The sequence below is a fragment of the Polaromonas sp. P1_F4 genome, assembly GCF_056405675.1.
On record NZ_JBFUBP010000001.1, the window covers coordinates 221,832 to 668,242 of the forward strand.

Sequence of the window (446,411 nt, forward strand, 5' to 3'; positions counted from 1 at the left end):
GCAGCAAGGACTACGGCAACATCCTGGAAACCTTCCGCCCTGGCCATGCCGACTACACCTACCTGCACAAATACGGCCGGCGCGACCCGCGTGGCGGTGGCCGTGCTTCCGCCCGCCTGACGGCGCCAATGGTGGCCGCCGGCGCGGTGGCCAAGAAGTGGCTGGTTGAAAAATACGGCACCACCTTTCGCGGCTGCATGACGCAGATTGGCGACATCGCGATTCCGTTTGAATCGTGGGAACACGTGCCGGGCAATCCGTTCTTCGCGCCGGTGGCTGACGTTTCGAAACTGGAAGACTACATGGACGCGCTGCGCAAGGCCGGCGACTCCTGCGGCGCGCGCATTCGTGTCACGGCGTCCAAAGTGCCGGTGGGCCTGGGTGATCCGCTCTTTGACAAGCTGGATGCCGACATTGCTTTTGCCATGATGGGCATCAACGCCGTCAAGGGCGTTGAAATCGGCGCCGGCTTTGCCAGCGTCACGCAGCGCGGTACCACGCACGGCGACGGTCTGTCGCCAGAGGGCTTTCAGTCGAACAACGCCGGCGGTGTGCTGGGCGGCATCAGCACGGGGCAAGATCTGGAAGTCTCTATCGCCATCAAACCGACGAGCTCGATCATCACGCCGCGCCAGTCGATCGACACCGCGGGCAACCCCTCCGAAGTGGTGACGAAGGGCCGGCATGACCCTTGTGTCGGCATTCGCGCCACGCCGATTGCCGAGGCCATGCTGGCCCTGGTGGTGATGGAGCATGCGCTGCGCCAGCGTGCGCAGAATGCGGATGTGGTGGTCGCCACGCCCAACATCATGCAAAGCCGCAAATAAATCTACTGCGCAGCCCGATCTCGCATCTGCGGTCCTCACCGTACGGGTGTACGGTTCCGGTCCTCGACGCGACATCGGGTCGCTCGCTACGATTTCTTTACGGCTTCGCGCTGGTGCGTGCCTTAAGCTTTATGGCTCAGGTGGCGCAGCCCGAAACGGGTTAAAGCCCGTGATCAGCGCGGTGGCCGACAGCACCAGCACGCAACCGGGCAACATGCTGATCGTCACCGGCTCCCCCAGAAACAGCCCGCCCCAGGTCACGCCGAACAGCGGAATCATGAAGGCCGCCGACGTGGTGGCGCTGGCCGGAATCTCGCGCATCAGCCGCATGCTGATCCAGTACATAAACCCGGAGGTAAACGTGCCCAGCACCGTAACGGCAGCCACGGCGCCCGGCGTCAGGACAGCCGAGGGTGCGGCGATCCCGCCCGGTATGAGCAGGATCAGGGCCGCGGCCACATGCACCACCGCTGACGAAGGCAGCGGCGAATAGGCCATGGTGGCGCGTTTCATGAGGATGGCACCGAAGCCGTAGCTGGCCGACGCGGCCACACAGGCCAACGCCGCCAGCACGACCCGGGGCCTGACGGCGACGGGCCCCAGTTGCACCAGCAGCGCGACGCCGGCAAAGCCGACTGCGCAGCCGAGCAGGCGGAGGCGGGTGAGTTTTTCCTCGCCGGCCAGTGCGGCGGCCATCACGCCGAAGAGCGGCACCGTGGCATTGAGCACCGCCGAATAGCCCGACGGGATGACCAGCGCGGCCCAGTTGTACAGCACAAAGGGAACCACCACCGACAGCATGCTCAGCAGCGCCAGCCGGGGCCACGCCTCGCGCGGCGGCCATTGGCCGCGCAGCCTGCTCATCAGCAGGCCCAGCACGATCGAGGCCAGGACGCAGCGGGTGGCCGCTACCACCCACGGCCCCAGGGCGGGGCTAGCGATACGCAGCAGGGGAAATGATGCGCCCCAGAGGGCGGACATCGCGATGAGCTGGAGGAAGTGTCGGGTTTGCATCAAACGCCGCTCGGGCGGCAACAAAAGCGGCAATGGAAAAGATGGCTGCCTTGATTGTGCAAGATTCGGCCCGACGCTGCAGCGGCCCGCAAGGCATGGCCGGGGTGAAGGCGCGGATTTTTCCTACACCGCGCCAGGTGCGGGCCGCTCGTCATCAAGGACTTCGGCAGGAAGACCGACATGAGGCGGCCGGCGCAACCTGAGGAGTTGTCGCCTGCTTATGTATTTTTGGCTTCTCCTGTTTGTTCCAGTTATGTCACGGGGATTGTTTTACCGGTGACGGGGAGTGTTGGGGCGGTTTGATTTTTTCGTAAAAAAAGGCTTTTGACTAATGGGAGTGGGCGCGAGCAGCTATTGAATTGATAGCGCCTCTTTGAGGCCGGATGTTGCTCCGGCTATGCGCCTTCTTCTGAGATCTGCTGGCCGGGGGTAGCCCGGCGGCTACTCACTTTTCTTTTGGCGAAGCAAAAGAAAGTTACTTGCATGCCGGGCAACCCCCGGCCAGCCACCCTCAGCAAAGCGCGCATCGCCAGAGCAAGAACCGCCCTGGCAGATGCACTCAAATCAGGTTTCTCATCGCCTGCGCCGTCTCCCGCAACACCGACAGAACCCGTCCCCCCGCCTCCTCACTCGACTCATGCCCCATGGGCATGGTCACGCTGAGCGCGCCCGCCACTTCCCCGTGCCGGTCCCGCAGCGGTACGGCAATACCGCGGTAATTGAGTTCCAGCTGCTGCTCGGAAATCGCCCATCCTTGCGCCCGCACGCGCGCCAGTTCAATCCGCAGGCGGTCCTTGCTGGCGATCGTGTACGAGGTGTAGGCCTTGAGTTCGTGGTTGGCCAGCCAGGTTTCCAGCCAGGCGGGGTCGCGCATCGACAGCATTAAAAGGCCCGCTGCCGTGACCTGGGCCTGCACGCGTGAACCCAGCACGTAGCCGGTGTTCATGGCGCGGCTGGAGCCGTTGCGGGCGATATAGACGATGTCGTCGCCGTCCATCACGCTGACGTACGCGCTCTCCTGGGTGCCGGCGGTCACGCGCTGCAAAAAGGGTTGCACGATGCGCGGCAGGCGCGCCGACTCCAGGTAGGACTGGCCCAGGCGAAGCACCCGCGGTGTCAGCCAGAAGAGCTTGCCGTCGCTGGCGACGTACCCCAGGTGCTCCAGTGTCAGCAAATAGCGGCGGGCGGCCGTGCGTGTCATGCCGCAGCGCGCGCCGGCCTGGCTGGCGGTCAGGCGTGGGTTGGCATCGTCAAAACATTCGATGATGGACAGGCCTTTTTCCAGCCCGGCAATCCAGTCGCGCTTGTCCAGCGTGGAAGGGGTGGGGGCCTGCAATGTAGAGGGTGAAATGGGGAGTTTGGCCGCGGTCATTTGCTGAAGTATTCACAACACGGTGTCAACGCAGGCGTAGGTCAAACCCTTGTTTCGTTCGATCATCGATCTTTATTGAGCGATTAACGATCAATTTGGTGATAAACCTGTTGGGATTCCTGAGGCTAGCTACTAAAGTTCACACCAAATCTGGCAGTTTCAATCGATTATCGAACGTTTCAGGCAATCCAGCATGTTTTCCACCATTCAGGGCAATACCGACGTGTATTTGATCCCCGGCGATCCGGTCGGGCAGGTGCGTGCGCCGGAGGTGTTCAACCTGATCTTCAAGACGCTGGGTATTGATGCTGTCCTTGTCCCGGTACATGTGGCCGCCGGGGACATCCAGGCTTTTGTAAAGGCCGCTTTCCTGGCCAGGAACGTCAAAGGCATGCTGTTGACCATCCCGCACAAGGCCGAAGTGATGAGCCTGCTTTCGCATTGCAATGACGCGGGCCGGGTAGCCGGCGCGGTGAACGGCATTCGCCGTAACGCAGCCGGTGAACTGGAAGGCGCCTTGTTTGACGGCAAAGGTTTTGTCCTGTCGCTGGACTATTTCGGTGTGGCCTACGCCGGCAAGCGCGTGTTGATACTGGGCGCAGGCGGCGCGGCTGCCGCGATTACCGCTTCACTCGCAATGGCGGGCAGCCAGGCGCCAGCCGCCATTTCGCTCTATGACCCGGCGCCCGGCAAGGCGCAGGTGCTGGCCGACCAGATTGCCGCCGCTATGCCGCTGTCCAACGCAAGCATCGCGGCTGTGAGCAGCGGTGACCCGTCGGGCCATGACGTGGTGGTGAATGCCTCACCGCTGGGGCTCCGGGCCGATGATCCCCTTCCGTGCGATGTGTCCCGTATGGCGCCGCATGCGGCCGTCATGGACATCCTCATGAAGAACCAGCCGACGCCGCTGGTCCGGGCTGCCCGCGAGCGCGGTCTGACCGCACAGCCCGGATTTGAGATGCTGATCCAGCAGGTGCCGGACTACCTGGATTTTTTTGGGCATGCCGCAGCGGCGCAGGCCGTTCGCCGCGATGCCACCTTTATCCGGGGGCATTTGTACCCCGCCACGATGGCCGGTGAAATCAGGCGCCCCTTCCAGACCACACCATCTGACAGTGTTCCCATCCCAGGAGTCGGGGAAGCACGACTCGCATCACCTTGATTTTTTAACCCCCCAGAGGAGACAACCATGAAAAAACGATTCGCTCTCAAATTGATAGCCGCTTGCGCTCTCGCAGTAAGCGCTAGCGCTGGTTTTGCGCAAGACGTCATCAAGATCGCCAACATTGTCGAGCTGTCCGGCGGCGGCGCCACGGCAGGCACCAACTTCAAGAACGGCGTTGAGCTGGCCGTCAGGGAAATCAATGCCAACGGCGGCATCCTGGGGAAGAAAATCCAGACAACCACCGCTGATACGCAAAGCAATGCAGGCGTGGCCAAGGGGCTGACGCAAAAAGCCATCGATGACGACGTGTTTGCCATCTTCGGTCCGGTGTTCTCCGGCTCCATCATGGTCAGCATGGCCGAATCACGGCGCGCCGAGGTGCCCAACTTCACCGGGGGCGAGGCAGCCGGCATCACCGAGCAGGGCAACCCTTACGTGTTTCGCACCAGCTTCACGCAAGCCACTGCCATGCCCAAGGTGGCACGCTACATCAGTGATCAGGCCAAGCTCAAAAGCATTGCCGTCATTTATGTGAACAACGATTTCGGCAAAGGCGGGATGGACTCGATCAGGAAGGCCCTCGCCAATTCGCCGACCAAAATCCTGAGCGAGATCTCCACCGAACCCGGCCAGGTCGACTTCTCTGCCGCGGTGCTGCGTGCCAAGCAAAGCAATGCAGACGGCGTGTTCGCTTATTCAAACGAAGAAGAGTCGGCACGCTTGCTGCGTGAGCTGCGCAAGCAGGGCTGGAACAAGCCCATCATCGGCGAAACCACCCTGACAGGCCAGAAAGTCATTGAGCTGGCCGGTGAGGCTGCCAACGGCGCGATTGCCCACGTGGGCTTGACGGTGGATGCGCCGGTGCCTGCCATCCGCGCCTTCAAGGCCAAGTTCGAGAAGGACTACAAGTACATCTCCGACCACAACGGCATGAAGGGCTACTCCGGTGTTTACGTGCTCAAGGCTGCCATTGAAAAAGCCGGCAAGCTGGACCGCAAAGCCGTGGCTGCGGCCATGAAGGGCCTGAAGGTCAACACCGACAAATACCCCGGCGCGCTGATGTACACCGAGTTTGACAACAAGGGCGACCTCGACCGCATGAGCTTCATGGTGGAAGTCAAAAACGGCAAGCAGGAAGTCATTGACATGGTTCCCCCGCTTGGCCTGGCCACCCGGGACGTGAGCAAGACCCTTCCTTTGGCGCCTGCTGCGGCCAAGCCGGCCGCGAAGAAATAACTGAGTAACTGCAACCTCGGCCGGCCATGCGGGGCCGGCCGCTCATGGGGCAGGGCGCAAGCCCTTCCCATTGAGAACTCCGCTGAATACAACCGACTTTCTCCATCGGACCTTCCCATGACAGACTTTCTCCAACTCTTTTTCTCGGGCCTGGCCACCGGCAGCATTTATGCGCTGGCAGCCCTGGGCTTTACCTTGCTGTGGCAGGCCTCGGGAACGATCAACTTTGCGCAGGGTGAATTTGTCATGCTGCCGGCCTTCATGATGCTGGCCTTCATTTCGCTGGGCGCACCCATGCTGGTGAGCTTTGTGCTGGCGGTGCTGCTGGCCGTGCTGCTGCTGGGCTGGGTCTTCAAGCGGGGGGTGGTGGATCCACTCTTCAAGTACGGCATGATGCCCATCGTCGTGGCGACCATCGGGCTTTCCATTGCCCTGCGCAACGGCGTGCGCGCCGGCTACAGCGCCGAAGCCCATCCTTTTCCGAGCCTCTTTGCCGACAAGCTGTTCAATATCGCCGGCGTCACGATAACGCTTCAGGACATCGGCACTTTTGCGCTGGCCCTGATCATCGTGATGGCGACGCAGGCCTTCCTGGCCAAAACCGTCACGGGACGTGCCATGCAGGCCGTGGCACAAAACACCGAAAGCGCTTCGGTACTGGGCATTAATGTGCCGCGCATGATTTTCTACACCTTCGCCATCAATGCCGTGCTGGCGGTGGCGGCGGCCCTGCTCGTTACGCCCACTTACCTCGCCAAGTTCGACATGGGCGAAGGCCTGGGTACCAAGGCATTTTTTGCCGCCATCATCGGCGGTTTCAACAACTCGCGCGGCGCCTTGCTGGGCGGGCTGATTGTGGGGGTGTGCGAGAACCTGGCCGCTGCCTATATTTCACCGGCCTACAAGGACGCCGTGGCGCTGGTTATTTTCATGGTGGTGATTCTCTTCAAGCCACAAGGCCTGCTGGGTAAAAAAGAGGAGCGCAAGGTATGAAGCTCGCCAACAACAAATTTGCCCTGGTATTGACGGTTCTGGCCGCTTTGCTGGTACTGGCAGTGCCGCAGTTCCTGAAGAGCTACGGCATCTACCTGCTGACCTACTGGCTGGTTTTTATCATTGCCACCATGGGACTGAACCTGACCATTGGCTACGCGGGCCAGAAATCGCTGGGCCACGCGGCTTTCTTCGGTATTGGCGCCTACACCGTCGCCATCCTGATGAAGGCGGGTGTCAGCTTCTGGCTTGGTTTGCCGGCTGCCGCATTGATCTGTTTTGCCGTCGGGCTGATCCTGGGTTTCCCGGCGCTGCGCGTGCAGGCCATTTACCTGGCATTCGCCACGCTGGGTTTTAACACCGCCATCTGGCTGGTGATGCGCAATGAGGAATGGCTCACCGGGGGAACCTTCGGCATCAACAACATTGCACGGCCGTCCCTCTTCGGTTATTCGCTCGAAGGCAACCTGCCTTACTACTACTTTGTACTGGCCGTGACGGTCATTCTTTCGGGCCTGCTGTGGGGCCTGCTGCGCTCGCCCTGGGGCAAGGCCTTCACGGCCCTGCGCGACAACCCGATACGTGCCGAGAGCCTGGGGGTAGACATCCGCAACTACACGTTGCTGAGTTTTGCCATTGGCGCGGCGTATGCCGGTATCGCCGGTGCGTTGTTCGCATCGCTGGTGCAGTTCATTGAGCCGGGGCCGTTTACGGTGGCGGCATCCATCATGATGTATTTGATGGTGGTGGTCGGTGGCGCAGGTTATTTTCTGGGCCCGATCGTGGGCGCCGCCGTGGGTGTGGTGCTGCCGGAATGGCTGCGCGATGTGCCGCTGGTGTCCAACTGGTATTTGCCGATGTTCGGCGCTGCGGTGGTGCTGTTGATGGTGTGGCTGCCCGATGGGTTGCTCAGCATTCCTGACCGTATACGGGCCAAGCGCGCAGCGCGTGAGGCGTCCCAGGCACGTGCGGCTGCGGCCAGCCGGATCGGAGCGGCATCATGAGCAATGCATTGTTAAAAGTCGCCGGGCTCAAGAAGGCTTACGGCGCCATCCAGGCCGTGGGTGGAGTTTCCTTCGAAGTCATGCCGGGTGAAATTTTCGGTGTCATCGGCCCCAATGGTTCGGGTAAAACCACCATGTTCAACAGCGTGTTGGGCCAGATCACTCCCGACGCCGGTTCAATCGAGCTCAATGGAAAAACCATCACCGGCCTGTCACCGCTGGAGCTCAGCCGCCGCGGCGTGGGCCGCACCTTCCAGACGCTGCAGGTGTTTGGAAAGATGACGGTGCGCGACAACCTGATCGTGGCGGCCCAGGAGCACAAGGGCAGCCTGCTCGGCCGCATGTTTGCACCCGGTGACTCGGGGCTGGGCGACAAGGCCGATGCGCTCATCGACCAGTTCCGCATCCGCCATGTGGCCGACAAGCTCGCCGGTACCTTGAGCTACGGCCAGCAAAAGCTGGTGGACATCGCCATGGCTTTCATGGCCGAACCGGATCTGGTGCTGCTCGACGAGCCGTGCGCGGGCGTCAATCCTAGCCTGGTGGGCGGCATCTCGTCGCTGCTCCGGGATCTGAACCAGAACCCCAAATTTGGCCGCAAGGCCTCGTTTGTGGTGATCGAGCACAACATGGATTTTGTGATGGGCCTGTGCCACCGCATCATGGTGATGGTCGAAGGCAAGGTGCTGGCCATCGGTACGCCGGCGGAAATTCGGGCCAATAAAGAGGTATTGGACGCATATTTAGGGAATTAGCCTCCTGTCTCGGCTCACTTCGTGTAGCCGAAAAACGGGCAGTTAAGCCCCTCAGGGGGACAACCGCTGCGGCCCGGCGGAGCCGGTTCCGCGCCGTTGCTTGGAAAGAGGTCGATTGAGGCCATGGAGATTGATATGACAAGTGATATCTGTATCGAATTTGACGATGTGGTGGCGGGTTACAAGGACTTCATGATCCTGAACAACCTGTCGTTCAAGGTGCGTACGGGTTCCATCACGCTGCTGCTGGGCCCCAATGGTGCGGGCAAGTCCACGGTTTTGAAAGCGCTGTTTGGCTTGCTCAAGCCGCGGCAGGGCCGCATCCTGTTGAATGGTGAGGACATTTCGGGCGCCAGCCAGAAAGAATTGCTGGCCAAAGGAATTGTGTTTGTGCCCCAGGGGCGCAACCTGTTTGGCCAGCTTACTGTTTGGCAGAACCTGGAGCTGGGCGGCATCACGCTGGGTACGAAAACCACACACGAGCGTATTCCCGAGGTGCTGGAGTTTTTCCCGCGTGTCAAGGAACGCCTGCATTCCCAGGCCTCAGCGCTTTCGGGTGGTGAGCAGAAGCAACTTGAAATCGGCCGGGCCTTGCTGCTGCGCCCCAAGGTCATCCTGATTGACGAACCCTCAATCGGGTTGTCACCCATGGTGGTGCAGGACGTGTTCAAGCTGTTGCAGAAACTGGCGGCGCAGGGCACGACAGTATTGATGGTTGAGCAAAACGTCAAAAGCGCGCTGAAAATTTCCGATGACGCCATCGCGCTTGAGTCGGGGCAACTGGTGCTGCACAAGCCGGCGGCGGAGCTGCTGGCAGACCCCAACATCGAACGCCTCTTCCTCGGCGGCGGCCATGTGCCGGGCGCAACCGTGGCGCCCGCCGTGGCAACTTCCTGAATCTGCTGCAACCTCTCACCGGAGACATCACCATGAGCACCTTTGCACCAGCGCCAGCCGCCGACCGGGAGGCCATCCCCGAAGTCGCCAACCCCCTGGGGCTGGACGGCATTGAGTTCATTGAATACACCACCGCCAAGCCGCAGGCGCTGGGCCAGGTGCTGGAAACAATGGGCTTCCGTCCGGTCGCCCGCCACCGCTCGCGCGAGGTATTGCTGTACCGGCAAGGCAGCATGAACGTGATTGTCAATGCCCACATTCCCGCCATGCCGGATGGCGCCGCGCCGACCGACAAGCCGGTGATTGCCGCTGTGGCCTTGCGCGTGCGGGACGCGGCAGACGCCTATCACCGTGCGCTGGAGCGGGGCGCGTGGGCCGTGCCGTCGCGCGTCGAGGTGATGGAGCTGAACATCCCGGCCATCCATGGCGTGGGAAAGAGCCGCATTTATTTTGTAGACCGTTACGACAAGTTTTCGATCTATGACGTGGACTTTGTGCCGATTCCCACGGTGGATCAGCATCCGCCTGCCGTGGCGGGGTTGCACTTCTTTGGTGTCGTGCAATACATCGGCAATGACCGCACTGAAGACTGGGCCGAGTTTTACCGCGAGCTGTTTGGCTTTACCGACCTGCCCGACGAACAGCGCTTCGGCATCCTGCCCAAGGGACGCATCCTTCGCAGCCCGTGCCCGCCTTCGTCGCGCTTTTACCTTCAGCTGATCGAGCCTGAAGCCAGCGTGCTCGACGTGGAAGGGGACGAAAGCCTGCAGCGCATTGGCCTGGGCAGCGCAGACGTGCTGGCCACTGTCGGCGAGTTGCGCAAGCGCGGCGTGGAATTCCTCGAGTCACCCGGGGTCCATACCGAGGACCGCGGCGCGCTGACCAAGAGCTGGATGGGCAGCGTGAGTTTTGAGCTGGTCCATGACGTACGCTAAACAGGCGCCAGGCATGAGCCACTACAGCGGCAACATCGACGATTTCGGGATGGACACCATCTCGCTGGCAGGCCCGCTGGAGGCCAAGCTCAAGGCCGTGCGCGAAGCCGGCTTCACCCAGATCATGCTGGCCGCCAAGGACCTGGTAGGCCACCCCGACGGCATGGAAGCCGCCGTCGCTGCGGTGCGTGCAAGCGGTTTGCGCGTCACCGGGTTCCAGGTTTTGCGTGATTTTGAGGGGTTGTCCGGGCACCTGCACGACTACAAGATGGACATCGCCAAATCGATGCTGGAAATGTGCCATGCGCTGGGCTGCCGCCTGCTGCTGATCTGTTCGTCAACCTCGGTGCACGCCACGGGTGAAACCCGGGCGCTGGTCAGGGACTTGCGCAAGCTGGCCATGCTGGCGATTCCGATGAATATCAAGATCGCCTACGAAGCCTTGTCGTGGGGCCGCACCGTCAATGAGTTCCCGCAGGCCTGGGACATTATTTGTGAAGCCGACATGCCCAACCTGGGTTTGGGCTTTGACTCCTTTCATATGTTTGCGACAAAGACCTCGCTGGATGAGCTGGACATACTGGATCCGGACAAAATTTTTCTGGTGCAGCTGGCCGACTTCATGTGGACGGAAATCAAGTCGGTCGAGGAGCGCATTGCCACCGCCCGGCATTTCCGCGTGTTTCCAGGCGAGGGCGTGCACAGCGAAGCGCTTGCCACGCTGGTGACCAAGCTGCATGGTCTGGGCTACCGCGGCGACTACAGCTTTGAGGTGTTCAACGATGACTACCAGCAGATGCCATTGCCCACTGTGGCCCAGCGGGCATGGCGCTCTGCACTGTGGCTGGGGGAGGATGTGCTGCGGCGATCCGTTCCGTTGCCTAACCAGATACGGTTGAAAAAATGAAGCTCCCAAGCTCGTCACTTCGCCTGGTTTGCTGCCAGCTCGAAGGGCGCGCTTTTTTTCATGAAGTGGTCCGGCGAAAAGACATGGGCCATTGTTTTTTGAGAGTCATGGCATGAGCAGCATTTTTGAAGGTTTTTTGTCCACGCCGGAAATCCTGGAGGCCTTCAGTGAGCGTAACTTCCTGGATGCCATGTTGCGTTTTGAGGCTTCGCTGGCACAGGCGCAGGCCGAGGCGGGCCTCATTCCTGAGGCGGCGGCCCGTTCCATCGCCGGCACCTGCAAGGTCGAGTTGTTTGATGTGGCCAAGATCGTTCGCGAAAGCGGGCGCGCCGGCAGCATTGCCATTCCACTGGTCAAGGCCCTGAAGGAAACCGTAGGGCTCTTCAACAAGGAAGCTGCCGGTTTTGTCCATTTCGGTTCGACCTCCCAGGACGTGATCGATACCGCGCTGTCGCTGGTGACCCGCAATGCGCTGGACCTGATTGAGGTCGACATCCGCAAGGCCGTGGCAGCGTTGCTGGTGTTGGCCCGTCGCCATGCCGCTGACCCCGTGCTGGCCCGCACGCTGATGCAACCGGCATCCGTCACCAGCTTTGGGTTCAAATGCGCGGGTTGGGCCGCGCCGCTGGCGCGCAGCCTGCAACGCCTGCAGGTGGCCGGCCACAATGCGCTGGCCGTGCAACTGGGCGGGGCCGTGGGAACACTGGCGCAGATGAACGGCAAGGGCCCGCAAATCATGGCGCATATGGCGGCCGACCTGAAGCTCAAACCTTCTGCATTTGCCTGGCATACCCAGCGTGACGAGTGGGTGGCGCTGGGCTGCGAGCTGGCACTGCTGGTGGGCAGCCTCGGGAAGATCGCCAAAGACATTTCGCTGATGGGCCAGTACGAAGTGGGCGAACTGGCGGAGCCGATCGAGCCGGGGCGCGGCGGTTCATCCGCCATGCCGCACAAACGCAATCCGGTCGCCTGCATGGTGGCACTGGCTGCGGCGCAGCGCGCGCCGCAGCGCGTGGCCGCCCTGTTGGCCACGATGGCGCAGGAGCATGAGCGCGCCCTGGGGAACTGGCAGGCCGAATTGGCCGAGTGGCCGGGGTTGCTGATGTCGGCGCACGGATCCGTTCGTGCCATGGCCCAGGCCCTGCCGGGTCTGCAGGTGGACACGCAGCGCATGAGCGCCAATCTGGATGCGTTGCGTTCCGTGCTGCCCGCCGATGCCGCAGACGAATGGTTTAATCCGGCGCTGGCGCGGCACGCCTCAGCGCTGGCGCATGCCCAGGCCGACGCAGTTGAAGCACTGCTGGGGAAAACGCACACTGACAACCATCGCACAAAGACTGCAAAAAGGTAAAACCATGAACGACCATGACAAGGGAATGATTAACCGCCGGCGGGTGCTCGGTGATGCCTGGGTGGATCGTTCCATCGCCAAAAGCAATGCCTTCAACGGCGAGTTCCAGGACTTGATCACGCGCTATGCGTGGAATGAGGTCTGGGGCCGGCCGGCGTTCGGTGACAAGACGCGCCGCCTGATGGTGCTGTCGACCATGATTGCGCTCAAGGCGTACGAAGAATTTGCCATGCATGTCCGCGCGGCACTCGACGGCCCGCCGGAGTCGCGGCTCACGCCGGACGATATCAAGGAAGTGATTCTGCAGGCCGCCATTTACTGTGGTGTTCCCGCCGCCAACCATGCGTTCTCTGTGGCGGGCGACATCCTTCGCGAAAAAGGCCTGCTCGCTGACTGACAGGGCTGCATTCTCGGTTCCTCAACCACTACATCATTTGATAACGCATGAAAAAACCTCATCTGCACTGGATCAGTGAAGGCCAGGGGCCTGTCGTGGTGCTTAGCCATGCATTGGGCTGTGACCTCACGATGTGGGACGGCGTGACAGCCATCCTGAAGAACCGCTACACCGTGCTGCGCCATGACCACCGCGGCCACGGCCAATCGGAAGCGGTGCCGGGCCCTTACACGCTCGACTTCCTGGCCGATGATGTGGCGGGCCTTATCAAAGGGCAGGGCGGTGGCCCGGTGCATTTTGTCGGGCTCAGCATGGGCGGCATGACGGCGCAGGCGCTGGCGGCGCGGCATCCGCAGCTGCTCAAAAGCATCGTCGTTGCCAACGCCGCCCTGTTTTACGACGATGCGGCGCGTGCCATGTGGCAGGCGCGCGTTCACACCGTACAGGCCCAGGGCGTGGCGGCGATATCAGACGGTGCGATGCAGCGCTGGTTTACCCCGGAATTCAGGGCGGATGAGGTGGGCGGCGGTGCGCGCAAGGTCGCGGCGCTGCGCAAGGTGCTTGAGACCACCGATGCCGCCGCCTATGCGGCCAGCTGCGAAGCGGTTTCCCGCATTGACTTTCGCACCAGCAACGGCGCGATCCAGTGCCCGGCCCTTGTGATTGCCGGCACGCGTGACGAGGCAACGCCCTTGGCCATGTCTGAAGCCATTTGCGCCAGCATCAAGGGCGCGCAATTGCGCACCTTGCCAGCGGCTCATTTGAGCGCGGTGGAGCAACCAGATGCGTTTGCCGACTGGCTGGAACGCTTTTTCGGAAGCCTGCGCTAGGGTGCTGCCGGCGGGTTGATCAGGCAGGTGCGGGAGCGGGGGACAGGGTGCTTCGGTGATGGGGTGGCGGCGGCAGCGTCGATAATCGGGCCCAGGCTAATAGCCAAACCCCACCCACCCGAACATCCGGAAAGCCCCGCTTCATGCAAACAGTTCTTGTCCTGAATGGCCCCAACCTCAATCTGCTGGGAACGCGTGAGCCGGCTGTGTATGGCTCGCAAACCCTGGCCGATGTAGAGGCGCTGTGCACGAAAGCCTGCGCAACCCACGGTTTCAAGCTCGACTTTCGCCAGAGCAATCATGAAGGCGTGATGATTGACGCGATTCATGAAGCCGGCCGCGCCCAGGCCGCGGGCACGCTGGCAGGCATCGTGCTGAATGCCGGCGCTTACACCCACACCAGCGTGGCCTTGCACGATGCCATCAAGGGCGCGGGCGTCACGGTGATCGAGCTGCACATCAGCAATGTGCATGCCCGCGAGGCTTTCCGCCATCATTCTTATATTTCGCCGGCTGCCAGGGCCGTAATGGCCGGGTTCGGCGTCAGGGGCTACGCACTCGCCATCGCGGGCCTGGCCGAATTGGCAGCCTGACCCGCTGCGGCGCTGACCATGGCTGCGCCACCGAAATTTCCCGTTGACGAACGCGAGGTGGAGTTCAGCGCCATACGCGCGCAGGGCGCTGGCGGGCAAAATGTCAACAAGGTGTCGAGCGCCATTCACCTGCGGTTTGACATTGCTGCCTCGTCGCTGCCCGACGCCATCAAGGAGCGGCTGCTGGCGACCAGTGACAACCGCATCACGCAGGAGGGCGTTCTGGTGCTCAAGGCGCAGCAGCACCGCACCCAGGAGATGAACCGCAGCGACGCCATGGCACGCCTGCAGGAGATTGTTGACAGCGTCTCCACACCGCCCCGGGCGCGGCGCGCCACCAAACCCACCTACGGTTCGAAGCAGCGCCGCCTGGCCGGCAAAAGCCAGCGTTCGGAAATCAAGTCTTCGCGGGGCAAGGTGGGCGGCGGCGACTGAGTTCAGGTCACCGTGTAGCGCCCGGGTTTGTGGTTGACCCAGAGGAAAAGACTCATCAGCACGGCAGCCATGATGGAATATGCCACGCGCTCGGAGGGCACGACCGCCAGCGCCATCAAGACCACAACCGAATCAATGGCCATCTGTATCTTGCCGGCGCGCCAGCCGTGCTTTTCCTGCAGGTAGAGCGTCACGATGGTGGCGCCGCCCAGGCTGGCCCTGTGCCGGGCCAGGAAGAGGCAACCGGTCCCCAGCAGCAGGCCGCCCACCAGCGCGGCGTACAGCGGGTGGATGTCTGCGATGTCGAGCACCCGGGGCGACCAGTCCGCCAGCAGTGATAGCAATGCAATGGACAGGAAGGTCTTGATGGTGAACTCGCGGCCCATGCGGGTCCAGGAGAACCAGTAAAAGGGCAGGTTGACCAGAAAGAACAGTTTGCCGAAACTCACGCCGGTGGCGTAGTGCAGCACAAAGGCCACGCCGGCCGTACCGCCCGTCAACAAGCCTGCCTGGTTGAAGATCACCATCGCCAGCGACACAAACAGCGTGCCCGTGAAGATGCCCTGCGCATCGTCAAAAAGGGTGTGGCGTTCGGGTGATGTAACTGGGGGCATGGGAAGCTGGCGTGTTGCCCGCGGGCGGGTGCTTCAGCTTTGCATGATCTGTGCCAATGGGCACGTTTGCATTTCAGTGACTACGGTTTGGCCTGCGGCGCTCACATGACGAAATTCAAGCATTTTAAGGCTCTAGCCCAATAAAGACGAGCGCAAGCAGCTATCAAAACAATAGCGCTATGCGCGGCACTGGCGTTCTTCCTGCAGCCTGTCCCGCACTTGTGCAGTGATTTCCAGGGAGCGCCGGGCGATGGCGGGGTCGTAAATGTGAGTGGTCACCATCAGTTCATCGGCCTGCGTGTCCTCGATGAAGCGCTGAAGCTGGTTTTCAACCGTTGCAGCCGACCCCGCGACGGCATAACGCAGCATGCGCTGGGCGCCGGCTTTCTCGGCCGGGGACCAGTAGCTTTCGATGTCGTCGATCGGCGGCGGCATTGGTCCCGGGGTGCCGCGCAACAGGTTGGTCATGGCCTGCTGCACCGATGTGAGCTGGTAGCGCGCCGCTTCGTCCGTTTCGGCCGCGACGACATTGGCCACCACCATGGCGTAAGGTTTGGCGAGCTGCGCGGAAGGCCTGAAGCCGCTGCGGTACAGGTCCAGCGCCTGCATCAACATGTCGGGCGCGAAGTGCGATGCGAAAGCAAAGGGCAGACCCAGCATGGCAGCGAGCTGGGCACCGAAGAGGCTGGAGCCCAGCAGCCACAGCGGCACCTTGAGGCCAGCGCCCGGGACCGCCCTGATTTTCTGGCCGGGCTCTGCCGGTTCAAAGTAGGCCTGCAGTTCCTCCACGTCCTGCGGAAAGGTGTCGGCATTGTTCTGGTGGTCACGCCGCAGCGCGCGTGCGGTGAACTGGTCGGTGCCCGGTGCGCGTCCCAGTCCGAGGTCGATACGGTCAGGGTACAGCGAAGCCAGCGTGCCGAACTGCTCGGCGATCACCAGCGGCGAGTGGTTGGGCAGCATCACGCCGCCGGATCCCACGCGGATGGTTTGCGTGCCGCCCGCCACATGGCCGATGACCACCGCGGTGGCGGCGCTGGCAATGCCCGGGTTGTTGTGGTGCTCGGCCAGCCAGAAGCGCTTGAAGCCCAGCTGTTCGGCATGCCGGGCCAGGGCCAGGGTGTTGCGAAAGGCATCGGCGGCAGTGGCGCCCGTGACGATGGGGGACAGGTCGAGGACTGAAAAGGGGATCATGTTTTTGCGCCCTCTCCCCGGAGGAGTGGGAGTGAAGAGGAAGCGAGCTGGCCTGAATTCATGGATGTTGTTGTAAGGGTGCCGGGCCAGTTTAGGAGCTTGGCAATGGCCGCATGAGGGACAGGGTATAAGAACCTGTTTACGGTCTAAACGAGGCCGCGCAAGCCCCTTCTCGGGATGGGATGCAAGGCGCGGTGCGACGCCCATAGCACAGCTATGGGTTAGCATCGCAACGCTGCAAACCGCCCGAGAAGGGGCTTGCCCTTCGGGTTGGGGTGACGCAAACGCGGTCGCGTTTGCATCCCCATTGGGGCAGCTGCACGACGCCCAGCCGGCCGGCTGGGCGGTCGGGCGATTGAGCCACCCAGGCCCTTGCATGGGCATTAGCCCATGCGGCGGTCCCGGTCGGCCCACTCATCCCGATTGCACCCCAACGCGGCTCCGTTTAGACCGTAAATAGGTTCTATCTCCCATGACAGATTCGGCAAACATTGAGCGGCCCTCCGAAGCGCTTGCGATGCTGCGCACGGCCAGCCGTTTTGAAACCCCTTGCGGCGACGGCACCATGGTCTGGCACACGTGGGGCCAGGCCACGCGCCGGCCCGGGCTCGCGCCCCTGGTGCTGCTGCACGGCGGCAGCGGCAGCTGGATGCACTGGCTGCGCAACATCCCCGCGCTGGCCGCGTCGGGCCGCTGGGTGCTGGTGCCCGACCTTCCCGGTTTTGGCGATTCGGCCGCGCCTTTACGGGGCACCGATGCCGACGTGCTGCCCGAACCGGTCGAGCAAGGGCTGGCCCTGCTGGCGGGCGAGGCGGCCTGCGACCTCGTGGGATTTTCCTTTGGCGGCATGGTGGCCGGCTTTGTGGCGGAGCGCTTCCCCGCCCGGGCGGCGCGTGTGGTGCTGGTGGGTGCGCCCGGCCTGGGTGTCGCGCCCGAAAAAGCCATACGCCTGCGCGCATGGCGGCATATCACCGATGCGGGCCAGCGCGATGAGATCCATCGCCACAACCTCGCGGCGCTGATGCTGTACCGCGCGGACGCGATCAACGAACTGGCCTTGCGCCTGCACATCGCCAACGTGCTGCGCGACCGCATGAAGGGCCGCAGCCTGGCGCGCACCGGCGCGCTGGCGCAGTCACTGGCGCGGCTGCGCTGCCCGGTGTGGGCGATTTACGGGGAAGAGGATGCGCTGTACCGCGGCAAGCTTGATGGGCTGCGGGCAGCCCTGGAGCGAGCTGCGGATTTCAGGGGCCTGGCCCTGGTCGAAGGCGCCGGCCACTGGCTGCAGTTCGAGCGCGCGCAGGCCTTTGACAAAGCCCTCCTCACGACGCTCGAAGCGCCTCTTTAGCTTTTACTTTTCAATCGCGAGCAGTTCGATGTCGAAGGTCAGCGTGGCATTGGGCGGCACCACGCCGCCGGCGCCGCGGTCGCCATAGGCCGTGGCGGGTGGGCAGGTCAGTGTGGCCTTGCCGCCGACCTTGATCTTCTGCACGCCTTCGGTCCAGCAGGGCACCACGCGGTTCAGCGGGAAGGTGGCGGGCGCGCCGCGCTTGTAAGAGCTGTCAAATTCCTTGCCGTCGGCCAGCGTGCCGCGGTAGTGCACCTTGACGGTGTCCGTCGCCTTGGGCTGCGGGCCGGTGCCGTCGGTGCTGTGCACGATCTTCACGCCGCTGGGCAGGGTTTCGGCCGGGGCGGCGGCAAGGGCGGTGGTGGACAGGGCAATGGAGGCCAGGGCGATGAGCGCGGCGGTCAATGTCTTCATGGGGGTCATGCTTTCATGGCTAAGGGGAATCGGAACGTGTGGCCTTGATTATCGTCCCGGCTCTCGCCTTGCCTCAGTGGCGCCGGCTCGCCTATCTCAGGTTGTCAGGTCGCTGAGCTGGATCATGAGCGGGGCGGAAGGTATGAGTGGTACGCCAGCCAATCAAAATTGGCTCCAAAATTAAGTAACGTCAGCGTGAAAAATTTTGCATTGGCCTTACCAGTTCGAACCATAACCCCATAGCAAAAACCGCCGTCGCATAAACTGCACTTCACGCGGAGGACTCATGCTGGACCAACTCAAACAGGTCGACAACCGTCGGCTCTATCAACAAATTGCCGAGCAGATTCGCGCCTTCATTGACAAGGGCAACTACACCGCGGGTGCGCGGTTGCCGCCGGAGCGCGATCTGGCCCTGCAGTTGGGCGTCTCACGCCCCTCGGTGCGCGAGGCGCTGATTGCACTGGAAATTGAGGGCAGCGTGGAAGTGCGCATGGGCGCTGGCGTGTACGTCTGCAGCGCGGCCCAGCGCAAGCCGCAGTCCCTGGCCGCCATGGGCGAAAGCCCGATCGAACTTATGCAGGCACGCGCCGCCCTTGAGGGCACCATCGTGCTGCAGGCCTGCGCCAGGGCCACGCCCGAGGCGCTGTTGGCGCTGCGCCAGATTCTGGACAACATGCTGTCCGCCATGGCACAAAACCGCTCGCCCCTGGCCTTTGACCGGCAGTTTCACCAAACGATTGCGGCCATGACCGGCAACTCCGTGCTGGAGCGGCTGGTGGGAGAGCTGTTTGACGAGCGCCACAGCCCGATTGCCGCGCGCCTGAGCGCGCATTCCGAATCGGGCCAAAGCTGGGCGATTGCGCTGCAGGAGCATGAGGCCATCTTGCGCGCCCTGGAGAACCGGGACGTACTGGCCGCACAGAACGCCATGCGAATGCATCTGCAAGCCTCCGAACAGCGCTGGGTCGAGAACCGCCGCGAATGGTCATGAGCTCCGTCAACCTTTACTCCCGTGCCCGTAGTCAGGCCTGTGCAATTGCGCAGGCTTTTTCCCGTTTTTTTCACCCCCGATTTTTGATCCCGGATCACGGGTAAGCACCAATACACACGCACTTCCCGGTAAGGCCAAATACGGCACATCGTGTCAGGTGGCCTTACCAATTTGCAAAACAGCAGATTCATCCCTCCCGGTCCCCTGACCCACCAAGAGGAGTTCGCATTGCTGTCTTCCGTGTCCGATCCCGTCCGTCCCGATGCGCCCAGCCCCGCCGAGGCTGGCGTACTGTTGCGCCTGGAAGGGATTACCAAACGCTTCCCGGGGGTGCTGGCACTGGATGGTGTGAGCTTTGAGGTGCGAAGTGGCGAGGTCCACGCGGTGTGCGGCGAAAACGGCGCCGGCAAATCGACGCTGATGAAGGTCATCAGCGGCCAGTACCAGCCCGATGCGGGGGCCCTGTACTACCGCGGCGAAGCCTGCCAGTTCCAATCCACCGCCGAATCCCAGGCTGTCGGCATTGCCATCATTCACCAGGAGTTGAACCTGGCTCCGCACCTCACGGTGGCTGAAAACATTTACCTGGCCCGCGAGCCACGCAAAGGCTGGCTGATTGACCGGGCGGCACTGCGTCGCCAGGCACAGCAATGCCTGGACCGGTTGGGGCAGGACATTGCACCGGACGCTCTGGTCAAAACCCTGTCGGTAGCCCAGCAGCAGATGGTGGAAATTGCCAAGGCGCTGTCGCTCAACGCCCAGGTGCTCATCATGGACGAACCCACCTCGTCCCTCACAGAGTCGGAGACCGAGAAGCTCTTTGCCATCATCCATGAGCTCAAGCGTACGGGGGTGGGCATTGTCTACATCTCCCACCGCCTCGACGAACTGGCGCTCATCGTGGACCGGGTCACCGTCTTGCGCGACGGACGCTACGTGTCCACCGAACGCCTGGCTGATACCAGTGTGGAAGAGATCGTGGCAAGGATGGTGGGGCGCTCGCTGGACGATGTATTCCCCAAAAGAACGTCCGTGCCCACTACCGACGTGTTGTTGCGCGTGCAAGGCCTGACACGCCAGGGTGTGTTTCACGACGTGAACTTTGAACTGCGCCGTGGCGAAATCCTGGGTTTTTCGGGGCTCATGGGGGCTGGCCGCACCGAGGTCGCTCGCGCCATTTTTGGTGCCGACCCCATCGACGCCGGCGAGGTGTTTCTGGCCGGGCAGCGTCTCACCATTCACTCGCCACGGGATGCCGTGCGCCAGGGACTGGCCTATCTGTCAGAGGACCGCAAGCACGACGGGCTGGCACTGAAGATGAATGTGGCACAGAACATCACACTGGCCAACATGGAAGCCGTGTCCAATCGTGCGGGCATGATCCAGTTTGCCAAGGAGCAGGATGCCGCACGCCACTACATCGGCGCACTCGACATCCGCACGCCCAGCAGCAGCCAGATCGTGCGCCTGCTCTCGGGCGGCAACCAGCAAAAACTCGTGATCAGCAAATGGCTGTTCCGTCAATCACGCGTGCTGTTCTTTGACGAGCCCACGCGCGGCATCGATGTGGGCGCCAAGTATGCGATCTACCAGTTGCTCGACCAGCTCGCAGGGCAGGGCATCGGCGTCGTGATGATCAGCTCCGAGCTGCCCGAAATCATGGGGATGACCGACCGTGTCGCGGTCTTCCATGAAGGCCGCCTGGTCACCATCCTCCCGACCCGCGAGACCCACCAGGAGGAGGTCATGCACTACGCCTCCGGCCGCAGCGTGCCGCCTCTGCCCGCCGACCAGCTGACCCACTGAACCCTTCAAGACTTCTTTCCCGAACCACATCATGACCGAACAACAACAAGACCTGTTTCAGAAATTTGCCGCGCTGGCCAGCCTGCTGGGACTCATCGCCATCTTCTCGTTCACCAGCAACGCCTTCTTCAGCGTGGGCAATGGCATGACCGTGGCGCTCCAGGTGACCTCCATTGCCTACCTCGGCATCGCAGCGACCTGCGTGATCATCACCGGCGGTATCGACCTCTCGGTAGGTGCCATCCTGGCACTGTCCGGCGTCGTGGCCGCCATGCTGGTCAAGGCGGGCGCGCCCGTGCCGCTGGGCATGTTTGCTGGCCTGCTGGTCGGTGCACTGTGCGGGCTGATCAACGGCCTGTGCGTGACGGTGCTCAAACTGCCGCCCTTTATTGCCACCCTGGGAATGATGCTGGTGGCACGCGGCGTGGCCTTGCAGCTGACCGATGCCCGCGCCATCAGCGGCCTGGGCGACAGCTTTGCGGAACTGGGCAACGGAGCCTTGTTCCGCATCGTCAATATCGGTGCGGACGGCTTCCCCGATGTGGTGTTCGTCGGCATCCCTTACCCCGTGGTGCTCATGATCGTGCTGGCGCTGGCCGTCTCCATCCTGCTTAACCGTGCCACGTTGGGCCGCCATCTGTACGCCATCGGCTCCAACCTGGAAGCCGCCCGGCTCTCGGGCGTGAATGTTAATGGCGTGACGCTGTTTGCCTATGTGCTTTCCGGCCTGCTGGCCGGGCTGACCGGCTGCGTGCTGATGTCACGCCTGGTCACGGCCCAGCCCAGTGAAGGCCTGATGTACGAACTTGATGCCATTGCCGCCGCGGTGATAGGCGGCACCTCGCTCACGGGTGGTGTGGGCACGGTGTCGGGCACCGTCATCGGTGCGTTCGTGATTGGCATCCTGCGCAACGGTTTGAACATGAGCGGCGTGTCCGCTTTCACCCAACAAATTCTGATTGGCGTCGTCATCCTGCTGGCCGTATGGATCGACCAGATGCGCCATCGCAAGTGATCCCTACCGGCAGGGCTTACCGGGACTTCGAGAGACAACCTCCACAACCACTACCCATGAGGAAAGAAATGAAAAAATTTGTCCACACACTGATCGCAGCCGCTCTGGTGGCTGCGTCGTCGATGGCTATGGCCGCCGACAAGGAAATTGCCGTCATCGTGAAGACCGCCAACTCGGATTTCTGGCAAAACGTGAAGAAGGGTGCCAACGCTGCCGTGGGAAATCTCAAGGGCTACACCGCCACCTTCCAGGGCGCAGCATCCGACACCGACCTGGCCGGGCAGGTGGCCTTGGTGGAAAACGCCGTGAACCGCAAGGTCGCCGGCATCGTGCTGGCCCCGTCGGATCCGGATGCCTTGATCCCCGCCATGAAAAAAGCCTGGGAAGCCAAGATTCCTGTGGTGTTGATTGACTCTGCCGCATCGGATTCCGGCAAGGCTTACTACCAGTCCTTCCTGGCCACCGACAACAAGACTGCCGGAGAAATGTCCGCCAAGACGCTGATCGAGAAAGTCGGTACCACCGGCAAAATTGCCGTCATGTCCTACACCGCGGGCTCGGGCTCCGAAATCGGCCGCGTGGGAGGTTTCACCGACTACATCAAGAAGCATTCCAAGCTGCAGATCGTGGGCCCCTTCTACTCCAACTCGCAGATGGGTACCGCACTGAACCAGACCACCGACGTGCTGGCCGCCAACCCCGACCTCAAGGGCATCTTCGGCGCTAACGAACCCACCGCTATCGGCATGGGCCGCGCACTGGTTCAGTCGGGCAAAGCCGGCAAGGTGGTCGCCATTGGCTTTGACGGAAACTCCGACCTGCAAGGCTTTGTGAAAGACGGCACCATCGAGGCGATTGCCGTGCAAAGCGCCTTTGAGATGGGCAACCTCGGCGTAAAGACGGTGGCGGAAATCGTGGCAGGCAAGAAAGTGCCCGCCTTCCGCGATACCGGTGTGTTGATGGTGACCAAGAAAAACATCGACACGCCCGCAGCCAAGAACGTTCTCTACTAAACCGTTCCAACCCAAGGACCCTCCGGCACCGGCTGCCGGAGGATGGGCATATGCACACCACGGATCTGAAACTCCTTCCCCGCGTGGACCTGCGGCTGACAGCCCTGGGCCTGGGCTGTTCGCAAATGGGGGGCCTGTACCGTGCCACCAGCGCCCGCGAGGTAGAGGAGGTCTTTGCGAACGCCTGGGCGGCCGGCGTGCGCTATTTCGACACGGCACCCTACTACGGCTACACCCGCTCCGAGCACCGCCTGGGCGCCCAGCTGGCCGACTGCCCCCGGCACGAATATGTAGTCAGCACCAAAGTGGGCCGCCTGCTGCGTCCTGATGCCAGTGTGACTGCTGGCGATGGCGGATGGGCCAACCCCTACCCGTTTCGCCCGCAGTATGACTACAGCTACAGCGGCGTGATGCGCTCATTCGAGGACAGCCAGCAACGGTTGGGTCTGGCCCACATCGACATCCTGTACGTACACGACATCGGCCGCGACACCCACGGCGAACAGCATGCGCATTACTGGCAACAATTGACCACGGGGGGCGGCTTCCGCGCGCTGGACGAATTGCGCGCAAGCGGTGCCACCAAGGCAGTGGGCCTGGGCGTGAACGAATGGCAGGTGGTGATGGACAGCATGCAGGAGTTCGACCTGGACTGCACCATGCTGGCCGGGCGCTACACCCTGCTGGAGCAGGACTGCATCACCCCCTTTCTGGGCGACTGCATGCGCCGCGGCAACGCCATCGTGGTGGCCGCGCCGTTCAACTCCGGCGTCCTGGCGGGCAACACCAAATTCAATTATGCGGAAGCCCCGCCCGCCGTGGTGGCGCGCGTGCAAGCCTTGGCGTTGGCTTGCGAGGAATTCGGCGTGCCCTTGCAGGCCGCCGCACTGCAGTTTCCACTGGCGCACCCTGCGGTGGTGAGTTGCGTCACCGGCACCCGCACCGCAACCCAGCTGCAACAGAACGTCGCCTGGCTGGAGACGCCCATTCCCGCCACGCTGTGGCAGGCCCTGCGCAGCCGCGACCTGCTGCATCCCGATGCGCCGGTACCAGTCTGAGGAAGACCCCATGCTGATCGACGCACACCCGCATTTCTGGAATCTGGCAAACCGCACTGGCCACTGGCCGCCATCTTTGGCGGCAATGCGCGCCGCCTGTACCACCTTGGCCAACATATAGACGGAAATTGACATGCAACGAATGGGATGGGTCATTGGTATCGACCCCCGACACATCGCCGAATACAAGCGCCTGCACGCGGCCGTCTGGCCCGCTGTGCTGCAGCGCATTCACCAATCGCAGGTGCGCAACTACAGCATTTTTCTGCGAGAGCCGGAAAACCTGCTGTTCGGCTACTGGGAATACCACGGCCGGGACTTTGACGCGGACATGGCCGCTATCGCCGCTGATGCCGAGACGCAGCGTTGGTGGACCCTCTGCGGCCCCTGCCAACGCCCCCTTCAAACCCGCAGCCCAGGCGAGCACTGGGCCGCCATGGAATCCGTATTCCACATTGACTAACCACTTCCACCCAAGGATATCTATGCTGACAGTCATTTGCGAAACTCCCGGCGTGCTGCGCACGGTCGAAGGGGCCATGCCTATCCGCAATGAAGGCGATGTGCTGCTGCGCATCCGCCGCGTGGGGGTGTGCGGCACCGATCTGCACATCTTCACCGGCAAACAACCCTTCCTGGCCTATCCACGCGTCATGGGCCACGAAATCGCGGGTACCGTAGAGGAAGCTCCAGCGGACAGCCCCCTCCAGGCCGGCGACAGCGTCTTCGTCATGCCTTACCTGTCATGCGGCCGGTGTGTAGCCTGCCGCCAGGGCAAGACCAACTGCTGCGTCCACATCCAGGTACTGGGCGTGCACCGCGACGGCGCCTTCACCGAGTATCTCAACGTACCCGCGCAGTTTGTGCGCAAGGCAGAGGGTGTTTCACTGGACCAGGCCGCCATGCTGGAATTTCTGGCTATTGGTGCCCACGCCGTACGTCGCGCCGACGTACAGCCCGGCCAGCGTGTACTGGTGGTAGGGACGGGTCCCATCGGCATGGCTGCCTTGCTATTCGCCGGCCTGCGTGGTGGCCAGGTCACAGCGCTGGACACGCGAAAGGAGCGGGTGGAATTCTGCAAACAACACCTGGGGGCGCATGCGGGTGTTGTGATAGGTGACAAGGACCTGGACGAGCTGCGCGCACTGACCAACGGAGATTTTTACGATGTCGTTTTTGACGCCACGGGCAACGCAAGGGCCATGGAGCGCGGCTTCCAGTTCATTGCCCATGGCGGCAAGTATGTGTTGGTGTCGATAGTGCTGGACAATATTACGTTCGCCGATCCGGAGTTTCATAAACGCGAGGCGACGCTGCTGGGCAGCCGCAATGCCACCATGGAAGACTTCGAAACGGTGCTTGAGGCGATGCGGGGCGGCAAAATCCCCACCGCGGCACTCAACACCCATCGCATGGCCCTGGCCGATGTACCTGCCCAGTTCGCCACCCTGCTAGACCCCACGCAGGGCGTGGTCAAGGCGCTGATCGAATGCTGACCGGGGCCTGCACGTGAGCACGCCCATCCTCCAGTTCGGCACCGGGCGCTTTCTGCAGGCGCATGCAGACCTGTTTGTGTCCGAGGCCCTGGCCCAGGGCCAGGCGCTGGGCGGCATAACTGTGGTGCAGAGCACAGACAGCCCGCAGAGCAGCGCGCGCGCCGCGGCACTGGCACATGGCTACCGTGTCGAATTGCGCGGCATGCAACATGGCCGGCGTATCGAGGAAACCGTGCAAGTGAACGCAGTCCAGGCCGTCTGGCATGCCCGCCGCGACTGGACACTGTTGCGCGATGCCATGGCTACCACCGTGCAGGTCATCATCTCCAACACCGCGGACATGGGCTATGTGCTGGACGACTCCGACACCGCGGCGCTGCTGCGTAGCCCGACGACGACGACGCCGCCGCGCAGCTACCCGGCCAAGCTGGTGGCGCTTCTGCACCACCGCTGGCAGCAGCAGCCGGAGGCTCCCCTGACGCTGTACCCCTGCGAACTGGTCAGCCGCAACGGTGACACACTGCGCGACCTGGTATCCACGCTGGCACAGAGCTGGAGCGTTACGCCGGCCTTCCTTCGCTATGTGCGGGAGCACTGCGTTTGGGTCAATTCACTGGTGGACCGCATCGTGTCGTCTCCGCTGGAACCCGCCGGTGCGGTGGCCGAGCCCTACGCGCTGTGGGCCATCGAACACCAGCCGCGCATGGTGCTTCCTTGCAGCCACCCGGCCATGGTGGTGACGGATGCACTGGCCCCATTCGAGCAACGCAAGCTCTGGCTGCTGAATCTGGGCCACACCATATTGGCCGAACGCTGGCGGCTGCTGGGCGGTGCTGCGGACATGACCGTGGTGCAGGCCATGCACACCCCGGCACTGCGCACCCCGCTGGAGGCGGTGTGGGCCGACGAGGTGCTGCCGGTATTTGACGCCGAGGGCACAGGTGCCGAAGCCCGCGCCTACCTGGTGGAATTGCGCGACCGTCTGCTTAACCCGTTTCTGGAACACCGTCTGGCCGACATTGCCAAGGACCACGCGCAGAAAAAGCTGCGCCGCCTGGCACTCGTGGTGGAGCGCGCCGCGGCGCTGCAAGTGCCCATCGCACAGACCCAGCTGCGCAATGCGTTAGCTGAAACCGGAAGCACCCTGGGCACTGGTGCCTGAATCGCCGGCTGGTCACCTGCGTTTGATGACATGCTGCGGCGCAACATCCGACGTCGCGAGCCCTCATGCCTGCCTTCTCCGGAGGAAGAAGGGGCCAGTCCGTCAGCGCCCGGGTGTGGAACGGAAATTCGCCGCAATTGCGCCTCCGGGGTTACGATGCGTAAACCATTCACTCCGTCGGTGGTTTCATGGTGGCACTTGCCGCACAATTCGATTCGCCCCGCCGGCTGCATCAAAGAGCCAGCGACCGGCCGCAGGACTGGCTTGGCACAACGCCCCTGCTGGACCTGGACGACACCAAGCTGCGCCTGAAGGCTCGCTCGATTGTCCAGCTGTGCCGCACCGACCGGGACAAGGCACTGGCTATCTATCGCTTCGTCAAGCGACTGCCTTATACCAAGCGGATCAAGCTGCAGTACCCGACCGCCCGCGACGTACTCGAGGCGCGCGCGGGCGACGGTGACGACAAGGTGACGCTGCTGATTGCGCTGATGCGCTCCGCCGGCATCCCGGCTCGTGTGCGCTACATGGAGATGCGGGGCGAGATGCTGCGCGGCCTGATTCCCCGGGCCACGCCGGCGGCGCGGCCGCTGGCGGAGTTCTGGCTGGGCCGTTGGGTGCGTACCGACACCTACATCTTCGATGCCGAATACGTGGCTGCCGCCCTGGAACGCCTGAAAGCGAACGGCTGGGAGTGCGGCTGGGGTATCCACATCAATGCCCAGCTTCTGTGGGACGGAAAGAACGACGCCTTCCTCGGCGGTGTGCCTACCGAGCAGGACCCCATGCTCACGCGGCTTCTGTGCGTGGTGAGCGATCCCCTGGAACTGGTGTCGGCTTCCCTGCGCGCCAACGGGCTGCGTTACCGCCGATCGTTGCGGGCGTTGCAATGGAATGCGCTGGCTCCGACCATGATTCGGGCCATTCGTGAGTTGCGGGCCGGCTCGCGTTTTTATTGAAACGCGCTGCTTGGAAAATCGGCTTTCGCCTACCCGATCCGCTGTAACAAGCCCGGCACGGAGGACGCCAGCATCGCCAGGCCCGAGCAGGTCAGCAGGCTCAGCACCAGCCTGCGAAAAGCCAGGTCACTGATGCCTGTGTACACCCGTCCACCCAGCCAGGCGGGAATGAGAGCGGCGGGCGCGACGATGGCCAGCATGGGGAGCGTCTCGCGGGTGACCAGTCCGGCGGCGCCGTAGCTGGCCATGGTGACGGTCAGCACGGCCAGGTTGAAGCTCTGGATGACGGCGCGCTGGGCAGCTTTCTCATAGCCCCGCAGCGTGCACCATAGCGTCGGAATCACGCCACTGAAACCGCCCAATGCCCCCATGAAGCCACCGGCGACGCCGACCGTACCGTCGGCGACACGGCCTCCGTGGTGAATGCGCGGAAGCTTGCCCGAAAAAAGCATGGCCGGGCACCATAGCGCCAGCAGTGCGCCGAGAAACAGCTTGAACAGCTGGACATCGAGCTGCGGCAACAACAGCAAACCCAGCGGAAGCCCGAGCAGGCCGCCGGCCAGAAACGGCAGCAGGCGCTTCCAGTCAGTCACGCGGCTGACCGTGAAGGCCGCCATGACCTGGCCGGTCAGGCCGCCGAACACCGCCATGACAGCGGCCAGCTTCGGGTCTATGGCCCAGGCCCAGAAGGACATGGCGACAAGGCTGAAGCCAAAGCCCGACAGGCCCTGGACAAACCCCGCCGCCGCCGCGCCCGCGACGATGAGGATGATGTGAGCGTCAGTACCTGCCAACACAGTGTTGACAGGTCCTAGGCGTAGTCACTCACGGGCACGCAACTGCAAAAAAGGTTGCGGTCGCCGTAAACGTTGTCGACGCGGCCAACCGGCGGCCAGTATTTGACCTGCTTGAGCGAGGCCAATGGGAAGGCGCCGATTTCGCGGGAGTAGGGGCGGTCCCAGTCAGCGCCCATCAGGCTGGCCGCGGTGTGCGGCGCATGCTTGAGCGGGTTGTTGTCTTGCGGCCATTGGCCAGCTTCGATTTTTCGGATCTCTTCGCGGATGGCGATCATCGCGTCGATGAAACGGTCCAGCTCGGCCAGGGTTTCGCTTTCGGTCGGCTCGACCATCAGGGTGCCGGGCACAGGGAAGCTCAATGTGGGCGCGTGAAAGCCGTAGTCCATCAGGCGCTTGGCCACGTCTTCGGCGGTGACGCCGCTGGTTTCCTTGAGCGGGCGCAGATCGAGAATGCATTCATGCGCGACATGGCCGTTCTCGCTGGCGTAGAGCGTCGGGAAGTGGTCCTTCAGGCGCGAGCTGATGTAGTTCGCGCTCAGGATGGCGACTTCGGTCGCTTGCGTCAGACCTTCCGGGCCCATCATGCGGCAATACATCCAGCTGATGGGCAGCACCGCGGCATTGCCCAGCGGCGCAGCCGAGACAGCGCCGACGCCGTTGACGGGAATCCCTGCAGTGGCATGGCCGGGCAGGTAAGGCACCAGGTCAGCCACCACGCACACCGGGCCAACACCGGGGCCGCCGCCGCCGTGCGGGATGCAAAAGGTTTTGTGCAGGTTCAGGTGGCTCACGTCGCCACCGAACTCGCCTGGCGCGGCCACGCCCACCAGTGCGTTCATGTTGGCGCCGTCCACGTAAACGCGTCCGCCATGGCTGTGCACCATGGCGCAGAGCTCTTTCACCTGGGTTTCAAACACGCCATGTGTGCTGGGGTAGGTAATCATCACGCAGGCGAGGTTGGCGCTGTGCTGTTCGCACTTGGCCTTGAGGTCGGCCATATCGACATTGCCCTGCGCGTCACAAGCAGTGACGACGACGGTCATGCCCACCATCTGTGCACTGGCCGGGTTGGTGCCGTGGGCCGACGATGGAATCAGGCAGATGTTGCGGTGGCCCTGGCCTTTGGCCTCGTGGAAAGCTTTGATGACCAGCAGGCCCGCGTATTCACCTTGCGAACCGGCATTGGGCTGCAGGCTGATGCCCGCGTAGCCGGTGGCCTGGCACAGCCAGTCGCGCAGCTGCTTGTCGAGTTCTGCGTAGCCTTGCAGTTGATCGGCAGGGGCAAACGGGTGGATGTTGGCGAACTCCGGCCAGGTGATGGGAATCATCTCGCTGGTCGCGTTGAGCTTCATGGTGCAGCTACCCAGCGGGATCATGCTGCGGTCCAGCGCGAGGTCTTTGTCGCTGAGCATGCGGATGTAGCGCAGCATGCCGGTTTCGGAGTGGTGGGTGTTGAACACCGGGTGCGACAGGAAGGCGCTGGTGCGACGCAGCTCGGAAGGAATCAGCGATTCAATGCCTTTTTCAAACGCACTGACCACGGGCACGGTCTGGCCGGGTTTGGCGAAGAAGGACCAGAGCAGTTCGATGTCCTTGCGGCTGGTGGTTTCGTCCAGCGACACGCCCAGATGGTTATTCAGGCGAAAACGCAGGTTGGCGCCCGTCGAACGTGCGCGGTCAGCTATCAAATTGGTAGCGTCACCTGTCTTCACCGTGACGGAGTCGAAGGCGCCCGTGTTGGTGATTTCATAGCCCAGCTCTTTGAGGCCCTGCACGAAGATGGCCGTGTAGGCCGCCACACGCTCGGCGATGCGCTTGAGGCCTTGCGGGCCGTGGTAGACCGCGTACATGCTGGCGATGACGGCCGGCAACACCTGCGCGGTGCAAATGTTGGAAGTGGCTTTCTCGCGGCGGATGTGTTGCTCGCGGGTTTGCAGCGCGAGGCGGTAGGTCGGGTTGCCGTGGCTGTCGATGGTCACGCCGACCAGGCGGCCGGGCAGCGAGCGCTTGAATTCGTCGCGGCAGGCAAGGTAAGCGGCATGCGGCCCGCCGTTTCCCATGGGCATGCCGAAGCGCTGGGTGTTGCCGAGCGCAATGTCGGCATCCCATTCACCGGGCGGGGCCAGCAGCGTGAGCGCCAGCAGGTCGGCCGCAACGCAGAGGGCTGCGCCATCGACATGCGCCTGGCCGGCCAGCGGGCGCAGGTCATGGATGCTGCCTGTGGTGGCGGGGTATTGCGCCAGCACGCCGAAGTAATTGCCTTCGGCCATCAGTTGCGGCACCGTGACGGCTGCCGTGCTGACCTTTACTTCGATGCCCAAGGGCTTGGCGCGGGTCTGGATCACCTCAATTGTTTGCGGGTGGCAGTCGCCTGCGACGATGAAGACATTGCTTTTGCTTTTCACGCTACGCTTGGCCAGGGTCATGGCTTCGGCGGCGGCGGTGGCTTCGTCGAGCATGGAGGCGTTGGCGATCGGCATGCCGGTCAGGTCGCAGACCATGGTCTGGAAGTTGATCAGCGCTTCCATGCGGCCCTGCGAAATCTCGGCCTGGTAGGGTGTGTAGGCCGTGTACCAGGCGGGGTTCTCCAGGATATTGCGCAGGATCACGCCGGGCGTGCAGGTGCCGTAGTAACCCTGGCCGATGAAGTTCTTGAACACCTGGTTCTTGGCCGCGATGGCCTTGAGCTGCTTGAGTGCTGCTGCCTCCGTCACAGGAGCCGGGATGGCCATGGCCGTGCTGCGTGCAATCGAGCGCGGAACGATGCCTTCCACCAACGCGCGCCGCGAAGCCGAGCCCACGATGCTGAGCATGTGGACTTCGTCGGCGTCGTCAATGCCGATATGGCGGGCAATGAATTCGGAAGGATTTTCAAGATCGCCCAAGGGCTTGGCGGATTGCATCAACATGTCGGGTCCCGTGTCAGGCTTGGCAGCCAGGAATCAAAAAAAGTCGGTCAGAAAATCAGGCGGCGAAGGCTGTGTAACGGGTCTCGTCCATCAGCGCGTCAAGCTGTGAAGGGTCAGATAACTTGACCTTGAAGAACCAGCCGGCGCCCATCGGGTCGCTGTTGGCAAGCGATGGGTCGTTTTTCAGGGCTTCGTTGATTTCGGTCACTTCGCCGCTCAAGGGCATATACACGTCGGCCGCAGCCTTGACGGATTCGACAACACCGGCGGTTTCTTTCTGGGCGAAAGTGGTGCCGACAGCCGGCAGGTCCACAAACACCACGTCGCCCAACGCGTCCTGCGCATGCACGGTGATGCCAACGGTGGCAACGTTGCCTTCAATCTTGACCCATTCGTGGTCTTCGGTGTATTTGACGGTCATGAGGTTCTCCGGGGTTGAGTGGTGGGGTGAAAAAAATGAAGTGACAGCTTCAGGGTCTAGCCGCGGTAATAGCGGGCGGGAACAAAAGGCATGGCGGCGACTTCCATGGGTACGGCCTTGCCGCGCACCATCGCGTTCACGCGTGTGCCCAGCGCGGCGAATTCAGGTTTGACATAGCCCATGGCCACCGGCTGGTTGATCGTGGGGCCCAACAGGCCGCTGGTGATCTCGCCGATGACTGCGCCATCGGTGCTTTGCAACTCCGTGTGGTCGCGCACCGGAACGCGCTCCAGCGCAATGAAACCGACGCGCTTGCGTGTCAGCAGGGAAGGGTCGGCCAGCTGTGCCAGGATTTTCTCCGCACCGGGAAATCCACCGGCACGTGCACCGCCAGTGCGGCGAATTTTCTGCATGGCCCAGTTGAGGTTGGCCTCCACCGGCGTGGTGGTGGTGTCAATGTCGTTGCCATAGAGGCACAGGCCCGCTTCCAGCCGCAGCGAATTGCGCGCGCCCAGGCCGATGGGTTTGACTTCAGGTTGCGCGAGCAGTTCGCGTGCGAGTGTGTCGGCTTGCGAAACCGGCACGGAGATTTCAAAGCCGTCTTCGCCGGTGTAGCCGCTGCGGGTGATGAAGCAATCGCAGCCGGCCACGTCGAATCGTCCGCCGGTCATGAACACCAGTTTCTCGACACCCGGGGCCAGCCGCTGCAGGGCAGTGACGGCTTGCGGGCCCTGTAGCGCCATGAGCGCCATCTCCGGCATGGGAATGACTTCGCAGCGCGAGCCGATTTTGGCCTGTATGTGCGCGATGTCACCCACCTTGCACGCGCCATTGACGATGACAAACAGGTCGCCGCCGTTCGCATAGTCACGGTTGAAAAACATCAGGTCGTCGATGATGCCGCCCTCGTCGTTCAGCAGCAGGCCGTAGCGCTGCTTGCCGGCGGGCAGGTCTATGACGTCGACGGGTATTAGGGATTCAAGGGCGGCTGCAGCATCAGCACCCACCAGGCGTAGCTGGCCCATGTGAGAGACATCAAAAAGGCCTGCCGCCTGACGCGTGTGGTGGTGCTCGGCCATCAGGCCCGCAGGGTATTGCACCGGCATGGAATAGCCCGCAAAAGGGACCATGCGTGCGCCAAGCTCTAAATGCAGGTCGTGCAAAGGCGTTTTAAGCAGGGTTTCGGGGGCGGCAGAAGAGGTGGACGAATCGGACAAGGCATTCTCCAGGGGGCAAACAGGTAAAACCATGAGTTGCCCCTGCTGTCCACTTTACCTGAGAGATTCACCCGGCGATGCAGGCTTGCTCCTTCGGTGGGCTGCCCGTGAAAGGCGGCCTCTCTCCAGTAGGGAACGCCTTGCCGCGTGGTGCGCCGCAGGGCGGTTGCCAGTCCTTTTGCCTGAGCGTTCAGTGCGGCCCAAGGGGTGCCCTTGGGTGTACGTGCGCCTTCGGCGGTTTTCGCTAAGGAAAACTCTCTCCTGACCCGGCAAGTGTAACGGAACCGGCTGTGCGGTCGGTCAGTTTGATCAGGCGGCCAGATGCTGGGGCAGCAGCATGGCGATCCGCTCGCTGATGGAGTCGGCACGCTCATGGCCCGCGATTTTTTCGATTTCCTCGATCATTTCGCGCGAGGCGCTGAGCATGGTCTCGCGGTCCTTGGCATTGCGCAGCGCTTCGCGAAAGCGCTCGGCCATCTCCGGGTTGCGCCGGGCGAACATACGCTCGCAGATGTCGAACAGGAACATCCGGGTTGTGGCAAGCGAGCGCTTGCCTTCAAATTGATCGGCAGAGACCTGAATGGCCTGGGTGGTTTCGGGGCTGGGAAAGTTCTGTAACTGCGCCGGCGTGAGTGTTTGGGCGGGTGCAGGCGCAGGGTTTTTTGCCGATGCGGACGTCTTGCCGGGATGGGCTTCCAGAAAGCCGTCGCGCAAAAGGCGCAGGGCAATGGCTTCGCCGTCGCCCTCAAACAGCGGTCGGAAGTCCTGGGCAGACTTGCTGCCGTCGGCCATCAGCAGAAGGGTGCGCTCGCGCTGGCCTAGCGTTCTCACGCCGGGCTTGAGCTCGGCGCGGGCACGGTCGGTTTTATGGAGCTGCATGGATTTCATCCTCAAATGAAAGTAAGGGCCTGTTAACGCTATTTATGCAAATGCGAATGGGGTGAGAAAGCCGCCAATCAAGGCGCGTGACGACGCCCAGACTTCTGTCTGGGCTAGGAGAGCAACGCCGAGTGGCGGCTTTCTCACCCCATTCCCTCCGGGTTGCGATCAAAAAGGCCCTGCGCGGCGTTGCAAAGCCTTGACGGGGTTCACCCCGCCTGCGTTTTGCGCCTTGCTCATGGCTTTTTTGACTCGCAACGCATCTTGCATAAATAGCGTTAACAGGCCCTAAAGCATCGCCTGCGTAGATGACAAGGGCGTGAAACCCCGTCCGAAAAAATAGCTATTTGGCGTAGACCAGATCGCGCAGGCCAAGGGACAGCTGCGGTACGTAAGTGATCACCATCAGGCAAGCCAGTATCACCAGTACAAACGGGAGCAGGTGGGTCACGATGCGGTCCAGCGATATCCTGGCGACGGTGCAGGCTGCAAACAGGTTCACACCGAATGGCGGCGTGATCATGCCCAGCGCAAGGTTGACCACCATCACCAGCCCGAAGTGCACCGGGTCAATGCCGAAATGCACGGCCACTGGCGCCAGGATGGGCGCCAGCACGATGATGGCGGCGCTGGTTTCAATGAACATGCCGATGATGAACAGCGCCGCGTTGACGCCCAACAGGAAGAGGGCGGGCGACTGCAGCACGGCTTCCAGCCAGTGGCCTATGGCGTCCGGCACGCCGGCCCGCGTGATCAGGAAGGCGAACAACCCGGCATTGGCGATGATGAACATGATCACGGCACTGGACAGCACCGATTTGCGCAGAATGACGTACAGGTCGGCCGGCTTGATCTCGCGGTAGATCACGATGCCCACGACCAGCGCATAAAACACCGCCACGGCAGAGGCTTCGGTCGGCGTGAAAATTCCGCCGTAAATCCCGCCCAGAATGATCACCGGCATCAGCAGCGCCCAACCTGCCTGCCAGGTCGCCTTGCCAAAGCTCAGGCGGCCGTCGCCGTCCTGTTTGCCCCAGCCTTTCCAGCGGCAATACAGGTGGACGAAGAGCATCAACGCACCACCGATCAGCAGCCCCGGGCCGAAGCCGGCAATGAAGAGTTCGCCGATCGAAACCTCGGCGCTTACGCCGTAAAGAATCATGGGGATGGAAGGCGGAATGATCACGCCCAACTCGGCGCTGGTGGCCTGCAGCGCTGCGGCGTAGGCGGTGGGGTAGCCGTGCTTGATGAGCGCCGGGATCAGGATGGCGCCAATCGCGAAGGTGGTGGCCACGGAGGAGCCGGACACCGCGGCGAAGATCATGCAGGTCAACACACAGGTCATGGGCAGGCCGCCCTGGACGCCGCCCACAATGCTTTTGGCGAACTCGACAAGCCGCCGCGAGATGCCGCCGGTTTCCATCAGGTTGCCGGCCAGGATGAAGAAGGGGATCGCGGCCAGCGGAAACTTGTTGATCGAGGAGAACATCTCCTTGACGGAGATCAGCATGTTGGCGTTGGATGCCTGGATACCGAAGATGGATGCCAGCCCGATGGACACGGCGACCGATACGGTGAGTGCAAAACACAACACCATGGTGGAAATCATTACCGCGGTCATACTTGGCCCCCACGCTTTTCACTTCGTGTAATGCGCTGCCCCCCGAGGGGGCCGCTGCGCCTGCGGCCCGGCAAAGCCGGTTCCGCGGCCCCTGCTTGAACGGGGTGAAATCCATCTTGGGTTTTCATTGAGCTGTCTCCAGTTCATTGCGCTGTGGGTCGATCAGGTTGCCGATGATGCCCATCACGCAGAACATGCCGCCGACAGGCATGGCCACATAGCCCCAAAACATGGAAATGGATTCAAGGCCGGCCATGGACTGCACACGCCCGCGAAGGGAATAGTCCCAGCCCCACCAGACGATGACTGCGACGAGGAGCAGGGCGGCGAGGCAGACCAGCCAGTCCAGCACCCGCCGGATGCGGGGTGGGCTCCAGCGATAGAGCACGTCCACGCTGACCATGGCGCCCTGGCGGAAAGCCATGGGAATTCCCATAAAGACCATCCAGATCAGGCTGAGGCGGATCAGGATTTCACTCCACTCTGCAGGCTGCTCGAAGACAAAACGCGTCAGGATCTGGAACACGCCGAGCCCCGATGCGATGACCAGCATCAGGCAGGCCACCAGCATGGAGAAACCGGTGGTCCACCGTTCAAGTTGAAGAAAGGCTTGTTTCATGGCGGCACCAATACGTGAGAGGATTTTCAATGAAAACGCCCGCAGACCAATGGTGGCGGGCGCGAGCAGCTACAAATAATGTAGCAAATAGTTGCGGAACGGTTTACTTGTAGTTCCTGATCGCGTCGATGTTGGCTTTGCCGAATTGCTTTTCAAATTCAGCATTGACCGGCGCCAGGGTTGCCACGAACTTCGCCTTGTCAACGTTTTCGATCACGGTCATGCCCTTGCTGCGCAGCTCGGCTACACCGTTGGCATCGTCCTGGTCCACGCGGGCCCGGTTCGCCTTGGTCGCTTCCTTGGCAGCGTCAATGAATGCCGTCCTGTCGCCGGCGCTGAGCTTGTCGAAAGCTGCCTTGTTCATGACAAAAATACAGGGTGAATAAACGTGACCGGTCAGTGAAAGGTGCTTTTGCACCTGGTCGAACTTGGCGGACATGATCACAGACAGGGGATTTTCCTGGCCGTCGACCGTGCCTTGCTGCAGCGCCGTGAACACTTCGGGAAAGGCCATGGGCGTGGTGATGATGCCCAGGCCTTTGTAGGCGGCGATGTGCACCGGATTTTCCATGGTACGCATCTTCAGTCCCTTCAGGTCCTCCGGAACTTTCACGTCCCGCTTGCTGTTGGTCATGTGGCGAAAGCCGTTCTCGGCCCAGGCCAGCGCCTTAAAGCCCTTGGCATCGAATTTGGTCAGTAGATTCTGGCCGATGGGGCCGTCCAGCACGGCGCGTGCGTGCGCCTTGTCCCGGAACAGGAAGGGAACGTCGAGGATCTTGGTCTCGGGGACAAAGTTGGGCACGGGGCCGGTGGAGGAGAAGGCCAGCTCCTGGGTGCCCAGCTGCACGGCCTCGATGGATTCGCGTTCGCCGCCCAGGGCGCCGTTATAGAAGGTCTGGACTTTGTAGCGGCCTGCTGTTCGTTTCTCGACTTCTTTGGCAAAGGTGTCGATGGCAATGCCCTGATGCGAATTCTGGGCCGTGGAAATGCTGATTTTCATGGTGGTCTGTGCATTTGCAGACGCCATGAATCCCGCTGCGAGCGTCATGCCGATAATCAGTTTTGAAAGCTTCATGTTGTTTGTCTCCGTTGGGTGATCGGACCGGAAATCCTGTGGACGACTGGGGCCGGTCCTGCATCAGGATTTTTCGACCATAAGCACACGCATTATTGCCGCGATGCATCAGCGGTCATGCGCGGGTTTTCGCTTAAATACGCCGCGATGATGCTTTCAAAATCACTGTCAGGCAGCAGGCCCAGCGACCGCGCGCGTGCTGCGTCGATATCGGCAGGCCAGTTGCCCACGATTCTTGCGATGACAGGGTCGTACACCCAGTCGATCAAATCCGCCGCGTCCTTTCCTGCCACCCGTGCCAGGGCTTGCGCCATTTCGCCGACCGTGGTCTTGAGGGCCGGCAGATTGACGGCTGTGCGGGCACCCCATTCGATGTCGCTGGCTTGCGCAGCGCGAATCAATCCCTCAACCGTCCGGCCGGGTGACGCAAGAGCCACGGCCGTTTCGGGAGGGACAGGGCACTGCGCCCTCGTTCCCGCCAAGGGTTCCCGGATCATGCCGCTGAGAAAGCTTGATGCCGCACCGTTGGGTTTTCCGGGCCGCACGCTCACGGTCATCAGGCGTACGTTGCGGCCGCGCATGAAACCCTTGCGCGCGTAATCAGCCACCAGTTGTTCACCGATGAATTTCTGGATGCCGTAGCTGTTCTGCGGTGTGGGCAGCGTTCTGTCGTCAATGACCGCCGGGAGTGGTTGCTCGGGTGAATTCCCAAACACTGCGAGCGAGCTGGCGAATACGACGGTGGGCGATGTTTTCAGGGCACGACACGCCTGCAGCAGTGCACGCGTAGCGTCGACATTGCTGCGCATGCCAAGGTCGAAGTCCGCTTCGCATTCACCGCTGACTGCCGCCGCCAGATGAAATACGAGAGCGTCCTTTTCCGTTACCACGAGGACCTGCGGGTCGCTTTTTTCCAGCAGCTGGTTCAGATCGCCGATGACGGCTCGAACGCGCTTGTCCGCTAAAAGCGTTGCCGGCGGCGCGACCCTGTCAACCAGTGTCAATTTCTGGATGGTTTGCGGCGTGCTCCCCGCGAGGGTCAGTTGGCCGATATCCAAAAGCTGTTGAGCCAACCTGGCCCCGAGAAATCCGGCGCCGCCGGTAATGACGATATTCATGGATATGTTGTCTCTCTGTCTTTTGCGGGTTGTCCGCCCGCATGCCCGCACCGATCCGTTTGCCGGTTTGCTTTTGGTGCGTCAGGCAGTTTAGTTCGAACGAAGGGCCGCCAGCCAGGCGTGCGTTGAACAAGCCTTTCCGGTCAGCAGGCAGATCGGCTGGGTTGCAAGAGGCGTGACAGGGTGCTGATGTGCTGCCGTCAAAGATGAGCTGGCGCCAGAAAGGAATAGGCCTTGGCCCGCGCCCGATATGTCAGGCCACTACTGTCTTTGGGTTGGTTTTCGGTTTACCAGGCACAGTTCCCAGGAGCCACAGGTTCAGGCCTGCGTGCCGGCTGATGAGCAGCGCGGATGCGACGGGGCCGGCAATTCCGGCGGCGAGTCCCAGTGTCATCAGGACATACGTGTCCGTGATACCCAGCTTCCTGAAGGCGATACGGCTCGCAGCCGTAAAAAAAACATGCAGCAGGTAAATTGCAAATGAGAAGGATCCAATGTAGGCCAGGGGCGCGAAACTCCAGCCACTCCGCAAAAGAAGAAAGGCGCTTGAGACGCCGAGCGCCAGTGCGGCGACAGAACTTCCCTGCTCGGAAAATTGCGGAAAAAGCATGGCCCCGGTAGCGGCGCAAATAAATACTGCCGCTGCCACAAGCCGGGCCTTTGGCGTCCCGATGTCAAATCGTTTGCAGGCAAGCCCGGCCAGGAAAAAAGGCAAAAGGTAAACGGCGCCGCGGGCTGCGAAATAGTTGGGTGGGCTGAAGTAGTCAAACAGCACCGCGCTGAGTGCCCAGGCCACCGCAAATCCGGCCGCAGTAGAAAGCGCGTTGAAGTGTTCTAGCAACAGAACGACCAGGAAGACAATAAAAAGCGCTTCAAGAAACCAGAAGTGCCCCACGGGTTCAATGTGCAGCAGCCACCACTGACTGACCGATGAGTTGGCGCCTGGCGTGAAGGCCTGCACGACGGCAAAAATAGTTCCCACCGTAATCAGGGGAAGCAGCAGCCGCCGGACCTTGCCTTTAATGAACTCAGCAGCATTGCCTTCATAGGGGCGAAATGCATACACATAGCCTGAGATAAAAGAAAAGAGCGGCATGCGGATATAGGCCAACCCTTCATTGAACATCTGCAGCCAGTGCCCCTCCGGAACCTTCAGGCCCACTGAGGGCGTATCCCCTACTACATGAAACAGAACCAGCAAGATGCAGGCGATGCCTCTTACCGTATCCACTTCCATGCTGCGCTTCATTTTCTTACCTGTCATCGGCCTTGCGTTCCTCTTCTTGCTTCTTTGCTGTCTTGCTCACCGCAACTGCGTGCACAAATTATGTGCGCAGCGTAGTCAATAGCAGCCACGGCCGTGCGCCAAAAGAAAGCAAACTGTTGCAAGCCGTATCGTTTTGCGAAGCAACTGCCATCAAGCGCACAGCTGTTACGTAGTTGCAACCAATACGCGCGGGTCTGACATCTCAATTGCATGCCTGCCACCCTACACTGAGTCGTCTTGTTCCTACATCAACTGTGCCGTCTTTGGTATTGCGACTTATACCAAGCTAGACGATTCTCAGTGGGCCCCTTCTGCCACGCCTGCACACGCAGGCAGGGGGCAGAACAAAACACAGGAAGTGATATCAAGGCATGAAATCTCACGCTCCGCTTTTTAGCGAAGATCCTGCGCACTATACGGCGCTGATAACGCAGGCTACGGCCATCACCCGGCACGCCGACTTGCTCGAATGGTTGCGCGGTGACGTCCAATATTTCCTTCCACATGACATCCTGATGGTGGGCTGGGGCGACTTTCAGGAAGGTGTTATCCAGCACGACATTCTTTCCGAACTGCCTGGCGTGCGTTCCTATGCTGACGGTACCGACGGCGTGCCCTTTTTGCTTGGCCGGCTTCATGACCACTGGGTGGCGGCCGGCGGGCAACCCTGCCTCCTCAACTTCAGCCAGTTCGAATATTTGCTGGGCAATGCGAGCCTGCCGGGTTCGTTCACCCATACCCTGGCGGACATGCGTTCGGTGCTCGTTCACGCAATGCATGACGAAAGGGCGCGCCAGGACTGCCTGTATGCGTTTTTCCGTGCAGATGAGATTCCCAGGGAGTCTGGGCTGAAGGCCATGAGGATGCTGATGCCTGCCATTGATAACGCGCTGCGGCAGATGGCGCTGTTGCCACAGCAGCACCCGCAAGCTGTCGTTACGGTGCGCAACGGAGCCGACGACGCGTCCGGTCTGAGCGAACGTGAAACGCAAATCATGGCCTGGGTCGCCATGGGCAAAACCAATGCCGAGATCGGAACCATCCTCAACATCAGTGGCTACACGGTGAAGAATCACATGCAGCGCATATTCCAGAAGCTCAACGTATTTAACCGGGCCCAGGCTGTCTCCAGGATTACGCGGGTGAGCTTGCATGGATGACGTCAACCCGCTCAATTCAGCCTCGGCATGGCTTAACCGGCGCGAACCCCGCTCCATGGGGTTGGGTCGAAGTCATCTTTTCACCGCAGTGGAGGCCGCGCTGGACCCTCTGGTTCTGGTGTTCTCGCTCTGGGGACTGGCTTTGTACTTTGAGGGGTCGGTGCGTCCTGCATATTTGATTTTGTCGGTCATCGTGTTTTCGCTGACGTTTCCCGGTACCTCCCAATTGCGTTTGCCCGTGTGGAAGGTGTTCTCGAAGATTGCATTTCACTGGATATGGATTGCCGGCTTGTTGCTGCTGACAGGTTTTGCCACCGAATATTTCTACAAATTTTCCATGACGGTACTGGTTAACTGGCTATGGGTCGCGCCGGTTGCCCAGGCGGGTGCGCATGTGGCCCTGCGTGCTGCCGCTCCGCAGTTGCTGAAGTTGCAGGGGGCGGTTCGGGGTGCTGTCATCGTCGGCATGAACGAGCAGGGCGTTTCTCTGGCCCGGCACATCACGGGCTCGGCGTATTCGGGCATTGATTTGAAGGGTTTTTTCGATGACCGCGGGGAAGACCGCAGGGAATCGCAGGATGACTACCAACTGGTGGGGAAAATTGAGGACCTTCCGGCTTACGTCAAGCAGCACCGTATCCAGTTTATTTATCTGTCCTTGCCCATGGCATCACGGCCGCGCATCCTGCAGGTGCTTGATGGCCTGAAGGACACCACAGCGTCGATCTATTTTGTCCCCGACATGTTCATTACCGACCTGATACAGGGCCGCAGCGATTCGGTCTGCGGGGTCACGGTGATATCTGTCTGTGATACGCCGTTCCGGGGTGTCAGCGGCGTGCTGAAGCGGGCCAGTGACATCGTGCTGTCGCTGCTGATCCTGTTGCTGATTTTTCCGGTCATGCTGGTGATCGGGATCATGGTCAAGCTTGACTCTCCCGGGCCGGTAATTTTCAAGCAGCGGCGCTATGGCCTGGACGGCGAACAGATTCTGGTCTACAAGTTCCGGTCCATGGCTGTTACCGAAGACGGTGGCACGATTCAACAGGCCCGCAAGAATGACATGCGGATCACCCGCCTGGGTGCTTTCCTGCGCAAAACCTCACTCGACGAATTACCGCAATTCATCAACGTATTGCAAGGGCGCATGAGCATCGTCGGCCCGCGCCCGCACGCCGTGGCACACAACGAGATGTACCGCTCGCTCATCAAGGGCTACATGGTTCGCCACAAGGTCAGGCCCGGCATTACCGGCTGGGCTCAGGTGAATGGGCAGCGCGGCGAAACCGACACGCTCGACAAGATGCAGTCGCGTATCGATTGCGACCTGGATTACCTGCGCAACTGGTCGCTGCAGCTCGATTTTTTCATCATTCTGAAAACGATCCGCCTGGTCTTCAAGGACAGCGCGGCTTACTAAAAGCAAAAAAGGACAGCTGATGCCTCACCGCGACCTCCTTCCCATTCCGCTCCTGCTGTTGAGCCTGTTTCCGTTGGCGGTGCATGCCGATGAGCTTGACACCCTTCAGTTCAAGGCCGGGCAATCCGTCACGCACGACAGCAATGTCTTCCGGTTGTCCGATACAGCGAATGCCCAGGCATTGATAGGAACCACGGACCGCGCGGACACAGTTTCGGTGACGACAGCAGGTTTTAAGATAAACAAGCCTTTCGGGCTTCAGAGATTTGAGCTCGACGCTGGGGTCGAAGACCATCATTACAGCCGCTTTTCCAATCTCGATTTCACCGCGGTGAATTACGCCGCCGCCTGGCGCTGGAGTTTTACGCCGGCCTTGCACGGCAACCTGACCTCCGACCGGCGGGAATTTGTCGACAACACGGCCGACGTCCAGAACTCAGGTCAACTCAATCGCCGGACCAACCGCTCGACCGTGTTTGATGCGGAATACGAGCTCGATGGTGCGTGGCGGCTGGTTGGCGGACTTTTCGAACGCACCAGCACCAGCAGCCAGCCCTTCACCTTTGAAGGCGACTCACGAATTCGGGGAGCCGAGGGCGGCGTACGCTATGTCTTCCCCTCGAACACTTCCATGGCTTATCGCTACAAGCGGGGCAACGGCGACTATCCGGGCCGGGTACCGTCGCCAACGTTTGCGGGGAGCTTTACGGATACCGAACACGAGTTCCGGCTGGACTGGGCGCCGACCGGAAAAACCACCCTGCGGGCACGCTTGTCCCACCTCGACCGCAAGCACGATGGATTGGCTGCGCGGGATTTTTCGGGTTTTACCGGCCAGCTTGATGCGACCTGGAACATCACGGCAAAGACAAGCCTTGCCGGAGGCCTGGTGCGGGAACTGGGCAGCTATCAGACTTCTACAGCCAGCTATTACGAAGGCTATCGCTTCTTTATCGCGCCGACCTGGAAACCCAGCGAGAAGACGGCAGTTCGCCTGCGCTACGACCACGGCGCACGCGACTTCCGGGGGCCTTTGCCGGGCTTTGCCGCAACGGACCGCCACGACACCAGCAATCTGGTTTCCCTGGCACTTGAGTGGCAGGCGCTGCGTGCCCTCAAGTTGATAGCTTCAGTGCAGCGTGACAGGCGCAAATCCACTGAGCCGGGTTTTGACTACACCAGCAATGCCTTTGGTCTTTCAGCGCAAGCGAGCTTTTGATGGAATCCTTCAACCAACCCCGCTTTCAGGTGCCGGCGTGGCCCCAGCCTGCGGCGCCCTTTACAGACATTTTGCTTTCCGAAAAGGCGACAACAAGATGAAATTCATGATTCGTAACTTTCCTCCGGTCTTATTGGCCTTGCTTCTGGCGATGACGGTTCCCGCGTTCGCCCAGCCGGCCGCACCAAGTCAGTCTGCTGCAGTGACGGCTCCGGTTGCGCCTGTGGCCCCGGCTGCAGCCGGAGCGGCGGCTGTGCCGACCAACCAGGACTATCGCCTCGGCGCCGGCGATGCCATTGGCGTGCAGGTGTACCAGAGTCCGGACCTCTCGGTCGACGCACGGGTATCTGAAAGCGGCGTGATCAGCTATCCCCTGATTGGCAGCGTTCAACTGGGCGGCCTGACGATTGGAGAGGCCGAGAAGAAGATTGCAGATGCCTTGCGCACCGGCGGTTTCGTCAAGGTACCGCAGGTCAACATCGTCTTGCGGCAGGTACGGGGCAATCAGGTCGCCGTGCTGGGGCAGGTAAGCCGCCCGGGCCGTTTCCCCCTGGAAACATTCAACACCCGTGTCAGCGACATGCTGGCTGCTGCCGGCGGTGTGACCCCTACGGGTGACGATGTACTGATCCTGACCGGCCAGCGTGAGGGTAAGCCGTTTCGGAAAGTGATTGATATCCCGGCACTCTTTCTGAACGAGAAATCAGATGAAGACATTGTGCTGGCGGGCGGAGACACGCTGTATGTCAACAAGGCGCCGATGTTTTATATCTACGGCGAGGCACAGCGCCCCGGACCGTATCGCATTGAGCGGGGCATGACCGTGATGCAAGCGCTTGCCCAGGGCGGCGGACCCACGGTGCGCGGCAGCGAAAACCGGCTGCGCCTGCATCGCCGCGACGCGGCGGGGAAGGTCGTGGAAACAACCCCCCGGCTCACCGACCCCGTTCGCGCCGAGGATGTGATTTATGTTCGTGAAAGCCTCTTTTAAATCATGACACTCCATCAATTCCTGCTGATCCTGCGGGCACGTTATCGGGTTGTTGTGCTCGTCATGCTGGTGGCCATATTGGCAGCGCTGGCCGTCAGCCTAGCGCTTCCGCGCAAGTACACCGCCCAGGCCGCCGTACTGGTTGACGTGCGCTCCCCTGATCCGGTTGCCGGCGGCGCGGCCTTGCCCGGCCTGGTTGCACCCAGCTATATGGCGACCCAGGTGGACATCATCGGTGGTGACCGTGTGGCCCAGCGCGTGGTGAAAATGCTCAAGCTGGATGAAGACCCACGCACCAAAGCCCGTTGGCTTGAGGCCACCGACGGACGCGGGTCGCTTGAGAGCTGGCTGGCCGAGTCCCTGCAGAAGGGCCTGGATGTGCGGCCCGCGCGCGAAAGCAACGTGATCAACATCACCTACAAGGGCAGCGATCCGGATGTCGCCGCCACTACGGCCAATACTTTTGCCCAGGCCTATCTCGATACCAACCTGTCGCTAAAGACGGAACCTGCCAAGATCTACGCCGAATGGTTTGATGACCAGACCAAGGCATCTCGCGCGAAACTTGAGGAGGCTCAGGCGCGCCTGTCGGAGTACCAGCAGAAGGCCGGTATTGTCAGCAGTGACGAGCGTGTGGACTACGAGACTGCGAAGCTGGGGGAAATTTCTTCCCAGCTCACGACTGTGCAGGGCGAGACTACCGACAGCCAGAGCAAACGCAGCTCCCGCGGAGATACCGTCGCTGAAGTCATGCAGAGTCCCCTGATCAATGGCCTGAAGGCCGATCTTTCGCGGCTGGAGGCCAAGGTACAGGAAATCAGTGTGCGCCTCGGGGCTAATCACCCTGAGCGGCAACGCGCTGAATCCGAACTGGCCGCTGTGAAAAGCCGGCTGGCAACCGAAACTGCACGCATCACAGCATCCATCGAAACAACCTACCGCGTGGGCAAAGACCGGGAGCGTGAACTGCAGGCCGCGGTGGGTGCACAGAAAGCGCGTGTCCTCGAACTGAACAAGCAGCGGGACGAGCTCAATGTATATCGCCGCGATGTCGAGTCGGCCCAGCGCGCTTTTGAGGCTGTCAGCCAGAGTGCATCGCAGACACGCCTCCAGAGCCTGAGCAACCAGACCAATGTTGTGCGGCTGAACATGGCAACGCCTCCTGTCAACCCTTCGAGCCCGAAACTGCTGGTGAATCTGCTGGTCGCTGCTTTTGGCGGGACGTTGCTCGGCATTGCATGCGGATTGCTGCTGGAACTGGCCAACCGCCGCGTGCGCTCTGCCGAAGACCTTGTGCAGATATTGGGCCTGCCTGTGTTGGCAAGCATTTCTTCGGATGGAGGAAGCGGCAGGCTTCCCGGGTCGCGCCGCCTGATGCTAGGCAATGGAGGGACAGCATGAATAGAAACAACGCTCCGACGATACGATCAGTTCCCCTGACAGTTCCCAGCAAACCGGCCACGGGTGCCGGCCGCTCCATGGGGACAATCCTGGTGGACGCAGGTCGGCTGTCGCCGCCGGATGCCGAACGTATTCTCCATTTTCAACGGGACCGTGGCTTGCGCTTTGGCGATTCCGGCAAAGCCCTGGGCCTGCTGAGTGACGACGATGTGCGTTTTGCCCTCTCGGTCCAGTTTGACTACCCCTACCTTGCGAATGAAACCAAGCTCAGCCGGGAGCTGGTGGCGGCGTACCAGCCGGGCAGCCAGCCGGTAGAACAGTTGCGCGCGCTGCGAAGCCAGTTGATGTTGCGCTGGTTTGACACCGGGGCCGAGCGCCGGGGGTTGGCGATTGTCAGCGCCGGAGCGAAAGAAGGGCGCAGCTATATCGCAGCTAACCTGGCCATTGTGTTTTCACAGCTCGGGGAGCGTACTTTGCTGGTCGACGCGGATATGCGGACGCCACGGCAGCACCAGCTTTTTAACCTTGGGGCGACTGCGGGCCTGTCTGACATGCTCGCTGGCCGCGCCGGGCCGGAAGCGGTCATCAGCATACCGGCCTTGCAGGATCTGTCGGTGCTGCCTGCGGGGGTCATTCCGCCTAATCCACAGGAGCTGCTTGGACGGCAGGAGTTTTCCAAACTGTTGCAATCATTGGGCGAAGACTTTGACGTCATCATCATCGACACACCGCCTGCCAGCGAATGTGCCGATGCGCACACGGTGGCCGTCCGCGCAGGGGCTGCTCTGGTTGTGGCGAGGCAGAACATGAGTTCCATGCCGCAAATGACCCGTTTCACCCACAGTCTGCGGGAGTTCGGCGTGGCTCTGGTGGGCTCCGTGCTTAACGATGCTTGAAGAAGCGGCCAGCCCCCAGCCGGTAGGCGGCCTCAAGCGTGGCGGCTCCCAGAAATCCGCCTGCGGCGTCCGCTGCCAGGTCAGACCAGCTGGCTGCCCGGCCCGGCAGGAAAGCCTGATGCAACTCATCCATGGCACCCACCATGACGGCGCTCGCTACGCAGCAAAGCGCCACACGCCAGCCGCGCGTGCCGCTTGCAATACCGGCAGCCGCGCCCACCATGCCAAAGACAAGCAGGTGCGCCAATTTGTCCCAGGGCGAAGGGAACAGCCCAACGGCGACAGGCTGCGCGCCAAGTATGTAAAGCGCTGTGGCCGTCAGGACGACGGTGATTCCCGCCAGGATGCGAAGGGTGCGCAGGGGATTGCCGGGGGTTGCGGTGTTCGACATGACTACGATTTTGTCATGCCGCAGACCGGATGGGTGACGCCATGCTGAGTTCTTCTTCCTTTGATAGCCCTGCTGACTGGCGCCAGCGCTGGTCGCTGTTGGTGGAAAAGATTGAACGGGTGCAAAGCCCTGTCGACAGCCAGGCGCTGCTGGCATCCCTTAGCCATCCTGCAAGGCCGCAGGTACTGGCTTTCGCCAATGCTCATGCGATGAATTCCATGGTGGCATCGGTTCCTTTTTTTGAGGCAATGCGTTCGGCCGACCTGGTGCTCAGGGATGGCTCCGGCATGGCAACGCTGTTTAAATTGCTGCGGATGCAGCCCGGCCTTAATCTCAATGGAACGGACTTCATTCCGCAATTGATCCGGGCGTTTGACGGCCGCCGCATTGCGTTGTTCGGTACGCGTGACCCCTATCTGGCCAAGGGCCGGCTGCGTGTGCAGCAAGAACTGGCTCCCCACAGCCAGCTCATTGCAGCCGATGGCTTCCTGGATGTAGAGGCATACGCCCTGCTGGCAGTTCAACATCAACCGGCGCTGATCGTGCTCGGCATGGGAATGCCCCGGCAGGAGGAAGTGGCGGCCAGGCTGCGCGCCTTGCTGGATTTCCCCTGCCTGATCGTTTGTGGCGGAGCCATCATTGACTTTCTGGGCGGAAAAACACCGCGCGCACCGATTTGGATGCAGCGAGCCGGTCTGGAGTGGTTGTTTCGCCTGGCGCTGGAGCCGCGCCGGTTGTTTCAGCGCTACGTGATAGGCAATCCGCTATTCTTAACGCGGGCCTTGCGCCTGGCCTCGCTGAACCGACGCTGATCCGGCATTCACTGCGAGCGATTGACGTTGCGGCCGCAAGTGCCGGTTTTCTTCGTCCACGGATGTCGGTACGTAGCGGTTATCCACATCCGGTGTGCAGTTGGTTTTAACAATCTGCCCGGGATTGCCCATCACTACGCTGTAGGGGGGAACGTTCTCAAAGACATACGCTCCGCCGGCAATCCTGCTGCCTTTCCCCACGGTCACACCGCCCACCACAATCGCATGCGGGCCGATCCACACATCGTCTTCAATGACCGGGTAAACGGTGTTCCGCTGGCCCTGGCTGTCAATGTAATCCCGCTGCCCGATCGTTACGCCATGAAACAGCGTGACGTTGCTGCCGATACGTGCATTCACGTTGACGACGATGCCGCGGCCATGGGTGAGGGCAAGACCGGGCGCAATGGCGGTTCGCCAGGGTATTTCGATCCCCGCCAGCTGGCTTGTCAGTCGGTACAGCAGCTGTGCAGGAACCATCGCGAACCAGCGCCATGCAGGCGACAGTTGCTGGGCTGCCTGGCAAAGACGCAAGGTGACCACCACACGAAATGCCGGATCCAGAAGGGCGCCTTTCAATGCCAGGTGCCCGTCGGATCGTCCAAATTTCCGGTGAATATCGGCTTTCAGGGAAGGCATACTATTTTTTCCATGGTTTGGCCGCTGGTTGATGCCCCGGTACGGAACCACCGGGCCGAGCCATGCACACCGGTGCGATAAGGTGTCCACGCCAATCCCAATTGTTCCGTTGCTGCCTGCGAGTCGAGTTGAATGTGCTGAGACCACAAACGGAGCAATCCCGGTGGCAACGCATCGGGAAGCCGCCGGCCGGTGATGCCAAGAAATTTCAAGGCCCGCTGAGCTGCCTTGAGTGGCGGGCCACCTACCCAGGAGTCCACGCTCAGCTGGCGCCGGCCGATGCGTTTCACCGGCGTTGCCTTGATTTCGATAGCCAGGTCGACAAAGTAGTCGTTCCAGCGAGGACTGTCCGGCGCAGCCAGATTGAAAGCCGGCAACTCGCCTGGAGCCACCGGCAGCTGCAGTGCAACCAGCAGAGCCTGGCAAACGTCGTCCACGTGGACAAGATTGGACCAACCATCGCCTGCGATGCCAAGGTCGCCAAGACGCCCGGACTGAAGCCATCGGCCGATGCGTCCGACCCAGAGTTCACTGCCAGGACCAAAAACACAGCCTGGCCGCAGCATCACGGCTGTACCGCCGCGACGAGCAAATTCCTCCAGACTGGTTTCCGCTTCGCACTTGGCACGGCCGTACCAACCCAGGCTGGGATCATGTGGCGCACCCTCACGGATAAGGCCTTCTGCAGGGCCATAAACCGACATGGTGCTCAAATGAACAATGCGCGGACAGTTTGCCTTGAGCGCGGCGTCGACCAGGACGTGCATGCCTTCAGAAATCGACGCTGCATCGCCCGCCACGCAGTTAACAACCGCATCGAAGTTTTTTAGTGCCACCGCAAGTTGCCCGGCGTCTCGGGTGTCCAGTTCCAGCCATTCGGCCTGCAACTTTTTTGCGCCTTCCGAAGTTTTTTTTCGCCTGGATGCGCCGGTGGGGGTTGCCCACGAAGTGCTGTGCAGCATTTCCAGCAGGCGCCTGCCGATGTGGCCTGAACCTCCCAATACCAGCACCTTCATGCGGCCTCCTTCAACTGGACCGGTGCTCGCTCTGCACGCAAGCGATGCGACAGCGTGTCGCCCAGTCGGAGCGACATGGCAATCAGGGTCAAAGTCGGATTGGCCTGGCTTGACGTAGGGAAAACGGCGCTTCCGGCTACAAACAGGTTGTGCACTGAGTGAACCTGGCAGTCGGCATTGACCACGCTGGTGCGCACGTCATCGCCCATGCGCGCGGTGCCGATGTGATGCCCTCCGTAGGCGCCGAAGCGCACGAGGTCGTCCTCAAGGGTCTGGCGGTTGTAGTCGAAGTGGGCCTTTCCACTGCGCGCGAATTCTTCAGCCATCACGTCCAGGGTTTTGCGGACGGAGTCGATGTCCGCCTGGCTGTAGCGCCAATCCACCTTCAGGCGAGGCATGCCCAGCGCATCGACAGTGCCGGCAAGTGTGACCCGGCTGTGGGCCTGGGGTATTTGCTCACCATGAACTTCAAGGCTGAAGCGGTTGGTGCGGTTGCGCAGAATCACCGACGGGAATTTGCGTTCAGCGAAGGAGCGCCTGGCCAGCCAATGGGCCAGGAAAGCCGTGGTGTCCAGTGGGTCGGCCACCACATTGAGGAGGTGGCGGGCGTAAGTCCCTGCCGTGGGGGCATGGCCATCGTTGAGCCGCTTTCCATATTCGTAGCTGATCAGTTTGCGGGCCAGGAACAGCCCCGACAACACCCCGTTGCGATGCACCGGATCGGTGATGCGCGGGAAGTGCAGGCGGGCGACTGCATTGGCAAGGCCCAGGCGCCTTTGCTCGTGGGCGGCCACAGACAGCCTGCGCCTGCAATAGATGCCTTCCGGGGAAATTTCATAGCCGTGCCGCACATTGCTGACGGGCCCATGAACGGTCAGGGTGCCGACATTCCCGGCGATGTGGCACATGTAGTAGCGCCCCACCACATCATGCTGGTTGCCGACACCTTGCGGAACGACATCCCGCGACGCCAGTAACAAACGCGCCGTTTCGAGTCCGCCCATGGCCAGTACCGTGGTATTCGGAGTCACCCAAAAGTGTGTTCCTGCCAGGGTGCGTACCTCGAGTTCCCGGACGGCCCTTCCGTCGGCGTGCAGCCGCACTGCAGTGCAGTTGGCTCCCAGCAGTACCTGGATATTGGGCGCCAGCTCAAGCCGCCGTGCATAGCGATTGCCGAAATGCGTGGGACAGGAAAACCGCTCCAGCCCATTGGTCAGCACGCGCGAACTGTCGAACCCTGCAATCATCGGACCGATCTCCGGCTCCAGGGCGTTACCCGCGTCATAAATGAACCGCCCGGCTTCCGCGAGGGCATTGGCACGCGGGTAGTAGGGGAGCAGATCTTCGTAAGACAGTGGCCAACCGCTGTGCGGGATGTAGCTACGGGTCTCGAAGTCAATCGGGTCGAAGGGCATGCAGCGTCCGCCCCAGATCGCGGTGGATCCCCCAAGACGCCGCTGGCGATATTTGCCGGGCGGACTGTGCAGCCGCTCATCCGCGACCTCTCCTTCGCAGAGCGACTGGGTGGGAGCGTGCGCCTGCACCTGCCCCGACTCCAGCAGAAGCACGGAATGCCCTTGCTCCGACAAGGTGAGCGCCAATGCAATGCCCGCGGGGCCGCCACCCACTACGCAGACGTCCGCCTGAAGGCGGCTGCCGGCCTGAATGTCATTGGCCTGCGTGATCATAGGTGGGTGTCCGGGACAAATTTGGCGGTGGTGCGCAGCGGTTGGGCTGCTACGCCGAAATTGCGCTGGTGGATACGTGCAACGCTGGCAAAGAAACGGGTAAGGGAAAAATTCTGTTCATAAAGTGCCCGGCCGTTGCGCTCCAGTGACGTCCTCAGCGCAGGCTCGTTCAGCACCCGCTGCAGGCTCCTGGCAATACCGGCCGCGTCACCGGCCTGCACGAAGCAGGCATTGACGCCATCGGTCAACACGGAAGGTATTTCGCCTACCGGGCTGCAGACCACCGCAACGCCGTTGGCCATGGCCTCCAGGATGACCAGCGGCAAACCCTCGTCGTAAGAAGGCAATACCAGGACATCGGCGCGAGCCATCAGGCGTGCGACCTGCTGCTGGTCGGACCAGCCGGCAAAATCAAGCAGTGCTTCGATGCCCAGTTGCTTTGCCTTTATCCGGTAGGCTTCGATATCGCCGCCGCCGGCCAGAATCACTTCGGTTCGTGAGGCATCAAATCCCGGGAGTGTCAGCGCCTGCAAAAGATCCGATACCCCCTTGCGCTCCGACAGGTTTCCCAAAAAGAGCACGCGCTGCACGATTTGTTCCGAGGCTATGCGCCGTGCATGGGTAGGTTCGGGAACACCGTTGATAACGATCTCCACGCGATTGGCCGGCACGCCGAGTTCTTCGACCACAAAACGTCGTGCGGATGATCCCAGCACCACGCAACTGGCCGGCAGTGAAAATACCCAGCGCGTCAGCATCTGCAGCGGACGGGGTAACGACCGGTAGAAATGATGCAGCTGCGCAGCGTGCAAATGAAGCACCACCGGAATACCGAGGGCGCGGCAGACAATGATGATCACGCTCTTGCGAAAGAGGCTCAACCGCTCGGCCATGTTCACATGGACACCCGCCAGCCGGCCGTTGAGTTTTCCGCGCATTATTCTGGCCATGGCAGTTGCCAGCACCCAAAGTGAATACAGCGCGTTGGCGCCGCCGCGGGTGTCAAGCGGACGGAGTTCCGCCGCATCCGCAGGGGCGGAAAACGCCTGGGCCTGAATCAGGTAGTCCGCGACCTTGAACATGCCGCCGCCTTTGGGCGTCCAGGGACACGCAAGGTAGATATAGCGCCCCTCGCGTTCTCGTGCGGCTGAATGCGGCAGCGATTCACTTCTCATAATTACTTTCCTGTACCTTGATAAGAAAGACCGGGCTTCCTAAAGAGTGCGCGCTTGAAGAAGGTGGTCATGGGACGTTCCAGCCACACGTATGAGATGCAGCCTGCAACCACCACGGCCGTGCCCACGGCAAGCACGATGGTCAGGCTGTCCTGCACGCCCAGTTTTTTCAGTGCCAGCACACCGGCCGGTACCACGAAGGTGTGCGAGAGATAGATGGAATAGGAAGCGTCACCCAGGAAGGACAGGCGGGAAGCCAGTGGCGCGCGCAAGGTCCATGGTTCGAGCCAGATTGACCCGAGGACGACCAGCGCAGCACCGCAGCCCCATGTTGCGAAACGGTCGGCCGAGTGCCCCCAGTCAGGGATAAACATGAACACTACACCAGCGGCCATGACGATCAGGCCGACTCCTGGCGATGCATGCCGAAAATGCAAAAAAGCATAGGCAATGCAGACCCCAAGAATGAACTCAAAAACAATGGTCTGGGCGTAGAAACCCAGCACCACCGAGTCCGGTGCATGCCGCCCAGCCGTGAAAATAAGCAGAAAAACCAGCAAACAAAACCGGATGCGTGGTGCGCCCAGCGCAATGGCTGCCGCAAAAACCGCATAAAAAAGCATTTCAAAATTCAATGTCCAGCCGACGGGCAGCGCGGGCAATACGAGGCCCCACGGGCTCACGGCAGGGATGAACAAAAGGGAGGCGGTCAGATGACCGGGCTCAACGGACGCGCGGGATGCGAGGGTCGGCACGGCCAGCAACAGGGCAACCTTCAGCAAGGTATAGAACCAGTAAAGTGGTGCGATCCTCAGCAAGCGCCTTCGCATGAACACCCAGGCGGCATTGACCCGCGACGTTGCGTCGGAAGGCAGTGCCGACGTTGACATGGCCATGACAAAACCGCTGATGACAAAAAAGATGTCCACGCCTGCGGAGCCGTCTGCCCAATAGCGGGTTGGGCCGGTTCCGCCGATGTGGATGGAGATGGCCTGGGTAATGTGCATGACCACGACAAGCATGGCCGCGGCAAATCTCAGAATCTGTACGCCCGTGAATTGCTGTGTCGCCTGCTGCTTCTGCGGGCTTCCATTGGGGCCGGTCAATGGGCGCTCCCCTGAATTGCCTGGCGGGGCGCCATGGCGAAGTCCTTGAGTACCCGGCTCGCGATGGCCTCGCCAGCCGGGCGCTGCCGGCGAAGCAGGCCGCGTACGAGGCCCGCGGCGTTGAAGCACCATGAGACCACCGAATAGAGCGCCTTGGTGACAGACCGCTTTCGCCAAGTCATCAGCAACACCGGCGCCGTGACGATGATGCAAAAGAATGCCATGCGCAGGGGCGCCGACACCGGCCAGAATACCAGGCTGGCCATGACCGCCCACCAGCCCAGGACGGCCAGGTACAGGCGCAGTTCCCGCAGGCCCTGCAGCGCCAGATGCAGGCGGGGCTGGCCGGCGGCAGCGCGGACCAGTTCGCCCAGCCCGCAGATATAGCGGGTGCTCCAGCGCCGCATCAACAAGCGATAGGGCGGTGCATCGTGGCCAAAGTGGTTGACGGCATCCACCGGCAGGCGCCACAGATGCCAGCCGAGAGCGCGCAGCCTGATGGCCAGGTCAAATTCTTCATAGCTGTGCAGGTTACGGTCGGAAAGATAGCCTGCGGCCTCAATGGCGGTGCGACGGTAAAGCCCACCGCCGTCGAGCCGGTCGACCTTGCCGGGCAGCAAGTGCGGCGAGGCGCGTTCTCCACGCGCCAGGTATTCCAGGCTCTCGGTGTTTTGCTCCACCACGCGGCCACCAACGCCTGCGACATCCTCGTGGGTATCCAGAAAATCGAGTGCCTTCTCAAGAAAGCCTTCCTGCATCTGCATGTCGCCATCGAGGATATAGATGAAGTCGCCATGCGAATGCTGGTAGCCCAGTTGCGGACCTACGCCGCAGCAGCGCTCGTTGGGATTGGCCAGCTGGACGATACGGATGGGGTAAGTGCATGCCAGCTCCACTGTGTTGTCGGTCGAGCAGGAGTCGGCAAGAATGACCTCTCCGCCCACGGCGGAAACAGCGCGCAGCGCACTCTCGATGGTCGCCCGGATGCGTTTTTCCTCATTCAGTGCCTTGATGACCACGGAGACCCGGCAGGAATGCCAGAGGGGGGTAATTTTGCGGAGTGATTTGGGGTTCATTTTTTATCCTGCTTCGGCCGGGCTGCCGGTGTGAACGGTCCGGCGCGTGCGCCAAAGCTGCCAGTTTTTCACCACCTGGCCCGGCATGAAAAGCATGGCCGCCGTCAGCCACCACCGTCTTCCGGTAGCCGCGCGGTGCGCGCGCACCAGCCAGTCGAAGCCCTCACGGCGGCTTCCGGATGCAAGTGCCTGCCGTGCCAGCGTCAACTCGTGTTGCGCCACAAGCCACAGTGCAGACCGGCGTTGTATGGTGGTCATGGTCCCTGAAAGTGCACGTGCCCGCATGCGTTCCAGAAACGGTGGCATGGCCAGGTCGGGGTGATATGTCGTCAGGCCGCCTTCCACGGCCAGCCGATACGCCATCAAGGGCGACCGGACCAGCGCAACGGGGGTTTTCTCTGCCAGGCGAAACCATAGATCCAGGTCTTCGCCGTGCGACTCTCCCGAAGGAAAGCATGGCTGCATTTGCCGCAAGCGCGCGCTTCGCACGGACACCGCGCTGGTGCACAGCGACGGCGCGCTCATCCAGCGCCGTGGCAGATCGGTGATGAGTTCCACTTCCGGCTGATCTGCCAGCATTGGCCAGTTCGGCGGCCACATGGTGTGGGTATCGGGAACCGGCAGGAAGTCGGTGGCCACCGTGTCGACCTGCGGGTAACGCGCCTGCGTCCACAGAAGGGTTGCCAGGTACTGGGGATGGTGCCAGTCATCGGCGTCGAGAAAGGAAACCCATTCGCCTTTTGCCAGCGAGATTCCCAGGTTCCGGGCGGCGGAAACGCCGGCATTGGCCTGGCGCACCAGGCGCAATCGCGGGTCAGGTATGAACGTTACCAGTTCCGCACCGCCGTCGGTAGAACCGTCGTCCACCACAATGACCTCGAAGTCCGAAAAGGATTGCGCCAGCACCGACGCGATGGTGTCGTTGATGTACGGTGCCTTGTTGTAAAGCGGAATGACAATCGAAAATTTCATGGTTGGGCCCGAGAGGTGGCCGGGGACGGATGGAAGTTCCCGGCGAAGCGGGGCACGGCGCCTTCCGGCAAGCTTGCCGGCTGCGCTCTGCGGGCATAGGCTTCGCGCGCTGCAGCGGCCAGCGTCATCAGCAAAAGCACGTGGGTAGTGAGCTCGGGGCCGTAACCAAAGAGCAGCAGCGGCACTTCACTGATGGCGCGCAGTGCCAGCGCCACGAACAACGCCAGTGAAAGGCCGCCGCTGGCCCGTGCATAGCGGATGGACAGGACCAGCAGCACCAATGCGTACAACACCAGTGCAGCGGCACCCACCGTGCCGGAGCGCGACAGCGTGTCCATAAACTGGTTGTGCGCGTGGGTCGCATTGGGCATGCCGATGCTTTCACGGAAACTGACATCCCACAGGGTGGGTCCGTAGCCGAACACAGGGTTGCGTTGCCATTCGTCATAGGCAATTGCCCAGATCTGATCACGGCCGGTCATGGACGCGAGTTGCGCGCCCTGGGCGCTGTCAAAGAAGCTGGACAGACGCGCATCGACATCGCCAAACATCAGTACCAGCGTGACACCAGTCACCGCAACCATGAACCCCACCAAGGAGACGATGCCGAATTCCGGCCGCACCGGGTCGCTGGCGCGGCGCAGAAACGCGGGCCCCTGGCGTACAGCAAGAATGCAGGCGGAGCACAGGGTGAAAGAAATCCAGGCTGTTTTGGATTGAGCGAGAAAAAGGACAAGAAGCCCCATTCCCCACGCCAGGCGATTAAGCCAGACGCTCTGCAGAGGGCGCGCGAGGAGACACAGCAAGCCCAACTGAGCCAGCATGCCGAGTGACACAGCATGTGCGGCCAGCCCTGCCATCCGCGGTACACCCGGCAGCAGACCCTGCGTATAGGAGAGATCCAGCACCAGCGTTGGCTTGAAGGGGATTAGCAGCAAGCCCGCTGCCATAAAGAGCAGCAAGGCGTTGCGAGCTGCCTTGAACGCAAGATCTCTTTCGATGCTGGTGGCAAGCACTGCCGCGATGCCGATGAGCAGCGGGTACACGTAGTCGTGTGACACATGCGGATGCAGGCCAAAAAGGGCCGGTGCGGCCACCGTGCCTGCCCAGAAAAGAATAAAGGTGATCAGCATCACCGGGGGCGCCTGCACCGTCTTGTCGCGTTGAAGCCAGTGCGTGATGATGCGCTCCCCCGCTAGCGTGAGCAGCAAGAGGGAAACCAGCGGCTGCGCCAAAGCCACCAGTGGGTGGCGCACCACCACTGCAACTTCGTCCAATTTAAACGCACTGCTGGAGAGGTCGCGCCCCGAGAGGAAATTGTTCAGGGCCACCATTGCCAGGATGGCGTAAAAAATGACATGCATGTATCCGTGCGCACGGCGTGACGTGACATGAACGGCACCCGCCATGCCCAGCGTCGCCAAAAGTGCCGCCAAAATGGCGCCGGCAACCAGAACAGAAATAACGACGGTTTGTTCCAGGATAGCTCCTTAGAGTGGCTGCTCAAGGGAATTGGAAAGATCGGTACGTGGTGCCGAAACACCGCGGCGCAAAAACTTCGCCAGTCCGGGGACAAACCGGATGACCATTTCGGATGTTTCCCGTCCCAGCATTTGCGGCCTCAGGGCAAGCAGCAATGCCGGCAGGACTGCTGCGGACAGGCTTCCGGCAAGCAGCGAGAGCAGGGGAATATCAAACCGTGCAACCGCGTGCTGACCTGCCATCACACCTAAAACGCAAGCGGCACAAAGAAGAAACCCGCGCAGGGCATCCGGCAGCAGGGACATCCAGCCAAGCTCCAGTGCACGGAATGCAGCCGTAGCCGTAACGGCTGCGCGCAGTACCAGCAACAGACCTGCCACGACTGCAGCCATGTGGATTCCCTGGCCTGCAAACAGGTAAAAACCGAGGATGCCCAAAACGATCAGCGGGAGCTGCAGCGCAAATTCGTAGTACTTGCGTCCGGTGTTCCACAGCACGGGTGTCGACAGTCCCCAAATGACGTACGCCGGCATGCAGAGGAACAAAATTCCCAGCACCCAGGCTGCCCCACTCCATGCGGGCCCATAAAGCACACGCACGATGTCGGGCGACAGAAAGGCAAGCGTCGCAAAGGCGGGGAGTCCCAACACCACAATGGTGGCCAGCATCTGCAGATAAGCGCGGCCCAGTCGTGGCCGGTCGTTTTGCAGGCGTGCGCCCGCCGCCAGGAACGCGGGCTGAAGTGCGCCCAGCAGCAAGGTGTTGGGCATCGTGGCCAGGTTGTAAGCCACGTTATAGAGACCCAGCGATTGCGCGTTGAGCAACCGGCCTATCAATACCCGGTCAAGGTTGTTGAGTACCCAGTTGACGATATTGGTCAAAAAGACCGTGTGTCCCGTACCGACAGCGGACTTTGCATCGGCATACCAGAACAGCGGGCGAAGCGCATGCGGCTTGAGGGCATAACTGGCAACAAACACAACAGCCGCCTGAACCAGCCAGGCCGCTACCAGCGAAGCCTCACCCTGGCCAAGCAGTGCCATCGGCACCCCAACAGCCACATACCCAGCGGCATAGCTGCCGACCTGGATCAATCCCACTGCCCGGAAATTCAAGTCACGCTGCAGCAGGTAGGTAGCCGGTGCTGCCGCAGCACCCAACAGGCACGCCACCGATAACCATTCAATGACGAATTGCGCGCGCGGCTCCCGGAAATAAGCCGACAGCAGCGGCGCCAGAAAATAGAGGGCAAGCATGGTGGCAATACCCACGATCAGTTGCCATGTCCAGGCAAACCGGACGTCTTCGTCACTCAGTGTGGTGCGTTGCAACAGGCTCCAGCTGAAGCCAAAACCGGAGACGAATGTGGCGAATGTCAGTACCACCATGCCGATGGCAAAAACACCAAAAATCTCCGGCCCCAAGGTGCGGGCCAGAATCACCTGGGCCGCCAGCTGCAGCCCAAAGCGTGCCGCTGTGGAAACGGCGCTCCATTTGACCGCTGCAACACCCGGACGGCCGAGGCCACTCATGCTCAAGACCTCTCTGCTTTATGGCGGCGAACGGCAATCACGCCCATCAACGCCAATGTGGCCAGCAGCGTGCCGTAAGGGTGCCATCCGGATTCGTCCGTATCTGCCTCGCCCGCCGCCGCCGTGACACCCAAGCCGGATTGGCCATTGCGCACCGTGTTCACACCGTGGACTGTGTTGACCTTGACGGGCTCAGTGCCGGGCTGGAGTTTCATACGTGTCGCTTTGGCGGTAGCTCCCGTTGGCGTCACCGCTGCGGGCGCTGCAGGCGGGTTGGTAGACGCCGTTGCTGAAGCAATCCAGGTGGCCAAAATGGCGGTAAACAGGGTTCGAAACATAGGGTTTTCCTTCTGTCAAAGCAGGAAAAGAGTTTGTTGTGCAGTGCAGCAATTGACAATAGTCCGAATGGCTCATGGCGCGCTTTATGCTATTTATTGAGTTCAAAAAAGCGTGGCGCATTCTTGGGGCAAGGCTTGAATTGCTCACATGCTGACCGCCGGCTGGATGAGTCCGTTCGGGCTATTGCGCATGGGCTCAGATGCAGATACGTCCATACCGGTTTCAGAGGTGTTCCTGTAGCCTTCGGGATTGCGCTGCTGCCAGTGCCAGGAGTCGCGGCACATGTCGTCGATCGTGCATGTGGCGCGCCAGCCCAGCAGGCTGCCGGCCAGGGAAACATCTGCAAAGTACTGTGCGACATCCCCGGCTCGCCGAGGTGCGAATTCATAAGGAATTGGCCGTCCGCTTGCCCGCTCAAACGCCTGGACCACACCGAGAACACTGGTGCCCTCGCCGGTGCCCAGATTGACCGTAAAGCTCCTGCCGCTTGCCAGCAAAGCATCGACTGCGGCCACATGGCCTGCCGCGAGGTCGGTGACGTGCAGGTAGTCGCGCACCCCGGTGCCGTCGGGTGTGGGGTAGTCATTGCCGAACACATTGAGCGTGGCCCGTTTGCCCACGGCCACCTGGGTGACGTACGGCATCAGGTTGTTGGGGATTCCATTAGGGTCTTCGCCGATCAGTCCACTGGGGTGCGCGCCCACCGGGTTGAAGTAGCGCAGCACCCCGACCCGCCACGCCGCGTCTGAAATGCGCAGGGATGCCAGGATGTTTTCACACATCAGTTTGGTGTGGGCGTACGGGCTCTCCGGCATGCATGGAAACTGCTCATTGATGGGCACGGTGGCGGGATCCCCATAGACCGTGGCGCTTGAAGAGAAGACTACGGCCCGGCAGTCCGTCGTTTCCATCGCCCGCAACAAACTCAGGAGGCCGCCAACATTGTTCTGGTAGTACATGAGAGGGCGCTGCACGCTTTCCCCTACGGCCTTGAACCCGGCAAAGTGGATGGCCGCAACGCAGTGGTAGCGTTGCAGGACTCCTGCCACAAAATCGGTGTCCAGTACGTTGCCGCGTTCGCAGGGTGCGGGCTGATCCGTCAGCTGCTGCAGCCGGTGCAGCACGGCAGGATGGCTGTTGGAAAAGTCGTCGAGGATGACAGGCTGGTAGCCGGCATTCACCAGCGCCACAAAAGTATGGCTTCCGATGTATCCGGCTCCACCGGTTAATAGCACACTGGGTTTGTTCAGGGTCATTGCAAAAGGCTGCATGGCAGCGGGTTGATTTGATACGGGTCACGGCGCCGGCGTAACACTGCTGAAACATGTTCGCGTGAGGGATTGCATGGACAGGCAGCATCCAGACATCACCAGACCATTCCCTTTCAGGGGCTAGTTACGAGTGTCTTTGACGCGTGGAGAAAGGATGTCAGCGTAAGCCGCATATGTGCGTGGGAAGCTGTCACGCTGGCCTCAAAGCGTTTCGAATCGTTCGGTAAGCACTTGTGAATGACGGTTGCAAATCGCCGGCTGGCGGGGAGCTGAACTGTTCGTTAGCAGTTGGCATCCCAACGGCAAACGACAAAAAGTCACAAAGATCAGGGGCTGCTGCGACTGCTCGCACAGTGCGCTGAATTCCCGGGAATTAACCCGGCGTAGCAAATCGCATGAAAAAAGCCCGGGGGAGGCCGGGCTTTCGTTGATGGAGATGCTTTGCTTACATGCCGCTGTAGTTGGGTCCGCCACCGCCTTCGGGCGTGACCCACACGATGTTTTGTGTTGGGTCTTTGATGTCACAGGTTTTGCAGTGCACGCAGTTCTGCGCGTTGATCTGCAGGCGGTCGGTATTGTCGGGGTTCTTTACGAACTCGTAGACACCGGCCGGGCAGTAGCGGCTTTCGGGGCCGGCGTACTTGACCAGGTTGATGCTCACCGGCACGCTCGCGTCCTTGAGCGTCAGGTGCGCGGGCTGGTGCTCTTCGTGGTTGGTGTTGGAGACGAAAACCGAACTAAGGCGGTCGAAGGTGATCTTGTTGTCGGGCTTGGGATACACGATGGGCGTGCACTCGGCCGCCGGCTTGAGCTTGGCGTAGTCCGGAATGCTGTTGTGGATGGTCCAGGGCGGCGACTTGAAGCCCAGCTTGGGCAACAGCCAGTGCTCGATGCCGGTCATGAAGGCGCCGACGTAGAGGCCTTTCTTGAACCAGGACTTGAAATTGCGCGACTGGTTGAGCTCCTGCGCGAGCCAGCTCTTGGCATAGGCTTCAGGGTAGGCGGCCAGCTCGTCGTGCTGGCGGCCGGCGGTGACAGCCCCATAGGCGGCCTCAGCGGCCAGCATGCCGCTCTTGATGGCCGCGTGGCTGCCCTTGATGCGGGCGGCATTGAGGTAACCGGCTTCGCAGCCGATCAGCGCGCCACCGGGGAACACGGTTTTGGGCAGGCTCAATGCGCCGCCGGCGGTGATGGCACGCGCGCCATAGCTGATGCGCTTGCCGCCCTCAAGGTATTGCTTGATGCTGGGGTGAGTCTTCCAGCGCTGCATCTCTTCAAACGGGCTGAGGTAGGGGTTGCTGTAGTCCAGGCCGGTGACCATGCCCAGCGTGACCTTGTTGTCCTCCAGGTGGTACATGAAACCGCCACCGTAGGTCTGGCTGTCCATTGGCCAGCCGGCAGTGTGGATCACAAGGCCCGGCTTGTGTTTGGCCGGGTCGATTTCCCAGAGTTCTTTCACCCCCAGCGCGTAGCCTTGCGGGTCGCGGCCTTCGTCGAGTTTGAAGCGGTTGATCAGCTGGCGGCCCAGGTGGCCGCGCGCGCCTTCGGCAAACACGGTGTATTTGCCGTGCAGCTCCATGCCGAGCTGGAAGTTGTCGGTCGGCTGACCGTCCTTGCCGATGCCGAGATTGCCGGTGGCCACGCCCTTGACGGAGCCGTCGTCGTTGTAGAGCACTTCGGCTGCCGCGAAGCCGGGGAAGATTTCAACGCCCAGGCCCTCTGCCTGCTGCGCCAGCCAGCGCACCACATTGCCCAGGCTGATGACGTAATTGCCTTCGTTGTGAAAGCAGTCCGGCACAAAAAAGGCCGGTGTCTTGATCGCGCTCTTTTCGCTCAGGAAAAGCACTTCGTCAGCGGTAACGGGCTGGTTCAACGGGGCGCCCCGGGCTTTCCAGTCGGGCAGCAGTTCGGTCAGCGCCTTCGGATCCATCACTGCGCCCGAGAGAATGTGCGCGCCGGGCTCGGAACCTTTTTCAAGCACCACCACGGAAACATCTGTGCCCTTTTCAGCGGCGAGTTGTTTGAGCCGGATGGCGGTGGCCAGGCCGCCCGGGCCTCCGCCCACCACGACCACGTCATATTCCATTGCTTCGCGCGGGCCGAACTGGGCCAGAATTTCTTGGGTATTCATCGGGGACTCGCTGATAATGATTTTCAGGAAGGATTGTCGGTCTCGCGTTGGATTTTATGTCGCGAATGCGGCGATGCGAACGGTCGTTCTCTTTTGTACGGTTTAAATTGAGAGAGGAGCCTCTAATGGCTTACAGCATTGATCTGTCGGGGCGTGTCGCTCTCGTGACCGGTGCATCCGGCGGGCTGGGTGCGCAGTTCGCCAAAACACTGAGCCGTGCCGGCGCGGCCGTGGTGCTGGCCAGCCGCAGGCTCGACAAGCTCAAGGACCTGCGCGCGCAGATTGAGGCTGCGGGTGGCGATGCGCATGTGGTTGAGCTCGACGTGACCGACCACGCCAGCATCAAGGCCGGCGTGGCCCATGCTGAAACGGAAGTCGGGCCCATCGACATTCTGGTCAACAACTCCGGCGTGAGCACCACACAGCGCATCCAGGACGTCGGCGAGGAAGACTACGACTTCATCTTCAACACCAATGTGAAGGGCGCCTTCTTCGTGGCGCAGGAAGTCGGCAAGCGCATGCTGGCCCGTTCGCGCGGTGCCGGGCCCGGCAACTATGCCGGCGGCCGCATCATCAACATCGCCTCCATGGCCGGCTTGCGCGTACTGCCGCAGATCGGCGTGTACTGCATGAGCAAGGCCGCCGTGGTGCAGATGACCAAAGCCATGGCGCTGGAGTGGGGCAAGTTCGGCATCAACGTCAACGCCATCTGCCCCGGCTATATTGACACCGAGATCAACCACCACCATTGGGAAACCGAGCAGGGCAAGAGGCTGGTGCAGATGTTGCCGCGCAAGCGCATCGGCAAACCGCAAGACCTGGATGCACTGCTGGTGATGCTGGCCAGTGGCGAGAGCCATTTCGTCAATGGTGCAGTGATTGCAGCCGACGACGGGTTTGGCGTTTGATCGATCGGCATAACAAAGATTAATTTTCGGAGAAGAACATGATGGATTCCGTAGTGCCCTACCTCGGCCCGATAGGCCTGATCTTCCTGGCCTTGCTGGCGGGCGTGGTCAGCCCGGGCCCCAGTTTTGTGCAGGTTGCGCGCATCGCGGTTTCGCGTTCACGCGCTGACGGCCTGGCTGCCGCGGTGGGTATGGGCCTGGGGGCGCTGGTGTTTGCCGCGTTGGCGCTGGCCGGGCTGCAGGCCCTGCTGGCCGCCTTGCCTGGTGTCTACATGGCGCTCAAGGTCGTGGGCGGCCTGTACCTGATGTGGATCGCCTTTAATATCTGGCGCGGCGCGCGCCAGCCGCTGGAAATGGGCGGCGGTGACACGGGCGCTTCGCGCCGCACGGTGCTGCAATCGTTTCGCCAGGGGCTGGTGACGCAGCTGAGCAACCCGAAGATCGTGGTGGTTTACAGCAGCGTGTTCGCGGCACTGTTGCCCGCACAGTTTCCCTTGCCCGCAGCCCTGCTGGTGCTTGTGGGCGTGCTCGTGATGGAAATCGGCTGGTATGCCGTGGTGGCGGTGGTTTTGTCTTCCGCTGTACCGCGCGCAGCCTACCTGCGCAGCAAGGCTGCGGTAGACCGCACCGCCGCCGGTGCGATGGGGCTGCTAGGTTTGCGCCTGGTAGCCACTGCGCACACTGCCTGACGGATGCTGACGGGCATTCTGGCCGGGCTCGCGGCGGGCGCGCTGTGGGGCCTGGTGTTTGTGGCGCCGCGCATGCTCGACATGGGCGTGGGTGGCTATTCGTCCATTGACCTGACGGCCGGGCGCTTTGCGGTGTACGGCGTGGTGGCTGTGCTGGTGATGCTGGCGGGATGGCGCACTCGCCGCCTGCCCACGGTGCGGCAGGCGTGGGCCGCTCTGGTCATGAGCATTCTCGGGTTCAGCGGCTACTACCTGCTGTTGGTGCTGGCCATACGCGACGCCGGCACCGAAGTGCCTTCGCTGGTAATCGGCACCATTCCCATTTGGGTCATGTTGCTGGGCAAGCCGCAAGGCCTGCGTTGGGCTTCCCTGCTGCCCGGCCTGGCGCTCACCCTGGCGGGGCTGGCGCTCATGATGGGTTCCACCCACGAGGCCGGTCAGGGAACAGCCACGAATTTCTGGCGTGGCATGCTGTTTGTGTCGGCCTCACTGGTGTGCTGGACGGCGTTTGCGATCCTGAATTCTGCCTGGCTCAAGCGGCACCCTGAAGTCAACGCCACCGACTGGGCTAACTGGTTGGGCGTGGCAACCGGCCTCGGGGCGTTGCTGATGTGGCTACTTGCGGGTTCGGGCGCAAGTGTGCTGGCCAGCCGCGAAGACCGCGGTGTGTTCGTGCTGCTTTGTGTTCTGGCCGGTCTGGGTTCCACCTGGCTGGCGACAATTTTGTGGAACATGGCCAGCCAGCGGCTCAGCGCCAGCCTGTGCGGGCAGCTCATCGTGAGCGAAACCATTTTTGCGCTGCTGTATTCGTTTGCCTGGGATGGCCACTGGCCCACGCTGGTACAACTGTCTGCCTGCGTGTTGTTCACGCTGGGGATTCTGGCTTCCATCAGGGCCCATCGATAAAGGCAATTGGCATCATGAAAATTGAAATTCCCGAAAAGAAAAAGCTCGTCCACGAAATGCATATTCCCATCCGTTGGGGTGATATGGACGCGATGGGCCACCTCAACAACGGCACTTACTTCCGTTATCTCGAAACTATCCGCATCGACTGGATGTATGGCATTGGCTGCAAGCCCGACCCGAAAGGCGAAGGGCCGGTGATCGTTAACGCTTTTTGCAATTTCTACAAGCAGCTGGAATATCCGGGTGACGTTCTGATGAAGATGTACGTAAGCGACCCGGGGCGCACCACGTTTGAAAGCTGGGCCACGATGGAGCGCGCTGATACGCCGGGCGTGATCTGCGCTGCGGGCGGTGCCACCACCATCTGGGTGGACTTTCCGGCGCAAAAGTCGAGACCGCTGCCGGACTGGATGCGCAAAATAATCGAGGAGTAGAGCGCCTCAACGCACCACGCGAAAGCTCTCCGCGTGTTCTTTAAGCCAGCGCTGGGCCAGGGTCCGTGTCTGCTGCCCGGGCTCCGCAAACGCTTCCTGGTCCGGGTGGAAGCTGCGCCTGAAGTAGGACAGCAGCGGCATCGTGCAGTGCCACATGGCACCGTTGCGGCCCCAGAAGAATTTGAGTGCGCTCCACCAGGTGCCGGGTTTGAACAGCGTGCCGTCGTGCCACAGGTTGAGCACGGTCTGCCGCCCTGAATCGAAGGTGAACAGCAGCACCGCATAGATGTACCAGCGTATGCGCCAGCCGTAGCTGCCCTGCAGCGCCTGGTAAAGGTCGTAGGCCACGGCGCGGTGCTCGGTTTCCTCGGCCGCGTGCCAGCGCCAGAGGATTTGCATTCTCGGGTCGGCACTGTCCAGCGTGTCGTTGTGGCGCAGCAGGTAGTCGGCCAGCACCGCGGTGAGGTGCTCATACGCGGCCGTCACCGCCAGGAAATGGCGCGACGCGATGCCTCTTTTCTTCGCATAGTCGATGCGCGCCGTAGCCCAGTGCTGCCAGTGGTTGACCAGGCCCTGCGTTTCCAGGTGCGTGTTGTAGAGCGCGTGGATATGGCGGTGCGTGGCCTCCTGGCCCATGAACTGCGCCATGGCTTCGTGCAGCAGGGCATGCTCGGGCGTCGGGGGCAGCAGCTTCGCGCAGTCGCGCACCGCATCGATGAAGGATTGCTCACCGACCGGAAAGCTCATCGACAAGGCATTGTGGTACTGGCTCAGGAAGGCGTCGCCGCCATACCAGTGGCGGTTAAAGCCCTGGCCCAGATCGATCTCGAGCTTGCGCACGGACAGGCCGGAGGGGTTGGCCGATGCGGGGTTGGGCGCGGCCGGGGCGACGGGGGAAGCGGTGGCGGTCGAAGTCATGAAATCCTGTTCCAAATCAAGCCAAACACAAACGCGGAGCCATGCGCATTATTCAGCGTTGCCGGGCACCGTACAACCCAGAACCAGCTCTCAGGTGGGCCTGGGCGGTTTGGGCACACGGCCCATCAGGTAGAACTCCGGGTTGGGCTGCATGTTGCTGAAGCTCGCCATGCGGTTGGAGAGCCCAAAAAAAGCTGTGATGGCCGCGATATCCCAGGCGTCTTCATCGTCAAAGCCGTGGCCGTACAGCGCTTCAAAGTCGCTGTCTTCAATCTGGTCCGCCTGCAGGCATACCTTCATCGCAAAGTCGAGCATGGCGCGCTGGCGCGGTGTGATGTCGGCCTTGCGGTAGTTCACCGCCACCTGGTCGGCCACCAGCGGCTTTTTTTCGTAAATGCGCAGGATGGCTCCGTGCGCCACCACGCAATACAGGCAATTGTTGGCCGCGCTCGTCGTGGTGACGATCATCTCGCGCTCGCCCTTGGTCAGGCTGCCGTTGGGGTTGGAACCCTCTTCCTTGAGCATCAGGGCATCGTGATAGGCGAAGAAGGCACGCCATTCGGCAGGGCGGCGCGCCAGCGCCAGGAATACGTTGGGCACGAAGCCGGCTTTTTCCTGCACCTCCAGGACTTTGGCTTTGATGTCTTCCGGCAGGTCCTTCAGTTCGGGAGCAGGGTACCGGGGTGCTGTGCCGGCGGTTTTGGGGCTGGTCATGAGGGCTTCCTTCAAAGGCTTTATAAGAGTGACTCGATAAGTGACTTGGGTCCAAGCGTAACTGCAAGACTACCCGCCAGGTCGCGCTGAGGGTTGAAGTCAAAATACATGTAATTGATAAAAACTATTAACTAAATATGTTTAATTGCCTTTGATTATTTTGCGGCGAAACCTAGACTGTGTTTCACAGGCCATCCGTCTGGCAAGCCCCTCAAAGGAGACTCCATCCGCAGCCCCAAAACACGGCCTTGACCAAAGCGTCCTGGCTGTCCCGCAGTGCAAATCCATGCCGTCATTCGGCACCACTTAATCATCAAAGGTAACTCATCATGGCTGATCACAACACGCAAAACGAAGGCACTTGCCCATTCTCGGGCGGCGCCCGCAAACACGCCCTGGCTGGTGCCGCAACGAACGCCGATTGGTGGCCCAACCAGCTGAACCTCAAGATCCTTCACCAGAACTCATCGCTGTCCGATCCCATGGGCGAGGCGTTCAACTATGCCGAAGAATTCAAGACCCTGGACCTGCATGCCGTGGTGAAAGACCTCCATGAGCTGATGACGGATTCGCAGGACTGGTGGCCTGCGGACTACGGCCACTACGGCCCATTCTTCGTTCGCATGGCGTGGCACAGCGCAGGCACCTACCGGATCGCCGACGGGCGCGGCGGCGCTGGCTCCGGCACACAGCGATTTGCGCCGCTCAACAGCTGGCCGGACAACGGAAACCTTGACAAGGCACGCCGCCTGCTGTGGCCGATCAAGCAGAAGTACGGCAGGAAAATCTCCTGGGCCGACCTGATGGTTCTGGCCGGCACCGTGGCCATGGACTCCATGGGATTCAAGACCTTCGGCTTTGCCGGCGGGCGCCCGGACGTCTGGGAGCCGGAAGAGATTTACTGGGGCCCTGAAGCCGAGTGGATGGGCGACAAACGCTACACCGGCGACCGCGAACTCGAGAGCCCGCTCGGTGCCGTGCAGATGGGCCTGATCTATGTGAACCCCGAGGGCCCGAACGGCAAACCGGACCCGCTGGGTTCGGCGCGGGACATCCGCGAGACATTCGCCCGCATGGCGATGAACGACGAAGAAACTGTTGCGCTCACCGCCGGCGGGCACACCTTCGGAAAGGCCCACGGCGCAGCCGATCCGGGCCAATACGTGGGGCCCGAGCCTGAGGGCGGCACCATTGAAGACCAGGGGTTTGGCTGGATCAACAAGTTCGGCGGCGGCCACGGCGTGCACACCGTCACCAGCGGCATCGAAGGCGCCTGGACCAAGAACCCCACCAAGTGGGACAACGGCTACTTCGAAAACCTGTTCGGCTACGAGTGGGAGCTGACGAAGAGCCCCGCCGGCGCCCACCAGTGGAAGCCCAAAGACCCTGCCGCAGCGACCACCGTGCCGGATGCCCATGATCCCGCGCTGCGCCATGCCCCGATGATGACGACCGCCGATATGGCCATGCGCATGGATCCGGCTTACGAGAAGATCTCGCGGCGCTTCATGGCGAATCCGCAGGAGTTTGCGGACGCCTTCGCCCGGGCCTGGTACAAGCTGACGCACCGTGACATGGGACCGGCTGCGCGCTACCTCGGCCCGCTGGTGCCGAAGGAGGCTCTGATTTGGCAGGATCCGGTTCCCGCTGTCGATCATCCACTGATCAATGAGCAGGATATTGAAGGCCTCAAGGCCAAGGTCCTCGCCTCCGGGCTCTCCATCTCCCAGCTCGTCACAACGGCCTGGGCGTCTGCTTCCACCTTCCGTGGCAGCGACAAGCGCGGTGGCGCAAACGGTGCGCGCATCCGCCTCGCACCGCAAAAGGATTGGGAAGCCAATCAGCCGGCCGAGCTGGCAAAAGTCCTGAAAGTGCTGGAGGCCATCCAGGGCGAGTTCAATAGCGCGCAGTCTGGACGCAAGAAGGTTTCGCTGGCCGACCTGATCGTTCTCGGTGGCTGCGCGGCCGTCGAGGCGGCTGCACGGAAAGCCGGCCACGACGTGAAGGTGCCCTTTTCACCGGGCCGCACGGACGCTTCACAAGCGCAAACCGATGTGGCGTCGTTTGCCGTGCTGGAACCGGCCGCAGACGGTTTCCGAAACTACACCCGCAAGGGGCAGGCGCAGCGGGCAGCCGAGCAGCTGGTGGATCGCGCGAACCTGATGACGCTGAGCGCTCCCGAGATGACGGTTCTGGTCGGCGGCATGCGCGCCCTGAATGCCAACGTCGGGCAGGCTCAGCACGGTGTTTTCACCAAGCGGCCCGGAACCTTGAGCAACGACTTCTTTGTGAACCTGCTCGACATGCGTACGAAGTGGCAGAAATCTGCCGCCGCTGAAGATGTGCTGGAGGGACGCGACCGCACGACGGGCGAACTCAAATGGACGGGTACGGTGATCGACCTCGTCTTCGGTTCGAACTCGCAGCTGCGGGCCATTGCGGAGGTCTATGCGTGCAGCGATTCGCAGCAGGTCTTCGTGCGTGACTTTGTGGCAGCCTGGAACAAGGTGATGAACCTGGACCGCTACGACCTTGCCTGATTGAGCAGACCATCATAGGCGCTGATTGAGGCCAAGCCCGCCCTGGTGAAGACCGGAGCGGGCTTTTTTGCTTTCCATTACGCTTCGTCTTTTAGGAGCCTTCATGACGCAGCCCGCAGACAAGGATTTCGACAAGGGCCTCGCCACCCGCAAGCAGGTGATGGGCGAGGATTTTGTGGCCAATGCTTTCGACAAGGCCACCGGTTTTTCCCTGCCGATCCAGCACTTCGTGACCCGCAATGCCTGGGGTGATGTGTGGCAGCGGCCGGGGCTGGACCTCAAAACACGCAGCCTGATTACCGTAGCCATGCTGACGGCACTGGGCAAACAGCATGAACTCAAAGGGCATGTGCGCGGCGCGCTCAACAACGGCGTGACGCCGGAGCAGCTTCAGGAAGTGCTGCTGCACGCGAGCATTTATTGCGGCCTGCCCGCCGCGGTCGAGGCATTTCGCACGGCGGCCGAGGTTGTTGATGCGCCTCCAAAGGCTTGAGGTTTGTAAGCGATTTGAGGTTGTAGCCCTTCCAATACGTGGATGTATAGCTATTAAAAAGATAGGAAATAACTTTTATCCTTATCCGCCATGACTGAACCCATGCCCTTGATCCGCCGCTGCACCGAGGCCGACTGGCCCGCCGTTTGGCCGCTGCTGCGCGCCACCTTTGAAGCAGGCGACACCTATGCCTTTTCGCCCGACAGCACAGAAGCTGAAATACACGCGGTGTGGATGGACGCGCCCCGGGCGACGTATGTAGTGCGTGAGGGGAACAGCGACGACGGCCGACTGCTAGGCACCTACTTCATCAAACCCAACCAGCCGGGGCTGGGTGCGCATGTCTGCAACTGCGGCTATGTGGTCGCGCCCGAAGCGCAGGGCAAAGGCCTGGCGTCGGCGATGTGCGAGCACTCCCAGCAGGAAGCGCTGGCCATGGGTTTTCTGGCGATGCAGTTCAACCTGGTGGTGTCGACGAATGAGCGTGCTGTTCGGTTATGGCAAAGATTGGGATTTGAGATTGTGGGGACCTTGCCGGGGGCTTTTCGGCATGTGAGGTTGGGGTTGGTGGATGCGTTTGTGATGTTCAAGACTTTGCGGCGTTAAGGCCGGAACAAGCCCCGGCCTCAACAAGAAAACTCAAACCCACCCTTCAAGCACAACCTTCCCCCGCGCCTTTCCAGACTCCACCAACTCATGCGCCCGCCGCAAGTTGGCGGCATTGATCGCACCAAACGTTTCCGTCAGCGTCGTGCGGATCAAGCCGGAATCGACAAGTTGGGCGACCTCATTGAGCAGGCGGTGCTGCGCCACCATGTCGGGTGTGCCGAAGAGGGGGCGGGTGAACATCAGTTCCCAGTGGATGGATGCGCTCTTGCGTTTGAACAGCGTGATGTCGAACTTCACCGGGTCGTCAATCAGGCCGAACTTGCCTTGTGGTGCGATGGCTTCGGCGATTTGTGCCAGGTGGCTGTCGGTTTGCGTGAGGCCCACGATGTAGTCCACCGCGGGGATGCCGATACGCTTGAGCTCTTCGGCAATCGGCCGGCTGTGGTCGATGACATGATGGGCGCCGAGTTCCTTCACCCAGGCTTGGGTTTCGGGCCGTGACGCGGTGCCTATCACGGTGAGCGAGGTCAGGCGCGTGGCCAGCTGCGTCATGATCGAGCCCACGCCGCCCGAGGCGCCGATGATGAGCAGTGTTTTGTTGTTGGGTGTTTTGCCCGGCACGATGCCGAGACGGTCGAACAGCATTTCCCAGGCGGTGATGCTGGTCAGCGGCAGGGCGGCCGCTTCGGCAAACCCCAGCGTTTGCGGCATGCGGCCGACGATGCGTTCATCGACCAGGTGGAGTTCGCTGTTGGTGCCGGGCCGGGCGATGGACCCCGCATACCAGACCTTGTCACCGGCCTTGAACAGTGTGACCTCGGGGCCGACGGCGCGCACGATGCCGCTGGCGTCATAGCCCAACACCTTGTAATCCGAGCCAGCGCTGCGCGCCGCGCTGGCGCGTACTTTGGTGTCCACCGGGTTCACTGACACGGCTTTCACCTCGACCAGCAGGTCGTGGCCGGCGGGCGTTGGGTCGGGCAGGGTGATGTCGCTCAAACCGGTTTGGCCGGTCTGGTTGAGTGCATGGGCGTGTGTGTAGCCGATGGCTTTCATGGTGATTTCCTTTGCGTGTGATGTTGCGTGGTGTTGTGTGGCGTGATCAGTCGTGCTCAAAACTGATGCCTGAACTGTATTGGGTTTGAAAATGAAGATAAATAGGCTTTCAATTGAAGCTATTTACAAATAAAATTTGTAAATGAAAGCCCTGCAAGACTTGGAAATCTTTGTTCGCACCGTTGACACCGGCAGCCTGTCTGCCACCGCCCGCGGTCTGGATCTGACGCCCGCTGCCGCCAGTGCCGCGCTCAAGCGGCTGGAGGAGGAACTGCAGGCGCCGCTCTTTGTGCGCTCGACCCGCAGCCTGCGCCTCACGCGCGAGGGCGAGGTGTTTCTGGCGCATTGCCGGCCCGCGCTGGCGGCATTGCGCGATGCCCAGCTGGAGCTCGCCAGCGGCCGGCAGCAGGTGCGCGGTGTGCTGCAGCTGGCCGCGCCATCAGACTTCGGCCGCAATGTGCTGCTGCCTTGGCTGGAAGCGTTTCAGCTGTTGCATCCCGGCATTCAATACCGGCTGCACCTGTCGGATCGCGTGACCAATGTCTACAGCGACCTGGTGGACGCGGCTTTTCGGCAAGGCGAGCCGCCCGATTCCAGCATGCTGGCGTTGCCGGTGGATTTGACGAATCGGCGCGTGCTGTGTGCATCACCTGCCTACCTCGCGTTGCACGGTACGCCTGACACGCCGCAGGCACTGGCAAAGCATATTTGCCTGTGCTTCATGCTGGGTGAAGACGTGTATGACCGCTGGAAGTTCTGGAGAAATGGCGAAGAGCTCACGGTGCGTGCCACTGGCGGCAATGTTGCCAACGATGGCGACGCGGTTCGCCGGTGGGCCCTGGCCGGCCGCGGCATCACTTACAAATCGCGGCTGGATGTGGCGGACGACCTGGCTGCGGGGCGGCTGGTCGCCCTGTGCACAGAATGGCAAACCGAGGCAGTGCCGCTGTACATGGTGTTACCGGGGCGGCGGCAACTGACGCCCGGCCTGCGCCTGCTCAGGGAATTTATCGGTGCACGCTGCCTGGCGCTTTCTGAAGCCCCGTGAAGCACTCACCCCATGAGGAAACCGTAAGTCCGTGTGCGGTGTGGAAAACCACCCTTACTTCAGGGTGAGGATCAGGACTACACGCTCGCAGCCGTGCAGGGCGCACAATGAATTTTCCAGTTGCCTTCCCGGCAACTGCAAGACAGCCCGGCCGGCAGGCCTCTTCGCTGTAACCGTCCTGAAAGGAAAACAATACCCATGCAAGTTCAAGTCAATTCCAATCACACCATGCATACCGGCGAATCGTTCGAGCGCTGGGCCAGCACCGAACTCAACACCTCACTGAGCCGCTTCAAGGGTGACATCACGCGCATTGAGGTTCATATGAGTGATGAAAACAGCGACAAGATCAGCCCGGACCAGAAACGTTGCGTGATGGAGGCGCGGCTGGCGCATCATGAACCACTGGCCGTCAACCACCACGCGCCCAGCCAGGACGAAGCCTTTCGCGGCGCAAGCGACAAGCTCAAACGGGTGCTTGACCACACACTGGGGAAATTGCGCGACCACCACCGCACGCGTGAAACCATCCGGCACGAGCCCGACGCCATCTGAACCGTTGACTAAGCCTTGTCGCCCAGGGTGATGGCCTTGGCCATCGCAAAGCGGCGAAGCATGGCCCCACGCCGTTCAACGCATTGCTCTTGCCTCACCGCGAATCCCTGGCGCTCAAAAAATGGCCGGCTCACCAGGCTGGCTTCGGTAAAAAGCGCCACGATGCCGAGACCGCGCAGCGCAGTTTCGGCATGGCCATAAAGCTGCGAAGCCACACCGCGGCGCGCGGCAGCGGGCGACGTAAACAGGAGGTCGATATGGCCATTTTTTTCGTAGCCAATAAAGCCCAGCAGACCGTCGCCTTCCGTGTCTTGCGCCAGCAAAATTTGTAATGGCCCGAGCCGCGTTTTCCATGGGCCCAGATCGGGTGGGCGCGGCGCCCAGGCCTCGCGCTGCACGGCGTCGTAGTGGCTTCCCGCCAGGCCATGAACCGCATCGGTGAACAGCTGGGCGACTGCGGCGAGGTCTGAATCCTGGTAAGGGCGGATGTGCATGACGGGATCAACGGCGATAAAGCAGGCGAGGATAAAGGTAATTTTGGTCTGCAACCCAGTCAGGGCGAGCGCAAGCAGCTATGAATTTAATAGCGTTATGACAATCACCATCTTACCGGCCAGCGCATGGCAGCGGCGCTGACGAGGCGCAAAAACAGCCACGAATCCCCCCTTTTACGGCAAACTGTGCTGTCCTGTTCGCAAATGGCAGGATTGGCAGGGCTGGCTGCCTGAAACTGCCAGCCGTGAAATAAAACTGCGCCTCACCTTATGAAAATAGCCCTGCTGTCCGATGTGCATGCCAACCTGCGTGCACTGGAGGCCTGCCTTGCCCACGCCGCAGAGCAGGGCGCCGGCCGACTGGCCATACTGGGAGACCTGGTGGGCTATGGCGCGCAGCCGGCCGAGGTGGTGCAACGGATTCGCGACCTGGCGGGCGAGGGCGCCGTCGTGCTCAGAGGCAACCATGATCAACACACGGTAACACCGCCCGCACAGGCTCGCTCGGTCGATCAAAGCGGCGCCGCCTGGACGCACGACCGGTTGGATAAGGATGCGCTGGATTTTCTGGAAGCCCTGCCGCTGACGGCGACTGTCGGCACTGCGCTGCTGGTGCATGCCAGCGCCGACTCTCCGGGACGATGGCACTATGTGGACAACGAGCGCCGCGCCGAGGCCAGCCTTGACGCTGCATCGCTCGACCCGGACGTACGCTATGTGTTTTGCGGCCACGTACACCAGCAGACGCTGTATTTCCACGGCGCGGGACAGGGGCTGATGCGCTTTCATCCAACCCCGGGTGTGCTCATTCCGGTGCCGGCGCACCGCTACTGGCTCGCCACCGTGGGTTCGGTGGGCCAGCCGCGCGACGGCAATACCAAAGCCATGTATGCACTGTTTGACCCGGAGCTGGCCGAGCTGACTTTCCACCGCGTGGCTTATGACCACCTGGCTGCCGCAGCCGACGTGCGCGCGGCGGGTCTGCCCGCATACTTTGCGCAGCGGCTGGAGGCGGGCCTGTGAGGTTGATGGCACCCGGGACCGTGGTAGATGGATTTGTGGTTGGCGAATGCCTGCATGCCGGCGGCATGGCGCACATCTACCAGGTGGGGTATGCCGACGCAACGCACGCCGTGCCTTTTCCGTTGGTGATGAAGGTCCCGCGCATGACGCCCGGCGACGGCGCGGAAAACATTGTGGGCTTTGAGGTCGAGCTGCAGCTGCTTTCCGTGCTGAGCGGGCCGCATGTGCCGCGGCTGGTGGCTGCGGGAGACCTCGAAAAACTGCCCTACCTGGTGATGGAATACATCCCCGGCCGCACCCTGCAACAACTGCTGGACGAGGCCGCAGCGCCGCTGCCTGCCGAAGAAATTGCCCAGCTGGGTGTGGCAGTGGCCCAGGCGGTGCACAGCCTGCATCTGCAGGATGCCTGCCACCTGGACCTGAAACCGGCGAACGTGCTGATACGCCCCGATGGCCGTGCCGTGCTGCTCGACTTCGGGTTGTCCTGCCATGCGCATTACCCGGACCTGCTGGCTGAAGAGCTGCGCCCCGCCGTCGGCTCCCCGACCTGGATGGCGCCCGAACAGGTGGTGGGCGTGCGGGGCGACCCGCGCAGCGACATCTTTGCCATCGGCGTGATGCTGTACGAACTGGCCACACGGGCGCTGCCTTTTGGCAACCCGCAGACCCGCGGCGGCCTGCGGCAGCGCCTGTGGATGGACCCGGCGCCGCCGCGCGCGCTGCGGCCAGACTTGCCCGAATGGCTGCAGGAAGTGATCCTGCACTGCCTGCAGAACGAGGCTGACCGGCGTTATGCGTCGGCTGCACACCTGGCGCTGGATCTCTCTGACCCAGCGCAGATCGCCGTGACGAGGCTGGGCCAGCGCCTGCAACCCACGGGCTTCTGGATGCATTTCAAGCGGTGGTTGCGCGCAGCGGGCAAAGATTACCAACCCAGCCCGCTGCCTTCCCGGCAAATTGATGCGGCGCCCATCGTCATGGTGGCCGTGCCTTACCTGGACGTGAGCGACGTCACGCTGTATTCACTGCGGCGCGCTGTGATGCGGGTGCTGGGCACGACACCACGCGCGCGGCTGGCCTGCGTGACGGTGCTTGATCCGGCGGCAACCCCGGGCCACGACACACAGACGAGCGAAACCACCGTGCACCGGCGCTACCTGGGCATGCTTCGCCAGTGGGCTCAGCCTTTGCACCTGAGCAGCCAGATGGTGTCTTTTCACGTCATCGAATCGGGCGATGTTGCGCAGGCACTGCTGCACTATGCCCAGGGCAATCACGTCAGCATGATCGTGATGGGCGCTGCGACGCATGGCCTGCAGATGCAGCGCCTGCTGGCGACGGTGCCGATCAAGGTCGCCATGGCGGCGCCCTGTACGGTGATTCTGGTGAAGCAGGAATTGCCGTTTGACCGGCTGGCGAGTGAAGCGGTTAATCCACCGGAGCTGGTCAGCACCCATGCGTCACTGGTTTAAGAAAAAAAGCCCTGCAACCCTTTATGAACGGGCGCAAGGCGCTATCTAAAATGTAGCAAAAATGATCGATTCGTCAGGACCCGGCCATCAGCCTGTGCACCAGGTCGGCCGTGGTGGACGCCTTGTACTTGCGCATCAGGCGGGCGCGGTAGATTTCGACGGTGCGGTGGCTGATCACCAGCGCGCGGCCGATTTCCTTGGAGGTCATGCCGTCCATCAGGTGGGCGGCCACTTCGCGTTCACGCGCGGTGAGCTCGGCCGTGACGGGGCGGCGCGAACTCAGGTCCTCGAAAGTCCAGATGCCAGCCTCGTGCGGTGCGCTTCGGTTAAGCGCCCGCCCCGTGACGTGGCACCAGAAGGTCTCACCTTTGTTGCGGCCATCCACGCGCTTCATGATGCGGTCGTCGGAATACAGACCCTTGGCGTTCAGAATGGGAATCATGCGTGCGCCTATGCGCTCGTACTCGTCCGCGCTGGGATAAAGGATCATGAACGACTGGCCGGCGAGCTGTTCACGCGTGGCGCCGAACATCTCGCACAAATGCTGGTTGCAGTCCACAATGGAGCGGTTGCGGGACAGCACCAGCCCCACCGGTGCCAGATCGAATGCGAGCTGGTAATCGACTTCCACAGTACTTACCTTTACGGAAAACTACCTAACTTGATAAGTAGTATCGTAATGGATTGCTGATGGCACCTGCCAGCGTCACGACTCAAGGAGACTATTTGTGAAAAAACTTTTCCCTTCCGCCGAAGAAGCCCTCAAGGGCGTCGTCAAGGACGGCCAGTTGATGGCCGTCGGCGGTTTCGGCCTGTGCGGCATTCCTGAGGCGCTGATCGAAGCCTTGCGCGACAGCCAGGTGAAGAACCTCACCGTGATTTCCAACAACGCCGGTGTTGACGGCTTCGGCCTGGGCAAGCTGCTGGAAACGCGGCAGATCAAAAAAATGATTTCGAGCTATGTCGGCGAGAACAAGGAGTTTGAGCGCCAGTACCTGGCGGGCGAGCTGGAGCTGGACTTCACGCCGCAGGGCACGCTGGCCGAAAAGCTGCGTGCAGGCGGTGCCGGCATTCCGGCCTTCTTCACCAAGACCGGCGTGGGCACGCAAGTGGCCGACGGCAAGGAGCTGCGCGAGTTTGACGGCGAAACTTATGTGATGGAACGTTCACTGGTGCCCGATGTAGCGTTGGTGAAGGCGCACGTGGCCGACAAGTCCGGCAACCTGCGCTTTAACCTCACGGCCCGCAATTTCAATCCGGCCGCCGCAATGGCCGGCAAGATTTGCATCGTTGAAGTGGAGAAAGTCGTTGAGGTCGGCGAGCTCGCCCCCGATGACATCCACCTGCCAGGGATCTATGTGCATCGGATCGTGCTCAATGCAAATCCCGAGAAACGTATTGAGAAGCGAACCATTACCGAGAAAGCGGGAGCCTAATATGAGCCCCCACGTTTGCGGCTTTGCCGCTTCACTGCCCCCCGAGGGGGCGCAAATCGCCCTTGGGGCGGCCCTACGGGAGATTTGACATGCCTTGGACCCAAGACCAGATGGCGGCACGTGCCGCCCAGGAACTCGAAGACGGTTTCTATGTGAACCTCGGCATCGGCATCCCGACGCTGGTGGCCAACTTCACGGGTGACAAGGAAGTGTGGCTGCAGTCGGAAAACGGCATGCTGGGCATTGGCCCGTTTCCGACCGAAGACGAAGTGGACGCCGACGTGATCAACGCAGGCAAACAAACCGTGACCACCATCAAGGGCTCATCCATTTTCGGCAGCCATGAAAGCTTTGCGATGATTCGCGGCGGCAAGATCAATTTGTCGATTCTGGGCGCCATGCAGGTCAGCGAAAAAGGCGACCTTGCCAACTGGATGATCCCGGGCAAGATGGTCAAAGGCATGGGCGGGGCCATGGACCTGGTGGCCGGCGTCAAGCGCGTGATCGTCCTGATGGAGCACGTTGCCAAAAAGAAGGACGGCAGCGAAGACATGAAGATCCTGCCGAAGTGCACCCTGCCGCTGACGGGCGTGGGCGTGGTCGACCGCATCATCACAGACCTCGCCGTGATGGACGTGGTGCCCGAAGGCCTCAAGCTGGTGGAGCTTGCACCCGGCGTCACCCGCGAGGTCTTGCAGGCCAAGACGGGTGTCCAGCTGATTTGATCTGCAGCCGGGCGGTGGTTTTGCACTGCCGCCCGGCAACTTTCAGCGTGCGGCTAACGGCTGCACAGGGTTGCGGAAGACCTGCACCAGGCCCAGCAGGATCGCCAGCATGCCCGCCAGGCTCCAGGGCGCCAGGCGGTTGCCCAGCACCAGGTAGTCGAGGGCAGCCGTGCCTGCAGGCACCAGATAGAACAGGCTGGTGACGTTGACCAGATTGCCCGCGTGAATCAGGCGGTACAGCAGCAGTGTGGCTACCACCGACATGACAACCCCCATCCACACCAGTGCCACCCAGAAGCCGGTGCTCAGATCAACAGACATCGGCTGAAACGGCGCGAAGAGCAGGCACAGCAACAGGCTGCAGGCCAGCTGCAGCGGCAGCACTTCGCGCGGCGCTTGCTTGACAGACTTCTGCAAAATGGCGCCCAGTGTCATGCAAGCCAATGCGCCGAAAGCAAACAGCATTCCGGTGGCGGTGAAGTGCGCACGCGCAATGCTTTCATACACCACCAGCACCAGTCCGCCCAGGGCCAGGCCGAGGCCCGCCAGGCGCCGCCGCGAGAAGGCCTGCCGCTCCGTTAATGCCAGCGTCAGGATGGGCTGCACGCCCAGCACGGTGGCCAGCACGCCGGGCGTGAGGCCGTGGTCCAGCGCCAGCAAATGGCAGATGGAATAGCTGCCGATCATCAGAAGGCCCGTCACCGCGACGCGTATGCGCGTGCCGGGGGCCGGCAGCCAGCGGCGGCCAACCAGCCCGAGTGCCAGCAGAATGCCGAGCGCGAGGGCAAACCGTAAACCCAGGAAAGCAAATGGGCTGGCATGCTGCAGCCCGAGTTTGGAGAAAAGCGCGCCGCTGCTCCAGATCAGGACGAAAAGGGAAGTCGGGCCGAAGGTGGCCCAGGCCGTGTTTTTTGAAATCATGAAAATTACCTGCCGAAAAAAGGACAAGCTCCAGCGAGCGCACGTGGCGCGGCTGCGCCAGTGGCTGAATCAAACGAGGGCTGGAGAGCTGGACCGGCTGGGACTCAGCCGGGAACGTGCGCGGCCGGCGGGTAAGCGCCGGAAGCGACCACGTTGCGCGGAGGTGCGGCAGGTGGGGGAGCAGTGAAGCCGCCTGTCAGGCGCATGTCATCGGCCAGCAGGGCTGGCGCAGTGGCATGGCTTGAAAAAGGCGTGTACATGGGCAGACTATACCCTGCGAAACGGGTACGGGAGCGATGGCTTCATGAAGGGACGCCGCGCGGGGTTCAGGACGCGGCTTTTTTGCCACGCTTGCTGCGCGTGGCCGAGGGTGACTGCGTGGCCTGGGCGGCCGGTTTTGCGGCAGCCTTGCGCTTCGTTGCGGGTGGTGTTTGCAGCAGCTCGTCTTTTGCGAGGTTTTCAATCATGGCCAGCAGTACCGCGCGCGTGGTTTTGATGTCTTCGGGTGCAATGCCTTCAATGCTGACGTTGTTGGTATCTTCGGCCAAAGGAACCAGCAGCTTCTTGAGCGCCCGGCCCTTGTCGCTCAGGTGCACGTACATGTTTTTCTTGTTGGTGGGCAGCTGCTTGCGCACGATGTAGCCCAGCGACTCCATGGCCTTCATCGCAATGAACGTCGTGGGTTCCATCACGCCTGCGCGCGCGCTGAGCTCCTTTTGCGTCAGCCCGTCCGACTCCCAGAGAATGCGCAGGAAGGTCCAGTGGCCAAAGGGAACACCATGCTCTGCCAGGCGCACCTGCAGCGCGCGGTGAAAGGCGCGTGAGGCATCGCGGATCAGGTGCGCGAGGCGGTCATTGGGAACGGCTTCACGCCAGTGCCGGATGATGTTTTGGGTGTCGTTGGTCATGAACCGGCATTGTGACGCACTTGATACCCCGGCTGGCAATCCCGCCCGGTGCGGGCCGACTCCAGCAGTGCCAGGCACACCGCCGTGGTGGCCCGGGCCCATTCACCGCTATGCACCGGTGAGTCGCCGTTCACCACCGCGGCAAAGAGCTCGTCGATCACTTCCCGGCGCGGGACTGTCGGGGCAGGAAGGGGTTGGAAGGTTTTTTCGCCGTCAGCGTATATGGTGATTCCGGCCGGGCCGGGGCGAAGATCAGCTTTTTCGCAGCTGACGATGAACTGGCCAAAGTGCTGGTGCTGCAGGCCTTGCGGCAGGGCGTTGCCGGCCATGTACAGGCTGCCGCCGTAGTTGCGCGCTGCTTTCAGCGCGGCTTCTTCAGCCGGGGTGGACGCAACCTGCAGCCGTTTGCGGGCGGCGCTATAGTCATTCGGGTTTTTGGCCTGGCCCATTTCGCCAACGTTGTCCAGCAACTCGTCCGAGTCGTAGTGGCCGTAGCCGCTGTAGGTGGCCGATGCGAACGCACCGCCTTCAAATTCGACCAGTGCGCTGTAGGCACCTTCGGTGGGGCGGGCGGCGTCCCAGGCGCCGGTGTGGGCACGCACGCTGCGCACCAGCCCGCCGCCCAGCAACCGGACGATGTCCATCTGGTGCGTGGCCTGGCTATGGATCACGCCACCACCGGCTGCCGTGTCGAGTTCCTCCGGCCGGCGCGGGCGATAGAGGAAGTCGGTGTAGTTCATGGCGTGAATCATCTTCACCGCGCCGTAGCGGCCGCTGTCGATGAGTTCGCACGTGCGCCGTATCGGCATGTTGAAGCTGTGACTGTGGCCGACGATGAGGTGAACGCCTGCGCTGCGGGCCGCTTCAATCATGCTGGTGCATTCGTCAACCGTCAGGGCCATCGGCTTTTCCACCAGCACATGTTTACCGAAGGAGGCGGCGAGGCGCACGTGCTCCGCATGGAACTGGTGGGGCGATGCGATGTAGAGCACTTCCACGGCCGGATTGGCGCACAGCGCTTCGATAGATTCGTAGCTGGGCGCGCCGAAATCTTTTTCAAACTGCGCGCGGGCCTGGGCAATCGGGTCGGTCGCGCCCACCAGCGTGACGCGGCTGTCATGCACAAAGGTGGGCAGCATCAGCGTGAACGCCCGCCCCAGGCCCACCACGCCCATCTTTAGTGTGCGGTTTGTCATAAGTCCAGTACCAGTTCTGTCGATTTTGCGCGTGAGACGCAGACCATGATGTGGTCGGCCTTTTCCTCGTCGGTCAGCACCATGTCGCGGTGCTCGGCCTGGCCTGCCAGCAGGCGGGTCTTGCAGGTGCCGCAGGTGCCGCTCTCGCAAGAGCTGGCCACGCGCAGGCCCGTGGCGCGCAAGGCCTCCAGAATGGTTTGCCCTGCGCTGATTTCAACGGTTTTTCCGCTCTTTTGAAGGCGCACGGTGAAAGGCGTGTTTTCAGCGTACACCTTGGCGTCGACGCCGAAGCTTTCAAAATGCACCGAGCCCGAAGGCCAGTGGCCCAACATGTCGGCCACGCTGTCCATCAGGCCTTTGGGGCCGCAGCAGTAAATGTGCGCGGCGGTGGGTTTTTCAAACACCGGCCACAGGTCCAGCGCCTGGTCGATGTCGCCGTTGTCGTGGTGAATCTGCACCTGGCCCGCAAACTCCGATTGCAGCTCGTGGATGAACGCCGTGCTGCCCGCATCGCGCGTGCAGTAGTAGAGCTTGAAGCCGGCGTTCGTGCGCTTGAGGTGGCGCATCATCGACAGCACCGGCGTGATGCCGATACCGCCCGCCACGAAGATCGACTCGGCGGCGTGGCTTGCCAATTCGAAGTTGTTGCGCGGCGCGCTGACCGACAGCATCTGCCCCTCCTGTACGTCATCCGCCATGCTGACGGAGCCGCCACGGCCGCGCTCATCACGCTTGACGGCGATCTGCCATGCGCCGTTGTCGGCCGGGTCGCTGCACAGGGAATAGTTGCGCCGCACGCCGCTCGGCACTGCAACCGTCAGGTGCGAGCCGGGCGTGAAGGCGGGCAGGGGCGCGCCGTCCGGATGACGCAACTCGAACAGGTAAATGCCTTGTGCAACCGCTTCCTTCCTGACCACCCGCAGTTTAAAAAAATCCGGCTCAATGGCGGCCGCGGCGGGGCTGCCTGCTGCGACGCTAGGGTTAACGCTCATCGTTGTCTCCGTATGGTGATTGACAAATGTCAAAAGTCCGATATTCTTAGTGTGCTAAGAATAATCTGCTTGCCCCGGATTTGCAAGCTGCTTTTGATTTCATGCCGAGCCCATGAATTTGCAACCGATGTGAAGGATATTTGCGATGTTGACCGCCGAAGAAAATGACCTGTTGTGTCGTGTGGAGGGCCTGGCCCCCATGGGCCAGTTGATGCGCCGCCACTGGACGCCGGTATGCCTGATCGAAGAAGTCAGCGAGCCTGACGGCGCGCCTGTCAAGGCACGGGTGTTTGGGGAAGACCTGGTGGTGTTTCGCGACACCAAAGGCCGCGTGGGTGTGATGGACGAATACTGCCCGCACCGGCGCGTGTCGCTGGTGTTTGGCCGGAATGAAGACTGCGGCCTGCGTTGCCTCTATCACGGCTGGAAGATGGACGTGGAGGGTAATGTGCTGGAGATGGTTTCAGAACCCGCCGCCAGCGGCATGGCGCAAAAGGTCAAGCACCTGGCTTATCCGGTGAAGGAGTGGGGCGGTTTTGTCTGGGCTTACATGGGGCCGAAAGAGACGCAACCTGATTTCGTGCCACCGGCCTGGGCCCCCACCGCCGACACGAAGGTGACGATTGCCAAAGCCTTGATTCCCTGCAACTGGGCACAAATCCTGGAAGGCGCGATCGACTCGGCCCACAGCTCCAGCCTGCATTCTTCAGACATGGTGCCGGCGCGCGTGGAAGGCGCCGAGGCCACGGATACCAACTGGCTGCGGCCCTCTACCGACAAGGCGCCGCGCATGCAGGTGGAGCGCGGCGGCTACGGTTTTCGTTATGCGGCCATACGCCGACCCATCAAAAACGCGGCGGCCAACGACTACATCCGTTCGACCGTGTTTGTGGCACCTGCCACCGCACTGATCCCGCCCAACAACCTCTACAACGTCGCTAACATCAACGTGCCGATGGACGATACCAACACCGCGTTCTATTTCATCGCCTGGGGCCATCCGTCGCAGACGCCCGACACCGGCACCTGGCGCAAATTCCTTGGCCAGCAGCTGGGCCCCGATCTGGACGAAAAATACCAGCCGCTGCGCAACCGTGCTAACCACTTCTGGCAGGACCGCGAAGCCATGAAGGCCGGCAACTTCACCGGCATTACCGGTTTCCCCAACCAGGACATCGCCATGTGGGTGACCATGGGCCCCATTGCCGACAGAACGCACGAACGTCTGGGCGCCAGCGACATGGCGGTGGTGGAGTTCCGCAAGCAGATGCTGGAGGCGGTGAGCGCGTTCCAGGCGGGGGAAGCCGCCATCGGCACAGGCGAGCTCCGTATTCCGCCCAGCGTGGTCGCTTTTCAGGCTATTGTTCCGAAAACGACGGACTGGCGTGCCTACCAGGCGTCCTATGTGTGGGATTCCCGCGAGCCAGCGCTGGAGCCGTCTTATTCCACATAGGGCTACATAGGGCATTTTTTCTGCCTCTGTGCTTCTTTTCCGCCATGACACTTTAAAAAATCATCAGGAGACATTTCATGAAACAGCGCCGTCATCTTCTTCATCTTCTAGGGGCCAGCGCCACGCTGGCAGCCGGCACCCTGCTGCCGATGTTCGCAGCCGCCCAGGGCGCCTACCCCAATCGCCCCATCAAGTTTGTGGTGCCCTACGCGGCCGGCGGCCTGCCCGATACCGTGGCCCGAATTTTTGCGCAGCGGCTGGGCGACAGGCTCGGCCAGTCGGTGGTGGTCGACAACCGGCCGGGCGCCAACGGTGTGGTGGCCGCGCAGGCGCTGGCCACCGCCCCGAAAGACGGCTACACCTTCCTGGTGACGGACGGCTCGATGTTCTCCATCAACCCAGCCATCTACAAAAGCCTGGGTTACGACTTCAAACGCGATTTCATGCCCGTGTCGCTCGCGGCTCGCGCGCCGCTGTACCTGGCGGTTCACCCCAAAGTACAGGTCAATACATTTCAGGAGTTCATCGCGCTCGCCAAGGCCAAACCGGGAACCTTGAACTACGGCTCTTCGGGCATTGGCAGCACGCACCACCTGACCATGGAGGCGCTGAAGGCATCGCTCGGCCTGCAAATCACCCATGTGCCGTTCAAGGGCACGGGTCAGTCGGTTCCGGCGCTGATCGGTGGGCAGGTCGACGTGCTGTTCTCCGCACTGCCGTCCCTGTCCGGTTTTGTGAAAGGCGGGCAGGTGAAGCTGCTGGCCAACAATGCGGCACAGCGCTCCAGCCAGGAACCCAATGTGCCGGCGATTGCTGAAACCATCCCGGGCTTTGACTTCGCGCCCATCGTGGGCGTGCTGGCTGCCACGGGCACGCCGGCGAGTGCGATAGAGCGCATCAGCGCCGAGATGGCGCAGATCGCCAGGATGCCGGAAGTCATCAGCACGCTGAACAACGCCGGCATCGAGCCCATCGGCAGCAGCCCTGCCGACTACAACAAGGCCATCCTTGGTGAAAACGAGCGCCTGGCCAAAGCCATTGTGGCGTCGGGCATCAAGCCGGAATAACTCTCAGGAACACACTGCGACATGTCAAAACTGAAACTGACCTTCGGCTGCTGGAACTATGACCGCACCCGCGCCTTGATGGACGGGAGCTTGCAACCCGATGGCATTGACCTGAACTACCTCAACATGCCGGTGGAAGAAACCTTCTTTCGCATGCTGCGGCACAAGGAGTTTGATGCGGCTGAAATGTCGCTGTCGTCGTACACCGTCTCGATGTTCAATGAGTCGCGGCCGTTTGTGGCGATCCCGGTGTTTCCCTCGCGCTTCTTCCGCCATTCCTGCATCTATGTGAATGCCAACTCCGGTATTCGCGAGGCGAAGGATTTGATTGGCAAGCGCGTCGGCAATCCCGAATACCAGATGACGGCACCGGTGTGGATACGCGGCATCCTGTCCGACCACTACGGCGTCCCTGTTGACAGCGTGACCTACTTCACCGGCGGCGAGGAGGAACCCGGCCGCTCTGAAAAGATCAAACTGGATTTGCCGCCCAACATCAAGGTCGAGCGCATCGGCCCCGGGCAGACACTGGCGCAGATGCTGCTCGACGGCGAGATCGATGCCCTCTACACCGCGCGTATGCCTTCGAGCTTTTTGAAAGGTGGAGGCAAAGTCAAACGCCTCTTTGAAGACTACGAACAGGTCGAGCGCAACTATTTCCAGGAAACGAAAATTTTCCCCATCATGCACACGGTGGCAATTCGCCGTGACGTGTATGAAGCCAACCGCTGGGTGGCGCGCTCGCTGATGAAAGCGTTGGAGGAGTCGCAGCGGCGCACTTACGAAGACCTGTACGAAACAGCGGCACTCAAAGTCATGCTGCCCTGGCTGACTTCGCACGTCGAGCAGGTCAAGCGTGAGATGGGCGAAGACTTCTGGCCTTACGGGTTTGAGAAGAATGAAGCCACGCTGCAGACCTTCTTGCGGTACTCGTTTGAGCAGGGCCTTTCAAAGCGGTTGCTCACGCCGCAGGAGCTCTTTGCCCCCGAGTCACTGGAAGCTTTCAAGATCTGACATCGTGATGAATGCTCCTGTTTTGATAGCTGGTTGCGCACGTCTTATAAGGGCTGAATGCCGATTTGATGCTTGATCTGGATGTCTGATACCTTTCTGGGTTACCTGCTGGCCAGCGTTGCGCTGCTGCTTTTCACGGTCTCCATTCTGGTCACCAAGGTGGCATCCAGCCGCCTGGAGCTTGGCCTGGGCTTTCTCATCGCAGCTTCCTCCAATGTGGCGTTTTCTGCGTTGGCCACGCTGGTGCAGATGGGCCTGCGCACGGATGGCTTGCATTGGAATGCGCAGGCGTTCTGGCTTTTTGCCGCTGCCGGTGCGTTTGCCACCTACCTGGGGCGCTGGTTTTTTTACGAGTCCGTGGTGCGTTTCGGACCGGCCAAAGCCAGCGTTTTCCAGATCAGCAGCCCGCTGTTCACCGCACTGATGGCCTGGCTGCTGCTGGGAGAGCGTCTGAGTTTGCTGGTGGCGCTGGGCATGGTCATGACGATAGGTGGCCTGATGCTGGTCAGCTACAAGCCCGGTTTTTTTTCGCGCCGCGCTTCCACGGCAGCACTGGCGCCCGACGGAGGCCCCGCACCTGCGCCTGTGCAATCCACCGCGCTTCAGCGGGCGCTGCAATCGGCCTTTTTGCTGGGCATGGGCAGCTCGCTGGCGTATGCGATAGGCAATGTGCTCAGGGGGTCAGCTGTGCGCAGCTGGAATGAGCCCGTTGTGGGCGCGCTGATAGGCGCCGCCAGCGGCCTGGCCCTGCTTCTGGTTTTCAGCGCCGACAAGGGTGCGATGGCGGCCCGCCTGCGCTCCGCCAGCCGCAGTGGCATGGCGCTCTACGCCCTGATCGGTGTGACCACCATTTCAGCCCAGATGTGCGTGATCGGCGCCATGCGCTACATACCGCTGTCCGTTGCCACGCTGGTGACGCTGTGTACGCCGGTCCTGGTTTTCCCGCTCAGCCATCTTCTGTTCAAAGACCAGGACGCCATCAAGGCCACCACGCTGGCGGGCAGTGGCTTGACCTTGCTCGGCATCGTGATCATCGTGATGCGTTGACGCACCGACCCGGAAACTCAATACTGCGCTGCCAAAAAAAGGCACCCAACCGGCACAACCCCGATGATGGTGTTACGCGGTTACGAAGGAACTCAACGCACAAATATCCTGGAAGGTTCCAAAGTAGTTCTGCCGGTCCCTGAGGCAGGCCCCATGTGCGCCGGTAATCAGCGGGCTTCAAGGCCTTCAAAGCACGTGCTCAGCACCAGGGCGACGATTTCATCGTCGGTGTGCAGCTCCCCCATTTTCAAAAACTCCAGCACGGGATCGCAGGCGCGGGCATACAGGGTATACAGCACCGCAATGGGCGGGAGCTTGGGGTTGAGGGCGCCTTGTGCCTGTGCCGCCTCAATCCAGGCGCCCAGCCGGTCACTCACGTCCATGAGCCCGTCCATGTAGTCCTTGTTGGCCATCAGCGCGGTGCGCAGGCTGGAGTTCTGGCTGGGCAGCGAGGGCATTTCACCCGCCAGCTTCAGGCCCATGGTCCACGCCACCACTTTACGCAGCTTGTCCACGGCGGACAGCTCGGTGGGCAATGTGTCCAGAAAGGCCTGCGCCCGGCGCATGACCGACACCATGGCCGCCGCCGCCAGGTCTTCTTTGCTCGGGAAGTGCTTATACAGGCTGGCTTTGGCAATACCCACCGCAGCAGCCACCTCGTCCACTGTCATGGCTTCAAAGCCTTTTTCCGCCAGCAGACGGTTCACCGACTGGATGATGGCGTCTTCACGCGCCAGCAGCATTTGCGCCTTGAAGGAAACCTTGGGAGGGAGGGTGCTAAGGGTCATATGGCCTGATTTTAGCCAATTTAGTTTGAAAAAAGAATTCAAAGGAAATATTAATACTAATTGGTTTTAATAAATACTGATTGGTATAGAATTGACCCAAGCAATTCAAGGAGTGCGTGTGTCGATCAAAGTGGCCATCGTGGGTTCGGGTATTTCAGGCTTGGCGGCCACCCATGCCCTCAGGGGCAAGGCGGACATCACGCTGCTGGAGGCGGGTGCCTGGTTTGGCGGGCATACCCACACCGTCGACGTGACGCTTCCCACACCGCGCGGTGACGTCACCCACGGGGTGGATACAGGATTTCTGGTTCTTAACGAGTGGACTTACCCGCAACTGATCAAGCTTCTGGCGGAGCTGGACGTGGCGCGCGTCAAGTCAGAGATGTCGTTTTCGGTGCGGACTCACGATTTTGCCAACGGCCGCGCCATGGAATGGAGCGGCTCCAGCCTGAACACCGTGTTTGCGCAACGCGGCAATCTGGCCAACCCGCGCTTTTGGGGCATGCTGGGCGACCTGCTGCGCTTTAACGCCCTGACCAGTCGCATGGCCCAAAGCGGAACCGATGCGCAACTGGGCCAACCCCTCGGAAAGTTCCTGGACGAGCACGGCTTCGGTGCCGCGTTTTGCGACTGGTACTTCCTGCCCATGATGGCCTGCATCTGGAGCTGCCCCACCGCGCAGATGCTGCAGTTCCCGGTGTCAACCATGGTGCGCTTTTGCCACAACCACGGCTTGCTGCAAATCACCAACCGCCCCCAGTGGTGGACCGTGCAGGGCGGTGCCAGGCGCTATGTCGAAAAAATCATCGAGGGCATTGCGGACAAGCGGCTGAACACCCCAGTGCGCCGCGTGGAACACGTTGGCAACACGCCGGACGGCCAAGGCGGCGTGCGCATCCACACCGACGCGGGCGCCGAGCTGTTTGACAAGGTCATCATCGCCACCCATCCCGACCAGGCCCTGCGCATGCTGACCGCGCCGACGGCGCAGGAGCGTGAAACCCTGGGAGCCATTCACTACCAGTCCAACAAGGCCGTGCTGCACACGGATGCCTCCGCCCTGCCGACGCGCAGGGCCGCATGGGCGGCCTGGAACTACGAGCGCGCGGGCGGAGCCGGGCAGGAGGGCGCGCGGGTGTGCCTGCACTACCTGATCAATCGCCTGCAGCCCTTGCCCTGGGAGCAGCCGGTAGTCGTGTCCCTGAACCCGGTGCGCCCCATCGCACAGGAAAAAATCATCGGCGAGTACGACTACGCCCACCCGGTGTTCGACCTAGCCGCCGTGGCGGCGCAGACCCGCATGCCGGCGCTGCAGGGCAAAAACCATCGCTACTTTGCGGGCGCGTGGATGGGCTACGGTTTTCATGAAGACGGCCTCAAGGCCGGGCTGGCTGCCGCCGCGCAGCTGTTGGCGGACGCATGAGCCAGCCCGTGCCGCTCATCGGTTTCGGCCAGGTGCGCCACACCCGCCTGCGCCCGCGGCGCCACGCGTTTGTTTACCCCACGTACTTCCTGATGCTGCCGCTGCGCAGCCTGCAAAAGCAGGCGCCGCAACCGGGCCAGTGGCGCATCAATCGCGGGGGCGCGCTGAGCTTTTTCGAGGCCGACCACGGCGACGGGCGCGCGCCGGAGCAGGGCGGCGCCATCGCCTGGCTGGACGAAGTGTTGCGGCGCGAGGGCATCCATGACGCGACCGGCGAGGCCTGGCTGCACACCTATCCGCGCGTGCTGGGCTACACCTTCAAGCCGGTGAGCTTCTGGTATTGCCACCGCGCGGCGGGCGACCACGAGGGCGGTCTGCGTGCCATCGTGGTGGAAGTCAACAACACCTTCGGCGAGCGTCACTGCTATGTGCTGGACGCCCCGCGCTATGGCGTGGAGCAGCGCGCGGACAAGGTGTTTCACGTCTCCCCCTTCAACCCGGTGCAGGGCCACTACCGCTTTCGCTTCATGCGCAGCGAACACGGCGAACAGGACGGACAGGCGCGTACGGTGGCCCGCGTGGATTTCTACGACGAAGTCGTCGCCGACGCCGCCGTGCTGCAGACCAGCGTGAGCGGCACGCTGCAGGCCATCACGCCCGCCGTCCTGCGCGGCGCCCTGTGGCGCTATCCCGCGATGACGCTGGGCGTGGTGCTGCACATCCACGTCCAGGCGTTGCGCCTGTGGCTGAAAAAAGTGCCTTTCTTTCGCAAACCCTCGCCGCCGCAAAGCCTTGTCTCGCGCTAGAGGCGCACGCGCAATGCATAAGCCCCATTCCAGGAGTCCGACATGAACGCCGTTACCCGCACCGTCCAAGGCCTTGCGTTTCCAAATGATGCGCCGGCCGCCGCCCGAAGCGCGCTGCGCCTGCTGCAAAACCTGCGCCACGGCGCGCTGACCCTGCACCTGCCCGACGGCTCGCAGCGCCGCTTTGGCGAGCACCCACAGCAGCATGACATGCATATGCCCGGACACCCCAGCGCCAGCATCACGTTGCACAACTGGAAGGTGTTCGGTGCCGCGCTCAAGTCCGGCGACATCGGCTTTGCCGAGAGCTACATCGCCGGGGACTGGAGTACGCCCGACCTGACCGAACTGCTCAAGCTGTTCTCCGCCAACCGCCGGGAGGTCGACGCCATGATCTTCGGCACATGGTTCGGGCGGCTGCTGTACCGCGTCAAGCACCTGCTGCACCACAACAGCCGCGCGAACAGCCGCAAGAACATCCATGCCCACTACGATCTGGGCAACCCGTTTTACCGCTTGTGGCTGGATGAGACCATGAACTACTCCGGCGCCTGGTTTGACGGCGATCTTTCGCGCCCCTTGCCCGAGGCGCAGAACGCCAAGGTGCGCCGCGCGCTGGACATGGCCGGCGTGAAGCCCGGCGACCGCGTGCTCGAAATCGGCTGCGGCTGGGGCGCGCTTGCCGAGCAGGCCGCCGTCGAACGCGGCGCGGCCGTGGTGGGCGTGACGCTGAGCACCGAGCAACTGGCCTATGCCAATGCCCGCATGCAGCGCCTGGGCGCCGGCACCGGCGCGGGCGGGCGGGCCGACCTGCGCCTGCAGGACTACCGCGACATCCCGGACGCGCCGTTTGATGCGATCTGCTCCATCGAGATGGTGGAGGCTGTGGGCCAGGCCTATTGGCCCACGTACTTTGCCGCCATGAGCCGCCTGCTCAAACCCGGCGGGCGGGCCTGCGTGCAAAGCATCGTGATCAACGACGCGCTGTTCGACCGCTATGTCGGGTCGACCGACTTCATCCAGCAGTACATCTTTCCCGGCGGCTGCCTGCCGTGCCCGCGGGAATTCCGCCGCCAGGCCCAGGCGGTGGGGCTGGAGGTGGTGGACGAATTCGCCTTCGGCGCGGACTACGCCGAGACGCTGCGCCGCTGGCGCGACGCCTTCATCGCCCGCAAGGCCGAGGTGGCGGCGCTCGGCTTTGACGAACGGTTTATGCGCATCTGGGAGTTTTACCTGGGCTACTGCGAGGCTGCCTTTGACACGGGTGATATCAACCTGATGCAGTACACCTTGCGAAAACCTGAAGCGCTTTCGATATGAAAAACGCATCTGCTTGCGCGATATTGGCGGTCATTGGGTGCTTGTCTTGCTTGCAAGTTCAGGCTCAGCCTCTGCCGCAAGAGCTACGCTCCGCCTTGCCTGTAGCCATCCTGTCGGGTCAGGCTAATTTGAAATTCTGGGGCCTTGAGGTTTACCGGGCGACCCTCTGGGTCGCACCAGGATTCGACGGGCCAGCCTATGAAAAAAGCCCGTTTGCGCTGGAGCTGGCTTACCTGCGTGACTTCAAAGGGGCCGACATTGCCCGGCGATCCATTGCGGAGATGCGCCGCCAGGCGGCCATCACCCCGGCGCAGGAAGCCGCCTGGGAAAATCAGATGCGTGCGCTGTTCCCGGATGTCGGCGCCGGCGATCGCATCACCGGCGTGCACCAGCCCGCCACGGGCGCGGTGTTCTGGAGCAACGGCCGCCTGCTCGGTGAAGTGCGCGACCCGCTGTTTGCCAAACTCTTCTTCGGCATCTGGCTGTCACCGCAAACCTCCGAGCCGCAAATGCGCCGCGCGCTGCTGGCGCAGGAGAAATCCCCGGCCCCGGTGGGTGCCGCACCATGAATCCCTCTATGGCCGCGCGCATCGAAGCGGAGCCCCGGGTTCTGGGTCTGAGCGGCGGGGCGCGCTACGGCCTGCTGGGGTTGCCCCTGGCGTTTTGCGCCCTGCCGCTTTATGTCTTGATGCCCAATCTGTACACGCGCCATTGGGGCGTCTCGCTCGCGGCTTTGGGCGCCGTGCTCCTGGGCGCACGTCTGCTCGATGCGGTCATCGATCCGTTGTTGGGCCGCTTGTGCGATCGACTCTATGTCGTATCGCTTCGCGCCGTGCTGGTGATGGGCGCATTGGCCGGAGCCGTTCTCGCCGTGGGATTTTCTTTTTTGTTTGTGCCGTTGGTGAGTGATCCCACCGCACTGCTCTGGTGGGCGGGGTTCTGGCTGGTCGTGACCTACGCGGCCTACAGCGCTTTGTCTATTGCGCACCAGTCCTGGGGCGCCATGCTGGGCGGCGACGCGCTGTATCGCAGCCGCGTGGTGGCCTGGCGCGAAGGGCTGGGCCTGGTGGGCGTGCTGCTCGCGTCGGTCACGCCCGCGCTGCTGGGCGTGCCCGTCATGCTGGCCCTGCTGGTCGCCGGCCTGGCAGTCGGCTGGTGGGCCTGGCGTGCGGCGCCCCGGCCTGGGCGCCGCCATGCGGCGACAACCGCTGCAGACACAACGGCCGGCGTGCTCCGGCATCCGTGGCGCAATCCCGACTTTCGCCGCCTCCTGGGCGTCTACCTGCTCAACGGCATCGCCAGCGCCATCCCTGCCACGCTGGTGCTGTTTTTTCTGCAAGACCGTTTGTTGGCCAGCGAGGCCATGCAGTCCGCCGCGCTGGCCGTGTACTTTGTGTGCGGCGCGCTGTCCATGCCGCTGTGGCTGCGCGGGGTCAAGCGCTGGGGGCTGGTGCACAGCTGGCGCTTTGGCATGCTGCTGTCCATTGCGGTTTTTCTGGGCGCGAGCCGGCTGGGCGCGGGCGACGCATCCTGGTTTTTGCTGGTGTGCGCCTTGTCGGGCGCGGCTTTGGGCAGCGACCTGGTCCTTCCCGGCGCGCTGCTGGCCGGCGTCATCGCCAGGGCCGGTGACCGCGGTCGCGCCGAAGGGGCTTACTTCGGCTGGTGGAACTTCGCCACCAAGCTCAATCTCGCGCTGGCCGCCGGCCTGGCCCTGCCTTTGCTGGGCTGGCTCGGTTATGTGCCCGGCGTGCGGGATGCCAACGCGTCCGCCCTGCTCACCGCCGCCTACTGCCTCCTGCCCTGCGCGCTCAAAGCCCTGGCGGCCGGTGCGCTCCATTTTTTCATCCTCCCAACCACGGCCCAGCCGCACACCCCATGACACAACGCACTTTTTTCCACCGCTCACGCCTTCTCGCCGTCGTGGTGTGCGCCGCCTTGCTGGGCGCATGCAGCACGCCGCAAGTGCAGGACTACGCCAAGGAGGCCCCGGTGCTGGAGTTGAGAGACTACTTCAACGGCACGCTCGACGCCTACGGCATCTTCACCGACCGCTCCGGCAAGGTCGTCAAGCGTTTTAGCGTGGTGATGACCTGCACCTGGAAAGGCGACGCCGGCGTGCTCGACGAAGCCTTCAGCTATTCCGACGGCACGACCCAGCGGCGCATCTGGCGCCTCACGCGCCACGCCGACGGCCGCTACACCGGCCAGGCCGACGACGTCGTGGGCACCGCCGAGGGCCGGCAAAGCGGCAACGCCTTCAACTGGGCCTACACCCTGGCCTTGCCGGTGGACGGCCGGGTCATCAACGTGCAGTTTGACGACTGGATGTACCTCATGAACGACAAAGTCATGCTCAACAAGGCCGCCATGCGCAAGTGGGGTGTGGGCCTGGGCGAAGTGACGCTGTCCTTCATCAAGCGATAGATCAGCATGGCACTGAACTCTCGCATCGCGGACTGGCGCGGCCGCACGGTCTGGCTGGTAGGCGCATCCACCGGCATAGGACGGGCCACCGCTTCGGCGCTGCACGCCCGGGGCGCGAAGGTGGTGGTTTCGGCCCGCGGCGTGGATGCGCTCAACGCCTTCGTCGACGCCCACCCCGGCGCCCTGGCCCTGCCGCTGGACGTCACCGACGCGAGCGAAGTGAAGGCCGTGGCCTCAACTCTGGCCGCGCAGGATGCGTTGGACTGCGTCGTCTACTGCGCGGGCCACTACCACGCCATGGACGCCACCCACATGGACCTGGGTGACCTGCTACGCCACAACGAAGTCAATTACCTCGGCGCGCTCTACTTGCTGGACGCCGTGGTGCCGCAGCTGCTGGCGCGGCCGCCGAACCCGCGCAACGGCCAGCGCGGCCACATCAGCCTCATGGGCAGCGTCGCCGGCTACCGCGGCCTGCCCAACAGCCTGGCCTACGGCCCCACCAAGGCCGCGCTCATCAACCTCGCCGAGACCTTGTACCTGGACCTGCAACCCCGGGGTGTGGGTGTTGCGCTGATCAACCCCGGCTTTGTCAACACGCCGCTCACGCAACAGAACCAGTTCAAAATGCCCGCCTTGATCAGCCCCGAACAGGCGGCCCAGGAAATACTCAAGGGCTGGGCACGCGGAGAATTTGAAATCCACTTCCCCAAACGCTTTACCCTCTGGATGAAAGCCCTGCGGCTTTTGCCCTATTTCCTATTTTTCGCGGCGACCCGCCGCCTCAGGCAGGCCTAGAAATCCATGAACTTCGCCAACTACGCTGTCGACCGCATTGCCGACACCTTCCAGACCCTCACCCCCGCGGGCGTGGAAAAGCTGGGCGCCATCTACGCTCCCGATGCACGTTTTAAAGATCCGTTCAACGATGTGCATGGCTTGCCCGCGATCCAGCAGATCTACAGCCACATGTATGAGACCCTGGAGAACCCGCGCTTCGTCATCACCGGGCGCATCGTGCAAGGCACGCAATGCTTTCTGACCTGGGAGTTCCACTTTGCCTTCAAACGTTTTCAGCGGGGAAGGGCGCAGTGCATCCTGGGCGGCTCGCACCTGGTGCTGGACGGCGAAGGCCGCATCACGCTGCATCGCGATTACTGGGACGCGGCGGAAGAGCTGTATGAAAAGCTGCCTGTGGTCGGTGGCTTGATGAGATGGTTGAAGCGGCGCAGCAGTTCGTGAGGCGGGCAGGCGCGGCGGCTCCTAGTTATGTCAGTGGGTCAATACGCACGTTGGTGCGTCGACCGTTACAGATGCGAATAGATTGCCGCAAAGACACTCTCGCCGTTGGCAGTAAAAGCAGCAATTGGCCTAGCACTGAAGAAGAGGACCAAACTGACTAAGCGAGGCTGACTTCTATCGATTCAAATCCGCAAAGGGTGTGCATTGAGGATGCATCGCCAAGCAAGAGGCTCGAACACCAAAATTAGTTGAATTGTCACCATTCGTGTCAGAATCGCCTGCAAAAGTAGCGGGGAGACTCAATGGTTGCGGTCGCAGAGGTTGACTTGGGTTTGCTAGGGGTACGCCTTCCGCGCGGGGAGGTTGCTATGGTCATCGCGCAACCCCACCTAGTTCTCCTACCGCAGGAGCCCTTTACGTGGACTCTCGCAGAACGACAGCGGGGTCTGCAGTGCATAGATGAAACTCTGGCGGTCTCTCGGAGTTGCGCGCACGGCTTAGAAAAAACTCACTTCACCATCTTTCCCGAATGTACGATTCCAGGACTGGATGGCGTGAATCGCATTACGGCGGTCATGGAAGCTGCCGAGTGGCCAATGGAAACGCTCGTCATCGGCGGAGTGGATGGACTGACTAAAGATCAGTTTGTTGAACTGGTTCAAAAGCCGAATACGACGTATGACATCGTCGAAAACCGACTTGACCGGATACAGGCGCATCAATGGGTGAATTGCGTGGTCACCTGGGCGAAACTGCCGAACGGTGAAGTTCACAGTTGGGTACAGCCGAAGCTCTCCCCTGCTTGGGTTGAACTAGACGTCAATTACATGTCGATGTACCAAGGCCGTTCAATCTACGTGTTTAAAGGCGTCCACTCGAACGCCGATGCCCCGTACCAGTTCGCCACCCTGCTTTGCTTCGATTGGATCGGGTCAACGGATGCGAAGCGAATGTGGGAGTGGCTACTCGATGGGATTGCCACACGGGCTGGCCAGTTAGGCGGCATGCTTCCTCTGACTTGGTTGTTCGTAGCGCAATGCAACCCTGCGCCGTCTCATGCTTCCTTCATGAGCCAGGTGGGGCCATTCTTTGATCCCGCTCAATATCCGAGAGTCACTCGCGACGAGACCTGCTTGGTAATGGCAAACGTCGCCGGTAAGGAGACGCCCGGCAAAGCTGAGAAGTTCGGCCAGTCCGCAGTCATCGTTACACAGAGCCGCTTCTCGCGCCCAAAGTGCATGCCGACATACGGCAACGGAGGTACGCCGCAGCGAGGAGGGGAAATACTAGAGAACTTTCGAGACGCTGTTTTTCGCGAGCGCGGAGCCTGTATTCACTCGTTCTTGGTCATTCATCCGTCAACGCTGCCTCCGGGATCGGCAGGGCGCCGATTCGCGCTACGTGAACCTACCGTACACCCGTTTCATGGCGTGGATGATCCCAGGGCACCCGGAGGCGCTGTACCTGCGGTTGTCAAGTGGATGAACGATGAACTTGATGAGCCTTCAAAGTCATTGGCCACTGCGCACGCACACCTGCCATTGACCGCAGCGGCTGGTGTCGCACACCGGCGGGCGGTCGGTGAGCTACGTAAGCTGAAAGCAGGTGCTCTCGGTTCCACCGTGAACTTTGCGAGTCTCACAGCTTGCAAAGGCACGCCGGACGAATGGACGGGCGGCGAAAGCCATGCTGTGAAGCACCTTCTACACACCTTCTCGATTCTCGACTTGGCTCATTACCCGGCAACATTCCATGGAAACGGGGCTCATGCGACCATCATGAAGGACGATAGCAGTCTGGAGGTTATTGCCGTGATGGGAGCCAGCCATGAGGACTGCGATAGGCACGTGCTCAACTGCTTGCCTGAGCACAGGGGGCAATTGGTGGTTGTCAGCCGAGACGAGGACAACACCCCATGGGACCCGCGTTTCAAGTCCATCTACGATCAAGTCCAAGATGAGCCATCTACCGAAGCGAAATTCACTCAACCAACCAGCGCGATCATTCGCGTTGGTTACCACGATGTGCTTGGCGCGTATCGGAATGCGGCGAACCAAGACAAGTTGAAGGAGGCACTCGATGCAAAGCTCTCCTGAGACTTTGAGCCTACCGGCAGAACTGAGGGCCACTTTGGCGGACCTCATGGGGGGAGCGACGTTCTCTGAAGAGGTCCTCCGGGACGGCTGCCTGCCCGTCGTGATGATGTTGCGCCAACATTCGTTGGCCGCCTTCGCCGTCGGCGACCAAGACGATTATTTGCCGCTGTATGAAGCCTTCAAGAAGCACTACTTGAAGAATAGTGCGCAGTGGTCAACGAAGGACGTGGCCTTCGTGTACTGCCTTCCGGCGGAAGTCACTGTGGACGCAAACTTCTGTTCGCGTGTGGAGGTCGACGTGTACTTCTGCAGGAAATACGTCGTTCGTCTTGACGGTGCCCTGGCCAATAGCTTGGCCAGGTTGCCCTTTCTTCCTCTTTCGCCCATTACTCCAGGCACCCAGACGAGGCCGCCGTCAGCGCAGACACTGCTTCGTCAGCGCAATCTCAAGGCGGACCTTGCTAAGGCGCTCGTGGTGCCGTCGACGAGTAGCGCATCGACAATCCTGCACGGCTGTCTTGCTGGCATCTATGGCCCCTCCGAAGCACTGCAGTCGGTAGCAGGTCCCAGTGCGATTACTGAGACCGGGGAAGACCGGGCTCAAGCCACCCTGAAGTTCATCTCTATCGAGAACTTTCGAGCCTATCGGACGAAGAAGGTGTTCGAACTCGGATCGGCAGTGACCATCCTCTACGGTCCCAATGGCTTCGGAAAGACATCGTTCTTCGATGCCATCGATTTCGCTGTCACTGGTGGTGTCGGTCGCCTCGCCAAGGCACCTGGCGGGCTAACCCGGATCGCAAAGCACCTGGACAGCGGGAGCGACCCCACAGAGGTCTCACTTACGCTGGAGCGGGAAGGCAAGACACATGTCATCACGCGTAATCTTGCTGATTACAACAACGCCTTGGTTGACGGCAAGGTCACACCACGTAAAGAAGTTCTTAGTCTGCTGACCGGCGGAACGACCCCGGGTGCCGATCGAGTAGACAGCCTAGTGGACCTTTTCCGAGCAACGCACCTGTTCAGCCAAGAGAACCAAGAACTCACGCAAGACGTGGCGTCGAAGTGCGAGCTATCGTCAGAGTTGGTCTCGCGGATGCTCGCCTTCGAGGACTACGCGAACGGTCTCAAGAAGGCCGAGGAAGTGCTGAAGCTCGCAGCGCAGGAACACAGCAAGGCAACTAGCGACATAGGCGACACCAAACAGGCCATCGCGCTTGAGCGCAAAGAGCTAGAACGTCTGGAGGGACTTGCTGCCTCGGATACCTCCTCAGAAGCGCTGGACGCCCGCTTCGCTGGTTTGGAGGAAGCTATCTCGGCCGCCGGCTTCGACATCTCCGGGATTGCGTCACGCGACACTAGAGGCTTGAGGGCCATGCTAGACGCTGCGGCGACTGAGACAGTCGCTCAGCGGGCGATGTTGTCGCGGGCTATAGATCACGTCGGGAAGCTCGGCGTTCTTCGCGAGCAACTTGAGCCGATGAGAGTTCAGTTGACTGAGCGGCAGGTCCAACTGCAGCATGCTGAAGCGCAAGAGAAGGAGGCGTCAGAACATCTCGGCACCGTGTCTAGCCAGTTAGCGCAGCTAAAGATGCAGGAACAGGGCTTTCAACTTCGACGGGACTGGTTGAACTGGGCCGTGTCGGTCCAACCCGAGTATGAACAGTTGACAAACCAAGCTCAAAGTCTGGCGGCAGGGCTAAGCGCACTTTCCTCGCGTGTGAGTCAACAACGTGCGAGCTTAGAGCAAGCGCAAGCGGCTCAACTCGAAGCCGTGGCGTTGGTCCAATGGGCCGAGACCGCATTTAAAGCCGCATCGGAGAAGCGAGCTCATTTCCAATCGGTCAGAGAAGTCGCCGCAGCGTGGGAACAAGCTGCGCCAACCCTCGTTAATCTTCTGAGCGCTGAGGCTCAACTACAGGCCTCAATCGAGGAACTTCGCAGGCAACTCAGAGATGTTCGGTTGGACGAACACTCGCAGGAGCTTTCAGTTGCACAGGCCGAGCGGGAGCTTGCAGAGGCCAGCAGCAGCGATTCGAGGCTCAAGGAGCTTATTTCGGAACTTCGCGGCCATGTGGATGGGCCAAATTGTCAACTGTGCGGGCACGACCATGGAAGCACGGAAGGCCTATTGGCAGCCATCGACCGGCGAATGCAGCACGGTGACCGTATCGTCCAGCTTAGCAATATTGCCGTGACACAGCGGGCAGCGCTCTATATGCTTGTAAGCCAAGGTCAAGCACTCGCCGAACGAGTGAAGCAGGAGGAGTTGCAGCTCACGCATGCGCAGACCCAACGGTCGCAATTGGAGCAACAGCGCGCGAACTTCGAGGCGTCGCTGAGCTCAATTGGGATTCCTTTAACCAGCGAGACGTCGCAGCAGACGCAAATCCTCAGTATCAAGGTTCATGAGGATGAGGTGAACGCCGCGGCGGCCATTGGCTCAGCGAGACAATCGCTTGAAACAGCCGAAGCCGTGCTCACAGCTGCCCATGCAGCCGATCAAGCGCTCGGCCAGCAGCGGCAGGCCGCTGAATCAGCGCTGAGCGTTGCACAGAAGCGCTTGACCGAGTTGCTCAATGAAGCCAATCGAGGCTCCATCAATCTGGCAAGCGGCCTCCAGGCTCTGACAGACGCGGAGCGCGCCACCGAAGAACAAAGGATCTTGACAAGCGCGGCCGCCCAATCAGCGAATGAGCACGTCGACCGTCAGAAGGCAACCCAGGCGGCGGCAAAGGCGGCCGTTACTGCCGCTCGAATTAGCCACCAGCAGGCGAATCAAGCTTGGACAGGGCATCAATCCGGCGTTCAGTCGATCTTGTCGGAGCTGGCAGCTGCAAAGTTCGACAGTGCGATTTCGCTGGAGGAGCTCCGTCAGCAAGGGGAAGTCGCCGCAGCACGCGAAGCCTCAGCGTTAGGGTTGCGAGACCGCGTTGCGGAATTGGAGGTGGCCGTTGACACCGCCGCCACTTCCGCCGCATTCGAGAACATCCGCCAGCGCATTCTTGCGAATGAGACAGTGGTTCAGGAAGCTACCGCTCGCGCGCAGCAAGTCCAGCCTTGGGTCGGGTATTTCACTGAGGTCAAGAAACTTCTCAGCACGCAGCAAGCCTTCGCGACCGACCACTTCATCGCCGAGTACGGGCCAAGGACCGCTGTTATTCAACAGCGGCTTCGTCCGGTCTACGGCTTTGGCGAAATTGAGGTGTCCAGCAAGGACGCTGCCATCAGCATCCGTGTCCATCGCAAGGGAGAGACGTTGAGGCCGACGGACTTCTTCAGTCAGTCGCAGGTGCAGACATTGGTCTTGGGTCTGTTTCTCACCGCTTGCAGTTCGCAGACCTGGTCGGGTTTTTCGTCCATCATGATGGACGATCCGGTAACTCACTTCGATGACCTGAACACGTATGCCTTACTCGACCTGATTCTTGGCCTGCAGAGTTCTCCGGAAGGCGAGCGGCAGTTCGTCATCTCTACCTGCGACGAGAAGCTATTGCAGCTAGCTCGCCACAAATTCCGTCATATGGGGACATCTGCGAAGTTTTATCGGTTCCAAGCCATTGGCTCAGAGGGCCCAATGGTGTCCGAAATTTCCGCGTAGCAGTTGCTATTGGAGATTTAAGGGCGTCGTGAAGCTTTTTGCAGCGGCTTCACGCAACGAATGTGAGATTGCTATGTAAATCTTGCTAAATCAAGGACTTACAAGGGTTTGGAGYGGGTGAAGGGAATCGAACCCTCGTATGAAGCTTGGGAAGCTGCCGTTCTGCCATTGAACTACACCCGCGACTCTGTCGATTATAGAAGCGGTCGCCCAGCGGAGCCAGCCAAGCCTGAGCTGTCGATCACGGCCGCAGGTACGCCCAGCCTTCATGCTGCTTCTTCATGATTTCGGTGACGCCGGCGGGCACATAGCTGATGCCGGCGAGCATGTCGTCTTTCGTCAACTTCTGGCCGCGCATGGTGTTTTCGCAGGCGGTGACCTTGATGCCGGCTTTGGCGGCGTCGCCGACGCGCGCGCCGGTGGGAGACTCCAGCTTGAGCATGCCGATGCCGGGCCCGTAGGCGACGATTTCAATGTCGACGTTGGTGGCGCCCACGTCGTCCTGCAGGTTTTTGGCGTTGTTCAGTGCCAGGTTCCACTTGGCTGGGTCGTTGTCGCTGATCTGGATCACAATTCCCGGACGTTTTGTGCCTGTGGCGCCCGCTGGTTGTGCGCGAGCAGCTATCAAAAAAGGAGCGGCAAGGGCTAGCGAGCCGACGGCCCCGGCCTGGATGAAGAGTCTGCGGTTCATGTTGGTGTGTCTCCTGAAGGGGAGGGCTCATTTCAACACAACGGCCGCATGAAACAAGCCCCAAGCTCGTGAGAGGCTTGGGGGCTTTCAGGGTCGGGGGAGAACCGGCGGGCTCTACCGCCTTTGCCTCGCGTCGACCTCATTTACCGCCGGTTGCGGGTAGCGGTACGGCGGGCGCATTGCCGTCCGAGTGGATGTGATGGTCGGGCGCCTTGATCAGCTTGCGGACAAACACCACGACCTGCCACACGACCAGCGTTCCGATCATGGCCAGCAAGGTTCCGCTGATGGGTCTGTTGACGAAGACGCTAAAACTCCCCCGGCTGAGAAGCATGGCGCGGCGGAAATTTTCCTCCAGCATGGGTCCCAGAATGAAACCCAGCAGGAGTGGCGCGGCTTCCATCTCCAGGCGCAAAAACAAATAACCCACCAGGCCGAACACGGCTGTGATGTAGATGTCGTCCAGGCTGTTGTTGATGCTGAAGGTGCCGATGCAGCAGAAAAAGAGAATCGCCGGAAACAGCACGGTGTAGGGAATCTTGAAGACCGACAGCCAGTAGCGCACCAGGGGCACGTTGAGGATGACCAGGAAGCAATTACCCACCCACATACTGGCTACCAGACCCCAGAACAAATCGGGGTGGCTGGCGATCATATTGGGGCCGGGCTGGATCCCCTTGATGACGAAGGCGGCCATCATCAGGGCCATGACGGCATTTTCGGGAATGCCGATGGCCATGAGCGGGATAAAGCTGGTGCGTGCGGCGGCCTCGTCGGCGGCGGCCTGCCCGGCCACGCCTTCGATGCAGCCGGTGCCGATCTCATGCTTGTACTTGCTGAACTTCTTGTCGGCGGCGTAGGCGGCGAACTGGGCAATCGTGGGGCCGCCGCCGGGCAGTATGCCCAGGACCGAGCCGATGATGCTGCCGCGCAGGGCGCTGGGGATGATGCGCTTGAACTCGGGCCAGGTCGGCATGAGCTTGATCTCGCCGTTGAACGGGGTGAGCACGTTTTTGTTGTCGAGATTTTTCACCACCTCTGCAATGCCGAAGCAGCCCAGGGCGATGCTGATCAGGCCAATCCCGTCCATCAGGAACGGCAGGTCCATGGTGTAGCGCGCAGTGCCGCTGTTCACATCGGTGCCGACCATCCCAAGCAGGACGCCAACCATGGCCATGGCCAGGCCGTTGAGCAGGCTGCCGCTGCTGACAAAGCTCACGCAGAAAAACCCCAGCAGCATGAGGGCGCAGTAGTCAGCCGGCCCAAACAGGAAGCCCACTTCACCCAGTGGTTGAGCCAGGGTCGAAAGCACCACAATGGCCACGGTGCCGCCAATGAAGCTGGAAATGCCCGCGGTGAACAGGGCCAGGCCGGTCTTTCCCTTGAGCGTCATCTGGTAGCCGTCTATACAGGCGACGATGCTGCTGGCATGCGGGATCTTCATCGTGATGGCGCTCACGCTGTCGCCATATTGGGCCCCGTAGTAAATGCCGGCCAGCATGATGAGTGCGCCGCCGGTGGGAATGGAATAAGTCAGGGGCAGCAACAGGCTGATGGTCGACAAAGGGCCCAATCCCGGCAGCAGTCCGATGAGTGTGCCCACCGTGCAGCCAAGGGCGCAATAAAGAAGGTTTTGCCAGGTCAGCGCATGCTCGAAACCCAGCGAGAGGTTATGCAGGATGTCCATCAGTAGAGGGGCAGGCTAAGGCCGAGAAAGTTTTTGAAGGCAAAGGCAACCAGGATCAGGCCCACCGAGATCTTGATGTTGCGCACCACGGAGTACGACGTACCTGCAAGCGTGGAACAAAACACCAGAAAGATGATGGCCAGGATCATGTTGATGTAGTGGGAGATCACTGCAAACCCGACGAGGCTCAGCAGAATGAGGGCGATATTTTTGACGCCGTAATCCAGGGGGACGGGGTCATAGAAGTGCGAGCGCACCACCGTGAGAACGCCAATCACAAACAGCAGGGAGCTCACGATCAAGGGGAACATGCCGGGTCCGGACCGGCTTAATTCGCCTACTGTGTAATTCAGCGACACTCCGCCAAAGAGCAGGGCGATCGCCATGAGGCAGAGGCCCCGCACGAAGTTGCGGTTCTTCATGTTCATAGGGGTTTGCTCCATGGCTGCGCCGCTGCGGGCGTTGTCACAAACGGGGGGTGATTCATCCGTGTCTCCTTGATGGTGGCCCTGCCTTTGGCTGGTGCACAAGTTGCAACCGGCTGGGGCGTTTGGGATGGAGCGGATGTTAGGAAGCGAGGCTTCCAATCGGCTTTCGTTTTACGCAGCCGAACTCAAAATACGTGTTATCACTAACAGGGCCGGTGGCGCCTGCGGCACTGCCGGCCACGGCTCAGCCGTGTGCTTCAACCCTGGGGATCGGACGCCAGCGGCAGCCGCAGGATGGCGCGCAAGCCGGAGCCGAGGCCAGCTTCGGCCAGCTCGATGTCGCCACCGTTGCGCCTGGCATAGGCGCGTGCGATGGCCATACCGAGCCCGGCGCCGCGCGCGCCTTTTTCCGTGGGGCCGGCCGAATGAAAACGTTCAAACACTTCTGCGTGCCGCGCTTTGGCTATGCCCGGGCCGTCGTCGCGCACCTCGGCGAGCGCCGCGCCATCGCCGGTGCTCACCTTCACGGTGATGTGCCCGCCCGGCGGGGTGTAGACAATGGCGTTGTGCACCAGGTTGGACAGCGCCTCGTGCAGTTCGGCGCCGCGAGCCAGTACCGGGGCTGCAGGGTTTTTGTGCAGCGCGTCGGGCACCGGTGCATCTTCAGCCGCGTCCAGGCCCAGGTCCTGGTTTTTCTCATGGGCCAGTGTCAGGTGCTGCAGCACCACGTCCCGCGCGATGCTGTTGAGGTCCACGACGGCGGGCGCGTCTTCGGATGGTGCACCGTCGCTCGCATGGGCCAGCGACAGCAGTTGCTCGCACAGGCGCCGGCTGCGCGAGATCTGCACGACCATGGCGCGCAAGGTCGTGTGAAGCAGTTCAGGGTCTTTTTCGCGCAGCGCGACGCCGGCCTGCGTCAGCATGATGGCCAGCGGTGTGCGCAGCTGGTGCGATGCGTCGGCCAGGAACTGCGATTGCTGCTCAAGCAAATCGCGGTAGCTGGCCAGGTGCTGGTTGACGGCGTCGACCAGCGGCGCCACTTCATGCGGCACGTTGGCCGTGTCCAGCGGCTTGAGGTCACGCCCCTTGTTTTGCAGCACGGTTTTTCGCAGGCGCTCCAGCGGCCGCAGGGACCAGGTCACACCCAGCCAGACCAGCAGAATCATCACCAGCACCATGCGGGTGTCGCGTATCAACTCCTGCCGCAGCGTGGCCGCCTGCGCCCGGTCGCGTGGTTCGGTGCTTTCTGCCACCTGGATCAGCAGGTCAAAGGCCTGGCCACGCTCGTCAAGCACTTTGCTTTGAAGCGCCACCACACGCACTGCATGGTCCCGGTAGTCGCTGTCGTACCAGACCACGGGGGAGGCGATGGAAGAGGGCGAGGGGGCCTGCTGCGCAGGCGGTGCAGGCAGGTCGGTTGCGCCTAGCAAGGTCACCTCACTTGTAGAGTCCACCCCTTGCGGCGTCAATCCGATATGCAGGTACTTTTGCAGCGGGCCGGCGGCATCGACCACCGCCTGTACCACCAATGGCGCGTTCAGGTGCAGCAAGCCGTCCGGACCCACCGACAGACTGCCGCGCAGTACATGGACGGATTCGAGCATGGCCTGGTCGTAAGCGTCCTGCACCTGGTTGCGCAAGGCTCGGTAGTCGTTCCAGCTGTCCAGGGCCAGCAGGCCCAGGATGGCCGGGAGCAGCAGCGTCAGCAGGCGCGCGCGTATGCCGAAGCGGTCAGGGTCAGTCCGCAGCGTCTTCATGCGCTTCACGTGCGGTAGCCTCCAGCATGTAGCCCAGGCCGCGCACGGTGACGATGCGCACGTCGCCGCCGTCGAGCTTGCGGCGCAGCCGGTGCAGCACCAGTTCGATGGCGTCAGGGCCGGCATTGCTGTCGGCCGGAAAGACTTTGGCCGAGAGCTGTGACTTCTCCACTGGCGAGCCGCTGCGCGCCAGCAGCACTGACAACGCGGCGCTTTCGCGCGGCGTGAGTTGCAGCAGCGTGCCGGCCAACGTGAAGGCGCGGCTGTCGTGGGCGCATGAGAGCGAACCGCACTGCAGCGGCGCGTGCGAGCGCCCCCGGCTGCGTCGCACCAGCGCGGCGATGCGGGCCTCGAGTTCTTCAATCGCAAAGGGTTTGGTCAGGAAGTCGTCGGCTCCGACGTTCAGGCCTTTGACCCGGTCTTGAAGCGAGCCCTGCGCGGTCAGCACCAGCACGGGCGTGCGGTTGCCTGCCTTGCGAATGTCGGCCAGCAGGTTCAACCCGTGTTTGTCGGGCAGCCGCAGGTCGAGCACGATCGCGTCGTAGTCATTGCCGGCCAGCAGCGACTCGGCGGTGCCGGCGTCCGGCGCATGGTCGGGCACAAAGCCGCTTTGCTTGAAAGCGCGCACCAGCCAGGCCGCCATCTCGGCTTCGTCTTCCACAAGCAGCAGGCGCATGGCGGGGTGGCGGGGTAGGGTGCAGGTTTAAGGTTAAGGCGCGGGGAACGGTTTCAGCGCTGGATGTCGCCCAGGCACAGGTACTTCATCTCCAGGTACTCTTCCATGCCGTGGCGCGAGCCTTCGCGGCCCAGGCCCGACTGCTTCACACCGCCAAAGGGCACATGTTCAGTGGCGATGACACCGGCATTGATGCCGACCATGCCGTACTCCAGCGCCTCGGCCACGCGGTAGATGCGGCCGATGTCGCGGCTGTAAAAATAGCTGGCCAGGCCGAACTCAGTGTTGTTGGCGGCGTCAATCGCCTCTTGCTCTTTGTGGAAGCGGAAGACCGGAGCGAAAGGGCCGAAGGTTTCTTCGCGGGCGCAGAGCATGTCGGCTGTGGCTTCAGAGATCACGGTCGGCTCAAAGAACTGGCCCTTGATTTTGTGGCCACCCGCAAGCAGTTTTCCGCCTTTGGCCATCGCGTCATCCACATGGCGCTGCACCTTGTCGACGGCGGCATCCTCGATCAGCGGACCTTGCACCACGCCGTCCTCAAAGCCGTTTCCGACTTTCAGCAGCTTGACCTTGGCGGCGAATTTCTCGACAAACTGGTCGTACACGCCGTCCTGGACATAAATGCGGTTAGCGCAGACGCAGGTCTGGCCGGCGTTGCGGTATTTGCTGGCCATCGCGCCTTCCACGGCCGAATCCACGTCGGCGTCGTCGAACACGATGAAGGGCGCATTGCCGCCCAGTTCCAGTGCCAGTTTCTTGATCGAAGGTGCGCTCTGGGCCATCAGGATGCGGCCGACTTCGGTGGAGCCGGTGAAGCTGATGTGGCGCACCACGTCGCTGGCGCAGAACACCTTGCCCACGGCAATGCTGTTGGCGCTGTCGGCTGTCAGCACGTTGAGCACGCCGGCCGGAATACCGGCGCGAATGGCCAGCTCGGCGGCGGCCAGGGCCGTCAGCGGTGTGAGCTCGGCCGGCTTGATGACCACGGGGCAGCCGGCTGCGAGAGCCGGGGCGACCTTGCGCGTGATCATGGCGAGCGGGAAGTTCCAGGGGGTGATGGCCGCGCACACGCCGATCGGTTGCTTGATGACCATCAGGCGGCGGTTGTTGTCGAACTGGGGCAGGGTCTCACCGTTGACGCGCTTGGCTTCCTCGGCAAACCACTCGACAAAACTCGCACCGTAGGCGATTTCGCCCTTGGCCTCCGCAAAGGGCTTGCCCTGCTCGGCGGTCATGATGCGGCCCAGGTCTTCCTGGTTGGCCATCAGCAGCTGGTACCACTTGAGCAGGATGGCGTGGCGCTCCTTGCCGGTCTTGCTGCGCCATGCGGGCCAGGCCGCGTTGGCCGCGGCAATGGCGGCTTCGGCATCCTGGGCGCCCAGGTTGGCCACATCGGCCAGCTTCAGGCCGGTGGCCGGGTCATTGACATCAAAGCGGGATGAACCGGCGACCCACTGGCCATTGATCAGTGCGTCGGTCTTGAAAATGCTGGGGTCTTTGAGAAGGGAAATAGGGGAAGTTTTCATGTCCATGGAGATGTCCTGAAAAGGAGGGTGTGTTTGGGGGTATCTGGGCAATGGGGCTGATTTTGACTGCTTTCGGGACGGGGTGCTTTGGCGCCGCTCGTTCCCCCGGTGCCAATGAGGGGCGGACGCCGTCACCCGCAGCTGGCGGTCCTGCAAGGGCATGGCATCACAAATGCCTTGTCAGCCCCGGCGCCCGCGTAACCACTCGAGGAACAGCAAAAGCGCCGTGGTGAACAGGATCAGCAGTGTGGCAACAGCGGCGATCGTGGGGGAGATGTTTTCCCGGATGCCGGTGAACATCTGCCTCGGCAGGGTGGCCTGGTCCGCGCCCGCCAGGAACAGCGTGACCACCACTTCGTCAAACGAGGTGGCAAATGCAAACAGCGCGCCCGAGATGACACCCGGGGCGATGACCGGCAGGGTGATCCTGAAAAACGTCCGCAACGGGGTCTCGCCAAGGCTGAGCGACGCGCGCACCAGGTTGTGGTTAAAGCCCGCAAGCGTTGCGAGTACGGTGGTCAGCACAAAAGGCGCACCCAGCGCGGCATGCACCACGATCAACCCGAAGTAGCTGTCGGCAAGGCCCAGCGGGGCGAAATACAGGTAGGTGGCCACGCCGACAACGACGATGGGGACCACCATGGGCGCGATGAGGATGCCCATGAGCAGGCTCTTGAACCGGAAGTTGGTTCTGGACAGGCCGACAGCTGCCAAAGTGCCCAGCGCGGTGGCGATCAGTGTTGCTGCGGGGGCCACGATGAAGCTGTTTTTTGCGGCCCTTGCCCATTCCGGTGAATCCAGCAGGTTCTGGTACCACTTCAGCGACCAGCCTGGAATGGGGTAGGTCAGGAACGAGCTTTCTGAAAAAGACAGCGGCACCATGACCAGGATGGGCGCCAGCAGAAAAACCAGAATGGCGACGCATGCGGCGCGCATCAGCCACCAGCCGGCCTTGTCTGCCAGGGTGGCATAGCGGGGAAAGGCGGGCCCTTTGATTTTGAACATGGTGAATTGGCGTCTGGGTCTGAAAAGGAAGGATGTCAACCGATGCTGAGCTCGGCCTTGCCGATGCGCCGGTAAACGCTGTAAAGAACCATGGTGGCCGTCAGCAACACCGCGCCCAGCGCACAGGCCATGCCCCAATTGACTTCGACGTTGGTGTAGCGGGCGATGTAGTAGCTCAGCATCTGGTCATCCGCACCGCCAAGCAGGGCGGGGGTGACGTAATAGCCGATCGACAGGATGAACACCAGCAGCGCGCCTGCGCTGATGCCAGGATAGGTCTGCGGCACATACACCCGAAAGAAGGCAGACAGCGGTGCGCTGCCCAGCGACACGGCGGCCCGCACGTAGGTTGCCGGTACATTCTTCATCACGCTGTAAAGCGGCAGGATCATGAAGGGCAGCAGGATGTGCACCATGGCAATTACCACGCCTGCGCGGTTGAACAGCAGCGCCAGGGGGCTGTCTATGAGGCCGATACCCATCAGCCCGCGATTGACCAGGCCTTCCGATTGCAGCAGGACGATCCAGGCCGCCACGCGCACCAGAATCGATGTCCAGAAAGGCACCAGCACCAGGATCATCAGCAGGTTGGCCTTGCGCGCCGGCAACGAGGCCAGCCACCAGGCCAGGGGGTAGCCCAGCGCCAGGCAAAAAACGGTGACCAGAAAACTGATCTGAAAAGTTCGCAGCAAAATGGCGCCAAACGCGCGCTGGTCCGGCGGCATGCGCTCCACCTCGCCCTTGCTGTCTCGCCGCAAGTCCACCGATGCCAGCAGATAGTCGGGTGTCCAGCGGGAACTGTTTTTGGCAATCGCTTGCCAGAAGAGGGGTTCCGCCCAGCGTGGGTCGAGCTGGAGCAGCCTGGCCTGTATTTCTTCAGGCGAGCCCGTGACAGGCAGCGCGCGATAGGTCCCCATGACAAGGGAGCGCGCACCCGGCACTTCGGAGTTGAGGCGACGTGCCAGTGCACCGGCATCAGAACTGTCAGAAAGATGGCCCAGGTCTTCCACCAATGCTGCGTAACTTGCAGGGCCGGGGGGCGTCTGGGCGTTCCAGTCCTTGAGGCTTTTCGCCGTCCGGGGCAGCGCCCGCGCCACCTCCGGATTTTCAACGGCGCGTTGCAACAGGGCCGCAATCGGCACCAGCAAGGTCAGCAGCAAAAACACCAGCAAGGGCACTGTGAGTGCAAAGGCGCGCCATTTTCGACGAGCGTCTGCGCGCGACAGCGCCTGACGCAATGTGACGGCGTCATTGCCCTGAAGGGCGCCCTGGCTGGTGATGCTGCTCATGGGGTACTTGTTCCGCCGGTTTATTGCGTGGCCCAGGCGGCAAAGCGTTTTTCAAGCGCCTCGCCCTGGTCGGCCCAGAAACCAACATTCATCTGGATGGCTTCTTTCGCGTTGGCCGGAGAGGTCGGCAGATCGTCCAGCACCTTCTTGTCGAGCTTGGCCAAAGCCTGGTTGTTGACGGGGCCGTAGGCAATGTTCTGGGCATAGACGGCCTGGGTGGCGGGCTGGCTGGCAAAGGCGATGAATTTCATCGACGCGTCCTTGTTGGGTGCGCCTTTGGGGATGACCCAGTAATCCAGGTCGTAAATGCCGCCGGGCCAGTAGATCTTCAGGTTGCGGCCTTCACGGTTGGCGGCGTCGATGCGGCCGTTGTAGACGGTGCTGAGGGCGACGTCACCGGCCACGAGGAACTGGGCAGGCTGGGCGCCGGCTTCCCACCACTGGATGCTGGGCTTGAGCTCTGTCAGCTTGCGAAACGCGCGGTCAGCGCCGTCCTTGGTGGCCAGGACCTTGTAGACGTCGGCAGGCTTGACACCGTCAGCCAGCAGTGCAAATTCCAGGTTGTAGCGGGCGCCCTTGCGCATGCCGCGCTTGCCGGGGATCTTCTTGACGTCCCAGAAATCGGCCCAGCTTGTGGGGGCTGTCTTGACCTTGTCGGCGTTCCAGGCCATCACGGTGGACCACACAAAAACGCCCACACCGCATTCCTTGACCGCCGCGGGCAGAAAGTCTGCCTTGGGGCCGATTTTGCTGAAGTCGATTTTTTCAAATAATCCTTCATCGCAACCGCGCTGCACATCGGGTGCTTCGACCTCGACCACATCCCAGGTGACTTTTTTCGTCTCGACCATGGCTTTGATCTTGGCCTGCTCGCCGTTGTATTCCACGGCAACAACTTTGGTGCCTGCTTTTTCGAAGGGCTCGTAGTAGGCCTTTTTCTGCGCATTGGCATTGGCGCCGCCGAAGTTCACGACGGTGATCTGCTGCTGCGCGAACGCGGGTACGGCCAGGCACGAAGCCATGGCAAGGGCGATGATGTTTTTCTTCATGGTGCTATTTCCTCGGTGGTTGATAAAGGCGGAAGGGAACGTTGAAAACGGTGAAAAGAGAAAGCGGTTACACCGCATAAATCCGCGTAAATTCGGGCGGAAATTCGAGGTGCACCGCTTCGCCCGGTTGCGGCGGCGGCTGACCGTTCAACAGGGTGAGCGGCAGCTTGACTGTCGCTTCCGGCTGGCCGGCGCCGATGTCGCACAACAGCCGCAGGTGGTCGCCGAAATAGATGATGCGGGCCACGTGCGCGGGCAAAGCACTGGCAGGCGATGCCGGCACCTGGCGATGCAACACAATGCGCTCCGGCCGGATGTAGGCTTCGACCTGCGCGCCAGCCGTCGCCTGATTCACGTTGGTGCCGCCCAGAGCGCGGCCATCCGGCAATTCGATGCCTGTGGCATTTCCCTTGCCTTTGAGTACCGTGCTGTCTCCGACGAAACTGGCAACAAAACGGTTGGAGGGCGTTTCATACAGGGCTTCCACCGGCGCCAGCTGCTGGATCGCGCCGTCGTTGAAAACCGCCACCCGGTCGCTCATCGTCAAGGCTTCCCCCTGGTCGTGCGTGACATAGACAAACGTGACGCCCAGCTGCTTGTGCAGTTCCTTCAGTTCGATCTGCATGTGCTCGCGCAGCTGCTTGTCGAGTGCGCCCAGCGGTTCGTCCATCAGCACCAGCTGGGGCTCGAACACCAGGGCCCGCGCCAGGGCAACGCGCTGCTGCTGGCCACCCGACAGCTGCCCGGGCAGGCGGTCCGACATGCCCGACAGGCGAACCATGTCGAGCGCACGCTTGACGCGGCTGGCCTGCTCGCTTTTTGACACCTTGCGCACCGTGAGCGGATAGGCCACGTTCTGGCCCACCGTGAGATGCGGGAAGAGGGCGTAATTCTGGAACACCATGCCGAAGTTGCGTTTGTGCGGCGGTGTGCCGGTGATCTGCGAACCGTTGAGGAAAATTTCCCCGGCAGTCGGCGACTCAAAGCCGGCAAGCATCATCAGTGTGGTGGTTTTCCCCGAGCCGGAGGGGCCGAGCAGGCTCAGGAATTCCCCGCGATGAATGTCGAGGTCGAGCTGCTGCACGACAAGCTGTTCGCCGTCATAGGTTTTCTGCACGCCAGAAAAGCGCGCAAGGACATCGTTATCAGTCATCGTTTTTCCTGAACGGGGCCACGTAGGTCAACGTGATGCGGTGAAGCTGTCTGCCAGGATTTGCAGGCCTTCGTCCAGCAAGGCGTCTTCGGCCGTGAGGGGAACCAGAATCCTGATCACATTACCGTAGGTGCCGCATGAGAGCAATATCAATCCGCGCCGGGCGGCTTCGGCCACCACGCGTTTGGTCAGCGCCGCATCGGGACGGGCTGGGTTGCCGTTTTCAAAAAGCTCTATGGCCACCATGGCGCCAAGGCCCCGCACGTCGCCGATAGAGGTTTCTTTTTTTGCAATGGCGTGCAGGCCTTTGACCAGATGAGCACCCAGCGTTTTGCTGCGCGCCAGGAGTTTTTCTTGCTCAAAGGCCTTGAGGACGGCCAGTGCTGCCGCACAACCGATGGGGCTGCCTGCGTAGGTGCCGCCCAGGCCCCCGGGGCCCGGCGCGTCCATGACCTCGGCCCGGCCAACCAGGCCGGAGATCGGGAAGCCACCCGCCATGGATTTGGCAATGGCGATCAGGTCGGGCGCCACGGGCCACTGTTCGCTGGCATACCAGGTGCCTGTGCGTCCGGCGCCGGTCTGGACTTCATCGGCGATCAGCAGGATGCCGTGCTTGTCGGCCAGCTCTTTCAGGCGGCTGATGAACTCCGGGGGGGCGATATAAAAGCCTCCTTCGCCCTGCACCGGCTCAATGATGAAGGCCGCCACGCGCTCGGGTTCGACGTCGTTTTTGAGAATCTGTTCAACCGAGTGCAGTGCCTGATCGATGCTCACGCCGTGCAGCGCGTTGGGGTATTCGGCATGGAACACTTCGCCGGGAAAGGGGCCGAACCCCAGCTTGTAGGGTGCCACCTTGCCGGTCATGCCCAGTGTCATGTTGGTCCGGCCGTGGTAGCCGCCCGTGAAGGCGATGATGCCGGGGCGCTTGGTGTAAGACCGCGCCACCTTGACCGCGTTCTCAACCGCTTCGGCGCCGGTGGTCAGCAGCAGGGTCTTTTTGGCGAAATTTCCGGGTGCCAGGGCATTGAGCTTCTCGGCCAGTTCAACGTAGGGCTCATAAGCGACCACCTGAAAGCAGGTGTGCGTGTAGAGGTCGAGCTGGGCCTTGACGGCGGCAATGACTTCGGTGTGCAGGTGCCCGGTGTTCAGGACGGCGATGCCACCGGCGAAGTCGATGTAGCGGCGGCCTTCCACATCCCACAGTTCGGCGTTTTTGGCCCGGCTGACAAAAATCTCGTGGGCCTGGCCTACGCCGCGTGTCACGGCGGCTTGGCGGCGCGCCATCAAGGCGGCGTTGCTGGAAGTCTGGTTTGGCTGCATGGTGAAGGTGATTTCCGGAATTTCTGGGTTGACTGGGTGGACTGGGTGGACTGGGTTGAGGAAGGAGATGGGTGGACTTTAGAAGTCGGGGCAAGGCCCGTCCATGTACACCGCCGCGCTGTTTTCGACACACTGTGCGGGTCTAGAATCCTGTACATGGATTCCCCAACCCGGTGCATGGGCATTGCGATGCACAATCTGCCCTTTTTGGTTTTTTGATGCTCACACTTCGCCCGGAACTGCAGACCCCCCTGGTGAGCCAGATCGTTGACGGCCTGCGCGGGATGATTGCCGGGCAAGCGCTGAAACCGGGCGTCAAGCTGCCGTCCATCCGCGGTTTTGCCGCCATGCACGGCGTCAGCGTCTTCACGGTGGTAGAGGCGTACGACCGCCTTGTGGCCCAGGGGTGGCTTGTTTCCCGGGCCAATGCCGGGTTTTTCGTCAAGCGCAGGGGCGATGATGGTGCATCGGGTGTGCCGTACGCGCAGCCCCCGCAGCCTAAATTTGACGCCCGCTGGTACCTCAAGCAGATTTTTGAGAACCGCAACCTGCCGATGAAGCCCGGTTGTGGCTGGTTGCCGCACGATTTCCTGTTCGGGGACGCGCTCCGCCGCAGCATGCGGCACCTGTCGGTGGACGGTTCCTCTCTTGAGGGTTACGGCCTGCCTTATGGGCATATGGCCCTGCGTATGGTCATTGCGGAGGCGTTGGCTGAAAACCAGATATCGGTCGAGGTGGACCAGGTGCTGCTGACGCAAGGCTCCAGCCAGGCGCTGGACCTGGTGGCCCGGCAACTGGTCAAACCGGGAGACACCGTGCTGGTCGATAGCCCCGGTTACCCCAACCTGATGTTCATGCTGCGTTTTCTGGGCGCCAACCTTGTGGGGGTGCCGCGCACCCCTACGGGTTACGACCTGGCTGCGCTGGAGGCGCTGCTGGCCGAGCACAAGCCCAAGGCCTTCTTCACCCAACCCCGTCTGCAAAGCCCGACGTGTTCGATTGCGTCCGCGGCCCATCTGCACCGCTTGCTGCAACTGGCCGAGACGCACGGCTTCACGCTGGTGGAAAACGATATTTACGCCGACATGGACCCGGTCTCGCGGTCTACGCTGGCAAGCCTGGACCAGCTGCAGCGTGTGGTCTACATCGGCAGCTATTCCAAAACAATTTCCCCTAATTTGCGCGTGGGCTACCTGCTGGCACGAGGCGAGCTGATCGAGGACCTGGCACAGCTCAAGATGATTTCGGGCCTCACCTCGTCCGATATCGCCGAACGGCTGACTTTCGGGGTGGTCACCGACGGCCGCTGGCGCAAGCACCTCAAGTCGCTTCGCGAGAAGCTGGCTGCAGCGCACCGCAAGACCGAAAAGAACCTGACCGGCCTGGGGTTTGAGCTTTTCCATGAGCCAGGGGCCGGCATGTACCTGTGGGCCCGGCACCCGGACCTTCCCGATGGGGCCGTCCTGTCCAAAGAGGCTACGCCTGAGGGCATCATGCTGGGTCCGGGCCAATTGTTTCTGCTGGAGCCCCATCCGACGGGTTGGCTCCGCTTTAACGTGGCTTTCAGCGACGATGAGCGCATATGGCGCTTTTTGTCCCACCGCATTGATCTGGGCCGGCAGACAGCCCAATAAAGCGGGGGCATCCCCCTCAAACCTATAATCAAAGGCTTAGCCAAAGCGGGTGAGCCCGAGGGGCGCCGCCTTGCCAAAACCACTATTGCAGACCATGAGCCATCCCACCTCCACGACAGCCTCCACGTCAGCTTCAACGCCCGTATTCACCGTCTCGGACATTCGCAAGACATTTCTTGATTTCTTTGCGTCCAAGGGCCACACCGTGGTGCCCTCCAGTTCGCTGGTGCCGGGCAATGACCCGACGCTGATGTTCACCAACTCTGGCATGGTGCAGTTCAAGGATGTGTTCCTGGGCACTGACAAGCGCCCCTACGTGCGCGCAGCTTCGGTACAGGCCTGCCTGCGCGCCGGCGGCAAACACAACGACCTGGAAAACGTGGGCTACACCGCGCGCCACCACACCTTTTTCGAGATGCTGGGCAACTGGAGTTTTGGCGACTACTTCAAGCGCGAATCGCTCAAATGGGCCTGGGAATTGTTGACCGAGGTCTATAAGCTGCCGCCCGAACGCCTGCTGGCCACGGTGTATGAAGAAGACGATGAGGCCTACAACATCTGGACGAAAGAAATCGGCTTGCCGCCTGAGCGCGTGATCCGCATCGGCGACAACAAGGGCGGCCGCTACAAGTCCGACAACTTCTGGATGATGGCCGACACCGGCCCCTGCGGTCCATGTTCCGAGATCTTTTACGACCACGGCGACCACATCCCCGGCGGCCCACCCGGCAGCCCGGATGAAGACGGCGACCGCTTCATCGAAATCTGGAACAACGTGTTCATGCAGTTCGACATGGCCGCCGACGGCAGCGTCACCAAATTGCCAGCGCCTTGCGTGGATACCGGCATGGGTCTGGAGCGCCTGGCCGCCATCTTGCAGCACGTGCACAGCAACTACGAAATCGACATCTTTGCCGAGCTGATCAAGGCGGCGTCGCGCGAAACCGGCGAAAAAGACCTGGGCAACAAGAGCCTGTTTGTCATTGCCGACCACATTCGTGCCACCGCGTTTCTGGTGAGCGACGGCGTCAACCCGTCCAACGAAGGCCGGGGCTATGTGCAGCGCCGCATCATCCGCCGCGCGATCCGCCACGGCTACAAGCTGGGCAAGAAGACACCGTTCTTCCACAAGCTGGTGGCTGACCTGGCCCGCCTGATGGGCGATGCCTATCCCAAGCTCAAGGCCGACGAAGCCCGCATCACATCCGTGCTGAAAGCCGAAGAAGAGCGCTTCTTCGAAACGCTGGAAATCGGCATGACCATCCTGGACACCGCCCTGGCGGGTGGCGCCAAGGTGCTGCCGGGCGACGTCGCCTTCAAGTTGCACGACACCTACGGCTTTCCGCTGGACTTGTCGGCCGACGTGTGCCGCGAGCGCGGCGTCGAGGTTGATGAAGCCGGCTTCAAGGCCGCCATGGACAAGCAAAAGAACCAGGCACGCGCCGCCGGCAAGTTCAAGATGGACCGTGCGCTGGAATATTCCGGCGAAGGCCACGCTTTCACCGGCTACGAATTGCTCGAAGAGCCCGCCAAAGTTGTCGCGCTGTATGCCGACGGCGTGGCCGTGCAGGCACTCAATGCAGGCCAAAGCGGCGTGGTAGTGCTGAGCACGACACCGTTCTACGCCGAAAGCGGCGGCCAGGTCGGTGACCAGGGCCGGCTCACGGCCGCCGGTTCTACCTTCACGGTAGACGACACGCTCAAGATCAAGGCTGATGTGTTCGGCCACCATGGCACGCAGGAAGAGGGTACGCTGAAAGTCGGCGACACCGTGACCGCGCAGGTCAACACCGCGCTGCGCGCCGCGACCGTGCGCAACCACAGCGCCACCCACCTGATGCACAAGGCCTTGCGTGAAGTGCTGGGCGATCACGTGCAGCAAAAGGGTAGCCTGGTGAATGCCGAGCGCACGCGCTTTGACTTTGCACACAACGCGCCCGTCACTGACGCGCAGATCCGTGAGATCGAAGCACGCGTCAATGCCGAAATTTTGTCCAACGTGGCAACCGATGCCAGCGTGATGGCCATGGAAGATGCGCAGAAGTCCGGCGCGATGATGCTCTTCGGCGAAAAGTACGGGGAGACCGTGCGCGTGCTGACGATCGGCTCCAGCAAGGAGCTCTGTGGTGGCGTTCACGTCAAACGCACCGGTGATATTGGCCTGTTCAAGATCGTGGCTGAAAGCGGTGTGGCCGCAGGTGTGCGGCGCGTGGAAGCCGTCACCGGCGAAAACGCGCTGGCCTATTTGCAGTCGCTCGAGTCCACGGTGGAAGCCGCGGCAGGCTCGCTCAAGGCCAGCCCGTCCGAACTGCAAGGCCGCATCAGCCAGGTGCTGGACCAGGTCAAATCGCTGGAGAAAGAAATCGCTGCGCTCAAGGGCAAGCTGGCTTCTTCACAAGGCGACGAGCTGGTCACGCAGGCTGTTGACGTCAAGGGCCTCAAGGTGCTGGCCGCGAAGCTCGAAGGCGCCGACGCCAAGACGCTGCGCGACACCATGGACAAGCTGAAGGACAAACTCAAAACCGCCGTCATCGTGCTGGCTGCCGTCGATGGCGACAAGGTGCAGATCGCCGCGGGCGTGACTGCCGACAGCGTGGGCAAGGTCAAGGCCGGTGAACTGGTGAACTTTGTGGCCCAGCAGGTGGGCGGCAAGGGCGGCGGCAAGGCCGACATGGCCATGGCCGGCGGCACCGATGCGTCCAAGCTCGGTGATGCACTGAAGTCGGTGCAGGCCTGGGTGACCGAGCGCGCCTGAGGCGGTCCGTCAAAGCGCTATTAATTTGATAGCTGCTCGCGCCCGTTGGTAAAGGGCTGGAGGCCAATTTCGTTCAAGAAATTGGCCTTTTTTCATTCTTTTCTCACTCAACGGCGGCCCAGAACACTGCAAACCAGCTTTGCGGGTCGGTCCAGTAGCGAACCTGCCCGAATCCGGCTTGCCGTAGCAGCGCCGTCATGCTTTCCACGGTGTACTTGTATGAGCATTCGGTGTGGATGCGTTCGCCGGCGCCAAAGCGCCGCGCATGCCCGGGCCAGCGCACCGTGAGGTCCGACAAGGCTTCCAGGTGCATTTCGATGCGCGACTCCGCGGTATTGAAGAGCGCCACGTGGCGCCACTGACGAACATCAAAATCCGCGTGCAGGAGTTCGTTGACGTTGAGCAGCGCGTTTTTGTTGAAGGCAGCGGTCACGCCCAGCGCATCGTCGTAAGCCGCTTCCAGCCGTGCGGTGTCCTTCACCAGGTCAATGCCCAGCAGCAGGCCGCGCGCCTTGCCTTGCGCCGGGTCGGCGATGTGCTGCAAGAACCGCAGGGCCTCTGCCGGATGAAAGTTACCCAGGCTGGAGCCGGGGTAGAAAAACACCCGTTCCTGGCTTTGCACTTCGCGGGGCAACACCAGTCCGGACGAAAAATCCATGCCCAGGCCGACGATGTCGAGCGCGGGAAAACTGTTTTGCACCTGCGCGGCGGCATCGCGCAAAAATTCCACCGAGATGTCGACCGGCACATATTGCCGCGGCTGGAGATGCGGAATGAGCGCTGCGGCCTTGGCGCAATTGCCGGCGCCCAGGTCGATCAGGCAGGCGTTGTGAACGCCGCTCGCGCTCAGCGTGGCGGCGATCTGCGGGTAAGACGCCGCAAATATGGCGGCCTCGGTCCGTGTCGGGTAGTACTCCTCCAGGCCCGTAATGGCCTCGAAAAGTTTAGAGCCCAGCTCGTTGTAAAAGAATTTGGGGCTGATGGTGGCCGTGGGCTCAAGCAAATCCTCTTCCAGCTCCTGCGCCACATTTTGGGTCTGGTCCGATTGCGATGCGTTGTAGAGGTTGATGAACTGCGGCGATGCCGTTGGCAGGGCCTCAGCGAGGCCGGGAAATTTGAGGGGCAGGTTCACGTTGGATCAGCCAGTTAAGTGATATCGACAGATTTAAAAGCAGATAGCGAAACGCCTTTGTAGGACTGAACCGCTTTGGGCGCAAGCGGTGCCGGCCAAATGCTGTCCTATATAGGGTTCTTTTGGACCGTCCGCTGGGCTGGGCGCGGCTTTCACCGCCATCTGCATTTCCTGTGTCACTTGGTCGCTGAATGCTGCCATTTCTTACAAAAAGCCGGGCCGCACCGATATTGCGCGAGTGGCTCAGGGCGTTGGCTGAACCTGGCTTGTGTCCCCCTGCGCGAAGTGCTGCAATGTGTCACCGGCCATGCGGTAGCGCACCCATTCAGCTTGCGGCTTGGCGCCCAGCGACTGGTAAAACTGGATGGCCGGCTCGTTCCAGTCCAGCACGCTCCATTCGAGCCGCCCGCAGCCGCTGTCAAAAGCCAGCCGGGCCAGGTGGCGCAACAGCCGCTTGCCGGCGCCGCTACCCCGGTGTTGGGGCGATACGTACAAATCCTCCAGATACATGCCTTTGCGTCCCAGCCAGGTGGAGTAGCTGAGGAAGTACACCGCAAAGCCCACAGGCTTGCCGTCTATCTCGCAGATGAGAGCGCGGGCAGGCGTCCCGGCCTCAAACAGGCTGCGCTCGATGTCTGCGACGCTCGCAATGACCTCGTGCTCCGCTTTTTCATAGATGGCCAGTTCGACGATGAAGGCGTGAATCACTGCGGCGTCGCCGGTTTGGGCATTCCGGATATGGATGTTCATGAAGGTTCCTGTGATTTGTGTGAAGGCGCCGGCTGGCGCATGCAGCGGATGCTATACGGTCCCTAAAATGCAGTCAGTGCCTGTTCTTGCAGCGATAGAAGTCGTCCACCCCATTTACCCCTCAACCTGCGTACCAACACCAGGGCCCATGCCGACCTCGTTTCCGACCCCGTTTATCTCCCGCCGCCATTTCCTGCTGCAGACAGCCGCCGCCGGCTCAGGTGTCGCCGCGCTTCCCGCAATGTCGCAGGGGCTGACCGGCCCGGCTTATGAAGTGTCTCCCTGGTCCGGTCCATTGGCAGCGTTCTCGCTGGTGGACACCACCGGCAAGACCTGGCGCCCGGCCGATTTGCGCGGCCGTGCCGTGCTGTTGAATTTCTGGGCCAGCTGGTGCGAGCCCTGCCGCGCTGAAATGCCGACGCTGCAGCAGATTGCCGACCTCTACGGCGACGACAAACTGCTGGTGCTGGCCATCAACTTCAAGGAGCCGGCGGTGCGTGCGCTGCAGTTCGCCAAGACCACCGGGGTAACACTGCCGGTGCTGCTGGACCTGGATGGCAAAGTTGCCCGGGGCTGGGGCGTGAAGGTTTTTCCGACAACCTTGATGATCGACCGCACAGGCCGGCCGCGCCAGCGCGTGACAGGCGAGGTCGACTGGACCAGCCCCGCCGCCGAAAAGCTGATTGCCGGCTTGCTCAAGCCCTGAATTTGTCTCGGCACGGCACCGGCGATAATCCAAGGCCAGCCCTTGCGCTGCCTTTTGCGGGCCGTGTGGGCTGCCAGACATCCCGGAGCATCTTTACCTGCCCCGGTGCACGTCGCCCTCACACCCACCCGGAGATACCTTTCATGTCGACCGTACGCCGCACTTTCCTGAAGAACACCGCAGCTGCCACCGTGGCCGCTGCATTGCCCGCCATCAACTTTGCCCAGACGCCTGCCGCCGCGCCCAGCCGCAGCAACTTCGCACCCCAAAGCGGCGCCTGGCGAACTTTCGACGTGACCACGCGCGTTGACATCCTCAAACCGCAAGGCGTGACCAAGGTGTGGCTGCCGATCCCCTCGGTCAACAGCGACTACCAGCACTCGCTGGAAAATGGTTTCTCCAGCAACGGCACCGCCAAGCTCATGCAGGACGGCCAGGACGGCGCGAAGATGCTGTATGTGGAGTTCGCGGCGAGCGAGCCAAAGCCCTATGTGGAGCTGACCAGCCGCGTGCAGACACAAGGCCGTGCGATGGACTGGGCGCAGAAAACCGCCCCCGCCGAAAGCGCCGACACGCTGCGTTACTTCACGCGCCCCACGGCGCTGATCCCGACCGACGGCATTGTGCGCAAGACCGCAGTGGCCGCCACCCAGGGTGCCAAGACGGATGTGGAAAAGGCGCAAAAACTCTACGACTGGATTGTGGCCAACACCTACCGCGAACCCAAGGTGCGCGGCTGCGGCGAAGGCGACATCAAGACCATGCTGGAAACCGGCAACCTGGGCGGCAAATGCGCCGACTTGAATGCGCTGTTCGTGGGCCTGTGCCGCTCGGTGGGCCTGCCTGCCCGCGACGTGTATGGCATTCGCCTGGTGCCTTCAGCCTTTGGCTACAAGGAGCTCTCGGGCAACCCCGCCAGCCTGAAGGGCGCGCAGCATTGCCGCTCCGAGGTTTACCTCAAGGGCTACGGCTGGGTGGCGATGGATCCGGCCGACGTGGCCAAGGTCATGCGCCTGGAAACGGCCGAGTGGATCAAGACCACCGCCAACCCGGTGGTCGCGCCTGTGAACAAGGCGCTGTTTGGCGGCTGGGAAGGCAACTGGATGGCCTACAACACAGCGCATGATGTCGCGCTGCCCAAGGCCAGCGGCGAGAAGCTCGGCTTCTTCATGTACCCCGTAGCTGAAAACGCCGCCGGCCGTTTTGACTCCTATGCGCCGGATGATTTCAAGTATCAGATCACTGCAAAAGAGGTCAAGGCCTGAGCATCACGTGGCGTGCAGCCTGACAAGAGCTGGTGATGCAGGAAACAATGAGACAGCGATTGGAGCCGGTGTTGTCAGGACGTTCTTGCTGTAAAGCGCTTCATTGTTTGGATCAGCATTGTCAGCTTGCCCAACGCCAAAAGCTGTGTAAAACTGGACTGAAAATTTGCGGGGTTTCACGGAATTTTTATAACTGTATAAATTTACCGTGTATGGGCTTGAGGCCCAGCATGCAAGCGGCTTACAGGAGTTTTAGATGCCCAGATTAGATTGCAAGCGCCAGGTTATACCGCAGGTTTTGCGGCATACATTACGTTAGCCCGCATGAACAACAGTCGTCTTCGTCGCGCCGCAGCGTTGTGGATTGTTTTCTCGATCAGCCAGGCGCTGCTCGTTGCAACTGTTTGGGGTTTACTCAACTACGTGCAGTCGCAGCTCAAAGTGGCTTCAACCGAATTGGAGCTCGCTGCTGCAAATCTACTCAGTGGTCTGCATGCAGTTCTTTCATGGCCCGTCAGCCTGCTTATGTTCTCCGATGCTCCTGAGAGCATATTCGTTGGAGCCGCTGTACTTCATTTCGCGCTTTGGGGCGCGGTTTGGCTCACAGTATGGCGTTTCGTTCGTCGCGTGCAACTGAGGAGCGCGCATGAGGGCTAACTGGTCGGCCCACTCGGACGTGCAACATCAGAAGGCCGCTTCGCGGCGTGTATTGCGCGCCGGTGGCCTTCAACGTTAGACCTCATGGACTCCATCGCACATCGACTCACGAAGCTATCGCTCTGGGGCTTGCCGCTTTTATGGCTTGCTCTAGCCGTGTTTGTATGGCTTCGTCACTCATGGCTTGCTGGTGCTTGCTTCGCCATAGCTGGCCTCAGCGGTTTGCTCTGGAACTTATTCTTTTTGCCGATTGGCGTTGGTCGTCCCGCTGAAATCTGGCGCGCAATGGTCTTCGTCGAATATGACGAAGCTCCTTTGGGTCACGTTCTTTCGGTATACCTCCCGCTGCTTTCAAAGCTGTCTCTTGTGGCCGCAGTTTCCATGCTTGCTTTCAAGCGTGCTGTTTAATCCATCATTCCAGCGGACCGCCATTGGCGGCCGCTGAATTCAAACGTCAGGTCGCATAAGAGTAGCCACCCATGTCCAAGGCCATTCATTTCATTGGCGCGCTCTTCGCGATGGGGCTTGTCTGGTTTTTTACCCTCGTGGGCTTGGTCGAGTGGCTAGCGCCGGGCATCGTGTCGGGTTTTGGCTTTGTCGCAATGCTCGCCACTTGCCTGCCACTTGCCGGATACCCCGCATGGAGGCTCTTTGTCCAGCGACGTCCTTAGCAGGGTTCTGCGGTCTAACAGGTCGCTCGATACGGAAAACGTCGCGGCGCATTGCCACTGCGTGCCGGCCAACTCCAATGTCAGGTTTCATTAAATTTTTAAACGCTATGCCCACGACATGATTCACTTAACTCGAACAACCATCGCACTATTCTTTATCTCGATTCTTCCATTGCAATTATGTGCGGCAGAGGCGATTTTGACTCCCGGTGAAAGAGTTATCGCCGTAGCCTCCGTTCAGCCGGTAGAGAAGTTTTCAATTGAAAATGCGCCAAACGGCCTGGATATCATCTTTCCCGGCCCGGCCTTCTTCGTGAAGAAGGGGGTTGAAAAGAATCGAATCAACGAACTTAAGGCGGCGCTGGCAAAGCAGGCCTTCGACGTACAAGAGGAACTTGCATCTGCCACCTTGAGTGCTTTGAAGGAGGCCAACCAAAGCGCCGTACCGGGAGATGGAATCAAATATGAAAAGGACGACCCGACGTCGATTGACTACAAAAATAGCGCAATCGCCGCGGACAGCATACTGACGGTGACCATATCGAATATGGGACTTTATTCCAGTCGGCTAAAGACGACGTTCGCACCCAGGTTGAATGTCTCGTTTGAACTCGTAGACATAAAGACAGAGAATTCGATCTATTCGCAATCCATCAGTTATGGCGCAGACGCCAACAAGAATTCGGATGACGAGATCACCGCCAACGCGAATTACACCTTCGCATCGTTCGAGGATGCCCTCAGTAGAGCGGCGGAGCTGGTTGAGGCGTATCGAGATGGAATCAAGAGGACGGCGCAACTCGCTGCTCAACAAATCAAAGGCGCGCGTTAGGCGGAACGACCGACGGATGCAAGTCAATTGCACTTTTCGCACGCCCATGAAAAACTTACCCCATCATTCCAGCGGACTGCCTGCGGCAACCGCTCACCTCAAACGTTAGGAATCAAGGAACACATGCTCCACGACCCATGGCTTGGCCGATGGCTTCCGATGCTCCAGGAGTCAGCCGACTCACTGCCGGTGCTTGAGATCGGCTGTGGAACAGGCGCAGACACGTCCACCTTGGTCGGTGCCGGCCTTTCCGTTCTCGCCTTCGATCTTTCGGCCACCTCTGTCGCCGCTGCGAGGCTCCGGGCACCTCAGGCACGCATCTCATGCCAGGACATCAGAGATCCGTTTCCCCTCCGCCCTGGCGAAGCTGGTGCCGTTGTGGCAAGCCTTACCCTGCACTACTTTCCATGGCAAGAAACCCTGGAACTTGTGAGCCGCATCAGGCAGACGCTCAAGCCGGGTGGGCTGCTCTTGTGCCGGCTGAACTCGGTTCAGGACAAAAACTTTGGAGCCACTGGGCATCCTGCCATTGAGCCCAACTACTACCTTGTGGACGGCCAGGCCAAGAGGTTCTTTGATGAGCAGGGCGTCGACGAACTGTTCGCAACCGGATGGAAGGTCTTGTCCAGGGAACACCAGACGACCAACAAGTACGTTCGCAAGAAAGCGCTGTGGGAGGTCGTGGTCCAACGCGGCACCTGACCCATCGTTCCAGCAGACCCCCTTCGGCTTGGCGCTATGGGTGACCTGTACCAAGGGTCAAGCCCTGATCAGCGCTACAGATTCCGCAGCGCCAGCCGGCTTTCAAAGCGTCGCTGCTCGCCTGTTACCGGGTCCATGAATGCAATGGATTTGGCCAGCAGCTGCAGCGGGTAGCGGTAGTCGTCTTCCGGTGTGTGCTCTACCGGCGGGTACATGCGGTCATTCAGCAGCGGCAGGCCAAGCGCATTCATGTGCACGCGCAGCTGGTGCTTCTTGCCTGTGACGGGGCTGAGGGCATACAGGGCCTGGTCGCCGCGCACTTCGAGCACATCGATCAGCGTTTCGCTGTTGGGCTGGCCCTCTATTTCACGCTGCCGGAAAAAAGGCTCGTCTTCGACGATGCGGCTTTTGCGCGTGATGGGAAAGCCAATATCGGCGCGCCATGGCGCCACGGCTTCGTAGTGCTTGGTGACTTCATGCCGGCGAAACAGTGACTGGTAGGCATCGCGTTCAGCCGGGTTGACTGAGAACAGCACCAGGCCCGCCGTTTCGCGGTCGATGCGGTGGATGGGTACGAGGCCGTCGATGCCGAGCTGGTTTTTCAGGCGCACCAGCAGGGTCTCCTGCAGATAGTGGCCGGAGGGCGTCACAGGTAAAAAATGCGGCTTGTCGGCCACGACAAGGTGTTTGTCCTGGAACAGCACGGTCTCTTCAAAGGGAATGCGGGGCTCTTCGTCCAGCGCGCGGTAGTAGTACACGCGCATGTGGCCGCGGTAGGGCCGTTCGGCGGTGACGGCTTCGCCGAATTCATCGACCACCAGTCCGTCGTGCATGCGTTGCAGCCACACCTGGCGCGAGATGGCCGGGAAGCGGGCCACCAGGAAATCAGTGATGCTCGGCCAGTTGCCGGCCGGCAGGCCGACGCAGCTGGGGCTGATACCTGCCCGCGTGGTCAAGCCATGCAGCCCGAGCTTGGGTGTTTTACTCACACCCGCGCAGCCGCAAGATCAGGCACGCACAAACACGACGTCCCAGACGCCGTGCCCCAGCTTGATACCGCGGTTTTCAAATTTGGTCAGTGGGCGGTAGGCTGGCTTGGGCGCATAGCCGCCGGCGCTGCTGTCCGCGGTGTTTTTCAGCAGCGGTTCAGCGCTCAGTACTTCCAGGATTTGCTCGGCATAAGGCTGCCAGTCGGTGGCGCAATGCAGGTAACCACCGGGTTTGAGGCGGGCCGCCAGTTTGGTGATCAGCGGTGGCTGGATCAGCCGGCGCTTGTTGTGTTTTTTCTTGTGCCAGGGGTCCGGGAAAAAGATGTGCGCGCCGTCGAGGCTGGCGCGGGGGAGCATGTCGTCAATCACTTCGACCGCGTCATGCTGCAGGATGCGGATGTTGGACAGCTTCTGTTCGTCGATACGCTTGAGCAGGGCGCCCACGCCGGGCGTGTGCACTTCGCAGCAAATGAAATTCTTCTCGGGCATCAGCGCGGCAATGTGCGCCGTGGCCTCGCCCATGCCAAACCCTATTTCGAGGATGGTGGGGGCGCTACGCCCAAAGGCTTTTTCGAAATCAAGCGGCGCATCGGCATAGGGCAGCAAAAACTTCGGGCCCACATCGGCAAAGGCCTTGGCCTGGCCCGCAGTGGTGCGGCCGGTGCGGCGCACGAAGCTGCGGATGTTGTGGGGCGGGTGGGTGTCGGCGGGCGCACCTGCGGGCGAGGCAGGCGGCTCAGGGGGAAGGGTTTCAATCACTTGCCGATTTTAGTCGCCCAGAGTGGGATGGCCTGCTGAAGCCATTCTGCGGGCGTCCGCGCGTTGACTATACGCTCGACTTCCAGCCCCAGCGTTTGGCCCGCCTGGGCCAACAGTGTCAGCGGTTGGGAGGTGTCCAGCGGCTGGGCACCGTTCTGCTTGGACAGCTTTTCGCCATTGGCGCCCAGCACCAGCGGCGTGTGCAGGTAGCGCGGCAGCGGCAAGCCGAGTGCGCGCTGCAGCAGGATTTGCCGCGCGGTATTGTCGGCAAGGTCCTCACCGCGCACGATGTCGGTGATGCCCTGGGCTGCATCGTCCACCACCACGGCGAGCTGGTAGGCCCAGAGGCCGTCCGCCCGTTTCAGGACAAAGTCGCCCACCTCACGGCCGACGTTTTGCATCTGTGTGCCCAGGCGGCGGTCGTTCCAGCGGACTTCGGCTTGTGCGGCAGCTGGTGGCGTGGCATCGATTGCTATTAAATCTATAGCTGCTTGCGCCCGTCCTGATTGGTCAAGGCCACTATTTGGCACATAATTCTGTGTCAAAAACCGCCACGCACGTGCAGCACGGCCATGCAGCCCATTGCGGCAGGTGCCGGGGTACACCAGTTCGCCATGGCGTTCGCGTGGCTGCCCGGAAGCCGCCAGCGCCTGCGCAATGTCCTGCCGCGTGCAGGCGCAGGGGTAGGCCAGTCCCCGGGTGACCAGTGAATCCAGGGCGTTCTGGTACTGGGCGCCGCGTTGTGACTGGTAAACCGGCACTTCATCGGGTACCAGGCCGCAACAGGCGAGCTGTTCAAGAATGACGCGGTCTGCGCCAGGTACGCAGCGCGGGGTATCGACATCTTCGATGCGTACCAGCCAGCGGCCATGGTGTGCCCGGGCATCCAGCCAGCTGGCCAGGGCCGCTACCAGCGAGCCCGCGTGGAGCGGGCCTGTGGGGGATGGGGCAAACCGGCCCCGGTAGGCCGTGTTCAGATGACGGAGAGGGCCATCTCAAGGCCCGAGACAAAGCCGTCTTCTACCCGGTGACCCAGGCACCAGTCGCCGCAGGCGCCAATGCGCGATTTGGCATCCCAGGCGTGTGTTTTGCCCAGTGGCTGCTGCGTCTGGGCATGGCGCCAGCGGTGCACCGCCGCATGTGGCGGCTGGGCGCGGATGCCTGTCACTTCTGTGAAGGCCTTCAGCAGCTTGGCCTTGACGCGCTCGGCGTCGTCTTCGAGGTGGCGTTCCGACCATTCCGGGCTGGCCTGCACGGTCCAGCGTTCGATCGGGCTGCGTCCGGGCTTGGACGATTCCCGCGCCAGCCAGGCAATGCGGTGGTGCGTGCTGCGCGCTGCATTCCAGTGGGGGCCCAGGTGCGCCATGGTGGGCTGCATCGCTTGCGGAAAAGCCAGCATCAGCGTCCAGCAGGGCGCCACGCTGACCTCGGCCAGCTCGGCCACCAGGGGCTTGGCCTGTTGCGAGCTGAGCAACAGGGCCTGCGCCTGCGAAGACGGCACCGCCAGAATGACGGTGTCAAAACCCGAATGGACGCGGCTGTCTGCGCCGGGTCCTTCGGTTTGCAGTTGCCACTGGCTGGCGTGCAGCTTGTCGGGTTCTATCCGCATGACTTCGGTTTCCAGCGCGAGTTGGCCGGCGGCATCCAGGGGCTGGGCCCACAGCCGCACCAGTGCGTTCATGCCGGGTGAGGCGACCCAGTGAGCTTCCTTGGGCGGCAGCGCCGAGGCCACGACACGGCCGAGTTCATCGAGGATGCGCACGGTGTTGGCGCTCCAGGGCCGGACCAGCCCGGTAGCGGTGGCCAGGGCTTTTTCAAAGCGCGCGTCCCGCACGGTGAAATATTGCGTGCCGTGGTCAAAACCGCCGAATTCGCTTTCGCGTGTGGCCATCCGGCCGCCGGCGCCCCGGCTTTTTTCAAACACCGTGACGCGGTGCCCGGCCTGCACCAGGGTACGGGCGCAGGCAATGCCCGCAATGCCTGCGCCTATGACGGCAATGCGGCGCGGAGCCGCGGATTCAGGGGAGCGGATGGATTTTTTTGTCATGTCTTTGTACTTTTGTGCGGTTTGACGAATGGGCGTGCTGCGGATCGTTCAAGCGATTTGCGGCGTCCCGGCGTATGTCATCACATCTCAACCATAAACGAAAACTTTAAGAACCTGTTTCAAGCACACTCTACACGCAGCCGCAGCGCATGCGCAGATATTGCGTGCCACTACGGGTTTTCATGCAGACTGATCACGCTCCAACAGGGCTTTTCGCGTGGCGGGATTTTCCAGTTGCTTGAGCCACCATTGCAGCGCCCGCCCGCCATGACCGTCCACGGCGCGCAGCCACGCATAACTCATGGGCACCAGGCGCGGGGCTCGTTGCATTTTTTTCTCGACCAGCCTGCCGGTGGCGACATGGGGACGCGCAAGGTATTCAGGCAAAAAGCCGCCACCCAGGCCCCGCAGCTGGGCCTGTAGTTTTTCCTGCATGCCGGGCACCGTAAAAATGTCCTGGCCACCGAGCAGGCCCACGGTGATGCCGCTGCCACGCTGCACGGAATCCGCCACGGCCACGGCCCGGTGGGGCATCAGCATCGCATCCGTTATCGGTTCAGCAGCTTTTGCCAGCGGATGGTGCGGCGCCACTGCGTAGATGAAATGAATGCTGCCCAGTGTCTTGTGCTGCACCGACGTATTGACGGACGGTTCCATGGCCACCCCGATGGCCAGGTCTGCCTGGCCGGACGTGAGGGCTTCCAGCGTGCCCGACAGCGCTTCTTCGCGAATCCGCAGGCGTGTGGGCGGGTTCAGGGCAAAAAAAGCTTCGCACAGCTCCATCACGGTGGTGCGCGAGATCACACTGTCCACGGCCAGCGTGAGCTGCGGTTCCCAGCCGGTGGCAACGCGCTTGACGCGGTTGGCCACGGCGTCGAGTTCGGCCAGCAGGCGGTTGCCTTCACGCAGCAGTTCCTTGCCGGCCTCGGTCAGTTTGGCCTGACGTGATGACCGGTCAAACAGCAGTACGTCCAGGGCGTCTTCCACCTGGCGGATGCGGTAGGTGAGGGCGCTGGGAACCAGGCCCAGCTCGCGCGCCGCAGCCGCCATGCTGCCGGCCCGGTGCACGGCGCCAATCAGGCTGATGCTCTCCGGGGTCAGGGCGTCGCGAATCCGGTTATTGCTCATTGGGGGAAATAACATTCAAATAATTTGAATGATGCCATCAAAACGCAGCAATGAAAAGCGGGCTGCGGGCGCCTACATTGGAGTCATTGCAACGCAGTTCAACGCACCTTGAAAGGAGCACCTCATGATGACTTTAAGAACATCCGGCGAACGCGGTTACGCCGACCACGGCTGGCTCAAATCTTTTCATTCGTTTTCGTTCGCCGGCTATTACGACCCGGCCCACATGGGTTTTGGCAATCTGCGCGTCATTAACGAAGACCGCATTGCCGCCGGCCGCGGCTTCGGTACCCATGGCCACAAGGACATGGAAATCATCAGCTATGTGCTGAGCGGTGAGCTTGCGCACAAGGACAGCATCGGCAACATCAAGGGCATCCCGCCCGGTGATGTGCAGCGCATGAGCGCGGGCACCGGTGTGCAGCACAGCGAGTTCAACCACGCAGACGGCCAGACCACGCATTTCCTGCAGATCTGGATTGAACCCAACGTGACCGGCATTCCGCCTAGCTACGAACAAAAGACGTTTGCCGATGCTGAAAAGCGCGGCGCGTTGCGGCTGGTGGCTTCGCCCGACGGCAGCAAGGGCTCGGTGCTGATCCATGCTGATGCCAGGCTCTATGCAGGCCTCTTCAACGGCGCGGAAACCGCCACGTTGCCGCTCGACGCGAAGCGCAAGACCTATGTGTTCCTGATTCGCGGACAGCTTGAAGTCAACGGCCAGGTACTGAAGGCCGGCGATGCCGCTGCGCTGCAGGCAGAAGGCACACTGCAACTGGCGCACGGCCAGGACGCAGAGGTGCTGGTGTTTGACCTGGCACCGTAACGCCCGGTCACATGCTGTAACCCATCACCCAGGTCAGGTGCCGAATGCGTACAGCCGCATGGCGCTTGCCCAGAGTGTTTTTTTCCTCCATCATTTCCCCGTTTACTATTTATAAGGACTCATCATGCTCAATTCCCTGCAAAACCCTCTGTCCCTGATCGGCCGCCTGCTGCTGGCCCTGCTGTTTGTGCCTGCCGGCTTCAGCAAGATCGCCGGCTTTGCCGGAACGGTTGGCTACATCGCCTCCAAAGGCGTGCCGCTGCCTGAAGTCGCTGCCGCCATTGCCATCGTGGTAGAGCTCGGCCTGGGCATCCTTTTGGCCGTGGGCTTCCAGACGCGCTGGGCCGCGCTGGCCATTGGCGTCTTCACGGTCGTCATCACCTGCGTCTTTCACGCGTTCTGGGTTGACCCTGCACAACAGATGGCGTTCTTCAAGAACATGGCCATCGTCGGCGGCCTGTTCACCGTCGCGGCTTTTGGTGGCGGCGCCTGGAGCGTAGACGGCAAGACCAAAGGCTGATCCATCAACAGGGCTGCAGCTTTGGGCATGAAGCCCTGCTGCAGCCTTTTTGTTTGCCTGCTTTAGATTTCAACTCTCTGCCGCGAAAGACACCGAATGTCCAAAGTTGTCGTGATTTACCACTCCGGCTACGGCCATACCCAACGCATGGCGCAATCAGTGGCCGAGGGCGCGGGCGCTGAACTGGTGGCTATTGATGCCGAGGGCAACCTGCCCGAAGGCGGCTGGGAAACCCTCGATGCCGCTACAGCCATCATCATGGGATCACCCACCTACATGGGCAGCGTCAGCTGGCAGTTCAAGAAGTTTGCCGATGCTTCCTCTAAACCCTGGTACACCCAGGCGTGGAAGGACAAGCTGTTTGCCGGCTTCACAAACAGCGCAGCCATGAGCGGTGACAAGATGTCGACGCTGAATTACCTCTTTACTTTGGCCATGCAGCATGGTGGCATCTGGGTCAGTCAGGGCGTACTGCCAAGCAACAGCAAGGCGGCAGGGCGCAGCGACGCCAACTACCTTGGCTCTTACAGTGGCGCTGTCGCACAATCGGCATCGGATGCAGGTGCCGGCGAAATGAACGCAGGCGACCTGGACAACGCCCGCAACTTCGGGCAGCGTGTGGCCGGTATCGCCGCGAGATTCGCTCCCTGAATCAGCTTTCTAAACCAGCTTTCTTTTTACAGGAATTGTCATGACCGTTGAACTCAGGCGCAACCCTCCGGCGGAGCTGGCCCAACATCTGCAAATTCGCAGCCACGAGCTGATTACCGATGCGTCACTGGCAGAAGGCGGTGACGATGCCGGCCCCTCGCCCCATGACCTGTATGACGCGGCGCTGGGCGCGTGCAAGGCCGTGACGGTGATGTGGTACGCCCGCAAGAAGGGCATTCCCGTCGACGAGATAAAAACGCGGGTTGAGCGGGACGACTCTCAGGAGCGCGCCGGCGTTTACAAGCTTGCCACCAAACTCCAGATCAAGGGCGCCCTGACGGATGCCCAGTTGCAGGAATTGCACACCGTTGCCCAGAAATGCCCGGTGCACAAGCTCATGAGCACCGTCACGACGGAAATCACGACGGACGTGGAACGGCTGACATGAGCGCTGCACTGAAACTGACCGGGCATCACAAGGACCTGGGCGGCGGCTTCATGGTGCGCCGCCTTCTGCCTTCTGCGCAGCAGCAGTCTGTCGGCCCTTTCATCTTCTTTGACCACTTTGGCCCGGTGACCGAACAACCCGGTACCAACCATGACGTGCGGCCGCATCCGCATATCGGCCTGGCCACCGTGACCTATCTGTTCGAAGGCGCCATGATGCACCGCGACAGCATCGGCTCTGCCCAGCGCATAGAACCCGGTGCCATCAACTGGATGACGGCTGGGCGGGGCATTGTGCATTCGGAGCGCGCGCCCGACGACCTGCGTGACACCCCATATGTGAACCACGGCCTGCAGCTTTGGGCTGCCTTGCCAGCAGAGTTTGAAGAAACAGCGCCCGGTTTTTCACACACGCCTGCGGACAGCATTCCCGAGGTATCCGTGGACGGTGCGGTGGTGCGAGTGCTGGTCGGTGAGGCATTCGGAAAAGTCTCGCCCGTCAAGACCTTCTCCAAAACGCTTTACCTGGATGTGGCGCTCGCGGCAGGCACGCCTTTCACGTTGCCGCCGCTGGCAGCGCAGATGGCGCTGTATGCGGTGGACGCCGACCTGCTGCTGGATGGCGAGCCGCTGGCAATGCACACCCTCGCGACCCTCTCGCCCGACACAGCGGTGCAGCTCAGCGCAAACACCCCGACGCGCCTGGTGGTGATCGGTGGCGATGCGCTGGATACGCACCGCTTCATGTGGTGGAACTTTGTTTCCAGCCGCAAGGAACGCATCGTGCAGGCCGGCGAGGATTGGGCCGCCCAGGCCATGGGGCAGGTGCCCGGGGAAACCGAATTCATCCCGTTGCCTGAACGGAAATTCACTGCGGGCTGAGGCGCGGTCAAAGCCTTTTCAGGGAAAGCGCAGCGTTTAAGATCACGCGATGCAAATTTTCAGCCTGCTTCCCTGGTCCGACTGGATGGCCATTGTCTGGTTTTTTGGCGGCTGGATGGGCTATGCATGGTTCGCCCGGCACTATGGGGTCAAACGGCCTTCGCTGCTGCGTACCACCAACCGTTACCGGCACCATTGGCTGATACAGGCCACGTCGCGCGACCCGCGCGTGATCGACGGCATCATCACGCAGAATCTTTCCAGCACACCGGCTTTTTTCTCTTCAACCACGATCATCATCATCGGTGGGCTGTTCGCGCTGCTGGGCACCACCGACAAGGCGGCCGAGCTGGTGCGCGAAATCCCCTTTGCCGTGCGCACCTCGGTGCTGATTTTTGACCTCAAGGTACTGCTGATGGTGGCGGTGTTTGTCTACGCATTTTTCCGCTTCAGCTGGTCCATGCGCCAATACACCTTTGTCGCCCTGCTGATTGGCTCCATGCCGTCGCCGCAGGAGTTTGAGGTGGGGAAGTTCGACCGTGAAGCGTTTGCCACGCGCGCCAGTCGCATGGTGAGCCTGGCGGCTGAAACCTTTAACGACGGGCTCCGGGCCTACTACTTCAGCTTCGGCATCATGGCCTGGTTTTTTTCCACCTTTGCGTTTGCGCTGGCCACTGCCGTGGTGGTGCTGATTTTGTACAACCGCGAATTCAACTCGGATGTGCTGGACGTGTTGCGCGAATAGCCTGACTGTGCTTTTCAGGGCCGGCCGTCCGGCAGGTCACGTGCCAGCCGCACCCCGCTGAATTGCCAGCGCGCATCGGGTGGGAAAAAATTCCGGTAGCTGGCGCGTATGTGGCTTTGGGAAGTGGCGCACGAGCCGCCGCGCAGCACAAACTGGTTGCACATGAACTTGCCGTTGTATTCACCCACCAGCCCTTCCCAGGGCTTGTAGCCGGGGTAGGGGTTGTAATTGGACTGTGTCCATTCCCAGACGTCGCCGTACATTTGGGCCGGCAGGCCGTGGCTTTCCTCCTGCTGCGGCAGGGGGTGGTATGCCGATTTTTCTACAAAATTGCCTTGCGGCGCAGGGCTGGCCGCCACACTGCGTGCTGCCAGCTCCCACTCAAATTCTGTCGGCAGGCGCGCACCGCTCCAGCGCGCAAAGGCATCGGCTTCGAAGTAGCTGAGGTGGCAGGCCGGCGTGTTCGGGTCTACATCAATCAGCCCTTGCAGCGTGAAGTGCTGGTAGTGCCCTCCGGAGCCCTGCCAGTAGAAGGGCAGGTTGACGTGATTTTCAATCGCCCAGTCCCAGCCCATGGAAAGCCACAATTCCGGACGCTGGTAGCCCTTGTCGGCGATGAAGGCCATGATCTCGCCGTTGGTCACCGGCCGGCTGGCCAGTTCGAAGGGCGCGACATAGACCTTGTGACGCGGCGTTTCATTGTCGAAGACGAATTCGCCGTCGCGCGCCGCGTCAAAACCGTGTTCCACCAGGCCGGCCTCATGGCGCAGCCAGTCCACCGGTTGCGGATGTATGCCGGCAAGCGGCCAGCGGCTGGCGTAGGCCGGGCGCGCGGGATTGAAGGACAGCGCGTGTTTGATGTCTGTCAGCAGCAGTTCCTGATGCTGTTGCTCATGGTGCAGGCCAAGCGTGACCAGGCTGGCCAGCTCTTTTTTTTGCGCGGTGTTGGCGTCGGCCTCTATCTGCGCAATCACCTCCAGCATGCGCTGGTCGACCTGTGCACGGTAAGCCAGCACTTCGTCGAGGGAAGGCCGGCTGATCAGCCCGCGTTTGGGCCGTGGGTACTTGTCGCCTACGCCGTTGTAGTAGCTGTTGAACAGCACCCTGAAACCTGGATCAAACGGCTTGAAGCTGGATTCAAAGCGCTCGAGGATGAAAGTCTCGAAGAACCAGGTCAGGTGAGCCAGGTGCCATTTGGCGGGGCTGGCATCCGGCATGGACTGGAGCTGGCAGTCCTCGGGGCTCAGGGGCTCGATCAGGGCTTCGGTCTGCGCCCTGATGGCCATAAAGCGCACGGCCAGCGGAGACTGCCGCGCCGGGAGGGTGTGGGAGCGGGAGAGTGATGGTTCTGTAGGCATGATGGCTATCGTATGGATGGGCGCGACAGGGGGCTGACCCATGACCTGCACAAAAGGGAAACGGTGAAGTTCGGTGTGATAGCAATGACCGGCTTAAAAGCTTTGCACGGCACCAGGCCTTCAGCTGTCAGACAAGGCCTCGAATGCAGTGGGGATGGTCGGGGGAACGGGCCTTGAAAGCGGCTTGGCCACGGGATTGACCTGAGGTTTCAGTTCAGGGTCCAGGGCGCGCCGCTCGTCAAACACAAAACATTCACCGTCAAAATGCGCGCGTCCGCTTTCCTCAAAATACTTGAGGATGCCGCCATCGAGCTGCCAGACGTTTTCCACCCCGGCTTCGCGCATGAGGATGGCTGCCTTTTCGCAGCGAATGCCGCCGGTGCAAAAACTCACGACGGTTTTGCCCGCAAGCTCTTGCCGGTGTGCCAGCAGGGCCTGGGGAAATTCGGTGAACTTGCTGATGCGCCAGTCGATGGCATTTTTGAAGGTGCCGACATCGGCCTCAAAGTCATTGCGGGTGTCCAGCGTCACCACCGGGCGGCCGGTATCATCGCAGCCCGCGTCAAGCCAGCGCTTGAGCGTGGCTGCGTCCACCGCCGGAGCGCGACCTGTGGCTGGCTGGATGGCGGGGTGGTTCATGCGGATGATTTCCGGCTTGACCTTGACGAGCAGCTTGCGAAACGGCTGGGCGCCTGACCAGCTTTCCTTGGCCTGCAGGTCGCTAAAACGGGCATCTTCTTTCAACCATGCCAAAAAATCATGAATATCCTGCGCCGGGCCTGCAAGGAAGAGGTTGATGCCTTCTTCTGCCAGCAGTACGGTGCCCTTGATGGCGCGCTGCTGCAGGGCCTCGGCAATGCTGGTTTGCAGCACCGCAGGCTGCGCCAGCGTGACAAACTTGTAGGCTGCAATGTTCAGGATTTGCATGATGCGGTCGATTGTAGGCAGGCACGCAGGGCCTTGCACTGCGTCACGGCGCCTCAGCGGACAGCCTCGGCCCTAAAATGACCTTTATGTTTGTTCATTTGCGCCTTCACACCGAATTTTCAGTCGTCGACGGCACCAACCGCATCGATGAAATCGTCGCTGCCGCCGCTGCCGACCACCAGCCGGCCCTGGCCATCACAGACCTCAGCAATCTGTTCGGAACCGTCAAGTTTTACAAGGAAACCCGGGGCGCAGGCGTCAAGCCGATCATTGGGGCCGATGTATGGGTGCAGGTGCCAGGCAAGGAAGCCGGAGCGCCCGCCGCGCGCCTTCTGCTGCTGGTGCAAAACCGCCAGGGGTACCTGAACCTCTCCGAGATCCTGACGCGGGCCTGGACCAAAAACGTGGTGCGCGACCAGGCGGTGGTCAAGCTCGAATGGCTGCAGGAACTAAATGAAGGCCTGATTGCGCTGTCGGGCGCGCAGGGCGGGGCCGTGGGCCAGGCGCTGCTGCAGGGCGACAGCGCGCGCGCCGTCGAATGTGCGCTGTACTTTGCGGGCCTCTTCCCGCACCGCTTTTACCTGGAGCTGCAACGTGCCCAGCGCCCCGATGACGAACGCCACGTGGCGGCCGCCGTCCAGCTGGCCGCGCGGCTCAAGCTGCCGGTGGTAGCCACCCATCCGGTGCAGTTCCTGACCTACGACGATTACGAGGCACATGAGGCCCGTGTGTGTATTTCGGAAGGCGAAATCCTGGGCAACACGCGCCGCGTGCGTAAGTTCACGCGGGAGCAGTATTTCAAGTCGGCCGGACAAATGGCGGCGCTTTTTGCCGATGTGCCCACCGCGCTGGCCAATACCGTGGAAATTGCCCGGCGCTGCAACCTCACGCTGGAGCTGGGAAAACCCATGCTGCCCGACTATCCCACGCCGGAAGTCAATGGTGTGCGCATGCCGATCAACGAATACTTCCGCCACGCGTCGTTTGAAGGGCTGGAAGAGCGCCTGGCACACCTGTACCGCGACGTGGCCGTGCGCGACCAGAAGCGGCCCGAGTATGTGAAGCGCCTGGAGTTCGAGATCAACACCATCCTCAAGATGGGTTTCCCGGGCTACTTCCTGATCGTGGGTGACTTCATTAACTGGGCCAAGAACAACGGCTGCCCGGTGGGGCCGGGCCGGGGCTCGGGCGCGGGCTCGCTGGTGGCGTATTCACTCAAGATCACCGACCTGGACCCGCTGCAGTACAACCTGCTGTTCGAGCGCTTCCTGAATCCGGAACGGGTTTCCATGCCCGACTTCGACATCGACTTTTGCCAGAGCAACCGCGACCGAGTGATTGACTACGTGAAAGACAAATACGGCAAGGAAGCCGTGAGCCAGATCGTGACCTTCGGCACCATGGCCGCGCGCGCCGCCATCCGCGACGTGGGCCGCGTGCTCGACTTTCCGTATGGTTTTTGCGACGGCATTTCCAAGCTGATTCCGAACAAGCCGGGCCAGCACATCACGATTGAACAGGCAAAGGAGCAGGAGCCCATCCTGGCCGAGCGCGAGCGCAAGGAAGAGGACGTACAAACATTGCTGGCGCTCGCACAAAAGCTCGAGGGCCTGACCCGCAACGTCGGCATGCACGCCGGGGGCGTGCTGATCGCGCCCAGCAAGCTGACCGATTTTTGCCCGCTTTATGCCCAGCCTGGCAGCGACTCCGCCGTGAGCCAGTTCGACAAGGACGACGTGGAGGCCATAGGCCTGGTCAAGTTCGACTTCTTGGGCCTGGCCACTCTGACCATCCTGGAAATCGCCCGGGAGTTCATCATCGCGCGCCACCCGGCGCAAAAAGACTTCAAGTTCGAGGACTTGCCGCTCAACGACCGCAAGGTCTACGAGCTTTTCGGCCGGGGGCAGACCGAAGCCGTGTTCCAGTTTGAAAGTATCGGCATGCAGCGCATGCTGAAAGACGCCAAGCCGGACCGCCTGGAAGACCTGATCGCGATGAATGCCTTGTATCGCCCGGGACCGATGGAGCTGATCCCGACCTACATCGCGCGCAAGCAGGGCAAGGAAGTGCCCGAATACCCGGACCCACGCGTCAAGGCCATCCTCGAAGAGACCTACGGCATCATGGTCTACCAGGAGCAGGTGATGCAAACCGCGCAGATCCTGGGCGGCTACTCGCTGGGCGGCGCCGACTTGCTGCGCCGCGCGATGGGCAAGAAGAAAAAAGAGGAGATGGACGCCCAGCGCGAGATCTTCCGCAAGGGCGCGGGCGAGGGTGGCCTGAGCGAGGAGAAGGCCGACGAGGTTTTCGACCTGATGGAGAAATTCGCGGGCTACGGCTTCAACAAGTCGCACTCCGCCGCCTATGCGCTGCTGGCGTACCACACAGCCTGGCTCAAGGTGCACTACACCGCCGAATTCTTCGCCGCCAACATGACGGTGGAAATGGACGACACCGACAAGCTCAAGATCCTGTTCGGTGATGCGCAGAAGATGGGCATCCAGTTCGAATCGCCCGACATCAATCGCGGCGACTACCGGTTCGAGCCGATCAGTGCCACATCGGTGCGTTACGGCCTGGGCGCCGTCAAGGGCACGGGCCAGCAGGCGATTGCCGCCATCGTGGCGGCGCGCAAGGAAGGCGGCCCCTTTACCTCGCTGTATGACTTTTGCGTGCGCGTGGACCGCAGCCGGCTCAACAAGCGCACGGTGGAAGCCCTCATCAAGGGCGGTGCCTTCGACAACCTGCAACTCAACCGTGCGTCGCTGCTGGCGTCGGTGGACCGCGCCTTTGAATTCGCCGCCGCAACCGAAGCCAATGCCAACCAGGGCGGGCTGTTCGACATGTCCGACTCGCACGCGGCCAGCACCCAGGAGCCGGCGCTGGTCGAGGCCATGCCTTTTGGTGTGAAGGCGCGGCTGGTACTGGAAAAAACGGCGATCGGGTTTTATCTCTCGGGCCACCTCTTTGACGAGGTGGAAACTGAAGTGCGCCAGTTTGCCAAGCGCAAGATTGAGGACCTGATCGATTCGCGCGAGCCGCAGCTGCTGGCCGCCATTTTGAGCGACCTGCGCGTCATCAACGGCAACCGCGGCAAGCTGATCATTTTCAAGCTCGACGACAAGACCGACGTGCTTGAAGCCTCGGTGGACGAAACGACCTTCAACGCCAACCGCAACCTGCTCAAGGACGACGAACTGGTGATCGTGCAAGGTACGCTGCAGGGTGCGTCGGAGCGCTTCGGCCGCCGCTTCAAGGTCACGCAGGTCTGGGACCTGGAAACTGCCCGCTGCAAATTCGGCAAGTACCTGCGGGTGGCGGTCAACGGTACCGCACCGGATATCTCCCGGCTGGTCAGGGACTTCCCGCCACGCCGCGAGATGTCAGACCAGGGAGAGCTCAGCCGCGGCTTGCCGGTGCGCTTGAGCCTCAGGCGGCAAGGCGAGGCCGGCGGCGTGACAGCGGAGCTTCATCTAGGGGAAGCGGCCAAATTCTTCCCCACCGATGCCGCGCTGGCCAGCTGGATGGCGCAAGCCGACAAAGGGTTGGTGCAGATTGTTTATGAGTGAAATAGGCCTTCAGCCTAATAAGGCCGGGCGCAAGCAGCTATTGAATTGATAGCGAAGTGTTTGCGGTCAAGCCTAGTCCTTAGGCCTGAACTCCAGGATCATGGGCGTCGGGACACGTCCATCCACGTCGCGCGGCATGGTGCCCGTGCGGATGATGGCCTTGATCACCGCGTCGTCCCATGCCTTGTTGCCGCTGGATTTGACCAGGCGCTGGCTGATGACGGTGCCGTCCAGCGTGGTGCGCACTTCTACTTCGGCAGTCGGGTTGCCGGCAATGTCTTCGGTAAACACAATGTTGGGCACAACCTTGGCCCTGACCTTGCCGCCATAACTCGCTGAGGGCCCACCGGCTTTTTGCGCCGTGCCTTTGGCCTCGGCGCCACCAGTGGCACCGGCCTGGCCCATCATCCGTTTGAGGTTCTCGTCGCGCAGCTTCTTCGCTGCAGCATCGGCCAGTTTTTGCTTCTCGTCGTCTTTCGCGTCCTGCTTCTTCGCTTCGGCCTTTTTGGCGTCTTCAGCGGCTTTGCGTTTGGCCTGCTCTTCCTTGGCCTTCAGTTCTTTTTCCTTTTTTGCGAGCTGCTCGGCCTTGAGCTTTTCCTGCTTCTGGTTCTCGGCCTCTTTTTGCTGCTGCAGCAGCTTGCGTTTTTTCTCCTGCTCCAGGGCGATGTCGACATTGGGCGCTGGCGGCGGTGTCTTCACTTCCGGCGTGGGGCGTGCGGGTGGAGGCGGCGGTGGGGTGGGGGCTTCCACCAGTTTGGGCGCTGCCGCCTGCGGCACGCTGGACCAGATTTCGGCGTCAAACGACACGGCCTTGTCGCTGTGCTTCCAGTTGATGCCCCAGGTCAGCGCGGCCATCAGCAGGATGTGGGCAAGCAGGGCCAGCCCGAATGCGCGCAACGACCCGCTGTCGCGGGGCGGTCCGAATTCGAGGCGGTCTGCGGCGCTGGGCATGGTGGGTTGTGGGTGGCTACTTGTTGCCGGTTTGCACCGAAAGGCCCACGCGCGACACCCCGGCTTTTTGCAGGTTGTCCATGACCTGGACCACGGTTTCGTACTTGATCGATTTGTCGGCGCTGATGACCACGGGCACAGCTTCGGCGCCGGCGGCTTTCACGGCCGGCTCCAGCCGGGCGATGTCACCTGCGACGTTGCGCACGTTGCTGGGCACGCTGTCGGTCTTGATCTTGATCTGCACGGTTTCATCCTTACTGATCAGGATCTGCACTGGGTTCTGCGGCTGGCTGGGCGCCTTGCCGACCTTGGGCAGGGCGATCATGCTGGGCGTGATGAGCGGCGCCGTCACCATGAAGATGATGAGCAACACCAGCATGACGTCGATGAACGGCACCATGTTGATCTCGCTGATGGTGCGCCGGTTGCGGCCGCGGCGGGAATTGACTGCTGGCATGGCGGTCTCCTTACAGCTCTAGTGTCCCGAAGGAGATTGGGCGCCCAGGTTGCGCTGCAGGATGTTGGAAAACTCTTCGATGAAGGTTTCGAGCCGGTTGGCAACGCGGTCGATGTCGTGCGAGAAGCGGTTGTAGGCCACCACGGCCGGAATGGCCGCGAACAGGCCGATGGCGGTGGCTACCAGTGCCTCGGCAATGCCCGGTGCTACTGTGGCCAGCGTGACCTGCTCCAGGGCGGCCAGGCCGGTGAAGGCGTGCATGATGCCCCAGACCGTGCCGAAGAGGCCGACGTAAGGCGAGACGGAGCCAACGGTGGCAAGGAAGGAGAGATTGGCTTCGATCGCATCCACCTCACGCTGGTAGCTTGCGCGCATGGCGCGGCGTGCACCGTCCAGCAGGGTGCCGGCGTCGGTGATGCGGCGCTCGCGCAGCTTCTGGTATTCGCGCATGCCGCTGGCAAAAATGCGTTCCATGGGGCCGGAGTGTTTGGCGTTTTGCGCAGCGCCGGCGAACAGGTCGTTGAGGCTCGTACCCGACCAGAACTCGCGGTCGAATTCGTCATTGAGCTTCTGCACTTTTTTCAGGGCAATGATTTTCCTGAAGATGGCGGCCCAACTGGCAATGGACACGCCCACCAGCAGCGCCACCACGGCCTGAACGACCCAGCTGGCATTGAGGATGAGGCTGACGATGGAGAGGTCTTGATTCATGTTGAAGCTTTGCTCAAGTTTTTAGGCTGTCAAGAATGGCAGCAGGAATCCGCCTGGGCTGCAGGCTGGCGGCGTCGACCCAGCCGATCCTGATACTTCCTTCACAGAGCAAGATGGGTGCTTGTCCCTCTTCCTGCTCTGTTTTTTGCTCTGTTTTTAATAGCACCTGCTGCCCAATTATCATGGACGCGCGGCCTGCTTCGACCAGGCTTGCCGTAACAATGAGTTCATCGTCCAGGCGGGCAGAGCGATGGTAGCGGATGCTGGTTTCTGCCACCACAAATATGCCACCGGTACTTTCCCTCAGGCGCTGCTGTTCAACACCGAGTGATCTGAGCCATTCGGTGCGCGAACGTTCAAAAAATTTCAGGTAGTTCGCGTAAAAAACAATGCCGCCAGCGTCGGTGTCTTCCCAATACACCCTTACCGGCCAACTAAAAACGCGCGCAGCCGGCTTCATACCAGCACCGCCTTGAGCCGGGCCACAGCTTCCTTCAATTGATCCATGGAGTTGGCCGTGGAAAACCGTACGAACTGTTCAGGCGCCGCATGCCCGAAGTCACGGCCCGGCGTGACGGCCAGGTGGGCGCGCTTCATGAGCTCGAAGGCGAAGTCCCAGCTGCCGCTGACGCCCAGTCGGGCGGCCGCGGCGGTGCAGTCGGCGTAGGCATAAAACGCGCCGTCCGGCATCACCGGAACCGTGAGTCCCAGGCGGTTGAGCTCGGGGATGAAGTAGTCGCGGCGCGCCTTGAATTCGGCGCGGCGGCGCTCGTACTCTTGCAGACTCTCAGGCTCGAAGCAGGCCAGGGCGGCATGCTGGGCGACCGTACTGGCGCAGATAAAGAGGTTTTGTGCGATGCGCTCGATCACCGGCGCCAGCGCTTCGGGCACCACCAGCCAGCCCAGGCGCCAGCCGGTCATGTTGAAGTATTTGCTGAAGCTGTTGATGCTGATCACGTTTTGGCCCAGCTCACCGGGCATGGCCAGCGCCGAATGGCCGAAGTGTTCTTCGTAGCTCAGGCCCAGGTAGATCTCGTCGATCAGCGTGATGCCGCCGCGGTTGTGCACAAACTCATGAATACGCTGCAGCTCTTCCGGTGCAATCGAGGTGCCCGTGGGATTGGACGGGGAAGCCAGCAGCACGCCGCGTGTTTTGGGGTTCCATGCCGCTTCCACCTTTTCGCGGGTCAGCTGAAAGCGTTCTTCGTCGGTGGTGGGGACCAGCACCGCATTGCCTTCTGCCGCACTGACGAAATGCCGGTTGCAGGGGTAGCTGGGGTCGGGCATCAGGATTTCGTCCCCCGCCTCAATCAGGGCCAGGCAGGCCAGCTGCAAGGCAGCGGATGCGCCCGCCGTGATGATGATGCGGCCGGGTGCCACCTGCGCCCCGAAGCGGGAGGCATACCAGCCGCTGATGCGTTCACGCAGTGCCGGCAAGCCGGTAGCCTGGGTGTACTGCGTGGTGCCGTGTTCAATGGCGCGGGTTGCGGCCTGTTGCACCAGGGGCGGCGCCGTGAAGTCGGGTTCGCCGATGTTCAGGAAGATCATGGGCGATGCGCTGTGCGCAAATTCCTGCGCTAGTGCAGAGGCCGCTTTGGCAACCTCCATGACATAGAAGGGCTCAATCCGCTGAGCCCGCTGGGCGATTTTCAAGGCTGGCCTTTCACGGGGCGAGCCCCTATCGGGATTTGTCGGCGGCGACTTCAGCGGCGCGCAGCGAGGGCGCCATTTTGTTCAGGACCCCGTTGACGTACTTGTGGCCGTCAGTGCCGCCAAAGGCTTTGGCAAGCTCGATGCACTCGTTGATCACAACGCGCCAGGGCACATCGAGGCAGTGGGTGAACTCATAGGCGCCTATCCACAGCACGGCATGCTCCACCGGCGATATTTCGGCCATGGGCCGGTCCAGCAGGGGCGTGATGCCCGCATCGAGCGTCGCCGCGCCTTCGATGCAGCCGTGCAAAAGCGCGTCGTAGTGGGCGGAGTCGGCTTTGTGAAAACCCACGAGGTCGCGGGTAAACGCGTCAATCGAATCCGCTTCGTTTCGGCCTACCAGGTGCTGGTAGAGCGCCTGCAGCGCGAACTCGCGTGCGCGGGTGCGGGCGGATTTGTCCGCAGCCTTTTTGACGCCGGTGTCGGTCAGGCCGGTGCGGGTTTGGGGCGGGCGTTTGGGTTTGGTGATGGGGTCTGCCATGAAGTGCCAGTCAGGTTAAGGGATGCAGGAGCAGGCGCTCAGGCAATTTCATTGATCAGGTTGGCCATTTCGACGGCAACGCGGGCGGCGTCGCGCCCTTTGTCGACCTGCCGGGCTTCCGCCTGTGGGACGTTTTCCGTCGTGAGTATGGCATTGGCAATAGGCAGCTGGTAGTCAAGCGCCAGGCGCGTGACGGCGGCGCCGCTCTCATTGGCCACCAGTTCGAAATGGTAGGTCTCACCGCGGATGATGCAACCCAGCGCGATCAACGCGTCGTATTTGTTGCTTTCGGCCAGGGCCTGCAGTGCAACGGGGACTTCCAGTGCGCCGGGCACCTTGACGTGTTTGATGTTGTCCTCTTGCACGCCCAGCGCGGACAGCTCGTGTTTGCAGGCTTCTGCGAGCGCATTGGTAATGCTTTCATTGAAGCGCGCCTGCACGATGCCGATGGAAAGTTTTTTGCCGTCAAGCTTGTCGCCTGAACCTTTTTCTGCTCCAAACACGGTGTATCCCTTTGATTGATTTTTGTTTAACGAAGTGACTAGTCTTTGGTGGTGTAGCCGACTATTTCGAGGCCATAACCTGTCATGCTGGGCATGCGGCGCGGGTTGCCCATGAGGTTCATCCGGTGCACGCCGCATTCACGCAAAATCTGCGCACCCACACCGTAGGTGCGCAAGTCCATGCGGCCGCGCTCAGGTGCCTGGCTGGCGCGTGCGGTGCCTTCAAACTGGGCCAGCAATTGCGCCGCGCTTTCACCGCAATTGAGCAGCACGGCAACGCCCCTGCCTTGTTCTGCGATGTATTTGAGGCTCTGGTCAAGACTCCACGAATGCATGGGGCGGCCTGTCTCAAGAACGTCCAGCACCGACAGCGGCTCATGCACCCGCGCAGACACCACGTCATCGGCAGACCACGCACCCTTGACCAGGGCCAGGTGCAGGCTTTGGCTGGGCTTGTCCCGGAAGGCATGGGCGGTGAATTCGCCAAAGGCGGTTTGCAGTGTGCGGCTGCCGATTTTTTCCACCAGCGAATCGTTGCGGCTGCGGTGTTCGATCAGGTCGGCGATGGTGCCGATTTTCAGGCCGTGCTCCGCCGCAAACAGCAGCAGGTCAGGAAGCCGGGCCATGGTGCCGTCGTCCTTCATGATTTCGCAAATGACGGCTGCAGGCGAGCAGCCGGCCATGCCGGCCAGGTCGCAGCCGGCTTCGGTGTGGCCCGCGCGCATCAGCACGCCGCCGTCAACCGCCTGCAGCGGGAAGATGTGGCCGGGCTGGACGAGGTCAGTGACCTTGGCATCTTTGGCGACGGCAGCCTGTACGGTGCGTGCACGGTCGGCGGCCGAAATGCCGGTGGTCACGCCTTCGGCGGCTTCAATCGACACGGTGAAGGCGGTGGAGTGCTTGGTGCCGTTGCGTGTGGCCATGGGCGGCAGTTGCAGCAGCTCGCAGCGCTCACGGGTCAAGGTCAGGCAGATCAGCCCGCGGCCGAAACGCGCCATGAAGTTGATGGCTTCCGCTGTAACGTGGTCTGCCGCCAGTACCAGGTCGCCTTCGTTTTCGCGGTCTTCTTCATCGATCAGGATGACCATACGGCCGGCGCGCATGTCGGCAACGATGTCTTCAACAGGGGAAATGGCAGTGGTCATGGTTCAGGGCTTTTTTGGGATGTTGTTATGGGTGTCGCCCAGCATGCGTTCGACATAGCGCGCAATCAGGTCGATCTCGAGATTGACGTCGGAGCCTGCTGCCAACCGGCCCAGCGCGGTGTTCTGCACGGTGTGGGGAATGAGGTTGATGCTGATTTCCGTGCCGCCCGCACCACCCGTTGCATCGGCCAGGTCGGTGACGCGGTTGACAGTCAGGCTCACGCCGTTGACGGTGATGGAGCCCTTGTAGGCCAGGTACTTGCCGAGCTCGCGCGGGGCGCGAATGCGCAGCTCCCAGCTTTCGCCCACCTGGGCGAAATGCGTCACGCTGCCAATGCCGTCGACATGGCCTGAAACGATGTGGCCGCCAAGGCGGTCATGCGCACGGAGGGCTTTTTCGAGGTTGATGGGGCCGGTTTCCGCCAGGCCGGTGGTTTTGGCCAGGGATTCGGCGGAAATGTCGATGGTGAAGCGATTGAGGGGAAGGTCCAGTGTTGTGGCCGTCATGCATGCGCCGTTGAGGGCGATGCTGTCGCCCAGGCCCACGTCATCAAGGTAACCCGCAGGCGCCTCGATGGTGAGGCGCTTGCCGTGGTCTGAAGAGCTGCCCAGGCTTTGGATGGCGACGATGCGCCCCAAGCCGGTAATGATTCCGGTAAACATGGTGCCATTTTCGCAGGGAATCCGGGCGCGGCGGCGCAGACAGCGCCAAAGGCCCGGAAAAGAGGGCGTTCAGCCGTGATTCACAGGGCTTGCGCGGCATCCGCGGGCCGGTTTAACCGTCTTTGTTTAAAGAAAAATGGCTGTATCCCAATACTGACGGGCGCAAGCAGCTATTATTTTAATAGCAAACGTGCGGCGTTTCGTGTTTGTTCGCCGGGCAGGCCAGTATCTGCCATCGCGCTAAAAAGTGTCCCGGCCCGCTACACGGGCGACGATACGGAGGTCGGGCCCAATCCTTTCGGTAGACACAAACTGCAGTTCCAGCCCGTTGGAAAGTGCTTGCAAGGGTTCCAGGGCAGCCATGCCCTGGCCCGGCCCAAGCAGCTTTGGCGCGAGGTAAACCAGGAATTCATCCACCAGTCCGCCGCGAATCAGCGATGCGTTGAGCTTGCTGCCGGCTTCGACGTGCACTTCGTTGATCTCGCGCTGCGCCAGGTCTTTCATCATGGCCGCCAGATCCACTTTTCCCCGGGCGTCGGGCAGGCAGGTGACCGTCGCACCCTTGGCGACCAGCGCGGCTTCCTGTGGCGAGCCTCGTGTGGCGGTGTAAATCCACACCGGGCCGCCCGACTGGAATATCTTCGCGCCTGGCGGCGTTTGCAACAGGCTGTCGACAATCACACGATAGGGTTGCACCGGCGTTTCCACCAGCCGCACGTCCAGCTGAGGGTCGTCCTCCAGCAGGGTGCCGATGCCGGTCAGTACGGCGGAGGCGCGGGCCCGCCAGGCATGCCCGTCGGTTCGCGCTTCGGGCGAGGTGATCCACTGGCTCTGTCCATTGGCCAGCGCCGTGGTGCCGTCCAGCGAAGCGGCAACTTTCAGGCGGACCCAGGGGGTTTTGCGGACCATCCGGCTGAAAAAGCCGATATTCAGTTCCCTGGACTCCCCGGCGCCCGGCCCGACCTCCACCTCCACACCGGCGGCCCGAAGGCGCTCAAATCCCTGGCCGGCCACCAGCGGATTGGGGTCCGCTATTGAGGCAACCACCTTTTTGATGCCGGCAGCAACCAGCGCATCGCAGCAAGGGCCTGTTCGTCCATGGTGGGAGCAGGGCTCGAGGGTGACGTAGGCGGTGGCGCCATTGACCGAATGGCCTTTATTCGCTGCATCGCGCAGGGCCATGATTTCGGCGTGGGGGCCGCCTGCCTGCTGGGTATGGCCCTTTCCCAGCACCTTGAATGCTTCGTCGGCAATGATGCAACCCACCGCAGGATTGGGTGAACTCAGTCCTGATGCCTGTACTGCCAGTTGGTGAAGCGCCGCCAATAGACTGGTTCGAACTTTGTCGGTCATTTGAATAGATGGTAGTTCCGTTGGAACACTCTGGTAACCCGCATTTAAAGACCAAATGTTGGCAGTGGGGCTATGTGAACTGAAATATGTTTTCGACTCGAAACCGGTAGTCCATCTTTGATGGCCGGCTTGAAACGAAGTCCCAGCAATTGTTGAAGGCCATCGGAAGAGTCCTGGCAATTATCCTGGTCAAGACATTGCACGAGCACCGCAGTCCCTGTTTGGTCAATCCAGATTTCCAGTTCTATGGCTTCCAGGCCATAGGGTAAAGACTGCTTCAGGACTTCGTCAAAATGCTCTTCGGGCAAGGCAGTTTCGTCAACGGCCTCCGCTGTCAGAAAGCTCTCGGCATCCAGGGTGACGCCTCGATCCATCGTACTGGGCGGCTCATTGGGTGGAGGGGATTGCCGCAACGACTCGAGCGACTCTAGCGGGGCGACGCGGTGGGTCTTTGCTGGCTCGAACTTGCTTTGTCGGACGTCCCCAGCACTCAAGGCGGGTATTGCGTATGCGGTTATCGAACGCGTGGACGCACGTCGAACTCCATCCGCTGGAGATAAGCGGTGTTTTGAGTCAAAGGCAAAAAGTACAAAAAAATGAACTGTGCACACCAATACCAGAAGTGCACACTTCCACCGCCAGGACATTTATTTCACTTTAGACATTTCGGAGTGTCACTGGCGCTCGCACTTGGTACGGTGATCGAGCCAAAGTTCGTTTTCACGTATGAGCCGCATTTGTCGCCGGACATCGAATTTATGGGTGCGGCAGTCACTGTATAGGCTGCAGCCGTTACGGCGAGGGTCACTGAGTAATTGGCCCCGCCTGTACTGGGTATTACTGAAAATCGCGCGATGAAACCCGCATTCGTATTGTTGGTTGGCGGATTGCTGGCGTAGTTGTTATTTTCGGTATAAAACCGCTCCATCCACCCCTCCGCCTTTAATACCTCCGCTCGCGCCTCCGCGCGCTTGCCGCGTTTGACGTATTCCGAATACGAAGGAATAGCTACGGCCGCAAGAACTCCGACGATGGCCACCGTGATCATTAATTCTATGAGCGTGAATCCGCGCTGGTTCTGGTTTTTCATAAATAGCTTCCTCATTGCTCGGTTAGCGATTGCGCAGGATTTCGCGCCAGGTCAGGCGCCCGTCGCTACAACTGCCAGTGCGAAATGTCGCATCCAAGCCACCTGAGCCTTTTGCAGACAGATTGCGGAATACGCATTGATTGGGATCTTTGGGTTTCCATTTCGGGTTGCATGTCGCGGGGTCTGGGCACAACACGCACTCGGTGGGAGCAGCCGGGTTACAGACACAATTGGCGCTTCCTGCGGTGCAAGCAGTATCGCTGATGGGGGGCGTGGGTACCCGGTAAACGCCGCCTCTGGCGATCTCAAAGCTGTTACTCGAAGATCCGCCTGCAACCACAAAACCGGGGATGGCCGGTACCCCATCCAATATGCCGGCGGGAGGAGTTCCAGAAATGGGATCCAGGGTGTAATCCTTGCTGATACTGTCAACACGGCATCCGTCTGAGGTTCCCTCTGGCGCCAGCGATTTCAGTAGGACCCGATTGGAATCGAGCGCCAGCATATTGAATACCAGGCCGTCAGATGGCAAGGGCAGATTCATGTACCAGCCTTTTTTGGTGATGTAACTCACCGGATTGTTCGATACCATGGGTTCGCCGGTCACCGCAAAAGTGACTGATTTCTGCACAAGATCGGTGAGTCCTACCGTCAGAGTGGTGGTGTTGCCGGGGCGGTCGTAAATGCCATAGACGGTGTTGGAAAAGGACACTGACATCGGGTAGTCGGTGCTTTCAAGGGATTTACCCGTTCCAAACACAATTTGGTAACCGCCGTCCGGATGAGGGAAGGGTTGAACCACCGTGGTAATCGGTTGAACCACGACGGTTGTACTGCCAGTGATTGTCGTGCTGGCCTGGTAAAGCGGCACGTTGCTGGTAGTCGCAACTTTCCAGAGTGCCGGGTTGGTATTGCTCACATCAAACTTCCAGACATTCCCCTTCAGGTCGCCGGCATAGACCACGTCGATCACGCCATCATTGTTGGTGTCGATGGCGGTCGCCATCGCGAGCCCGTTGTTGGGTCCGTCGCCTGCAGTTCCTGTAGGAATTTTGATGTAGTGGGTCCCCGCAGTCCAGGTGGTCGTGCCCGCGCTGGCTGGACCATCGGCAAAGAGAATGAACAGCGCTGCTTTGCCACTGGTGCTGTTGTAGCCGTTGCCATAAATGGCGGCCCATTTTCCGTTGGCCATATAACCCGTCTGGAATGGTTGCCCATTAGACCTTGTGGAAGGGCGGCCCACGATGTAACCCATATCAGGGTCGCCGGTCGCTTCACTGAATTCCCATTTGGCCACCGAGGTGGAGGCTTCCGTCACATTTTGCGGTTTGGTGACGTCCAGGGCGTAGACCCCCTTGCCGCCTCGACCGAATGTTCCAAAGAGATAGGTGGCCCAGGTTCCTCCGACTTTCATGTCGGCAGCCATCAAGCTTCCGTCCATATTGACGCTGCTGGTTCCCGAAGCGAGGGCGAAGTTCTTGTCGGTGATTGCCGACAGCTTGGAATACGGCGCGGTTCCAGATGTGGAATAAAGCGCGCGCGGAACATAGGCAAACAACTCGTCCCCGTTTGCGACATTGATGGCATGCAACATCCCGTCATTGGCCGCTACAAAAACCGCATTGGTAGCCGTATTCGTTGTTCTGAATGTGCTGTAACCGCCTCCATAAGCCGTATTGGTATAGCCGGCAGAGGGTGGCCCCACGTACCACGGCGTGGAGTTGACGATTGCTCCGAGTTTGGTGGTAGGCCTTTTACGTAAACCACCTGTCGTGGTTTCATTGGTATTGTCGCCCCGAAGCCAGGTCAGGCGGTTTTGCCCTATTGCCACCGTATCGACTGCCCCGGTTTGGGGATTGGTTCGCAATGCCGTTTGCTGTGCTGTGTTCAGGTTGGCCCATCTGAAGGGAATGGTTCCTGTACCGGTCAAGGAGAGTATTTTTCGTCCCGTATCCCAGTTCTGGATGGTTAGTCTTGCGCCGGCATCCCAATCTGCCGTGGTCGAAGGATTCCCGTCGCTCTGGAAGCTATACCGGAAAAACTGGCCGCTGGCGTCAGCGTCAGTGCTTGCGTTGGCGGCCTTGATGCTGTGAGTCGCCTGGAAGGCATAACCGCCTGCATCGGTTCGCGCTGGTGTGGCGGTTGGAGCAGAGCCACCGGCCTTCAGGATGGTAGCAAAGACCTGGTCCAGCGATTTTTCCAGCTGCGCCGGATCAACGGCGTAGAAGAAGTTGTCGGGGGTGCCGTCGGCGCCCGTCGATCCATCGGCTTTTTTATTGTCCCAGTGGTCGGCCGGGAGAATGGCGCCAAGGGTGTATGTCGTCGTTTTATCGCGATCAAAACCGCCGTATTTGGCGGCGTACCACAGCGGATCTTGAAGCTCTTCCCCACTGACGCCCACCATGGTGTACGACGCCGTGGTTGCGGTCTGTGCGACCCCGCAATTGTTGCAACCGCCACTGGCATTCATGTTGGCATTCCCGGGGAACCCTGGTGTGACGGTGATATTTTTCGGATCGGTGTAATCGAAACTTTCAATGCCGGAATGAAAATGGACGCCGTCTTTGCCGCTGGTGCCGCTGATGGCGTAACCAAAGCCTTGGGCGTTAACCGTTGCTTCAGCGGCAACATAAGTCTTCACGCTGATGGTTGTGCCAACGACGGAATATTCAAGAATGCCCAGAACGTCCTGGTCATAGTCGCCGCCCTGTTCGGAGTCCTCCCAGTTGATGAGGTATTTGCCGGCCGTTGGGGTCTGGGTAACGACCTTGAAATCGACCAGTGTTCCCCCGCCCTCACCATTGGTAGGGTGAATCATGCGATACGCCGGCGAGATGAAGACGAACTTTCCAGCTTGGCCTGGCACGGGGATTTTGATGCGGGGGTTGCCGGTCGCAAGGGCCACGCTGTAGGTGTCTACCCTGAAGGCACGCCTGTTGTTGGCCGGGATGGTGAAGTCGCTTCGGATAGGATTTACGTGTGCGTAGAGCGCAGCGCCGGCCATTTTGTAGCCCCCGAACTGGGTGGGTGCTTCGGGGCAGATGCCCGTTGCATTGGCGAGGGATGTGGCGCCTGAGAAAGTCAGCGCCTTGTCGCTGCAATAGCCGTTGTTGTCCGTACCATTTCGCCCAATCGGCCACATTTTCCCGGCAGCAAACAGACCTTCTGCCGCGCCGATCTGGTTGGTATAGGTGTCCACCGTGGTGGTAGACATGCCCGAAACGCTTGGTGCGCCTGTCCATTGGTCGTTGTCAAACGAAGTCACGCTCGCGTTGAAGTTCACAATATTGCTTCTGCGGCACAACCTGTCACCAAAGGCCGCTACCGTTGAAGTCGCAAAAGGGTCCGACCAGGCGGTAATGGTCAAGCCCAGGCTGTTGTCCCTGGTTGCCGGGGAAGCCACGTAGGCGGCGGTGGCCGACGCCCCCGCAAGGTACCTGAGTGACTCCAGGTACATCTCACCCAAAGGGTTGCCCCAGCTTGAGCATTGCCCGTCTATCAAGCCGGTCTGCTGGAAATTACATTTGCCGACGGTACTTTCATACGTACCGTCGGCGTAGCTGTATCCGTAAATCTTGAGCTTGTTGAGCGTGGTGACAATGCCGTTGAAGTTCTTGAACTGGCCATCGTCAATATCGACTTCATCGGTAAACGACGCCACATTTTTGCGCAGCACGCCACCCGATATGTTTTTGTCGTAACTTCCGGTCATCAACCCAAAAGCGGCCTCATTTCTTTCGCCGTATTTCTGGAGCAGGCCAACAGGTTTGTAATTTCCCAGTGGATAAAGTTTGCAGCGTGCATCTTCGTCGGAGGTGAATCCGCCGGTCAAGCCGGTTTTGCAAACTTCCACCCTGGCGGTATAGCTGCCTGCTGCATACCCGGTCCCCAGCGCCTTTGTAGCTTGGGGCGGGCTATCGCTTTGTGCATTCAGCCCTGTTAAGGCCGGGTCGTTTCCGTTCTTGCCCTTGGTGCCATCGTTTGTTGGCAACGCTTCTTTCCAGTAACACTGCCAGCGTTCGTTGGCGTTCCACAGCGAATAATTGCCATCCGCAACAAGAATGGACGGTGCAGCAGTATTGCTGAAGGAGGCATTGCACAGCGTGATTTCGGCCTTCGTAAAAGGCGTCAGTTTGTTGATGTCTGCACCCACATAGTATTTCGCGAACGCATGGGCATCTGTCGGCAAATGGGCACGCTCCAGCACCGTCAATGACGTGCCTGAAACGATCGAATCATCCGTGCTTCTGAACCCGCCGTAGAGAATCCGGCGGACCACGTCCATGCGGGTCATGGTTGCCCAGTTCATGAAATTGCCGCTCCATTCCGAGCTTCCGCCGGTGTAGTTGCAATAGCCGTCGCTGGCCACCTGCCGGGTTGGAAAAAATCGGTTGTTGGTGGTGCTGTACTGGTAGCAGCGCTGGTTGTCAAAGTAACCGTAGTACTTGTAAGCGTGTTTGTATTGGGTCTCTGGAGCACCGTCGCCGTCAAGGTCGGAATATTCGTTGTAAGCCTTGTAGAAAAGCTGATGGTCGCGCGACATGTTGAGCATGACCATGGGCGCGCCTTTTATCTCTGAAAGAAAAGGCGGCAAAGGCGTGAAGTTCACCGCATGCGTTTGCAATGCCAGCAAAGCGCTGCCCAGCAGCAGTACGAGTTTGAAACGCTCCCTGAGCCAGGTATAAACGGTTTGTTTTTTAAACCAAGATATTCCGTGAGTAGTAGTCATATAGGGAGTGCCTTAACTGCGGACTGAAGCATGATCTGGGTGGACGTGTTTGCGCCAAAACCGACGGCCGTGACGCGATAGACGGTGGAGTCGCCCAGGGGAAAGTATTCAAGTAAATAGCGCGGCTGTTGTGCCACCACAGGAAGTGCCACCGCACCCGTGTAGGTGCCGTAAGCGACGCTTGCACCGCCGGTGGCCCACTTGGTGGTGTCTTCCCACACCGGGGTCACCATGGCTTTGGAGTCACATCTGCCTAAAGGGCAAGTCGTGTCGAAGCCGTCGCCGCGGTTAATCAGTTCGGGCCGGCAGCCGGCAGCGGATGCTACGCACGCCGAGCCATCGACGCGCGTGTTTTTAATATCCAGTTCCGCGTCACGCAAAGCCGCTTCGGCTGCCTGAAAGGCCAAATTACGATCAGACTCGTTTCCTGCGATCCGCGCTGAGAAGGTCGAGCTTTGCATCGCGGTAACTCCGAGAGCGCTCAGAATTAGCAGAAAGATCATGACAATGACCAGCGATATCCCCCGTTGACTCGAGGTGCGTGGCGGCATGTCCCAACGAAAATGATGAGTGCTCTTCATGCTGATGGTGTCCTGTTTCGCAAGTTCACAATGCTTGTAAACCGTCGAAAACTCTGTGAGGGTGGAGGTGTAAAACTGTTTCCATAGCAATCAGTAACTTGCGTCGCTGTGTCGTTGCCCGACGCCTGGATGGATTTGGTCAGTACGCACACCTCTACAGCCACCACACCCTTCCAGTTATCTGCGGTGTCGAGGGCGGCGGCTGTGTTGCCGGTTTGCGCCGCATTTTTATCTATGTCGGATGCCGTCAGGTACGTTACGGCCATCTGGTGGACACCGGGGATGAGTGGCTGTGCCTGGAATGTCGCGGTGGCTCCCGCCGCCGTTGTTGGGTCCGTGACGCAGCTCAACTGTCCCATGGTGGTGGTTCCATAGGGCGTCTGGGCCGTCGTGGTGGAAATAAAGAAATACGACCTCACCTCGTAAGTCGGACTGCCACCTGCGGGAACACTTGCAACGGTGACCGGTGCATTTCCCAGGCAATCGAAACCCTGAAATTTCGCACCGGAGGTGTTGTTCGCGTCGGTATCGTAGAAGACACCAATGGAGGCGGATCGTGTGGTGCCTACCGGGGTAGAACTCAAACACGCCAGGTCTGCGGCCGATGTTGCTGCTTTAGGATTGGCCATCCCAAAATCACAGCCACGGATTTTTAAATCGCTCGGGCCTTGTGGCCCATTGGCGTTGGGGTCAATGGAAACGTATCCGGCGCTTTGAATATTTCTCGCGAGCAGGTTCAGCGCAAATCGGCCGCTTTCCTCCATTTGCGAGTTTTCGGTGACTGCGTTGAAGGCCTGCTTGGAATACAGATAGGTTGACGAGGCAACGATGGCCAGGACAAGTCCGATGACCAGACCAACCATCAACTCGATCAATGTCAAGCCCGAGTTTTGTCTCGGCCGGGAGCTCCGTAAAGCTTGAATGGGGCGCATGGTCGTGCTCATGGAATGATGTCGGTTCTAAAGCACCGGACCCCTGCAGGCACTGCTGCCGCTGCCGGGCAACAATTTCGCCAGGCGATGCCGCTGGTTGTGCTGGTACAAGCGGTGGACGATTGAAGGACGCCTGAGGCGTTAACAAACTCCTTGTCCATGTACATGGCTGTAACGATAAAGCCGGTATTGCTGGCACCCTCAAGATTGACGGCGCCTCCGGGAAGGGCTGCTTGCGCTTTTGCCAGCCACGATGCCAAGTCGTCACCGGCAATCTGCGCTGTTGTGCAGGCAGCGCCCGAGGTGCGGCAGTTATTGCTGGTGATGTTCGCCGCCTTGGCGGTTGTGTAGTTGGCCGTGTAGGTGTAGTAGTTATTGGTGGCGCCAAGAGGGTTCGCCCTGATGCGCTCGGCGATGTCGCCGGTCAGCTCGGCAATTCGGTGTATTGCCCAGGAGGATTTTTGGTAGGCCAGCGCATTCGCCTGCAAACTGGCCATACCTAACAAGCCCAGCGACAAGACCAGAATCGAGACGAGGGCCTCAATCAGTGTGGCGCCGCGCTCGTGACGATGGAATAACTGGATTTTTTGTTTCTGTTTCATGGTGAGGTCATGGTCAAAATGCATCACATTGGTTGGCGGAAAATGGGATAACCCGGACGCGTCCTGGCTTGCTTATGCAAACAGATCTTCCATACTTGAATTCGTATTCGGTGTCTGATGCCGCCACGGCGTGGATATCGAAACGGTGAGCAGTTTGCGACATACCCACCGCGCCAAACTTGATGTTTCCAACACCTGCGGGCCTGACGAAAGCAGTTTCGATCCCATTTACATCCATCGCAGGTACGGTTTTGAGCAGGATGTCACCGGCGTTTCGGGTATCGCTACCATCTACGTCCACGAACACCTGGATTTCGTATTCATTCCAGAGTTGGGAAGAGGCACAGGTATTGGCGCCGTTACTTTTTGGGCAAATGATCACCGATTGATTCCGTACAAGGGCTTCACTGCGAGCGTAGTTAATCAGCCCTACAAATCCGTTGACGTTGGAGGACAGCCGGTTGCTAACAATGAACGACCTCAGGTTTGGCAGCGCCACGGCCATTAAAACGCCCAGAACGGTCACGGTGATCAATAGTTCGATCAACGTGAAACCCTTTTGAAGGCGATCAGTGCGCAATGTGTGAAGACTCATTTACGCAGTGTAAGCAAGCCCTACACAAAGAACGCTGCCGCCCATCGCGACCAGTGCGCCACCTGTCGGCGCCAGGGTTTTCCCTTAGCGCCGGACCTCGTCCACCAGCGTCTTGAACTCGTCAATATCCTCAAAGCTGCGGTAGACGCTCGCAAAGCGGACATAGGCGACCTTGTCGAGCTTGCGGAGTTCACGCATGACGAGCTCGCCGATGCGGTTGGACGGCACTTCGCGCAGCCCCAGGCTCAGGAGCTTTTCCTCGATGCGTTCAACCGCCGAATCGACCTGCTCGGTGCTGACGGGCCGCTTGCGCAGCGCCAGGTTCAGGGACGCCAGGACTTTGCTGCGCTTGTACTCGATGCGCCTGCCGTCCTTCTTGACGATAGACGGGAAGGTGACATCGGGCCGCTCATAGGTTGTGAAGCGCTTTTCACACGCACCGCACTGGCGGCGGCGGCGTATGAATTCGGCGTCTTCGCCCACCCGCGTTTCCACGACCTGGGTTTCAAGGTGGCCGCAGAACGGGCATTTCATGAGAGGTAGCCCGAATTTGAAGGTATAAATTGGCCTCCAGCCCAATCAGGACGAGCGCAAGCAGCTATCAAAATCATAGTGCCTGCGCTGTCCGTCATGATCAGCGGTAGACCGGGAAACGGCTGGTCAGGGCGTGGACCTTGGCTCGCACCGCTTCAATGTTGGCCGCGTCGCGCGGGTTGTCGAGCACGTCGGCGATCAGGTTGGCCGTGGCGCGGGCTTCTTCGTCCTTGAAGCCGCGGGTCGTCATGGCCGGGGTGCCGATGCGCACGCCGCTGGTGACCATCGGCTTTTCCGGATCGTTCGGGATGGCGTTCTTGTTGATCGTCATGTGGGCGCTGCCCAGCACGGCTTCGGCTTCCTTGCCTGTGATGCCCTTGGCGCGCAGGTCGACCAGCATGACGTGGCTCTCGGTGCGGCCGCTGACGATGCGCAGGCCGCGCTGGGTCAGGGTGTCGGCCACAATCTGCGCGTTCTTCACGACCTGCTGCTGGTAGGCCTTGAACTCGGGCGCCATGGCTTCCTTGAAGGCCACGGCCTTGGCGGCGATCACGTGCATCAGCGGGCCGCCCTGCAGGCCGGGGAAGATGGCGCTGTTGATGGCTTTTTCGTGCTCGGCCTTCATCAGGATGATGCCGCCGCGCGGGCCGCGCAGGCTCTTGTGTGTAGTCGACGTCACGATGTCGGCATGCGGCACCGGGTTGGGGTACACGCCCGCAGCCACCAGGCCGGCGTAGTGGGCGATGTCGACCATGAAGATCGCGCCAACGGCCTTGGCCACCTTGGCGAAGCGCTCAAAATCAATGCGCAGGCTGTAAGCGGAAGCGCCTGCGATGATCAGCTTGGGCTTGGTCTCGTGGGCCTTGCGCTCCATCGCGTCGTAGTCGATCTCTTCCTTGTCGTTGAGGCCGTAAGAGACGACGTTGAACCACTTGCCGCTCATATTCAGGGCCATGCCGTGCGTCAGGTGGCCGCCTTCGGCCAGGCTCATGCCCATGATGGTGTCGCCGGGCTTGAGGAAAGCCAGAAACACGGCCTCATTGGCTGAAGCACCGCAATGCGGCTGCACGTTGGCGGCCTCGGCGCCGAAGATGGTTTTGATGCGGTCGATGGCCAGCTGCTCCGCCACGTCAACGTGCTCGCAGCCGCCGTAGTAGCGGCGGCCGGGGTAGCCTTCGGCGTATTTGTTGGTGAGCTGCGAGCCCTGCGCGGCCATGACGGCGGGCGAGGCGTAGTTTTCGCTGGCAATCAGCTCGATGTGGTGCTCTTGCCGGGCGTTTTCAGCCTGGATGGCGGCGAAGATTTCGGGATCGGTTTGTTCGACCAGGATGTTGCGGTGGTACATGGCAGTCCTTAAAGACGTGGTCCCTGCTATTGAAACAAGGGCTGCCCAGGCGAACGGCTGAACGCTTCGGCCCAACGGCTTTCAGCGGTGCGCTTCCCAGTGGTGTCCCACGTCAGCTCCAATGGTTGCGAAAACCTTGAGCCTATCGCCAGTCGCGCACCTCGCTAGTGTAACTGAGCGCGACCAAAACCTGCCGCCTCCGGGGTTCTTCACCTGCAGCCCGAAAAGCAAAAAGCCGGGGCGCTGGCAGCGGCCCGGCTTTTTGGCAGTGCATGGGGTGAAAAGGCCCCCACAAAGCGGCCGAATCAGGACTGGTTCAGCAGCGCCACCTTGTCAGGCGTCTTGCCTTCAGCGTCGGGTGTGGCCGGCAGGGAGGCCGGTACCGGGCGCGACGTGCCACCGGGTGTGGTAAAGAAAGGCGAGGGCGCACCGCGCTTGGAGGCAGACGCCACCACGGCCAGCAGGCGGGCATGTTCGCCCATCACCTTGCCGGCGTAACCGCCGTCGTCGTCCATGTTGGCTGCGCCCACATAGTATTTGAGGCCGCCCTCGACAGAGCCGGCGCGGGCGATGCATTCCTGCAGCACCTTGACGCCTACGCGCAGGTTGGTCACCGGGTCAAACGCCGCCAGCTTGCCGCCGAAGTTGTCGTACTTGTCGTGGTGCACCTTGGTCATGACCTGCATCAGGCCCTGGGCGCCGACCGGGCTCTGCGCGAACGGGTTGAAACCGGACTCGATCGCCATGATGGCCAGGATCAGGGTGGGGTCGAGCTTGGCTTTCTGCCCGATCTCGAAGGCCTCGGCCACCAGCACGCTCAGCGGCTCGGGCGCGACGCCGTACTTCTTGCTCAGCCAATAGGCCACTGCCGCCTGTTGGGCTGGCAGGTCTTTCGGGTTGGATGCCGTGGCGCGCTCAATGGCGGCCGGCTCGGTAAAACCGATGGCAGCCTCCTGGCGCTGCTGCAGCCAGGTCATGAGCTTGAATTCACCGGCCTGACGCAAGTCGGGGCGGGCAGTCAGGGTGATCACCGCAAACACGACCGCCAGGCCCAGAAGGGCGAAACTGTTGTGGGTAATCTCGAAAAAGCCTTGGGAGATGTCGTCAACAATGTTTGAAACACTGCTTCGCACATTCTTCATGTGTGCGTTGACATTCAGGTTAAGGCCGAATTGTCCTAGCGCTGTCATAGCACTCCTTTCTACGCTTGCAGGCCCTTTGGGGGCCAGGCAGGCTTTGATTGGGTCGCCATCAAACCAAGGCAAGCCTTGTGGGTGTTGACCCTTGTTTGACGTTGCCGGCTTCTTTGAGGAATTGGGCAGCGGGTTCGGGTTGTCCCTAGGATTCGTGGGACTGGCGGGATTCTATGGGGTTGGTTAATAACCTGTCAATAATAACAAATCAATTCTTTATATCAAAAAGTCAAATAAAAACCTTGATTTCCGGCAAAACCGGCCTGAATCAAGGTGTTTACGGGCTTTATTTGAGATGGAGCTCTAAGTTAAGTTTTGCCTCTAAAAAGCGCGATCAGCCTTTCGCGGCTGCGGTTGTAGGCCGTTTTCCATGTTGCATGTAGTCGCCGGATCGGCGCCTGCGGCCGGCCTGGGTTGCCTGGGAGCACACAAAAAGGCAGCGGCAATCACATCCTGCGCTGTGATTGAAAAGATGGTCTTGCTTGCGGGACGGCAGGGGTTTAACCTGCAATTGCGTGTTCACTCACGCATCAACCGGGTAACCAACCCCGGAAAATCTGGAAGCAATCACTTGCTTTCATCGCACTGGAGACGATAACTCTCTTCTTTGCGGAACCCCGACGGCATGAGCATAAACGCCCGCCGTCAACCCCGGTCGGTCTAACTGCCCGGGGTTTTTTCTTTTGGGGGCGCGCTTTTCACAGGCCTCAATGCCCTTCGGTTGACCGTCTTTTTCAAATAAATCATTGACCTGGCGGCCCCGGCGCTAAAAACTCGACGCCTATGGCAATCAAAGATTTGAAGAACAAATGGCAGGAATTCAACTGGCGCGAGACCAATTGGCGGGAAATCGGAAAAACACTGCCGGCCAGGGCTGCCGCCGTGGGCCGGTCGCAGCTCTGGCAGCGCCGCGCGGCCTGGGCGGTGGGCAGTTTGCTGGTGTTGTGGGCGCTGGCTTATGCGGCTGTACCGCCCCTCCTCAAATCGCAACTGGAGAAGATTGCTTCTGAAAAGCTGGGCCGCCAGGTCACCGTGGGCGAGGTCGACTTCAAGCCCTGGTCGCTCGAACTGACTCTTCGCGACCTGGCCATCGCCCGTGCTGGCCCTGTGGGTGGCGCTTCGGCAGCTTCTCCCCAGGCAACGCCCCAGTTTTCCGTCAAGCGCCTATATATAGATGCAGAGCTGGAGTCCCTGCTTCGCCTCGCCCCAGTGGCCGACGCTGTTCAGGTGGACGAACCCATCGCGTTTCTTACCCATCAAGGTGAGGGCCGTTACGACATCGACGACATCCTGGAGCGCTTCAAAACACCCGCAGATGCCCCTGCCGGCGACCCGCCGAAGTTCGCGGTCTACAACATCGTCGTCAGCGGCGGGCGCATGGACTTCACCGACCAGTCCGTCGGCAAGACCCATGAACTGCGGGAGCTGGGCCTGTCGGTTCCGTTCCTGAGCAACCTCAAATCGCAGCGTGAGGTCAAAACCTCGCCGCACCTGGCCTTCAAGCTCAATGGCAGCAGCTTTGACACCGCTGCCGAAGGCACGCCCTTTGCCCAGACCCACAAAACCGACGCCACCTTCACGCTGCGCGGTTTTGACCTGAACCCTTACCTGGCCTACTGGCCGGCGAGCCTGCCCGTCAGGCTGCAAAGCGCGGTGCTGCATGCCGACGCCAAAGTCGCGTTTGAGCAGACACCCGCCACGGTGGTGCGAATTTCCGGAACCGTGACGGCGGAAAAGGTTCGTGTGCTGGCTGCGCAAACGGTCGGGCAGTCGCCGGCTGTGGCGCCGGCGCGGGCTGCAAAACCCGGTGCATCCGGCAAGCGCGCTGCAGACGGCGAAGCCCAGCCACCGGCCCGCGCCGACTTGCTGGCCTTTGAGCGCCTGCAGATCACGATGGACGACGTGCGCCCGCTGGAGCAGTTCGTCAAACTGTCTGCGGTGGAGCTCACGGCCCCCACGTTGTCCCTCGCCCGGGACCGGGCAGGGCGGCTGAATCTGCTGTCGCCTGCGCCGGATGCTATTAAAAAAGGAGCTGGTGGCGCACAGCCAGAAAGGGCTACAGGCCAAAACTCTTCCGATATTCAAGCCCAGGCACCTGCCGGTGCAGCTTCAGCTGGTGCCCCGGCGTCTGCGGCGTCTGCGGCGTCTGCACCTTCAACTAAAACCACGCCTTCGTCCGCACCCTGGAAAGTGCAGGTGGCCCGCGTGGCGGTGCGTGCCGGGCGTGTGAACTGGCTGGACGAATCACTGGCCTCACCCGCTGACATCCGCCTGGCTGGGCTGACGCTCGATGCCTCCGGCATCGCCATGCCTTTTGCGGCTAACGCGCCCCTGCGGTTCAATGGTTCGCTGGGACTGGAGCCAGCAGCCATAGCGCCGGCACCCGCGCCGGCAAAAACCGGCGCCAAACAACCGGCCAAAACATCGGCCTCATCTGCGGCATCCACTGCGCAAGCGATTGCAACACCGGCGCTGCTCACCTTTAGCGGCACAGCCACCGACCAGGCCGCCCAGGCTACGGCCACCGTGGCCGCCTGGCCGCTGGGCATGGCTGCCAAATACGTCGGCCAGTTCCTGTTGCCGGCATTGAACGGGCAGCTCGACGCCCAGCTCGGCGTGAACTGGCAGGCGCCCAGCGGTGACAAGCCGCAGCAACTGCAGGTCACGGCCCCGCAGCTGGCTGTCAGCGACATCCTGCTGGCGCAGGGCAAGGTGTCGCTGGTGTCCGTCAAGCGTGTCGAGCTTGCGCAGGTTGACATCGACGTGACAGGCCAGTCCTTCAAGGCCGCCAAAATGCAGCTGGACCAGCCCAAAGCCAAAGTCGACCGCGACACCGACAAGCGCTGGATGTACCAGCGCTGGATGGCGAGCCCGGGCACCGCAACGCCGGCGCCGCCCCCTACCGACGCCGCAACACGCGCGGCGGCGCCTTCATGGGCCGTCGCCATTGCCGATGTGCAGCTCGACGGCGGCGCGATGTCGTTTTCCGACCAGTCGGGCAGCAAGCCGGTGGTGTTTGAAGTGACAGCCGCCAAAGCCCAGCTGGGCGGGCTGGTGCTGGACGACAGGCCGGACGCCAAAGCGCAAGCTGCCAAACCCATGCCGCTGACCGCCTCGCTGCGCCTGGCCACCGGCCGGTTTGAACCCGGCAAGGTCGACTTCAACGGCAATCTCGGCTTGAGTCCGGTGCAGGCGCAGGGCCGGCTGGTGGTCGACAGGCTGCCGGTACAGGCCTTCGAGCCCTACCTTGCCGATGTGCTCAACATCGAACTGCTGCGCGCAGATGCCAGCTTCAAGGGGCGCGTGGCTTACCGGCAGACACCGGCCGGCCCGCAGGCGCAGGTGGCCGGTGATGTGTCGCTGGAAGAGTTCCGCGCCAACACGCTGGCGCCCAGCGAAGACCTGCTGGCGTGGAAGGCCCTGAACCTGCGCGGCCTGAATGTGGCACTGGACCCGGCCAAGTCGACCCGGGTGGATGTGCGGGAAACCGTGCTCACCGACTTCTTTGCGCGCGTGATCATCCTGCCCGATGGCCGCATCAATTTGCAGAACCTGGTGAAGCCGGGCAAGGACGCCGTGGCCGCCAGTGCAGCTGGCGGAACGGCCACCCTGGCCCTTTCGCCATCATCGGCGCCATCTTCACCGCAAGCTTCATCTGCTACAGAAACGATAGCTGCTGGCGCACAGCCATTGAGCTCCAGCAGCTCAAAAGGCTCAAAATTCGTGTCGGCAGCACCGGTCAGCCCCGTGGCGCCTGCAGCCGCGGCTGGGTCGCCGCCGCCTATCGTCAACTTCGGCCCGATCAGCCTCATCAACGGCAAGGTGTTGTTCTCCGACCGCTTCGTCAAACCCAACTATTCGGCCGACCTGAGCGACCTGACCGGCAAGCTCAGCGCCTTTTCATCGGTGGCGCCCACGGTGCCGGGTACCACGGCCACCGTGCCCAACATGGCCGACCTGGAGCTGCGCGGACGCGCCGAAGGCACGGCTTCGCTCGAAATCCTGGGCAAGCTCAACCCGCTGGCCAAGCCGCTGGCGCTCGACATCAAGGGCAAGGTGCGCGACCTCGAGCTGCCGCCGCTGTCGCCGTATTCGGTCAAGTACTCGGGTTACGGCATCAACCGCGGCAAGCTCAGTGTCGACGTGGGTTATGTGGTGCAACCCGACGGGCGGCTTACCGCCACCAACAAGGTCATCCTGAACCAGCTCAGCTTTGGCGACAAGGTGGAAGGCTCCACCGCCAGCCTGCCGGTCAAGCTGGCCGTGGCATTGCTGGCCGACCGCAACGGTGTGATCGACATCGACCTGCCCATCAGCGGTTCGCTCAATGACCCGCAATTCAGCCTCGGGCCCATCATCGTCAAGGTCATCCTCAACGTGATCGTCAAGGCCATCACCGCGCCTTTCAGCCTGCTGGCCAATGCGCTGGGCGGCGGCGGGGAAGAGCTCAGCACCGTGGGTTTTCAGGCCGGCAGCGCAGAGCTGGGCCCGGAAGCCAAAGCCGGCCTCGACAAAGTGGCCAAGGCGCTGGCCGACCGGCCATCGCTCAGGCTCACCGTGGTGGGCACCAGCAGCGTCGACGCCGAACGCGACGGTTTCAAGCGCGAGCGGCTTGACGCCCTGGTGCGCGCTGAAAAGCGCCGCGCCACGGCCAAAGAGGGCGGCACCGCCACAGCGGCGGTGAGCATCAGCCCGGCCGAATACCCGGCCTTGCTCAAGGAAGTCTATAAACGCGCCGACATGCCCAAGCCGCGCAACCTGGTCGGCCTGGCCAAAGACCTGCCCGTGCCCGAAATGGAAAAGCTGCTGCTGGCCGACATTAAAGTGAACGACGATGCCATGCGCGAACTCGCCGTGCAGCGCGGCGTGGCGGTGAAAGACTACCTGGCTTCGCGCGATTTACCGCCTGAAAGGCTCTTTCTGGGGGCAGCCAAAGCCGTGCCGCCGGAGGCCAAATGGACACCGCGCGCGGAGCTGAATTTGGCGATGCCGTAAAAACAGCGAAAATAGCGTCAGTGCTTTATTGATAAAGCTTTTATGGGCTTCAGGGCTCACGCGCGCAACAGGGGTTGCGCGGCGCGGCCCCCCATCCACTCCAACACCTGCCGTCACCCTGCAAAGCCCTCCATTCCCGAGGGCACCTTGTGCTTGGCGGCACCTTTTTTTTTGACCTTGCGTTCCCATGTTTAAATCTTCCAAACCTGAAACCCCCGCCGTGAAAACGCCCACCACCAAGCAGGCTGAAGCCCATCCGCTGGACGGCCTGACCGGCGGCGCTTTTTCCGCGCCCACATCCGGTGAACGCACGGCGCGCATCCGCACCTGGCTGGCCACCGAGCCCACCGCCGAGCAGATGGCCGAGGTCTACAAGGATCTGGCCAACCGCGACAAGGGCGCCGCCAAACCGCTGAAAGAAAAGCTCGACGAACTCAAGCGCAGCAAGGGCCAGGAAGCCGTGGCCGCCGAATGGGCCGAAAAAGCCCAGGCGCTGCTGGCCGTGCCCAAGCTCAACCTGGCCGACGCCCTGGCCTGGCAGCGTGACGCCGCCAAGGCCGGTGCGCCGCTGTCCAAAGAACCGCTGGCCGGTTTGAAAGTGCAGCTCGCCGACCGCGTCAAGACGATTGAAGACCTGCAGCACCGCACCCAGGTGCAGCGCGAAGCCGCCGTGCTGCTGGCCCAGCGCACCGAAGTGCTGTCGCTCAAGCCCTGGCGTGATGCCGAAGCCGCCCTCGAATCCCTGCGCGGCGACGTCACGCACTGGCAGTCGCAGGCCGATGACATCACGCATGACGCCAACTGGGCCAGCGTGGACGCCAAATTCCCGCCGCTGCTCGACGCATCTCGCGCGCAGTTACTGGCCGTGTGGGAGGCCTTTCAAGGTGCGCTCGCGCAGGCCCAGAAGGCTGCTGTAGACACGGCAGCGCCGCTGCCCGCCGTGCCGGTGTGGGCCGACGAGCTGCGCGCCGCGCGTGGCCTGCCCCCTGCAGCGGGTGAGCAGCCTGCACGTGCACCCAAAGCCAAAATCGATCCGGCCGTGCTCAAAGACATGCGCGAAAAATCTTCCGCCATCGTGCAGGAAGCGCTGAAACGGCTTGAGCATGAAGTCGGTGAAGGCCATGGCAAGTCCACCCCCAAGGTAGCGGCCGACCTGCGCCATGCGCTCAAGGAACATATCCGCAACATCGACAGCAAGCTCGAAGCCGCCGCGCACGCCGCATTGACGGCCGCCGGCGAACTCGAAGGCTGGCAGCGCTGGCGCGCCGACCAGATCCGCGAGGAGCTCGTCGTGAAAGCAGAAGCCCTGGTGGCCAAGCCGCTGGGCGGGCGCAAGCAGCAGGAAGCCCTGCGCGCCATGCGCGAACAGTGGAAGACCAGTGACCAGGGCGGCACACCCAACCACGCGCTGTGGAAGCGTTTTGACGACGCTTGCAACGAAGCACACAAGGTTGTTGAAGCCTGGCTCGAGAAGGTGAAAGAACAAAGCGAAACCGTCAAGGCCGAACGCAAGCTGCTGATTGATGAAGTGCTGGCATGGGCCGAAGCCAACAAGGACAATACCGACTGGAAGCACCACATTCGCAGCCTGAACGGCTTTGTTGAAAAATGGCGTGAGGCCGGTCATCTGGGTGAAAAGGCGTTTGCCGAAATCCAGCCGCAGTGGAAAGCCGCGATGGATGCCGCAGACGCTCCGCTGACCGCTGCGCGCCACGACAGCATTGCACGCCGCAAGGCCATGATTGAAGAAGCCAATGTGCTGGGCGCCGAGCCGATGCTGCGCATCGATGCCGTCAAGTCGCTGCAACAGCGCTGGCAGCATGAAGCGCAGGCCGTGCCGATCGAGCGCAAGCAAGAGCAGAAGATGTGGGACGCTTTCCGCAAACCCATCGACGACGCCTTCCAGCGCAAGACCGCCGAACGCGAAAAAGCCGCCGCGGCGCTGGGCGAATACGACCGCATGGTGCTGGACGCCTCCAAGGCCGTTGAAGCCGCCACCGCCAGTGGCGACGTGCAGAAAATCCACGCGGCCGCCAAGGCGCTGGAAGCCATCGTGCGCGGGCAAGTGCCTGTGCCCGCACCGGCGTCAGCACCTGTTGCCGCCCCGGCAGCGCCGTCGGTTGAAGCTGCACTGGCTGACACCAACGCTACCCCCGTTGCAAAGGAAAATGAGGCTGCAGCCCAAGCAGAACCTGCGCAGGCAGCTACAGAAAACGTAGCAGATGCGCCCGCTGCCACGGAAGCTGCCGCAGAAGCAGCGGCCACCGAATTTGCCGAAGCAGGTGAGCCGGCCAGCCCGCCCGCCGAGCCGCCACCCGCACCCAAGCCTGCGCCCAAACCGGTGGTGGCGCGGCGCGGCGACGACCGCCCGGGCATGAAGAAGCCCGAGCCGGCAGCCGCAGGGCGCGGCGGAAAGTTTGGCGACCGCAAGGACTCGCGCCCGGGCAGCAAGCCCGGCGGCCCGCGCCAAAGCACTGACAACAAGTTTGAGCCTTACCGCGAAGGCCGTGACGACCGTGGCTCGCGCGGTAATGATCGGGGAGACCGTGGGGACCGCAACGCACGCCCCGCCTTCGAAGAGCGCGGCCCACGCCTGGGCGATGCCGCTTTCCGTGCCCAGCGCGAAGCCTTTGAGGCCGCCAACCAGGCGCTCAAGAAACTCGCGATGCAGGCGCACGGTGAAGTGCTGACGCACTTGCTCACTGCTTGGGAAAAGCGCGACCCCGCGCAACTGCCGAGCGCGCAGGACCTCGGCAAAGCCGTGGCGCCGGCCGTGCGCAACCGCTGGGTGCAGGCCGTCAGCACACCGTCGGGCAAAGACGCATCCGAAGCGCTGCTGCGCCTGGAAATCGCCGCCGAGCTGCCCACGCCTGCCGAGCACATCAGTGCGCGCCGCATGCTGCAGCTGCAGCTGCTGACCAAACGCAATGCGCCCGCGCCGGCTGAAACCTGGGGTGAAGACACCGCCCAGGTGCTGGCCGCCGACTTTGACGCCGGCAACGCCAGGCGTGTGCAGAACGTGCTGAAGGCATTGCTCAAACGATGACCACAGCCGCCGCTGTGGCGTTGCCGCAAGACCGGCAACAGACGCTGGGCGAGGAAATCGCCAACAGCGTGAGCCACGGTCTCGCGCTGCTCGCTGCGCTGGTGTCGGCGCCTTTCCTGGTCATCGCCAGTGCGCGCGACGGTGATGCGCTCGATGTGGCGGCGGTCTGCGTTTTTGCCGCCACCATGGTGGTGCTGTATTTCACCTCGATGCTGTACCACGCCTTGCCCGCCATCCGGGCGATGCGTGCCAAGCGGGTGTTCCAGGTCCTGGACCATGGCGCCATCTACCTGCTGATTGCCGGCACCTACACGCCGTTCACGCTCGGCGTGTTGCGCGGGCCCTGGGGCTGGACGCTGTTCGGCCTGGTCTGGGCCATGGCGCTGGCTGGTGTGGCGGTCAAGGCCTTCGCGGGCGTGCGCTGGCCACGGCTGTCCACCATCCTCTACCTCGCCATGGGATGGATCGCCGTGATCGCCATCAAGCCGATGCTGGAGCTCATTCCGGGCTGGGGACTTTTCTGGCTGGTGGCCGGTGGGCTTTTTTACACGCTCGGTGTCGGCTTCTTCGCCACCGATTCACGGCTGCGCTACGGCCACTTTGTGTGGCATCTGTTTGTCGCGGCCGGTACCGCTTGCCATTTTGTGGCGGTGCTGTATTACGCCGGCTGAAATTTCCAGCCTGTAGCTGCTATTGAATACATAGCTGCTTGCGCCCGCCAGTACTGGGCTGGAAGTCGATCTGCTTTGTAAGTCCGCGGCGCAGTGCCGCTCCGGCGCTCAGGAAGCCGCTTCAATCAGGTGGGCAATCCCGTCAAAGCCCAGCCGCCGCGCGTGCTGCAGGGCGTTGAGCCCTTCCTGATCCACCAGCGCCGGGTTGGCCCCGGCTGCCAGCAGGCGCTGAACCACGGCGGTGTGGCCTTGCATGACGGCCAGGATCAGCGGCGTGCGGCCAGCCGTATCGGCTGCGTTGACGGGGGCTCCTTGCTGGAGCAGGCGTTCCAGCAGCTCCAGGCGTCCTGCACGGGCAGCGTCCTGCAGAGCCCCGGCCAGACGGTTGGGCCCGGCACCCGTTTCTGCACGCGGTGCGCGGTATTGCAGGGCGCCTTCCTGTTTTTGCAGTGGCGTTACGGCGCGTGCTGCAGGCGCGGCAGGCGCAGCTGCGGCAGCAGCAGCGGGCGCGGGTGCCTGACGCGCAGCCGGCGCCGCGGCTAACATGTCGGCCTGCGATGGTGTTGCCGACGGAGATCCGCTCCCTATGCCCGCCATGTGCGGCGCCTGCCCGGGCCAAGGCTGCGCATTTTCCTGGATGGGGGCGACAGGTGCAGGAGCGGGCATGGCAGCGGGCGCTGGTATGGCAAACGGCGCAGTTGAGGGCGCTGTGGTGTCCATTGGCGCCCTGGTTTCTTTTTTCCGCGTGGCTGGCTCATTCGCTGCGGGTGAGGCCACTGCTTTGTCCTGCGCCGAAGATGCCGGCGATTTCAACGCCGGCTTGGCAGTTTCGGCAGACCGCTTCCGGGCATCGGGTTCCGGTGCAGGCGTTTGCGGCGCTACAGGATCGGGAGTCGCGGCCATCGGTGGCGAAACCGGTGGTGCTGTTCCTGTTGCTGCCGAAGGCGCAGCTGCCGGCGACGACTGCGCCGCAGGACTGGGCTGGCCAAACGCCAGTTCTTTTTCCTCGTCGGTGCCGCGGTCAAATTGCAGCACCAGCAACCCGGTCAGGCCGGCCAGCGCAAAGCCCGCCAGCGCGGAGATTTTCCAGCGCGACTGGTTGGCTGCCGGGCGCTGCGCTGCATCGGTGTTGGCGACAGCTTGCGACGCACCGGCCTGCTTGCCGGCTTCGATCACCATCTGCGCGTGGGCGCGCACGGCGTCACGCACATGCGCGCCGGGGCGGCGTGTGTCGTCTGCGCTGGCCTCCCGGTAGCGCTGCAACAGCTCGTCGCCGTGCTGGCTGTGTTCAGGCTCTGTCATGCAAACTCCTGTAGCTGCTGGCGCAGGCTGTTGCGGGCGTAGCGCAGGCGGCTCTTGGCGGTTTCAAAGCTGACGCCGGTCGCGGTGGCGATGTCTTCCACGCTCATGCCGGCTTCGGCTTGCAGCAGGAAGGCTTCGCGCTGTTCGTGGGGCAAGCGTTCGACCGCGGCAATCAGCGCGGCTGCCTGCTCGCGCGACTGCAGTTGCCGCACCGGGCCGAAGCCCGAGTCGGCCGCCAGCGTATCGCCAAGGCCCAGGCCTTCCTCATCGTCGCCGCGTCCATCGATGCTGACGTGCTGCTTTGCCGTGCGGAAGTAATCGACCATCCGGTTGTGCGCCATGGTGAACAGCCACGTTTTGAACTTCGCCGTCACCGTATAGGTGGCGGCGCTGCGCGCCACGGCAAACCAGACATCCTGCAGCAGGTCATCGGCCACCGCCTGCACCCGCACGCTGCGGAACACATAGCGCCACACCCCCAGTTCATGCCGCGCATACAGCACGTCAAAAGCCGCCATGTCGCCGGCCGCATAACGCAGCATCAGCGATTCGTCGCTGTCTTCGGCTGCATGGTCGGTCGGCGTGGCGCTGGGCATGTACCAGATTATCACGGCGCAACGCGCGATCTTTCTCACGACAACAGACCACCGCGCAGGGGCTCTCCAGACCAGCAGGGGCCGCGGAACCGGCTTTGCCGGGCCGCAGGCGCAGCGCCCCCTCGGGGGGCAGAGAGTTACACGAAGTGAACGACCGTGGGGGCTCAATACCGTGGAGGGTCAGGTACATAAGACGGGTTTCCTGACTGCGGGAACGGATCCGGGATGGGGTTGCGCGCCACGGGTTCGCGGATCACGCCGCTGGCGATCAGGTTCTCGCGGCTGTCGTAGCGGATGCGGATGACCTCGTTGGGCTGTGTTTGCAGGCGCGCGAAGGTGGTCTGTGACACCAGTGAGTTTTCCCGTGCGCCGTGGCCCGTGCCGAGCCTGGCGGCAGGCAGGGGTGTAGACGGCAGCCTTCTAACCCGGTCTTCGGACAAGGCAGAAGCTTCCACGCCACCGCTGGCGCGGTCGGCCAGCGCGGATTTTCCGGCGGTGGATGATTCCGCCAAAGGTGCCGGTGAGGCTGATGAAGGCGAGGGGGCGTTTCGCAGGCCCAGCGATGCGTCGGCCTCGCGCTCCTTACGGCTGGAATAGGCGGGCGCCTGGGCGACCGGCTCGGGAGCTTGCTCCCTGAAGAGCGCCACACCGATCACGCCGACGTTGCCGGGCCTGCCGGTGCGGCCGGCGTACGAATCCCCGAGTGCGGAAAATTCAAATGCGGCGATCTCGCTGCTGCTTTTGCGCCAGCCGGTGACCTGGTACTGCTGCCAGGGCGAAAACACATAACCGGTCTGGTCCCAGGCGGCGGTTTCGCCGCTCAGCACGTTCACGCCGTCGACGGCGGTCACGGCCAGCACCCGTTCACCGAGCTTGTTGCGCACGGCGATGGCGTATTTGGCGCCGCATTGGCCGGCCACCCAGTATTCGCCGCGGTGGTGGTACAGCGGCAGCGTGGCGCCGGTGTTGCGGTCAATCACGGTCACATCGGCCAGCCGGCCGACGGCCTGCGCGGGCAGGGCGGCCATGGTGAGGATGGCCAGCAGGATGGAAGAGGCAAGAAGGGGGGTTTTCACGTGAGCTCCAGAAAGTGGTGGAGCCCATTGAAACGAAGGGGCGGGGAAAATGGGGTTAAGCCGGCCTGAAAAGAGGCAAACCGGGCCGGCCTGTTGCTATGTATTTGATAGCTGCTTGCGCCCGTTCAGATTGGGTTAAGGGGCGATTTGCCTCTCGAAAATTGTCAGCGTGGCGCCGGAAAGCCGCTGTAGGCTCATTTCGGCATAAAAAACTTGTCGAACAGCACGGTCAGGGGCGCGAAGTCCTGTGTGAAGCGTGTGCGGTTCACAAAATAGGCTTCGCACGCCACGGCAAAAAATTCGGCCGGTGACCGGGCCCCATAGCTGTCCAGCCATGGCGGCTCGGCGCCGAAACGTGTGGCCATGGCGACTTTTTCGCAGAACCCGTCGTAAGCCGGCTGCATGACCGCATGCCACGAGGTGAGGGCACTGCGCGTGGGCAAGGGCGGGCAGCCGTCGGCGGCGCCATCGCGCATGTCGATCTTGTGGATGAATTCGTGAATTACCACGTTGTGGCCGTGCTCGGCCGAGTCGCCCGCGCCGGCCACGTCCTGCCAGCTCAGTGTGACGGGGCCGCCCTGCATGGCTTCGCCCAGCAGCTCTTCGCTGTAGTGGTGCACCACGCCGGCCTGGTCGGTGACCTGGCGGCGCGCCAGCATGGCGCCGGGGTGAACCACGATGCCCTTGAAGTCGTCGTACCAGCGCAGGCCCAGGTGCAACACCGGCAGGCAGGCTTGTGCGGCAATCGCGACCGCCATTTCATCGGTGACCTTCAGGCCGTGCGCACCGGTAAATTCCTTTTGCTTGAGGAATTTTTCTGTCAGGGTGTTCAGCTGTTGAAGCTCCGCAACCGGCCGCCGGCCCAGGAAAGGAAACCGCAGCAGGGTGTCTACCCACAGGGTTTCGGGGATGGTTTTTTCAGGGGCCTTGGCGCCGCCAAGTGTTCGTAACCAGTTCAGCATAAGGTGGAGGTGGTGGTTAAACGAAATGAAACAAGGGTCAGCACAGCGTAATCCGTTGCAGCCCGCCGGCCGTCAGGCGCAGCACTTCCGCGCGCGGCACCGGGGCGCCCAGGTCCCAGTCGCTGAGCACCACGCGCGACAGGCCGCCGCCCAGGTCATGCACGGCGGGCTTGTGCGTGTGGCCATGAATCAGCGTGCGGGAATTGGCCGCTTGCAGCCATTGGCGAGCGGCCTGGGTGTCGACGTCGGCATATTGTGCGCCGGACTGCTTGCGCGCTTCGCTTTGCTCGCGCAGCCCGCGCGCAATCGCCTGGCGTTCAGCCAGCGGCCTGGCCAGGAAGGTGCGCTGCCATTCGGGGCTGCGGACCTGGCTGCGAAAGTTCATGTAGTCGACATCGTCCAGGCACAAGGCGTCACCATGCGACAGCAACCAGCGCCGCCCGGTGCCGGCGGGAAAAACCAGCACGGTCGGGTCTGCCAGCAGAGTGGCGTTGCACAGGTCCATCAGGGCCTGGCCCACCAGAAAGTCACGGTTGCCGTGCATGAAAAACAGGGCCAGCCGGCCGGCAGCATTGCCCATGGCCTGCACGCAGCGCGCGTCAAAGCCGGCGGCAGGGTCCAGCAGGTCGCCTTCCACGGCGTCATCACCGACCCAGACCTCAAACAGGTCGCCCAGGATGAAGACCGCGTCTGCGGGCGTGGTTTCAAGGTAGTGCTGCCAGGCCGCAAACGTAGCCGGCTCCGAGGCCTGCAAATGCAGGTCGGAAATGAAATCGACCGTGCGCCACACGGGCGGGGCCGGCAGCTCCGCCATGGGGGGCACGGCCTGGGGGTTGTTCACCGGCTGGATTTCGGCAAGCGCGGCCCGAAAGGGCACTCAGGCCACTGCTACGGCTTTTTGGATGATCACGTCTTCCATCGGAACGTCGTCATGGAAGCCCTTGCGGCCGGTCTTGACGGCCTTGATCTTGTCGACGACGTCGGTGCCGGCCACTACCTTGCCGAACACGGCATAACCCCAGCCCGATGCATTCGGTGCGGTGTGGTTCAGGAAGCCGTTGTCGGCCACGTTGATGAAGAACTGCGAGCTGGCCGAGTGCGGTGCATTGGTACGCGCCATGGCCACGGTGTAGTTGTTGTTCTTCAGGCCGTTGTTGGCTTCGTTCTCGATTTCGCCGTCGGTAGGCTTTTGTTTCATGCCCGGCTCAAAGCCGCCGCCCTGCACCATGAAGCCCGGGATGACGCGGTGAAACACCGTGTTGGCGTAATGGCCCTTGTTGACGTAGTTCAGGAAGTTGGCAACGGTCTTGGGTGCCTTGGCGGCGTCGAGCTCCAGCGTGATGACGCCGTATTCGGCAATGTGGAGGTCTACTTTGGGATTGCTCATGATGGTGTCCTGTAGGGCTGTGTCAATTAATTGACGAGGGTTGCTGATTTGATGAGGACGGGTGTCTTGGGAACGTCCGTCGGGAAGGGGCCGCCGGCGCCGGTGGGCACGGTCTTGATCTTGTTCACGACGTCCATGCCGCTGACCACCTTGCCGAACACGGTGTAGCCAAAGAGCTGGGGTGCGTTGACGAGCTGGGCTCGCGGGGTGTTTTCATAGACGCGGCCCTGGTATTCAAACTTCGGAACCGGGTCTCCGGGGGGAATCACCGTGGGGTTCAGGAAGTCGTTGTCCTTCACGTTGATGAAGAACTGCGACGACGCGGAATTGGGGTCGTTGGTGCGCGCCATGGCCAGCGTGCCGACCACGTTTTTGGGGCCGCCCTTGGCGAGCGCCTCGCGGCCTTCATGGGGCACCGGCGGGCGCGTTTTCTTTTCGGCGTAGGTGGCGTCGTAGCCGCCGCCCTGCACCATGAAGTTGGGGATCACGCGGTGGAAAATCGTGCCGTCATAGTGTTTGTCCTTGACGTATTGCAGGAAATTTTCAACGGTCTTGGGCGCCTTGTCGGGATAGACCTCGACCACGAAGTCGCCTTCGCTGGTGACGAACTTGACTTTGGGTGCGCTTTGCGCGAGCGCCGGGCCGGCCAGAAGGGCCAGACTCGCCGCGGCTACCGTTGCGAATGCGGCGCGGCGCAAGGGAGAAAACACCGCGAGTGCGGCAAGCGTCCTGTGAACTGCCATCAAATGGTTCCTTCGAAAAATATCTTCCACTGGCTACCCTGGCGGATCCAGTACTGGCGTTTGGTGCGGCCGGTTTTGGCGCCCTTGACCAGTTCGCCAAAGGTTACCACCATCGTATCGGTGCTGTCGGTCCAGCGCAGGTAAGACACGTCCTTGAGCAGGATGTCGCGCCCACCGAGTTGCTTGAGCTCACTTTGCAGCAGCGGCGTCCATTCAGCCAGCGTCTTGCCGTAACTTGTGAAATCGGGTGTGTACCAGCTTGTAAGTTTGGCCATGTCGCCGCTGGACTTGGCGTGGTGCCAGCTTTGCAGTGCGGTTTCGAACGACCGGGTGTCGGCCGCCAGCGATTGCGGCGCCACCCATTTGAGGCTGTGGGCAATCACGACGGGCGTGCTGCGCACTTCGACTGTGCGGATGATGCGCTCCAGGTCGGGGTTGGCCAGCACGACGCATCCGTCGGTGGACAGCGGTGCCCGGGAAAACTGCGTCGGTGGCGTGCCGTGCAGCCAGATGCCGCCGCCGGTCTTGCCGCGTTTGACGTCGAGCTGGTTGGGGTAGTTGATGGGCAACGCGCCCGAGCCGTAAAAGTCGCGCAGCGATTTGGGGTTCAGGTTGCTGGTGATGTAGTAGACGCCGACCGGCGTGCGCAGGTCACCTTCGACGGATTTTTCAATGCCGGATTTGCCGACCGAGATGTAGTAGTCCGCCACGAGTTTGAGACCCGCGCTGGTGTTTTCAAACAGGTAAAGGCGTGACCTGGACGCATCGACGGCAATGGCGTGTTTGTTACGCGATGACAGCACCAGGAATTGCGACGGCACCAGGCCGGGGGCGGGCCGCTCGCGCAGCGCGCGCAGGCGCAGCAGCGACTCCTGCCGCAACTCGGCCAGCAGGGCTGCCGCAGTCTTGGCAGCGGCATCCGGAACGTCGCCTGGCGTGCGCACAGGGCGTGTAAAGCCGGCCAGCAAGTCGCCGTAAACCAGTTGGGCCAGCTGGAAGTTGGGGTGGTCCTTCACGAGGCCTTCGGCCTTGCGCAGGGCTTCGCGCGAATTCGCCTGGCCGATCAGTTTGTAGATTTCAATCAGCCGGGCTTCCGCTTCGCCGCCGCGCGCCTCATGCGGGGCGGAGGCTTTTGCCGGGGCGGGCCGCTTGGTTGTGTGCGCGCGGGTTTCAGCCCGCGCAGGCGAAAAGGCCAGCACCAGGCACGGTGCGATGAAGAGAAGCGTTGCGGCCGCTTTTTTCATGCGGGCTTCCACGAAAGTTTGCCGGCCAACACAGACGGACAGGAACAGGCTGAACAATGCACTTGGGTCAGGCCGGCCGCCAGCGATCAGCCGCCTGTGGATTCCTTGACGATGACCCAGCGATCACCGGCCTTGGCCATCTCCAGCGTCTTGCGGCTGGAAATATTGATGGAGTCGGCGCTGTAGTCCTGCTTGAACCTGGCCGTGGCCTTGGCGCCTTGTACGGCGACGGCCAGGTCGGAGAGCTTGACGCTGATGCGCGACTTGCCGACGATGCGCGCGCGGCGGTCTTCTTCCCAGGCCTTGCGTGCCTGTTTGCCGGGAGGCGCAAAGTTCTGGCCGTAGCTGCTGAGGTAGCCGTTCATGTCCTTGTCGGACCAGGCCTGGGCCCAGCTGCGCACGGCTGCTTCGACTTCTTTTTCGGCGCCCGCGGTAGCGGCGGGTGCTGCGGGTGTTGCCGGCGCGGCAGGAGCAGGCGCTGCGGCCACCGGGGCTGCCGGCGCTGGCTTGGCAGCCGCCGCGGGAGCCGCAGGGAGTGTTGTAGCCGGGCCGGACGTCGGCGCGCCGGCAGCCGGCTTGGTGGGGTTTTTGGATTCGGCGGAGAACAGGGTGCGGATCAGTGCCAGCTTGGGTGGAACGGCAGCGTTGCCGCCGTCGAGCTGCAGGGCCTTGCTATAGGCCTGGCTGGCGAGCCTGGCGTAGACATCGCCCAGGTTTTCATGTGCGGTGGCGTAGCTGGGGTTGGTCCGGATCGCCATTTCAAGCGCCGCCCGGGCCTTGTCGAACTGGCTCTGGCCGGCATACAGCACGGCCATGTTGTTGTAGGGCTCAGGCAGCTCGGGGTAGTCTTCGGTGATTTTGGTGAAGGTCGCGATCGCGTCGTTGGTCTTGCCGGTCTCGGTCTGGATCACGCCCTTGAAGAAACGCATTTGCGGGTCGCGTGGCTTGCTGGCGAGGTATTGGTCAACCTTGGCCTGCGCCTCGGCATACTGGCCGGCACGCATCAGGCGGCTGACGTCGGCGTAGTCGTCGGCATGGGCAACGGACACCGACAGGGTGACCGCCACGGCCAGCATGCGCAGGGCGGCGGACAGCGGATTGCGTGTAAGGAAGTTTGGCGTGGGCATGGCACTCTCGCGATTTGTTTTAAAGCCCCCGGTGCTGTTTTGGCAGCCGTTGGGCGGAAAGTCAACATAAACAGCCAGGCTTTTCAGGGCGCCCCGGGAGCCGCTGAACGTTGTCGGACGGGCTGGATATACTGGGCGATTGTAACTGAGGGGGGTATAGTTCATGGCCCCCAGAATTGCGTACTTTCCGTTTTTATCGCACGTTTTCGCGTGTACGCCGAATGGCCCTTGCCCGCCTGCGGCGTCCGTGAGATAAAGCTTCTTTCCTTTGCCTGACCACCGGCTGCTTCCGGCCGATGCCAGGCCCCGCAGCATAATTTTCATGAGCCTTCGCATTTACAACACGCTGTCGCGTGCCGTGGAAGAATTTTCCCCGCTTGATCCCGGCCATGTGCGCATGTATGTGTGCGGAATGACGATTTACGACCTCTGCCACATCGGCCATGCGCGCATGATGATGGCGTTCGACGTGGTGCAACGCTGGCTCAAGGCAAGCGGCCTGAAGGTTACGTATGTGCGCAACATCACCGACATCGACGACAAGATCATCAAGCGGGCGGTTGAGCGCGGCATCACCATCCGCCAGCTGACCGACGAGATGATCGCGGCCATGCACCAGGACATCGGCGCGCTGGGTATAGAGCCTCCATCGCTGGAACCCCGTGCGACTGAGTACGTGCCGCAGATGCTGGGCATGATCGCCACGCTGGAGGAAAAAGGCCTGGCCTACAAGGGCTCCACCGGTGACATGAATTACGCGGTGCGCAAGTTTCCCGGCTACGGCAAGCTCTCGGGCAAGTCACTCGACGAGCTGCGCGCTGGCGAGCGCGTCGCTGTGCTCGACGGCAAGGAAGACCCGCTGGACTTTGTGCTCTGGAAAAGCGCCAAACCCACCGAGCCCGACGACGCCAGGTGGGAGAGCGCCTATGGCCCCGGCCGTCCCGGCTGGCATATCGAGTGCTCGGCCATGTGCCGCGGCACGCTGGGCGAGACCTTCGACATTCACGGCGGCGGTGCCGATTTGCAGTTCCCGCACCACGAAAACGAGATCGCCCAGAGCGAGGCGGCCAACGGGAAGCCGCTGGCCCGCTTCTGGGTGCACAACGGTTTTGTGCGCGTTGACAACGAGAAGATGTCCAAGTCGCTTGGCAACTTCTTCACCATCCGCGAAGTACTGGCCAAATACGATGCCGAAACCGTACGGTTTTTCATTGTTCGCGCCCACTACCGCAGCGCCCTGAATTACAGCGACGCCCATCTGGACGATGCGCGCAACTCGCTCAAGCGGCTTTACACATCGCTCGATCTGGTCAAGCCGGCAGCGCTGCCGACCGACTGGGCCCATCCGTTTGCGCAGCGCTTCAAGGCGGCCATGGACGAAGACTTCGGAACGCCGGAGGCCGTGGCTGTGTTGTTTGAGCTGGCCGGTGAAGTCAACCGGACCGGCTCTGCCGAACTCGCAGGGCTGCTGAAAAACCTGGGTGGCTGCCTGGGCCTGCTGCAAGGTTCGCCCGGCGCCTACCTCCAGGCCGGCGCCGGCCTTGACGACGCCAGCGTCCAGCAACTGATCGCGCAGCGGGCAGCCGCGAAGCTGGCAAAAGATTTCGCCGAAGCCGACCGCATCCGCAAGGACCTGCTGGCCAAAGGCATTGTGTTGAAGGATTCGCCCGCCGGCACCACCTGGGAGGTGCAATCATGAGGTTCTGGACGGCTCTTTTACCCTGTTTTTCATGCCATTTCGGCCCGCAGACCAATAAGGGCGGGCGCAAGCAGCTATGAAAAAGATAGTAAAAAGCGGCCCGGCCAGCGCTGAGCTGGCCGACGTTGCCGAGCCGGCCACCACGGTGCCCGAGTATTGGGCCGATGCCTGCAAACACCTGGTGAAAAAAGACCGCGTGATGAAGCGGCTGATTCCCTTGTTCGGCGACGCCTGCTTGCAAACCCGCGGCGATGCTTTTGGCACCCTGGCGCGCAGCATCGTGGGCCAGCAAATTTCGGTCAAGGCGGCGCAAAGCGTCTGGGCCAAATTTTCTGCGTTGCCGAAAAAAGTGACGCCTGCCAACGTGCTGCGCCTCAAAGTTGACGACATGCGCGCGGCCGGCCTGAGCGCCCGCAAAGTCGAATACCTGGTGGACCTGGCGATCCACTTCGACGCAGGCACCGTCCACGTCAAGGATTGGGCAGCGATGGACGATGAGGCCATCATTGCGGAGCTGGTTGCCATTCGCGGCATCGGCCGCTGGACGGCCGAGATGTTTTTGATTTTTTACCTGATGCGACCGAATGTCCTGCCGCTGGACGATGTGGGGCTGATCACCGGCATCAGCCAGAATTACTTTTCGGGTGAATCCGTCAGCCGAAGCGACGCGCGAGAGGTGGCTGCCGCCTGGTCGCCATACTGCAGCGTGGCAACTTGGTATATTTGGCGCTCTCTGGACCCATTACCGGTTCTGGGTACCCCCACGGGTACCGAGCAAATTTAAGTTTCATGAAGCCCTGAGGAGCAGCACATGGCGAAGAAGACCTTCCTCGATTTCGAGCAACCGATTGCGGAGCTTGAAGGAAAAATTGAAGAACTGCGCTACGTACAGACCGAGTCGGCTGTCGATATCTCTGAAGAAATCGACCAGCTGGCCAAAAAGAGCCAGCAGCTCACCAAAGACATCTACAGCGACCTCACGCCCTGGCAGATCACCAAGATCGCCCGCCACGCGGAACGTCCCTACACCCTGGATTACGTCAACGAAATCTTCACGGATTTTGTTGAGTTGCACGGCGACCGGCATTTTGCCGACGACCTGTCCATCGTGGGCGGCCTGGCGCGCTTCAACGGCACCGCCTGCATGGTGCTGGGCCACCAGAAGGGCCGCGACACCAAGGAACGCGGCCTGCGCAACTTCGGCATGAGCAAGCCCGAGGGCTACCGCAAGGCCCTGCGCCTGATGAAGACCGCCGAGAAGTTCAAGCTGCCGGTGTTCACCTTTGTCGACACGCCCGGCGCTTACCCCGGCATTGACGCCGAAGAGCGCGGCCAGTCCGAGGCCATCGGCCGCAACATCTTTGAGATGGCGCAGCTCGAAGTGCCCATCATCACCACCATCATCGGCGAAGGCGGCTCCGGCGGCGCGCTGGCCATCTCGGTGGCCGACCAGGTGGTCATGCTGCAGTATTCAATCTACTCTGTCATCAGCCCTGAAGGCTGCGCGTCCATCCTCTGGAAAACCTCCGACAAGGCGCAGGAAGCCGCCGAGGCGCTGGGCATCACGGCGCACCGGCTCAAGGCCCTGGGCGTGATCGACAAGATCGTGAACGAACCCGTGGGCGGCGCCCACCGCGACCACAAGCAAATGGCCGCTTTCCTGAAACGTGCGCTCAACGACGCCTTCCGCCAGGTCAGTGACCTGAAGGTCAAGGAGCTGCTCGACCGCCGCTACGAGCGCCTGCAAAGCTACGGCCGCTTCACCGACACCAAGGCCGACGCCGGCAAGTAAGCCGCCCCGGCACAAGCTGGAGCGACAAGACGATGGCCCGCCACCATGCGAAACCCCATGGTGCTGAGGCCGAGAGTGACAGCGCCGCGATCGCTGTCGCCGCAGCGATTTCCCGATTTCAACCTTCTTTCCCATTGGCCGTTGCGCTCAGCGGCGGCGCAGATTCTGTCGCCTTGCTGGTAGCCTGCGCCGAGAATTGGCCAGGGCAGGTGCATGCCATCCATATCCATCACGGCCTGCAGGCGGCGGCGGATGAGTTTGAGCGGCACTGCGTTGACCTGTGTGCGCAGTTCAAAGTCCCGCTCACTGTCCGGCGCGTGGATGCCCGCCACGCCTCCGGTGAGAGCCCGGAAGACGCGGCACGCAAGGCGCGTTATGCGGCGTTTAGGGCTGCAGCCCAGGAAGGATATGCGCAAGCAGCTATTAAAAGCATAGCAATTGCCCAGCACGCCGATGACCAGGTGGAAACCATGCTGTTGGCGTTATCACGCGGAGCGGGGCTGCCCGGGCTGGCCGCCATGCCGGCGCAATGGGAGCGTGACGGCATGACCTATTACCGTCCGCTGCTGACGGTGCCCGGGGCATTGCTGCGCGATTGGCTGGTGACGCGCGGCATCACCTGGGTGGAAGACCCGACCAACACCGACGAGCAGTTCACGCGCAACCGCATCCGGGCCCGCCTGCTGCCCGCGTTGGCGCAAACCTTTCCGCAGTTTCGTGAAACCTTTGCACGCAGCGCGCGCCACGCGGCCCAGGCGCACGGGTTGCTGGTCGAGGTGGCACAGCAAGACCTGGCTGCCGTGGGAACCCCCCCGGTGATCAAATCCCTGCAATCCCTGTCACAGCCGCGGCAGGCCAATGTGCTGCGCTATTGGCTGACGCTGCAGCAAGCCACACCCAGTGCAGCGCAGCTCGACCAACTGCTCCTGCAAATCGCCGCCTGCACCACGCGCGGGCACCAGATCCACCTCAAGGTGGCTACCGGGCATGTCACGCGCGCTGGTGCGGTGCTGAACTATGCGGCTGCGGGGGATAAGGCGAGCTAACCAGGTAGTAGTCCCTAGGTATAATTGAAGGCTTTGCTGGCGGAGCGCACCTTTTTGAGCCTCTTTGATGTGCGTAGGGCGTTCTAGAAATCCAGCTTTTCGGGATGAAGTGCGAGGCGCCCGGAGCGCAGCAACCGGAATGTACTTCGGTACATGAGGATTGCGAGCACCGCGCAACGACGCAATTCGCCCGAAAAATGGATTTATAAACGCCCGGGCCTGAAACCAAACACCTCTGAGTGACCCTGAAAATGGCATTGATCGTTCATAAATACGGCGGCACGTCGATGGGCTCCACCGAGCGCATCCGCAATGTCGCCAAGCGCGTGGCCAAATGGGCGCGGGCCGGCCACCAGATGGTGGTCGTTCCCAGTGCCATGAGCGGCGAAACCAACCGTTTGCTCGGCCTGGCCAAAGAACTGGCACCCGCCAGGACAAGCGACGCTTATGGTCGCGAGCTTGATGCGCTGGCCGCTACCGGCGAGCAGGCCTCCAGCGCACTGCTGGCCATTGCGCTGCAGGCCGAAGGCATGCCGGCTGTGAGCTACGCCGGCTGGCAGGTCACCATCAAGACCAATAACGCCTACACCAAGGCCCGCATCGAGTCGATCGACGACGAGCGTGTGCGTGCAGACCTGGACGCCGGCAAGGTCGTCATCATCACCGGCTTCCAGGGCGTGGACGAGGCCGGCAACGTCACCACGCTGGGCCGCGGTGGTTCCGACACTTCGGCCGTGGCCATCGCCGCAGCGCTCAAGGCGCACGAATGCCTGATTTACACCGACGTCGACGGCGTTTACACCACCGACCCGCGCGTGGTGCCTGAGGCACGCCGCCTGCACACCGTGAGCTTTGAAGAGATGCTGGAGATGGCCTCCATGGGCTCCAAGGTGCTGCAGATCCGCTCGGTCGAATTTGCCGGCAAATACAAGGTGCCGCTGCGCGTGCTGTCCAGCTTCACCGAATGGGACATCGACATCAACGAAGAAGCCAAGTCAGGCACTTTGATCAGCTTTGAGGAAGACGAAAACATGGAACAAGCCATCGTATCGGGCATCGCTTTCAACCGCGATGAAGCCAAAATCTCCGTGCTCGGCGTACCCGACACCCCTGGTATCGCGTACCAGATCCTGGGCGCCGTGGCCGATGCCAACATCGAAGTCGACGTGATCATCCAGAACGTCAGCAAGGACGGCAAGACCGACTTCAGTTTCACGGTTCACCGCAACGATTACTCCAAAGCCATCGACCTGCTGAAAACCCAGGTGGTGCCCAAGCTGGGCGCGCAGGAAGTCACCGGCGACGCCAAGATCTGCAAGGTCAGCATCGTCGGCATCGGCATGCGCAGTCACGTCGGCATCGCCAGCAAGATGTTCCGCGTGTTGAGCGAAGAGGGCATCAACATCCAGATGATTTCCACCAGCGAAATCAAGACCTCGGTCGTCATCGACGAGAAATACATGGAACTCGCCGTGCGGGCCCTGCACAAGGCTTTTGACCTGGACCAGCCCGCCACCTGAAAATGGCCGGGAAGTCGTGAGATAATCGATTTATTGGAAACGTGACCGAGTGGCCGAAGGTGCTCCCCTGCTAAGGGAGTATGGGGTGTAGAGCCTCATCAAGGGTTCGAATCCCTTCGTTTCCGCCAAGATGACCCCTGTGAGCTTTTCGCTTGCAGGGGTTTTTCTTTTGGCGCTGGCAATTCATCTGTCTCGGGTGGAAATGCATCAAGCATTGCGCGGATTGTGGCTTTTGCTTGAGCCTCATATTCGTTACCGGCGTCTAGCGTGTCGTCGAAGTATTCGAAGATTGTTCGCAAGCTGTCTGCACCGGCGATCTGCGCTATCGCTAAGCGCTTTTTCAAGCCGCATATTCGCGTCCCTTTTTTAAATTCGCTGATGTGACCCTGCGTTTCGCCGATTAGTTCGGCCAGGTGCTTTTGGCTCCCCGCTGCGCAGATTGCTTGTTCCACCGTCGACTTAAATGACATGCGTGGCTCCTCGTAGTTGAAATATTCCATTTAATGGTATATATTGTCTATATACCAATTATTGGTATAGACCATTAATTGGTAATTATCGACTACTGGAAGGCACTCCATGGACTCTCAACCGCATTGCTTTGCAACCTTTCCGGGTTGCCCTTGCCCCGTTTGCACTCCCCCTGCTGAAAACGATGAGGCCCGCCGGGTGCCTCCGGCCGCTGATTCCGGGCAGGGGGTGTGCATCCCTCAGGATGGGTCTTTGCGCTCAAACCAAGGCTTCTCTTCCTCTTCCTTGGCCCCCTTGCGGACCAGTTTGATTTCCCAGCCGCATAGCCAGAGCACAAACCAGCCTCCGGCGCCTACGAAGCCTCCGATCAGTGCGGTTAGCCAGATTGGTGTGGATGGGCAAACAAGTATCTGCATCGATAGTTCCTCCTCGTTGTGCGGAGATGGTAGCCCTTCCATCCCTCGGTACAGCCTGAGCTACATCGATGTTCCCGGCCTGCATGGCCAGCCCGGTGCCGATGTGGTCGAAACCGGCTTTGATGCCTTGGACTCGGTGGTGTTGCTCCGTTCGCTTTTTGTCTACGGCGTCAAGTCCGTGACGGTGGCGGTTCTCCCATGACCGCCCCCAAGCGCTCCAACCTCGATAGCACGCGCCGTGCTGCTGTCAAAAAGGGTTGTGTTGTCGAGTTTCCCGGTGGTGCTACTGCACGCGTGTCGCGGGTTCGCCTCGGCTGGTTTTGGACGTACATGACCGCGCAGCGCGATTACTTCGCGTGCTCAGAGGTCAAGGTGTTGAGCGATTGAACCCAGCCTCAAGCCTTCGCGTAAGGGCTTCGGGCCGGGTTCCGGCGCTACATCAACTCATAGGAATTTCATCATGACCGTTTTTTCATCCACCGTTCGTATCCTTACCGTCGAAAGCGAAGAGCGCACCACCGCTAAGGGCAACAAGTTCCCGCACTTCGCCGCACGCTCCATCCTGTTGGGCGATGACGGCGAAACCGTGATTACTGTTGGCGCTCTGCGCACCCGCGATGAGGCGCTGCAGAAAAAGTGTGTGCCTGGCACGTTCCGCGCCACCTTCGCCCTGCAGGTGCCGGACTGGGGCGACAACAAAGGCGACATCTGCGCCGTGCTGACCGACCTCACGCCGCTGCCTGCCAACGCTGTGCGTCGTTCCACACCAGCAGCCTAACCATGGCTGACCCCATCACCATCTCCTGCCCCAGCGCGTGCACCGTCACGCTCGATATGCAGGTCTCGCTCATCCCTTTCAGCATGTCCGTCCAGGACGGCGCTTTGCTCTCAGGGTTGATCGTTTCGGTGTGGGTGTCAGCCCTCGTATTCCGCTATTTCATCCGCATGGTCCGCAACCCGGGGGAGCCGGACTAAAGAACTCCAGCGGTGAGGGTGCCAGCGTTGTGAAACGTCGTGCCCTCATCGGTGTAGTTGGGGATTCACCCCGCCACCTTTTGAAAGAAAACCATGTTCAACAAAATCAAACTGATGGTCCTGTCTGTTCTCGCAATGCTGTTTGGTCTGATGCAGTCGGCCCATGCCGCGCTGGATACCGTGGTCTCCACGGAACTGGCAACGGCCAAGACCGACATCATCACTTTGGGCGGCATCGTCTTCGGCATTGCCGTTGCGATCGTGCTCTACAAGTGGTTCAAACGCGCCCTGTAAGCGCTGTTTGATTCGTGCGCCTGGACAACCTCCGGGCGCACCTGTCAGGCCGTTTAACAGGGGGAAACCGTATGGAAGCTACTGCAGGTATATGGGTCATGGTCGCGATATTGGGGGGCGCATGGCTTTTCTTTACCGCCTAGGTGCTGCCGTCCTGTTCGCCCTCACGCTGGCGATGGTCTGGACCCCTGCACGCGCCGACTTCCCGCCTCCTCCGGGTGGCATGGAGTACATGTACTCCAGCCAGAATGATCAAGGCGAGTGGGTAGGTTCGCAGATGGGTGCCTGTGCAAGCTGGGCTGCAGTTTTCAATGGCCATCATTCGTCGCAAGTGTCCGTTTCGCCTATTTCGATCAATAGCGAAGGTCAGTGTGTGTATTCCTACCAATACACAGCCGCTGGTGGTGGCACCAGTGGCACCGGTACCGTCGGTGGGGGTTCCCGCGTCACGCCGGCCACTTGCCCGGCAAACAGCACCGGCACGACTTCATGTGTTTGCAATGCTGGCTTTGTTGAAAATCCCGCGCATAACGGCTGCGTGCTGCCTCAGCAAACCTGCGGCGAGTTGGGCACTCCTGTTGCCGGCAGTTCTTCCAGTAGCCAATACACCGGGTCCGGCAATTACACCGGTGGCGTCCTATGCCGTGGAGGCTGCAAGGTCTATCCGGGCTCATCGTGGAAAGGCGTCGATGGCAAGTGGTATGCCAGTGGTCCGCTGATCAATATCGGGGCCACCTGTAGCACTGGCGATGGGGGTGCCGGTGGTGGCAACGATACGCCCACGGCTGGTACGCCTCCGGTGCAGTGTTCAACTGGCAAGTGTCCCGGCCAGGTCAACGGCGTGGATGTGTGCTTGCCTTGCAGCACCGGCATCACGGAAAGCACGACGGCCACCACGACCACCATTGCAGGTACAGGCACAGCAGGACCGGGTTCGGGCGCTGGAACTGGCGCCGGTGAGGGGGCAGGCACTACCGGCACCCAAGGCACCTCAAAGACCGAATGCAGCGGTGACAGGTGCACCACCACGATCACCAGCACGAAAACTAACCCGGATGGATCTACCGGTACAGCGGTGACTACCAAGCAGGAGCCGAAGGACGACTTCTGTACCAAGAATCCGCGTTCGCCTTTGTGCGTCAACAGCAGCTGGAGCGGGAACTGTACGGGTGGCTTTACGGGCGAAGGTGATGCTCTCGTTGTTGCGACTGCTCAGGCAACCAGCAAGACGCATTGCCTGCTTGACCCGGGGACTGCACTAGACAGCGTGAAAGAGGCGTTGGCCAATGGCACTTTTGGGCCAATGCTGGAGACGACAAACAAGACCGTTTCGCAGTTCAACCAGTCCAACCCGTTAGGCGATACCTGTCCTTCTGACGTGCAGGTCAATCTTGTTTTTGCCTCGGTCACTATCCCGCTCTCTGCGATGTGCACTTACCTGCGCGCTCTCGGCTACATCGCTGTTGCCTTCACGTTGATCTATTCCACGTTGTTCGTGGTGAAAGGCCTGTAATGCCGCTTCCTCTTGCTGCCGTCCTTGGCACCGGCCTCGGTGCGGCCATCGTTGCCGGCATTGCCTCCGGTGCTACACAGATGGTGCTGCGTGTTTTGGCCACGCTGGGCTTCGGTTACCTGACCTATACCGGCGTGGACCTGCTGGTGACCCAGAACGAAGCCCAGGTGTTCACGCTGATCGCATCCCTTCCACCATTGGCGCAACAGCTGCTCGGCGTCCTCAAGATCGGCGTGTGCATCAAGATCATTTTTTCAGCGCTGGTGCTGCGCCTGACGGTGATGGGCCTCAATGAGGGCGTGATCAAGCGCATGAAGGTGGTCTGATGCTGAACCTGCACACAGGCCTGCCCGGCAACGGCAAGACGCTCTACACGCTGTCCACCGTCGAGAAACGCCGTATCGCTGAGAACCGCGCCGTGTACTACACGGGCATCAAGGATCTGCAGCTCGATTGGATCCTGATGGACAAGCCGGCAGAGTGGTACAACCTGCCCTCGGGTGCCATCATCGTCATTGACGAATGCCAGCAGCTCTTTACGCCACGTGCGAACGGCGCGCCCATCCCTAAAGCGGAGTCGGAGCTGGAGACGCACCGGCACAAGGGCTTTGATATCTATCTGATCACGCAGGACCCGACGTTCATCCCGTCGCACGCCCGCAAGCTGTGCAATGTGCATCGGCACATGATGCGTAAATTTGGCTCCAAATGGGTCACGGTCCACCAGTGGGAAGGCGTTCGCGACAACTGCGCCAAGAGCCGTAAGGACTCTATCGAGTCCCAATGGATTGACGATGTCGGCATGTACGGAAAGTACAAAAGCGCTGACGTTATTACCCAGAAATTCCGGGTGCCCTTCAAGCTCATCTTGGCCGGTCTGCTCCCCATTGCCGTGATCGCTGCGGCTTACTACTTCTATCAACGCCGGGTGGCAACGCCTGCGCCGGCCGCGCCACCTGCAGCCTCGCCCGCAAGCGCTCCAGGCACACATCAGCCGGCACCAGCTCCCAAGCGTGTGTTTGATCCTGCGTCGTTTGAGCCGCGCATTGCTGGGTTGCCGTTCACTGCGCCTCGCTATGACGAGTTGACAGCGCCTGTGCGTGTCCCGGCTATCGCTGGCTGCGTGTGGTTTGAGCAGACCGCTCGGGGCCATTGCTACACGCAGCAAGGCACACAGGTTTTTCCTCCGGTGTCGTTCATCAAGCAATTCATTGAACGCGGCATGTTTGAAGACTTTGAACGCGGTCCCGCTGTCGGTGAGGTTGCCGGCGGCGGTCAGCGTCCCCCTGACAACTCCAGGCCACTTACACGCCCGCCACCGGTCCTCCCTGCCTCCATAGGCTCCCAGCACGTCGAGATGGGCACCAGTGCGGTCCTGCCGCCGCCTGATACCCGGAGCACGGTCCAGCGTGACGGTGAGGTGCTGGCGTTCATGCGCAAGCGTGAATACATCAAGTGACCTGCGCAAACCACCTTTTGGAAGACAAACAGCAGGGGAGCCCTTTAGGGGGCGGCACGCCCGGGGTATGGGGTGCAACCCCATGTAGCGAAGCGCGACCACGTGGAAAACCCGCCAGCGCTGGGCCAGGCCGCGAAGGGGCAAGCCGCAGGCGCACCGAGCGGCGCGCAGCGCCGCTTAATTTATCTATTAGGGATAAGTGAACCAAGGGTTCTCTCGGAAATAAAAAAGCCCGGCACTGCGTCAACAGTCCGGGCCAGATCAGCAAAAAGAAATGAGGCTTGCCGATGGAAAGTATCGTAAATCACAAAGGGTATTGGTGCAAGGTCGAGCAATTCGGCTGGAAGGTTCGCACATGGAGCTCAGCGGCGACCGGCCAGACCGAAACCATCGTGTATCCCCGGAAAATCTATGTGCCCATGGTGGACATTGATGACCCTTCGTGTGTGGTGTACGAGGTTGACCAGTCCGGCACCGTTCTCGATGAGGAACGTAAAGAGCGTGCCCGGGTGGCGAATCGTTCCCGTGAACGCTCCAGGGCAAAAACCAAGTGCCGCCACCGCATCAAAAGCCATGACTTGTCGCAGATGCTCACCGGCACGTACAAAGAAAACATGACTGACTTCGATAGGGTGCACAAAGACTTTAAAGCGTGGTCCCGGCTCATGTCGAAGTACATCAGGAATTTCCGCGCCGTGTGGGCTTTCGAAGAGCAGGACAGGGGTGCGTGGCACTGGCATGCCGCGATAGACAAGCTACCCCCTTACATCCGTGTTGGCGGCCATCCTGTGCGCTCCTATGCATTCGTGCGGCAAATGTGGCTACGCGTGGTCGGGGAGTTTGAAGGTAAGCCGAACGGCACAGTTAATGTCGATGGTCACAACAAAACCAAGGTTGGAACGCCGGCCAAGTGGACTAAAAAGCAGAGCCTCGCGCAGATTGCGGCGTATGTCTCGAAGTACCTCACCAAGGATCACGGTGAAGGCATGTCAGGCCGCAACATGTGGGGTTCATCTCAGCACCTCGATGGCGACAAGCCAGTTACGGTCGTAATTCCCGATAACGTGCCGCTGTATCAAGTGATGGACCTATGCCTTGCTACCGGTATCCCCGACGGTCACAGGATCGTGAATCACCGCCTCGGGCGTTTTGGTGATTTTTGGCTCTTGTACACAGAGCCAATTCCTATTTAGATTTTTCTCTCAACAACAGGGGGAAATATTAAATGCTGATTGGATATGCGCGTGTCTCGACAAAGGATCAAGAGACCGACCTGCAACTTGATGCGCTTAAGCGCGCTGGTGTGACGCAGATTTTTGAGGAGAAGGCTAGCTCTGTGGGAACACGGCCTCAGTTGCGTCGCTGTCTGGCGGCACTGCGCCCAGGTGACGTATTCGTAATCTATAAGCTTGATCGGGTAGCACGTTCATTGCCTGACCTGCTTTCCATCTTGGCGGATATAAGGGCCGCTGGAGCCCTTGTGAAAAGCCTGACTGAGCCGTTAGATACGACTACCGCTATGGGGTCGTTTGTCATTCAGATTCTGGGTGCCGTCGCTGAGCTGGAGCGAGGCATCATCCGTGAGCGCTCCATTGCGGGACAGCGTGCGGCGCGTGACCGTGGTGTCCTTCCGGGTCGTCCTCGGTCCCTGCCGCCCGATGACGAGATTGAAGTGGTCCGGCTTTACCAAACGGGGCAGTACACCATTGCGGGATTGGCAAAGCGGTACGGAGTATCTGACTCTGCGGTAAAGCGCGCCCTGTATCGCGTCAAAAAACCGGGGCACTCAAGTTTGAAATAGCTAAGCCCAACTAGCCTTGGGTTGCGTCCCGAGGCTCGACAGGTGCTATCGGGTTCAACCATACATCCGCGGCCTCATGCGGCGACAGCACACGGTACTCAGTGCGCTTCCAGAGGTCCATGGCGACCTCTTCCAGCACGGCCTGGTCGATAGTCTTCCAACGCTCATGTAGGCGGTCGGCAAATTGCGCAATCCATTGGGTAGGTAATAACGTTTCCATGTGGAAATCGTATCAGAAACACTGTATGCTTGTACAGTATGAATGCTACGACACTTCCGGCATATGAACGCCTAAGGACACTGACACGGTCTCCGCAAAACGGCTACTTGCTCTACGTGCCAGGGGGCATCATTGCTGCAGGCTCTTTGAGCTTGCCAGCACCGACGGCAAATGAGGCGTTCAAGCCCGAGAGAGCGGTGGAGGTTGACGTCCCAGATCTGGGCGGAAAGATGCGCATCACCTTTATGCTCAAAAATTATCGCCACCACAAAACCAGCACTTGGGCGTGGACGGCGGTTCGGGCGGATGTTGTATAGCTTCTAAGTGCCGCGGGATGGCGCCGCATGAGTTCGTTTTGCTAACTGTCAAAAAAACTACCCCGGTAACAAATACCCATATTGTTGGAGGTCCGATGGAAACAAATCTCACAAAACGTGACGTGGCTAGGCGCCAGTTGACTACCGCAATTAGCTTATTTTTTGACGATAAAGACCTCGTCTCAATACACTCACTTGCGACAAATGCCTGGGAAGTCATTGACGTTCTCTGCAATGAAGCGGGCGTTACAAGTTTCTCCAACCAAACACGAGCGAATATTCCTGTAGGTAGGGATCTGAAGGTGAACTACATCAATGTTCCCTACAGGAACTTCTTTAAACATGCGGACCGTGATCCGAGCGCAGTCCTTGCTGAATTTGACCCCAAGGCAGTTGAAGCCGTGATGTTTTTGGCCGTTGAAGACTACATCAGACTATTTAAAAAATCTCCGATCCAGCTCCAAACATTTCAAGTTTGGTATCTCGCAACAAATGATGGAAAAATTGACGCGCTCCATAGGGATCGAGTCCTGTTAGCGACAAACCATTTGTTCCCAGACATTAGCACCGCTACTYGAGCTGAGCAGCTAAGAATGGGCCGATCTGTATTGGAGACAGCGCTATTAGACCCCGAGCTACTCAAAGACGAGAGGACGGAGTAAGGTTCCTTGCTTCGGTAATAGTTACCACGCAAGGCACGGGTTAATCAGACGATGTGTTGCTGGCGGCGTCTTAACATCTCCAATGCCAATGTTGGCGAGTGGAGGATTTATGGCAAATTTTCAAGCTGGTAGTTTGGTGAAGTTGAAAAGTGGCGGGCCGGAGATGACTGTGCTTCTGGAAGATTCCATGGGACAGTTGTACTGTGCTTGGTTTCCGTCGTGGACTGAGGCCCCCATGTATGCGTCTTTCCCCGCTGCGGCTCTGAAACCGTCTGAGGCGGCATGAAAAAACCGGCTATTGCCGGTTCCGATTAGGTGTCGCGTCTGATGGGGTCTGCAGTAAGTTGCGCATCGAGGGATCGAATCCCTTCGTTTCCGCCAAGACACAGAGCCGCCTTCGGGTGGCTTTTGTGTTTCTGGCTGGCTCAAAACCGTCCGTTTCCGCCAAGACTACCGACTCTCTCCCGCATGGGGCAGAGTCGGTTTTTTTGCGCCGGATTTCTGCGATTGTTTCAAGAATGGGTAACCTTGCTTTCAACGCGAAGCGTCCGTCGCGCTGTTACCTTGCCACGCTCTTGGACTCAAGCTTTTCCAGGTCAGATACCGGCACGGGCATGAAAATCAATCAACGACCACGCAAATATGGCCGTCCATTTTTCTTTGCTACGGCACGGGAGGACTGCTGTCCGCCAGCTCGACTTCCACGTCATAGATTTCAGTGATTTTCCAGTGCGAACCGTCATGGCTTGCCTGGCCGAGTACTTTTACAAGGAATGAACTGCGCTGCTTCTCCGTCTGCAGTGTGATTTCGCAGATGAAGTCGAGCTTTTCGGGACCGTCGGGAAGCGCCCCAAGGAGTTGATAACCAGCCCGGCTGGACCTGCCCTCTTTTCTTCGCTGCCGTAATTTTTCAATCTCAGGCGTGTGAAGAACGAGGGCAGTGAGGTGGTCGATAAGTTCATCGATCACTACCTGCGGGTTTATTTTCATGTTGTATGTGAACTCTTCTAGGAATCTCCTGATTATCGATCTTTAGTATTACATTTTTCTATCTCTGTTGTAACCAATCTCTAGTTAATACGGCATTTCGTTTTCAATAATTTCATCAATTGCAATAGAAAATTCGTCGGAACCAACGTTTTTGTTAAGCGCCAAACCCCGGCAATAGACTGCAGGCTCTCATGCCCGACCTCTTTACCTTGGTGACAGCGTTGCCGTTTGAGAATGTGTTTCCCCGCAACGCAAAAAAGTCGCCCGGAGCGGCCAACTATGTTGTCTCGTGTTCTCAAGCTGGCGTGGCCAAAGAAGCCGCCAATTGACCGGCCTTTGCCACGATGGCCTCGCGTTCCTCCAGGGGCTTTGGGCTCCCGGTCAAATACACTGTGATCACCACAGGCGCGCATCCCGCAGGCCACAAAACGCCGATGTCGTTGGTGGTGCCATGGGCGCCTGTACCCGTCTTGTCGCCAACCAGGCAGTCCCTCGGCAGCAGGGCGCGCAATCGCCGGTCGGATGTCTTGCTGGTGATCAGCCACTGGCGCATCTGCTGGCGCGAGGTGTCTGACAGCGCATTGCCCAGCACGATTTTTTGCACGGTGCCCAGCATGGCGGCCGGCGTGGTGGTGTCGCGTGGATCGCCGGGCGTGGCTTCATTCAGCGCGGTTTCAATGCGATCCAGTCGTGTCATGCGGTCACCGAGCGAGCGCGCGTAGTCGGTCAGGCCCTTGGGCCCGCCGAAGCTGGCCAGCATCAGGTTGGCGGCCGTGTTGTCGCTGACGGTGATAGTGGCTTCGCACAACTCCGCGAGCGACATGCTGCCACCGGCTCTTGGCCCGGTGACCGGTGAATGGGAAACCAGTGCCGCGCCGTCAACAGGCAGCAGGCGGTCCAGCCGTTCCTTTCCGATGTCTACCCGGTGCAGCACCAGCGCAGCGGCCAGCAGCTTGAAGGTGCTGCACATGGGGAAGCGTTCCGCAGTGCGGTGTCCATGCTGCACGCCGGTACCGGTGTTGAGGATGGCAACACCGAGCCGGCCGCCGCTTTCCCGCTCAAGGGCTTTGAGCCGCCCGATGACCGAACTTGAATCAGCGGCTTGCGGTGCGCCGCTCATGCCCCATAAATTCTGGGCGTGAGCTGAAACCGAGCCCGCCGCCATGAAGCTTCCCAGTGCGCCGGTAAATTGTCGTCTCTGCATCATTTTTACTCTTGGGTTGGTATGAAAACGGTAACGATATTGAAGGGCTGCAATTCCGGCAAACGGCAATAATCAAGGGAACTCATAAGTAAATCTTGGGCTTGAACCATGCACCTTCCCCTGAATGCTTTGCGCGCCTTTGAGGTGTCCGCGCGCCACCTGAGCTTTACGCGGGCGGCCGACGAGCTGAACGTCACGCAAACCGCGATCAGCCAGCACGTTAAAAACCTGGAAGAGCGCATGGGCGTTCCGCTGTTTCGGCGGCTTCCGCGCGGCCTGGCCCTGACGGATGAAGGCCTGGCGTTACTGCCTGCCCTGTCGGAATCGTTCGGCCGCATCGGCGCGTTGCTGGAGCAATTCCGCGATGGCCGTTTTCGGGAAGTGCTGAGCGTCGGGGCTGTCGGTACTTTTGCCGTGGGCTGGCTGATCCCCCGTTTGGCGGCGTTCCAGCAGGCCCACCCTTTCGTTGATTTCCGGTTGTTCACCAACAACAACCGCGTGGACTTGGCCGGTGAGGGCCTGGACTACGCCATACGCTTTGGCGACGGCGCATGGCACGGCACCGAAGCCGACCTGCTTTTTCCCTCGCCGCTGTCGCCCGTCTGCTCACCTGCAACGGCTTCCCGCCTGCGAGAACCTGCTGACCTGGCTGGTGAGGTGCTGCTGCGCTCTTACCGGTCCGATGAATGGGTGAGCTGGTTTGCCCTGGCCGGTGTGGACTGCCCAGTGGTCAGGGGGGCGGTGTTTGATTCGTCCCTGACCATGGCGGAAGCTGCCGTGCAGGGCGCTGGCGTTGCCTTGCTCCCGGTGAACCTGTTTGCGCGAGAGCTGCGCGAAGGGCGACTGGCAAGGCCGTTTCCACTGGAAATTGAAAACGGCAGTTACTGGCTGACCCGGCTCAAATCCCGGCGCGTGACGGGGGCCATGGGCGTTTTCCGTGACTGGATCACCCGCACATGCTGCGCACGATAATTGCTGTGCTGAGCCTGCACCATCCCGCCTGAACACGCACCACGGAACCACCCATGCGCCTGCGCCACATCGAAGTTTTCAACGCGGTCATGCTCACCGGTAGCGTCAGCGGGGCGGCCCGCCTGATCAATGTCACCCAGCCCGCTGTCAGCCGCATCCTGCAGCATGCCGAGTTGCAGCTGGGTTTTGCCCTCTTCCAGCGCAGCAAGGGACGGCTGACGCCGACCTCCGAAGCGTTGACGCTGTACCCGCACATCGAGCGGCTGTTTGCCCAGCTCGATGAAGTGCAGCGCCTCGCGGCCAACTTGAAGACTGGCGAAAGCGCCAGGGAACTCCGCATCCTGACGGTGCTGGCACTCAGCTACGAAATCCTGCCCCACGCGATCAAGCTCTTTCGGATCAAGCATGCTGACGTGGCGATTACCGTGCGGGCGTTGCATTCGCCGCAAATTATTTCTGCGCTGGCGCTGCAGGAGGGGGATGTTGGTTTCCTTTTCAGCCCGGCAGCGCATTCGGCGCTGGCACAGGAACACCTGGCCGACGGCCGCATGGTGTGTGTTGCGCCCAAGGGCATGCTGCCTGCGCGCCTCGTCAAGCGTGGCAGTGTCACGCTTGAGGACCTCACCAAGGTACCGGTCGTCGGGCTTGATGTGATGGACCCGGTGGGCCGCAGCCTCAACCAGGCCTGCCGCGAGGCGGGGGTGGGCCTCGAATTCCATATCACCGTGCAGACCTACCATTCCGCGCTGGCGCTGGCTCACCACGGGCTGGGCATTGCGGTGATTGACACGTGCACAGCGGCGTCCGCCGACCTGACGCGTGTGGACCTGCTGGAACTGGAACCCTTGATCCCGGTGCCCATCAATGCGCTGTTGCCCGCAGGCAAGCCTGGCTCGGTCATCGTGCGGTCTTTTGTGAAATGCTTCCAGCAAGCCCTGACGCAGCGCGCTTCAGCGCCTGCGTCGCGCAAGGCCTGAAGGTCAGCGCTCCAGCATGCGGCTGATGCGCTGCGCAGAGCCGAACGCCAGGGTGAAGCCCAGGGCGCCATGGCCGGTGTTGAACAACAGGTTGGCCGGGCCTTTCGCGTGCGTGCCAATGACCGGCAAACCGGTGGGCGTGGCGGGGCGCATGCCGGCCCAGGGGCTGAGGGTCTCAAAGCTGCTGCAACCGGGAAAAACCGTTTGGGTCGACGCTTTCAGCGAAGCAATCTGTGCCGGGTCGACGGCGGTGTCGTAACCCGAAAGCTCGGCCATGCCTGCCACGCGCAGGCGCGAACCGATGCGCGCGAACACCACCTTGCGGGCGCTGTCGGTCACGCTCACCTGTGGTGCTGCGCGATCACCAGGTGCGACGTCCACCGTGATGCTGTAACCCTTCAGCGGGTACACCGGAAGGTGCACACCCAAGGTGCGCGCCATGCGCGCAGACCCGGCGCCCATCGCCATCACATAACGGTCGGCTTCGAGATGGCCTTGCGGCGTCGCGACAGCTGCAACCAGGTTGCCGCGCACCACGAGCTGTTCCACGGGCGTGTCCAACAGGAAGCGCACGCCTTCGCGGCGCAGCACGGTGAACAGGCCATCGCAGGTTTTCTGGCAGTCGGCAGCACACTCGCCCGGCGTGTAAATGGCGCCGGCGATGTGCCCGTGGCGGTTTTTCAGCGCGGGCTCGATCTCCACGCAGCGGTCGGCGCTGACGGCCTCCTGGCTGCTGCCCAGTTCACGTTGCAGCAACATCTGCCGGCGCGCTGCAGCGAACGCAGCATCGCCGGCGTACAGCACCAGCTTGCCCGTGGCCGAGAAGTCGCAATCCAGTTTTTCTTCGGCCATCATCGCGTCGAAAGACTGGCGGCTGAGCGCCGCCAGCGACAGCAAATGGCTGGTGGTGTTGCGTGAGGTCTTGCCGTTGCAGGCCGCCAGAAACTGCGCACCCCACAACCACTGGCGCACATCCAGGCGAGGCCGCAGCTTTAACGGGGAGGAGGGCGACAGCAGCAGCTTGGGAAGCTGCCGCCAGATGGCGGGATCTGCCAGCGGCTGCACGTAGGAGTAGCTCAGTTGTGCGCCGTTGCCGCCGCTGGCACCGCTGCCGGGGCTGGCGCGGTCCACCACTGTCACCTCGTGGCCGGCCCGCCGCAAGCTGTAGGCGGTTGCCAGTCCCACGATTCCTGCACCGAGCACACACACATGCATAGAAGCCTCTTTGTTCCCTGAAAGAGCGCCACTTTACGCAGTGGGTGCAGATTTGAACAATGCTGAATGCGCGAGGGTTATGACGTGTGGTTATGCCCTCCTGCGAAGGGGGCAGAAGGGATTCTGGGTAAACCATGAGTTTTGGTCATGGGTTTGCCGCGAAAATGAATGACACGCAACGCGCTGCTGTTCCTACACTAGCGATGCCAGTTTCCCGAAACTACCAACCCACCGCCCCCCGAAAGGACAAGCATGAAATTCACTATCCTCATGACCGCCGTGCTGCTGACAGCCGGCCTGGCCACCACCGCCGGCGCGCAAACGGTGCCGACGCTGAAAAAGATCGCCGACAGCAACAAGATCACCGTGTCCTATCGCGAAGCTTCGGTGCCTTTCAGCTACCTGATTGGGTCCAAAACCTCGGTGGGTTTTTCGGCAGAACTGACAGAAGCCATCATTGACGACATTCGCAAGAAGGTGAAAAAGCCGAATCTCGAAGTCGCCTACATGCCCGTGACTTCGCAAAACCGCATCCCCTTGCTGGTCAACGGCACCTACGACCTCGAGTGCGGCTCAACCACCAACAACACTGCACGCGGCAAGGATGTGGCATTTGCCATCAATCACTTCTATACCGGCACCCGCCTGCTGGTCAAAAAGTCATCCGGCATCAAGAACTACGCCGACCTGGCCAAAAAGACGGTGGCCAGCACGACCGGCACCACCAACGCGCAGGTGATCCGCAAGTACAGCGCCGACAAAAAGCTCGACATGCAGCTCATCCTGGGCAAGGACCATGACGATTCGCTGCTGCTGGTTGAAAATGACCGCGCCCTGGCCTTCGCCATGGACGACATCCTGCTGTTCGGCCTGATGGCCAACTCCAAGAATCCGGCGTCGCTGGAAGTCGTGGGTGATTCGCTGCAGGTGGAGCCCTATGCCTGCATGCTGCGCAAGGACGACCCTGAGTTCAAGAAGCTGGTGGACGGCACGATCATCCGCCTGATCAAGTCCGGCGACTTTGCCAAGATGTACGCCAAGTGGTTCACCTCACCCATCCCGCCAAAGGGCGTGAACCTGAACCTGCCGATGAGCGAAGAGCTGAAGGCCAACCTCAAGGCGCTGAGCGACAAGCCGGCCATGTAAGCACCAGACGGGGAGCGCCTGCGCGCCGCTCCCCCGTCCTGCTTTCACAGCTGCCGCGCCCGATCGGGTCCGCAGCTTCTTTTCCCCCAGAAATCCCCAAGCCGGAGCCTTTGGCACCAGTGGGTGGGTGCGCGCCTTGAATTTTGTTTTGGAGTTTGAGCCATGAGCGGCACTGAAAGACAGGTCCTGCACAGAGCGCGTGTGGTCGGCATTCTGGGCGGCATGGGCCCGGCGGCCGGCGCGGACTTTGCGCGGATGTTTGTCCAGGCCTGCGCGGATCACATGCGGTCGCTGCAGATTCCCGTGTCTGACCAGGCATTTCCCGAGCACTGGCTGGCGCAGGTACCGGTGCCGGACCGCAGCAACGCGCTGGGTTCACCGGGGCCGGGCGGCCATCAGCCCCTGGATCCCATGTTGCAAGCAATGGGGAAACTCGCCGCATTAGGTGCCACCACCGTCGCGGTGGCGTGCAACACGGCCCATGCGTGGCACGCCGAATTGCAGGAGCGCTTTCCCCAGCTTGAAGTGCTGCACGTGGCGCGTGAGGTCGCGCAAAACCTGGCTGGCCGCGGGGTGGGGCAAGTAGGTTTGCTGGCGACCGACGGTACGTACCGGGCGGGCCTCTACGACCAGGCCTTGCGCCAGGCGGGGCTGCAATGCCACATTCCTTCCGTTGAAGAGCGCGAGCGCCTGATGCGCGGCATCTATGAGGGCGTGAAAGCCGGCAACATGGCTTTGGCGCGTGAGTGTTTTGCGGGCGTGGCCAGCGCGCTTGCCGGGCGGCACGGCCTTTCAGTGCTGGTTCTGGGCTGCACCGAGATTCCGCTGGCACTCAGCGCGGTGCCTGGCATGGATTCACTTGAGCTGGTGGACCCGGCGGCCCTGCTGGCGCGGGCGCTGGCGCAGCGAGCGTATGCCTGAGCGTCCATCACCATCCTGCATGGCTCAAAACAGCCAATTTTTGAATAAAATAGGCCTCTGACCCAATGGGAATGGGCGCGAGTAGCTACAAAAATGATAGCGAAAACGGGGTGACTCCCCAGTCCCTCAATCGGCTGATGCGCTCCAGCGGTTGTCCCAAGCCTTGTCGAGCGTGCGCCGGTCGCGTTTGGTGGGGCGTCCATGTTCCTGGCTGCCGGCCGGATCGGCTGCCACCCGGCGCTGCTCGGCGGCCTCGGCTTTTAGGCGCAGGCTTTCTTCGGTTTCTTCGTAGAGCTGCTGGGCCACCGGGGCCGCGCCCCGCTGCTTGCTGATGCCGCGCACCATCAGGGTACGGGTGTAGGGGCCTTGCCGCAGCGTCACGGTGTCACCTGGTTTGACTTCACGCGCGGGCTTGACTTCGATGCCGTTGACGCGTACGCGGCCTTTGTCAATTTCTTCCACGGCCAGGGAACGGGTCTTGTAAAAGCGGGCGGCCCACAGCCACTTGTCGATTCGCAATTTGTCCATTGGGCGCTATTCTGTACCAAGGCATGGGGCGCTGTGTAGGATGGCGCCGCGTTTGGATCGTGAACAGGGTCTCACGTCGTGGGCAGGCGTACCGTGGCGTCCAGGCCCGTCACACGGCCGTGCACGACGCGGTTTTCCAGCGAAATGCTGCCATGCATGGTTTCGGTGATCTCGCGGCAAATGGCCAGGCCCAGGCCGGAGCCGTGGCGCACGTTGCCTGCGGAAAAGGGTTGGTAGAGCCGCGCCGACAACTCCGCCGACACCCCCGGCCCGCTGTCGCTGATGGTCATGGCGACAACGCGGGCGTCGCACACGATGCGCACCACCAGCGTGCCGCCAGCCGGCGTGTGCTTGATGGCGTTGTGCAGCAGGTTGCGCGTGAGTTCGCCCAGCATCCATTCATGCGATGTGACGCGCGCCGGCACGGTTTCTATCTCGAAATCGATGTCCTTCTCGGCAATCAGGGGCGAGAGGTCCAGCGCCACAGAGCGCACCACCTGCGCCAGGTCGATGGCCTGCAGGTCAGCCTGCTGGCGCAATTGCTCCACCTTGGCCAGCGCCAGCATCTGGTTGGCCAGGACGGTGGCGCGGTCCACCGTCTGGTTGATTTCCGCCAGCGCGTCACGGGCATCCATGTCGCCGCGCAGTGCGGATTGCACCTGTACCTTGAGCACCGCCAGCGGTGTGCGCAGCTGGTGGGCCGCATCCCGGACAAAGCGCTTCTGGTTGTCCAGCAGGTGCTGCAGCCGGCCCATAACCTCGTTGGTGGCATCCACCAGCGGCAGAAGTTCGCGGGGCGCATCGGGCGCGGTAATTGCCGTCAGGTCGCCTTCGGGACGGGCCTGCAGCTCGGCGCTGAGGCGCCGTACGGGCCGGGTGGCACGCTGCACCACGACGACCGCCACCAGGGCGATCACCGCCAGCAGCAGGGCCTGGCGCCATAGTGTGTCGAACAGGATTTTGCGGGCCAGTGTTTTGCGCAGTTCCAGGGTTTCTGCTACCTGGATTACCGCCATGGCGCGGCCTTTTGCGCTGGACACAGGCTGGAGCAGAACCGCGACCCGCACATCGTCGCCCATGAAGACGTCATCATAAAAATCCACCAGCGCCGAATAGGGGGGCCGTGCCGGGATGCGCCCGTGCCAGAACGGCAACTCCGAAAAACCAGACACCATGCTGCCGCCGAGGCTGGAGACCCGGTAAAAAAGCCGGCTCTGGTTGTCAGCTTCAAAAGCTTCCAGCGCCGCGTAGGGCACTGTGACGCGCAGCTCGGACTGCTCGTCGTAGCCCGTAACATCGAGCTGCTCGCCGATGGATTTGGCAGAAGCCAGCAGCGTACGGTCATAAGCCGTGTTCACCGCGCCCAATGCCTGCTGGTACAGGCTGAAGGTGTTGGCCACTACCAGCAGGCCCACCGGCAAAAGAATGCCGATGAGCAGGTATCTGCGCAGGGAGATGGCGCTTGCGCCGGGTTTTGTTTCGGGTGCTGCGGGGGGAACTGCCTGAACGTCCTGTCGCGGCTGTGGGGAGCTCATGCATCCACTTTCAGCAAATAGCCCAGGCCGCGCAGCGTGACCAGCGTGACGCCGGTTTGCGCCAGTTTCTTGCGCAGGCGGTACACCACCACTTCCACCGCCTCGTATTGCACGTCCGCCTCGCCGGGAAACACCAGCTCGAACAAGCGCTCTTTTGACACTGCATGGCCGGGTTTGGCGATCAGGGCCTGCAGCAGTGCCAGTTCGCGGGGAGTCAGCTCCAGCACCTGGTCGCGGTGGTAGATGGCCCCGCTGTCTTTTTCATAGCGCAACTCGCCCACGATCTGTGCGCCGGCGTCGTTTTCCGCGGGAAGAGCGGTTGCCGCGCGCCGGCGGCTCAGGGCGCGCAGACGTGCTTCCAGTTCGTCCAGGTCGAAAGGTTTGGGCAGGTAGTCGTCGGCCCCGGTATTCAGCCCCATGATGCGGTCGCCTACCGTGCCGCGAGCGGTCAGGATCAGCACCGGTGTGGCAAGGCCCTTGAGACGCGCCTGTTCGAGCACCTGCAAGCCGTCCAGGCCGGGAAGGCTGAGGTCCAGCACCACCACATCGGGCTGGGTGTCCGTCCATTGCGCCAGCGCCAGGCGCCCGTCGGTGCAGCTGAAAACCTCCATGCCGCGGCGGCCCAGTGTCCGCTGCAGCGCGGCCTGCATCGAGGCATCGTCTTCGATCAGTAACAATTTCATGGGGGGCAACATGTTAGGGCCTGTTAACACTATGTTTGCAAATGCGAATGGGGTGAGAAAGCCGCCAATCAAGGCGCGTGACGACGCCCAGACCTTCGTCTGGGCTAGGAGCGCAACGCCGAGTGGCGCCTTTCTCACCCCATTCCCTCCGGGTTGCGATCAAAAAGGCCTTGCGCGGCGTTGCAAAGCCTTGACGGGGTTCACCCCGTCTGCGTTTTGCGCCTTGCTCAAGGCCTTTTTGACTCGCAACGCATCTTGCAAACATAGTGTTAACAGGCCCTAGACATTAGCACTTTCCCCAATGCTTCCGGACAGCCGTTTGACAGAAACGAAGCGCATGATAAGCCCGTGATCGGCTGGATGCCTTCGCCAGCCCGGCAAGCTCAACAATTTCACAATCCTATTTTCAAGGAGACATTCATGCGTCGCGATACCTTTCTCAAATCCCTGGCAGCCATGGCGGCTGCAGGCGCCTTGCCCCTGCCGGCTTTTGCCGCCGCCAACGTCAAGATGATGATTCCCGCCAATCCCGGCGGCGGATGGGACACCACGGGCCGTGCCCTGGGCAAGGCCCTGACGGACTCCAAGGCCGCCGATACCGTGACCTATGACAACAAGGGTGGCGCCGCTGGCGCACTGGGCCTGGCCCAGTTCGTCAACGGATCCAAGGGCGACCCCAACGCACTGATGGTGATGGGCGCCGTCATGCTGGGCGGACTGATCACCGGCAAACCGCCGGTCAGCCTGTCGCAAGCCACCCCGATTGCACGCCTGTCCAGCGAATACAACGTGTTTGTGCTGCCCGCCAACTCGCCATTCAAGTCCATGAAGGACGTGGTCGAGCAGCTCAAGAAAGACCCCGGCAGTGTGAAGTGGGGCGGCGGTTCGCGCGGGTCTACCGAGCACATTGCAGCGGCCATGATCGCGCAGAAGGTCGGTGCCGATCCCTCGAAGATCAACTATGTGGCTTTCCGCGGCGGTGGTGAAGCCACGGCAGCCATCCTGGGCGGCAACGTCACGGTGGGCGGCAGCGGCTACAGCGAATTTGCCGAGTACATCAAGGCCGGCAAGATGAAGGCCATTGCGGTGACCTCGGGCAAGCGCCTGCCCGGTGTGGATGTGCCGACACTCAAGGAGCAGGGCATTGACGTCGAAATCGGCAACTGGCGCGGCGTCTATGGCGCGCCCGGCATCACGGACGCGCAGCGCAAGGCCCTGACCGACATGGTGCTGGCCGCGCTCAAGTCGCCCGCCTGGGCTGAGGCCGTCAAGAAGAACGACTGGACTCCCGCAGTCCTGACAGGCGAGGCATTTGCCAAGTTTGTGGACGACGACTTTGCGGCGCTGCGCGCCACGATGGTCAAGTCCGGCATGGTCTGATCCTCAGCGTTACGTCTCCCACGTTTTCGCGTATCAGCGGCGCGCGGCCCCGTCGAATCTGATGAAGATTTGACGAAATGCCCGCGTGCCCCCAGACTGCTCATGTCTGGCCAACCTTCCCCGCCTTTCGGGAACTATAACGATGACAACTTCAGATCCCTCGGCCGTCTGGCCGCAAACTCTGGTCGGTGCCGGTGTGCTGCTGACCGGCCTGGCGCTGGCCTTTGGTGCGATCAGCATTTCTTCCGAGGCAGGTTATGGCGGTGTAGGCCCCAATTTCCTGCCCTGGGTGGTGTCGGTGGGCCTCGCCATTTGTGGCGCCTTCATCATCTGGGAAGCGCAGAGTGGCGGCTTCCGGGACATGGACCTGCCTTCCGGTGCGGCACAGGCCTGCTGGCCGGGTTTTGTATGGGTCTCGGCGGGCTTGTTGCTTAATGCCGCCCTCATCACCACCATCGGTTTTATCCTGAGCTGCACGCTGTGTTATTTGCTGGCTGTGCAAGGCCTGCGCCGTGCGGGTGGCCAGGCAAGCGTCAATGCGCCGCTGACCTGGGTCACCGATTTTGGGGTGGGTTTCGCGATTTCTGCGCCGGTGTTCTGGATGTTCACGAAATTCCTGGCGATTAATTTGCCAGGCCTGACCAGCACGGGGTGGATCTGATGGATATCTTCAATGCCCTGATGGCGGGTTTCGCGACAGCGATCACGCCGGTGAATTTGCTCTGGTGCCTGGTGGGTTGCGCCCTTGGCACGGCCGTGGGTGTTTTGCCCGGCATCGGCCCTGCGGTGGCAGTGGCCATGCTGCTGCCCATCACCGCCAAGGTCGACATCACCGCTTCGATGATTTTTTTCTCGGGGATTTACTACGGCGCGATGTACGGCGGCTCGACCACGTCCATCCTGCTGAACACGCCCGGCGAAACCGCCAGCATGGTCACCGCCATGGAGGGCAACAAGATGGCCAAGAGCGGGCGCGCGGGCGCGGCACTGGCCACAGCTGCTATCGGCTCGTTTGTGGCGGGCACGATTGCCACCGTCATCGTCACGCTGTTTGCGCCTTTTGTGGCCGAGTTCGCAGTCAAGCTGGGTCCGCCGGAATACTTCCTCTTGATGCTGCTGGCCTTCACCACGGTGAGTGCGGTGCTCGGCAAAAGCACCTTGCGCGGCATGACAGCGCTGCTGGTCGGCCTGGCCGCCGGCTGCGTGGGACTCGACCAGATATCCGGCCAGGGCCGCTATACCGGCGGCATCCCGGAGCTGCTGGACGGCATTGAAATCGTGCTGGTGGCGGTGGGCCTCTTTGCGGTTGCCGAAGTGCTCTATGCGGTGCTGTATGAAGGCCGCATGGTGGAAGAGCAGAACAAGCTCAGCCGCGTGCACATGACCAAGGCGGACTGGAAGCGGTCGATCCCCGCCTGGTTGCGTGGTACGGCCATCGGCACGCCCTTCGGGTGCATCCCGGCGGGTGGCACCGAGATCCCTACTTTCCTGAGTTATGCAACGGAAAAGAAGCTGGCCCAAAACCAGCCGCACAGTGCGGAGTTCGGCACCAAGGGCGCCATCGAAGGCGTGGCCGGCCCCGAGGCTGCCAACAATGCGACCGTGACGGCTGCGCTGATCCCGCTGCTCACATTGGGCATCCCGACCTCGAACACCACCGCCATCTTGCTGGGTGCGTTTCAGAACTATGGCATACAGCCCGGCCCGCAACTGTTCACCACGTCAGCGGCCCTGGTGTGGGCACTGATCGCTTCGCTTTACATCGGCAACGTGATGCTGCTGGTGTTGAATCTGCCCATGGTGGGCCTGTGGGTCAAGCTGCTGAAAATTCCCAAACCGCAGTTGTACGCAGGCATCCTGATTTTTGCGACGGTGGGCGCATACGGCATGCGGCAAAGTGCCTTCGACCTCTTTTTGCTGTACGCCATCGGCCTGCTCGGTGTCCTGATGCGCCGCTTTGACTTTCCGACTGCCCCTGTGGTGGTGGGCATGATCCTTGGCCCGCTCGCTGAGGCTCAATTGCGCAATGCCATGTCGATTGGCGAGGGCAGCCCCGCCGTGTTTTTCCAGCGCCCCATGTCGATCACGCTGGTCGTGATTGTGGTTGCGGCGCTGGTGCTTCCGCGTATGGCTAAATTCTGGAAAGCGAAAAAACCTGCAGGTTGATATTTACTACAAAGGAGACGACATGCTGAACATCAAACGACGCACCGCACTGGGTGGGCTCGCCGGGTTGGGCCTGACCACATTGGGCAGTACATTCCCCGCATTGGCGCAATCCGCCAAGGCACCGGCAGCTGTCGCTTCTCCAAAAGGCAAGGCCGCCAAACTAACTTCGAAACTGCGCATCGTGATACCGGCCAACGCCGGCGGGGGCTGGGACCAGACCGGCCGTGCGCTGGGTACGGCCTTGCTGGGTGTCGGCGCCGCTGACGAGATCGAATACGAAAACAAGGGTGGGAAGGGCGGCACCATCGGCTTGGCTTACTACGCCGAGAAGTACGGCAACGATCCCAACACCCTGTTGATGGGCGGTATGGTCATGGTGGGTGCGGTTGCCTTGCAAAAACCCGCGGTCGACATGACTCGCATCCAACCGATAGCCCGCCTGACCAGCGACTACCTTGTGGTGGTGGTAGCTGCCAGTTCGCCGATCCGTACCGTTGCCGATCTTGCCAGCCGGCTGCGCACTAACCCCAAAGACGTGCCGATCGCCGGCGGGTCGGCCGGTGGTGTGGACCATGTGTTTGCAGGGGTGCTGACCCGAGCCTCGCAAAGCAAACCGGAAGAACTGGTGTATTTGCCTTTCGCCGGCGGTGCCGAGGTGGTGCAGGCCGTGCTGGGTGGCAAGGCAGTGGCCGGCATATCGGGCTATAGCGAGTTCAGCGACGAACTCGCAAGCGGGAAATTGCGTGCCATTGGCGTGTCGTCCAAGCGCACGGTTTTTGGCATTCCCTCGATTCGCGAGCAGGGGCTCGATGTGGACATGGCCAACTGGCGTGGCGTGTTTACCGGCCAAAACGTGGCACCCGCCCGCCAGGCCGAAATGGTCGAAGCGGTGAAAGCCGCCGCAGGGTATGAGTCCTGGCAAAAAACACTGAAGCAGAACCACTGGGACTCTTCGCTGCTCTCGGGGCCCGGTTTTGCCAGCTTCATTGACTTTGACCTGACGACCTCGCGAGTTATGGTGCACCTGCTCAAGCTCAAAGCCTGACGCTCTGCGGCAGGGTTTTCGAAAGGGGCGACCGCGTGGGTCACCCCTTTTTTCTCCGACGTCCATCTGATGGATGGCATGGAAAGTGCTGTACCTGTTGGGGGAACCGGCGCATGCCGGCCTGCTGCCTGATACATGCCACACCGCTGGAGAATCTCATGCCGACTGTTCGACGACGTATTTTTCTCGGGGGGCTCACGTGCCTGGGCGCAGCTGCCGCCGGCGTTGTCCCTGCACCCTTGTGGGCACAGGCTGCCGTGAAGGGCAAGCTTGCGCCCAGATTGCGCATCGTCATACCAGCCGCCTCGCGCAGCACGCTGGACGAAGCGGGCCGTGCCCTCGGCGATGCCCTGGTCGGCCTGGGCCTGAGCGACGAGATTGAATACGAAAACAAGGAGGGGCACGGCGGCACCACAGGGCTGGCCTGGTATGCCGGCAAGTACGGCTCCGATCCCAATGCGCTTTTCATGGGCGACAGCAACCTGGTCGGCGCAGTGGCTTTGCAAAAACCAGCCGTGGACCTGACCCGGCTCCGCCCGGTGGCCCGCCTGACCAGCGACTACCTGGTGGTGGTGGTCGCCGGCAACTCGCCCATCAAGACCGTCAACGAACTGGCTGAGCGCCTGCGCACCAGCCCCAGGTTGACGCCCATGGCGATTGGTTCTGTTGGAGGTGCGGACCACGTGTTCGCCGGCCTGCTGGCCAAGTCGGCCGGTAGCCGCCCTGAAGATCCGGTGTACCTGCCCTTTGCCCGCAATTTTGAATTGGTGGATGCGGTATTGACTGGCAAGGCGGTGGCCGGCGTTTCCGGATACGGAACTTTCAGCGCAGAACTGACCAGCGGCAAGCTGCGCGCCGTGGGTGTGTCATCCAAGAAAACAAGCTACGGTGTGCGGTCCGTGCGGGAGCAGGGGCTGGATCTGGACATGGCGAACTGGCGGGCTGTCTTCACCGGTCAGGGCGTCACGCCCGCGCGCCAGTCGGAGATGGTTGAAGGCGTCAAGGCGTCGCTGGCCTATGAGCTGTGGAAAAAAACGCTCAAGGAAAGTTACTGGGAGCAGTCCTGGCTGTCCGGGGCTGACCTCACCAACTTTATCGACTTTGATACCAAGACCACACAGCTGATGATGCAGCTGCTCAAGCTCAAGGCTTGATAGCCACCGCAAGGAATATGGCTTATTGGGTGGCGCCCAGGGCCCGCGCGCGCTGGCGTGTGCTGGCCAATTCCGCGGTGTCTGCACCGGCCGCCGGCCAGCCTGAAAGATGCTGCTGCGCCAGCTCGGCAAGCCCCGCAATCCATTCATGGCTGTCGTTCAGGCAAGGGATGTAGTTGAATTCCTTGCCGCCCGCATGCAGGAAAGCCTCGCGGGCTTCCATGTTGATTTCCTCCAGCGTTTCGAGGCAGTCGCCGGTAAAGCCGGGGCAGATCACATCGACCCGCCCGATACCTGCCTTTGCCAGGGCCACCAGTGTGGGCTCGGTATACGGCTCAAGCCATTTGGCCTTGCCAAAGCGCGACTGGAAGGTCACCTTGTACTGCGCAGGCTGCAGGCTCAGTTTGGTGGCCAGCAGCCGGGCGGTTTTATGGCATTCACAGTGATACGGGTCGCCCAGCTTCAACGTGCGTTCGGGCACCCCGTGAAAGCTCATGACCAGCTGTTCGCCGCGGCCGGCAGTGCGCCAGTGTTCGCGCACGCGTGCCGCCAGCGCGCTGATATAGCCCGGATGATCGTGGTAGTGGTTGACAAAGCGGAACTCGGGGATGCGGCGTATGCGCGCGGCCCAGGCGTAGACCGCATCAAAAACGCTGGCCGTGGTGGTGCCGCTGTATTGCGGATAGGCCGGCAGGATGAGAACGCGCGTGACGCCGTCGGCCTTGAGCTGGTCAAGCTGCGAGGCGATGGATGGATGGCCGTAACGCATGGCGTAACGCACCTCGACGGGCAGTCCGCGCACTGCCAGGTAACCGCGCAGCATGACAGCCTGCTTTTGCGTCCACACCCGCAGCGGCGAGCCTTCCTTCATCCAGATGCTGGCGTACTTGGCCGCAGACTTTTTGGGCCGCACGCGCAGGATGATTCCGTGCAGGATCAGCCACCAGAGCGCTCTGGGGATCTCAACCACGCGCGGGTCGCTTAAAAACTCCGCGAGGTAGCGGCGCAATGCCGGTGCCGTCGCCTCATCGGGCGTACCCAGGTTGCAGAGCAGGACAGCCGTGCCGCAGGCCGTGGGCGTGGCCGGCGCTGCACCGTGCGTGAAGGGGGGCTCGGGGTTGAAAGGTGTGAGGATGCGCGAGCGAAAAGACATGGGTTATTCTCGCCTATCCCATTGACGCTGCCTATGCTTGACCTGTCCACCATAAAAGCCATCACACTTGACCTCGATGACACCCTGTGGCCCATCTGGCCTGCCATTGAAAGGGCCGAGAAAGCACTGGACGACTGGCTCAGCCAGCATGCACCGATGACCGCGGCGTTGTTTTCCAATCCGGCGGCGCGCCATGAGATCCGGGAGCACGTCACACGCTCGCGCCCGGAGCTCAAATACAACCTGAGCGCAATACGCCGGGAGGCGATACGGGTGGCGCTGTACCGCTCCGGCGAAGACCCGTTGCTGGCGGAAGCCGCGTTCAACGTCTTCTTTGAAGAGCGCAACAGGGTCACCTTGTTTGAAGACGCGGTGCTGGCGCTGGAATTCCTGTCCGGGCGTTACCCGCTGGTGGCGGTTTCCAACGGCAACGCGGACGTTGAACGAATCGGTATAGGCCGGTATTTCAGGGCGGCCATCAGCGCCCAGCAGTTCGGTGTGGGCAAGCCCGACCCGCGCATTTTTCATGCGGCAGCTGGGGCGGTGGAGGTGCAGCCCCAAGAAGTATTGCATGTGGGTGACGACGCCACGCTGGACGTGCTGGGCGCGCTTAATTGCGGCATGCAGACGGTGTGGGTGAATCGCTCCGACCAGATGTGGGCACACCCCGCGGTGCCGCACGAAACGGTGACCACGCTGACCGAGCTGTGCGATTTGTTCCCGCAGTGAACGGTTGACTTTCAAGAGGGCGCTTGCGATGACACTCAAAATCTACGGCACAGCCGCTTCGCGCGCAGCGCGTCCCCTGTGGACGGCACAGGAAATGGGCCTGGCCTATGAGCACATTGCGCTGCCGTATGTGGGTGGCGCCACGCGCACGCCGGAGTTTCTCGCCATCAACCCGAACGGCCGGATCCCCGTGGTGGATGACGATGGGGTCCTGGTCTGGGAGTCCATGGCCTGCGTGCTTTACCTGGCCGAGCGATTCAAAAAAACCAATGCGCCAGGCCTTGCTGCGCAGAACCCCGCGGAGCAGGCAGACATCCTGCGCTGGAGCTTCTGGGTGGTGACCGAGTGCGAAAAAGACGCCCTGGCGTTCCTGATGCATCGCATCATGATGCCGGCAGAGCGCCGCAAGCCCCAGTTGGCCGAGGATGCCGAGCGGCATCTGCTGGGCCCGCTGCGGGTGCTCGAACAGCATTTGCAGTCGCGCAGCTACCTGGCGGGTGAACGCTTTACGGCGGCCGATATCTGCGTGGCTTCCGTGCTGGCGTGGATTCAGGGTGCTGCCAGTCTGATGGCGCAATGCCCGGCAGTGGACGAGTGGCTCAAGCGCTGTCTTGCGCGTCCGGCGTACCGTGCGGTGAGATTGATGGCGAAAAGTGCCTGAAACCAATTATGGCTGTGCGCAAGCAGCTATTTAATTGATAGCAATACGGGTGGCGTGACTGCAATGACCGCGAACCGCGGATGTGCCGGGACAGATCAATGCAGGCGCTGCGCCGCTTCCAGCCCCGAGCGCACGGCGCCTTCCAGTGTGGCTGGATACGGCCCGGCGATGTAGTCGCCACAGGCATAAAGACCTGGTGCTACGTCGATTGCCGGGCGCAGCAGGCCCGGCGTGCAGGCAAAAGTCGCGCGCTTTTCCACGATGGTTTGCACCACCTGCAAGGTGTCCAGGCCCAGCTGCTGTGCCGCCTGCGCCAGCACCTGTGCAGCCAGCGTCGCGCCATCGCCTGTGCTGGCGCTGATCACAAAAGCCAGCAGGCCGGTGGGCCCGCCCAGTTGCCCACGGTCGAACACAAATTGCGCGGGTGCGGTCGCATCAGCGGGTAAGGCCAGCATGGGCTGCTGAAGGCGAACGCCTGCCGCCCAGGCGTAGACCGTGGTCAGCGCTTCGTGTTGAAGGCCTTTCACCTGCGCCAGCCAGTCGCCGGGTTGCAGGCCGCTGCCTTCCACAAGCCGCGCCGCTTCATGGGGCGGGCAGGCCAGCACCACGCAGTCGAAGGCTGCGCTGATGTCGGTACTGACCACCCAGCTCGAACCAAGAGGCGCAATGGATTGCACGCGGGCGCCCAGCCGCACGATGCTGCCCTGGGCCGCCAGCCAGCGCAGGGCGGCGTCGGGCAGCAGCGCGCTGAGGTCGGCGCGCGGCAGCAAGAGGTTGGAGCCGCCGCTTTCCGAAAACAGCGAGTCGTGCATCACGCGCAGGAAAACCTGGCCGCTGGCGCGTTCAGCGGGCGTGTTCAGCGCCGAGACGCAGAGGGGCTCGATCAATGAGGCCATGGCACCGGGTGACAGGCCGCGGCACAGGTCGGCCACGGACACGCCGGGATCGCACTTGAATTTAGCGAGCTGCCAGCCGACGGCGACCTTGAACATCGAGAGTTTGTCGGCCCAGGACCAGCCGCGCGCCAGGACGATGCCGGCCAGCGCATCGAGTGGGGCCGGCAGTTGCGGAAGCTTCAGGCCGCTGCCGTCCGGAAACCGCAGCGTCAGCGGCAGCCGCAGCAAGGAAGCGGCTGCGTCGACACCCACCTCCTTCATCAGGCGCAGCGTTTCGGCATAAGCGCCAATCAGGATGTGCTGGCCGTTGTCGAGCACCACCGGCTCGCCTGCCAACGTGCCGCCCACGCGGCGCGCACGTCCGCCGGCGACGCGGGTGGCCTCAAACAACGTGACCTGGTAACCCAGCCGCGTGGCCTCGACAGCCGCAGCGCATCCGGCCCAGCCGGCGCCGATCACGGCGACTCTCATGATGGGCACGGTTGCGTGCAGGTGATCGTGTGAGTTCCATACCAGCCGGGGCCGCGGAACTGGCTTTGCCAGGCCGCAGGCGCAGCGCCCCCGCGGGGGGTAGCGAACCACACGAAGTGGGGAGCGTGGGGGCTCATTGGATTTTGCCGAAGGCCTGGGTCTTCCACGCCAGCCAGAATTTGCGCAGCGGTGTGAGGCTGACGCGCTGGTGCAGCACCTGGTAGCCGTCGGCGGCGATTTCCCGCAGCAGCGTGCGGTAAATGCTGGCCATCATGAGGCCGGGTTTCTGGGCGCGGCGGTCGGCTTCGGGCAGCATGGCCAGCGCTTCGTCGTAAAGTGCCAGCGCGCGGTCGGTCTGGAATTTCATCAGCGCGCTGAAGCGGTCGGAGTACTGGCGCTTGAGGACCTCATGCGCCTTTACGTCAAATTGCTGCAGCTCGTTGACGGGCAGGTAGATGCGGCCGCGCATCGCGTCTTCGCCGACGTCCCGGATGATATTGGTGAGCTGGAATGCCAGGCCGAGCTTGTGCGCGTAGGCGGTGGTCGCTTCGTCGGTCTGGCCGAAGATGCGCGCCGCCACTTCGCCCACGATGCCGGCAACCAGGTGGCAATACTGCCGCAGGCCGGGAAAGTCCAGGTAGCGGTTTTGCTCCAGGTCCATCTGGCAGCCGTCGATGACAGCCTGCAGGTGGCGCGCTTCAATGCGGTAGGTTGGGGCGTGCGGCATCAGCGCTTTCATCACCGGATGCGTCGGGTTGCCGGCATAGGCATTGAGCACCTCGCCTTGCCACCAGGCGAGCTTGGTACGCGCTACGCCGGGGTCGGTGATTTCGTCGACCACGTCGTCGATCTCGCGGCAAAAGGCGTAGAACGCGGTGATGGCGGCGCGTCGTTCCTTGGGTAAAAACAGGAAGGCGTAATAGAAACTGCTGCCGGATGCGGCGGCTTTTTGCTGGACATATTGCTCAGGCGTCATGCGGTAATTGTCACATGGGACTTGTTGGCCGGATTGGTATCAGGATGCCTTGGGGGCAGTGCGTTCGGCGAAGTAAAGCTTCAGCGCAAGCACCACGGCAATCAGGACGACCCAGACGATCAACACATCGCCGAATTGCCAGAAGAGCCAGAACGGGGAGCCTAATTGACCCAGCAAGGGCAGCAGGAACGGCTGCAGCCGGGGTGTCCAGAAACCGGGGCTGGACATGCAGGCCGATACCAGGGGATCAAAGCTGCCGGGGTTGCATCCGAGGGCCTGCAGTATTTCGCGCGATACATACGTGCTCAGGAAGGGCGTGCCGAAGGCGATGCAAAACGCGATCAACCCCAGCAGCAAAATCCAGAAGCTGACTTGCAAAAACTGGTGCAACCTTCGTTGCGGTGACATTGCCGTGGCGGCAGGTGCATGCCGGGCGGTGATGGCCTTGCGGGGGTTTTGGTACGCATGGCGGCTCCAGCCGATCACGGCCAACCAGGCCAGGATGAGCCACCAGAAGTTGCGCAACAGGATAAAGGGGTAATCCAGCGGAGTCTGCGCAGACAGAAAAGGTGTGAGCCTTGAGGCCAACGCGTTCTGGAAGAAGGAACACGTTCCGGCTCGCGGGTCTGCATGGAATTGGCAATTGAGAGCGGCCAGGGCCTGCTCTGCGATGACGCCGCCGATCAGCGCGAAGCTGATGCAAAAGAGGAAGAGGCCCCACACCAGCGCGCGATGGAGGCCCGAAGGCGGCAGTTTTGCCTGTGGCATTGCCATGTGGCTTCCTGTTGGTGTGTTGATTGATCTGTCCGTCCCTGGTGCGATCCGGCTGGTTGGCTACATGAACAGCGCACGCCAGCCCATCACCAGCACATCCCGGGGGCCCAGCTTGGGGCGCCGCTGCAGGGTATTGAATCCTTGGGACTCGATCTTCTCAAGGATGCGTAGCCCGCCTTGCACCACCAGGCGCAGCTCCCAGCCGCCGCGGCCCGGTATTTTTTTTGTGAGTGGCAAGCCTTTTAGCATCGTAGCCCTTGCAGAGCGTGCGCAAGCAGCTATCAAATTGATAGTAGAGGGGTTGGCATCCAGCGCCAGCAGCTGCGCTTCGTCAACGCCGTGGCGGGTCCAGGCATCGGCCGGCAGGTAAATACGCCCGCGCGGAATGTCCACGCTGAGGTCTTGCCAGAAGTTGATGAGCTGCAGGGCGGTGCAAATGCAGTCGCTCATGTGCAGCGAGGCGGCGTCATGGATGCCGTACAGGTGCAGTAGCAGCCGGCCCACGGGATTGGCCGAGCGGTTGCAGTAATGGAGCAGCTCGGCCTCATCGGCATAACGCTGTTTGACGACGTCCTGCTCAAAAGCGCTGAGTAAATCGGCCAGCAGGTTTACCGGCAACTGGAATTCCGCCATCATGGGCGTCAGCTGGGCAAACACCGGCGCCCAGCGAGGCGAGGGCGCCAGGCCTGTGGAGGCCGCCACCAGGTCGGCGCGGTAGGCGGCGAGGTCGGCCAGGCGTGCCGCCGGTGGGGCATCGCCTTCATCGGCGATGTCATCCGCCGTGCGGGCAAACCAGTAGATCGCCGCGATGGGCGGGCGCAGACGCGGCGGGCACAGCAGCGACGCTACCGGGAAGTTTTCATAGTGCGCCACACCCTGCAGAGACGGCGTCAGGGTGGCTGGCGATTGGGAGCCTTGGGTCATGCGGGCGATTGTCGCTTGACAAGCCTCGGCAATTATCCTAGATTACTAACCGGTCAGTCAGTAGCAGTTCCCTGACTCTTTATTTGCCCTGCTATCCATGCGGGTTTCACCCCGAACCAGATCATGAACAAAACCGTTTTCTCCCTGGTGGGCGCCGCCGTCCTGCTGGCAGCCTGTTCCAAACCCGCCCCGCCAGAAGAGCCGGTCCGCGCCGTCAAGGTGATCACTGTCGGGACCAACGCCTTTTCATCGAGCCACGAATATGCCGGCGAGGTCCGCGCCCAGGTGGAGTCGAGACTCGGCTTTCGGGTTGCGGGGAAGATCATCAAGCGGCAGGCTGAACTGGGCCAGCGCGTCAAGGCCGGGCAAGTGCTTGCCAACCTGGACCCTCAGGATTACAAGCTCGCGGCCGATGCAGCCCGTGCGCAGGTCGCCGCCGCCGCCACCAACCGCGACCTTGCTGCCGCTGATTTCAAGCGCTACAGGGAGCTGAAAGAGCAGAATTTCATCAGCGGTGCCGAGCTTGAGCGCCGCGAAACCACGCTGAAGGCGGCCCAGGCGCAACTGGAGCAAGCCCAGTCCCAGCTGGCTGTGCAGGGCAACCAGGCCAACTACGCGGCGCTGGTCGCGGATGTGTCGGGGGTTGTCACCGCCATCGAGGCCGAGCCGGGCCAGGTCGTGACGGCCGGCGCGCCAGTGGTGCGGATTGCCGCGGATGGTGTGCGTGATGTGGTGTTCTCTGTGCCCGAAGACAAGGTGGCGGCGATCAAGGTTGGCTCGCCGGTCAGTATCCGTGTGTGGTCCCAGACCGCTGAATTGACCGGAAAAGTGCGCGAAGTGGCGGCCAGCAACGACCCCGTTACGCGGACCTACACCGTCAAGGTTTCCGTTGACGCAAAAGAACCGCCGCCGCTAGGCGCCACGGTGTATGTGGTGCCGCAGGCCGGCAGCGTGGTGGGTGCGCCGGTCATCAAGCTGCCGACAACAGCGCTGCGCCAGGAAGGCAAGGCCACGGCGGTATGGGTGGTTGACAAGGCCACCATGACCGTCAAGCCGCAACTCATTCAGGTTGCCACGGCAGACGGCAACGACGTGGTGGTGGCTTCCGGGCTGCAACCCGGGATGCTGGTGGTCAGCGCCGGCGTGCATGTGCTCTCGCCGGGCCAGAAAGTCAGTATTTATCAGCCGAGTGTGGCTGTAGCCGGCGCCAGTCCGGCGCAAACGGCTATCAATTCTGTAGCGACACCTGTGGCGGCACCGGCTGCCGCTTCCGCTGCTTCTGCCGCGAAGTGAGAACGGCATGACGCAACCCCACCCAGACAGCAGCGGTGCTGCCGGCGAACTGGCTTCGCCCTCGACCCGTTTCAACCTTTCCAAATGGGCGCTGGACCACCCTGCACTCACGCGTTATCTCCTGCTGGTGCTGATGATTCTGGGCTTTGCCGCCTACTTCCAGCTCGGGCAGGACGAAGACCCGCCTTTTACCTTTCGCGCCATGGTGGTGCGCACCTACTGGCCGGGCGCCACGGCGCAGCAGGTGGCCGAGCAGGTGACCGACAAGCTGGAGCGCACGCTGCAGGAGGCGCCTTATGCCGACAGGATTCGCAGCTACTCCAAGCCCGGTGAATCGCAGATCATTTTTCAGATCAAGGACTCGTCCAAACCCGGTGATGTCGCCAATGTCTGGTATTCGGTGCGCAAGAAAATCGGCGACATGCGCGGGACGCTGCCGGGCGGCATCCAGGGCCCGTTCTTCAACGACGAATTCGGCGATGTGTATGGCGTGATCTACGCGCTGGAAGCTGACGGTTTTAATTACGCCGAACTCAAGACCTTTGCCGACGATGTGCGCCAGCAACTGCTGCGTGTGCCGGACGTGAGCAAGGTGGAGCTGTTTGGTGTGCAGGACGAAAAAGTCTACATTGAGATTTCGCAAAAACGCCTGGCGCAACTGGGGCTGGACCTGAACCAGGTGCTGGCGCAACTGGGCCAGCAAAACGCGGTGGAATCTGCTGGTGCGGTACAGACGCCGCTGGATGTGGTGCAGGTGCGCGTGGCGGGCCAGTTCGAGGCGATTGAACAATTGCGCATCATGCCGATTCGCGGCAGCTCCGGCAACCAGCTGCAGCTGGGCGACATCGCCGAGATCAAGCGTGGCTATGTGGACCCGCCATCCGTCAAGGTGCATTACCAGGGCAAAGAGGTGATTGCGCTCGGCGTTTCGATGGCCAAGGGCGGCGACATCATCGCACTGGGCAAGTCGCTCACGACCCTCTCGGACCGCATCGAGAAATCCCTGCCGGCCGGCATCAAGCTGGTGAATGTGCAGAACCAGCCCAAGGCGGTAGCTACCTCGGTGAATGAGTTTGTGCGTGTGCTGATCGAGGCCGTGGTGATTGTGCTGGCGGTCAGCTTCATCAGCCTGGGGTTCCACAAGCGCCCGCACAACGGCCCCGGCCAGTTGCCGTTGTGGAAGCGCTATTACATCGACATGCGGCCCGGCCTGGTGGTGGGCATCACCATCCCCCTGGTGCTGAGCCTGACCTTTCTGGCCATGTGGTACTACGGTATCGGGCTGCACAAGATTTCGCTGGGCTCGCTGATCATCGCGCTCGGCCTGCTGGTGGACGACGCCATCATTGCCGTGGAGATGATGGTGCGCAAGATGGAGGAGGGCTATGACAAGGTGCGCGCCGCCACCTTCGCCTACGAGATCACCGCCATGCCCATGCTGACGGGTACCCTGATTACCGCCGCGGGCTTTTTGCCCATCGGCCTGGCCAAGTCCACTACTGGTGAATACACCTTCGCGATTTTTGCGGTGACTGTGATCGCGCTGGTGCTCAGCTGGATTGTCTCGGTGTATTTCGTGCCTTACCTGGGCACCTTGCTGCTCAAGGTGCCGCCGCACGTGCAGGAAGTGGCCGCCGGCCAGGACAGCCCGCACGAGATGTTCGACAGCGCGTTCTACAACACCTTTCGCAAAACGGTGAACTGGTGCGTGGAGCACCGCTGGATCACCATCGGCTCGACGGTGCTGATTTTTGCGCTGGGCATTGTCGGCATGGGCAAGGTACAGCAGCAGTTCTTCCCTGATTCGAGCCGGCCCGAGATCATGGTCGATATCTGGTTCCCTGAAGGCACTTCCTTTGCCGCCAATGAGGCGACCGCCAGGCGGGTGGAGCAGCGCCTGATGCGAGAGGAGGGCGTGAGCTCGGTCAGTACCTGGCTGGGCTCGGGCGTTCCACGCTTTTATTTGCCGCTGGACCAGGTCTTTCCGCAAACCAACGTCTCGCAAATGATTGTGCTGCCCAAGGACTTGAAGGTGCGCGAGTCGCTGCGCATCAAGCTGCCGGCCCTGCTGGCCACCGAATTCCCCGAAGTGCGCGGCCGGGTCAAGCTGCTGCCGAACGGCCCGCCCGTGCCTTACCCGGTGCAGTTCCGCGTGGTCGGCATTGACCCGCTGGTGCTGCGTGACCGCGCTGACGAGGTCAAGGCGGTGATGCGCGAGAGCGGCAACACCCGCGGTGTGAACGACAACTGGAACGAGTCGGTGAAAGTGCTGCGGCTGGAAGTGGACCAGGCCAAGGCGCGCGCGCTGGGCGTGACCAGCCAGTCGATTGCTCAGGCTTCACGTACCATCCTGGCGGGCACCTCGGTTGGCCAGTTCCGTGAAGGTGACAAGCTGATCGACATCGTGCTGCGCCAGCCGCTGGACGAACGCAACGCGATCACCGACATCGGCAACGCTTACCTGCCCACGGCTTCGGGCAAGTCGATTCCGCTGACGCAGATTGCCAAGCCGGTGTTCACCTGGGAGCCGGGCGTGATGTGGCGCGAGAACCGCGACTACGCCATCACGGTGCAAAGTGACATCGTCGAAGGCCTGCAGGGTGCCACGGTGACGCAGGAGTTGATGCCCAAACTCAAGGCGCTGGAAGCCAAATGGCTGGACAAGGGCATGGCGGGCTACCGTATCCAGGTGGCTGGCGCGGTGGAGGAAAGCAGCAAGGGTTCGTCGTCGATCGTTGCCGGCTTGCCCATCGCGGGCTTCCTGATACTGACCCTGTTGATGCTTCAATTGCAAAGCTTCAGCCGGACCATGCTGGTCTTCGTGACGGGTCCATTGGGCATTGCCGGTGTGGCCGCGGCGTTGCTGCTGCTGGGGCGGCCGTTTGGTTTCGTCGCTTTGCTGGGTGTGATTGCGCTGATGGGCATGATCCAGCGCAATTCCGTGATCCTGATTGACCAGATCGAACAGGACCGCGCGCGTGGCGTGCCGGCCTGGGACGCGATTGTCGAATCAGCCGTGCGCAGGCTTCGGCCCATCGTGTTGACTGCCGCCGCTGCGGTGCTGGCCATGATCCCGCTGTCGCGCAGCGTGTTCTGGGGGCCTATGGCGGTTGCCATTATGGGCGGCCTGGTGGTGGCGACGGTGCTGACCTTGCTGGCCCTGCCTGCCATGTATGCAGCGTGGTTCCGTGTCAAACGGGAAGATAAGCTGAAAGTTAAGCCACACATGGGCGAAAAGCCACAGCCGGCCTGATTCTCTCCAGCCGTCGGTTCCGGACGAAAAACCGGGCCCGATAACGGCTAAAATAGAGAGTTGACCGATTTCAAGCGGGGATTCGGAGGTTTTTCGGATTCCCGTTTTTATTTCAGGCGCGCGGGTGGCGAAATTGGTAGACGCACCAGGTTTAGGTCCTGACGTCCGCAAGGATGTGCGGGTTCGAGTCCCGCCCCGCGCACCACCCTGAGGCTTGTGGGCGGCCCTGTTGCCCCTCCTTGCTTTCAGTCGTTGCGGCAAACCCCGCAACATGCCAGGTGAAAACCTGTTTTGACTATTTTTGATCTTAGGAACCATCATGGCCGTGACTGTTGAAACCCTTGAAAAGCTCGAGCGCAAAATGACGCTCTCGCTGCCCGTCAACACCATTCAGTCGGAAGTTGACACCCGTCTGAAGAAGCTGGCCCGTACGGTCAAGATGGACGGCTTCCGTCCGGGCAAAGTCCCCATGAACGTGGTGGCCCAGCGTTACGGCTATTCGGTGCACTACGAAGTCATGAACGACAAGGTCGGTGAAGCTTTTGCGGTGGCCGCCAATGAAGCCAAGCTGCGCGTTGCCGGTCAGCCCCGCATCAGCGAAAAAGAAGGTGCGCCTGAGGGCGAACTGGTGTTTGACGCGGTGTTTGAGGTTTACCCTGAAGTCAAGATCGCCGACCTGTCGGGCGCCGAAGTCGAAAAGGTCAGCGCTGAAGTCAGCGACGCCGCCATCGACAAGACCCTGGATATTCTGCGCAAGCAGCGCCGTACCTTTGCCCAGCGCGCAGCCGATGCGCCGGCGCAAGACGGTGACCGCGCCACCATCGACTTCGAAGGCAAGATCGACGGCGAGCCTTTCGCAGGCGGCAAGGCCGAGGACTACCAGTTCCTGATCGGCGACGGGCAGATGCTCAAGGAATTCGAAGACGCCGTGCGCGGCATGAAAAGCGGTGAAAGCAAGACTTTCCCCCTGAACTTCCCCGCCGACTACCACGGTAAAGATGTGGCCGGAAAACAGGCCGATTTCCTCGTGACGGTCAAAAAGATCGAAGCAGCTCACCTGCCCGAAGTCAATGAAGCACTGGCCAAGTCCTTGGGCATCGCTGACGCCACGGTCGAAGGCCTGCGCACCGACATCAAGAAAAACCTCGAGCGCGAAGTCAAGTTCCGCCTGCTGGCCCGTAACAAGAACGCAGTGATGGACGCGCTGGTCGCCAACGCCGAACTCGACCTGCCCAAGTCCAGCGTGCAGGCCGAGCTGGACCGCATGATCGAAGGCGCCCGCGCTGACTTGAAGCAGCGCGGCATCAAGGACGCCGACAAGGCGCCGATTCCCGAAGAAATCTTCCGTCCCCAAGCCGAAAAGCGCGTGCGCCTGGGCCTGGTGGTGGCTGAATTGGTGCGCAGCAGCGACCTGCAGGCCAAGCCCGAGCAGCTCAAGGCGCACATCGAAGAGCTGGCCGCCAGCTACGAGAAGCCGCAAGACGTGGTGCGCTGGTACCTGAGCGACAACCGCCGCATGGCCGAAGTCGAGGCTGTTGTGATTGAAAACAACGTGACCGACTTCGTGCTGGGCAAGGCCAAAGTCAGCGAAAAAACCATCTCCTTCGACGAGCTGATGGGCCAGAACTGATTCTTCAGCGCCTTTGCTGACATTGGGGCTTGTGCTTTGCGGCACAGGCCCCAATTTCTTTGAGCTACGGCACAACAGCTCGCGAATCTGTTGTCAGCCATCGCCGAAACTCCCTGGGGGAGTTTTTGGGTACAGTACAAACATCTCTGGAGAAAACATGATGGTCCGAAACAGTATTTACGGCGGCGCTTATACGGCCCCGCAAGCCGGCGCGCAGGATGCACAAGGCCTGGGCATGGTGCCCATGGTCATCGAGCAATCCGGCCGCGGCGAGCGCTCTTACGACATTTATTCGCGCCTGCTCAAGGAACGCGTGATTTTCCTGGTGGGGCCGGTCAATGACCAGACGGCCAACCTGGTGGTGGCCCAGCTTCTCTTCCTGGAAAGCGAAAACCCGGACAAGGACATTTCCTTCTACATCAACTCCCCCGGCGGTTCCGTGACGGCCGGCATGGCGATTTACGACACCATGCAATTCATCAAGCCCGACGTTTCCACCCTGTGCGTGGGCATGGCGGCCAGCATGGGTGCTTTCCTGCTGTCGGCCGGCACCAAAGGCAAGCGCTTTTCGCTGCCCAACTCGCGTGTCATGATTCACCAGCCATCCGGTGGTGCGCAAGGCCAGGCGTCGGACATTGAAATCCATGCCCGCGACATTCTCAAGACGCGGGACCAGCTCAATCGCATCCTGGCGGCCAATACCGGCCAGCCTATCGAAAAGATCGAGCGCGACACCGAGCGTGACTATTTCATGTTTGCGGAAGATGCCAAAGAGTACGGGCTGGTCGACCAGGTCATTTCCAAGCGGCCCTGAGCGTCGAAAGCTCTTCAGTTGCACTGCAACAACGGCGTTTTCTGTAACAGGAACGCCGTTTTTTTATTGGTTATCATTAGGTAACAGTTCCCCTCCAGGCTCCTTAAAGGCATCCCCCCAATGGCCGAGAAAAAAGGCTCCTCCAGCGAAAAGACTTTGCACTGCTCCTTCTGCGGTAAAAGTCAGCACGAAGTCAAAAAACTGATCGCTGGCCCTTCGGTTTTTATCTGTGACGAGTGCATCGATCTTTGCAACGAGATCATTCGCGACGAACTTCCTGCCGGTGACGACGTTCGTGAGACGCGCACCGACCTGCCCACGCCTTCAGAGATCAAGGGAACACTGGACGGCTATGTGATTGGCCAGGAACCGGCCAAGCGCACACTGGCAGTGGCGGTGTACAACCACTACAAGCGTCTGCGCCACAAGGAAAAAGCCAAAAAAGACGATGTGGAGCTGACCAAAAGCAATATTTTGCTGATCGGCCCCACCGGTTCCGGCAAGACCTTGCTGGCCCAAACGCTGGCGCGTACGCTCAACGTTCCCTTTGTGATGGCCGATGCGACAACGCTGACCGAAGCGGGTTATGTCGGCGAGGACGTCGAAAACATCATCCAGAAGCTGTTGCAGAGCTGCAACTACGAAGTTGAACGTGCCCAGCAGGGGATTGTCTACATTGACGAAATCGACAAGATTTCGCGCAAGTCCGACAACCCTTCCATCACGCGTGACGTGTCCGGCGAGGGTGTGCAGCAGGCGCTGCTCAAGCTGATCGAAGGAACGATGGCGTCGGTGCCGCCACAGGGCGGCCGCAAGCACCCCAACCAGGACTTTCTGCAGGTGGACACCACGAATATCCTGTTTATCTGCGGCGGTGCGTTCTCGGGCCTGGAAAAGGTCATCGAGAACCGGACCGAAGCTTCCGGGATCGGTTTTGGCGCGGCCGTCAAAAGCAAGAAGGCCCGCAGCCTGACCGAAGCCTTCAAGGATGTCGAGCCTGAAGACCTGATCAAGTTCGGGCTGATTCCTGAGCTGGTCGGCCGGATGCCGGTCGTGGCGACGCTGGCCGAGCTCACAGAAGACGCACTCGTGCAAATCTTGACAGAACCCAAAAATGCCGTGGTCAAGCAATTCAGCAAGTTGCTGGCCATGGAAGGGGTTGATCTGGAAATCCGGCCCTCCGCACTCAAAGCAATTGCCCGCAGGGCGCTGGCCCGTAAAACCGGTGCGCGCGGCTTGCGTTCCATCCTGGAGCAGTCGCTGATCGACACCATGTTCGACCTGCCGAATGCCAGCAATGTGGATAAAGTGGTGGTGGACGAGTCCACAATCGAAGAAAACAAAGCTCCCTTGCTTGTGTACCGTGAAGCGGCCAAGAAAGCCTGAACACCCCAAAAGGCTGGCCGGAATGCTTGAAAAGCGCCTCCTGCGCCCCATGTCTGGGTTGATTGTGTTTCGCCGGGCCATGCAACTGGCTGCCACGGCCAACGTTTAAGGTTTATATGTCCGGACAAACTTCATTGCCTTCCACCCCCATTGACCTTCCTCTCCTGCCTTTGCGGGATGTGGTGGTCTTTCCGCACATGGTGATCCCGCTGTTCGTGGGTCGCCCCAAGAGCATCAAGGCGCTGGAGTCGGCCATGGAGGCCGAGCGCCGCATCATGCTGGTGGCGCAGAAGGCCGCTGCCAAGGATGAGCCTTCGGTGGAAGATATGTTTCAGGTGGGCTGTGTTGCCACGATCCTGCAACTGCTCAAATTGCCTGACGGTACTGTCAAGGTTTTGGTGGAAGGACAGCAGCGCGCCAGTGTGAACAAGATCGAAGAGGGCGAGCAACATTTCACGGCCAATGTCACGCCTGTAGAGCCCGTGGTGGTGATCGCCGGTGACAAGACCAGTGAGATCGAAGCATTGCGCCGTGCCGTGATGCAGCAGTTTGACCACTACGTCAAACTGAACAAGAAAATTCCGCCCGAGATACTGACCTCGATTTCCAGCATCGACGATGCGGGACGCCTGGCCGACACGATCGCCGCGCACCTTCCCCTCAAGCTGGATGCGAAGCAGGTGATCCTGGATCTTGACAATGTCAAGGCCCGGCTGGAGAACCTGTACGAACAGCTTGAGCGTGAGGTCGACATCCTCAACGTCGACAAAAAAATCCGCGGGCGCGTGAAGCGTCAGATGGAAAAGAACCAGCGCGATTTCTACCTCAACGAGCAGGTCAAGGCCATCCAGAAGGAACTAGGCGAAGGCGAAGAGGGGGCGGACATCGAAGAGATCGAGAAAAAGATCAAGACCGCCAAGATGCCGCAGGAAGCCCGTAAAAAGGCCGAGAGCGAGCTCAAAAAACTCAAGCTCATGTCGCCCATGTCCGCCGAGGCGACCGTGGTGCGCACCTATATCGATGTGTTGACCGGCCTGCCGTGGAGCAAAAAGACCAAGATCAAGCACGACCTGGGCAACGCCGAGAACGTTCTTAACGAAGACCACTACGGTCTTGAAAAAGTCAAAGACCGCATCGTCGAATATCTCGCGGTGCAGCAGCGCGTGGACAAGCTCAAGGCTCCGATCCTGTGCCTGGTTGGGCCTCCGGGGGTTGGTAAAACCTCCCTGGGCCAGTCGATCGCCAAGGCCACGGGCCGCAAGTACGTGCGTATGGCTTTGGGCGGCATGCGCGATGAGGCTGAAATTCGCGGCCATCGCCGCACCTATATCGGCGCCTTGCCGGGCAAGGTTCTGCAGAGCCTGACCAAGGCCGGCACGCGCAATCCGCTGTTCCTGCTGGATGAGATTGACAAGCTGGGCACCGACTTCCGTGGTGACCCCTCCAGCGCGCTGCTGGAGGTGCTTGACCCTGAGCAGAATCACACCTTCGGTGACCACTATGTCGAGGTGGACTTCGACCTGAGCGATGTGATGTTCGTGGCCACCTCGAACTCGATGAATATTCCGCCGGCCTTGCTGGACCGCATGGAGGTGATTCGCCTGTCCGGTTACACCGAAGACGAAAAGACCAGCATCGCGATGCGCTATCTGTTGCCCAAGCAGGTCAAGAACAACGGCGTGAAGGAAGAAGAGCTTGAAGTGCAGGAGCAGGCTGTGCGTGACATCGTGCGTTACTACACACGTGAAGCCGGCGTGCGCTCGCTTGAGCGCGAACTCTCCAAGATCTGCCGCAAGGTGGTCAAGGGAATCCAGCTCAAGAAGATGACGCCCAAGGTCGTCGTGACACCCGATAATCTCAACGATTTCCTGGGCGTGCGCAAGTTCAACTATGGCCGTGCCGAACAACAAAACCAGGTCGGCCAGGTGGTGGGGCTGGCGTGGACGGAAGTCGGTGGCGACTTGCTGACGATCGAGGCTGCCATGATGCCCGGCAAGGGCGTGATCACACGTACGGGATCGCTGGGCGATGTCATGAAGGAGTCCGTCGAGGCCGCACGCACAGTGGTGCGCAGCCGCTCCAAGGTTCTCGGCATCAAGGACGAGATGTTCGAAAAGCGTGACATCCATATCCACGTACCGGATGGTGCAACGCCCAAGGACGGTCCCAGCGCGGGCGCCGCGATGACTACCGCTTTTGTTTCTGCGATGACGGGTATCCCTGTGCGCGGTGATGTGGCCATGACGGGTGAGATCACCCTGCGCGGCGAGGTCACGGCCATCGGCGGGCTCAAGGAAAAGCTGCTCGCTGCCTTGAGGGGCGGCATCAAGACCGTGCTGATCCCCGAGGAAAATGCCAAGGACCTGCAGGAGATTCCAGACAACGTCAAGAGCGGCCTGGAGATCGTGCCGGTGAAATGGATAGACCAGGTGTTGCAGGTTGCGCTCGAGCGCCAGCCTGTTCCGCTGACCGACGAGGAAGCCGCTGTTGTTGCGCCGGCTGCTGTGGTTCCGCCTGCGGAGGCAGCCGGTACGGTGAAGCATTAATGAGGCCTTTCGCAAAGTTTTTTGCGGCTTTTGGAAAAGCCCAAAAAACTACGCTATAATTTGAGGCTGTAATCGCGGGAGTAGCTCAGTTGGTAGAGCGCAACCTTGCCAAGGTTGAGGTCGAGAGTTCGAGACTCTTCTCCCGCTCCAATTCAAAGGGCAGCACTTTAAAAATGCTGTCCTTTTTCATTGGGGGTTTCGTTGGATTATTGGGTAAAGCCGTAGGGCTTTATCAGGCAGACAGAATACGGCGCGGTAACAAAGCGGTTATGTACCGGATTGCAAATCCGAGTAGGTCGGTTCGACTCCGGCCCGCGCCTCCATCACAGCTCCCTGCAACCAGCCCCAGTTATGGGGCTTTTTTGTTTGACAATACGCTGTCGGACGTTTGATTACGGCGTTTGAGCCTGAGTGGTGAAATAGGTAGACACAGCGGACTTAAAATCCGCCGCTTCGTGAATAACGGGCGTACCGGTTCGATTCCGGTCTCAGGCACCACGATTGGGCGGCTCACCCACGCGCCGGGCGCGCTTTTGAAAACTGGGTAAGATAAATTCCATCATGTCCCGCTACAACACACCTTTTGAGATCCACGTCCACGGCGAAGTGCCATTGCGCGCGGACGTCAATTTTGAACAGCTGCAGGAGGCCCTCAAGCCGCTGTGGAAATACACCGGCTCCAAGTCCCTGGCGGCCGGTGCTGCCAGCGCTTATGAGGAAGAGCCGGGAATCCGGTTTGATGCACAAAAACATTTGCTGCAAATGTGCTGGACAGTCCCTGGCGACGAAGATTTTCGTCAGGCGCTTGACGAAATGTGCATGGGCCTGAACGACCTCGCTGAAGCGGGCGCTCCCATCGAAGTGACCTTCTACGACTCCGACTTTGACGAAGATGAAGGCGCCGACGAAGAGGAGGCTCGTGATGACTTCGCGATGTATTTTGTGGGCCCCACGCCGGCAGCGATCATGCAGGTACAGCGCGATCTCCTGGTTCAGGACATGATCGGCCTGATGGAGCGCCACTTTGACGGATCAGAGCTCGGTGAGGTCGTTGCGGCCGTCGACAAGCTGTTCGAGCAGCGCTTTGATGCACTGGTGAACTCCATGCAACTCGGTAAACCGCCGCGCGGCCTGGGCGGCCCCCAAGGTGGCTCCGGCCACGGCGGCGGTGGCCGCAAGCCCCGGCATTTGCACTAAGCCGGTTTGGGTGAGCCTGAGGCTGCTGGCGAGCCAGGAAAGCCGAGTCCTCGCAGGTAAACGTCAATCGCATGTTGACCAACCTCCAGCAGGTCAAAGACCCCGGGATCCAGCAGCCAGTTCTGTATCAGCCCATCGATCAGCGCATGCAACCCCTGCGCCGCCACTGAAGTCGGCACTGGCAATTGGAGGCGCATTTGTTCAGAAGCTGTTTCCATGCTTTGCTGGATGCCGGATAAAAAACCACCGCGCACTGCCAGGTGACGCAGGCGAACCGCCTGGAGTTCTTCCACATACTCGACCTTCTGGGTTGCCACTTCAAAGACCCGCCGCGTTTGCGCGTCAGTCACAATTTGTCGCAGCGCGTTGGCAGCGGAACGTCGTATCCTGTCCATCGGATTGAGGAAGTCCTCGCCCGGATGTTGCTGCGGGTCAATTTCCTGGTTGAACGCGTTCTCCATGGGCAGGGTGACCCGTTCCATCATGGCGTTGAACAGGTCTGCCTTGTCCTTGAAATGCCAGTAGACCGCACCGCGTGTGGCGCCTGCACGGCGTGCAATGTCCTGCAGGCTTGTGCGTGAGACACCTTGCGCCTGAAACAGATGTTCAGCGGCATCCAGCAGCTTGTGCCGGGTCGCCATGGCTTCTTCTTTTGTCCGACGGGCCAATCCATGTCTCCTGCAAGTCAATTTAGCGGGTTGTCGTATACATTCACAAATGTATGTAAACTATATCACTCGTAAAAACCCTTATTCTTTTTGTTTTCGGCAAAACGATGACTTGCATCAAATGCCGCTCACATATTCCGTTTTCCGCTTTTTTCCCAAATTTTGAGGATCAGCATGCCCAAGTCCCGCATTGTCCATTCGCCTTTATTCTCCCCGTTTGCGCCATACCAGCCTCTCGTCCTGGTTGCTGCACTCACATTGTTCCTGGCCGGATGCGGCAAGGGGGCCGGCGCTCCCGGCGGGGCACCGCCTCCTGCGGAAGTGGGTGTGGTGACAGTTACCCAGGGTGACGTCGGTCTGGTGACCGAGCTGCCGGGCCGCCTGGAGGCTTCACGCGTGGCACAGGTCAGGGCCCGCGCGGCCGGTATCCTGCAAAAACGGCTGTTTCGTGAAGGCAGTGACGTGAAAGAAGGGCAGGCGCTGTTCACGATTGATCCTGCACCGTATGCCGCCGCCGCTGCCAGCGCGAAAGCGGGCCAGGCGCGCGCCGAGGCCAACCTGGCGCAGGCCGCCGCATTGGCCGAGCGTTACAAGCCGCTGGTAGAAGCCAACGCCATCAGCAAGCAGGAATATGCCAACGCTGTCGCGGCACAAAAGCAGGCGGAGGCCGACGTTGCCGTGGGCAAGGCGAATGTGCAGACAGCCAGCATCAACCTGGGCTATGCCGCAGTGACAGCCCCGATCTCGGGCCGCATTGGCCGCGCGTTGGTCACCGAAGGTGCGCTGGTTGGCCAGGGTGAGGCCACCCAGCTGGCCGTGGTTCAGCAAATCAACCCCATGTACGTGAACTTCACACAATCCGCGCCTGAAGTCATGAAGCTGCGTGCCGCCATGGAAAGCGGGCAGTTCAAACGCGCCACCGGCGCCGAAGCAGCCAGCGTGCGCATCGTGCTCGAAGACGGCACCGAATATGCCCGTCCCGGCCGACTGCTGTTTTCCGACCTGACGGTCGACGCCACGACGGGGCAGATCACGCTGAGGGCTGAAGTGCCCAATCCCGGCGGCCAGTTGCTGCCCGGCCTCTATGTACGCGTACGCCTGGAGCAGGCGCAGGCCAGCAACGCCATCACCTTGCCCCAGCAAGCTGTCACGCGCACTGCGCAGGGCGACACTGTCATGGTGGTGGGTGACGATGGAAAAGTCAGCCCGCGTCCCATCAAGATCGGCTCCGCCAAGGGCAACCAGTGGGTGGTGCTCGACGGCCTGAAGACCGGTGAAAAAGTCATGGTGGATGGGTTCCAGAAACTGCAGCCAGGTGCAACCGTGAAGCCCGTGCCGTGGCAACCGGCCGGTACGAAGCCGGCGGATGCGGCTTCTGCCCCGGCATCCGCCGCCTCCGGCGCGCAAGCTGCTGCGCCTGCTGCCTCCGCTGCTTCTGCAGCAGCGAAGTAAGGAGCCAAATACATGGCCAAGTTTTTCATTGATCGGCCGATCTTTGCCTGGGTGATCGCACTGTTCATCCTGGTGGTTGGCGGCGTGGCGATCACGCAGCTGCCGATTGCCCAGTACCCGCCCGTCGCGCCGCCCTCGATTGTCGTCAACACCGCCTATCCGGGCGCCTCTGCCCAGACGCTCGAAGACAGCGTGTTGTCGGTGATCGAGCGCGAAATGAACGGTTCACCCGGGCTGATCTACATGGAGTCGGTGGCGCAGGCTGACGGCTCCGGCAGCATCACGCTGAGCTTCGAGCCTGGCACCAACCCCGATCTCGCGCAGGTGGATGTGCAGAACCGCCTGTCGCGCGCCTCACCGCGGCTGCCCGCCGCCGTCACGCAGCAAGGCGTTCGCGTCGACAAATCACGCTCCAACTTCCTGCTGTTCATCATGCTGTCGTCCGACAATCCCGCGCACGACCCCGTCGCGCTCGGTGATTACGCTTCGCGCAACATCGTGCCCGAGATCCAGCGTGTCAAAGGAATCGGCCAGGCCCAGCTCTTCGGCAGTGAGCGCGCCATGCGCATCTGGCTGGACCCGGCCAAGCTCACGGGTTTCAGCCTGTCGGCAAATGACGTTAACAACGCCATCCGCGCGCAAAATGCGCAGGTGTCGGCCGGCAGCATCGGCGACCGCCCCAATGTAGCGGGACAAGGCATTGCTGCCACCGTGGTAGTCACCGGCCAGCTTGCCAATGTCGAGCAGTTCGGCAACATTGTCCTTCGCGCCAACACCGACGGTTCATCGGTGCGCCTCAAAGACGTGGCCCGCATCGAACTGGGTGGCCAGACGTATGCCACGTCGGCTCGCCTGAACGGCAAGACGGCGATCGGTATCGGTGTTCAGCTGGCCCCCAGCGGCAACGCGCTTGCCGCTGCCAAGGCCGTTCGAACCAAGATGACCGAGCTCGAGCGCTATTTTCCGCAAGGCATGAAGTGGAGCATCCCCTACGACAGCTCGCGCTTCGTCAAGATTTCGATCTCCCAGGTCGCCGAAACATTGTTCGAGGCCGTGGCCCTGGTGTTCCTGGTCATGTTCCTGTTCCTGCAGAACTGGCGCTACACCATCATCCCGACCATCGTGGTGCCGATTGCATTGCTGGGGACTTTTGCCACCTTGCTGGCGCTCGGTTTCTCGATCAACGTGCTCACCATGTTCGGCATGGTATTGGTGATCGGTATCGTCGTCGATGATGCGATCGTGGTCGTCGAAAACGTCGAACGCATCATGACCGAAGAGGGCTTGCCGCCGCTGGAGGCCACGCGCAAGGCGATGGGCCAGATTTCGGGCGCCATCATTGGCGTGACCGTGGTGCTGATTTCCGTGTTTGTGCCTTTGGCATTCTTCGCGGGCTCGACCGGCAACATCTACCGCCAGTTCTCCGCCGTGATGGTTTCATCCATCGGCTTTTCCGCCTTCCTGGCCCTGTCGCTCACGCCGGCACTTTGCGCCACGCTGCTCAAGCCGGTTGAGGCCGGGCACCATCACGAAAAGAAGGGCTTTTTCGGTTGGTTCAACCGGGGGTTCTCGCGCACCGCAAAAAGCTATGAAGGCATGGTTGCGCGCATTCTCAAGCGCGCCGCGCGTTACCTGGTGATCTATGTGGCCATCATTGCTGCTGTGGCGGTGGTATACCTGCGTTTGCCCACATCCTTCCTGCCCAATGAAGACCAGGGCAACCTGCTGGTGAACGTGCAGTTGCCGCCGGGCGCAACTTACGAGCGCACGCTTTCCGTGATGGAAAAAGTCGAAGGTTTCATGCTCAAGCAGCCGGAAGTCGAAAGCATGGTCGGCGTGCTTGGCTTCAGCTTTTCCGGCCAGGGCCAGAATGCCGCGCTGGCGTTCGTGACGCTCAAGGACTGGAACGAGCGCGACGGCGAAGCGCATTCGGCCTCAGCGATAGCAGGACGGGCTTTCGGCGCCCTCATGGGTGTGCGTGATGCCTTCATCTTTCCGCTCAGCCCTCCACCCATTCCCGAACTGGGCACGGCCTCGGGCTTCAGCTTCCGCCTGCAGGACCGCGGCGGTGCGGGCCATGATGCGCTTATCAACGCACGCAACCAGCTTTTGGGCATGGTTGCCAAGAGTCCGGTGCTCACACAGGTACGGCCCGACGGCCTGGAAGATGCGCCGCAGCTGCAGCTGGACATAGACCGCGACAAAGCCAATGCGCTGGGCGTGCCGTTTGACGCGATCAACGCGGTCCTGTCCACTTCGCTGGGATCCAGCTATGTGAACGACTTCCCCAACCAAGGACGCCTGCAGCGCGTGGTGGTCCAGGCCGACGCGCCTTCGCGCATGCAGCCCGACGACCTGCTCCGGCTCAACGCCATCAACAGCCGCGGCCTGCCGGTTCCGTTGTCGTCGTTTGCCAGCACGCGGTGGATCAAGGGTGCCATGCAAACAGTGCGTTACAACGGCTACCCCGCCGTGCGTATCAGCGGCAGCGCCGCGCCAGGCTACAGCTCGGGCGCAGCGATGGCCGAGATGGAAAAGCTCGCAGCGCAGCTGCCGCAGGGCTTCGGTTTCGAATGGACGGGCCAGTCGCGCGAGGAAAAACTTGCGGGCTCGCAAGCCATGTTGCTCTATGGTTTCGCCATCCTCGCGGTGTTCCTGTGCCTTGCGGCCCTGTACGAAAGCTGGAGCATTCCGCTCGCGGTGATTCTGGTGGTGCCGTTAGGCGTGATTGGTGTATTGCTGGCAACGCTGCTGCGCAGTTATTCGAATGACGTGTACTTCCAGGTGGGGCTGATCACCATCATCGGCCTGTCGGCGAAGAACGCGATCCTGATCATCGAGTTCGCCAAGGACCTGCAGGCGCAGGGCAAGGGCGTGATCGAGTCGGCACTGGCCGCCGCGCATCTGCGGTTCCGACCCATCGTCATGACGTCGCTGGCCTTCGGCCTGGGCGTGCTGCCCCTGGTGCTGGCTTCGGGCGCCGGCTCCGCGAGCCAGCGCGCCATCGGCACCGGCGTGATCGGCGGCATGATCACCGGCACGATCCTGGCTGTGATTTTCGTTCCGGTGTTCTTTGTGGTCGTGCGCGGCCTCTTCAAGGGCAGCGAGCGGCAAAACAGGATGTATTCGGAGCATGCCAAAGCAGCAGGCATCACCGGAGAAGAAGGAAGTGAAGGTAAAGCTCATGAGTAAATCCAGCATGAAACCCAGGTTTCCGCAGCTGTTGGCGGTTGGTGCTGCGGCACTGCTGGCCGGCTGCTCGATGATCCCGAAGTACGAGCGTCCGGCTGCGCCCGTCGCAGACCAGTGGCCGGCTGTTTCCGGTTTCACCACCGGTTCCACGCAGGCGCAGCCTGCTGCTACCGCACCGGCTCCGGCCGTCGCGGCAGCCGACATCGAGTGGCAGGCTTTTTTCAGCGACCCCAAACTGCGGCAGCTGATCGAGGCCTCGCTGCGCAACAACCGCGACCTGCGCATCGCCGTGCTCAATATTGAACAAGCCAGGGCCCAGTACGGGATCCGGCGTGCCGACCAATTCCCCACGATCAATGCCGGCATCACCGGTTCGCGCCAGCCCAATGCCAACGGTAACGGCAGCATCACCAGCTCCTACACCGGCGGTTTGTTGATGCCGTCCTATGAGCTCGACTTTTTCGGCCGGGTCTCCAGCCTGAAAGAGGCGGCATTGGCGCAGTATCTGGCAACGGAAGAAGGGCGCAAGACGGCACAGATCAGCCTGATTGCGTCGGTGGCCAATACCTACCTCAGCTTGCTGGCCGACGAAGAACTGCTGGCCATCACGCAGCAGACGCTGGCTACACGGGAAGAGTCCTTCAAGCTCAGCAAGCTGCGCTTTGACAACGGCGTAGCTTCCGAGCTGGATTTCCGCCAGGCCGAGTCATTGACCGAAGCCGCCCGTGCATCGCTGGCCCAGCTGGTGCGCCAGCGTGCGCTGGACCAGAACGCATTGACCCTGCTGATCGGCCAGCCGCTCAGCGGTGACCTGGCGGTGGCCTTGCCTGCCGGCAAAGGCCTGGCCGACGCACCCATGATGGTGGACGTGCCGGCGGGGCTGCCGTCTGATTTGCTGGAACGCCGCCCTGACATCCGCCAGGCCGAGCAACAGCTGCTGTCTGCCAACGCCGATATCGGCGCCGCCCGTGCGGCTTTTTTCCCGCGCATCTCGCTCACGGCTTCTGCCGGCAGCGCCAGCTCGCACCTGTCGGGTTTGTTCAAGAGCGGGTCCTACGGCTGGACGCTGGCGCCGCAGCTGATCCTTCCGATTTTTGATGCAGGCCGTAACCGTGCCGGGCTGGATTCGGCCAACGCCGGGCGTGACATTGCCATCGCCCAGTACGAAAAGTCCATCCAGACGGCTTTCCGTGAAGTGGCCGATGCGCTGGCAGGGCGAGACACCCTGGGCGAGCAACTGCGTGCCCAGCAGGCGCAGGCCAATGCCGAGGCAACACGTTTCAAGCTGGCTGATCTGCGCTACCAGAACGGTGTGGCCAGTTACCTGGACCAGCTCGATGCGCAGCGCTCGCTGTTCGCCGCACGTCAGGCGGTGGTGCAAACCCGGCTGGCCCAGCTGCAAAGCCAGGTCACGCTGTACAAGACGCTGGGTGGCGGCTGGAAAGAGCCGCCTGAGGAAGCCTTGAGCCTGAAGGCGTCCACCCAGCTCAGCCGCTGAGATCACCGGGGAGCCAGCCGCCCGGTTCACCCGGGCGAGCCTGGAGGCGCTATCTATTTGATAGCTGCTTGCGCTCGTCGGGTAAGGGTTTTTGGCTGATTTGATATAAATTTTCGGGTAACGGGATATGGATGCGTATCCGTTTTTACCTTGAATTTCTAGTGTATTTTGTGCCTGTGAGCCAGGCGGGACGAGCGCAAGCAGCTATCAAAACTATAGCGGACTGCCTCGGGCCCTCAGGATGCGCGGGCACACCACAAACACCGCCGCCAACCACGCGGCCTCCATCGCGATACCTGTCCATGATCGGTAGCTGGCGTCGCCAGCCATTCAGTTGTGAGGAAGTGTTCCGGATGTATCCACCTGACTTTCGTCCCTCCAACGGCCTCGCGAAGGCACGGTAATTGCTGAAGGGTTACTCCCTACGGGGCCGCGTCTGGTGCGGCGGTATATTCGCTGCCGACTGACAGGCAAACGTGGACTCTCTCATGGGAGGCGAAGCGTTCCATCAACCATGGCGGGCCACAAGCCCGCCAATTTTCTATTCGGGGTGCACAAGCATGAACTCAACCTGGACGATGAAGGGGCTGACCGGCGCCATGCTGCTGGCCTCGGCCGGCCTGGCTGCCGCAGCCACGGTGCCTGCGGGCGTGAAGCTGCATGAAACGCAGGAACTGGTTCGCAACAACGGTTCCGAGCCTGAAACCCTGGATGCCGCATTGGCGACCGGCGTTCCGGCCAACAACGTGATCCGCGACATGTTTGAGGGGCTGGCGGCTGCCGACCAGAATGGCAAGATCGTCCCCGCTGTGGCAGAGAGCTGGAAGCAGGTCGACCCCCAGACCTGGGTTTTCAAGCTGCGCAAGAACGCCAAATGGTCCAACGGCGACGCAGTGACCGCCGAAGACTTCATCTACAGCATGCGCCGCTTCGTTGACCCGGCGACCGCCTCCAAATACGCTTCCACCTACGGCGTCTTCCTGCTCAATGCCAAAGAGATCATTGAAGGCAAGAAGCCCGTCACCGAACTCGGCGTCAAGGCTATCGACCCCTACACCCTGGAAATCAGGACACCTTTCCCGGTCGGCTTCCTGCCCGAGGTCGTCTCCAATCCCCAGCTCGCGCCCTTGCATAAAGCCACGATCGAGAAATTCGGCAAAGACTGGACCCGGCCCGCCAACATGGTGAACAACGGCGCGTTCTCCCTGAAAGACTGGCAGGTCAACAGCAAGATCATCCTGGTCAAGAACCCGGCGTACTGGGACGCGAAGAATGTCCAGCTCACCAAACTCACCTATCTCTCTGTCGAAGACGGCAATGCCGATGTGAAGCTCTATGAGTCGGGCGAGAACGACTGGGTCTACCAGCTCCCGCCCGGCACCTTCGACAAGTACAAGGCGCAATACCCCAAGGAAATCCGCAACACCGACATGCTGGGCCTGCGCTATTACTCGCTCAACAATGCAGACCCGGCACTCAAGGACATCCGTGTGCGCAAGGCGCTGTCGATGGCGCTGGACCGCGACATCCTCGCGCAGCGCGTGACGGCCGACGGCCAGACGCCTGCTTACGGTGTGATCGTCAAAGGCACTTCTGGCGCTGACGTGACCTCTTACGACTGGGCCAAGTGGCCCGCCGACAAGCGGATCGCCGAAGCCAAAAAGCTCCTGAAGGAAGCGAATCTTCCACCCGGCACCAAGCTCAAGTTCTCCTACAACACCAGCGACTACCACAAGAAAATGGCCATCTTCGCGGCCTCTGAGTGGAAGACCAAGCTGGGCCTGGATGTTGAACTCGAAGCGATGGAGTTCAAGGTGCTCATCAAGAAGCGCACCGACAAGGACTACCAGATCGCCCGCAACGGCTGGATCGCCGACTACAACGACGCCACCACCTGGCTCACGCTGGTGCAGTGCGATTCAGACCAGAACTACCACAACAGCTGCAACCGCAAGGCCTCCGCGTTGATCGACGAAGGCAACCAGTCGATGGATCCGGCCAAGCGCAAGGTGCTGCTGACGCAGGCGGCCAAGATGATCATGGAAGACTATCCCATCATCCCTTTGCTGCAATACACCGTACCGCGGCTGGTCAAGCCTTACGTAGGCGGTTACTCGACCACCAACGCGCTGGACCGCTACCGTGGCAAGGACCTGTACATCATCAAGCATTGATGTCCGTCCGGGCAGGTGCCCTGTGTGCCTGCCTGTCCTTGATCTGCTTTTCACCGCCTTTCAATGTTTTTTCTGATGCCTCGCAGGCCTTTCAGGGCTAAGCTGTGCCTGGCCGACGCGCTCAGGCGCTCACACTGACATAGACCTAGCCCGGAGATATTCCCCATGTGGTCCTACACCTTCAGGCGCATCCTGGCGACGATTCCCACCTTGCTGGCCGTCGTCACCGTCTGCTACCTCCTGCTGCACGGCACGCCGGGCGGACCGTTTGACGACGAGCGCAAGGTGTCCGCGGCGGTGCTGGCCAACCTGCAGGCCAAGTACCACCTCGATCTGCCACTGTGGCAGCAGTACCTGTACTACCTCAACAGCCTGCTGCACGGCGACCTGGGCGCTTCGTTTCGTTATGCCGACTGGTCTGTCAATGAACTGGTCGCCAATGCGCTGCCGGTTTCCGCCGCGATAGGTGGGGGCGCCATCATCATCTCCTTCTTTCTCGGTGTGTTCCTTGGCACGGTGGCCGCCGTGCGCCAGAACAGCGTGGTCGACTACGGGGTGATGCTGCTCGGCAACGCCGGGCATGTGTTTCCGTCGTTTGTGATCGGCCCGGTCCTGATTTTGGTGTTCGCCGTCTGGCTCAAGTGGGCGCCGGCCGGGGGCTGGAGCGATTTCGCCCCGCGTTTCATGATCCTGCCCATGCTGCTGCTGATCTTCATCAACGTGGCCACCGTCGCGCGCGTCATGCGCGGCAGCCTGATTGAGGTGCTGCACAGCAATTTCATCCGCACTGCGCGCGCCAAGGGCCTGCCCATGCGCACCGTCATCCTGCGCCACGCCCTCAAGCCCGCGCTGTTGCCGGTGGTATCCGTCATGGGCCCTCTGGCGATCTCATCGATCACGTCGGCGATCGTGACCGAGTCGGTGTTCTCCCTGCCGGGCATCGGCAAGCTCATCGTCAACGGCGCCGCCAACCGCGACTACACACTGGTACTGGGCCTCGTTGTACTGGTGACCGTGATTGCCGTCACGCTGAACCTGCTGGTGGACCTGGCCTACGCCTTGCTCGACCCGAAGATCCGGTACTGAGCAGGGACTGCATGTTGTTTGAACAAAAAACCAGGCAAGACCAGCTCGCCGCGGCTGTCGGCCAGACGCTGGCCGACGCCGAGATCCACGGCCGCAGCCCCTGGGCGGATGCGCGCGTACGCTTCATGCGCAACAAGGCTGCGGTGTTCAGCCTGTACCTGCTGGCATTCATCACGCTGTGCTGCATCGTCGGGCCCTGGTTGCTGCCGCATGCCTTCGATGCGGCCGACTGGGACGCGATGAGCCTGCCGCCCACGCTCAAGAATGCCCATTTTTTTGGCACCGACGAGTCCGGCCGCGACCTGCTGGTGCGCAGCCTGGTGGGCGGCCGCGTGTCGCTGCTGGTGGGGTTCCTCGCGACTATGTCAGCCGTCACGCTGGGCATTGTGTGGGGTGCGACAGCCGGCTTCATCGGCGGCAGGGTAGACGCCTTCATGATGCGCGTCGTCGACATGATGTACGCCGTGCCTTACCTGCTGATCGCCATCCTGATGGTGACCATATTGGGGCGGGCTTTTTACCTGGTGGTGATCACCATCACGGTATTTTCGTGGATGAACATGGCACGCGTGGTGCGAGGCCAGACGCTGTCGCTGCGTTCCAAGGAGTTCATTGAAGCGGCCCGCGCGCTGGGCGTTCCCACGCGGCGCATCATCTTCCAGCACATCGTTCCCAATCTTCTGGGCATCGTTGCGATCTACACCACGGTCACCGTGCCGGCCGTGATCCTGGTCGAGTCCGTGCTGTCGTTCCTGGGGCTGGGCATCCAGGAGCCCATGACAAGCTGGGGCGTGCTGATCCACGACGGTGCGTCCGTCATGGAAGTCTCGCCCTGGATGCTGCTGTTTCCGGCGGGGATGCTCTCGCTGACGCTGTACTGCTTCAACTACATCGGGGACGGCCTGCGCGATGCGCTCGACCCCAAAGACCGCTGAGCCGCACCATGAGCCTGATTGAAGTCAATAACCTCGGGGTTCAGTTCCAGACCCAGGACGGGCTGATCTACGCCGTCAACGGCATCAACTTCGCGCTCGAACGTGGCCAGACCCTGGGCATCGTCGGCGAAAGCGGCTCCGGCAAAAGCCAGAGCGTGCTGGCCATGATGGGCCTGCTCGCCGGCAACGGCAAAGCCACCGGCCAGGCCTTGTACAAGGGGCAGGATCTGCTGGCCATGAAGCCGGCCGAGCTCAACAAGATACGCGGCAACCGCGTGGCCATGATCTTCCAGGACCCGATGACTTCGCTGAACCCTTACCTGACGGTGGAGCGGCAGATGACCGAGGTACTGCAGTTCCACAAGGGCTTTGACCGCAAGTCCGCCCGCGCCAGGTCGGTGCAACTGCTCGATGCGGTCAAGATCCCGGAAGCCGCCCGCCGCATCACCATGTACCCGCACGAATTTTCGGGCGGCATGCGCCAGCGCGTGATGATCGCCATGGCCTTGCTCTGCGAGCCCGAAGTGTTGATCGCCGACGAGCCCACCACGGCGCTGGACGTGACGGTGCAGGCGCAGATCATCGCCTTGCTGCGTGACCTGCAGCGTGACTTTGGCACGGCGATCGTCATGATCACGCACGACCTGGGCGTGGTGGCTGGCTTGTGCGATGAGGTGATGGTGCTGTATGGCGGCCGCGTGATGGAGCAGGGCAGTGCCGACAGCATTTTTTATGGTGCGTCCCATCCGTATACCGTGGGCCTGCTGGGCGCCATACCGCGCCTGGACGCGGACGACGAAGCGCTTGTGGCCATCCCCGGTGCACCGCCCAACATGGCGCGGCTTCCCAAGGGCTGCCCGTTCAGCGAGCGTTGCGTGCTGGCCAGTGAGCAGTGCCGTGACGTGATGCCCGCGCTGCTGCCGGCCTCGCACAACCCGGCGGTGCTGAGGGCCTGTCACAAATCAAGCGAGGCTGTGTCTGAACTTGCGGCCAGGGGAGCCGTCCATGCGTGATGCCTCTCAACCTATTTTGTCGGTGCGCGACCTGAAGGTGCACTTCAGGATCAAAAGTGGCGCCTGGCCCTGGTCGCCGGCGCGAATCCTGAAAGCCGTGGACGGCATTTCCTTCGACATCCATGCGGGCGAAACGCTGGGCGTGGTGGGTGAGTCGGGCTGCGGAAAATCCACCTTGGCGCGTGCGGTGCTGAACCTGATTCCTGCCACCGCCGGCAACATTGTGTGGATGGGGCAGGAAATGACCGGCGCCTCCCCCCGGGCCTGGCTGGGCGTCAGGTCAGACATCCAGATGATCTTCCAGGACCCGCTGGCTTCGCTGGACCCGCGCATGACCATCGCGCAGATCATTGCCGAACCTTTGCGCACGCATCGGCCGCGCATGCCCGAGGCCGAAGTGATGCAGCGCGTTAAAACCATGATGAGCCGCGTCGGCCTGATGCCGCAGCAGATCAACCGCTACCCGCATGAATTTTCAGGCGGCCAGTGCCAGCGCATCGGCATCGCCCGGGCGCTGATCCTGGAGCCCAAGCTCATCATCTGCGACGAGCCGGTGTCGGCGCTGGATGTCTCGATCCAGGCACAGATCATCAACCTGCTCAAGGCCCTGCAAAAGTCCATGGGCCTGGCGCTGATCTTCATCGCGCATGACCTGGCCGTCGTCAAACACATCAGCGACCGCATCCTGGTGATGTACCTGGGGCATGAAATGGAAGTGGCGAAAAAGAAAGCGTTGTATGCCGCGCCGCGCCATCCCTACACGCAGGCGTTGCTGTCGGCGATCCCGATTCCCGACCCGGCGCTGGAGCGAAAGAAGGTGATTCAGTTGCTGCAAGGCGACCTGCCGTCGCCCATGTCCCCGCCCACGGGGTGTGTATTCCGAACGCGCTGCCCGCAGGCCATTGCGCGTTGTGCCGAAGAGGTGCCCGAGCTTCGCCGCCTGGACGACCAGACTGAAGCGGCTTGCCTGCTGGCTTGAGGGGTTTTATGGCTGCAGCCTAATAAGGGCGGTCGCGAGCAGCTATTAAAACAATAGCGATCTGGTTCAGGCCCGAAGAACGCAGAGGTACGCGGCGAACACCGCGGCGAGCCACACGGTTTCTACCAGCATCAACGCCATGGGCCGCCAGCCTAGCCGCACCAGTTCCTCGAACGAGGTTTTAATGCCCAGCGCTGAAATAGCGATCACCAGGCAGACCCGGGAGACATGGCCCAGCGCGTTTGTGAGCTGCTGAGTGACAACGCCCACGCTATTCAGCAGTACCAGCGCCATGAACCCCACCAGAAAAAAAGGCAGCAAAGGGGTGCGCCGGCCGGCATTGCCTGGTGTGCTGATCTGGCGCCGCCAGTAATACGCGAGCACCGCTACCACCGGCACCAGCAGCGTGACACGGAAAAGCTTGACGATCACCGCCACATCGCCGGCATCATGGGAAATCATCAGGCCAGCACCCACCACTTGCGCCACGTCGTGGATCGTGCCGCCCAGAAAGATGCCGGCGCTGGTTTCGTCCAGGCCCAGCACCTTGACCAGCAAGGGGTAGACCACCATTGCCAGCGTCGACAAGCCTGTTACGCCGACCACGGTGAGCAGCGTGTGGCGCTCGTTCTCCTCGGTTTTCGGCATGACGGCCGCAACCGCCAGTGCCGCCGACGCGCCGCAGATGGACACGGCTGCACCGCAGAGCAGGCCGAAGTCGGTGGCAAGGCCCAGGCGCCGCGCCAGCCAGGCGCCCAGTGCAATGGTGCTGGCAACCCCCAGCAGGGCGGTGGCCAGCGGGCCGATGCCGAGCTGGCCGATTTGCGCTAGCGTGATGCGCGCGCCCAGCAAGGCCACACCGATGCGCAGCAGGGTTTTGGCACAGAACTCGATGCCGGGTCGGCAACGCGCATCCTGGTACAGGAAATGAAACGCCAGCCCGAACAGCAGCGCGTACAGCAGCTGCGGGCCGCCGTAATGCTCGGACAGGAAACTGGCGCCCAGCATGATGAGAAGCGGCGAGGCAATGCCGGGCCAGAGATTGCGGGTGTGTTGAAGCCAAAGGTGTGCGTGGCTGGGCATGGTGATGCAAACCTGAAGAAAAAGGGCAGGCGAAATCCGCCGCGAAGAGGCGGATGAAAAGGAGTGGAGGAGAAAGAGGCTGGGGGCTAGGAGAGAAGCCAGGGCACGGAGGTAAAACCCTCAGGCAGTCAATGCGTCAAACCCCTGCTGCAAGTCGCTCACCAGGTCGGCTGGGTCTTCCAGCCCGATGTGCAGGCGCACGATCTGGCCGTGGCCCGACCAGTCGGTCACGCTGCGGGCGCCGCGCATGTTGGTCAGCGTAACCAGGCTTTCATAGCCGCCCCATGAAGCGCCCAGGCCAAACAGCCGCAGGCCGTCGATCAGCCGCTCGGCGGCAGCCTGGTCGAAGGTGGGCTGAAGCTCGAAGGACAGCAGGCCATTGGTGCCTTTGCAGTCGCGTTGCCAGATGGCGTGGCCTGGATGGCCGGGCAGGGCCGGGCAGAACACGGTCACCACTTCGCTGCGCGTTTGCAGCCAGGCCGCTACCTTCAGGGCGCCGCTTTCGTGCAGAGCCAGGCGCGCGGCCATGCTGCGTGTGCCGCGCAGCACCAGGTAGGCATCGTCGGGGCTTACCGTCATGCCGAAGGCATCGCTGCGTTCGTTCAGCGCCTGCCAGGCGGATTGCGTGGTGGCTACGGTGCCCATCATCACGTCGGAGTGGCCCGACAGGTATTTGGTGGCCGCCATGATGGACACGTCGGCGCCCAGCGCCAGCGGCCGGTATTGGTAGCCTGAGCCCCAGGTGTTGTCGGCCACCAGCAGCAGGCCGCGTGCACGGGCAATGCCGGCCAGGCGCGGCAGGTCGCACATTTCATACACCAGCGAACCCGGGCATTCGGCATAAATCATGCACGTGCCGGCCTCGATTTTTTCTTCCACGTCACTGCCGTCGGCTGCGAAGAAGGTGCAGCGGATGTTGTAGGGCGTGAGGAAGGATTCCACCAGCTTGCGCGCCGGTTCGTAGACGCTGTCCGACATCAGCAGGTGGTCGCCGGGCTTGAGGTAGGACAGCAGCGTCATCGCGATGGCGGCCAGGCCTGTAGGGAAGAGACGCGTACGGTACGCGCCTTCAAGCTCGCTGACCATGTCTTCCAGCGCGTAGTTGGTCGGGTTGCCGCGCGCCCCGTAGGTGAACACGCGCTCCTCGCCGCGGCGCAGGCGCATCTCGCGCTGGTGCGCTGTGTTGTCAAACAGCACGGTGCTGGCGCGCACCACGGCCGGGTTGACCGGCCGGCCGCCGTCATAGGCAGGCTGCTTGCCGGCGTGGACCAGGCGGGTCAGAGGTGACGCACTGGGTGCGGTGGCCGGTGGTGTTTTTTTGCTCATGTCGGGGCGGTTTGATGAATCCGGGGTCAGTCTAGCTTGGCGCCCGAGAGCTTGACGACGCGCGACCAGCGGGCGATGTCTGCCTTGAGCTGCGTGGCAAAAGCTGCCGGTGTGTTCCCCACCACTTCGCTGCCGCCATCGGTGATCAGCTTGCTGACTTCCGGCGACTTGAGCGAGCGCACGATGCTGTCGTGCAGGTAAGCCACGCGTTCGGGCGGCGTGCCAGCCGGTGCGAAGAAACCGTACCAGTCTTCAAAGGTCGTGTTCTTGTAGCCCAGCTCTTCCAGCGTCGGCACCTTGGTGAACACGCCGATGCGGCGCGGGCTGGTGACGGCCAGGGCGCGCATCTTGCCGTTCTGGATGAAGCTGGACACCGAGGCGGTGGAGGTGATGAGCACGTCCACCTGGCCGCCCAGCAGGTCGGTGATGGCCGGGGCTGCGCCCTTGTAGGGCACATGGGTCATGCTGATGGCGCTGTCTTTTTCCAGAACCACGCCGACGAGGTGCGAGAGTGTGCCATTGCCGGGCGTGGCATAGGTGACTCGCCCGCCGGGGGCTTTGGTCTGCGCGGCGAGGTCGGCAAAGCTTTTCAGGGGTGAGTTGCTGGCCACTACCAGCACTAGCGGTGCGGCGTTGATCTGGGTGATGGGCAGGAAGTTCTTCAGCGGATCGAACCCCGGCGAGGCATACAGCGAGGGGTTGACGGCCATCAGTGAGACCTGGCCCGTGAGCACTGTGTAGCCGTCTGGCTTGGCGTCGGCCACGGCCTTGGCGCCGATGTTGCCGCCGGCGCCGCCGCGGTTGTCGACGATGGCGCTCTGGCCGGTGATGTCGGACAGGCGGCTCGTCACGAAGCGCGTGGTGGCGTCATTGCCGCCGCCGGCCGGGAAAGGCGACACAAACTTGATGGCCTGGTTCGGGAAGCCGCCGACCTGCGGCATGGGTTGGGCTGACGCGGCGCCGTGTACGGAGAGGAGGGCGCAGCACAGCGAGGCTGCGGTCAATTTCAGTTTGGCAAGCATGGGGGCTCCTGAATGAATTGGGGCAAAAGATGAATTAAAAAATGAGGCGGCGCGGGGCCAAATCGGTATTACGCGGGGTGGGCGGCCGCGGCATCGGGCAACTGGAAGGCCTTCAGTTCCAGCGCGTCCAACTGCCCGATCAGGTTCACTTCCCAGGCCAGGTACTGGCGGGCAGCTTCCTTGTTGCCGTCGTGCCGGTCATGCACGAAGAAAAGGTAGTCGATGCAGTCGCTGTCGGCCGGCATGTTGTCAGTGGCCTGCAGCGTAAAGCCGGCGGCGCGCCAGGCGTCGAGGCCGCCTTCGAGCAGGCTGGCTTTCAGGCTCAGTGCCTGGAGGTCAAGGGCCGCGCAGGCGGCCGCAGCGGGCTCGTCGGCAACCAGCACCACCGGGCGGTGTTCACCGGCCAGAGCCTGTGCCAGGCGCGGCCGTATGGACCAGCGTGTACCCGCGATATGGTTTTGGCGAAATTGCATGCTCGGCCGCAGATCAATGGCGACCACGGTGCCATCGGCCAGCCCGGCCGACAGGGCGTGCGCGGTGGTGGCAGGCAGCGCGGGCAGGGCCACGGGCGCCGGGGCGGGCAGCGCCAAGCCACTGGCCAGGCCCTGGTCCAGCACGCTGGCGTCGTGGCCCAGCTGGCGCAGCCAGCTGGCGACCGTCAGGGCGCGTATGCCGTCCGTATCAAACAGCACCAGCCGGGCCTGGCGCACGCCCACATACTGGTCGGTGGCCTGGATCAGCTGGCCGCCCGGCGTGTGCTGCGCGCCCGGCAGGCTGCCGCGTGCAAATTCTTCGGGGCTGCGGACATCGCACAAAAAGAGCGTGCGCTGCGCGTCGCCGGCCCAGCCGTGCACAGTCTGTGCGTCGACGACAGGTACCTCGAAACGCTTTGCCAGCGCCTGGGCCGCCGCGCGCATGCCGGCGGGCTCTGTGGGCTGGGCCGAGTCCTTGTAGCGGCGCGTGCCGCCGTGCTCGAGTTTGAAGTCTGCCAGGTACCAGCCCTGGGTACCGTTTTCCAGCGCCGATACGGGGTTGCGCAAGCCCAGGTTGATCAGCGTTTGCGCGCCTATGATGCTGCGCGTGCGGCCTGCGCAGTTGATCACGATGTGGGTGCTTTCGCTGGGGACCAGGTCGCGGATGCGCAGGGCCAGCTCGCCGTTCGGGCAACTGATCGCCGTCGGGATGTTCATCTTGCGGAACTCCGAAAACGGCCGACCGTCGAGCACCACCACGTCGTCTTGCCGCTCCAGCATGGCTGCAAGTTCAGTCGCGCTGACCCGGGGCGTGTGGTAAACCTGTTCGGCCAGTTCGCCGAAAGTTTTGGACGGCACGTTGACGCCGGCAAACAACGGGAAGCCAGCGACTTGCCAGCCGGCTGTGCCGCCCTGCAGCACCTGCACATCGCTGTAGCCGAGTGCACTGAAGCGGCGCGCGGCCAAAGGCGCTGCGCCGCTGCCGTCGTCGTCATACACCACCAGCCGCACACTGCGGCGCGGCGCCAGGCGCGGTGCGTCCAGCTCAAGACGGCTGTAGGGCAGAGGGATGCCGTAAAACAAATGCGACTGGCCGTACTGGCCGTGCTCGCGCACATCAAACAGGGCGATTTCCGCGCCGTCGTGCAGCCAGGCTTTCAGCGTGGCCGCGTCTACAAAACGTGTCATGGGATAGGGGGCGTGTAGGTTCGGAAATTCAGGGAAAGGGGTAAGGGCGCGCGGGTGTTCAGCGGCGCGTCTGCACGCCGATGCCCATGGTTTCGTACGTACCTTTTTCCAGGTCGTAGCCGGTGCGCGTGTTCAGCGTTTCAAGCGCGCGGCCATACATGTGCAAGTGGCGTATCACCTGGCCGGCCGGAATCTCCACCGAATGGATGTCTTCGGGCATCAGGGCAATGCCCGTGCCGGGCTCGACCACGACGGAGTTGACCTCTTTGAGCTGTGCTTTGCCCGGCACTGAGCCATCGTCCTGGCGTTCGTACACGCGGTTGATCTCGGAGCCTTCCACGGCACTGATGCAGGCCCAGGTCGTATGGTTGTGCGGCACGATGCGTTTGCCGGGACGCATCACGTTGAGGTAAAGCGCGAAGCTCTGGTCGGCGTCTTCAGCGATCAGGTAGCGCGCCTGCAGTTCGGGGCTTTCGGGCGCAGCGAAATCCGTGGCGCTCCACAGCTCCTTCTGGCCGGCCAGCTGGTTCAGGACCGCGAGCACTTTGGCCAGCGACTGACGATTTGCCTCGCCGCTCCCAACAATAATTTTAATGTTTTGAATGGCGGCACCAACTACCTGGTTGCGCTCGGCTGCTGCGGTCATGGGCATCTTCCTGAGTGAGGTTTTGGGTTTACTTGGCCTAATATAGTCAACTCGTATTTCTGAAACAACTCAGAAATAGAGATAAATACATTAGCATTTGTAATAAGTAGATATTTACAAAACGCCTGGAAATGAAAACCCTTGATCTGGAATTGCTGCGAGCGCTGGTGGCCATTGATGAGCAGGACAGCTTTGCCAGCGCCGCCGTGCAGCTGGGCAAAACGCAATCGGCGGTGACGCAGCAAATGCAGCGGCTGGAAGACCAGATCGGCCACCCGCTGTTTGAAAAGCATGGGCGCCAGAAGCGCCTGACGCCGCATGGGTTAAAGCTGCTCGGTTACGCGCGCCACCTGCTGGCCATCAATGACGATGCCTTGCGCAGCCTGCAGCAAGGCAACCTGGAGGGGGTACTGCGCATAGGCGCGCCGCACGACGTGGCCGACACCATGCTGCCGACGCTGCTGGCACAGGTGGCGCGTGCTTCGCCGCTGTTGCAGCTCGACATCCATGTGGGGCGCAGCCCTTTCCTGATGGAATCCCTCAAGCGCGGCGAGATCGACATGACCATCTCCAACCGCAACGACCCGGCGCTCGACGGCGTGGTGCTGCGTACCTCACCCACGGTGTGGTTGTGCTCAGCCAGCTACGTACATGACCGCGCCAAGCCGGTGCCACTGATTCTGGTGGAGGGCCCCAGCGTGTTCCACAGGCTGGCGCGAGAGGCGCTGGACGCTGCCGGAATTCCCTGGTCGCCGAGCTATACCGCTTCCAGCCTGATCGGCATCAAGGCTGCACTGCGTGCGGGTTTGGGTGTGACTGCGCGCGGCATCGAGATGGCGGGCAGCGACCTGCGCGTGCTGGGCGAAAACGATGGACTGCCGCGCTTGCCTGAGCTTGATTACTACCTGTTCGTTCGAAAGAATGTCATTAACCCGGTGACACGCAAGGTGTTCGAGATGCTGAAATCCAACCTCGGTTTGATTCGCAGCGCGGCGGACCCGGCTATCCCCGCCGCGCGTGCCGATCGGGAAATTTAAGCGCCGCCTGAAAAAGCGAACGGCCGAAATTCCGGGGAAAAACGCATCCGCGAATGCGCTGCAGACTTTTTAATTACTTTGCTGAAAAGTATGCGCATATGAATTTGCGGTGTCGCGAGATCACAAAAAATAAACGCGCGAAAACGTTGGACGCGAGCCACAAGTAGCGGCTGTATCTGCGTGGTAACACGGTGCATGCGTCATCTGCGGTGTACGCTCGCCGGACGCTGACGATGCCCACGAGGAGGTGGGGTTGTCTCGCGTATCCGATCAATGCAAGGAGAGTTCATGTCAGTTTCAACATTCCCCATCAAGCGGCGCACGCTGCTTGCTGGTTCCGCAGCCACCCTGGCGCTTGGCGCTGCGCCCGCATGGGCTGCCTACCCCGACAAGCCCATCAAGATCATCGTTCCCTGGGCAACGGGCGGCAGCACCGATGCCATTACCCGCGTGCTGGCACAGCGGCTGAGCGAAGGGCTGAAGCAACCCGTGATCGTCGACAACAAGCCGGGTGGCGCGGGCCACGTGGGGATTGACCAGGCCGCCAAGTCGGCACCCGATGGCTATACGCTGGCGATCGTGGAGTTGTCGCACGTGTACGCGCCCGCAGTTGTTGCCAACCTGCCTTACGACATGCTGCGCGACTTCACGCCGATCACGCTGGTGGGTACATCGCCCATGGTGCTGTTTACCGGCATGGGCCCCGAAAACAGCGACTTCAAGACTTTCCTGAAAACTTCTTCGACCGCCAAGGGTGGGCCACCTGCCATGGCGAACAGCGGCACAGGGTCTATCAGCCATCTGGTGGGCGAGCTGTTTTCCCAGGAGACCAAAATCAAGTTCAACATGGTGCCTTACCGCGGCGGCGCGCCGGCGATGGTGGACCTGGCTGCCGGCCAGGTGTCTTCTTACTTCGCCACGCTGGCGACCGGCTCCAGCCTGATGGCCTCCGGAAAGGTCAAGGCGCTCGCAGTGACGGGTCGCAAGCGTTCGGACGTTCCCATCCTGCGCTCCTTGCCGACGATGACTGAGCTCGGCTTGAAGAACATGGATGTTGCGCAGTGGTGGGCGCTTGTTGCGCCAGCGACCACGCCGCTTGAAGTCACCGAGCGGCTTCGCCTCGAACTCCTGAGTGCGATGTCGGATTTCAAGGTGGTGGAACGTATGTCCGCTTTGGGCGTGGAAATGAAAGGTACTTCGCGCGACCAGTTGCGTGGATTCCTTCGGGCGGAGTCGGAGCGCTGGCGCACCCTGGCGCGTAACGTGGGACTGAAGCCGCAATAACTTCAGTTGCTTCAACGGATTCGGCTCATCACCGAGTCGATGCGTACCAGCGCCGGCGAGTCCGGCCGGCGCTGCGGTGCTATAGCTGCAGGCCCAGCCAGCGTCGCGCGGCTGCGTTCAGCGACTCCTGCTGACCCGTTGTCAGCAAAGTGATATGGCCGGGTGCGTCGCCTTGCCGCAGCTGCCCGGCGGCTTCGAGCAAACGGCGGGTCTGCCGCGCGACCGGCTCGCCGGTCTCGATCAGGCGGACGTCGGTGCCCACCATTTTCTGCAGTGTGTCCCACGCGAAGGCGTAATGCGTGCAGCCCAGCACCAGGGTATCGACCTGCCCGGCTTGGCCGCCGAAGGGCCCGATCGCTTGCGTGTATCCACGGCATAAAGCACTGATCTGCGCAACATCATGGTTCTGGATCGCATCGGCCAGCCCGTCGCACGGCTGCAGGATGAACTCGGCCTGGCCTTTCAGCGAATCGTGCAGGGCGCGCAGCTTGGCGCTTGCCACCGTGCCGCGCGTCGCCATGACGCCGATGCGGCCTGTCCTGCTCAACGCGACGGCCGGCTTGAGTGCCGGCTCGACGCCGACCAGCGGCAAGTCCGGGTGCTCGGTTCGTACGAGGTGAACGGCGGCCGCCGTCGCGGTATTGCACGCGATCACCAGTGCCTTGATCGCATGCTCTTCGCGCAATTTGCGCACGACGGCGCGTGTGCGCTCAATGACAAAAGCGTCGCCGCGCTCGCCATAAGGCGCGAAGCCCGCGTCGGCCAGGTAGACGAAGGACTCCGCGGGCAATTCGGCCCGCAATGCCTTGAAGACGCTAAGGCCACCCACGCCGCTGTCGAACACGCCGACCGGCCGGTCGGCGCCGGCATGGCCTTCGCTCACGCGGCTGCGACGGGAATGTTTTTGAACTCGCCGGTGGCGATTTTCTTTTGCCACTCGGCCGGGCCGGTGATGTGCGCGCTGGTGCCGCCCGCATCCACCGCCACGGTCACCGGCATGTCAACCACGTCGAATTCATAGATCGCTTCCATGCCCAGATCGGCAAAGCCCACCACCTTGGCGGTCTTGATGGCCTTGCTGACCAGGTAGGCCGCACCGCCGACGGCCATCAGGTAGGCGCTCTTGTGCTTCTTGATGGCTTCGATGGCGACCGGGCCGCGCTCGGACTTGCCGATCATTGAAATCAAACCGGTCTCGGCCAGCATCATTTCAGTAAAGCCGTCCATGCGGGTGGCAGTGGTCGGGCCGGCAGGTCCTACGGCTTCATCGCGCACTGGATCGACCGGGCCGACGTAGTAGATGACGCGGTTGGTGAAATCCACCGGCAGCTTTTCGCCCTTGCCCAGCATGTCTTGAATGCGCTTGTGCGCGGCGTCGCGGCCGGTCAGCATCTTGCCGTTGAGCAGCAAGGTCTGGCCGGGCTTCCAGCTGGCAACTTCTTCCTTCGTGAGCGTATTGAGATCGACTTTTTTGCTCTTCTTGTAGTCGGGCGTCCAGTTCACGTTGGGCCAGAGATCCAGCGAAGGCGGGTCCAGGTAGACCGGGCCGCTGCCGTCCATCACGAAGTGCGCGTGGCGCGTGGCGGCGCAGTTGGGGATCATCGCGACAGGCTTGCTGGCGGCGTGCGTCGGGTACATCTTGATCTTGATGTCGAGCACGGTGGTGAGGCCGCCCAGGCCTTGCGCGCCTATGCCCAGCGCGTTGACCTTCTCAAACAGTTCAAGTCGCAGCTCTTCGGTCTTGGTCATTTTGGCGCCAGAAGACGATTTGGCTTGGAGCTCGTACATGTCCAGGTCGTCCATCAGGCTTTCCTTGGCCATCAGCACGGCTTTTTCGGCGGTGCCGCCAATGCCGATGCCCAACATGCCGGGCGGGCACCAGCCGGCGCCCATGGTGGGCACGGTTTTGAGCACCCAGTCGACCACCGAGTCGCCGGGGTTGAGCATGACCATCTTGCTTTTGTTTTCACTACCGCCGCCTTTGGCCGCCACGGTGACGTCAATCTTGTTGCCGGGCACCAGCTCGGTGAAGATCACGGCCGGTGTGTTGTCTTTGGTGTTCTTGCGGTCGAACTGCGGGTCAGCCACCACGGAGGCGCGCAAGGTGTTGTCAGGGTGGTTGTAGCCGCGGCGCACGCCTTCGTTGATAGCGTCGTCAATGCTGCCGGTGAAGCCTTCCCAGCGCACGTCCATGCCGACTTTAAGGAACACGTTGACGATGCCGGTGTCCTGGCAGATGGGGCGCTGGCCCGTCGCGCTCATCTTGCTGTTGGTGAGGATCTGTGCAATCGCGTCCCTGGCGGCCGGGCTTTGCTCGCGCTCATAGGCGCGAGCCAGGTGCGCGATGTAGTCGGTGGGGTGGTAGTAGCTGATGTACTGCAGGGCAGCGGCTACGGATTCGATGAGGTCGGCTTGCTTGATCGTGGTCATGGTGGGTCGTCGTTATGAGGGCGTTTCGGGGAAATTTCGGGCAAACCCCGCAATTATCCGCCCTTGGGCGGGCGACTCGGGCATGTCGGGCGAGAGGATCCAAAACCCTTCAGATGAGAATCTTTCTCGTCTGCGGTCATACTAGGACTCTTAACCATCTTTTTTGACGCGCAGGATATTTCCATGACGACAAGCAGCACGCGCACGGAGCGCGATACCTTTGGCCCTATCGAGGTGCCGGCCGACAAACTCTGGGGTGCGCAGACGCAGCGCTCGCTGCAGAATTTCGACATCTCGGGCGAGCAGCAGCCACGCGAAATCATCAAGGCGCTGGCGCAGGTCAAGCGCTCATCGGCCAGGGTCAACCAAGCGTTGGGCCTTCAGGACGAGAAAAAAACCAAAGCCATCGTGGCCGCAGCCGACGAGGTGATCGCGGGCGGGCATGCGGACGAATTCCCCCTGGTGGTATGGCAGACGGGCTCCGGCACGCAGACCAATATGAATGTCAACGAAGTGCTGGCCAATCGCGCCAGCGAAATTCTGGGCGGTGAGCGCGGCGAGGGCCGCCTGGTGCATCCCAATGACGATGTCAACCGCAGCCAGTCGTCCAATGATGTGTTTCCTACCGCCATGCATGTGGCGGCTGTGGAGGCCATGACCCACAAGCTCCTGCCAGCGATTGCGAAGTTGCGCGCGACGCTGGCGCAAAAAGCCAAAGACTTCGACAGCATCGTGAAGATTGGACGTACCCATCTGCAGGATGCGACACCACTCACCCTGGGCCAGGAGTTCTCGGGTTATGTCGCGCAACTGGACCATGGTGAAAAGCATGTCCGCGCGGCCTTACCGCATTTGTATGAGCTTGCACTCGGCGGCACCGCCGTTGGTACGGGGCTCAATGCACCGAAGGGGTATGCGGAGCAAGTGGCGGCCGAATTGGCCACGCTCACGGGCCTGCCTTTTGTGACCGCACCCAACAAGTTCGAGGCGCTGGCCTCGGTCGACGGCCTGGTGCATGCGCACGGCGCCCTCAAGACATTGGCCGCCAGCATGATGAAAATCGCCAACGACGTGCGCTGGCTGGCCAGCGGCCCGCGCAGCGGCATCGGCGAACTCAGCATTCCCGAAAACGAGCCTGGCTCGTCCATCATGCCGGGCAAGGTCAACCCGACGCAGAGCGAAGCCGTCACCATGCTGGCGGCGCAGGTGTTCGGCAACGATGTGGCCATCAACTTCGGCGGTGCCTCGGGTAACTTCGAGCTCAATGTGTTCCGGCCCATGGTGGCGCACAACTTTTTGCAAAGCGTGCGCCTGCTGGCCGATGGCATGGTGAGCTTTAACGACCATTGCGCCGTGGGCATCGAGCCGAATCGCGAACGCATCGCCGAACTGGTTGACCGCTCGCTGATGCTGGTGACGGCGCTGAACACGCACATCGGCTATGACAAGGCCGCCTTCATCGCGAAGAAGGCCCACAAGGAAGGCAGCAGCCTGCGCGATGCGGCACTGGCTTCCGGTCATGTCACGGCCGAGCAGTTTGATGCCTGGGTGCGGCCTGAAAAAATGGTGGGCTGACGCTGACCACACCCGGTTTGGGGGGGAGCTGGTGGGTTGAAGGATTCAAGGGTTTACCCTAAGATTGCACCCGTGAATGTTCACGCCACAAAGGAAATTCATGACCGCCTTCGCCTTGTATTTGAGGATTGCCCGGCCCGCCGCCATTGCGCGCGTACGCCTTGTGCTGCGTGAGTTGATTGCTGCTACGCCGCTGTCTATTTTTATCAGCGCGCTGCGGGCCCGCTAATTTGATTGCTGCCGGGCGGTTTGCGCCGCCGGCAGTAGACCGCACCACGCGGTTGCTCTTTTTCTCTTGTTTTCTTTTCAGTGCCGCCGGTGCAATGCCGGACACTTGCTGATTCTGCATTGCGCGCTCAGGCTCAGCGCCGCTAACACGCGCACTCCCCATTCTGTAAATCAAATCCATCGCAGTGGCCGGGGTTTGGGATTGCACGATTCTTTCAACTCGCTTTCGTTTTTTTGAGCGATGTGTAAAGTTTTTTTCAAACTTGATCGCGGTCAATGGGCTCATAAATGTCCGCTCTCACAATCCGCTCACAACAACAGCATCAACGATTGCAATTGCAATTTCCACGGCATAAAAGCGACAGGAGACATCAATGACATACGCCACTACGGCAACCCGTGCGCCATCCACCGCCCATCGCTGGATACAGCTTCTCTTGGGCATCGTTTGCATGGCGATGATTGCCAACCTGCAATATGGCTGGACCCTTTTTGTGAATCCGATTGCCGACAAGCACGGCTGGAGCAAGGCCGCCATTCAGGTGGCCTTCACGATTTTTGTGTTGACCGAAACCTGGCTCGTGCCGATTGAAGGCTATCTCGTCGACCGTTTCGGGCCACGTCCGGTGGTCATGGTCGGTGGCATTCTTTGCGGCGTGGGCTGGGTGATCAATTCCTTTGCCGATTCACTGATGCTGCTCTACATCGCTGCTGCGATCAGTGGCGTTGGCGCGGGTGCGGTGTACGGTACCTGCGTCGGCAATGCCTTGAAGTGGTTTCCGGATCGCCGAGGCCTGGCTGCGGGTCTCACGGCTGCAGGTTTTGGCGCGGGCTCCGCGCTCACTATTCTTCCGATCTCGGCCATGATCAAGGGCAGCGGCTACCAGTCTGCCTTCCTGTACTTCGGGATCATTCAGGGCGTGATCGTATTTGTCGTGTCGTTCCTGTTGACGCGGGCACCGGCGAACCTGGCCAAGAGCGGCTCGATCTCCACGATCAATGTGCAGCAGAGCCGGCGCGACTACACACCGTCCGAAGTCCTGCGTTCACCGGTGTTCTGGGTGATGTACGTCATGTTCGTGATGGTGGCGGCCGGCGGGCTGATGGCTACGGCCCAGCTCGGACCTATCGCCAAGGATTTCAACGTCGGCGACGTGCCCGTCAGCATCATGGGTCTGGCGCTGCCGGCGCTCACATTTGCCCTGGCCATTGACCGCGTGCTTAACGGGCTCACCCGTCCGTTCTTTGGTTGGGTGTCGGACCAGATCGGCCGTGAAAAAACGATGCTGATCGCCTTTGGCATCGAGTCGGTGGGCATCCTGGCGCTCTATCAGTTTGGCCACAACCCGGTTGCCTTCGTGGTACTGACGGGCATGGTGTTCTTCGCCTGGGGCGAAATCTACAGCCTCTTTCCCTCAACCTGCGCCGATACCTTTGGCTCCAAGTACGCCGCATCCAACGCCGGCCTGCTGTACACCGCCAAGGGTACGGCGTCGCTGCTGGTTCCACTGTCCAGTGTGCTCACTGCGATGACCGGCAACTGGCACGCTGTCTTTATTGTTGGCAGCGTCATGAATGCGATTGCGGCGCTGATGGCCTGGTATGTGCTGCGCCCGATGCGGCGTGCCGAGATGGAAAAGGCCGTGCTGCCTGCGGCTGCTTCCGACAAGGCTCCCAGCTTCGGTCCTCTTCCGCAGTCCGCGCAATAGAGAGCAGCATTGCGGCCCGGAGCCTGCGGCGCGATGGGCCGCCATCCTGCGGGTCTGGGACAATAGGGCATGCTGAAGCTTGTCCACCGTACCCTCAACCAGTTCATCAATTCGCAATCGCTTTCGGGCGTGGTGCTGGCGCTGGCCGCTGTGGCTGCGCTGCTGCTGAGCAACTCGCCATGGAGTGAGGTTTACAACCGGTTTGTGCAACTGCCAGGCGAACTGCGGGTAGGTGGTGATCTGCTGGTGCTCTCCAAGTCGTTATTACACTGGGTCAATGACCTGTGGATGGCGGTGTTTTTCTTTCTGGTGGGCCTGGAGATCAAGCGCGAGCTGATTGAGGGCGAGTTGGCCTCACCTGCTCAGGCGCTGTTGCCGGCAGGTGCCGCGTTGGGCGGTATGGTGGCGCCGGCGCTCATCTACATGGCGATCAATGCTGGCGACCCGGTCGCGATGCGCGGCTGGGCGATTCCGGCTGCCACCGACATCGCCTTTGCGCTGGGCATTCTGGTGTTGCTGGGTAGCCGCGTGCCGGCATCGCTCAAGGTGTTTTTGACCGCTGTCGCCATCATTGATGACCTGGGTGCCATCCTGATCATTGCGTTTTTCTACACCGAGGGTTTGTCGGTGATGGCGTTGTTGGCCGCCGGGATCGGTGGGTTGCTCTTGCTGGCCTTTAACCGGGCGAAGGTGATGGCCATAGGGCCCTACGTGGCAGTGGGCCTGGTAATCTGGCTCTTTGTTTACAAGTCCGGCATTCATGCAACGCTGGCGGGCGTCATTACTGCGCTGGCGATTCCCCTTTCAGACGGCAAAGACGGTTCGCCGCTTAAAACAGCTGAACATACGCTGCACCCCTGGGTGGCTTTTGCTGTGTTGCCCATGTTTGCCTTCGCCAACGCAGGGGTGTCGCTTCAGGGTGTGACGCCAGGAACGCTCCTTCAAAGCGTGCCCCTGGGCATCGCCGCAGGCCTGCTGGTGGGCAAGGCTGTCGGCGTGTTTGGCGCTTCCTGGCTGTTGATCCGCTTTGCCGGTGCTCGCTTGCCTGCAGGGGCCGGCTGGAGCCAGTTTTTCGGAGTCTGCCTGCTGTGCGGCGTGGGCTTCACCATGAGCCTTTTCATCGGTGCGCTCGCATTCGCCGGCCAGGATGCGGCATACGAGACGCAACTGAAGCTGGGTGTGCTGTGCGGTTCGTTGTTGTCAGGGGTGCTGGGTGCGCTGATGCTGCTGCGCACAAGCGCTGCCGAAAAGGCGCCGGGCTAGGACCGCCCGGCGTGACGCGGTCAATGCTTTTGTGCGGCGATCGCGGACATGATCTTGTCGGTGTAGGCGATCGCAATCGCCGACAACAGGAAGGTGATGTGGATCACCGTTTGCGCAATCAGGACCCTGTCGGTGTAATTGTCGGCATTAATGAAGGTCTTCAGCAAGTGGATGGAGCTGATGCCGATGATGGCCGTTGCGAGCTTCACTTTCAATACTGAGGCGTTCACGTGGCTCAGCCATTCGGGCTGGTCGCGGTGGCCTTCGAGGTTCATGCGGCTCACGAAGGTTTCGTAGCCGCCCACGATCACCATGATCAACAGATTCGAGATCATGACCACGTCGATCAGCGCCAGCACCACCAGCATGATGACCGTCTCGTTGAGCGACACGATGGGCGTGGAGGTCTTGTAGCCGATGCTGGTGATCAGCGACTGCAGTGCGGTCTGGCTGCCGAAGGCGGCTTCAATCAGGTGCCACAACTCCACCAGAAAGTGCAGCACGTACACGGCCTGCGCGGCGATCAACCCGAGGTACAGCGGCAATTGCAGCCAGCGGCTGGCAAAAATCAGGTTGGGCAAGGGGCGCAGGGGCGAAATTTTGGCGGGAGTGGGGGATTGGGTGGGTTCAGTCATGATGGCGTAAGCTGGGGGTTTGCGGCATTGTAGGGGGAGTGCAGGTACCCCCTGAATTGCAGAAGTTGTAAGGTTCAAGCCAGTCAGTGGCTTGTAAGTGCGGCAGAAGACAGTACCACGCATTCAGTGACAAACAGGAGACAAAACCAATGAGCGCCCCTTCATCCGCGATCGAATCCACCCTGGTTGAAAATCGCATCTTTCCGCCGACACCGGCCACCGTAAAGGCCGCGCGTATTTCGGGTATGCCGGCTTACCAGGCGCTGTGCACCGAAGCCGAGAAGGACTTTGAAGGGTTTTGGGCTCGCCTGGCGCGCGAAAACCTGAGCTGGAAGAAGCCATTCACCCAGACATTGGATGAGTCCGATGCTCCGTTCTACAAGTGGTTTGCCGATGGTGAACTCAACGCTTCCTACAACTGTCTGGACCGCCATCTCGGTACACCGGTCGAAAACAAAAAAGCCATCATCTTTGAAAGCGACGACGGCAAGGTCACCAACGTCACTTACAAAGAATTGCATGCCAGGGTCAGCCAGTTTGCGAGCGCGCTGAAAGGCGCCGGCATCAAAAAGGGCGACCGCGTCATCATCTACATGCCAATGACGGTCGAAGGCGTGGTGGCCATGCAGGCTTGCGCGCGCATAGGCGCCACGCATTCGGTGGTTTTCGGCGGCTTCTCGGCCAAGAGCCTCCAGGAGCGCATTCAGGACGCCGGCGCCGTGGCCGTTATCACCGCCAATTACCAGTTGCGTGGCGGCAAAGAGCTGCCGCTCAAGGCCATCGTCGATGAAGGCATTGGGATGGGAGGCTGCGAGTCAATCAAGAACGTGATCGTCTACCAGCGCACCGCCACTGCCTGCAACATGGTGGCCGGCCGCGACAGCCTGATGCACGAAATAACTGCCAAAGCGGCGCCGGTGTGTGAGCCCGAGTTCGTCGGCGCAGAGCACCCGCTTTTCATCCTTTACACCTCGGGCTCGACCGGCAAGCCCAAGGGCGTGCAGCACAGCACCGGTGGCTACCTGCTCTGGGCCAAACTCACCATGGACTGGACCTTCGACATCCAGCCCGCCGACGTGTTCTGGTGCACCGCCGACATCGGTTGGATCACCGGCCACACCTACGTGGCCTACGGCCCGCTGGCTGCCGGCGCAACGCAGATCATCTTTGAAGGAATACCGACCTTCCCGAATGCGGGCCGCTTCTGGCAGATGATCGAAAAACACAAGGTCACGATTTTCTACACGGCGCCTACGGCCATCCGTTCATTGATCAAGGCCGCCGAGGCTGATGAGAAGGTGCATCCGGCCCGCTCCGACTTGAGCAGCCTGCGCATCCTGGGCTCTGTTGGCGAGCCGATCAACCCGGAAGCCTGGATGTGGTACTACAAGAACGTGGGTGGCGAGCGCTGCCCCATCGTCGACACCTTCTGGCAAACCGAAACCGGTGGCCACATGATCACGCCGCTGCCCGGCGCCACGCCGCTGGTGCCCGGCAGCTGCACGCTGCCATTGCCCGGCATCATGACCGCCATCGTCGATGAAACCGGCAAGGACCTGCCCAATGGCGCGGGCGGCATGCTGGTCGTCAAGCGGCCTTGGCCGTCCATGATCCGCACGATCTGGAACGACCCTGACCGCTTCAAGAAAAGCTACTTCCCCGAAGAAATGGGCGGCACGATTTACCTGGCCGGCGACGGGGCAGTGCGCAATGTCGATAACGGCTATTTCCGCATCACCGGCCGCATCGATGACGTGCTGAATGTGTCGGGCCATCGCATGGGCACCATGGAAATCGAATCGGCGCTGGTAGCGCACTCTACGCTGGTGGCCGAGGCCGCCGTGGTGGGGCGGCCCGATGACCTGACGGGCGAGGCCATTGTGGCCTTTGTAGTGCTCAAGCGTTCACGCCCGACGGGTGAAGAAGCCAAGGCGATTGCCAAGGAGCTGCGCGACTGGGTGGGCAAGGAAATCGGCCCGATCGCCAAGCCCAAGGACATCCGCTTTGGCGACAACCTGCCCAAGACCCGAAGCGGCAAGATCATGCGCCGCCTGCTGCGCGGCATCGCCAAGGGCGAGACCATCACCCAGGACACCTCGACGCTTGAAAACCCTGCCATTCTCGATCAGCTGTCTGAAAAGCAGTGATCGAGAACGTGGCGTAGCCGCGTCAGCGAAGCTGGGGCAGGTGGGGGACACTCATATCGCGAAGCGATGTGACGTGGCCACAAAACCCTGCCATTCTTGATCAGCTGTCTGAAAAGCAGTGATTTTGAAGCCGGCATAAAAAAAGCCCGTCATTGACGGGCTTTTTTTGGCCAGAAGCCCTCGGTTATTTCTGGGTCAGGATCCAGGCAACCAGTTTTTTGGCTTCGTCTGGGCTTACCTGGGCGTTGGCTGGCATGGGCACCGGGCCCCAGACGCCTGAACCACCCTTGATGACTTTGGCGGCCAGCTTGTCGGCTGCGTCTTTTTGCCCTGCATATTTGGCTGCGACATCCTTGTAGGAGGGCCCAACCAGTTTCTTGTCAACGGCGTGGCAAGCCATGCAGTTTTTTGCGGTTGCCAGTTGCAGATCCGCCAGCGCAGGGGTTGATACTGCAAAAACTGCAGCCATGGAAGCGATGACCGAAAGAATGCGTTTCATGGATTGTCCTCGTGGGGAGTTGTGGATTCGGTTACAGTCAATTAACGTCATTGTAGTGGTGCCGGTTGACCTGGGTTTCAAGGGTTGACCCGGCCAAACCATCACATATTCAGAGGAGTTACAGATGTTTTTTCTATTGGTTGGAATTGCTGCATTGGCACTGAAGTATCTCGAAATCGGTCCCGTTGCCACATTGAGCTGGTGGATTGTGCTTTGTCCATTCGCGCTTGCAGCTCTCTGGTGGTGGTGGGCGGATGCATCGGGCTATACCAAACGCAGGGAAGTGGACAAGATGGACAAACGCAGGCAAGACCGCATCGACAAACAGCGCGACGCCATGGGCATGCTTTCGGCGAAGAAAAAGAAATAGCTGATACAGCACAACTAGCTAAGGCGCCAGTCAAGTTACCCGGTTTTCGCAACTGGCAGCTGGCCCCAAAGCAAAGAGCCCGTGAAGTCTGTAACTTCACGGGCTCTTTGGGCTTCGGAGGATCAAATCAATAGTCGTCCAGCACCGCACCCTTGCTGGCACTTGATGCATTGAAAGCGAACTTGGCCTGGACGCCGCGGGTATAGCGTGGCGCTGGGGCTTTCCAGCCGACCTTGCGTTTGGCCAATTCGGCATCACTGATATTCAGCTGCAACAGGAGTTGCTTCGAATCGATGGTGATCGAATCTCCCTCATTGATGAAGGCGATGTTGCCGCCAGCCGCAGCTTCGGGTGCCACGTGGCCAACCACCATGCCCCAGGTGCCGCCCGAGAAGCGGCCGTCGGTGATCAGGCCCACACTCTCGCCCAGGCCGGCGCCAATCAGCGCGCCGGTGGGAGCCAGCATTTCAGGCATGCCTGGCCCACCCTTGGGGCCCAGGTAACGCAGCACCATCACGTCGCCAGCCTTGATCTTGCCAGCCAGGATGGCGGCCAGAGCAGACTGTTCATCATCAAATACACGGGCCGGACCGGTCATGACGGGATTCTTCAGACCGGTTATCTTCGCCACGCAGCCTTCGGGCGAAAGGTTGCCCTTCAGGATGGCCAGGTGGCCCTGTGCATACATGGGGTTATTGATGGGGCGAATGACGTCCTGGTCGGCACGTGGCACTTCAGGAACGTCCTTGAGAGTCTCGGCGATGGTTTGGCCAGAAATTGTCAAACAGTCGCCGTGCAGCAGTCCCGCAACCAGCAACGTCTTCATGACCTGGGGAATGCCGCCTGCGCGGTGCAGGTCGACTGCGAGGTATTTGCCGGACGGTTTCAGGTCGCACAGCACGGGTGTGCGCTGACGCACACGTTCAAAGTCGTCAATCGTCCATTCGACACCGGCCGTGTGGGCGATGGCCAGAAAGTGCAGCACGGCATTGGTCGAACCGCCGGTCGCCATGATCACCGCCACGGCGTTTTCAATCGCTTTTTTGGTGACGATGTCGCGCGGCTTGATGTCCTTCTTGATCGCTTCAACCAGAACCTTGGCCGACTCTTTGGCCGAGTTCATTTTCTCGTCATGCGGATTGGCCATGGTGCTGGAGTAGGGCAGCGAAATGCCGAGCGCTTCAAAAGCGCTGGACATGGTGTTGGCCGTGTACATACCGCCGCAGCTGCCGGTGCCCGGAATGGCGCGGCGCTCGATCTGCAGCAGGTCTTCGTCGCTCATGCGGCCGGCGGCGTTTTCGCCCACGGCTTCAAACACGCTGACGATGTTCAGGTCTTTGCCCTTGTAGGTGCCTGGCAGGATGGTGCCGCCATAGACGTAGATCGCCGGCACGTTGGCGCGCAGCATGCCCATCAGGCCGCCCGGCATGTTCTTGTCGCAGCCACCAACCACCAGCACGCCGTCCATCCACTGGCCCTGCACGCAGGTCTCGATGCAGTCGGAGATCACTTCGCGGCTCACGAGGGAGTACTTCATGCCCTCTGTGCCCATGGCCATGCCGTCGGAAATCGTGGGTGTGCCGAATACCTGCGCGTTGCCGCCAGCTTCCTCGATACCGGCAATTGCCGCGTCGGCCAGTTTTTGCAGGCCGCTGTTGCAGGGCGTGATCGTGCTGTGCCCATTGGCCACGCCGATCATGGGTTTTTTGAAATCGTCGGCCTCGTAGCCCATGGCGTAGTACATGGAGCGGTTGGGCGCGCGCGATTTGCCCTCGGTGATGTTCCTGCTGCGTGGGTTGGCAACGATGTTGACGGTTTTGGTTTCCATGGGGTGTCTTGTGGTGTTGGCTACTGTGGCTTGCCCGTGTTTGACCTTGGGCATGCATCGGGAGAAACAGAGTATGCGTGCTTTAACTGATTCTTTCTAATCCATTATTAATCATCTATTAATATGTATGGCATATGAAAGATGTTCTCGGCACCACGGGCATGGCTTCCCGTAAACCGCCCTTGATCGAGCTTCGCCTGTGGCGCCAGTTCCTGGCAGTGGCCGAGGAGCTTCACTTCGGCCGCGCTGCCAAAAGCCTCAACATGACCCAGCCGCCGCTCACGCAGGCCATTGCGCAGCTGGAGGCGCATTTGGGCCTCAGATTGTTCGACCGCACCAAGCGCAGCGTGCAGCTCACGACGGCAGGTGCTGCCCTGGTGCCCGAAGCGCGGGACCTGCTGACACGTGCGCTGGCTCTTCCAGCATATGCGCGCGCCAGCGCGGACGGCGAGGCCGGGCGCTTGCGGCTGGCTTTTGTGTCTACGGTCGGTTTTGAATTGCTGCCGCGTTGGGTGCTGGCCTTTCGCGAGCAATACCCCAAGGTGCAGCTGGAATTGATAGAGGCGACCGGCGACGTGCAGCTGCAGGCTTTTGAGCGCGGAGAGATCGACGCGGGCTTCATGCTGCATTCCCCTGGTTTCGCGCCGCCAGGCCTGGCCTGCCGGCGCATCAGCCAGGACCCGTTGGTGGTGGCGCTACCCGGGCAGCACTCGCTGGCAAGCAAGGCGACGCTTGCGCTCCCTGATCTGCTGGGCGAGTCTTTAGTGATCTTTCCGCGGCGAATCGTTCCGTCACTCTACGACGCGATTTTTGCGATGTATCACGCCGCAGGGCAATTGCCGCAGGTTGCCCAGGAAGCCATCCAGATGCAGACCATCGTGAACCTGGTATCCGCCGGGCTCGGCGTGGCCTGGGTTCCCGAGAGCGTGCGGCAGTTTCAGCGCCCTGGTGTGGTGTATCGCAGCCTGCCTGTTGGCAGGCCTTCCATGCGTAATGGTGCGCGGGGAGCTTTGGCCGTGGTGCCTGGTTGTGAGACCAGTCTGGTCTGGCCGCGGGCCAGCGCCAACCCGGCGCTTGCCCGCTTTATCGCCTTTATCGGCGCATAGACCGCTCGAAGGCTTCTTCCCGTTCGCGTTGCCGGCGCGCCGCCACCGCATTTTGCTGCTGCTGCCTTTCTGCGGCGGTAAGTTCGCGCTGCTCCATTCTTCGTTGGGCTATTTCGCCGGCACTGCTGCAGCGGGCGCCGTGGTTGGCTTCGCAATTGGCAATGATCTGTTTGTCGGAGGCCTGCGCCTGGGTTTGGGCACCGCCTTTGCGCAGGCCGCCCAGTGCCGAGGGCATGGCCTGGCGCGATCCGCCGCTGGATCGGTCAGCAGCAGCTGCCCGTGCATTCGCCGCAGCGTTTTCCGCCGCCCAATCCTTGGGTGCCGCGGCGGCTTTGCCATTGCCATAAAGCACGCCGGGCACGCCTGTTACAGGTGTGCCGTCAGTTGATGCTGGTGCCGCGGCAGGGGCCGGTGCGCGGACAATGAGCTTTTCATTGCCACCGCCACTGGTCGCACAGGGCGTTTGTGAAAACACCTTTTTGCTGGCCGAATCAAGGCATTGGTAGACCTGTGCCGCAGCGGGTTGTATGCACAACAAACCCAAGCCTGAAACAACGGTAAAACAGAATAAATGACGCATGGTTTGATCCTGTACGGCGTTGCTCCCAGTTTATGCGAGCGGGCTCGCTGTAAGCCCTTTCCTACGAGCCCCGCATGCAAAAATACGGCCCATGCTTATTCATCCGCAAATCAATCCGGTTGCCCTGCAGTTGGGGCCCCTGGCCATCCATTGGTATGGCCTGACATATCTGGCGGCTTTTGGCCTCTTCTTCTTCCTGGCTACGCGGCGCCTTCGCCACGAGCCCTATGCGTCCATCACCGGCCCCGGCGCCTGGTCGCGCAGGGACATTGAAGACATCCTGTTCCTGGGCGTCATGGGGGTGGTGATCGGTGGGCGGCTCGGTTACTGCCTTTTTTACAAGCCCGGTTACTACCTGTCGCATCCGCTTGAGATCTTTTTTGTGTGGCAGGGCGGTATGAGCTTTCACGGCGGGATGCTGGGTGTGCTGGCCTCGCAATGGTGGTTTGCCCGCTCGCGCCAGCGGCCCTGGCTGCAGGTCATGGACTTCGTCGCACCTTGTGTACCCACCGGGTTGGCGGCGGGGCGCGTCGGCAACTTCATTAACGGTGAACTCTGGGGCCGCTTCAGCGACCCGGCCTTGCCTTGGGGCATGGTATTTCCGGGTAGCGGCGCCATGCAACCGCGTCACCCCTCACAAATCTATCAATTCCTGATGGAGGGCCTGTTGCTGTTCGTGCTGCTCTGGTTGTACGCGCGCAAGCCGCGTAAGGTGGGGCAGGTTTCCGGGGCTTTTCTGGTCGGCTATGGTGTGTTTCGTTTCATCGCCGAGTTTTTCCGTGAGCCCGACGACTTCCTCGGCATCCTCGCCCTGGGCATGAGCATGGGCCAATGGCTTTGCTTGCCCATGATCGCAGCGGGTGTCTGGCTCTGGGTGTGGGCTTCCCGGCAGGGTCAACCCCGAAAATCCATCGCAGGCAGCTATTGATTTGTGGCGATAGCTCAGGGCGTCAGGACTGCCTGGTGCTCTGATCCTCCCGCGTCGGGGTGCTAGGGTTTCTCCCTGTCGTTTTCGGGCACAGGTCACTTGCCTGACTGCTTTTTAGCTTTCATAATTACGTGTAATTACTTGAAATTACCACCGAAATTCTGATAATTTTGGAAGCTGCCTGGGGCAGTTGTAGGGAAATAGGTGGTTTTTCGGGACGTACCGGCCATCGCAGTTGCCGGATTCGGTGGATGTCTTGTGTATTTGGGTTCATTGCGTCAGCCAGTCAAAAGGGGTCTGTCATGCGTCTGGTCCAGAGTTCATTGCATCAGGAGGTCGCTAATACCCTGCGGGAGCAGATTTTTGCGGGTCAGCTGGCGCCCGGGAGTTTCCTGGATGAGGTGGCGCTATGCGAACGGCTGGAAATCTCCCGCACGCCGCTGCGCGAGGCGCTCAAGGTGCTGACCTCGGAAGGGCTGCTCCGCCACGAACCCCGGCGTGGTTGCTTTGTCAACGAGGTGACCGAGCAAGACCTGGACGACATTTTTCCGGTCATCGCCTTGCTGGAGGGGCGCTGCGCCTATGAGGCGGCACGCAATGCCACCGACGCCGATCTGGCTGCGCTCACTACTTTGCATGAGCGGCTTAACAGCCACGCCAAAGCCGGCCGGATCAATGACTATTACGCGACCAATTTCGCCATTCACGAGGCCATCATCCTGCTGGCCAACAACCGCTGGCTCGCGCAGGCGATTGCGGACCTGCGAAAAATATTGAAGCTGGCGCGGCTCCAGCAGTTGCACGCGCCGGGGCGGCTGGCGCAAAGTCTTTCAGAACACATGACGGTGTTTGCGGCCCTCAAAAGCCGGGACAGCGAAGGTGCCGATGCAGCCATGCGCACGCACCTGACGCGCCAGCGCGAAGCGCTGCGTGACCTTTCCCGCAGCCAGCGCTCCAGGGTGGCCTCATGAGCGCCGCAGACTGGCTCAGCCGCAACGTTTCGCGGCTCACGGCAGGCGAGAAAGGTCTTACAGAAAAAACGGCTGCAGGGCAATCAGAACGTGCGCAAGCAGCTACAAAAAAGATAGCAACGAGTGTCGAGCTGCCTGCGCGAAGCACACACGAGAGGCTTCAAGCAACTTTGAGCCACAAGGATGAAGCGCTGTCGCCGCGCGTGCTTCGCCGCACCTTGCAAGAGCTGCAGGCCATCATCGACCCACGCGTGAGTGAGGTGGAAGGCGGCCGGCGCGCCATGGCCATTGCGGCCTGGTACCAGGGCGCCACCCCGGCTCGCCGGCGCGACCTGTGGATGCTGATGAGTGAGCAGTTCGTCGCCAATCCGCAGAAGGTCAAGGCTGCGCAGGCGCAGTTTGCGGCTGCAGTGGGCACACCCGAAGAGGCAGTGGCCGAGGTGCGTTACCGCCGTGCCACAGTCTCGCCGCGCCGGCGTCTGCTGCAGCGCTTCAGCGTCTATCCGGGCGGCATCCAGTTCCTGGTCGAGATGCGTGCCGACATGCAGCCCAGCCTCAAGGCCGACAAGCGCTTGCTGGCTCTGGATGTCGAAATGGAATACATGTTCTCCACATGGTTCGATGTCGGTTTCCTTGACCTGCGCCGCATCACCTGGGATTCACCGGCATCACTGATTGAAAAACTGATCAAGTACGAAGCGGTCCATGACATCAAGGGATGGGCCGACGTCAAAAACCGGCTTGACAGTGACCGTCGCTGTTATGGCTTCTTCCACCCGCGTCTTCCGGAGGTACCGTTGATTTTTGTCGAGGTCGCGATGGTCGAGACGATTGCGGGCGACATCATGCCTTTGCTCGATGAGCTGGCAGCGCCCTCGGACCTGAGCCGTGCGACCACTGCGATTTTTTATTCCATCAGCAATACGCAAGCCGGCCTGCGCGGCGTGAGCTTTGGCGATTCACTGATCAAGCGTGTGGTGGAGACCCTGAAAGAGGAGTTTCCCAAGCTCAAGACCTTTGCCACCCTTTCGCCTATTCCGGGGTTTCGCAGCTGGCTGGGCAAGAACGCGGCTGCCATGCTGGAAACGCTGGGAGACAAGGAGCTTGCCGCCCTGGGCCGGGCGGTGGGATTTGAGCCGCCTACTGCAGGGCACCTGCTGACCGCCGCAGAAAACCCACTGGCCCTCGGCGAAAAGTCGCCGGTGCGAAAGATGCTGCTGCACTGCGCCGCCCATTACCTGGGCCGGGCCCTGGAAGAGGGCAAGCCGCTGGACCCGGTGGCACGTTTTCATCTGGGCAACGGCGCGCGCGTGGAACGCATCAACTGGGCGGGCGACCCGACGCCCAAAGGGCTCAGGCAATCGTACGGCCTGATGGTGAATTACCTCTATGACCTCAAGCGCCTGGACAAGCATCGCGCCTTGCTGGCCCAAGGAAAGGTGGCTGTTTCCGGCGCTATTGAATCGCTTTTGTAGTTTTTTGCAGTTGCAGACGAGCAGTCGACAGATAAAAACGAAGGAGACAGACATGAGACCCGTTCACCTGCTGGGAAGGCTGGCGCTTGCGTGGCTGGCTGCCGTGTTGTTGCTGGGACATTCCGCCCAGGCCCGCGTCACGCGGATCGTGATTGACGAAACCGTTCCCCTGGCGGCAGACCTGTCAGGTGGTGTGGCCTTTGAACAGATTGCCGGCCGTGCGTTCGGCGAGCTGGACCCCAAGGCGCCTGGCAATGCCATCATCCAGGACATTGAACTGGGCAAAGAGGCCGATGGCAAGGTACGTTACGTGGCCACCTTTGTGTTGACCAAGCCGGTTGATCCGGCCAGGGCCAGCGGCCTGATGTGGCATGAGGTGCCCAACCGTGGTTTGCGCCGGCCTAATGTGGTGCAGGAGCGTGCATTGGGTGACATTGACCTCACCAGCGCCTGGCAGGGCGACAACGCCGGCGCCACCATGGTGCGGGCCACTGCTGCGGTCGAGCTTGCCCACTGGCTCAAGGTGCCGGTGGCAAGAAACGCCGATGGCTCACCTGTCACAGGCGAGGTGTTTGGCCGCATTGTCAATCGTACCGGCCCGGGTTCGCAACCGCTGGTCGTGCAAACAAATCCTGTTCCGTACAAGCCCATGAGCCTGGACACGCGCCAGTCGCGCCTGGTGTCGCGCACGGCTGAATCCACCCGCGGCGATGTGACCGGCGAGACAGTGATTCCTTCCGCCGACTGGGCCTGGGCCAAATGCGATGCAGCCAATCCTTTTCCCGGCGTGCCTGATGCAACGCAGATCTGCCTGAAGAACGGCTTCGATGCCAGCAAGCTCTACCAGGTAGTGTTCAAGGCCGCCGATCCTTACCTGCTGGGCGTGGGCTTTGCCGCCTGGCGCGATATGGGGGTGTTCTTCAAGACGGCCAGGGCGGATGACGCGGGCACACCGAACCCGGTGGCTGGGGTGGTGACCCACAGCATTGGCCGGGGCGTCTCGCAGTCCGGCAACTTTCTGCGCGGCTGGCTGCACCTGGGCTTTAACCGGGACGAGGCCGGGCGCCAGGTGCATGACGGCCTCTGGCCCATCATTGCGGGCCGGCGCATCGCGCTGAACTTCCGCTGGGCCCAGCCCGATGGTGTGCTGGAGCTGTACCAGGCCGGCAGTGAAGGGCCGCAGTGGTGGGCACGCGCGGCCGACCCGGTGCGCGGTGGGCCGGCCAGCGGCATTCTTGATCGTTGCGAAGCCAGCAAGACCTGCCCGAAAATCGTCGAGCACTTTGGCTCGGCCGAGGTCTGGGCCCTGAAACTTACGCCCGAATGGGTGGGTACCGATGCCAGGGCCGACCTGCCTCTGCCTGCCAACGTGCGGCGCTATTACATTGCCAGCTCCAGCCACGGCGGCGGGGCAGGGGGCTTTGACACCAGCCTGCCGGGCGTGGGCCTTCCAACGGCAGGCGCCAGTTGCCCGGGCAACAATTTCGGCACGGGTGTGTTACCCGCCAACCCGGTGCCGCATACCGAAACCGTGAACGCGCTGCGCGTGCACTTTCGCAACTGGGTGATGCGTGGCGCCGAGCCACCGCCCAGCCGCTGGCCTACCCTGGCGCCGCGTGCCGGCGAGCCGCGCGGCACGCTGGCGCTGGCCACCAAGGAAGGCATCGGCTTTCCCACGCTGCCGCAGTTGCGCCCCTCCGTGCCCGAGCCGGACTTCATCATGCCGGTGCTTGACTATGACTGGGGCCCCGCGTTCAACCCTGCCGATGGCTCGGGCGTGGCATCCAATGCGCCGCCGCCCATCCGCCGGGTGCTGGCCATGCTGGCGCCGCGTGTGGACGCCGACGGCAATGAGCTGGGCGGCGTGCCGGTGGTGCTGCTCGAAGCGCCGCTGGGCACTTACCTGGGCTGGAACATCACGGCGGGCGGTGCCCGGCCATTCCACCAGGGGCAGATTTGCAATTACGTGGGCGGCATGGTGCCCTTTGCCCGCACGGCGCAAGAGCGCGGTGCCAACGGCGACCCGCGCCTGTCGCTGCAGGAGCGCTACGGCTCGCACGAGGGCTATGTGGCCGCCGTGCGCAAAGCCGCCGAGAAAGCGCAGGCCCAGGGTTTCCTGCTGGCCGAAGACGCGGTGCGCCTGATCAAGGCTGCCGAAGCCAGCGCGGTGCTGCGCTGAAGGCAATCTTTACCGAATATCATCCCGTAGTAAAACCCACCAAAGGAGACAAACCATGAATTCAATCAACCGGCGCGACGTCCTGCGCATCGCTGCGGCCAGCGCTGCAACCGCATCACCCCTGCTGCATGCGCAGTCAGCCTGGCCCACCAAGCCAGTGACGATGATCGTGCCGTTTCCAGCCGGCGGCGGTACCGATGCGTTCGCACGGCCGCTGTCGGCGCAGTTCGCCAAACTCACAGGCAAGCAGCTCATCATCGACAACCGCGGCGGAGCCGGCGGCACCTTGGGCGCGAGCATCGCCGCCAAGGCGCAGCCCGACGGCTATACGCTGTTCATGGGTGCCGTGCATCACACGATTGCACCGTCGATGTATCCCAAGCTGGACTACGACATCGAGAAAGATTTTGTGCCGCTGGCCTTGATGGCCAACGTGCCGCAGGTGCTGGTGGTCAATCCCCGCAACATGCCGTTTTCCGATTTCAAGGCTTACATCGCGGCCGTGCGCAAGGCTCCCGGCAGATACAACTATGGCTCCGCCGGTGCGGGTACTTCGCACCATCTGGCCGGGGAGCTCTTCAAGCAGCAAACCAAGACCTTCATCACGCACATCCCTTATCGCGGCGCGGGCCCTGCGCTGCAGGACTTGATTGGCGGCAACGTCGACATGATGTTTGACGGCCTGGGCTCTTCCGCCAACCACATCAAGGGCGGCCGCATCAAGGCGCTCATGGTGTCCGGCACCAAACGCAACCCGGCTTTCCCGGACGTGCCTTGCGCCGGCGAACTCGGCCTGCCCGACTACACCGTGACCACCTGGTACGGCATCTGGTCGCCCAAGGGCACACCCGCCGACGTGCAGGCACGCATCGTGGAAGATCTGCGCAAAGCCGCCACCAGCGATGAGCTCAAAGCCATCTGGGCCAACAACGGCGCGGACTTCGGCAACCTCACCCCCCAGCAGTTCGGCACGTTTGTGAGCAACGAGGTCAAACGCTGGTCGGCCGTGGTGAAAGCCTCCGGCGCCAAACTCGACTGATCCCTTGATGACCGGTGTCGTTTTACTGGAAGTGAAAGGCCCTGTTGCCTTTGTGACGCTGTCCCATCCCGGCAAGCTCAATGCCATGTCTCGCGCCATGTGGCGCGAGTTGCGTACGGCGTTTGAGTGCATCCAGCAAAGCGCAGCGTTGTGTTGCGTGCTGGTGCGGGGAGAGGGCGGGCAGTTTTGCGCGGGCGGCGACATCTCCGAATACGCCGGCTTTCGCTTTGAAGAAGCGGGCCTGCGCGCGTTTCATGAAGACGATGTATGGGGCGGCTTGCAGGCCATGCTGGACTGCGACGTCCCCATCGTCGCGCAGATCGAAGGCAACTGTATGGGCGCCGGCGTTGAGATCGCCAGCTGCTGCGATATCCGCATTGCCGGTGATACGGCAAAGTTTGGTGCGCCCATCGCTAAGCTCGGTTTCCCGATGGCGCCGCGCGAGGCTGCGCTGGTGATGCGTGCCGCCGGAGAGCTGACCGCTCGGGAGATGCTGCTTTCGGCTGCCGTTCTGGGGGCCGCCGAGATGAAGCAGCGCGGCTTTCTCAACCAGGTTGCGCCTGGCCAGGACGTCGAGGCCCTGGTTACGGCTTGTGTGGATCGTACCTGCGCCCTTGCGCCTGGCGCCGCGCGCCTGAATAAACAGGCATTCAGGGCTCTGGCGCCCATTGGATCGGCGCGACCAGCTACTGATTTGATAGCAACAGCCTACCGTTATGCACCTTCTGCCGAGCACCGCGAAGGTATTTCCGCCTTCACCGAAAAGCGCCCACCCCGGTTTGATCGCCGGGCGGCCGAAATTCCAACCATAGCCAGCCTGACCCATGAAAAACCATAACCTGTTTGCAGCGCTTCGAGCCGCGTTTCCTTCTTCGCTCAATGAAGTCGCCGTCGAAACCGACAACGGCCTCTGCTATTCGTGGCGCGACCTCGAGCGCGGCACCGCGATGATGGCCAACCTGCTGGCCTCGCTGGGGTTGCCTGAAGGGGCCAGGGTGGCGGTACAGGTTGAGAAGTCGGTGGAAGCCATGATGCTTTACCTGGCGACGCTGCGCGCCGGCTATGTGTTTTTGCCGCTCAACACCGCCTACCAGAGTGCCGAGATCGAATACTTCGTCGGCAACGCCGAACCTTCCGTCATGGTCTGCAGCAGCAAGAATTTTGGCTGGGTCAGCAAGATCGCCTTCAAGGCCGGCACGCAGAACGTGTTCACACTGGACGATGACCGCACAGGCTCGCTGCTGGACCGTGCGGCGCATTGCAGCGACCAGCATGAAGTGGTGGCACGGCAGGCGGACGACCTGGCCGCCATCCTCTACACCAGCGGTACCACGGGCCGCAGCAAGGGCGCCATGCTTTCGCACGGCAACATGCTGAGCAATGCGCTGGTGCTCAAAGATGCCTGGGGCTGGACGGCTACCGGAGGGCCCGAAGGCCGTGGCGATGTACTGATCCATGCCTTGCCCATCTTTCATGTCCATGGCCTGTTTGTCGCGATTCATGGCGCGCTGATCAACGGCAGCAAGATGATCTGGCTGGCCAAATTTGACCCCAAGCTGGTGGTGAAAAAGCTGCCCGAAGCCACGGTGTTCATGGGCGTTCCCACGTTGTATGTGCGCCTGTTGGCCGAGCCGGGGCTGACCCGCGAAGCCTGCCGTAACATGCGGCTCTTTGTGGCGGGGTCGGCGCCTTTGCTGATCGAGACCTTCAACGAGTGGAAAGAGCGCACCGGCCACACCATTCTGGAACGCTACGGCATGTCGGAAACCGTGATGCTCACGTCCAACCCTTACGAGGGTGCCGAGCGGCGCGGCGGTACGGTGGGCTTTGCGTTGCCCGGTGTCAGCCTGCGTGTGCAGGACGAAGGCGGTGAGTCCTTGCCGGCCGGTGAGATCGGCGGCATCCAGGTCAAGGGCCCGAATATTTTCAAGGGCTATTGGCGCATGCCGGAGAAGACAAAAGAAGAGTTCACCGCAGACGGCTACTTCAAGACCGGCGACGTGGGCAAGATCGACGAGCGCGGCTACATCGTCATTGTGGGCCGCAGCAAGGACCTCATCATCAGCGGCGGTTACAACGTCTATCCCGCCGAAATCGAAGGCTATATCAACGACATGCCTGGCGTGGCCGAAAGCGCGCTGGTTGGTGTGCCGCACCCGGATTTCGGCGAGGTCGGCGTGGCTGTCGTGATCGCCAAGCCGGGCGTAGTGCTGGAGGGCAGCATGATTGTGGGCGAACTGAAATCGAAGCTGGCCAACTTCAAGATTCCCAAGAACTGCTTTGTGGTCAGCGAGTTGCCGCGCAACACCATGGGCAAGGTGCAGAAGAATTTGCTGCGAGAGCAGTACAAGGGATTGTTCGCCCGGGCCGCGGCTTAAGAACAGGTTCTAAGGCGCAAAGTCGTCGACCTGGATCACCTTGTCGGCGGCGCGTAAATAAGCCAACGCCAGATCCGGGCGGCTTGAGGCTTGCGCGGCGTGCTCCATGGACTGATTGCTGCGCACGGCCTTGTTAAGCGCCACGGTTTCTTCGCCGAGCTGCGTTGCCAGATCGAGCGCATCCATCAGGTCGCGTAGCCCACCGCTGGTAGGCGTTGCCAAGTCAGGGCACAAGCGTTTCACCACGACGGGGTGGGTTCGCAGAAGTTTGGCCAGCTCCAGCAACTGAACATCGCGAAGCGGTGCCTGGCGTGTGCTGCGGTTTAGCACCAGCGCACCCACTACACGCCTTAGCGGCGAAGGAAAGTTGGCGTAGAGGGCCTCCAGCGTATTGCCGGCTTCATCGAGCTGCACGCGAATGGCCGCCTGCGCGACCGGCAGCATGTTCGTATCCTTGTCGAAGGCATAGTGCCAAAGGCAGGCGCTGGCCATGTAGAGATGGGCCAGCACATCGCCCAGCCTTGCCGACAGCAACTCCATGCGTTTGAGCTTGCCGCCCAGCAAGCCCATGGCCAGGTCGCAGGTCAATGCGTACTGGCTGCTCAGGCGGGCGATCAGCCGGGCTTCTTTTTCGAGGCCCAGGGGTGGCGTGCCTTGCACGGGTGCACCGGCGATGCTGTGCCAAAAGTTACGCAGCACGTGCCCGCCATGGCCGATCAGCGCTTCCCCCAGCGCCTGCGCATCGTTGCTCTGCACGGCTTGCATTTCCTTCATCACGTAGGGGTGGCAGCGCACCGCGCCTTGTCCAAAAATGATCAGCGAGCGGGTCAGGATGTTGGCGCCTTCCACGGTGATGGCAATAGGCGCGCCACGGTAAGCCACCGACAGCAGGTTGGATGGCCCCTGGATGATCCCCTTGCCGCCCAGGATGTCCATGCCGTGGTTGACGGCGCGCCGGCCAGCTTCGGTCAGGTGCACTTTCAGGATGGCGCTGGCCACGCTGGGCTGCTCGCCCTTGTCGAGTACGGCGGCGGTGTAGCGGCGTGCGGCGTCCGTCGCATAGAGTTCACAGGCCATTTCCGCAATCACGCCGGCAATCGCGTCGAAGCGGCCGATAGGCAGGCCGAACTGCTCCCGCACCTGGCCGTAACCGTTGGCCACGAAGAGCGCCGTTTGCTGCATTGCCGAGCCAAGCGCCGGCAAGGAAATGGCTCGCCCTGCCGCCAGGCATTCCATCAGCATGCGCCACCCCTGGCCGACCTGCTGCTCGCCGCCGATGATCCAGTCCATGGGGATGAAGACCTCCCGGCCTTCGATGGGGCCATTCATGAAGGCGGCGTCCATCGGCCGGTGCCTTCTGCCGATCTGCATGCCGGGCTGCGGCACCGGAATCAGCGCGCAGGTGATGCCCAGGTTGCGCGGGCCTTCGGGCAGGGTTTCGTCCACCGCGTTGAAGGCCAGGCCGACCACGGTGGCGACGGGCGCCAGCGTGATGTAGCGCTTGGAGAAGTCCACACTGAAGCCGCCCACCATGACGCCGTCGATCTTCCGTTCGACGAGGACGCCCCGATCGGGGATGGACGCGGCATCGGAGCCCGCATAAGGCGAGGTCAATCCGAAGCAGGGCAGGTCGCGGCCATCGGCCAGGCGTGGCAGGTAGTACTCTTTTTGCGCCGCCGTGCCATAGCGCAGCAGCAGCTCGGCCGGGCCCAGCGAATTGGGCACCATGACGGTCACGGCGGCTGAAATGTTGAGGGTGGCGATGCGCGTCACTACCGTGGCATGGGCGTAGTGGCTGAACCCGAGGCCGCCCCACTCCTCGGGAATGATCATTCCGAAGAAGCGCTTGCTGCGCATGAAAGCCCAGACTTCGGCCGGCAGGTCGCCAGCCTGGTCGATGGCGAAATCGTCCAGCAATGCGCACAGCGCAGTGACCTCGTTGTCCAGGAAAGCCTGCTCTTTGGCGCTGAGCAGGTTGGGTCCGGCAGCCAATAGGGCATCAAAATGGGGCGTTCCCGAGAACAGCTGGCCTTCGAACCCGACCGTGCCCGCCTCCAGCGCTGCCCGCTCGGTGTCGCCCATGACGGGCAGTGCACGGGCAAAGGGTTTCATGGCGGCCTGGCCTAACCATCGGGGCAATCCCATGGGTTTCTCCTGAGCTGAAAGTAAGGCAGTTGCCCCTAGCGTATGCAGCGCAGGCCAATTGGGCAGCCGTCCTTGGGCGTATCTGGCTGTAGGCGAATTGGCCCAGATGCCGGGCTGCTGTGGCGGCCCCGGGGAGAAAAAGTTCCCGCGGCCCTAACCCTCTTATACAATTGCTCCGGTCTGATTTTTGCTTGAGTTTCCTGGTTTTTACTTCCAAGTTTTAAGAGGAGTTACGGACATTATGAAAAAGCATCTTGGCTATCTGGCGATTTCAACCATCCTGGCAGCCATGCTGGCCGGTTGCGGTAAAAAAGAGGAGGCACCTGTCGCTGCCGCTCCGGCGCCCGCAGCAAGCGCACCCGCCGCTGCTCCCGCCGAAGAAAAGGTGCTCAATGTCTACAACTGGCCTGACTATGTCGCCAAGGACATGATCGCCAACTTCGAAAAAGAAACCGGCATCAAGGTCAATTACCAGACCTTTGAAAACAACGAAGCCCTGCACGCCAAACTGGTGGCAGGCAATACCGGCTACGACATCGTGGTGCCCGGCGCCGTATTCGCCAAGCCGCAAATCGACGGCGGCCTGCTCGCCAAGCTCGACAAGTCCAAGGTCGCCAACTACGGCAACCTCGACCCGGCCATCATGGAAAAGCTGGGCACCATCGACCCGGGCAATGCCTACCTCGTCCCCTGGGCCTGGAGCTTCACCACGGTCGGCATCAACAAAGCCAAGGTGACCAAGGCGCTGGGCTCCACCCCCATGCCTGAAAACGCATGGGACCTGGTGTTCAACCCGGTCTACACCGCCAAGCTCAAGTCCTGCGGTATTGCTTACCTCGATTCGCCAACCGAAGTGCTGCCGCCCGCCATGCATTACCTGGGCAAAAACGCCTATTCGAACGACCCGGCCGACCACAAGGCAGCCGCTGAAATGCTGGCCAAGGTGCGTCCGCACATCCGCATGTTCTCCAGCACCATGATTGACGACCTGGCCGGCGGCAAGGCCTGCGTGGCACTGGCCTGGGCAGGCGACATCAACATCGCCCGCGGCCGTGCCCTTGAAAACAAGAGCGGCAATGATGTCGAGGCCCTGTTGCCGAGCACCGGCGGCCTGATCTTCTTTGACACGCTGGCCATTCCGAAGGATGCCAAGCACCCGAACAACGCGCTGGCTTTCATCAACTACTCGCTACGTCCGGAGGTGTCTGCATCTTTGACCAACGAGCTGGGTTACGCCACCGCCAACAAAGCCAGCCTGGCCAACGTCAAGCCCGAGATCGCCAAGGACAAGGCGGTATTCCCCGATGCGGACAATCTGAAGAAAATGGTGTCTCCGGCCAGCTTCAGCAACGAAGCGCGTGAATCCATGAGCAATGTGTTCACGGCCTTCAAAAAAGGCAAGTGACGCTCTACTGATCTCTGGCAAGCGCTGATTTCAGTGTGAACCCGGCTGTGCATGCAATGCTTTGTGTGCGCAGCTTTTTTCTTGGTGAGAACCCCTGTTCATGAATCTACCCCTCCCGGCCGGTGACGGATTTTTGCGGACTGAGCAGCTGGTCAAGCGCTTTGATGGCGTGGCGGCGGTGGACGATGTGTCCCTGTCGATTCACAAGGGCGAAATCTTTGCGCTACTCGGCAGCTCCGGCTGCGGCAAGTCGACTTTGCTGCGCATGCTGGCAGGTTTTGAAAAACCCACTGAAGGTTCGGTCATCCTGGATGGTGTGGACATCGCGTCATTTCCGCCCTACGAACGGCCCATCAACATGATGTTCCAGTCGTACGCGCTTTTCCCCCATCTGACGGTGTGGGACAACATTGCCTTCGGGCTCAAGCGCGAAGGGATGCCCAAGGGCGAAATCGAAGCTCGCGTGCAGGAAATGCTCAAGCTGGTCCAGCTGGAGACCTTTGCCAAACGCAAGCCGCACCAGCTTTCAGGCGGCCAGCAGCAGCGTGTGGCGCTGGCAAGAAGCCTGGCCAAACGTCCTCAACTATTGTTGCTCGACGAGCCGTTGGGCGCCCTGGACAAGAAACTGCGTGAGCGGACACAGTTCGAACTGGTCAACATTCTGGAGTCGGTCGGCGTCACCTGCGTGATGGTGACCCACGACCAGGAAGAGGCTATGGCCATGGCCTCCCGTATCGCCGTCATGAGCCATGGCCGCGTCCTGCAGGTCGGCACGCCCAAGGAAATCTACGAGCACCCCAATTGCCGTTTTGTGGCTGACTTTATCGGCAACGTCAACATGTTCGAAGGTGAGCTCACGCTGGACGAGGCGGACCGCTGTGAAGTCACGACGGAGCAGGGCGTGGTGAATGTGGGCCACGGCATTAGTGGAACGCTAGGCATGTCGGTGGCCATCGCGGTGCGGCCGGAGAAGATTCACATTGCCAAGACCCGCCCTGAGGTGAACGTCAACCTGTTCACTGGCAAGGTGCGGGAGATTGCTTATTTCGGCAGCTACAACACTTTCATTGTGGAAATGCCGGGCGGCCGCAGGGTGAAGATCACCGAGACCAACACCACGCGCCACGAGAGCTCCCTGATCACCTGGGAAGACGCGGTGTTCTTCTGGTGGGACGATTCGGCGCCCGTGGTGCTGACTCAATAAGCTGCTGCTGCGACGCCAAGCTATCTCACTACCGCGATGAAAATCCATTCCTGGCTTCAACTCAACCTGGGGCGGCGCTTCGTGATCGGCGTGCCTTACGTCTGGCTGCTGCTGTTTTTCGTATTGCCCTTCCTGATCCTGCTGCGGATCAGCGTCACGGACATGGGCAATGGCGTGGATCCCTTCGCGCCGCTGATCGAGACGGTGCAGGGGTCCTGGCACGTCATGCTGCGCTACAACAACTATGCGTCCATCTTCATCGATAAAGCGGCCGATGCTGCAGGCGGTTTTGGCAACACGATCTACATGGAGGCTTACAAGACCTCGCTGAAGTACGCTGTGCTGACGACGCTGTCGTGCCTGCTGATTGGGTATCCGTTTGCGTACTTCATTGCCCGCTCGCGGCCCGCGATCCGGCCGGCCTTGCTGATGCTGGTCATGTTGCCGTTCTGGACGTCTTTCCTGCTGCGGGTCTACGCGTGGAAGGGCATCCTGGCCGATCAGGGCGTGCTCAACAACCTGCTGCTATCCCTGGGCATCATCCAGGAGCCGATGGTGATGCTTTACACGGATGTGTCGATGCTGGTGGGTATGACTTATGTGTACTGCCCCTTCATGATCCTGCCGCTTTACGCCAACCTGGTGAAGATGGACTTTCGCCTGCTGGAGGCTGCCCACGATCTGGGCGCCAGCGCCTGGAAGGCTTTCTGGCTAATCACTGTTCCACTCAGCAAGTCCGGGATCATCGCCGGTTCGATGCTGGTTTTCATCCCCAGCGTCGGCGAGTTCGTGATTCCGTCGCTGCTGGGGGGCGCTGAAAACATCATGATCGGCCGCGTGGTGTGGGACGAAATGTTCAGCAGCAACAACTGGCCGCGCGCATCCGCGCTGGCCGTGGTGATGATCCTTCTGATCCTGGTGCCGCTGGCTTTTTATTACCGCTCCAGCAGCGACCGTGACGCGCAAGGACGCCACTGAGATGAAAGAAGCCATGAGAACCTTCCTGCGCCTGGCAGAAGGCAACGTAGGCCGGATCTGGATGGGGCTGGTGTACCTTTTCCTCTATATCCCGTTGATTTTCCTCATCGTCTTTTCATTCAACAGCACCCGGCAAGACGGTGTTTTCACCGGCTTTTCAACGCGCTGGTATGAGGCGCTGCTGTCGGACTCGCGGTTGGTGGAAGGTTTTTTTCTGTCGCTCAAGGTGGCGCTGATCACCGGCACGCTGTCGGTGGTGCTCGGCAGCTTCGCTGCCTTTGTACTGGTTCGCTATTTGCGCTTTACCGGGCGTACGCTGTTCTACGGGTTGGTCAACGCGCCCCTGGTCATGCCCGAGGTCATCATCGGTCTGGCCTTGCTGCTGCTGATGGTGGCGGTGCAGCGCACCATCGGCTGGCCGGACCGGGGTTTCATCACCATCGTGACGGGGCACACCTTGCTCGGCATGGCCTACGCCACCGTGGTCATCCAGTCGCGGCTCAGCGAAATGGACCGCACCCTGGAAGAGGCCGCCATGGATCTGGGCTGCCGGCCTGTGCAGGTGTTCTTTCTGGTGACTTTGCCCAGCATTGCGCCGGCGCTGGTGTCGGCCTGGCTGCTCACCTTCACACTGTCGTTTGACGACGTGGTGATCTCCGAATTCTTGTCGGGGCCCGGCGTGACGACCTTGCCGCAGGTGATCTTCAGCTACGCCCGCCGCGGTGTGAACCCGTCGATTTACGCAGCAGCCACGATTTTGATCACGGTGGTGTCGTTGGGCATCATTGCCTACAGCATCTCCGTGATGCGCCGGCAAAAACGGCTGGACCGCGAAATCAGTGCGGCGGCTCGACCGGAACAGGCTTTCCCGGACCCCGTCCGGGCAAAGTAGCCAGCACGACGCCGGTCAGCGCGATGGCAAAAGCGCCGATCTGGGTGCCATTGAGCTTTTCTCCCAGAACAATGACGCCGACCGCTGCAGCGCTGACCGGCAGCAATACGGTGAAAACGCCGGCCTGATTCGCCGGAATCGTCCTGAGCCCGGTCATCCAGAGCCAGACCGTCCATACGCTGGCCGCGAGCGAATAAAACAGCAGCAACAGCCACGCGGAGGGCGCCACCTTGCCAAAGTCAAATCCCCAAGCCATCCAGAGGCCGAAAGGGGTGACGAGGGCAAAGCCCCAGAGGTTGATCAGTGCGGTGATGCGTTTGGGGCTGAGTACGCCGGTCAGCTTCTTGCCGATCACGGCGTAGGCCGCTTCGCATAAAACCGCGCCCACCAGCAGCAAATTGCCCAGCCAGGCATTTCTGTGTGCCAAATCGGCCTCCGGGCCAATGCTGACGGGCGCAACCAGCTCATTTTTTGATAGCGAAACAAGCCCAATGCCGACCACCGCGCAGGCTACAGCGCCCCATACGCGCGCACCGATGCGTTCCCGCAGGAAGAGCCAGCTCATCAGCGCAATGGCTGCCGGAATGGAAGCCATGATCACACCGGCCGCAACCGCGCTGGTCATGCTCACGCCGAACAGCATGCAGATGGAAAACAGGAAATTGCCCAGAAAGGATTCGAGGAACAGCAGTCGGCCGGTTTGCCGGCTCATGGGGACTTCGCCCGCCGGTTTTTTCAGCCAATGCAGCATGGCGGTGCCACCGATGCCAAAGCGCAGCCAGGCCAGCAGAAAGACGGGGAAAGCGATGACGAGGGGTTTGGAAAGCGCCACGTAGCTGCCAACGAGCGACATGCTGAGCGCCAGGCAGGCGTAGGCCACGATTCGGTTCATTAAACTGGAGGCTCCTGTGGTGCGGGCCATTGCGGAGGCCTGCGTTTGTACCGGCCGGGAACGGCCTGGCAGAGGTTGAAATCATGCCTTAATTTCAGAGGGGCATTGCCGGTTACACGCAGCCTGGACAGCCCACAATCCGATGACGACTCTGGCGACGACACTCTAACAATGGCTCAATCTCCTTTCCGTTATGTTTTTGTTTACGGCACCCTGCGCAAGGGTGAGCAGCGCGACATCAACCATTTGCAGCCGCCACCCCGCTGGATAGGGCGAGCCAGCGTGGCAGGCGTGATGCACCATCTGGGTAGCTATCCAGGCCTGACGCTGACCGGCCCGGGCACCGTTCAGGGAGAGGTGTATGCCGTGGCGCCCGAGCTGGAGCGTGTGCTGGATGAAATCGAGGAGGTCTGGCCGCAGCAGACCGGTGAATACACCAAGCGCGAGGTGGCGGTGCAGCTTGAACCGGTACCCGGGTCTGGCCAACCAGAGCGCGCGCGGGAACTGGTGTGTTTCCTCTATGAGATCGCCCCCGAACGGATTCACGGCAAACCGGTGATTACGCTGGGCGATTGGGTGTTGCATCGAACCGGTGGCGCTGGCTGAGTCGTTCGCAAAGGGCTTGTCGACCTTAGGAAGAGGGTCAGGGCTGAGGTGCGCGCCTGACCACCAATGCAAGCCGTCCTTCACATTTCATCATTCAATAAATTGATTCCGTAATGTGGAATTAATAAATGCTGCAGTGCAAAATTATTTCTCAATATGAGAGATTGAATTTTGCATGACGATAAATTTAATAAATATCGTTGATTTTATTGTGTTTTATTTTTGTCTTATATAAGACATAAGAGCTTCACAAGGTCTTGTAGAAGACTTAAAGTTGATCCATCGAATTCGCCATTTCTTTATTTCAACCTACGGAGCCCACCATGCCGCAAACCCTGACCGAACAATTGAGCCGCGACCAGCAAATTTCCGCCCTGGAAAAAGACTGGGCCACCAACCCGCGCTGGAAAGGCATCAAGCGCGGCTACAGCGCCGCCGACGTGGTGCGCCTGCGCGGATCCTTTCCGATCGAACACACGCTGGCTCGCCGCGGTGCTGAAAAACTGTGGGATCTTCTGCACAACGAGCCTTATGTGAATTGCCTGGGCGCGCTGACAGGCGGCCAGGCCATGCAGCAGGTCAAGGCCGGCGTCAAGGCCATCTACCTGTCGGGCTGGCAGGTTGCGGCAGACAACAACAGCTACTCCGCCATGTACCCGGACCAGTCCCTGTACCCGGTGGACTCAGTGCCCAAGGTCGTTGAAACCATCAACAACACCTTCCGCCGTGCGGACGAGATTCAGCACTCCAAAGGCATTGATGCCGGCGACAAAGACTACATCGATTACTTCGCACCCATCGTGGCGGATGCTGAAGCCGGTTTCGGCGGTGTTCTGAATGCCTTCGAACTGATGAAGGCCATGATCAAGTCTGGCGCAGGTGGCGTGCACTGGGAAGACCAATTGGCTTCCGTCAAGAAGTGCGGCCACATGGGCGGCAAGGTATTGCTGCCCACCCGTGAGTCCTGCCAGAAGCTGATTGCCGCGCGTATGGCGGCCGACGTCTGCGGCGTGCCCACGCTGGTGATTGCCCGCACCGATGCCGAAGCCGCTGATTTGCTGACTTCCGACTACGACGAGATCGACAAGCCTTTCCTGACCGGCGAACGCACGGCCGAAGGCTTCTACAAGACGCGCAAGGGTCTGGAGCAAGCTGTGGCTCGCGCTAACGCCTATGCCCACTACGCCGACCTGGTGTGGTGCGAAACCGGCACGCCTGACCTCGACTTCGCAAAGAAATTCGCTGACGCCGTGCACAAGGTTCACCCCGGCAAGATGCTGGCCTACAACTGCTCGCCGTCTTTCAACTGGAAGAAGAACCTCGACGATGCCACCATCGCCAAGTTCCAGCGCGAGCTCGGCGCCATGGGATACAAGTACCAGTTCATCACGTTGGCTGGCATTCACTCCATGTGGTACAACATGTACGACCTGTCGCAAGACTACGTCAAGCGCGGCATGACGGCTTACATCGAGAAGGTGCAGGAGCCCGAATTCGCAGCACGCGACCGCGGCTACACCTTTGTGTCGCACCAGCAGGAAGTTGGCACCGGTTACTTTGATGAAGTGACCACCGCGATCCAGGGCGGCAAATCCAGCGTGACCGCACTGACCGGCTCTACCGAAGAAGAGCAGTTCCACTGATCTCACCTGACCGACGATTACCCAGACGCTTGCGCCCTTGAAGCGCAGCTTTTCAGCCCGGACAGGACTTAGGGCCTGTCCGGGCTTTTTTACGGGCGTTTTTTAGCGTAGAGTGCAGTTTGTTACATAAAACACAAGATGTGCATCATTAACCGGAGGAGGTTGCCGTGTCGGAATTAACCGTGGGTTTCAAGCGTGTTCCCTGTCCCGATTGCAATGGCACCGGCGAACTGCGCATTGAAAGCGAAAACATCAATGAGCATTTTGAAGTCGAAAAACAAACGGTGATCACCGAATGTCCGCGTTGCCTTGGCCTGGGATTTTTGCCGCCGGCCTCACCGCAATAGGGCTTTGTGGCGTGCGGCAAACAGGCCGCCGGCGAGCTGTCTGCAAGCTGCCGTAAAATAGCCGCATGCAATCAATCAAGCTGGAAACAGGAAGGATCGTTCGGGTTATGACACCGCGAACTACGCCCTCGTCCGTTTTCTGGAGTCATCCAGGGCGCTAGTCCGCACCCCTTGGTGATTGTTAGCTACTGATTTCATAGCTTAAATCCATATCCCCCCATCAAAGCGCGGCAGGTTCCGCGCTTTTTTGTTTTTCCTGATTCCAGCCTGCTTATAAAAGTTATTCCCATGATTCAAATCACGCTCCCCGATGCTTCCAAGCGCGAATACCCCCAGGCCGTCACGGTGGCCGAAGTCGCTGCATCAATCGGCACCGGCCTGGCCAAAGCGGCCCTGGGCGGCAAAGTTGACGGCAAGGTGGTCGACACCAGCTACCTCATCGACAAGGACAGCTCGGTTTCCATCATCACAGCCAAGGATGCTGATGGGCTGGACATGATCCGCCATTCCACGGCCCACTTGCTGGCCTACGCCGTCAAGGAGCTGTTCCCGGATGCGCAGGTCACCATAGGTCCGGTGATTGAAAACGGGTTTTTCTACGATTTCTCCTACAAGCGTCCGTTCACGCCGGAAGACCTGGTGGCGATCGAAAAGCGCATGACCGAACTCGCTGCCAAAGACGAACCGGTAACCCGCCGCGTGCTGCCGCGCGATGAAGCCGTGGCGCATTTCAAGAGCATAGGCGAGCATTACAAGGCTGAAATCATTGCGAGCATTCCCGCCAACGAGGATGTGTCGCTCTACCGCGAAGGCGCTTTTGAGGACCTGTGCCGCGGCCCCCACGTGCCCAGCACGGGCAAGCTGAAGTTCTTCAAGCTCATGAAGGTGGCCGGCGCCTACTGGCGCGGCGATCACCGCAATGAAATGCTGCAGCGCGTTTACGGAACGGCCTGGGCCACCAAGGATGAGTTGCAGCAGTACCTGACGATGCTCGAAGAGGCTGAAAAACGCGACCACCGCAAGCTCGGCAAGGAACTGGATCTGTTCCACATTGACGACCATGCGCCCGGCCTGGTGTTCTGGCACCCCAAGGGCTGGACGGTCTGGCAGGGCGTTGAGCAATACATGCGCAAGGTCTACCAGGACAACGGCTACCAGGAGGTTAAAGGCCCGCAGATCATCGACAAGACGCTGTGGGAAAAAACCGGCCATTGGGACAAGTACCGTGACAACATGTTCACGACCGAGAGTGAAAAGCGCGAATATGCGCTCAAGCCCATGAACTGCCCGGGCCACATCCTGATCTTCAAGCAGGGCATCAAAAGCTACCGCGACCTGCCGCTGCGCTACGGTGAGTTCGGCCAATGCCACCGCAACGAGCCTTCCGGCGGGCTGCACGGCATCATGCGCGTGCGCGGCTTCACGCAGGACGACGGTCATATTTTCTGCACCGAAGATCAGATCCTGAAGGAATGCGTGGACTACACGACCTTGCTGCAGAAGGTGTACACAGATTTCGGCTTCAAGAACATCATCTACAAGGTCGCCACCCGTCCCGAGGCCCGCATCGGGTCGGATGAAAGCTGGGACAAAGCCGAGCACGCCTTGATGGAAAGCCTGCGCGCGTCCGGTTGCGAGTTTGAGATTGCCCCCGGCGACGGCGCTTTTTACGGCCCGAAGATCGAATACACGCTGAAAGACGCCATCGGCCGCCAGTGGCAGTGCGGCACCATGCAGGTCGATTTTTCGATGCCGGAACGTCTGGACGCCGAATACGTGGGCGAAGACGGTAACCGCCACCGGCCTGTGATGCTGCACCGCGCGATTGTGGGTAGCCTGGAGCGTTTTATCGGGATATTGATCGAGGAACACGCCGGCGCGCTGCCGACCTGGCTGGCTCCCGAGCAGGTTTCGGTGCTCAATATCACCGATTCCCAGGCTGAATACGCCCGGGAAGTTGCCAAAACACTGCAAAATCAAGGGCTTAGGGTCAATCTGGACCTGCGCAACGAGAAAATTACGTATAAAATACGGGAGCACTCGATGAAAAAGCTGCCGTATATCCTTGTCGTAGGCGATAAGGAGAAAGCGGCAGGTGCCGTTGCAGTGCGCGCCCGGGGTAACAAAGACCTTGGAGTGATGCCTCTCGAAGCCTTCGCTGAAACGATCGCTTCCGACATCGCGAAAAAAGCCTGATTTTTAACAAAATTGTTGATGAATTTGGCCTGTCGTCCTTACGGGACGGGCGCAAGCAGCTATAGCTTTTATAGCAAGAGTTAAAGGATAGAACCATCGCTACTGAATTTCGTGACCGCCGTCACCGTGAAGAACGCAAGCATCGCTTGAACCGTGAAATCATGGCCCCTGAAGTACGTCTGAGCGGGCCAGACAATGAGCCGCTGGGCATTGTCAGCATCACCGAGGCACTGCGCCTTGCGGGTGAGGCCGATGTGGACCTCGTCGAAATCTCCCCCACAGCGGTTCCACCCGTGTGCCGGTTGATGGATTACGGCAAGTTCAAGTACGCCGAGCAGAAGAAGGCGGCGGAAGCGAAGTCCAAGCAAAAAGTGATCGAGATCAAGGAAATCAAATTCCGGCCCGGCACTGACGATGGGGACTACAACATCAAGTTGCGCAACATCAAGCGCTTCTTGGAAGAAGGCGACAAATGCAAGATTACCTTGCGTTTTCGCGGTCGCGAAATCACGCACCAGGAACTGGGCTTGGCCCTGCTGGCGCGTATTCGTGATGAGTTGGCCGATTTGATTGTGGTGGAGCAGTTCCCCAAGCTTGAAGGCAGGCAGATGGTCATGATGATCGCGCCGGGCCGTAAAAAACCGGGTGCTGCCAAGCCGGCGGCCGAGACGGCTCCGGCACCGTCCGCAGCCTGAGGCTGGCGGGCAGAGGGTAAAGATAAGGGGCGCTTTGCGGCGTTCCGGTGAAAGCAGGTGCAAGCCGGCTTTCCAAAAGCAGAAGGGTCAAACCTTTTGCGAGCAGTGAGAAGTCGCAAGATTTCTCGCTTAACAAGTGTCTCGGGGCCATCAAGTCTGCGGAAGGTTCGCAGCGCCTCACGAGCACAAATGAAAAGGAGCATTTACATGCCCAAAATGAAGACCAAGAGCGGCGCTAAAAAGCGTTTCCGCGTTCGTCCGGGTGGTACCGTCAAGCGCGGCCAAGCCTTCAAACGTCACATCCTGACCAAGAAGACCACCAAAAACAAACGCCATCTGCGTGGTGCGGTGACTGTTCATGAGACCAATATGGGTCACATGGCACAGATGCTCCCAGGCCAGGGCATTTAATTAACGACGAACAAGGAGTACACACATGCCTCGCGTCAAACGTGGTGTAACGGCTCGCGCCCGCCACAAAAAAGTTTTAGCCCTTGCAAAAGGTTTCCGCGGCCGCCGCGGCAATGTCTTCCGTATCGCCAAAGAAGCGGTAATGAAGGCTGGGCAATATGCCTACCGTGACCGCCGTACCAAGAAACGCGTGTTCCGCCAGCTGTGGATCGCCCGTATCAACGCTGCAAGCCGTTCATTCGGCTTGACGTACAGCCAGTTTGCCAATGGCCTGAAGAAAGCCGGCATCGAGATCGACCGCAAGGTTCTGTCCGATATGGCCATTCATGACAGCGCTGCTTTCGGCGCCATCGTTGAACAGGTGAAAGCCAAGCTGGCTGCCTGATTTTCAAGCCGGGCAGTGTTGGTGCTATTAAATCAATAGCTGCTTGCGCAAGAAAATAAAGGGCTGGAGCTTGAAAAGGCTCTGGCCCTTTTTCATGGCCCTTCCTGCAGTATTCCCGGAACAAGAGTGCTGCTGAAAGCGCCTTCGCTATTTTGTATTTCGAACAAGAGAACACATGACTCAACCCGATGCCCTCCAGGAACTGGTCAGCAGCGCCCAGGCCAGTTTTGCGCAGGCCAACACACCCGCCGATCTGGAAAACGCCAAGGCGCAGTTCCTGGGAAAAACCGGCCGCGTCACGGAATTGATGAAAGGCATGGCCGCGCTCAGCGTCGAAGAGAAGAAGTCCCGTGGCGCCGCCGTCAACCTGGCCAAGCAGGCCATCGAAGCCGCGTTGACCGAGCGCCGTCAGGCTCTGGCGGACGCCGAATTGCAAAAGCAGCTCAAGGCCGAGGCGCTCGACGTGAGCCTGCCCGGCCGTCAGCGCACGCAGGGCGGCTTGCATCCCGTGTCACTGACGCTGGAACGCATCGAAGGCATTTTCAGCTCCATGGGTTTCGACGTGGCCCAAGGTCCCGAGATCGAGACCGACTGGTTCAATTTCACTGCGCTCAATACACCTGAAGACCATCCTGCACGTTCGATGCACGACACCTTCTATGTGGAGGGCGGCACCGAGACAGCGCCCAACCTGCTACGCACCCACACCAGCCCCATGCAGATCCGCTATGCCGTCCAGCATGTCAAAAAGCACCGCGCGCTGATCGATGCCGGCGGCCGCATGCCGGAGATACGTGTCATCGCGCCGGGCCGCACTTATCGCGTAGACAGTGACGCCACCCACTCCCCCATGTTCCACCAGTGCGAAGGCCTGTGGATTGGCGAGAACGTCAGCTTCAAGGATCTCAAGTTCGTCTTTACTGATTTCTGCCGCACCTTCTTTGAAAGCGACGACCTGGTGCTGCGTTTCAGGCCCAGCTTCTTCCCCTTCACCGAGCCCAGCGCCGAGATCGATATTCAGTTTCAGACTGGCCCACTCGCAGGCCGTTGGTTGGAAGTAGCCGGCTCTGGCCAGGTGCACCCGAACGTGGTGCGCAACATGGGGCTGGACCCCGAGAAATACATCGGCTTTGCCTTCGGCATGGGCCCTGACCGCCTGACCATGCTGCGCTACGGCGTGAACGACCTGCGTCTTTTCTTCGACGGCGACATCCGCTTCCTCTCCCAGTTTCAGTCCTGAAATAACAAGAACAAGAAAAACAAGGTTAGACCATGCAATTCCCAGAATCCTGGTTGCGCGAATTCTGCAACCCGCCTTTGACGACCCAGCAGCTCGCCGACACACTCACCATGGCCGGCCTGGAGGTCGAAGAACTCAAGCCGGTGGCGCCTCCGTTCACCAGGATTGTTGTTGGCGAAATCAAGGAAGCCGTCCAGCATCCGGATGCCGATCGCCTGCGCGTCTGCCAGGTCGACGTGGGGCAGGGCAGCCTGCTCAACATCGTTTGCGGTGCACCCAACGCCCGCGTCGGCATCAAGGTGCCATGTGCCCTGGTCGGCGCCGAGTTGCCTCCCGGTGAAGACGGCAAGCCCTTCCTGATCAAGGTCGGCAAACTGCGCGGCGTGGAAAGCCAGGGCATGCTGTGCTCCGCGCGCGAACTCAAACTCTCCGAAGACCACGGTGGCCTGCTCGAACTGGCGGCCGATGCGCTGCTGGGCCAGGACATCCGTGAATACCTAAAGCTCGACGACACCCTGTTCACCCTCAAGCTCACGCCCAACCTGGCGCATTGCCTGAGCGTGTATGGCGTCGCGCGCGAAGTCGCGGCGCTCACGGGTGCCCCGCTGAAGACGCCGGCCATTCACGCCGTGACGGCCGCTGACACCACGAAGTTGCCGGTCAAGATCAGCGCGCCCGACTTGTGCGGCCGCTTTTCCGGCCGCGTGGTGCGCAACGTCAATACGAAAGCCACCACACCACAATGGATGGTCGATCGCCTGGCCCGCTGCGGCCAGCGCAGCGTGACGGCGTTGGTCGACATCTCCAACTACGTGATGTTCGAGCTGGGCCGTCCCTCGCACATCTTTGACCTCGAAAAAATCCATGGCGGGCTCGATGTCCGCTGGGGCAAGCCCGGCGAGACGCTCAAGCTGCTTAACGGCAATACCGTGACGGTTGACGAAAAGGTCGGCGTGATTGCCGACAACGCGCAGGTGGAGTCGCTGGCCGGCATCATGGGCGGCGATGCGACCGCCGTCTCGGACGACACGAAACATGTCTACGTCGAAGCCGCCTTCTGGTGGCCCAAGGCCATCGCTGGTCGCTCGCGCCGTTATAACTTCTCGACCGACGCAGGCCACCGTTTTGAGCGAGGCGTTGATCCCGGGCAGACCGTCGAGCACATCGAGCGCATCACCCAGCTGATCATCGACATCTGCGGCACACCGGAAACGGTGTGCGGCCCCATGGATGACCAGCAGATTAACGTTCCCAAAGCGGTGCCAGTCACTTTGCGGGTGGCGCGTGCAGCCAAGGTGATCGGCATGCCGCTCACACAGGCTCAATGCCTCGATGCGCTCCAGCGCCTCGGCCTGCCGGTGACGCAGGGCGAGGGCACGTTGACCGTGACACCGCCCAGCTACCGCTTTGATCTGCAGATTGAAGAAGATCTCATTGAAGAAGTGGTGCGCATGGTGGGCTACAACCAGCTTCCCGAGACGCCGCCGCTGGCCCCCATCACCGCCAGGTTGCGCGCTGAAGCCGAACGCAGCCCCTTTGGCGTGCGTCGCGCCCTGGCGTCACTGGGTTACCAGGAAACCATTAACTTCAGCTTCGTGGAAGAGCGCTGGGAGCATGAGCTTGCCGGTAATCCCAACCCCATCAAGCTGCTCAATCCCATCGCCAGCCAGATGAGCGTGATGCGCTCCTCGTTGCTGGGCTCGCTCCTGCAGGTGCTCAAGTTCAACCTGGACCGCAAGGCGCCCCGCGTGAACGTGTTTGAACTGGGCCGCGTTTTCCTGCGTGACGCAGATGCCCAGAACACCGATACCACCGTGGCCGGCTTCAACCAGCCCATGCGTGTGGCTGGCTTGGCCTATGGCCCTCGGGCGGCACTGAACTGGAGCCAGCCTGACAAGGGCGTGGATTTTTTCGACATCAAGGGCGACGTGGAGGCTTTGCTCGCGCCGCTTCAGGCTGTCTTTTCGCCTGCGGCGCACCCCGCCATGCACCCCGGCCGCTGCGCGAGCGTGTCTGTAGGCGGCAAGTCGATCGGCTTTGTGGGCGAGCTGCACCCGCAGTGGCGCCAGGGCTACGACCTGGCCCAGGCGCCGCTCCTGTTTGAGCTGGAATTGGATGCCGTGCTGCAACGGCCGGTGCCCGAGTTCAAGCCGGTCAGCAAGCTACAGCCGGTAGAGCGTGATATCGCCGTCATCGTGGCGGAGGGTGTCAGCCATGCCGCGCTGATGTCGGCCATCCATGGCGCCAATACGAAAGGACTGCTCAAGGGAGCGACGTTGTTTGACGTCTATCGGCCGCAGCAGGCAAGCGCGAACATGCAGCTCGGCGAAAAAAGCCTGGCGGTGCGCTTGGTGCTTTCGAGCGGCGCCGCTACACTGACAGACGAGGAGATTGAGGCGGCCGTTCAGTCGGTGCTCGACAATCTGCAAGGTCAGTTGGGTGCCCGCTTGCGGGCCTGACCTTTCACGAATACCGCTCACAATAAAAGTCGCCAGGAGTACCGTTGCATGGATTTTTCTGTAGAAAGCCTGGAAACCCCGGCGCTGACAAAGGCGCATCTGGCCGAGTTGCTGTTTGAACAGATCGGGCTCAATAAACGCGAATCAAAAGACATGATCGACGCGTTTTTTGACTTGATCTCGGACAGCCTGGTGGACGGAAATGACGTGAAAATTTCCGGATTTGGTAATTTCCAGATTCGCACCAAAGCTCCTCGCCCCGGTCGCAACCCGCGAACCGGCGAAGCCATCCCCATTGAGGCCCGCAGGGTGGTGACATTTCACGCCAGCCATAAGCTCAAAGACCAGATCCAGGGCGAAACTGTTGCCGAATAAGTACTAAACCCGGTGGCTTCGTCCGCCGGATTTACGTATACGAGTAGGTGTTTGTAATTAAATGTCACCTGTGTGACGGAACAACACATACCAAAAAACCAGCGCAACTCTTTGCGCTAAGTTTCGACTTAGAGTAGATTTGGAGGTTTCCTCCTTAGCGCATTGATTTAATTGGAGAAAACGCTCCCACCCATTCCCGCGAAACGCTATTTCACCATCGGTGAAGTCAGTGATTTGTGCGGTGTCAAACCTCACGTGCTCCGTTATTGGGAGCAAGAGTTCACGCAACTACGCCCGATGAAAAGGCGTGGCAACCGCCGCTACTACCAGCACCATGAGGTGCTGATGATCCGCCGGATCCGTGATTTGCTCTATGACCAGGGCTTCACCATCAGCGGCGCACGCAACAAGCTTCAGGAAATCGTTCAGACCGAACGCGACAAGCGGCGTAATGGCGAAGTCATGCTTGATGGCGTGGAGGTGCTGGAAGGCGGCGAATCCCTGCTGGAGGATTTTGAGGATTCCAGTGACCACTCGGACTTCGAAGACAGCGAGCCGGATGGCGCGGATTTGCCCAGTGGCAGCGCGGCTCAGCAACGACTGCAATTGGTACGGCGCGAGTTGTTTGAAATTCGTGATCTCCTCAGCGCCGGGCACTGAGAAGCATTTTCGGCACGCTATAATAAAAGGCTTGTCGGTGTGTGGCGCAGCCTGGTAGCGCACTTGCATGGGGTGCAAGGGGTCGAAGGTTCGAATCCTTTCACACCGACCAATAAAACCAACAGATAGCCGGTTAGCAACGCTAACCGGCTTTTTTGTTTTTGGATCGAATGTCTATGTGGCCGGCTAGTCTGCAATCGAAGCCGGCCTGTCATCCGAAGATCAACGGGAGCGGTGGCCTCCTCGGAGCGACGGGTAATGCGCAGGCGCTTGCGTATCAAGCCGGAACGATGCTGGGAATTTGTGTGGCCGGCGGCGTGTTGCGGCTGCGGCCGCAGCGAACCACGCCATCGATCATCACCATGCCCACGCCGGGAATATCCCCGCGTTGAACACTGTCCAGTAGGCCGATGCCTGCGGAGTGCTGGGCTTTGTCCATAAACACCAGGTCGGCGTCACGGCCTGTTTCTATCAGGCCGCAGTTGAGTTTACGAATGCGCGCAGTATTGCCTGTGGCAAAACAGAAAACCAGTTCTGCGGGGATGTTGCCAAGGCTGGAAAGCAGGGCAATGAGGCGCAGCATGCCCAGCGGCTGGACACCGGACCCCGCGGGCCCGTCCGTGCCCAGGATGACGCGGTGGGGGCACTTGAGTTGTAGCGCCGCCTGGGCGGCCGCAATCGCGACCTTCTCGTTCCCGTTATGGACAATTTCGATGGCGCGCGATGATTTCTCACAGAGTTCGCAAACATGTGCTTCCGATAGCGCCGTGTGACCGCCATTGATATGGCCGATGACATCGGCGTCCGCTTCCAGCACCACGTCCTTGTCAATCAGGCCTGAGCCGGGAATGGAAGGGCCACCGGTGTGAATGGTGCTCTGGATGCCGTATTTCCGCGCCCAACCCACCATCTCCTTGGCTTCGTAGCCCGCCTTGACTGAACCCAGGCCCACCTCGCCTAGTAAGGTTACGCCGGCGTCGGCAAGGTCCTTGAAATCCTGTTCGGTCATGCCTTTTTCGATGATGGGTGCACCGGCAAGTACCTTGACGCCGCCTGGGCGGAAGTTGTCGAATGCCCGTTGTGCGGTTATGGCCAGCGCCTTGAGGCCGACAATGTCCTTGGGACGCCCCGGCAAGTGAACCTCGCCAGCGGAAATCATGGTGGTGACGCCGCCGTGCATGGTGGAGTCAATCCAGCCGATCTGGTTCTGGCGCGGCGTCCAGTCGCCAAAAACCGGATGCACATGGCTGTCGATCAAGCCAGGTGCCACGCAAGTCTGGTGCGCGTCAATCACGGTCTGCGCATGCGCCGTATCGCAGTCCTTGGCCTTTCCGATAGCCACGATGAGGCCGTCATTCACGACAATGGTGTCCGCGTCCAGGACAGGTTGGTCGATGTCTCCGGAGAGCAGCAGGCCAATGTTCCTGATGACGACCTTTCCTGATTTTCCGCTTGATGCCGCTTCTGCCATGGGTGGCCTTTCAAATGCGTGGGGTTGAGCTCAAGGATTCAGCATGACGGTGCGCAGCACGGTGCTGATGATGAAGGCCTGCCATTGCGCCAGTGCCTCAGGCGTCTGCAGGTCTTCGCCGAGGAAGGCTGACAGCGTGTGGCGGTTCGAGATATAGAAGTAGCCGGTGGCGGCGATCAGCAGATAGACATTGCGGGCGGAGATATCTGCCCGGAAAATTTTCTTGCGCACACCGCTTTCCAGCAGTTGCCGGATGATGGCGATGGCGGGAGACGAGTAATCCCGGGCGCGCTGGGATTTGGCAATGTGCTTGCCGCGGTGCAGGTTCTCGGTGTTGAGCAGCGTGATGAACTCCGGATTTTTGCTGTAGTAGGACACCACGAAGCAAATCACGTCTGTCAGTGATTCCACGGGGTGCTCGATGTCCAGCGACAACTCGAGCTCGGCATCATTCATGCGGCGGTACATGTCTTCCAGCACTTCGATGAACAAGCCTTCCTTGCTGCCGAAGTAGTAATAAATCATGCGGTCAAATGACTTGGCCGACCTGGATATTTTCTCTACGCTGCCGCCGTCATACCCGTAGCGCGCGAAGACGCGGGTGGCTGCGCGCAAAATGTTGTCGCGCGTGGTCTGGGCGGCTTGCTCCCGTACTCCGGGCCGCTTGGCTACCGTGCGTTTGTTTGTGGCAGTGCGCGGCTTGATGGTTTTGGCCGTCTTCGCTGTCATCTAGAGGTGTCCAGTCGCGGTTTATGCGTGATCAAGCGAGAAGGTGTGAGGAGCAATTTCCCACGGTAATGCAATGAGTTGAAAGCAAACGCTGGGCCATTTTTACTGTTCGGCAAAGGCGCGTTCGATCACAAAATCTCCCGGCTTGGATGTATTGCCTTCGATGAAGCCCTTGCCTTCGAGCATGTGCTTGAGGTCCTTAAGCATCGCGGGGCTGCCGCAGATCATCACCCGGTCATGCGCCGGATCCAGTGCCGGCAACTGCAGGTCGGTCAACATCTTCCCGCTTTCGATCAGGTCGGTGACCCGGCCCATGTTGCGGTAAGTCTCTCGCGTAACGGTAGGGTAGTACAGCAACTGCCTGGAGATCAGCTCACCGAGAAACTCATGTTGGGGCAAGTGGTCCACAACCAGGTCGTGATAGGCCAGCTCGTCTGCCTGCCGCACGCCATGGACCAGCACGATCTGTTCAAACCGTTCGTAAGTCTCCGGGTCCCGGATGATGCTCATGAACGGCGCCAGGCCCGTGCCGGTCGAGAGCAGGTAAAGCCGTTTTCCCGGCAGCAGGTAATCAATCACCAGTGTGCCGGTTGGCTTGCGCCCAACGATGATTTTGTCGCCGACCTTGATGTGTTGCAGCCGCGACGTCAGGGGGCCTTCCGCGACCTTGATGCTGAGGAATTCGAGATGCTCTTCATGATTGGGGCTCACGATGCTGTAGGCACGCAGCAAAGGCTTGTCGTTGACCCTTAACCCGATCATGGTGAAGTGGCCGTTGCTAAAGCGCAGTGAGGCGTCGCGTGTGGTGGTAAAGGTAAACAGGCGATCAGTCCAGTGATGGACGGACAACACGGTTTCTTCATTGAAAGCGCTCATGGTGTTATCAAGGAGTGACGGTGAATTAGAGCGGTTGCGTTAGTGTCTCGTAGCTTCCCGACCAGGATCTGCCAGTTTATGAGTCGATTTTTCCATTGCGCGGCCGATGGGAATGCATGTGACGGCCAAACGGCGCCGCTACAGGGGGAATGTGCCACACTAATGTAGTGAACGCAACATTTAAATTCAGTGTGCACAACATTTTTAGATAAGTTTACGAAGGCCATGTAAATACTATTGCATGAGAAATCCGTATGCGCTACATTGAATCTTACATGTAGTGAATGCAACATGTAAATTAAGTGAGCACTACATTGGTGAATTCGCCCCGGAATGGTGAAGGCGGCAGAAAGACGAGCACGATGACTGAACATACAAAGACGGACGGCTTGCCAGGCATGGATGCCTTGACGTTTCCGCAGGTTTTGGAAAAGGCCCGGCCGCGAAACGAGCGAATGAACAGCGAGAAAATCGAGTGCAATGCCTGCCCGGTTCTATGCCAGATTTCCGAGGGCCGCAGCGGAGCCTGCGATCGCTATGCCAACCATGGCGGAACGCTTGTCCGGGTCGACCCGGTGTTGCTGTTGCGCCGTACGCTGTCCGGCGAGGGGGCGCATATTGTGCCGTTTGCGGGGCGCACTGATGCCGGACTTTCCGCGCCGGAGAATCTGTCCGGTGACGTGGATGGTGCGTCAGTGGTTTCGTGGGATGGCGATCTTCTGCTGGCTGACGAAGTCTTTGTCACGGGTGTGGGTTCGTCCACAACCTATCCCGACTACAAGCCAGCGCCATTTATCGTTTCATCGAAAGCGGCCGGTGTTGATCTGGTCACTGTGGTCACCGAAGGAATTTTCAGCTACTGCAGCTTCAAGGTGAAAATTGACACTGACCGCTTCCTGGGTTCCGAGCAGGCCAATGTACGCTGCAAGGGGGAGGTAATCGGGCATGTGACGACGGCCGAGTATGGCTCGCAGATGTTGTCCCTGGGGGGGGTGCACCACCTGACGGGAGGCAGCAAGAAAGAGGGCCGTGTCACGGTCGAAATGATGAAGGTGCTCGGTAACAAGCAGGCCGTGGAGTTCACGATTGACGGTGGTTCCCAGATACTGATTCAGGCTGGCCGTGCGCCTGTCGTGAATGGCGTTGAGGAAGAACGCATGCGCGTGGGTTGCGGGTCGGCTACGGTCGGAATTTTTGCGAAGCAGTTATTCGGCAAGCTTGACGAGGTGGTGGTGGTCGACGATCACATTACCGGTGTGCTGACCGAGCATCAGGCGGGGCGTTGTCTCGATATGCGTGCGTCAGGTATCCGGATGCGCGGACGAAAGTCCACGCCGGGGCGATATTTTCAGGTGGCCAATCCCGGAACGGGCTGGGGTGGGACAGATATCGCCGATCCCCTGTCCATCATTGAGGCATGGGACGGGAACGTCGCCTGGCCAGGCCTGCGCCTGTTGATGACATCCACTACCGGTGAGCATGCAAGCTGGTATGTGCTCAATGAGGAGCTCGTTCCCGTTGAGCAAGAGATGCCGACGGAAGTACGCCATGTCGTTGAGCGTATCGGTGAAAACTGCGAGCCCTCGCTGGCGACGGTGCTCTTTCTTGCCGGAGCCGGCGGCAGCCTGCGGGCGGGCGTTACTGAAAATCCGGTTTTGCTGACCCGCGCCATCAAGAATTCCCTGGTGAATGTGACCTGTGGTGGGGCTCCTGCCTACGTCTGGCCCGGTGGAGGGATCACCGTGATGGCTGATGTCATGCGCATGCCGGACAACAGCTTCGGAACCGTTCCCACGCCGGCCATCGTAGCTCCCATTGAATTCAGCATGAAGCTTGACGACTATCGCGCGCTGGGCGGGCACATGGACTATGTGCGCACGCTGGAGGATGTGTTGCGTCGCGGTGCCTGGCACAACGAGGGTGCACCTGTAGCCCTGGAATGGGCCAAACTGCCTTCCGCCAACCCTTGGCCTCTGGCGCGTCCTCCCTTATTGGGCTGAGGCGCTTGCACATGAACCCTCAACGCATGCAACTTCCCGATGGGCGCTGGCATTTCCAGCACGGGCCGATGGATATCGTTATTGGCGCCCACGGAAGGCCGGCTGCGGTCGAGGCCGCACATGCCAAAGCGTGGGAGCGTTTCCGCAGTATCCTCGGCGAGCTGGTCGGGGAACTTCATCTTCTGCGGCAGCCGGTACTGGATGAATGCCATCTGGAAGGAGGCATTGCCCGGCGCATGTGGAATGCATGCCACCCTTACCGGCGTGATTTCATCACCCCGATGGCGGCCGTTGCAGGTGCGGTCGCGCAGGAGCTGGTCGCCTGTTATGCCAATAGCGGAATAGACCGCGCCTGGATCAACAACGGCGGCGATATTGCCCTGCATTTGGCGCCGGCGCAATCGGTGCGAATCGGGCTGTATGCGGATCTGGCACGCCTTGATGTAAACGAGGTATTGGCCGGTGTTCATACGGACGGGCAATTCGAGGTTTCCAGTGCAATTCCAGTTCGCGGCGTCGCTACCAGCGGTTGGCGAGGGCGAAGCTTTTCGCTGGGTATTGCCGACAGCGTCACAGTCCTCGCGCGTACCTCCGCGCAAGCGGATGCCGCAGCCACCATGATTGCGAATGCGGTCGATGTTGCCGATGTGCGGATCAAACGCAGCAGAGCTTGTGACCTGAAGGACGACACCGACCTTGGCGAAATGCTGGTGACAGTTGAGGTCCCGTTGCTGGAGGCGGAGACGGTTCGGCGTGCACTGCGCGCCGGGCTTGAACGCGCCCAGGCTCTGCAGGCGGCGGGACTGATTTGGTCGGCCGCGCTGGTTTGTCAAAACCAGCTGATAACCACCTCTGATAAAACATCGCAGCGATTGCAAAAACACAGGGCTGCAGTGCCGGCTGGTTCGGTATTTGCTTAATGAAATGAATGGACCCTACACCATGATTGAAATCCGGCGTATTTTTACGCACGTGGAGCAGATACGGCATGAATTCGGTCCGGTAGCGCCGGTGCCTCTGCTTCGCGGCGCAATTGGCGCGGTGCTAACCAACCCGTTTGCGGGGCGGTATGAGCCCAACATCCTGCCAATGATGGATCAGCTTCAGCCCGTGGGTATCCAGATGGCTGAGCGTTTGCGCGCCGCGATGGATGTGCCGGCCGAACATATTGAGGGTTACGGAAAAGGAGCGATTGTGGGCGCGGCCGGGGAACTGGAGCATGGTGCGCTCTGGCATGTGCCTGGCGGGTACGCGATGCGTGAACTGCTGGGCTGGAAAGGCGATCGCAACGCTTATGCCCGTGGACAGGCCGAGGAAAAAACCGGCCAGCCCGGTAACGCCTTGTCCATTGTTCCTTCCACAAAAAAGGTGGGTGCGCCGGGTACGGCGCTTGATGTTCCCTTGACGCACATCAATGCCAGCTATGTCCGTAGTCATTTTGATGCGATGGAGGTGCGCGTGCCGGGCGCCCCCTTGCCGGACGAAATTGTTTTTATTCTGGCCATGAGCACGGGGCCGCGCATTCATGCCCGGGTAGGCGGCCTGGCCGCCAGCGCCATTGCCAAATGGGATGGTTTGCGTTAAAGCCAATGCACCAGATACCTAGCACGCACTGAGACAAGGAAACACTATGGCAGCCATGATTCGAAAAATTGTTGTGCAGATCGACGAAACGCATATCGAAAATGGGAAAACCGTCACTCCGCCGACACGAAGGGCGTTGGCGATGGCAGTGATCGAAAATCCTTTTTCCGGGGTGTACGCGGAAAAACTCGATGCGCTGATGGACATTGGTGAGGAGCTTGGTGGGTTGCTGGGGCAAAAATGTGTGCAGGCCCTCGGGATTTCGCCGGGTCAGGCCCATAGCTACGGCAAGGCTGCCATCGTGGGCGAGGCGGGCGAGCTCGAGCATGCGGCCGCGATCCTGCATCCCAAACTGGGCGCACCGCTGCGCCTGGCGGTGGAAAAAGGCGCGGCACTGGTGCCCTCAAGCAAAAAACGAGGTGGCCTTGGTACCGCTATTGACGTGCCGCTGGGACACAAGGATGCCGCGTTTGTGCGCAGCCATTTCGATGCCATGGAAGCCCGCATCGCCGACGCTCCCCGCGCCAACGAAATTGTGGTGGCGGTCGTCGTTACGGACAGCGGCCGGCCCCTGCCGCGTGTGGGGGGGCTTCAAACCAGTGAAATCAAGGGGGAGGATGGGTTAAGGTAGCCCCGGGCTGCCAATCCATCGCTCACCGTCATGACCCATCGCCTTTCGCCTTCCATCTGACCCAAGACAACCAGGAGTACTTATGAAGCTGCACCACAAAATGCTGAGCACCGTCGCTTTCCTCGGGCTGATCACCTCATTCGTGAACGCGCATGCCCAAGGCGTCATCAAGATAGGGGAAATAAACAGCTACAAGGCCCAGCCTGCTTTCCTGGAACCGTACAAGAAAGGCATGGAACTGGCCGTTGAGGAAATCAATGCCGGTGGTGGCATCAACGGCAAGAAGGTCCAGCTGATTATTCGCGACGACAACGCAAACCCAGGCGATGCGGTTCGTGCGGCCGAAGAGCTTGTTTCGCGCGAAAAAGTCGACGTGCTGACGGGTTCCTTCCTTTCCAATATCGGTCTGGCGCTGACCGATTTTGCCAAGCAGAAGAAGTTCTTCTTTCTGGCGGCTGAGCCTCTGACAGACAAAATCGTCTGGCAAAACGGCAATCGCTACACATTCCGCTTGCGGACCTCCACCTACATGCAGGTTGCCATGCTGGTCCCGGAAGCCGCCGCGATGAAGAAAAAACGCTGGGCGGTGGTGTATCCCAACTACGAGTATGGGCAGTCCGCAGCAGCAACGTTCAAGACCTTGCTGAAAGCCGCGCAGCCCGATGTGGAGTTCGTGGCCGAGCAGGCGCCTCCATTGGGCAAGGTCGACTCGGGCAGTGTGGTGCAGGCCATGGCGGACGCCAAGCCGGATGCCATCTTCAACGTTCTTTTTGGTGCCGACCTCTCGAAGTTTGTTCGTGAAGGCAATACCCGCGGCCTGTTTCAGGGGCGTGAAGTCGTCAGCCTGTTGACGGGTGAGCCCGAATATCTCGATCCGCTCAAGGAAGAAACGCCCAACGGCTGGGTGGTTACCGGCTATCCGTGGTACGGCATCCAGACACCCGAACACAAGGCTTTCTTTCTTGCTTATCACGGCAAGTACAAAGACTATCCGCGCCTGGGTTCCGTAGTCGGCTATAGCGCCATCAAGTCCCTGGCCGAAGGCATGAAAAAAGCCAAATCAACCGATACGGAAAAGCTGATTACCGCTTTCCGCGGCCTGAACGTGACAACACCCTTTGGTCCCGTGGTTTTTCGCCCGGAAGACCACCAGTCCACCATGGGTGCCTATGTGGGACGCACAAAAAATGAAGGCGGCAAGGGCGTGATGGTCGACTATCGATATATCGATGGTTCAAAAGTTCAGCCCAGCAACGTCGAAGTGAAAAAAATGCGCGCTGCCGACTAGACCGAGGCAAGTGTTGACGGCGGCAGGTGCCGCACCTCGTGCATGCACTCATGGCGGTTGGCCGGCAGTTCCGGTGCCGCAGTCATGTTAAAGGTGTGTCCGCTGTGCGCTGCTTGCTGGCCATGCTATCCCGCAGAAAAAAGGTTTGTTCATGAGCTTCTCAGGCTTTATCGTGCAGTTGCTTAATGGCCTGGCCGGTGCATCGTCGCTGTTTCTCGTGGCGGCTGGTTTGTCGTTGATCTTTGGTGTTACCCGGATTGTCAACTTTGCCCATGGATCTTTTTTCATGGTGGGCATCTACGTTGCCTATTCATTGGTCAGTGCTCTCGGCAATACCTTGGGTTTCTGGCCTGCCTTGCTGATTGCCGCTTTGGCTGTTGGTGTTCTCGGCGGCCTGGTCGAGGTTTTGTTGCTGCGCCGTATTTACCGTGCACCGGAACTCTTTCAGTTGCTTGCAACGTTTGCGCTTGGCCTGGTGATCAAGGATGGCGTGCTGTGGTTTTGGGGCCCCGAGGAGCTGCTTGGCCCCCGGGCTCCCGGCCTGACCGGCTCTGTGTCGATCCTTGGGCGTCAGTTTCCTTCCTATGATCTTTTCCTGATCGTCGCGGGACCTGTCGTCCTCGGCCTGCTTTGGCTTCTGCTCACCAAAACCCGATGGGGTACCCTGGTTCGGGCGGCCACCCAGGACCGCGAAATGGTCAGCGCGCTGGGTGTGAACCAGGCGTGGCTGTTCACAGCCGTTTTTGCGTTGGGCGCACTTCTGGCGGGCCTTGGCGGCGCGCTTCAGCTACCGCGCGAACCGGCTAACCTGGAAATGGATCTCAACATCATCGGCGCCGCATTTGTGGTGGTGGTGGTCGGGGGCATGGGCTCCATCCCGGGTGCCTACGTGGCAGCACTGCTGATTGCCGAACTCAAGGCCATTTGCATCTGGCTGGGGCTGGTCGAAATTGCGGGCATCAGCATCTCTTTTTCCAAGCTGACCCTGGTGGTGGAATTTCTGGTGATGGCCGTTGTCCTGGTAGCCCGCCCCTGGGGGTTGTTCGGCAGGCCACAGGCACCCAGCCGGCATGCAGGTGTGGCCGAAGAGCCGCTGCGCCGGCCACACCGCTTGTACGCCTGGGGTTGTGCGGGCCTGCTGGCGTTGCTGGCTTTGATGCCTGTGCTGGCGGCACAGTCCCCTTACGTCACCGTGTTACTGATTGACTTGCTGGTTGCTGTCCTGTTCGCCTGCAGCCTGCATTTCATCATGGGGCCTGCCGGGATGCATTCCTTTGGGCATGCCGCTTACTTCGGCCTTGGGGCCTATGGCGCCGCGTTGCTGGTACGCAGCCTGAACATGCCCATGGAGCTGGCGCTGGTCGTCGCACCCTTCGTGGCGGCGCTGGGTGCTTTTGTCTATGGCTGGTTCTGCGTCAGGTTGTCCGGTGTTTACCTCGCCATGCTGACGCTGGCCTTTGCGCAAATTACCTGGGCGATTTGTTATCAATGGGACGTGTTCACCGGCGGCAGCAACGGATTAACCGGTGTATGGCCTTCCGAGTGGCTGGCGGACAAACGCATTTATTACTACCTCACCCTTGTCTTGGTGGCCGGGGGGGTCTTGCTGATGCACCGCATGCTGTATTCACCGTTTGGCTATGGCATGCGTGCTGCGCGCGACTCGGTGCTGCGCTCGGATGCCATCGGCATGAATGTCAAACGCCTGCAATGGGTCGCATTTGTGATTGCGGGCTCATTTGCGGGGCTCGCTGGGGCGCTTTATGCCTTTTCAAAAGGGAGTATCTCGCCCGAAAGCCTGCACGTCAGCAAGTCGATCGACGGTCTGGTGATGGTTTTGCTGGGCGGAATCCAGACGCTTTTGGGGCCTGTTGTGGGTGCCGTCACATTCACATGGCTGCACGATACCGTGGCGCGAAACACCGACTATTGGCGAGCCATGCTGGGCGCCATCATCCTGGTTCTTGTGCTGCTGTTCCCCCAGGGAATTGCAGGCTTTGCCAAACAGCTGCTGGCCCGCCGCCGCGGTGCGGGAGAGAAGTCATGAGCTTGCTGAAGGTGTCAGGGCTGGGTAAATCGTTCGGCGGTGTCAGAGCTGTCGATGGCGTGAACTTTGAGCTGGCAGCGGGCGAACTGCTGGCCTTGATCGGGCCCAATGGAGCCGGGAAATCAACCACGTTCAATATGGTCAACGGCCAGCTGCGCGCAGATACAGGCTCCATCCAGCTGGACTCGCAGGAGCTGATCGGCTTGGCTCCCCGTGAAATCTGGCGGCGCGGTGTCAGCCGGACATTCCAGATTGCCGAAACCTTTTCTTCACTCACGGTCGTGGAGAACGTCCAGATGACCTTGCTGTCCGCAGACCATCGGCTTTTTTCCATGTGGCGCCGTGCCGCTGATTACAAGCGCGACGAGGCCATGGCGCTGCTTGAGCAGGTCAATATGAAGCCGCAGGCTGACCGCCCTTGCAGCGTGCTGGCATATGGAGATGTCAAGCGTGTGGAATTGGCCATGGCCATGGCCAACAACCCCAAGTTGCTGCTCATGGATGAGCCGACAGCCGGTATGGCTCCCAGGGAGCGAAACGACTTGATGGCGCTGACCAAACAACTGGTCATTGACCGGGGCATGGCGGTGCTTTTTACCGAGCACAGCATGGACGTGGTGTTTGCCTATGCTGACCGCATGATCGTGCTGGCGCGTGGCCGGTTGATTGCGGAAGGCAAGCCGCAGGATATCCGCGACCACCCCAAAGTCCAGGAAGTCTATTTCGGCAGTGGCAAAACCTTCGAGAAAAAGGCCATTGAAAAGGAAGCAGCGTGATGGGCAACGGCAACAATATTCTGCTGGAGGCGAAAGACCTGTCGGCCTGGTACGGCGCGGCGCAAATACTGTTTGGCGTCAACCTTGCTGTAGGGCGCGGCGAAGTCGTCGCCCTGATGGGGCGCAACGGCGCCGGAAAATCAACCACGTTGAAGTCGCTGATCGGGATGCTCGACAAGCGTCGTGGCAGTGTGGCCTTTCTCGGTAAAGACATCTCCAGCAGTGAACCACACCATGCTGCCCGGATGGGCCTGGGCTTTGTGCCGGAAGACCGGCGGATCTTCACCGACCTGACAGTGACCGAAAACCTGGAAGTAGGGCGGCAGGCGCCGCGCCGCTGGCCCGACGGCAGTGAGGCCCCCTTGTGGACGCCGGAACGCCTCTTCAAGCTGTTTCCCAACCTGGGCGAGATGCCCACGCGTCCCGGCGGCCGCATGAGTGGTGGCGAGCAGCAAATGCTGACAGTGGCCAGGACCTTGATGGGCAATCCCTATCTGGTTCTGCTTGACGAGCCCTCTGAAGGCGTGGCGCCCGTCATTGTGGAGCAAATGGCCAACATGATCCTCGAGCTGAAGGCCCACGGCGTCAGCATTCTGTTGTCCGAGCAAAACATGCATTTCGCCGAACTGGTGTCCGACAGGGCGTATGTGCTGGAGAAAGGGCAAATCCGTTTTGAAGGATCCATGGCGGATCTGGCTGCAAATGAAGAAGTGCGCCGTGCCTATCTCAGTGTGTAGGCCGTATCTCATCGATATTGAGAAATCACCACGCGAGCCAGCTCTGGTTCGGTAAAAATGGGTTTCATCGTCACACTGTCCGTTAACCAGCTGGAGCGTACGCTGCCCGTTGCGGAGCAGGCCAGCCTGCTGACGGTGCTGCGTAACGATTTCGCGCTGAATGGCCCGAAATATGGCTGCGGTCTGGGAGAGTGTGGCGCATGCACCGTGCTGGTCGACGGTGTGGCGGCACGCGCTTGCGTTATTCCGGCGTGCGGCGTGACGGGCCGCGAAATCACCACCCTTGAGGGTCTGGGTACGCCGGCGGCCCTTCACCCGGTCCAGCAGGCGTTTATTGAAGAGCAGGCCGCCCAGTGCGGCTACTGCCTGAACGGCATGATCATGATGACTGTCGCCTTGCTGGCGCGAAACTCCGCACCTGGCGAGGACGACATACGCAGCGAACTGTCCGGCAATCTCTGCCGCTGCGGCACGCACCTGGAGATCGTGAAGGCTGTATTGCGTGCGGCAGAGCTGACGCGCCAAAGCCTTGCCCGGGGGAACTCGCCATGACGCGTCGCGCCGATGCGCCCCTGACACGCGCCGATTTTCATGCGGCCAGCGGCGTCTTGCTGGTGAGTCGCGAGCCGCCGCCGGCGCCTCCACCCGCCCGTGGCCAACCTGCACTGGTCAGCGCCAATCCGCAAGAGGGCGTTGAAATACTGGTTGCCGTGTGGGATGACGGCAGCGTGACGGCCCTGAACGGCCATGTAGACCTTGGCACCGGTATCCGGACGGCCCTGGCGCAGATCGTGGCTGAAGAGCTGGACGTTGCGCTCGGGCAGGTCAACATGGTTCTTGGGGACACGACGCGCGCGCCCAACCAAGGGGCCACGATTGCCAGCGCGTCCATCCAGGTTCATGCCGTCCCTTTGCGGGCCGCGGCGGCGCAGGCACGCGCGTGGCTGGTGATGCGCGCAGCCGGCGTACTGCAGGCGGATCCCTCCCTGCTCGCCGTGCGAGACGGCGTTGTTTCTGTGGTGGGGCAGGAAGATAAATCGGTGACGTATGGCGCATTGCTGGCCAATGAGCATGCACATCTCTCGCTGGTGCCGGGCACTCCTGTCAAGGATGCAGCCGACTACCGCCTGGTGGGGACCAGCGCGGCACGCCTGGATATCCCGGCCAAGGCCACCGGGGCACTGACATTTGTGCACGACATGCGCTTGCCCGGCATGCTGCACGGCCGCGTCGTGCGGCCGCCCTATGCCGGGGCTGATCACGGCGACTTCATTGGCAATACGCTGGAATCGGTGGACGAATCATCGATTGCCCACATTCCGGGCATTCGCGCCGTGGTGGTGATCCGCGACTTTGTCGGCATCGTCGCAGAGCGGGAAGAGCAGGCCGAACAGGCGCTGCGTGAATTGCGTGTCAGCTGGAAGCCGTGGCCCGGTCTCGCCAATCTGGGCGACCTTGAGCAGGCGATCCGCAACAACCCGGCCACGCAGCGCAGGCTTGTCGACGACGGCAACGTGGACACCGCGATGGCAAGCGCGGCACAAGTCCTGGCGCGCAACTACGTATGGCCCTATCAAATGCATGGCTCCCTCGGGCCTTCGTGTGCCGTGGCCGATTGGCAGCAGGAGCGTCTGACGGTATGGGCAGGAACCCAAAACCCCCACGTGCTGCGGGCTGACCTGTCGCGCCTGACAGGCCTGGCCGATGTCGCCATTGACGTGATCCGCATGGAGGCGGCGGGCTGCTACGGACGAAATTGCGCTGACGATGTGGCGGCAGATGCCGCGCTGCTTTCGCGTGCTGTTGGCAGCCCTGTGCGTGTGCAGCTGACGCGTGAGCAGGAACATGCGTGGGAGCCCAAAGGCGCAGCCCAGCTCATGCAGGTCAACGGTGGCCTGAATGCCGACGGGTCGGTTGCCGCGTATGACTTCCAGACCTCCTACCCTTCGAATGGCGCGCCCACGCTGGCGCTCTTGCTCACCCGCACCATCGAACCGGTCGCGCAGGCCTATGAAATGGGCGACCGAACCGCCCGGCCACCCTACGAATACGCCAACATGCGCATCGCCGTCAATGACATGGCGCCGCTGTTGCGGGCGTCATGGTTGCGTGGTGTTTCGGCGCTGCCCAATTCATTCGCGCATGAGTCCTACATCGACGAACTGGCAACAGCAGCGGGTGTCGATCCGGTGGAGTTTCGGCTGCGGTACCTGAAGGAGCCGCGCGCCGCCGAGCTGGTGCGTGCCACGGCCGAGCGCGCCGGCTGGATGGCGCATACGACACCGCAGCAGCAGCCGGCCGCGCCTGGTGATCCACAGGACGTCGTGCGCGGCCAGGGCTTTGCGTATGCCCGCTACATGCACAGCAAATGGCCGGGGTTTGGGGCGGCGTGGGCGGCCTGGGTGGCCGACGTCGAAGTGAATCGCAAGACGGGCGAGGTGCATGTCCGGCGCGTGGTGGTGGGGCATGACGCCGGCACGCTGATCAACCCCGCCGGGGTTCAGCACCAGATCCATGGCAATGTAGTGCAGACGACCAGCCGTGCACTCACGGAGCAGGTCATGGTGTCGCCCAAAACAAATCAGGTGACCAGCCTGGAGTGGGGAAGTTATCCCATCCTGAACTTCCGGGACGTGCCGGTGATTGAGGTCGTGACCATGGCGCGCCCCGGTGAGCCACCGCTTGGCGCCGGAGAGTCGTCTTCGGTGCCGGGTACGGCTGCCATCGCTAACGCCATTTTTGATGCCACCGGCGTGCGTTTTCGCCAGCCGCCTTTCACGCCGGAAGTCGTACGTGCTGCGCTCAACCCGGGGCTCGCGGCCGAGCCAGCCATTCCGGCGGCTCCGGCCCGGTTGCCCAATCCCGTACCTGAGGGCGCGGCATGGCCGAAAGGCGTGGCCTGGTGGTCCCGCGCAGGCGCCTTGCTCGCGGGGGTTGTGGGCATCGTGTGGGCGCTGGCAGGTGGCCGGTCGGTCATCGCCCCGGTGGTGCAAAGCGGCGCATCCGTTTACACCGCCGCCACGCTGGAACGCGGCCGGCAGCTCGCGGCCGCGGGCGATTGTGTGGTGTGCCATACAGCACCTGGCGGCATACCCAATGCCGGTGGCAGGGCCATGGATACGCCTTTTGGAAAGATCATCACCACCAACCTCACGCCCGATGCGGACACCGGCATAGGCTTGTGGTCCTTCAGCGCCTTCCAGCGCGCCATGCGTGAAGGAATTTCCCGCGATGGCCACTATTTGTATCCCGCGTTTCCCTATACCGCGTTCGCCAAAACCAGCGATGAAGACCTGACCGCGCTGTATGCCTACCTGATGGCCCAGCCCCCCGTGCGATCAGAACCACCGGCCACACGGCTGGCCTTCCCCTTTGGTGTGCGGCCGCTGATGGCTGGATGGAATGCTTTGTTTCATGACCCGGCACCTTACAGAGCCGACCCGGCGCAGACTGCCGAATGGAGTCGTGGTGCCTACCTGGTCAACGGCCTTGGCCATTGCGGCGCCTGCCATACGCCGCGCAATGCCGCGGGTGCCGAGCGCAGCGGAAAGGCCTTTTTAAGCGGGGCCGTGGTGGATGGCTGGGACGCTCCGGCGCTGACCGCGCTCTCGCGTGCGCCCGTGCCCTGGAATGCTGCGGAGCTGTACCGCTACCTGCGTAGCGGCTACTCACCGCAGCACGGTATTGCCGCGGGCCCGATGGCGCCTGTGATCAAGGAACTGGCCGCCTTGCCTGAAGAAGATATTCGTGCGATGGCGACATACCTGGTATCTTTTAACGAGCCAATTGCAGAAACCGAAAGCGTCCAGCGTGCCAGTCAGGTCGTCTTGTCTGCGCAGCAATCTGCCGGCAGCTTACCGGGTCCTGGCCAGCGCCTGTTCAATGGCGCTTGCACATCGTGTCATCACGATGGCGACGGCCCGCGACTGCTGGGGGTGAACGTGCCCCTGGCCCTTAACAGCAAGCTGCACAGCGAGCGGCCCGACAACCTGGTGCGGGTGATCCTTGAGGGAATTCAGTCACCGGCGAGCAAAGACATCGGTTTCATGCCGGCGTTTCGCCATAGCCTGGATGATGCCCAGGTCGCAACGCTGGCTGCGTATATGCGCGGCCGCTATGCACCCTTGGAACCGGCCTGGCAGGATTTGCCGACAACCGTTTCACGGCTTCGCGCTACGCCGGGCCAGCACTGAATCTTTTCAATCAGGCGAAGGTCGCGCGGCCTGCGTCGCCCTGACAAGCGCCGCGCGCGCCAGCAGGCGGGTGGAGTCCAGAGTCGGCAGGGGCGAGTTTGAATCGCTCATGATCAGGGGGATCTCCGTGCAGCCCAGGACGACAGCATCGCAGCCGTCGCTTTTCATCCGTTCGACGACTTTCTGAAAATACGCGATCGCCTCGGGCTTGAAGACGCCATACACCAGCTCATCCATGATGATGCGGTTGATCTCGTCTCGCTCGGCGTCGGTGGGGCGCAGGTATTGCAACCCGCGCGCCGTGAGCTTTTCGGGGTAGACCTCGCTGTTCGTCAGCCATCGCGTGCCGGTGATGCCGATGCGCCGGGACCCGCGCCTGGCCGCTTCTTCGGCAACGACTTCTGCGATATGGAGCCAGGGCAGGGGGGATCGTTCCTGTACGTAGGCAAACGCCTGGTGAATGGTGTTATCGGGGCAGACCAGGAAGTCAGCTCCGGTTTTTGCGAGCTTGTGCGCGGAAGCGAGCATGATGTCGCCCACACCGTCCCAGTCGTTGCGATAGATGCACGCCATGTAATCTGAAAGCGACGGCGTATGCATCGACACTTCAGGATGGGCATGCGGCCCCAGGGTCTTGGCGCCTTCCACGCAGATGGTTTGATAACAAAGCGCAGCGCCTTCGGCGGAGCAGCCGACGATACCGATGTGTTGGGGCATGACCTGTCTTCCTTATTTGCTACGCGGGCTCTGGTACCGGGTCGGCAGCAGGCGAGGTGGCCGGGTGCGGTGTGACTTCTCCCTCGGCGAGTTCCCCGCCCAACGCCTCCAGCATGTCCGGAATCAGCGAAGACAGTTCCCCCGTGATGATGGCCGCGTCGGTGTCAAAACCGTCGTCGTCCTTGCCGCTTTCCTGAACGCCGTCCAGCACCACATCGAGCAGCTTGAGTTTTTTCAGCTGCGCGGTTTCCGTCAGCACAAAAGACACGCGCTCGTTCCACGTCATCGCCAGCTGTGTGGGCAGTTTGCCGGCGGCAATGTGCTGGGCCACTTCGTCGATCTCCAGCGTGTGGCGCGAGTAGCGCACCGTGGATTTCTGGTCGTCCGGCGTCTTGAGCTCGCAGTCGCGGTCTACCGTGAAGTTATAGGGCGCTTCGCGCGTCGACAGCCAGTGCGACATGGCGGCAGCGGCCGACATCTGCGTCTGGACGGGGCTGGCCTTCAGGCCGGGCAGGGCGCCCGGCACCTCGCTCAACGCTTCCACAAAGTAACTCACGATCTTGTCGGCGCCTGTGAGGTTGCCGGAGTCAACCACCAGGAATTTGTTGACTACGTCGATCCAGAGAGTGGTGGTCGAGCGTTTGGTGAAGGCGCGTGGCAACAAGTCCAGCATGACTTCCTGCTTGAACTCCTTCTTGATCTTGGCGCCCACACGCTCACGGCCGGTTTCTTCCTTGTATTTCTCGATGCGTTCTTCCACCGCGGCTTTGATGGCGGACGAAGGCACGGGGCGGCGCTCGGTGCACAGGCGGGCGATTAACTGGCGGCCCACGCTTTCGAGCAGTACGGTGCTTTTGTTACCGCGCGGCGGCACCCAGCCACTGGATTCAGGCTCTGTTGCGCCGCAGGGAACGAAACGGTGGGACTGGAAAATTTCTTCAAGAACGTCCAGCGGAGGAAGCACAAAATCGTCGGCAATGCGGAAAAAAATTGCGGTGTTGAACATGAAATCCGGGGAAGAGGTTAGAAAAAGAGACTGCCGGAAGGCCGATGAGGGGGCAGAAAATCCGCGGTGAGAACCAGCCGGATACAGAGAAATTCTACCGGGCGCCCTGCCTGCAGAATGTAACGGCCGGCACGGGCTTGAAGGCCTTCATTCAATATCAAACGAATGGATGCCGTAAGCACCCTTGCGGCGGTCTTCGAAGTACTGCTCCAGTGTCTGCTTGACCGTCTTGAAGGCAATTTCGTCCCAGGGAATTTCGGCCTCAGTGAACAGTTTGGCCTCCATGGTCTCATGGCCTGGATTGAATTCGGTGCTCAAAAGCCGCGCCCGGTAATACATGTGCACCTGCCCGACGCGCACCACGTTCATGACCGTAAAAAGGCCCAGCATCTCATATTGGGCGCCGGCTTCTTCATCGGTCTCCCGGGCTGCGCCCTGCGAAGTGGTTTCGCCCAGTTCCATGAAGCCGGCGGGCAAGGTCCACTTGCCCCGGCGCGGCTCGATATTGCGTTTGCAGAGCAGCACTTGCGCGCCGTCCTCGCCCCAGCTGGGCACGGTGCCGACGACGTTGAGCGGGTTTTCGTAGTGAACCGTGTGGCAGGCCGGGCAGACGGCCCGCTCTTTTGTGTCGCCGTCGTCCGGCAAGCGATAAGCCACGGCGGTGCCGCAGACGCGGCAGTGGTTCAGGGGCGGTCGTTGCATCAGATGAGTGTAGCGGCTTTGCGCCCGCCCAGGCCTGCCGGGACGCACGGCAGGCTTGCTGCAGTGCTATCAAAAAAGTAGCTGCTCGCGCCCGTTTTTATTGGCCTTAACGCGTATTTCGTTTATTTTCTTATTTCAGCGACGAGTAATTCACCGGTACCCAGGTGTAAGCCTTGCCCGCGCCCTTGCGCACGTGGCCCAGACCGGGGAAGGCGATATGCGCCGCGCCGACCAGATAGCCGTTTTTCGCGGCATCGGCGTAGGCCTTGGCGCGCTCTTTAGCGGCTGGGGGCGATTCCGAATCAAACTTGATCGTGACTTCCGGGTTGTCGAACTGGACGGCCGCCACGTGCATCAAGTCGCCCCACAACACCAGTTTTTCGCCCTTGCTTTCCACCACATACACGCTGTGGCCGGCGGTGTGGCCGTGGGTGGGCTGCGCCTTCACGCCGGGCACGAGCTCGGTGGCGCCTTCAAAGGTCTTGAGCTTGCCGGCCGTTGCGTAAGGCTTGATGGACGCCATGGCACCCTGGAAGAAGCCCTGGGATTCTTTGGGCGCTGCGTTCATTTTGGCTTCATCCAGCCAGAAGTCGGCGTCCGCCTTGTCCACACGCACCACGGCATTCGGAAACGCCATGGCGCCGTTCACCACCAGGCCGCCCACGTGGTCGGGATGCATGTGGGTGATGTAAATCTCGTCGACCTGCTCGGGTTGGTAGCCGGCGGCTTTGAGGTTGGCCTGCAGGCTGCCCAGCGTCGGGCCGAAGAGGCCGGACGCACCCGTGTCGATCAGCACCAGCTTGCTGCCGGTGTTGATGAGGTAGGCATTGACTGAAGTCTCGACTGCGTCAGGTAAAAATGAACGCTTCAGTGCCGCGCCGACTTTCGCCGGCGTTGTGTTGGTGAGCAGGTTTTTCACGGGCAGCTTGACAGTGCCGTCCGACAGGGCGGTGACTTCAAAATCGCCCAGTGTGACGCGGTAGTAGCCGGGCGCCTGGGTCTTGACCATGGGGCCCGCCGCAAAAGCGGGCAAGGTGAAAGAAGCGCTCAGGCTTGAGGCCAGGATGGTGGCTGCCAGGGTTTTCAAAAAGCGTGACATGAAAGAACTTCCTTGGGGTAAATGGAATGATGGACCGGACTCACCCGCCATACGGGGACCGGGTGGATTCTTATGCAGGCGCGCCATGAATGAAGCCGCCGCCGCAGTAACCCGGCTGTCATGCAGGTTTTGCCTGAAGTGGTGTGCTATCAAATCAGGAGCTTATTGCGCCCGTATTCATTGGCCTGAAGGCCAAAAAAGGCACAAGAACATAGGTGGAGCATAAAAAAACCGGACATAAGCCCGGTTTCATGAAAGCGCACCTGGCGCGGCCTGTTGATCAGGCTTTCGTCGTCTTGGTGTGCTTTTCGATCAGGCTGCGTGCCGTGTCCAGCAGTTTCTTGCCGTCAAAACCCTTCTTGTTCATGTCTTCCACCCACTCGACTTCCACCGTGCGTGATTTGCGGCGGAATTCCTGGGCTTCGGCCGCGCTCACGGTGTAAATCGTGTTGCCGCGGTCGCTGGCGGTCTTGCGGCCGGGAACGTCGTTGCCCTGCTGCACCTTGCCCAGCCAGGCCGAGGTGGCCATGCCGGAGTTGTTGTCGATGACCTTCTTGAGGTCGGGTGCGAGCGAGTTGTATTTCGCCTTGTTCATGGCCATCACAAAGGTGGTGGTGTAAAGGCTGCCGCCGGCGGGGTCGAACTCGGCGTGGAACTTGGTGAGCTCGTTGACCTTGACCGAAGGCACGACTTCCCAGGGAATCACGCAACCTGTAATGGTGCCCTTGCTCAGCGCGTCGGGAATCTGCGGCAGCGGCATGCCGACGGGCGTGGCGCCCAGCACGCCCATGAGCTTGGTGACCTGGCGGGTCGGCGCGCGCAGCTTGAGGCCGCGCATGTCGGCAATCGACTTGACGGGCTTGTCGACCGTGTGGATCACACCGGGGCCGTGCACCTGCAGTGCCAGCACCTGCGTATCCTTGAATTCATCGGGTGCAACGGTTTGCACGTATTCCCAAAATGCCTTGGAAGTCGCTTCGGCGTTGGACATCATGAAGGGCAGCTCAAACACCTCGATGCGCGGGAAGCGGCCGGCCGTATTGCCGGGCAATGTCCACACCACGTCAACCACGCCGTCTTTGGCCTGGTCGTAGAGCTGCACCGGCGTGCCACCCAGCTGCATGGCCGGGTAGCCTTCAAACTTGATGCGGCCACCGGATTCTTTTTCGACTTTTTCCATCCAGGGCTTGTGCATGGCCAGCCAGACATTGGATGAGGGCGACATGAAAGTATGGAACTTCAGGGTTATGGCCTGCTGGGCCAGGCCGGACAGCGCCGGTGCGCCCAGGGCGGCAGCGGCGCTGGTCTTGAGAAGGGTTCGTCGCTGAATCATGGCGTGTCTCCTGTGAACAATTTGACTAATTTAAGGCAAGCGGATGGGTTTGAGAAGCGGTGAAAGCCCTAGCCATAGGCGCTAGCTGATGTATTTCACCAGCCACAGCGATATGCCTGGGAACAGCAGCAACAAGGTGGTGCGGAGGGTGTCGCTGATGAGGAATGGCATGACACCTTTGTAGCTTTCGCTGATAGGCACGTCTTTGGCCAGGCCGTTGACCACATAGACGTTCAGGCCCACCGGCGGCGCCAGCATGCCGAAGCCGACGGTCATCAGCACCATGATGCCGAACCAGATCGCGGTGTATTCCTTGCTCATGCCGAAGTCCAGGCCCATCACCATGGGGAAAAAGATGGGAATCGTCAGCAGCAGCATGGACAGCTCGTCCATCACCGCGCCCAGCACCACGTAAAACAGCAGGATGGCCGTGACAACCATCAGTGGCGACAGTCCCCAGCCGCCGACCACGCCGGCGAGCTGGTTAGGCACCTGCGTCAGGGCCAGGGCGGAGTTCATGAGGTCGGCGCCTATAAAGATCAGGAAGATCATGGCAGAGCTTTCCGCCGTGGCATAAAAGCACAGCTTGAATTTGGCCCAGGTGATCTCGCGCTTGAGCAAGGCGGCTACGAAAGTGGCGGCGGCACCCACCGCAGCGCCTTCAGTCGGCGTGAACAGGCCGCCGTAAATGCCGCCGAAGACGATCAGGAAGATGATGGCGATGGGCAGTATGCCCAGCATCGAAGCCAGCGTCATAGATGGTCGGTCGTTGTCCACTTCGGGCGCCTGTCCGGGCACCAGCCGCACGTAGATGGCAATGGCCACCATGTAGCCGAACATCGCGATAATGCCCGGCACCATGGCCGCCGCAAACAGCTTGGCGATATTCTGCTCGGTGAGGATGGCGTAAATCACCAGAGGCACCGAGGGCGGGATCAAAATGCCCAGCGTGCCGCCGGCTGCCAGCGTACCCGTGGCGAGGCGGCCCGAGTAGCCGTGGCGCTTCATCTCGGGCAGCGCCACGCCGGTGATGGTGGCGGCCGTGGCCACCGAGGAGCCGCAGATGGCGCCGAAAGCCGCACAAGCCAGGATGGACGCCATGGCCAGACCGCCCTTGAACCGGCCCATCACACCCGCTGCGAACCCGAAGAGGGCGCGGCTGATGCCGCCCTGCGTTGCGAAATGTCCCATCAGGATGAAGAGCGGGATCACCGACAGGTCGTAGCTGGCAAAGCGCGCGAAGGCCTGAGTGTTGAGGAAGCTGGAAAACGGCCCCCAGCCGGTCTGCATCACGTAACCAATGGCGCCCGCGGTAAACATGGCGACCGCGATAGGCACGCGCACGGCCATGAAGACCAGCATGATGCCGAAAATGACGAGAGCCAGGGTGATGGAGCTCATACGTGTGCCTCCAGCTCGTCCAGCGGATTGTGCGGCGCATGGGCGTCGCCGAAGCCGAAGAGGGATTGGCAAATACCGATCACGCAGGTCAGCACAAAGGGCGGAACCATGGCGGCATATACCGTCCATTCGGGAAAGCCCAGGATCTGGGTTTCAGAGTGCGTGTTGTAGGAGTTGAGGCCGCCCAGCACCGTGCGCCAGGCCAACAGGGCAAACACCAGGCCCAACAGCAACGCACCGAAACGGTCCAGCCTGTCGTTCGAGGTTTCGCCCAGTTTGGCGGTGAAGAAGTCGACGATGATGTTGCCGCGTTTGATCTGGCAAAGGGGCATGAAAAGCGCGATGGCCGCGCCGGTGACCACCCCGGTGAGTTCGAAGTCGCCGACGAGGGTAGCGCCCAGCAGGTTGCGGCCGATCAGGCTGGCGCAGGTCATGAGCGTGATCACCGTGAGCAGAACGCCCGCCAGCACAGCGCAGAATTTCGCAAGGGACTGCAGGATTTTCAAGAAGGCTCTCCAAAAAGCAGGTCTTGGCATTTGGGAGCTCCCAAAAAACCGGGTAAGCCGATTATCAGAATTGAGGGTGCAACCGGGCAGGCGGGTTACCCCGGGTAAAGCGGGATATTTGCGCGGTGATTAAAGCAGTTGCGCGTTCATCGCGCAACTGCCCGGCGGTGAAATATGCCTGCCCGCTGCCAATGATCAGACGACCTTGACGGTCAATGTCTCCAGGCCAGCCACACCGCCGACCATGGTGTCGCCCGATACCACGGCCGCCACGCCTTCGGGCGTGCCGGTGTAAATCAGGTCACCGGGTTGTAGTTCCCAGGCGGCCGACAGGTGTTCAATGGTTTCGGCAATGTTCCAGATAAGCTTGGAGACATGGCTGCGCTGGCGGTCCTTGCCATTCACCTGGATGTAGAGCTCGGCATTGGCCACATCGCCGGCCTGGGCAGCGGGTGTGATGGGGCCGATGGGCGCGGAGTGGTCATAGGCTTTGCCAATGCACCAGGGGCGGCCCTGCTTTTTCATCTCGCCCTGCAGGTCGCGCCGCGTCATGTCCAGGCCCACGGCATAACCGTAGATGTGCTTTTGCGCATCGGCCGCCTTGATGTTTTTACCGCCGGTGCCAATGGCCACGACCAGCTCGATTTCGTGGTGCAGGTTCTTGGTCAGCGATGGGTAGGGAATGGTGCCGGTGACGCCGGCGTCCACCACGACAGCGGCATCTGCGGGCTTGAGGAAGAAGAAGGGCGGCTCACGGCCTGTAAAACCCATTTCCTTGGCGTGCTCTTCGTAGTTGCGGCCCACGCAGTAAATGCGGTGAACCGGAAAACGGTCTTTTGTGCCCACAACAGGGACGGACACTGCGGCCGGTGGGGTGATGACAAAACTCATGACAACCTTTCTTCTCTGTGTATGCCCAATGCCTGATGCACCGGGCGGTCTGAAAAACTGAACAGCACACAACCTTGCGCCGAACGCAATTGCGCAGTGTGCCACGACGGAATCACAAAATGGTCGCGCGGGCCGAACTCGAACGTCCGGGTTTCGCCGTTCCGTTCAATGTCAACGGAGCCCGTGCCCTCGACCACGCTGAACACGGCGCCGTCGGTTTGGCGCCACGGCTTGCCCGCAAAGCCCGCCGGCAGGCGCTGCATGAAGGTGGCCATGGTCGGCATGGGTGAGCCGCCGGTGGCCGGGTTCACATAGCGCAGCTTGACGCCGTCCCAGGCATCGGTGTCGCCATGGGTTTCCAGCTGGTGCAGGGTCTCGCGCGTGCGGTCGTAGGGGTAGCTGAAGATGGGCGAGGTTTCACCGAACGGGGCGTCATACCGCATCGGCAGCATGTTGGCGCCGTAGCGGTGGGTGCTGATGCCTTGGGGCTTGGTGACTTCCTGTTGCTTGGCCGTGCCGTTTTCGGCAAAGCCCGCATCGAAGAAACGCAACATGGGAATGTCCAGCCCGTCCAGCCAGACCACGGGCGTATCCGATTCCATGCGGCCTTCGTGGCCGTGGTCGTGCCAGGTCCAGCTCGGGGTGATGATGAAGTCGCCTGGTTTCATCTGTGTTCGCTCGCCATCTACGGCGGTGAAGGCGCCGTGGCCTTCCACCACGAAGCGCAGCGCGCTTTGCGTGTGGCGGTGGCTGGGTGCAACCTCCCCGGGCAAGATGACCTGAAGACCTGCGTACAGCGACTGCGTGATGCACGACTGCCCACGCAGGCCGGGGTTCTCCAGGATCAGCACGCGGCGTACCGCTTCTTCAGCGGTGATCAGCTCGCCCGACTTCATCAGGAAGGGATGCACGTCGGCGTACTTCCACAGCGCCGGCTGGCAGGGGGTGCTTGGCGATTGCGGCACCAGCGCGTGCAGCACTTCCCACAGCGGCGTCATGCTGTGCGCCGAGATGGCTTCATAAAAGGCCTTGCGTGCAGCGCCGTGGGGTGCTGAGGGCTGGCCTGGGGCGGTAGGGGGCGTCATGTCCATGATGGATGTCCAGTCTCTGGGGTGAAAGATCGCCGCTTAAAGGTCGTTATCGAAATACACGCCGTCCCGCGTGAGCAACTGCTGCAGCTGCTTCACATCGGTATCGGCAAAGGCCTGCCCGGTGCCCGGCATCGCCGCCGCCGTACCCGCTGCCTGACCCATCACAAAGCAACCGCCGCTGGCTCGCGCGGCCGACTGGCCTTCGTGTGTCATCGACGCGCACCGGCCGGCCACCAGCAGATTGGTGACACCTTGGGGCACCAGCATGCGCCAGGGCAGGTCGTTGTAGGCGCGGCCCCGTGGTGCCTCCACGTTGCGGGGGAATTTCCAGTCGATGCGGCCATCCGCATGCAGCTCCATCGGCCAGGCGTTGATGCCGATGGTGTCGTCAAAGCGCGCCGACGAGAGGATGTCTTCGCCGCTCAAGGCATAGAGCCCTTGGATCCGGCGCGTCTCGCGGATACCGACCTGCGGCGCGATGTCGACGATGGCCGAATCCGCAAAACCCGGCACTTCATGCTTCAGAAAGCGGAAGTATTCGGTGATCTGGCGCCGGCCTTCGAGCTCGCCCTCGCTGAGCTGCCGCGCGTCGGTGGCATCCATGGCCGTACCTTGCGCGTTGCGTATCTGCGTGACGTTGGCGCGCCATTCGGTCGGGTTCTTCTGGGGGCGGAGGATGGCACCTTCGCGGGGGAACTTGTAGCGGCCCGGCTCGCGCGCCTGGCTCTCGGCCATCAGGGTGTTGATGGCTTTGAATTCGCCCACAGCCGCCAGCGCACGCGGTGCATCGACATGGCCGACGCGAAACATGGTGGAGGGAAACAGCGCGCTGCCATGCCCGTCACCCAGTTCAAACGGCACGCCGGCAAAGTTCGCCACATCGGCGTCGCCCGAACAGTCTATGAAACGCGCGGCACGGATTGCCTGGCGGCCGGATTTGGTCTCGACCACCAAAGCGCTGATGCGGTTGCCCTCCATCACCACCGCAGCAGCCCAGGCATGGAAAAGGATTTGCACACCGGCCGCCACCAGCAACTGGTCGGCTGCGCACTTGTAGGCCGACACGTCATAAGAGCGCACGCGGATGCGGCCCTGCATGCCGTCCTGCGGCGCGTTCAGGCCGCCCAGCGCGTCAATGCGCTGCAGCAGGTCGTCGGCCACGCCGCGCACCACCTGTTGCATCTGGCCATTCTTGCGGCCGTAGAGGCCCGCGAAATTGGTGACGCCGCCGGCTGTGCCCATGCCGCCGAGGAAACCGTAGCGTTCCACCAGCAAGGTGCGCGCGCCGTGCCGTGCTGCGCTGACGCTGGCGGCCAGGCCCGCGGGTCCGCCGCCCACGACCACAACGTCAAATTCTCCGTAGACGGGCAGGGTGCGTGCGGGCTCTGTGATCAAGTTGCACCCCCGTCCAGGCTCACTGCGTGTAGCCTGTTCCCCCCTCGAGGGGGCGGCGCCTGCGGTCTGGCAAAGCCAGTCCCGCGGCCCCCACTGGTAGTGTCCAAAGAATTCTTCAACCCAGCATGAGCCGCGGAACCGGCTTTGCCGGGCCGCAGGCTGGCGGCCCCCTCGGGGGGCAGGGAGTTACACGAAGTGAACGACCGTGGGGGCATCATTTACTCCAGTTTGATGCCGCGCGACTGAATGATGCCGCCCAGGATGGCGGCTTCGTCTTTGACGCGGCTCTTCAGGCCGTCGGGCGACGTGCCCACAGCCTGCCAGCCCTGGTTAAACAACTTTTGCCGCGTGTCGGCGTCGCGGATGATGCGCGGCACCTCTTGCGCCAGCCGGGCCTGCGCGGCTTTGGAGAGACCCGCCGGGCCGATCAGCGCCGTCCAGACTTCGAGGTTGACGTTGGTCACGCCTGCGTCGGCCAGCGGCGGCACCTCGGGCACCAGCGAAGAACGTCCGCCGGCCAGGCCAACCGCCCGGAGCTTGCCCGACCGCACATGCGGCATGGCCACGCCGGGCGGGATCAGCGCCATCTGGATTTGGCCGCCCAGCATGGCGGTCACCACCTGCGGGTTGCCGGCGAAGGGCACGTGAACTGGTGTGACGCCGGGCATGCGGCTTTTCAGCAGCTCCATGCCCAGGTGCGCCACCGAGCCGTTGCCGACCGAGCCGTAGTTCCACTGGCTGCCGCCCTGGCGCGCGGCAGCGAAGAATTCGGCGCCGCCAGGCTGGCCCGCAGGGGCTACCAGTACCAGGGGCGCTGTGGTCAGCAGTGAAATGGGCGCAAAGTCTTTGGCCGGGTCATAGGGCAGTCTGGAGTACAGCAGCTTGGCCGAGGTCAGGTTGCCGTTGATGACGACGCCCAGCGTATGGTCGTCAGTGGCTTTGGCAACCTGGTCGGCCGCGATGTTGCCTGACGCGCCGGGCCTGTTTTCCACAATCACGGGTTGGCCGAGGGCGTGGCTGAGGGGTTCTGCCAGGCTGCGCGCCGCCATATCGGGTGTGGAGCCGCCCGGAAACCCCACCAGGATGCGCACCGGCCTGGTCGGCCAGGCCGTATTTTTTAAGTCTTTTTGGGCTGCAGCCCAGGAAGGATGGGCGCAAGCAGCTATCAAAAGCGTAGCAATTATCCTGAGAGCAGCAGTGCTGGGAAGAAGAGTCATGACAATTCCTGGGACTTTTGAAACCGTCATTGGAACAGTTTTGACGGCTCGATTCCGTCGTACATCCACTTCAGGCCTGCGAAACCCGCGCTCTCGGTGCCGCTCTGGAACATCTGGTTGCGCAATTCGCGTTGAACACCGGCCGCATGGTAAATATCACCGTAAAAACGGGCGGTCAATTGCACGCGGCCGGTACGCAGGTAGCGCTTTTGCTGGTATTTCTGGAAGGCTTTTGGCACATCGCCGCGGGTAAAGCGCAGCGCTTCACGCAGCACGACGGCGTCTTCAATGGCCTGGCCGGCGCCTTGGGCGAGGTACTGCAGCATCGGGTGGGCGGCATCGCCCAGCAGGGTCACGCGCCGGTCGGTCCAGTTTTTCACGGGTTCGCGGTCGCACAGCACCCACATCTTCCAGGTCTCGATTTTCCCCAGCAGTTCCTTGACTTGCGGGCAGGCATCGGCGAAACGCTCGTTCAGCTCGGCCGTATCGCCAAAGGTGTTCCAGCCCTCGTCGTATTTGTTGCTGTGAAAAACCGCCACCAGGTTGAAGAGTTCGCCGCGGCGCAGGGGGTAGTGAACCAGATGGGTTTTCTCGCCGCCCCAAAGCAGCACATCGTCGCTCCACAGATGGGCCGGCACATCCTCGCGCTTGAGCACGGCGCGGTAGGCGATATGGCCCGACACGCGGGGTTTGCCGTCGCCCACCACGGCTTCACGGATGCGGCTCCAGATGCCGTCTGCGCCTATCAGCGCGCTGCCTTCGACGGTTTCGCCGCCTGCAAGGTGTACGGTCACGCCGCTTTCCGATTGGTCAAACGACTCCACCTTGGCGCTGGTGCGCAAGGTGATGTTGGGCTGGGCCCGGCAAGCATTGAGGAACACCTGGTGCAGGTCGGCGCGGTAAATCACGCCATAAGGAAACCCATAGGTGGCGCGGGCCAGGTCGCCAAGCGGGACACGGACAACCTTCTCGCCTGTGCGCACGTCGTTCATGCCAAGGCCGGTGGGAAAGAACGCCACACGGTTGACGGCTTCAGTGAGGCCCAGGTAGTCAAACATGCGGAAAATATTGGGGCCGAGCTGGATGCCGGCGCCGATCTCGCCAAAACTCGCCGCCTGCTCCATGAGCGTCACGGCGCGCCCGTCCTGCGCGAGCACCAGGGCCGCGGCCAGCCCGCCAATGCCGCCGCCCGAGATGAGGATGGGGGATGTGTGTGACATGTATGAGAGGGTATCAGGGGGGCTTTGACAATGATAAGTATGCTTATCATGTATGTCCCTAGTACATACCCTGAGCGCAAAGCTGAACGGTAAACTCGGCAAATGGCAAAAAGCTTTAACTTCAGCGAGGCCCCCGGGCACTTGATCCGCCGGGCGCAACAACTCGCGGTTGCGATCTTCATGGAGGAGACGGCCGGGTTTGATGCGACGCCCGTGCAGTTCGCCATCCTGAATGCGCTGATGGACGACCCGGGCGAAGACCAGATCACACTGTCGGGCCGCGTTGCCTTTGACCCGGCCACTTTCGGGTCGGTGATCGGTCGGCTGGAGGCCAAAGGCTGGGTCAAGCGGGAGGCTGACCCATCCGACAAGCGCCGCAAACTGCTGTGGACGACGCCTGAAGGGGAAAAAGTTGCACTGCAGATGAAACGCGCGGTCAGCAAGGCACAGCAGCGCATCGTGAGTCCGCTGGATGATGACGAGCGGGTGCAGCTCGGCCTGTTGCTTGGCAAGCTGATCAGCGGCCACGAAAACGCGGCCAGGTAGCCAGCATCAGAACTGCGCGCAGACAATAAAAACGGGGCAGTCAGCCCCGTTTTTATTGTCTGCCTGTTTGCCAGGCCCTGGCCCAAGGCTCAGGCTGACTTGGCCACCAGGTCGAAATGCTCCACCGTGGGCGGGCCGGCAAAGAAGGGCCCGACAATGGCTCGCCAGTCGGCAAAGGCGGGCGACTGACGAAAGTCGACAGTGTGGTTTTCCAGTGTGTCCCAGAAGATCTGCAGGATGTAGCGCTCAGGGCTTTCAATGCCCTTGTTGACCTTGAAGCCCTGAAAGCCCTTGGCTTTGGAAATGACTTCGCGGATGCCGCGCTGGATAGCTTCGTCAAAGGCGGCTTGCTGGCCCGGGTGAATGCGGATGTCGGCGAGTTCGAGAATCATGAACAACTTTCTGGGGTAATTAATACTGGGTAGACGGCAACTCTACCGTCAAACCGTCCAGCGCGGGTGTGAGCTTGATCTGGCAGCTCAGCCGGCTCGTGGGCTTGCGTGGCGCGGCGGTGAATTCAATCATGCCCAGTTCTTCACCGTCGGGTGGCGGCAGAGTGCTGGCATCCGAGGCAAAAGGTTCCTGTACGTACACGTGACATGTCGCGCAGGTCAGCAGCCCGCCGCAGTCGGCGGCAATGCCGTCAATGCCGGCTGAGACGGCCGCCTCCATCAGGCTTTTGCCAATCTTGCCGCTTATCCGCGTGGTACTTCCATCTGCTGCTATTAAATTGATAGTGATGGTGCTCATGAGGCGATTCTCAAATGCGGCTGAAATACTCGCGGCGCTGCCACTCGTCTTTGTTTTCGGCTTCGGCATGGCGGGCGATTTCGGCTTGCTTGATGCGTGTGAGGCAGCTGACGAAGGTCTCGCCAAAGGCTACTGTCAAAGCGGTGTCGGCTTTCAGTGCGTCCAGCGCCTCGCCGAGGCTGGTGGGGATTTTTTCTGCCGCAGCGCCATACGGTGCATCAGTCGCTGGCGGCGCTTTGAGTTGGCGGGCGATGCCATCCAGCCCGGCATGAATCTGCGAGGCAAGGTAGAGATAGGGATTCGCCGCCGGCTCGCCAAGGCGGTTTTCGATGCGCGTGCCGTTGTCATCGCACTGGCCCACCACGCGCAGCATGGCGCCGCGGTTGTCGCGGCCCCACAGGATGGATTGCGGCGCGAGTGCGTTGGGCCGAAAGCGCCCGAAGCCGTTGATGGTGGGTGTGCAAAACGCCGTCATGCCGCGTGCATGCGCCAGCAAACCGGCCAGGTACTGCTCACCAACTTCCGACAGCGTGTATTGCGCGTCGGCTGGTGTGCTTCCGGTTGCAGGAGCGCTGCGCTTGAACAGGTTGGCGCCGGTTTTCAGGTCCACCAGCGATTGATGCAGATGCCAGCCGCTGGACATGATGTTGGGAAAGGGCGGGCGGCACATGAAGGTAGCGTGGTAACCGGCACGCCGCAAGGCCTGCTTCACCGCACTGCGAAACAGCACCATGTTGTCGGCGGCTGTCAGCGCATCGGTGGCTTCAAACACCGCCTCGACCTGGCTGGGCCCCAGTTCGATTTCGAGTGACAGCAGGGGTAGCCCCAGCGCCTGCGCCGTGCGCTGCACGATGCGAAGCGGCTCTTCGGCCATGTCCACCCATTGCTCTGACAGGAGGTGGTAGCCGGGATGGATCATGCTCACCTCTGGCGGCAAGCCCGGCCAGTCGGCCAGCGCCGGGTCAAGTTGGGGAGCGCTGCCACCCTCGGAAATCCGGTAAATGTGGAACTCGATCTCCAGCCCGCACTTCATGCTGTAGCCGGCTTCAGCCAGTTTTGCGAGTGCGCCTTGCAGTACCCGGCGCGTGTCGAGTTCTACCGGGCGGCCGTCGGGAAACCATGGCTGGCATTGCACCCAGCCGGTTTTGTCGGCCCAGGGCAATTCCTTCAGGCTGGCCGGGTCGGCCAGCAGCATCACATTGCCGCCAAATTCAAAACCCGGCAGTTCGTCGGCGCCGCCGGCTTCGAACACCTTGTACGCGGTGCGGTCGGCGGTGTCCTTGAGCAGCAATGTGCTCACCATGCCGACGCCGTCCGTCATGGCTTGTCCGGCTGCAGAGGCCACCAGTGTCTTGCCGCGCAGCATGCCGTGCAGGTCGCACCAGGCGAAGCGCACCAGCTCCAGGCCGCTCGCCTCGATGCGCCGCGTGGCATCAGCCAGCGCAGCCTGCCTTTCGGCGTCGCTCACGCCGCATTGCGCTGCAAAGCTGCTCATGGTTGCGTGACGGTGCTGGGTGAGTCGGCGGCGGTTTTGGCGTCCAGCCACGGCGCGCCCTCGCGCTTGGCGCACGCGGTTTGCTGCCACCACTGAGACCATTCGCCCGCTGGCGCAATGCCGTCCACCGTGTCCGGGCCGGTGATCGCCGCGGCTAGCGCAGGGTCGGCAATGCCGGGTGCTACGCCGCCGTTTTGCACGGTCTCAATCGCCTTGAGCAGCACGCGCCGATTGGCCATGATGACTTTGTCGGAGGTGCCCAGGTGCTCGCGTGTGCGGTCCTGAATGGTGCCCATGCTTTCCACGGCCCACTGGTCGTGTACGTTGATGTCTTCTTCGCCCATGCCCAAGTAGGTGGTGCTCATCTGCTCCTTGGCGTTGAAACCCCAGTTGTTGTGGCGGCCGGCGTTGGGAATGTAGTCGGGCAGGGCGATGAATTGCTGGCGCTGCGCGCGCATGCTCTCGCGGTCCAGCGGGCCGCCAAAGCTGGTGAAGAAGGTGTACCAGTAGGTGTTCGTGTCGTCTACCGGCACATGCATCTGCGTGATGGTCATGGTTTCCGACAGCGGAATCACAAAGGTGGCCGGGAAGATCGCGTTGGTCACGCGCACATGGGTGAGCTTGTCGGTCATGGCACGCAGCGCGGTCAGCTGCATGCCCCAGGGCTTGTTCTCAAAGCTGATGTCGGGCTGGGCGAACTCGCGCATGATGCGCGTCATGGGCCACTGCTCGCCGTCCTTCGTGCCGGCGCTGGCGCTGCGAAACTGCTTGCCGGCCGGGTTCTGGCCGATTTCATCGAGTGGGTCGTCTTGCAAAAAGCGATGCAGGAAAGACGGGTGCGCCGGGTCGATGCCTACCTCAAAAGCCTGCAGCCAGTTGGCGTTCCACAAACCCTTGAAGGCAAAGCTATGTGTCGCGGGCGCGGTAAAGCAGTCAAAAGCGGGGAAGGGTGGCGGTGCGCTGCCCTCGTCGCCCAGCCAGGCAAACAGCACGCCGGCTTTTTCAATCACGGGGTAGCTGCGCTGGCGTATGCGTTCGCACAGCTTGCTGCCCGTGGGCTCGGCCGGTGTTTCCAGGCAGCGGCCATCGGTGGCGAACTTCCAACCGTGAAAAGGGCAGCGCAGGCCGCCGCCTTGCACGGCGCTTTCGCGGCGGCCAAACGACAGGTCGGCGCCGCGGTGTGCGCAGTCGCGGTCCAGCAGGCCCCATGCGCCGGAGGCGTCCTTGAACAGCACCAGATCCAGGCCGAACAGTTTGAGCGCCTTGACCGGGCGAAGCTCCATGCGCGGGTCCAGCGCCGGGTTGAACTCATCGACCAGCGCGGCGGGCTGCCAGTATTGGCGCAGCAGCTTGCCGCAGGGCGTGCCCGCGGTGATGCGGGTGAGCAGTTCGTTTTGTTCAGCGTTCATGGGGACCTCAAAACGGTATACCAAAATTAAAATTCAGTGTACATTCCCGGGCATGAACTTGCAAGAAACCGTTTTGATGCAATTGCGCGACCTGATCCTGCGCGGCGAGTTCGAGCCCGGCCAGCGTCTGGCCGAGCAGCAACTGGCCGAGCGCCTGGGCGCCTCGCGTACACCGGTGCGGGCCGCATTGGTCACGCTGGAGCAGGAAGGCTTGGTCGAGGCCAACGACACCGGCAAATACCTGGTGCGCCAGTTCACCCCGCGCGAAGTGGCCGATGCGATTGCAGTGCGCGGCCATCTGGAGGGCATGGCGGCGCGGCTGGTGGCTGAGCATGGCGTGTCGCGCCAGTTGCAGCTCGATTTGCAGTCTTGCCTGGATGAAGGCGACCGGGCGCTGGCGGCGAATCCGCTGGGCTATGACAACTACGCGGCCTATGCATCCATGAACGACCGCTTCCACGCGCTCATCCTGGAAGCCAGCGGCAACCGCGCGCTGCAACGCGCCATCGAATTGAACGACAAGCTCCCCTTTGCGTCAGCCTCGGCCATGCTGCCCATGCAGTCCACGCTGGAGCAGGACCGCGACTGGATGCACTACGCGCACCGCCAGCACCACATGCTGTTTGCAGCGCTCAAGGCTGGGGAGGGCGCGCGTGCCCAGGCACTGGCGGTGGAGCACACTGAGGTTGCGCAGATGAACATGCGCATGGCGCTGCAGCGGCGCGCCGAAACTGAAAGCCTGATGCCTGGTTTGCGCCTTGTGGTGGGCGGCTAGCGCCTGCCCGCGGTCTAGCGCTCTCCCATTAATAACTTCAGGTCGATGGATTCAGCAACCGCCTTATTTCCGGCATCACCCAGGTGCAGGTGGTCGCCCGAGTCATAGGCGGGCAGGATGCGCAGCGGGTTCTGCGGATCGCGCGCCACCGCATCAAAATCCAGCACCGCATCGAATTCGCCGTTGTCGCGTATCCATGCGTTGACGCGCTGGCGCACCGCGTCTTTTGCGGGGCTGTAGTAATTGGCAATCGGTGAGCCCGGCATTGTCAGCGCGCCCTCGAATGGGGTCAGCGTGGCGCCGACGATGCGCACGCCGCGGCTCCTGGCGCGAGCAATCAGCTGCCGGTAGCCGGCGATCAGTGCGTCAGTCTGTGTGGCGGGCTCCTTGGGTTCAAGGGTGCTGCCTGGCCAGCTGATGTCGTTGATGCCCATGAGCAGCACTACGGTGGCAATACCGGGCTGACCCAGCACGTCACGCTCGAACCGGGCCAGTGCATTCATGCCCATGTGGTTCTTGAGCACCCGTCCGCCCGAAATACCCGCGTTGAGCACGGCCACGTTTTGACTGGCCAGGCGGCGCGCCAGAAAATCCGGCCAGCGCTGGTCGGCGCCCGGCGTGGACGCCGCGCCGTCGGTGATGGAGTCGCCAAAGGCCACCACGCTGCGTGTGCCCGGTGCGGCGTCGACCAACACCGTGCTGAGGAAGAGGCGGCTGTTCACTACGCTATCGGCCTTGAGGACGCTCGCGTTCACGGCATTGCCTGCAGCAATCTGCGCGGGCTGCAGGCCGTCCCAGTGAATGGTGGTGAGTGGTGTCGGTTGCGGAAAATACAGGCTGACCGATAGGCGGCCGAGCGGTGCGACTGGAATTTCGACCGGGTCACTCATCACGACAGCGCTTGCAGGTACGGTGACTGTCTGTTGACCGCTGAAGGTCAATGCCTTGCCGGGTCTACCGATACTGCCCGCAGCATCGCCTGCGAGTGCGATGTGAGCCGCGCCAATCTGCAAAGGCTGCGCGCCATATTCGTTGGACAGCACGATGCGCACGCGTGAGCCGCCTACGCTGGCCCGGACGGTCTGGCGCGCGGTCTGGTCGTGAAGCGTGGCGGGAAGGCCCAGCGGCAGCACAAAGTCATTGCTCCAGATGGGTTGGGGGCTTGCCGTCCAGCTTGGCATCCACACGCCGGCACCAGCTGCCTGCGCCTGCGGTAAAGCACTGGCAAGCAGCAACGCGAATGAAAGAACGGCTTGCAGCGCGCGCCGCTTTGGAAAGAAAAATGTGTTCATGGCGAGGGCTCTTTCAGCAAGTGACAGGGATGCCCCGCGGCTCGGACTTGTCGCGCGACAGGCTGTACAAGGTGACCGCGATGCCGGCCACGGTGATCAGCGCGGCCAGCCAGCTCAGGCCGCCCAGACCGAAGGAACTGCTGACAACCAGGCCGCCCAGCCAGGCGCCCAGCGCATTGCCCACATTGAAGGCGCCGATGTTGAGGCTGGCCGCCAGGTTCTGGCCCGCGCCGTGCGCCTGCTGCAGCACGCGCATCTGCAGCGGCGCCACGGTGGCAAAGGAGGCCGCGCCCAGCAGGCCGACAAACACCACGGTGGCCACGGGCGAATGCAGCACAAGCCCCATCACGCCCAGCACCAGCGCCAGCGCGCCCAGGGTGACCAGCAGCGACATGCGCAGCCCGCGGTCGGCCAGGCGCCCGCCCAGCAGGTTGCCCACAAAAAAGCCACCGCCAAATACCAGCAGAATGGGTGACACCGCCGCTTCGCTGAAGCCGGTGATCTGCGTGAGGATGGGCTGGATGTAGGTGAAGATCGCAAACAGGCCGGCGAAGCCGAGCACCGTCATCAAGAGGCCCAGCAGTACTTGCGGGCGGGCGAGCCCGGCCAGTTCTTGCCGGATGGTCGAGGTACCGTTTTCAGCCGCGCTGCGCGGCACAAAAATGGCCAGCACCACAAAGGCGAGCAAGCCGATCAGCGTGACCACCCAGAAGGTAGAGCGCCAGCCGTAATGCAACCCCAGCCAGGCGCCAGCGGGCACGCCGAGCAGGGTGGCCAGCGACAGCCCGCTGAACATGATGGCGATGGCCGAGGCCTTGCGCTCGGGCGCGACCAGGCCGGTGGCCACGATGGAACCCACGCCAAAGAAGGTGCCGTGCGCCATCGACGTGATGATGCGGGCCGCCATCAGGCTGCCGTAGTCCGGCGCCAGCGCACAAGCCAGGTTGCCCAGCGTGAAGATGGCCATGAGCGCCAGCAACACGGTTTTGCGCGGCAGCTTGCGCGTGGCCAGCGTCAGCACCGGCGCACCCACCGCCACGCCCAGGGCGTAGCCGGAAATCAGCAGCCCGGCCGAGGCGATGGTGACGCCCAGGTCGGCTGAGACCTGCAGCAGCAGGCCCATGATGACAAATTCGGTCGTACCGATGCCGAAGGAGCCGGCGGTGAGGGCCAGAAGGCCTAAAGGAAGTGAAGGGAGTGAAGGGAGTGATTTGCGCGCATCCATGAAAGTCGCCTAAAAAGAGGATGTGCTGAGTGTGAAGACTAAGTGCTATCTTGACTAGAATGCAGTGAAGACAATCATTTGTGAATTCAATTCACAATAATTCGCGCAAAATAACAGCTAATGCCCCGCATAGACGTCAACCGCTCCGGCGAGATGGAGGCCTTTGTCCAGGTTGTGGACAAGGGCGGTTTTTCGGCCGCCGCCCGGCAGCTGTGCATGACTCCTTCGGCCGTCAGCAAGCTGGTGACCCGTCTGGAGGCGCGGCTGGGTACGCGGCTTGTCAACCGCACTACGCGCAAGCTGCAGCTCACACCCGAAGGCACGACGTTTTACGAGCAGAGCACGCGCGTGCTGGCCGACATGGACGAGGCCGAACGCGGCGCGGCCGCCGGCGCCATGCCGCGCGGGCGCGTCAGCATCAACGCCAGCATGCCCACCGCGCACTGCTTGCTGCTGCCGCTGGTGCCGGCCTTTCACGAGCGCTTCCCGGATATTTTGCTGGACATTACCTTGACCGACCGCGTGGTCAACTTGCTGGACGAGCGCACCGATGTGGCAATCCGCTGGGGCGCACTCGCGTCGTCCCAACTGGTGGCGCGGCGCCTGGGTGATACGGCGCAGGTGATTGTCGGCAGCCCTGATTACCTGGCGCGACATGGCACGCCGCAGACGATGGAAGAACTCGAAACCCATCAGCGCCTGGCCCATACCTTCAAGCGCAATATGCATTACTGGCCGGTGCGGGTAGACGGGCAGGTTCAGCAGTTGCCGATCACCGGCTATGCGCGCGCCAGTGACGGTGAGGCGCTGCGCCACCTGGTGCTGGCGGGTGCCGGGCTGGCCCGCATGTCGATGTTCCACGTCGGCCGCGATATTGACGCGGGCCGCCTGGTGCCGGTGGCTGAAAGCCTGAACCCGGGCGAACGCGAACCCATCCATGCGGTGTTTGTCGGCCGGGGCGGGCGCCTGCCGGCGCGCGTGCGCGTGCTGCTGGATTTCCTGGTTGAGCAGGTCACGCAAGAGGTTCTTGATGGTGGCGGGCTCGGGCATGACTACCAGCTGCATCAGCCCTGACGCCTGGATGCGACCGCACACAAACAGTGCGTGAGTGCTAAGTACTACCCCCTACATAGGTTCCCTATGGTTGCAGCGAGATAACTTGCCTAGTATTGGTAACAAGTCGTAAGGCTGCAAGGCCGCTCCGGCCATGGAGATTTCTATGCACCGCATTTCCGTCCACACCTTGGGTCTTGCCCTTTTGCTGTTGGCTTTGTCCAGCGCAAGTTTTGCGCAAGAGCGCTTCAGCGTATCCGCAGACAACCAGGAAGTCACCGATAGCCGCACCGGCCTGGTCTGGCGGCGCTGCGCGGAAGGCATGGTCTGGAAGGGCAAGACCTGCACCGGGCAACCGGCTTTCCTGAGCCATCCCGATGCGGCCGCGCGTGCCAAGGCGGCTTCCGCGCCGGAGGCCGAATGGCGCTTGCCGATTCTCAAAGAACTCTCCAGCATCGTCTCTGCACGAGAGGCTGACGTGGACAAGGCGGCGATAGATCCCAATGCTTTTCCGGGCACGCCCGTGGCGCGCTTCTGGACATCGAGCAGCACCGGCCCGGGCTATTTCACCTTTGTGGGCTTTAGCGACGGCAGCGCCGGCGAAGCCCCGCGTGCCACGGCGGCCGTCGTGCGCCTGGTGCGCAATGCGAAGTAAGCGGCACCCAACGCCGGCAGCAGCCGGCGCATCGGGCCTCAGTCTTTGGCCACCTGCAGTACCAGTTTGCCGAAGTTCTCGCCGTTGAAAAGCTTGAGCAGTGTTTCCGGGAAAGTGTCCAGTCCCTCGACGATGTCTTCCTTGCTTTTCATGGTGCCGGCCTTGAGATAGCCGGCCATCTCCGCCACACCGACGTGGTAGCGGTCGGCGTAATCAAATACCACGATGCCTTCCATGCGGGCGCGATTGACCAGCAGCGATAAATAATTGGCGGGGCCCTTCACGGGCGTGGTGTTGTTGTATTGGCTGATGGCGCCGCAGATGATGATGCGGGCACCGCGCGCCAGCCGCGCCAGCACCATGTCCAGGATCTCGCCGCCCACGTTGTCGAAGTAGATATCGATGCCCTTGGGGCAATGTTCCTTCAATCCGGCACGCACGTCGCCGTTCTTGTAGTCGATGCAGGCGTCAAAGCCCAGTTCCTTGACCACCCAGTCGCACTTGGCCTTGCCCCCGGCAATGCCCACCACCCGGCAACCCTTGAGCTTGGCAATCTGGCCCACTGTCTGGCCCACCGCGCCGGCCGCGCCGGAAACCACGACGGTTTCGCCGGCCTTGGGCAGGCCGACTTCCAGCAGGCCGAAGTAGCCTGTCATGCCGGGCAGGCCCAGCACATTAAGCCAGGATGTGAGGCCCAGGCGCGGGTCGATCTTGAACATGCCGCTGCGCTTGATCTGGTCGGCCGGGATCAGGCAATATTCCTGCACGTCGAGTGCGGCGTTCACGTAGTCGCCCACGGCAAAGGCCGGGTTTTGTGAGGCGATCACTTTGCCCACGCCGCCGGCGCGCATCACGGCGCCGATTTCCACCGGCGGGATGTAGCTCTTGGCGTCGTTCATCCAGCCGCGCATGGCCGGGTCCAGCGACAGGTACAGGGTTTTGACGAGCACGCCGCCCGGGCCGGGTTCGGCCACGGGCTCGGTGGTGAAGCTCCAGTTGTCGCGTGTGGGCAAGCCGACGGGGCGGCTTGCCAGGCGAATCTGGTGGTTGGCTAAGGTGGCGATGGCGCTCATGGGTGTCTCCGGGAGTGGCGAATGCAAAAAGGCAATGGTAGTGGCGGACTGCCCGCGCGTCAGTCGCCCACGCGATTGCCCTGCCACTGATGCTCGCTCAACCAGCTCAGCTTGAAGCCGCACGAAGTGCGCGACGGCGGGGAGGTATTTAACCCAGCCGGGGCCGCGGAACCGGCTTTGCCGGGCCGCAGGCGCAGCGCCCCCTTTCGTGATGAAAGGGGCAGGGAGATGCCGCAGGCTCACGAAGTGCGCGACCGTGGGGGCCATCGTTTATGCTTTAGAGATGAAACTCCACAACTATTTCCGATCTTCTTCGTCGTTTCGTGTACGCATTGCGATGGAGCTGAAGGGCCTGAGCTACGACTACATTCCTGTGCACATTGCCAAAGGGGAGCACAAGCAGCCGCCTTACGCCGCCCTGGCCGCCGACACCCTGGTGCCCCTGCTGGAAGTCGATGGGGAAAAGCTGTCGCAGTCGATGGCCATCATCGAATATCTCGACGAAAAACACCCCGAGCCGGCTTTGCTACCGGCCGATGCGATGGGCCGTGCCAAAGTGCGCGCGCTGGCGCAGTCCATTGCCTGCGAAATCCACCCCGTCAACAACTTGCGTGTCCTGAAGTACCTGGTCAAGGAACTCAAGCTCGACGAAGCTGCAAAGAACGCCTGGTATGTGCACTGGTGCCGTGAAGGCCTGGAGGCCTTTGAACGCCAGCTGGCCCAGTTGCCTGCGTCGATCTATTGCTATGGCGACACGCCCACGCTGGCCGACTGCTGCCTGGTGCCGCAGATATTCAATGCCAAACGCTTTAACGTGAGCTTTGACGGCTTGCCCCGCACCATGGCTGCGTTCGACGCCTGCATGGCGCTGCCGGCCTTCCAGAAGGCCCAGCCTTCGGCCTGCCCCGACAACGAAGCCTAAATATGTGGCCCCCACGTTCCCCACTTCTTGTGGTTCACTGCCCCTTCCTGATATGTTCCAGGGCTCGTTTCCTGGGGGCGGCCCGTCGGAAAACTGGCCTACCGATCCGGTTGATATGGACGCACGCTGGCTGATCCCAGACTGGCCGGCGCCTGCCGGCGTGCGTGCAGTGTTCACCACACGTGGCGGTGGCGTGTCGCCCGTTCCCTATGACAGCCTGAACCTGGGTGACCACGTCGGCGACCAGCCGGCCAATGTTGCGGCGAACCGTGATGTGCTGCAGCGGGCAACGGGTAGCCACCCGGTATTCCTTCAGCAGGTGCATGGCAGCGAGGTGCTGGTGTTGAGCGCCGATGCCGCTGACGGCCAGTCAGCCGATGCCTGCGTGACGGATCAGGCGGGACTTGCCTGCACGATCATGGTGGCCGATTGCTTGCCGGTGCTGTTCGCGAGCGAAGACGGCGCTGTGGTGGCCGCAGCGCATGCGGGCTGGCGCGGGCTGGCAGGAAGGCCGACGGGCCCGCACGGTGTACTTGAGGCAGTTTATGAGTCATTTCGGGCTCTGGCTCAACAAGCACGGGCGCAAGCAGCTATTAAAACAATAGCATGGCTCGGTCCGTGCATTGGGCCTGCAGCGTTCGAAGTCGGCGCTGAAGTCAAGGCCGCGTTCGAAACCGTGCAGCCTGACGCCGGCCGCTGCTTTACGCCGTGCGGCAGCGGTAAATACCTGGCCGACTTGCCGGCGTTGGCGCGTTTGCGCCTCAAGGCGATAGGGATTACACAGGTGTACGGCAATGACGGCAGCGATGCCTGGTGCACCGTGGGCAATCCGTCAAGATTCTTTTCCCACCGGCGGGATGCCGGCGTCGCCGGCAATGGGTTTGGCACCACGGGGCGCATGGCCGCCTGCATCTGGCGCGTGTGACGGTGAGGGTTTGTCTGGGGCTGCGTCCACGCCTGCAGTTTGCTGCAGGCGCTCTGCTGCTGCGCGTTTCTTGATCGCCTTGCTGCGGGCAGGGGCGCCCATCAGGTAAACCACCAATGCCACAGGACCCAGTCCATAGAGTACAAAGGTGACCAGTGCCCCCAGAAGTGTGCCGTTGCTGTTGGTGGCTTCGGCAACACTCATCATGAGCACAACGTAAATCCAGGCGATGACAATCAAATACATAAATACGTGCAACTCCGCGGCCCTGGTGAGCAATTTGTAATGCAAATCCTACGATACTGTTGGTGTGCTCAAAAGAGTCACCAGGACTCAACATGGATCGGGGAGACAAGATGAATTTTGACGCAAAGCAGGCCGAAGCGGCCCGGCAGATGCAAGAGACCTTTGCGGCAGGCCTGCAGCAGGCCATGAGTGTCATGGCAAACGCCGGATCAAGCGCCGGCTTCAATACTGGTGCCAACAACGGATTCGCACCATTGGGTGCGTTCAGCCCAGGCCAAACCCCACCGGCACTCCAGTTCGATCCGGCCAGGCTCCAGGAATTGCAGCAGCGCTATATCGCGGACGCCTCAGCCCTGTGGAACCAGGGGGTGCAGGAGGGCGCCGATACGCTGGTGTCTTCTGACCGCAGGTTTTCCAGCGCGGCCTGGAAAACCAACCCCGTCTCGAAATTTTCGGCTTCCACCTATCTGCTGAATGCCCGCACCCTCATGGCCCTGGCCGACGCCGTCGAAGGCGACGCAAAGACCCGCGCACGCGTGCGCTTCGCGGTCGAGCAATGGATGGCGGCCACGGCGCCCAGCAATTTCCTGGCGCTCAATGCAGAGGCCCAGCAAAAAGCCATCGAGAGCCAGGGCGAAAGCATCGCCCAGGGTCTCACCAACCTGCTGCACGATCTGAAGCAGGGCCACGTGTCCATGACCGACGAGCGTGTGTTCGAGGTCGGTAAAAACGTTGCCACCACCGAAGGCGCGGTGGTGTTTGAAAATGAATTCTTTCAACTGCTGGAATACAAGCCCCTGACGGCAAAGGTGTACGAAAAGCCTTTCCTGTTGATCCCGCCGTGCATCAACAAGTTCTACATCCTTGACCTGCAACCCGAGAACTCGCTGATCCGCTATGCCGTCAGCCAGGGCCATCGCACCTTCGTGGTGAGCTGGCGCAATCCGGATGAGTCGATGGCCCAGAAGACGTGGGACGACTACATCGAGCACGCCGCCATCAAGGCGATCGAGGTGGTGCAGGAGATCACCGGCGCCAAAACCCTGAACGCACTGGGTTTTTGCGTGGGCGGCACCATCCTCGGAACAGCGCTGTCCGTGCTGGCCGCACAGGGTAAAAAGCCGGTGGCCAGTGCAACGCTGCTCACCTCGTTTCTTGATTTCACCGACACCGGCATCCTTGATATCTTCATCGACGAAACCTCGGTCAAGTACCGCGAGGCCGAGATGGGGGAGGGCGGCTTGCTCAAGGGGCAAGACCTGGCTTCCACCTTCAGCTTCCTGCGACCAAACGACCTTGTCTGGAATTACGTGGTCGGCAATTACCTGAAGGGCGAAACACCGCCTCCGTTTGACCTGCTGTACTGGAACAGCGACTCCACCAACCTGCCGGGCCCGTTTTACGCCTGGTACCTGCGCAATACCTATTTTGAGAACAATCTCATCAAGCCGGGCAAGACCGTGGTGTGCGGCCAGAAAGTAGACTTGCGCAAGGTCGACATTCCTGTGTACATCTACGGCTCGCGTGAAGACCACATCGTGCCGATTGGCGGCGCCTATGCCTCCACGCAGCACTTGCCTGGAAAAAAACGTTTTGTCATGGGTGCTTCCGGCCATATTGCGGGTGTGATCAACCCGCCGGCCAAGAAAAAACGAAGCTACTGGACCCGTGACAAGCTGCCACAGGGGAAGTTTCCCGCGACGCAAGCCGGTTGGCTCGAAGGCGCGACAGAACATCCTGGCAGCTGGTGGACGGATTGGTCGGAATGGCTCAAGGGCCATGCTGGCAAGCAAATTGCTGCACCCAAAACCTATGGCAGCCGCAAGTACAAAGCCATTGAGGCTGCGCCGGGCCGCTATGTCAAGGCAAAAGCCTGAGGCAGCAAGCCGCGCCTCCCTAGACCGCATTCATAAACGCATCCTAAAACTTCAAAAAGGGACACATCATGGAAGATATCGTTATCGTTGCAGCCGGCCGCACCGGCGTCGGTAAATTCGGCGGCTCGCTCGCCAAAATACCCGCAACCGAGCTCGGCGCAGCCGTTATCAAGGGTGTGCTGGAGCGTTCCGGCCTCAATGCCGACCAGCTCGGTGAGGTCATCATGGGCCAGGTATTGACGGCCGGCGTCGGCCAGAACCCGGCGCGCCAGTCGGTCATCAAGGCAGGTTTTCCCAACGGCATTCCGGGCCTGACCATCAATGCGGTTTGCGGCTCTGGCCTCAAAGCCGTCATGCTGGCGGCGCAGGCTGTGGCCACGGGTGACAGCGAAATCGTCATTGCCGGCGGCCAGGAAAACATGAGCGCCGCGCCGCACGTACTCAACGGTTCGCGCGACGGCCAGCGCATGGGCGACTGGAAGATGATCGACTCCATGATCGTCGACGGCCTGTGGGATGTCTACAACCAGTACCACATGGGCATTACCGCCGAAAACGTGGCAAAGAAATATGAGATTAACCGCGAGGCGCAGGACGCCCTGGCGCTGGGCAGCCAGACCAAGGCCGCGGCCGCGCAGGACGCCGGCAAGTTCAAGGATGAAATCATCCCCATCACCATTCCGCAGAAAAAGGGCGACCCGGTGGTGTTTGCCGCTGACGAATTCATCAACCGCAAAACCAGCGCCGAAGGCCTGGCGGGCCTGCGCCCGGCGTTTGACAAGGCCGGTGGTGTGACGGCCGGCAATGCCTCGGGCCTGAACGACGGCGCTGCCGCCGTGATGGTGATGACGGCCAAAAAAGCCGCCGCCCTGGGCCTCAAGCCATTGGCGCGCATCGCCAGCTACGCAACCACCGGCCTCGACCCGGCCTACATGGGCATGGGCCCGGTACCCGCATCGACGAAGGCGCTGCAGCGCGCAGGCTGGAAGGCCCAGGACCTCGACCTGCTCGAAATCAACGAAGCCTTTGCTGCCCAGGCCTGCGCGGTGAACAAGGAGATGGGCTGGGACACCAGCAAGGTCAACGTCAACGGCGGCGCCATCGCGATCGGCCACCCGATCGGCGCGTCCGGCTGCCGCATCCTGGTGACGCTGCTGCACGAAATGGCGCGGCGCGATGCAAAAAAAGGCATTGCCAGCCTCTGCATCGGCGGCGGCATGGGGGTTGCCCTCACGCTGGAACGCTGAATGTAAGGTAAAAGAGGCTGAGACTGGCTTGCACCGTGCGCTAGCAGCTATTAAATCGATAGCGAACCACGGTGGGCCGTTCGGCAGGGAAGTCATCAGGTAACGGTTTCAAATAATTCACAAAATCAAGGAGAGCGAAATGGCAAAGAAAGTAGCGTATGTCACGGGCGGTATGGGCGGCATTGGAACTGCCATCTGCCAACGGCTGGACAAGGACGGGTTCACGGTGATCGCCGGTTGCGGCCCCACGCGCGACTTCACCAAATGGCTCGACGAGCAAAAAGCCCTGGGCCATACTTTTTATGCTTCGGTGGGCAACGTTGGCGACTGGGATTCCACCGTCACGGCCTTTGACAAGGTCAAGGCCGAGCATGGCCCCGTGGCAGTGCTGGTCAACAATGCCGGCATCACGCGCGACGGCCAGTTCCGCAAGATGAGCAAGACCGATTGGGATGCCGTGATCTCCACCAACCTCAACAGCATGTTCAACGTGACCAAACAGGTCATCGAGGGCATGATTGAAGCGGGTTTCGGGCGCATCATCAACATCTCGTCGGTCAACGGCCAGAAGGGCCAGTTCGGCCAGGTGAACTATTCCACCGCCAAGGCCGGCCTGCACGGCTTCACGATGGCGCTGGCGCAAGAGGTGGCGGCCAAGGGCGTGACGGTCAACACGGTAAGCCCCGGCTATATCGGCACCGACATGGTCAAGGCCATACGCCCTGACGTGCTGGAGAAAATCGTCGCAGGCGTGCCCGCCAAGCGGCTCGGCCAGCCCGAGGAGATTGCCTCCATCATTTCCTGGATCGCGTCCGATGAAGGCGGCTACGCCACCGGCGCCGACTTCTCGCTCAATGGCGGCCTGCACATGGGCTGAGCACCGTCGTTCAAGCAGTTGATCAAAACCCGCTTCGGCGGGTTTTTTAATGCGTGGCTGTTTGGCGTAAACAACCTGCGAACGCGTGGGGAATTGGCCATGGGCCATTTCAATCGTCTGTAGTAAATTAAAGAGACATGTTCTACGGGGACAGTCCGCATGCCGGGCTGCGTCGCAGGCTTTCCCTGGAGTCTGAACGGGCTCTTAACCGCTTTCCAGAAGGAATCCCTTTCGCATGCCCCATAGCGTTTCCCTGATCAGCACGATTGCCGCCGGCTTGGGTCTGGCCCTGATTTTTGGTTTTCTCGCCGTGCGGCTGCGTTTGCCCGCGCTGGTGGGTTACCTGTTCGCAGGTGTGATCATCGGACCGTTCACGCCCGGCTTTGTGGCGGATGCGGAGATCGCGAGCCAGCTCGCTGAAATCGGGGTGATGCTGCTGATGTTCGGCGTCGGGCTTCATTTCTCGCTGGACGACCTGTTGGCGGTGCGCAAGATCGCGGTGCCTGGCGCCATCGTGCAGATGACGGTCGCCACCGCGCTCGGCATGGGCCTTGCGCACTGGTGGGGCTGGAACCTTGGCGGGGCGCTGGTGTTTGGACTGTCGCTGTCGGTCGCCAGTACCGTGGTGCTGCTTCGGGCCCTTGAAAGCCGCGGCATCCTCGACTCGGTCAATGGGCGGATTGCCGTGGGTTGGCTGGTCGTGGAAGACCTGGCCATGGTGCTGGTGCTCGTGCTGCTTCCGCCGCTGGGCGGCTGGCTGTCGGGCAAGGTTGATGCCGATGTCAATGCGCTGTGGAAAACACTGGGCATTACGCTGCTGCAAGTGGGCGGTTTTGTGGCGCTGATGCTGGTGGTGGGGCGCCGCTTCTTCCCCTGGGTGCTGTGGCAGGTGCAGCGCACCGGCTCGCGCGAGCTGTTCACGCTGTGCGTGGTGGCCGCGGCCGTGAGCATCGCGTTCGGCGCGACGGAGCTGTTCGGCGTGTCCTTTGCGCTCGGCGCCTTCTTCGCCGGCATGGTGATGCGCGAATCTGAATTCAGCCACCGGGCGGCCGAAGAGTCGCTGCCTTTGCGCGACGCTTTCGCCGTGCTGTTTTTCGTGTCGGTGGGCATGCTGTTTGACCCCTGGGTATTGCTGGAGCGGCCACTGCAGGTGCTGGCCGTGGTGGGCATCATCATCGTTGGCAAGACATTGGCGGCCGGCTTGCTGGTGATGGCATTTCGCTATCCGCTGAACACCGCGCTCACCGTCTCGGCCAGTCTCGCGCAGATCGGCGAGTTCTCGTTCATCCTGGTGGGCCTGGGTGCATCGCTAGGCCTGCTGCCCCCCGAAGGGCAAAGCCTGGTGCTGGCGGGTGCGCTGATCTCGATTGCACTCAACCAGCTGGTCTTCAAGGCGGTTGAGCCCTTGCAGCAATGGATCCTGGCGAAGTCACCCCTGGCGCGCAAGCTGGAGGCCCGCGATGACCCGACGGCGGAGCTGCCGGCCACGACCGACCCGAAGTATTTGTCGAATCATGTGGTGCTGGTGGGCTATGGACGGGTAGGGCGGCGTATCGCCGATGCACTGAAGGCTCATCACGTTCCGTTTGTGGTGGCAGAGCAGAATCGCGAGGCAGTGGAACGGCTTCGGGAGCAGGGTATTGCGGCCGTGTCTGGCGATGCGGTGGAGGCGGAAGTTCTGGTTCAGGCGCACATCGCGCAGGCGCGCATGTTCGTGATCGCGACGCCCGACACGCTGGACGTCAGGCGCATGGTCGCCACTGCGCGTTCACTGAATCCGGCCATTGAAACCGTGGTGCGTACCCACAATGAGGCTGAGGCGCGCCTGCTCGACAACGAGAAGGCCGGCAAGGTCTTCCTCGGTGAACAGGAGCTGGCGCAGTCCATGGCGCGCCATGTGCTGGAGCGCGTCGGTGCCACCGCCGGCGCGTCAACCGCAGCGCATTAGGCGCCTGCTCTGGCCCGCAACACAGCGGAGCGCACCAGCGCAAGCCTGTCGCTGCCGAAATACATGTCGTCGCCCACAAAAAAGGTGGGTGAGCCGAACGCACCGCGCCGGATCGCTTCGTCGGTGTTGGCTTTGAGTTGCTCCTTGATGTCGGGCCTTGCGATGCCAGCCTGAAACGCTGCGGGATCAATGCCAACTTGCCGGCAAATCAATGCCAACACTTCATCCTGCGAGATGTCTTCCTCACGTGTGAAATAGGCTGCGAAGGTAGCCTCGATGAATTCAAGGTAGTGTGGCTCGGCCAAGGCATCCTGTGCAATCCACAGGCAGCCCCGCATGGCCTTGACGCTGTTGACCGGGAACACCTTGGGCGGGAAGGCGATCTTCAGTCCTGCTTCGCTTGCGCTGTCCTGTACGTCCTTGAGCATGTAGCGGTTCTTCGGCGTGTTCATGTCTTCACGCGCCGCATAAATTCCTTTGTTGACGGTGTTGAAAATACCGCCCACCAGTACCGGCCGCCAGCGGATGGTTTCTTTGAGTTCGGCTGCCAGCGGCTGGATGTTGCGAAAAGCGATGTAGGTCCAGGGGCTGGAGCAGTCGAAGAAAAATTCAATCATGGGTATCCCGGTTTTTGAGGAAGGAAAAGGGGGTCAGGAAACCTTGTGCGCGCCGTCCCGTACGCTTTGCGCTGTCTGGCCAAACAGGGCCTTGCGTGCCTCATCGGTCAGCGCCGGTGCGCGCAGTTCCTTGCCCAGGTTCAGCCCGCGTTTGACGGCAGGCCTTTCAAACAGGGTGTCGTACCAGCGTTTTACATGGGGGAATTTTTGCAAGTCAACCTGCTGAGCCTTGTGTGTACGCACCCAGGGAAAGATGGCCATGTCGGCGACGGAGTAAGCAGCACCCGCCACATGCGCACCGGTTCGTGCCAGTTGCRCATCGAGCACGCCGTAAAGGCGGTCCACTTCCTTGCTGTAGCGCTCGATCGCATAGGGGATTTTGTCCGGCGCATACAAAAGAAAATGCCCGTTTTGCCCCGCCATGGGACCGAGTCCACCCATCTGCCACATCAGCCACTGCATGGCCTGGTAGCGCTCGCGCAATTCGGCAGGCAGAAAGCGGCCGGTCTTTTCGGCCAGGTACACCAGGATGGCGCCGCTCTCAAACACCGCCACAGGTGCCCCGCCGCCGGCGGGCGAGCGGTCGACGATGGCCGGCATGCGGTTGTTGGGGCTGATCGCGAGAAATTCCGGCGTGAACTGCTCACCCTTGCCGATGTTCACCGGGACCAGCCGGTAAGGCAGGCCGCACTCTTCCAGCATGATGGAAATCTTCCAACCGTTGGGTGTAGGCCAGTAATGCAGGTCAATCATGGGAAATCCTCGGGGTTCTTGAACTTGTTGGGCGCTAGATCAATGGCGCCAGCTGCGGATGGTCGGCGGCGATTTGCCGGGCTTCGTTGCCGCCAGACTCCATCATCCGGAAGTCGGAAAAATCAAAACCCGGACCCACCATGCAGGCCATGAGGGTGTAGCCCGCCGCGGCATTCGCCTGTGGCCTGGCCGCCTGCCAAAGGCCGGCAGCCACAACGTGTTGAGGGGTGGTTGCCGCACTGACAGGGCCCAGCGCCGTGCGGCTCAGGCGGTTGTCCTCCGCGTTCCATGTCCAGAGATCGAGTGATGCGCCCTCCAGATGGACCCACACCTCGTCGGAAAGAACGCGGTGCCACCGTGAGTGTTGGGTGGCGTCAAGCAAAAAGTAAATCGAGGTCAGGGCATTGCGCACCGGTCTTCCGTCCTGCGGCGCCACTTGCTGTGTGGAGCGGAACACCTCGCAGTACCAGCCTCCTTCCGGATGCGGTTTCAGCCGCAGCTGTTCAATGAGCTGGCGAGCGCGGGGCGTCGTAGTGGGCAGGTCTGGAGTGTGGCTGGACTGGGGCATGAGGCGCAGTGTGCCTTAAACCCGGGCCGGTTTTCAACCTGCCCCGATTGTCCTTGGGCACCTGCGGGACGGGCGTTACTCCAGGTCCTCGATCGCCAGGCTGTGGTACTTTTGCGCATAGGAAAAAGGCACCGTCCGTACGACTTCCATGATGCGCTCCGTGGCGTCTTTGGACGGCACCGGAATCATCAGCGCGTGGTGGCCTTCCCGTGCGAGGTCCACGTACTTGTGGACCGTCGCGCCCTCAGTGCCAACACGCGGCAGGTTCACGTCCGAATGGCCATCCGCCTTGCCGATATCTTCGAGGATGTCTTCCGGTGTCAGCAGCATGATGCCGTTGCTGGCCATTTCCAGTTCATGGGCCACGTGCCTGGCGTCTTCAAGATTCGGGAACATGATGAACGCGTAGCCGGTGGGATAAAACACACCACCCATACTGAGCATTTTTTTGGTCAGTTCGAAGTTCTTCATGGCGAGTCCTTTCATGCATTGCGTTGGTTCAACGAATCATTAAGGCGCGAAAACTGTAAATTTCCGGTCAGCCATGACATCCTCTTCCTGTCAGACGTCATCGTCAAGTCAGGCCCGAGACTCATCTCTTATGCCAGCAGGGGCCGCGGAACCGGCTTTGCCGGGCCGCAGGCGCAGCGGCCCCCTCGGGGGGCAGGAAGCTACACGAAGTGAGCGACCGTGGGGGCTACAAGTCCTCTAGCTTGATGGTCGGCTCAGCCATCACACGTACCGTGCTTTGCAGTCCCTGCAGGAGCTGGTTGGCGAAGTAGCTGCTCTGGGTGTCGGGCTCCAGTGCAGCAAACACCAGGTTGCCAAGCGGTTGATTCAGAGGCACATAGTAGCTGCCGCGAGGCACGTCCACCACGCCGCGAGTCAGGCTGACCTGGACTTTGAGAACGGCTTTGCCGTCGGCGATGGTGCCGCGCACGTCCTGGCGTTCACCCGAGGTGCTGGACGTTTCCCGATAGCTGTCGCCGAGCATGGAACCCTGTTCGGCAACGCGCTGCACCTGGACGCCGTGCAGCCGCAGCCGGTCGACGGCTACGGTGGAGGCTGCCGACAGCCAATAGCCGCAGGGGCGTGCGCGGGCTTTAAGGCTGCGCAGCGCAAGGGCAGAATCCCAGTCCACGGACACAGTCTTGTCGGCGCCTGTCACGGGGTCGAGCATGAGCAAGTCGTACTGTGCGGAAGTAGGCGCTGCCTCCACGACAGCTTCCTCCTTGCAGGCTTTGGCGCCGACCTCCTTGTCGAGGTAGGGCCGCAGCTGTTGCAGCTCGTTCGCGCGCTGGGCGGTGCTCGCCAGCGCACTGGTGATGGCTGTCACGTGGGTGTGGACGCGCCGCTGGATATGCAGGCGGCCAATGCCAACTCCGCGTGTTTCGATCAGCAGGCTGATGGCGTTTTTCAGTCCATAAACATTTCGGCCGGTGTCGGGTTGGGTGCCGCCCATCGAGATTTTTTTGTCGGCCAGGTCGCTTGAGGTGGTGTAGTACCACTCCGTGGTGAGGTTTTGTCCCTTGAGGGCTGCCAGCAGAGGGCGCCGGTACCACTCTTCCGCGGCCTTGGTCAAAAACTCGGGCAGGTTCGCGGTGGTGGCGTACTGGAATAGCGCGTCGAACTTCTGCACGCTGCCGAACTTCTGCAGGAAGCGCCCCACGACCGTGTACTCGTGGGCGTCGACCACCACGGTGGGGTGGTAATCGCGTGCGAGCCTGGCAAGCGCCTGGGCTTCCGGCGTGTTGAGCAGCATGTGGTCGCGGTTCATGTCCAGCCCGCCTGTGGTCGCACGTTGCTCATTCGCTGCACCATCAGGATTGGCGCGCGGAACAATCACCACATTGATGCGGTCCAGCGCGGGCTGCAGCAAGCCCTGTGCAAGCTCCCGGGCGATGACCAGCAGCGCTTCGCTGCCGGCAGGCTCGTCGCCGTGCTGCTGGCCTACCAGCAGCACCGTGGGCTTGCCTGCTGACTGCATTACCGTGGGGTCCGTGCCGCCGGCGCGGGTCAGGACCAGTGCTTCAAGTGTTTCACCGCGCTGTGACCGGCCTATGGGCAGCACGGCAGCCCTGACCCCGGGCGTGCGGGAAGCCGCGGCGGCCTGCTCGCGCAGCCATGCCTGGATCTCGGCCTGCGTGGTGAACGTGGTGCGGCCGGCTTGAAGCCCTGGCGTGTTGTAAACAACGGAGGGTGCCGGAAAGCGCGCGGCAACCGCGTCGCTATAAGGTGCGGGTTGGCCGACCGTTGCTGTTGGGGGCGCGACGGGCGAGGTCTGGCCCGCAGCGGCCGCAGGCGCAGGACGTTGCGCGGCGGGCGCTGGGGCTGGTGAGGGCGCAGAAGTTTGTGTGGAGGGTGGCGTCCATGGCGGAAGCGGTACCGAAGTGCAGGCGGCCAGCAATGCCAGCGGAAGCAGCGCAGCAAGCGGATGCATGCGGGACGAGGGCAAAATGCGATGGTGTGGAGGGGAGTTGTGCGGCATGGTCGTCGTCATTTTTTCCTGCACTTCAAGGCCTGAGATTTTCGGGTGGTGTGACCGCCCATATTACCCGCTTGCCGGAGTGCGGCACGCCGGTTTGGGCGAATTCCCGAGCCCGTGCAGCAAGGCCGCCACGTTTTGTCCGAGTCTGCCAGGTTCCTGTATTCCTACATAAGCGCTCCCGGGTTTCCCACAAATCGCGCACGGGCGTCGGCCTAAATTGGCTGGGCGATTGGTTTTGCCGGCCGCATTGAATTTCAACCCACAAACAGACTGACCATTAACCCCAAAGAGGATCCCCATGAGCAAAGCACCTCCAAAAAAGCACGATGCTGTAGATCTGCTGGATGCCGACCATATTGCCGTTAAAAAGCTTTTCACCACATTCAGGAAGTTATGCGACAGCCATGCGTCCGGCGAGGAGAAGCGCGAAGTAGCCGACAAGATCTGCCAGGAGCTGACGGTACACGCGCAAATTGAAGAAGAAATCTTCTATCCTCAAGTTCGCGCGGCCATCAACGACGACGCGCTGCTCGACGAGGCGGAAGTGGAGCACGGTACGGCCAAGGACCTGATCGCACAGATATCGGGCATGGATCCGGAAGACGATCTGTATGACGCCCGCGTGACGGTACTGGGCGAATACATCGACCACCACGTCAAGGAAGAGCGCGAGGAAATGTTCGTCAAGGCCCGCAAGTCCAGGCTGGACCTGGTGGCATTGGCCGACGAGCTGAGCCAGCGCAAAATGGAACTCATGGACGAATTCAAAACCGCCGAGGTCTGACGGGGTTTTGGGCGGGCTTCTCCGGGCCAAAACCCTGCGCCGCTGCGGGTGCGTCCTTTCTGGGAAAATGGGACTATGTCAGCCCCATTCCCATTTCCCGCTGCGCCTGTATCCGGCGCCTCCGCCGCATTGCCGGGCCATCCCTGGCGGCTGAGCGTGGCGCCGATGATGGACTGGACCGACCGGCATTGCCGCCACTTTCACCGGTTGCTGTCGCGCCACGCCTTGCTCTACACCGAAATGGTGACCACGGGTGCCTTGATCCACGGTGACGTGGAGCGGCACTTGCGCTTCAACGCCGAAGAACATCCCGTGGCGTTACAGCTGGGCGGCAGCGAGCCGGCGGATTTGGCTCGCTGCGCCCAGCTGGGCGAGCAATGGGGCTATGACGAAATCAACCTCAACTGCGGGTGCCCCAGCGAGCGCGTGCAGCGCGGAGCTTTCGGTGCCTGCCTGATGGCCGAGCCGCAGCTAGTGGCCGATTGCGTGAAAGCCATGGTCGATGTGGTCGATGTGCCGGTCACGGTGAAGCACCGCATCGGCATCGACAAGGCTGAAAACTATGAGTTTGTGCGCGATTTTGTGGGCACGGTCAGCGAGGCCGGTTGCACGGTCTTTATCGTGCATGCGCGCAATGCCTGGCTCAAGGGCCTTTCCCCCAAGGAAAACCGCGAAGTACCACCTCTGCGTTATGAGTTGGTGCACCGCCTCAAGAAGGAATTCCCGAGCCTGATCATCTGCATCAACGGCGGCATCAATACGCAGGAAGAGGTGGCCGGGCATTTAGCCGCGCTTGACGGCGTGATGATTGGCCGTGAGGCCTACCATAACCCCTGGTGGCTGGCCTCCTGGGATAGCGCCTTCTTCGGCACCGCCGAATCCCTGCCGACCCGTGAAGCTGTGGAGTCGCAGATGTGCGACTACATGGTGCGCGAGGCTGCTGAGCATGGCACGCCCAAGAGCGCCATTGCGCGCCACATGCTGGGCCTGCGCAACGGCCTGCCCGGCGCGCGGCGCTGGCGTCAGGTCTGGAGCGACCACCGCCTGCGCGACCTGCCGCCGCATACCGTGATGGCGCTGGCACACGAAATGCCGGCTTCATCGCCATCGACGCTGGCCGACACCACCGCCATGGCCGATGCCTGATTCCGCGCAAAAACAGGCGCGCCAGGCGTTGGCCTTACTCTGGTTGGTACCGGCGCTCTGGACGGTCAACTACATCGTGGCGCGCAAGGCGCCGGGCGTGATAGGCCCTTATCTGCTGGCTTTCGGGCGCTGGGGCCTGGCGGCGTTGCTTCTGCTCGTGCTTACGCGGTCCGAGCTGTGGCGCCAGCGCGGCCACATCGCCAAAGTGTGGTGGCAGTACCTGGTGCTCGGTACCCTGGGCATGGTGATTTGCGGCGCCTGGGTTTACCAGGGGGCGCGGTCCACCGGTGCGATGAATATCGCGCTTATTTATGCGGCGTCGCCGGTGCTGATAGGTCTGGGGGCAGTGATCTGGCTCGGTGAGCGCCTGGGCCTGCGTCAGGGCCTGGGGGTGCTGCTGGCCATCGCCGGTGTGGTGCACGTCGTGGTCAAAGGCCAATGGACCGCGCTGGCTGGCGTACAGTTCTCGGCGGGAGACCTGTGGATCGTGGCCGCCACTGTGTCATGGGCTGCCTATGCCTTGCTGCAAAAGCAGTGGCCCAGCCCGCTTGGCGCCACGGCCCGGCTGGCGGTCATCTGCGTAGGCGGTAGCCTGGTGTTGCTTCCCTTGACTGTGTGGGAAATGTCGCGGTCCGATGTCCTGCCGTTAAGCGGCTACGGGCTGTGGCTGATCGTGGTGGCCGCGATTGTGCCGGGGCTGGGCGCTTACTGGATTTACGGCTGGGCGCAAAAAATCCTGGGTGCCAGCCGTGTTGCAGTGTCGCTGTACCTGGGGCCTCTCTATGCGGCGCTGGCTGCCTGGGGCGTGCTGGGCGAACCGTTGGGCTGGCACCACGCGGTGGGTGCCGCATTGATACTACCCGGCGTATTTTTTGTAACGGGCGCCGACAAAGGGCTGACTAAAAAACATTCAGGGCCGATACTGACAGAAGGCACTTGAAATTCCTGACACGCATTGGTGACTTCAGCTTGCGGCCTGCTGTTTGTCCATGCAATGCGTGTGTCTGATTTTTGTCTGTTGAATGCGCTCCGGCTTTGAAATGAATCGCGGCCAGCGATTTGCATTCTTCAACAAAACCTTCAATGCAGCCTGATCGCCTGCGCACTAAGCTATTAAAAAAATAGCAAACTTAACGACCATGAAGACAGACGTGCGATGGTGCCGGCATGGCGCACACACGCATACATATCGTCCGCATTCGTTAAAAAATACGCTGTACCTATTCGCGCATTTGGAAAATAATGGAGACGATTGTTCCCTGGAACTTTCCGTTGACGCTGCGATCTATCAATCGCATGGTGTGAGATAACAGTCGATGCATTGCGCGGAATCTGAAGCAGATTTCCATCACGAGTAGGGGTGCTTCGGTTCCCGCGCGCAAAGGAGTCTTTATGGATGTCGTCCGTAATTTTCTGACGCGTTATGAACAGACGCGAGAAGAGGAGCTGTCCATCGAGGACTACCTCGACGCCTGCAAGCGCAGTCCTCTCGTCTACGCCACCGCGGCTGAGCGGATGCTCGCCGCCATTGGCGAGCCTGAACTGCTGGACACCCGGCATGACCAGCGCCTGTCGCGCCTGTTCGGCAACAAGGTCATCAAGATCTACCCGGCGTTCCGCGACTTCTACGGCCTGGAGGATCCCATCGAGCAGGTGGTCTCCTACTTCCGCCATGCCGCGCAGGGCCTGGAAGAGAAAAAACAAATTCTGTACTTGCTAGGCCCGGTGGGCGGCGGCAAGTCGTCCATCGCCGAGCGGCTCAAACAGCTGATGGAGCAGGTACCTTTTTACGCCTTGAAGGGCTCGCCTGTTAATGAGTCTCCGCTCAGCCTGTTCAATAATGCAGAGGACCTTCCGTTGCTCGAGTCCCAGTACGGCATTGCACCGCGTTACCTGCAGCGAGTCATGTCGCCGTGGGCGGTCAAGCGCCTCGAGGAGTACGGTGGTGATATTCGCCGGTTCCGTGTGGTCAAGCGCTTTCCTTCCATACTGAAGCAGTGCGCCATTTCCAAAACAGAGCCTGGCGACGAGAACAACCAGGACATCTCTTCGCTGGTCGGCAAGATCGACATCCGCAAGCTGGAGACTTACGCCCAGGACGATCCGGACGCCTACAGCTATTCCGGTGGCCTGTGCCTGTCCAACCAGGGCTTGCTTGAATTTGTGGAGATGTTCAAGGCGCCCATCAAAGTGCTGCATCCCTTGCTGACCGCCACGCAGGAGGGCAACTTCAAGGGCACGGAGGGCTTTGGCGCCATTCCCTTCGACGGCATCGTGATGGCGCACTCCAACGAAAGCGAGTGGAAGGCTTTCAAGAACAACAGGAACAACGAGGCTTTCCTGGACCGGATCTACATCGTCAAGATTCCGTATTGCCTACGTGTGTCGGAGGAGGTGAAGATTTATGAAAAGCTGATTCACAACTCCTCGCTGCACAACGCCATCTGCGCGCCCGGCACCTTGAAGATGATGGCGCAGTTTGCTGTGCTGACGCGCCTGAAGGAGCCCGAGAGCTCCAGCATTTTCAGCAAGCTGCAGGTGTATGACGGCGAAAACCTCAAGGACACCGACCCGAAAGCCAAGAGCTACCAGGAATACCGCGACTACGCGGGCGTCGACGAGGGAATGAACGGAATCTCGACGCGCTTTGCCTTCAAGATTTTGTCCAAGGTGTTCAACTTCGACTCCACCGAAATCGCGGCCAACCCGGTGCATTTGATGTATGTGCTGGAGCAGCAGATCGAACGCGAGCAGTTCCCGCCTGAAACCGAGCAGAAGTACCTGGCCTATATCAAGGAAATCCTGGCCATGCGTTATGCCGAGTTCATCGGCAAGGAAATCCAGACGGCCTACCTGGAGTCCTATTCGGAATACGGGCAGAACATTTTCGACCGTTACGTGACCTACGCCGACTTCTGGATCCAGGACCAGGAATACCGCGATACCGATACCGGTGAAATCTTCGACCGCTCGGCGCTCAATGCCGAACTCGAGAAAATCGAGAAGCCCGCCGGCATCAGCAACCCGAAAGATTTCCGTAACGAGATTGTCAATTTCGTGTTGCGCGCACGCGCCAACAACGCGGGCAAGAACCCGGTCTGGACCAGCTACGAAAAACTCCGCACCGTGATCGAGAAAAAGATGTTCTCGAACACCGAAGACCTGTTGCCGGTGATTTCGTTCAATGCCAAGGCCAGCGCGGACGAGCAGCAAAAACACGAAGACTTCGTCAACCGCATGGTCGCCAAGGGGTATACCACGCGGCAGGTCCGGTTGCTGTGCGACTGGTACCTGCGGGTACGCAAGAGTTCCTGAGGCCCGCGGTGCGCCGTGGCGGCGCGTCCTGTGTCAGGTGTAGTCATGTGTATGTGACCGGAGATCAACGTGCTCCAGCAAGTCATTGACAGGCGGTTGGCGGGAAAGAACAAGTCCATCGGCAACCGCGAGCGTTTCCTGCGCCGATTCCGTGGGCAGATACGCGACGCCGTGCGCCGTGCTGTCGCGGGCCGCAGCATCCATGACATCGAGCAGGGGGAAGACATCACCCTGCCGCGGCGCGACGTTTACCAGCCGGTGTTTGGGCACACCGGCGGCACGCGCGAGACCGTGCATCCCGGTAACCGCGAATACGTCCGCGGCGACCGCATCGCGCGGCCGCAGGGCGGCAGCGGCGGCGGGTCGGGCGGTGAGGCCAGTCCCGACGGCGAGGGTGAGGACGACTTTGTCTTTCGCATCACACGCGAAGAGTTCATGCAGTACTTCTTTGACGACCTTGCGCTGCCCGATCTCATACGTACCCAGCTTTTGCCCGATGCGCCGGAATGGAAGTCCCGCCGCGCCGGTTTCATCTCGGATGGAACGCCGACCAACCTTCATGTGGTGCGTTCGTTGCGGGTCGCGCTCAGCCGGCGCATCGCCATAGGCGGGGAGACGCGGCGGCAGGTGCATGAGCTGGAGGCGCAGCTGGCGCTGGCCCTGCGCGACGCGCCGGACCTGCCTGACGAGATTCTTTCCTTGAGGACACAAGTCGACGCGCTTCGCCGGCGCCTCAAGGCCATCCCGTTCTTCGATCCCTTCGATCTGCGTTACCGCAACCGGGTCCGGGTGCCGCAGCCCAGTGCCAAGGCGGTCATGTTTTGTCTGATGGATGTGTCGGGCTCCATGGACGAAACGCGCAAGGACATCGCCAAGCGGTTTTTTATCCTGCTGTACCTGTTCCTGAGGAAGCATTACGAAAAGACCGACGTCATCTTCATTCGCCATCACACCCAGGCGACCGAGGTGTCCGAAGAGGAGTTCTTCCAGTCCACCGAAACCGGCGGCACCGTGGTGTCCAGCGCCCTGGCCTTGATGCACCAGATCATCCAGGAGCGTTATCCGCCGGGTGACTGGAACATCTATGGCGCCCAGGCTTCGGACGGCGATAACTGGCACCAGGATTCAGCACGCTGCCGCGAGTTGCTGGTCGGCAAGCTGCTGCCGGTGTCACGGTATTTCGCCTATGTCCAGGTCGGTGAAGAGGACCAGAACCTCTGGGAGGAATACACCCAGGTGCAAGAGGACAACCGGAATTTCGCGATGCGCAAGGTCGCAGCCGCGGACGAGATTTTCCCGGTGTTCAGGGAGTTGTTCAAAAAAGGCGTCAAGCCATGACAAAGAGCGAGAGAAAGCCTGCCGAAGTGGCGGCGCCTGGCTTGTCCGGCACCGGGCGCCGGAATGCCTGCCTGCCCAGCCCGTCCGACTGGTCCTTCGAGTTGATCGAGCTCTACCACGGCGAGATTGCGCGAAAGGCAAAGTCCTTCGGCCTGGACACCTACCCGGTGCAACTCGAGGTCATCACGGCCGAGCAGATGATTGATGCCTATGCCTCGGTGGGCATGCCGGTGAACTACCGGCACTGGTCCTTCGGCAAGCAGTTCATCTCAACGGAAAAAAATTACCGGCGCGGCCAGATGGGGCTGGCTTACGAAGTCGTGATCAATTCCAACCCCTGCATCGCCTACCTGATGGAAGAAAACACCATGCCCATGCAAGCGCTGGTGATGGCCCATGCCTGCTACGGCCACAACTCCTTCTTCAAGGGAAACTACCTGTTCCAGATGTGGACCGACGCCGGCGCCATCGTCGACTACCTGGTGTACGCACGGGCCTACATTGCCGAGTGCGAAGAGCGCCACGGCTGGGAGGCGGTCGAGCAGCTGCTGGATTCCTGCCATGCGCTGATGAGCCACGGCGTGGACCGTTACCAGCGTTCGCAGAAGCTGTCGCTGGCGGAGGAAGAAGCCCGCCGCAAGGACCGCGAGGCTTATCTGCAGCAGCAGCTCAATGACCTGTGGCGCACAGTCCCCAGGTCTGCCGACAAGCCGGCCGAAAAAACCCATCGCCGTTTTCCGCCGGAGCCGCAGGAAAACATCCTGTATTTCATCGAGAAGAACGCGCCCCTGCTGGAGCCCTGGCAGCGCGAGGTGATCCGCATCGTGCGCAAGATCGGCCAGTATTTTTACCCACAGCGCCAGACGCAGATCATGAATGAAGGCTGGGCCACCTTCTGGCATTACACACTGCTCAATTCCCTGTACGACGAGGGCTTGCTGACCGACGGCTTCATGATCGAATGCCTGCGATCCCACACCAATGTCATTTACCAGCCGCCGGTGACACATCCGGGCTACAACGGCGTCAACCCGTATGCGCTGGGCTTTGCCATGTTCAGCGACCTCAAGCGCATTTGCGAGTCTCCCACGGAAGAAGACCGGCAGTGGCTGCCGGACGTTGCCGGCTCCAACTGGCTGGAGACGCTGGACTACGCGATGCGGCATTTCCGCGACGAGAGTTTCATCGGGCAATACCTTTCGCCGCGGTTGATACGCGAATTCCGCCTCTTCTCAGTGGTGGATGACGCGAGCAAGTCCGAGCTTGAAGTGGCGGCCATTCATGACGACGCGGGTTATCGGCATGTACGCGAGGCACTGTCACGCCAGCATGACCTGAACTACCGCGAGCCCAACATACAGGTCTGGGACGTTGACGTACGTGGGACCCGCTCCCTGACCTTGCGCCACAGCCGCCACAACGACCGAACGCTCACGGACGATGTCCAGGAGGTGATCAAGCATGTTGCGCGCCTTTGGGGTTTTCCCGTCCTGCTTGAAAGTGTGGACAAGCATGGCAAGGTGGTGCAGCACTGGGAGGCGGTGCCGCAGGCCTGATTCCATTCAGGGGTCGGCCGGAAGGCCGGGTTGTCAGGCCGCCGCTTCCAGTCCGTTCCTGAAGTGCTCCCGCATGCGCTGCGCGGTGGCATTCGCGTCGCCTGACGACAGCGCCTGCATGATGGCGCGATGCTCGGCAAGCGACTCTTCAATGCGGCCACTTTTGAGCAGCGAGTTGTGGCGGTTGAGCTTCATGACCTTGCGCAGGTCGGCCACCATCTGGTCGCGCCAGCGGTTGTTGGCGATTTCCAGCAGGCGCATGTGAAAGGCTTCATTGATCTCGAAGAACCGCTCACGGTTGCCGACGGCTTTCTCCAGTTCGTTGTGCAGGCCTTGCAACTCTTTTAACTGGGCAGGCGTGGCCTGTGCGGCCACAACACCGGCCGCGTCGCTCTCCAGCAGTGCAAGCAGGTGATACACGTCGGTCAGGTCCCGCTCGGACACTTCGGTCACATAGGCGCCACGGCGCACTTTCATCGTGACCAGGCCTTCGGTGGCCAGCACTTTCAGGGCTTCGCGCAGCGGTGTGCGGCTGATGCCGTATTCCTCGGCCAGCTTGAGTTCGTCAATCCAGCTGCCCGGCGTCAGCTCGCGGTTGAAGATACGCTGGCGCAAGAGCTCCGCCACTTCTTCGTAAAGCGCTCGAGGGGTCAGGGACACTGCGGCCATGGGCATAAAGGTTTTTTTTGAATGTGCGAAAGCTTCGAGTGGGCGCTGCTTTCGATCAGCGCTGCACGCGAGTTAGTGGGCATCTTACTTTAAATTGAATTTTGCATCAATAATTATAAATGATGTAAACTTGACCGGATTCATGACTTCCTCTCATGCTGAGCCTATGCTGTTCTATCGCAGCACCCGGCGTGAAGACCCGTTACGGTAAACCCATCCCATGTCCAAGCCCAGCAAAGAACCTGAATTTCCCGCAGCCAGCCTCGATGCATGGGTCAGAGCCGCTGCTAAATCAGCGCCCGGCGGCGATGTCGGCGCGCTGAACTGGCAGACGCCGGACGGCATCAGCGTCAAGCCGCTGTACACCGCTGAGGACACCAAAGACCTGCCTCATACCGACACCCTGCCGGGCTTTGAGCCCTTCATCCGCGGCCCACAGGCCACCATGTATGCGGTGCGCCCCTGGACGATTCGCCAGTACGCCGGCTTTTCCACGGCCGAGGAGTCGAATGCTTTCTATCGCAAGGCTTTGGCCGCGGGCGGGCAGGGCGTGTCGGTGGCGTTCGACCTGGCCACGCACCGCGGCTACGACAGCGACCATCCGCGTGTGACCGGCGACGTGGGCAAGGCCGGTGTGGCGATTGACTCAGTCGAGGACATGAAGATCCTGTTCGACCAGATCCCCCTGGACAAGGTCAGCGTCTCCATGACCATGAACGGCGCGGTGCTGCCGGTGCTGGCGGGTTATGTGGTCGCGGCCGAAGAGCAGGGCGTGAGCCAGGAAAAATTGAGCGGAACCATACAGAACGACATCCTCAAGGAGTTCATGGTCCGCAATACGTACATCTTTCCGCCCCAGCCCAGCATCCGCATCATCGGCGACATCATTGAATACACGGCGCAGAACATGCCCAAGTTCAATTCGATCTCGATCTCGGGTTATCACATGCAGGAAGCCGGCGCCAACCAGGCGCTGGAATTGGCCTTCACGCTGGCCGACGGAAAAGAGTATGTGAAGACCGCGCTGGGCAAGGGCCTGGACGTAGACGAATTTGCCGGGCGCCTGAGTTTTTTCTGGGCCATCGGCATGAACTTCTACCTTGAAGTCGCCAAGATGCGCGCCGCCCGCCTGCTGTGGTGCCGCATCATGAAGGGCTTTAACGCCAGGAGCCCCAAGAGCCTGATGCTGCGCACGCACTGCCAGACCTCGGGCTGGAGTCTGACCGAGCAAGACCCTTACAACAACGTGGTGCGCACCACCATCGAGGCGATGGCTGCTGTCTTTGGCGGCACGCAAAGCCTGCACACTAACTCGTTTGATGAAGCGATTGCGCTGCCCACCGAGTTCAGTGCCCGTATCGCCCGCAACACCCAGCTCATCATCCAGGAAGAAACCCACATTCCTCACGTGATCGACCCCTGGGCCGGCAGCTACATGATGGAAAAGCTCACGCAGGACATGGCTGATGCCGCCTGGGCCATCATCGAAGAAGTCGAGGCCATGGGCGGCATGACCAAGGCCGTCGACAGCGGTTGGGCCAAGCTCAAGATCGAAGCGGCTGCCGCTGAAAAGCAGGCGCGCATCGACAGCGGCAAGGACGTCATCGTCGGTGTCAACAAATACAAGCTCAAAACCGAAGACGCCATCGAGTCGCGCGATATCGACAACGTGGCGGTGCGCGACGGGCAGATCACAAGGCTCAAAGCCATCAAGGCCAGCCGCGACAACGCAGCGGTGCAAGCGGCACTGGACGCCTTGACGGCCGCCGCTGAAAATAACAACGGCAATCTGCTGGACCTCAGTATCAAGGCCGTGCGCCTGCGCGCCACGGTGGGTGAGGTCAGCGATGCCCTTGAGAAAGTCTACGGGCGCCACCGCGCCGATACCCAAAAGGTGACTGGTGTGTACGCTGCCGCTTATGACTCCGCCGAAGGCTGGGAAACCCTCAAGACAGAAATCAACGCGTTTGCTGAAGAGCAGGGCCGCCGCCCACGCGTGATGATCTCCAAACTTGGCCAGGACGGTCACGACCGGGGCGCCAAGGTGGTGGCCACAGCCTTTGCCGATTTGGGCTTTGACGTGGATATGGGACCGCTCTTTCAGACACCCGAAGAGTGCGCCCGCCAGGCGATTGAAAACGATGTACATGCCGTGGGCGTCTCTACGTTGGCAGCCGGCCACAAGACACTGGTGCCTGCCATCATCGCCGAGCTCAAGAAGCAGGGTGCCGACGACATCATCGTGTTTGTCGGCGGCGTTATTCCGCGGCAAGACTACGAGATGCTGTACGAAGCCGGCGTGAAGGGCATCTACGGCCCGGGCACGCCGATCCCGGCCAGCGCCAAGGATGTGCTGGAACAGATTCGCAAAGCTGTTGCGAAGTGAGTGTGTGGTGACGGACATCAGTTCCCGCCTGTCCTTGCAGCCGGTTATCGCCGGTGATTTCGAGGAGATGCTGGCCTTGCGCATCGATGCCATGCGCCCCAGTCTGGAGCGCGTCGGCCGCTTTGACTTTGCGCGCTCGCGAGAACGTTTGTCAGCCGGTTTTTTGCCGCAGTACATGCAGCACATCCTGCTCGGCGGCGAGCGTGTGGGTTTTTTCACGCTCAAGCCTGAAGGCGAAGCGGCCCTGCGGCTTGATCACCTGTATTTGCGCAGCAGTGCCAGTGGCCAGGGTGTAGGTTCGTGGGTGCTGCGGCGGGTGCTGGCCCAGGCACACGAGCGCGGCCTGGCTGTCAGGTTGACTGCCCTGAAAGAAAGCGATGCCAACCGCTTCTATGTGCGCCACGGCTTTGTGTTGCGAGGCGAAGAGGGCGTTGACTTGCACTATGAGTGGCCAGTCACGCCAGTCACGGAGACGGCAACGTGATGGCCGCACGGAGGCTCAGTTTGATCGTGCTTCTTGCTGGCGCGTCAAATGCGTATGCAAACCCCCAAGAAGTGTGGATCAGGACAACCAAGGCCGACCCAGCGTTGATTTGCAGCGAATTGCAGTCGTCTTTTCCGAAAAAGTTAAGTGCGGCTGTCGCTTTAGGCGGTGTGAAAAATCAGGCGATCGAGTCGACCGCGGAATACTGCGAACCGGAAAATACCTGCGAGATAAGGACGCTCGACTTTCCAGGGTTGAACGCCAGGTTGCTGGTAACGAAGAAGTCGCAGGCCATAAGCGTTTTGACCTTGAAAGTGAACGAAGCCCGTTGGCGCTTTTTCAGGAAAATTCAAATGGGGGAGACGCTTTCATCTGTTGGCCAGAAATTTGGAGTCTCGATCAATTCCAGGATGCCTTCCCCTATAAAACTGGTGGGAGAGTGCGCCGGCCTGATGCTGGGGCACAGGAATGGACGGGTCACCAGCATTGATATTGATTGTCAGGCCTGCTGGTAAAGCGATGAGTGACCTGACCACCCTGCTAGACGGCGATGCTATGGCCCAGCGCCGCGCTATCGCCAAAGCCATTACCCTGCTCGAATCCACCCGTGCCGACCACCGCGCCCAGGGCGATGAACTGCTCACGGCCCTGTTGCCGCACACCGGCAAGTCTTTCCGCCTGGGCATCAGCGGCGTGCCCGGTGTGGGCAAGTCCACCTTCATCGAGGTACTGGGCCTGTACCTGATCACCCAGGGCCACCGTGTGGCCGTGCTCACGATCGATCCTTCTTCTTCCGTCTCAGGCGGCTCCATCCTGGGCGACAAGACCCGCATGGAAAAGCTCTCGGTGCATGACCGTGCCTACATCCGTCCCAGCCCTTCCAGCGGCAACCTGGGCGGTGTGGCCGAGAAGACGCGAGAGGCCATGTTGGTGTGCGAGGCCGCCGGGTACGACGTGGTGATCGTAGAAACTGTCGGTGTGGGGCAGAGCGAAACCGCCGTCGCCAATATGACCGACATGTTTGTGCTGATGCAACTACCCAATGCCGGCGACGACCTGCAAGCCATCAAAAAAGGCGTGATGGAGTTGGCTGATCTGGTCATCATCAACAAGGCCGACATCGATGCCGACGCGGCGATGCGGGCCGAGGCGCAGATCACTTCGGCCATGCGCTTGTTTGGTCTCGTCAATAACGCCATGGGCAGTGAACAGGCGGCGAACTTTGACAAGACCTGGCACCCGCAGGTCATCCAGCTCAGCGCGCTTCACAACAAGGGCGTGGACGTGTTCTGGAAGGCCGTGACCCAGTTCAAAGCCCTCCAGACCACCAACGGCCAGCTGGCAGCGCGCCGCCAGCAGCAGTCGCTGGCCTGGATGTGGGAACGCATTGATGCGGGCCTCAAGCAGGCTTTCCGTCAAGACCCACAGGTGCGCGAGCGTTTGCCCGGCCTGCTGGCCGAAGTGGCGCGCGGAAAAGTGGCGGCATCGACAGCCGCCAGGAGCTTGCTGGCCCTGGCATCCAAAGGGTGGAACGCATGAAGAAAATCACCATTCTTTGCGCGCTGCTTCTGCAGGCCTGTCTGGCCTGGGCGGGCGGCATGGTTGCGGGCGAGCCGCAAAGCTTTGTCTTCACGGACAAAGGCTATTTCGCGGACAAGCCCGTCACGGTGCATTACTACAAGGCGCGCAGCGCTGGTCCGGATGCGCGGGTGATGATGGTGATCCACGGCGCGGAGCGGCAGGGCTCGCGCATGCGCGACAACTGGATGCCCTTTGCGGAGAAAAATAAACTCATCGTGCTGGCCCCGGAGTTTGACGAGGCGCGGTTTTCTTCCAGGTTGTTCAACATGGGCGGCATTGAAAGCCGTGATCGTGCCCAGTGGTCTTTCCAGATCGTCGAGCATCTTTTTGATTTTGTCCGTGCTGGTGAGGGCCTCGCGGCGAGCGACTACCTGCTGTTCGGCCACTCGGCAGGTGGGCAGTTTGTGCACCGCTTCATGCTGCTGACCGAGGCACCCCGCGTTTCAGTCGCCGTGGCGGCCAATGCCGGCAGTTACACCATGCCCCGCTATCCAGGTCTGATGGAAGACAAATTCCCTTACGCGCTTAACGAAAGCATTGTCAGCCCCGACAAACTCAGGCAGGTTTTTGCCCGCAAGCTGATCGTGCTGCTCGGTGAAACTGACATAAAAACCGATGAGGCCAACCTTCCCAAGGCCAGGCAAGCCACCGCCCAGGGCGTGAACCGCTTTGAGCGCGGCACCCACTTCTTCGAGCAGGCCCAGACGCAGGCGCAGAAGCTGGGCACCCCCCTGGCCTGGGAGCGTGTCACCGTGCCGGGCGTGGGGCATGACTCACGCCGTATGAGCCAGGCCGCCGCGCGCCTTTTGTTTGAACCCGTTAAATAAATTTCACCGTCCCACCATTGCGGAATACACCATGCAAGAAATCCTTGAACAACTCGAAAAGAAACGCGCTGCGGCGCGCCTGGGCGGCGGGCAAAAGCGCATCGATGCGCAACACGGCAAAGGCAAGCTGACGGCGCGCGAGCGGCTGGAACTGCTGCTCGACGAAGGCACGTTTGAAGAATGGGACATGTTTGTCGAGCACCGCTGCACCGACTTCGGCATGGAAAACAACAAGGTTCCCGGCGACGGTGTGGTCACTGGCTACGGCATGATCAACGGCCGTTTGGTGTTTGTCTTCAGCCAGGATTTCACCGTGTTCGGCGGTGCCCTGAGCGAAGCCCATGCCGAGAAAATCTGCAAGGTGATGGACCAGGCCATGAAGGTGGGCGCACCTGTTATTGGCCTCAACGACTCGGGCGGCGCCCGCATCCAGGAGGGCGTGGCTTCGCTGGGCGGTTATGCCGATGTGTTTCAGCGCAACGTGATGGCCAGCGGCGTGATTCCGCAGATCAGCATGATCATGGGGCCGAGCGCCGGCGGCGCCGTGTATTCCCCCGCCATGACCGACTTCATCTTCATGGTCAAGGACAGCTCCTACATGTTTGTCACGGGTCCTGAGGTCGTCAAGACCGTGACCCACGAGGAAGTCACGGCCGAGGAGCTGGGCGGCGCCACCACCCACACCACGCGCAGCGGCGTGGCCGACCTGGCATTCGAGAACGACGTCGAGGCGCTTCTGATGCTGCGTCGCCTGTACAACTACCTGCCGCTGAACAACCGCGAAAAGGCTCCGGTGCGCCCCAGCGCCGACCCGGCTGGCCGCATGGACCTCAGCCTGGACACGCTAGTGCCCGAGAACCCGAACAAACCGTACGACATGAAGGAGCTCATCGTCAAGACGGTGGACGACGGCGATTTCTTCGAGATCCAGCCCGAGTACGCGAAAAACATCATCATCGGCTTTGCCCGCATGGAAGGGCAGACGGTCGGCATCGTCGCCAACCAGCCGCTGGTGCTGGCCGGTTGCCTGGACATCAAAAGCTCCATCAAGGCCGCACGCTTTGTGCGCTTTTGCGATGCCTTCAACATTCCGGTGATTACCTTTGTCGACGTGCCCGGCTTCATGCCCGGCACATCACAGGAGTATGGCGGCATCATCAAGCACGGCGCCAAGCTGCTGTATGCCTATGCCGAATGCACGGTACCGAAGATCACTGTCATCACGCGCAAGGCCTATGGCGGCGCTTATGACGTGATGAGCTCCAAACATCTGCGCGGCGACGTCAACTTCGCCTGGCCTAACGCCGAGATTGCCGTGATGGGCGCCAAGGGCGCGGTGGAAATCATCTTTCGTGAAGACAAGGGCGACCCGGCCAAGCTGGCTGCCAAAGAGGCCGAATACAAGGCTCGCTTTGCCAACCCATTCGTCGCGGGCGCGCGTGGGTTTATCGACGACGTGATCTTGCCGCATGAGACGCGCAAGCGCATCTGCCGTTCGTTGGTGATGTTGCGGGACAAGAAGATTGAGAACCCGTGGCGCAAGCACGGCAACATCCCGCTGTGAACGTAGCATGATCAGCCACTATCCCCGATTCCGCGAAGGCGCGGCACCCGGCCTTGTGCCCAAGCTGGGCGGCTTGCCCTGGGGGCTGCCCGCGCATCTTTGGCCCATTTGCAAGGAGTGCGGGCGGGCCATGAGCCATCTTGCGCAACTGCCGGCCGCTGTTCCTGAACTTCCGCTCGCGGATGGCGAAGTGCTGTTCCTTTTCAAGTGCGAGTGGGACAGTATCTGCAGCTTCTGGGAGTCTGATGCCGGCGCAAACGCCGCCTTCACGATGCCGCAAAGCCAACTGGGCACGCTTGCAACCGACCCGCCCGCCGCTGCCAGTGACGGGCTGCCGGCTGTGCTGTCCGAGTTGGGCGTCGTGAGCTGGCGCACTGACGACGATGGCGCGCCGCCCGAGCTCGAAGAGGCCTTTTACGATTACACCCGCCACTTTGAGCTGCCGCCGGAGCTTGGACACCCCCACGACTGGGAGAGCCCCTGGTGCACCAAAAGTGGAGGCGTTCCCTATTGGACCGCCAACGGTGCGCAGCAGATGCCGCCCGGCCGGCTGTTTCTGCAGATTGACAACTGGGTAGAACTGGAGAGTGGCAGTGCGGCCGAGGTCGCCAACTTCTGCTCGGACGGCATCGCTTACGTGTTTGTCGATCGCTCACAAAATCCACCGATTTACACGATGTTTATCAACCGCTGAGGCGGTTAACGAAGACAGGCTCAATGATGTTTAAAAAAATACTGATCGCAAATCGAGGTGAGATCGCCTGCCGGGTCATCAAGACAGCCCGCAAGATGGGTATCCAGACCGTTGCCGTCTATTCTGACGCCGACAAGGACGCGCGCCATGTCGAACTGGCGGACGAAGCCGTCAACATCGGCCCCGCGCCCAGCCGTGACAGTTATCTGCAGGCCGACAAGATCATCGCGGCCTGTAAGCAGACCGGCGCGCAGGCGGTGCACCCCGGCTACGGCTTCCTGAGCGAGAACGCGGGCTTTGCCAAGCGGGTCGAGGAAGAGGGCATCATCTTTATCGGTCCCAAGCACTATTCGATTGCCGCCATGGGCGACAAGATCGAATCGAAAAAGCTGGCCGGTGCGGCGGGTGTGAATTGCATTCCCGGCGTGAACGATGCGATTGAAACGGCCGAGAAGGCGGTGGAGATTGCCAAGGGCATCGGTTACCCGGTGATGATCAAGGCCTCGGCCGGCGGCGGGGGCAAGGGCTTGCGGGTGGCCTTTAACGACAAGGAAGCATTCGAAGGTTTCACGAGCTGCCGCAATGAAGCGAGGAACAGCTTTGGCGACGACCGCGTCTTTATCGAGAAATTTGTCGAGGAACCTCGCCATATCGAGATTCAGCTGCTGGGTGACAGCCATGGCAATGTGGTTTATCTCAATGAGCGAGAATGCTCCATCCAGCGGCGTCACCAGAAGGTGATTGAGGAGGCGCCGTCGCCTTTCATCAGCGACGCGACGCGCAAGGCCATGGGCGAACAGGCGGTGGCCTTGGCCAAGGCCGTGAAGTACCAGAGCGCTGGCACGGTGGAGTTTGTGGTCGGCAAGGACCAGAGCTTTTACTTCCTCGAAATGAACACCCGCCTGCAGGTGGAGCACCCGGTGACGGAATGCATCACGGGGCTGGACCTGGTGGAGCTGATGATTCGCGTGGCGGCTGGCGAGAAACTACCGATTGCGCAGAAGGATGTGCAGCGTAACGGCTGGGCGATTGAGTGCCGTATCAACGCCGAAGACCCGTTCCGCAGCTTTTTGCCTTCCACCGGACGGCTGGTGCGCTTTCAGCCGCCCAAGGAGACCATGTTTGCGGCCGACATCTCGCAGCTGTACGGTGTGCGTGTCGACACCGGCGTGCAGGATGGCGGCGAGATCCCGATGTTTTATGACTCGATGATTGCCAAGCTCATCGTGCACGGCAAGGATCGCAAGGAGGCGATTGCCAAGATGCGTGAGGCGCTTAATGGTTTTGTGATCCGCGGCATCTCCAGCAACATTCCTTTCCAGGCGGCTTTGCTGGCGCACCCGAAGTTTGTGGCGGGCGACTTCAATACCGGCTTCATCGCCGAAAACTACAGCAAGGGCTTTCACGCCGAAGATGTGCCGCATGACGATCCTTCGTTCCTGCTGGCGCTGGCTGCTTACGTCAATCGCCGCATGCTGGGCCGTGCCGCCGGCATCAGCGGACAGCTGCCGGGCCATGGCGTGACGGTGGGGGAAGAGTTCGTTGTGGTGAGCCTGGGCGCTGCGGGGCAGAACACGCAACACCCTGTCACTGTACGAAATTATCAAGCCCAATCGGGCTCCGGCACAGTCGATACGGGCGCCGGTAGCTATGAAATTTGTAGCAACTGGCATCTGGGCGGCGCGCGCATACGCGGCACGGTGAATGGGCAGCCTTTCGCCGCGCAGGTGGAGCGCGGTGTGGGCCGCAACCCGCTGGCCATCCGCATTGCGCACAACGGCACACGGCTGGATGCGCTGGTGCTGTCGCCGCGCGCGGCGCAGCTGCATGCGCTCATGCCCTACAAGGCGCCGCCGGACATGAGCCGCTATGTGCTCTCGCCCATGCCGGGCTTGCTGGTGGATGTGGCCGTGCAGGTGGGTCAGAAAGTGCAGGCCGGTGAGCGCGTGGCCGTGATTGAGGCGATGAAGATGGAGAACGTGCTGTTTGCCGTAGCCGACGGCGTGGTCGGCAAGGTGCTGGCGGCCAAGGGCGAATCGCTCAGCGTGGACCAGCCGATTGTGGAGTTCCAGGCATGAGTGCCACTCGACCCTTCAAAGTGCTGGGCATCCAGCAGATCGCCATTGGCGCCACCAGCAAAGACCGGTTGCGCACGCTGTGGGTCGACATGCTGGGCCTGGAAGTCACCGGCAATTTCGTGAGTGAACGCGAGAACGTCGACGAAGACATCTGCGCGATCGGCAGCGGTCCTTTCAAGGTCGAGGTCGATTTAATGCAGCCGCTGGATGTGGACAAGAAACCCGCGGTGCACACCACGCCGCTGAACCATGTGGGCCTGTGGATCGACGACCTGCCCAAGGCTGTGGAGTGGCTGACAGCCAAGGGCGTGCGCTTTGCACCCGGCGGGATTCGCAAGGGCGCCGCGGGTTTTGACATCTGCTTTCTGCACCCCAAGTCGAACGACGAGTTTCCCGTATCGGGCGAGGGGGTCTTGATCGAATTGGTTCAGGCGCCAAACGAAGTGATCAAGGCGTTTTCCGTGCTGGGCTGAAGCCGGCTTATGGTTTCTTGCCGCCCGCTTCGCGCTGCGCCCGGGCGCGTGCCAGCGCAGCTTCGATTACTGCGCGCTTGCGGTCTGCCACGGCGGGGTCGGCCTCGGGACGCGCGGCCAAAGCCGGCAGGGGAATTGGCTGCGGATTGACGGATTTGGTTGCACTCTTACCTTCAGGGCTGGCGCCTTTGCGGCCTCGGAGCTGATGGAATTCATAGCGTGCTTTGGCTGTGTCGGCCTCTTTTGGAGACCAGGCACTCCAGCCAGTGCGCGTGCCGGTGACGTTTTCCAGGCTGATGCAGTCCACCGGACAAACCGGAATGCATAGCTCACAGCCTGTGCACCAGGGCTCGATGACGGTGTGCATCATCTTGTTGCTGCCCATGATGGCGTCGGTCGGGCAGGCCTTGATGCACAAGGTGCAGCCTATGCACCAGTCTTCATCGATGAAGGCAACAGCGCGCGGGCCTTCGGTGCCGTTGGCAGGATTAAGGGGTTGCACGGGCTGGCCCGTGATGCTTGAGAGGCGCTGCACGCCTTCAGTGCCGCCCGGCGGGCATTGGTTGATGGCGGCGCCAGCTGAAGCAATGGCCGTTGCGTAAGCCGCGCAATCGGGATAACCGCAGCGGGTGCACTGGGTTTGGGGCAGGGCGGCGTTGATGCGCTCGAAAAGGCTGGAGTCGGAGGGGGAGATCACCCGCCTATTGTCCTACCAGTCATGACCCACTCTACCTGCTTGCCGCCGCCTTCAAGCCTTCTTGCTGCGCACTGCTTTTTTTGCCGCCGGCTTTGCTGCGGCCTTCGGGGCGGCTTTGGCGGCAGGCTTTGCTGCTGCGGTGCGCACTGGTTTTGCTATCGTTTTGGTAGCTGCTGGCGCACGCTTGGCCTGGGCTGGAGCCCGATTGTTCTCAAGAATGAATGCCTTGACCTGCGGATAGACAATCTCGCGCCAGCGGCGGCCGCTGAAAATCCCGTAGTGGCCCGCACCCTTGACTTCCAGGTGCTTTTGCAGCGCCTTGGGGATGTTGTGGCAAAGACCGTGTGCCGCCTCGGTCTGACCGGAGCCCGAGATGTCGTCCAGTTCGCCTTCGACCGTGAAGTGGGCGGTGGTCTTGATGTCTTCGGGCCGCACACGCTCGACCTGACCGTCCACGCCCTTGACGTCCCAGGTGCCGTTGACCAGCTTGAACTCCTGGAACACCGTTTTGATGGTGTCGAGGTAGTAGTCGGCGTCCATGTCGAGCACGGCGTTGTACTCGTCGTAGAACTTGCGGTGCGCTTCGGCACTGGCGTCATCACCTTTGAGCAGGTCCTTGAAGTAGTCGTAGTGGCTGCTGGCGTGGCGGTCCGGGTTCATCGCGACGAAGCCGGTGTGCTGCAAAAAGCCGGGGTAGACGCGCCGGCCAGCGCCCGGGAAGTTGCTGGGTACGCGGTAAATCACATTGTTTTCAAACCACTCGTAGCTCTTGTTCATGGCCAGGTTGTTCACGGCCGTAGGCGATTTTCGGGCATCGATCGGGCCGCCCATCATGGTCATGCTCAGGGGCGTCGCTTCGCCTCGGGAGGCCATCAGCGACACGGCAGCGAGCACCGGCACAGTGGGCTGGCAGACGCTGATGACGTGGCAATTGCCGTAAATACCCTGGAGGTGGCGAATGAATTCCTGGACGTAGTTGACGTAGTCGTCCAGGTTGAATGAACCTTCGGAAAGCGGCACGGTGCGCGCATTTTTCCAGTCGGTGATGTAGACCTTGTGGTCTTTGAGCATGGTCTTGACTGTGTCCCGGAGCAAGGTGGCATAGTGGCCCGACAGCGGCGCCACGATCAGCACGGCGGGCTCGCCCTTCAGGCCTGTCAGCGTGGCGGGATCGTCGGTGAAGCGCTTGAAGCGGCGCAGCTCGCAAAAGGGCTTGTCGATTTCCACGCGTTCGTGGATGCTGACCTCGGTGCCGTTGACATCCACCGTCCGGATGTCAAAAGCCGGTTTTTCGTAGTCTTTGCCCAATCGGTAAATCAGGCTGTAGCCGGCAGCGACGCGTTGTGCAAACGGGTTTTGGCCCATGGGCGACAGGGGATTGCCGTAGAGCTTTGCAGCGGCTTGCGCAAAGTCGACAAAAGGCTCCATCAAGGTGCGTTGGGCTTCATAGACTTGGTACAGCATCGGGGTCGACCTTGGGTTTAGGGTTACTTCGGTAAATCGTAATATGTTGCAGTGCAATATAACAGGGGGTTGCCGCACTGATTTGAGGATAACCACCAATACCGGGCGGTTTTCACACTGTTGACGCCAAAAGCACCACGATGGTGCTGGCCTGGCTTGCGAACCGAGAAACCGCCACCACCTGCGGGATTGAAAGAACACATACCATTCTGCCTGCAGCCGGTGGTTTTTGCCCGCCCTGAAGCTGCAGCCCTTCAACAGGAAAAACAACATGCTTCCCCCGATTGACGTCTCCGCGCTGGACCAGCTGGCCTCCCTGAAGAAATCAGACCGTATGCCGGTGCTTTTTGTGGGCCACGGCAGCCCGATGAACGCCATCGGCGACAACGAGTACCGGCGCAGCTGGCAGGCGCTGGGCGCCGAATTTGGGTCGAAATTCCCCAGGCCGCAGCTGATTCTGTGCATTTCCGCCCATTGGCTGACCGAAGGCTGGTGGCTTACGGCCATGGACAAGCCTAAAACCATCCACGACTTTGGCGGCTTTCCGCAGGAGCTCTTCGACCAGCAATACCCCGCGCCCGGCGACACGGCGGCGGCGCAGGTGATCAGCCAGCTGGTCAGGCAGCGCGCATCGGCGCCGCTCGGCCTGGACGAAGGCGAATGGGGGCTGGACCACGGTGCCTGGTCGGTGCTCAAGCCCATGTTTCCCGATGCGGACATTCCGGTCATCCAGCTCAGCATGGATTACAGCCGGGCGCCCGACGAGCACTATGCGCTGGCAAAGCAGCTGAAGGCCTTGCGGGATCGCGGCGTGCTGATCGTGGCCAGCGGCAATATCGTGCACAACCTGCGCCAGATGCAGCGTGGGGCTGCGGGCAACCAGGCTTACGACTGGGCGCTGGAGTTCGACCAGACGATCGGTGGCTATCTGCAGCAGGGCAACCTGGACGCACTGCAGAACTTCCAGAAGCTGGGGCAAGTGGCGAAGATGGCGCACCCCACCCATGAGCACTACCTTCCGCTGCTGTACACGGCGGGCGCGGTGGATGCGAAGGAGCCGATACGGTTTTTCAACACCAGCTTCCAGGCCGGCTCGATTTCCATGCGGTCGGTTGTTTGGGGATGAGTCTGTTGGAGCGGAGTGTCAGGTAGCTTGAGGCGCTATTGAATTGATAGCTGCTTGCGCCCGTCAGTCATGGGCTGTAACCTGTTTTGACTGAGAAATATTTGGGTTTTACCGTTGCCGCGTCTTGGGCCAGTCAGGCCACTTGCGGATGGATAACCTGCAGCCAGCTCCAGCGATCCTGATAAGCCTTCGCTTTTTGCTCGAACAACGGCAGGTGGTTGCACAGCGGGTTGGGGCTCAGTTTGCCTTGGTACAACTGCGCCAGTCCGTTGGGCGCATAAAGCTCTACATCCGCCAGCTCCGCAGTATTTGCCTTCAAGCCGACGCAGGTGCAGCTCACCAGAAACCGGTTAATACCATCGCGGGAGCTTTGCAGGGCGGGGTAGGGGAAACCGAAATACTCCTCATACCAGGTATGGACCCTGGCCTGGTTTTTGGCTTCCACCACAATGCCCCGGCCCGCAAAGCGGGCGCTGACACGTTCATTGACGGCTGCTTCGCCCGCGCCTGAAAGGTCGGCAGGATCAAAGTAAAACAGGTCGTAGTCTTTGATGTGGGCTTCGGGCGGCTGCCCCGAATGCAGGTTCCAGATTGTCTGGAAGAGGCATCCCGCCACCAGCCATGCGTCGGGCAGTCCCAGCGCAGGCAGGTGTTCCAGAATGAACCGGTTGTGGCGGTTTTTCAGCGCGTCCCGGATGAATTCGTCCGGGCTTATGGCGTCAGAGGGGATCAGACGACCTTGGCAATCGACGCGCAGACGTAGTCGATGTTCTTGCTGTTCAGGGCGGCCACGCACATGCGGCCGGTGTCGGTGCCGTAAACGCCGAATTCATTGCGCAGGCGCACCATCTGGTCCTTGTTGAGGCCGGAATAGCTGAACATGCCGATTTGCGCGGTGATGAAGCTCATGTCCTGCTTGACGCCGGCGGCCTTCAGGCCGTCCACGAGCTTTTGGCGCATGGCCTTGATGCGCACGCGCATTTCCGCCAGTTCCTGCTCCCATTGGGTGCGTAGCGCGGGGGTATTGAGCACCGTGGCCACCACCATGCCGCCATGGATCTGCGGGTTGCTGTAGTTGGTGCGAATGACCAGCTTGAGCTGCGACAGCACGCGGTCGGCTTCGTCTTTGGATTCGCAAAGCACCGACAGGGCGCCCACGCGTTCGCCGTAGAGGCTGAAGCTCTTGGAAAAGGACGTCGACACGAAAAAGCTCAGGCCGGCAGCCACAAATTTACCGATGACGGCGCCGTCTTCCGCAATGCCGTGGCCAAAGCCCTGGTAGGCCATGTCGAGGAAAGGCGTGAGCTTGCGCGCCTTGACGGCGGCGATCACCTGGTCCCACTGGGCCGCGGTGATGTCGTAGCCGGTCGGGTTGTGGCAGCAGGCATGCAGTACGACGATGGTGCCTTCGGCGGCGGCATTGAGGGCGGCGAGCATCCCGTCGAAGTTGACGCCGCGCTTGGCTGCGTCATAGTAAGGGTAGCTTTCAACCACGAAACCGGCCTGACTGAAAAGCGCGCGGTGGTTTTCCCAGCTTGGGTCGGAAATCAGCACCTTGGCATTGGGGCTGAGCTTTTTGAGGAAGTCGGCGCCCACCTTGAGGCCGCCCGTGCCGCCTATGCCCTGTACGGTGGCGACGCGCCCGCTCTTGACGGGCTCGCTGTCCGCGCCGAAGACCAAGCCCTTGACGGCCGCGTCGTAGGCGGCAATGCCGTCGATGGGCAGGTAGCCGCGGGCCTTGGGGTCGGCCATCATCTGCTTCTCAGCCGCCTGAACGCACTGCAGCAGGGGGAGTTTGCCGTTATCGTCGTAGTACACGCCTACGCCCAGGTTGACCTTGGCGGGATTGGGGTCGGCATTGAACTGCTCGTTCAGGCCCAGGATGGGGTCACGCGGGGCCATTTCGACAGCGGTAAACAAAGACATGAAATATCCTCAGAGAAGTGAAAAGAAGGCGAAAGCGACGATAGGGGGTTCAGGTCACGGATTTAGGTCACAAGCTGACCGGAAAAAAGGCTACAAGAGGTGTCAAAAAGGCGATAGCGGGGCAACTACAAGGCGAATGGGGATTGCAATTTCCATTTTCGGCCGAATGTCGTATTCTGTTTGGTTGCCCTGAATTTTAACGGGGCCTGATCGAGGTTTTATGCCAGAAGCTATGGAAGTCATAACTGATTCAGTCAACACCGACCCCACTGTGGGCCAGTTCGTCCGTTTCCCGGATTCGCCGTTCGAGCTGTTCCAGCCCTATCCGCCTGCGGGCGACCAGCCCACGGCGATTGACCAGCTGGTCGAGGGCATCAACGACGGCGAGGTGTTCCAGACACTGCTGGGCGTGACCGGCTCCGGCAAGACCTTCACCATGGCCAATGTGATTGCCCGGCTGGGCCGGCCGGCCATTGTGTTTGCGCCCAACAAGACGCTGGCCGCGCAGCTTTACAGCGAGTTCCGCGAGTTCTTCCCGAAAAACGCGGTCGAGTATTTCGTCAGCTACTACGACTACTACCAGCCTGAAGCCTATGTGCCGCAGCGCGACCTTTTCATTGAAAAAGACTCGGCCATCAACGAGCACATCGAGCAGATGCGTCTGTCGGCCACCAAGAGCGTGCTGGAGCGGCGCGACACCATCATCGTCGGCACGGTCAGCGCTATTTACGGCATAGGCGCGCCCGAGGATTACACACAGATGCGGTTCATTGCGCGCATCGGCGACAAGATGGGCCAGCGCGACGTGATCGCCCGGCTGATCCGCATGCAGTACACACGCAACGAGCAGGACTTCGCGCGCGGCACGTTCCGGGTGCGCGGGGACGTGATCGACATTTTCCCGGCCGAGCATTCCGAGCTGGCCATACGCATCGAGCTGTTCGACGACGAGATCGAGTCGCTGCAGTTGTTCGACCCGCTGACCGGCCGCATCCGCCAGAAAATTCCGCGTTTTGTGGTCTACCCCAAGAGCCACTACGTCACGCCGCGCGACAAGGTCATGACCGCCGTGGAAACCATCAAGCTGGAGCTGTCCGAGCGGGTGGCCCAGTTTGTCGCCGACGGCAAGCTGGTGGAAGCCCAGCGCATCGAGCAGCGCACCCGGTTCGATCTGGAGATGCTCAGTGAAATCGGCCACTGCAAGGGAATCGAGAACTACACCCGTCATTTGAGTGGCTCGCCGGCGGGCTCGCCCCCTTCGACGCTGTGCGATTACCTGCCCAAGGATGCCGTGATGTTTCTCGACGAGAGCCACGTCATGATCGGTCAGCTCAACGCCATGTACAACGGCGACCGCGCACGCAAAACCACGCTGGTGGAATACGGTTTTCGCCTGCCGAGCGCGCTGGACAACCGGCCGCTCAAGTTCGAAGAGTTTGAAGCCAAGATGCGCCAGGCCGTTTTTGTCTCGGCCACACCGGCAAATTATGAGAAAGAGCACGCCGGCAAGGTGGTGGAGCAGGTGGTCAGGCCCACCGGGCTGGTGGATCCGCAGGTGGAAGTGAGGCCGGCTACCCATCAGGTCGACGACGTGCTGCAGGAAATCCGCATCCGGGTCGAGAAAAACGAGCGGGTGTTGATCACTACGCTGACTAAGCGCATGGCTGAGCAACTGACGGACTATCTGAGCGACAACGGTGTGAAGGTGCGCTACCTGCACAGTGACGTGGACACGGTCGAGCGCGTGGAAATCCTGCGCGACCTGCGGCTGGGGGCCTTTGATGTACTGGTGGGTATCAATTTGCTGCGTGAAGGGCTGGACATTCCGGAGGTGTCGCTGGTGGCCATCCTGGACGCCGACAAGGAGGGCTTTTTGCGCGCCGAGCGCAGCCTGATCCAGACCATTGGCCGGGCGGCCCGCAACCTGAACGGCCGTGCGATTTTGTATGCAGACCGCATCACGGACTCCATGAAAAAAGCCATGGATGAAACCGAACGGCGGCGCAACAAGCAGATTGCCTTCAACCTGGAGCACGGCATCACGCCGCGCAGCGTGGTCAAACGCATCCGCGATTTGATCGACGGCGTCTACAGCGAGAAATCCGGCAAGGAAGCCGAAAAGATCGAGATGCAGAAGGCGTTGGTGGAAGACATGAGCGAGAAGGACATTGCCCGCGAAATCAAGCGCCTGGAAAAGCAGATGATCGAACACGCCAAGAATCTCGAGTTTGAAAAAGCCGCGCGGGTCCGGGACCAGCTGCACATCCTCAAGGAACAGGCTTTTGGTGCGCCTGGCACCGATAATGTCGTGCCGCTGACCTCTGCAGGCCAAGCCCGCGCCTAGACCCGGCAACCCCCTTGGGCCCATTTAATGCACAAAAATGGTGCGTTAAATGGCTCTGCCTACGGGTTAGTCCCCATGTTTTGGGCCGTCTCAGCGGGAAAAACCCCGCTTGTGTTATACTTGACGAAAACAGTCAAGAACAATACCAGAACAACAAAAAGCCCCCGCGATACCGGTTGACTGACCTGGGCGGCTGGAGGAAGAGTTCCCTGTAAGCCACAAGCTTTCAGGGTGAAAACGACAGTCAAGCCATTTAAAGGAGCTTGTTATGCGCCTCACGACCAAAGGCCGCTTTGCGGTCACCGCGATGATTGATTTGGGATTGCGTCAGAACAACGGCCCGGTCACGTTGGCCGCCATCAGCCAGCGCCAGCAGATTTCCCTTTCTTACCTCGAACAGCTGTTCGGCAAACTGCGCCGTCACGAACTGGTGGAATCCACCCGTGGTCCCGGCGGCGGTTATACGCTGGGCCGCAAGGCTTCCGAGATCACCGTGGCGGACATCATCGTGTCGGTGGACGAGCCGATCGACGCCACCCAGTGTGGTGGCAAGGAAAACTGCCTGGGCGAAGGCGGCCGCTGCATGACGCACGAGCTGTGGGCTTCACTGAACAGCCGCATGGTGGAGTTCCTGGACTCCGTGACCCTGCAAAAACTGGTGGAAGACCAGCTCGCCAAGGGCGTGGTGATCGAGAACACCCCGCAGGTCAAAAAAGCCATTTTCACAGCGCCGGTTGTCAAGCCGATCCGCGTGAATGCGCCGAATTCGGTCTTCGCACTGGGCAATGCATTTTCCAAATCCTGATGGAGCGATGCCGGGCGTCTGCCCGGCACCATCCTTTTGTGAACCGACTGCATTGACTTCATCGATCGCGCTGCCAGCCAGCCTGTGAATTTAAAGAGCTAGCCACATGGACACCCCACACTTTCCCATCTACATGGACTACAGCGCCACGAACCCCTGCGACCCGCGGGTGGTGGACGCCATGATTCCCTGGTTGCGCGAGCATTTCGGTAACCCTGCTTCGCGCAGCCATGCCTGGGGCTGGGAAGCAGAAGCCGCCGTCGAAAAGGCGCGCGAGCAAATCGCCGACCTGATTGGCGCCGACCCGCGCGAGATCGTCTGGACCAGCGGTGCGACCGAGTCCAACAATCTGGCCCTGAAGGGCGCGGCCCATTTCTACAAGACCAAGGGCAAGCACATCATCACGGTCAAGACCGAGCACAAGGCTGTGCTGGACACCTGCCGCGAACTGGAACGCCAGGGTTTTGAAGTGACCTACATGGACGTGCAAGCCGACGGCCTGCTTGATCTGGAGGCGCTCAAGGCCGCTATCCGCCCCGACACCATTTTGGTCAGCGTCATGTTCGTCAACAACGAAATCGGCGTGATCCAGGACATCCCGGCCATCGGCGCACTGTGCCGTGAAAAAGGCATCATCTTCCATGTCGATGCCGCGCAGGCTACGGGCCGTGTTGATATTGACCTGGCGACCTTGCCGGTCGACCTGATGAGCCTGACCTCGCACAAGACCTATGGCCCCAAGGGCATTGGCGCCCTGTATGTGCGCCGCAAGCCGCGCGTGCGCCTTGAGGCGCAAATGCATGGTGGCGGCCACGAGCGCGGCATGCGTTCGGGCACGCTGCCGACGCACCAGTGCGTTGGCATGGGCGAGGCTTATCGCATCGCCAAGGCCGAGATGCATGAAGAGAACAAGCGCATCCTTGCCCTGCACGAGCGCATGCTCAACGGGCTCAAGGATGTGGAAGAAGTGTTCCTCAATGGTCATGCCGACAAGCGCGTGCCGCACAACCTGAACATGAGCTTCAACTTCGTCGAGGGCGAATCGCTGATCATGGGCATCAAGGGTCTGGCCGTGTCCAGCGGCTCGGCCTGCACGTCGGCCAGCCTGGAGCCCAGCTATGTGCTCCGCGCTCTGGGCCGCAGCGACGAACTGGCGCACAGCAGCTTGCGCATGACGATTGGCCGCTGGAGCACCGAAGAAGAAATTGACTACGCGGTCGCCACCATCAAGGAAAACGTGGCCAAACTGCGCGAACTGTCTCCCCTGTGGGAGATGTTCAAGGATGGCGTGGACCTGTCCACCATCCAGTGGGCTGCCCACTAGGCAGCGCGTCGAACAGTTAAAGAGGTAAACAAAATGGCATACAGCGAAAAAGTGGTAGACCACTATGAAAACCCCCGCAACGTCGGTTCCTTTGAAAAGGGCGATGAATCGGTAGGCACCGGCATGGTCGGTGCGCCGGCTTGCGGCGACGTGATGAAGCTGCAGATCAAGGTCAACCCGGTCACCGGCGTGATTGAGGATGCACGTTTCAAGACCTACGGCTGCGGCTCCGCGATTGCTTCCAGTTCGCTCGTGACCGAGTGGGTCAAGGGCAAGACGCTGGACGAAGCTGCAAGCATCAAGAACAGCGCGATCGCTGAAGAGCTGGCGCTGCCGCCTGTGAAGATTCACTGCTCCATCCTGGCGGAAGACGCCATCAAGGCCGCCGTGAACGATTACAAGCAAAAGCACGCGCACTGATTAGCTTGCGTTAAGCATCACCCGTCACCTGTTTTATTTTCGAGTGATTTAAATGTCCGTTACCCTCACTGATGCTGCTGCCCGACACGTGACCCGCTACATGACCAAGCGCGGCAAGGGTGTGGGCGTTCGCCTTGGCGTGAAGACCACCGGCTGCTCCGGCCTGGCTTACAAGCTGGAATACGCCGACGAGATCGCACCGGAAGATGTCGTGTTTGAAGACAACGGTGTCAAGGTGCTGGTTGACCCGAAAAGCATGGCCTACATCGATGGCACCAAGCTCGACTTTGTGCGCGAAGGCCTGAACGAAGGCTTCAAGTTCATCAACCCCAACGAACGTGATCGTTGCGGCTGCGGCGAAAGCTTCCGGGTTTAACGGGCGAGCGGTCCACCCTGTGCTGCACCCTTACCCAAGCCGCCTCCACTGATTGTGCTGGCGGCTTTTTCTCGGCATGAATCTCCAATCCAACGACTTCGAACTTTTCGGCGTGCCCCAGCGTTTCGCGCAAGACCGCGCAGCGCTTGATGCCCGTTGGAAGGATTTGCAGCGCGAGGCGCACCCGGACAAGTTCGCGGCCCAAGGCGCGGCCGCCCAGCGCGTGGCCATGCAGTGGTCGGTGCGCATCAATGAAGCTTATCAACGGCTGAAGGATCCTCTCAAGCGGGCGAGCTATTTGTGCGAGCTCAATGGCGCGCCCATCAATGCCGAGAACAACACCGCGATGCCGCACGATTTCCTGATGCAGCAGATGCAGTGGCGTGAAGCGCTCGATGATGCCGAAACAAGCGAAGATTTTGAAGAAATAGCCTCCCAAGCCACAGCTGACGGGCGCAAGCAGCTATCAAAAATAGAGCAACTGCTGGACGTGGACAAGGACTTTCCTGCCGCAGCCCAGCAGGTCAGAAGCCTTATGTTTATTGAGCGCTTTGCCAGTGAGGTTGATGCACGCATCGACCAGCTGGGACAATAAAGCATTACAGAAAAAGTACGACAACCGCGCATGGCACTCCTGCAAATTTCCGAACCCGGCCAGACGCCCGACCCGCACCAGCGACGCATCGCGGTGGGCATAGACCTGGGCACTACACACTCACTGGTCGCCAGTGTGCGCAGCGGCGTGTCCGAATGCCTGCCAGATGAGCAGGGACGGGTGCTGTTGCCCAGCGTGGTCCGTTACCTTGAAGGCGACAAGCGTCAGATCGGCTATGAGGCCCTGGCGGCGCAAGTAGAAGATCCGCGCAACACCATTTCCTCGGTCAAACGGTTGATGGGCCGCGGTATTGACGACATTGGCAGCCGCGCCCAATTGCCTTACGAGTTGAATGACAAGCCTGGCATGGTCACGCTGCAGACTGTAGCTGGCGAGAAAAGCCCTGTGGAAATCAGCGCCGAGATTCTGGCCACGCTGCGTTACCGCGCCGAAGACACCTTCAACGAGGACATCTACGGAGCAGTCATTACGGTGCCCGCCTACTTTGACGACGCCCAGCGTCAGGCCACCAAAGACGCCGCGCAACTGGCTGGCCTCAATGTATTGCGCCTGCTCAATGAACCCACGGCTGCTGCCATTGCCTACGGGCTGGACAACGGTAGCGAGGGCGTCTATGCCGTCTATGACCTGGGTGGTGGCACCTTTGACATTTCCATCCTGCGCCTCACGCAAGGCGTCTTCGAGGTTGTGGCTACCGGTGGCGATTCCGCATTGGGCGGTGATGACTACGACCGTGCGCTGGTTGACTGGGTGCTGGCCAAAGCCGGGCTCGCAGCAGACACGCTCACGCCGTCCGATAAGGCGGCCTTGCAGCGTACCGCCCGGAACTGCAAGGAGGCGTTGTCGTCTGCGAACCCCGTGCCTTTTTCGGTGCAGTTGGCCAAGGCCCTCGTCAATTTCGAAATGAAGGCGGAAGATTTTGAAACCGCCACCGCCCACCTGACCCAGCGTACCCTTGCTGCTGTTCGCAAGGCGTTGCGCGATGCCAAGCTGGCGAAAGAAGATATTCAGGGCGCAGTGCTGGTAGGTGGCTCCACGCGCATGCCGCAAGTGCGCAAGGCGGTTGCCAGTTTCTTCGGGCGTGATCCGCTGGTTAACCTCAACCCCGATGAAGTGGTGGCGCTGGGTGCGGCCATTTCCGCCAATCAGCTCGCTGGCAACAACACGGGCACAGACCTGCTGCTGCTCGACGTGATCCCGCTGTCGCTGGGCATCGAGACCATGGGAGGGCTGGTCGAGCGCATCGTGCCGCGCAACCAGACCATCCCCACGGCGATGGCGCAGGACTTCACCACCTACCAGGACGGCCAGACCGCGCTGGCGCTGCATGTAGTGCAGGGTGAACGCGACCTGGTGGCCGACTGCCGCAGCCTTGCCCGTTTCGAGCTGCGCGGCATTCCGCCCATGGTGGCGGGTGCCGCGCGCATCCGCGTGACGTTTACTGTCGACGCCGACGGGCTGCTTAGCGTGAATGCGAAAGAACAGGTCAGCGGCGTTGAGGCCCGCATCGACGTGAAGCCTTCCTACGGGCTGTCGGACGACGATATTGCGCGCATGTTGCAAGACAGCTTTTCAACCGCCCAGCAAGATATGCAGGCGCGCGCCCTTGCAGAAGCCCAGGTCGATGCCGATCGAATGATCCTGGCCACGCAAAGCGCCCTGGCAGCGGATGTCGACCTGTTGAGTCCCAATGAACGAGCGCAGATCGACAGCCTGATCGTCGGCCTGGCCGACACGCGTGCACATGGCGATGCAGCCGCCATAGAAGCGGCCACCCAGGCGCTGGCCAAAGGCACCGAAGGCTTTGCTGCCCAGCGCATGAACCGGGGCATCAAGCAAGCCCTGGCCGGTAAAAACATCGAGGCGGTCTGAACCGTACTGACAACATGCCCATCATCAAAATACTGCCTCATCCCGAATACTGCCCACAAGGCGCTGAAATCAGCGCGCCTGCCGGCACATCTATTTGCGAAGCCCTGCTCGACAACAAGATCAACATCGAACACGCCTGCGACCTCAGCTGCGCCTGCACGACCTGCCATGTCATCGTCCGTGAAGGCTTTAAATCACTGAACGAGCTCGACGAGAGCGAAGAAGATCTGCTGGACCGCGCCTGGGGCCTGGAACCCAATTCGCGCCTGAGCTGCCAGGCGTTTCTGGCCCAGGCTGATGTGACGGTGGAGATACCCAAATACTCCATCAATCACGCAAAAGAGAATCACTGAATTTTTGGGGTAGTTCAAGACGGATTTCCCCCTGTGCGGAGGCGATAATCCAGCCATGCGCCAAATCGTCCTTGATACCGAAACCACCGGTCTTTCCGCTGAAAACGGCGACCGCATCATCGAAATCGGTTGCGTCGAACTGGTGGCCCGCAAGCTCACCGGCAACAACCGACACTTCTACCTGAACCCCGAGCGCGACAGCCACGAAGACGCACTCAAGGTTCACGGCATCAGCAACGAGTTCCTGAAAGACAAACCCAAGTTCTCGGCCGTGGCCGATGAGCTGCTGGAATACCTGCAGGACGCCGAGATCATCATCCACAACGCGCCTTTTGACGTGAGCTTCCTGAACAAGGAGCTTGAACTCATCGGCAGGCCGCCCATCAAGCATTGTGTGGCCAAGGTCACCGACAGCCTGATGATGGCCAAGGAGCTGTTCCCGGGCAAGCGCAACTCGCTGGACGCCTTGTGCGACCGGCTCGAGGTCGACAATTCGGGCCGGACCTTGCATGGCGCCTTGCTGGACGCCGAACTGCTGGCCGATGTCTACATCAATCTGACCCGTGGCCAGAATGCGCTGGTGATGGATGTTGGGGATAGCGCCCGGGAAGGCGATAGTGACATGCCCCAGATTGATCTCAGCACCTTTGACCTGCCGCTGCTCGCTGCCAACGATCAGGAGATCGCCGACCATGAAAAGCTGCTGGTAGATATTGACAAGGCCAGCAAGGGTAAAACGGTTTGGCGTGTTTTGGCGGCCTAGGCCATAAAGCAGCACGAAACAGCATATAATCTTAGGCTGACCAATAGGGCGGTTAGCTCAGGGGTAGAGCACTGCATTCACACTGCAGGGGTCGCAAGTTCGAAACTTGCACCGCCCACCAGAATTTGAAGAACAAAAAAGGCCAAGTCTTGCGACTTGGCCTTTTTTCATTTCGGCGCCGTAAACACCGATAAGCGCCAATAAGCGCCGTTTTTCGCCGTCTTGCTTAGAGCACTTCGCTCGCGAAATCAGCCAGCCGCGAACGTTCGCCGCGCGCGAGCGTGATGTGGCCGCCGTGCGGCCAGCCCTTGAAGCGGTCGACGGCAAAGGTCATGCCCGATGAGCCTTCGGTCAGGTACGGCGTGTCGATCTGCGCCAGGTTACCCATGCAGATGATCTTGGTGCCCGGGCCGGCCCGCGTGATCAGCGTTTTCATCTGCTTGGGCGTCAGGTTTTGCGCTTCGTCGATGATGACGTACTTGTTCAGGAAGGTGCGGCCGCGCATGAAGTTCATGCTCTTGACCTTGATGCGTGATCGGATGAGCTCGTTGGTGGCGGCGCGCCCCCATTCGCCCGAGCCGCTGTCGGTTTTGCCCAGCACCTCCAGGTTGTCGTCCAGCGCGCCCATCCAGGGGCCCATTTTTTCCTCTTCAGTACCCGGCAGGAAGCCGATGTCTTCGCCCACGCTCACCGTAGCTCTCGTCATGATGATTTCGGTGTAGCGACGGTCATCCAGCACCTGCGTGAGCCCACTGGCCAGCGCCATCAGCGTCTTGCCCGTACCTGCGGTACCTGCCAGCGTGACGAAATCCACTTCCGGGTCCATCAGCAGGTTCATCGCGAAGTTCTGCTCGCGGTTGCGCGTGGTGACGCCCCAGACCGCGTTTTTGAGGTGGTTGTAGTCCTTAAGGGTCTTCAGGACGGCGGTTTTCGCCCGAATTTCCGTCACACGGGCATACAGCGGGGGTTCACCGGGGGCTTCAAAAAACACAAACTGGTTGATCAGCAGGCTGCCTACGATGGGGCCCGTGATGCGGTAGAAGGTGTGACTGCCTTGCTGCCAGCTTTCGACGGTTTTGCTCTGGCGCGTCCAGAAGTCAGCTGGCAGGGCCAGCGAGCCCGAGTACAGCAGGTCGCCGTCTTCCAGGGTTTTGTCGTTCTGGTAGTCGTCGGTGGCCAGACCCAGGGCGCGTGCCTTGACGCGCATGTTGATGTCCTTGGACACCAGAACCACCTCGCGCGGCGCGTATTCCTTGCGCAAGGCCTCGACCACGCCCAGGATCTGGTTGTCGGCCTTGCCCTGCGGCAGGCTCATGGGCAGGGTGTAATCCAGCGGTTTGGTCTGGAAAAACAGGCAGCCACCAGCTTCAGGGTGGCCGGTGGTGTCCAGTTTCAGGCCCTTGGCGATATCGGCGCCCTGGGTGCCTGCCAGCGCGTCCAGCGTCCGGCTGGTCTGGCGGGCGTTGCGCGCCACCTCGGTCATACCCTTTTTGTGGCCGTCGAGCTCTTCAAGCACGATCATGGGCAGGAAGATGTCGTGCTCCTCAAACCGGAACAGGCACATTGGGTCGTGCATCAGCACATTGGTGTCGAGCACAAACAGCTTGGTGGGGCCGGTGCGCTTGGCCTTTTTGGGCTTGGCTGCCGGCTGGGGCAGTGGAATGCTCTCTTTTTTATAGCTGCTTGCGCTCGTCCTTGAAGGGTTGGCAGGCTCTTTTCCTTGAAACGCTGACGGATGCTGGCTGCCATCCCCTGCTGCGCGGCTGTCAAACAGGTCCATCACCGGGGGTTTCTGGGCGGATTCGGCACTTTCCGTCTTTCGTGCTTTGGAGGGCGAGCGGGCGGGCGCATCAAGCGCGTCGGGGGAGAGCAGGGCGGCACGTTTGGTCGGGGCGGGGGGCAGGGGCATAGTGCTTAAAACTCTCTAAAAAAGAAGGGTTCCAGAAGCGAAAAAGCCGCCTTGAAACCAGGGCGGCTTGTTCTTTTGGCGCAGTTGCGAAGGTCAACAGCATGAGTTCATTATGCACAACTCGCGTGACAGGGCAATCCTTTGCAATTCTTTGTTGCTAACTGGCGTCAGGGCTGTTTCAGGCAGCCTTTTTGAGCGCCTTGACGGCCTTGAGCACGTCGTCCACATGGCCAGGCACCTTCAGGCCGCGCCACTCTTCTTTCAGCTGGCCGTCGGCACCCACCAGGAAGGTGCTGCGCTCGATGCCCTTGACCTTCTTGCCGTACATGATCTTGTTTTTGACCACGCCGAACATGTGGCACATTTTTTCTTCGGTGTCCGCAATGAGTTCGAACGGGAGTTCAAGCTTGGACTTGAACTCGTCGTGGGACTTCATGTTGTCGCGGGACACGCCGAACACGGTTGCGCCGGCCTTGACGAAGTCCTTGTAGCGGTCACGGAACTGCATGGCTTCCGTGGTGCAACCCGGTGTGTTGTCCTTGGGATAGAAGTACAGCACAACGACTTTGCCGAGGTGGGATGTGTTGGAAACCTTGATGCCGCCTGTGGCGATCGCTTCAAATTCGGGGAGTGGTTTATTGACGACGACTGCCATACTGAGTAGACCCTGACGAAAGTAGTTGTAATTAGCCGCGCCTTTTGGCAACCGGCCCGGGACGCGAGTCCTGGATGTGGTGCCAAGTGCAACCCTAGATTTTACCCTGAAAGAGAGGGCATTTCAGCCTTCTGTTCCTTCTGTTTCAATCAGCAGGGCAGCAATTACTTGCCGGCCTTCTCCCGCGAGGATGTTGTAGGTACGGCATGCTGCCAATGTGTCCATGGTCTCAATGCCGATGCGGCGCTCCATCAGCGTGCGCAGGAAGGCCGGAGGCGGAAAGCGCAACCGGGAGCCGCTGCCAAAAATCACAAGTTCAGGCTGCGTCGCGGCAAGCAGGGCGAAATGCTCTGCCGTGAGTTGCTCAAAACGCGTGCAGTTCCAGTCAAACTTCTCGCCCCTTGAGCCAATCACGATGCTGTGTTCGATTTTCTCCGCGACACCATTGCTTCCCAGGCCGACCCAGCCTGGACCGTAGCCAAGGATGGACTGGACATCGAGACGGTCTGGTTGAAGTTTCATACGGGATTATTTGGGCGTTTCGATGGCGCGGAGGACGCCGGTGCACGGGGGCGTTTGACGGGTTTTGGAGGCGAAAACCCTCTTTTATGTGGTCAAATTATAGATTCCGCCCGAATTTCCCGCCGCAGTGCTGATGCTTCTTCCCCGTTGCCAGCATGGTGGGGCCCGAGGCCCTGCCCACATACCGATAAAACCGCATGAAACCGATCACCAAATCTGCCAAGCTGGCCAATGTCCTTTATGACATCCGCGGCCCCATCATGGATGCCGCCAAGCAGATGGAAGAAGAAGGCCAAAAGCTCATCAAGCTCAATATTGGTAATCTGGCGGTGTTCGGTTTTGATGCGCCCGAAGAAGTCCAGCAGGACATGATCCGCAACCTGCCTGCCTCGGCGGGTTATTCGGACAGCAAGGGTATTTTTGCGGCACGCAAGGCCGTGATGCATGAAACCCAGAAGCAGGGCATCAAGGGCGTGACGCTGGACGACATCTACCTCGGCAACGGCGCGAGCGAACTGATCTCGATGGCCACCAATGCCTTGCTCGATGACGGCGACGAGCTGCTGTTGCCCGCGCCTGACTACCCACTGTGGACGGCCTCCACCAGCCTCTCGGGCGGCACGCCGGTGCACTACCGGTGTGATGAAAGCAATGGCTGGATGCCCAGCCTGGACGACATCCGCGCGAAGATCACGCCAAAGACCAAGGCCATCGCGGTCATCAACCCCAACAACCCGACGGGCGCGCTGTATTCCGATGAACTGCTCAAAGGCATCATCGGCATCGCGCGCGAGCACGGCCTGGTCATCCTCGCGGACGAGGTCTACGACAAGGTGCTTTACGACGGCGTCAAACATACGGCCATCGCCAGCCTGTCCACCGACGTGCTCACGCTGACCTTCAATTCGCTTTCCAAGAGCTATCGCTCCTGCGGCTATCGCGCCGGCTGGCTGGTGGTGTCCGGCCCCAAGAAGCAGGCGCAGGACTACATCGAAGGCCTGAACATGCTGGCCAACATGAAGCTGTGCTCCAACGTGCCCGGCCAGTGGGCCATCCAGACTGCGCTGGGCGGCTACCAGAGCATCAACGACCTGACCTGCGAGGGCGGCCGCCTGCGCCGCCAGCGTGACCTGGCCTACGAACTGATTACCGCCATACCCGGCGTCACCTGTGTCAAACCCAGCGCCGCGCTCTACATGTTCCCGCGGCTTGATCCCAAGGTCTACCCGATCAAGGACGATCGCCAGTTTTTCCTGGAGCTCCTCAAGGAGACCAAGGTCATGCTGGTGCAGGGCACGGGCTTTAACTGGCCCGAGCCGGATCACTTCCGCATCGTCTTCCTCCCGCATGAGGAAGACCTGCGCGAAGCCATTGGCCGTATTGCGAAGTTCCTCGAGAACTATCGCAACAACCGGATTTGACCTGTATCCGGCTTTTTTTTGCGCACCTCTTTTGAGCGCGAGCATCCACGATCAACGAAAAGCAAGACCTCAGCGACTATGAAACCGACGAATTTGAGCCCCATCCGCGTAGGCCTCCTGGGCATCGGCACCGTGGGCAGCGGCACCTACAACGTACTGCGGCGCAACCAGGAAGAAATCCGACGCCGTGCCGGCCGCGGCATTGAGATCACCATGGTTTCCGCCCGCAACCTGGATCGCGCCCGCAAGATTGCCGGCGAGGGGGTGGTGGTCCTCGCCGATCCCTTTGAAATCGTCAACCACCCGGACATCGAAATTGTGGTGGAAGTCATCGGCGGCACCACACTGGCCCGTGAACTGGTGCTCAAGGCCATTGCCAATGGCAAACATGTGGTCACGGCCAACAAGGCGCTGCTGGCCGAATACGGCAACGAAATCTTCGCCGCTGCCCAGGCGCGCGGTGTGATGGTGGCTTTCGAAGGTGCAGTTGCGGTAAGCATCCCCATCATCAAGGCCTTGCGTGAAGGCCTCTCGGCCAACCGCATCGAATGGGTCGCCGGCATCATCAACGGCACAACCAATTTCATCCTGTCCGAGATGCGCGACAAGGGCCTCGGATTTGACGAGGTGCTGAAAGAGGCGCAACGCCTGGGCTACGCAGAAGCCGACCCGACCTTTGACATCGAGGGCATGGACGCGGCCCACAAGGCCACCATCCTGGCGGCGATCGCTTTCGGCATCCGCCTGCAGTATGACCGCGCCTATGTCGAAGGCATCACCAAGCTGGCGGCCATCGATATCCAGTACGCTTTCCAGCTGGGCTACCGCATCAAGCTGCTGGGCGTTGCCAAACGCACGGCAAACGGTGTCGAGCTGCGCGTGCATCCCACACTGATTCCCGTCAAGCGGCTGCTGGCCAATGTCGAGGGTTCGATGAATGGCATCATGGTCAAGAGCGACGCGGCCGGCATCACCATGTACTACGGCGCAGGTGCGGGTTCCGAGCAAACGGCCTCAGCCGTGATTGCAGACCTGGTCGACGTTACCCGCCTGCATACCGCGGACCCCGCCCAGCGTGTGCCGCACCTGGCCTTCCAGCCCGACGCGGTGAGCGATACGCCGGTGCTGGCCATGGGCGACATCGTCACCAGCTACTACCTGCGGCTGAAAGTTGCCGACGAGGCTGGTGTGCTGGCAAAAGTCACCGGTATCCTCGCATCGTTCGACATCAGCATCGACGCCGTGCTTCAGCGCGAAGCTGACGATGTGGGTGGTGAAGGCTCCACCCAGACGGATCTCGTCATCCTGACGCACGATTGTGTCGAGTCCAGAATGAACGAGGCCATCGCCCAGATGCAGGCGCTGCCCACGGTGCTTGCGCCCATTACGCGCATCCGCAAGGAGGAGCTGGCCTGATGTTGTACATCTCCACTCGCGGCCACGCCGACCGCAAGCGTTTTTGTGAAATCCTGCTCGAAGGCCTCGCGCCCGACGGTGGCCTCTACCTGCCCGAGCAATACCCGCAGGTGGATGCTGCCACGCTGCAGAAGTGGCGCAGCCTGTCTTACGCCGAGCTCGCGTTCGAAGTCCTCTCGCTCTATGTCGACGATATTCCAGCCGTCGACCTTAAGGCCATCTGCAACAAGACCTACACCGAAGAAGTGTTTGGCACCCAAGCCATCGTCCCGCTGAAAAAGCTTGAAGACGGCGTTTACCTCGAGGCCCTGTCCAACGGCCCCACGCTGGCCTTCAAGGACATGGCCATGCAGCTGCTGGGCAACCTGTTCGAATACGAACTGGCGCGCCGCGGTGAAGAGCTCAACATCCTGGGCGCCACCAGCGGAGACACCGGCAGCGCGGCCGAATACGCCATGCGCGGCAAAAAGGGCGTGCGCGTCTTCATGACCTCACCCAACGGCCGCATGAGCCCCTTCCAGCAGGCGCAAATGTTCAGCCTGCAGGATGAGAACATCCACAACATCGCGGTTGAAGGCGTGTTCGACGACTGCCAGGACATCGTCAAGGCCGTGTCCAACGACCTCGCCTTCAAGCGCCAGTACAAGATCGGCACGGTCAACTCCATCAACTGGGCGAGGCTGATGGCGCAGGTGGTGTATTACTTTGCGGGTTACTTTCAAGCCACGAGCAGCAACACTGAAAAAGTCGACTTCACGGTCCCTTCAGGCAATTTCGGTAATGTCTGCGCCGGGCACGTCGCCCGTATGATGGGCCTGCCCATCGCCAAGCTGGTGGTCGCCACGAACGAGAACGACGTGCTCGACGAGTTCTTCCGCACCGGCGTGTACCGCGTGCGCAGCAGCGCCGACACGCACGAAACCTCCAGTCCTTCCATGGACATTTCCAAGGCCTCGAACTTCGAGCGCTTTGTGTTTGACCTGCTGGGCCGTGACGGTGACAAGACGAAGGCGCTGTTCCATGACCAGATCGGCAGCCAGGGCTACTTTGACCTGAGCGTTGAGGCCGCCTTCAAGTCGGCCGCGCAGCGCTACGGTTTTGCGAGCGGCAAGAGCACCCATGCCGACCGGCTGGCCACCATCCGCGACACCTACAAACGCTTCGGCACCATGATCGACACCCACACTGCCGACGGCGTGAAGGTGGCGCGCGAGCAGCTCCAGCCGGGCGTTCCCATGATCGTGCTGGAGACTGCGCTTCCCATCAAGTTCGCGGCCACCATTGAAGAAGCCCTGGGCCAATTGCCCACGCGGCCGGCGAAGTTCGAAGGCATTGAGGCTTTGCCGAAACGCGTCAAGGTGCTGCCGGCCGATGCAGCTGTGATCAAACGCTACATCGCCGAAAATGTGCATTAAATCGGGCTGTAGCCATTATCTGACGGGCGCAAGCAGCTATATTTTTAATAGCAACCTGGGCGTCTTCCGGCCTTTCTTTCTGTGAGAGCGACATCATGAACGTGGTCGGATTTGCCGGGTATTCCGGTTCGGGCAAGACGACACTGGTCGAAAAGCTGATCCCGGCACTGAAGGCCAGAGGCCTGCGCGTGTCGGTGGTCAAGCATGCGCACCACAAGTTCGACATAGACCATCCCGGCAAAGACACTTTCCGGCATCGCCAGGCCGGTGCCTTTGAAGTGGTCGTGGCCTCGCCAAACCGGCTTGCGCTCATGCGTGAATTTGAAAAGCCGTCCGAGCTCACCGTTCACCAGCTGATCGCCGAGCTGTACGGCGGCGTGGACTGGGTGCTGGTGGAGGGCTTCAAGAGCAGCGACCTCCTCAAGATCGAAGTCTGGCGCGCCCCTTCGGCCGACTACGCCGGCAAGCCCCCGCTCTACCCGGACGACGACTTCATCGTCGCCGTCGCCACGGATGCCCCCGGCAAGCTGCCCCAAGCAACCTTGCGCCCGGTGCTGGATTTGGACGATGCCGACGCCGTGGCAGAGTACCTGGTCAACAATCAGGAACGCTTCTCCTATTCGTTTGAAGACCGTTTCGGTTAAGCGTTCGCCAAAGCAGGCTTTTTTCGTTCCGTTCATGTTTTTGTTCCGGACACCCCGACCATGAGTTCTGTTTCCTCCGCGCCCGCCGGCCCGGCGCTTGCGCCGCAGCCCGGCCGGGCCCCCTTGAAGCCGCTGGACCAGGCGCTGGCCGAGCTGCTGGGCCGCGCGGCATTGCTGCCCGGTGCCGAGACGGTTTCCACCTTCGATGCCGACGGCCGGGTGCTGGCCCAGGAGCTGGTGTCCAGCCTTGATGTGCCGGCACACGACAACAGTTCCATGGACGGCTATGCGGTGCGTGCTGCCGACTGGTCAGCCGATGCGGTGCTGCAAGTCAACCAGCGTATTCCAGCCGGCAGCAGCGGGCACATGCTCACGCCGGCCTCTGCGGCGCGCATCTTCACCGGCGCCCCCATTCCGCCGGGCGCTGACGCCGTGGTGATGCAGGAAGATTGCGAGGCGGGGGACACGGGCGTGCGCATCAGGGTCCAGCCGCAGCCCGGCCAGTGGATTCGCCGTCGGGGCGAAGACGTCGCTGCCGGCGCCGTGGTGCTACGCCGTGGCGAGCGTCTGACGCCGGCCTCGCTGGGCCTGGCCGCCAGCATCGGTTTCGACAAATTGCAGGTCGCGCCCCGCGTGCGCGTGGCGCTTTTTTCCACCGGTGACGAACTCGTCATGCCCGGCGAGGTTGCACCCGCTGACATGAAGCCCGGCGCCATCTACAACTCCAACCGTTTCTTTTTGCGCGCCCTGCTGCTGCGTCTGGGCTGTACGGTCACCGACCTGGGCATCGTGCCCGACCGCCTGGACGCCACCATCGCCGCGCTCAAGGGCGCCAGCGAGCAGCACGACCTGATCCTCACCAGCGGTGGCGTGTCGGTGGGCGAAGAAGACCACATCAAGCCCGCCGTGCAGGCGCTGGGCGAACTGGCGCTCTGGCAGATCGCCATGAAGCCGGGCAAGCCCTTCGCCTACGGCAAGATTGCAGGCTCTCACTTCATCGGCCTGCCTGGCAACCCGGTGTCCAGTTTTGTGACCTTCCTGGTCCTGGTGCGGCCCTTCCTGCTCAAGTTGCAGGGCTCTGTCGAACCTGCCGTTCGTCCCATGGCTGCGACGGCGCATTTTGACTGGCCCAAAGCCGACAAGCGCCGCGAATTCCTGCGCGTCAGGCGCAACGCGTCCGGCGGGCTGGAACTGTTCACCAACCAGAGTTCCGGCGTGCTGACCTCGGCGGTCTGGGGCGACGGCGTGATCGACAACCCGGCAGGCCAGACCATCGCGCACGGCGACGTGGTGCAGTTCATCCCGTTTTCAGCGTTGATGTCGTAGAGGCTCTTCGGCAAGGCTCCACATGAAAATCACCGTCAAATACTTTGCCTCGATTCGCGAAGCCATAGGGCAGGGCAGCGAGGTGCGCGACACCTCCGCCACCACGCTGGCCGCCCTGCGCGACGAACTGCTGGCGGCCACGCCCGCGCACGCTGCGGCGCTTGCGCGTGGCAAATCGGTGCGCATGGCGCTCAACCAGGTCATGAGCGATGAGTCGGCCGTACTCAGTGAGGGCTGCGAAGTCGCCTTCTTTCCCCCCGTCACCGGCGGCTGATCCACTCACTCTCGGCGGCTCAAACTCGGCGGCTCAAACCACCAGCGCATCCAGCTTCACAAGCCGCTCCACCAGCGCCGCAGATGCGCGCGTCATCGGGCTGCGCAACTCCTCACGCAGCAAATTTTGTCGCGCCAGCAATGCCTTGAGCGGGCCCGGATTGGGTTCTGCAAACAGGGCTTCAATCAGCGGCGGCAGCGGTCTCCACAAAGCCTCGGCCCCGGCCACGTCACCCGCCCGAAGGCGCTGAACAATTTCCGAAAATCGCGACGTATGCAAATGCGCCGCTGCCGCGATAGCGCCCCGGCCGCCTGCTGCCACGGTCGTGAAGATGTTCGCATCCTCACCGGCCAGCACCTGCAATTGCCCATCGGCGATCAGTGCCCGCGTTTTCGCCGTGTCACCCCCGCAATCCTTGACGGCCTGTATGCGCGGGTGCGCCGCCAGCGCCCGGATGGTCTCAAGCGCCATCTGGCTGCCTGTGCGGTAAGGGATGTCGTAAAGCACCACCGGCACCGCGCTGGCATCGGCCAGGGTGGTAAACCAGTCGATCAGACCCGCCTGCGAGGGCCGGATATAGCTGGGCGCCGGCAGCAAGATGCCCGCGAGGTTCAGTGGGCTCAAAGCACGAACGCGCGCAGCCGTTTTACCCAGGTGGTAGCCAGACAAACCCATGATCACCGGCAGGTCAGGGGCTTCGGCCATCACGGTTTGCAGTACATCAAGTTGCTCTTCATCGCTGAGCGCGGCAGCTTCACCCGTAGAGCCGCATACCACCAGCCCGGCGATGCCGCTGGCCTGGTAGTGCGCTACCAGGCGCTTCAAGGCACCGTAGTCGACCTTGTCCTGGTCAAACGGGGTAACGAGCGGGATCCAGAGTCCCGAGAAATCGTGAGTTGCCTGAGTGGCTTGATTTGCCTGATCGGCATTGAGCGCTGTTTGCATGAAGACACATCCCAAAAAACTGACCGGCTAAAAAGGCCGTCATCAGAACAAGTGAAGGTGTCCGCAAAAGACTCTGGAAAAGTAACCGGCGGTTCCATCGCTCATTCGACGACGGAACCGCAGCCCCGGTCAAATGAGCAACGGTTTTTTTGATTTGCTGGCGCACGCCTCAAACCCGCGGGCGCTGTCGTGCGTCCGGTTGGCAAGAAGGTGAATGTGGCCAGTCATGCTGCCATATTACTTGAGGGGCCGGGCTGTGGCACTGTTTCGGCATTGAATATGCACCGGCCTGCGTGGCCCAGTGGCAAAATTGCCACTATGGCCCAGTCTTCCCCCCGCGTCCTGATCACCACCGATGACTTCAACCTCGCCGATGAAGTTGCCGCGCTGCGCTCAAACGACAAGCGCGTCGGCGCCGTCTGCACCTTCACCGGCACGGTTCGGGACCGCAATATGGCCCCCACGCTCGGCACTGGCGTGTCCTCGCTGCCCCCCGAGGGGGCTGAACTTGCTCGGGGCGGCCCTTCGCTGCGTTCGTCGGCCGGCGCGGGAGAAGTACTTTCCATGGAACTGGAGCATTACCCGGGCATGACCGAAAAAGCCATCGAGGCCATGATCGATGAGGCGATGTCGCGTTTTGATATTTTTGGCGCCCGCGTCATCCACCGCGTCGGCCTGCTGCAGCCGCTGGACCAGGTGGTGATGGTGGCCGTAGTGTCAGCCCATCGCGGCGAAAGCTTCAAGGCCTGCGAATTCCTGATGGACTATCTGAAAACCCAGGCGCCGTTCTGGAAGAAAGAAGAAACGCCGGAAGGCGCCCGCTGGGTGGATGCCCGGGTCAGCGACGACGCGGCGCTGGCGAAATGGGGCATCAACGCCGGCAACGCCTGAACCGGGTGCGGGCTTGACGCACATCAAACGCGGCCCAATGGCTTGCCGTGCTTGCGGCTGAATGACTTGAAAAGGCGCGCAAAAGCCCCAAACTCGGCAATAACCGCTCCTTCGTGAGCCCCGGAGCCCCTTTGCGGAGTCAAATCAATGCGACAAGACAAACTAACCACCAAATTCCAGGAAGCCCTGAGCGATGCGCAGTCCCTCGCGCTGGGCAATGACAACGGCTATATCGAGCCGGTTCACCTGCTGGCCGCCATGCTGCGCCAGGAAGACGGCCCGCGTGCCCTGCTGGAAAAAGCCGGCGTTAACGTCGGCGGCCTCACGCAGGCAGCTGATGCGGCCGTTAAAAAACTGCCGCAGGTGCAGGGCCAGGACCAGATCCAGGTCAGCCCCGATCTCGCCAGGCTGCTGCAGGCCACCGAAAAAGAAGCCATCAAGCGCAATGACCAGTTCATTGCCGGCGAGCTGTTTTTGCTGGCTGTGGCCGACAGCAAGAGCGACGTGGGCCGGCTGGCCAAAGAAAACGGCCTGACCCGCAAGGCGCTGGAAGCGGCGATTGACGCCGTGCGCGGTGGGCAGGGTGTGAACAGCGCCGACGCCGAAGGCCAGCGCGAAGCCCTGAAAAAATACTGCATGGACCTTACCGAGCGCGCCCGCCTGGGCAAGCTCGACCCGGTGATCGGCCGCGACGATGAAATCCGCCGCGCGATCCAGGTGCTGCAGCGCCGCACTAAAAACAACCCCGTGCTGATCGGGGAGCCCGGCGTCGGCAAGACCGCCATCGTCGAGGGCCTGGCCCAGCGCATCGTCGCGGGTGAGGTGCCTGAGTCGCTCAAGGGCAAGCGTGTATTGAGCCTGGACATGGCGGCGCTGCTGGCCGGCGCCAAGTTCCGCGGTGAGTTTGAAGAGCGCCTGAAAACCGTGCTCAACGAACTCGCCAAAGACGAAGGCCAGACCATCGTCTTCATTGACGAGCTGCACACCATGGTGGGCGCCGGCAAGGCAGAAGGCGCCATGGATGCGGGCAATATGCTCAAACCCGCGCTGGCCCGCGGCGAATTGCATTGCGTGGGTGCCACCACGCTCGACGAATACCGCAAGTACATCGAAAAAGACGCCGCGCTGGAGCGCCGTTTCCAGAAAATCCTGGTGGGCGAGCCGAGCGTGGAGGCGACGATTGCCATCCTGCGCGGCCTGCAAGAGAAATACGAAGAGCACCACGGCGTGCAGATCACCGACCCGGCCATCGTGGCCGCGGCCGAGCTGAGCCATCGCTACATCACCGACCGTTTCCTGCCCGACAAGGCCATCGACCTGATCGATGAAGCCGCGGCCAAGATCAAGATCGAGATGGACTCCAAGCCCGAGGTCATGGACAAGCTCGACCGCCGCCTGATCCAGCTGCAGATCGAGCGCGAAGCCGTGCGCCGCGAAAAAGACGAGTCTTCGAAAAAGCGCTTCGACCTGATTGAAGAGGAGATCGCCAAGCTGCAAAAAGAGATTTCCGACCTCGATGAAATCTGGCAAGCCGAAAAAGCCCAGGCGCTCGGCTCCAAGGACGTGATGGAAGAGATCGGCCGCATCCGCTTCCAGATCGAGGAATTCACCCGCAAGGGCGACTTCAACAAAGTCGCCGAGCTGCAATACGGCCAGCTGCCGGCGCTTGAAAAACGCCTGAAAGAAGCGCAGGACAGTGAAGCCAGCAAGGGGAAATCCAACGCCCCCACGTTGCTGCGAACCCAGGTCGGCGCTGAAGAGATCGCCGAAGTCGTGGCGCGCGCCACCGGCATTCCCGTCAGCAAGCTGATGCAGGGCGAGCGCGACAAGCTGCTGCTCATGGAAGGCAAGCTGCACGAGCGTGTGGTCGGCCAGGACGAAGCCATCGGCGCCGTGGCCAATGCCATCCGCCGCTCGCGTTCGGGTCTTTCCGACCCCAACCGGCCCACAGGGTCTTTCCTGTTCCTGGGCCCTACGGGTGTCGGCAAGACCGAACTGTGCAAGGCGCTGGCGGGTTTCCTGTTCGACAGCGAAGACCACCTGGTCCGCATCGACATGAGTGAGTTCATGGAAAAGCATTCCGTGGCCCGCCTGATCGGCGCGCCTCCCGGCTACGTGGGCTACGAGGAGGGCGGCTACCTGACCGAAGCCGTGCGCCGCAAGCCCTACAGCGTGCTGCTGCTCGATGAGGTGGAAAAAGCCCACCCCGACGTCTTCAATGTGCTGCTGCAGGTGCTGGACGATGGCCGCCTGACCGACGGCCAGGGCCGCACCGTGGACTTCAAGAACACCGTGATCGTCATGACCAGCAATATCGGCTCGCCCATCATCCAGTCCATGGTGGGGCAGCCCTATGAGGATATTAAAGAGGCGGTGGAGGGTGAGCTGAAGAACTACTTCCGGCCCGAATTCCTGAACCGTATCGACGAGACCGTGGTGTTCCATTCGCTCGACGCGAAAAACATCGAGTCCATCGCCCGCATCCAGCTGCGTACGCTGATAGCGCGTCTGCAGAAGATGGACCTCAACATGGAGGTGTCGGAAGCGGCGATTGCCGAGCTCGCCAAGGTCGGGTTCGACCCGGTATTTGGCGCGCGTCCGCTCAAGCGTGCGATTCAGCAGCGCATTGAAAACCCGCTGTCGAAGTTATTGCTTGAGGGCAAGTTCCCGCCCAAGAGCACCATCCCGGTGGATGTGGACCCGATCCAGAATCCGGGGGTGTTCAGCTTCGAAGCGTCGGCTGGATGAGGCCGGGCTGAGCGGCGCCTGCAGCTTGCTATCGGATTGATAGCTGCCCGCGCTCGCCAGCAGGGGGCTGGCGGCCATTTTTGATGTGAAAAATACGAAAACCCGTTCCTGCGCATGCAGGCAACGGGCTTTTTCTTGCTCGCCCTCTGAGGCGGCAAGCGGAGCCGCTTACCGCCATGATCCGTTAAAGTCATTCACGAGGCCGTACAAAACCCGCAGCCATGAAAGCCATCGGCTGCATGGCGGCGCCGGCGCTGCAAAGGAGACAAACGCCCATGAGCACCCTGATCTACACCCACGAAGCCTGTTTCGACCATCGTCCCGGCCCGCACCACCCGGAGTCGCCCGAGCGTCTTGAAGCCGTGCTGCAGGCACTGAAGACACCGGAGTTTGCGAAGGCGCTCTGGCGCGATGCGCCGCTGGGCTCGTTCGATCAGGTGCTCCACGTGCACACACCCGGCTATGTGGAGCAAGTGCAGGCGGTGTCGCCGGCCGAGGGCTACCGCGCGCTCGATGCCGGTGACACCATCCTGTCACCGGGCTCGCTGGAGGCGGTGATGCGTTGTGTGGGCGCGGCCTGTGCCGGCGTGGACGATGTGGTGACAAGGGAGGCGAGCAACGTTTTTTGCGCTACCCGCCCCTGCGGACATCATGCCGAGGCAGACCACGCCATGGGTTTTTGCGTGTTCAACCAGGCGGCCATTGCAGCGCTGCATGCGCGCGAGCGGCACGGCATCCAGCGTGTTGCGGTGGTGGACTTCGATGTGCACCACGGCAACGGCACGCAGAACTCGTTCTACGACGACCCGGACCTGTTCTACGGTTCCTGCCACCAGTCCCAGTTTTACCCCGGCACCGGCGCGCGCCATGAAACCGGCGTGGCCGGAAACATCGTGAATGTGCCGTTTCCGCGGGGCACCGGCTCCGCCGCCTTCCGCACCGCGATGACCGATCAGTTGTTACCGGCCCTGCGCAGGTTCGCACCCGGGCTGCTGATCATCTCCGCGGGTTTCGATGCCCATCATCTGGATCCGTTGGGCGGCCTGAAGTTCACGGACGACGATTACCACTGGATCACCCGGGAGTTGATGAAGGTGGCCGATGAAACTGCCAAGGGCCGTGTGGTTTCCGTCCTCGAGGGAGGCTACAGCCTGGAGGGCCTGGCCAGCGGCACGGCGGCGCATGTGCGCGCGCTGATGGGCAACTGATTCGGGAGCGCGCCCGCGGAACGCAAACAACCCAGCCCTAACTGCCCAAGCCCGCATAAATGGTCTGCACATCGTCATTGGCATCGATGGCGGCCAGGAAGGCTTCGACTTCCTCGAGTTCGGCGGCGCTGAGGGTTGCCGGATCGACCGGGTTTTTCGGCTTGTAGCCCAGTTTGGCCGACAGCACGCTGAAACCCTGGGCCGGCAATGCGCGGCTCACCAGGTCCAGGTCGACTGCGTCGGTCAGGAACAGGGTGGTGCCTTCTTCTTCACCCGGCTCAAAGTCCTGGGCGCCTGCTTCAATGGCGGCCAGCTCGGGGTCGGAGCCTGCTGCTGCAGCGGGTTCGGCTTCAATCATGCCCACGTGGTCAAAATCCCAGGACACCGAGCCGGAAGTGCCCAGCTGCCCCTTGCGAAACAGCACGCGAACTTCGGAGGCGGTGCGGTTCAGGTTGTCGGTCAGGCATTCGACCATGACCGGCACGCGGTGGGGGGCAAAACCTTCGTAGATCACGTGTTCAAAATGAACCGCATCGCCCGTGAGGCCGGCCCCTTTTTTGATGGCGCGCTCCAGCGTGTCCTTGGGCATGGAGACCTTGCGGGCCTGCTCCACCACCAGCCGCAGGCGGGCGTTCAATGACGGGTCGGCACCGCTGCGCGCGGCCACCATGATTTCCTTGGCCAGTTTTCCAAATACCTTGCCCTTGGCATTTGCGGCCAGTTCCTTGCCTTTTGCTTTCCACTGCGCGCCCATGTTTGATCTTCCTTGGTATGCCGTGACGCTTCATGCGTCCGGCTTGATGCTTATTGATGTGAGGTGAGCGGCCACGCGCGGGGTGGGAAAAGCGCGGGACCGAGGGCTCTGGTTATACACCCATGATCGCGGTGGCCGGCCGGCGGGCCTTGCGGGCGGGCCAGACACATTGGCGTTTCTGGAGTTGCTATCTATTTGATAGCTTCTGGCGCTCGTTGCTATTAGGTTGCAGGCCTTTTTGATGCCTGAAAAGGGGCAAAAACAGCCTTCCTGGCCGCCCAAACGCTCAAACCACCACGCCGGCGGTCTGCAGAAATGCCTGCAGGGCGGTAAAGTCCAGCGGCTTGGTGAGGTGCTCGTCGAACCCGGCGGCCAGCGCGCGGCTTTTGTCTTCGTCCGTGCCGAAGCCGGTGAGGGCCGCGACCGTCACCTGCTCGCCGCCGTGCAGGGCGCGCAGGGCTGCCAGCACCTCGTAGCCGTTCATTCCCGGCATGCCGAGGTCCAGCAAAACGGCCTGGGGTGCCTGCTGGCGAAACATCTCCAGCGCAGCGGGGCCGTCATAGGCCACTTTCACCTGGTAGTCCATCAGCCTGAGAATCTCCGCCAGGCTGTTGGCTGCGTCGCGGTTGTCGTCCACCACCAGGATGGCCGCGCCCGGACCGCTTGCGTCATCGGTGCCGTGCACGCCTATCTGCGCATTGGGCAGGAAAAAAGTGAATGTGCTGCCGCGGCCTGGGCCCTCACTTTCAGCATGCAGTGCGCCGCCGTGCATTTCCACCAGGGAGCGTGCCAGCGTCAGGCCGATGCCCAGCCCGCTTTCCCGCGCGGCTGTCTGCGCGTCGCCCTGGGAGAACAGCTCGAAGATCTGGCTGAGCGCCTGGGACGACAGACCCAGCCCGTTGTCGCGGACCGAGGTATAGAGCTGCGTGCCCTCTTGCCAGACTTTCAGCTCGATCAGGCCCGCCTCGGGGGTGTACTTTGCGGCATTGACCAGCAGGTTCTGCAGGACCTGAGCAAGCCGTGTGGCGTCTCCCTGCACCAGCGGCGATGCGGCCGGGATGTCTGCCTTCAGGCGGTGGCGCCGCGCATCAAACAAGGGGCGCACGGCCTCAATGGAGCGGGCCACCACCTGGTTGTAGGAAACTTGCTCCGCCTTGAACCGGATCTTGCCGGTGGTAAGCCGCCCGACATCTAGCAGGTCGTCGACCAGGCGTGTCATGTGCGTGAGCTGCCGGTCGATCATGTCGCGGCTGCTTCGAACCAGCGGGCTGGGGGAGGGTTCCAGTTGCAGGATGGTGATGGCGTTGCGGATGGGGGCCAGCGGGTTGCGCAGCTCGTGCGCCAGCATGGCCAGGAACTCGCTCATGCGCTTGCTGGATTTTTCCAGCTCGTGCAGGCGCCGCCTTTCGGTCATGTCGCGTGTGACTTTGACAAAGCCGCGCAGTTGCCGGCCTGTGTCATACACCGGGGCAATCACCACATTGGCCCAGAACACCGAGCCGTCCCGCCGAACGCGCCAGCCTTCTTCCTCAGCCCGGCCATGTTCCAGGGCTGCCTTCAGTTCGGCTTGGGGTTTGCCGGCCTCAAGGTCTTCAGGACGGTAAAACAGGCTGAAATGTTTGCCGATGACTTCGCTCGGGCTGTAGCCCTTGATGAGCTGCGCGCCGCTGTTCCAGCTCTCGATCACGCCGTCGGGGCTGAGCATGAAGATCGCGTAGTCCCGCACCCCTTCGATCATGAACCTGAAGCGTTCCTCGCTCTCGCGCAGCGCTTCCTCATGAGCCCGGCGTTCCGTGAGATCGCGTGTGACCTTGCCGAAGCCGGCGAGTTTTCCGTTCTCGTCCCTGAGCGCGGTAATGACGACATTGGCCCAGAAACGGCTGCCGTCCTTGCGTATGCGCCAGCCTTCTTCCTCGAAGCGCCCATCTCTTTCCGCCCGGCGCAACTCCTCGGCGGGCCACCCGGCGGCGACCGCCTCTGGGGGGTAAAAGGTGGAGAAATTGCGGCCGATGATCTCGTCGGCCCGGTACTGTTTGATGCGCTGGGCGCCGATATTCCAGGACATCACGTTGCCCGCGGTGTCGAGCATGAAGATGCCGTAGTCCTGCACCGCATCCACCAGCAGGCGAAAGCGATCCGTTGTAATCTGTTCCGGGCTAGGAGCTGGCTGGGCGGACATGCCCGCCATGATAGCCAATTTGACCATCCCGGCCTGTCCGCCGTATTCGCGTGGGAGCGTCAGCCGCGCGCGGGTATGCCCAGCCCCTTGACGACCGCAGGGCGCGCCACAAACGCGTCGAGCACGCGCGTCACGTTGGGAAATTTCTGGATTTCCACCAGTTCACCGGCGCCATAAAACCCGATCAGGTTGCGCACCCAGCCGAAGGTGGCGATGTCGGCAATGGTGTAGTCGTCGCCCATGATCCAGCTGCGGCCTTCGAGCCGCTGGTTCAGCACACCAAGCAGTCGGCTGGATTCGGCGACGTAGCGGTCGCGCGGGCGCTTGTCTTCATAGTCCTTGCCGGCGAACTTGTGGAAAAAGCCGAGCTGGCCAAACATCGGGCCGATGCCGCCCATCTGGAACATCAGCCACTGGATGGTTTCGTAACGGGCAGCTGCGTCCGTTGGCAGGAATTTACCGGTCTTCTCGGCAAGGTAGATCAGGATCGCGCCGGACTCGAATAGGCCCAGCGGTTTGCCGCCAGGACCGTTCGGATCGAGGATGGCCGGGATCTTGTTGTTCGGGTTCAGCGACAGAAATGCCGGCGACATCTGGTCGTTGCTGCCAAAGTCGACGAGGTGCGGCTCGTAGGGCAGGCCGCACTCTTCCAGCATGATCGATACCTTGACGCCATTGGGCGTGGGCAGCGAATACAGCTGGATGCGGTCAGGGTGCTGGGCAGGCCATTTCCGGGTGATGGGGAAATCCGCAAGGGAAGTGTTTGTGGGTTGGGTCATGGGTCGAAATTCTGTTGTCAAAAGCGAAAACGCCGACGGCACAGCCCGCTAGTCCCGCCGGCCAGCGGGGGTATTCAGGCCCACCAGCCGCGAAGACCGTAGCCGGGCCTTTACTTCACCGGAATCACCGTGCCCGCCGGCACCGGAACCGCTGTCACGCTGTTCTGCGGCGAACCTTCGATCACACGGTCGGAATAGGTGAGGTAGACGAGGGTGTTGCGTTTGGTGTCCACCATGCGCACCACACGCAGCTTTTTGAAGACCAGCGAAATGCGTTCGCTGAACATTTCTTCCTGCTTATCGATCGGTTTGCCTCCCGGGAAACTGATCACGCTGGTCTGCCGGCAGGCTATCGAGGCTTCGGCCTTGTCTTCGGCCACGCCGAATGCGCCCTTGATACCGCCCGTCTTGGCGCGCGAGACATAACAGGTGACGCCGCTCACCTTGGGGTCGTCATAGGCTTCCACTACGATTTTATGGTCCGGTCCGATGAATTTGAAGACCGTGTCGACTGCGCCGATCTCTTCACCGCCGGCGCCTCCGCAGGCGGACAGAAGCAGCACCAGGCTGAGGGCGCAATAGGCGGGGCTGAATCGTTGCAGGGTGAGTGGGCGCATGAACATGTCCTTGGTGCTTGGTATGGGAATCGGAAGGGGCGGCGAGAGGGCGTCAGGTAGCTACTGTACAAAGCTTGCTGTCAGGTGCCTGGGCAACGAGGTCCCGACATGAGGGTGCCGTATCTGGATGCTATACATTTTATAGCTGCTGGCGCTCGTTCTTATTGGGCTGTAGCCATTTCAGGTCTTCACCAGGTCAAAATGCCCGCTCGCAAGGCGTTCCCCATTGACCATGATGTCCACCGCGTGCCGCCCGGCATGGTGCACACGGGTGGTGAAGTCGCGCACGACCTGGCTGCGCGACAGCTGCACGCTTTCGCCGGCGGCCAGCGTCAACTCCTTGAGTTTGAATACCTTGGCCGAGCTGCTGCCCGATTTCTTGACGTAGTGCACCGCGTAGTCCACCACCAGCCGCTGGCTTTGGCGCGAGGTGGATTGCAGCGTGAACGACAGTGACATCCGCTCGCCCAGGGTGAGTTTCTTGGGGGTGATGGACAAACCGGTGATGCCGACGTCCGCCTTTTTACCGGCGCCGATCACACCCAGCGCCTGCCTGTCGCCCTGCTTGATCAGTGTGCGCAGCGCGTGCCGGGCAATCCACGCGGTGTGCGGGTTGTCCAGCGGCCAGCTCTTCAGGCGCCCCAGCACCCAGTCGGGATGCAGCTTGGTGACGTCGTTGAGGTGGTTGGCCACCGACTTGCGTACGTAGAGGCTGCCGTCGGACTTCAGCGATTCCAGGATGGGTGCGGCAAGTTCGGGGTCTGCCATCAGCGCATCCAGCCTGAAAGACCAGGGCAGGCGAGGGCGACTGCCTTCGCTGGCCAGGCGCCGCACATGCTCGCTCTCGTCTTTGGCCCAGGCCTTCATCACGGCCAGCGTGCGCGCAGGGTCCTGGCGGATGAATTCGCGGATGGCGAACTCCGAGGTCCCGAAGGCGGTGAAAAACTTTAGCGCCTCCATGGAGGTGTCGAAATCATCGCGCCCATACAGGCCCACATAATCCGGCAGCACCAGGGTGACGAAACCGCTGTTGATGCGTGGCGCCAGCTTGCGCAGGATGGCGATGCTTTTCCTGTAGTCGTCGGGCAGTGTTGCATGCAGGCACTCGCTGGTGCGGCGCAGGCGCTGCATCAGCGAAAGGTCGTCCAGGCCGGGCAGCGCGAGCGCTAGAAACTTTTTACCGTCAAAACGCGGGTAGACCACGGCGGTTTCAGCCGCGATGTGGTGGTAGCGCGCCTTGTCAAAGATGTTTTTCAGGGCGGGCGCTGCTTCGGTGGACATGGCGCGAATTCTCCCATGCTGCTTTGGCAGCGAGCGCCATCACCTGTCCTATATAAAAGATTGCCCGCGCCAGTGGGTCAGTTGTCCTGCAGACGGTGCAGCTGTCGGCGCAGGCTGTCCAGTTCGTCCATCAGTTCCAGTGCCAGTGCCGCACCGGCCGGATTCACTCCCAGGTCGCGCTGCAGGCGCACGGCCACGGTGGCGCGGTGCAAGTGCACGCCGGTGAAGCGCCAAACCTCAGGCGCCTCTCCCATCGGCGCCAGCACGCCTTCGTGTACCAGGTCCACGATGAGCTCCGACTGCGCGGCACAGGCCCGGCAGAGATCGTCAAGGGTGAGTTCATCCTGGTCTTCCAGGATGAAGCCGGCGAGGTAGCTGGTGGGGGTGTTCATGCCTTGGCTCCGGAGGTTTGCAGGGCGGCGCGCGGCTTGAAAGCCTTGAATGCCACCGCCATGTCTTCGTACGCTTTCTTTGCCGCATCCGTGTCCGCGGCTGGCAGGACCACCTGCAGCACAAAATAAAAATCTCCCGGGGTCTTGCCCGGCAGCCCGCGCCCCTTGAGCCTGAGCTTGCGCCCGCCGGCAGAGCCCGCCGGGATTTTCAGCTCCACCTCGCCGGTGGGCGTGGGCACTTCCACCTCTGCGCCCAGCGCGGCTTCCCATGGTGCGACGGGCAGATTCATGTACACGTCATGGCCCTCGGCACGGTACAGGGCATGCGGCAGAAATTCAACATCCAGGTAAAGGTCGCCCGGGCTGCCCTGACCCATGCCGGGAGAGCCCTGGCCCGCCAGGCGAATGTGCTGGCCTGCGCGTATGCCCTTGGGGATGACGAACTCGATGCTGCGGTCCTGCATCGTCACGCCGGCTTCGCTCTCCACCGGCATGCGCAACTGCAGCTTGCGTGTCGCGCCGCTGTAGGAGTCGCCGATGTCGATCTGGATTTTGGCGTGCTGGTCCTGGCCATGCATGTCAAAGCTGCGGCCGCCGCGCATATCGTCAAAACCACCCCGGCCTTGCGGCCCTCCGCCCATGCCGCGGAAGATCGCGTCGAAAAAGTCGCTGTGGTCAAAACCTTCGGCTCCGCCAAAATGGGGAGCGCCGGCGGCACCCCCGGAGGCCTGCCCCGGGTTCCAGCCCGGCGGCGGGCGGAAGTCCTGCCCGGCCTGGTAGTTGGCGCCCAACTGGTCGTAAGCGGTGCGTTTTTCAGGATCGCGCAACACCTCGTAGGCTTCGGCGATTTCCTTGAAGCGTGCCTCGGCGTTTTTTTCCTTGCTGACGTCGGGATGGTATTTGCGTGCCAGCTTGCGGTGTGCCTTTTTGATCTCGTCGGGCGTGGCGCTGCGCTCTACGCCCATGACCTTGTAGTAATCCTTGAATTCCATGAAACACTTTCATCAGGGATGGTTTACCTGCCAACCACCATAGCGGATAAGTGCCGGCGCGATTGTCAGTCAAATGCCTGAGAACCCGTTTAGACCGTCAACAGGTTCTGCATCAGGTCTGCAAATGGGGTCAAGTACCTCAGGGTCAACCCGCAGTGCTGCTGGAGTTGCGTCCCTACTGCTCTGCCCCTGTGGCCCCTATCATGGCCGCATGAGTTCCAGCCCACCTCCGTCCGTCCTTCGAACATTGTTTGAAGCCCAGCACCAGGCCAGCCGCGCGCAGGCCGAGGTGCCGCTGGCCCTGCGGCGGGAACGCCTGCTGCGCATTCGCGCCTTGCTGGACGAGCACGGCAGCGCGCTGGCCCAGGCCGTCAATGCCGACTTCGGCGTGCGTTCTGCGCAGCTGACGGAAATCGCCGACATCTTTGTGCTGCGTTCGCTGTTGTCCAGCACGCTCAGGCATTTGCCGAAGTGGATGAAACCCGTGAAGGTGCGCACGCCGCTGTACCTGCAGCCCGCGCGGGCCTACCTGCAGCGCCAGCCATTGGGCGTGGTGGGCGTAGTGTCGCCGTGGAACTACCCGGTGCAGCTGTCGCTCGGGCCAGTCATCACCGCGCTGGCAGCCGGTAACCGCGTCATGCTTAAGCCCAGTGAGCTGACGCCGAAAACTTCGGCCTTGCTGGCGGCCCTGATTGAACAATCCTTCGCACCTGATGAACTCTGCGTGGTGCAGGGCGACGGCGCCCTGGCCGCCGAATTTGCCGGGCTGCCGTTTGACCACCTGTTTTTTACCGGCTCCACCGCCGTGGGCCGCAAGGTCGCCGAAGCGGCCGCCGCCAACCTTACGCCCACCACGCTGGAACTGGGCGGCAAGTCACCCTGCATCATCGACGCGTCCTGCGACATCGACAAGGCCGCCATCAAGATTGCCCACGGCAAACTGCTGAATGCCGGCCAGACCTGCATCGCGCCCGATTACGTGCTGCTGCCGAAAGGCAGCGAGACGGCCTTTGGCGAAGCCTTTGCGCGCGCCGTGTCCACGCTGTTCCCCACCATTGCTGGCAACCCCGATTACGCCGCCATCATCAGCCCGCGCCACCACGAACGCCTGCAAGCGCTGCTGGCCCAGGCCGAAGGTGAGGGCGCGCGCCTGCAAACCATCCAGGCCGGTGCGCCCGGCGTGGGCGCGGCGTCGCGCCAGATGGCGCCGGTGCTGGTGTTTGATGTACCCGCCGGCTCGAAACTGCTCAGCGAGGAAATCTTCGGCCCCATCCTGCCGGTGATTCCCTATGCGTCGATCGATGACGCGATTGGCTATGTCAACGCCCGCCCCAGGCCGCTGGCGCTGTACTGGTTCGGTACCGATACCGGTTCTCGCGACCATGTGCTGGCACGCACCGTGAGTGGCGGCGTCACCGTCAACGACACGCTGATGCACATCGCGCACGAGAACCTGCCTTTCGGCGGCGTGGGCGAAAGCGGCTGGGGCAGCTACCACGGCGAAACCGGTTTCCTGCGGCTGACGCAGCAAAAGCCGGTGATGGTGCAGTCAAAGTGGGCGAGGGGAGACCTGTTTTATCCCCCTTATGGCAAACGCTTTGACCAGGTGATGGGCTTGCTCAAGCGCCTGATCTGAGGTTTGACCTGAAGGGCTGGCGTTCTGGTGACGGCGCCGTTCAAATTTCTTTGAGGAAACCTGAATCCTTTTGCTGAATGCGGGCCTCTTTGCCGGTATCAACCACCGACAAGGAGCTCCTGATGTTTTTCCCGCAACGAAATCTTCCCGCCTGTGCGCCGGGCGGCGCCATGGGTGGCACCACATCCACCGGAGGCGCCCGTGTTCTGTAGCACTTCGGTCACCCAGCATGTGCTGCGCGGGATAGGCGCGCTGGCCTTGCTCGCATGTGCCGCCCTGGTTTTCCAGGTGCATCCCCTGTGGGCGCTGCTTCCTCTGGCGGGTGCGCTGGTGTTGATGCGTGGCTGCCCGATGTGCTGGCTGGTGGGTCTGTTTGAAACCATCGCAAGGCGCCGCAGGCCAGCTGACAGCAAAGGCCAGCCATGAGTACCAGTTATCAGTTACCCCAAGACCTGCAACGGGCGCCAGCCTTCGTGCGGCTGGCACCTGTAGAGGCCCAGGCTTTCCTCGCGTTTGACCATGCGGCCAAGCGCGAAGGCGGCCATCTTGAGCCCCGTGTGCGCGAGCTGATTTCACTGGCGGTGGCGCTTACCACCCAATGTGGCTATTGCCTGGACGTGCACACCCGTGCGGCCAGGCGGCTGGGCGTGACGCGCGAGGAGCTGGCGGAAGTGGTCCTGGTTGCGGCGGCTGTGCGGGCAGGCGCCAGCGTGGGGCACGGCCTGCTCGCCTTGCGCCTGTTTGATGGCGACGGGGACGAGACGGCGCTTCCTGCTGGTAACTGAAAGGCCTGGCCCATTCCTTGACGCCCCTTTAGAATCCCCCAAAAATAACTGGAGGGATGGGCCATGCCTTTTGTCGGATTGGGACTTCATTTCATTGTGGCGGTGTTCTTTGCCGTCCATGCCTTGCGCAGCGGCCAGCAGATGTACTGGCTGATCATCCTGTTTTCGTTTCCCATGCTGGGCAGCCTCGTTTACTTCCTGGCGGTCTATCTGCCGGACTCGCGGCTGGAGCGCGGCGCGCGCAAGGTCGTGGCCGCAGCCGCAAAAACACTGGACCCGACGCGCGAGCTGCGGGAAGCGCACGCCGCGTTTGACTACACGCCCACCGCGCAGAACCAGATGCGGCTGGCCTCCGCGCTGCTCGAAGCCGGCCAGGCGCTGGAAGCTGCGCAGAGTTACGACGCATGCCTCAAGGGCCCGTTCGCCTCCGACCTGGAAATCCGGCTGGGCGCCTCAAGGGCCTATTTCGCCTGCGAGCGTTATCCCGAGGCCATCACCCACCTTGAATTCATCCGCAAGACCGACCCCGCCTTTCGCGCGGAGCTGGTGTCGCTGCTGCTTGCCCAGGCGCTGGGCGGCGCCGGCAGGGGTGTGGACGCGAAAGCGGAGTTTGAATCCGCCGTGGAGCGTTTCGGCAGCTTTGAAAGCCGCGCTGAATACGCCATCTGGGCCGCGATGAACGGGGATACCGCCACCAGCGCGCGCCTGCAGATTGAGCTGCAGCGGTCCATGGAACGCTGGAACAGGCACACACGTGAGCTGAACAAGCCTTTGCTGCGCCGCCTCAACGCGGCGTTTGAAAAACGCTGAAAGCAGGGGGCCCCGGGCAAGGGTGACTTACCGCTGCGCCCCGAATACCTGCACCCAGTAAATACCGGCGCTGCTTTGGGTGTTGACCGCAAAGGCCGTGCCCATTTCGGTATACGCCGGCGCCATGATGTTGGCGCAATGGCCGGGACTGTTCAGCCAGCCCTGCACTGCGGTATCGGCCTGCATTTGGCCCGCGGCGATGTTCTCCCCGATGGCTTTCCAGCCGTAGCCTGCGCGTGTGGCGCGGCTCGCCACATCGCTGCCGTCGCGCCCGGTGTGGCTGAAGTAGCTGTACCTCGCCATGTCCGCGGCATGCACCCCGGCGACGCTGTACAGCATGGGGCTGTATTGCAGCGGCCCTGCGGCCGCAAAGGACTGCGTACCGCAACGGCGTGGCCTGGCGCGCGCTTCGTTGACCAGTGCCAGCACCCGTGCCTGTACATCGCCGGCCTGGGCCGCAGCAGGGGGCGAGAAGGGCGCGGCCAGCACCACCCAGGTTTGCGCTCCGCGTTGGTAGAAGCCGGCTTCAGCGAGCTCGGCGTGCATCACTGCGCTGCATGATTTGCCCAGGGTCCTGCGTGCGAGTGCTGAGGGGCCCGTCGCGCCGCGTACGGCAATCTGCGCGGTCCGCACCGCGCGGTAGTCGACAGCTTTCAGCGCCTCGTCCATCGTGCGGCCGCCGGCCATGAGCTGCGCCGCCCGCGACAGGGCGCTGTTTTCACGCAGCAGGGAAACCTTGGCGCCGCGCCCGTCGCAGCCGTCCTCCCGGACCCGGTTCAGCTCGCGCAGCAGGGTTGGGTGGTTTGAGGGGGCTGGCTGTGCGTGTACCTGGCTGGCCGCGGCCAGCCAGGTGGTCAGTGCCACGCATGCTGCGGCACGCCACCGTTGGCCTTGCTGGGTATTCTTTGTCGCGGGGAGTTGCATCAAGCCATGATAGCCAGCGAGAGGTATTTCACCAGTAGGGGCCGAGGGTCCGGCTTTGCCGGCTCCAGGCGCCGGCCTCTTGAGGGGGGAACGGGCTACACGAAGTGAGCCCGGACGGGGGTAGGTCTATTTACTTTGAAAATGGCTGGGTGGCTGGCCCATGGCGGCTTTGAACATCGCGGTGAAGGCGCTGTCACTGGCATAACCGCTGGCTGCCGCCACGGTGCTGACCGATTGCCCGCGTGTGAGCAGGGGCAGGGCGTGGGCCAGGATGGCCTGCTGGCGCCATTGCTGGTAGCTCAGGCCCAGTTCGTCGCGAAAAAGCCTGGCCACCGTGCGTTCGCTGGCGCCAGTATCGGCGGCCCACTCGGCCAGCGTAGCCCGCTCTGACGGTGCGCGCAGCACGGCTTCGCAGAGCGCGCGCAGCCGCTTGTCCCCGGTTTGCGGATGCGGCATGGGCACGCCGAGTGCCTGGGTGTCGGCACGCGCAAGTTCGTCCAGCACCAGGCTGGATAGAAGCTGTTCCCGGGCGGTCGGCAGCGGGTGCTCTGGGGTAGCTGAATCGAGCGCGTGGATGGACTCACGCAGCAACGGCGACACCACCATCACGCGGCAACCAGTCCAGCCTTTTGGGGTGGCGCTGGCGTCGAGGTACAGCGTGCGGAATTCGGCCGCTTCCAGCACGGTGACATGGTGTTGCGCCCCTGGCGCGATCCACACGGCGCGGGAGGGCGGCACGATGTAGGTGACTTCGCCGCCCGCATGGCCCGACTGCTCAGCCGTGACCTGCAGCACCCCCGTGGAGCAGTAAGCCAGCTGCGCCCAGGCATGGGAATGGGGCTTGAAATGGGTATCGGCTTCCAGCGTCCGCGCCCGCACGCGCACCGGCCGCTGGCGAGTGGGAGTGAAGTTGTCGGTGTCGCCCACCGGCACGAAATGGAGCGGGGCTTTACGTTGCGGCATGGTTGGAGATTCTGTTCACCTGAATCTGGATGTGATCGTGGGGCGAATGCCATCAAAGCGGTTTGTCCGAAATTCGATGAAACATGGCTTTATGTCGCATTTCAGAAGGCCTGGCCAATACTACGATAGCGCCATGAATACTTCAAGTACGACCCTGAACGCGCCCGCCGCAGTCCCTTTTCGCACCGACGCCAGCGTGATCGGCCTGGTGGGCCTGGCGCACATGATCAGCCATTTCAGCCAGCTGCTGCTGGCGCCGCTGTTTCCCTGGCTCAAGGAAGAATTCAGCGTCAGCTATGCGGAGCTGGGCTTTTTGATGACGATCTTTTTTGTGGTGTCATGCGCGGTGCAGGCGCTTTCGGGTTTTGTCGTCGACCGCTTCGGCCCGCGCCCCATATTGTTCGCCGGCCTGAGTTTGCTGGGCGTGGCGGCTTTTGGTTATTCCATCAGCACCAGCTACTGGATGCTGGCCGGCTTTGCCGTGATTGCCGGTGTCGGCAATGGTGTGTTCCATCCGGTCGACTACACGCTGCTGAACCGCAAGGTCAGCGCGCCGCGCCTGGGCCACGCCTACAGCGTGCACGGCATCACCGGCAGCCTGGGCTGGGCACTGGCCCCCGCAGTGGTGGTGACGCTGACGTTTGCCTATTCGTGGCGCGTGGCATTGGCCGCGGCCGGCGTGCTGGCTTTTGCCGTGCTGGCGGTGCTGGTGATGAACCGCGACAAGCTCACCCTCACGATGGCGGCGCCGGTCAAGGGCGCGCCCGCGGCCGACAGCAGTCTGGGTTTCCTGAAGATACCGGCCGTCTGGATGTGTTTTTCTTTCTTCTTCTGGTATGCCATTGTCCTCAGCGTGGTGCAGGCTTTTGCACCTGAAGCGGCGCGCCACCTGCATAACGTGCCGCTCGCACTGGTGGCTATCTGCCTGACGGTTTATATGGTGTGCAGCGCGGGCGGCATGGTTTTTGGCGGCTTCCTGGCATCGGATCCCGCGCGTTGCGAGCGCATTGTGGGCATCGGGTTTGGTGCGGCGGCTGCCGTGGCGGTGCTGCTGGCCGCAGGCAGCTACCCCGCATGGGTCGTGCCTGTGCTGTTCGGCATCATGGGCTTCGCCACCGGCATCGCCGGGCCGTCGCGTGACCTGCTGGTTAAGCGATCAACCCCCGAAAACGCCTCGGGCCGGGTTTACGGCGTGGTGTATGCGGGCCTGGACATCGGCCAGGCCGTGTCGCCGCTGATCTTCGGCGCGATGATGGACCACGGCTACTACCGCGGCGTGCTGCTGGGCCTGGCGCTGATGCAGGCGGTGCTGATCGCCAGCGCCTTCAATGTGCGCCGGGTGCGGCGCACAGTACTCGCCACGGCCTGAGCGTTCCGGGGCTTGAGTGTCGCGGCCCCGCGACGCGTCTGCAGGACAGGTGTGTAGTTTTTCCTGCCCGGTCCTATACTGGATCGCATCATTTTGCGGAAAGAAGGCATGCGATGAAACGTCTCACCCGGGCTTCTTCTCCTGCATCTCAGGGCGTCTGGTTTTTGCCGTCCGCTGTGATCTTCACCGGGTTGGTGTTTACGGGCATCGCGCAGGCACAACCCACCCCGCTCAAATACCAGCTGACGGGCGACATCGGCGGCGCCATGTATGGCACGCAAAGCGTGATTCGCAGCAAGAGCAACGATACCGCCTTGCTGCCCTATGCCTATGCGGACTATGGCCGTTTCTTTGCGCGTGTCGACACGCTGGGCATCAAAACCGCAAGGATGGGCTACGGCTACCTGGAGTTTTCCGGCCGTATCAGCCAGGACGGCTGGCGCGCCGATACCGCCGCGCTGTCGGGACTCAAGGACCGCAAGCGGCCGATTCCGCTGGGCATAGGGACCTTTCAGGAGACGCCATACGGCGGTTTTTTCGTGAACGCGTTTGTGGACGCCAACAAGTCGCACGGTGCATTGCTGGAAGCCACTTACGCGGCGGAGTTCAAGGTCGGCAGCTGGTCGTTCTTTCCGCAGGTGGGGCTGGAGCATGCCAGCGCCAAATACAACAACTACCTCTACGGCGTGACCTTGGCCGAGTCGGCCGCCAGCGGGTTTTCAACCTACAACGCCGGCGCCTCGACAGCGCCCACGTTGGGCCTGGGGGTCGATGTGCCGCTCGGTGACCCCTGGGTGTTGACGATGCAGCTGCGCCGCAAGTGGCTGGGGTCTTCGGTTCAGGGCAGTCCCCTGGTCAGCCGCCGGACGCAGGACACCGGGTTTATCGCCGTGTCGTACCGCTTCCGCTAGAGCGGCTTGCCTCAGGCCAAGCCGCTCTAGCGGACGTTACTACGAATTGGCCACCACTTATCATGAGTGGATGGGGACCGGCGACTACGGAGTGGCGCTCGCGCACTGTATGGCCCTGATTGTCCCTGGCTGCGGCATTGATCCAGTTGTTTGCCGATGAGCGCCAGCTGAGGCGACGCAGCCTACCATCAGCTGACCCCGAGTTCCCTCCCTTTACGTAAACAAGGACATATCAATGACTTCAGCAGGCACCGGTTTCAAAAATGTGGGCAAGCGTTATGGTGATGCCATCGACCCATTTCTCAAGGCGTCTCTGAGGCGGGGCGTTTGATGACCCGGCAAGCCCAGCTCAGCGGCCCGAGGACCGACGCACTCATTTTTGACATGGACGGCACCATGGTCGACTCCATGCCGTGGCATGCCAGGTCGTGGGGTGAGTTCGCCAGGCGGCACGGCATTGAGATGGCGCTCGACGACATCCTCAGGCGTACTACCGGGCGCACCTGCGTGGAGTGCATGAACGTATTGTTCCAGCGGGACATTGAAATTTCCGAGGCACTGCTGCTGGTGGCTGAAAAAGAAGGTCTTTATCGAGAAATGTTCGCGCCGGTGTTCGCCGAGGTTGCGGGCTTCAAGGCGTTTGCCGCGTTGGCCAAGGCGCAGGGGCTGAAAGTGGGTGTGGGAACCGCCGGTGACCAGCACAACATCGCATTTGTCATGGCCGGGCTTGCCATGGCGTCTCCGCCTCATGCCGTTGTGGGCGGCGACGAAGGCCTGCCCGGCAAACCCGAACCCGCCATATTCCTGGAAGCGGCGCGCCGCATGGGGAAGGCCGCAGACGCCTGCATCGTCTTTGAAGATGCGCCCTTTGGCATAGAGGCCGCGCGCCGCGCTGGTATGCGGGCCGTGGCAATCTGCACCAGCCACAGCGCCGAAGAGCTCTCGGGGCCGCACGTGATAGCCAGCGTGCGCGACTACAACGAACTCATTGACAGCAACTTTTTGGGAAAAATTTCTGTGCCCGCCGTGTGATGAGCAGGAGCTCCCTAGGGAAAATTCCTGGCTGTCAACGGCTTATCCTGGCTCCTCTCAGGTAGCCCATTCGCTGGCAGAGCTGAGGGGGTTTCTATACCGCGCTGCGGTGCCGGGCAATGCAGGTGTCCAGCACCTCGCCTGTTTCGCGCTGCCACCAGTTGTTGGCGGAAAAGATCTCCACCTCGCTGTAACCCGCGAACCCTTGCGCTTCCATCCAGCCGCGGATTTTCGGGATGTCGATCACACCGTCGCCCATCATGCCGCGGTCGTTCAGCAAATCGGCCGTGGGTGTCAGCCAGTCACAGGCGTGGAAGGCGAGCAGGCGTTCCTTGCCTGCCCGTTCGATTTGCGGCTGCAGCTTCGGGTCCCACCACACGTGGTACACGTCTACTGCCACACCGAGTGCGCCACTTTTTGAGGGGTCAAGGGCATCGCAGACGTCGAGCGCGTGCTCCATGGTGTTGATGCAGGCGCGGTCTGCCGCATACATGGGGTGCAGCGGCTCGATGGCCAGTGGCATGTTGCAGCTTCTGGCGTACTCGAGCAATTGGGCAATGCCGTCGGTGACCTGGCTGCGCGACAGCGCCAGGTCTTTGTGTGCGGCCTTGCCGGCCAGCGCGCCGGGCAAACCGCCCACCACCAGCACCAGGCAAGCGGCCTTGAGTTCGCAGGCTTCATCGACGGCGCGGCGGTTGTCGTCGTGGGCAGCCTGCAGGCCGGAAGCATCGGCTGCGGGGAACATGCCGCCGCGGCAGTAGCCGGAGAGTTCAATCCCGTGGGTTTTGACGAGTTTCGAAACAGCGGGCAGGCCGGCGGCCGCGACCTGGTCGCGCCACGGCGAAATCGCCTTGATGCCGCGCTGCACGCAGGCTTCGATGATAGTGGTCAACGGCTGCTCGACGCCGCGGCTTTTGCGCACGGTCGCGGTGTTGATGGAGAGCCAGCGGTGGTCTTGGGAAAAATTACGCATGCGGTCAAGGTAGGGGTGTAGTTTTAGCGAAGTCAGTTGGACGGTGGCGTGGTTTTCTGCCGGCGCAGTTCGCGGATGATGGCCGCGTTGTCGAGCTCGCCGTCGCCGGCGGTGATAGCTGCGCGCATCAGCGCTGCATGGGCTTCGGATAATGGCAGTTTCTGGCCTTCGGCCGCGGCACTGTCAATCATCAGCTTGACGTCCTTGAGGTGCTGGTGAATGCGCGACTGCGGCGTAAAGTCCCCGTCCACCATCATCCGGCCCTTGGCCTCCGCCGCGCCTGACGTGGCCGGGCTGGCCAGCACCAGCGCCAGGAACTGTTCGGGGGGAATGCCCATGTTTTCGGCGAAGACCATGCCTTCAGCCAGCGCCGCCCGGTTCAGGCCCAGCACCAGGTTGGTGGCCAGCTTGGCCTTGGCACCCATGCCGGCGCCGCCGACGTGGATGCGTTTGTCTGAAATGGTGGCCAGAACGGATTCGCATGCCTGCAATGCCCCGGCCTCGCCACCCAGCAGCAGAGTGGCTTCACCGGCGGCTATCTGCTGGCTGGAGCCCGAGAGCGGCGCTTCGATGAAGTTGATGCCGCGTGCTGCGAGCCGCGCGGCCAGGGCCGCGAGTTCGTGAGGTGTGCCGGTGGAGCAGTCGATGATGCTGCGAACGCCGAAGACGGACAGCAGGCCGCCCGGTCCTTCGACCACCTTGAGCACATCATCGGTATTGAAGACCGCCAGCACCATGCAGGAAGCCGCATTGGCAACTTCGGCCAGGGAGCCGGCAGCGCGGCCGCCTTGGGCGGTGAGGGCCGCGCGGGCTTCTTCGCGCAGGTCGAACCCGGTGACCTGGAAGCCGGCGGCCGTCAGGCGCTGCGCCAGCGCGGTACCGACCAGGCCCAGGCCGACAATGCCGACAGCGTTTGCGGCCATGCCTTCACGCCGCAAGCGACGCGCCTCCGCAGATCTGGATCTCCTGGCCGGTGATGGCCGCGGCGTCGGGCGACAGCAGGAAGGTGACCAGCGCGGCAATCTCTCGCGGTTGAATCAACCGGCCTAGCGGCGGCAGCTTCGGCGGGACCGTCGTTCGCGCCGGGTCGGCAAGCATGGCTGTTTCGGTGGCGGCCGGGGACACCACATTGACGGTGACACCCGAAGCCACGGTTTCAGCAGCCCAGCTGCGCGCCAGCGCCACCAGCGCGGCTTTGGTGGCCGCGTACTGGCTGCGGCCTGCCATGCCGCGTGCCACGCGGCTTCCGACCAACACCACGCGGCCTGCGCCCGCCTGCGCCATGGCGGGCACCACGAGGTTGGCGATGCGCGTGACAGCATCCACGTGGAGCTGCCACATCAGCGCCGAGTCTTCACCGGAAAGCGCACCAAGCGGGCCCACGCGCAGCACGCCGGCGGCGTGGATGAGCGCTTGTACCCCGCCCGCTGAACGCACGGCACGCTCTGTGGCTTCGGCGTTGCACAGGTTGACTTCGGTTGATGAGAACGCCGGGTGCACGATGCGTGCAGGCGCCAGGTCCAGGCCGACGACGTCCCACCCCTGGTCAAGCAGCGCTTGTGCAATGGCCAGGCCGATGCCCGAACTGCTGCCGGTGACAAGTGCGCGTTTCACATCTTCAGTGGCCATGGTTGTGCATGTTACTCAACACGGATATTCCCGTCAGTGATGATCTTCTGCGAGCGCGCCATGTCGCTGCTCTGGAATTTGGCGAAGTCCTCGGGCGTGCCGGGTGTCAGCACCAGGCCTTGCTGGAGGAGTTTCTCGCGCATGTCGCTGGCCAGCGCCTTGTTGGTTTCGGCGTTGAGTTTGTGCGTGATGTCTGCCGGCAATTTTGCCGGGCCCCAGAGGCCGTACCAGCTGTAAAACTCGTAGCCGGGAATCGTCTCTGCCACGGTCGGCACATCAGGCAGGTTGGGCACACGCTTGTCGCCGGTGATGGCAACGACGCGCAACAGGCCGCTCTTGTGGTACTGCAACGAGCCGAGGATGGGGTCGATAAAGCCGTCGATCTGGCCGCCGATCAAATCCTGGAACGCCGGCGCCGTGCCCTTGTAGGGCACCACGGTGTATTCGATGCCGCCGGCGCGCTTGAGCAATTCGGTTGACAGGTGGCCGGCCGAACCAATGGAGCCGACCGCAAACGTCATCTTGCCGGGATTGGCCTTGGCGTGGGCAATCAGCGACTTCACGTCAGTGATCGGCAGGTTCTTGTTGATGGCAATCGACAAGGGCGCCTTGGCAACGAGCGAGACGGGCGTGAAGTCTTTCACCACACCGTAGGGCACGGACTTCATGGTCATGGGTGCGGTGGTGAAAGTGGAGGCATTGAAGAGCAGGGTATAGCCGTCCGCAGCCGCCTGCGCGACCACATGCGCGCCGATGGTGCCGTTGCCGCCCGCACGGTTTTCCACCACGAAGGGCTGGCCCATCTGCTCGCCGAGCTTCTGCGCCAGCTGCCGGCCCACCGCGTCCAGCGTGCCGCCGGGCGGAAAGGGGATGATGACCTTGACCGGGCGGCTGGGATAAGCCTGCGCCGCGGCGCCGAAGGCGGCGGCTGCGAGGGCTGTGGCCAGGGTGGCCTTGAGGAAAGTGCGTGTCTTCATGGTTGTCTCCAGGTGAATTTATTTATGAACGATCTGACAGGAATATCGCGACGGTTTTTTCAAGCAGGCGCCGCGGAACCGGCTTTGCCGGGCCGCCAGCGCCGCCCCCTTGAGGGGGGAGGCCGCTACACGCAGTGAGTCGGCAACGGGGGGGAACCATTACATGCCGTGTAGCGCCAGCAGTGTCTTCATGCGCTGTGTCGCGAGATCGGGGTGCTCGAGCAGGTTGGCCGCATCGGCCAGGCGAAACAGCTCGGCAAAATGCTGCAGCGAACGTGTGCTCTGCTGCCCGCCGACCATGGTGAAGTGCTTCTGGTGGCCGTTGAGCCAGGCCATGAAGACCACGCCGGTTTTGTAAAAACGCGTGGGCGCGGCAAAAATGTGGCGCGACAGCGGCACGGTGGGGCCGAGGATGGCATGGAATTTTTCGACATTGCCTTGCGCGAGTTCGCCTAGCGCGGCGCTCGCGGCCGGTGCGATGGCGTCGAAGATGCCCAGCAGGGCATCGCTTTGTCCGTGTATGGCTTCCTTGCCGAAACCGTCGCCGGCAATCAGCTCGGCGTAGTTGAAGTCGTCGCCGGTGTACATGCGAACGCCCGCTGGCAGGCGCCGGCGCATGGCGATTTCCTTGTCCTTGTCGAGCAGCGAAATCTTGATGCCGTCAACCTTGTCGGGATGGGCGTTGATGATGCCGAGCGCCGTGTTCATGGCTTTCTCAACATCGCTGCTGCCCCAGTAGCCCGCCAGCGCCGGGTCGAACATGTCGCCCAGCCAGTGCAGCACCACGGGTTGCCTGGCCTGGCTCAGGATACGGTCGTAGACGCGTTCATAGTCTGCGGGGCTTTTGGCGACGCGGGCCAGCGCGCGGCTGGCCATCACGATGAGTTTGCCGCCGAGTTTTTCAATCGCAGCCATCTGCTCTTCGTAACCGGCGATGACTTCATCGATGGTTTTGACGTTCTCCAGCACCAGGTGGTCGGTGCCGCAACCGGAAGCGACCAGCGCGCCCGGCACGTCCTTGGCGGCGTCGAGTGAGCGGCGGATCAGCTCCAGAGAAGTCGGCCAGTCCAGACCCATGCCGCGCTGCGCCGTGTCCATGGCTTCGGCCACACCCAGGCCCAGCGACCACAGGTGGCGGCGGTAGGCGATGGTCGTGTCCCAGTCGATCGCGCAGTTGACCCAGGGATCCACTGCGGCCAACGGGTCGGCCACCACGTGAGCTGCCGAATAGGCGATGCGGTTGAATTTGATACCCGGTGCCGGCTTCACCGGTGTGCTGCCTTGCAACGTGTAAGGCCGCAGGCCGCCCACGGCGACAGGCAGCGAAAGGGTTAAAGCCATGAATCTACCTTTTTTGTATGAAAAATTTGCCTCTAGCCCTTATCTGACGGGCGCGAGCAGCTATTAAATTTGTAGCGCCGGCACGTCCACCCAGCGGCGCTCTTTCCAGCTTTCGAGTGCGGCTTCGACCAGCTGCACGCCTTTGGCGCCTTCGGGCAGTGTCCATTTGTAGGGCTCGTTTTCCACCACGTGGCGGATGAAGTGTTCCCACTGGATCTTGAAACCGTTGTCGTAGGTCTGGGTGTCCGGCACTTCCTGCCACTGGTCAGAGAAATTCATCGTCTGCTTCTCGTCCGGGTTCCAGACCGGGCGTGGCGTGTTGACGCGCGACTGGGCCTTGCAGGAGGAGAGGCCGGCAACGGCTGAGCCGTGCGTGCCGTCGACGTGGAAGGTGACCAGGTCTTCGCGGTTCACGCGGGTCGCCCAGGACATGTTCATCTGCGCGATCACCGGCTCGCCGCTGTGGCCGACCAGTTCGGCCGTGGCGTAGGCCGCGTCGTCGGCGGTGGCCTTGTAGGGCTTGCCGACTTCGTCCCAGCGCTCGGGAATGTGGGTGGCGCCTATGCAGGAGATGGACTTGACCTCGCCGAACAGGTTGTCCAGCACGTAGCGCCAGTGGCACATCATGTCCAGGATCATGCCGCCGCCGTCTTCGGTGCGGTAGTTCCAGCTCGGGCGCTGGATGGGCTGCAGGTCGCCTTCGAACACCCAGTAACCGAACTCAAGCCGCACCGAGAGCATCTTGCCGAAGAAGCCTGCGCGGCGCAGCATGTCGAGCTTGCGCAGGCCGGGCAGGAAAAGCTTGTCTTGCACGGCGCCGTGTTTGAGCCCGGACTTTTCAGCCAGGCGCGCAATTTCCACGGCTTCGTTGAGGTTGGTGGCAATCGGCTTTTCGCAGTAGACATGTTTGCCGGAGCGGATGGCCTTGGCCAGCAGGGTGGGGCGCATCTGCGTGGTGCCGGCGTCGAAGAAGATGGTGTCGTCCTTGTTCTTCAGCGCCTCGTCGAGGTCGGTGCCCCAACGCGCGAGGCCATGGGCTTTGGCCAGGGCTTCAATCTTTTCGGCGTTGCGGCCGATCAGGATCGGGTCGGGCATCACCTTGTCACCGTTGGAGAGCGTAACGCCGCCCTGCTTGCGGATCGCGACGATGGAGCGGATCAGATGCTGGTTCATGCCCATGCGTCCGGTGACGCCGTGCATGATGAGTCCTAGTCGTTGAGTAGCCATGAGGTCCTTTGAGGAGGTGAAAAATGCGGCGGCCTCACCTTGGTCCGGCCAGGGGTATGAGAGGGAGGGACGCTGCGGGAAACTAGGCGGGTGTTATTGAATGGGCTGCAGGCCGGCGGCCTTGACCAGCACGGCATTGCTCTTGATCTCGTCCTTGATATAGGCGTCGAACTGCTCGGGCGAGAGTGTCCAGGCGTCGGCGCCAAGGGCGGCGAAGCGTTCCTTGACTTCGGGCGTGTTCAGGGCTTTGATCACTTCGTCGTGCAGGCGGTTGACGATGTCGCGCGGCGTTTTGCCAGGGGCCATCATGCCGATCCAGAAGTTGAACTCCGAGCCAGGAACGCCGGCTTCTGCCGTGGTGGGAACCTGGGGCAGGGCGCTGGCGCGTTTGGGCGAACCGACCGCGAGAGCCACGAGCTGGCCGTTCTTGATCTGGCCGATGACAGGTGCGATCGGCGAGAAGTAGTAGTCGACGCGGCCGGACATGACTTCAGTCACGGCTTCGCCGGATCCCTTGAAGGGGATGTTGGTGGCTTCGATTTTTGCGGCGAGCTTGAACTTCTCGGCGTTGAGGTGGGTGGCACTGCCCTGGCCTGCCGAGGCAAAGTTCATGCTGCCGGGTTTGGCGCGCGCCGCGGCCAGCAGTTCCTGCAGCGTCTTGATGTTCTTCGAGGGCGACATCACCAGCACATTGGGCGTGCTCGAAATCGGCGTCACACCCGTGAAGTCGCCTACGGTGTCGAAAGGCAGCTTGGCGAAGGTCGAGGGGCTGACCGTGTGCGAGGACGAGTGGATCATGACGGTATAGCCGTCCGGCGCGGCCGTGGCCACGGCCTGCTGGCCGATGGTGCCGCTGGCGCCGCCGCGGTTGTCGATCACCAGTGTCTGGCCCATGCTTTGGCTCATCTTGTCGGTGATGGCGCGGGCAATGATGTCGGTGGTGCTGCCTGCGGCAAAAGGCACGATGACACGGATGGGCTTGTTGGGGTAAGCGCCCTGGGCGCCTGCCACCAGGGGTGACAGCGCGGCCAGGCAGGTGAGGCAGGCCAGCGAGGCGCGACGTGTGAATTTCATGTGCTTTGTCTCCTGAAAGGGGTCATTGAAGGACTGCGAAAGACCTGTGCATGCCGCCGGTGTTGTTGGGGTACCGGGATGCAGTTTACTCGTAATTCACCATTAAGTGAATTACGAATTGTAAAAATGGCCTCGTCGCTGCGTCAATGACCGCTCAGGATCAGTTTCTAAGGACATACCCTAGGATGACCTCGCACATGTGTGAGAGCCGCTCGTGGCGGGCTTTGGGCGTCATGAGGTCACGCCCGAAAATGGCCGACAGCGTGTGGTTGTTCGACAGGTAGAAGTACGACATCCCGGCGATGGATACGTAAAGCTGCACCGGGTCGATACCGCCGCGAAACAGCCCGTCGGCGCGCCCGCGTTCGAGGATTTCCGCCAGCGTCTGAACCAGGGGTGAGTTCATTTCCTGCACGCGGCTGGACATGGCCAGATGCCGCCCCTGGTGCAGGTTTTCACTGTTGAGAAGCGTCAAAAACTCGGGGTGGGCAATGTAGTATTCCCAGGTGAATTCCGTCAGGCGGCGGATGGCTTGTGCCGGATCCATGTCGCGCAGATGCAGTTCTGTTTCCGCGGCGCGGATGTCGGCATAGGCGTTTTCCAGCACCGCCAGGAAGAGCTCGTCCTTGCTCTTGAAGTAGTAGTAGATCAGGCGTTTGTTGACGTCGGCGCGTTCGGCAATCCGGTCTACCCGGGCGCCGCCCAGGCCGTGCTGCGCGAACTCGTCGCGGGCTGCCAGCAGGATGGCCAGCTGGGAGCGGTCGGCATCGCGCGAGCGGGGTTCGGCGGGCTTTGTTTTTGGGGTCGGCATGGCGAGAATTTAACTGTTTGGTGAATTAAAGCAAGAATCCGCGGCGATAGCGCCGTTGGATGACACATAGCGGCCAAGGGTACCTCCATAATGAAGCAGGTACCGGCCGTCCGCGCCGGCACCCGTATGCAAAGGAGATGGTCATGAACAATTCAGACACGCCAAAAGACGGTGACTTCGCAAACTGGGTAGACCAGAAGGCCGAGGCGCTCAAATTTGAACTGGGTGAAAAATTCCCGGTGCCGCCGTCCGAACTGCATTCTCCCTCGGTGCATGTGGAGACCGGCCGGCAGAAGCTCGAAGAGGTACTGCTCGAACACGAGGAGCCCACGGAAGAGTTTCTCGAAGAACTCAGGGCCCTTGAAGGAGCGCCACCGCTGAGTGACGAAGAGCTGGCGCGGCAAGCCCTCGCCGCCGGCGGTGGTGACGGCGACGCGGCTACGCCTGAATAATTGTTCCACCCCCGTCCAGGCTCACTGCGTGTAGCCTGTTCCCCCCTCAAGGGGGCGGCGCCTGCGGCCCGGCAAAGCCGGTTCCGCGGCCCCTGCTTGATTGAAGAGCCCCATATTCAGTCGCTGCGCCAGTGTCTGTTCCAGCGGCACAATAGGCTTCATGAATTCCCAACTCGCCGGCCACCTTCTCGTCGATTGCCTTCTGGCCCAGGGCGTTACCCATGCGTTTGGCGTTCCCGGCGAAAGCTACCTGGCGGTGCTTGACGGCCTGCATGCGCGTCAGGACAAGATTCAGTTCGTCACTTGCCGGCAAGAGGGCGGCGCGGCCTTCATGGCCGAGGCGCACGGCAAGCTGACAGGGCGGCCGGGCGTGTGCATGGTCACGCGCGGGCCGGGCGCCACCAATGCGTCCATCGGCGTGCACACGGCCTTCCAGGATTCAACCCCCATGGTGCTGCTGGTGGGGGACGTGGCCAGCGACTGCCGCGACCGTGAAGCCTTCCAGGAGGTGGACTACGCCAGTTTCTTTGGGCCCAGCACCAAGGGCTTTGCCAAGAGGGTGGAGCGCATTGATGAGGCCGACCGCATCCCCGAATATGTGGCGCGTGCCTTCGCTACCGCCATGAACGGCCGGCCTGGCCCCGTGGTGCTGGTCTTGCCTGAAGACATGCTGACGCGCATGACGGCCGCGCAGCCGCTGCCGCGTGTTGAGGCCGTGCAGGCCTGGAGCGACCCGGGCTCGCTGCGTACGCTGCGCGAGATGTTGCTCAAGTCCGAGCGCCCGCTCGTCATCGCCGGCGGCGGCGGCTGGACGCCGCAGTCGGCGCAGGCGTTGCAGCGCTTTGCCGAAAACTGGAAGCTGCCGGTGGGCAATGCCTTTCGCTTTCAGGACACCTTTGACAACCACCATCCGCTGTATGCGGGCGACGTGGGCATCGGCCTGAACCCGAAGCTGGCCGCGCGCGTGAAGGCCAGCGACCTCATCATCGCCATCGGGCCGCGCCTGGGTGAAATGACGACCGGTACCTACACGCTGCTGGAGGCGCCCCGGCCCAAGCAAAAGCTGGTGCATATCCATTCGAGCGCCGAGGAGCTCAACCGCGTCTACCAGGCCGATCTGGCCATCAATGCCACCATGAACGCGGCTGCGCGATCGCTGGAGGTCCTCACGGCGCCGGTGTCTGTGGCCTGGGAAGCCTGGACGCTATCCGCGAACGAGGACTACCTGGAAAACCTGAAGCCGACACCTTCCGCCAACCTGCCGGGTGATATCGACATGCCGGCCATCGTCGGCCTGCTGCAAAAGCATCTGCCGGCGGATGCAGTGCTGACCAACGGCGCCGGCAACTTTGCCAGCTGGGTGCATCGCTTCTTTCAGCATCACGGTCTCGTCAAAGGCCACAAGACGCAGCTGGCGCCTACCGTGGGCGCGATGGGCTATGGCGTGCCGGCCGGTATTGCTGCGGCCATCACGACCGGACGGGTGGCTTTCACCATCGCGGGTGACGGCGACTTTTTGATGAACGGCCAGGAGCTGGCCACTGCCGTGCAGCACGGCGCCAAAAGCATCATCGTGCTGCTCAACAACGGCATGTACGGCACGATCCGAATGCACCAGGAGCGGGAGTATCCAACACATCAAAGTGGCTCAAGCCTGAACAACCCGGATTTTTCGGCGCTGGCGCGTGCCTACGGTTACGCCGGCGTGCGCATCACGTGCACCGCGGAGTTTGAGGCGGAATTGCTTGCGGCGCTGGCTCGCAAGGAGGGCACGGTGATTGAGGTCACGCTGGATCCGGAAGTCATCACCACACGCGGCACCTTGTCGACGATTACGCAAAACGCGCTCGCCAAGGCGCCGTAATCATTGCAGCAACGCGGCCCGCTGCCGGATAGCTACTGGCCTGCGTACTGGTCCGCGGCGACGATTTTGGGGTCGAACTTCAAGCCGGCCAGTTCCTCGATCTCCGCGATGGCGGCCTGGTTGCGTTCGAAGGCCGGCATGTCTATCGACTCATAGGTGTCGCCGAACTGCCTGATCGGTTTTTCCTGACTGAAGACGAAACCATAGGCCAGCAGCTTCGCGCCGCGTTTTTGCGATTCGGGCACGACCACAACCTTCCAGAATTTTTTGGGGATTTTGACCTTGCCGGTTCCCCAGTTTTTGGACTCGAAGAATTCAGTGAGCACCGGCCCCGCGAACAGCACGGCGCGCCCGCCCGACTCCTGAACCTGGTCGGTGAGCAGGCGCTCAAACTGGCCCCAGATACCAACCACCCCGCCTTCATAGACGCGCTGGCCGCTGCGGTCATTGGGGTTCTCCTGGTTGAAGGCCTCATGCTGCGGCGTGCAGTTGGGCCAGTGGTAGCTGTCGGCGTTCGCAAATTCGGTTTCGTCTGCGTCGGCGCCCCAGCAGTTGTCTTCGCGGCGGACAATGTGCCCGCGGTCAATCCGTTTGGCCGGGCCGTAGACGTCCTTGTTGAGCAACTGGTATTCCAGCGGCAGCCGCGGGTCTTCTCGCCAGTTTTCCCCTCCGAAATCCGCCCGCTTGCGCGGGTCGGTCCGCGATTTGGGGCGGTAGTCGTAGTTCGAGGCGGTCCACAGGCACATGCGTGTCGGCTTGTGCATCACGAGGGAGAAGTGGTGGTAGTCAAGCGGTAGGGGATCGGCCGGCGCCAGGTGGCTTGTCTTCACTGCGGGCACGTCGTCCACACCGGCATTGAATTCCTCATAATCGGCAACCGAATAGAGGGCACCATCCCATCGCGACTGGGCCACAGGGGCTGGAACCTCCTGGCCGAGGAATTTCGGGTTGTATCCCTTGCGGCCCGCGTAGTCCTCGTCGAAAACCAGGGACTTTTCCTGAAAGGCGGTGAAGAGGCCATCCGCCGAAGGCGCACCGGAACCATCAGGCAAACGAACTTGCGCGGGCGCCGCGGGTGCAGGCACCGACACGGGCGCAGCGGCGGCAGGCACGCCGGGCTGAAGCGCCTGCCCGCCATAGACGTGCAGGGTGACAGGCCCCGAGAAATTGAAGGTGTTGCCGCCGCCGGCCCGTGAGGCGAGAGGTAAGAGGGATGACGAGGCGGTGCCGGCCGGCACGCTCTCTGTGCCGGTGAGCGGGTCTGCCGTCGTCGCCAGCAATTGCCGGGCGATCATGCGCATGGATTCTGGAATCGACATGGATTTAAGCCTTTCAACGATGAAACTGACGCGCGCGCCCTCATTGGCGATCCACTGGATGTCGTCGTCGCTTTGCGACTCCGGGTCCCAGGGGGCGCCCCGTTTGTCCAGGATCCGGCCGTCCCGCATCGCCGGCACGCCGCAGTGGTGCAGCGCCACCAGTTCCCAGTCGGTGTTGTAGACCGGGGAGCCGGAGGAGCCCGGCCGCGTGTCCGTCTCATAGTGAAGAAAGCCAGTGGGCAGGATGTCCATCAACTTGTTGTCGCTGATGGCGAAGGCCCGCGGCCCGCCGGCGGGGTGCTGGATGATATTGACCGGAGCGCCCGTCAACACCTTGCCCGTTGCCTCGATCAGCCGCGTCCAGCCGCATGAGGCAATCTGGTCGCTCTCGCGGCTGCGGGGCTGCACCGCCACGATGGTGAAGTCGAGGTCCGGGTCGGTAACAAAGAAACGGTCTGGATCGAAGTCGTAGTACTTGCCGTTGTTGATGCCGTACTCATCGCGCACGTAGAAAAAATTCGCCGCGTGGCCGTCAACGTCGATCTTCGAAGGAAACACGTGATGATTCGTCAGTAGCAGGTCGAACCCGATCAGCAGGCCCGTGGCCACGCCGATGGGCGTATGGCCGGCGCTGCGCTGCTGGACGATGCGGGCCACGGGTTTCGCAGCGTCCGAGGCCTGGACGCTGGGTGCGTATTCCACGGGATTCCACGCGCCAATGACACGCTCGGGGAAAAGGGGAAAGCCGCCCGCGGCCCTGGTCAATTGGCGGGCTGTCCATTCCGCTTGGCGCTTGGGTGTGTCGGCGGCGCCCGGGCCCTGGTTCCGGATTTTTTCAAGGCCGGTTTCGCGCTGCTTCATGCGCTCTTCCCAACGCCGGGCCGCATCCGTCAGGATGCCCTGTTGCCTCGTCTTGACCGCTCCGAGTGTCAGTCCCATTTCTTGTTCCTTCGCCGGCCTTCGGCCTGCAGAATTCGGGGAAATGGATATTCCTCCATTCCACGGAAAAATGCACCCTCCAGTCGGAGGAGACTTCACAAGCCGGGTTAGTGCAGACCTGTAAAGACGTACAGCGGCTCGCGAAAAACAAGGCGCCACAATGAAAAAACCCTCCTTGAAGAGGGAGGGTTTTGAATGGAGGCGGCTTTATGGCAAAGCCGCTTCAAGCCATGAAGGATTACTCCTTGATGTCCACAGCGTAGAAGTTGTGGCGACCGAACGGGCTGTTCTTGTAGCCGATCACGCTCTTGCGAATGGGCTTGAGCTGCACCGCGTGGGCGATGGTGAACCAGGGAGCCTGTTCCTTGAAGATGACCTGGGCCTGCTGGTAGAGCTTGATGCGCTCCGCAGGATTGGTCACGGTCTTGGCTTTCAGGACCAGGTCTTCATAAGGCTGGTAGCAGAACTTGGCGATGTTGGAACCGCTGGCGGACTGGGCCGAAGCGCAGCCGAGCAGGGTGTACATGAAGTTGTCAGGATCGCCGTTGTCGCCGGTCCAGCCCAGCATGCCCATCTGGTGTTCGCCAGCCTGCAGGCGCTTGCGATACTCGCCCCATTCGAAGCTCTTGATCTCGGCGGTTACGCCGACCTTGACCAGGTCAGCCTGCATCAACTCGGCAATGCGCTTGGCGTTCGGGTTGTACGGGCGCTGCACAGGCATGGCCCATAGGTCGGTGGTGAATCCGTTGGGGAAGCCGGCCTGGGCCAGCAATTTCTTGGCAGCTTCGGGGTTGTATTCGTCATCCTTGATGGCGTTGTTGTACGCGGCCATGGTCGGCGGGATCGGGTTCTTGGCGGCGACGCCGGTGCTCAGGTACACACCGTCGACAATGGCTTTCTTGTTGATGGCCATGTTGATGGCCTTGCGCACGCGCACGTCGTCAAACGGCTTCTTGGTCGTGTTGTAGGCGAGGTAGCCCACGTTCAGGCCAGCCTGCTCGACGATCGTCACGTTCGCGTCCTTGCGGATCGCGTCCAGGTCGGCGGGGTTGGGGTAGGGCATGACGTGGCATTCGTTCTTCTGCAGCTTGGCCCAGCGGACCGAAGCGTCAGGCGTGATCGAGTACACGAGGTCGTCGATCTTGGCCTTGCCACCCCAATATTGCGGGAAGGCCTTGTAGCGGATGACCGCGTCTTTCTGGTACTGCACCAGATAGAAGGGGCCGGTGCCGACCGGGTCCTGGTCGATTTTTTCAGGCGTGCCGGCCTTGAGCATGGCGTCGGCGTATTCCTTGGACTGCACGGCAGCGTAAGGCATGGCCAGGTTGGCGAGGAAAGGCGCTTCAGGCTTGTCCAGCGTGATCTTGATGGTGAGGTCGTTGACTTTTTCGACCGATTTCAGCAGCTTGGGCATGCCCATGTCGCTGAAGTAGGAGTGGTTGGGGCTGGTGACCTTGAAGAAGGCGTTGTCTTCTTTCCACTGGCGTTCGAACATGAACAGCACGTCGTCGGCGTTGAAGTCGCGCGTTGGCTTGAAGGCCTTGTTGCTGGCATGCCATTTCACGCCCTTGCGCAGGTGGAAGGTGTAGGTCAGGCCGTCGGCGGAAATGTCCCATTTTTCGGCCAGGCCGGGAACGACCTTGGTGCCGCCGTATTCGAATTCGACGAGGCGGTTGTAGACGGGTTCGTTGGCATCAAACGACGTACCCGTGGTGTTGACACCGGGGTAGAAGTTTTCGGGGCTGCCTTCAGAGCAGAACACCAGCGTCTTCGCGGAGACGGGTGAAAGTGCCAGCAGCGCTGGCAGGGCGACAGCGCACAGCAATGCGCGCTGGACCGGGCGCAACTTGCTTGCGCGGGGGCTTGCACTTGGTTTGGTCTGAATCATGGACGATCCCTTTGGAGGTTAATGCTGCTTTTGCAGCGGGGCTTGCGGCCAGATTGCACAACATTTGTGACGTTGTGCGCCCTGGTCATTGAAAAACGTGGCCTGAAACCGGTGCTTGAGCGCATGGTTTCAGGTCACGCAGTGAGAAAGTTTTCAGCATAGTGGCACGCAACCTGCCGCTCTGCAACTTCACGCAGCTGCGGCCTTTCGGCGCGGCAACGGTCGGTGACGTGGGGGCAGCGGGTGGAAAACACGCAACCGGTGGGCGGGTTCAGCGGCGAGGGCAGCTCGCCCTTGAGGACGATGCGCTGTTTGACGCCGGTGCCGGCCAAGCCGGGTGTGGAGGCCAGCAGGGCCTGGGTGTAGGGGTGCAGGGGCCGGTTAAACAGGGCATTTTTCTCGCCTTGTTCAACGGCGTGGCCCAGGTACATCACCAACACGTCGTGGGCGATGTGGCGCACCACACCCAGGTCGTGCGAGATGAACAGATAGGCGAGACCCATGGACTGCTGCAGGTCGGCCAGCAGGTTGAGCACCTGGGCCTGAATGGAGACGTCCAGCGCCGAAACGGGCTCGTCGGCCACTACCACGGTGGGGTTGAGCATCAGCGCACGCGCGATCGCAATGCGCTGGCGCTGGCCGCCTGAAAACATGTGGGGATAGCGGTCATAGTGCTCTGGGCGCAGGCCCACCATGGCCAGCATGGCGCGTGCCTTTTCGGCGCGCTCCGCAGCGTTCAGGGTGGTGTTGATTTCAAGCGGCGCTTCAAGGATGGCGCCGATTTTCTTGCGCGGGTTGAGTGAGCCGTAGGGGTTCTGGAACACCAGCTGCACGGCCTTGCGCAGGCCCTGGCGCTCTTCCTGTCCACCGTTCACCGCGTCGATGCCGGTGATGCGCAATTCGCCGCCGGTGGGGGTTTCGATCAGCGAGACCATGCGGGCCAGCGTGGATTTGCCGCAGCCCGATTCGCCGACAACGGCTAGCGTCTTGCCGGCGTGGACCGAGAAGGAAACGCCGCCGACGGCCTGCAGATGGTCGGACTTGCGCATGAAACCGCGGCGGATTTCATAGACCTGCTTGAGGTTTTTGGCTTCGACGACAGGGCCTGACGGCACAGCATTGGGGGTGATGGCGACGGTGCTCATTGCGCGGCCTCCATCACCGGGGTGTCGCGTTCGATGTTGGCCTCGCGGCTGGGATCACCCAGCGGGTAGTGGCAGCGCACCATGCCGTCTTTCCAGGCGCGCAGCAGTGGACGCTCGTTGCGGGAATGTTCGGTGGCATAGGCGCAGCGCGGGGCGAACAGGCAGCCAGCCGGGCGATCGTAAAGGCCGGGCACCATGCCGGGAATGGTCGCCAGGCGGGAGCTGCCGTCGCTGCGCTCAGGCAGGGCCGACAGCAGGGCTTCGGTGTAGGGGTGCTGGGGCGTGTTGAAGAGGGCGTGTGCGCTTTGCTCTTCCATGATCTGGCCGGCGTACATCACCGCGATGCGCTGCGCCATTTCGGACACCACGCCCATGTTGTGTGTGATCAGCACCAGGGCCATGCCGCGCTCCTTTTGCAGGCTGCGCAGCAGGTCCAGGATTTGCGCCTGGATGGTCACGTCGAGCGCCGTGGTGGGTTCGTCGGCGATCAGCAGGCGCGGGTTGCAGGCAATCGCCATGGCAATCATCACGCGCTGGTTCATGCCGCCCGATAGTTGGTGCGGATAGGCCTTCAGGCGGCTTTCGGGTGAATTGATGCCGACCTGCTCAAGCAGTTCGATGGCCTTGCGTGTGGCGGCCTTTTTATCCATGCCCAGGTGCAGACGCAGGGTTTCGGTGATCTGGAAGCCGACGGTGAAGCAGGGGTTCAGGCTGGTCGTGGGCTCCTGGAAGATCATCGCCACATCTTTGCCGATGAGCTTGTTGCGCTCGCCTTGCGAGAGCTTGAGTAGGTCGTGGCCGGCAAACCGCAGTTTGTCGGCTTTCACGCGGCCGGGGTAGGCCACCAGGCCCATCAAGGCCATCATGGTGACGCTTTTGCCGGAGCCGGACTCGCCCACGATGCCGAGGACTTCGCCTTCTTCCAGAGACAGGCTGATGCCGTCAACGGCGTGCATCACGCCGTTTTGTGAGGGAAATTCAACAGAAAGATTTTCGATTTCAAGAAGGGCCATGGTTAGGTCCTTTCACAGTGAGGAAATTTGGACAACAAGCTGCTTTTGGCGGCGGTCCAAGGGTATGGCCAGTGGCCGCGCGGAACCGGCTTTGCCGGGCCGCAGTGGCCGCCCCCTGGAAGGGGGGGAGGCGGCTACACGAAGTGAGTCCGCAACGGGGGTCATCGTTTTAACTTCGGGTCGAACGCGTCGCGCAGTCCGTCGCCGAGCAAATTGAAGGCCAGCACAGTGATCAAAATGGCGAGGCCGGGGAAGGTGACCACCCACCAGGCGCGCAAGACAAATTCGCGGGCATCGGCCAGCATGGTGCCCCATTCGGGTGAGGGCGGCTGGGCGCCCAGACCAAGGAAGCCCAGGGCGGCGGCGTCGAGAATGGCGGTCGAGACACCCAGCGAGGCTTGCACGATCAGCGGTGCCGTGCAGTTGGGCAGGATTTCGCTGAACATCAGGCGGATGCGGCTGGCGCCGCTCATGCGCGCGGCCGTCACATAGTCGCGCGAAGTCTCGGCGATCACGGCGGCGCGCGTGATGCGCACGTAGTGCGGCAGCACGACGATGGCCACGGCCAGCATGGCGTTCATCAGGCCGGGGCCGAGGATGGCTACGATGACGATGGCCAGCAGCAGGCTGGGCAGCGTCAGGATGATGTCCATGAGGCGCATCACGGCGATCTCGAAGATGCCGCGGAAAAAGCCTGCCAGCAGGCCCAGCACCGTGCCGACGACCACCGACAGTGCCACCACGGCCAGGCCGATGACCAGCGACAGGCGGGCGCCGTACATCAACCTGGTCAGGATGTCCCGGCCGATGGCGTCGGTGCCCAGGGGGTAAGTCCATGACCCGCCGGTTTGCCAGGCTGGGGGTTTGAGGAACACCGCATTGTTGGTGATATTGGGCGCGTGCGGCGCCAGCAGCGGCGCGAACAGCGCGATCAGCAACACGCCAATGACAATGACGAGGCCGATCACGGCGCCGTTGTTGGCGCTGAAGTAGTTCCAGAACTCGCGCAGAGGGTGCGGTGGCGCCGGGGGCGTGCCCGGTTTCGGGGTGGCGGATTTCAAGGTGGCCGTGCTCATCGCTGGTGCCTGATGCGTGGGTTAATGATGCCGTAGGTGATGTCCACCAGCAGGTTGACGGCCATGACGATGGCGCCCAGCAGCAAAATGCCGCCCTGCAGCACGGGGTAGTCGCGGCGGCTGATGGCTTCGATCAACCACTTGCCGACGCCTGGCCAGGAAAAGATGGTTTCAGTGAGGATGGCGCCCGTGAACAGCACGCCGACCTGCAGGCCGATCACGGTGACCACCGGGATCAGCGCGTTGCGCAGTGCATGCAGGGCCACCACGCGCAGGTTGGAAAGGCCTTTGGCGCGCGCGGTGCGGATGTAGTCTTCGCCCAGCACCTCCAGCATGGCCGAGCGCGTCATGCGTGCGATCACCGCCAGCGGGTTGGTGCCCAGCACGATCATGGGCAATATCAGGTGGGAAGCGGCCGACCAGAACGCGCCCTTGTCGTCTGACAGCAGCGAGTCGATCAGCAGAAAGCCGGTGGTGGGCTCAATGAAGTACTGCACCGACAGCCGGCCCGACACGGGTGTCCAGCCGAGCTGCACCGAGAACAGCAGGATCAGCAGCAGCCCCCACCAGAAAATCGGCATGGAATACCCTGTGAGGGACACCCCCATGACGCCGTGGTCGAGTATCGAGTTTCGTTTCACCGCCGCCAGGATGCCGGCGGGGATACCGATCAGCAAGGCAAACAAAATGGCACAGACAGCCAGCTCGATGGTGGCCGGAAACAGCGTGAGGAACTCGCGCAGCACGGGCTCCTGTGTGATGAGGGACTTGCCGAGGTCGCCCTTGAGCACGCGGACGATGTAGATGCCGTACTGCACCATAACGGGCTTGTCCAGGCCGAATTCCTTGAGCAATTGGGCGTGGCGCACCGGATCGATGCCGCGTTCGCCCGCCATGGTTTCAATCGGGTCTCCCGGCACCATTCGGATCAGGAAGAAGGCCAGCAGCGTCATTCCCAGGAAGGTGGGAATGATCAGGCTCAATCGGGTAAAAATAAAGCGCAACATTATCGCGGGATGCTAAGGCAGGTCTTGGAGCGGGCTGTGGAAAAACCGTCGCGCTGGTGACAGGCAGGGCGCGCGAAATTTTTCGCCGCCTCGGTTTTTGAATGCAGTAGCTGCAGTGGCATCAACATGGAGTCTTGTTTTGTTAAGTCTGGTGCGGGCGGTGCCGCAGGGAATTTTTTATCTTAGCAACAATAGCGTCGTTTTTCGACTGTGCCGTTGGTGGCAGGCTACCGAGTAACCCTATGGCATTAGCAGACGTTTCAGGTTGTTTTGGGCGTTAATGGAAGCGGGTGGAAGAGCGCCGGAGTAACGCAGGAAGCGTGCCAGCGGTTTGGGGGCATGACATAGGCTCTGCAGCACGTGCGCATAAAAAAAGGCCGGTAGAAACCGGCCTTTTGATATCGGTAAGAACCGATTACTTGACGTGCTTGCCGATCAGGCCAGCCATCTCGAACATCGACACTTGCGCCTTGCCGAAAACGGCACGCAGTTTTTCGTCGGCGTTGATCATGCGCTTGTTGACCTTGTCCTGCAGGCCCTTGGATTTGATGTAAACCCACAGCTTGCTGACGATCTCGGTACGTGGCAGAGGCTTGTCGCCCACCACAGCTGCCAGTGCCGGGCTCAAGGTCAGTGCCTTCATGAACGCTGCATTGGGAGTGCGCTTTTTGGCAGGCGCTTTTTTCGCTGCTGGCTTTTTGGCCGCAACTTTCTTGGCGGGAGCTGCTTTCTTCGCGGCTACCTTCTTTGCAGGAGCTGCTTTCTTCGCAGGAGCCTTCTTCGCAGGAGCTGCTTTCTTCGCAGCTACTTTCTTTGCCGGAGCAGCCTTTTTAGCAGGCGCTTTTTTTGCCGGTGCTTTTTTTGCAGTTGCCATGATTGATTTTCCTTCTAGAAGTTGATAAATCACCACACGGATAACTACTCTTCCTTGTGGCAATGCGGATGCTACTGGAGAAAAACGCAGTTTCCTAGTGCAAACGCACTTTATTTGCGCCTGGATGTTGCAGATTTACCTCTGAAAATCAGGAAAACGCCCATGAGAATCACGCCGCAAGCGGCCCATTCGCCCCCAGTGACGTGCTCTCCGGCGAAGAATGCACCCAGAAAAATCGCGATCAAGGGGTTCACAAAGGCATAGCTCGTGGCTACTGCAGGCGAGGCATTGGCCAGCAAATAGAGGTAGGCGCTGAAGGCGATGAGCGAGCCAAACACCACGAGATAGAGCCACGCAAGCACGGCTTCAGGCTGCGCGGGCCAGTTGGCAGCGGCTTCGCGGTGCTCACCCAATGCAAGAGAAATCGCCATCAACACCGCGCCGCCACACAACATTTCGCTGGCAAAACCCGCGGGGCCATTCGCCAGCGGCAGCCGGGTGGTGGACAGCACCGAGCCGAGTGACCACAGCAAGGTCGCCCCCGCAATGCACGCCATGCCGACCGGAGCAGCGCTAAAGCTGGCGCCTTGCACCAGCATCAGCACACCTGCCAGCCCCACCACCATGCCCAGGAACTCCAGCCTGCTGGGCCGCTGGCCCAGCAGGAGGCCCCAGGCCGACACCATCATGGGAACCACCGCGATGAAGGTGGCGATCAGTCCGGAGCCGATGTGAACTTCAGCCGATGCTGTCAGCCCCATCCCGCCGCCCAGCATCAGGGTGCCGATGACGGCGGCGTTGGCCCACTCGCGCCAGCTGGGCAGCTTGTGCCCGCGTACCAGCACCCAAGCCATCATCAGAAGGCCGGCCGCCAGGAAACGCGTGCCCATCTGGAAGAAAGGCGGAAAACTGATCAGGGCAAAGCGGATTGCCAGGTAAGTGGAGCCCCACACCAGGTAACAGGCGAGCAGGGCAGGGATCAAAAGCGCCGGCGCTTTGCCGGTGGCGGAGGATGAAATGAGTGCGGAGGTCATGCCTGCATGGTAGGTTGCCAAACGCCTTCAGACTATGCAAAACTAACGGCAAAACTGCAGCTGGCCTTTAAATTTAAAGCTTGAAAAGCGACATGACCGAAACCACCGAATGGGACCATTACGACAGCCGCATCCTCGGCGAACTGCAGCGCGATGCGCGGATCACCATGGCCGAGCTGGGCCGCCGTGTTCACCTGAGCCAGCCGGCAGTCACGGAGCGTGTGCGCAAGCTCGAACTGGGCGGCGTGATCAAAGGTTACCGGGCCGAGGTTGACCTAGGGCGGCTGGGTTACGGCATACGCGCTATCGCGCGGGTAGGGCGGGTCGAGTACGCCCGGGTGGTCAAGCTGATCGAGCAGACGCCCGAAGTGATCAATGCCTACAACGTCACCGGCGAGGACAGCTGGGTGCTGGAAATCGCAGTGATCGACGTGGCACACCTGGATGCGGTGGTGACCAAATTCTGCATCCTCACCGAGACCTCGACCTCCATCGTGCTGAACGCCCCCCGCGAGAATGCGGTGGTCTTGCCCGCCCGGCGCGAAGACATCAAACCCGTCATCAAGAAAGTCACCGGAAAATGAGCCAGGACAATCTCGCCTCCTTCGCCTCCTTCGCCACCTGCGATCTCTGCGACCTCCACAAAGGCGACACCTCGGGCCGCTTCAGGGTGCTTCCGCCGGTTTTCAGAAGCTATGGCGGCCACCAGAAGTTCAGCGGGCCTGTGGTCACCGTTCAGTGTTTTGAGGACAACTCGCCGGTCAAGGCGGCGGTGGAGTCGCCCGGCGAGGCGCGCGTGCTGGTGGTGGACGGGGGCGCCTCGCTGCGCCGCGCGCTACTGGGCGGCAATCTGGGCGCCGCCGCCGCCAAAAACGGCTGGGCAGGGGTGCTGATTGACGGTTGCGTGCGCGATGTGGCGGAGCTGGCGCAATGCCAGACCGGCATCCGCGCCCTGGCAAGCATGCCGCTGCCCACGGAAAGGCGCCAGGCGGGCCTGCGTGATATCGCTGTGCAGATACAGGGCGTCTGGGTGCGGCCGGGCGACTGGCTCTACGCCGACGAGGATGGGGTGGTGGTGATGCCGGCGCCTGCGCAAGCGTAGACGCAGGGCGCTTGCAATCCAGGTGCTCTACCGCTGGGCGCAGAGGTTTGCAGCGGGGGCGCTGGATGAACTATTGGAAAAATCGGCCTCAACCCCAATAAGCAAGGGCGTAAGCAGCTATAAATTTAATAGCACTCACGCGCTGTCTTCGAGCAGCAGAGGCGGGCCGCTCATGCCCTGCTTCTCATTGCTGCCAAAAATACTCAGAATCCCGCAAGAGCGATCGAGTTCTTCAGCGCTTGCCCACCGCCGTAGCTATCCTGCTCGGGTGGCACGCCGCCCAGCGACACGCGGATCGCGCAGTATTTGAACTCCGGGATCTTCGCAAACGGGTCCAGCGCGGCGTTGGTCAGCTTGTTGATGGCTGCCTCGTAGTAACAGAAAGGTACAAAAACCGCGCCGCGTGGCGAGCTTTCGTCGGCGCGGGCATACAGCTCCACCTTGCCGCGGCGTGACTCGATGGTCACGACATCGCCCGGTTTGCCGCCCAAGGCCGCAAGATCCAGGGGGTGCACCAACGCAACCGGATCCGGCTCGATCGCATCGAGCACCGTCGCGCGCCGTGTCATGCTGCCGGTGTGCCAATGCTCCAGCTGGCGCCCGGTGATCAGCACCATCGGATATTCGGTGTCCGGGCGCTCGTCGGCCGGGATGATGTCGGCCGGCACGAACTTCGCGCGGCCGCCTTCGCGGGGGAAGTCGTCCACGAACACCACCGACTGGCCGGGATCGCCTTCCTTCATGCAGGGGTAGGTGACCGAATGCTCGCGGTCAAGCCGCTCCCAGGTGATGCCGCCGATGCTGGGCATGGTGTGGCGCATCTCGTCGAAGACTTCGCTGACATGGTTGTAGTGCCAGCCGCAACCCATGCGGTTGGCGATCTGCGTAATGATCCAGAGGTCCTGGCGTGCATCGCCGGGCGGGTTGATCGCCTTGCGGCCCATCTGCACGAGGCGGTCGGTGTTGGTAAAGCTGCCGTCTTTTTCCGGGAAGGCGCTGGCCGGCAAAATCACGTCCGCCAGATAGGCCGTTTCGGTCAGAAAGATGTCCTGCACCACGAGGTGATCGAGTGCCGCCAGAGCTTCGCGCGCGTGGTTGGCGTCCGGGTCGGACATGGCCGGGTTCTCGCCTTGCACATACATCCCCTTGATGCCGCCTTTTTTGATGGCGTGCATCACTTCGACCACCGTCAGGCCGACCTGGTCGTCCAGGGTGCCGGGGGCCAGCTTCCAGGCCTTCTCGAAACTGGCTCGGACCTCGGGCTTGGACACATGCTGGTAGTCTGGCAGCATCATGGGGATCAGGCCCGCGTCGGACGCGCCCTGCACGTTGTTCTGGCCGCGCAGGGGATGCAGGCCGGTACCGGGACGGCCGATCTGGCCGGTCATCAGCGAAAGGGCGATCAGGCAACGCGCGTTGTCGGTGCCGTGCACGTGCTGCGACACACCCATGCCCCACAAGATCATCGAGCCTTTGGAAGTGGCGAACAGGCGGGCCACATAACGCAGCGTGTCGGCGTCGATGCCGCAGATCGGCGCCATCAGCTCGGGTGTGTAGCCCTCAACGTTCTTGCGCAGTTCTTCGTAGCCGATGGTGCGGCTGTCGATGAACGCCTGGTCCACCAGGCCCTCGGTCACGATGACATTCATCATCGCGTTGAGCATGGGCACATCGGTATCGGGCTTGAACTGCAGGTGGCGGTGCGCCACGCGGGTCAGGTCCGAGCGGCGCGGATCCATCACGATCAGCTTGGTGCCGTTTTTCACGGCGTTCTTGATCCAGGTGGCGGCCACCGGGTGGTTCACCGTCGGGTTGGCGCCGATGATCACAACGACGTCGGCCTTGGTGACATCCATGACGGGGTTGGAGACGGCGCCAGAACCAATGCCTTCCAGCAGGGCGACGACCGAGGACGCATGGCACAGGCGCGTGCAGTGGTCCACATTGTTGCTGCCGAAACCGGTGCGCACCAGCTTCTGGAACAGGTAGGCTTCCTCGTTGCTGCCCTTGGCAGAGCCAAAGCCGGCCAGCGATTTCTTGCCATGCTGGTCGCGGATGGCTGCCAGCTTGCCGCCAGCGAACTCCAGCGCTTCTTCCCAGCTCGCTTCGCGGAAGACGTCCATCACGCGGTCCGGGTCCATCGTGAAGTCGCCGGTTTTCGGCATGCCTTCGCGGCGGATCAGCGGCTTGGTCAGGCGGTGCGGGTGGTGGGCATAGTCAAAACCGTAGCGGCCCTTGACGCACAGGCGCTCGTGGTTGGCAGGGCCGTCGCGGCCTTCCACAAAAAGAATCTTGTCGTCCTTGACGTTGTAGGTCAGCTGGCAGCCCACGCCGCAGTAGGGGCAGACCGACTCGACCTGTTTGTCGGGTACCGTCAGGGCAGCTTCGCGCGCCGGCATCAGGGCCCCGGTAGGGCAGGCCTGCACGCATTCGCCGCAGGCCACGCAGGTGGACATGCCCATCGGGTCGTCCATGTCAAAGACGATCTTGGCCTGGTCGCCGCGGAAGGCCAGCCCGATCACGTCGTTCACCTGTTCGTCACGGCAGGCGCGCAGGCAGCGTGTGCACTGGATGCAGGCGTCTAGGTTCACAGCGATGGCGGGGTGCGACACATCCTGGCGCACCTGCTGGCGCGCCTCAAAGCGGGGCTTGCCCACGCCGATCTTGGCAGCCCATTGGTCTACCTCGTTGTTACGGGTGTATTCCTTTTCGGGCATGTCTGACAGCAGCAGCTCGAGCACCAGCTTTTGCGAGGCCACGGCGCGTTCGCTGTCGGTGACGACCTTCATGCCGGCTGCAGGTGCCCGGCAGCATGAGGGAGCGAGTACGCGCTCACCGTTGATTTCAACCATGCACGATCGGCAGTTGCCGACAGCTTCCATGCCTTCCTTGAAACACAGGTGCGGGATCTCCACGCCTTCGCGCTTGGCGACCTGGAGTAGTGATTCGGTGGCGCGGCCCTGGACTTCGCGGCCGTTGAGGCTGAAGCTCACAAGCGGTGCGTCGAGTTCGGCGAGTTCCTGGCGGGTAATTGCATTCATCGTGGTGCCTCTTGTCTTGTTGACGCGGTGCTCAAGCCAGCTCGTGTGGGAAGTACTTGATGACGCAGTCCATGGGATTGGGAGCCGCTTGGCCGAGGCCGCAGATCGATGCATCACGCATGACCAGGGACAGGTCTGCCAGCAGGGCGAGGTCCCACTTGGGCTGCTCCATAAGATGCGCCGCTTTCGCCGTGCCGACGCGGCAGGGCGTGCACTGGCCGCAGGACTCGTGGTGGAAGAATCGCATCATGTTGCGCGCCGCGTCGGTGGCCGTGTCCTTGTCGGACAGGATCATCACGGCGGCCGAGCCGATGAAACAGCCGTAAGGCTGCAGCGTGTCGAAGTCCAGCGGGATGGTGTTCATCGTGGCGGGCAGGATGCCGCCTGAAGCACCGCCGGGCAGGTAAGCATAAAACTTCTGGCCGTCCAGCATGCCGCCGCAGTATTCGTCGATCAGCTCCTGGATGGTGATGCCGGCCGGTGCCAGCTTGACGCCAGGTTCCTTTACCCGTCCGGACACAGAGAACGAGCGCAAGCCTTTGCGGCCATTGCGGCCGTGCGAAGCGAACCACTCGCCGCCTTTTTCCAGGATGTCGCGCACCCAGTACAGCGTCTCGAAGTTGTGCTCAAGCGTCGGCCGGCCAAACAGGCCTACCTGCGCTACATAGGGCGGACGCAACCGGGGCATGCCGCGTTTACCTTCGATGGACTCGATCATGGCCGACTCTTCACCGCAGATATAAGCGCCTGCGCCGCGGCGCAGTTCGATTTCCGGCATGCCGGCCATCAGTGGGTCTAGCCGCAACCTGGCCAGTTCGGCCTCCAGCATGTTGCGGCAGCCGTGGTACTCGTCACGCAAGTAAACGTAGATCTTCTCGATGCCGACGGCCCAGGCGGCAATCAGCATGCCTTCGAGGAAGCGGTGCGGGTCTCGCTCCAGGTAGACGCGGTCCTTGAAAGTGCCAGGCTCGCCTTCGTCGATGTTCACCGCCATCAGGCGCGGGCCTTTTTCAGCACGCACGATGCGCCACTTGCGGCCTGAAGGAAAGCCGGCGCCACCCAGTCCACGAAGGCCGGAGTCTTCCATGGTCTTGAGAACCGACTCGACATCGCGTTCGCCTGAGATGCAGTGCTTGAGCAAGGCGTAACCACCGGCTGCCTGGTAAGTGGGCAGGTCGATAAAGCCGTCAGGAACGTGCTGCACAGCTGCTGCTGCGACGGTCGCCATTACGGTTTCGCAGCTGGCATTGGGTACCGGGTTTTGTCCCACCACAACTGCTGGTGCCTGCTCGCAGCGGCCTATGCAAGGCGCGGCAATGACCCGGACTTCGCGGCCGAGCAGGGCAGGGAGCTTGGCCAGCAGGTCCTTGGCGCCTGCCATCTCGCAAGAAAGGCCATCGCAGACCCGCACCGTGAGTGCGGCTGGAGCGGCTTCGCCCTCCTTGACCACGTCGAAGTGGTGATAGAAGGTTGCCACCTCATAGACCTCGGTCTGCGCCAGCCTCATCTCCTGAGCCAGTGCGGCCAGATGGGCGGCCGACAGATGACCGAACTTATCCTGAATCTTGTGCAGATGTTCGATCAGCAGGTCCGGCTGACGCGACTCGGTGCCCAGCAGGCTCTGCACTTCGGCCAGCGAGTGCGGGTCGACGCGGCGCCCCTTGGGTGCTTGACGCTTTCGCTGCTTGGAGGCGTCGATGACGGCGATGGGAATGATGGGGTGGTTCATGAAGCGTGTGGGCTCGCTGTATGGCTGGCGTGGGTGGCGTTGGGGGTGCCCGACCTAGATGACGCGTTCGGCTCGTAATTCGGCGATGTAGTCGGCGCCGTAGCCTAATTGCGTCAATACCTCGTCGGTGTGTTCGCCTAGCAGGGGTGAGCGCGTGACTTCTGTGGCGCTGTCCGACATTTTGATCGGATTGCCCACGGTCAGGTACTTGCCGCGGGTGGGGTGATCGACTTCAACAATGGTGCCCGTTTCGCGGAGCCCGGGTTCTTCCGAGATCTCCTTCATCGACAGGATGGGGCCGCAGGGAATGTCGTACTTGTTCAGAATCTCCATGGCCTCGAACTTGGTCTTGGTCATGGTCCATTTCTCGATGCGCGCGAAGATGGGCTTCAAATGCAGTAGCCGGGCCGCCGGCGTCGCGAAAGCTTCGTCGTCAATCCAGCCTTCTTCGCCGATCACCTTGCACACGGCTGGCCACACGGCGCCCTGGGTGATGAAGTAGATATACGCGTTGGGGTCGGTCTCCCAGCCCTTGCATTTCAGGATGGAGCCCGGCTGGCCGCCGCCGGACGCATTGCCTGCGCGCGGCACGGCTTCGCCGAACTTGCCGTCGGGGTACTGCGGGTACTCATGCATGGTGCCTGTGCGCTCCAGGCGCTGCTGGTCGCGCAGTTTGACCCGGCACAGGTTCAGCACGGCATCCTGCATGGGCGCCAGCACTTTCTGGCCACGCCCCGTGGTGTTGCGTTGATAGAGGGCTGCGACGATGCCCAGGGCAAGGTGCAGGCCGGTTCCGCTGTCACCAATTTGTGCGCCGGTGACCATGGGTGGGCCATCGTCGAAGCCGGAAGTAGAGGCTGAACCGCCGGCACACTGTGCAACGTTTTCATAAACCTTGCAATCTTCGTAGCGGCCGGGGCCGAAACCTTTCACCGAGGCGACGATCATCCGGGGATTGAGCTTCTGGATGTGTTCCCAGGTGATGCCCATGCGGTCGAGCGCGCCAGGCGCAAAGTTCTCCACCAGCACGTCGCATTCCTTGATCAAAGTGTCCAGAACCTCTTTGCCTTTCGGCTTTTTGGTGTCCAGCGTGATCGAGCGCTTGTTATGGTTGAGCATGGTGAAGTACAGACTGTCCACACCGGGAATGTCGCGCAACTGCCCGCGCGTCGCGTCGCCTTCGCCTGCGCGCTCGACCTTGATGACGTCAGCGCCGAACCAAGCCAGCAATTGGGTGCACGTCGGCCCTGATTGGACGTGGGTGAAGTCAAGGATGCGAACGCCGTCTAACGCTTTGCTCATGAAAGTTCCTGCCGGGAAGTTGAAAAATTGGGTGTTTACGCATGGTTTGAGCCATGGCCGAGACATCGTGTGCCCGGTTCACCCCTATGTTAATCACTGCTCCAGTGGTGTGCCTGTACGGTTTGGGTTAGGGTGTATTAACCTGAGGGGCAAGCTGCATCTCAAGCTCCGTCAGGCGCTTTTTCAGGTTGCGTTCTTCGGCAAAGCGGGCGGTTTCATCGCGGATCACCGCGACGATCGCTGATACCTTGTTATCCGGGGTATGTAACAGCGCGACGGTAAAGGCAATGGACAATCCATGCCCGTCCTTGTGCACTGCGGGCACACGAAGGACATCGTTGCCATACCGCGTTTGCCCGGTCGCCATGGTCTTGTGATAGCCGTCCCAGTGGCGCTGCTGCTGGCGCTGCGGGATGATGATGTCCAGCGATTTACCCAGCGCCTCTTCTTCCGTGAAGCCAAACATCCGCCGGGCCGCAGGATTCCATAAGACAATTGCACCGTCGGCATCGGAAGCTACGATGGCATCGCCAACAGCTTCCACGAGCTGTTTCAGGTCGGTTGTTGTTTGCATATGTCCACTCCTGTTGCTGGAAAACAAGCTGACTGAGGCCTTAAAAAAAACGGCGCTCAATCTGAACGCCGTCTTTCTGGGCCATCAAGACCGCTACTTCAAGATTGCGCTCACACTGCTTTTGCAGTGTGCATGGCCGCGATTTGGTCTTTGCTGTAGCCGAGTTCGGCCAGAACCTCATCGGTGTGTTCGCCCAGCAGGGGTGATGCCGTTACTTCGGGCTTGGTGTCAGAGAACTTGATCGGGCTGCCCACGGTGAAGTAGCTACCGCGCACCTTGTGCGGTACTTCAACGATGGAGCCACTGGCGCGCAAGGATTTGTCATGCAACAACTCCTTCATCGACAACACGGGCGCGCAAGGAATATCAAATTTTCGGAAGACGTCCACGGCTTCGAACTTGGTCTTGTCGGCAATGAATGCTTCAATCGTCGCGAAGATGTCCATGATGTGCGGCTGACGTGCTTTGGCCGTGGTGTAGGCCGGGTCGGTTTTCCACTCGGGTTTGCCCAATGCGTCGCAGATCGGCTCCCAGGCGTGACCCTGGACCGTGAAATAGATGTAGGCGTTGGGGTCAGTTTCCCAACCCTTGCATTTCAAAATCCAGCCGGGTTGTCCGCCACCGCCGGCATTGGCGCCGCGCGGTACCACGCCGTCTTTGAAAGCTTCCATTTCATGCGGGTATTGCGGGTACTCTTCCAGGTAGCCAAGGTTGTCCAGGCGTAACTGGTCGCGCATTTTGACGCGGCACAGGTTGAGCACACTGTCCTGCATGGACACGGCGACTTTTTGGCCCTTGCCAGTCTTCTGGCGGCCGATATAAGCCGTCAAAATACCGATGGCCAGGTGCATGCCGGTATTGCTGTCGCCCAAAGCGGCAGACGAAATGGTGGGGCCTGAGTTCTCGCCTTTCCAGTAGCCGGTGGTGGACGCTGCGCCGCCTGCGCACTGGGCCACGTTTTCGTAAACCTTCAGGTCTTCGTAGTGGTGGCCGTCAGAGAAACCCTTGACGGATGCCAGAATCATTTTTGGGTTGAGTGACTGGATGTGTTCCCAGGTGAATCCCATACGGTCCAGTGCGCCGGGACCAAAATTCTCGACCATCACGTCGGATTCCTTGATGAGCCTCTCCAACACTTCCTTGCCTTCGGGCTTTTTGGTGTCCAGCGTCAGTCCGCGCTTGTTGCTGTTGAGCATGGTGAAATACAGCGCATCAGCGCCTTCGATGTCACGCAACTGGCTTCGGGTAACGTCGCCAGAGCCAGGACGCTCGACCTTGATTACGTCAGCGCCGAACCAGGCCAGCATCTGAGTGCAGGCCGGACCGGCCTGAACGTGGGTGAAGTCGATGATTTTGATGCCTGCGAGTGGTTTGTTGCTCATTTTGATTTCTCCTTGGGATGGCTTTGGATTACTTCTTTGCTGCAGCACTCTGCGGATTCAGGCTGGTGATTCGACCACTTTCGGTTCCTGCGGTTTCGTCGATGATGGCGTTGATCAGGGTCGGCTTGCCAGATTTAACGGCTTCGTCCAGCGCCTTCGCCAATTCGGCCGGCGTGTTGGCCAAAACGCCCACCCCGCCGAAAGCCTGCATCATCATCTCGTAGCGTGCGTTCTTGACGAAAACGGTGGGCGCCACATCGCCGCCGCGAGGGTTCACGTCGGTGCCCTTGTAAATGCCGTTGTTGTTGAAGACGATAACGCAGACGGGGAGGTTGTAGCGGCAAATCGTCTCGACTTCCATTCCGCTGAAACCGAAGGCGCTATCGCCTTCGATCGCGATTACGGGTTTACCCGTAGTGACGGCAGCGGCAACGGCAAAGCCCATGCCGATGCCCATGATGCCCCAGGTGCCGACGTCAAGGCGTTTGCGCGGTTCGTACATGTCGATAATGCTGCGCGCGAAATCCAGCGTATTCGCGCCTTCGTTGACAACGATGGCATCGGGGCGCTCTTTAACCGCATTGCGGATGACATTCAGCGCGCTGTGGAAGTTCATCGTCGGCGGGTTCAGCGCCAGGGTTGCCGCCATCTTGGACAGATTCTTGTCCTTGCGTTCGTTGATCCCTTGAGTCCATTCGACCGGTGGTTTTGCCCACTTTGAGCCTAAACCTTCCAGCAATGCCGAGACGCACGAGCCGATGTCGCCGACCAGCGGTGCGGCGATCGGTACGTTGCTGTCCATCTCGGTCGGCGAGATGTCGATCTGGATGAACTGCCGGGTGTCGGCGTTCGGGCCGCCCCAGGTCTTGCCTTTGCCATGTGACAGCAGCCAGTTCAGGCGCGCGCCGACCAGCATCACAACATCGGCTTCCGCCAGTACGTGGGAGCGGGTGGCAGAGGCCGACTGTGTGTGCGTGTCAGGCAACAGGCCCTTGGCCATGGACATCGGCAGGTAGGGGATGCCGGTTTTTTCGATCAGGGCACGGATATCGGCATCGCACTGCGCATAGGCTGCGCCTTTGCCCAACACGATCAGTGGCCGTTTGGCACCTTTGAGCAGGTCGAGCGCGCGTTTGACCGAATCGGGCGCCGGGATCTGGCGGGGAGCGGGGTCCACAACCTTGATGAGCGACTTTTTGCCGGCTGCTGCATCCATGGTCTGCCCGAACAGTTTGGCCGGCAGGTCGAGGTAGACGCCGCCAGGGCGGCCGGACAGCGCCGACCGGATGGCGCGCGCGATGCCGACGCCAATGTCTTCGGCGTGGAGGACGCGAAATGCTGCTTTGCACAATGGCTTGGCAATTGCCAGCTGGTCCATTTCTTCGTAGTCACCCTGCTGAAGGTCCACAATCTCGCGCTCGCTCGAGCCGCTGATCAGGATCATCGGGAAGCAGTTGGTCGTTGCGTTCGCCAGTGCTGTGAGACCGTTGAGGAAACCGGGCGCCGACACCGTCAGGCAAATGCCGGGCTTTTGCGTCAGGAAGCCCGCGGCAGCTGCGGCATTACCGGCATGCTGCTCGTGGCGGAACGAAATCATGCGGATGCCCTCAGCCTGCGCCTTACGCGTCAGGTCGGTGATGGGAATACCGGGCAAGCCGAAGATCGTGTCAATGCCATTGAGCTTGAGCGCGTCGATCAGCAGGTGAAATCCATCTGTCTGCTCTCCGGATTGGGTGTCTTTTGTCATTTGAAATGTCTCTTCGTTTGACTTGGGTAAAAATTGAGCAGGCCTGGCTGTCCATCGGCATGCACGAGGGTCATTTGCATCGTCGGGTTATCATAGGAATTGATTCAGGTTTCACCCTTGACCGAGGTCAACTTTCTCTGTATTTGGACCGCACAAACGTGTCAGTTCCGCACCCTCCCAACCCATGTTGTCCATACAAAACCATCCAGATAGAAATGTCATTCGTGTTCAGCTGGCACAGAACATAGTTCTGAAGGGAATTACGACGGAGCAGAGTGCTGAACTGGAACCGCATCTAGTGATTGTTGATGGTCAGAAGGGTGACTCGCTCCTGCATCAGGGGGTGCATGAAATGGAGCAATATTTCATCCTTGAAGGCATCCTGAAGCGGGTGGTAACCAATGAGCAGGCCAAGGAGATGATTCTTCGTTTTGCCGACGAACGAGACATGGAAACCAGCTATGCCGCATGGCGCCTCGGTACGCCCACGCCTTACAGCACCGTTTGCGTGACCAAGGTCCGGGTGGCAAAGCTGCCGCTGCAGGAGTGGGTGGCATTTCTGGAGCGTCATCACGAAATCAAGCAGTCTTTCGAGTATTACGTAATGCGCTTGATGAGCGAAATCATGGCCCATACCATTACGCTGCATCTGCTGGATGCACCGGGCCGCGTCAAGCGGTTTCAGCGCAAGCATCCCGAACTGTTTGACCGCATTCCCAAGAAAGAATTGGCGTCCTACCTGAACCTGTCAGCAGAAACCCTGAGTCGACTCAAGCAGCGCGGCAAGATCTGACAGAAAACCGAAGCGGGAATAAAAAAAGCCGGGTGATATACCCGGCTTTTTTGTTATGAGCTCGAATGTTTAGTCCACAGGCTGTTCCGCTGCAAATTCACTCTTTTTGGGCGGGCGAATTTTGGCCAGAAGGCGGGAGATCAGTGGCCACAGCAGCAAAACCAGGGCAAGTGTCGTGATGCCGCCTACCAGCGGGTTAGACCACATGATGGACATTTCGCCTTGCGACACGAGCATCGCTTGGCGGAACGAGTCTTCGGCCTTGTCTCCAAGGACCAGCGCCAGCACCAGCGGTGCGAGTGGATAGTCCAGTTTCTTGAAGAGGTAGCCGACCACGCCGAACAGCATCATGAACCAGATGTCCAACATGGCGTTGTGGACGGTGTAGGCGCCGATGGCGCAGATGACCACAATGATGGGGGCAATGATTGAGAACGGGATGCGCAGGATGGAGGCAAACAGCGGGACCGTGGTCAGCACAACGATCAGTCCTACAAGGTTGCCCAGGTACATGCTGGCAATCAGTCCCCAGACGAAGTCTTTTTGCTCAACGAACAGCAGTGGCCCGGGCTGCAGGCCCCAGATGAGCAAGCCGCCCAGCAGCACAGCTGCGGTGGGTGAACCCGGAATTCCCAGTGCCAGCATGGGCAGCAGGGCGCTGGTGCCGGCGGCATGGGCTGCGGTTTCGGGAGCAATGACACCTTCGATTTCGCCGGTGCCGAACTTCGAGCCGTTTTTCGACATTTTCTTGGCAAGGCCGTAACTCATGAATGAGGCCGGGGTTGCGCCGCCAGGGGTGATACCCATCCAGATGCCGATCAGCGAACTGCGAACCGACGTCATCCAGTACTTCGGCAGTTTTTTCCATGTCTCGAGCACGACCTTGGGGTCGATCTTGGCGCTTTTGCCGGAGAACGCCAGTCCTTCTTCCATGGACAGAAGAATCTCGCCGATGCCGAACAGGCCGATCACCGCGATCAGGAAATCGAAACCGCGCATAAGGTCCGGGATCCCGAAGGTCAGGCGCAGCTGGCCGGTTACGGTGTCCATGCCGACGGATGCCAATGCAAAGCCGAGCGTCATGGACGCGAGGATCTTGAACGGAGAGCCTTTGCCCATGCCCACGAAACTACAGAAGGTCAGAAGGTAGACCGCAAAGAACTCAGGTGGACCGAACTTGAGTGCGAACTTGGCCACCAGGGGTGCCAGAAAGGTGATCATCACGACGGCAACAAAGGCACCGACGAAAGATGAAGTGAACGCGGCTGTCAGTGCGGCGCCCGCCTTGCCTTGTTGAGCCATCGGGTAGCCGTCAAAGGTGGTTGCTACCGACCAGGGCTCTCCCGGTATGTTGAACAGGATGGAGGTGATCGCACCACCAAAAAGCGCACCCCAATAGATGCAGGACAGCATGATGATGGCCGAAGTGGGCGACATCGTGAACGTGAGCGGTAGCAAAATGGCCACCCCGTTGGCGCCGCCCAGGCCGGGCAGCACGCCGATCAGCACGCCCAGAATGATGCCCACGAACATCAGGACGATGTTCATCGGCGTCAGGATGACGCTGAATCCGTGAAAAAGCGAGTTTAGTTCTTCCATTTCGATATCCGGTAAAAGTTCAGTGGGCTCGATGCGGGTATAGAGGACTCAGTAGCCGAGGAAGCTCAGCAAGTCGAACTGGCCTTTGAACAAGGGAACCTTGAACCAGACCTCGAACATGAAGAAAAACAGCGCAATCACAACGAAGGAGGTGATCACGCTCTTGATCGGGGAGAATTTCCCCAGGATGATCATGAACAGCGCGATGTATACAGCGGACGCCACGTAGAGGCCAAAAAACTGGACCGCCAGCACATAAACAATGGCGGGGAGCAAAACGGCAAGTACCCGCTTGAGTTGCTCGCCGTCGACAAATACCTCGGTATTCCTGTTCTTGCCGAACACGGCTTGGTAGAAGGTGCCGATGCCTGAAATACACAGGATGATGCCGATGTAAAACGGGAAGTAGCCTGAACCGGGGCCATCGGTGGTCCAGCCGGACCCCAGTGCCCAACTGCCCTGGATGACCACGCCACCCAGGATGACAATACAGGTGGCTACGATCGCTTCAACAACATAGGTCGCGACGCCCGAGCGGACTTCCGCGCCGGATTCTTGGTTTGGCTCCATGAGCAACTCCGTTGGATTGAGTGCCCTGCACCAGGGCGAACTTGATTGATTGTGGGGCTGGCGCTTGGCCAGCCCGCAGGGGAAAACCCGGCGAACGGGTTTTCTTTATCGTTACTTCGCGATGAAGCCGGCTTCCTTCATCAACTCGCGATGGCGCTGCTCTGCGCTGCCCAGCCATTTTCCGAACTCGTCGCCGGACATCGATGTCTGGTTGAACGCACCTTTTTCCATGTAGTCTTTCCACTCAGGGGTGTCGCGTACTTTCTTGAGCAGGTTGACATAGAACTCGAGCTGGTCTTTCGATACGCCAGGCGCCATGAATATGCCGCGCAGCATGGTGTAGTCGGTGGGCACACCGGATTCCTTGCACGTCGGGATGTCGGCCCATGACAGGGTGTCGGTGACTTTGGTCTTGTAGGTCATTCGTTTGTCGTCGAAGACGCACAGAGCCCGAAGCTGATTGGCGCGCCACTGGGCAACAGCCTCGATCGGGTTGTTGACGGAAGAGTCGATGTGTTTGCCAACGAGCTGCACAGCGACTTCACCGCCGCCCTTGAAGGGGACATAGATGAATTTGGTGCCTGTAGCTTGCTCAATACCGACGGTGATGATCTGGTCTTCCTGCTTGGAGCCGGTGCCGCCCATCTTAATTTTGCTGGGGCCTGCGGTTTTCACGGCTGCCAGGTAGTCCTTGGCGGTCTTGGCGGGGTTTTCTGCATTGACCCACAGCACGAACTGGTCGAGCGCCATCATGGATACGGGCGTCATGTCGCGCCAGTTGAAGGGAACACCGGTCGCCAGCGGCGTGGTGAAGAGGTTGGACAGCGTGATGATGATCTTGTGTGGATCACCTTTGGCGCCCTTGACTTCAAGAAAACCTTCTGCGCCTGCGCCGCCGGATTTGTTGACGACGATCAGTGGCTCTTTCATCAGCTTGTGCTTGATGACGATACCTTGCATCAGTCGGGCCATCTGATCGGCCCCGCCACCGGTACCCGCAGGGACCACGAACTCCACTGGCTTGGTTGGCTCCCAGGCTGCATGGGCCGGGAAGGCCATAAGCGCCGCTGCTGCGATGGCGCATGTCCCTGCTGCAGTCAATTTATTCCTGATGCTCGCAAATCTGGTTTTCATCACGTTGTCTCCTGTATTGGGTAACTCTGTTTGGGCTTGGAACTTCTTTACTGATTCCCTGGCCGGAGCATATTGCACGCGTATGGTCTTACCAAGTGGACGAAAAACTCTTGACAGGGGTCAAGTTTGTGGGATTTTCGATGCCCTCTAGGGTTTCTCCCGAGCTGTTTTGCTCCATGGCGGGCGCTTGATAGCGTATCTCCCTAGGAGGAAAGTGTCACATCGCCGATACCATGAATTTCAAAAGGGCTGGCGCTTCGTTCCGTGGCGATGACTGGAACACAAAAATGTTTTGAAAGGTAATAGCCATGAAAAACTCATTGTTGCTGATGGCTTTGTTTTTTTTTGGTTTGACCGCGCAGGCGCAGCAGTGCGAGGGCGGTCTTTACCTTAATCCGCAAGTGATCCGTGGCGAGGGAGCCTCGCAAACCGAAAGTGCCCTGAAAGAACTCGTTGACTTTATCCGCCCCACGGGGCTGTCGGTCACGCCGGTGCTCAACATCCGGGAGACGCAGGATGTTTTGACAGCTGTCAAGAAACCGGCTCCACCATGCTGGGTCTATGGCAACCCCGTGGTCGGTCTTGCCTCAGGCTATAAGCCGGTGGCTGTCAACATGGACCCGATCCAGTCGGCTGTACTGATTCTGGCTGACATCGGAACGGTCAAGGACGGCAAACCGGTCGAGTTGAAGACGCTCCCTCCCGCAGATCAAGCCAAAGTGCTCGCCAAGCTCAAGACGACCAGTTGCTTTGGCATGAAAAGCGGTGTGACCACATCGCTCGTAAAAGCCGAGAATTTTTGCGGCACGGTGGTCGAAATATTGCCTCAACAAGGGCTGGGGCAAAGCTACTTGCCGACCAAAGCGGCATTTCATTGGCAAGCGGATCGGTGGGCCGGCCTGATTACCCGGCTACAGAGCGCACAGGCTGCCACCATGAAAAGCCACCACGGTACCGATGAGCGCATCCATATGGCGCAACTGGTCATTGTGCCGACCGCCAACGCGAGTTGGGGCTACGGGCTGTACGTTCACCCTAGTGCTCCAGCAGATGTGACTAAAAAAGCGGCTACTCTGTTCGACTCCCTCAAGAACGCAAACCCGCTTCTGTTAAAGGCGTTGGACCTTGGGGCCAAGTTCGATTTCGACACTCCTTCGGACGCGGCGGTTGAGGCTATGAAGAAATCGTTGGCCTTTGGACCTTGAGTCGGATCGTTTTCTGGGGCTTGCCGCAGGTCGCGGCAACAAGAAAACCGTTGTGCGCCGCAGCAATTGGATGAGGCCTGATTGGCTGGCACAGTCCTGTCGATGTCAGGCCCCAAGCCCGGCCGTTTACCGGGCAATCAGGCCGCGAGCTGAAGACGCACCTGTCCGCGCTCTTCGTCCATGGTTTTTGCGAGCAATTTGACGAGAGCGTACACCGTGTCGATGTGCGGTGTTGGTGTTTGCGTAAGGCGTCCCAGTTCGACTACCGAACCCACCAGGGCGTCGATTTCCGGAGCTCGACCGGCTTCGATGTCCTGCAGCATGGATGTTTTGTGCTTGCCCACTTTCTCCGCGCCGGCGATGCGCTTGTCCAGTGTGACGCGGAACTCGATGCCCAGTTTGTGAGCCACTTCCTGGGCCTCGCGCATCATGCTGGCGGCCAGTTCGCGTGTCAGCGGATACTGGCAGATGTCCACCAGTGTGGAATGGGCCAGACTGCTGATGGGGTTGAAAGTGAGATTGCCCCAAAGCTTGAGCCAGATCTCCGATCGGATGTTGTCCAGAACGGGCGCCTTGAACCCCGCGTTGCCAAAACATTCTGAAATTCGCGTGACACGTTCGCTGATTGAGCCGTCAAGCTCGCCGACCGGAAAGCGGTCGCCTTCGATATGTTTCACGACACCTGGCGCCACAAGTTCAGAGGCCGGGTAGACGACACAGCCGATGACGCGCTGCGGAGGGATCATTTTTGACAGCGTACCGCTGGGATCCACGCTATGGATCTGGCCTCCTTCAAACGGGCCACCATGGTTATGGAAGTACCAGTAGGGGATGCCGTTTTGCATGGTGACAACTGTAGTGTCACGCCCAAACAGCTTGGGAAGATCGTTGGCTACAGCCTCTACCTGATGTGCCTTCATGGCCAGGATCACCAGATCCTGCGGGCCGGCTTCTGTGTAGTTGTTGGTCGCCTTGACATTTTCCGCAACGTGTTCGGTGCCATTGTGCATGATGAGCTTCATGCCCTTTTTACGAATAGCATCCAGGTTGGCGCCCCGTACGATGAAGGTCACGTCCTCACCGGCCAAAGCCAATTTCACACCCACATAACCGCCGATGGCCCCGGCCCCAATGATCGCAATCTTCACACCCGTACTCCTGGTAAAAACGTTATTCGAATCGGTTGCTGAGCCTGCCGATACCGGCAATCTCCACCTCGACCGTGCTTCCCGGTTTCATGGATCCCACGCCGATTGACGTACCGCACAGGATGATATCGCCTGCATGGAGTGTCATGTCCTGGGATATCAAGCTCACCAGCTGCTTCACTGAAAAGCGCATGTCGCTGATGGGATAGTCCTGGCGGATCTCGCCGTTGAGGATGGTTTTAACTACCAGTTTGTCCGGATCAAGACCTGTGGCCACGACGGGACCGAAGGGGCAGAAGGTATCCAGCCCCTTGGCGCGAACCCACTGGGCAAACGAGGCATCACGGTTCAGTATGTCGGCGACCGTTACGTCGTTGGCGCAGGTGTAGCCGAACACATGATCCATCGCATCGTGCTCGGGAACCTGCTTGCATGTTTTGCCGATCACGATGCCCAGTTCGCCTTCAAAAACTACTTTGCCATTGCATGGGGGCTTGAGGATGGTTCCGTTTGGATCCAGGTAGGAGTTCGGCGCCTTGATCAGGTAGAGCGGCTCGGCTGGCACAGCCAGGTTGAGTTTTTGACCCAGGGCGTGGAAGTTGTTCCACATCGCGATGACTTTGCTAGGCCGTACCGGCATCAAGAGTTCGACGCTGGCCAGGGGCAACGCTCGGTCTGTGGGTGTCGCACCGGAGAACATGTTGCCCTGGCAAACCCGGATGCTCTCTCCCTCGAGAGTTCCGAAGCCGGTTGAATTGCCTTCCCTGAAACGTAGCCAACGGTTAGACATTCCGGCCCTTCACGTGTACAGCGCACTCGGCGTGAACCGGGGTGCTGGCGTGGTGTTTTTTGGCCGGCTATTGGCTGGCGTGAGTGAATGGCTGGACCAGCCGGCATAAGGAGCCGGGTTTGCCCGGCTGGCGACCATGCTGGCATGGCAGCGGGCCTTGGCCGCTTCGATGGCCTCAACCAGGAAATCTGCTTCGTAGGCTCGCAGCAGATGCGCCTGCTCGGTTTCCAGATAGGTACGCACGGCATCCTGGCCTTGTGCCTGCAATCGGGCATAAGTGGGGGCATCCCAGTGCCAGGTCAAGCCGAGCTCTTCGAATGCGGCGTTGTAGGCGTGGCGGGTCTGATCGGTCCGGTCGGCGGCCGTGTTGTCAAGCGAGGTGTTGAGCATGGAGGTCTCCTTTGATGGGTGGATGCTCTGGGGCACTTTTCGATGCGCGATGCACCGGGCTTAAGACAACTGTAGAAAGAATGGATGATTAATGATAGTTAAAGTATTTCATATAAATGATTATCTATGAGTTATATATGAATAATGCCAGGCGCGAAGGGTTGTGGTTCACGCAGGTGGGTAAGAGTGCAGTGACTTTCCGGCGCGCCTGCGTGCGGACGCCAATCCCGAACAAGTGGGGGTGAGAAATGGAGGCTGGAGTTTTTTCGGCAGTTCCATCACGGAATGCGATCCGGCCGCACGAGACTTTTTTCTTCGGCTGGACCAATAACAGGCCCAATGCCGGCTGCATGAGCGGTGCGGAGCGACTTTGGGGACGGTTAATTCCCGGTGCAAACGGACGCAACGCAAAGACGCCGGATCCACGCTTGTGCAGCGCGTTCCGGCAACGATCACCCGACTTGCTGGCCGATCTCGAAGTTGGCCAGTTTCTCCAGTGCGCGCACCATGGCAGAGTGGTCCCAGGTCTTGCCACCGTGTGCGACGCAGGAATTGAACAGCTCCTGCGCGGTGGCCGTGTTGGGCAGCGAGATGCCGAGCAGGCGCGCGGTGGAGAGCGCCAGGTTCAAGTCCTTCTGGTGCAGTTCGATGCGAAAACCCGGATCAAACGTGCGCTTGACCATGCGTTCACCATGCACCTCCAGAATCTTCGATGACGCGAAGCCGCCCATCAAGGCCTGGCGTACACGCGCGGGGTCAGCGCCGGCGCGGGCGGCAAACAGCAGCGCCTCGGCCACAGCTTCGATGTTGAGCGCCACGATGATCTGGTTGGCCACCTTGGCGGTCTGTCCATCACCGTTGCCGCCTACCAGCGTGATGTTCTTTCCCATCAATTCAAACAGCGGCTTGATGCGGTCAAACACGGCTTGCGGGCCCCCGACCATGATGGACAGCGTCGCATTTTTTGCGCCGACTTCGCCGCCGGAAACCGGTGCGTCGAGGTAGTCACAGCCCAGTGCGTTGATTTTCTGCGCAAAGGTTTTGGTGGCTATGGGCGAGATGGAGCTCATGTCGACGACAACCTTGCGTTCACCTGCGTCTGCGGACGAACCCTTCAGACCGGCGGCGATACCGCCTTCGCTGAACAGCGCAGCCTCCACGTCAGGGGTATCGGGCACCATGATGAAGATGATGTCCGCGCGCTCTGCCACGCCGCGGGCATTCACGCATTGCGTGGCGCTGCCACTGGCAATCGTGTCGGGCATCTTGCCGAGGGTATGGACAAACAGCTGGTGCCCGGCCTTGATCAGGTGGCCGGCCATGGGCGTGCCCATGATGCCGAGGCCGACGAAGCCGATTTTCAGGGTGTTGGAGGTCATGTAAACGGAGTCCTTGTGAGGTGGTGCGGGTCAGCTTGTCAGGCGCTGGCGCCAGCCCAGCCCGGCATCCGTCGTGCTGGCAGGTTTGTACTCGCAACCTATCCAGCCGCCATAGCCAAGGCGGTCCAGATGCGTGAACAAAAATGCGTAGTTGATCTCGCCAGTGCCCGGCTCGTTGCGGCCGGGGTTGTCGGCCAGCTGGATGTGAGCGATGCGTGCCAGATGTTTTTGTATCGTCGCCGCCACTTCACCTTCCATGCGCTGCGCGTGGTAAATGTCGTACTGCACGAAGGCGTTGTTGGCACCGACCTCGTCCAGAATGTCCAGTGCCTGGGTCGTGCGGTTCAAATAGAAGCCCGGAATATCAAAGGTGTTGATCGGTTCGATCAGCAATTTGAGGCCGGCTTTTTTCAGTTCGCTGGCTGCGTAGCGCAGGTTATCGACAAAAGCTTTGCGCAGAACGGCGTCACCGGCCCCTGCGGGTGTTTTGCCGGCCAGGCAGTTGAGTTGACTCACACCGAGCACATGGGCATACGCGATGGCTTGGGCAACACCGGCACGGAATTCTTCCACGCGGTCGGGGTGGCAGGCAATACCGCGTTCACCGGCCTCCCAATCGCCGGCGGGCAGGTTGTGCAGGACCAGCTGTAAACCGTTGTGATTGAGCCTGGCCTTGATGTCGGCGGCGCTGAAGGCGTAGGGGAACAGAAACTCCACCGCCTTGAAGCCAGCTTTCGCAGCTGGTTCAAAGCGGTCGAGGAACGCATGCTCGGTATAAAGCATGCTGAGATTGGCGGAAAATTTAGGCATGGTTTCTCTGCTGGTGGGGGTGTTGGCCGTTGTTACGGGCTTACTCAAGCAAGCCGGCCAGCTCCAGGCCTTCACGGCCCTTGGGGTGCCGGCAGTCGATGTCTTCAAACTCGTTGACCTTGTCGATTTCCGTGCCCATGGCGATGTTGGTGACCTTTTCGAGGATGACTTCCACAACCACCGGCACCCGGTATTTGCGTGCCATCACCTGTGCTTCGACCATGGCGTCATTGATCTTTTCAGGGTCGGTCACGCGCAATGACTTGCAGCCCAGGCCTTGCACCACGGCCTGGTGGTCCACACCGTAACTGCGCAGATCACCATCGCCTTCCGGTACGTTCTGGTTCTCGAAAGCCAGCTGCACGCAGTAGTCCATCTCAAAACCTCGCTGGGCCTGGCGGATCAGGCCCAGATAACTGTTGTTAACCAGCACCTGCACATAAGGCAGGTTGAACTGCGCACCCACGGCCAGCTCTTCCATCAGGAACTGGAAGTCATAGTCGCCGGACAGCCCGACAACGGTACGTGTCGGGTCGGCTGCCACTACACCGAGGGCCGCGGGTATAGTCCAGCCCAGCGGCCCCGCCTGGCCGCAGTTGATCCACTGGCGTGGTCCGTACACATTGAGAAACTGCGCGCCGGCAATCTGGCTCAGGCCAATGGTTGTTACGTAAATGGTGTCGCGCGGAAACACCTTGTTCATTTCCTCGTAAACACGCATCGGCTTGATGGGCATCTCGGTAAAGTGGGACTTGCGGTGCATGAGCTTTTTTCGCTCAGCACAGCGGGCGGCCCAGCTGCGATAGTCAGGCAGGCTCTTGGCAGCCTTGCGTTCGCGGGCGACTTGCACCAGCAGTTCCAGTGCGGCTTTGGCGTCGCTGACAATGCCAAAGTCCGGATTGAACACCCGGCCAATCTGTGTCGGCTCGATATCGACGTGTACAAAGGTGCGGCCTTTGCAATATACCTCGGGCGAACCGGTATGGCGATTGGCCCAGCGGTTGCCGATACCGATGACGAAGTCGCTGGCCAGCATGGTGGCGTTGCCGTAGCGGTGGCTGGTTTGCAGTCCGCACATGCCGGCCATCAGGGGGTGATCGTCGGGAATGGTGCCCCAGCCCATCAGGGTGGGGATCACCGGCACACCGGTGAGCTCGGCAAACTCGATCAGCAGATCCGAAGCGTCGGCGTTGATGATGCCTCCGCCGGCAACGATCAGTGGCTTGCTGGAAGCAGCAAGCATGTCGAGCGCCTTTTCGATCTGCTTGCGGCTGGCGGCCGGCTTGTACACGGGGAGCGGCTCGTAGGTGTCAATGTCGAATTCAATTTCAGCCATCTGCACGTCAAAAGGCAGGTCGATCAACACCGGGCCGGGCCGTCCCGAGCGCATCAGGTGAAAGGCCTGCTGGAAGGAACGCGGCACCAGCGCCGGCTCACGCACAGTCACGCTCCACTTGGTGACCGGCTTGGAGATGGACTCGATGTCCACCGCCTGGAAATCCTCCTTGTACAGGCGCGCACGGGGCGCCTGCCCGGTGATGCACAAAATAGGGATGCTGTCGGCAATTGCCGAGTACAGCCCGGTGATCATGTCGGTACCGGCTGGGCCGCTGGTGCCTATGCATACCCCGATGTTTCCGGCCTTGGCGCGCGTGTAGCCTTCGGCCATGTGCGATGCGGCCTCGACGTGCCGCGCCAGGATATGCGTGATCGACTGTCGCTCACGCAGTGCGGAATAAAACGGGTTGATGGCCGCGCCGGGCACACCAAAAGCTTGTGTGATGCCTTCTTTTTCCATCACCAGAACGGCGGCCATGGCGGCCTTCATTTTTGCCATCGAAGTCTCCTAGAGGTTGCTGATCGTTGAGACGGATGGTCGCGACGTTGGTGGTTGCGGGGAAG

410 protein-coding genes, 8 tRNA genes, 1 pseudogene and 3 riboswitches (1 of these 422 only partly in view) are annotated in these 446,411 nt (G+C 61.3%); of the genes and pseudogenes, 225 read left to right on the forward strand and 194 right to left on the reverse strand.

Annotated elements, in window-relative coordinates; all coding sequences use genetic code 11:
- Window positions 1–827, forward strand: the 3' portion of a protein-coding gene (gene aroC, locus AC1DYQ_RS01095; protein ID WP_477685214.1) for a chorismate synthase. 271 nt of this gene lie to the left of the window's left edge; 827 of the gene's 1,098 nt are visible here — the last part of the coding sequence; its start codon lies beyond the left edge, outside the window; it ends in the stop codon at window positions 825–827.
- Between the two features lie 129 nt (window positions 828–956).
- On the opposite strand, the gene AC1DYQ_RS01100 is transcribed toward aroC, so the two are convergent.
- Complete coding sequence (locus tag AC1DYQ_RS01100) at window positions 957–1,841, reverse strand: DMT family transporter (protein ID WP_477685215.1); 885 nt, start codon at window positions 1,839–1,841, stop codon at window positions 957–959.
- A gap of 144 nt (window positions 1,842–1,985) precedes the next feature.
- Here AC1DYQ_RS01100 and AC1DYQ_RS01105 point away from each other — a divergent pair.
- A pseudogene (locus tag AC1DYQ_RS01105) lies at window positions 1,986–2,144 on the forward strand (short-chain dehydrogenase); the annotation flags it as partial.
- 256 nt (window positions 2,145–2,400) lie between these two features.
- On the opposite strand, the gene AC1DYQ_RS01110 reads toward AC1DYQ_RS01105, so the two are convergent.
- Entirely contained in the window at window positions 2,401–3,213 is an 813-nt protein-coding gene (locus AC1DYQ_RS01110) for an IclR family transcriptional regulator domain-containing protein (RefSeq protein ID WP_477685216.1), read from the reverse strand.
- Window positions 3,214–3,406: 193 nt separating this feature from the next.
- Here AC1DYQ_RS01110 and AC1DYQ_RS01115 point away from each other — a divergent pair, with 193 nt between their 5' ends.
- The 13 genes from AC1DYQ_RS01115 (at window position 3,407) to arfB (ending at window position 14,711) form a co-directional block, all read left to right on the forward strand.
- Complete coding sequence (locus AC1DYQ_RS01115) at window positions 3,407–4,375, forward strand: shikimate dehydrogenase family protein (protein ID WP_477685217.1); 969 nt, start codon at window positions 3,407–3,409, stop codon at window positions 4,373–4,375.
- A gap of 27 nt (window positions 4,376–4,402) precedes the next feature.
- Complete coding sequence (locus tag AC1DYQ_RS01120) at window positions 4,403–5,614, forward strand: ABC transporter substrate-binding protein (protein WP_477685218.1); 1,212 nt, start codon at window positions 4,403–4,405, stop codon at window positions 5,612–5,614.
- Window positions 5,615–5,731: 117 nt separating this feature from the next.
- On the forward strand, window positions 5,732–6,607 hold the full coding sequence (locus AC1DYQ_RS01125; protein ID WP_457280111.1) for a branched-chain amino acid ABC transporter permease: 876 nt from the start codon (window positions 5,732–5,734) through the stop codon (window positions 6,605–6,607).
- Window positions 6,604–7,611, forward strand: coding sequence for a branched-chain amino acid ABC transporter permease (locus tag AC1DYQ_RS01130; RefSeq protein ID WP_457280112.1), 1,008 nt, complete (start codon window positions 6,604–6,606; stop codon window positions 7,609–7,611). The genes AC1DYQ_RS01125 and AC1DYQ_RS01130 overlap by 4 nt, the downstream gene beginning before the upstream one ends.
- Window positions 7,608–8,366, forward strand: a complete 759-nt coding sequence (locus AC1DYQ_RS01135; protein WP_477685219.1) for an ABC transporter ATP-binding protein — start codon at window positions 7,608–7,610, stop codon at window positions 8,364–8,366. Before AC1DYQ_RS01130 ends, AC1DYQ_RS01135 begins: the two co-directional genes overlap by 4 nt.
- A gap of 135 nt (window positions 8,367–8,501) precedes the next feature.
- Complete coding sequence (locus tag AC1DYQ_RS01140; protein ID WP_477685220.1) at window positions 8,502–9,263, forward strand: ABC transporter ATP-binding protein; 762 nt, start codon at window positions 8,502–8,504, stop codon at window positions 9,261–9,263.
- A gap of 32 nt (window positions 9,264–9,295) precedes the next feature.
- Window positions 9,296–10,198 (forward strand): VOC family protein, encoded by a 903-nt coding sequence (locus AC1DYQ_RS01145; protein ID WP_477685221.1) that lies wholly within the window; start codon window positions 9,296–9,298, stop codon window positions 10,196–10,198.
- Window positions 10,199–10,211: 13 nt separating this feature from the next.
- Window positions 10,212–11,105, forward strand: coding sequence for a sugar phosphate isomerase/epimerase family protein (locus AC1DYQ_RS01150; protein ID WP_477685842.1), 894 nt, complete (start codon window positions 10,212–10,214; stop codon window positions 11,103–11,105).
- A 112-nt stretch (window positions 11,106–11,217) separates the two neighbouring features.
- Window positions 11,218–12,456 (forward strand): 3-carboxy-cis,cis-muconate cycloisomerase, encoded by a 1,239-nt coding sequence (pcaB, locus tag AC1DYQ_RS01155; protein WP_477685222.1) that lies wholly within the window; start codon window positions 11,218–11,220, stop codon window positions 12,454–12,456.
- Between the two features lie 4 nt (window positions 12,457–12,460).
- Window positions 12,461–12,853, forward strand: coding sequence for a carboxymuconolactone decarboxylase family protein (locus tag AC1DYQ_RS01160; protein WP_457280117.1), 393 nt, complete (start codon window positions 12,461–12,463; stop codon window positions 12,851–12,853).
- Between the two features lie 47 nt (window positions 12,854–12,900).
- Window positions 12,901–13,683 (forward strand): alpha/beta fold hydrolase, encoded by a 783-nt coding sequence (locus tag AC1DYQ_RS01165; protein ID WP_477685223.1) that lies wholly within the window; start codon window positions 12,901–12,903, stop codon window positions 13,681–13,683.
- Between the two features lie 143 nt (window positions 13,684–13,826).
- Window positions 13,827–14,276 carry a type II 3-dehydroquinate dehydratase gene (gene aroQ / locus AC1DYQ_RS01170; protein ID WP_477685224.1) on the forward strand — a complete coding sequence of 150 codons (450 nt, stop codon included), beginning with the start codon at window positions 13,827–13,829 and terminating at the stop codon, window positions 14,274–14,276.
- 18 nt (window positions 14,277–14,294) lie between these two features.
- Window positions 14,295–14,711, forward strand: coding sequence for an alternative ribosome rescue aminoacyl-tRNA hydrolase ArfB (gene arfB / locus AC1DYQ_RS01175; protein WP_477685225.1), 417 nt, complete (start codon window positions 14,295–14,297; stop codon window positions 14,709–14,711).
- Between the two features lie 2 nt (window positions 14,712–14,713).
- Here arfB and AC1DYQ_RS01180 read toward each other — a convergent pair whose 3' ends face one another.
- Window positions 14,714–15,325: a DUF6198 family protein gene (locus AC1DYQ_RS01180; RefSeq protein ID WP_477685226.1), complete on the reverse strand. Its 612-nt coding sequence runs from the start codon at window positions 15,323–15,325 to the stop codon at window positions 14,714–14,716.
- 177 nt (window positions 15,326–15,502) lie between these two features.
- Entirely contained in the window at window positions 15,503–16,516 is a 1,014-nt protein-coding gene (locus AC1DYQ_RS01185; RefSeq protein ID WP_477685227.1) for an LLM class flavin-dependent oxidoreductase, read from the reverse strand.
- A gap of 472 nt (window positions 16,517–16,988) precedes the next feature.
- Here AC1DYQ_RS01185 and AC1DYQ_RS01190 point away from each other — a divergent pair, with 472 nt between their 5' ends.
- Window positions 16,989–17,864: an alpha/beta fold hydrolase gene (locus AC1DYQ_RS01190; RefSeq protein ID WP_477685228.1), complete on the forward strand. Its 876-nt coding sequence runs from the start codon at window positions 16,989–16,991 to the stop codon at window positions 17,862–17,864.
- 3 nt (window positions 17,865–17,867) lie between these two features.
- Here AC1DYQ_RS01190 and AC1DYQ_RS01195 read toward each other — a convergent pair whose 3' ends face one another.
- Window positions 17,868–18,278, reverse strand: coding sequence for an FKBP-type peptidyl-prolyl cis-trans isomerase (locus AC1DYQ_RS01195; RefSeq protein ID WP_477685229.1), 411 nt, complete (start codon window positions 18,276–18,278; stop codon window positions 17,868–17,870).
- A gap of 286 nt (window positions 18,279–18,564) precedes the next feature.
- Here AC1DYQ_RS01195 and AC1DYQ_RS01200 point away from each other — a divergent pair, with 286 nt between their 5' ends.
- From AC1DYQ_RS01200 to AC1DYQ_RS01240, 9 genes are all read left to right on the forward strand, one after another.
- Window positions 18,565–19,272 carry a FadR/GntR family transcriptional regulator gene (locus AC1DYQ_RS01200; RefSeq protein WP_477665654.1) on the forward strand — a complete coding sequence of 236 codons (708 nt, stop codon included), beginning with the start codon at window positions 18,565–18,567 and terminating at the stop codon, window positions 19,270–19,272.
- A 231-nt stretch (window positions 19,273–19,503) separates the two neighbouring features.
- Entirely contained in the window at window positions 19,504–21,078 is a 1,575-nt protein-coding gene (locus tag AC1DYQ_RS01205) for a sugar ABC transporter ATP-binding protein (RefSeq protein WP_477685843.1), read from the forward strand.
- Between the two features lie 31 nt (window positions 21,079–21,109).
- Window positions 21,110–22,093, forward strand: coding sequence for an ABC transporter permease (locus AC1DYQ_RS01210; protein WP_477646229.1), 984 nt, complete (start codon window positions 21,110–21,112; stop codon window positions 22,091–22,093).
- Window positions 22,094–22,161: 68 nt separating this feature from the next.
- Window positions 22,162–23,106 carry an ABC transporter substrate-binding protein gene (locus AC1DYQ_RS01215; RefSeq protein WP_457280127.1) on the forward strand — a complete coding sequence of 315 codons (945 nt, stop codon included), beginning with the start codon at window positions 22,162–22,164 and terminating at the stop codon, window positions 23,104–23,106.
- 50 nt (window positions 23,107–23,156) lie between these two features.
- On the forward strand, window positions 23,157–24,164 hold the full coding sequence (locus AC1DYQ_RS01220) for an aldo/keto reductase (protein WP_477685230.1): 1,008 nt from the start codon (window positions 23,157–23,159) through the stop codon (window positions 24,162–24,164).
- Window positions 24,165–24,297: 133 nt separating this feature from the next.
- Complete coding sequence (locus AC1DYQ_RS01225; protein WP_477646226.1) at window positions 24,298–24,627, forward strand: L-rhamnose mutarotase; 330 nt, start codon at window positions 24,298–24,300, stop codon at window positions 24,625–24,627.
- A 22-nt stretch (window positions 24,628–24,649) separates the two neighbouring features.
- Window positions 24,650–25,660: a zinc-binding alcohol dehydrogenase family protein gene (locus AC1DYQ_RS01230; protein ID WP_477685231.1), complete on the forward strand. Its 1,011-nt coding sequence runs from the start codon at window positions 24,650–24,652 to the stop codon at window positions 25,658–25,660.
- 13 nt (window positions 25,661–25,673) lie between these two features.
- A complete protein-coding gene (locus tag AC1DYQ_RS01235) occupies window positions 25,674–26,822 on the forward strand; it encodes a mannitol dehydrogenase family protein (protein ID WP_477685232.1) in 1,149 nt (382 codons plus the stop codon).
- Between the two features lie 188 nt (window positions 26,823–27,010).
- Window positions 27,011–27,781, forward strand: a complete 771-nt coding sequence (locus AC1DYQ_RS01240) for a transglutaminase-like domain-containing protein (protein ID WP_477685233.1) — start codon at window positions 27,011–27,013, stop codon at window positions 27,779–27,781.
- A 29-nt stretch (window positions 27,782–27,810) separates the two neighbouring features.
- On the opposite strand, the gene AC1DYQ_RS01245 is transcribed toward AC1DYQ_RS01240, so the two are convergent.
- From AC1DYQ_RS01245 to AC1DYQ_RS01290, 10 genes are all read right to left on the reverse strand, one after another.
- Window positions 27,811–28,578, reverse strand: a complete 768-nt coding sequence (locus AC1DYQ_RS01245) for a sulfite exporter TauE/SafE family protein (RefSeq protein ID WP_477685234.1) — start codon at window positions 28,576–28,578, stop codon at window positions 27,811–27,813.
- Between the two features lie 14 nt (window positions 28,579–28,592).
- Window positions 28,593–31,487: an aminomethyl-transferring glycine dehydrogenase gene (gene gcvP / locus AC1DYQ_RS01250; protein ID WP_477685235.1), complete on the reverse strand. Its 2,895-nt coding sequence runs from the start codon at window positions 31,485–31,487 to the stop codon at window positions 28,593–28,595.
- 55 nt (window positions 31,488–31,542) lie between these two features.
- Window positions 31,543–31,908 (reverse strand): glycine cleavage system protein GcvH, encoded by a 366-nt coding sequence (gcvH, locus tag AC1DYQ_RS01255; RefSeq protein WP_477646220.1) that lies wholly within the window; start codon window positions 31,906–31,908, stop codon window positions 31,543–31,545.
- 56 nt (window positions 31,909–31,964) lie between these two features.
- A complete protein-coding gene (gcvT, locus tag AC1DYQ_RS01260) occupies window positions 31,965–33,125 on the reverse strand; it encodes a glycine cleavage system aminomethyltransferase GcvT (protein ID WP_477685236.1) in 1,161 nt (386 codons plus the stop codon).
- A 35-nt stretch (window positions 33,126–33,160) separates the two neighbouring features.
- A riboswitch (glycine riboswitch) is annotated at window positions 33,161–33,264 on the reverse strand.
- A 19-nt stretch (window positions 33,265–33,283) separates the two neighbouring features.
- Window positions 33,284–33,399: riboswitch (glycine riboswitch) on the reverse strand.
- 35 nt (window positions 33,400–33,434) lie between these two features.
- On the reverse strand, window positions 33,435–34,004 hold the full coding sequence (locus AC1DYQ_RS01265; RefSeq protein WP_477685237.1) for a hypothetical protein: 570 nt from the start codon (window positions 34,002–34,004) through the stop codon (window positions 33,435–33,437).
- Window positions 34,005–34,347: 343 nt separating this feature from the next.
- Window positions 34,348–35,625, reverse strand: a complete 1,278-nt coding sequence (locus AC1DYQ_RS01270) for a TRAP transporter large permease (protein ID WP_477685238.1) — start codon at window positions 35,623–35,625, stop codon at window positions 34,348–34,350.
- 124 nt (window positions 35,626–35,749) lie between these two features.
- Window positions 35,750–36,244, reverse strand: coding sequence for a TRAP transporter small permease (locus AC1DYQ_RS01275; RefSeq protein ID WP_477685239.1), 495 nt, complete (start codon window positions 36,242–36,244; stop codon window positions 35,750–35,752).
- Window positions 36,245–36,347: 103 nt separating this feature from the next.
- Window positions 36,348–37,319, reverse strand: coding sequence for a TRAP transporter substrate-binding protein (locus AC1DYQ_RS01280; RefSeq protein ID WP_477685240.1), 972 nt, complete (start codon window positions 37,317–37,319; stop codon window positions 36,348–36,350).
- Between the two features lie 92 nt (window positions 37,320–37,411).
- On the reverse strand, window positions 37,412–38,437 hold the full coding sequence (denD, locus tag AC1DYQ_RS01285) for a D-erythronate dehydrogenase (protein WP_477685241.1): 1,026 nt from the start codon (window positions 38,435–38,437) through the stop codon (window positions 37,412–37,414).
- A 253-nt stretch (window positions 38,438–38,690) separates the two neighbouring features.
- Window positions 38,691–39,686: an acyltransferase family protein gene (locus tag AC1DYQ_RS01290; RefSeq protein ID WP_477685242.1), complete on the reverse strand. Its 996-nt coding sequence runs from the start codon at window positions 39,684–39,686 to the stop codon at window positions 38,691–38,693.
- Window positions 39,687–40,075: 389 nt separating this feature from the next.
- Between AC1DYQ_RS01290 and epsA the strand changes: the two genes are divergently transcribed.
- From epsA to epsG, 6 genes are read left to right on the forward strand one after another with little or no spacing between them, the layout of a single operon-like run.
- A complete protein-coding gene (gene epsA, locus AC1DYQ_RS01295) occupies window positions 40,076–40,864 on the forward strand; it encodes an XrtB/PEP-CTERM-associated transcriptional regulator EpsA (RefSeq protein ID WP_477685243.1) in 789 nt (262 codons plus the stop codon).
- Complete coding sequence (locus tag AC1DYQ_RS01300) at window positions 40,857–42,284, forward strand: undecaprenyl-phosphate glucose phosphotransferase (RefSeq protein WP_477685244.1); 1,428 nt, start codon at window positions 40,857–40,859, stop codon at window positions 42,282–42,284. The genes epsA and AC1DYQ_RS01300 overlap by 8 nt, the downstream gene beginning before the upstream one ends.
- Window positions 42,285–42,303: 19 nt before the next feature.
- Window positions 42,304–43,503 (forward strand): XrtB/PEP-CTERM-associated polysaccharide biosynthesis outer membrane protein EpsL, encoded by a 1,200-nt coding sequence (gene epsL, locus AC1DYQ_RS01305; RefSeq protein ID WP_477685245.1) that lies wholly within the window; start codon window positions 42,304–42,306, stop codon window positions 43,501–43,503.
- On the forward strand, window positions 43,475–44,494 hold the full coding sequence (epsE, locus tag AC1DYQ_RS01310; protein WP_477685246.1) for a polysaccharide export protein EpsE: 1,020 nt from the start codon (window positions 43,475–43,477) through the stop codon (window positions 44,492–44,494). The genes epsL and epsE overlap by 29 nt, the downstream gene beginning before the upstream one ends.
- 3 nt (window positions 44,495–44,497) lie before the next feature.
- The gene (gene epsF / locus AC1DYQ_RS01315; protein WP_477667871.1) at window positions 44,498–45,895 is read left to right on the forward strand and encodes a chain length determinant protein EpsF; all 1,398 of its coding nucleotides are present in this window, start codon (window positions 44,498–44,500) and stop codon (window positions 45,893–45,895) included.
- Window positions 45,892–46,791: a chain length determinant protein tyrosine kinase EpsG gene (epsG, locus tag AC1DYQ_RS01320; RefSeq protein ID WP_477646209.1), complete on the forward strand. Its 900-nt coding sequence runs from the start codon at window positions 45,892–45,894 to the stop codon at window positions 46,789–46,791. Before epsF ends, epsG begins: the two co-directional genes overlap by 4 nt.
- Here epsG and AC1DYQ_RS01325 read toward each other — a convergent pair.
- A complete protein-coding gene (locus AC1DYQ_RS01325) occupies window positions 46,778–47,182 on the reverse strand; it encodes a VanZ family protein (protein WP_477685247.1) in 405 nt (134 codons plus the stop codon). The two genes, epsG and AC1DYQ_RS01325, sit on opposite strands and share 14 nt — an antisense overlap.
- 29 nt (window positions 47,183–47,211) lie before the next feature.
- Here AC1DYQ_RS01325 and AC1DYQ_RS01330 point away from each other — a divergent pair, with 29 nt between their 5' ends.
- Window positions 47,212–47,994 carry a WecB/TagA/CpsF family glycosyltransferase gene (locus tag AC1DYQ_RS01330; protein ID WP_477685248.1) on the forward strand — a complete coding sequence of 261 codons (783 nt, stop codon included), beginning with the start codon at window positions 47,212–47,214 and terminating at the stop codon, window positions 47,992–47,994.
- On the opposite strand, the gene AC1DYQ_RS01335 is transcribed toward AC1DYQ_RS01330, so the two are convergent.
- The 12 genes from AC1DYQ_RS01335 to AC1DYQ_RS01390 all read right to left on the reverse strand — a co-directional run bounded on the left by AC1DYQ_RS01335 (window position 47,953) and on the right by AC1DYQ_RS01390 (window position 62,421).
- On the reverse strand, window positions 47,953–48,633 hold the full coding sequence (locus tag AC1DYQ_RS01335; protein ID WP_477685249.1) for a serine O-acetyltransferase: 681 nt from the start codon (window positions 48,631–48,633) through the stop codon (window positions 47,953–47,955). The two genes, AC1DYQ_RS01330 and AC1DYQ_RS01335, sit on opposite strands and share 42 nt — an antisense overlap.
- Window positions 48,621–49,649, reverse strand: coding sequence for an NAD-dependent epimerase/dehydratase family protein (locus tag AC1DYQ_RS01340; protein WP_477685250.1), 1,029 nt, complete (start codon window positions 49,647–49,649; stop codon window positions 48,621–48,623). The genes AC1DYQ_RS01335 and AC1DYQ_RS01340 overlap by 13 nt, the downstream gene beginning before the upstream one ends.
- Window positions 49,646–51,337, reverse strand: a complete 1,692-nt coding sequence (locus AC1DYQ_RS01345) for an FAD-dependent oxidoreductase (protein WP_477685251.1) — start codon at window positions 51,335–51,337, stop codon at window positions 49,646–49,648. Before AC1DYQ_RS01345 ends, AC1DYQ_RS01340 begins: the two co-directional genes overlap by 4 nt.
- Window positions 51,334–52,512, reverse strand: coding sequence for a glycosyltransferase family 4 protein (locus AC1DYQ_RS01350; protein WP_477685252.1), 1,179 nt, complete (start codon window positions 52,510–52,512; stop codon window positions 51,334–51,336). Before AC1DYQ_RS01350 ends, AC1DYQ_RS01345 begins: the two co-directional genes overlap by 4 nt.
- Before the next feature lie 2 nt (window positions 52,513–52,514).
- Entirely contained in the window at window positions 52,515–53,618 is a 1,104-nt protein-coding gene (locus tag AC1DYQ_RS01355) for an acyltransferase family protein (protein WP_477685253.1), read from the reverse strand.
- Window positions 53,615–54,694, reverse strand: a complete 1,080-nt coding sequence (locus AC1DYQ_RS01360) for a glycosyltransferase family 2 protein (RefSeq protein ID WP_477685254.1) — start codon at window positions 54,692–54,694, stop codon at window positions 53,615–53,617. The genes AC1DYQ_RS01355 and AC1DYQ_RS01360 overlap by 4 nt, the downstream gene beginning before the upstream one ends.
- Window positions 54,695–54,697: 3 nt before the next feature.
- A complete protein-coding gene (locus AC1DYQ_RS01365) occupies window positions 54,698–55,666 on the reverse strand; it encodes a glycosyltransferase family 2 protein (protein WP_477685255.1) in 969 nt (322 codons plus the stop codon).
- Window positions 55,663–57,030 carry an O-antigen ligase family protein gene (locus AC1DYQ_RS01370; protein WP_477685256.1) on the reverse strand — a complete coding sequence of 456 codons (1,368 nt, stop codon included), beginning with the start codon at window positions 57,028–57,030 and terminating at the stop codon, window positions 55,663–55,665. The genes AC1DYQ_RS01365 and AC1DYQ_RS01370 overlap by 4 nt, the downstream gene beginning before the upstream one ends.
- A gap of 126 nt (window positions 57,031–57,156) precedes the next feature.
- A complete protein-coding gene (locus AC1DYQ_RS01375) occupies window positions 57,157–58,680 on the reverse strand; it encodes a lipopolysaccharide biosynthesis protein (RefSeq protein WP_477685257.1) in 1,524 nt (507 codons plus the stop codon).
- Window positions 58,681–58,682: 2 nt separating this feature from the next.
- Window positions 58,683–59,018 (reverse strand): hypothetical protein, encoded by a 336-nt coding sequence (locus AC1DYQ_RS01380; protein WP_477685258.1) that lies wholly within the window; start codon window positions 59,016–59,018, stop codon window positions 58,683–58,685.
- Between the two features lie 144 nt (window positions 59,019–59,162).
- A complete protein-coding gene (gene galE, locus AC1DYQ_RS01385; protein ID WP_477685259.1) occupies window positions 59,163–60,290 on the reverse strand; it encodes a UDP-glucose 4-epimerase GalE in 1,128 nt (375 codons plus the stop codon).
- 445 nt (window positions 60,291–60,735) lie between these two features.
- Complete coding sequence (locus AC1DYQ_RS01390) at window positions 60,736–62,421, reverse strand: electron transfer flavoprotein-ubiquinone oxidoreductase (RefSeq protein WP_477685260.1); 1,686 nt, start codon at window positions 62,419–62,421, stop codon at window positions 60,736–60,738.
- A 125-nt stretch (window positions 62,422–62,546) separates the two neighbouring features.
- Between AC1DYQ_RS01390 and AC1DYQ_RS01395 the strand changes: the two genes are divergently transcribed.
- From AC1DYQ_RS01395 to AC1DYQ_RS01410, 4 genes are read left to right on the forward strand one after another with little or no spacing between them, the layout of a single operon-like run.
- Entirely contained in the window at window positions 62,547–63,329 is a 783-nt protein-coding gene (locus AC1DYQ_RS01395; protein ID WP_457280162.1) for an SDR family oxidoreductase, read from the forward strand.
- A gap of 38 nt (window positions 63,330–63,367) precedes the next feature.
- Window positions 63,368–64,018 (forward strand): LysE family translocator, encoded by a 651-nt coding sequence (locus tag AC1DYQ_RS01400; protein WP_477685261.1) that lies wholly within the window; start codon window positions 63,368–63,370, stop codon window positions 64,016–64,018.
- 3 nt (window positions 64,019–64,021) lie between these two features.
- Window positions 64,022–64,924, forward strand: a complete 903-nt coding sequence (locus tag AC1DYQ_RS01405) for a DMT family transporter (protein ID WP_477685262.1) — start codon at window positions 64,022–64,024, stop codon at window positions 64,922–64,924.
- 14 nt (window positions 64,925–64,938) lie between these two features.
- Complete coding sequence (locus AC1DYQ_RS01410; RefSeq protein WP_477685263.1) at window positions 64,939–65,361, forward strand: acyl-CoA thioesterase; 423 nt, start codon at window positions 64,939–64,941, stop codon at window positions 65,359–65,361.
- A gap of 6 nt (window positions 65,362–65,367) precedes the next feature.
- Here AC1DYQ_RS01410 and AC1DYQ_RS01415 read toward each other — a convergent pair whose 3' ends face one another.
- Both AC1DYQ_RS01415 and AC1DYQ_RS01420 read right to left on the reverse strand, forming a co-directional pair.
- Entirely contained in the window at window positions 65,368–66,279 is a 912-nt protein-coding gene (locus AC1DYQ_RS01415) for a metal-dependent hydrolase (RefSeq protein WP_477685264.1), read from the reverse strand.
- Window positions 66,280–66,369: 90 nt separating this feature from the next.
- Window positions 66,370–66,993 carry a peroxidase-related enzyme gene (locus AC1DYQ_RS01420; protein WP_477685265.1) on the reverse strand — a complete coding sequence of 208 codons (624 nt, stop codon included), beginning with the start codon at window positions 66,991–66,993 and terminating at the stop codon, window positions 66,370–66,372.
- 329 nt (window positions 66,994–67,322) lie between these two features.
- On the opposite strand from AC1DYQ_RS01420, the gene katG reads away from it, so the two are divergent.
- From katG to AC1DYQ_RS01435, 3 genes are all read left to right on the forward strand, one after another.
- A complete protein-coding gene (gene katG, locus AC1DYQ_RS01425; RefSeq protein ID WP_477685266.1) occupies window positions 67,323–69,533 on the forward strand; it encodes a catalase/peroxidase HPI in 2,211 nt (736 codons plus the stop codon).
- Between the two features lie 103 nt (window positions 69,534–69,636).
- The gene (locus AC1DYQ_RS01430) at window positions 69,637–70,026 is read left to right on the forward strand and encodes a carboxymuconolactone decarboxylase family protein (protein WP_477667851.1); all 390 of its coding nucleotides are present in this window, start codon (window positions 69,637–69,639) and stop codon (window positions 70,024–70,026) included.
- A 102-nt stretch (window positions 70,027–70,128) separates the two neighbouring features.
- Window positions 70,129–70,632 (forward strand): N-acetyltransferase family protein, encoded by a 504-nt coding sequence (locus tag AC1DYQ_RS01435; RefSeq protein ID WP_477685844.1) that lies wholly within the window; start codon window positions 70,129–70,131, stop codon window positions 70,630–70,632.
- 33 nt (window positions 70,633–70,665) lie between these two features.
- Here AC1DYQ_RS01435 and AC1DYQ_RS01440 read toward each other — a convergent pair whose 3' ends face one another.
- Window positions 70,666–71,691 (reverse strand): zinc-binding alcohol dehydrogenase family protein, encoded by a 1,026-nt coding sequence (locus AC1DYQ_RS01440; RefSeq protein WP_477685267.1) that lies wholly within the window; start codon window positions 71,689–71,691, stop codon window positions 70,666–70,668.
- A 142-nt stretch (window positions 71,692–71,833) separates the two neighbouring features.
- On the opposite strand from AC1DYQ_RS01440, the gene AC1DYQ_RS01445 reads away from it, so the two are divergent.
- Together AC1DYQ_RS01445 and AC1DYQ_RS01450 are read left to right on the forward strand one after the other, a co-directional pair.
- A complete protein-coding gene (locus AC1DYQ_RS01445; RefSeq protein WP_477685268.1) occupies window positions 71,834–72,739 on the forward strand; it encodes a LysR family transcriptional regulator in 906 nt (301 codons plus the stop codon).
- A 198-nt stretch (window positions 72,740–72,937) separates the two neighbouring features.
- Window positions 72,938–73,294 carry an HPF/RaiA family ribosome-associated protein gene (locus AC1DYQ_RS01450; RefSeq protein ID WP_457280173.1) on the forward strand — a complete coding sequence of 119 codons (357 nt, stop codon included), beginning with the start codon at window positions 72,938–72,940 and terminating at the stop codon, window positions 73,292–73,294.
- 8 nt (window positions 73,295–73,302) lie between these two features.
- Here AC1DYQ_RS01450 and AC1DYQ_RS01455 read toward each other — a convergent pair whose 3' ends face one another.
- Complete coding sequence (locus AC1DYQ_RS01455; RefSeq protein ID WP_477685269.1) at window positions 73,303–73,842, reverse strand: GNAT family N-acetyltransferase; 540 nt, start codon at window positions 73,840–73,842, stop codon at window positions 73,303–73,305.
- 216 nt (window positions 73,843–74,058) lie between these two features.
- Here AC1DYQ_RS01455 and AC1DYQ_RS01460 point away from each other — a divergent pair, with 216 nt between their 5' ends.
- Together AC1DYQ_RS01460 and AC1DYQ_RS01465 are read left to right on the forward strand one after the other, a co-directional pair.
- Window positions 74,059–74,811, forward strand: a complete 753-nt coding sequence (locus AC1DYQ_RS01460) for a metallophosphoesterase family protein (protein ID WP_477685270.1) — start codon at window positions 74,059–74,061, stop codon at window positions 74,809–74,811.
- Window positions 74,808–76,283 carry a protein kinase domain-containing protein gene (locus AC1DYQ_RS01465; protein WP_477685271.1) on the forward strand — a complete coding sequence of 492 codons (1,476 nt, stop codon included), beginning with the start codon at window positions 74,808–74,810 and terminating at the stop codon, window positions 76,281–76,283. Before AC1DYQ_RS01460 ends, AC1DYQ_RS01465 begins: the two co-directional genes overlap by 4 nt.
- A 73-nt stretch (window positions 76,284–76,356) precedes the next feature.
- On the opposite strand, the gene AC1DYQ_RS01470 is transcribed toward AC1DYQ_RS01465, so the two are convergent.
- On the reverse strand, window positions 76,357–76,914 hold the full coding sequence (locus AC1DYQ_RS01470; RefSeq protein WP_457280177.1) for a helix-turn-helix transcriptional regulator: 558 nt from the start codon (window positions 76,912–76,914) through the stop codon (window positions 76,357–76,359).
- Between the two features lie 97 nt (window positions 76,915–77,011).
- Here AC1DYQ_RS01470 and AC1DYQ_RS01475 point away from each other — a divergent pair, with 97 nt between their 5' ends.
- Window positions 77,012–77,719: a CoA transferase subunit A gene (locus AC1DYQ_RS01475; RefSeq protein ID WP_477685272.1), complete on the forward strand. Its 708-nt coding sequence runs from the start codon at window positions 77,012–77,014 to the stop codon at window positions 77,717–77,719.
- Between the two features lie 89 nt (window positions 77,720–77,808).
- The gene (locus AC1DYQ_RS01480) at window positions 77,809–78,444 is read left to right on the forward strand and encodes a 3-oxoacid CoA-transferase subunit B (protein WP_477685273.1); all 636 of its coding nucleotides are present in this window, start codon (window positions 77,809–77,811) and stop codon (window positions 78,442–78,444) included.
- Between the two features lie 42 nt (window positions 78,445–78,486).
- Here the strand turns inward: AC1DYQ_RS01480 and AC1DYQ_RS01485 are convergent, their stop codons facing one another.
- From AC1DYQ_RS01485 to AC1DYQ_RS01505, 5 genes are all read right to left on the reverse strand, one after another.
- Complete coding sequence (locus AC1DYQ_RS01485) at window positions 78,487–79,365, reverse strand: DMT family transporter (protein WP_477685274.1); 879 nt, start codon at window positions 79,363–79,365, stop codon at window positions 78,487–78,489.
- Window positions 79,366–79,469: 104 nt separating this feature from the next.
- Window positions 79,470–79,625 (reverse strand): hypothetical protein, encoded by a 156-nt coding sequence (locus AC1DYQ_RS01490; RefSeq protein ID WP_477646178.1) that lies wholly within the window; start codon window positions 79,623–79,625, stop codon window positions 79,470–79,472.
- Between the two features lie 66 nt (window positions 79,626–79,691).
- Entirely contained in the window at window positions 79,692–80,273 is a 582-nt protein-coding gene (locus AC1DYQ_RS01495; protein WP_477685275.1) for a MarR family winged helix-turn-helix transcriptional regulator, read from the reverse strand.
- Window positions 80,270–81,469: a Gfo/Idh/MocA family protein gene (locus tag AC1DYQ_RS01500; protein WP_477685276.1), complete on the reverse strand. Its 1,200-nt coding sequence runs from the start codon at window positions 81,467–81,469 to the stop codon at window positions 80,270–80,272. The genes AC1DYQ_RS01495 and AC1DYQ_RS01500 overlap by 4 nt, the downstream gene beginning before the upstream one ends.
- Window positions 81,466–82,461 carry a PDR/VanB family oxidoreductase gene (locus AC1DYQ_RS01505; protein ID WP_477685277.1) on the reverse strand — a complete coding sequence of 332 codons (996 nt, stop codon included), beginning with the start codon at window positions 82,459–82,461 and terminating at the stop codon, window positions 81,466–81,468. The genes AC1DYQ_RS01500 and AC1DYQ_RS01505 overlap by 4 nt, the downstream gene beginning before the upstream one ends.
- A 145-nt stretch (window positions 82,462–82,606) precedes the next feature.
- Between AC1DYQ_RS01505 and AC1DYQ_RS01510 the strand changes: the two genes are divergently transcribed.
- From AC1DYQ_RS01510 to AC1DYQ_RS01525, 4 genes are all read left to right on the forward strand, one after another.
- The gene (locus AC1DYQ_RS01510) at window positions 82,607–83,914 is read left to right on the forward strand and encodes a Rieske 2Fe-2S domain-containing protein (RefSeq protein ID WP_477685278.1); all 1,308 of its coding nucleotides are present in this window, start codon (window positions 82,607–82,609) and stop codon (window positions 83,912–83,914) included.
- A 77-nt stretch (window positions 83,915–83,991) separates the two neighbouring features.
- Window positions 83,992–84,981: a Bug family tripartite tricarboxylate transporter substrate binding protein gene (locus tag AC1DYQ_RS01515; protein WP_477685279.1), complete on the forward strand. Its 990-nt coding sequence runs from the start codon at window positions 83,992–83,994 to the stop codon at window positions 84,979–84,981.
- A 21-nt stretch (window positions 84,982–85,002) separates the two neighbouring features.
- A complete protein-coding gene (locus tag AC1DYQ_RS01520) occupies window positions 85,003–85,995 on the forward strand; it encodes a substrate-binding domain-containing protein (protein WP_477685280.1) in 993 nt (330 codons plus the stop codon).
- 81 nt (window positions 85,996–86,076) lie between these two features.
- Window positions 86,077–87,042, forward strand: coding sequence for an EamA family transporter (locus AC1DYQ_RS01525; RefSeq protein WP_477685281.1), 966 nt, complete (start codon window positions 86,077–86,079; stop codon window positions 87,040–87,042).
- A gap of 167 nt (window positions 87,043–87,209) precedes the next feature.
- Here AC1DYQ_RS01525 and AC1DYQ_RS01530 read toward each other — a convergent pair whose 3' ends face one another.
- Window positions 87,210–87,830 (reverse strand): TetR/AcrR family transcriptional regulator, encoded by a 621-nt coding sequence (locus tag AC1DYQ_RS01530; RefSeq protein ID WP_477685282.1) that lies wholly within the window; start codon window positions 87,828–87,830, stop codon window positions 87,210–87,212.
- Between the two features lie 124 nt (window positions 87,831–87,954).
- Between AC1DYQ_RS01530 and AC1DYQ_RS01535 the strand changes: the two genes are divergently transcribed.
- The 10 genes from AC1DYQ_RS01535 (at window position 87,955) to AC1DYQ_RS01580 (ending at window position 100,745) form a co-directional block, all read left to right on the forward strand.
- On the forward strand, window positions 87,955–89,253 hold the full coding sequence (locus AC1DYQ_RS01535) for an NAD(P)/FAD-dependent oxidoreductase (RefSeq protein WP_477685845.1): 1,299 nt from the start codon (window positions 87,955–87,957) through the stop codon (window positions 89,251–89,253).
- Window positions 89,250–90,059: a DUF1365 domain-containing protein gene (locus tag AC1DYQ_RS01540; RefSeq protein WP_457280190.1), complete on the forward strand. Its 810-nt coding sequence runs from the start codon at window positions 89,250–89,252 to the stop codon at window positions 90,057–90,059. Before AC1DYQ_RS01535 ends, AC1DYQ_RS01540 begins: the two co-directional genes overlap by 4 nt.
- 42 nt (window positions 90,060–90,101) lie before the next feature.
- On the forward strand, window positions 90,102–91,379 hold the full coding sequence (locus AC1DYQ_RS01545; protein ID WP_477685283.1) for a class I SAM-dependent methyltransferase: 1,278 nt from the start codon (window positions 90,102–90,104) through the stop codon (window positions 91,377–91,379).
- Window positions 91,380–91,474: 95 nt separating this feature from the next.
- Complete coding sequence (locus AC1DYQ_RS01550) at window positions 91,475–91,948, forward strand: chalcone isomerase family protein (protein ID WP_477685284.1); 474 nt, start codon at window positions 91,475–91,477, stop codon at window positions 91,946–91,948.
- Window positions 91,945–93,258: an MFS transporter gene (locus tag AC1DYQ_RS01555; RefSeq protein ID WP_477685285.1), complete on the forward strand. Its 1,314-nt coding sequence runs from the start codon at window positions 91,945–91,947 to the stop codon at window positions 93,256–93,258. The genes AC1DYQ_RS01550 and AC1DYQ_RS01555 overlap by 4 nt, the downstream gene beginning before the upstream one ends.
- Window positions 93,255–93,803: a DUF3833 domain-containing protein gene (locus AC1DYQ_RS01560; protein WP_477665677.1), complete on the forward strand. Its 549-nt coding sequence runs from the start codon at window positions 93,255–93,257 to the stop codon at window positions 93,801–93,803. The genes AC1DYQ_RS01555 and AC1DYQ_RS01560 overlap by 4 nt, the downstream gene beginning before the upstream one ends.
- A gap of 6 nt (window positions 93,804–93,809) precedes the next feature.
- Window positions 93,810–94,601 (forward strand): SDR family NAD(P)-dependent oxidoreductase, encoded by a 792-nt coding sequence (locus AC1DYQ_RS01565; RefSeq protein WP_477685286.1) that lies wholly within the window; start codon window positions 93,810–93,812, stop codon window positions 94,599–94,601.
- A gap of 6 nt (window positions 94,602–94,607) precedes the next feature.
- A complete protein-coding gene (locus AC1DYQ_RS01570) occupies window positions 94,608–95,045 on the forward strand; it encodes a nuclear transport factor 2 family protein (RefSeq protein WP_477665679.1) in 438 nt (145 codons plus the stop codon).
- 554 nt (window positions 95,046–95,599) lie between these two features.
- A complete protein-coding gene (locus tag AC1DYQ_RS01575; RefSeq protein ID WP_477665680.1) occupies window positions 95,600–97,141 on the forward strand; it encodes a hypothetical protein in 1,542 nt (513 codons plus the stop codon).
- Window positions 97,125–100,745 carry an AAA family ATPase gene (locus AC1DYQ_RS01580; RefSeq protein WP_477685287.1) on the forward strand — a complete coding sequence of 1,207 codons (3,621 nt, stop codon included), beginning with the start codon at window positions 97,125–97,127 and terminating at the stop codon, window positions 100,743–100,745. The genes AC1DYQ_RS01575 and AC1DYQ_RS01580 overlap by 17 nt, the downstream gene beginning before the upstream one ends.
- Before the next feature lie 109 nt (window positions 100,746–100,854).
- On the opposite strand, the gene AC1DYQ_RS01585 is transcribed toward AC1DYQ_RS01580, so the two are convergent.
- From AC1DYQ_RS01585 to gabT, 12 genes are all read right to left on the reverse strand, one after another.
- Window positions 100,855–100,928, reverse strand: a tRNA-Gly gene (locus AC1DYQ_RS01585).
- Window positions 100,929–100,986: 58 nt separating this feature from the next.
- The gene (locus AC1DYQ_RS01590; RefSeq protein WP_477665682.1) at window positions 100,987–101,436 is read right to left on the reverse strand and encodes a DsrE family protein; all 450 of its coding nucleotides are present in this window, start codon (window positions 101,434–101,436) and stop codon (window positions 100,987–100,989) included.
- Window positions 101,437–101,575: 139 nt separating this feature from the next.
- A complete protein-coding gene (locus tag AC1DYQ_RS01595; RefSeq protein ID WP_457280202.1) occupies window positions 101,576–103,123 on the reverse strand; it encodes a tripartite tricarboxylate transporter permease in 1,548 nt (515 codons plus the stop codon).
- Window positions 103,123–103,545 (reverse strand): tripartite tricarboxylate transporter TctB family protein, encoded by a 423-nt coding sequence (locus AC1DYQ_RS01600; protein ID WP_457280964.1) that lies wholly within the window; start codon window positions 103,543–103,545, stop codon window positions 103,123–103,125. The genes AC1DYQ_RS01595 and AC1DYQ_RS01600 overlap by 1 nt, the downstream gene beginning before the upstream one ends.
- Before the next feature lie 263 nt (window positions 103,546–103,808).
- A complete protein-coding gene (locus AC1DYQ_RS01605) occupies window positions 103,809–105,308 on the reverse strand; it encodes a sensor histidine kinase (RefSeq protein ID WP_477685846.1) in 1,500 nt (499 codons plus the stop codon).
- On the reverse strand, window positions 105,289–105,984 hold the full coding sequence (locus tag AC1DYQ_RS01610) for a response regulator (RefSeq protein WP_477685288.1): 696 nt from the start codon (window positions 105,982–105,984) through the stop codon (window positions 105,289–105,291). The genes AC1DYQ_RS01605 and AC1DYQ_RS01610 overlap by 20 nt, the downstream gene beginning before the upstream one ends.
- Window positions 105,985–106,037: 53 nt before the next feature.
- Window positions 106,038–107,516: an NAD-dependent succinate-semialdehyde dehydrogenase gene (locus AC1DYQ_RS01615; protein ID WP_477685289.1), complete on the reverse strand. Its 1,479-nt coding sequence runs from the start codon at window positions 107,514–107,516 to the stop codon at window positions 106,038–106,040.
- A gap of 174 nt (window positions 107,517–107,690) precedes the next feature.
- Entirely contained in the window at window positions 107,691–108,515 is an 825-nt protein-coding gene (locus AC1DYQ_RS01620) for an ABC transporter permease (protein WP_477685290.1), read from the reverse strand.
- Window positions 108,516–108,550: 35 nt separating this feature from the next.
- Window positions 108,551–109,804 carry an ABC transporter permease gene (locus AC1DYQ_RS01625; protein ID WP_477685291.1) on the reverse strand — a complete coding sequence of 418 codons (1,254 nt, stop codon included), beginning with the start codon at window positions 109,802–109,804 and terminating at the stop codon, window positions 108,551–108,553.
- 20 nt (window positions 109,805–109,824) lie between these two features.
- A complete protein-coding gene (locus AC1DYQ_RS01630; protein WP_477673368.1) occupies window positions 109,825–110,853 on the reverse strand; it encodes an ABC transporter substrate-binding protein in 1,029 nt (342 codons plus the stop codon).
- 67 nt (window positions 110,854–110,920) lie between these two features.
- Window positions 110,921–112,006 (reverse strand): ABC transporter ATP-binding protein, encoded by a 1,086-nt coding sequence (locus tag AC1DYQ_RS01635; protein WP_477685292.1) that lies wholly within the window; start codon window positions 112,004–112,006, stop codon window positions 110,921–110,923.
- A gap of 27 nt (window positions 112,007–112,033) precedes the next feature.
- Entirely contained in the window at window positions 112,034–113,326 is a 1,293-nt protein-coding gene (gene gabT / locus AC1DYQ_RS01640; protein WP_477685293.1) for a 4-aminobutyrate--2-oxoglutarate transaminase, read from the reverse strand.
- Between the two features lie 218 nt (window positions 113,327–113,544).
- Between gabT and AC1DYQ_RS01645 the strand changes: the two genes are divergently transcribed.
- Together AC1DYQ_RS01645 and alaS are read left to right on the forward strand one after the other, a co-directional pair.
- Window positions 113,545–114,960, forward strand: a complete 1,416-nt coding sequence (locus tag AC1DYQ_RS01645; protein ID WP_477685294.1) for an aminotransferase-like domain-containing protein — start codon at window positions 113,545–113,547, stop codon at window positions 114,958–114,960.
- A 94-nt stretch (window positions 114,961–115,054) separates the two neighbouring features.
- A complete protein-coding gene (alaS, locus tag AC1DYQ_RS01650; protein ID WP_477685295.1) occupies window positions 115,055–117,715 on the forward strand; it encodes an alanine--tRNA ligase in 2,661 nt (886 codons plus the stop codon).
- 103 nt (window positions 117,716–117,818) lie between these two features.
- On the opposite strand, the gene egtD is transcribed toward alaS, so the two are convergent.
- Both egtD and AC1DYQ_RS01660 read right to left on the reverse strand, forming a co-directional pair.
- The gene (gene egtD / locus AC1DYQ_RS01655; protein ID WP_477685296.1) at window positions 117,819–118,847 is read right to left on the reverse strand and encodes an L-histidine N(alpha)-methyltransferase; all 1,029 of its coding nucleotides are present in this window, start codon (window positions 118,845–118,847) and stop codon (window positions 117,819–117,821) included.
- 243 nt (window positions 118,848–119,090) lie between these two features.
- The gene (locus AC1DYQ_RS01660; protein ID WP_477685297.1) at window positions 119,091–119,597 is read right to left on the reverse strand and encodes an N-acetyltransferase family protein; all 507 of its coding nucleotides are present in this window, start codon (window positions 119,595–119,597) and stop codon (window positions 119,091–119,093) included.
- A 148-nt stretch (window positions 119,598–119,745) separates the two neighbouring features.
- On the opposite strand from AC1DYQ_RS01660, the gene AC1DYQ_RS01665 reads away from it, so the two are divergent.
- From AC1DYQ_RS01665 to AC1DYQ_RS01695, 7 genes are all read left to right on the forward strand, one after another.
- On the forward strand, window positions 119,746–120,303 hold the full coding sequence (locus AC1DYQ_RS01665) for a TlpA disulfide reductase family protein (protein ID WP_477685298.1): 558 nt from the start codon (window positions 119,746–119,748) through the stop codon (window positions 120,301–120,303).
- Window positions 120,304–120,446: 143 nt separating this feature from the next.
- Window positions 120,447–121,568, forward strand: coding sequence for a transglutaminase-like domain-containing protein (locus tag AC1DYQ_RS01670; protein ID WP_477685299.1), 1,122 nt, complete (start codon window positions 120,447–120,449; stop codon window positions 121,566–121,568).
- A gap of 324 nt (window positions 121,569–121,892) precedes the next feature.
- Window positions 121,893–122,225 carry a hypothetical protein gene (locus AC1DYQ_RS01675; protein WP_477685300.1) on the forward strand — a complete coding sequence of 111 codons (333 nt, stop codon included), beginning with the start codon at window positions 121,893–121,895 and terminating at the stop codon, window positions 122,223–122,225.
- 84 nt (window positions 122,226–122,309) lie between these two features.
- A complete protein-coding gene (locus AC1DYQ_RS01680; RefSeq protein WP_477685301.1) occupies window positions 122,310–122,633 on the forward strand; it encodes a hypothetical protein in 324 nt (107 codons plus the stop codon).
- A 71-nt stretch (window positions 122,634–122,704) separates the two neighbouring features.
- Window positions 122,705–122,896: a hypothetical protein gene (locus AC1DYQ_RS01685; RefSeq protein WP_477685302.1), complete on the forward strand. Its 192-nt coding sequence runs from the start codon at window positions 122,705–122,707 to the stop codon at window positions 122,894–122,896.
- A gap of 118 nt (window positions 122,897–123,014) precedes the next feature.
- Window positions 123,015–123,728: a hypothetical protein gene (locus AC1DYQ_RS01690; protein ID WP_477685303.1), complete on the forward strand. Its 714-nt coding sequence runs from the start codon at window positions 123,015–123,017 to the stop codon at window positions 123,726–123,728.
- Window positions 123,729–123,887: 159 nt separating this feature from the next.
- Complete coding sequence (locus tag AC1DYQ_RS01695) at window positions 123,888–124,430, forward strand: class I SAM-dependent methyltransferase (RefSeq protein WP_477685847.1); 543 nt, start codon at window positions 123,888–123,890, stop codon at window positions 124,428–124,430.
- A 74-nt stretch (window positions 124,431–124,504) separates the two neighbouring features.
- Here the strand turns inward: AC1DYQ_RS01695 and AC1DYQ_RS01700 are convergent, their stop codons facing one another.
- From AC1DYQ_RS01700 to AC1DYQ_RS01720, 5 genes are all read right to left on the reverse strand, one after another.
- Window positions 124,505–125,419 carry an RluA family pseudouridine synthase gene (locus AC1DYQ_RS01700; protein ID WP_477685304.1) on the reverse strand — a complete coding sequence of 305 codons (915 nt, stop codon included), beginning with the start codon at window positions 125,417–125,419 and terminating at the stop codon, window positions 124,505–124,507.
- 18 nt (window positions 125,420–125,437) lie between these two features.
- Window positions 125,438–126,178, reverse strand: a complete 741-nt coding sequence (gene trmB / locus AC1DYQ_RS01705) for a tRNA (guanosine(46)-N7)-methyltransferase TrmB (RefSeq protein WP_477685305.1) — start codon at window positions 126,176–126,178, stop codon at window positions 125,438–125,440.
- Window positions 126,175–127,155, reverse strand: coding sequence for a tRNA glutamyl-Q(34) synthetase GluQRS (gene gluQRS, locus AC1DYQ_RS01710; RefSeq protein WP_477685848.1), 981 nt, complete (start codon window positions 127,153–127,155; stop codon window positions 126,175–126,177). The genes trmB and gluQRS overlap by 4 nt, the downstream gene beginning before the upstream one ends.
- The gene (locus AC1DYQ_RS01715) at window positions 127,152–128,225 is read right to left on the reverse strand and encodes an NAD(P)/FAD-dependent oxidoreductase (RefSeq protein WP_477685306.1); all 1,074 of its coding nucleotides are present in this window, start codon (window positions 128,223–128,225) and stop codon (window positions 127,152–127,154) included. Before AC1DYQ_RS01715 ends, gluQRS begins: the two co-directional genes overlap by 4 nt.
- Before the next feature lie 180 nt (window positions 128,226–128,405).
- Complete coding sequence (locus AC1DYQ_RS01720) at window positions 128,406–129,353, reverse strand: LysR family transcriptional regulator (RefSeq protein ID WP_477685307.1); 948 nt, start codon at window positions 129,351–129,353, stop codon at window positions 128,406–128,408.
- Window positions 129,354–129,477: 124 nt separating this feature from the next.
- Between AC1DYQ_RS01720 and AC1DYQ_RS01725 the strand changes: the two genes are divergently transcribed.
- From AC1DYQ_RS01725 to AC1DYQ_RS01750, 6 genes are all read left to right on the forward strand, one after another.
- The gene (locus tag AC1DYQ_RS01725) at window positions 129,478–130,179 is read left to right on the forward strand and encodes a pirin family protein (protein ID WP_477685308.1); all 702 of its coding nucleotides are present in this window, start codon (window positions 129,478–129,480) and stop codon (window positions 130,177–130,179) included.
- Window positions 130,180–130,303: 124 nt separating this feature from the next.
- Window positions 130,304–130,699 (forward strand): DoxX family protein, encoded by a 396-nt coding sequence (locus AC1DYQ_RS01730; RefSeq protein ID WP_457280229.1) that lies wholly within the window; start codon window positions 130,304–130,306, stop codon window positions 130,697–130,699.
- Between the two features lie 96 nt (window positions 130,700–130,795).
- Window positions 130,796–131,350 (forward strand): flavodoxin family protein, encoded by a 555-nt coding sequence (locus AC1DYQ_RS01735; RefSeq protein ID WP_477685309.1) that lies wholly within the window; start codon window positions 130,796–130,798, stop codon window positions 131,348–131,350.
- Between the two features lie 40 nt (window positions 131,351–131,390).
- Window positions 131,391–131,798, forward strand: a complete 408-nt coding sequence (locus AC1DYQ_RS01740) for an OsmC family protein (protein ID WP_477685310.1) — start codon at window positions 131,391–131,393, stop codon at window positions 131,796–131,798.
- Window positions 131,795–132,679 (forward strand): pirin family protein, encoded by an 885-nt coding sequence (locus tag AC1DYQ_RS01745; RefSeq protein ID WP_477685311.1) that lies wholly within the window; start codon window positions 131,795–131,797, stop codon window positions 132,677–132,679. The genes AC1DYQ_RS01740 and AC1DYQ_RS01745 overlap by 4 nt, the downstream gene beginning before the upstream one ends.
- Window positions 132,680–132,728: 49 nt before the next feature.
- Window positions 132,729–133,424 (forward strand): DUF599 domain-containing protein, encoded by a 696-nt coding sequence (locus AC1DYQ_RS01750; RefSeq protein ID WP_457280233.1) that lies wholly within the window; start codon window positions 132,729–132,731, stop codon window positions 133,422–133,424.
- Window positions 133,425–133,438: 14 nt separating this feature from the next.
- On the opposite strand, the gene egtB is transcribed toward AC1DYQ_RS01750, so the two are convergent.
- Entirely contained in the window at window positions 133,439–134,782 is a 1,344-nt protein-coding gene (gene egtB / locus AC1DYQ_RS01755; protein ID WP_477685312.1) for an ergothioneine biosynthesis protein EgtB, read from the reverse strand.
- 120 nt (window positions 134,783–134,902) lie between these two features.
- Window positions 134,903–135,712, reverse strand: a complete 810-nt coding sequence (locus tag AC1DYQ_RS01760) for a sulfurtransferase (RefSeq protein ID WP_477685849.1) — start codon at window positions 135,710–135,712, stop codon at window positions 134,903–134,905.
- Between the two features lie 83 nt (window positions 135,713–135,795).
- Here AC1DYQ_RS01760 and dnaE point away from each other — a divergent pair, with 83 nt between their 5' ends.
- Entirely contained in the window at window positions 135,796–139,278 is a 3,483-nt protein-coding gene (gene dnaE / locus AC1DYQ_RS01765; protein ID WP_477685313.1) for a DNA polymerase III subunit alpha, read from the forward strand.
- A gap of 72 nt (window positions 139,279–139,350) precedes the next feature.
- Here dnaE and tolA read toward each other — a convergent pair whose 3' ends face one another.
- The 20 genes from tolA to AC1DYQ_RS01865 form a co-directional block, all read right to left on the reverse strand.
- Complete coding sequence (gene tolA, locus AC1DYQ_RS01770; RefSeq protein WP_477685314.1) at window positions 139,351–140,229, reverse strand: cell envelope integrity protein TolA; 879 nt, start codon at window positions 140,227–140,229, stop codon at window positions 139,351–139,353.
- A gap of 16 nt (window positions 140,230–140,245) precedes the next feature.
- On the reverse strand, window positions 140,246–140,686 hold the full coding sequence (locus AC1DYQ_RS01775; RefSeq protein ID WP_457280237.1) for a biopolymer transporter ExbD: 441 nt from the start codon (window positions 140,684–140,686) through the stop codon (window positions 140,246–140,248).
- Window positions 140,687–140,704: 18 nt separating this feature from the next.
- Window positions 140,705–141,397, reverse strand: a complete 693-nt coding sequence (gene tolQ / locus AC1DYQ_RS01780; RefSeq protein WP_457280238.1) for a protein TolQ — start codon at window positions 141,395–141,397, stop codon at window positions 140,705–140,707.
- A gap of 13 nt (window positions 141,398–141,410) precedes the next feature.
- Window positions 141,411–141,857, reverse strand: a complete 447-nt coding sequence (locus AC1DYQ_RS01785; protein WP_477685315.1) for a tol-pal system-associated acyl-CoA thioesterase — start codon at window positions 141,855–141,857, stop codon at window positions 141,411–141,413.
- Entirely contained in the window at window positions 141,854–143,050 is a 1,197-nt protein-coding gene (locus AC1DYQ_RS01790; RefSeq protein ID WP_477685316.1) for a pyridoxal phosphate-dependent aminotransferase, read from the reverse strand. Before AC1DYQ_RS01790 ends, AC1DYQ_RS01785 begins: the two co-directional genes overlap by 4 nt.
- Before the next feature lie 25 nt (window positions 143,051–143,075).
- A complete protein-coding gene (gene nusB, locus AC1DYQ_RS01795) occupies window positions 143,076–143,591 on the reverse strand; it encodes a transcription antitermination factor NusB (protein WP_348045906.1) in 516 nt (171 codons plus the stop codon).
- Between the two features lie 38 nt (window positions 143,592–143,629).
- Window positions 143,630–144,094 carry a 6,7-dimethyl-8-ribityllumazine synthase gene (gene ribH, locus AC1DYQ_RS01800; RefSeq protein WP_477685317.1) on the reverse strand — a complete coding sequence of 155 codons (465 nt, stop codon included), beginning with the start codon at window positions 144,092–144,094 and terminating at the stop codon, window positions 143,630–143,632.
- Window positions 144,095–144,132: 38 nt separating this feature from the next.
- Window positions 144,133–145,239, reverse strand: coding sequence for a bifunctional 3,4-dihydroxy-2-butanone-4-phosphate synthase/GTP cyclohydrolase II (gene ribBA / locus AC1DYQ_RS01805; RefSeq protein ID WP_477685318.1), 1,107 nt, complete (start codon window positions 145,237–145,239; stop codon window positions 144,133–144,135).
- A gap of 3 nt (window positions 145,240–145,242) precedes the next feature.
- Window positions 145,243–145,902 (reverse strand): riboflavin synthase, encoded by a 660-nt coding sequence (locus AC1DYQ_RS01810; RefSeq protein WP_477685319.1) that lies wholly within the window; start codon window positions 145,900–145,902, stop codon window positions 145,243–145,245.
- Between the two features lie 240 nt (window positions 145,903–146,142).
- Window positions 146,143–147,255 carry a bifunctional diaminohydroxyphosphoribosylaminopyrimidine deaminase/5-amino-6-(5-phosphoribosylamino)uracil reductase RibD gene (gene ribD / locus AC1DYQ_RS01815; RefSeq protein ID WP_477685320.1) on the reverse strand — a complete coding sequence of 371 codons (1,113 nt, stop codon included), beginning with the start codon at window positions 147,253–147,255 and terminating at the stop codon, window positions 146,143–146,145.
- A 44-nt stretch (window positions 147,256–147,299) separates the two neighbouring features.
- Window positions 147,300–147,629, reverse strand: a complete 330-nt coding sequence (locus AC1DYQ_RS01820) for a hypothetical protein (protein ID WP_477685321.1) — start codon at window positions 147,627–147,629, stop codon at window positions 147,300–147,302.
- Window positions 147,630–147,907: 278 nt separating this feature from the next.
- On the reverse strand, window positions 147,908–148,345 hold the full coding sequence (locus tag AC1DYQ_RS01825; RefSeq protein WP_477685322.1) for a type IV pilin protein: 438 nt from the start codon (window positions 148,343–148,345) through the stop codon (window positions 147,908–147,910).
- A gap of 22 nt (window positions 148,346–148,367) precedes the next feature.
- Window positions 148,368–153,074, reverse strand: coding sequence for a pilus assembly protein (locus AC1DYQ_RS01830; RefSeq protein WP_477685323.1), 4,707 nt, complete (start codon window positions 153,072–153,074; stop codon window positions 148,368–148,370).
- Complete coding sequence (locus AC1DYQ_RS01835) at window positions 153,071–153,655, reverse strand: pilus assembly PilX family protein (RefSeq protein ID WP_477685324.1); 585 nt, start codon at window positions 153,653–153,655, stop codon at window positions 153,071–153,073. Before AC1DYQ_RS01835 ends, AC1DYQ_RS01830 begins: the two co-directional genes overlap by 4 nt.
- Window positions 153,652–154,599: a PilW family protein gene (locus AC1DYQ_RS01840; protein ID WP_477685325.1), complete on the reverse strand. Its 948-nt coding sequence runs from the start codon at window positions 154,597–154,599 to the stop codon at window positions 153,652–153,654. Before AC1DYQ_RS01840 ends, AC1DYQ_RS01835 begins: the two co-directional genes overlap by 4 nt.
- Window positions 154,596–155,189 carry a type IV pilus modification protein PilV gene (gene pilV / locus AC1DYQ_RS01845; protein WP_477685326.1) on the reverse strand — a complete coding sequence of 198 codons (594 nt, stop codon included), beginning with the start codon at window positions 155,187–155,189 and terminating at the stop codon, window positions 154,596–154,598. Before pilV ends, AC1DYQ_RS01840 begins: the two co-directional genes overlap by 4 nt.
- A gap of 13 nt (window positions 155,190–155,202) precedes the next feature.
- The gene (locus AC1DYQ_RS01850) at window positions 155,203–155,784 is read right to left on the reverse strand and encodes a GspH/FimT family pseudopilin (RefSeq protein WP_477685327.1); all 582 of its coding nucleotides are present in this window, start codon (window positions 155,782–155,784) and stop codon (window positions 155,203–155,205) included.
- An 84-nt stretch (window positions 155,785–155,868) separates the two neighbouring features.
- Complete coding sequence (nrdR, locus tag AC1DYQ_RS01855) at window positions 155,869–156,318, reverse strand: transcriptional regulator NrdR (RefSeq protein ID WP_457280253.1); 450 nt, start codon at window positions 156,316–156,318, stop codon at window positions 155,869–155,871.
- A 100-nt stretch (window positions 156,319–156,418) separates the two neighbouring features.
- Window positions 156,419–157,663: a serine hydroxymethyltransferase gene (glyA, locus tag AC1DYQ_RS01860; protein ID WP_477685328.1), complete on the reverse strand. Its 1,245-nt coding sequence runs from the start codon at window positions 157,661–157,663 to the stop codon at window positions 156,419–156,421.
- A 36-nt stretch (window positions 157,664–157,699) separates the two neighbouring features.
- Window positions 157,700–157,829, reverse strand: a riboswitch (ZMP/ZTP riboswitch).
- Between the two features lie 139 nt (window positions 157,830–157,968).
- On the reverse strand, window positions 157,969–158,853 hold the full coding sequence (locus tag AC1DYQ_RS01865) for a lytic transglycosylase domain-containing protein (RefSeq protein ID WP_477685329.1): 885 nt from the start codon (window positions 158,851–158,853) through the stop codon (window positions 157,969–157,971).
- Window positions 158,854–159,639: 786 nt separating this feature from the next.
- On the opposite strand from AC1DYQ_RS01865, the gene AC1DYQ_RS01870 reads away from it, so the two are divergent.
- The 3 genes from AC1DYQ_RS01870 (at window position 159,640) to trhA (ending at window position 167,568) form a co-directional block, all read left to right on the forward strand.
- The gene (locus tag AC1DYQ_RS01870; RefSeq protein ID WP_477685330.1) at window positions 159,640–163,851 is read left to right on the forward strand and encodes a DUF748 domain-containing protein; all 4,212 of its coding nucleotides are present in this window, start codon (window positions 159,640–159,642) and stop codon (window positions 163,849–163,851) included.
- A 187-nt stretch (window positions 163,852–164,038) separates the two neighbouring features.
- Complete coding sequence (locus AC1DYQ_RS01875) at window positions 164,039–166,897, forward strand: DUF349 domain-containing protein (protein ID WP_477685331.1); 2,859 nt, start codon at window positions 164,039–164,041, stop codon at window positions 166,895–166,897.
- A complete protein-coding gene (gene trhA, locus AC1DYQ_RS01880; RefSeq protein WP_477685332.1) occupies window positions 166,894–167,568 on the forward strand; it encodes a PAQR family membrane homeostasis protein TrhA in 675 nt (224 codons plus the stop codon). The genes AC1DYQ_RS01875 and trhA overlap by 4 nt, the downstream gene beginning before the upstream one ends.
- A 108-nt stretch (window positions 167,569–167,676) precedes the next feature.
- Here the strand turns inward: trhA and AC1DYQ_RS01885 are convergent, their stop codons facing one another.
- The 9 genes from AC1DYQ_RS01885 to AC1DYQ_RS01925 form a co-directional block, all read right to left on the reverse strand.
- On the reverse strand, window positions 167,677–168,870 hold the full coding sequence (locus AC1DYQ_RS01885) for an ankyrin repeat domain-containing protein (RefSeq protein ID WP_477685333.1): 1,194 nt from the start codon (window positions 168,868–168,870) through the stop codon (window positions 167,677–167,679).
- Window positions 168,867–169,466 carry a sigma-70 family RNA polymerase sigma factor gene (locus tag AC1DYQ_RS01890; RefSeq protein ID WP_477685334.1) on the reverse strand — a complete coding sequence of 200 codons (600 nt, stop codon included), beginning with the start codon at window positions 169,464–169,466 and terminating at the stop codon, window positions 168,867–168,869. Before AC1DYQ_RS01890 ends, AC1DYQ_RS01885 begins: the two co-directional genes overlap by 4 nt.
- A gap of 164 nt (window positions 169,467–169,630) precedes the next feature.
- A complete protein-coding gene (locus tag AC1DYQ_RS01895; RefSeq protein ID WP_477685850.1) occupies window positions 169,631–170,494 on the reverse strand; it encodes a hypothetical protein in 864 nt (287 codons plus the stop codon).
- Window positions 170,495–170,736: 242 nt separating this feature from the next.
- Window positions 170,737–171,504: a M90 family metallopeptidase gene (locus tag AC1DYQ_RS01900; RefSeq protein WP_477685335.1), complete on the reverse strand. Its 768-nt coding sequence runs from the start codon at window positions 171,502–171,504 to the stop codon at window positions 170,737–170,739.
- A 37-nt stretch (window positions 171,505–171,541) separates the two neighbouring features.
- Complete coding sequence (locus tag AC1DYQ_RS01905; protein ID WP_477685851.1) at window positions 171,542–172,318, reverse strand: UDP-2,3-diacylglucosamine diphosphatase; 777 nt, start codon at window positions 172,316–172,318, stop codon at window positions 171,542–171,544.
- Window positions 172,319–172,381: 63 nt separating this feature from the next.
- Window positions 172,382–172,891 carry a peptidylprolyl isomerase gene (locus AC1DYQ_RS01910; RefSeq protein WP_457280264.1) on the reverse strand — a complete coding sequence of 170 codons (510 nt, stop codon included), beginning with the start codon at window positions 172,889–172,891 and terminating at the stop codon, window positions 172,382–172,384.
- Window positions 172,892–172,917: 26 nt separating this feature from the next.
- On the reverse strand, window positions 172,918–173,634 hold the full coding sequence (locus AC1DYQ_RS01915) for a peptidylprolyl isomerase (RefSeq protein ID WP_477685336.1): 717 nt from the start codon (window positions 173,632–173,634) through the stop codon (window positions 172,918–172,920).
- Complete coding sequence (locus AC1DYQ_RS01920) at window positions 173,634–174,878, reverse strand: L,D-transpeptidase family protein (RefSeq protein WP_477685337.1); 1,245 nt, start codon at window positions 174,876–174,878, stop codon at window positions 173,634–173,636. Before AC1DYQ_RS01920 ends, AC1DYQ_RS01915 begins: the two co-directional genes overlap by 1 nt.
- Before the next feature lie 86 nt (window positions 174,879–174,964).
- The gene (locus tag AC1DYQ_RS01925; protein WP_477685338.1) at window positions 174,965–176,005 is read right to left on the reverse strand and encodes a L,D-transpeptidase Cds6 family protein; all 1,041 of its coding nucleotides are present in this window, start codon (window positions 176,003–176,005) and stop codon (window positions 174,965–174,967) included.
- 322 nt (window positions 176,006–176,327) lie between these two features.
- Between AC1DYQ_RS01925 and cysS the strand changes: the two genes are divergently transcribed.
- The 6 genes from cysS (at window position 176,328) to AC1DYQ_RS01955 (ending at window position 182,190) form a co-directional block, all read left to right on the forward strand.
- Window positions 176,328–177,704 (forward strand): cysteine--tRNA ligase, encoded by a 1,377-nt coding sequence (gene cysS, locus AC1DYQ_RS01930; protein WP_477685339.1) that lies wholly within the window; start codon window positions 176,328–176,330, stop codon window positions 177,702–177,704.
- 76 nt (window positions 177,705–177,780) lie between these two features.
- A complete protein-coding gene (locus tag AC1DYQ_RS01935; RefSeq protein ID WP_477685340.1) occupies window positions 177,781–178,488 on the forward strand; it encodes a DNA-3-methyladenine glycosylase family protein in 708 nt (235 codons plus the stop codon).
- 27 nt (window positions 178,489–178,515) lie between these two features.
- Window positions 178,516–179,496 carry an acetyl-CoA carboxylase carboxyltransferase subunit alpha gene (locus AC1DYQ_RS01940; RefSeq protein WP_092131429.1) on the forward strand — a complete coding sequence of 327 codons (981 nt, stop codon included), beginning with the start codon at window positions 178,516–178,518 and terminating at the stop codon, window positions 179,494–179,496.
- A gap of 32 nt (window positions 179,497–179,528) precedes the next feature.
- Window positions 179,529–180,542: a tRNA lysidine(34) synthetase TilS gene (gene tilS, locus AC1DYQ_RS01945; RefSeq protein ID WP_477685341.1), complete on the forward strand. Its 1,014-nt coding sequence runs from the start codon at window positions 179,529–179,531 to the stop codon at window positions 180,540–180,542.
- A gap of 251 nt (window positions 180,543–180,793) precedes the next feature.
- On the forward strand, window positions 180,794–182,062 hold the full coding sequence (locus AC1DYQ_RS01950) for an aspartate kinase (RefSeq protein ID WP_477685342.1): 1,269 nt from the start codon (window positions 180,794–180,796) through the stop codon (window positions 182,060–182,062).
- A gap of 35 nt (window positions 182,063–182,097) precedes the next feature.
- Window positions 182,098–182,190: transfer RNA gene (locus tag AC1DYQ_RS01955), tRNA-Ser, on the forward strand.
- On the opposite strand, the gene AC1DYQ_RS01960 is transcribed toward AC1DYQ_RS01955, so the two are convergent.
- Both AC1DYQ_RS01960 and AC1DYQ_RS01965 read right to left on the reverse strand, forming a co-directional pair.
- The gene (locus tag AC1DYQ_RS01960) at window positions 182,161–182,532 is read right to left on the reverse strand and encodes a helix-turn-helix domain-containing protein (protein ID WP_477685343.1); all 372 of its coding nucleotides are present in this window, start codon (window positions 182,530–182,532) and stop codon (window positions 182,161–182,163) included. The two genes, AC1DYQ_RS01955 and AC1DYQ_RS01960, sit on opposite strands and share 30 nt — an antisense overlap.
- Before the next feature lie 240 nt (window positions 182,533–182,772).
- The gene (locus AC1DYQ_RS01965; RefSeq protein ID WP_477685344.1) at window positions 182,773–182,949 is read right to left on the reverse strand and encodes a hypothetical protein; all 177 of its coding nucleotides are present in this window, start codon (window positions 182,947–182,949) and stop codon (window positions 182,773–182,775) included.
- Window positions 182,950–182,965: 16 nt separating this feature from the next.
- On the opposite strand from AC1DYQ_RS01965, the gene AC1DYQ_RS01970 reads away from it, so the two are divergent.
- The 10 genes from AC1DYQ_RS01970 to AC1DYQ_RS02015 all read left to right on the forward strand — a co-directional run bounded on the left by AC1DYQ_RS01970 (window position 182,966) and on the right by AC1DYQ_RS02015 (window position 188,991).
- On the forward strand, window positions 182,966–183,151 hold the full coding sequence (locus tag AC1DYQ_RS01970; protein ID WP_477685345.1) for a hypothetical protein: 186 nt from the start codon (window positions 182,966–182,968) through the stop codon (window positions 183,149–183,151).
- Entirely contained in the window at window positions 183,148–183,336 is a 189-nt protein-coding gene (locus AC1DYQ_RS01975) for a hypothetical protein (RefSeq protein ID WP_477685346.1), read from the forward strand. Before AC1DYQ_RS01970 ends, AC1DYQ_RS01975 begins: the two co-directional genes overlap by 4 nt.
- 73 nt (window positions 183,337–183,409) lie before the next feature.
- Window positions 183,410–183,727 (forward strand): hypothetical protein, encoded by a 318-nt coding sequence (locus AC1DYQ_RS01980; protein WP_477685347.1) that lies wholly within the window; start codon window positions 183,410–183,412, stop codon window positions 183,725–183,727.
- A gap of 2 nt (window positions 183,728–183,729) precedes the next feature.
- Window positions 183,730–183,924, forward strand: coding sequence for a hypothetical protein (locus AC1DYQ_RS01985; RefSeq protein ID WP_477685348.1), 195 nt, complete (start codon window positions 183,730–183,732; stop codon window positions 183,922–183,924).
- A gap of 93 nt (window positions 183,925–184,017) precedes the next feature.
- A complete protein-coding gene (locus AC1DYQ_RS01990; RefSeq protein ID WP_477685349.1) occupies window positions 184,018–184,218 on the forward strand; it encodes a major capsid protein in 201 nt (66 codons plus the stop codon).
- A 121-nt stretch (window positions 184,219–184,339) separates the two neighbouring features.
- Window positions 184,340–185,731 carry a hypothetical protein gene (locus tag AC1DYQ_RS01995; RefSeq protein WP_477685350.1) on the forward strand — a complete coding sequence of 464 codons (1,392 nt, stop codon included), beginning with the start codon at window positions 184,340–184,342 and terminating at the stop codon, window positions 185,729–185,731.
- Complete coding sequence (locus AC1DYQ_RS02000) at window positions 185,731–186,057, forward strand: DUF2523 domain-containing protein (RefSeq protein ID WP_477685351.1); 327 nt, start codon at window positions 185,731–185,733, stop codon at window positions 186,055–186,057. Before AC1DYQ_RS01995 ends, AC1DYQ_RS02000 begins: the two co-directional genes overlap by 1 nt.
- Window positions 186,057–187,190 (forward strand): zonular occludens toxin domain-containing protein, encoded by a 1,134-nt coding sequence (locus AC1DYQ_RS02005; RefSeq protein WP_477685352.1) that lies wholly within the window; start codon window positions 186,057–186,059, stop codon window positions 187,188–187,190. Before AC1DYQ_RS02000 ends, AC1DYQ_RS02005 begins: the two co-directional genes overlap by 1 nt.
- 287 nt (window positions 187,191–187,477) lie before the next feature.
- A complete protein-coding gene (locus AC1DYQ_RS02010; protein ID WP_477685353.1) occupies window positions 187,478–188,383 on the forward strand; it encodes a rolling circle replication-associated protein in 906 nt (301 codons plus the stop codon).
- A 32-nt stretch (window positions 188,384–188,415) separates the two neighbouring features.
- Window positions 188,416–188,991, forward strand: coding sequence for a recombinase family protein (locus AC1DYQ_RS02015; RefSeq protein WP_477685354.1), 576 nt, complete (start codon window positions 188,416–188,418; stop codon window positions 188,989–188,991).
- A gap of 10 nt (window positions 188,992–189,001) precedes the next feature.
- On the opposite strand, the gene AC1DYQ_RS02020 is transcribed toward AC1DYQ_RS02015, so the two are convergent.
- A complete protein-coding gene (locus AC1DYQ_RS02020; protein ID WP_477685355.1) occupies window positions 189,002–189,211 on the reverse strand; it encodes a hypothetical protein in 210 nt (69 codons plus the stop codon).
- A gap of 412 nt (window positions 189,212–189,623) precedes the next feature.
- On the opposite strand from AC1DYQ_RS02020, the gene AC1DYQ_RS02025 reads away from it, so the two are divergent.
- Window positions 189,624–190,190 (forward strand): hypothetical protein, encoded by a 567-nt coding sequence (locus tag AC1DYQ_RS02025; protein WP_477685356.1) that lies wholly within the window; start codon window positions 189,624–189,626, stop codon window positions 190,188–190,190.
- A 109-nt stretch (window positions 190,191–190,299) separates the two neighbouring features.
- Window positions 190,300–190,476, forward strand: a complete 177-nt coding sequence (locus tag AC1DYQ_RS02030; protein ID WP_477685357.1) for a DUF2158 domain-containing protein — start codon at window positions 190,300–190,302, stop codon at window positions 190,474–190,476.
- Between the two features lie 377 nt (window positions 190,477–190,853).
- Here the strand turns inward: AC1DYQ_RS02030 and AC1DYQ_RS02035 are convergent, their stop codons facing one another.
- Window positions 190,854–191,180 (reverse strand): hypothetical protein, encoded by a 327-nt coding sequence (locus tag AC1DYQ_RS02035; protein ID WP_477685358.1) that lies wholly within the window; start codon window positions 191,178–191,180, stop codon window positions 190,854–190,856.
- A gap of 295 nt (window positions 191,181–191,475) precedes the next feature.
- On the reverse strand, window positions 191,476–192,384 hold the full coding sequence (gene bla, locus AC1DYQ_RS02040; RefSeq protein ID WP_477685359.1) for a class A beta-lactamase: 909 nt from the start codon (window positions 192,382–192,384) through the stop codon (window positions 191,476–191,478).
- Window positions 192,385–192,492: 108 nt separating this feature from the next.
- Here bla and AC1DYQ_RS02045 point away from each other — a divergent pair, with 108 nt between their 5' ends.
- Together AC1DYQ_RS02045 and AC1DYQ_RS02050 are read left to right on the forward strand one after the other, a co-directional pair.
- Window positions 192,493–193,356 carry a LysR substrate-binding domain-containing protein gene (locus AC1DYQ_RS02045; RefSeq protein ID WP_477685360.1) on the forward strand — a complete coding sequence of 288 codons (864 nt, stop codon included), beginning with the start codon at window positions 192,493–192,495 and terminating at the stop codon, window positions 193,354–193,356.
- Window positions 193,357–193,409: 53 nt separating this feature from the next.
- Window positions 193,410–194,333 carry a LysR family transcriptional regulator gene (locus AC1DYQ_RS02050; RefSeq protein ID WP_477685361.1) on the forward strand — a complete coding sequence of 308 codons (924 nt, stop codon included), beginning with the start codon at window positions 193,410–193,412 and terminating at the stop codon, window positions 194,331–194,333.
- 3 nt (window positions 194,334–194,336) lie between these two features.
- On the opposite strand, the gene AC1DYQ_RS02055 is transcribed toward AC1DYQ_RS02050, so the two are convergent.
- A complete protein-coding gene (locus tag AC1DYQ_RS02055) occupies window positions 194,337–195,548 on the reverse strand; it encodes a D-amino acid dehydrogenase (protein WP_477685362.1) in 1,212 nt (403 codons plus the stop codon).
- Between the two features lie 252 nt (window positions 195,549–195,800).
- Between AC1DYQ_RS02055 and AC1DYQ_RS02060 the strand changes: the two genes are divergently transcribed.
- Complete coding sequence (locus AC1DYQ_RS02060; protein ID WP_477685363.1) at window positions 195,801–196,694, forward strand: transporter substrate-binding domain-containing protein; 894 nt, start codon at window positions 195,801–195,803, stop codon at window positions 196,692–196,694.
- Between the two features lie 162 nt (window positions 196,695–196,856).
- Complete coding sequence (locus tag AC1DYQ_RS02065) at window positions 196,857–197,615, forward strand: aspartate/glutamate racemase family protein (RefSeq protein WP_477685364.1); 759 nt, start codon at window positions 196,857–196,859, stop codon at window positions 197,613–197,615.
- A 126-nt stretch (window positions 197,616–197,741) separates the two neighbouring features.
- Here AC1DYQ_RS02065 and AC1DYQ_RS02070 read toward each other — a convergent pair whose 3' ends face one another.
- From AC1DYQ_RS02070 to AC1DYQ_RS02080, 3 genes are all read right to left on the reverse strand, one after another.
- Window positions 197,742–198,143: an RNA-binding S4 domain-containing protein gene (locus AC1DYQ_RS02070; protein WP_477685365.1), complete on the reverse strand. Its 402-nt coding sequence runs from the start codon at window positions 198,141–198,143 to the stop codon at window positions 197,742–197,744.
- Window positions 198,144–198,214: 71 nt separating this feature from the next.
- Window positions 198,215–199,678: a sensor histidine kinase gene (locus tag AC1DYQ_RS02075; RefSeq protein WP_477685366.1), complete on the reverse strand. Its 1,464-nt coding sequence runs from the start codon at window positions 199,676–199,678 to the stop codon at window positions 198,215–198,217.
- Window positions 199,675–200,373: a response regulator gene (locus AC1DYQ_RS02080; RefSeq protein WP_477685367.1), complete on the reverse strand. Its 699-nt coding sequence runs from the start codon at window positions 200,371–200,373 to the stop codon at window positions 199,675–199,677. The genes AC1DYQ_RS02075 and AC1DYQ_RS02080 overlap by 4 nt, the downstream gene beginning before the upstream one ends.
- A 408-nt stretch (window positions 200,374–200,781) precedes the next feature.
- On the opposite strand from AC1DYQ_RS02080, the gene AC1DYQ_RS02085 reads away from it, so the two are divergent.
- The 5 genes from AC1DYQ_RS02085 (at window position 200,782) to AC1DYQ_RS02105 (ending at window position 206,109) form a co-directional block, all read left to right on the forward strand.
- Window positions 200,782–201,741, forward strand: coding sequence for a Bug family tripartite tricarboxylate transporter substrate binding protein (locus AC1DYQ_RS02085; RefSeq protein ID WP_457280283.1), 960 nt, complete (start codon window positions 200,782–200,784; stop codon window positions 201,739–201,741).
- A 142-nt stretch (window positions 201,742–201,883) separates the two neighbouring features.
- Window positions 201,884–202,402, forward strand: coding sequence for a tripartite tricarboxylate transporter TctB family protein (locus AC1DYQ_RS02090; protein WP_477685368.1), 519 nt, complete (start codon window positions 201,884–201,886; stop codon window positions 202,400–202,402).
- Window positions 202,402–203,907 carry a tripartite tricarboxylate transporter permease gene (locus AC1DYQ_RS02095; RefSeq protein ID WP_477685369.1) on the forward strand — a complete coding sequence of 502 codons (1,506 nt, stop codon included), beginning with the start codon at window positions 202,402–202,404 and terminating at the stop codon, window positions 203,905–203,907. The genes AC1DYQ_RS02090 and AC1DYQ_RS02095 overlap by 1 nt, the downstream gene beginning before the upstream one ends.
- A gap of 22 nt (window positions 203,908–203,929) precedes the next feature.
- The gene (locus tag AC1DYQ_RS02100) at window positions 203,930–204,955 is read left to right on the forward strand and encodes a Bug family tripartite tricarboxylate transporter substrate binding protein (RefSeq protein ID WP_477685370.1); all 1,026 of its coding nucleotides are present in this window, start codon (window positions 203,930–203,932) and stop codon (window positions 204,953–204,955) included.
- Window positions 204,956–205,113: 158 nt separating this feature from the next.
- Complete coding sequence (locus AC1DYQ_RS02105) at window positions 205,114–206,109, forward strand: tripartite tricarboxylate transporter substrate-binding protein (protein ID WP_477685371.1); 996 nt, start codon at window positions 205,114–205,116, stop codon at window positions 206,107–206,109.
- A 22-nt stretch (window positions 206,110–206,131) separates the two neighbouring features.
- On the opposite strand, the gene hemH is transcribed toward AC1DYQ_RS02105, so the two are convergent.
- Entirely contained in the window at window positions 206,132–207,262 is a 1,131-nt protein-coding gene (gene hemH, locus AC1DYQ_RS02110) for a ferrochelatase (RefSeq protein ID WP_477685372.1), read from the reverse strand.
- Between the two features lie 33 nt (window positions 207,263–207,295).
- Between hemH and AC1DYQ_RS02115 the strand changes: the two genes are divergently transcribed.
- Window positions 207,296–207,991, forward strand: a complete 696-nt coding sequence (locus tag AC1DYQ_RS02115) for an HAD family hydrolase (protein ID WP_477647662.1) — start codon at window positions 207,296–207,298, stop codon at window positions 207,989–207,991.
- Between the two features lie 28 nt (window positions 207,992–208,019).
- Complete coding sequence (locus tag AC1DYQ_RS02120) at window positions 208,020–208,652, forward strand: glutathione S-transferase family protein (protein ID WP_477685373.1); 633 nt, start codon at window positions 208,020–208,022, stop codon at window positions 208,650–208,652.
- Between the two features lie 95 nt (window positions 208,653–208,747).
- Here the strand turns inward: AC1DYQ_RS02120 and hpnE are convergent, their stop codons facing one another.
- From hpnE to hpnC, 4 genes are all read right to left on the reverse strand, one after another.
- Window positions 208,748–210,019, reverse strand: coding sequence for a hydroxysqualene dehydroxylase HpnE (gene hpnE / locus AC1DYQ_RS02125; protein WP_477685374.1), 1,272 nt, complete (start codon window positions 210,017–210,019; stop codon window positions 208,748–208,750).
- Window positions 210,020–210,152: 133 nt separating this feature from the next.
- The gene (gene hpnD, locus AC1DYQ_RS02130) at window positions 210,153–210,995 is read right to left on the reverse strand and encodes a presqualene diphosphate synthase HpnD (RefSeq protein ID WP_457280292.1); all 843 of its coding nucleotides are present in this window, start codon (window positions 210,993–210,995) and stop codon (window positions 210,153–210,155) included.
- A gap of 39 nt (window positions 210,996–211,034) precedes the next feature.
- Complete coding sequence (locus AC1DYQ_RS02135) at window positions 211,035–211,769, reverse strand: hypothetical protein (protein ID WP_477685375.1); 735 nt, start codon at window positions 211,767–211,769, stop codon at window positions 211,035–211,037.
- Window positions 211,770–211,829: 60 nt separating this feature from the next.
- Complete coding sequence (hpnC, locus tag AC1DYQ_RS02140; RefSeq protein WP_477685376.1) at window positions 211,830–212,693, reverse strand: squalene synthase HpnC; 864 nt, start codon at window positions 212,691–212,693, stop codon at window positions 211,830–211,832.
- Between the two features lie 123 nt (window positions 212,694–212,816).
- Between hpnC and AC1DYQ_RS02145 the strand changes: the two genes are divergently transcribed.
- From AC1DYQ_RS02145 to AC1DYQ_RS02195, 11 genes are all read left to right on the forward strand, one after another.
- A complete protein-coding gene (locus tag AC1DYQ_RS02145; RefSeq protein ID WP_477647656.1) occupies window positions 212,817–213,986 on the forward strand; it encodes an efflux RND transporter periplasmic adaptor subunit in 1,170 nt (389 codons plus the stop codon).
- 7 nt (window positions 213,987–213,993) lie between these two features.
- A complete protein-coding gene (locus tag AC1DYQ_RS02150; RefSeq protein WP_477685377.1) occupies window positions 213,994–217,239 on the forward strand; it encodes an efflux RND transporter permease subunit in 3,246 nt (1,081 codons plus the stop codon).
- A 118-nt stretch (window positions 217,240–217,357) separates the two neighbouring features.
- Window positions 217,358–217,444 (forward strand) — tRNA-Leu (locus AC1DYQ_RS02155).
- A gap of 114 nt (window positions 217,445–217,558) precedes the next feature.
- On the forward strand, window positions 217,559–218,869 hold the full coding sequence (gene tig / locus AC1DYQ_RS02160) for a trigger factor (RefSeq protein ID WP_477685378.1): 1,311 nt from the start codon (window positions 217,559–217,561) through the stop codon (window positions 218,867–218,869).
- A 157-nt stretch (window positions 218,870–219,026) separates the two neighbouring features.
- Window positions 219,027–219,683 carry an ATP-dependent Clp endopeptidase proteolytic subunit ClpP gene (clpP, locus tag AC1DYQ_RS02165; RefSeq protein ID WP_477669029.1) on the forward strand — a complete coding sequence of 219 codons (657 nt, stop codon included), beginning with the start codon at window positions 219,027–219,029 and terminating at the stop codon, window positions 219,681–219,683.
- A gap of 120 nt (window positions 219,684–219,803) precedes the next feature.
- Window positions 219,804–221,069, forward strand: a complete 1,266-nt coding sequence (gene clpX, locus AC1DYQ_RS02170; protein WP_457280299.1) for an ATP-dependent Clp protease ATP-binding subunit ClpX — start codon at window positions 219,804–219,806, stop codon at window positions 221,067–221,069.
- Between the two features lie 116 nt (window positions 221,070–221,185).
- Window positions 221,186–223,615, forward strand: a complete 2,430-nt coding sequence (gene lon / locus AC1DYQ_RS02175; protein ID WP_477665737.1) for an endopeptidase La — start codon at window positions 221,186–221,188, stop codon at window positions 223,613–223,615.
- A gap of 74 nt (window positions 223,616–223,689) precedes the next feature.
- Window positions 223,690–223,765, forward strand: a tRNA-Gly gene (locus AC1DYQ_RS02180).
- 99 nt (window positions 223,766–223,864) lie between these two features.
- Window positions 223,865–223,938 (forward strand) — tRNA-Cys (locus AC1DYQ_RS02185).
- Between the two features lie 82 nt (window positions 223,939–224,020).
- A tRNA-Leu gene (locus AC1DYQ_RS02190) sits at window positions 224,021–224,113 on the forward strand.
- Between the two features lie 63 nt (window positions 224,114–224,176).
- On the forward strand, window positions 224,177–224,812 hold the full coding sequence (locus AC1DYQ_RS02195; RefSeq protein WP_457280301.1) for a DUF6806 family protein: 636 nt from the start codon (window positions 224,177–224,179) through the stop codon (window positions 224,810–224,812).
- Here AC1DYQ_RS02195 and AC1DYQ_RS02200 read toward each other — a convergent pair.
- Entirely contained in the window at window positions 224,809–225,480 is a 672-nt protein-coding gene (locus AC1DYQ_RS02200; protein ID WP_477685379.1) for a TetR family transcriptional regulator, read from the reverse strand. The genes AC1DYQ_RS02195 and AC1DYQ_RS02200 overlap by 4 nt on opposite strands.
- Window positions 225,481–225,654: 174 nt before the next feature.
- Here AC1DYQ_RS02200 and AC1DYQ_RS02205 point away from each other — a divergent pair, with 174 nt between their 5' ends.
- From AC1DYQ_RS02205 to oppF, 8 genes are all read left to right on the forward strand, one after another.
- Window positions 225,655–226,932 carry an efflux RND transporter periplasmic adaptor subunit gene (locus AC1DYQ_RS02205; RefSeq protein WP_477685380.1) on the forward strand — a complete coding sequence of 426 codons (1,278 nt, stop codon included), beginning with the start codon at window positions 225,655–225,657 and terminating at the stop codon, window positions 226,930–226,932.
- A gap of 12 nt (window positions 226,933–226,944) precedes the next feature.
- Entirely contained in the window at window positions 226,945–230,124 is a 3,180-nt protein-coding gene (locus tag AC1DYQ_RS02210) for an efflux RND transporter permease subunit (protein ID WP_477685381.1), read from the forward strand.
- Complete coding sequence (locus AC1DYQ_RS02215) at window positions 230,117–231,622, forward strand: efflux transporter outer membrane subunit (protein ID WP_477685382.1); 1,506 nt, start codon at window positions 230,117–230,119, stop codon at window positions 231,620–231,622. The genes AC1DYQ_RS02210 and AC1DYQ_RS02215 overlap by 8 nt, the downstream gene beginning before the upstream one ends.
- 560 nt (window positions 231,623–232,182) lie before the next feature.
- On the forward strand, window positions 232,183–233,796 hold the full coding sequence (locus AC1DYQ_RS02220; protein WP_477685383.1) for a peptide ABC transporter substrate-binding protein: 1,614 nt from the start codon (window positions 232,183–232,185) through the stop codon (window positions 233,794–233,796).
- A gap of 165 nt (window positions 233,797–233,961) precedes the next feature.
- Window positions 233,962–234,882, forward strand: coding sequence for an oligopeptide ABC transporter permease OppB (oppB, locus tag AC1DYQ_RS02225; RefSeq protein WP_477685384.1), 921 nt, complete (start codon window positions 233,962–233,964; stop codon window positions 234,880–234,882).
- 11 nt (window positions 234,883–234,893) lie between these two features.
- Window positions 234,894–235,817, forward strand: a complete 924-nt coding sequence (locus AC1DYQ_RS02230) for an ABC transporter permease subunit (RefSeq protein ID WP_477649573.1) — start codon at window positions 234,894–234,896, stop codon at window positions 235,815–235,817.
- A gap of 8 nt (window positions 235,818–235,825) precedes the next feature.
- Window positions 235,826–236,830 (forward strand): oligopeptide/dipeptide ABC transporter ATP-binding protein, encoded by a 1,005-nt coding sequence (locus AC1DYQ_RS02235; RefSeq protein ID WP_477685385.1) that lies wholly within the window; start codon window positions 235,826–235,828, stop codon window positions 236,828–236,830.
- Window positions 236,823–237,809, forward strand: coding sequence for a murein tripeptide/oligopeptide ABC transporter ATP binding protein OppF (gene oppF, locus AC1DYQ_RS02240; protein WP_477685386.1), 987 nt, complete (start codon window positions 236,823–236,825; stop codon window positions 237,807–237,809). The genes AC1DYQ_RS02235 and oppF overlap by 8 nt, the downstream gene beginning before the upstream one ends.
- Window positions 237,810–237,875: 66 nt before the next feature.
- Here the strand turns inward: oppF and AC1DYQ_RS02245 are convergent, their stop codons facing one another.
- The 5 genes from AC1DYQ_RS02245 to AC1DYQ_RS02265 all read right to left on the reverse strand — a co-directional run bounded on the left by AC1DYQ_RS02245 (window position 237,876) and on the right by AC1DYQ_RS02265 (window position 243,547).
- Window positions 237,876–238,892, reverse strand: a complete 1,017-nt coding sequence (locus tag AC1DYQ_RS02245) for a YeiH family protein (RefSeq protein WP_477685387.1) — start codon at window positions 238,890–238,892, stop codon at window positions 237,876–237,878.
- A gap of 120 nt (window positions 238,893–239,012) precedes the next feature.
- Window positions 239,013–240,218, reverse strand: coding sequence for a cystathionine beta-lyase (gene metC, locus AC1DYQ_RS02250; RefSeq protein WP_477685388.1), 1,206 nt, complete (start codon window positions 240,216–240,218; stop codon window positions 239,013–239,015).
- A 26-nt stretch (window positions 240,219–240,244) separates the two neighbouring features.
- On the reverse strand, window positions 240,245–241,240 hold the full coding sequence (locus AC1DYQ_RS02255; RefSeq protein ID WP_477685389.1) for a Bug family tripartite tricarboxylate transporter substrate binding protein: 996 nt from the start codon (window positions 241,238–241,240) through the stop codon (window positions 240,245–240,247).
- 68 nt (window positions 241,241–241,308) lie between these two features.
- Window positions 241,309–242,901 carry a rhodanese-like domain-containing protein gene (locus tag AC1DYQ_RS02260; RefSeq protein WP_477685390.1) on the reverse strand — a complete coding sequence of 531 codons (1,593 nt, stop codon included), beginning with the start codon at window positions 242,899–242,901 and terminating at the stop codon, window positions 241,309–241,311.
- A 58-nt stretch (window positions 242,902–242,959) separates the two neighbouring features.
- Window positions 242,960–243,547: a cysteine dioxygenase family protein gene (locus AC1DYQ_RS02265; RefSeq protein WP_477685391.1), complete on the reverse strand. Its 588-nt coding sequence runs from the start codon at window positions 243,545–243,547 to the stop codon at window positions 242,960–242,962.
- A 131-nt stretch (window positions 243,548–243,678) separates the two neighbouring features.
- Between AC1DYQ_RS02265 and AC1DYQ_RS02270 the strand changes: the two genes are divergently transcribed.
- Both AC1DYQ_RS02270 and AC1DYQ_RS02275 read left to right on the forward strand, forming a co-directional pair.
- The gene (locus AC1DYQ_RS02270; RefSeq protein WP_457280316.1) at window positions 243,679–244,584 is read left to right on the forward strand and encodes a LysR substrate-binding domain-containing protein; all 906 of its coding nucleotides are present in this window, start codon (window positions 243,679–243,681) and stop codon (window positions 244,582–244,584) included.
- A 288-nt stretch (window positions 244,585–244,872) separates the two neighbouring features.
- Window positions 244,873–245,868 (forward strand): Bug family tripartite tricarboxylate transporter substrate binding protein, encoded by a 996-nt coding sequence (locus tag AC1DYQ_RS02275; protein ID WP_477669045.1) that lies wholly within the window; start codon window positions 244,873–244,875, stop codon window positions 245,866–245,868.
- 79 nt (window positions 245,869–245,947) lie between these two features.
- On the opposite strand, the gene murI is transcribed toward AC1DYQ_RS02275, so the two are convergent.
- The gene (gene murI / locus AC1DYQ_RS02280; protein ID WP_477685392.1) at window positions 245,948–246,751 is read right to left on the reverse strand and encodes a glutamate racemase; all 804 of its coding nucleotides are present in this window, start codon (window positions 246,749–246,751) and stop codon (window positions 245,948–245,950) included.
- Window positions 246,748–248,298 carry a fumarate hydratase gene (locus AC1DYQ_RS02285; RefSeq protein WP_477685393.1) on the reverse strand — a complete coding sequence of 517 codons (1,551 nt, stop codon included), beginning with the start codon at window positions 248,296–248,298 and terminating at the stop codon, window positions 246,748–246,750. Before AC1DYQ_RS02285 ends, murI begins: the two co-directional genes overlap by 4 nt.
- Window positions 248,299–248,481: 183 nt before the next feature.
- Between AC1DYQ_RS02285 and fumC the strand changes: the two genes are divergently transcribed.
- Window positions 248,482–249,873 carry a class II fumarate hydratase gene (gene fumC, locus AC1DYQ_RS02290; RefSeq protein WP_477685394.1) on the forward strand — a complete coding sequence of 464 codons (1,392 nt, stop codon included), beginning with the start codon at window positions 248,482–248,484 and terminating at the stop codon, window positions 249,871–249,873.
- A gap of 58 nt (window positions 249,874–249,931) precedes the next feature.
- On the opposite strand, the gene AC1DYQ_RS02295 is transcribed toward fumC, so the two are convergent.
- Window positions 249,932–250,387: a hypothetical protein gene (locus AC1DYQ_RS02295; protein WP_477685395.1), complete on the reverse strand. Its 456-nt coding sequence runs from the start codon at window positions 250,385–250,387 to the stop codon at window positions 249,932–249,934.
- Window positions 250,388–250,475: 88 nt separating this feature from the next.
- Here AC1DYQ_RS02295 and oxlT point away from each other — a divergent pair, with 88 nt between their 5' ends.
- Entirely contained in the window at window positions 250,476–251,810 is a 1,335-nt protein-coding gene (oxlT, locus tag AC1DYQ_RS02300; RefSeq protein ID WP_477685396.1) for an oxalate/formate MFS antiporter, read from the forward strand.
- Window positions 251,811–251,879: 69 nt separating this feature from the next.
- Window positions 251,880–253,073, forward strand: coding sequence for a Na+/H+ antiporter NhaA (gene nhaA, locus AC1DYQ_RS02305; protein WP_477685397.1), 1,194 nt, complete (start codon window positions 251,880–251,882; stop codon window positions 253,071–253,073).
- A 20-nt stretch (window positions 253,074–253,093) separates the two neighbouring features.
- Here nhaA and AC1DYQ_RS02310 read toward each other — a convergent pair whose 3' ends face one another.
- Window positions 253,094–253,708: a YqhA family protein gene (locus AC1DYQ_RS02310; RefSeq protein ID WP_477685398.1), complete on the reverse strand. Its 615-nt coding sequence runs from the start codon at window positions 253,706–253,708 to the stop codon at window positions 253,094–253,096.
- Between the two features lie 149 nt (window positions 253,709–253,857).
- Here AC1DYQ_RS02310 and acs point away from each other — a divergent pair, with 149 nt between their 5' ends.
- Window positions 253,858–255,855, forward strand: coding sequence for an acetate--CoA ligase (gene acs / locus AC1DYQ_RS02315; protein WP_477685399.1), 1,998 nt, complete (start codon window positions 253,858–253,860; stop codon window positions 255,853–255,855).
- A gap of 184 nt (window positions 255,856–256,039) precedes the next feature.
- On the opposite strand, the gene AC1DYQ_RS02320 is transcribed toward acs, so the two are convergent.
- Window positions 256,040–256,354 carry a c-type cytochrome gene (locus AC1DYQ_RS02320; protein WP_457280326.1) on the reverse strand — a complete coding sequence of 105 codons (315 nt, stop codon included), beginning with the start codon at window positions 256,352–256,354 and terminating at the stop codon, window positions 256,040–256,042.
- Window positions 256,355–256,478: 124 nt separating this feature from the next.
- Here AC1DYQ_RS02320 and AC1DYQ_RS02325 point away from each other — a divergent pair, with 124 nt between their 5' ends.
- Complete coding sequence (locus AC1DYQ_RS02325; protein ID WP_477685400.1) at window positions 256,479–256,724, forward strand: TIGR04438 family Trp-rich protein; 246 nt, start codon at window positions 256,479–256,481, stop codon at window positions 256,722–256,724.
- A gap of 127 nt (window positions 256,725–256,851) precedes the next feature.
- On the opposite strand, the gene ilvD is transcribed toward AC1DYQ_RS02325, so the two are convergent.
- Entirely contained in the window at window positions 256,852–258,552 is a 1,701-nt protein-coding gene (gene ilvD, locus AC1DYQ_RS02330; protein WP_477685401.1) for a dihydroxy-acid dehydratase, read from the reverse strand.
- A gap of 134 nt (window positions 258,553–258,686) precedes the next feature.
- Between ilvD and AC1DYQ_RS02335 the strand changes: the two genes are divergently transcribed.
- Window positions 258,687–259,658, forward strand: a complete 972-nt coding sequence (locus tag AC1DYQ_RS02335) for a LysR family transcriptional regulator (RefSeq protein ID WP_477685402.1) — start codon at window positions 258,687–258,689, stop codon at window positions 259,656–259,658.
- Here the strand turns inward: AC1DYQ_RS02335 and AC1DYQ_RS02340 are convergent.
- Entirely contained in the window at window positions 259,645–260,238 is a 594-nt protein-coding gene (locus AC1DYQ_RS02340; RefSeq protein ID WP_477685403.1) for a DUF4124 domain-containing protein, read from the reverse strand. The two genes, AC1DYQ_RS02335 and AC1DYQ_RS02340, sit on opposite strands and share 14 nt — an antisense overlap.
- A 91-nt stretch (window positions 260,239–260,329) precedes the next feature.
- Here AC1DYQ_RS02340 and lgt point away from each other — a divergent pair, with 91 nt between their 5' ends.
- The 7 genes from lgt (at window position 260,330) to AC1DYQ_RS02375 (ending at window position 269,208) form a co-directional block, all read left to right on the forward strand.
- The gene (gene lgt / locus AC1DYQ_RS02345) at window positions 260,330–261,166 is read left to right on the forward strand and encodes a prolipoprotein diacylglyceryl transferase (protein ID WP_477685404.1); all 837 of its coding nucleotides are present in this window, start codon (window positions 260,330–260,332) and stop codon (window positions 261,164–261,166) included.
- A gap of 302 nt (window positions 261,167–261,468) precedes the next feature.
- Window positions 261,469–262,137, forward strand: a complete 669-nt coding sequence (locus tag AC1DYQ_RS02350; RefSeq protein WP_457280332.1) for a GntR family transcriptional regulator — start codon at window positions 261,469–261,471, stop codon at window positions 262,135–262,137.
- A complete protein-coding gene (locus AC1DYQ_RS02355; protein ID WP_477685405.1) occupies window positions 262,134–263,612 on the forward strand; it encodes a malonyl-CoA decarboxylase domain-containing protein in 1,479 nt (492 codons plus the stop codon). Before AC1DYQ_RS02350 ends, AC1DYQ_RS02355 begins: the two co-directional genes overlap by 4 nt.
- Window positions 263,613–263,664: 52 nt before the next feature.
- On the forward strand, window positions 263,665–265,791 hold the full coding sequence (locus AC1DYQ_RS02360) for an alpha/beta hydrolase domain-containing protein (protein WP_477685406.1): 2,127 nt from the start codon (window positions 263,665–263,667) through the stop codon (window positions 265,789–265,791).
- Between the two features lie 55 nt (window positions 265,792–265,846).
- Window positions 265,847–266,830, forward strand: coding sequence for a Bug family tripartite tricarboxylate transporter substrate binding protein (locus AC1DYQ_RS02365; RefSeq protein ID WP_477685407.1), 984 nt, complete (start codon window positions 265,847–265,849; stop codon window positions 266,828–266,830).
- Window positions 266,831–266,837: 7 nt separating this feature from the next.
- Window positions 266,838–267,668: an enoyl-CoA hydratase/isomerase family protein gene (locus AC1DYQ_RS02370; RefSeq protein WP_477685408.1), complete on the forward strand. Its 831-nt coding sequence runs from the start codon at window positions 266,838–266,840 to the stop codon at window positions 267,666–267,668.
- Window positions 267,655–269,208 carry a malonate--CoA ligase gene (locus tag AC1DYQ_RS02375; protein ID WP_477685409.1) on the forward strand — a complete coding sequence of 518 codons (1,554 nt, stop codon included), beginning with the start codon at window positions 267,655–267,657 and terminating at the stop codon, window positions 269,206–269,208. The genes AC1DYQ_RS02370 and AC1DYQ_RS02375 overlap by 14 nt, the downstream gene beginning before the upstream one ends.
- A gap of 9 nt (window positions 269,209–269,217) precedes the next feature.
- Here AC1DYQ_RS02375 and AC1DYQ_RS02380 read toward each other — a convergent pair whose 3' ends face one another.
- The gene (locus AC1DYQ_RS02380; protein ID WP_477685410.1) at window positions 269,218–271,353 is read right to left on the reverse strand and encodes an acyl-CoA dehydrogenase; all 2,136 of its coding nucleotides are present in this window, start codon (window positions 271,351–271,353) and stop codon (window positions 269,218–269,220) included.
- Window positions 271,354–271,594: 241 nt separating this feature from the next.
- Between AC1DYQ_RS02380 and AC1DYQ_RS02385 the strand changes: the two genes are divergently transcribed.
- From AC1DYQ_RS02385 to AC1DYQ_RS02400, 4 genes are all read left to right on the forward strand, one after another.
- The gene (locus tag AC1DYQ_RS02385; protein ID WP_477685411.1) at window positions 271,595–272,758 is read left to right on the forward strand and encodes an extracellular solute-binding protein; all 1,164 of its coding nucleotides are present in this window, start codon (window positions 271,595–271,597) and stop codon (window positions 272,756–272,758) included.
- A 100-nt stretch (window positions 272,759–272,858) separates the two neighbouring features.
- Window positions 272,859–273,962 carry an ABC transporter ATP-binding protein gene (locus AC1DYQ_RS02390; protein WP_457280340.1) on the forward strand — a complete coding sequence of 368 codons (1,104 nt, stop codon included), beginning with the start codon at window positions 272,859–272,861 and terminating at the stop codon, window positions 273,960–273,962.
- A gap of 36 nt (window positions 273,963–273,998) precedes the next feature.
- On the forward strand, window positions 273,999–274,940 hold the full coding sequence (locus tag AC1DYQ_RS02395; RefSeq protein ID WP_477685412.1) for an ABC transporter permease: 942 nt from the start codon (window positions 273,999–274,001) through the stop codon (window positions 274,938–274,940).
- Window positions 274,941–274,953: 13 nt separating this feature from the next.
- Window positions 274,954–275,832, forward strand: a complete 879-nt coding sequence (locus AC1DYQ_RS02400) for an ABC transporter permease (protein ID WP_477685413.1) — start codon at window positions 274,954–274,956, stop codon at window positions 275,830–275,832.
- Here the strand turns inward: AC1DYQ_RS02400 and AC1DYQ_RS02405 are convergent.
- On the reverse strand, window positions 275,777–276,724 hold the full coding sequence (locus tag AC1DYQ_RS02405) for a DMT family transporter (RefSeq protein ID WP_477685414.1): 948 nt from the start codon (window positions 276,722–276,724) through the stop codon (window positions 275,777–275,779). The two genes, AC1DYQ_RS02400 and AC1DYQ_RS02405, sit on opposite strands and share 56 nt — an antisense overlap.
- Before the next feature lie 171 nt (window positions 276,725–276,895).
- Between AC1DYQ_RS02405 and AC1DYQ_RS02410 the strand changes: the two genes are divergently transcribed.
- From AC1DYQ_RS02410 to AC1DYQ_RS02465, 12 genes are all read left to right on the forward strand, one after another.
- A complete protein-coding gene (locus AC1DYQ_RS02410; protein ID WP_477685415.1) occupies window positions 276,896–277,330 on the forward strand; it encodes a gamma-glutamylcyclotransferase family protein in 435 nt (144 codons plus the stop codon).
- 323 nt (window positions 277,331–277,653) lie between these two features.
- The gene (gene aceA / locus AC1DYQ_RS02415; RefSeq protein ID WP_457280344.1) at window positions 277,654–278,973 is read left to right on the forward strand and encodes an isocitrate lyase; all 1,320 of its coding nucleotides are present in this window, start codon (window positions 277,654–277,656) and stop codon (window positions 278,971–278,973) included.
- A gap of 167 nt (window positions 278,974–279,140) precedes the next feature.
- A complete protein-coding gene (locus tag AC1DYQ_RS02420; protein WP_431095808.1) occupies window positions 279,141–279,320 on the forward strand; it encodes a hypothetical protein in 180 nt (59 codons plus the stop codon).
- A gap of 288 nt (window positions 279,321–279,608) precedes the next feature.
- The gene (gene thrS, locus AC1DYQ_RS02425) at window positions 279,609–281,516 is read left to right on the forward strand and encodes a threonine--tRNA ligase (protein ID WP_477685416.1); all 1,908 of its coding nucleotides are present in this window, start codon (window positions 279,609–279,611) and stop codon (window positions 281,514–281,516) included.
- A 95-nt stretch (window positions 281,517–281,611) separates the two neighbouring features.
- Window positions 281,612–282,211 (forward strand): translation initiation factor IF-3, encoded by a 600-nt coding sequence (gene infC / locus AC1DYQ_RS02430; protein ID WP_457280968.1) that lies wholly within the window; start codon window positions 281,612–281,614, stop codon window positions 282,209–282,211.
- 207 nt (window positions 282,212–282,418) lie between these two features.
- Entirely contained in the window at window positions 282,419–282,622 is a 204-nt protein-coding gene (rpmI, locus tag AC1DYQ_RS02435) for a 50S ribosomal protein L35 (RefSeq protein ID WP_007870723.1), read from the forward strand.
- Window positions 282,623–282,647: 25 nt separating this feature from the next.
- Entirely contained in the window at window positions 282,648–283,007 is a 360-nt protein-coding gene (rplT, locus tag AC1DYQ_RS02440) for a 50S ribosomal protein L20 (RefSeq protein WP_348046678.1), read from the forward strand.
- A gap of 175 nt (window positions 283,008–283,182) precedes the next feature.
- Complete coding sequence (gene pheS / locus AC1DYQ_RS02445; RefSeq protein WP_477685417.1) at window positions 283,183–284,247, forward strand: phenylalanine--tRNA ligase subunit alpha; 1,065 nt, start codon at window positions 283,183–283,185, stop codon at window positions 284,245–284,247.
- 32 nt (window positions 284,248–284,279) lie between these two features.
- On the forward strand, window positions 284,280–286,706 hold the full coding sequence (gene pheT / locus AC1DYQ_RS02450; RefSeq protein WP_477685418.1) for a phenylalanine--tRNA ligase subunit beta: 2,427 nt from the start codon (window positions 284,280–284,282) through the stop codon (window positions 286,704–286,706).
- A gap of 48 nt (window positions 286,707–286,754) precedes the next feature.
- Window positions 286,755–287,081 (forward strand): integration host factor subunit alpha, encoded by a 327-nt coding sequence (locus AC1DYQ_RS02455; protein ID WP_457280348.1) that lies wholly within the window; start codon window positions 286,755–286,757, stop codon window positions 287,079–287,081.
- Between the two features lie 171 nt (window positions 287,082–287,252).
- Window positions 287,253–287,741, forward strand: coding sequence for a MerR family transcriptional regulator (locus AC1DYQ_RS02460; RefSeq protein WP_477685419.1), 489 nt, complete (start codon window positions 287,253–287,255; stop codon window positions 287,739–287,741).
- Window positions 287,742–287,776: 35 nt separating this feature from the next.
- Window positions 287,777–287,853, forward strand: a tRNA-Pro gene (locus AC1DYQ_RS02465).
- Between the two features lie 165 nt (window positions 287,854–288,018).
- Here AC1DYQ_RS02465 and AC1DYQ_RS02470 read toward each other — a convergent pair.
- The 3 genes from AC1DYQ_RS02470 to AC1DYQ_RS02480 form a co-directional block, all read right to left on the reverse strand.
- The gene (locus tag AC1DYQ_RS02470) at window positions 288,019–289,212 is read right to left on the reverse strand and encodes an amidohydrolase family protein (protein WP_477685420.1); all 1,194 of its coding nucleotides are present in this window, start codon (window positions 289,210–289,212) and stop codon (window positions 288,019–288,021) included.
- 30 nt (window positions 289,213–289,242) lie between these two features.
- Window positions 289,243–289,941 carry a TetR family transcriptional regulator gene (locus AC1DYQ_RS02475; RefSeq protein ID WP_477685421.1) on the reverse strand — a complete coding sequence of 233 codons (699 nt, stop codon included), beginning with the start codon at window positions 289,939–289,941 and terminating at the stop codon, window positions 289,243–289,245.
- 102 nt (window positions 289,942–290,043) lie between these two features.
- Window positions 290,044–290,817, reverse strand: a complete 774-nt coding sequence (locus tag AC1DYQ_RS02480; protein ID WP_477685422.1) for a ferredoxin--NADP reductase — start codon at window positions 290,815–290,817, stop codon at window positions 290,044–290,046.
- A gap of 362 nt (window positions 290,818–291,179) precedes the next feature.
- Here AC1DYQ_RS02480 and AC1DYQ_RS02485 point away from each other — a divergent pair, with 362 nt between their 5' ends.
- The 10 genes from AC1DYQ_RS02485 to AC1DYQ_RS02530 all read left to right on the forward strand — a co-directional run bounded on the left by AC1DYQ_RS02485 (window position 291,180) and on the right by AC1DYQ_RS02530 (window position 304,073).
- Window positions 291,180–292,817 carry a 6-hydroxynicotinate reductase gene (locus tag AC1DYQ_RS02485; RefSeq protein WP_477685852.1) on the forward strand — a complete coding sequence of 546 codons (1,638 nt, stop codon included), beginning with the start codon at window positions 291,180–291,182 and terminating at the stop codon, window positions 292,815–292,817.
- Window positions 292,818–292,828: 11 nt separating this feature from the next.
- Window positions 292,829–293,737, forward strand: coding sequence for a UPF0280 family protein (locus tag AC1DYQ_RS02490; protein ID WP_477685423.1), 909 nt, complete (start codon window positions 292,829–292,831; stop codon window positions 293,735–293,737).
- Window positions 293,738–293,759: 22 nt separating this feature from the next.
- On the forward strand, window positions 293,760–294,401 hold the full coding sequence (locus AC1DYQ_RS02495; RefSeq protein WP_477685424.1) for an amino acid synthesis family protein: 642 nt from the start codon (window positions 293,760–293,762) through the stop codon (window positions 294,399–294,401).
- 46 nt (window positions 294,402–294,447) lie between these two features.
- On the forward strand, window positions 294,448–295,032 hold the full coding sequence (locus AC1DYQ_RS02500; protein WP_477685425.1) for an amino acid synthesis family protein: 585 nt from the start codon (window positions 294,448–294,450) through the stop codon (window positions 295,030–295,032).
- An 82-nt stretch (window positions 295,033–295,114) separates the two neighbouring features.
- On the forward strand, window positions 295,115–296,320 hold the full coding sequence (locus AC1DYQ_RS02505) for an ABC transporter substrate-binding protein (RefSeq protein WP_477685426.1): 1,206 nt from the start codon (window positions 295,115–295,117) through the stop codon (window positions 296,318–296,320).
- Window positions 296,321–296,471: 151 nt separating this feature from the next.
- Entirely contained in the window at window positions 296,472–298,367 is a 1,896-nt protein-coding gene (locus AC1DYQ_RS02510) for an ABC transporter permease (RefSeq protein ID WP_477685427.1), read from the forward strand.
- Window positions 298,364–299,143, forward strand: a complete 780-nt coding sequence (locus AC1DYQ_RS02515; RefSeq protein ID WP_477685428.1) for an ABC transporter ATP-binding protein — start codon at window positions 298,364–298,366, stop codon at window positions 299,141–299,143. Before AC1DYQ_RS02510 ends, AC1DYQ_RS02515 begins: the two co-directional genes overlap by 4 nt.
- Window positions 299,143–299,880 carry an ABC transporter ATP-binding protein gene (locus tag AC1DYQ_RS02520; protein ID WP_477646605.1) on the forward strand — a complete coding sequence of 246 codons (738 nt, stop codon included), beginning with the start codon at window positions 299,143–299,145 and terminating at the stop codon, window positions 299,878–299,880. Before AC1DYQ_RS02515 ends, AC1DYQ_RS02520 begins: the two co-directional genes overlap by 1 nt.
- Before the next feature lie 57 nt (window positions 299,881–299,937).
- Entirely contained in the window at window positions 299,938–300,432 is a 495-nt protein-coding gene (locus tag AC1DYQ_RS02525) for a (2Fe-2S)-binding protein (RefSeq protein WP_477685429.1), read from the forward strand.
- Window positions 300,429–304,073, forward strand: coding sequence for a molybdopterin cofactor-binding domain-containing protein (locus AC1DYQ_RS02530; protein WP_477685430.1), 3,645 nt, complete (start codon window positions 300,429–300,431; stop codon window positions 304,071–304,073). The genes AC1DYQ_RS02525 and AC1DYQ_RS02530 overlap by 4 nt, the downstream gene beginning before the upstream one ends.
- 6 nt (window positions 304,074–304,079) lie before the next feature.
- Here the strand turns inward: AC1DYQ_RS02530 and AC1DYQ_RS02535 are convergent, their stop codons facing one another.
- From AC1DYQ_RS02535 to AC1DYQ_RS02590, 12 genes are all read right to left on the reverse strand, one after another.
- Window positions 304,080–304,790, reverse strand: coding sequence for an aspartate/glutamate racemase family protein (locus AC1DYQ_RS02535; protein ID WP_477685431.1), 711 nt, complete (start codon window positions 304,788–304,790; stop codon window positions 304,080–304,082).
- A 19-nt stretch (window positions 304,791–304,809) separates the two neighbouring features.
- Window positions 304,810–305,796: a recombination-associated protein RdgC gene (locus AC1DYQ_RS02540; protein WP_477685432.1), complete on the reverse strand. Its 987-nt coding sequence runs from the start codon at window positions 305,794–305,796 to the stop codon at window positions 304,810–304,812.
- Window positions 305,797–305,943: 147 nt separating this feature from the next.
- Window positions 305,944–306,498 carry an NUDIX hydrolase gene (locus AC1DYQ_RS02545; protein WP_477646458.1) on the reverse strand — a complete coding sequence of 185 codons (555 nt, stop codon included), beginning with the start codon at window positions 306,496–306,498 and terminating at the stop codon, window positions 305,944–305,946.
- A 130-nt stretch (window positions 306,499–306,628) separates the two neighbouring features.
- Window positions 306,629–307,597 carry an MBL fold metallo-hydrolase gene (locus AC1DYQ_RS02550; protein WP_477685433.1) on the reverse strand — a complete coding sequence of 323 codons (969 nt, stop codon included), beginning with the start codon at window positions 307,595–307,597 and terminating at the stop codon, window positions 306,629–306,631.
- Between the two features lie 280 nt (window positions 307,598–307,877).
- Window positions 307,878–308,930, reverse strand: coding sequence for a TRAP transporter substrate-binding protein (locus AC1DYQ_RS02555; RefSeq protein ID WP_477685434.1), 1,053 nt, complete (start codon window positions 308,928–308,930; stop codon window positions 307,878–307,880).
- Between the two features lie 81 nt (window positions 308,931–309,011).
- On the reverse strand, window positions 309,012–310,331 hold the full coding sequence (locus AC1DYQ_RS02560) for a TRAP transporter large permease (RefSeq protein ID WP_477685435.1): 1,320 nt from the start codon (window positions 310,329–310,331) through the stop codon (window positions 309,012–309,014).
- Window positions 310,328–310,837: a TRAP transporter small permease gene (locus AC1DYQ_RS02565; protein WP_477685436.1), complete on the reverse strand. Its 510-nt coding sequence runs from the start codon at window positions 310,835–310,837 to the stop codon at window positions 310,328–310,330. Before AC1DYQ_RS02565 ends, AC1DYQ_RS02560 begins: the two co-directional genes overlap by 4 nt.
- Before the next feature lie 195 nt (window positions 310,838–311,032).
- Window positions 311,033–311,728: a fumarylacetoacetate hydrolase family protein gene (locus AC1DYQ_RS02570; protein WP_477685437.1), complete on the reverse strand. Its 696-nt coding sequence runs from the start codon at window positions 311,726–311,728 to the stop codon at window positions 311,033–311,035.
- Window positions 311,725–312,819: a gentisate 1,2-dioxygenase gene (gtdA, locus tag AC1DYQ_RS02575; protein ID WP_477685438.1), complete on the reverse strand. Its 1,095-nt coding sequence runs from the start codon at window positions 312,817–312,819 to the stop codon at window positions 311,725–311,727. Before gtdA ends, AC1DYQ_RS02570 begins: the two co-directional genes overlap by 4 nt.
- A 36-nt stretch (window positions 312,820–312,855) precedes the next feature.
- Window positions 312,856–314,214, reverse strand: a complete 1,359-nt coding sequence (locus AC1DYQ_RS02580; protein WP_477685439.1) for an FAD-dependent oxidoreductase — start codon at window positions 314,212–314,214, stop codon at window positions 312,856–312,858.
- 218 nt (window positions 314,215–314,432) lie between these two features.
- Entirely contained in the window at window positions 314,433–315,431 is a 999-nt protein-coding gene (locus tag AC1DYQ_RS02585; RefSeq protein ID WP_477685440.1) for a Bug family tripartite tricarboxylate transporter substrate binding protein, read from the reverse strand.
- Between the two features lie 26 nt (window positions 315,432–315,457).
- Window positions 315,458–316,651, reverse strand: a complete 1,194-nt coding sequence (locus AC1DYQ_RS02590) for a 3-hydroxybenzoate 6-monooxygenase (RefSeq protein ID WP_477685441.1) — start codon at window positions 316,649–316,651, stop codon at window positions 315,458–315,460.
- A gap of 102 nt (window positions 316,652–316,753) precedes the next feature.
- On the opposite strand from AC1DYQ_RS02590, the gene AC1DYQ_RS02595 reads away from it, so the two are divergent.
- Window positions 316,754–317,197: a MarR family winged helix-turn-helix transcriptional regulator gene (locus tag AC1DYQ_RS02595; RefSeq protein ID WP_457280374.1), complete on the forward strand. Its 444-nt coding sequence runs from the start codon at window positions 316,754–316,756 to the stop codon at window positions 317,195–317,197.
- A gap of 89 nt (window positions 317,198–317,286) precedes the next feature.
- Here AC1DYQ_RS02595 and AC1DYQ_RS02600 read toward each other — a convergent pair whose 3' ends face one another.
- From AC1DYQ_RS02600 to AC1DYQ_RS02615, 4 genes are read right to left on the reverse strand one after another with little or no spacing between them, the layout of a single operon-like run.
- A complete protein-coding gene (locus AC1DYQ_RS02600) occupies window positions 317,287–317,589 on the reverse strand; it encodes an antibiotic biosynthesis monooxygenase family protein (RefSeq protein ID WP_477685442.1) in 303 nt (100 codons plus the stop codon).
- Between the two features lie 19 nt (window positions 317,590–317,608).
- Window positions 317,609–317,947: a 2Fe-2S iron-sulfur cluster-binding protein gene (locus AC1DYQ_RS02605; RefSeq protein WP_477685443.1), complete on the reverse strand. Its 339-nt coding sequence runs from the start codon at window positions 317,945–317,947 to the stop codon at window positions 317,609–317,611.
- 10 nt (window positions 317,948–317,957) lie between these two features.
- A complete protein-coding gene (locus AC1DYQ_RS02610; RefSeq protein WP_477685444.1) occupies window positions 317,958–319,442 on the reverse strand; it encodes a glutamine synthetase family protein in 1,485 nt (494 codons plus the stop codon).
- A complete protein-coding gene (locus AC1DYQ_RS02615; protein WP_477685445.1) occupies window positions 319,439–320,851 on the reverse strand; it encodes a Rieske 2Fe-2S domain-containing protein in 1,413 nt (470 codons plus the stop codon). Before AC1DYQ_RS02615 ends, AC1DYQ_RS02610 begins: the two co-directional genes overlap by 4 nt.
- Before the next feature lie 52 nt (window positions 320,852–320,903).
- Between AC1DYQ_RS02615 and AC1DYQ_RS02620 the strand changes: the two genes are divergently transcribed.
- Window positions 320,904–321,626, forward strand: coding sequence for a GntR family transcriptional regulator (locus AC1DYQ_RS02620; protein WP_477685446.1), 723 nt, complete (start codon window positions 320,904–320,906; stop codon window positions 321,624–321,626).
- Between the two features lie 14 nt (window positions 321,627–321,640).
- On the opposite strand, the gene AC1DYQ_RS02625 is transcribed toward AC1DYQ_RS02620, so the two are convergent.
- Window positions 321,641–322,918: an SGNH/GDSL hydrolase family protein gene (locus tag AC1DYQ_RS02625; RefSeq protein WP_477685447.1), complete on the reverse strand. Its 1,278-nt coding sequence runs from the start codon at window positions 322,916–322,918 to the stop codon at window positions 321,641–321,643.
- Window positions 322,919–322,931: 13 nt separating this feature from the next.
- Window positions 322,932–324,143 carry an MFS transporter gene (locus AC1DYQ_RS02630; protein WP_477685448.1) on the reverse strand — a complete coding sequence of 404 codons (1,212 nt, stop codon included), beginning with the start codon at window positions 324,141–324,143 and terminating at the stop codon, window positions 322,932–322,934.
- Window positions 324,144–324,263: 120 nt separating this feature from the next.
- On the opposite strand from AC1DYQ_RS02630, the gene AC1DYQ_RS02635 reads away from it, so the two are divergent.
- Together AC1DYQ_RS02635 and AC1DYQ_RS02640 are read left to right on the forward strand one after the other, a co-directional pair.
- Window positions 324,264–325,217 (forward strand): LysR family transcriptional regulator, encoded by a 954-nt coding sequence (locus AC1DYQ_RS02635; protein ID WP_477685449.1) that lies wholly within the window; start codon window positions 324,264–324,266, stop codon window positions 325,215–325,217.
- Window positions 325,218–325,362: 145 nt separating this feature from the next.
- Complete coding sequence (locus tag AC1DYQ_RS02640; RefSeq protein WP_477685450.1) at window positions 325,363–325,851, forward strand: Lcl C-terminal domain-containing protein; 489 nt, start codon at window positions 325,363–325,365, stop codon at window positions 325,849–325,851.
- Window positions 325,852–325,889: 38 nt separating this feature from the next.
- Here the strand turns inward: AC1DYQ_RS02640 and AC1DYQ_RS02645 are convergent, their stop codons facing one another.
- Window positions 325,890–326,924 (reverse strand): NADP-dependent oxidoreductase, encoded by a 1,035-nt coding sequence (locus AC1DYQ_RS02645; RefSeq protein ID WP_477685451.1) that lies wholly within the window; start codon window positions 326,922–326,924, stop codon window positions 325,890–325,892.
- Between the two features lie 283 nt (window positions 326,925–327,207).
- Between AC1DYQ_RS02645 and maiA the strand changes: the two genes are divergently transcribed.
- From maiA to AC1DYQ_RS02675, 6 genes are all read left to right on the forward strand, one after another.
- Window positions 327,208–327,846, forward strand: a complete 639-nt coding sequence (maiA, locus tag AC1DYQ_RS02650; protein WP_477685452.1) for a maleylacetoacetate isomerase — start codon at window positions 327,208–327,210, stop codon at window positions 327,844–327,846.
- Between the two features lie 115 nt (window positions 327,847–327,961).
- Window positions 327,962–328,771 carry a peptidoglycan editing factor PgeF gene (gene pgeF, locus AC1DYQ_RS02655; RefSeq protein WP_477685453.1) on the forward strand — a complete coding sequence of 270 codons (810 nt, stop codon included), beginning with the start codon at window positions 327,962–327,964 and terminating at the stop codon, window positions 328,769–328,771.
- Window positions 328,772–329,127: 356 nt separating this feature from the next.
- Window positions 329,128–330,894: a class I poly(R)-hydroxyalkanoic acid synthase gene (gene phaC, locus AC1DYQ_RS02660; protein ID WP_477685454.1), complete on the forward strand. Its 1,767-nt coding sequence runs from the start codon at window positions 329,128–329,130 to the stop codon at window positions 330,892–330,894.
- Window positions 330,895–330,962: 68 nt separating this feature from the next.
- Window positions 330,963–332,141 (forward strand): acetyl-CoA C-acetyltransferase, encoded by a 1,179-nt coding sequence (locus AC1DYQ_RS02665; protein ID WP_477685455.1) that lies wholly within the window; start codon window positions 330,963–330,965, stop codon window positions 332,139–332,141.
- 139 nt (window positions 332,142–332,280) lie between these two features.
- Window positions 332,281–333,018 carry an acetoacetyl-CoA reductase gene (gene phbB / locus AC1DYQ_RS02670; RefSeq protein WP_477685456.1) on the forward strand — a complete coding sequence of 246 codons (738 nt, stop codon included), beginning with the start codon at window positions 332,281–332,283 and terminating at the stop codon, window positions 333,016–333,018.
- Between the two features lie 235 nt (window positions 333,019–333,253).
- A complete protein-coding gene (locus AC1DYQ_RS02675) occupies window positions 333,254–334,966 on the forward strand; it encodes a cation:proton antiporter domain-containing protein (protein ID WP_477685457.1) in 1,713 nt (570 codons plus the stop codon).
- Here AC1DYQ_RS02675 and AC1DYQ_RS02680 read toward each other — a convergent pair.
- From AC1DYQ_RS02680 to AC1DYQ_RS02700, 5 genes are all read right to left on the reverse strand, one after another.
- Complete coding sequence (locus AC1DYQ_RS02680; RefSeq protein ID WP_477685458.1) at window positions 334,963–335,583, reverse strand: DsbA family protein; 621 nt, start codon at window positions 335,581–335,583, stop codon at window positions 334,963–334,965. The genes AC1DYQ_RS02675 and AC1DYQ_RS02680 overlap by 4 nt on opposite strands.
- 33 nt (window positions 335,584–335,616) lie before the next feature.
- Entirely contained in the window at window positions 335,617–336,336 is a 720-nt protein-coding gene (locus tag AC1DYQ_RS02685; protein ID WP_477685459.1) for a glutathione binding-like protein, read from the reverse strand.
- 34 nt (window positions 336,337–336,370) lie between these two features.
- Window positions 336,371–336,904 (reverse strand): cupin domain-containing protein, encoded by a 534-nt coding sequence (locus tag AC1DYQ_RS02690; RefSeq protein WP_477685460.1) that lies wholly within the window; start codon window positions 336,902–336,904, stop codon window positions 336,371–336,373.
- A 75-nt stretch (window positions 336,905–336,979) separates the two neighbouring features.
- Window positions 336,980–337,375, reverse strand: coding sequence for an RNA-binding protein (locus AC1DYQ_RS02695; protein WP_477646486.1), 396 nt, complete (start codon window positions 337,373–337,375; stop codon window positions 336,980–336,982).
- Between the two features lie 226 nt (window positions 337,376–337,601).
- Window positions 337,602–339,404 (reverse strand): M14 family metallopeptidase, encoded by a 1,803-nt coding sequence (locus tag AC1DYQ_RS02700; RefSeq protein WP_477685461.1) that lies wholly within the window; start codon window positions 339,402–339,404, stop codon window positions 337,602–337,604.
- Window positions 339,405–339,690: 286 nt separating this feature from the next.
- Between AC1DYQ_RS02700 and AC1DYQ_RS02705 the strand changes: the two genes are divergently transcribed.
- The 6 genes from AC1DYQ_RS02705 (at window position 339,691) to AC1DYQ_RS02730 (ending at window position 347,531) form a co-directional block, all read left to right on the forward strand.
- Window positions 339,691–340,176 (forward strand): hemerythrin domain-containing protein, encoded by a 486-nt coding sequence (locus tag AC1DYQ_RS02705; protein WP_457280395.1) that lies wholly within the window; start codon window positions 339,691–339,693, stop codon window positions 340,174–340,176.
- 75 nt (window positions 340,177–340,251) lie between these two features.
- A complete protein-coding gene (dusA, locus tag AC1DYQ_RS02710; RefSeq protein ID WP_477685462.1) occupies window positions 340,252–341,322 on the forward strand; it encodes a tRNA dihydrouridine(20/20a) synthase DusA in 1,071 nt (356 codons plus the stop codon).
- The gene (locus AC1DYQ_RS02715) at window positions 341,315–342,262 is read left to right on the forward strand and encodes a DMT family transporter (protein WP_477685463.1); all 948 of its coding nucleotides are present in this window, start codon (window positions 341,315–341,317) and stop codon (window positions 342,260–342,262) included. The genes dusA and AC1DYQ_RS02715 overlap by 8 nt, the downstream gene beginning before the upstream one ends.
- A 452-nt stretch (window positions 342,263–342,714) precedes the next feature.
- Complete coding sequence (locus AC1DYQ_RS02720) at window positions 342,715–344,637, forward strand: PrkA family serine protein kinase (protein ID WP_477651075.1); 1,923 nt, start codon at window positions 342,715–342,717, stop codon at window positions 344,635–344,637.
- A 63-nt stretch (window positions 344,638–344,700) separates the two neighbouring features.
- Window positions 344,701–345,975: a YeaH/YhbH family protein gene (locus AC1DYQ_RS02725; protein ID WP_477685853.1), complete on the forward strand. Its 1,275-nt coding sequence runs from the start codon at window positions 344,701–344,703 to the stop codon at window positions 345,973–345,975.
- On the forward strand, window positions 345,972–347,531 hold the full coding sequence (locus AC1DYQ_RS02730; RefSeq protein ID WP_477685464.1) for a SpoVR family protein: 1,560 nt from the start codon (window positions 345,972–345,974) through the stop codon (window positions 347,529–347,531). The genes AC1DYQ_RS02725 and AC1DYQ_RS02730 overlap by 4 nt, the downstream gene beginning before the upstream one ends.
- 33 nt (window positions 347,532–347,564) lie before the next feature.
- Here the strand turns inward: AC1DYQ_RS02730 and AC1DYQ_RS02735 are convergent, their stop codons facing one another.
- Window positions 347,565–348,200 (reverse strand): GntR family transcriptional regulator, encoded by a 636-nt coding sequence (locus AC1DYQ_RS02735; RefSeq protein ID WP_477685465.1) that lies wholly within the window; start codon window positions 348,198–348,200, stop codon window positions 347,565–347,567.
- A gap of 220 nt (window positions 348,201–348,420) precedes the next feature.
- On the opposite strand from AC1DYQ_RS02735, the gene scpA reads away from it, so the two are divergent.
- From scpA to AC1DYQ_RS02780, 9 genes are read left to right on the forward strand one after another with little or no spacing between them, the layout of a single operon-like run.
- A complete protein-coding gene (gene scpA / locus AC1DYQ_RS02740; protein ID WP_477685466.1) occupies window positions 348,421–350,586 on the forward strand; it encodes a methylmalonyl-CoA mutase in 2,166 nt (721 codons plus the stop codon).
- Between the two features lie 7 nt (window positions 350,587–350,593).
- The gene (locus AC1DYQ_RS02745) at window positions 350,594–351,070 is read left to right on the forward strand and encodes a GNAT family N-acetyltransferase (protein WP_477685467.1); all 477 of its coding nucleotides are present in this window, start codon (window positions 350,594–350,596) and stop codon (window positions 351,068–351,070) included.
- 20 nt (window positions 351,071–351,090) lie between these two features.
- Window positions 351,091–351,585, forward strand: a complete 495-nt coding sequence (locus AC1DYQ_RS02750) for a hypothetical protein (RefSeq protein ID WP_477685468.1) — start codon at window positions 351,091–351,093, stop codon at window positions 351,583–351,585.
- Window positions 351,586–351,589: 4 nt separating this feature from the next.
- Window positions 351,590–352,609, forward strand: a complete 1,020-nt coding sequence (meaB, locus tag AC1DYQ_RS02755; protein WP_477685469.1) for a methylmalonyl Co-A mutase-associated GTPase MeaB — start codon at window positions 351,590–351,592, stop codon at window positions 352,607–352,609.
- Window positions 352,606–353,478, forward strand: coding sequence for an alpha/beta hydrolase family protein (locus tag AC1DYQ_RS02760; RefSeq protein WP_477685470.1), 873 nt, complete (start codon window positions 352,606–352,608; stop codon window positions 353,476–353,478). Before meaB ends, AC1DYQ_RS02760 begins: the two co-directional genes overlap by 4 nt.
- 31 nt (window positions 353,479–353,509) lie before the next feature.
- Complete coding sequence (locus tag AC1DYQ_RS02765; protein ID WP_477665768.1) at window positions 353,510–355,042, forward strand: acyl-CoA carboxylase subunit beta; 1,533 nt, start codon at window positions 353,510–353,512, stop codon at window positions 355,040–355,042.
- Window positions 355,043–355,049: 7 nt separating this feature from the next.
- On the forward strand, window positions 355,050–355,736 hold the full coding sequence (locus AC1DYQ_RS02770; RefSeq protein WP_477685471.1) for a hypothetical protein: 687 nt from the start codon (window positions 355,050–355,052) through the stop codon (window positions 355,734–355,736).
- Window positions 355,737–355,762: 26 nt separating this feature from the next.
- Window positions 355,763–357,814, forward strand: coding sequence for an acetyl-CoA carboxylase biotin carboxylase subunit (locus AC1DYQ_RS02775; RefSeq protein WP_477685472.1), 2,052 nt, complete (start codon window positions 355,763–355,765; stop codon window positions 357,812–357,814).
- Window positions 357,811–358,287 carry a VOC family protein gene (locus AC1DYQ_RS02780; protein ID WP_477685473.1) on the forward strand — a complete coding sequence of 159 codons (477 nt, stop codon included), beginning with the start codon at window positions 357,811–357,813 and terminating at the stop codon, window positions 358,285–358,287. Before AC1DYQ_RS02775 ends, AC1DYQ_RS02780 begins: the two co-directional genes overlap by 4 nt.
- Before the next feature lie 7 nt (window positions 358,288–358,294).
- Here AC1DYQ_RS02780 and rsxB read toward each other — a convergent pair whose 3' ends face one another.
- Both rsxB and AC1DYQ_RS02790 read right to left on the reverse strand, forming a co-directional pair.
- Window positions 358,295–358,984: an electron transport complex subunit RsxB gene (rsxB, locus tag AC1DYQ_RS02785; RefSeq protein WP_477685474.1), complete on the reverse strand. Its 690-nt coding sequence runs from the start codon at window positions 358,982–358,984 to the stop codon at window positions 358,295–358,297.
- 51 nt (window positions 358,985–359,035) lie between these two features.
- A complete protein-coding gene (locus AC1DYQ_RS02790) occupies window positions 359,036–360,448 on the reverse strand; it encodes a polyhydroxyalkanoate depolymerase (protein WP_477685475.1) in 1,413 nt (470 codons plus the stop codon).
- Window positions 360,449–360,719: 271 nt separating this feature from the next.
- On the opposite strand from AC1DYQ_RS02790, the gene ygiD reads away from it, so the two are divergent.
- The gene (ygiD, locus tag AC1DYQ_RS02795; RefSeq protein ID WP_477685476.1) at window positions 360,720–361,574 is read left to right on the forward strand and encodes a 4,5-DOPA-extradiol-dioxygenase; all 855 of its coding nucleotides are present in this window, start codon (window positions 360,720–360,722) and stop codon (window positions 361,572–361,574) included.
- A gap of 133 nt (window positions 361,575–361,707) precedes the next feature.
- Here ygiD and AC1DYQ_RS02800 read toward each other — a convergent pair whose 3' ends face one another.
- Both AC1DYQ_RS02800 and AC1DYQ_RS02805 read right to left on the reverse strand, forming a co-directional pair.
- Entirely contained in the window at window positions 361,708–362,307 is a 600-nt protein-coding gene (locus tag AC1DYQ_RS02800) for a nucleotidyltransferase family protein (protein WP_477685854.1), read from the reverse strand.
- A complete protein-coding gene (locus AC1DYQ_RS02805; RefSeq protein ID WP_477685477.1) occupies window positions 362,304–363,500 on the reverse strand; it encodes an amino acid aminotransferase in 1,197 nt (398 codons plus the stop codon). The genes AC1DYQ_RS02800 and AC1DYQ_RS02805 overlap by 4 nt, the downstream gene beginning before the upstream one ends.
- Window positions 363,501–363,720: 220 nt before the next feature.
- Here AC1DYQ_RS02805 and uvrB point away from each other — a divergent pair, with 220 nt between their 5' ends.
- The 10 genes from uvrB (at window position 363,721) to AC1DYQ_RS02855 (ending at window position 372,494) form a co-directional block, all read left to right on the forward strand.
- Complete coding sequence (gene uvrB, locus AC1DYQ_RS02810; RefSeq protein WP_477685478.1) at window positions 363,721–365,844, forward strand: excinuclease ABC subunit UvrB; 2,124 nt, start codon at window positions 363,721–363,723, stop codon at window positions 365,842–365,844.
- 268 nt (window positions 365,845–366,112) lie between these two features.
- Window positions 366,113–366,649, forward strand: coding sequence for a Fe-S cluster assembly transcriptional regulator IscR (iscR, locus tag AC1DYQ_RS02815; RefSeq protein WP_457280416.1), 537 nt, complete (start codon window positions 366,113–366,115; stop codon window positions 366,647–366,649).
- Between the two features lie 106 nt (window positions 366,650–366,755).
- Window positions 366,756–367,973: an IscS subfamily cysteine desulfurase gene (locus AC1DYQ_RS02820; protein WP_457280417.1), complete on the forward strand. Its 1,218-nt coding sequence runs from the start codon at window positions 366,756–366,758 to the stop codon at window positions 367,971–367,973.
- A gap of 33 nt (window positions 367,974–368,006) precedes the next feature.
- Window positions 368,007–368,393 carry a Fe-S cluster assembly scaffold IscU gene (iscU, locus tag AC1DYQ_RS02825; protein WP_007867013.1) on the forward strand — a complete coding sequence of 129 codons (387 nt, stop codon included), beginning with the start codon at window positions 368,007–368,009 and terminating at the stop codon, window positions 368,391–368,393.
- A 52-nt stretch (window positions 368,394–368,445) separates the two neighbouring features.
- Entirely contained in the window at window positions 368,446–368,769 is a 324-nt protein-coding gene (gene iscA / locus AC1DYQ_RS02830; protein WP_074575253.1) for an iron-sulfur cluster assembly protein IscA, read from the forward strand.
- 76 nt (window positions 368,770–368,845) lie between these two features.
- On the forward strand, window positions 368,846–369,364 hold the full coding sequence (gene hscB / locus AC1DYQ_RS02835; RefSeq protein ID WP_477685479.1) for a Fe-S protein assembly co-chaperone HscB: 519 nt from the start codon (window positions 368,846–368,848) through the stop codon (window positions 369,362–369,364).
- A gap of 30 nt (window positions 369,365–369,394) precedes the next feature.
- The gene (gene hscA / locus AC1DYQ_RS02840; RefSeq protein WP_477685480.1) at window positions 369,395–371,257 is read left to right on the forward strand and encodes a Fe-S protein assembly chaperone HscA; all 1,863 of its coding nucleotides are present in this window, start codon (window positions 369,395–369,397) and stop codon (window positions 371,255–371,257) included.
- Window positions 371,258–371,271: 14 nt separating this feature from the next.
- Window positions 371,272–371,610 carry an ISC system 2Fe-2S type ferredoxin gene (gene fdx / locus AC1DYQ_RS02845; protein WP_477685481.1) on the forward strand — a complete coding sequence of 113 codons (339 nt, stop codon included), beginning with the start codon at window positions 371,272–371,274 and terminating at the stop codon, window positions 371,608–371,610.
- Between the two features lie 55 nt (window positions 371,611–371,665).
- The gene (gene dnaQ, locus AC1DYQ_RS02850; RefSeq protein ID WP_477685482.1) at window positions 371,666–372,373 is read left to right on the forward strand and encodes a DNA polymerase III subunit epsilon; all 708 of its coding nucleotides are present in this window, start codon (window positions 371,666–371,668) and stop codon (window positions 372,371–372,373) included.
- A 46-nt stretch (window positions 372,374–372,419) separates the two neighbouring features.
- A tRNA-Val gene (locus AC1DYQ_RS02855) sits at window positions 372,420–372,494 on the forward strand.
- 105 nt (window positions 372,495–372,599) lie between these two features.
- Here AC1DYQ_RS02855 and AC1DYQ_RS02860 read toward each other — a convergent pair.
- From AC1DYQ_RS02860 to AC1DYQ_RS02870, 3 genes are all read right to left on the reverse strand, one after another.
- On the reverse strand, window positions 372,600–374,282 hold the full coding sequence (locus tag AC1DYQ_RS02860) for a PhoH family protein (protein ID WP_457280422.1): 1,683 nt from the start codon (window positions 374,280–374,282) through the stop codon (window positions 372,600–372,602).
- Between the two features lie 178 nt (window positions 374,283–374,460).
- Window positions 374,461–374,937 (reverse strand): peroxiredoxin, encoded by a 477-nt coding sequence (locus tag AC1DYQ_RS02865; RefSeq protein WP_092128171.1) that lies wholly within the window; start codon window positions 374,935–374,937, stop codon window positions 374,461–374,463.
- Window positions 374,938–375,060: 123 nt separating this feature from the next.
- Complete coding sequence (locus tag AC1DYQ_RS02870; protein WP_477665775.1) at window positions 375,061–375,459, reverse strand: Mth938-like domain-containing protein; 399 nt, start codon at window positions 375,457–375,459, stop codon at window positions 375,061–375,063.
- A 197-nt stretch (window positions 375,460–375,656) separates the two neighbouring features.
- On the opposite strand from AC1DYQ_RS02870, the gene AC1DYQ_RS02875 reads away from it, so the two are divergent.
- The 6 genes from AC1DYQ_RS02875 (at window position 375,657) to moaD (ending at window position 381,955) form a co-directional block, all read left to right on the forward strand.
- Window positions 375,657–376,880 carry a pyridoxal phosphate-dependent aminotransferase gene (locus AC1DYQ_RS02875; RefSeq protein ID WP_477685483.1) on the forward strand — a complete coding sequence of 408 codons (1,224 nt, stop codon included), beginning with the start codon at window positions 375,657–375,659 and terminating at the stop codon, window positions 376,878–376,880.
- 93 nt (window positions 376,881–376,973) lie between these two features.
- On the forward strand, window positions 376,974–378,296 hold the full coding sequence (locus tag AC1DYQ_RS02880; protein WP_477685855.1) for a homoserine dehydrogenase: 1,323 nt from the start codon (window positions 376,974–376,976) through the stop codon (window positions 378,294–378,296).
- Window positions 378,296–379,711 carry a threonine synthase gene (gene thrC / locus AC1DYQ_RS02885; protein WP_477685484.1) on the forward strand — a complete coding sequence of 472 codons (1,416 nt, stop codon included), beginning with the start codon at window positions 378,296–378,298 and terminating at the stop codon, window positions 379,709–379,711. Before AC1DYQ_RS02880 ends, thrC begins: the two co-directional genes overlap by 1 nt.
- 95 nt (window positions 379,712–379,806) lie before the next feature.
- Window positions 379,807–380,355, forward strand: a complete 549-nt coding sequence (gene mobB / locus AC1DYQ_RS02890; protein ID WP_477685485.1) for a molybdopterin-guanine dinucleotide biosynthesis protein B — start codon at window positions 379,807–379,809, stop codon at window positions 380,353–380,355.
- A 60-nt stretch (window positions 380,356–380,415) separates the two neighbouring features.
- A complete protein-coding gene (locus AC1DYQ_RS02895; protein ID WP_477685486.1) occupies window positions 380,416–381,681 on the forward strand; it encodes a molybdopterin molybdotransferase MoeA in 1,266 nt (421 codons plus the stop codon).
- Window positions 381,682–381,703: 22 nt separating this feature from the next.
- Window positions 381,704–381,955 carry a molybdopterin converting factor subunit 1 gene (moaD, locus tag AC1DYQ_RS02900; RefSeq protein WP_477685487.1) on the forward strand — a complete coding sequence of 84 codons (252 nt, stop codon included), beginning with the start codon at window positions 381,704–381,706 and terminating at the stop codon, window positions 381,953–381,955.
- 33 nt (window positions 381,956–381,988) lie between these two features.
- Here the strand turns inward: moaD and dapA are convergent, their stop codons facing one another.
- The gene (gene dapA, locus AC1DYQ_RS02905) at window positions 381,989–382,900 is read right to left on the reverse strand and encodes a 4-hydroxy-tetrahydrodipicolinate synthase (RefSeq protein WP_477685488.1); all 912 of its coding nucleotides are present in this window, start codon (window positions 382,898–382,900) and stop codon (window positions 381,989–381,991) included.
- 318 nt (window positions 382,901–383,218) lie between these two features.
- Between dapA and AC1DYQ_RS02910 the strand changes: the two genes are divergently transcribed.
- The 3 genes from AC1DYQ_RS02910 (at window position 383,219) to AC1DYQ_RS02920 (ending at window position 387,747) form a co-directional block, all read left to right on the forward strand.
- Entirely contained in the window at window positions 383,219–383,791 is a 573-nt protein-coding gene (locus tag AC1DYQ_RS02910; protein ID WP_477685489.1) for a molybdenum cofactor biosynthesis protein MoaE, read from the forward strand.
- Window positions 383,792–383,938: 147 nt separating this feature from the next.
- On the forward strand, window positions 383,939–386,539 hold the full coding sequence (gene clpB, locus AC1DYQ_RS02915) for an ATP-dependent chaperone ClpB (protein ID WP_477685490.1): 2,601 nt from the start codon (window positions 383,939–383,941) through the stop codon (window positions 386,537–386,539).
- 275 nt (window positions 386,540–386,814) lie between these two features.
- Entirely contained in the window at window positions 386,815–387,747 is a 933-nt protein-coding gene (locus AC1DYQ_RS02920) for a histone deacetylase family protein (protein ID WP_477685491.1), read from the forward strand.
- Between the two features lie 37 nt (window positions 387,748–387,784).
- On the opposite strand, the gene AC1DYQ_RS02925 is transcribed toward AC1DYQ_RS02920, so the two are convergent.
- From AC1DYQ_RS02925 to AC1DYQ_RS02955, 7 genes are all read right to left on the reverse strand, one after another.
- Complete coding sequence (locus tag AC1DYQ_RS02925) at window positions 387,785–388,501, reverse strand: YebC/PmpR family DNA-binding transcriptional regulator (protein ID WP_477685492.1); 717 nt, start codon at window positions 388,499–388,501, stop codon at window positions 387,785–387,787.
- 286 nt (window positions 388,502–388,787) lie between these two features.
- The gene (locus tag AC1DYQ_RS02930; RefSeq protein ID WP_477685856.1) at window positions 388,788–390,680 is read right to left on the reverse strand and encodes a PAS domain-containing hybrid sensor histidine kinase/response regulator; all 1,893 of its coding nucleotides are present in this window, start codon (window positions 390,678–390,680) and stop codon (window positions 388,788–388,790) included.
- A 59-nt stretch (window positions 390,681–390,739) separates the two neighbouring features.
- On the reverse strand, window positions 390,740–391,459 hold the full coding sequence (locus AC1DYQ_RS02935; RefSeq protein WP_477685493.1) for a glutathione S-transferase N-terminal domain-containing protein: 720 nt from the start codon (window positions 391,457–391,459) through the stop codon (window positions 390,740–390,742).
- A 110-nt stretch (window positions 391,460–391,569) separates the two neighbouring features.
- A complete protein-coding gene (locus tag AC1DYQ_RS02940; RefSeq protein WP_477685494.1) occupies window positions 391,570–392,076 on the reverse strand; it encodes a CreA family protein in 507 nt (168 codons plus the stop codon).
- 180 nt (window positions 392,077–392,256) lie between these two features.
- A complete protein-coding gene (locus AC1DYQ_RS02945) occupies window positions 392,257–393,357 on the reverse strand; it encodes a DNA alkylation repair protein (protein ID WP_477685495.1) in 1,101 nt (366 codons plus the stop codon).
- A gap of 77 nt (window positions 393,358–393,434) precedes the next feature.
- Window positions 393,435–393,749 carry a chaperone modulator CbpM gene (locus AC1DYQ_RS02950; RefSeq protein WP_477685496.1) on the reverse strand — a complete coding sequence of 105 codons (315 nt, stop codon included), beginning with the start codon at window positions 393,747–393,749 and terminating at the stop codon, window positions 393,435–393,437.
- Window positions 393,746–394,741: a DnaJ C-terminal domain-containing protein gene (locus AC1DYQ_RS02955; protein ID WP_477685497.1), complete on the reverse strand. Its 996-nt coding sequence runs from the start codon at window positions 394,739–394,741 to the stop codon at window positions 393,746–393,748. The genes AC1DYQ_RS02950 and AC1DYQ_RS02955 overlap by 4 nt, the downstream gene beginning before the upstream one ends.
- A 211-nt stretch (window positions 394,742–394,952) precedes the next feature.
- Between AC1DYQ_RS02955 and AC1DYQ_RS02960 the strand changes: the two genes are divergently transcribed.
- The 4 genes from AC1DYQ_RS02960 (at window position 394,953) to AC1DYQ_RS02975 (ending at window position 397,972) form a co-directional block, all read left to right on the forward strand.
- Complete coding sequence (locus AC1DYQ_RS02960) at window positions 394,953–396,377, forward strand: coniferyl aldehyde dehydrogenase (RefSeq protein WP_477685498.1); 1,425 nt, start codon at window positions 394,953–394,955, stop codon at window positions 396,375–396,377.
- 201 nt (window positions 396,378–396,578) lie between these two features.
- Window positions 396,579–396,803: a hypothetical protein gene (locus tag AC1DYQ_RS02965; RefSeq protein WP_477685499.1), complete on the forward strand. Its 225-nt coding sequence runs from the start codon at window positions 396,579–396,581 to the stop codon at window positions 396,801–396,803.
- On the forward strand, window positions 396,800–397,162 hold the full coding sequence (locus AC1DYQ_RS02970; protein WP_477685500.1) for a carboxymuconolactone decarboxylase family protein: 363 nt from the start codon (window positions 396,800–396,802) through the stop codon (window positions 397,160–397,162). Before AC1DYQ_RS02965 ends, AC1DYQ_RS02970 begins: the two co-directional genes overlap by 4 nt.
- Before the next feature lie 63 nt (window positions 397,163–397,225).
- Entirely contained in the window at window positions 397,226–397,972 is a 747-nt protein-coding gene (locus tag AC1DYQ_RS02975; protein WP_477685501.1) for a hypothetical protein, read from the forward strand.
- Window positions 397,973–397,999: 27 nt separating this feature from the next.
- Here AC1DYQ_RS02975 and AC1DYQ_RS02980 read toward each other — a convergent pair whose 3' ends face one another.
- Both AC1DYQ_RS02980 and AC1DYQ_RS02985 read right to left on the reverse strand, forming a co-directional pair.
- Entirely contained in the window at window positions 398,000–398,836 is an 837-nt protein-coding gene (locus AC1DYQ_RS02980) for a CAP domain-containing protein (protein ID WP_477685502.1), read from the reverse strand.
- Window positions 398,837–399,022: 186 nt separating this feature from the next.
- Window positions 399,023–399,859, reverse strand: coding sequence for an AraC family transcriptional regulator (locus tag AC1DYQ_RS02985; protein WP_477685503.1), 837 nt, complete (start codon window positions 399,857–399,859; stop codon window positions 399,023–399,025).
- 133 nt (window positions 399,860–399,992) lie between these two features.
- Between AC1DYQ_RS02985 and AC1DYQ_RS02990 the strand changes: the two genes are divergently transcribed.
- The 3 genes from AC1DYQ_RS02990 to AC1DYQ_RS03000 all read left to right on the forward strand — a co-directional run bounded on the left by AC1DYQ_RS02990 (window position 399,993) and on the right by AC1DYQ_RS03000 (window position 403,171).
- On the forward strand, window positions 399,993–401,228 hold the full coding sequence (locus tag AC1DYQ_RS02990) for an MFS transporter (protein ID WP_477685504.1): 1,236 nt from the start codon (window positions 399,993–399,995) through the stop codon (window positions 401,226–401,228).
- A 113-nt stretch (window positions 401,229–401,341) separates the two neighbouring features.
- Window positions 401,342–402,139 carry a MipA/OmpV family protein gene (locus AC1DYQ_RS02995; RefSeq protein WP_477685505.1) on the forward strand — a complete coding sequence of 266 codons (798 nt, stop codon included), beginning with the start codon at window positions 401,342–401,344 and terminating at the stop codon, window positions 402,137–402,139.
- Window positions 402,140–402,469: 330 nt separating this feature from the next.
- Window positions 402,470–403,171, forward strand: a complete 702-nt coding sequence (locus AC1DYQ_RS03000) for an HAD family hydrolase (protein ID WP_477685506.1) — start codon at window positions 402,470–402,472, stop codon at window positions 403,169–403,171.
- A 94-nt stretch (window positions 403,172–403,265) separates the two neighbouring features.
- Here the strand turns inward: AC1DYQ_RS03000 and AC1DYQ_RS03005 are convergent, their stop codons facing one another.
- From AC1DYQ_RS03005 to AC1DYQ_RS03040, 8 genes are all read right to left on the reverse strand, one after another.
- Entirely contained in the window at window positions 403,266–404,144 is an 879-nt protein-coding gene (locus tag AC1DYQ_RS03005) for a sugar phosphate isomerase/epimerase family protein (protein WP_477685507.1), read from the reverse strand.
- Window positions 404,145–404,176: 32 nt separating this feature from the next.
- Window positions 404,177–405,067 carry an NAD(P)-dependent oxidoreductase gene (locus AC1DYQ_RS03010; RefSeq protein WP_477685508.1) on the reverse strand — a complete coding sequence of 297 codons (891 nt, stop codon included), beginning with the start codon at window positions 405,065–405,067 and terminating at the stop codon, window positions 404,177–404,179.
- A 4-nt stretch (window positions 405,068–405,071) separates the two neighbouring features.
- Window positions 405,072–405,773, reverse strand: a complete 702-nt coding sequence (locus AC1DYQ_RS03015) for an SDR family NAD(P)-dependent oxidoreductase (RefSeq protein WP_477685509.1) — start codon at window positions 405,771–405,773, stop codon at window positions 405,072–405,074.
- A gap of 11 nt (window positions 405,774–405,784) precedes the next feature.
- A complete protein-coding gene (locus AC1DYQ_RS03020; RefSeq protein ID WP_477685510.1) occupies window positions 405,785–406,750 on the reverse strand; it encodes a Bug family tripartite tricarboxylate transporter substrate binding protein in 966 nt (321 codons plus the stop codon).
- 159 nt (window positions 406,751–406,909) lie between these two features.
- Window positions 406,910–408,091, reverse strand: coding sequence for a dihydrodipicolinate synthase family protein (locus tag AC1DYQ_RS03025; protein WP_477685511.1), 1,182 nt, complete (start codon window positions 408,089–408,091; stop codon window positions 406,910–406,912).
- A gap of 63 nt (window positions 408,092–408,154) precedes the next feature.
- Window positions 408,155–409,318, reverse strand: coding sequence for a Gfo/Idh/MocA family protein (locus AC1DYQ_RS03030; protein ID WP_477685512.1), 1,164 nt, complete (start codon window positions 409,316–409,318; stop codon window positions 408,155–408,157).
- 93 nt (window positions 409,319–409,411) lie between these two features.
- Entirely contained in the window at window positions 409,412–410,392 is a 981-nt protein-coding gene (locus AC1DYQ_RS03035) for a Bug family tripartite tricarboxylate transporter substrate binding protein (RefSeq protein ID WP_477685513.1), read from the reverse strand.
- A gap of 160 nt (window positions 410,393–410,552) precedes the next feature.
- The gene (locus AC1DYQ_RS03040) at window positions 410,553–411,203 is read right to left on the reverse strand and encodes a TetR/AcrR family transcriptional regulator (protein WP_477669175.1); all 651 of its coding nucleotides are present in this window, start codon (window positions 411,201–411,203) and stop codon (window positions 410,553–410,555) included.
- Window positions 411,204–411,346: 143 nt separating this feature from the next.
- Between AC1DYQ_RS03040 and AC1DYQ_RS03045 the strand changes: the two genes are divergently transcribed.
- Together AC1DYQ_RS03045 and AC1DYQ_RS03050 are read left to right on the forward strand one after the other, a co-directional pair.
- On the forward strand, window positions 411,347–411,655 hold the full coding sequence (locus AC1DYQ_RS03045; protein ID WP_477685514.1) for a hypothetical protein: 309 nt from the start codon (window positions 411,347–411,349) through the stop codon (window positions 411,653–411,655).
- A gap of 160 nt (window positions 411,656–411,815) precedes the next feature.
- A complete protein-coding gene (locus AC1DYQ_RS03050; RefSeq protein ID WP_477685515.1) occupies window positions 411,816–413,519 on the forward strand; it encodes a thiamine pyrophosphate-binding protein in 1,704 nt (567 codons plus the stop codon).
- 32 nt (window positions 413,520–413,551) lie between these two features.
- Here the strand turns inward: AC1DYQ_RS03050 and AC1DYQ_RS03055 are convergent, their stop codons facing one another.
- The 8 genes from AC1DYQ_RS03055 to yedA all read right to left on the reverse strand — a co-directional run bounded on the left by AC1DYQ_RS03055 (window position 413,552) and on the right by yedA (window position 423,814).
- Window positions 413,552–415,777, reverse strand: coding sequence for a DNA/RNA non-specific endonuclease (locus AC1DYQ_RS03055; protein ID WP_477685516.1), 2,226 nt, complete (start codon window positions 415,775–415,777; stop codon window positions 413,552–413,554).
- Window positions 415,778–416,015: 238 nt separating this feature from the next.
- Entirely contained in the window at window positions 416,016–417,665 is a 1,650-nt protein-coding gene (locus tag AC1DYQ_RS03060) for an ABC transporter substrate-binding protein (protein WP_477685517.1), read from the reverse strand.
- Between the two features lie 134 nt (window positions 417,666–417,799).
- Window positions 417,800–418,810 carry a peptide ABC transporter ATP-binding protein gene (locus tag AC1DYQ_RS03065; RefSeq protein WP_477685518.1) on the reverse strand — a complete coding sequence of 337 codons (1,011 nt, stop codon included), beginning with the start codon at window positions 418,808–418,810 and terminating at the stop codon, window positions 417,800–417,802.
- Window positions 418,807–419,823: an ABC transporter ATP-binding protein gene (locus tag AC1DYQ_RS03070; protein WP_477685519.1), complete on the reverse strand. Its 1,017-nt coding sequence runs from the start codon at window positions 419,821–419,823 to the stop codon at window positions 418,807–418,809. Before AC1DYQ_RS03070 ends, AC1DYQ_RS03065 begins: the two co-directional genes overlap by 4 nt.
- A gap of 161 nt (window positions 419,824–419,984) precedes the next feature.
- Window positions 419,985–420,899 (reverse strand): ABC transporter permease subunit, encoded by a 915-nt coding sequence (locus tag AC1DYQ_RS03075; protein ID WP_477685520.1) that lies wholly within the window; start codon window positions 420,897–420,899, stop codon window positions 419,985–419,987.
- On the reverse strand, window positions 420,896–421,906 hold the full coding sequence (locus AC1DYQ_RS03080) for an ABC transporter permease subunit (protein ID WP_477685521.1): 1,011 nt from the start codon (window positions 421,904–421,906) through the stop codon (window positions 420,896–420,898). The genes AC1DYQ_RS03075 and AC1DYQ_RS03080 overlap by 4 nt, the downstream gene beginning before the upstream one ends.
- Before the next feature lie 415 nt (window positions 421,907–422,321).
- Window positions 422,322–422,780, reverse strand: coding sequence for an SWIB/MDM2 domain-containing protein (locus tag AC1DYQ_RS03085; RefSeq protein WP_122956824.1), 459 nt, complete (start codon window positions 422,778–422,780; stop codon window positions 422,322–422,324).
- A 110-nt stretch (window positions 422,781–422,890) separates the two neighbouring features.
- Window positions 422,891–423,814 (reverse strand): drug/metabolite exporter YedA, encoded by a 924-nt coding sequence (gene yedA / locus AC1DYQ_RS03090; RefSeq protein WP_477685522.1) that lies wholly within the window; start codon window positions 423,812–423,814, stop codon window positions 422,891–422,893.
- Window positions 423,815–423,906: 92 nt separating this feature from the next.
- On the opposite strand from yedA, the gene AC1DYQ_RS03095 reads away from it, so the two are divergent.
- Together AC1DYQ_RS03095 and rraA are read left to right on the forward strand one after the other, a co-directional pair.
- Entirely contained in the window at window positions 423,907–424,398 is a 492-nt protein-coding gene (locus AC1DYQ_RS03095; RefSeq protein WP_092128104.1) for an Lrp/AsnC family transcriptional regulator, read from the forward strand.
- Window positions 424,395–424,916, forward strand: a complete 522-nt coding sequence (gene rraA, locus AC1DYQ_RS03100) for a ribonuclease E activity regulator RraA (RefSeq protein ID WP_477685523.1) — start codon at window positions 424,395–424,397, stop codon at window positions 424,914–424,916. The genes AC1DYQ_RS03095 and rraA overlap by 4 nt, the downstream gene beginning before the upstream one ends.
- Window positions 424,917–425,119: 203 nt before the next feature.
- On the opposite strand, the gene fdhF is transcribed toward rraA, so the two are convergent.
- The 6 genes from fdhF to oxc all read right to left on the reverse strand — a co-directional run bounded on the left by fdhF (window position 425,120) and on the right by oxc (window position 434,691).
- On the reverse strand, window positions 425,120–427,957 hold the full coding sequence (gene fdhF / locus AC1DYQ_RS03105; RefSeq protein ID WP_477685524.1) for a formate dehydrogenase subunit alpha: 2,838 nt from the start codon (window positions 427,955–427,957) through the stop codon (window positions 425,120–425,122).
- A 31-nt stretch (window positions 427,958–427,988) separates the two neighbouring features.
- The gene (locus tag AC1DYQ_RS03110; RefSeq protein ID WP_477685525.1) at window positions 427,989–429,686 is read right to left on the reverse strand and encodes an NAD(P)H-dependent oxidoreductase subunit E; all 1,698 of its coding nucleotides are present in this window, start codon (window positions 429,684–429,686) and stop codon (window positions 427,989–427,991) included.
- A gap of 54 nt (window positions 429,687–429,740) precedes the next feature.
- The gene (gene frc / locus AC1DYQ_RS03115; protein ID WP_477685526.1) at window positions 429,741–430,988 is read right to left on the reverse strand and encodes a formyl-CoA transferase; all 1,248 of its coding nucleotides are present in this window, start codon (window positions 430,986–430,988) and stop codon (window positions 429,741–429,743) included.
- A gap of 127 nt (window positions 430,989–431,115) precedes the next feature.
- Window positions 431,116–431,562, reverse strand: a complete 447-nt coding sequence (locus AC1DYQ_RS03120) for a PAS domain-containing protein (RefSeq protein WP_477685527.1) — start codon at window positions 431,560–431,562, stop codon at window positions 431,116–431,118.
- Between the two features lie 110 nt (window positions 431,563–431,672).
- Window positions 431,673–432,944 carry a formyl-CoA transferase gene (gene frc, locus AC1DYQ_RS03125; RefSeq protein ID WP_457280479.1) on the reverse strand — a complete coding sequence of 424 codons (1,272 nt, stop codon included), beginning with the start codon at window positions 432,942–432,944 and terminating at the stop codon, window positions 431,673–431,675.
- Window positions 432,945–432,972: 28 nt separating this feature from the next.
- Complete coding sequence (gene oxc / locus AC1DYQ_RS03130) at window positions 432,973–434,691, reverse strand: oxalyl-CoA decarboxylase (RefSeq protein WP_477685528.1); 1,719 nt, start codon at window positions 434,689–434,691, stop codon at window positions 432,973–432,975.
- Window positions 434,692–434,875: 184 nt separating this feature from the next.
- Between oxc and AC1DYQ_RS03135 the strand changes: the two genes are divergently transcribed.
- Window positions 434,876–435,484 carry a Crp/Fnr family transcriptional regulator gene (locus AC1DYQ_RS03135; RefSeq protein ID WP_477646571.1) on the forward strand — a complete coding sequence of 203 codons (609 nt, stop codon included), beginning with the start codon at window positions 434,876–434,878 and terminating at the stop codon, window positions 435,482–435,484.
- A gap of 69 nt (window positions 435,485–435,553) precedes the next feature.
- Here the strand turns inward: AC1DYQ_RS03135 and AC1DYQ_RS03140 are convergent, their stop codons facing one another.
- The 3 genes from AC1DYQ_RS03140 to AC1DYQ_RS03150 all read right to left on the reverse strand — a co-directional run bounded on the left by AC1DYQ_RS03140 (window position 435,554) and on the right by AC1DYQ_RS03150 (window position 438,787).
- Window positions 435,554–437,083 carry a tripartite tricarboxylate transporter permease gene (locus tag AC1DYQ_RS03140; protein WP_477685529.1) on the reverse strand — a complete coding sequence of 510 codons (1,530 nt, stop codon included), beginning with the start codon at window positions 437,081–437,083 and terminating at the stop codon, window positions 435,554–435,556.
- A gap of 48 nt (window positions 437,084–437,131) precedes the next feature.
- Window positions 437,132–437,653, reverse strand: coding sequence for a tripartite tricarboxylate transporter TctB family protein (locus tag AC1DYQ_RS03145; protein WP_477685530.1), 522 nt, complete (start codon window positions 437,651–437,653; stop codon window positions 437,132–437,134).
- Between the two features lie 111 nt (window positions 437,654–437,764).
- Window positions 437,765–438,787: a Bug family tripartite tricarboxylate transporter substrate binding protein gene (locus tag AC1DYQ_RS03150; protein WP_477685531.1), complete on the reverse strand. Its 1,023-nt coding sequence runs from the start codon at window positions 438,785–438,787 to the stop codon at window positions 437,765–437,767.
- 308 nt (window positions 438,788–439,095) lie between these two features.
- Here AC1DYQ_RS03150 and AC1DYQ_RS03155 point away from each other — a divergent pair, with 308 nt between their 5' ends.
- Window positions 439,096–439,992: a hypothetical protein gene (locus AC1DYQ_RS03155; protein WP_477685532.1), complete on the forward strand. Its 897-nt coding sequence runs from the start codon at window positions 439,096–439,098 to the stop codon at window positions 439,990–439,992.
- Between the two features lie 137 nt (window positions 439,993–440,129).
- Here the strand turns inward: AC1DYQ_RS03155 and AC1DYQ_RS03160 are convergent, their stop codons facing one another.
- The 6 genes from AC1DYQ_RS03160 to gcl form a co-directional block, all read right to left on the reverse strand.
- Complete coding sequence (locus AC1DYQ_RS03160; protein WP_477685533.1) at window positions 440,130–441,140, reverse strand: 2-dehydropantoate 2-reductase; 1,011 nt, start codon at window positions 441,138–441,140, stop codon at window positions 440,130–440,132.
- Window positions 441,141–441,162: 22 nt separating this feature from the next.
- The gene (locus tag AC1DYQ_RS03165) at window positions 441,163–441,930 is read right to left on the reverse strand and encodes a fumarylacetoacetate hydrolase family protein (protein WP_477685534.1); all 768 of its coding nucleotides are present in this window, start codon (window positions 441,928–441,930) and stop codon (window positions 441,163–441,165) included.
- 9 nt (window positions 441,931–441,939) lie between these two features.
- The gene (locus AC1DYQ_RS03170; protein ID WP_477685535.1) at window positions 441,940–442,320 is read right to left on the reverse strand and encodes an HAD family hydrolase; all 381 of its coding nucleotides are present in this window, start codon (window positions 442,318–442,320) and stop codon (window positions 441,940–441,942) included.
- A 452-nt stretch (window positions 442,321–442,772) separates the two neighbouring features.
- A complete protein-coding gene (gene glxR / locus AC1DYQ_RS03175; protein ID WP_477685536.1) occupies window positions 442,773–443,699 on the reverse strand; it encodes a 2-hydroxy-3-oxopropionate reductase in 927 nt (308 codons plus the stop codon).
- Window positions 443,700–443,729: 30 nt separating this feature from the next.
- A complete protein-coding gene (gene hyi / locus AC1DYQ_RS03180) occupies window positions 443,730–444,509 on the reverse strand; it encodes a hydroxypyruvate isomerase (protein ID WP_477685537.1) in 780 nt (259 codons plus the stop codon).
- A gap of 40 nt (window positions 444,510–444,549) precedes the next feature.
- A complete protein-coding gene (gene gcl / locus AC1DYQ_RS03185; protein ID WP_477685538.1) occupies window positions 444,550–446,346 on the reverse strand; it encodes a glyoxylate carboligase in 1,797 nt (598 codons plus the stop codon).
- Between the last annotated feature and the right edge of the window lie 65 nt (window positions 446,347–446,411).

What these genes read in the sequence shown, in the direction of transcription:
- AC1DYQ_RS01100 (WP_477685215.1), bottom strand. Translation starts at nt 1,841, where the DNA reads ATGCAAACCCGACACTTCCTCCAGCTCATCGCGATGTCCGCCCTCTGG.
- AC1DYQ_RS01110 (WP_477685216.1), bottom strand. Translation starts at nt 3,213, where the DNA reads ATGACCGCGGCCAAACTCCCCATTTCACCCTCTACATTGCAGGCCCCC.
- AC1DYQ_RS01115 (WP_477685217.1), top strand. Translation starts at nt 3,407, where the DNA reads ATGTTTTCCACCATTCAGGGCAATACCGACGTGTATTTGATCCCCGGC.
- AC1DYQ_RS01120 (WP_477685218.1), top strand. Translation starts at nt 4,403, where the DNA reads ATGAAAAAACGATTCGCTCTCAAATTGATAGCCGCTTGCGCTCTCGCA.
- AC1DYQ_RS01125 (WP_457280111.1), top strand. Translation starts at nt 5,732, where the DNA reads ATGACAGACTTTCTCCAACTCTTTTTCTCGGGCCTGGCCACCGGCAGC.
- AC1DYQ_RS01130 (WP_457280112.1), top strand. Translation starts at nt 6,604, where the DNA reads ATGAAGCTCGCCAACAACAAATTTGCCCTGGTATTGACGGTTCTGGCC.
- AC1DYQ_RS01135 (WP_477685219.1), top strand. Translation starts at nt 7,608, where the DNA reads ATGAGCAATGCATTGTTAAAAGTCGCCGGGCTCAAGAAGGCTTACGGC.
- AC1DYQ_RS01140 (WP_477685220.1), top strand. Translation starts at nt 8,502, where the DNA reads ATGACAAGTGATATCTGTATCGAATTTGACGATGTGGTGGCGGGTTAC.
- AC1DYQ_RS01145 (WP_477685221.1), top strand. Translation starts at nt 9,296, where the DNA reads ATGAGCACCTTTGCACCAGCGCCAGCCGCCGACCGGGAGGCCATCCCC.
- AC1DYQ_RS01150 (WP_477685842.1), top strand. Translation starts at nt 10,212, where the DNA reads ATGAGCCACTACAGCGGCAACATCGACGATTTCGGGATGGACACCATC.
- pcaB (WP_477685222.1), top strand. Translation starts at nt 11,218, where the DNA reads ATGAGCAGCATTTTTGAAGGTTTTTTGTCCACGCCGGAAATCCTGGAG.
- AC1DYQ_RS01160 (WP_457280117.1), top strand. Translation starts at nt 12,461, where the DNA reads ATGAACGACCATGACAAGGGAATGATTAACCGCCGGCGGGTGCTCGGT.
- AC1DYQ_RS01165 (WP_477685223.1), top strand. Translation starts at nt 12,901, where the DNA reads ATGAAAAAACCTCATCTGCACTGGATCAGTGAAGGCCAGGGGCCTGTC.
- aroQ (WP_477685224.1), top strand. Translation starts at nt 13,827, where the DNA reads ATGCAAACAGTTCTTGTCCTGAATGGCCCCAACCTCAATCTGCTGGGA.
- arfB (WP_477685225.1), top strand. Translation starts at nt 14,295, where the DNA reads ATGGCTGCGCCACCGAAATTTCCCGTTGACGAACGCGAGGTGGAGTTC.
- AC1DYQ_RS01180 (WP_477685226.1), bottom strand. Translation starts at nt 15,325, where the DNA reads ATGCCCCCAGTTACATCACCCGAACGCCACACCCTTTTTGACGATGCG.
- AC1DYQ_RS01185 (WP_477685227.1), bottom strand. Translation starts at nt 16,516, where the DNA reads ATGATCCCCTTTTCAGTCCTCGACCTGTCCCCCATCGTCACGGGCGCC.
- AC1DYQ_RS01190 (WP_477685228.1), top strand. Translation starts at nt 16,989, where the DNA reads ATGACAGATTCGGCAAACATTGAGCGGCCCTCCGAAGCGCTTGCGATG.
- AC1DYQ_RS01195 (WP_477685229.1), bottom strand. Translation starts at nt 18,278, where the DNA reads ATGAAGACATTGACCGCCGCGCTCATCGCCCTGGCCTCCATTGCCCTG.
- AC1DYQ_RS01200 (WP_477665654.1), top strand. Translation starts at nt 18,565, where the DNA reads ATGCTGGACCAACTCAAACAGGTCGACAACCGTCGGCTCTATCAACAA.
- AC1DYQ_RS01210 (WP_477646229.1), top strand. Translation starts at nt 21,110, where the DNA reads ATGACCGAACAACAACAAGACCTGTTTCAGAAATTTGCCGCGCTGGCC.
- AC1DYQ_RS01215 (WP_457280127.1), top strand. Translation starts at nt 22,162, where the DNA reads ATGAAAAAATTTGTCCACACACTGATCGCAGCCGCTCTGGTGGCTGCG.
- AC1DYQ_RS01220 (WP_477685230.1), top strand. Translation starts at nt 23,157, where the DNA reads ATGCACACCACGGATCTGAAACTCCTTCCCCGCGTGGACCTGCGGCTG.
- AC1DYQ_RS01225 (WP_477646226.1), top strand. Translation starts at nt 24,298, where the DNA reads ATGCAACGAATGGGATGGGTCATTGGTATCGACCCCCGACACATCGCC.
- AC1DYQ_RS01230 (WP_477685231.1), top strand. Translation starts at nt 24,650, where the DNA reads ATGCTGACAGTCATTTGCGAAACTCCCGGCGTGCTGCGCACGGTCGAA.
- AC1DYQ_RS01240 (WP_477685233.1), top strand. Translation starts at nt 27,011, where the DNA reads ATGGTGGCACTTGCCGCACAATTCGATTCGCCCCGCCGGCTGCATCAA.
- gcvP (WP_477685235.1), bottom strand. Translation starts at nt 31,487, where the DNA reads ATGTTGATGCAATCCGCCAAGCCCTTGGGCGATCTTGAAAATCCTTCC.
- gcvH (WP_477646220.1), bottom strand. Translation starts at nt 31,908, where the DNA reads ATGACCGTCAAATACACCGAAGACCACGAATGGGTCAAGATTGAAGGC.
- AC1DYQ_RS01265 (WP_477685237.1), bottom strand. Translation starts at nt 34,004, where the DNA reads ATGCAGCTCCATAAAACCGACCGTGCCCGCGCCGAGCTCAAGCCCGGC.
- AC1DYQ_RS01270 (WP_477685238.1), bottom strand. Translation starts at nt 35,625, where the DNA reads ATGACCGCGGTAATGATTTCCACCATGGTGTTGTGTTTTGCACTCACC.
- AC1DYQ_RS01275 (WP_477685239.1), bottom strand. Translation starts at nt 36,244, where the DNA reads ATGAAACAAGCCTTTCTTCAACTTGAACGGTGGACCACCGGTTTCTCC.
- AC1DYQ_RS01280 (WP_477685240.1), bottom strand. Translation starts at nt 37,319, where the DNA reads ATGAAGCTTTCAAAACTGATTATCGGCATGACGCTCGCAGCGGGATTC.
- denD (WP_477685241.1), bottom strand. Translation starts at nt 38,437, where the DNA reads ATGAATATCGTCATTACCGGCGGCGCCGGATTTCTCGGGGCCAGGTTG.
- AC1DYQ_RS01290 (WP_477685242.1), bottom strand. Translation starts at nt 39,686, where the DNA reads ATGAAGCGCAGCATGGAAGTGGATACGGTAAGAGGCATCGCCTGCATC.
- epsA (WP_477685243.1), top strand. Translation starts at nt 40,076, where the DNA reads ATGAAATCTCACGCTCCGCTTTTTAGCGAAGATCCTGCGCACTATACG.
- AC1DYQ_RS01300 (WP_477685244.1), top strand. Translation starts at nt 40,857, where the DNA reads ATGGATGACGTCAACCCGCTCAATTCAGCCTCGGCATGGCTTAACCGG.
- epsL (WP_477685245.1), top strand. Translation starts at nt 42,304, where the DNA reads ATGCCTCACCGCGACCTCCTTCCCATTCCGCTCCTGCTGTTGAGCCTG.
- epsF (WP_477667871.1), top strand. Translation starts at nt 44,498, where the DNA reads ATGACACTCCATCAATTCCTGCTGATCCTGCGGGCACGTTATCGGGTT.
- epsG (WP_477646209.1), top strand. Translation starts at nt 45,892, where the DNA reads ATGAATAGAAACAACGCTCCGACGATACGATCAGTTCCCCTGACAGTT.
- AC1DYQ_RS01325 (WP_477685247.1), bottom strand. Translation starts at nt 47,182, where the DNA reads ATGTCGAACACCGCAACCCCCGGCAATCCCCTGCGCACCCTTCGCATC.
- AC1DYQ_RS01330 (WP_477685248.1), top strand. Translation starts at nt 47,212, where the DNA reads ATGGGTGACGCCATGCTGAGTTCTTCTTCCTTTGATAGCCCTGCTGAC.
- AC1DYQ_RS01335 (WP_477685249.1), bottom strand. Translation starts at nt 48,633, where the DNA reads ATGCCTTCCCTGAAAGCCGATATTCACCGGAAATTTGGACGATCCGAC.
- AC1DYQ_RS01340 (WP_477685250.1), bottom strand. Translation starts at nt 49,649, where the DNA reads ATGAAGGTGCTGGTATTGGGAGGTTCAGGCCACATCGGCAGGCGCCTG.
- AC1DYQ_RS01345 (WP_477685251.1), bottom strand. Translation starts at nt 51,337, where the DNA reads ATGATCACGCAGGCCAATGACATTCAGGCCGGCAGCCGCCTTCAGGCG.
- AC1DYQ_RS01350 (WP_477685252.1), bottom strand. Translation starts at nt 52,512, where the DNA reads ATGAGAAGTGAATCGCTGCCGCATTCAGCCGCACGAGAACGCGAGGGG.
- AC1DYQ_RS01360 (WP_477685254.1), bottom strand. Translation starts at nt 54,694, where the DNA reads ATGAACCCCAAATCACTCCGCAAAATTACCCCCCTCTGGCATTCCTGC.
- AC1DYQ_RS01365 (WP_477685255.1), bottom strand. Translation starts at nt 55,666, where the DNA reads ATGAAATTTTCGATTGTCATTCCGCTTTACAACAAGGCACCGTACATC.
- AC1DYQ_RS01370 (WP_477685256.1), bottom strand. Translation starts at nt 57,030, where the DNA reads ATGCATGTCATTTTTTACGCCATCCTGGCAATGGTGGCCCTGAACAAT.
- AC1DYQ_RS01375 (WP_477685257.1), bottom strand. Translation starts at nt 58,680, where the DNA reads ATGAGTGGCCTCGGCCGTCCGGGTGTTGCAGCGGTCAAATGGAGCGCC.
- AC1DYQ_RS01380 (WP_477685258.1), bottom strand. Translation starts at nt 59,018, where the DNA reads ATGTTTCGAACCCTGTTTACCGCCATTTTGGCCACCTGGATTGCTTCA.
- galE (WP_477685259.1), bottom strand. Translation starts at nt 60,290, where the DNA reads ATGCAGCCTTTTGCAATGACCCTGAACAAACCCAGTGTGCTATTAACC.
- AC1DYQ_RS01390 (WP_477685260.1), bottom strand. Translation starts at nt 62,421, where the DNA reads ATGAATACCCAAGAAATTCTGGCCCAGTTCGGCCCGCGCGAAGCAATG.
- AC1DYQ_RS01395 (WP_457280162.1), top strand. Translation starts at nt 62,547, where the DNA reads ATGGCTTACAGCATTGATCTGTCGGGGCGTGTCGCTCTCGTGACCGGT.
- AC1DYQ_RS01400 (WP_477685261.1), top strand. Translation starts at nt 63,368, where the DNA reads ATGATGGATTCCGTAGTGCCCTACCTCGGCCCGATAGGCCTGATCTTC.
- AC1DYQ_RS01405 (WP_477685262.1), top strand. Translation starts at nt 64,022, where the DNA reads ATGCTGACGGGCATTCTGGCCGGGCTCGCGGCGGGCGCGCTGTGGGGC.
- AC1DYQ_RS01410 (WP_477685263.1), top strand. Translation starts at nt 64,939, where the DNA reads ATGAAAATTGAAATTCCCGAAAAGAAAAAGCTCGTCCACGAAATGCAT.
- AC1DYQ_RS01415 (WP_477685264.1), bottom strand. Translation starts at nt 66,279, where the DNA reads ATGACTTCGACCGCCACCGCTTCCCCCGTCGCCCCGGCCGCGCCCAAC.
- AC1DYQ_RS01420 (WP_477685265.1), bottom strand. Translation starts at nt 66,993, where the DNA reads ATGACCAGCCCCAAAACCGCCGGCACAGCACCCCGGTACCCTGCTCCC.
- katG (WP_477685266.1), top strand. Translation starts at nt 67,323, where the DNA reads ATGGCTGATCACAACACGCAAAACGAAGGCACTTGCCCATTCTCGGGC.
- AC1DYQ_RS01430 (WP_477667851.1), top strand. Translation starts at nt 69,637, where the DNA reads ATGACGCAGCCCGCAGACAAGGATTTCGACAAGGGCCTCGCCACCCGC.
- AC1DYQ_RS01435 (WP_477685844.1), top strand. Translation starts at nt 70,129, where the DNA reads ATGCCCTTGATCCGCCGCTGCACCGAGGCCGACTGGCCCGCCGTTTGG.
- AC1DYQ_RS01440 (WP_477685267.1), bottom strand. Translation starts at nt 71,691, where the DNA reads ATGAAAGCCATCGGCTACACACACGCCCATGCACTCAACCAGACCGGC.
- AC1DYQ_RS01445 (WP_477685268.1), top strand. Translation starts at nt 71,834, where the DNA reads ATGAAAGCCCTGCAAGACTTGGAAATCTTTGTTCGCACCGTTGACACC.
- AC1DYQ_RS01450 (WP_457280173.1), top strand. Translation starts at nt 72,938, where the DNA reads ATGCAAGTTCAAGTCAATTCCAATCACACCATGCATACCGGCGAATCG.
- AC1DYQ_RS01460 (WP_477685270.1), top strand. Translation starts at nt 74,059, where the DNA reads ATGAAAATAGCCCTGCTGTCCGATGTGCATGCCAACCTGCGTGCACTG.
- AC1DYQ_RS01480 (WP_477685273.1), top strand. Translation starts at nt 77,809, where the DNA reads ATGCCTTGGACCCAAGACCAGATGGCGGCACGTGCCGCCCAGGAACTC.
- AC1DYQ_RS01485 (WP_477685274.1), bottom strand. Translation starts at nt 79,365, where the DNA reads ATGATTTCAAAAAACACGGCCTGGGCCACCTTCGGCCCGACTTCCCTT.
- AC1DYQ_RS01490 (WP_477646178.1), bottom strand. Translation starts at nt 79,625, where the DNA reads ATGTACACGCCTTTTTCAAGCCATGCCACTGCGCCAGCCCTGCTGGCC.
- AC1DYQ_RS01495 (WP_477685275.1), bottom strand. Translation starts at nt 80,273, where the DNA reads ATGACCAACGACACCCAAAACATCATCCGGCACTGGCGTGAAGCCGTT.
- AC1DYQ_RS01500 (WP_477685276.1), bottom strand. Translation starts at nt 81,469, where the DNA reads ATGACAAACCGCACACTAAAGATGGGCGTGGTGGGCCTGGGGCGGGCG.
- AC1DYQ_RS01505 (WP_477685277.1), bottom strand. Translation starts at nt 82,461, where the DNA reads ATGAGCGTTAACCCTAGCGTCGCAGCAGGCAGCCCCGCCGCGGCCGCC.
- AC1DYQ_RS01510 (WP_477685278.1), top strand. Translation starts at nt 82,607, where the DNA reads ATGTTGACCGCCGAAGAAAATGACCTGTTGTGTCGTGTGGAGGGCCTG.
- AC1DYQ_RS01515 (WP_477685279.1), top strand. Translation starts at nt 83,992, where the DNA reads ATGAAACAGCGCCGTCATCTTCTTCATCTTCTAGGGGCCAGCGCCACG.
- AC1DYQ_RS01520 (WP_477685280.1), top strand. Translation starts at nt 85,003, where the DNA reads ATGTCAAAACTGAAACTGACCTTCGGCTGCTGGAACTATGACCGCACC.
- AC1DYQ_RS01525 (WP_477685281.1), top strand. Translation starts at nt 86,077, where the DNA reads ATGTCTGATACCTTTCTGGGTTACCTGCTGGCCAGCGTTGCGCTGCTG.
- AC1DYQ_RS01530 (WP_477685282.1), bottom strand. Translation starts at nt 87,830, where the DNA reads ATGACCCTTAGCACCCTCCCTCCCAAGGTTTCCTTCAAGGCGCAAATG.
- AC1DYQ_RS01540 (WP_457280190.1), top strand. Translation starts at nt 89,250, where the DNA reads ATGAGCCAGCCCGTGCCGCTCATCGGTTTCGGCCAGGTGCGCCACACC.
- AC1DYQ_RS01545 (WP_477685283.1), top strand. Translation starts at nt 90,102, where the DNA reads ATGAACGCCGTTACCCGCACCGTCCAAGGCCTTGCGTTTCCAAATGAT.
- AC1DYQ_RS01555 (WP_477685285.1), top strand. Translation starts at nt 91,945, where the DNA reads ATGAATCCCTCTATGGCCGCGCGCATCGAAGCGGAGCCCCGGGTTCTG.
- AC1DYQ_RS01560 (WP_477665677.1), top strand. Translation starts at nt 93,255, where the DNA reads ATGACACAACGCACTTTTTTCCACCGCTCACGCCTTCTCGCCGTCGTG.
- AC1DYQ_RS01565 (WP_477685286.1), top strand. Translation starts at nt 93,810, where the DNA reads ATGGCACTGAACTCTCGCATCGCGGACTGGCGCGGCCGCACGGTCTGG.
- AC1DYQ_RS01570 (WP_477665679.1), top strand. Translation starts at nt 94,608, where the DNA reads ATGAACTTCGCCAACTACGCTGTCGACCGCATTGCCGACACCTTCCAG.
- AC1DYQ_RS01580 (WP_477685287.1), top strand. Translation starts at nt 97,125, where the DNA reads ATGCAAAGCTCTCCTGAGACTTTGAGCCTACCGGCAGAACTGAGGGCC.
- AC1DYQ_RS01590 (WP_477665682.1), bottom strand. Translation starts at nt 101,436, where the DNA reads ATGAACCGCAGACTCTTCATCCAGGCCGGGGCCGTCGGCTCGCTAGCC.
- AC1DYQ_RS01595 (WP_457280202.1), bottom strand. Translation starts at nt 103,123, where the DNA reads ATGGACATCCTGCATAACCTCTCGCTGGGTTTCGAGCATGCGCTGACC.
- AC1DYQ_RS01600 (WP_457280964.1), bottom strand. Translation starts at nt 103,545, where the DNA reads ATGAAGAACCGCAACTTCGTGCGGGGCCTCTGCCTCATGGCGATCGCC.
- AC1DYQ_RS01605 (WP_477685846.1), bottom strand. Translation starts at nt 105,308, where the DNA reads ATGAAGACGCTGCGGACTGACCCTGACCGCTTCGGCATACGCGCGCGC.
- AC1DYQ_RS01610 (WP_477685288.1), bottom strand. Translation starts at nt 105,984, where the DNA reads ATGCGCCTGCTGCTTGTGGAAGACGAAGCCGAGATGGCGGCCTGGCTG.
- AC1DYQ_RS01615 (WP_477685289.1), bottom strand. Translation starts at nt 107,516, where the DNA reads ATGGACATGAAAACTTCCCCTATTTCCCTTCTCAAAGACCCCAGCATT.
- AC1DYQ_RS01620 (WP_477685290.1), bottom strand. Translation starts at nt 108,515, where the DNA reads ATGTTCAAAATCAAAGGGCCCGCCTTTCCCCGCTATGCCACCCTGGCA.
- AC1DYQ_RS01625 (WP_477685291.1), bottom strand. Translation starts at nt 109,804, where the DNA reads ATGAGCAGCATCACCAGCCAGGGCGCCCTTCAGGGCAATGACGCCGTC.
- AC1DYQ_RS01630 (WP_477673368.1), bottom strand. Translation starts at nt 110,853, where the DNA reads ATGAAGAAAAACATCATCGCCCTTGCCATGGCTTCGTGCCTGGCCGTA.
- AC1DYQ_RS01635 (WP_477685292.1), bottom strand. Translation starts at nt 112,006, where the DNA reads ATGACTGATAACGATGTCCTTGCGCGCTTTTCTGGCGTGCAGAAAACC.
- gabT (WP_477685293.1), bottom strand. Translation starts at nt 113,326, where the DNA reads ATGCAGCCAAACCAGACTTCCAGCAACGCCGCCTTGATGGCGCGCCGC.
- AC1DYQ_RS01645 (WP_477685294.1), top strand. Translation starts at nt 113,545, where the DNA reads ATGCTCACACTTCGCCCGGAACTGCAGACCCCCCTGGTGAGCCAGATC.
- alaS (WP_477685295.1), top strand. Translation starts at nt 115,055, where the DNA reads ATGAGCCATCCCACCTCCACGACAGCCTCCACGTCAGCTTCAACGCCC.
- AC1DYQ_RS01660 (WP_477685297.1), bottom strand. Translation starts at nt 119,597, where the DNA reads ATGAACATCCATATCCGGAATGCCCAAACCGGCGACGCCGCAGTGATT.
- AC1DYQ_RS01665 (WP_477685298.1), top strand. Translation starts at nt 119,746, where the DNA reads ATGCCGACCTCGTTTCCGACCCCGTTTATCTCCCGCCGCCATTTCCTG.
- AC1DYQ_RS01670 (WP_477685299.1), top strand. Translation starts at nt 120,447, where the DNA reads ATGTCGACCGTACGCCGCACTTTCCTGAAGAACACCGCAGCTGCCACC.
- AC1DYQ_RS01675 (WP_477685300.1), top strand. Translation starts at nt 121,893, where the DNA reads ATGAACAACAGTCGTCTTCGTCGCGCCGCAGCGTTGTGGATTGTTTTC.
- AC1DYQ_RS01680 (WP_477685301.1), top strand. Translation starts at nt 122,310, where the DNA reads ATGGACTCCATCGCACATCGACTCACGAAGCTATCGCTCTGGGGCTTG.
- AC1DYQ_RS01685 (WP_477685302.1), top strand. Translation starts at nt 122,705, where the DNA reads ATGTCCAAGGCCATTCATTTCATTGGCGCGCTCTTCGCGATGGGGCTT.
- AC1DYQ_RS01690 (WP_477685303.1), top strand. Translation starts at nt 123,015, where the DNA reads ATGATTCACTTAACTCGAACAACCATCGCACTATTCTTTATCTCGATT.
- AC1DYQ_RS01695 (WP_477685847.1), top strand. Translation starts at nt 123,888, where the DNA reads ATGCTCCAGGAGTCAGCCGACTCACTGCCGGTGCTTGAGATCGGCTGT.
- AC1DYQ_RS01715 (WP_477685306.1), bottom strand. Translation starts at nt 128,225, where the DNA reads ATGACAAAAAAATCCATCCGCTCCCCTGAATCCGCGGCTCCGCGCCGC.
- AC1DYQ_RS01720 (WP_477685307.1), bottom strand. Translation starts at nt 129,353, where the DNA reads ATGAGCAATAACCGGATTCGCGACGCCCTGACCCCGGAGAGCATCAGC.
- AC1DYQ_RS01725 (WP_477685308.1), top strand. Translation starts at nt 129,478, where the DNA reads ATGATGACTTTAAGAACATCCGGCGAACGCGGTTACGCCGACCACGGC.
- AC1DYQ_RS01730 (WP_457280229.1), top strand. Translation starts at nt 130,304, where the DNA reads ATGCTCAATTCCCTGCAAAACCCTCTGTCCCTGATCGGCCGCCTGCTG.
- AC1DYQ_RS01735 (WP_477685309.1), top strand. Translation starts at nt 130,796, where the DNA reads ATGTCCAAAGTTGTCGTGATTTACCACTCCGGCTACGGCCATACCCAA.
- AC1DYQ_RS01740 (WP_477685310.1), top strand. Translation starts at nt 131,391, where the DNA reads ATGACCGTTGAACTCAGGCGCAACCCTCCGGCGGAGCTGGCCCAACAT.
- AC1DYQ_RS01745 (WP_477685311.1), top strand. Translation starts at nt 131,795, where the DNA reads ATGAGCGCTGCACTGAAACTGACCGGGCATCACAAGGACCTGGGCGGC.
- AC1DYQ_RS01750 (WP_457280233.1), top strand. Translation starts at nt 132,729, where the DNA reads ATGCAAATTTTCAGCCTGCTTCCCTGGTCCGACTGGATGGCCATTGTC.
- egtB (WP_477685312.1), bottom strand. Translation starts at nt 134,782, where the DNA reads ATGCCTACAGAACCATCACTCTCCCGCTCCCACACCCTCCCGGCGCGG.
- dnaE (WP_477685313.1), top strand. Translation starts at nt 135,796, where the DNA reads ATGTTTGTTCATTTGCGCCTTCACACCGAATTTTCAGTCGTCGACGGC.
- tolA (WP_477685314.1), bottom strand. Translation starts at nt 140,229, where the DNA reads ATGCCCAGCGCCGCAGACCGCCTCGAATTCGGACCGCCCCGCGACAGC.
- AC1DYQ_RS01775 (WP_457280237.1), bottom strand. Translation starts at nt 140,686, where the DNA reads ATGCCAGCAGTCAATTCCCGCCGCGGCCGCAACCGGCGCACCATCAGC.
- tolQ (WP_457280238.1), bottom strand. Translation starts at nt 141,397, where the DNA reads ATGAATCAAGACCTCTCCATCGTCAGCCTCATCCTCAATGCCAGCTGG.
- AC1DYQ_RS01785 (WP_477685315.1), bottom strand. Translation starts at nt 141,857, where the DNA reads ATGAAGCCGGCTGCGCGCGTTTTTAGTTGGCCGGTAAGGGTGTATTGG.
- nusB (WP_348045906.1), bottom strand. Translation starts at nt 143,591, where the DNA reads ATGGCAGACCCCATCACCAAACCCAAACGCCCGCCCCAAACCCGCACC.
- ribBA (WP_477685318.1), bottom strand. Translation starts at nt 145,239, where the DNA reads ATGACCACTGCCATTTCCCCTGTTGAAGACATCGTTGCCGACATGCGC.
- AC1DYQ_RS01810 (WP_477685319.1), bottom strand. Translation starts at nt 145,902, where the DNA reads ATGTTTACCGGAATCATTACCGGCTTGGGGCGCATCGTCGCCATCCAA.
- ribD (WP_477685320.1), bottom strand. Translation starts at nt 147,255, where the DNA reads ATGACCGACAAAGTTCGAACCAGTCTATTGGCGGCGCTTCACCAACTG.
- AC1DYQ_RS01820 (WP_477685321.1), bottom strand. Translation starts at nt 147,629, where the DNA reads ATGGATCGAGGCGTCACCCTGGATGCCGAGAGCTTTCTGACAGCGGAG.
- AC1DYQ_RS01825 (WP_477685322.1), bottom strand. Translation starts at nt 148,345, where the DNA reads ATGAAAAACCAGAACCAGCGCGGATTCACGCTCATAGAATTAATGATC.
- AC1DYQ_RS01830 (WP_477685323.1), bottom strand. Translation starts at nt 153,074, where the DNA reads ATGACTACTACTCACGGAATATCTTGGTTTAAAAAACAAACCGTTTAT.
- AC1DYQ_RS01835 (WP_477685324.1), bottom strand. Translation starts at nt 153,655, where the DNA reads ATGAAGAGCACTCATCATTTTCGTTGGGACATGCCGCCACGCACCTCG.
- AC1DYQ_RS01840 (WP_477685325.1), bottom strand. Translation starts at nt 154,599, where the DNA reads ATGAGCACGACCATGCGCCCCATTCAAGCTTTACGGAGCTCCCGGCCG.
- pilV (WP_477685326.1), bottom strand. Translation starts at nt 155,189, where the DNA reads ATGAAACAGAAACAAAAAATCCAGTTATTCCATCGTCACGAGCGCGGC.
- AC1DYQ_RS01850 (WP_477685327.1), bottom strand. Translation starts at nt 155,784, where the DNA reads ATGAGTCTTCACACATTGCGCACTGATCGCCTTCAAAAGGGTTTCACG.
- nrdR (WP_457280253.1), bottom strand. Translation starts at nt 156,318, where the DNA reads ATGAAATGCCCGTTCTGCGGCCACCTTGAAACCCAGGTCGTGGAAACG.
- glyA (WP_477685328.1), bottom strand. Translation starts at nt 157,663, where the DNA reads ATGTACCACCGCAACATCCTGGTCGAACAAACCGATCCCGAAATCTTC.
- AC1DYQ_RS01865 (WP_477685329.1), bottom strand. Translation starts at nt 158,853, where the DNA reads ATGACAGCGCTAGGACAATTCGGCCTTAACCTGAATGTCAACGCACAC.
- AC1DYQ_RS01870 (WP_477685330.1), top strand. Translation starts at nt 159,640, where the DNA reads ATGGCAATCAAAGATTTGAAGAACAAATGGCAGGAATTCAACTGGCGC.
- AC1DYQ_RS01875 (WP_477685331.1), top strand. Translation starts at nt 164,039, where the DNA reads ATGTTTAAATCTTCCAAACCTGAAACCCCCGCCGTGAAAACGCCCACC.
- trhA (WP_477685332.1), top strand. Translation starts at nt 166,894, where the DNA reads ATGACCACAGCCGCCGCTGTGGCGTTGCCGCAAGACCGGCAACAGACG.
- AC1DYQ_RS01885 (WP_477685333.1), bottom strand. Translation starts at nt 168,870, where the DNA reads ATGACAGAGCCTGAACACAGCCAGCACGGCGACGAGCTGTTGCAGCGC.
- AC1DYQ_RS01890 (WP_477685334.1), bottom strand. Translation starts at nt 169,466, where the DNA reads ATGCCCAGCGCCACGCCGACCGACCATGCAGCCGAAGACAGCGACGAA.
- AC1DYQ_RS01895 (WP_477685850.1), bottom strand. Translation starts at nt 170,494, where the DNA reads ATGGCCGCCCTGCCCGCGCAGGCCGTCGGCCGGCTGGCCGATGTGACC.
- AC1DYQ_RS01900 (WP_477685335.1), bottom strand. Translation starts at nt 171,504, where the DNA reads ATGCTGAACTGGTTACGAACACTTGGCGGCGCCAAGGCCCCTGAAAAA.
- AC1DYQ_RS01905 (WP_477685851.1), bottom strand. Translation starts at nt 172,318, where the DNA reads ATGGCGGAGCTGCCGGCCCCGCCCGTGTGGCGCACGGTCGATTTCATT.
- AC1DYQ_RS01910 (WP_457280264.1), bottom strand. Translation starts at nt 172,891, where the DNA reads ATGAGCAATCCCAAAGTAGACCTCCACATTGCCGAATACGGCGTCATC.
- AC1DYQ_RS01915 (WP_477685336.1), bottom strand. Translation starts at nt 173,634, where the DNA reads ATGGCAGTTCACAGGACGCTTGCCGCACTCGCGGTGTTTTCTCCCTTG.
- AC1DYQ_RS01920 (WP_477685337.1), bottom strand. Translation starts at nt 174,878, where the DNA reads ATGAAAAAAGCGGCCGCAACGCTTCTCTTCATCGCACCGTGCCTGGTG.
- AC1DYQ_RS01925 (WP_477685338.1), bottom strand. Translation starts at nt 176,005, where the DNA reads ATGCCCACGCCAAACTTCCTTACACGCAATCCGCTGTCCGCCGCCCTG.
- cysS (WP_477685339.1), top strand. Translation starts at nt 176,328, where the DNA reads ATGAGCCTTCGCATTTACAACACGCTGTCGCGTGCCGTGGAAGAATTT.
- AC1DYQ_RS01935 (WP_477685340.1), top strand. Translation starts at nt 177,781, where the DNA reads ATGAAAAAGATAGTAAAAAGCGGCCCGGCCAGCGCTGAGCTGGCCGAC.
- AC1DYQ_RS01940 (WP_092131429.1), top strand. Translation starts at nt 178,516, where the DNA reads ATGGCGAAGAAGACCTTCCTCGATTTCGAGCAACCGATTGCGGAGCTT.
- tilS (WP_477685341.1), top strand. Translation starts at nt 179,529, where the DNA reads ATGGCCCGCCACCATGCGAAACCCCATGGTGCTGAGGCCGAGAGTGAC.
- AC1DYQ_RS01950 (WP_477685342.1), top strand. Translation starts at nt 180,794, where the DNA reads ATGGCATTGATCGTTCATAAATACGGCGGCACGTCGATGGGCTCCACC.
- AC1DYQ_RS01960 (WP_477685343.1), bottom strand. Translation starts at nt 182,532, where the DNA reads ATGTCATTTAAGTCGACGGTGGAACAAGCAATCTGCGCAGCGGGGAGC.
- AC1DYQ_RS01965 (WP_477685344.1), bottom strand. Translation starts at nt 182,949, where the DNA reads ATGCAGATACTTGTTTGCCCATCCACACCAATCTGGCTAACCGCACTG.
- AC1DYQ_RS01975 (WP_477685346.1), top strand. Translation starts at nt 183,148, where the DNA reads ATGACCGCCCCCAAGCGCTCCAACCTCGATAGCACGCGCCGTGCTGCT.
- AC1DYQ_RS01980 (WP_477685347.1), top strand. Translation starts at nt 183,410, where the DNA reads ATGACCGTTTTTTCATCCACCGTTCGTATCCTTACCGTCGAAAGCGAA.
- AC1DYQ_RS01985 (WP_477685348.1), top strand. Translation starts at nt 183,730, where the DNA reads ATGGCTGACCCCATCACCATCTCCTGCCCCAGCGCGTGCACCGTCACG.
- AC1DYQ_RS01990 (WP_477685349.1), top strand. Translation starts at nt 184,018, where the DNA reads ATGTTCAACAAAATCAAACTGATGGTCCTGTCTGTTCTCGCAATGCTG.
- AC1DYQ_RS01995 (WP_477685350.1), top strand. Translation starts at nt 184,340, where the DNA reads ATGGCTTTTCTTTACCGCCTAGGTGCTGCCGTCCTGTTCGCCCTCACG.
- AC1DYQ_RS02000 (WP_477685351.1), top strand. Translation starts at nt 185,731, where the DNA reads ATGCCGCTTCCTCTTGCTGCCGTCCTTGGCACCGGCCTCGGTGCGGCC.
- AC1DYQ_RS02005 (WP_477685352.1), top strand. Translation starts at nt 186,057, where the DNA reads ATGCTGAACCTGCACACAGGCCTGCCCGGCAACGGCAAGACGCTCTAC.
- AC1DYQ_RS02010 (WP_477685353.1), top strand. Translation starts at nt 187,478, where the DNA reads ATGGAAAGTATCGTAAATCACAAAGGGTATTGGTGCAAGGTCGAGCAA.
- AC1DYQ_RS02015 (WP_477685354.1), top strand. Translation starts at nt 188,416, where the DNA reads ATGCTGATTGGATATGCGCGTGTCTCGACAAAGGATCAAGAGACCGAC.
- AC1DYQ_RS02020 (WP_477685355.1), bottom strand. Translation starts at nt 189,211, where the DNA reads ATGGAAACGTTATTACCTACCCAATGGATTGCGCAATTTGCCGACCGC.
- AC1DYQ_RS02030 (WP_477685357.1), top strand. Translation starts at nt 190,300, where the DNA reads ATGGCAAATTTTCAAGCTGGTAGTTTGGTGAAGTTGAAAAGTGGCGGG.
- AC1DYQ_RS02035 (WP_477685358.1), bottom strand. Translation starts at nt 191,180, where the DNA reads ATGAAAATAAACCCGCAGGTAGTGATCGATGAACTTATCGACCACCTC.
- bla (WP_477685359.1), bottom strand. Translation starts at nt 192,384, where the DNA reads ATGCAGAGACGACAATTTACCGGCGCACTGGGAAGCTTCATGGCGGCG.
- AC1DYQ_RS02045 (WP_477685360.1), top strand. Translation starts at nt 192,493, where the DNA reads ATGCACCTTCCCCTGAATGCTTTGCGCGCCTTTGAGGTGTCCGCGCGC.
- AC1DYQ_RS02050 (WP_477685361.1), top strand. Translation starts at nt 193,410, where the DNA reads ATGCGCCTGCGCCACATCGAAGTTTTCAACGCGGTCATGCTCACCGGT.
- AC1DYQ_RS02055 (WP_477685362.1), bottom strand. Translation starts at nt 195,548, where the DNA reads ATGCATGTGTGTGTGCTCGGTGCAGGAATCGTGGGACTGGCAACCGCC.
- AC1DYQ_RS02060 (WP_477685363.1), top strand. Translation starts at nt 195,801, where the DNA reads ATGAAATTCACTATCCTCATGACCGCCGTGCTGCTGACAGCCGGCCTG.
- AC1DYQ_RS02065 (WP_477685364.1), top strand. Translation starts at nt 196,857, where the DNA reads ATGAGCGGCACTGAAAGACAGGTCCTGCACAGAGCGCGTGTGGTCGGC.
- AC1DYQ_RS02070 (WP_477685365.1), bottom strand. Translation starts at nt 198,143, where the DNA reads ATGGACAAATTGCGAATCGACAAGTGGCTGTGGGCCGCCCGCTTTTAC.
- AC1DYQ_RS02075 (WP_477685366.1), bottom strand. Translation starts at nt 199,678, where the DNA reads ATGAGCTCCCCACAGCCGCGACAGGACGTTCAGGCAGTTCCCCCCGCA.
- AC1DYQ_RS02080 (WP_477685367.1), bottom strand. Translation starts at nt 200,373, where the DNA reads ATGTTGCCCCCCATGAAATTGTTACTGATCGAAGACGATGCCTCGATG.
- AC1DYQ_RS02085 (WP_457280283.1), top strand. Translation starts at nt 200,782, where the DNA reads ATGCGTCGCGATACCTTTCTCAAATCCCTGGCAGCCATGGCGGCTGCA.
- AC1DYQ_RS02090 (WP_477685368.1), top strand. Translation starts at nt 201,884, where the DNA reads ATGACAACTTCAGATCCCTCGGCCGTCTGGCCGCAAACTCTGGTCGGT.
- AC1DYQ_RS02095 (WP_477685369.1), top strand. Translation starts at nt 202,402, where the DNA reads ATGGATATCTTCAATGCCCTGATGGCGGGTTTCGCGACAGCGATCACG.
- AC1DYQ_RS02100 (WP_477685370.1), top strand. Translation starts at nt 203,930, where the DNA reads ATGCTGAACATCAAACGACGCACCGCACTGGGTGGGCTCGCCGGGTTG.
- AC1DYQ_RS02105 (WP_477685371.1), top strand. Translation starts at nt 205,114, where the DNA reads ATGCCGACTGTTCGACGACGTATTTTTCTCGGGGGGCTCACGTGCCTG.
- hemH (WP_477685372.1), bottom strand. Translation starts at nt 207,262, where the DNA reads ATGTCTTTTCGCTCGCGCATCCTCACACCTTTCAACCCCGAGCCCCCC.
- AC1DYQ_RS02115 (WP_477647662.1), top strand. Translation starts at nt 207,296, where the DNA reads ATGCTTGACCTGTCCACCATAAAAGCCATCACACTTGACCTCGATGAC.
- AC1DYQ_RS02120 (WP_477685373.1), top strand. Translation starts at nt 208,020, where the DNA reads ATGACACTCAAAATCTACGGCACAGCCGCTTCGCGCGCAGCGCGTCCC.
- hpnE (WP_477685374.1), bottom strand. Translation starts at nt 210,019, where the DNA reads ATGAGAGTCGCCGTGATCGGCGCCGGCTGGGCCGGATGCGCTGCGGCT.
- hpnD (WP_457280292.1), bottom strand. Translation starts at nt 210,995, where the DNA reads ATGACGCCTGAGCAATATGTCCAGCAAAAAGCCGCCGCATCCGGCAGC.
- AC1DYQ_RS02135 (WP_477685375.1), bottom strand. Translation starts at nt 211,769, where the DNA reads ATGGCAATGCCACAGGCAAAACTGCCGCCTTCGGGCCTCCATCGCGCG.
- hpnC (WP_477685376.1), bottom strand. Translation starts at nt 212,693, where the DNA reads ATGACCCAAGGCTCCCAATCGCCAGCCACCCTGACGCCGTCTCTGCAG.
- AC1DYQ_RS02145 (WP_477647656.1), top strand. Translation starts at nt 212,817, where the DNA reads ATGAACAAAACCGTTTTCTCCCTGGTGGGCGCCGCCGTCCTGCTGGCA.
- AC1DYQ_RS02150 (WP_477685377.1), top strand. Translation starts at nt 213,994, where the DNA reads ATGACGCAACCCCACCCAGACAGCAGCGGTGCTGCCGGCGAACTGGCT.
- tig (WP_477685378.1), top strand. Translation starts at nt 217,559, where the DNA reads ATGGCCGTGACTGTTGAAACCCTTGAAAAGCTCGAGCGCAAAATGACG.
- clpP (WP_477669029.1), top strand. Translation starts at nt 219,027, where the DNA reads ATGATGGTCCGAAACAGTATTTACGGCGGCGCTTATACGGCCCCGCAA.
- clpX (WP_457280299.1), top strand. Translation starts at nt 219,804, where the DNA reads ATGGCCGAGAAAAAAGGCTCCTCCAGCGAAAAGACTTTGCACTGCTCC.
- lon (WP_477665737.1), top strand. Translation starts at nt 221,186, where the DNA reads ATGTCCGGACAAACTTCATTGCCTTCCACCCCCATTGACCTTCCTCTC.
- AC1DYQ_RS02195 (WP_457280301.1), top strand. Translation starts at nt 224,177, where the DNA reads ATGTCCCGCTACAACACACCTTTTGAGATCCACGTCCACGGCGAAGTG.
- AC1DYQ_RS02205 (WP_477685380.1), top strand. Translation starts at nt 225,655, where the DNA reads ATGCCCAAGTCCCGCATTGTCCATTCGCCTTTATTCTCCCCGTTTGCG.
- AC1DYQ_RS02210 (WP_477685381.1), top strand. Translation starts at nt 226,945, where the DNA reads ATGGCCAAGTTTTTCATTGATCGGCCGATCTTTGCCTGGGTGATCGCA.
- AC1DYQ_RS02215 (WP_477685382.1), top strand. Translation starts at nt 230,117, where the DNA reads ATGAGTAAATCCAGCATGAAACCCAGGTTTCCGCAGCTGTTGGCGGTT.
- AC1DYQ_RS02220 (WP_477685383.1), top strand. Translation starts at nt 232,183, where the DNA reads ATGAACTCAACCTGGACGATGAAGGGGCTGACCGGCGCCATGCTGCTG.
- oppB (WP_477685384.1), top strand. Translation starts at nt 233,962, where the DNA reads ATGTGGTCCTACACCTTCAGGCGCATCCTGGCGACGATTCCCACCTTG.
- AC1DYQ_RS02230 (WP_477649573.1), top strand. Translation starts at nt 234,894, where the DNA reads ATGTTGTTTGAACAAAAAACCAGGCAAGACCAGCTCGCCGCGGCTGTC.
- AC1DYQ_RS02235 (WP_477685385.1), top strand. Translation starts at nt 235,826, where the DNA reads ATGAGCCTGATTGAAGTCAATAACCTCGGGGTTCAGTTCCAGACCCAG.
- oppF (WP_477685386.1), top strand. Translation starts at nt 236,823, where the DNA reads ATGCGTGATGCCTCTCAACCTATTTTGTCGGTGCGCGACCTGAAGGTG.
- AC1DYQ_RS02245 (WP_477685387.1), bottom strand. Translation starts at nt 238,892, where the DNA reads ATGCCCAGCCACGCACACCTTTGGCTTCAACACACCCGCAATCTCTGG.
- metC (WP_477685388.1), bottom strand. Translation starts at nt 240,218, where the DNA reads ATGAGCAAAAAAACACCACCGGCCACCGCACCCAGTGCGTCACCTCTG.
- AC1DYQ_RS02255 (WP_477685389.1), bottom strand. Translation starts at nt 241,240, where the DNA reads ATGCTTGCCAAACTGAAATTGACCGCAGCCTCGCTGTGCTGCGCCCTC.
- AC1DYQ_RS02260 (WP_477685390.1), bottom strand. Translation starts at nt 242,901, where the DNA reads ATGACACGTTTTGTAGACGCGGCCACGCTGAAAGCCTGGCTGCACGAC.
- AC1DYQ_RS02265 (WP_477685391.1), bottom strand. Translation starts at nt 243,547, where the DNA reads ATGACCGCAGCAGCCGAGCGCAACCAGGTAGTTGGTGCCGCCATTCAA.
- AC1DYQ_RS02270 (WP_457280316.1), top strand. Translation starts at nt 243,679, where the DNA reads ATGAAAACCCTTGATCTGGAATTGCTGCGAGCGCTGGTGGCCATTGAT.
- AC1DYQ_RS02275 (WP_477669045.1), top strand. Translation starts at nt 244,873, where the DNA reads ATGTCAGTTTCAACATTCCCCATCAAGCGGCGCACGCTGCTTGCTGGT.
- AC1DYQ_RS02285 (WP_477685393.1), bottom strand. Translation starts at nt 248,298, where the DNA reads ATGACCACGATCAAGCAAGCCGACCTCATCGAATCCGTAGCCGCTGCC.
- fumC (WP_477685394.1), top strand. Translation starts at nt 248,482, where the DNA reads ATGACGACAAGCAGCACGCGCACGGAGCGCGATACCTTTGGCCCTATC.
- AC1DYQ_RS02295 (WP_477685395.1), bottom strand. Translation starts at nt 250,387, where the DNA reads ATGAGCCCATTGACCGCGATCAAGTTTGAAAAAAACTTTACACATCGC.
- oxlT (WP_477685396.1), top strand. Translation starts at nt 250,476, where the DNA reads ATGACATACGCCACTACGGCAACCCGTGCGCCATCCACCGCCCATCGC.
- nhaA (WP_477685397.1), top strand. Translation starts at nt 251,880, where the DNA reads ATGCTGAAGCTTGTCCACCGTACCCTCAACCAGTTCATCAATTCGCAA.
- AC1DYQ_RS02310 (WP_477685398.1), bottom strand. Translation starts at nt 253,708, where the DNA reads ATGACTGAACCCACCCAATCCCCCACTCCCGCCAAAATTTCGCCCCTG.
- acs (WP_477685399.1), top strand. Translation starts at nt 253,858, where the DNA reads ATGAGCGCCCCTTCATCCGCGATCGAATCCACCCTGGTTGAAAATCGC.
- AC1DYQ_RS02320 (WP_457280326.1), bottom strand. Translation starts at nt 256,354, where the DNA reads ATGAAACGCATTCTTTCGGTCATCGCTTCCATGGCTGCAGTTTTTGCA.
- AC1DYQ_RS02325 (WP_477685400.1), top strand. Translation starts at nt 256,479, where the DNA reads ATGTTTTTTCTATTGGTTGGAATTGCTGCATTGGCACTGAAGTATCTC.
- ilvD (WP_477685401.1), bottom strand. Translation starts at nt 258,552, where the DNA reads ATGGAAACCAAAACCGTCAACATCGTTGCCAACCCACGCAGCAGGAAC.
- AC1DYQ_RS02335 (WP_477685402.1), top strand. Translation starts at nt 258,687, where the DNA reads ATGAAAGATGTTCTCGGCACCACGGGCATGGCTTCCCGTAAACCGCCC.
- AC1DYQ_RS02340 (WP_477685403.1), bottom strand. Translation starts at nt 260,238, where the DNA reads ATGCGTCATTTATTCTGTTTTACCGTTGTTTCAGGCTTGGGTTTGTTG.
- lgt (WP_477685404.1), top strand. Translation starts at nt 260,330, where the DNA reads ATGCTTATTCATCCGCAAATCAATCCGGTTGCCCTGCAGTTGGGGCCC.
- AC1DYQ_RS02350 (WP_457280332.1), top strand. Translation starts at nt 261,469, where the DNA reads ATGCGTCTGGTCCAGAGTTCATTGCATCAGGAGGTCGCTAATACCCTG.
- AC1DYQ_RS02355 (WP_477685405.1), top strand. Translation starts at nt 262,134, where the DNA reads ATGAGCGCCGCAGACTGGCTCAGCCGCAACGTTTCGCGGCTCACGGCA.
- AC1DYQ_RS02360 (WP_477685406.1), top strand. Translation starts at nt 263,665, where the DNA reads ATGAGACCCGTTCACCTGCTGGGAAGGCTGGCGCTTGCGTGGCTGGCT.
- AC1DYQ_RS02365 (WP_477685407.1), top strand. Translation starts at nt 265,847, where the DNA reads ATGAATTCAATCAACCGGCGCGACGTCCTGCGCATCGCTGCGGCCAGC.
- AC1DYQ_RS02370 (WP_477685408.1), top strand. Translation starts at nt 266,838, where the DNA reads ATGACCGGTGTCGTTTTACTGGAAGTGAAAGGCCCTGTTGCCTTTGTG.
- AC1DYQ_RS02375 (WP_477685409.1), top strand. Translation starts at nt 267,655, where the DNA reads ATGAAAAACCATAACCTGTTTGCAGCGCTTCGAGCCGCGTTTCCTTCT.
- AC1DYQ_RS02380 (WP_477685410.1), bottom strand. Translation starts at nt 271,353, where the DNA reads ATGGGATTGCCCCGATGGTTAGGCCAGGCCGCCATGAAACCCTTTGCC.
- AC1DYQ_RS02385 (WP_477685411.1), top strand. Translation starts at nt 271,595, where the DNA reads ATGAAAAAGCATCTTGGCTATCTGGCGATTTCAACCATCCTGGCAGCC.
- AC1DYQ_RS02390 (WP_457280340.1), top strand. Translation starts at nt 272,859, where the DNA reads ATGAATCTACCCCTCCCGGCCGGTGACGGATTTTTGCGGACTGAGCAG.
- AC1DYQ_RS02395 (WP_477685412.1), top strand. Translation starts at nt 273,999, where the DNA reads ATGAAAATCCATTCCTGGCTTCAACTCAACCTGGGGCGGCGCTTCGTG.
- AC1DYQ_RS02400 (WP_477685413.1), top strand. Translation starts at nt 274,954, where the DNA reads ATGAGAACCTTCCTGCGCCTGGCAGAAGGCAACGTAGGCCGGATCTGG.
- AC1DYQ_RS02405 (WP_477685414.1), bottom strand. Translation starts at nt 276,724, where the DNA reads ATGAACCGAATCGTGGCCTACGCCTGCCTGGCGCTCAGCATGTCGCTC.
- AC1DYQ_RS02410 (WP_477685415.1), top strand. Translation starts at nt 276,896, where the DNA reads ATGGCTCAATCTCCTTTCCGTTATGTTTTTGTTTACGGCACCCTGCGC.
- aceA (WP_457280344.1), top strand. Translation starts at nt 277,654, where the DNA reads ATGCCGCAAACCCTGACCGAACAATTGAGCCGCGACCAGCAAATTTCC.
- thrS (WP_477685416.1), top strand. Translation starts at nt 279,609, where the DNA reads ATGATTCAAATCACGCTCCCCGATGCTTCCAAGCGCGAATACCCCCAG.
- rpmI (WP_007870723.1), top strand. Translation starts at nt 282,419, where the DNA reads ATGCCCAAAATGAAGACCAAGAGCGGCGCTAAAAAGCGTTTCCGCGTT.
- rplT (WP_348046678.1), top strand. Translation starts at nt 282,648, where the DNA reads ATGCCTCGCGTCAAACGTGGTGTAACGGCTCGCGCCCGCCACAAAAAA.
- pheS (WP_477685417.1), top strand. Translation starts at nt 283,183, where the DNA reads ATGACTCAACCCGATGCCCTCCAGGAACTGGTCAGCAGCGCCCAGGCC.
- pheT (WP_477685418.1), top strand. Translation starts at nt 284,280, where the DNA reads ATGCAATTCCCAGAATCCTGGTTGCGCGAATTCTGCAACCCGCCTTTG.
- AC1DYQ_RS02455 (WP_457280348.1), top strand. Translation starts at nt 286,755, where the DNA reads ATGGATTTTTCTGTAGAAAGCCTGGAAACCCCGGCGCTGACAAAGGCG.
- AC1DYQ_RS02470 (WP_477685420.1), bottom strand. Translation starts at nt 289,212, where the DNA reads ATGGCAGAAGCGGCATCAAGCGGAAAATCAGGAAAGGTCGTCATCAGG.
- AC1DYQ_RS02475 (WP_477685421.1), bottom strand. Translation starts at nt 289,941, where the DNA reads ATGACAGCGAAGACGGCCAAAACCATCAAGCCGCGCACTGCCACAAAC.
- AC1DYQ_RS02480 (WP_477685422.1), bottom strand. Translation starts at nt 290,817, where the DNA reads ATGAGCGCTTTCAATGAAGAAACCGTGTTGTCCGTCCATCACTGGACT.
- AC1DYQ_RS02485 (WP_477685852.1), top strand. Translation starts at nt 291,180, where the DNA reads ATGACTGAACATACAAAGACGGACGGCTTGCCAGGCATGGATGCCTTG.
- AC1DYQ_RS02490 (WP_477685423.1), top strand. Translation starts at nt 292,829, where the DNA reads ATGAACCCTCAACGCATGCAACTTCCCGATGGGCGCTGGCATTTCCAG.
- AC1DYQ_RS02495 (WP_477685424.1), top strand. Translation starts at nt 293,760, where the DNA reads ATGATTGAAATCCGGCGTATTTTTACGCACGTGGAGCAGATACGGCAT.
- AC1DYQ_RS02500 (WP_477685425.1), top strand. Translation starts at nt 294,448, where the DNA reads ATGGCAGCCATGATTCGAAAAATTGTTGTGCAGATCGACGAAACGCAT.
- AC1DYQ_RS02505 (WP_477685426.1), top strand. Translation starts at nt 295,115, where the DNA reads ATGAAGCTGCACCACAAAATGCTGAGCACCGTCGCTTTCCTCGGGCTG.
- AC1DYQ_RS02510 (WP_477685427.1), top strand. Translation starts at nt 296,472, where the DNA reads ATGAGCTTCTCAGGCTTTATCGTGCAGTTGCTTAATGGCCTGGCCGGT.
- AC1DYQ_RS02515 (WP_477685428.1), top strand. Translation starts at nt 298,364, where the DNA reads ATGAGCTTGCTGAAGGTGTCAGGGCTGGGTAAATCGTTCGGCGGTGTC.
- AC1DYQ_RS02520 (WP_477646605.1), top strand. Translation starts at nt 299,143, where the DNA reads ATGGGCAACGGCAACAATATTCTGCTGGAGGCGAAAGACCTGTCGGCC.
- AC1DYQ_RS02525 (WP_477685429.1), top strand. Translation starts at nt 299,938, where the DNA reads ATGGGTTTCATCGTCACACTGTCCGTTAACCAGCTGGAGCGTACGCTG.
- AC1DYQ_RS02530 (WP_477685430.1), top strand. Translation starts at nt 300,429, where the DNA reads ATGACGCGTCGCGCCGATGCGCCCCTGACACGCGCCGATTTTCATGCG.
- AC1DYQ_RS02535 (WP_477685431.1), bottom strand. Translation starts at nt 304,790, where the DNA reads ATGCCCCAACACATCGGTATCGTCGGCTGCTCCGCCGAAGGCGCTGCG.
- AC1DYQ_RS02540 (WP_477685432.1), bottom strand. Translation starts at nt 305,796, where the DNA reads ATGTTCAACACCGCAATTTTTTTCCGCATTGCCGACGATTTTGTGCTT.
- AC1DYQ_RS02545 (WP_477646458.1), bottom strand. Translation starts at nt 306,498, where the DNA reads ATGCAACGACCGCCCCTGAACCACTGCCGCGTCTGCGGCACCGCCGTG.
- AC1DYQ_RS02550 (WP_477685433.1), bottom strand. Translation starts at nt 307,597, where the DNA reads ATGTCACGCTTTTTGAAAACCCTGGCAGCCACCATCCTGGCCTCAAGC.
- AC1DYQ_RS02555 (WP_477685434.1), bottom strand. Translation starts at nt 308,930, where the DNA reads ATGATTCAGCGACGAACCCTTCTCAAGACCAGCGCCGCTGCCGCCCTG.
- AC1DYQ_RS02560 (WP_477685435.1), bottom strand. Translation starts at nt 310,331, where the DNA reads ATGAGCTCCATCACCCTGGCTCTCGTCATTTTCGGCATCATGCTGGTC.
- AC1DYQ_RS02570 (WP_477685437.1), bottom strand. Translation starts at nt 311,728, where the DNA reads ATGAGTTTTGTCATCACCCCACCGGCCGCAGTGTCCGTCCCTGTTGTG.
- gtdA (WP_477685438.1), bottom strand. Translation starts at nt 312,819, where the DNA reads ATGGACATGACGCCCCCTACCGCCCCAGGCCAGCCCTCAGCACCCCAC.
- AC1DYQ_RS02585 (WP_477685440.1), bottom strand. Translation starts at nt 315,431, where the DNA reads ATGACTCTTCTTCCCAGCACTGCTGCTCTCAGGATAATTGCTACGCTT.
- AC1DYQ_RS02590 (WP_477685441.1), bottom strand. Translation starts at nt 316,651, where the DNA reads ATGTCACACACATCCCCCATCCTCATCTCGGGCGGCGGCATTGGCGGG.
- AC1DYQ_RS02595 (WP_457280374.1), top strand. Translation starts at nt 316,754, where the DNA reads ATGGCAAAAAGCTTTAACTTCAGCGAGGCCCCCGGGCACTTGATCCGC.
- AC1DYQ_RS02600 (WP_477685442.1), bottom strand. Translation starts at nt 317,589, where the DNA reads ATGATTCTCGAACTCGCCGACATCCGCATTCACCCGGGCCAGCAAGCC.
- AC1DYQ_RS02605 (WP_477685443.1), bottom strand. Translation starts at nt 317,947, where the DNA reads ATGAGCACCATCACTATCAATTTAATAGCAGCAGATGGAAGTACCACG.
- AC1DYQ_RS02610 (WP_477685444.1), bottom strand. Translation starts at nt 319,442, where the DNA reads ATGAGCAGCTTTGCAGCGCAATGCGGCGTGAGCGACGCCGAAAGGCAG.
- AC1DYQ_RS02615 (WP_477685445.1), bottom strand. Translation starts at nt 320,851, where the DNA reads ATGAACGCTGAACAAAACGAACTGCTCACCCGCATCACCGCGGGCACG.
- AC1DYQ_RS02620 (WP_477685446.1), top strand. Translation starts at nt 320,904, where the DNA reads ATGAACTTGCAAGAAACCGTTTTGATGCAATTGCGCGACCTGATCCTG.
- AC1DYQ_RS02625 (WP_477685447.1), bottom strand. Translation starts at nt 322,918, where the DNA reads ATGAACACATTTTTCTTTCCAAAGCGGCGCGCGCTGCAAGCCGTTCTT.
- AC1DYQ_RS02630 (WP_477685448.1), bottom strand. Translation starts at nt 324,143, where the DNA reads ATGGATGCGCGCAAATCACTCCCTTCACTCCCTTCACTTCCTTTAGGC.
- AC1DYQ_RS02635 (WP_477685449.1), top strand. Translation starts at nt 324,264, where the DNA reads ATGCCCCGCATAGACGTCAACCGCTCCGGCGAGATGGAGGCCTTTGTC.
- AC1DYQ_RS02640 (WP_477685450.1), top strand. Translation starts at nt 325,363, where the DNA reads ATGCACCGCATTTCCGTCCACACCTTGGGTCTTGCCCTTTTGCTGTTG.
- AC1DYQ_RS02645 (WP_477685451.1), bottom strand. Translation starts at nt 326,924, where the DNA reads ATGAGCGCCATCGCCACCTTAGCCAACCACCAGATTCGCCTGGCAAGC.
- maiA (WP_477685452.1), top strand. Translation starts at nt 327,208, where the DNA reads ATGAAACTCCACAACTATTTCCGATCTTCTTCGTCGTTTCGTGTACGC.
- pgeF (WP_477685453.1), top strand. Translation starts at nt 327,962, where the DNA reads ATGGACGCACGCTGGCTGATCCCAGACTGGCCGGCGCCTGCCGGCGTG.
- phaC (WP_477685454.1), top strand. Translation starts at nt 329,128, where the DNA reads ATGAATTTTGACGCAAAGCAGGCCGAAGCGGCCCGGCAGATGCAAGAG.
- AC1DYQ_RS02665 (WP_477685455.1), top strand. Translation starts at nt 330,963, where the DNA reads ATGGAAGATATCGTTATCGTTGCAGCCGGCCGCACCGGCGTCGGTAAA.
- phbB (WP_477685456.1), top strand. Translation starts at nt 332,281, where the DNA reads ATGGCAAAGAAAGTAGCGTATGTCACGGGCGGTATGGGCGGCATTGGA.
- AC1DYQ_RS02675 (WP_477685457.1), top strand. Translation starts at nt 333,254, where the DNA reads ATGCCCCATAGCGTTTCCCTGATCAGCACGATTGCCGCCGGCTTGGGT.
- AC1DYQ_RS02680 (WP_477685458.1), bottom strand. Translation starts at nt 335,583, where the DNA reads ATGATTGAATTTTTCTTCGACTGCTCCAGCCCCTGGACCTACATCGCT.
- AC1DYQ_RS02690 (WP_477685460.1), bottom strand. Translation starts at nt 336,904, where the DNA reads ATGCCCCAGTCCAGCCACACTCCAGACCTGCCCACTACGACGCCCCGC.
- AC1DYQ_RS02695 (WP_477646486.1), bottom strand. Translation starts at nt 337,375, where the DNA reads ATGAAGAACTTCGAACTGACCAAAAAAATGCTCAGTATGGGTGGTGTG.
- AC1DYQ_RS02700 (WP_477685461.1), bottom strand. Translation starts at nt 339,404, where the DNA reads ATGACGACGACCATGCCGCACAACTCCCCTCCACACCATCGCATTTTG.
- AC1DYQ_RS02705 (WP_457280395.1), top strand. Translation starts at nt 339,691, where the DNA reads ATGAGCAAAGCACCTCCAAAAAAGCACGATGCTGTAGATCTGCTGGAT.
- dusA (WP_477685462.1), top strand. Translation starts at nt 340,252, where the DNA reads ATGTCAGCCCCATTCCCATTTCCCGCTGCGCCTGTATCCGGCGCCTCC.
- AC1DYQ_RS02715 (WP_477685463.1), top strand. Translation starts at nt 341,315, where the DNA reads ATGCCTGATTCCGCGCAAAAACAGGCGCGCCAGGCGTTGGCCTTACTC.
- AC1DYQ_RS02720 (WP_477651075.1), top strand. Translation starts at nt 342,715, where the DNA reads ATGGATGTCGTCCGTAATTTTCTGACGCGTTATGAACAGACGCGAGAA.
- AC1DYQ_RS02730 (WP_477685464.1), top strand. Translation starts at nt 345,972, where the DNA reads ATGACAAAGAGCGAGAGAAAGCCTGCCGAAGTGGCGGCGCCTGGCTTG.
- AC1DYQ_RS02735 (WP_477685465.1), bottom strand. Translation starts at nt 348,200, where the DNA reads ATGGCCGCAGTGTCCCTGACCCCTCGAGCGCTTTACGAAGAAGTGGCG.
- scpA (WP_477685466.1), top strand. Translation starts at nt 348,421, where the DNA reads ATGTCCAAGCCCAGCAAAGAACCTGAATTTCCCGCAGCCAGCCTCGAT.
- meaB (WP_477685469.1), top strand. Translation starts at nt 351,590, where the DNA reads ATGAGTGACCTGACCACCCTGCTAGACGGCGATGCTATGGCCCAGCGC.
- AC1DYQ_RS02760 (WP_477685470.1), top strand. Translation starts at nt 352,606, where the DNA reads ATGAAGAAAATCACCATTCTTTGCGCGCTGCTTCTGCAGGCCTGTCTG.
- AC1DYQ_RS02765 (WP_477665768.1), top strand. Translation starts at nt 353,510, where the DNA reads ATGCAAGAAATCCTTGAACAACTCGAAAAGAAACGCGCTGCGGCGCGC.
- AC1DYQ_RS02770 (WP_477685471.1), top strand. Translation starts at nt 355,050, where the DNA reads ATGATCAGCCACTATCCCCGATTCCGCGAAGGCGCGGCACCCGGCCTT.
- AC1DYQ_RS02775 (WP_477685472.1), top strand. Translation starts at nt 355,763, where the DNA reads ATGTTTAAAAAAATACTGATCGCAAATCGAGGTGAGATCGCCTGCCGG.
- AC1DYQ_RS02780 (WP_477685473.1), top strand. Translation starts at nt 357,811, where the DNA reads ATGAGTGCCACTCGACCCTTCAAAGTGCTGGGCATCCAGCAGATCGCC.
- AC1DYQ_RS02790 (WP_477685475.1), bottom strand. Translation starts at nt 360,448, where the DNA reads ATGCTGTACCAAGTCTATGAAGCCCAACGCACCTTGATGGAGCCTTTT.
- ygiD (WP_477685476.1), top strand. Translation starts at nt 360,720, where the DNA reads ATGCTTCCCCCGATTGACGTCTCCGCGCTGGACCAGCTGGCCTCCCTG.
- AC1DYQ_RS02805 (WP_477685477.1), bottom strand. Translation starts at nt 363,500, where the DNA reads ATGTCTTTGTTTACCGCTGTCGAAATGGCCCCGCGTGACCCCATCCTG.
- uvrB (WP_477685478.1), top strand. Translation starts at nt 363,721, where the DNA reads ATGCCAGAAGCTATGGAAGTCATAACTGATTCAGTCAACACCGACCCC.
- iscR (WP_457280416.1), top strand. Translation starts at nt 366,113, where the DNA reads ATGCGCCTCACGACCAAAGGCCGCTTTGCGGTCACCGCGATGATTGAT.
- AC1DYQ_RS02820 (WP_457280417.1), top strand. Translation starts at nt 366,756, where the DNA reads ATGGACACCCCACACTTTCCCATCTACATGGACTACAGCGCCACGAAC.
- iscU (WP_007867013.1), top strand. Translation starts at nt 368,007, where the DNA reads ATGGCATACAGCGAAAAAGTGGTAGACCACTATGAAAACCCCCGCAAC.
- iscA (WP_074575253.1), top strand. Translation starts at nt 368,446, where the DNA reads ATGTCCGTTACCCTCACTGATGCTGCTGCCCGACACGTGACCCGCTAC.
- hscB (WP_477685479.1), top strand. Translation starts at nt 368,846, where the DNA reads ATGAATCTCCAATCCAACGACTTCGAACTTTTCGGCGTGCCCCAGCGT.
- hscA (WP_477685480.1), top strand. Translation starts at nt 369,395, where the DNA reads ATGGCACTCCTGCAAATTTCCGAACCCGGCCAGACGCCCGACCCGCAC.
- fdx (WP_477685481.1), top strand. Translation starts at nt 371,272, where the DNA reads ATGCCCATCATCAAAATACTGCCTCATCCCGAATACTGCCCACAAGGC.
- dnaQ (WP_477685482.1), top strand. Translation starts at nt 371,666, where the DNA reads ATGCGCCAAATCGTCCTTGATACCGAAACCACCGGTCTTTCCGCTGAA.
- AC1DYQ_RS02860 (WP_457280422.1), bottom strand. Translation starts at nt 374,282, where the DNA reads ATGCCCCTGCCCCCCGCCCCGACCAAACGTGCCGCCCTGCTCTCCCCC.
- AC1DYQ_RS02865 (WP_092128171.1), bottom strand. Translation starts at nt 374,937, where the DNA reads ATGGCAGTCGTCGTCAATAAACCACTCCCCGAATTTGAAGCGATCGCC.
- AC1DYQ_RS02870 (WP_477665775.1), bottom strand. Translation starts at nt 375,459, where the DNA reads ATGAAACTTCAACCAGACCGTCTCGATGTCCAGTCCATCCTTGGCTAC.
- AC1DYQ_RS02875 (WP_477685483.1), top strand. Translation starts at nt 375,657, where the DNA reads ATGAAACCGATCACCAAATCTGCCAAGCTGGCCAATGTCCTTTATGAC.
- thrC (WP_477685484.1), top strand. Translation starts at nt 378,296, where the DNA reads ATGTTGTACATCTCCACTCGCGGCCACGCCGACCGCAAGCGTTTTTGT.
- mobB (WP_477685485.1), top strand. Translation starts at nt 379,807, where the DNA reads ATGAACGTGGTCGGATTTGCCGGGTATTCCGGTTCGGGCAAGACGACA.
- AC1DYQ_RS02895 (WP_477685486.1), top strand. Translation starts at nt 380,416, where the DNA reads ATGAGTTCTGTTTCCTCCGCGCCCGCCGGCCCGGCGCTTGCGCCGCAG.
- moaD (WP_477685487.1), top strand. Translation starts at nt 381,704, where the DNA reads ATGAAAATCACCGTCAAATACTTTGCCTCGATTCGCGAAGCCATAGGG.
- dapA (WP_477685488.1), bottom strand. Translation starts at nt 382,900, where the DNA reads ATGCAAACAGCGCTCAATGCCGATCAGGCAAATCAAGCCACTCAGGCA.
- AC1DYQ_RS02910 (WP_477685489.1), top strand. Translation starts at nt 383,219, where the DNA reads ATGGCCCAGTCTTCCCCCCGCGTCCTGATCACCACCGATGACTTCAAC.
- clpB (WP_477685490.1), top strand. Translation starts at nt 383,939, where the DNA reads ATGCGACAAGACAAACTAACCACCAAATTCCAGGAAGCCCTGAGCGAT.
- AC1DYQ_RS02920 (WP_477685491.1), top strand. Translation starts at nt 386,815, where the DNA reads ATGAGCACCCTGATCTACACCCACGAAGCCTGTTTCGACCATCGTCCC.
- AC1DYQ_RS02925 (WP_477685492.1), bottom strand. Translation starts at nt 388,501, where the DNA reads ATGGGCGCGCAGTGGAAAGCAAAAGGCAAGGAACTGGCCGCAAATGCC.
- AC1DYQ_RS02930 (WP_477685856.1), bottom strand. Translation starts at nt 390,680, where the DNA reads ATGTCCGCCCAGCCAGCTCCTAGCCCGGAACAGATTACAACGGATCGC.
- AC1DYQ_RS02935 (WP_477685493.1), bottom strand. Translation starts at nt 391,459, where the DNA reads ATGACCCAACCCACAAACACTTCCCTTGCGGATTTCCCCATCACCCGG.
- AC1DYQ_RS02940 (WP_477685494.1), bottom strand. Translation starts at nt 392,076, where the DNA reads ATGCGCCCACTCACCCTGCAACGATTCAGCCCCGCCTATTGCGCCCTC.
- AC1DYQ_RS02945 (WP_477685495.1), bottom strand. Translation starts at nt 393,357, where the DNA reads ATGTCCACCGAAGCAGCGCCCGCCCTGAAAAACATCTTTGACAAGGCG.
- AC1DYQ_RS02950 (WP_477685496.1), bottom strand. Translation starts at nt 393,749, where the DNA reads ATGAACACCCCCACCAGCTACCTCGCCGGCTTCATCCTGGAAGACCAG.
- AC1DYQ_RS02955 (WP_477685497.1), bottom strand. Translation starts at nt 394,741, where the DNA reads ATGGAATTCAAGGATTACTACAAGGTCATGGGCGTAGAGCGCAGCGCC.
- AC1DYQ_RS02960 (WP_477685498.1), top strand. Translation starts at nt 394,953, where the DNA reads ATGAGTTCCAGCCCACCTCCGTCCGTCCTTCGAACATTGTTTGAAGCC.
- AC1DYQ_RS02970 (WP_477685500.1), top strand. Translation starts at nt 396,800, where the DNA reads ATGAGTACCAGTTATCAGTTACCCCAAGACCTGCAACGGGCGCCAGCC.
- AC1DYQ_RS02975 (WP_477685501.1), top strand. Translation starts at nt 397,226, where the DNA reads ATGCCTTTTGTCGGATTGGGACTTCATTTCATTGTGGCGGTGTTCTTT.
- AC1DYQ_RS02985 (WP_477685503.1), bottom strand. Translation starts at nt 399,859, where the DNA reads ATGCCGCAACGTAAAGCCCCGCTCCATTTCGTGCCGGTGGGCGACACC.
- AC1DYQ_RS02990 (WP_477685504.1), top strand. Translation starts at nt 399,993, where the DNA reads ATGAATACTTCAAGTACGACCCTGAACGCGCCCGCCGCAGTCCCTTTT.
- AC1DYQ_RS02995 (WP_477685505.1), top strand. Translation starts at nt 401,342, where the DNA reads ATGAAACGTCTCACCCGGGCTTCTTCTCCTGCATCTCAGGGCGTCTGG.
- AC1DYQ_RS03000 (WP_477685506.1), top strand. Translation starts at nt 402,470, where the DNA reads ATGACCCGGCAAGCCCAGCTCAGCGGCCCGAGGACCGACGCACTCATT.
- AC1DYQ_RS03005 (WP_477685507.1), bottom strand. Translation starts at nt 404,144, where the DNA reads ATGCGTAATTTTTCCCAAGACCACCGCTGGCTCTCCATCAACACCGCG.
- AC1DYQ_RS03010 (WP_477685508.1), bottom strand. Translation starts at nt 405,067, where the DNA reads ATGGCCGCAAACGCTGTCGGCATTGTCGGCCTGGGCCTGGTCGGTACC.
- AC1DYQ_RS03015 (WP_477685509.1), bottom strand. Translation starts at nt 405,773, where the DNA reads ATGGCCACTGAAGATGTGAAACGCGCACTTGTCACCGGCAGCAGTTCG.
- AC1DYQ_RS03020 (WP_477685510.1), bottom strand. Translation starts at nt 406,750, where the DNA reads ATGAAGACACGCACTTTCCTCAAGGCCACCCTGGCCACAGCCCTCGCA.
- AC1DYQ_RS03025 (WP_477685511.1), bottom strand. Translation starts at nt 408,091, where the DNA reads ATGGCTTTAACCCTTTCGCTGCCTGTCGCCGTGGGCGGCCTGCGGCCT.
- AC1DYQ_RS03030 (WP_477685512.1), bottom strand. Translation starts at nt 409,318, where the DNA reads ATGGCTACTCAACGACTAGGACTCATCATGCACGGCGTCACCGGACGC.
- AC1DYQ_RS03035 (WP_477685513.1), bottom strand. Translation starts at nt 410,392, where the DNA reads ATGAAATTCACACGTCGCGCCTCGCTGGCCTGCCTCACCTGCCTGGCC.
- AC1DYQ_RS03040 (WP_477669175.1), bottom strand. Translation starts at nt 411,203, where the DNA reads ATGCCGACCCCAAAAACAAAGCCCGCCGAACCCCGCTCGCGCGATGCC.
- AC1DYQ_RS03045 (WP_477685514.1), top strand. Translation starts at nt 411,347, where the DNA reads ATGAACAATTCAGACACGCCAAAAGACGGTGACTTCGCAAACTGGGTA.
- AC1DYQ_RS03050 (WP_477685515.1), top strand. Translation starts at nt 411,816, where the DNA reads ATGAATTCCCAACTCGCCGGCCACCTTCTCGTCGATTGCCTTCTGGCC.
- AC1DYQ_RS03055 (WP_477685516.1), bottom strand. Translation starts at nt 415,777, where the DNA reads ATGGGACTGACACTCGGAGCGGTCAAGACGAGGCAACAGGGCATCCTG.
- AC1DYQ_RS03060 (WP_477685517.1), bottom strand. Translation starts at nt 417,665, where the DNA reads ATGATTCAGACCAAACCAAGTGCAAGCCCCCGCGCAAGCAAGTTGCGC.
- AC1DYQ_RS03065 (WP_477685518.1), bottom strand. Translation starts at nt 418,810, where the DNA reads ATGAGCACCGTCGCCATCACCCCCAATGCTGTGCCGTCAGGCCCTGTC.
- AC1DYQ_RS03070 (WP_477685519.1), bottom strand. Translation starts at nt 419,823, where the DNA reads ATGGCCCTTCTTGAAATCGAAAATCTTTCTGTTGAATTTCCCTCACAA.
- AC1DYQ_RS03075 (WP_477685520.1), bottom strand. Translation starts at nt 420,899, where the DNA reads ATGAGCACGGCCACCTTGAAATCCGCCACCCCGAAACCGGGCACGCCC.
- AC1DYQ_RS03080 (WP_477685521.1), bottom strand. Translation starts at nt 421,906, where the DNA reads ATGTTGCGCTTTATTTTTACCCGATTGAGCCTGATCATTCCCACCTTC.
- AC1DYQ_RS03085 (WP_122956824.1), bottom strand. Translation starts at nt 422,780, where the DNA reads ATGGCAACTGCAAAAAAAGCACCGGCAAAAAAAGCGCCTGCTAAAAAG.
- yedA (WP_477685522.1), bottom strand. Translation starts at nt 423,814, where the DNA reads ATGACCTCCGCACTCATTTCATCCTCCGCCACCGGCAAAGCGCCGGCG.
- AC1DYQ_RS03095 (WP_092128104.1), top strand. Translation starts at nt 423,907, where the DNA reads ATGACCGAAACCACCGAATGGGACCATTACGACAGCCGCATCCTCGGC.
- rraA (WP_477685523.1), top strand. Translation starts at nt 424,395, where the DNA reads ATGAGCCAGGACAATCTCGCCTCCTTCGCCTCCTTCGCCACCTGCGAT.
- fdhF (WP_477685524.1), bottom strand. Translation starts at nt 427,957, where the DNA reads ATGAATGCAATTACCCGCCAGGAACTCGCCGAACTCGACGCACCGCTT.
- AC1DYQ_RS03110 (WP_477685525.1), bottom strand. Translation starts at nt 429,686, where the DNA reads ATGAACCACCCCATCATTCCCATCGCCGTCATCGACGCCTCCAAGCAG.
- frc (WP_477685526.1), bottom strand. Translation starts at nt 430,988, where the DNA reads ATGAGCAAAGCGTTAGACGGCGTTCGCATCCTTGACTTCACCCACGTC.
- AC1DYQ_RS03120 (WP_477685527.1), bottom strand. Translation starts at nt 431,562, where the DNA reads ATGCAAACAACAACCGACCTGAAACAGCTCGTGGAAGCTGTTGGCGAT.
- frc (WP_457280479.1), bottom strand. Translation starts at nt 432,944, where the DNA reads ATGAGCAACAAACCACTCGCAGGCATCAAAATCATCGACTTCACCCAC.
- oxc (WP_477685528.1), bottom strand. Translation starts at nt 434,691, where the DNA reads ATGACAAAAGACACCCAATCCGGAGAGCAGACAGATGGATTTCACCTG.
- AC1DYQ_RS03135 (WP_477646571.1), top strand. Translation starts at nt 434,876, where the DNA reads ATGTTGTCCATACAAAACCATCCAGATAGAAATGTCATTCGTGTTCAG.
- AC1DYQ_RS03140 (WP_477685529.1), bottom strand. Translation starts at nt 437,083, where the DNA reads ATGGAAGAACTAAACTCGCTTTTTCACGGATTCAGCGTCATCCTGACG.
- AC1DYQ_RS03145 (WP_477685530.1), bottom strand. Translation starts at nt 437,653, where the DNA reads ATGGAGCCAAACCAAGAATCCGGCGCGGAAGTCCGCTCGGGCGTCGCG.
- AC1DYQ_RS03150 (WP_477685531.1), bottom strand. Translation starts at nt 438,787, where the DNA reads ATGAAAACCAGATTTGCGAGCATCAGGAATAAATTGACTGCAGCAGGG.
- AC1DYQ_RS03155 (WP_477685532.1), top strand. Translation starts at nt 439,096, where the DNA reads ATGAAAAACTCATTGTTGCTGATGGCTTTGTTTTTTTTTGGTTTGACC.
- AC1DYQ_RS03165 (WP_477685534.1), bottom strand. Translation starts at nt 441,930, where the DNA reads ATGTCTAACCGTTGGCTACGTTTCAGGGAAGGCAATTCAACCGGCTTC.
- AC1DYQ_RS03170 (WP_477685535.1), bottom strand. Translation starts at nt 442,320, where the DNA reads ATGCTCAACACCTCGCTTGACAACACGGCCGCCGACCGGACCGATCAG.
- glxR (WP_477685536.1), bottom strand. Translation starts at nt 443,699, where the DNA reads ATGACCTCCAACACCCTGAAAATCGGCTTCGTCGGCCTCGGCATCATG.
- hyi (WP_477685537.1), bottom strand. Translation starts at nt 444,509, where the DNA reads ATGCCTAAATTTTCCGCCAATCTCAGCATGCTTTATACCGAGCATGCG.
- gcl (WP_477685538.1), bottom strand. Translation starts at nt 446,346, where the DNA reads ATGGCAAAAATGAAGGCCGCCATGGCCGCCGTTCTGGTGATGGAAAAA.